Here is a 461,373-nt window from a genome sequence, read left to right on the forward strand (position 1 = left end):
GAAAAATTATAGGATTTTTAATGAGCGAAAAATACGAACCATCACAAGTAGAAGATAAATTTTATAAAATATGGGAAGATAGAGGATATTTCGAAATAGAAGGAAATAAGTCTATTCAAGAGTCTGATGAAAATGGAAAACAAAAAACATTTTCAATCATGATGCCCCCGCCAAATGTAACAGGAAGCCTGCATATAGGTCATGCTTTAACTTTCACATTACAAGATATTATTACTAGATATAAAAGAATGGACGGGTTTAAAACTCTTTGGCAACCAGGAACTGACCATGCCGGAATTGCAACTCAAAACGTTGTTGAAAAACAATTATTAGCTGAGGGTACAACTAAAGAAGAAATCGGTAGAGAAAAGTTTTTAGAACGTGCTTGGTTACAAAAAGAAACATCTGGTGGAAATATAGTTCACCAAATGAGAAAACTAGGTGTTACTCCTGCTTGGAAAAGAGAAAGATTTACTATGGATGAGGGATTAAAAGAAGCTGTAAAAGAAGCTTTTATTTCTTTATACAATGAAGGTCATATTACTCAAAATAACTACATGGTAAATTGGTGTACACATGATGGTGCATTATCAGACATCGAAGTTGAACACGAAGAAGTAAACGGTAAGTTTTATCACATGATTTATAAATTTGCAGATGGAAGTGGTGAACTTCAAGTGGCAACTACAAGACCTGAAACATACTTTGGGGATACTGCAATTATGGTTCACCCTGATGATAGCAGATATAAATCAATCGTTGGAAAAGAAGTATTATTACCACTAACTGATAGAACTATCAAAGTAATCACCGATTCACACGTTGATATGGAGTTTGGAACAGGTGTTGTAAAAGTAACTCCTGCACATGACCAAAACGATTATGAGGTTGGAAAAAGACACGATTTAGAGTTCATTAAAGTATTTGATGAAAAGGGTATTTTAAACGAATATTGTGGAGAGTTTGCAGGACTTGAAAGACTTGAAGCACGACCTGTTATCGTAAAAGCTTTAGAAAACTCAGGTTATATTGTAAAAATTGAAGACCACGTTCACCAAGTAGGGCATTGTTATAGATGTAAAAATATTGTTGAGCCATTTATTTCTCAACAATGGTTTTTAAGTTCTGAAATGGCTCAAGAGTCTATTCGAAAAACAAAAGAGACTACAAAAGAAAGAGCACAAACTGGTGAGCATAATGGAACACTTTTTCATCCTGCACATTGGATAAATTCATATACAGCTTGGATGGATGAGTTAAGACCTTGGTGTATTTCTAGACAACTTTGGTGGGGACATAGAATTCCTGTATTTACTTGTGATGATTGTGGACATCAATGGGCTGATAAAGCTGATGAGCCAGAGAAATGTCCAAAATGTGGTGGTAAACATCATACTCAAGATCCAGATGTTCTTGATACTTGGTTCTCTTCAGCACTTTGGGCAATGTCACCATTAGGTTGGGGAAATAATGGAAAATTAGAAGAACTTTATAATGACACAGATGAAGCTGATTTTTATCCAAATAGTCTATTAATTACAGGGTTTGATATTATGTTCTTCTGGGTAGCTAGAATGATGATGATGGGAGAGCACTTCAAAAAAGAATTACCATTTAAAGATATTTACATGCATGCACTTGTACGTGATGAGTTTGGTGCTAAAATGTCTAAATCAAAAGGAAATGTAATTGACCCTCTTGATATGGTAAATGAGCATAGTGCTGATATTATCAGATTTACATTAGCGTATTTATGTGTTCAAGGTAGAGACATAAAACTTGGAGCTAAAAATTTAGAGCAATTTAGAAACTTTACAAATAAACTTTATAATGCAAGTAATTTCTTACAGTTAAATGTGGAAACTTTCCCTGATTTAAAAGATATTACGATTAAAACGCCACTTGGTCTTTATATGCAAAGTAAATTAAGTGATGCAGTTGATGAGTTAAGAAATGCATTAGAAACTTATAAATTCAATGAATCAGCGTCTATTTTATACAAATTTGTATGGAATGAATTTTGTGACTGGGGAATTGAATATGCGAAAGCTAGCAAAGACTCTGTTGTAGAGCTTGGTGCAATTTTCAAAGAAACTTTAAAAATGGTATCTCCATTTATGCCATTTATTTCTGATTTCTTATATCATAAATTATCTGGAACAACTTTAGAAGAGGGTGAATCTTTAATGGTAAATCCTTTCCCTAAAAATATTGCAAAAAATCAAGAAATTGAAGATATGTTTGCAATCATTGAAGAAGCAATTACCGCAATTAGAAGAGCAAAAGTTATCATAGATATGGGTAACTCAAAAATTGCAAAAGCATATATAAAAATCAATAAAAATATTGATAATGAAATGGCAAAACCATTTATCGAAAAACTTGCAAAAGTAGAAAATTTAGAGTTTGTATCTGCAAAAGTAGAAAACTCAATCACAGATGTAAGTGATAATCTAGAAGTTTATATCCCAAGAGGTGAAATTGATATGGCGCCAATTATTTCTAAACTTTCTAAACAACAAGAAAAATTAGAAAAAGAGATAGCAAAACTTTCAGGAATGTTAAACAATGAAAGATTTGTAGCAAATGCACCTGCAAATGTTTTAGAAGAAAATAGAGCAGGTTTAGCCCTTGCTGAAGATAAACTAGCTAAGGTTGTTGCTGAATTGAAGTCTTTGAGTTAATAAAAGATTTTTAGTTAGATTTTTGGAAAGCCCTGTCAAGTTTTGATGGGGCTTTTTTAATGTTCAAAAATAAAAAATATTATATTTGACTTTTACATTTAATTACAATAAAATACATTGTATATATAAGGTGATAAAATGATTAAAAGTAAAAATATTCGATATAGTCTTGAAAAGAATGAGCTTTTAAAAATCGAACGAGATATTAGTTTTGAAGATGTTATATTAGCTATTGAAAATGGAAATTTACTTGATGATATAAAACATCCAAATGAAGATAAATATCCAAATCAAAATGTGTTTATTATTTTGGTTAAAATAAAAGATTATGTTTATTTGGTGCCTTATGTTGAAGATGAAACTTCAATATTTTTAAAAACAATTATACCTTCAATACAAATGAATAAAAAATATAATAAAGGACTTTCAAATGATTAAATTAGATGAATATGAACAAGATATTTTAGAAAGTGTAGAAAATGGAGAATGGGAAAGTAAAAAAGATATTGATGATAGATTGCAACAACTGCAATTCTATATAAAAAATCAAAAGAAAAAAGCCATTTCAATTAGAGTAAATGAAAATGATATTTATGAACTTAAGAAGAAAGCTTTGGAAAATTCAATTCCATATCAAAACTTAATTCAAATATTAATACATCAATTTGCAACAAATAAAATACATTTAAATATGTAACTAAATATAAATAAAAGGAAGAGAAATGAAAAATATTATAATAAGCATATTCTTTGCATTTGGATTATTAACAAATTTAGTAGCAAATGATTTAACGCAAGAAAATGTAAAAAGTTTTTTACTTGATTCAGATAGATTAGTTTTAAGTAAAAATGTTGATAAATTAGGTGAACTTTTAGATGAAAATGTTGATATCACAATAAATGTTGATTTTAACGGTAACAAACAAAAAACAAAACTTACAAAAGCTGAATATTTAGCAAAAACAAAAGAAGGCTTTGACTCTACTCAAAATTATTCTTATAAAATCTTAGATAGAAAGATTAAAATAAAAGACAATACTGCATATATTGTAGAACAAGCTCAAGAAAAATATACTTATAATAATGAAAATGTAACTGGTAGTTCAAAAGTAAATAATGAAATTAAATCAATCAATAATAAATTGAAATTTGTTAAAATAGAGGTTTTTCTAAATAATATACAAGTAGAAAAACTTTAGAATTCAATAAAATAATCTATCTTTTAAAGCTCTGTTAATCCAACAGAGCTTTTTTTAATTTAAGCTAAAATAATTAAGTGATTTATTTATAAATTTAGATAATATTATATTGCAATATTTTATTTTTTATTACATATAAGTAATCAAGAAATAAGGGCTTTGTAACTTAATATCCAAATAAAGGACCAGATTGAAAAAAATAATTTCATTATCATTAGTAGCAATTGCTGCCATGGTTTTAGCAACAGGTTGTACAAGTCATTCAGAGAATTCTGAACATGGAAAATCTCATGAAGCACATTGGGGGTATGAAGGTAAATATTCTCCATCTCATTGGGGAGAGATGAAAGAAGAATTTGCAATGTGTTCACAGGGTAAAGTTCAATCACCAATAAATATTATTCCTACAGAAGATATTGATTTAAAAGCATTAGATTTTAAATATAATACAAATTCTATGGATGTAGTTAATAATGGGCATACAGTTCAAGTAAATATACTTGCAGGAAGTACTGTAAATATTGCTGGTACAGATTATGAACTTAAACAATTTCATTTTCATACACCTAGTGAAAATAATATAAATGGTAAGGCATATCCTCTTGAGGCGCATTTTGTTCATGCTGCAAAAGATGGTAGTTTAGCTGTTGTTGCTGTAATGTATGAAGAAGGAAAAGAAAATCCTATTATAGAAAAAATATGGTCAAAATTTCCACTTAAAGCAAATGAAAAAGTTTCTATATCTTTAAGTGCAAATGATATTCAAGCTATGTTGCCATCAAATAAAGATTATTACAAGTTCATGGGATCTTTAACAACTCCACCATGTTCTGAAAATGTAAAATGGAATGTATTTAAAACGTCAATGCCAATTTCAAAAGAACAAGTAAAACAATTCTTTGATACATTTGAACATGCAAATAACAGACCTATTCAAAATATAAATGGAAGAAGTATTTTACAATAGAGAATATAAGGAATAAAGAGATTTAATCTCTTTATTCTTTAAGAAGTTTACTGATTATTTAGAACTTTTTTTAGCTACTTTCTCAGCTTTTTTTTCTTTCATTGATTTTGCTGGTGCTTTTTTTACAGCTTTTTGTACATCTTTACCTTTTGCCATTTTTACTCCTTTTTATGATTATATGAAGAATTATAGCCTAAAAAATCATATTTGATATAATGAATGTTACATATACTGTTTATAAAAAAATATTTATAAAAGCGAATCTATTTTTACTTTATACTCTAAATCTTTTCCTGCTAGTGGATGGTTAAAATCAACTTTAACTTCATATTCTGTAATTTCTTTTACTATGAATTGAATAGGTTGATCATCTGCATCTTGAGCTTGAATTTGCATACCAATTTTTAAATCTTTGATTCCTTCAAATTGTTTCATTGGAAGAGTTTGAATTCCTGCTGGATCATATTCTCCATAGGCTTCTGCCGCTGGAACTAAGATATCTGCTGCTTCTCCTGATTTCATATTTATTATTCTTTTTTCAAGCCCTGCTATTACTTGTCCTACACCAAACTGAAATTCAAAAGGTTTATTACTTCTACTTCCATCTACAACTATTCCATCAACTCTAACTTCAAACATAATTTTTACTGTTTGATTAATCTCTATAGGCATATTACCCCTTTTTTTAGTTTATGAACTATATAGTATTTAAAATTAAATATCAAATAATTGGTTTATTGAAGAATTAGATGAAGTTTTTTATTGTATACTAAATAATAATTAAATACATTAAGGAGAATGTACATGAAGTTAAAAACAGTTCAAATTTTCTTTTTGATTTTTACATCTATTTTCTTTCAAGCTTGTGCTTTTAATACAAGTGGTTTAAAAAGTCTTGCCCAATCAAATTCAGCATCTCAAATCGAAGAGTATAAAGTTGAGATATTAGAATCTTTAATCACTTATAAAAATAAATTAGATTTAAGAAATCCTAGTGCTTTTAACAAAGATATAAAAGATGATATTATCAATGAAATATCTATAAACCAAGATTATATTCATATAATACAAGATGTAGTCAAACTAGAAACTTATGAAGATTATTTTTATTATGCATTTTCAGATAAAAATATAAATAATAGAAATGATTTGTTAATACTTGGAATGTACAAACTTATTTTTAAAGCTTATGCAATGGAAAGAGAACATCAATTTGTTTCATTTTCATATAACAAAGAAGAGATGCAAAATTTGCATAAATACTTACAAGTTATAAGATGGAAAATAAAAACAGCAAAAAATGAAAAAGGTCAGTATTTATTTAATACTTGGCAAAATAATTGGCAAATAGAATTAGAAAAAAAATATGTAGATGACTATAATATTATCAATGATTTGGAGTATATTAAATCAGAAAAAGAGAGTGTTTACGATTACTCAAATTTTTCTTTTGAAATAGTTCTTTCAAAAATTATTGTAAATGTTGAGCATACTTTGAAAAAAATAAATATTGAACCTTTTGAAATGGGATTTAGTACTCTCAAAAGCTTTATTTTTGTAATTTAAGTATAAGAAAAGTACTTAAGATTCTATCTTAGGTACTTTTCTTAATTTGTGTGTTAATGTATATAAAACTGGTAAATAAATAAGATTTAAAACAGTTCCCCATGCTAGTCCAAATCCAAGGGCAATTGCAATTGGTTGAAATATAGCAGCCTCTCCACTTGGAAATAATATTAAAGACAACATCCCTACAATTGTTGTTACAGTAGTTATAATAATAGGTCTAAATCTTTTTATTGCACGAGAAAATATCTCTTCGATTGTTTTTGCTTTTTTCAAGTATGTCATCATAATAATTCCATCATTTATTACAACTCCTGCAAGTCCTAAAGCTCCAATCATTGATGGCATTGATAGATTTAATCCCATTACTTGATGTCCTATTAGAACCCCTAATATAGAAAAAGGAATAACACTCATTACAATAAATGTTTCTCTAAATGAATTAAATAAATAAAGCATTGAAAGCATTATTAGCACTAATGCTAGTACTGTTGCTAGTAACATATCTCTTTTTAATTCAGCATTTTTTTCTGCTTCACCTTTAAATACAAGTTTGATACCAGTTTTTTCTATTTCATCTAACATAGGTTTTATTTTATTAATTACTTCACTTGCAGTAATAATATCAGGGTTTACATTTGCAAAAACATAGAAATTTTTTATTCCTTCATCTTTTAAAAGTTGCTCAAATGCTTTTAAAGTACTTAACTCAACAACTTCATATAAGGTTACAAAAGAGCCACCTTCAACAGGTAGTTTTGTATTTTTGAAACTTTCATAATCATCTTTATCTCGTGACTGAATTTTTATATCTAGCATCTCTTTTTCATCAAATGAAACTGCTTTTTTCTTCAATAAATATAAGTTTGATAAGTAATTTCCAATAAAAGATTCTGTAAGTCCTAGTTGTTCTCCATAAGAATTAACTTTTATTTTGATTTCGTCAATACCAAATTTTAAAGAGTTTGATGCTGATTTAATACCTTCTATTTGTTTTAATTCTTTATCAATTTTTTCAATAGCAGCTATTGCTTTTTGATTATCGGATGTAACAACTCCAATTTTAATATCTGCTTTTACAGGTCCCACTTTTCTTTCAAGAACTTCTATCTCTTCTAAATTAAATTTATTTTTATAATCATTTTTACTTATGAACTCTTTTAATTTAGTAGATATTTCATCTGAAGTTATTTCTCTTGTTCTTCCTTCTTCATCATATTCAAGACTTAAAGCTGGTGTTACATATTTATCTAAGACATTCATAGCTTTTAGTTTTTGAAGTTCAACTGTCATATACATCGCATATGGGAAATTTTCAGTATTGTCTCCAACATCTTTTCTATATCCTGCGATTGAATTTATATTTCTAATATAAAATTCATCACTATGTTTCATTAAATCAGCTTCAATTGCACTTACTATTTTAAATGATTCTTCAAGGGTAGTATTTGCATTTGCTTTTAGTGTAACTTTTACATCACTTCCATCAAATTTTGGGAACATTTGAAACTTTGAATTACTTATAAATTTAAAAGTTAAAAAAGGAACAATTATTATAAATATTACGATAAAAGTCTTTTTCCAATTCATAAAAAAGTGAATAATTTTATTGTAAACTGCATTTGCTTTTTCCCAAGAAGTTACCTTTGAACCACTTTTTAAAACATGTGCAGCATGAATTGGAAGAAAAACAAATGATTCTATTAATGAAGCAACAACCAATGCACTAAGGGCAATAGGAATTAATTTCATAACTTCACCCATAGTTCCACTTATTAATAAAACAGGTAAAAAAGAAAAAAGCGTTGTTAAAGATGCAACAGTTACTGGTTTAATCATCTCTTTTGCACCAATAATTGCAGCTTCTTTTGGACTATGACCTTCTTCTATGTGTTGTTGTATATTTTCACTTACAACAATGGCATCATCAACAACGATTCCAATTGCAATTAAAACTCCAACAAGAGAAATCATATTTATTGTATATCCTGAGAGATAGAAATAAACAGCAGCAATAACAAATGATGTTGGAATTCCCATGGCAATAATAAAAGACATTCTACCATTAATTAATAAAGCAACTAAGATTGTAATTAGTATGATACCAAGCATAATATTTGATGATACAACACTTAACCTATCAATAATTCTTTCACTATTATCATCTGCAATTGAGATATTTATGTCAGGATTATTTTTTTGAATATCAGGTAATATCTTTTTTATATCTTTAACAATATTTATAGCATCACCCGTTTCAGATTGTACAATTTCAAGTGATAATGCATTTTCTCCATTGAAAGAATATAATGTTGATGAATCTTCATATTTCTTAGAAATAGTTGCTATATCTCTTACATAAACTGTTTTATTAGAAATTTTTATTAAAGTATTTCCAAAATCTTCAGCATTTTTAGCACCATTATATGTGGAAATATAATAGTGTTTTTTTGGATCTTCAATTTTACCAATTGGAAATATATATGATAAATTTCCAATTACAGCAAATACATCACTTTTATTTAAATTTAATGCATCAATTTTTCTTTCATCAAGTAAAACTTCAAAATACTTATCAGAATCACCAAAAACTGTAATTTCATTTATTCCATTTATTGTAAGAAGTTTACTTTTCAAATCATCTGCAAAGGGTTTTAATTGATCAATTGAGAGTTTTTTTGAGGTAATTGAAATATCAGCCAATGATCTTGTTCTATCTAAAGTATTAACAGATGGCTCATCCATATCAGAAGGCAAGTTTGATTTTATCAAAGTTATTGCATCTTTTATTTTATCAGCTTCTTGATATTTATTTTTACCTTTTTTTAGTTCTAAAACAATAGTAAATTTACCAGGACTAACAATTGTTGACATTGTATCAACAGAATCAATATTTTTTATATTATCTTCAATTTCTGTAACTGCCATCTTATCTAGAATATCAACACTAGCTCCACTGTAAGAACCTTTTATTGAAATCATATCCAAGTCAAAGCTTGGAAAGATTTCTTTTGGAGTTTTAGAATAAGACCAAATACCAATGGCAAATACTAAAAGAAATAAAGTATAGTTCATACGAGAATTTTCTACAAAGAATCTTAAAATTTTTTCAAACATTTATAACCTTTAAATTAAAGGAGTATTATAATTTATAATTATTAATAAAGTATTAATATTTCATTATTTTATATTATAAATTACTGATTTTACCTATTTTTCTTTATTTAAAATCTGTTATAATCAAAATAAAAAGGGTTTTCATGAAACTATTAAAAGGTTTATTCTTATTGATTTTATTTTTAAGTACGATTGTTCATGCTGATTCAAAAAATGAGCTTCTTTTTTATGTGGGAATTACTATGGTTAAACCTGTAAAAGAGTTAGCTACTAATTTTGAAAAAGCAAACAACTGTACTATAAAAATTTTACAAGGTGGAAGCCAAGATTTATATGATAGTGCAAAATCAAGTCAAGTAGGAGACCTATATCTTCCTGGATCTTCATCTTATAGGGATAAATTCATAAAAGATGGATTGTTGCTTGATGGTAAATTTGTAGGTTATAATAAATTGTCTTTAGTTGTCAAAAAGGGAAACCCAAAAAATGTTAATGCATCTTTAGAAGAATTAACAAATGAAGAATTAAATGTTGTTTTAGGAAGTGAACAAAGTGGAAGCGTTGGTCTTGCAAGTAAAAATGTTTTAACAAAATTTGGATTATATGAAAAAGCTGTGTCTAATGCTATTTTTTTAGTTCCTGATTCAAGAAATTTGATTAATGCTATAAAAAATGGAAATGCAGATTTGATTTTAAATTGGCATGCAACAACTTTTTGGGATAATAACAAAGAGTTTGTAGAAGCGATAGTTCTTGATGATGAATCTTCACAAAAATCAAAACTTGTATTTAATCTTTTAAGTAGTTCTAAAAATAAAGAGTTAAGTAAAAGATTTATGGACTATGCTTCATCTGTTGAGGGTAGAGAAGTATTCAAAAAATATGGTTTTCTAGATGATGAAGATATGAAAAATTTTGACAAGGTAGTTTTTTAGATGTTTAGAAATAATGCTATTTTCAAAGCTTTAATAGCTTTATTATTTGCTTTTACAATAGGATATATTGGAATACTTGTAATTCATAATGTTTTTTCTAAAATTCTTACAGATCTGGATAATAGTGTAAAAAATGAATATTCAAGATATAAAATAGGTGAATATATCCTAAAAGAAATAAGTCTTATTGAAGCAAATTTCTACAAAATGGGGATTACAACAAAATCAAGGGCTTTAAAAAATATTGAAGAAGAAATTCAAAATGAAATCCAAAATATTTTAAATGCTATTGAAGTTTTACAAAAAGGTGGAGTTTTAAAAAGTCAAATTAAATTAAACCTTGTAGAAGCAACCATCTCTAATGATGAAATTCATTTCCAAGTAGATGATAAAAAATATGTATTTGAAGCAATAGATTTAATTCCTAAATTAGATGAATTAAAAGAAAAAATGCTAAGTATGGAAGAAATCGTAGAAATTAAAAATTCTATTATAGAATCTTCAGATAAAGAGTTTATTCAAAATAATATTTTCAAAGTAGAACTTTTTTTCAAACAAATACCAAGCCTATTTATTAGAATGAAAGAAAATAGCAATAGATTACTATATGATAGTAAAAAAAATATTAGAGTATTAGAAAAAAATATAAAAAATGAAAAAGAGTATTATAAAGATTTAGAGAATATATTTACATATTTTATTATAATAGTTGTTCTTTTACTTGGATTCTTAGTAATTAAACAAATAGTTAGAAAAAATAAAGAGTTAGAAGATATAACTTTAAAAGCAAAAGAATCAGAAGAAGATGCTTTAAAAGCAAATGAAACTAAATCTCAATTTTTGGCAAATATGAGTCATGAAATAAGAACTCCATTAAATGCAATAATAGGTTTTTCAGATATCTTATCAAACTCAGATATGCAAGTAGAACATAGAGAAAAAGCAGAAATTATTTCAAAAAGTGCAAAGGCGTTACTAAATATTATTAATGATATTCTTGATATTTCAAAAGTTGAAAGTGGTAAATATGAAATTTCAAAATCTAATTTTGATTTAAAAGATTTGTTGGACCAAATAGTTCAATTATACGCTGTAAACACAAAACAAAAAAATATTAGATTTTTATATACTTTAGATGAAAGTATTCCAAATTTTGTTTTTAGTGATGAAACCAGATTAAAACAAGTTCTTTCAAATATCATAAGTAATGCTATTAAATTTACACCTGAAAGTGGAAAAGTTTCATTTGATGTAAAACTCTTAAATATAAATAAAAACATTGCAAGGGTAAGATTTTCAGTAAAAGATGAAGGAATTGGAATTTCAATTGAAAATCAAAAAAATATATTTGAACCCTTCTCTCAAGCTGATGGATCAATTTCTAGAAAATATGGTGGTACAGGTTTAGGCCTTGCTATTAGTTTAAATATAGTTAAAATGTTAGGTTCTGAAATTAGACTAATTAGTAGAGAAAATGAAGGAAGTGTTTTTTATTTTGATTTAGATTTAGTAGTTCAAGATATGAATACTATTAATGTTAATAAACTAAAGTATGATTTTGCTATTTGTTATATTATGGAAGATACAGAAAATATTAGAAATCATTTAATAAATACAGTTAAATATTTTGGACGAATTCATCAAGGTGATGAAGATATTGAGAGTTGTAAAAAAATGGATTTAATCTTTTGTTTTGGTGATTCACAACTTTATGAAAAACTTTCAAAAAGAAAAGATAAATTTAAATGTCCAGTGGTTTATGTGGGGAATATGGACAAAATAAATAATGATAATAAAATGAAGCACTTAATGGATTATTTTTTAGATGTACCTATTTATGGTTCTAAAATCTTTAATATTATTGCAGAATCAAAACTAATTGAAAAAGATGTTCAAAAAATTGAAAATAAAACTGAATCAAAAGAGAATTTCTCAGGAAGAATTTTAGTTGCTGAAGATAATCCAAACAATCAACTTTTGATAAAAATCATTTTACAAAAATTAGGTCTTGATGTAACGATAGTTGAAAATGGTCAATTAGCCGTTGAAAAATATCAAAGTGAAAACTTCGATCTAGTTTTTTTAGATATCAATATGCCTATTATGGATGGATTAACTGCATTAAAACATATAAGAGCATATGAAAAAGATATTCAAAAATATACTCCTATTATTGCACTAACTGCAAATTCAATTAATGGAGATAGAGAAAGATATATAGATGAAGGAATGGATAACTACTTGAGTAAACCATTTGATAGAAATCAGTTAATAGCTATTTTGCATTTATATATAAATAAGAATGAATATTAAGAAGTTCAAAGAGATTTCTCTTTGAACTTCTTATCTACTAGCTGCGTAAACGTGTAATTTCTTAATAGTTTCTATATCTTCATCTTCTTGTACATTTTCAGCGAACAGTTTGATATTTAATAGATTTGTTAGATCAACGATAGCTTCAATAAAACTTTGTTTTGAAGAATCATTTGTTACATTATTTGTATATTCCCTTGCAAGTCTTATATAATCTAGATTGAAATCTTTTATACTATTAAGAGGAATAAATTTACTTTCAAATCTTTTTATGATAACTTTTGCTCCATGTTCATGCATCTCATCTGCAAAGAATTTAAACTTCTCTACATCTTTTGCAACTGCATAGGCTGTAACTGAAAACACCAATTGTTTAGCTATTGCTTTATGTTCATCTATAGTTTTTTCTAACCATAATATAAATCCTGTATTAGAAATAGAATCAATAGATAAATTTATAGAGATATCATGACTTATTTTATTAATTAAGATATTGTTTATTACTTTAGTAATGATTTTTTTATCAAAATCAATTATTTTTCCATATCTTTCAGCAATAGAAACAAAAGTACCAATTGGAATATCTAAATTATCTTTATCTTTTATACTTGCAAAAGCTTCTTGCATAATAATATCATTAGAAGTAGTATTTAAAGTTGTAGCATTACCAATATATTTTAAATTGAATTTTGAATTATCAACTATATCAAAAATTAATTCTTTCCACTCTTCCATCGCTCTAGCTGATGTTGTATGCTCTTCAATAAATATTTCATTTGAACCTATTAAGGTAGCTTTTTCATAAGCTTCATTTGCTGACTGTAATATTTGAGGTATCGTTCCTATTGGATTAAATGGAGTAGCCCCTATATGTACTATATCTTTTTTGATATATTCATTTGCTAATTCTTCAAATCTCTTCTGCAATTTTAATGAATATTCTTTTGCATCTTTATCGGTAAAATCTTTTGCGATAATTGCAAATTCAGAACCAAAAAATCTATAAGCCATAATTTTTGAATCTTCATTTAATTTAGTTGTTGATAGAATGAGTGCGAATTTTTTTATGAAACTATTAATTTCTTTATTTGTATGATTTTTAGCAAAATTTGCTAATTCAAATATTTTTATAATAAATACATAACCTGTATTTTTTTGAATAAACATATCTTTCATATCTGTTTCAAAATTTTGTCTTAAATCAAGTTGTGTTAATTCATCACAAGATAGTTTTTTAGTAAGATTTTCTAAATTTGTATTTAATTTATCAATAATTGCTTCTATTTTTCTAGACATATCATTCATGGCAAGTGCAACAGTTTTTATTTCTGTAGTCCAAGGAAGTTCATCAATAGTTTCAAATTTTCCAACAGCGATACTATTTGCTAATTTTTCAATTCTCTTAAGTGGTTTTAAAAGATATTGTACAAAAACAAATAAAATCAACATTGAAATAACAAATGCAACAAGAGCATATACGATAGCATTTTTAGCTTGTTCATATAGTTTAGCGTAAGCATCTCCCGCATTTGCACTTACATAAATGATTGCTGTTGTTTGCCATCCATTACTTATTTCACTTGATTGCTCTTGTAGATTAATTGGAATCATATGTATAAACCATTGAGGAACATAATCAAACTTTTCATCTCTACTAACTTGAACTAAAGTTTTATCTACATTTAGATTTGCACTTGTGTTAATTGTTTTTCCATTTTCATTTGTAGCAGTAAAACTAAAAGTTACATTTTTAACATGATTATATGAATCATTTGCAATAAAATCATAAGTCTTTTTAGTCTCTTCCTTTGATAAATTTTCTTTAATATTTCCATCTTCTAAAGCAAGTAATTCTTTTTCTAAATCATTAGTTCCGATTACTTCAAGTTTTCCTATTCTCTCATCAATTAAAACATTAGACACTTTCCATTTTGAATTATCTAAATCTTTTGAAGCAGCAATTAAATCACTATCTTGAATATTAAAAAAAGAGTTTTCAAGCCTAATTTCTTTATAAAAACCTCTATTTGCAATAGCATTTATAATAGATCCAATTTCAGGATCGTATTTGTCTTTTAAAAGAGTCTTAAGACTCATACCTAAAGATGTTGCTGTATCTTGCGCTTTTGTTATAGATTCAATCTCTAAATACTCTTTAGTATTTTTTACACTGATAATAAAATTACCTGTAAAAATTAAAATAAATATTATTGAAATGATTATATATAGTTGTTTAGATAAAGACATTTTGTTTCCTTTGTTAAAATCTACCTATTAAATTTTTCCAAGATTTAAGATTATTATCTCCTACTCTTGTATCACCTTTGTTTTTTGCTTGCCATAATCCAGATGCATTAAAACTATAAACTGGTTTTAAATCATCTCTTTTTGAAGCCAATTCTAATCTTCTATTAATATTATCTAAAATTACAGGTTCAGCACCTGTTTTGTGATAATAAGTTAAAACCATATGAGCTTGCTCAAATCTACTGTTTGCTTTTTTGTAAATTACATATGTAATTCTTAACTTATCATCAGGAATTCCTAGTTTTATCAAAGAAAAATATTTAGCAATTGCATAATCTTCACAATCACCTGCCCCTGTACCCATAAATTCAAAAGGTGTAGCCCAGTAATCTTTTTGTTTCCAATGGGCAGCATCTGTTTTGTAAGTTATTTGGTTAAAAAAATCATTTACATTTTTAATTTTATTTAAAAGTGATTCATTTTTAGAAGATTCTATCATAGAATCCCAAGCTTCAACTCTAGTTTTAGCACTAGAACCGTATTTTCTTTCTATTGAATTGAGTTGAGAGTCGGTGATGTTGAAATTTTTTGAGGCAATAAGAAAAATAGAGGAAAAGGAGATAATTGTAAAAGATATTAATAATATTTTTTTCAATATATCTCCTCTTTTTTGTTAATATTATAGCTAATATTTATTTAAAATAAAAAAATTATCTTAAAAGAGCTTTGATTTCTTCTTCGGATATTTTTTCATTATCATATTTAATTGCTATTACATTTTCAGTATTATTTATATACCATTCATCAATAGCATCATTAGTTAAATTTCCACTATTTTCTAAATGGAATTCATTTAATGATAAATAAGCAAATTTTTTCTTAGCTGGATTTGCCATAGTTAATATTAATACCGCCCATAAAGCACAAATCAATGCAATAACTATAACCATAGTGCTTAAGTTTTCTTCATTATAGAACATACCACCAAGTACTCCACCTAAAAAAGTTCCTAAGTAACCAGCTGAGTTAAAGATTCCTAAAACTAAACCTCTTTGGTGAACTTTTGCAAATTTTGAAGCAAGTGATTGCATAATTGGTTCATGCATATTAAATCCAATAAAGAATATAACAACACCAATAACAAAAACAGTAGCACTTGGGCTAAATCCAATAATTAAATATGAAACAGCAAAAAATACAATTCCAATAACTAGGATTTCTCTAAATTTACCTTTTTTTTCTGCAATAATAGCAGCAGGTGCCATAGCGATAAATCCAAAAATCATTGCAGGAATATAAACTTTCCATAATTCACCTAATTCCCAACCGAAATGTTTTGTTAAAACAATAGGAATAAGCATAAATGCAAATGTCATTAAACCTTTTTGTAAAAAGTTTGTAATATTCATTTTAATTAAATTTACATTTCCTAAAACAGCACCCATCTCAACTTTTTTATTATAAGTATGAGTTATATGTGGTGGATTTGGAACCATTTTTAATAAAACAAAAATTGAACCAAGTGCAATAGCCATTGTAATATAAAATAAAGTATGAACACCAAATGATGCACCAATTGTTGGACCTGCTGCCATTGACGCTGCAAATGCAATACCTATGAACATTCCCATTGTAGCCATTGCTTTTGATCTTTGTTCTTCTTTAACAAGGTCACTAATAGTTGCAGTAACAACAGCTCCAATAGCTCCGGCTCCTTGTAAAAGTCTTCCAAATAATAAAGTATAAATATCAGTTGAAACAGCACAGATTAAAGAACCAATTGCAAAAAGAATTAATCCAATAACAATAGTACCTTTTCTCCCTAGCTTATCACTAATTACTCCAAACGGAACTTGAAAAATCATTTGGGTTAATGCATACCCACCAATTACAACACCAACTAAAGTGGGAGTTGCACCTTCTAAATTCATAGCATATACTGATATTACTGGTAAAACTAAAAATAGACCGAAAAATCTTAGAGCGATAATCAAACTAAGAGGTAAAACTGATTTAATCATATATAATCCTAAACATAATATAATTTGTCGTGATTATAGTTAATAATAGTTAATAGTCGGTTGAAAGGGATAATAGTGAAGATAGTATTAGCATCAGCAAATAAAGGAAAAATAACAGAATTTCAAAAATTAATGCCAAATGATGAAGTAATTGCATTTAGTGAAATTTTAGGAAAAATAGAAATAGTAGAAGATAAAGATAGTTTTAAAGGCAATGCCATTAAAAAAGCTCAAACAATATATGAAGAGCTTATAAAAATAGGTCAAAATGATGTGATTGTAATATCTGATGATTCCGGAATTACAGTACCAGCACTTAATAATGAACCAGGAATTTATTCAGCAAGATATGCAGGTGAAGGCTCATCTGATAAACAAAATAACGCGAAATTAATTGAAAACCTAAATAAACAAAATTTAGAAAAAACTGCAGCTTTTTATACAGCATGTATTGCAATAGTTTATAAAGGTGAAGTTTATACAGTTCATGGATGGATGCATGGAAATGTTATAAACAAAGAACTAGGTGAGGGTGGTTTTGGATATGATCCAATGTTTATAGCTAATGGTTTTGATAAAACTTTAGGAGAACTAGGATATGAAGCAAAAAAAGAGTTCTCACATAGAACAAAAGCTTTAAATCTTGCAAAAAAAGTATTGGATGTTATACTTTAATTAGTTTTTTGTAACTTGCTCATAAAGTGAAATATCATAATCTTTCGCTTTTACAAAAATATCAATAACAAAAATAGAGTCTTTTTTCTCTATTTTTGCATAAATATCAAAAAAATCGTCTTTTATTTCAAGATTAGATATATCTTCCAAATCTATAGTTTTTATATAAGATTTAAAAAAATCTAAATGATTCTTTCCTTGAATATACAAATATTGATTTGAAAGATTTGAACTTCGAAGAGCTTTTGTTTCCAAAATAGAAATTGCTAGAAATGAAAAGATTGTTATTAAAACTATACTTATTAATAGTGTATAAGATTTTTTCATTTTTTGAATTCCCATGATTGTTTTATCTTATCATCATAGTTTATATCTATTTTTATATTAGTGCTTGTACTACTTAATGAAAATTCTTTTACTTTTTCTAATAAAAGAGAATTTTTAAAATATAAATTCTCATTTGTATAACTTATCAAATCTAATTCATTTTTATGTTTTTCAAGAAATATTTTTGTAGATAAGATATTTATTTTTGCCATTTCTATGTTTTGATTATATTTATTGTCTATGATTAGTTCTTTTGTAAAAAAACTTGAATAAATAATTACAATGGTTGATATAATCAGTGTTAAGATGATTTCAAGAAGAGAAAAACTATTTTTCATATTTATAGATTTTTATATTATCATTTTCAAATTGATATTTAGAAACATTTATATTTTCAATATTTTCATTATTTTTTACAATTTGAATTGAAGTAGATGTTTTTGTGAAATCACTATAACTTTGAGTATTAAATTTATTTTCTAAATTATTTAACAACATAAAGTTTTTATGATTTTGTTCATCATAATAAGAGGAGTTTAGAAATCCACTTATTACAATTGCCAATAGAGTAATGCTAATTAATGTTTCAACTAATGTAAAACTATTTTTTACCAAGCTCAATCGCTTTATTATATGCACTTTCAACGGCTTTTATCATAGCATTTCTTACACCTGCTTCTTCAAGTTGAGCATAACCAGCAGCTGTTGTTCCACCTGGACTCATAACTGAATCTTTGATAATAGCTGGATGTGTATGTTTTAAAAGTGATGCAGTTCCAGAAAATAATCCTTGAACTAATTGTGTACTTATATGTCTTTCAAGTCCAGCTTTAACTGCACCATCTGCTAAGGCTTCAGCTATTAAAGCTAAATATGCAGGACCACTTCCAGCAATTGCAGTTGCAATATCTAGTTGATTTTCAGTATTTACCCAAATAGCTTGACCAATACTAGAAAAAATTTCCATAGCGATAATTTTTGCTTCATTATCTCCTGTAATTGTAGTAGTTGAGTTTTGAACTGAAGCTGCGATATTTGGCATAGTTCTTATATAGTGTTTTGCTTTTATTTGTTTTCTTAATGTTTCAAGTTTTGTTCCAGCTAAAATTGATAATAAAATATTTGCATTTCCTGTAAGTCTAGCTGATACGCTTTGTAAAGCATAAGGTTTTACACAAAAAAGAACATTTTTATTTGTGATATCTTCATGGTCTTCTAATACTTTTATTTTAATTTGTGGCATTTTTTCTTGAATATTTTTTAGTTTATCTATATCTCTGCCAATGATTTCTACTTCATGATTTTTAATAAGACCTCTGGCTAATGATTGAGCCATAATTCCATTACCAATTAATGTAAGTTTCATTATATTACCTTTTTGATTATTTTGAATTATTATAGCAGATAATTCCTAAGCTACTATTAGGAACTAATACCTATTTTGTAGTATTTATTTATGAAATAAAGAATCCAATGATAATTATCAGAGTTTGGCCAACATAACTAAAATAAACGGAACATGGTATTTAGGAGCGCCTACAATATCAAACATTTTGCATACAGCAGTAGCAAAATTTAAAATATCATCTTTTGTATATTCATGATCATAGGCGTTATTAAGTAACTCTAGTGTTTTTTGTGATACTTCTTCTAAATTATCACAATTTACATTATCCTCATCAAGCGTTTTTACAAATTTACATGCATGGGGAAATGTTTCTAACAACTCTTTTAACTCTTCTTCTTTAATATTTTCTAAAAGTTGTGAGTACTTATTGAAAAAATCGTTTATCTCTTGAAATTTACAAACCATGTGATTCCTTTGTGTTTATATTTTTGTTATACAAAAACTATACCGTCTATTTTGCTTTCTTTAATGTGGGGATAATAGAGTATGAAGATTATTTCTTAGAATATTTAATTTATATTTATTTTTTGTTCGCTTGTGAACTTATATAAAACAAACTACCAAAAAAATAAGCAAGTATTAGATAGAATATCACTTTTATGATAAAGGATATTGAAATGATGAAAAGCTTTAGGTTGAAAAATATATTATTAATAGCTTGTGCGGCTTTTGTATTCACAGCTTGTTCTTCTAAATCAGAAGAAGAATACAACAAACCAGCAGTTTATTGGTATAACAAAATGATGAAACAAATTGGATCAAATGATTTGGATGAAGCAGATGATACGTATACATCTTTAGAAAGTGAACATAGAAATTCACCTTTTATTCCAAGTGCAATGTTAATTTTAATTAATGCTCATATTGACGAAGAAGAGTATGCTCTTGCAAACTTTTATTTAGATGAATATATTAAAAGATTTAGTTTAAGTAAAGATATAGATTATGCAAGATACTTAAAAATAAAAGCAAACTTTCTAGGATTTAAATATCAATTTAGAGATCAACAACTAATTGATGATACTTTAGTACAAATCCAAGATTTTAAAGTTAAATACACAAATTCACCATATATGCCTTTAGTTGATACAATAAACGCAAGATTAGAAATGGCAAAAGCATCTATAAATCAAGAAATAGCTGATCTTTACAAAAGAAAAGATAAAGAATTAGCAGTTGCTTTCTATGAAGAAAAAGTAAAAGAATCTTGGATTGCACCAAGTGAAATCGAAGCTGTAAAAGTACCATTTTATAGATCAATTTTCGAGTAAATATAAATTAATATTTTTATAAATATGAACAATTTTTTAGGAGTTAATTAAAATGGAATTAGAAAATTATGATGAATTTCCACAAACTATACCTTTAATAATAGAAGACGATATATTTTTATATCCTTTTATGATTGCTCCACTTTTTTTAAGTAATGAGCAAAATATTAAAGCTGTTGAATACGCAATTGAGAACAACAAATTAGTTGTAGTTGCTGTTTCAAAACATGGAAAAGAAGGAAAACGAGAGCACAACTCTTTCTTTGATGTTGGAGTTGTTGGAAATATTATGAGAAAAGTATCTTTACCTGATGGTAAAATAAAAGTACTTTTTCAAGGATTAGTAAAAGGAAGAATTTCAGATTTTTCTGATGATAATTCTTTATTTGCACATGTGGATATTCTAAAAAATGAAGAATCAAATGAGCAAAGTATAAAATCTGTTATTGAAGTATTGATTGAAAATGTAAAAAAACTATCAAGATTAAATATCAAGTTTCCAGCAGATTTAGTTAAAACTATTGAAGAAAATGATGACCCAACAAGAATTGCTGATTTAATTTCATCTGTTTTAAAAGTGAAAAAAGAAGAGGCTTACAAACTTTTTTCTCAAACAAATGTAGAACAAAGACTACTTGATATTATTGAAGTAATTAAAAAAGAGATTGAATCTTTTAAAATACAAAAAGAAATCACTCAAAAAGTAAACTCAAAAATAGAAAAAACTCATAAAGATTACTTCTTAAAAGAGCAAATAAAAGCTATTCAAAAAGAACTTGGTAGTGATAATAAAAAAGATGAAGAGATTAAATCTTATAAAAAAAGATTAAAAGCTAAAAAAGAGTTTATGCCAAAAGAGGGTTATAAAGAGACTAAAAAACAAATTGAAAAATTAGGAAGAATGAATCCTGATTCTCCTGATGCTTCACTTTTACAAACTTATGTAGAGCAAGTTTTAGATATTCCTTTTGGTGAATATGCTAATGAAAAAATTTCTGTAAAAAATGTTGAAGATCAATTAAATAAAGACCATTATTCTCTTGAAAAAGCAAAAGAAAGAATTTCTGAATATTTTGCAGTTAAACAACTTTTAGAGCAAAGAAATATTGAAGATTTAAAATCAAAAGGTACAGTTCTATGTTTTGTAGGACCTCCAGGTGTTGGTAAAACTTCACTTGCAAACTCTATTTCAAAAGCATTACAAAGACCACTTATAAGAGTTGCTCTTGGTGGAATGGAAGATGTAAATGAGTTAAGAGGACATAGAAGAACTTATGTTGGAGCAATGCCTGGACGTTTAATAAAAGGTATTATTGATGCTAAAAAAATGAATCCAGTTATGGTTTTAGATGAGATTGATAAACTAGGAGCAAATCACAGAGGTGATCCAACTGCTGTTATGTTAGAAATCTTAGATCCTGAACAAAACCATGAATTTAGGGATTTATATTTAAATTTCCCAGTAGATTTATCTCAAGTTATTTTTGTATCAACTGCAAATGATGCTAGAAGAATTCCAGCACCATTAAGAGATAGAATGGAATTTATTGAAATTTCTTCATATACTCCAAATGAAAAATATCATATTGCAAAAGATTATTTAATACCTCAAGAGTTAGAAAAACATGGTCTTAAAAAAACTGAAGTTTCTTTAAATAAAACAACTATAGAATTAATCATTGCTAAGTATACAAGAGAAGCAGGGGTTAGAAATCTAAGACGAGTTTTCTCAAAACTATTTAGAAAATGTGTTAAACAAATTTTAAATGATGAAACTTTAACAAAAGTTATTATTAATACAAAAAATATAAAATCGTTCTTAGATAATCCAATATTTGAAATAGACCCAGCTGATAAAAAAGATTTTGTAGGAATCGCAAATGGTCTTGCTTGGACTTCAGTTGGTGGAGATGTTCTGAAAATAGAAGCTATTAAGTTAAAAGGAAAAGGCAGTTTAACTGTTACTGGAAACTTAGGTGAAGTTATGAAAGAATCATCACGAATTTCTTATTCTGTTGTAAAAGTACTTATTGATAAGGGTGCTTTATTAATTGAAAATGAGATTATTCCAAAATCAGCAAAAGAAGTTGAAGAAAAAATCATAGTAGACCCAAGTGAAATATATAAAAGATTTGATATTCACTTACATATTCCAGAAGGTGCAACTCCAAAAGATGGACCAAGTGCTGGTATTACTATGGCTTTAACAATTGCTTCAATTTTAAGTGAAAAAGCTATAAAAGCTGATGTTGCAATGACAGGTGAGCTTACACTTTCTGGTAAGGTTTTACCAATTGGTGGATTAAAAGAAAAACTAATTGCAGCTTATAAAGCTAAAATGAAAAAAGCATTAGTTCCTAGAAAGAACTTTGAGCGAGATTTAGATGATATTCCTCAAGAAGTAAAAGATGCTATGGAAATAAAAGCAGTTGATGTTATAGAAGATGTTTTAAAAGAAGCATTGGTTTTATGATATGAAAAAAAGTTCACGACAAGAGAGTATAATTGTAAATAATTTTTTTACATTAGCCTCTATCGTGATGATTGCTATTACTATTATTTTATATTCAAAATATATTTCTAATGATGATTATAAAAATGATAATTTAAAAGACAAAGTTATTACACTTTCTTGTGAAAAAGAAGTATTCTCAACTTCAAAAGTTTATAATCAAAAACTACTAAATGAATCACAAAAAGCTTTGGATAAAGGTTTTTACAGATTAAATGGACAATACAAAAAAGCTACATATTCAGATTCTATAATAGAAGATTTTATTTCTTTATTTGAAGTAGATAATTTTTATATAAAAGCAATTGAAAAAGAAGAAAAAACTAATATAAATAAATTTTTACAAATTGATTATGAAATAATAGAATATGATAGAAAAGATCCAAATAAAAAACAAAAAGATTGTAAATTTTGTTCTGGAAGCATTCTTACAACTTTTAAAGCAGAACAAAAAGAAATCTTCAAATTTTATATAGATTTTAATTTATATGATAAAAATGAAATAGATAAAAGAATAGATTGTACAATAAAGGCGTATAGAAACAATGTTAAAAAACTTTAGTAAAAAAGATCTTACAGTTACAAATATACTTATATTTATTACTGTTGTAATGTATATTATTCAAATAAATACATCTCAAGGTGGTTTATTATTTGGTTTAAATTTATATTTTTTAATTTATGATTTTTGGTGGCAGCCACTTTCATCTATGTTTGCACATGGAGGAATTGCTCACTTAGGTATGAATATGTTTGTACTTTGGCAGTTTGGGAATTTAATTGAAAGAGGAAGAGGGAAAAAAGAGATAGTTCTTCTTTATTTAATAAGTGGAATAGCAACTTCTCTTTTATCTTTTGCATATATATTTTATTTAGACAATAGTGTAAACTTAGTTGGTGCATCAGGTGCTATTTGTGCACTATTAGGATATGTGGCATATTATGATAAAGCTCAAAGAAGTGGCATTATAACTTGGGTTTTACTAATCTCAGTTGCACCGCTATTAATTGGACTTCCAATTGCTTGGTATGCTCACTTTATAGGGCTTGCTATTGGATTTATTTATGCTCTTATTAGAAGATAAAATTTAGTTATTTACAAAATAAGTAACAATACTCATAACAAATATAACAATCGCCATACCTACAAAAACATCTTTTAGGCTTACTGTTGGATTTAAAATCCCGCAGTATGGGCACTGTCTTTTTTTTGCTTCTATTTCATTTTTGCAATTTTTACAAGTAGCTATAATTTATCCTTTAGAAATTTTTTGAAATAGTATCATATTTTAGGCTTTTAAACAATCAAAGATGATATTATAATTTTAAATAAAAAGGATGAAAAATGGAAGAAATACATATACAGTGTCCATATTGTTTACAAGCTATATCAATTCCTTTAGATACAGGAATTTACGAGCCAGCAACTATTGTTGAAGATTGTGAAGTGTGTTGCAGACCTATTGAGGTTTCATATATAGTAGAAGATAGAGAAATAAAAACTTATTCATATAATAGTATAGAAGGGAATGAATTTTAAATATGGAAGTAAAATCGATTTTATTTGTCTGCCTTGGAAATATATGCAGATCTCCATTGGCTCAAGGAATTGCAGAACAATATATAAAAGAAAAAAATATTGAGCTAGTAGTACAAAGTGCAGGAACAGGTTCTTGGCATATTGGTGAGGCTCCATGTGAAAATTCAATAAAAGTGGCTTCGTTAAACGGCGTTGATATTTCAAAGCAAAAAGCTCAACAAGTTAAAAAGTCTGACTTTAAAAATTTTGATTTAATTATTGGACTTGATGATAGTAATATTTCAAATCTAAAAAATCTAGGATGTAAAAATCCACTAAAACTTGGTGATTTTGGATTTAATGGAGAGGATGTTCCTGATCCATATTTTTTCGATGGTTTTGAAGGTTTTGATAAAGTTTTTGAGATGATTGAACATTGTGTAAAAAATTTAATTGATGAGAAGTTTGGTAACTAATTTCCTAATTTATAATAAATAATTATAATTTAATATTAATTAAAAATTATAAAACTTATAATAGTATAAATCTACAAAAAAGGTTATAAGATGCTTAAAATAGGGACTATAGTAAGGATATTATTTATATTTATAATAAGTTTTACTTATGTAAATGCAAATGAAATAAATGATAAAGCTGCATTAAATGGTATAAAAGAAGCAAAAAGTGTTTTTTTAATTGATTTTACAAATGTAAAAAAAACCGCTTTTTATTTAAATATTATTGAAGGAACACACAAAGGTTTTGTTTCTCAAGGTGTAAAACCAGATATGGTTTTAGTTTTTATTGGTGAAACAGTAAAATATTTAAGTACAAAACCAGATGAAGCATTTGAAATGGAAAATGAAGAAGATTTAATATCAATTCAAAAATCTATAAAAACTCTTGCAAGTTTAGGTGTAAGAATGGAAGTTTGTGCCGTTGCTACAAAGGTTTTTAATGTAGATAATAGCACTATTCCAAAAGAGATGAATGTTATAGCTGATGGTTTTATATCATTAATTGGTTGGCAAACACAAGGTTATAAACTAGTTCCAATATTTTAAAAAATTGAAAAAATCAAAAGATTTAATTGATGATAAAATGCAATGATTAATTAATAAATAATTTCAAGTTTTTAGTATAATGTTAAATGTTAAATGTTAAATGTAAAAGGATCTTTATGTTTAAAAGTAATTTATTTGCTAAATATTTCAGCTATAAAATAGCTTTCCTATTAATTTTCATTATTTCCGTATTTATCTCATTATTATTTTGGTTTTTTTCTTTAAGATACTATGATAATTTAACAAAAGAATTATTTGAACATAGAGTTAATGAAAACATTGATAATATGCAGCAAAGAATTTCTAATTATAAGTATGCCTTAATAAGTGGAGTTGCCTTAGTTAATGCAAATGATAAAATAACAAGTCAAATTTGGCATGATTTTATTAGCTCTTTGGATTTAGAAAATAACTATCCAGGTTTCCAAGGAATTGGATATTCCCCTGTTCTTAAAACTGCAGATATTCCTTCTTTTGTTAAAGAAATACAAATACATAATCCAAATTATAACCTTTTATTATCTAAAGAAAGAGAAATATATGTACCTGTTCAATATATTGAACCTATGAATAATAGAAATATAAAAGCAATAGGTTATGATCTTTATTCAGAAGCAACACGAAGAGCTGTTTTAGATTCAGCAAGAGATAGCGGAATGCCTTCATTAAGTGATAAGGTAATATTACGTCAAGAAATCGATAGTGATGTTCAAGCTGGAATATTAATGTATCTTCCTGTATACAAAAAAAATAGTATAAATTCAATTGAAGATAGAAAAGATTCTATTGTAAGTTTTGTTAGTGGTGTTTTTAGAATGGGTGATTTGATGCAAAATATTGTATTAAAAGAAACTATTTTAGATTTTGAGATATTTGATAATAAAAAACAACTAGAAGAAAATTTATTATTTAAATCTTTTACGGAAACTAACTTGAATTCTAAATATACTTCTAAAAATGAAATCAAAATAAATGATAAAATTTGGTATGTAAATTTTTATTCTAATAAAGAGTTTGAAAATAGTTTTTCATATGCCAAACCTTTAATGTTAACACTTTTTGGTATTGGCTTATACTTTGTATTACTATTAATTATTTTATTAATAATTCAAAGTAAAAAACTACTTCAAATAAAAACTAATCAACTTGAAAAGCTTAATAATGATTTATCATTAAGTAAGAAAAAATATAAAACTTTAGTTAATCAATCTTTAGCTGGTATTTATACCTATCATGAGAATAATTTTTTATTTGTAAATAAACATTTTTGTGAAATATTTGGATATGGTGAAGAAGAAATTTTAACTATTCTTAAACCAATTGATATTATCAAAAGAAATGATTCTACTAATGTAGAAAAAAAGATTGATGATAAATTTTCAATAGATAATAAGTCTTCTCACCATATAATAAAAGGTGTTAAAAAAGATGGTACTTCTATTTGGCTAGAAATCTATGAGAATATTATTGATATTGAAGGTATTTCTTCTATTTCAGGAATAGTTTTAGATATTACTCAAAGAATTGAATTTCAAGAACAATTTGAAAATCTTTTTAACTTTGGTAATATTGGATTAGCTATTACAACACCACAAAAAGCTTGGTTACAAGTTAATAATGAGATATTAAATATCTTGGGTTATAGCAAAGAAGAGTTATTTGAAACTACTTGGGATAAAATAAGCTATGAAGAAGATATAGAGAAAGATATAGGTTTATTTAATGATGTACTTAGTGGCAAAATTAATAATTATCAAGTTGAAAAAAGATTTGTAAATAAAGATGGGGAAATAGTTGAAACAATTTTAACTCTAAGTGCATATAAACAAAACAATAAAATAAAATATTTACTAGCTTCAATTCTTGATATAACAGATAGTAAAATGAAAGAGAATCTTCTTGTTCAACAATCAAAACTAGCAGCAATGGGTGAAATGATAGCTATCATAGTTCATCAATGGAAACAGCCATTAAGTTTAATCAGTACTTCTTCAACAGGAATGAAACTACAACTAGAAATGGATATGTTAACAAAAGAGTTTTCTATGGAAGCTTTAAATTCAATCATAAATGCAACAAAACATTTATCAACTACTATTGATGATTTTAGAGATTTTTTCAAGCCAAAAAGATTTAAAACAACTTTTAATATGAAAGAATCAATTGGTAAATCTTTAAAACTAATCTCTTCTGGATTTAAAAATAAAGATATAAAAGTTATTCAAGATATTGATAATATTTCTATTACTACATACGAAAATGATTTAATCCAAATACTTATAAATATTTTAGGTAATGCTAAAGATGCCTTATTAAATGTAGATACACAAAGATTAATCTTTTTATGTGCAAATATGTCAGAAGATAATAAAAACTTAATAATATCAATTAAAGATAGTGCAGGGGGAATTCCTGAAGATATTATCGAAAAAATATTTGAGTCATATTTTACTACTAAAGAAGATAAAAATGGAACAGGAATTGGATTATATATAGTAAATGAAATTATAACTAAACATATGAAAGGTGAAATCCAAGTTGCCAATGTTGAATTTACCTATGAGAATAATAAATATTTTGGAGCTGAATTTAAATTAATCATTCCATTATAAAAGGTAATACTTAATTATAAAATAATTAAGTATTACCTTTTCATGCTTTTAAAAATCACTTCTCTTTTTTATGTGCTAAAACCCATAATTCAACTTTTTCAGTTTCCCTTGAATCTGTTCTTTGAGTTCTTCTTGAAGATGCTCTAACTTCTCGTCTTAGGTGTAAATCTTTTCTAAAACGATTGTTTTTTTGTAACTCTTCAATTATTGGATGAGTACTTTCTTTGTCCACTTCTTGGGCAAGATTTGAGAAAATTAAAACTAATTTCCCATCTTCTTTTAGATATTTTTTAGCTTTTTCAAAGAACCTTGGAAATAGGTCTTCTTCATAATACATAGCTTTATCTATACCTTCTTCTAAGTCATGCTTTGCAAGTAACCATGGTGGATTAAAAACAATTACATCTACTTTTCTATCAAAATTTCCAAATAAATCACAATGATTTAGGGTTATTTTCTTTTGAAAATTTAATTTTCTACTTTCTTGATAAACACCAATAATTGCATTTTTATTTGTATCTGTTGCATAAACATTCTCAAAACCATTTTGAATTAATTGATATGTTAAAATACCGCTTCCAACACCAATATCAATAGCATTATCTTTAGGTCCATCATATTTTTTTAACCATTTGTCAAATAATTTTAAGTGATCAAATCTTGTTGGAAAATATGTTCCATAATAAGGATGAATATTTATATTTAAAGTCTTAATTTCAAGACCTTTTTCATGCCATTGCCATGAACTGTTCATACCTTGAACTTCAGGGTAAGAGATATAAAATTCTGAAACTTCAGGATATAGTAGTTTTAACCAAGCAATATCTGGAGCTTTTTTAACAGCTAGTTTATTATCTATTACTTTTATAAATAATCTATGTGAAGCTTCTCTAAAGGCAGAACGATAAGCTCTTTGCCCTTGAAAACTTTTGTCTGGAAATCTAAGTAAAAGATTCTTTTTTAGCTCAGCTAAAACTTGTAATCCGTTACTATAGTACTCCTCAACTAGCACATTTTTTCCAGCAATCATTTGGTTAACAACTGATTCGGTATCCATTTTTCGGTAAAAACTTATAGCATCAATTTTTGAAGTTATAATATTAGGTCTATCTGGTTTGATAGATTGTAAATTTGTAGTCATATATCTATTCCCTTTATCTAGTGTGGCAGTTTATTGTATAAAGGCTTAGCTTATGGTTGAATTTCTATTATATTAGTGATTTAAGGGGAAGAATATGATTTTTTATAAAAAAATTGAAGAAAGTGAATCTAAAATACCAATATTTACTAATATTTTAAGCACTCAATTAATTGAGTGCTTTTAGTGTTGAAATAAGTTCTGTTGAAACAGTAATTAACTCTTCAGAGGCATTTTTTGTTTCTATTGCTTCATCTCTTGTATTTTGTGCACTTTGGGAAACATTTATCATTGAATTAGAAATTTCATTTAATCCTTTACTTGTCTGTAAAGCTGTACTTGCAAGTTGATTTGATATTGTTTTTTGCTCTAAAATAGATTTTGAAATATTTGAAGACATTAAGCTTATCTCTTCAATTGTACTATCAACACTATTTATAGATTTAAGAGAGTTTTTAACTAGTGTTTGAATAGACTCAATAGCACTAGTAATCTCTTTTGCAGCTTCATTTGATCTAGTTGCTAGATTTCGCACTTCTGCTGCAACTACTGCAAATCCACGTCCAGCTTCACCTGCCGTTGCTGCTTCAACGGCTGCATTTAGTGATAAAATATTTGTTTGAAATGCAATTTGCGTAATAAGATTTATCGTCTCTCCTATTTTAGAAGATTCTTGATTTAATTTTATAATATCACTTGATGTACTTTTTGATTGCTCTTTTGCACCTAAGGCAATTTTTTCTCCATTAGCAGCTGCATTGGCAATACTAGTGATTGATGAAAGCATGATTTCAATTTTTTCTGAAAGATCATTAACTGCTTGATCCATTTGTTCAATAGAAACACTAACTTCTTGTGAACCCTTCATACTATTTTCAGCATCTATTGACATAGAGTTTGATGCCCCTGATAGATGATTTAGTGATTTGTTTAATTTTTCTATATTCTTTTGAATAGAGAACATTGTATTTTTTCTTGCAGTAATTTCAGTAGCATATTTTACAACTTTGAAAGGTTTATTATCAATATCAATAATCGGATTATATGTTGCTTGAATATATACCTTTTTGCCATCTTTACCAATTCTTAGGAATTCACCACTTTGAAATTCTGCATTATTTAATTTTTCCCAAAAATCTTTATATTCATTTGAATTTTTATAAGATTCTTCACAAAATATACTATGGTGTTTTCCTTTGATTTCATCAAGAGAATAATCAATGGCCTTTAAAAAGTTTTCATTTGCATTTAAAATAATTCCATTCATATCAAACTCAATAATAGCTTGAGATTTACCAATAGCTTGAATTTGTCCTTTAAAATATAAATCTTCTAATTTTTTAGCAGTTACATCTTGTGCAAATTTTATTATTTTATAAACTTTTCCAGAATTATCTTTTATTGGAGTGTAAGATGCTTGAATAAAAATAGAGTGGCCATCTTTTTTTATTCTTTTAAATTCTGATGTTTGAGCAGTACCTTTTTTTAGTTCATGCCAAAAATCTGAATATTCTTTACTATTTACAAGTTTAGCATCACAAAATATTTTATGATGCTTTCCTAAAACTTCATTTTCTGTATAACCAAGGGTATTTAAAAAATTCTGATTTGCTTCAAGTATGATTCCCTCAGGTGAAAAAGAAATAACGGCAAAGTGTTCATCTATGGCATTTAATTGGGCTTTTTCTTCTTTATTATTTGAAAATGAAAATAATGACATTTCTATAACTTTTTCTTATATTATTTTATTTCATATTTTAGCATTTTTTATTTAAAAGCAAATAATCACTTTTTTTAAACAAGATAGATTTTATCCTCTTTTATGTTCTCTTTTGGTAAGCTTCTTGCATATACAAACAAATATTATTAAAAGAGAAAATTATGAAATTAGACCAAATAAAACTTGATGTTGATTACTTCGAGTTTGATGAAAAATTCTATCAAAAATTAAAACCTACACCACTTAAAAATCCTAAGTTAGTATCATTTAACAAAGAAGCATGTGATTTAATAGGATTAGATTATAAAGAATGTGAGACACAGGATTTTATTAACTTTATAAATGGAAGTAATGTATTAGAAGGAAGCGTTCCTTATAGTATGGTTTATGCTGGACATCAGTTTGGATATTTTGTTCCACAACTAGGTGATGGAAGAGCTATTAATTTGGGTGCTGTGAATAATTGGCATTTACAAACAAAAGGTTCAGGACTTACAAGATATTCAAGAAGTGGTGATGGAAGAGCGGTTTTACGTTCAAGTATAAGAGAATATCTTATGAGTGAAGCTATGCATGGTTTAGGGATTCCAACAACTAGAGCTTTGGCAATTATTGATTCAGATACTTTTGCTCATAGAGATTGGGAAGAAGAGTCTTGCTCAATTGTAATGAGAATGTCTCCTTCTTGGATTAGAGTTGGAACTTTTGAGTTTTTTGCAAGAACAAAAAATAAACAAGCAATATTTCAACTGGCAGATTATGTAATAAAACAATCATATCCACACTTGGAAAATGAAGAGGATAAATATGAAAAAATGTTTTATTCTTTAGTTGATAAAACAGCAGAATTATTAGCTTTATGGCAAACCTATGGTTTTCAACATGGAGTTATGAATACAGATAACTTCTCAATGGCTGGACTTACAATAGATTATGGCCCTTATGCATTTATGGATTATTTTGAAAAAAATGCAATATGTAATCACACAGATGGTGAAGGAAGATATTCTTATAACAATCAACCTTATGTGGCAAGATGGAATCTGATGGTTTTAGCAGATACCTTAAAAGGAATTTGTGATGAGAATAAACTAATGTCATATCTAAATACTTTCTTGCCTCAACATGAAAATGTATATTTAAAAATGATGAATAAAAGAATAGGTTTGGATGCCACTAAAAGTGGAAATTCAAATTTACATTTGATTCTTGAATTACTTGGAAGTTTAGAAGCTTCAAAAATGGATTACAATGTGTTTTTTTATAGATTAACTAATCTCAAATCTTTTGATGATTTATCTTCTATTTTAGATATTGCAGTTTTTCAAGAGCCACTTAGAAAATGGTTTGAATCTTATGAAAAAGTTTGTGAAGAGCAAGATACAAGCTTTGAAACAAGAAGTGAAATTATGAAAAAAGTAAATCCAAAATATATTTTAAAAAACTATATTATTCAAGAAGCTATTGAAAAAGCCCATGAAGGAGATTATAGTGGAGTTGTTGATTTATTAAAAATTGCACAAAATCCATTTGATGAGCATATTAAATTTGAAAGGTATGCCCAAGTTACACCTATGAAGTTTTCTAATATGAAACTTTCTTGTTCTTCATAAGATAAGCTATAAAGCTTATCTTATTTATATGGAATTGTAAATTCTATATCCACTTCTGAAAATGATTTATTTTCATGTAAATCTGCACATTTTTTTGCAAAAGCCAAGTATGATTTTTGCATAGAAAAATCTAAAATATCAATTCCACCACTTGCTACTATCTTTCCATTTTCAATTGTATAATCCATTCTAACAGGATTTGTTACTTCATTCATAGTTACATTTAAAATCAAAGTTTTTTCATCTTCATTTACATCTGAAATATTTCCTTCAATAACTTCGGCACTTGCAAGTGCAAATAAAGTTGAAGTCATGTTATTATTTCTTACAGTATCTTTTGATTCTATAGAATTTGTTTGAATAACAACATTTGAGCTTTTTAGGAAATCAGATAGATTTTCTGATGATTTTATATCTAGTTTAATACTGTTAAAAGTACCAGAAACAGGAACTTTTTTTATAGTTTTAAATCCAGTCCATTTTACACCTAAGTTTCCATTTAATTCATATGCACTTAAACTTGATGCTAAAGAAATTGATAAAAGAGAAGCTAATAAAATTTTTTTCATAATAAATCCTTTTTATTTATTCTATCACAAAATAATTAATAGTTTTATCACTAGAATTTCTTATAAAATCATACTTGACTGACGGTCAGTTTAAATCTTAATTAAGTAATAGTTATATATAATCTCAAATATTGACTGACGGTCGGTCAAGAGTAAAAATATTGATATAATTTTTAGTAAAGGAGTATGATGAGTCCTCGAAAAGTAAACAAAGATGAAAAAAGAAGAGAAATAGCTTTAAAGTGTTCAGATTTGATTCACGAAGTAGGAATGAAAAAACTTACGGTTGCTGAAGTAGCAAAAACAGCAGATATTGGAAAAGGAACAATATATGAGTATTTTGAAAATAAAGAAGACATAATTTTTGAAATAATAAATATTCATATAGAGAAACACAATAAAGAGTTATTAGAACAAATACAAAAAGTTAAAACAACAAAAGAGAAAATTGCATTATTTTTTAGAATGGTTTTGAGTGATGATGAAGAAAACCAAAAGCATTTTAACGGATATAAAGAGTTTTTATCTATTGTTTTATCTGAAGATAATGCAGCTATGAAAGAATTCAACTGTAATAAAAATGAATTTTTTGAAGGAGAACTTTTAAAAATATTCGCACATGGAGTTGAAGAGGGTGAATTAAAAGCTGAATCTTTAGGTTTAGTAAATGGAATTCTAACTTATCAAAAAGGTTTAGCATTAAGAAAAATGACTCAAAGTGTTTTTAATGCAAATGAAGATTTTGAGAAATTTATCAGTACGATTTTTAAGTTAATAGAGATTAAAAAATGATACATAAGAAATATGAAAAAATAGTCTTCGCTTTTTTTATGAGTTTAATTATGAGCTTTATAATGAGTTTTATAATTACGTATATAAATTTAGATTTTGTTGATGGATTTGTCTTAATTTGGTTAGAAGCTTTTATAAAAGCATTTGCTTGTGCTTTTCCAATTATATTTGTAATTGCACCAGTAGTTCATAAAATAGTTCATAAATTAATAGTAAAAATATAAAGGATATAAAATGTTAAAAAGTATTTCAATTCTTTTAATTGTACCTTTCGCTCTTTTTGGTGAAAACTTAACACAATTAATAGAGTTATCTAAAAATAATAAAATGATTGACTCATCTAAAATTACAATAGAAAGTACAAAAGATAGTTATGAAAGTGTAAAAAATTCTTACATGCCAAAATTTAGTGTAGGGGCAGGTTATAGTAATGATTCATATGAAGAATATTCTTACCCAGAAAATTCTGTAAGTGTAAATGGAAGTGTTGCTTATACTTTGTATGATGGTGGAAAAAAAGGTAATACATATGATTCTTATGAATCTTCTATTAAAAGTGGTAGTGAAAGCTTAGAAGATTTGAAAAATCAAATTGCAATACAAGTTACAAATTATTATTATAATTATTTATCATTTGTGGCTCAAAAAGAGGTTAAATTACAAGAGATAGAACAACTTGAAGCTCAATATAGTAGATTAAAAAAGTTTCTTGATGCAGGAACTGTAACAGATGATGAAGTTCAAAAAATAATATCAAATATTCAAATATCAAAAGTTGCACTACATGAAATAGAATTAAATATAGAAACAATAAACCATAATTTAGAGTATGTAGTTGGACAATCAGTTAATATTCAAAGCGGTTCAACAATTACTGAATATGATTCAAAAGAAAATAAATTAAGAGCTGATTTAAAAGCGATTGAGTATCAATTAGCAGCATTAAAATCAACTGCAAACGCTACAAAAAGTGGGAAACTACCAAAAGTAACATTGAATAATACATATACGCATAATGAATTAGAATACAATGATTCAAGTTATGCAACTGATGATTATAATAGAAATGTAGCTTCAATAAATTTATCTTGGGATATTTTTGATTTTGATACTACAAATAAAGCATATGAAGCTGCTTTTAAAAAATACTTAGCTTTAAAATCTGAATTTGAATATGAAAAAAATAAAGCTGATGTTGATTTAAAACTAGCAAATAGAGCTTATGAAATCGGAAAACTAAAAATTGAATCTGCACAAGCTGGATTAAATGCAGCAAACAGTGCATATAAAACAATAAAAGCAAAATATGAAGCTGGACTAATTGATAATGTTTCATACTTAGCTGCATTAACTGATAAATACAGTGCTCAAAGTGCACTAAAAGTTGCAATTAATGATTTAGAGTTAAAAAAAGCAAATATTATTTATTATAGTGGTGAAAAATTAGAGGAGTTTGTAAAATGAGAAATATAAAGAAATTATTAATAACAACAGCACTTGTATTTGGGGCTGTGACAAATACATATGCAGCAGATGCACCAGCAACAGCAAAACCTGCAGCTGATGCTAAACCTGCAACAAAAGCAGATGTTTATATTGTACCTGAAGCAACAAATATTGCAATAGACTTAAAATATCCAGCACAAATAAATTCTTTTAAACAAGCAAAAGTTTACTCAAGAATTCTTGGGGTCTTAGAAGAAAAATATTTTGAAGAAGGAAAAGTTGTAAATAAAGGTGATGTTTTATTTAAAATAGAAGATGCATTATATCAAGCAAAATTAGATGCTGCAAATGCTTCTGTTAAAATGAATGAAGCAACACTAAATAATGCAACAAGAAGTTGGGAAAGAATTCAAAAATTATATAACACTAATGCAGTAACAACAGAGCAAAGAGATAGTACCTTATCTGCTTATCAAAATGCATTAGCTTCTTTAGCTATGTCAAAAGCACAACTAAATCAAGCAAAAATTGATTTAGATTATACAAAGGTAAAAGCTCCTATATCTGGAATTACAGGGCTTAAAACTATTGATTTAGGTAACTTAGTAACTGCTACTCCTCCAATGGAACTTGTTACAATTTCACAAAATGATAAAGTTTATATAGATTTCTCTATGCCTTTAAGTGATTATGAGAATATTAAAAATGGTTTATGGAAAATGCCTGAAAATGGAAAAATACAAGTTGAAATCAATGTAAATGGACAAGTAAATAAACAAAGTGGTTTTGTAGATTTTATTGATGTAAATATAGATCAAAATACATCAACAGTAAAAATGAGAGCAATAGTTGAAAATAAAGATTACTCATTAATGCCAGGAAGTTTTGCAAGAGTAACACTAAATGGAATTGAACAAAAAAATGTTATTACTATTCCTCAAAAAGCTTTATTACAAAATCCTTTAGGAACAATTGTTTTTGTTGAGAAAGATGGAGTTGCTACTGTTAAACCTGTTATGGTTGGAAATGAAAGTGGTGATAAATTTATAGTAGCAGGTGGTCCTTTACAAAGTGGAGATAAAGTAATAGTAAATAATTTCTTTAGAATTAAACCAGGTAGTGCTGTAGCTATTGATAAAATAATTAATAAATAAGGAAAAATAAATGTTTTCAAAATTTTTTATTAATAGACCTATTTTTTCAACAGTAGTCTCTGTTATTATTATATTAGCAGGAATTATTTCTTTAAATATATTACCTATTAAAGAATATCCATCGGTTACGCCTCCACAAATTAATGTGGTAGCAACATATCCAGGTGCAGATGCAACAACATTATCATCAACTGTTGCCACAACTTTAGAAAATGCAATTAATGGTGTTGATAATATGACTTATATGACATCAACTGCATCCCCTAGTGGAATACTTTCTTTAAGTGTTATCTTTAATGTTGGAACTGATGTTGCACAAGCAAAAGTAGACGTAAACAATAGAGTTCAACTAGCACTTAGTAGTTTACCTGAAGAGGTACAAAGACAAGGAATTTCTGTAAAAGAGAAATCTCCTGATATGTTAAAAGTTATTGCTTTTACATCTAAAAATGCAGTTCATGATACTACATATATTTCAAATTATTTAACAGTAAATGTTATTGATGATATTAAAAGAATTAAAGGTATTGGTGATGCTACAGTTTTTGGTGCAAAAGATTATGCGATTAGAATTTGGGTTAATCCTGAAAAACTTGCATTTTATAATTTAACATCTGAAGATATTACAAGTGTTGTTAATAGTCAAAACAATCAATACTCAACAGGATCAGTTGGTGCTGAACCTTTAAATGTTATTCAACCTTTTACATATTCAATTAGTACAGAAGGAAGATTAAAAAATGTAGAAGCATTTGAAAATATTATAGTTCGTTCAAATAAAGATGGATCTACATTAAAATTAAAAGATGTTGCTGAGGTTAAATTAGGTTCTGATTCACTTAATACTATTGGTAAATTTAATAGTGAGCCAATGATTCCAGTAGGTATCTTCTTAGCTCCAGGAGCAAATGCCCTTGAAGTATCAGCAGCACTTGATGCAACTTTAAAAGAAGTATCAAAAAATTTTCCTGAAGATATAGAGTATAGAGTTCCATATGATGCAACACTATTTGTACAAGAATCAATCAAAGAAGTTGTAAAAACACTTTTTGAAGCAATTCTTTTTGTAATCATTTTAATTTATCTTTTCTTAGGTAATTTTAGAGCAACGATTATTCCAGTTCTTGCGATTCCTGTTTCTGTAATTGGTACATTTGCTGGACTTTATATTGCAGGATTTTCTATAAATTTACTTACACTTTTTGGTATGATTTTGGCTATTGGATTGGTAGTTGATGATGCAATTATTGTAATTGAAAATGTTGAAAGGGTTTTAAGAACTAAAAAAATCAGCGTTAAAGATGCAACAATAGAAGCTATGAAAGAGTTAACAACTCCACTTGTTGCTATTATTCTTGTACTTTCGGCTGTATTTATTCCAGCTGCACTAACAGGTGGATTTAGTGGGGTGATGTATAAACAGTTTGCCATTACTATTGTAATTGCTGTTTTAATCTCAGGATTAGTTGCGCTTACTTTGACACCTGCACTTTGTGCTATTTTCTTAAAAGAGCATGAAAGTGAGCCAATTTGGCCAATCAGAAAATTTAATGCTTTCTTTGACTGGTTAACAACAGTATTTATAGGTATTACTAAACAAACTATTAGATTATGGTTCTTTTCACTTGCTATATTTGCTTTTATAATTTATTCAACATATGCAATTATGAAAATAACACCAACAGGTTTAGTACCAACTGAAGATAAAGGTGTATTAATGGTATTAACATATATGATGCCATCAACTTCTTTGGGTGAATCTTTAAAAGTAACAGATGAAATTAGAAAAGATTTATTAGCAAATCCAAATGTAAAATCAGTTGGAGCAATTACAGGTTTAGATATTGCCACATTTGCTTATAAAACTGATGCTGCATTAATGTTTGCCTTATTAAAACCTTGGGATGAAAGACCACTTGCAGAACAAAATTCTAAAGTAATTGCAGGGAAACTTATGGGTCAATTTATGATGACAAATAAAGATGCCTTTGTAATTCCTGTTAATCCTCCTCCAATTATGGGTATGAGTACAACAGGCGGATTTGAGATGTGGATTCAAGATAGAACAGGTGGAGATATTCAAGCATTAAGTGCATACACTCAAGAAATCGTTGCAAAAGCTGCACAAGATAAAAGATTAATGGCTGTAAGAACAACATTAAATGCTAATGTTCCTAAATATATGCTAACAGTAAATAAAGAAAAAGCAAAATCAATGAGTGTTGATATAAGCTCTGTTTATGCAGTAATTCAAAATAGTTTTGGAAAAGGATATATAAATGATTTCAATCTTTATGGTAGAACTTTCCATGTAAATATTCAATCTGAATCAGAATTTAGATCTACAAAAGATAATTTCAAAAATATCTTTGTGAAATCTGATTTAGGAAATTTAATTCCAGTTAGTGAATTAGTAACAATTAAAAGAGATGTTGGAGCTAGTGTTATTCAAAGATTTAATATGTTTAACTCTGCTCAAGTTACAGGAACTCCAGGTGCTGGATTTGCTTCAAGTGATGCAACAACTGCAATTGAAGAAATTGCAAAATCTGTATTACCTGAAGGGTATACAATAGCTTGGTCAGGAACAACATATCAAGAGAAAAAATTATCATCAGAAGGTAATTATACAGCAGTTTATGCAGCTATCTTTGTATTTCTAATTCTTGCTGCTCTTTATGAGAGCTGGAGTATTCCATTAGCTGTTATTATTTCTATTCCTTTTGGAATCTTTGGTGCGGCGTTATCTGTTTATTTAAGAGGATTAGAAGCTGATATTTATTTCCAAGTTGGTTTAATTACCCTTGTTGGTTTAAGTGCTAAAAATGCAATTTTAATTGTTGAGTTTGCAATGGATAAATTAAGAGATGGAATGCCACTTCTTGAAGCTACTATTGAAGCTGCTAAATTAAGATTTAGACCTATTATTATGACTTCATTAGCATTTATTGCAGGTACATTACCACTTGCTTTAAGTTCAGGTGCAGGAAGTGCAAGTAGACATATCATTGGTACAACAGTTGTTGGTGGAATGGCAGCTGCTATGATTATTGGAGTTTTATTTATTCCATTGTTTTTCTATGGTGTTTTAAGAATAAAACAAAAATTCTCTTCAAAAAAAGAGATTTAGTAAAATAAATTTCTAACTAAAACATTTGAAAAAGATACTAGTTATTTAGTATCTTTTTCAACAATCTTTTTAAGCTTTTCATTACATCAGAAAAGAAATTTTTATGATATAGTATAAAATGAATTACGCAACAAATTACAAACTGATTTTTATAATACTTTTATCATTATTCTTTTTGGGATTTAACTCTATTTTTGGGAAATTAGCATTAGGTAATAATCATATCGATGCATTTTCTTTTACATTTTTTAGACTATTTTTTGGTGCAGTAACACTTGTTTTAATTTATGCATATCAAACAAAAAATATATCAGTGAATTTAAAATCAAATTGGCTTAGTTCTTTTATGCTTTTTTTATATGCAATAAGCTTTTCCTACTCTTTTTTAAATATGGAAGCTGGACTGGGAACTCTTCTTTTATTTGCAGTGGTTCAGATTGTAATGCTTGTATTTTCACTATTTCATAAAGAAAAAATAAATTTACAAAAAATATTAGGAATGAGTATTGCTTTATTTGGTTTGATTTATCTTTTATATCCAAAAGAATCATTTGAAGTATCTTTATATCATGCTTTTTTGATGATAATTGCTGGTGTGGCATGGGCTATTTATACAGTTCTTGGGAAAAAATCTACTAGTTCTTTATATAACACTATGGATAACTTTAGAAAGGCAGTTGTATTTGTAGGATTATTTTATATTTTATTTTCTCCCCAAAATACTTTTTTTGATGAAAAAGGTTTATTTCTAGCATTTATATCAGGAAGTTTAACCTCTGCTATTGGTTATGTTTTATGGTATGAAGCATTGCCTAAAATGCAGTTTATAACAGCTGGAATTATTCAGTTATTTATACCATTGATTGCTATTTTTATAAGTGTTATATTTCTAAATGAAGTTTTAACAACAACTCTTTTAATATCAACTGTAGTTATATTTATAGGAATAATACTTACTATTCTATCAAAAAAAGCAGTATAAGTCCTAATTATTTCATATTATCAATTCCTTTAAAATTATCATGCCATTTTAATTGAGATGGTGTTGCAGGAGAGCTTTTTTCTTGAGGAGATAATGTTATATTAAAACCTTTTCTATCTGAAAAGAAGATATATACTATTGCTAAGATTACAATAATTGATATCATTAGTAAATATGGAAATATTTTTGATTTTGGTTCTTCTTTGTTTCTCATTTATTAAACTTTTTGTTGTTAGTAATATAAACTTACCACAACTTATTTTCATATTTTGTATATTATAAATAATACACTTTAAAATATGAAAATAAGATAAATTTTTACGTAGAAACTATTTAGTGTTTTACTTTTATTTTATTATTATTAATAGTTTCCATAAGTTTAACAATATTAGCTATTTTTTCTTCTTCTTTTTTCATATTATCTTCACTATGTAATTTAAATATGTCCATTTTTTTATCTAAATAACTAGTATTAAAAGTTCCAGCTATAAAATCAGCATCTCTTACTATTTCTCTATGAAGAGGAATATTTGTAGGGAAACCTTCGATATAAAACTCATCTAAAGCTCTTTTCGCTTTTTTAACAGCACCTTCCCAAGTTAAAGACCAAACGATTAGTTTTCCAATCATTGAGTCATAGTTTGCAGGAACTTTATATCCTGAATAAATACTTGTATCTATTCTAACACCTGGACCACCTGGCGTTAAGTATTTGCTAACTGTTCCAGTTCCTGGCATAAAGTTTTTTTGTGGATTTTCAGCATTTATTCTAAACTCAATTGCATAACCTCTAAATTGTACTTCTTCTTGTAAGAATTGTAATTTATCACCTTCAGCTATTTCTATCATTCTTTGAATAATATCAACACCTGTGATAGTTTCAGTTACAGGATGCTCAACTTGAACTCTTGTATTCATTTCAATAAAGTAAATATTATTTTGCTCATCAACTAAAAACTCAACAGTTCCAACACTTTCATATCCTAATTTGAACATAGCTTTTGTTGCAATTCTATAAAGCTCTTTTCTTGTTTCATTATTAAGTCTTGGACTTGGAGCTATTTCAATAACTTTTTGATGTCTTCTTTGAATAGAACAATCTCTTTCTCCTAAGTGAAGAACATTTCCATACTTATCCGCAATAATTTGAATTTCTATATGTCTTGGATTTTCAACATATTTTTCAATGAAAACTTCATCTCTACCAAAATATTTCATAGATTCATTTGTTGCACTTTCATACATATCTTTGAAATCTTTTTCAAGTTTTACAATTCTCATTCCTCTTCCACCGCCACCAAATGCAGCTTTGATGATAACTGGAAACCCAATTTCTCTAGCTATTTTTTCACCTTCATGAATATCTTTAACAGGTTCATTAGTTCCTTCAAGAACTGGAACTCCAACTTTTTTCATAGCTACTTTTGAAGCCATTTTATCACCAAAAAGTTCAATATGCTCAGGTTTTGGACCAATAAATATGATTCCATTATCTTGACATGCTTGTGCAAAATCAGCATTTTCACTTAAAAATCCATAACCTGGGTGAATAGCATCACATCCAGCTTTTTTTGCAATTGAAATAATTACACTATAATCTAAATAGGCTTTAATTGGATCTCCCATAATTGGATAACATTCATCCGCTTTTCTAACCCAAATACCCTCAACATCAACTTCAGAGAAAATAGCAACACTATTTATCTCAAGTTCTTTACATGCTCTTATAATTCTAAGAGCGATTTCTCCACGGTTTGCAATAAGTACTTTAGAAATTTTTTTCATTTTATTTGCCTTTTAGATTTAATAAAAATATTTAGAATTGTAGAGTTTTTTATAAATTAAATCTTCTTTTTTATTGCTATATAAATAGTTTATTAGTGCTAAGTATATTGTTTATTATTGCTGTAATTTGTGTCGAAATTAATTGATAAAAGTTATAAATTATTAAGATAAGTAATATAGGAAATTTTTAAACAAGAATATACTTGCAGTTATAATAATCATCGTCTAATATTTTGATTGCAGATTTATGAAAAATATCTTTATATGGTACTGCATATCTAAAAACTGCATTTTTTTCTTTTATATTATTTGCATTGATGTACTTGATTGCATCATCATAAAATGCCACTATATCTTCTTCTTTAATTGATTTTGAATCAAAACTATTTTTACATTTTACTAAGATTGTTTTATCATCTTTATAGCAAATCATATCTATGTTTTCATTTTGTATTTTATTTGAAACTACTTTATATCCTAGGTCTTCGTATCTTTTTATTGTACGTAATTCTAATGTTAGGCCATTTTTTTCATTTTCTTCATTTTGCCTTTTTCGTTTTTTATTATCTCTTGTGGAAATGAATCTTTTTAATAATATTATAAAAATAATTATTGGGATTAGATGCCAGATATATGATAGTGAGCCAATTATAATTTCACTTGTGTTAGTCATTGTAGTTTCTCATTTTTTTCCTTATTAGCTTTTTTTCTATTGTATACTTATTTAGCCAATATAGTTTGAAAAATGATAAATTTTTAGATAATTTTAAAAACTATGGCTTAAAAAGCCATAGCTGCTCCACTTGCTCCCATTACTTCTCTTGCGTCTTCACTCATCATAGATGGATCCCAAGGTGGGTTAAAAACTAGTTTTACAAAAGCTTCATCTATTTCATCAACAGCTAATGCTACATATTTTACTTGCTCTAGTAAGCTTTCTGCTACTGGGCATGTTGGGCTTGTAAGAGTCATAGTTATAGTACAATATAAGTAATTGCTGTTTATATCAAACTCTATATTATAAATCAATCCTAGGTCATAAATATTTGTTGGTATTTCAGGATCGAATACATTTTTTAAATTTACTATTACTTTTTCTTCTATATCTTTTAAATCAAAAGTTGTTTCCATTTTCTATCCTTTATGCGTTTATTGCATATTCTTTTATTTTTTTCATCATTCCAATTACTCCACTTTGTCTATTTGGAGTAATAACTTCACTTAATTTTAGTTCATGAACTATATCCATATCAATTTGCTTTAATTCTTCAATAGTAGAATCAGAGAAGATTTGTAAAATCATATAAACTAAACCTTTAACGATTATTGCATCACTAGTTCCATGAAAATACATCTTTCCATCTTTTATTTCATGGGTTAGCCAAACTTGTGATGTGCAACCATGAACTATATTTTCTGCTACTTTATCTTTTTCATCAAATGCTTCTAATTTTTTACCTAAATCAATAATATATTCATATTTTTGTAATTCATCTTCAAAAAAATCTAAGTCTTCTTTTATATCATTTACTCTTTTTTCTATAATATTCAATTTTAATCCTTTAACATATCCAAAGCTTTTTTAAGTGCAACAATTAGTGCATCTACATCTTTAAAATTATTATAAAATGCCGTTGAAACTCTTATTGTTCCTTTTACACCTAATTTTTTCATTATAGGTTGAGCACAATGATGACCAACTCTTAGAGCTATTTTCATTTTATCAACTAAAATTCCAATATCATCATGAACTATACCTTTAAAGTTAAAACTTCTACTTCCTATAGAATCACTAATATCATTATAAAATATAATATCAGGAAGAGTAGAGAGTTGTTCATTTAAATATGTATAAACACTATTTTCAATTGCTTCAATATTTTCATATCCAATTTTATCAATATACTCTAAAGCTTTTCCAAACCCTATAACACCTGCTATATTTTGAGTTCCTGCTTCAAATTTATATGGAGAATCAAGTAGAGTTGAGCTATTAAAATCCACTTCATGAATAGTTGCTCCTCCTGTTTGATAAGGTTTTAACTCTTTTAAATGTTTTTCTTTTACATAAATAGCTCCAACACCTGTTGGTGCAAATGTTTTATGGCCTGAAATAGCAAAAAAATCACAATCAAAATATTGCATATCTACTTTCATATGAGCTAAACTTTGAGCACCATCTATTAAAACAACTGCACCATAAGAATGAGCTAATTTTGTAATAGCTTCAATATCATGGATTTTTCCAAAGGCATTTGAAATATGAGTTACACTTACAAATGAATGTGGATTTGCTTTTAATAACTGTTCAAAATGTTTCATATCAAAATCTAAATTATCATTACAATTTACAACTTCAAGACCATTTCCCAAAGATCTTCCTTGCATATGCCAAGGTACGATATTTGAATGGTGTTCAAGCGAAGAAATAATTACTGTTTTAAAATTTGCAGCAAATGAACTTGCAATAAAATTTATAGATTCCGTTACACCTTTTGTAAAGATAATTTCTTCTTTTGAAGATGCATTTATAAAATCTTTTAAAATAACTCTTGTATTTTCAAACTCTTGTGTTGCTTTATTTGCATGACCAAAATTACTTCTATGGGTATTTGAACAATACTTTTCATAATACTCAACTTGTGAATCAATCACAGATTTTGGTTTTTGAGTTGTTGCTCCATTATCCAAATAAATTATTTGAGAGTTTTGAAAATATGGAAAATCTTTTTTAAACATATTTACTTCTTTCATAAATTTCTATGAACTCTTTGATAATTTCATCTTTTATATTATTAGCAATTTTTTCTTCAAAAGCTTTTAGTAAAATATCATATGCCAACTCTTTTGGTATTCCTCTTGATTCTAGATATAAAAGTTGCTCTTTATCTAAAGTTCCAGTTGTTGCTCCATGACTTGCTTCTAGTTCATCTATATTAATCTCAAGATGTGGTTGAGCAAAAATCACAGCATCATCACTTAATAATATTGTATTTGTATTTTGAAAAGCTTTTGTAAATAAAGCTGTTTCATTTACAAGTGATTTGGCTTTAAACACTGCTTTTGAACTATCTTTTAAAGAGTGTTTATAGTTTATATCACTAATCGAACTTTGCGCATTATGAACTGTTTTTATAAGATTTGAACAAGTTGTATCATCTTTTAATTTTACTAAACCATTTAGATTATAAGTGATTTTTTCACTATTAATATTGTTTATAAAATTATTTAAGATAAATCCATTTCCATACTCAAAGTTTGTAAAATCAATATTTGAACTGTTTTTTTGCTCAATATTCGAGTTAAATATAAAAGAGTTAGATTCATTTATATCTTGAACTTTTACATACTCTAAGTTTGCATTTTCATCAAGTTCAAAATTTCTATTTACACTATATAAACTGTTCTTAGAGTTTGTTACAAAAACTTCAACTAGTTGAGCTTTTATACCTTTTGCAACTTTTATTTTTAGTGAATTTGTAAAAAATGTTTCATCTTCTTTTATTTTATGAATTAAAAAAATAGGCTCTGCAATATTTTTATTTATAGTGATAACTTTTTGAGTGTTATCAATACTTCTTGTAATATCAAATAAAATACTATCATAAGTGTTTTTATCTTCAATAGTTTCTAATCCCATAATATCAAATTCATAAGTTTGCTGCTCTTTAAAATCATAAGAGAATAGGGCATCAAGATTGATTTTTAAGAACTCTTCATCTTTTTTATTAGGAAGGATTAATCCTTTTATATCATTTATTTTCATCTTTAATTCCTATTGCTTCATAACCTTTTTCATCTAGTTCTAAAGCTAAAGTATAATCTCCTGTTTTTGCAATTTTCCCATCATTTAAAATATGTACAAAATCTGGTTTAATTAACTCAAGAAGTCTATCATAGTGAGTAATCATTAAAATTGATCTCTTACCATCTAGCATAGAATTTATTACATTTGCAACAGTTTTAATAGCATCAACATCAAGTCCTGAATCTATTTCATCTAATAAAATTAAATCAGGTTGTAGCATTAAAAGTTGAACTAATTCATTTCTTTTTTTCTCACCACCTGAAAATCCTGCATTTAAATCTCTTTGTAATAGTTTTCTATCAATATTAAATTTATTTGTTTCTTCTTTTACATTTTTCAAAAATTCCATAGCATCGATTTCTTCTAAACCGTTATATTTTCTTTTTTCATTTATTGCTGTTTTTAAAAAGTAGCTGTTATTTACTCCTGGAACTTCAATAGGAGATTGGAAACTCATAAAAATACCTTCATTGGCTCTTTGCGCTACATCTAAATCAAGAAGGTTTTTCTTTTTGTAAGTTATTGCTCCATTTGTAACAACACAGTCATAGTGTGCACTTAATGTTTTTACTAAAGTAGATTTTCCAGCTCCATTTGTTCCCATTAAAGCGTGAACTTCACCTTCTTTAATTTCTAAATTTAAACCTTTTAAAATCTGTGTTTCATTTATACTTACTTCTAAGTTTTCTATTTTTAATACTGTATTTTTTTCCATGATTTAACCCACACTTCCTTCTAATGATATGCTTAATAATTCTTTTGCTTCTGCTGCAAATTCCATTGGTAATTCTTTTAAAACTTCTTTACAAAAACCATTTACGATCATAGCTATTGCATTTTCTTCACTTATTCCTCTTTGGGAAATATAAAATAATTGCTCTTCAGAGATTTTTGAAGTTGTAGCTTCGTGTTCTATATTTGCAGAGCTATTTCTAATTTCATGATATGGATAAGTATGAGCATGACATTTATTTCCAATTAAAAGTGAATCACACTCAGAAATATTTCTAGCATTGCTAGCATTTTTCCCAACTCTTACAAGTCCTCTATATGCATTTACACCATGCATTGCTGAAATTCCTTTTGAAATAATAGTTGATTTAGTATTTTTACCTAAATGAACCATTTTTGTTCCTGTGTCTGCTTGCTGAGATTTAGAAGCGATGGCAACTGAGTAAAATTCTCCAACGCTATTGTCACCAGCAAGTATACAGGAAGGATATTTCCAAGTAATTGCAGATCCTGTTTCAACTTGTGTCCAAGATATTTTTGAATTATCACCTTTACATAAACCTCTTTTTGTAACGAAGTTTAAAATTCCACCTTTTCCTTTATCATCACCTGGAAACCAGTTTTGAATAGTTGAATATTTTATTTGTGCATCTTTTAATGTAACTAATTCAACAACTGCTGCATGAAGTTGTCTTTCATCTCTTGTGGGAGCTGAACATCCTTCATTATATGATACATAAGAGTTCTCATCACAGATGATTAAAGTTCTTTCAAATTGTCCTGTATCAAGGGCGTTTATTCTAAAGTAAGTTGATAATTCCATCGGACAACGTGTGTTTGGTGGAATATATACAAAACTTCCATCTGTAAATACTGCACTATTTAAACAGGCAAAATAGTTATCAACAACAGGTACAACTGATGCTAAATACTCTTTTACAAGCTCAGGATATTTATGAGCTGCTTCAGAAATTGAACAAAAGATGATTCCTAGTTTTTCAAGCTCATCTTGATATGTTGTTTTTACTGAAACTGAGTCAAATACAGCATCAACTGCAACTGTTTTAACACCTGCTAATTGTTTTTGTTCTTCAAGTGGAATTCCTAATTTTTCATAAGTTTTTAATATTTCTGGATCCACTTCATCTAAAGAATCTAAAGCTTTTCTTGGTGCTGAATAATAAGCAATATCTTGATAATCAATTTTTGGATAGTTTAAATGTGCCCATGATGGCTCTTCCATTTTTAGCCATTTAGCATAGGCTTTAAGCCTAAAATCTAAAAGCCATGATGGTTCATCTTTTTTGGCACTTATTGCTCTTATTACATCTTCATTTAATCCTTTTGCAAAAGTATCACTTTGTACTAAAGTCTCAAATCCGAGTTTATATTCTTTGTTTATTACGTCATGTATTTGTTTGTTTTCGCTCATGACTTCTCCAATATTTTATTTGAATTTTTTAAATAGGATATAAATAGTCCTATTTGAAATATAACACCATAATTATTAAGAAATACTTAAATAGGATAAAATCTATCCTATTTAAAAGATTTATTTAATTGTCACTATTTTATCTTATTTTTTTTGTTTTTAATCCTCTTCTTTAATGAACAAATAATTATTTAAGTGAAATAATCTAAAGTAATTTTATAGACTTTATGTTACAATAGCTTATCTAAACATATCGAAAAGTATAAATGAATATTAATAATCTAAAAAATTTTTTAAAAGAATCACTTTTATCAATAGTGATATTTTTCTTCCTACTTTTTTCATCATTTTATTACTTTAAAACTCAGATGGAAAATAATATTAATAATTTTTTGATAAATACAGAACTATTATATGCAACGCAATACCATACTATTTATGACAATTTTAATAAACTTTCTCAAAATAGTTTTTATGGAATAGTAAATAAACCTGAAATTTACAATCTTGTAAAATATGCTTATAAAAAAGATGATGCAACTAAAGCTGTATATAGAAAAAAATTATATGATAACTTGATTGCTGATTATAATAGATTATTAGGTTACAAGTTTTATCAAGTTCACTTTCATTTTCCTGATAATACTAGTTTTTTAAGAATGCATAAGATTGATACATTTGGAGATAATCTAAGTGATTATAGATTTAGTGTTTCTGAAGTTAATAAAAATCTAAAGCCAGTTCATGGATTTGAAATAGGAAAAATAGTAGATGGTTTTAGATTTGTTTATCCTTTATTTGATGAGAAATTGTTTCATATAGGGAGTGTTGAATTGTCTGTTAGTTCTGATTTTTTTGAAAAGAATTTTGAAATGAATTTTAATGTTGATAGTCATTTTTTAATTAAAAAATCTATAGCTGAATATAAAATTTTCCCCGAATATTTAAAAGAGTTTAAAATAAGGAGCCACTTGCAGATTATAAAAAACAACCCGTAATTTAAGCTGATTTAAATTTTAAAAAGTTGAATTGAACTTCAGATAAGTTATAATTTTTTACTACAAAAATTTAACAGAAGAGCGATTCAACTTATGGAAACTATTTTACCAAAAATATCTTCAAGTCTATCTAAAATATGGACTAAGGTTTTAAATCTTGAAAACTCACTTTTTCCTGCTTTAAAAGAGGAACTTAGATTAGATGAGTTATCAAATAAAGAGCAAAAACTTATCAAGATATTAGATTTTGCACAAATTGAGAAAAATGTTATAGTAGTATCTCTCACAAATACTCCAAAGGATAGGGAAGAGATTGCGAGAGCTTTTATAGCAAAAAGTGTTTATAATCTCCAAACAACACGAGACCTTATAGATAGACTTCGTATTGACAGAACACTACGAGTATTGTGTGGATGGAGATATACAAATGATATTCCAAGTGAATCGAAATTTAGTAGAGTATTCAAAGAATTAAGTGATTTAAATATAGCTCAGAAGACTCATGAACAGTTTGTCAAAGAGTATCTAAGTCAAAAGACATTTTTTTATAATGCAACAGATGCCACAAAAATACCACTCAGAGAAAAAGCTGTAAAAAAAGAGAAAGTAAAAAAGGTCAAGAGAAAAGCTGGTCGTCCTAAAAAAGGCGAAGCAAGAGAAGCAATAAAACCAAAGATATTAGAACAACAAAAAGAAATGCAAACAGTAGAAGAGATGCTATGTTTAGTCTCTACAGAGTGCGGAGTTGGTATAAAACAAAATTCCAAAGGCAATAAAGAAGTATGGATAGGCGGTAAACTGCATATTAGTGCAGTAGATGGAGATATACCAATAATAGCATTTTATTCAGGTGCTAATGTACATGACTCATCAGTATCACTCCCTTTGATACAAGAAACAAGCAAAAGAGTGAACTATCTTTATGACTTACAAGATGCAGGATATGATGCAGATATTATTAGAGAGTTTTCAACTGCATTAGGACATCGTCCAATCATAGACATCAATCCTAAAAACTCGAAAGAACTCAAAGTAAAAATAGAAGTTCAAAAAGATGAACAAAAGAAGTTTGAAATGTTAAGCCTTGTTCAAAGTTCTGATACACATCACTATAACCAAAGAAGTATGGTTGAGCGAGTAAATAAATACCTCAAAGAAGATTTCGGGTGTAATACAATTTACTATCAAGGAGCTACAAAAGTAGCTTCCGTCCTAGCATTTGGAATACTTTCAGTTTGTATTCATCAGAGTTTGAAACTGGTGACATGACTTTTTAGCTAAACACACTAAAATTAGCTCACTTTTACAACGCGACCATCAAGCACGCACCCAATAAAAGCTTTTAACTAAAATTGACCCATAAAGCAGTAAAATGATTAAAAGTTAAAAAGATCTGGTTGAGAAGTTCGGTAGTCTTACAAATTCACTAGTTTATGATGGTTGAATTTGCAAGTGGCTCTAAGTAATGAAAATAAAGATTATATATATAAAGAAGATAATAAAGAGTTCATTCATTATTCAAGCAAAAATTTTTATACAGAAGATGAAAAAGAGCTAATTTCATCAAAAATGCAAAATAGTCAAATGTTTTCGCTATATAAAAAAATTGATGGAAAATATTTAGCAATATCTTTTTTACCTATTAAAAATGTAGAAAATGAAATAAATTCAGCTTATATGGTTTTATATAAAAATTCAGATTATATAGAGCAAGTAATGTACAACTATTATAAAATGCTTTTTATTTTATTTTTATTCATATTGATTTATTTTTTTTATATTAACTACAAATATAGAAAAATTCAATCAGAAAAAAACAAAGATTATATAATATCTCAACAAACAAAAATGGCAGCATTAGGAGAAATGATTCAAAATATTTCCCATCAATGGCGCCAACCTTTAAGTATAATTTCTGTTTTAGCAAGTGGATTAAAACTAAAAAAAGAGTGTAATATTTTAGAAGATAAAGAGTTAATTGAAAATTTAAATGCAATACTTAAGAATACTAATTATTTATCTAATACCATAGAGGATTTTAGAAATTATTTTGAAGGTAATTTAGAAAAGAAAAAATTTAACTTAAAAGATATTGTTAATCAATGTATTTTGATGTTTAAAGAAGAAATAAGTAGTAAAAATGTGATTTTAATAGAAAATTTAAATGATATTGAACTATTTACATATGAAAGTGAACTTAAGCAAGTAATTATAAATTTATTAAAAAATGCGAAAGACTTTACAAATGAAGGTTTGATAATAGTTAGCATTTATGAAAAAAAAGAGCATATAATAATAGAAGTACAAGATAGCGCAGGTGGAATACCAAAAAGTATAATAAAAAAGATTTTTGATCCATACTTTACCACAAAACATAATTCAAATGGAGTGGGATTGGGACTTTTTAGCGCATATGAGATTATTGATAAGAAATTAAAAGGAAATATTTCTGTTGAGAATAAAGAGTTTACTTATTATTTTAATAGTTACAAGGGCGCGTGTTTTTCAATTATTTTAGATAGAAAAAATTTATAATAGGGTTTGTTTTATGAAGTATAGTATAAGTTTAAAGTTTTCATTTTTAGTAGGTATTTTAACATTTGTTGTAGCAATATTGGTAGGATTTTATTCTAATACTGTATCTAATAAACAATTAGAGATAAATTCAGGTGAATCTTTAATAAAATTATCAAAAAGAGTTAATGATATTCTTGATAGAGAAATGTTAGAAAGATATAGAGAAATGAAATTTGCATCTTCCTTGCCCGTAATGACTAGTGAAAATAGTACTATAGAAGAAAAAAGAGAGTTTATACAAAAAATAAAAGATAATTATAATCATCATGAATGGATTGGTTATGCTTTAGTAGATGGTACAGTTCAAGTTGGTACAAACGAATATCTAGAAGGAAAAAATGTAAAAGCTAGACCTTGGCATCCAAATGGCCTAGTGTCACCTTATATAGGAGATGTTCATGATGCACTACTTTTAGCAAAGCTTTTACCAAATAATAGTGGTGAAGCTATATACTTTTCTGATGTTGCTTTTCCTGTTATTAGTAAAGAAGGAAAAACATTAGGTGTCTTATGTACTCATTTAACTTGGCAATGGACAAGAGATGTAATTAGAAGTATCCAAAAAGAACATGGTGTAGAAATTTTTCTATTATCAAAAGATGGATTGATTTTAGTTGGGCCTGAAAACACAGAAAGAACTAATATTTCAGAAGTTTCATCAAATGTTGCACAATCATTTGAATCAGATAAAGCAAGTTATAAAATAATTGATTGGAATAATAATTTTGAATATCTTACTGCAAGTAGTGTAAGTAATGGGTTTGAAGAATATAAGGGTTTTTCATGGAAAGTAATAGTACGACAACCACTTGATGATGCATTTAGAATTGCTGAGCAAAACACAAGTACAATTTTATTAATTAGTATATTTTTAGGATTAATAGCAAGCATAATTGGTGTTTTTATTTCAAATATAATTTCTAAGCCACTTACAAAATTAAGTAAAATAGTTGATGATATTGCAAATAATAAAAAAGTAGAATTTCCACAAAAAGCTTCAAATGATGAAATAGGAAAACTACAAAATGCAATAAAAAATCTACATAAAAATTTACTTATTGAATCAAATAGTAAAAGAAATGCTGAACTTAAAGTTGAATTATCTTTAAAAATATTTGAGCAATCCTTAGAAGGAATAATTATTACAGATGAAAATAATAATATTATTTTAATAAATAAAGCATTTAGTAAAATAACAGGTTATGAATTAAATGAAGTATATGGAAAGAATCCATCAATACTAGCTTCGAATTTACAAAATAAAGAGTTTTATAAAAATATGTGGAATGAAATAAAAGTAAATGAGAAGTGGAGTGGATATTTAAAAAATATTAAAAAAGATGGAACGATTTATGAAGAATACTTGAAAATTAGTTCTTTGAAAAATGAAAATGGAGATATTATTAATTATCTTGCTACCTTTAGTAGTGAGTTTTAGAAGAAAAGTCTTCTAAAACTTTTATTATTTAATCTTTTTTTCTAAGCTCTTAGTATAGTATGAAATAGGATAAGTTAAGATTAAATATCCAATAGCAAGAGGAATATAACTCTCTAATGTTGAGTAAGTGATTGCATCAACTTCTTGAGCATTCATTGTAAATTCACTAATAGCAATTATTGATAATAATGAAGAGTCTTTTATAATTGAGGCAAACTGCCCCGTAAGTGCGGGAAGCATTCTTTTAAAAGCTTGAGGGAAGATGATATAACGATACATTTGATAGTTAGACATTCCTAAACTTAATGATGTTTCAAACTGCTCTTTTTCTATTGATTCAATAGCTGCTCTTATAATTTCACATACATAAGCTCCTGAAAAAATAGCCAAAATACAAGTTCCTACAATATATCTATTTTCAAAACCTAAATTATTTGCAAATACATAAAAGAAAATCAGTATTTGTACAAGTAATGGTGTACCTCTTATAATCTCTATATAAAATCTAGCAAAGAATCTTAATATTATTAATTTTGAATTTTGAGCATAAGCAAAAAATAATCCAATCAAGAAACTTAATATTAGTGCAAAAAAAGAAATTATTACAGTCATAAAAAAACCATTTATAAATTTTTGTTTGTACTCATATACATGGGCCCAGTTAAAATTGTAAGTCATACTTGAAAACATAATATAAATAGATGAACAGATTAAAATAGAGATTAATAAAAAATTAAAAAAATAAACCCTTTTTGATAAAGGATTTATTTTCTTGAAGTCTAATTCATGAATGAAGTATTTTTTTAAATTAAATATAATTTTATCCTAAAAGAAAAATGGAATATTTAATTCATCAAAAGTTGCTTTTGCATCTTTTAAATGAGTTTGTGCAAAAGTTGCAAATGTACCATCTGCTTTTGCTTTTGTAATAAATTCATTAACCTGATCTTTTAAAGGATCATTTTGTCTAAGTGCAACTCCCCAGTATTCAAAATCTTTTTGAAATGGTTTTAAAAGTGCTACTGTTGTATCTTTATGTTGAGCATAATTTTTATAAATTGTTAACTGATCATACAAAAATCCATCAGCTTTTCCTTGAACAACTTCTAAAACACAAGCATTTTCTTTATCAAATACTAAAATTTCAGCATTTTTTAGATTTTCTGTTGCATAAATATGTCCAGTTGAGCCTTTTTTAACAGCAATTTTTTTACCTGCAACATTTAAATCATCAATAGAATTTACATTTGATTCTTTATTTGCAAGTATAGCTAGTGCTGTTTGTGCATAGGGAATAGAAAAATCAATAGATTTTTTTCTTTCATCTGTAATTGTCATTGAAGAGATAATTAAATCAATTTTTCCAGTTTTAAGTGATGGAATTAATCCACTCCATGCTGTATTTTCAATAACAACTTCTTTTCCTAAATAATCACCGAGTTTTTTAGCAAAATCAACTGACACCCCTTGTGGATTCCCATCTTTATCGCTCATCTCAAATGGAGGATAAGCTAATTCCATGCCTACTTTTAATACTTGTTTCTCTTCTTTTTTCTCACTTTTTATTTCTGATTTATTGTCACATGCAACAAAGAATAGAGATAAGAAAGTAAGTGTAATAATTGAAATAATTTTTTTCATTTTAAACCTTCTATAAATATTTTTGTTATTATCTCATTCTAAACTTAACAAAACTTTATTTATAACTCTTTTTATTTATTTTTATTTGAATATAATGCTCCGTAAATTTTAAAAAAAATAATTTAATAGAAAATCTAAATTGATTTTTGTTACTTATTTATACTTAAGTAATTTAAAATAAATCAATTAAGACAATTCTTATCCTATTTAGATTAGAATACAAGAAAAATTTTAGTAAAGCTTATCAAAAGTAATTTTGGAATAGATTTTGCATATAAAATTAAAAAATATTAGGAAATATAATGGAAGTTTATTTAGATAATAATGCAACAACGATAGTTGACCCAAAAGTATATGAAGAGATGAAACCATTTTTTTGTGACATATACGGAAACCCAAATTCATTACACAAATTTGGAGCAGGAACTCACCCTAAGATGGTTGAAGCTTTAAATTTCTTATATGAGGGAATTAATGCAGCTGATGAAGATGATATTATCATCATGTCAAATGCAACAGAAAGTATTAATACAGTTATAAAAGGTATTTGGATTGATAAAATTTTAAACGGTAATAAAAATCATATTATTACTTCAGAAGTAGAGCATCCAGCAGTTACAGCAACATGTAAGTTCTTAGAATCACAAGGTGTTTCAGTTACTTATCTTCCTGTAAATGAAGATGGTGTATTAGAAGCTAGCTCAGTAAAAGATTATATAAGAGAAGATACAGCACTTGTATCAATTATGTGGGCAAATAATGAAACAGGAAAAATTTTCCCAATCAAAGAAATCGGAACTATCTGTAAAGAAGCTGGAATTGCTTTTCATACAGATGCAACACAAGCAATAGGAAAAGTTCCTGTTGATGTTCAAGATTTCAATGTAGATTATTTATCTTTTTCAGCTCATAAATTCCATGGACCAAAAGGTGTTGGTGGTTTATATGTTAGAAAAGGTTACGATTTAACTCCATTATTACATGGTGGTGAGCAAATGGGTGGACACAGAGCTGGAACTGTTGATGTTGCTTCAATGGTTGGAATGGGATGGGCTATGAAGCTTGCTACTTCAACTATGGCTTTAGCTTATGAAAAAAATCATGTTAGTAAATTAAGAGATAAACTAGAAGCAGCTATTTTAGAATTGCCAGAAACTGTAGTAATTGGTGGAACTGCAAATAGAACACCAAATACAACTTTAATCTCTTTTAGGGGAGTTGAGGGTGAGTCTATGTTATGGGATTTAAATCAAAATGGAATTGGGGCATCTACAGGAAGTGCATGTGCTAGTGAAGATTTGGAAGCTAATCCTGTTATGAATGCATTTGGAAGCGATAGTGAATTAGCTCATACGGGTGTTAGATTCTCTTTAAGTAGATTTAATACAGAAGAGCAAATTGATTATGCAATTACTGTTATAAAAAATGCGGTTACTAGATTAAGAGGGATTTCAAGCTCATATGCTTATGCACCTTCATGTCATAAATCTGGTTTATAATAAAAAATAAGAATAATTTAAAAGGAAAATTTCATGGCAAAAAATAGTTTAATTAGTGGATCTATTTGGGATGAATACTCAAATCAAGTAGTAAATAGAATGAATAACCCATCTCACCAAGGTGAAATCACAGAAGAAAGAGCAGCAGCACTTGGAGCAAAACTAATTGTTGCAGACTTTGGAGCTGAATCATGTGGTGATGCTGTAAGATTATATTGGGCAGTTGATGAAGCTAATGATAAAATCTTAGAGTCAAAATTCAAATCTTTTGGTTGTGGTACTGCTATCGCATCTTCTGATGTTATGGCTGAACTTTGTATTGGTAAAACAGTTGATGAAGCTGTAAAAATTACAAATATTGATGTTGAAAAAGCATTAAGAGATAATCCAGAAACTCCAGCCGTTCCACCTCAAAAAATGCACTGTTCAGTTATGGCTTATGATGTTATTAAAAAAGCAGCAGCTGAGTACAAAGGTGTTGATATGGAATCTTTTGAAACTGAAGTAATCGTTTGTGAATGTGCAAGGGTTTCATTAGGAACAATTAGAGAAGTTATTAGAATCAATGACTTAACTACTGTTGAGCAAATTACTGATTATACAAAAGCAGGTGCTTTTTGTAAATCATGTATCAAGCCAGGTGGACATGAAGAAAAAGAGTACTACCTTGTTGATATTTTAAAAGATGTAAGAGCTGAAATGTCAGAAGAAAAAATGAAAACAGCAGCTGATGCAAGTGCTAGCGGAACATTATCATTTGATAAAATGACTTTAGTTCAAAGAATTAAAGCAATTGATTCTGTATTAGATTCTGATATTAGACCAATGCTTGTAATGGATGGTGGAAATATGGAAATTATTGATATTAAAGAAAATTTACCACATTATGATTTATATATCAGATACTTAGGTTCATGTTCAGGATGTTCGTCAGGATCTACTGGAACTTTATATGCAATCGAATCTGTATTACAACAAAAAATTGATGAAAACTTAAGAGTTTTACCAATTTAATTTTTTAGAATTTTAGAGATTTTTTTAAAAGGGACTTGACAAAAGACAAGTCCCTTTTTTTGTTTTTGTAGCATTTAGATAGGTAAAATTCCAAGAGTTTTTGCTAAATGAGTAAAGTGAAAAATCCCCTTTTATTTTCTTCAATCCTTGACTGAAACGAGTTTCAGTTTCTTAAAAAATCACTGAAATACAAAACTTGTTTTGTACTAAATAAAACTAACAAAGAATAACAAATTGCAATATTTTTAACTTTCAATCAAAAAAAAATATATAATTTTCTTATAAACTTAAAAGGCTAAAAAATGCAAAAAAATAAATCTAATTTAGTGATTTATAGTGATGGAGAACTTGAATTAAAAATATCTGTAACTGATGAAACTATATGGCTTACTCAAGCTCAATTAAGTGATATTTTTGAAAAAGACCAAAGTGTTATTAGTAGGCATATCAATAATATTTTTAAAGATAATGAAGTAGATGAAAAAAGCAATATGCAAAAAATGCATATTGCAAATTCTGATAAACCAGTAAGTTTTTATAGTTTAGATATTGTTTTAGCTGTAGGATATAGAACAAACTCTTCAAAAGCTATTAAATTTCGTCAATGGGCAACATCTGTATTAAAAAATTATATTCAAAATGGCTATGTTATAAATAGTGATAAAATTACAAATGATAGATTTGTATCATTAGAAAATGAATTAATACTTTTAAAATCAAAAGTAGAAAATATTTCAAATTCACTTGAAAACAAAACTCTAAAACCAAAACAAGGAATATTTTACAACGGGCAAATTTTTGATGCTTATGTTTTTATCAATGATTTATTTAAAATAGCACTTGATGAAATAATTTTAATAGATAACTATATAGATGAAACAGTATTTACTCTTTTTTCAAAATACCCAAATATTAAAATCAAAATCTATACAAAAATTATTTCAAAACAATTAAAGTTGGATTTACAAAAATACAAAACTCAATATCAAAATATAGAACTACTAGAATTTAAAAACTCTCACGATAGATTTTTGATACTTGATAAAAAAGAGATTTATCACATTGGAGCTAGTCTTAAAGACTTGGGCAAAAAATGGTTTGCTTTTTCAAAGTTTGACATAGAAAATTTTGATATTTTAAAAAGACTAAATTAAATTATAAAAATTTATAAAATGAAAGAACTTACAAAAATTAATATCGCTATAAAGCACACTTTGTTACAATTCAACTCTTTCAAATCTTCATAAAATCGGAAATCAGTGGAAATACCAAAAATCAAAGAACTTTGTCATTCTCAATCACTTTATTATTATGATTATGTAAAAAGATATAGTGAACATAATGGAAAAACAATTGAAAAAGTTCACTCAATCTCTTTTCAAGAGGGAAGTTCTCCACTGTTGTTTGAGATAAAACTTGAAAAACCTATTTTTGATTTTGAAAAAACTTATTATAAAAATAATCTTACAAATGAGTATTATTTTAATAAAAGAGATATTTTGATAAAAGAGTATGATGAGAAAAATAGATTACTATATATTCAAATTTTAAGAGAAGATATAAATCTAAAAGAGTTAAATAGTGATGATTTTTTTGTAGTTACTGATTTACTTTTTTTAATAAACAATTTAATAGAGTGGTATGATAAAAATGCTTTGGAATTAAATTTTTCAACTAAAATTCCTTGTATTCAAAATCCAAATCTAGATATTTGTGTTGATACTATTTTAAATGCAAATCAAAAAGATGCTGTAAATGCTATCTTTCAAAACACATACTCATATATTTGGGGACCTCCTGGAACTGGAAAAACAAAAGCTGTTTTATCGTGCAGTGTATTAAACTATATATTTGAAGATAAAAAAGTATTAATAGTAGCTCCCACAAATGTAGCATTAGAACAAATACTTCTGGGTGTTTTAGACCATACTGAAAAACTGCAAATTCCAAATGAAAAGATTCTTAGATTTGGAATTCCCTCAAAAGATTTTTTTGATAAATATCCCCAAACTTGTGAAATAAGAGGTTTCGAAAAAGTTCTTGAAAGTCTTGAAAATCAGATTAAAATCATAAAAAGAGTAATGAAGTATAGAGAAGGGAAACTAATATTTGCAGATTTAGAGCAAATAAATAGTTTCTTTTCTATTTTAGAAGAGAATAAAGAAAAGATAAAAAAAGAAGAAGAAAAAATAGAATATTTTCAACCTTTGATAAATCTTCTAACTCAAACTTTGAAATCCTATCATTTTGCCAATAATTCAAAGATAATAAAAGAGGCCATAAAAAAAAGAGAAAATTCTTTTTGTGTGAATTATGATGAAAAACTAATTGAAGAGAATAGTTTAAAAGAAGTTATAAATATAGATTGTATAAGAGCGCAAATACAAATACATGAAAGAATAATTGATAATTTAAATAAAAAGAATATTCAAATTTTATTCCAATCAAAAGAGTTAATAAAAAGTGAAAAAATTTATAATGAAATATTTAAAGATTTAACAAATGAAAATATAGATGAAAAAAGAGTTTTACTAAATAATAAAATCTCACAATTAAATTTATGGTGCAAAACAAATCAAGAAAAGCTAAAAGAACTAACAAAAAATTTGAATGATAATCTAATCAATGAAGCCTTAGATGAACATCATAAAAACTTTGATGAAAAAAAGTTAAATATTGTACTAGATGAATTGATAAATGATAGAAACTCTATATTAGAAAAAAGTACAAAAGAAAGAATTAAATATTCACAAATCTTAGCTATGACAATTGATGCTTTTATTCAATATACATTAAAAGATAAAATAGAAGTTGATCATATTTTTTGTGATGAAGCAGGATATATGTCAAATATAAAAGCTTTGACTCTATTTAAAAATGATTGTCCTATTACTTTTTTAGGTGATCATATGCAACTTCCTCCTGTTAGTGAAGTAAAAAATGATGATTTAAATGCTCTTAAAAAAAGTTTTTTATATTCTCAATCATCTTTATTTTTTGAAAGTGTATTTTTAAAAAAAGATGAAGATGAATTATATGATGAGTTTTTAAATTTAAACTTACCAAAGTATGAAAGAAGTGTTCAAGTAAATCTTAAATACACCCATAGGTTTGGAATAAATCTAGCTAGGGTTTTAGATAAGTTTGTATATAAATTTGGTTTTGAATCCGCACTAAATATTGATACTCAAATGATATTTATAAACAGTAATTCAAATGTAGATGTAGCAATAGAGCGTTCAAGTAAAGAAGAAGCACTAATCATAAAAGAGTTAGTAAAAAAATTTGAAGGAAAATCTTTTGCTATTTTAACACCATATAAAAAACAAGTGAAAGTATTAAAAGAAGTTTTAGGAAGAAAATATTTTGAAAATATTATGACCATTCATAAATCTCAAGGAAGTGAATGGGATAATGTTATTTTTTCTGTTGTTGATGATTCAAATTTTGGAAAAAGAAAAATGTTTTTTACAAACTCTTTAAATCATAATTTCAAAAGTTTAAATCTAATAAATACAGTTGTAAGTAGAGCAAAAAAAAGATTAATTATTGTTGCAAATGAAGAGTTTTGGATAGAACAAAAGGAGTCACAATTAATAGGAAATTTAATAAATATATGTAAAAAGTTAGTTTATAAATATACATAATCATAATTTTGTTATATAATTTATTTAATGACTATTTAAATGATATAAAAAGAGGATTATCATGTTTACCGTGTATAATAATGGAAACGTTGGTTTTAGAAGTACAGCTGATAATTTATATGAACTTAAAAATATTGATGAATTATCTCCTGCAAGATTAAAACCAGATGAAGGTTTCATTCAACAATTTAATAATAAAAAAGATCAAGGTGAAAAGAAATCAAGTGAAAATGCTATTTCAGAATACAAAAAAATGGCAAATATTGATACCCTTGAGCCTGTATATGAAGTAAAAGATATAATGACAAGAAATTGCATTTATATAGATAATGAATCAACAATAAAAGATGCTTATGATTCTTTAAAAGAGTTAGATATTAATCAAATGCCAGTTGTTTCTTTTGGGAAGAAAATTACTGCGATGATAAATAAAGAACAAATCTTAAATCTTTTAATGAATGATATAGAAAATAGTAAAAATATTTTAAAGAAAAAGCTAAATGATGTATATTTAGATGAAGTTATAACAGCTAATCCAATTTCAGATATTAGAAGAGTTGCAAAAGTAATGATTGATTTAAAATTAGATGCGATTCCAATTGTTGATGAAAATGATATTTTGCATGGAATTGTTTCTAAAACAGATATTATTAAAGCTATCTCTCATATTCCACATTTTCAACTTTGGTCATAAACTATAAAGAAAAGATATCTTGCTTTTATACAATTATTATAAAATTTTTATATAACTTTCAGATATAATTCCAAAAAAAATAAAGAGTATAAATGGAATTTTTAGAAGATATAACTACTACGTGGATTATTATATTTATTATTACAGGATTTATAGCAGGTTATGTAGATTCAATAGCAGGTGGTGGAGGAATGATACAAGTACCTGTTTTGTTATATAGTGGAATTCCCCCTGTGTTTGTTCTTGCAACAAATAAAATGGCAAGTTTATTTGGAACTTTAATGGCAACAATCAAATATTTTCTAAGTAAAAAAATATCAATTAGAGTAGTTAGTATTGCAATAATTCCTTGTTTATTAGCTTCATATTTGGGAAGTTCACTTGTTATGTATATACCTAATTATATTATTCAATGGGCTATTTTAATTGCAATTCCTATTGCCTTAGTTTTTCTTCTTAAAAAAAGTTCAAAGATTAAAGAAGAAAATACAAAACTTACAAATAAAAATATAATTCTAGCAACTGCTCCAATTGGCTTTTATGATGGTATTTTAGGTCCTGGAACGGGAACTTATATGACAATTTCTATGAAAAAGTTTTTACATTTAGATTATATTATTTCAACTGCATCTACTAAGCCTTTAAATTTAGCTACAAATTTAGGTTCAGCTATTGCCTTTGTTTATGCTGGAAAAGTTTTATGGATGATTGCAATTCCTATGGCAATTGCAAATATGGCTGGATCATATGTTGGTACACATTTTGCTATTAAAGGTGGAGAATCTTTTATAAAAAAAGTTTTGATTTTTGTATTAGTATTTATGTTATTAGCAAATATTATAAAGATAATATTAAATTAGATTTCACTTTCGTTATCAAATATAATCTTATCTCTACCCTTACTTTTAGCTTCATATAAAAGTTCATCTGCTCTTTTTTTAGCATCTGAATATGAATCATATTTATTTCTATAACTAATTCCTGCAGAAAATTTTATATGAATAGTTTCTTCTTTGTATATAAAGTTAGTTGAAGTGATTGCTTTTTTAACTCTTTTTATATATCCTAAAACTTCTTCTTCTTTTTCATAATTTATTAGTGCAATAAACTCTTCACCGCCATATCTAGCAATTACATCTTCTGTTCTTGTTAAACTTTTTAATATTCCTGCAAAATTTTTAAGGACAGAATCTCCACAAGTATGGCCATATGTATCATTTATTTTTTTGAAATGGTCAATATCATAAAAAATAATTGCATAATTGTTATTAAATATAGAGTAGTTTTTTTCTATCTTTTCTATTTCATTATGGTAAGCCCGTCTATTAAATACATTTGTTAAGAAATCAGTTTCTTTTTCTTCTCTTGCTATTGATAATTCTTCTTGTAGTTTTCTAATTTGCTCATTTAATGAATTGAATTGTATTTTATGATCGTTAATTATTTTACAATTTGTTTTAATTGAATTTTCTATTTTATGAATAGTGGCAACTAATTTTGTTTGAACAACTTTTAGTTCTCTTTGAGATGCTTCTGACATATTTAATGTAATCAATTCATCTTTAATTTTTAAAATATCTTCTCCTGAATTTTCACTTTCACTTAAAGTTTTATCAAAATATCTACTCATTAATGATGTTAATTTTATAATATCATTAGTTTTATCTTTTAGTATTTTTCTATCTGAATCCACTCTTTTGTTAGCTAGTTCTTTTAGCATATTTATTGATTCATCTAAGATTATATTTTTTGGAGTTTCAAGAATTTTTAAAATAAATTCTTCAATTTTTTGGCTTAATTCTAAATCGGAAAATGGCTTTAAAATTTCTTCAAAAATATTGATTAGTTTTTTTAACTCTTCTTCATTAACTCTTTTTGCAAGAATAATTGCTAAATGGTTAAAAGTATTTATTTCTGATAATTCTATTTCATTTGGGGTTAATGCTTCTTTAATTTTATTAAATAATTCAAATTCAGCAATTTCAACATCAGATATTTGTGCTTGATTTTTAAATTCAATAAAATAGTTTTCGGGTGTTGTTGGAAGATTCTCTTCTTTTAACTGAAACAATGTATTTTTTGTTAGTTCTTTAATTTTCCCCAAGAATAAAACCTTATAATTATTGTGTATAATTCTAATATAAAGTATTATAACACTTATTTTTTAATAATAAAGATAAAAGTGTATAATAATTAAAGAAAAGGAAATGAAATGACTGCACAAGATAAAGAATTAGCCCAAATACACGATTCAATTGTAGATGATGTTAAAAGTTTAGTTGATAAATATATGTCAATAGTGAGCTTGGATGTTCCCGAAAATAATGAAGACACTGCAAAAAGTAAGATTTTATATATAATAAAAGATGCAATAGAAGAAATAGAAGAATTAGATAGTAAATAATTATTGATTGCCATCAATATTTTTTTTTCATAATTGCCTTATAATACATAAAATATATTACAAGGCAATTATTATGAATACAATATCATCTTTTTTAACATCAGATCACAGAGCTTGTGATGAGGAATTTGCAAATCTAGAAAATGCAGTAGCATTAGATGATTGGGATGACTCACAAGTAAAATTAAATAAATTTATTAGTGATTTATTACACCATTTTGATATGGAAGAGAAAGTTATGTTTCCAACTTTTGAAGAAGTAACTGGTATGACTCAAGGTCCTACAATGATTATGAGAATGGAACATGATCAAATGAGACAACTTTTAAATGCTTTACAAGAAGATTTAGAAAAAAAAGATAGAAATCATTTCTTTGGTGTTAGTGAAAGCTTAATGATGCTAATGCAACAACATAATATGAAAGAAGAACAAATGTTATATGCAATGGCTGATATGCGTTTAGGATCTTTTGTTGAAAAAGTTATTGAAGATATGAAAGCTTTATAAAAATGTTTAATCAAGGCTTGAGTTTAGATCAAGCACCACCTATTTCAGTGCCTTTTAGATTTTTTTTAAGTGCTCCACTTTTTGGAGTACTTATTAGCCTTGTTTTTTTCTTTTCACCCTTTGATGAAATATCAAATCAGTACTCTCATCTAGCAATTGGTGTAATTCATCTTTTTACCCTTGGAATATTATCAATGATAATATTTGGAGCAATGCAACAAATGATGCCAGTTCTTGCAGGTGCAATACTAAAAAAACCTCGATTATTTGCAAATATTGTGCATCCTTCTTTAGTATTGGGAACTTTATCTATGAGTTTTTCATTTATTTTTGAAATAAAAATCTTGCTTCATATTGGAGTACTTTTTCTAACAATATCTTTTTTGACTTTTTTTAGTCTATCAATAAAACTTCTATTTAAAGTAGAGTTTCTTACAAGTACTGTAAAAGCTATGAGATTGTTTTCCCTTGCTGGATTTATCACATTGATTTTAGGATTATATTTAGCGATAGCACATATAAGTTCAAATATAGGTGAGCAACATTATGTTTTTGTAAATATGCATATCCTTTTTGCTTTATTTGGTTTTGCACTTTTGATTATAATGGGTGTGTCTTTTCAAGTGATCCCTATGTTTTATGTGGCACTTGATTTTCCTAAGTTTGTACAGAACAAAATTCCTTTAATACTATTTTTTCTTTTATTGCTATCTTCTTTAATTTTTTATTTTAAAGTTGATTTTTTAGTATTAAAGATTTTATTTGTAAGTTTAATTATGACTTTTTCTTTTTATGCTTTGAAATCTTTAAATCATAGAAGACGACCTGTTTTTGATGTGACTTTATGGTATTGGAAATTTTCTTTAAGCGCCTTAGGTTTATCTATGATTATATGGTTATTCAATATTTTTGAATCTAATTATATCTTAGCAATTGTTTTTGCTTTTGGATTTTTGTATTCATTACTTCAAGGAATGGCTTATAAGATTATTCCATTTTTATCATGGTTTCATTTAAACTCAAAGGGTTATTTTAAACTTCCTACTATTAGGGAATTTATAGAAGAAAGATATATAAAACTGCATTTCTTTTTTCATATTCTTTCTTTAGTATTTTTTGTAGCGGCTTATTTTGTAAATAGTTTTATTTATATGGCTTCATTTTTATTTTTAGTATCAAATATAATCTTTTTTATAAACATATTAACTGCAATTAGAAAATACTCAAAAATTGCAAATACTGACCCTATGGATTTATCTTCTTTTAAATAATCTCACTTGTGTTATAATGATGCCTAATTTTTAGGTACATTATAATTTAGGGAATCAAATGGCAAATCAAAACAATCAAATTTTAAAAAATACAAATGCACAAATACTAGATGAGTTTAACGCTTCAATAATGTTCGATAAAGAACTTTATGCACAAGATATAAAAGGTTCAATTGCACACTCACAAATGCTTTGTGAGCAAGGTATTTTAACTCTTGAGGAACAAAAATCAATCGAATCAGGACTTTTACAAGTAAAAAATGAAATTGAAAGTGGGGAGTTTAAATTTTCATTAGCATATGAAGATATTCATATGGCTGTTGAAAATAGACTTACAGAGATTATTGGAGAGCCAGGTAAAAGACTTCACACAGCAAGAAGTAGAAATGACCAAGTTGCAACTGACTTTAGACTTTATGTTCAAGATAAATCAATTAGTATTAAATCTCAATTAAAAGAATTAGTTGAAACTTTTGTAAATATTGCAAGAAAATATACTACAACTTTAATCCCAGGTATGACTCACCTACAACATGCACAGCCTCTTAACTTTGGATATCATTTATTAGCTTATGCAAATATGTTTAAAAGAGATTTTGAAAGATTTGAAAGTTCATATGAAAGAAATAACTATTGTCCTCTAGGAAGTGCAGCACTTGCAGGAACTCCACATAATATAAATAGAGATTCAACTTCACAAAAATTAGGGTTTATATCTCCAACTATTCATGCTATGGATACGGTTTCAGATAGAGATTTTGCATTAGAAATTTTATTTAATATTTCAACTTGTATGATGCATATTAGCAGAATCTCAGAAGAGTTAATTCTTTGGTCATCTTATGAATTCCAATTTGTTAGAATGAGTGATGAATATGCAACTACAAGCTCAATTATGCCACAAAAGAAAAACCCAGATGTACCTGAATTACTTCGAGGAAAAACAGGAAGAGTTTATGGAAATCTAATTTCACTTTTAACAGTTATGAAAGGTTTACCACTTGCTTATAATAAAGATACTCAAGAGGATAAAGAGGGAGTTTTTGATTCAGTGAAAACTGTTGAAATTTCAATTTCAATATTAAATGAAGTAATTAAAACTATGATAGTAAATACAGATAAAATGGAAAATGCTTGTAAAATAGGTCACTTAAGTGCAACTGATTTAGCTGATTTTTTAGTTCAAAAACAAAATATGCCATTTAGAACTGCTTACTATATTACAAAAGATGTTGTTACTAAAGCTAATGAATTAAAAAAAGATATTAGTGAGCTTACAATTGATGAGATTAGATCTGCTTCTAGTGAATTAAAAGATGTAAGTGAAGAGATTGTTATGTATTTAGATTTAAGAAATTCAATGAATGCAAGAAACTCTTTTGGTGGAACATCATCTATGCAAACAGAAAGTCAAATTAAATATTTTGAAGAGTGGTTAAGTAAATAAAACATAAGTAAAATAAGATGAAATAATTCATCTTATTTTGTAGTTAATTTTAGTGAAGTAAATGTCTTTTTGTTAGTTCAAAAAGTGTAGAAATATCTGTTTTCCCAACAAATCCTTCAACTCCAATTTTATTCATTTTCCCTCTTACAGCATCTGTTGTCATTGAAGAGTTAATAATCACAGGAATATGTTCAAATTTCTTATTACTTTTTATGTAAGAAGCAACTTGATATCCATCAGTTCCAGGCATTTCAATATCTGTAAGTACCATACCAATATCATTTGGATTTAATTCTTCTAATCTTTTAATTAATAATGCGCCATTTGAATATATCTCAAATCTTGCACCTGTTTGTTTAAAAAATTTATTTAAAACTTCCCTAGCAACTCCTGAATCTTCAGCTGCTAAAATTACTTTATTAGATTCTATTTTTTCATCAACATACTTTCTAACTTCGTCTTCTCCATCATTTGTCCAGTGAATATCTCTTAGAAGTTGTTCTGCATTAAATACAGTACAAAGCTCATCTTTATTATTTACTTTTACGTAAGTTGTATATGTGATTTTTGAATTTGTTTCTTCTGTATGTCTTAATTCTTGAGTAGTTTTTTCAACAATATCAATCATATCTTTTACTAAAAAGCCTATTTTTTTATGATTGAATTCACAAAATATAATTAGTTTATAATCTTTTACTTCAAGTGCTGGAAGTCCAAGCCATGCATCAAGATTAATTAATGTTACAGGTTCACCTCTAATAGTTGCAATTCCAGCAATTACATTAGTATCTCTTGGTGTATCATTTATTGCTACTTCTTCAGTAATGATAAAAGCTTTAACTTTTGCTATATTAATTGCGTAAATATTTTTATGACCAGTGTAAAACACAGCTAATTGCTGAACATTTCTAAGATGCGCTTGCGTCATTTGTTCAACACTACCACTAATACCGCTCATGTTAATCCTTTATTTATATAAGTTAATTATTATATATGTTTTAAACTTTAAGAAACTTTAAGTTATTTTTTGAATTTATTGATTAATTTTTGGATTGTAACTGATGCCATCATTAAACCAAATGAACCCGTAACTCCCTCAAAACTCCCTTTTTCTAAGCACATTGGTAATTCAGAAGAAAAAATTACTTTAAACTTCTTTTTAAAGCCTTGATTTTTCAATTCTGTTCTTATTTTTTTGATAAATGGATCGTTATAAGTATCCCAAATAGATATATATTCAATCTTACTTGGATCAATTCTTTTTGCTCCACCACTTGTACTAATAATTTTTGTAAAGTGCTTTTTGATTAAATGAACTTTTGGTTTAACATCATCTATGGCATCTAAAATATAATCATATGAAGAAAAATCAAAATTATCAATCCAATCAGGTGTTATTTTAATATGGATTGCTGTAACTTCTGGATATTTTTCTTTTAAAGCTTCAACCTTAACTCTTCCAATATTACCATGACTTCCCATTTGTCTATTCATATTTGATTCTTCATAAGTATCAAAATCTACTATTGTTATATTTGTAATTCCAGTGTTATAAAGTGCATCCAAAGCAAAGCTTCCAACACCGCCAACTCCTAAAAGTATTAGCTTAACATCTTTGAATTTCTCAAAAACATTCTCACCAAATAACTTTTTTGATCTATCATATTTCATCTAAACTTCTCTTTTACTATTTTTGGGTATTATATCATAAATTAAATGATGGGAGATGTTGATGGATAAAGAACCAATGACACTAGCAGGATATAATAAAATTACAGGAGATTTAGAGTTTCTTAAAAAAACAGAAAGACCTGAAACTGTAATCGCACTAGATGAAGCTAGACAATTAGGAGATTTAAAAGAGAATGCAGAATATCACTCAGCAAAAGAAAAACTAGGATTAATTGATTCTCAAATTGCAGAATTAAATGCAGTTATTTCAAAAGCTGTAATAATTGATCCTTCAACACTTCCTCATAACAAAGTGAGTTTTGGCTCAACTGTATCTTTAGTTGATGTAAAAACAGATGAAGAGTTTACTTATACAATAGTTGGTGGTGTTGAATCAAATGCCGAAAAAGGAATGATTTCATTTAACTCACCATTAGCAAAACAGTTAATGGGGAAAGAAGAGGGTGACGAAATCAAAGCTACCCTTCCAGGTGGAATTAAAAATTATGAAGTTTTAGGAGTATATTATAAGGAGATATCTTTAATATGAATGTAGCAATTATAGGAGCTAGTGGTTACACTGGTTTAGAATTAATAAAGATTCTAATAAATCATCCAAAATTCAATATCTCTTATGTTGCAAATACAACAGGAGATATTAATATTCAAGATTTACATCCATGTTTAAAAAGTGTAATAAATATAGATGTACAATTAGCAAATGCAGATGAAGTTGCAAAAGTAGCTGATTTAGCATTTTTAGCACTTCCACATAAAACAGCAATGGCATTTGCAAAAGATTTAATAGCATTGGGTGTTAAAGTTGTAGATTTAAGTGCTGATTATAGACTTGAACTTGAAGCTTATGAAAAACACTATTGTGAACATGAAGATAAAGAAAATATCAAAAATGCAGTTTATGGTTTACCTGAGTATTTTAAAGAAGATATTAAAAATGCAAAATTAATTGCAAATCCAGGATGTTACCCAACTGCTTCATTATTAGCACTATTGCCATTTATTGATTATATTGATACGGATGCTCCAATATTTATTGATGCAAAATCAGGTGTTAGTGGAGCAGGTAAAAATCCAAGTGAAACAACACACTATTGTCAAATAAATGATAATGTGCATGCATACAATCCTTTTAAACATAGACATATGCCAGAGATTCATGAAAAAGTAAAAATCTTAAAAGGTAAAGATGTTTCAATTAACTTTGTACCTCATTTATTGCCTTTAACAAGAGGAATGCTTGTATCTGTATTTGCAACATTAAAAGAAGATATTGATGTAAATGAGATCTTGAATAATACTTATAAAGACAATGAATTTGTTAGAATTAGAAATAAACCTGTTGATGTAAAATCAGTTGCAGGAACAAATTTCTGTGATTTATTTACCGCAAAAAATGGTAAAGCACTTTTTGTAAGTTCTGCAATTGATAATTTACTAAGAGGTGCATCGTCACAAGCTGTAGTAAATGCAAATATCATGTGTGGATATGAAGAATATGAAGGAATACCAAAAATAGCCTATGTACCTTAGTATCAAACAAGGCTCTATTTTCGTAGCTGATTCTCACTACAATCAAAAAAATAGACAGTTTTTATTATTTTTAAAAAAACTTGAAAATAAAGAAATAAAAACTACTCAACTTTTTTTGATGGGAGATATGATAGATTTTATCTCAGGTGAGAGTAAATATTTTATAAAACGAAATAGTGAAATTCTTGAACTTCTAAATAAATTATCAAATGAAATCGAGATAATTTATTTAGAAGGAAACCATGATTACAATCTAAAAAATCTTTTTCCCAATATAAATGTAATAAAAAGAGAAAATCAACCAGTTCTTGGAAAATTAAATAATAAAACAGTAAGTATTTCCCATGGAGATAACTTTATAAATTGGAAATATGATTTATATTGTAAATTTATAAGAAATAGTATATTCTTGCGATTTATGAATTTTATAGATATAAATTTCTTTATCTCTAAAAAAATTGAAGATAGTTTAGTAAAAAAGAATATATGTCATAAGATGGGTAATTTTAAACAACTAATTGAAAAAAGACTTGAAAACTATAATACAGATATAGTAATAGAAGGACACTATCATCAAGGTGAAACTTTTCATATAAAAGGAAAAGAATATATAAATATTCCATCTTTATGTTGTCAAGAAAAATATATAGTAATTAAAAATTTAGACTTTGTAGGAGAATCTATATGAATATGACTTTATTTGGTTTTATTATAATAATCATTTTGTTAATAGTTATTATAATTTATTTATTATCAATTAATAAAAATATCCAGAATAATAAAAAGAAACAATCAAATACAAAAAATATGGCAGAGTTTGCATTGGATAAGATACAGCTTCCAAGAAATATAGAGCAAATGGATGCAGATTCTTTATTAAAGGCTACTAGAGTTATTTTTGATTCTTTTAAGTCTTTAGATTATGCAAGTAAAGCACCAAATGTATTAGATAAAATAGAATGGCATACTTGGCAAGTATCAATTCTTTTGAGTTTTTTAAAAGAAAAAAATAGATTAATTGGTGTAAATAGCAATGAAAAGTTATTTCATGAAAATATATTAGATTTAAATTATTCTCAAATGGATCAAGAAATTCAAAGAGTTATAAAAAAATATTCAGAAAATGTAAATATACAAAAAGATAGAGATAGTCTAAGTAAAGATGTTATTTGGTCTGTTAGAGATGTTTCAATTATCTTATATGAGATTATGTACAATAATTAAATCAAGGAGAACCCATCGCAAAGTTTGAAGTAGTAAGTGATTACGAACCAGCAGGTGATCAACCTGTTGCCATAAAGGCTCTTAGTGATTCTATAAATGCTGGAAATCAATACAATACTCTTTTAGGAGTTACAGGAAGTGGTAAAACATACACAATTGCAAAAGTAATTGAAGCCACACAGAAACCAACTCTTATAATGACTCACAATAAAACTTTGGCTGCTCAGTTATACTCTGAGTTTAAGCAGTTTTTTCCAAATAATCATGTTGAATATTTCATCTCTTATTATGACTATTATCAGCCCGAAGCTTATATTCCAAGATCTGATTTATTTATTGAAAAAGATAGCTCTATAAATGAAGAGTTAGAACGACTGCGACTAAGTGCCACAGCTTCACTTTTATCTTTTGATGATGTTATTGTAATTGCTTCAGTTTCTGCAAACTATGGTTTAGGAAATCCAGAAGAATATAAAGCAATGGTTCAAAGAATTGAAGTTGGATTTGAATATTCACAAAAACAGTTTTTAGTAAAACTTGTGGAAATGGGTTATAAAAGAAATGATAAGTTTTTTGATAGGGCAGATTTTAGAGTAAATGGAGATGTAATAGATATATTTCCTGCTTATTATGAAGATGAATTTATAAGAGTTGAGTTTTTTGGTGATGAGGTTGAGTCTATTTCAAAAAGAGAATACATAACAAACAATAAAACAAAAGACTTAGATGAGGTTATTATCTATTCTGTTAATCCTTTCGTTGTTTCAAATGACAAACTTGCAAATGCTGTTAAACAAATCGAAGAAGAGTTAGACGAAAGATTGGATTATTTTACAAAAGAGCAAAAATTAGTAGAGTATCAAAGACTAAAACAAAGAGTTGAATTTGATTTAGAGATGATAGAAGGAACTGGAATGTGTAAGGGAATAGAAAATTATGCCCGACATTTAACTGGTCAAAAGCCAGGTGAAACACCATATTCACTTTTAAACTATTTTGAACAAATGGGAAAAGATTTTTTACTAGTAGTTGATGAATCTCATGTGTCATTATCTCAATTTAGAGGAATGCACGCAGCTGATAGAAGTAGAAAAGAGGTACTTGTTGATTATGGATTTAGACTTCCAAGTGCTTTAGATAATCGTCCACTTAAATTTGATGAATTTATAAAAAAAGCTCCACACTTTGTATTTGTTAGTGCAACTCCAAATGAACTTGAAGTTAATATGAGTTCAGTTGTAGCAGAGCAAATTATACGACCAACTGGCTTACTTGATCCAATAATTGATGTGGTTGATAGTGAATACCAAGTTGAAAAACTTCATGATGAAATCAAAAAAGTTGTGGCAAAAAATGAAAGAGTATTAATAACGGTTTTAACTAAAAAAATGGCAGAAGAACTAGCAAGCTATTATGCAGATTTAGGAATAAAAGTAAAATATATGCATAGTGAAATTGATGCAATTCAAAGAAATCATATTATTAGAGAGTTAAGACTTGGAGTTTTTGATGTACTTATTGGAATCAATCTTTTAAGAGAAGGTTTAGATATTCCAGAAACTTCACTTGTGGCTATTTTAGATGCAGATAAAGAAGGATTTTTAAGAAGTAAAACTTCACTTATTCAAACAATTGGACGAGCTGCTAGAAATGAAAATGGAAGAGTTATTTTATACGCAAAAAAAATCACAGCTTCAATGCAGTTTGCATTAGATGAAACAAGTAGAAGAAGAAAAATCCAAGAAGATCATAATACACTACATGGAATTACTCCTACATCAACAAAAAGAAGATTAGATCAAAGTCTAAAACTTGAAGAATACGATGAACTTGCATGGAAAAAAGAAAAAATAGAAAAAATGCCAGCAAGTGAGAGAAAAAAAATCTTAATAGAATTAAATAGACAAATGAAAAAAGCAGCTCAAGATCTAAACTTTGAAGAAGCAATACGATTGCGAGATGAAATTTCTAAGGTAAAAGAAATATGAAAAAAGCAACAAAAGCAGATATAGAAATCATAAAACAAGCATTTGTAGAAAAGTACAGTGATGCCGTTACAGAGCTGAGTTATAGAAATGATTACGAGTTATTAATTGCAATTATTTTAAGCGCTCAATGCACGGATAAAAGAGTAAATATCATAACGCCTGCATTATTTGAAAAGTATCCAAGTGTAAGAGAATTAGCTCTTGCTAATCTTGAAGATGTAAAAGCTTTATTAAATACTTGCTCATTTTTCAATAATAAAGCAAAAAATATTATCAAAATGGCTCAAAGTGTACTTGAAAACTATGATGGTGAAATTCCTCACAATCAAAAAGAGCTTATGAAACTAGCAGGTGTTGGAAATAAAACTGCAAATGTTTTTATGATTGAGTTTGAAGGTGCAAATCTTATGGCAGTTGACACTCATGTTTTTAGAGTTTCACATAGGTTGGGTTTAAGTGATGGAAAAACAGTAGATATAACAGAGGCTGATTTGGTTAAAAAACTAAAAGGTCATGATTTACATATTTTTCATCAAGCTATGGTTTTATTTGGAAGATATATTTGTAAAGCAGTTAAACCTGAGTGTGATAATTGTCTATTTCCACAGGTTTGCAAAACTAAAAAGTCTTTTAAACCTGCATAAATATTTATACTAAAAAACACAAAGATAAAAAATTATCTTTGTGTACACTCTTCTTTTAAATCTTTGAAGTTTTTGAAAATATAACTATCTTCTATTTTATTTATTTCTACATCTGAAACTGTACATAAAAACTCTTTATCATCTTTACTTATGATGTAAGTGAATTTGTAAATAAACTTTGTTTTTGAACTTACAACTTTATTGTTTAATAATTCATAAGTTAACTCTTTAATTGGAATATCTTTTTCTTTTTCATATTTTTGCTTAAACAAACTTGGGAAAAACTCTTCTTGTTTATTTTCATACAAAGTATAAGCTATTGAAGTTATTATGATGATTACTATAAGAATTGTAAATTCTTTTTTTTCAAAACGATTATTTACTTTATAAAGTATAAGTGTTACAACAATAATAAAAATCGCGATACCAAAAATTATTTGCATTTTATTCCTTTTTATTTATTTTTATTATATCCTAGCTTAACAAAAAGCTTTTATTAAAAACCTTATGAAAAGGCCAAATTATGCAATTGATTGAAGAAAACTATGATATTGTGATTATCGGTGGAGGAGCTGTTGGAAGTGGTATTTTACTTGATGCAACTCTTCGTGGATATAAAGCTATTTTATTGGAAAAAAATGATTTTGCAAGTGGAGCTAGTTCTAAAAGTTCCAAGTTAATTCATGGAGGAGTAAGATATCTTGAAAAAGCTATAAAAGGTTTTGATAAAGCTCAATATGATTTAGTAAAAGAAGGTTTAATTGAACGGCATATTTTTTTAAAAAATGCTTCAGTTATATCTAAAAAAATCAAGATAAATATTCCTAGTTTTTCATATATAACTCTTTTTTATACCTGGATTGGACTTTTTATATATAAGTTGATTGCAGGTAAAAAAAATATAGGAGATAACTCTTTTGTAAATAAAGTATTGAGTTCTTTGTATTTCCCAAATTTAAAAAAAGAAAATTTAAAAGCTTGTTTATCTTTTTATGATGGAAGTTTTTTAGATAGTAAAATGCTAATTGCTTTACTTCAAACAGCTATTTCTAAAGGTGCAATAGCTAAGAATTATTGTGAAGTTTTCGAGTTTTTATATTATGAAAATAAAAAAATAAGTGGTTTAAAATATTTTGATAAAATAGAAAATAAAACTTGTGAAATAAATTGCTCATGTATAATAAATGCAACAGGTGCAAATGTAGATAATATAAGAGCTTTAGATGATAAAGATGCCCAAGAAATCCTAGCCCTTAGCAGTGGTATTCATATAGTAGTTTCAAAAGATTTTTTATTTTCTGATGAAGCATTATTAATCCCTAATACAAGCGATGGAAGAATTATTTTTATTTTGCCTTATTTAAATCACTGTTTGATAGGTACAACAGATAACAAGTGTGAATATGATGAGAATATAAAAGCAAAAGATGAAGAGATAGCATATTTGTTAGATGAAGTAAATAAGTATTTTACAAAACCTTTAAAAAAAGAAGATATTCTTTCCTCATGGAGTGGAATTCGACCACTTATTAAAAATGACAATAAAAATAAAACAGAGCAAATAGTGCGAGAACATTCTATAAATATTTCAAAAAATGGCTTAGTTTCAATAGTAGGTGGAAAATGGACAACATATAGAAAAATGGCTGAAGATATGATGGACTTTTTAGTTGATAAAAACTATTTAGAAAAAAGAAAATTATGCGAAACAAAAAAGTATAAATTACTTGGAAATGAAGAAAAACATAAAGACTTAGAAAAATTAATAAGTTTTTATGCAATATCAAAAAGGACAAAAGAGTCACTAATTACACTTTATGGAAATAATGCAACTGTAGTTTTAAATATAGCAAGTGAACTTAATAATTTTGAGTTGATTCATAAAGATTTCCCATATTTAAAAGCTGAAATTATATATTGTGTAGAGTATGAATTTGTTAAAAAACCTATAGATTTTTTATGTGGAAGAATTGGGCTTTGCTTTGTAAATAAAGAAGCTTCCTTAGATTCTGTTGACGCAGTATGCCTTGAAATAGGGAAACTTTATAATTGGGATGATGAAAGATTAAAAAAAGAAATAGCTGAATGCAAAGAATATATTTATAAGAATTTCTAATAGTAAATGAAATTTAATAAAAATTAACAAAAAATTAACAGGGCTTTGAGATAATTCGTAAATTTATTAATACAAGGTAAAATTTATGAAAAAAATTATCTCTTTATCACTTGTAACAACTGCTGTTATATTAAGTGCAAGTGAAGTTACAACTTTAGACACGATAAGTGTAGTTGAAACTGCGAATACAAAAATAGTAAAAGATGTTAGTAATGAACAAATAAAAAGTGCTGATTTAGCTGAGGCTTTAAGTAAAAATGTTCCTTCTGTATCAATTGTACGAAGAAGTGGAATTGCAAATGATATTATCTTAAGAGGGCAAAAAAAAGATAATATCAACATTCTTTTAGATGACGCAAAAATCTATGGAGCATGTCCAAATAGAATGGATCCTGCAACTTCTCATGTTTTATCAAACAATATTCAAAGTGTAAAAGTAATCGAGGGACCTTATGATGTTGAAAACTTTGGAACATTAAGTGGACTTGTAAAAGTAGAAACAAAAGAACCAACAGAAGAAGTACATGGAGAGGTAAATCTAGGTGCTGGAAGCTATGGATATAGAAAAGCTAGTGCAACTGTAAGTGGTGGAACAGATAGATTTAAATTGTTAGTTTCTACTTCAACGGAACAGGGTGATCAATATGAAGACGGAAATGGGAATGACTTTTTAGAGCAACAAATTGAAAAAAATGTTATGTTTCCAAATCAATATTCAAAAGATGGTTTAGAAGCCTTTGAGAAAAAAACACTTTTAACAAAAGGTCAATTTAACATAAATGACGATTCTGAAGTAAAACTATCTTACACAGCAAATAGAAGTGATAATGTTTTATATCCAAATACTCCAATGGATGCTGATTATGATGACTCAAATATTTATACAGTTGGATATACAGCTAGAAATTTAGCAGATTTTTCAAAAGAATTAAATTTAGATTATTACTATTCAAATGTTGATCATCCAATGAGTACATCACTTAGAAATAGTGGTTTAGTAAATTATACAACAGCTTTTTATAAAACTTCTATTTGGGGAACAAAAATCAAAAATAGCACAGAAGTTGCAGATTCTTTAGTGACAGTAGGACTTGATACAAGTGTTAGAAACTGGAGTGGTGAAAAATACTCTACAAATGTAGCGACTGGAATATCTGGAGCATCAACTGTAAGTTTAGCTTCAACTGACACAACTAATAAGGCTATATTTGCAAAAGTTGAAAAATCATTTGGAAAATTAGATTTAGAATTTGGCTCAAGATATGATTATACAGATGTTGATTCTGTTGCTATTTCAAACAAAGATAATAAATATACTGGACTAAATGCAAATATATTTGGTATATACAATGTTGATGAAAATATGAAATATTTTGCAGGTATTGGAAAGAGTTCAAGGGTTCCAGATGCTAGAGAGCTTTATGATACAACTTATGGTAATTCTTCTTTAGATCAAACAAAAAACTATGAAGCTGATATCGGATTTGATAAAACTATTGGATCTTTTAATATTAGACCAAAATTATTCTATTCAGTATTAAAAGATTATATTTATAATTCTAGTATTACGCCAACAACAAGTAAATTTGAAAATATTGATGCAAAAATTTATGGTTTAGATATTTCTGGATTTTATTTTATGACAGAAAATTTATCACTTGATTATGGAATGGCTTACCAAAGAGGTAAAAAAGATGGCGATTACACAGATAAAGATTTAGCAGAAATCCCACCATTAAAAGCAAACCTAGCATTAAACTATGAACAAGCAAAAGCAAAATATACAGCAGAAGTTGTAGCTGTTGATAGTTGGGATAGTTATGACAGCTCAGCAAAAGAGCAAGAGTTAGCTGGTTATGCCGTATTTAATTTAAAATATACAAATCAACTACATAAAAATATAGGTTTAACTCTTGGAGTTGATAATCTATTTGATAAAGTATATAATTCAACAAATACTTATCAAGATATTACATATGCAATAGTTAGTTCTGAACGAGTATTATTCAACGATCCAGGAAGATATGGATATGTAAATTTAAAATATAGCTTCTAAGCTATATTTGTATTTGTAACTGAAATATGATATCATTTTATTATGAGTAAACAAAATAAACTTATTTCAAAGTTTTTGGAAATTCCTCCAAAAAAAGATTTAACTTTCAAAGAGTTAAGTTCATTACTATTATCATTGAATTTTGAAAAAATTGAAGGAGCAGGTTCTGCTGTGAAATTTTATAATAAAGAAAAAGATTTATTAATAAATTTACATAAGCCACATCCCTCAGATATTCTAAAAGTTTATCTTGTTAAGCAAATACAAATTAAATTAAAGGAGTTTATCTGATGTCTAATAAGATTGAATACAATGGATATATTGGTACAGTTGAATATTCTCAAGAAGATAAATGTTTTTTTGGTAAATTAGAAATGATAAATGATCTAGTGACTTTTGAAGCTGAAAATGCTTCTGATCTAGAAAATAATTTTAAAAATTCAGTTGATGAGTATTTAAAAACTTGCGAAGAATTAGGACGAGAACCGCAGAAGGCATTTAAAGGTGTTTTCAATGTAAGAACAGGAAGTGAACTTCATCTTACAGCAGTTAGAAATGCTCATAAAATGGGTGTTTCTCTTAATTCATATATAAAAAATCTAATAGAAAGAGATACAAAAATATCTTTTAATTAGTTTAAAAATATATAGCCTTTTATAGGCTATATATTCATATTTTAATCAAACTCCATTCGAACTTGAGTTTGTCCAGTAGTTCCAAACTCATAGTCTATTTGCGTTGCAATAGCTTTGAAATCAACTCCTTGAATAACTTTTAGAGCTTTTAAAATCTCTTTTTTCCCACTTATTAACTCTTTTGATTTTATTCCATGTGATATTGATAAACTAGCTTCTACAAATGCTGATAATTTATCACATTGTTTTAGAGCAAGTCCATCTATTGCATTGTATCTATCTGAATTATATTTTGATACATCTTCAACTATTTGAATTTTATCTTCATAAATTTTATTTTCAAACTCTTCTTTTACACCATCATAAAGTCCAAGTATATAAGAAAATTCATCATGTAAACTATCTGGAATATTTGGAAGAATATCATCTTCGATTTTCTCAATTTCATATTCAGCTATGATATCTGATAACTCATCTACACAGTATTTTACAGGTGTGATAATATCTCGTGTTAAAGCTTCTGGTAAATCATGAAATAAAGCTGTAAAGAAATTATTTTGCAATCTTTTATCACAAGCATTTACTTCAATAGAAAAAAAGTATCCAAAAATCGCAACTGTTAACATATGTCCTAAAACTGAAGTTTCAGGAACTCTTGGTGTTTGTGCCCATCTTTTTTGGAATCTTAATCTTCCACTTAAATCTATGATTTTTGCAAGTTTTTTATTAAGTGCAATTTTTCTCACACCAATTAACTCATAATAATCTTCAATTTCTTCATCTACACTTTTTTTAACATCTTCAATATCATTTAAAAATTGACTTGTTTGATATACAATAGAAAACTCCCACTTTGTAGCTAAATATGAAGCTGCTTTTAGTATAAATCTCTCTTTTTTATACATTTCAGGATTTTCTAAATATTCTTGAAATTTTTGTAAAAAGTTTCCATTATCTATATCTTTTAGTGAAGGTGCAAGTTTAGAAATAACCCATGAGTTAATCTCTTTTGATTTTTTTTGTAAGGCTTTTCTAAAAACATCAGGTCTTATATCTGTTACAACAACTCGTCTTAAGAACTCAAATATTCCAGCTTCTATTAGGTGTGTGTAGTTTATGTCTTTTTCAAGTTTAGCAATAAAATATGCGATTATAAACTTGTGTGCTTGTTTATCAAGTTCTACTAGTTCAACCATTCTTGGATAATCATTCCATCTTTGAATTGAAGCAGATGTAAATATATAATCAATAATTCTTGGGTTTATCAATTTTTATCCTTTGGCTTTTTCTTTGAGTCATCAAAAAACATCATTTTTTTACCAAGTAACATTAAAGATACTATTACAAACATCATCAAATAAACTTGCCAATCACTCATAAATAAGCCTTTTAATTTTCTTTGATTATCTCATAATATTGATAAATAGGTACTTAGAATAATTTTGAAATAAATTTGATGCAAAAAGAAAAAACAGATGTATAATTTCGAAAATTTTTTCAAGGAATAAAATAAAATGTCAACTTTGACAATAAGCAATTACACTTTAAAACACTTTGATTTAAAAGCAAAAGCTATTATGGATGAGTATTTAAATTTAATAAATGTAGATGTTAGTGATTATACTTTTGCAGGAAATTATATTTGGCTTTCAACAGCTACTGGATTTTATACAATTGTAAATGAAACTTTTTGTTTGTTCATTTTAAACTCAGGTGAGCTAACTATGCTTTTACCTCCTATTGGTAAAAAAGAGAATACTTATGATGCTATGATTCAATGTTTTGAAATTATGAATTCTCATAATAGTAATAGAAATTATTCGAAAATTGAGTATGTGCATGAAAAGTTATTAGAAGGGTTTGTTGATTATTTAGAAGAGGGTACTTTAGTTTATGAAATGCTAAAAGATTTTATAATTGAAAAAAAACTTGTAGATTATATTTATAAAGTCGAAGATTTAATAGATTTAAAAGGTGACTCTTATAAGTCAAAAAGAAATGAAATAAATAGATTTAGAAATGTCTATCCAAATCATAAAATAGAAATACTAGATAAAGAAAAGCATGGAAGTGCAGTAATGGCACTATTTAATAAATGGGTAAGAGATAGAACTACCTATATGCCAAAAGAAGAAGTTGAAGTTTTTATGGATGGTATATATTTTGAAAGATTTGCAATAAAAAGACTTATGAATGATTATAATAATCTAGATATTATAGGTCTGGTTATTTATATAGATGATGAAGTAAAAGGTTTCACTGTGGGTGAAAAAATAAATCAACACACAGCAAGTGTAATTATAGAAAAAACAGATTTTGAAGTACTTGGATGTGCCCAATTTATTTTTAGAGAATTTACAAAAATATTAAAAGATAAATATGCAGTTGAGTATATAAATGTAGGTGATGATATGGGATTTGAAAATCTAAAAAAAGTAAAAATGTCATATAGACCAAAAAAATTAGTTCCTAAATATACAATTTATCAAAAATGATAAGAAAAGCAAATCTAAATGATTTAACTTCTCTTTATGGCATAGAAAGGAATGTTTTTTTTAATGACCCATTTTCTATGACTAAAGAGTCTATAAGATATCATATTTTAAGAAATAGATTGTATATTGTAGAAATAGACAATATTATTGCAGGGTATATATTGTGGTTAGAAAGAAAAAAATATTTTAGACTTTATTCTTTAGCAATATCTAATGATTTTCAAAATAGGGGACTTGCTAAAAAACTTCTTGAATATTCTTTTGAGAATTTATCAAAAGATAATAAAGATTTTTCTTTAGAAGTAAAAGTTTCAAATGAAAGTGCAATTAATTTATATAAAAAATATGGTTTTGAAATTAAAAAGATTTTAAAAGATTATTATGAGCAGTGTCATGGATATTTGATGTATAAGAAATGTAAAGCATAGGTTTAAAACCTATGCTCTACAACTTCCCATTTTTCCTAAAGCGTTGATTTTCTCAACTCGACCTGAGTGTCTTCCACCTTCAAATTCTGCTTTATCCCATGATTTAATAATAGCTTCAATCATTCCATAACCAGAAACTCGCTCACCTAAGCAAATAACATTTGCATCGTTGTGTTTTCTAGCCATTCTTGCGCTATATTCATTGTGACAAAGTGCTGCTCTAATTCCATCAAATTTATTTGCAGACATACTCATACCAAGTCCTGAACCACAAATTAATATACCCATTGTTCCTTCATTTTCTAGAACTTTATTACAAACTTTTGCAGCATAATCAGGATAATCAACTCTATCTTTACTAAAAGGTCCTAAATCAACTACTTCATGACCTCTTTGCTCAAACAGTTCTTTTACATAAGCTTTAATATCAATACCTGCATGATCTGCACCGATAAAATATTTCATTAATAAATTCCTTCTTGATGTTCAATTTTGAATTTTTCAAAATCTACTGTTTCTTCTAAAGTTTCAACAGTTTTTAAAACTCTATCCCATCTGATCTCTTTGTCTTCACTCCATGAGAAGTAAATAAACCAAGGTTTTCCAACTATAAATTTGTAAGGAACTGTTCCCCAAAATCTTGAGTCATTTGAATGGTCTCTATTGTCTCCCATCATAAATGTTTCATCTTCTGGAACAATAATTGGCATCATATTAAATAATTCACTTGGATTCAGGTTATTATCTACTACATTTTCATCATTGTGAATACCTGGATGATCTTTTCTATATGGATCTATAACCCATAACTTATCTCCAACTTCAAGTATATTTTCTTTTGGATAGTTTGCTTTTACAAACTCATTTCCTTCTTTTGGGTGAAGTAAAAGATGTTTGTCTTTGATAGCAACAATATCACCACCTGTCGCAACTGCTCTTTTTACATAGTGAATTGTTTCATTTTTTGGATATCTAAAAACAACAATATCACCTCTTTGTGGTCTTGGTCCTTCGATTAAATGTCCATTGTCATTAAAATCAGGTAAAACTTTTACTTCGATCCAAGGAATTCTTGGAGTTGGAATACCATAAGAGAATTTTTTTACAAAAAGCATATCACCTATTAAAAGAGTATTTTTCATACTTCCACTTGGAATTACAAATGCTTGTGCAATGAAAAATATAATAGTTAGAACAATTACTATTGTTCCTGTCCATGAAGATGACCATCTATATAATTTATTTAACATTTATTTAGCTTCTCTTTTATCTCTTAATTTTGCTGCTTTTAGAGTATTTTTTAATAACATTCCAATAGTCATTGGTCCAACTCCTCCAGGAACCGGAGTTATATGTGAACATTTAGATTTACAATCTTCAAAATCAGCATCACCAACTAATTTCCCTGTATCTAATCTATTAATACCAACATCAATAACAATTGCGCCTTCTTTTATCATATCAGCTTTTAATAAATAGGGAACTCCAACTGCAATAACAACAATATCAGCAGTTTTCGTATGTGATGCTAAGTCTTTTGTTCTACTATTACAAACAGTAACTGTAGCTTTTGCATTGATTAAAAGTGATGCCATTGGTTTACCAACGATATCGCTACTTCCGATAACAACTAGATTTTTACCACTTAACTCTATTCCATACTCTTCAAACATTCTCATAACACCAAAAGGAGTAGCAGGTAAAAAAGAATCAAGATTTGAAACCATTCTTCCTACATTGTAAGGATGGAAACCATCTACATCTTTTAGTGGATTAATTGCTTCTAATACAATTGTTGTATCAATATGTTTTGGAAGTGGTAATTGAACTAAGATACCATCAAGTTTAGGATTTTTGTTCATCATTTCAATTGTTTCTAATAACTCTTCTTGAGTAATGCTATCTGGCATTTCATGAACAACTGAATAAATACCAGCGTTTTTACATGATTTTGCTTTACTAGCTACATACGTAGCACTTGCTGCATCACTTCCAACTAATATAACAGCTAAACCTGGAGTTATGTGTTTTTCTTCTACTAATTGAGCAACTTCTACTTTAACTTCTTCTTTGATTTTTTCAGATAATGCTTTTCCATCTAGTAATATCATTGGATTATACCTTGTATTTTGTATTTTATTAAGGTGTCTATATTATCAAAAAATCAATTAATAAAAGTTAAATAATATCCTCATCCACCAAAAACTCTTAATTAAGTAAATAGATAAAATCAGCTATAATAAGCATAAAAAAGAGATATTATGGCAAATAGATTTAGAGAGAAATTAGCAGAGAAAAGATCTAAAAAAGGTTATAAGGAAATAGCTTCTAAAAATAGATTATTGCAACTATTAGGTGAGATACCAGATCATAGAAAAGGTCAAGGTAAACTTCATAAATTGGAACATATTTTGTTTTTGTCAGTTATTGCACAATTAATGGGAGCAGTTAATTATAAAGAGATATGGGTATGGATTACAAAGCATATTCAAGATGATAAAATTAAAAAACTTTTAGGTGTAGAGTTTATAAAAACACCAGGAAGAAGTGCTATTGCAGAGATTTTAGCTGAAGTTAATTATCTAGAGTTAGAAAAAGTTTTTAGAATATGGATAAATGAATTGGTTGATACTTCTAATTTACCACAATTAGCTGTTGATGGTAAAGTTATGAATGGTAGTAGTGTAAATGCAAAACAATCAACACAAGTACTAAATGCAGTATTAGCAAATAGTGGAATAATATTAGCTCATAAAAAAATTGTAGAAAAATCAAATGAAGTACCCGCATTAAGAGAACTTATTGATGAATTAGATGATAGCTTTATATATACCTTTGATGCTATGAATAGTAAAAAAAACACTTGATAAAATTGAAAAGACAAATGATAATAAGTATTATTCTAAATTAAAAGGAAATCAAAAAAAGCTTTTGCAAAAAGCTATTAAAATATCCGATACACAAATACCTACAGATATCTATATATCTTCGTTAAAACAAGAAAGTAAATATCTTGTTCAAAGAAAAGTGTCTACTTTTACAAATGATAGTTGCTTTTACCATAATGGAATGACACATATAAAAACTATAATTAAAATTGATAAAACAATATACTCAAATAATAAAAAAACAGGTGAGATAAAAGAAATAGTAACAACATCATTTGCAATTGCAAACTTTAAAAATAGTGCAGAATTTTTCCATAATCTTCAACTCAATCATTGGAAAGTGGAGACAATGCACTTTTATAAAGATAAATCACTTTATGAAGATTTACATACTGCAAATATAAATCCAATGACTATGACAATATTAAGAAGCTTTGTTATAAATATTCTACACCTAAATAAAGTTAAATCTATCAAAAATCAGTTATTAGAAAACAGATGGGATTTAGATACTACTTTAGGATTATTATTAAAAATTTGTTTTTAGTGGATTGGAGTAGTTAAATAACTAATCAATACAGACTTAAACAAAAATTTAGTATTTTTTTTATATAATCACGCCCTAAAATTAAAACACAAAGGATCGTTATGTTAGAGGGTATCATTAGAGATAGTATGACAAAACAAGCAACAAAAACTTTAAGAAGAAATGGATATTTAATTGCAAATATTTATGGAAAAGGTTTAGAAAACGTTGCAGCAGCATTTAAAAGAAACGAATTTATTAAATTCTTAAGAAACAAAGAAACTTTAGCATTTGATGTAAATCTTGATGGTACAGTTATTAAAGTTGTAGTTCAAGAATATCAAAAATGTCCATTAACTTCAGAGTTATTACATGTTGATTTAATGGTTGCACAACCAGGTGTACTTACATCTTACAAAATTCCTGTTAAAACTACAGGTATTGCAAAAGGTCTTAAAAATAAAGGTCTTTTAATGACTCATACAAAAAGAGTACCAGTTAAATGTACTTATGAAAACTTACCAAATAACATTACTTTAGATGTTACTAAGTTAGATACAGGTGATAACATCTTAATTAGAGATTTAACTTTACCTGCAGGTGTAACTTGTTTCTTAGATCCAAGAGTACCAGTTGTTGGTGTAATTAAAGCTAAATAATTAATATTTATGCATTTAATTGTAGGTCTTGGTAATATTGGTGAAAAATATCAATTAACAAGACATAATGTAGGATTTATGGTTATCGATGAGATGACCAAAAATCTTGCAACTTCAAATATAAATAACTCAAATTTTCAATCTACACTTTTAAAATCAGGCTATAATCTTTTTTCTAAACCAACTACTTTTATGAATAATTCAGGCCTTGCTGTTCATGCAATAAAAGAGTATTATAAAATCGATTTAGAAAATATTATTGTAATACATGATGATTTAGATTTACCATTTGGAACTGTAAAGTTTAAAATAGGTGGTGGTCATGGTGGACATAATGGTTTACGTTCTTTAGATGCTCATATTACAAAAGAGTATATAAGAATTAGAGTTGGTATTGGAAAACCGCAAGATAAAGCTGATGTAGCAAATTATGTATTAAGTAATTTTTCAAAAGAAGAATTAAATAAACTAGCAGATATAATAAATCATATTATTGAAGCGATTGAGGCACTTAAAACTGAAGATATCGATCTAGTAAAATCTAAATATACATTGAAATAACATGAGCATATTAACTAAATATATTTTAAAAAAGTACCTAATAAATTTTATTATTGTGCTTATATCATTGGAACTTTTTTTTGTAGGAATAGATTTTTTACAAAACTTTAAAAGTATACCACCTTCAGCTAACTTACAATTACTTTATATTTTATATAATGGTTTTTTTACATTAACATTAGCACTTCCTCTATCAATAGTTTTTGGATGGGTTATAACTTTGACTATATTTATCAGAAATAATGAATTTGTAGCTTTTAATGCACTTGGTGCTACACGAAAAGATATATTTAAACCTGTAGTAAATATTTCAATTTTTTTATTAACAATTCTTATTTTTCTTCAAGTGACACCTTTGGCATACTCTTATGATCAAAAAAGAAAAATAGTAAACAATCAATATTTTACTAGTTCAAAAAGTGATATTTTTTTAAAATATAATGAATATTATGTGTATTTTGAAAAACTATTACCTCTTGAGAAAAGAGCTGAAAACATTCATATATTTAAAATTGATGATATGGATGTAGTAGAAACTATAGTGGGAGAAAAGGCATATTTCCAAAATGATAAATGGTATGTTGTTGATGTTAAAATTATTAAAAAACCAAAAAATATTACTTTAGAAGATTCAAAACTAGATGTTAGATATGAAAAATTTTTACATACATTAGATGGATTTAAACCTAATATTTTAGATAATGTTTACGAAGGAAATACAGAGTTTTCGATAATAGATGCTATTTCTGCATTGGTTTTATTAGACGAGCAAGGGATTAATACTCAAACAATTAGAAGTGTGTTATACAATAAAATTGTTATACCATTTTTTATAATTCCTCTTTTGCTTTTGATTTACTCATATGCATCATTAAATAGTAGATTTTTCAATATGGGTAAATTTACATCATTCTCAATTTTTGGAACTTTAATTGTTTGGGGATTCTTTTTTATGTTATTCAAATTTACAAATGGTGGTGTGGTTATTCCTGAATTTTCTATCCTTATGCCAATGTTTATTTGGATACTATCTTCAATATATTTTTATAATAAAAAAATCAATTCATAAAATAAAGGGTTAAGATGAGATCTCATGTGAAAGCTTACGGAGTTGTTCCTTACTTAATAAAAGATAATGATATTAAGATATTGTTATGTCGTTCTGTTGCAAGTAAGAATAAATGGGGTTGTTTAAAAGGGACTCTAAATAAAAATGAAAGTGCATATGAGTGTGCAAAAAGAGAATTATTTGAAGAAAGTTCTTTACATGTAGAAGCTGTATTATATGAAAATTATTTTGAGCAAATTAATATTGATAAAGATATTGGTATTTGGTTAGTTAATGCTGATAATATAGAAGACCTAGAAAAATACTTTGTTGAAGATATTTTAAAAAGTAATTACTTATCTTGGGAGAATTCTAAGGTTAAATTTTTCTCTTTAAATAATTTACCTAGAATCAAAAACAAACAGGAAAACTTAATTAAAGAGATTAAGGATTTTTTGAAAAGTAAGAGTCAATTCCATTAGCAATTCCATTTGCTAATGATTGTTGATAGTTTTTATCGTATAATCTTTTACTTTCTACTGGATGTGAAACATATCCAAGTTCTACAAGAATAGAAGGCATCTGTGCTCCCACTAGAACCCAAAACGGTCCTTCTCTAACTCCTGAATCACTTACATCTTTATATTTAGATCTTGCTGATTGTAATAAGCCTGCTTGTACATCAATTGCAAGTTTATGAGAAGCTGTAATTCTTGGTCTATTTAATGATTCTAGGAATACATCTTTTGATGAATTACTCATTTCTCTAATATCAGATTTATTTTCAATTGCTGCAACTCTTTTTGCTCTTTCATTTCTTGCAGGACTTAAGAAAAATGTTTCTATTCCTGAAACTTCATTAGCTTTTTCTTTTGGAACTGAGTTACTATGAATTGATATAAATATATCAGCATTTTTATCATTTGCTAAAACAGTTCTATTCATAACTTTTATAAAAGTATCACTACTTCTTGTAAGATATACTTTATATCCTCTTTGTTTTAATATAGAGTATAAGTTTTTTGATACATTAAGATTTATAACTTTTTCATATCTTTTATTTGGTCCAACTGCTCCTACATCATCTGCCCCATGCCCTGGATCAATAACAATTGTTTTATTGATTACTCTTGGTTGTGGAGTAGGTGCTTTTGTAGCTACTGCAGTTGCTTTATTGGTATTTTTATTTGATGGGCTACTTGGATATGTAGTAATAGTTAATTCTTTATCATTTAGAACATAATCAACTTTTTGTTCATCATTATTGATAATTCTAATTTTTACTCCATTGCTTCCATTTTCACTAACAACAATTTTATCAACACCATCAATGCTCAATTTTATAGGATTTACATACTTGTATTTACCATTAAGATTAAATACATTTTCATAATTTGAAGCATTTTTATATCTTACAAATTGAACATCTCTTTTGTAATAGTTTTTATTAAATTTAACAATTATTTTATTGTCTTGAGTTTCCATAGATCGTATAGGATTTATAGTATCAACAAATTCTTGTGAATTTGCATTTGCAACTTTTGGTGTTTCTTCTGTTTGTACTACTTCTTTTGGAGAAGTTTGCTCTACATTTTTTTTTGCAACAGTAGGTTCATTTGATTTAATTGAGTTTTCATTTATAGAAATAATTACTTGTTTTTTATTTACTATATATGATGTATTAAGATTTTTTTTATCACTTAAAACAATTCTTAATACATCAGGTTTAAATTGACCAATAGCAATTCTATCAATACCATTTATTGCTAATTTTGTAGGAGCTGCATCTTTAAAATAGCCTTTTAAATCAAATACATCTTTATTTACTGTTTTTTGATTTAATTCAAAAAATTTAATATCTTTTTCACTAATATCTACATTAAAATCTACAACAACTGTATTTCCAGATGTATAAACTGATTTTATAGAATAGTATAAATCATTACTTGAAGTAGATGACTTTATAGCTTCATTTTGCTTTGGTGTCTCAACTTTAGCACTATAAATACCATCATTTTTGCTAGTTCTTTTTTGAAGAATTTCTAACTTCTTTCTATCAGGAGTTACATCTTTGTTTAATTGTTCTCCTAAGAGAATAAGTTTTTCAAGTTCTTCAATTTTTTTTTGATCATTTTTTTCTATAAGAGCATTTAAGTAATTCATTTTTGCAGTACGGTATTGTTGCTTTAAATCAGCATAAATACCATTTGCAAATAATAAATTTAGCGTTAGTATGGTTAGAACGAAAATCTTTTTAAAAATTTTTATTCTCCATGAGTTAATTTATACATTAATTCTTTCACAGAAATAATTTTATTTATTCTATAACCATTTGAACCTGTGAAAAATAATCCAGTATCAACGTCACCATTGTAAGCAGCACCTAGTCTATCTGCAATACAATAACCAACAATTTTTGCTTCATGACCTCTATTACAAGGTGCAACACAATTTGAAATACATTGTACTTTTGGTGCTGTGTTATTTTCAATTGAGAATTGTAAGTTTGTTCTTACACCTCTTGCTGGTAATCCAACTGGAGATTTCATTAAAGTTATATCTTCTTCTTTTGCATTTAATAATACATTTTTAAATTTCGCATCAGCATCACATTCAAATGTACCAATAAACCTTGTAGCCATTTGAACACCAGCGCATCCCATAGCAATAAATTTATCAATATCTTTTTTATCCCAAACTCCACCTGCTGCAATTATTGGTATATCACCCCAGATTTTAGCTTCTTCAATAACTGGACCTACGATATTTTCTAATTGGAATTCTTCTTGTCCACATTGATCATAAGTAAATCCTTGATGTCCACCACTTAAGGGACCTTCTACAATTACAGCGTCAGGAATTTTATTGTATCTTTTCCATTTTTTACAGATAAGTTTTAAAGCTCTTGCACTTGAAACAATTGGAATCAATGCAACATCTGGAAAATCTTTTGTAAACTCAGGCATATTAGTAGGAAGTCCAGCACCTGTAATAATCATATTAAAACCAGCTTCACAAGCATCTCTTACAACTCTACCATAATCATTGATTGCGTATAGAACATTACATCCTAAAGGTGCATCTCCACATATCTTTCTTGCATTACCTATTATTTCAACTAATGCATCTTTACTATAAAAGTTTGCTACATCTTTTGGCTTATCTTTTTTAGTAACAATGTGAACATTTTCGCTCATGTTTCTGTAGTAACCAGTTCCAACACTTGAAACTACACCCAATCCACCTTCTAAACTAACATTTCCAGCTAATTGATCCCAGCTTATTCCTACACCCATACCACCTTGAATAATTGGGTGTTTTATTTCATACTTTCCTATTTTCAAAATTAGCCCTTCTATTTTATTATTATTTTAGCGAAATTTTTTTTACCTTTTTGTAAAATGTATTCGCCTTTTTCTAAATTTAGTTTATCATCGCCTATTTTTTCTTGATTTATAGATACTGCATTTGCTTTTATATCACGTCTAGCTTGTGATGTAGAGTCAACTAACTTAGAATCAACTAATGCTTGACAAATCCAAACAGGAGCATCTAATTCAAAGCTATTCATATCTGTAGGAACATCTTTTTTTGCAAAAACTCTTTCAAATTCTTCTTTTGCAGTAATTCCAGCTCCATTTCCATGAAATCTTTCAACGATTTCCATTGCAAGTGATTCTTTCACTTTTTTAGGATGTAAAGTCTCACTTTTAACGCCTTCTTTTATCTCTTCAATCTCTTTTAATGACTTAGCAGATAGAAGTTCAAAATATCTCCACATCAATTCATCAGAGATTGATAAAATCTTTCCAAACATATCAAAAGCCTCATCTGTAACACCAATATAGTTACCTAAAGATTTTGACATTTTTTGAACACCATCTAATCCTTCAAGAATTGGCATCATAAGAACAGCTTGTTGTTTTTTACAATTATAAGCTTTTTGTAAAGTTCTTCCCATTAATAAATTGAATTTTTGGTCTGTTCCTCCAAGTTCTATATCTGTATTCATAGCAACTGAATCATAACCTTGTAATAAAGGATACAAAAATTCACTAACTGCTATTGGAGTATTTGATGCGAATCTTTTAGAAAAATCATCTCTTTCTATCATTCTAGCAACTGTTAAGTTTGATGCAAGTGCAATTAAACCACCTGTTCCTAGTTCTTTTAACCATTTACTATTAAACATAACTTCTGTTTTTGATTCATCTAAAATCTTAAATACTTGATCTTTATAAGAAACAGCATTTCTTTGAACATCTTCTTCACTTAATACTTTTCTTGTTTCACTTTTACCTGTTGGGTCACCAATAGTTGCTGTAAAATCTCCAATTAAAAATTGAACAATCCCACCAAATTTTTGAAAAGTTGCTAACTTCTGAATAAGTACAGTATGTCCTAAATGTAAATCAGGAGCTGTAGGATCAAAACCAGCTTTAACATAGAAATTTTCACCTGTTTCAAAATATCTTTTAATAAGTTTTTCAATGGCTTCAATATCTATAATTTCAAAGCTTCCTCTTTTAATCTCATCTATTGCTTCTCTAATCTTATTTTCCATTAATCTTTTACCCTTTGTACTTATTTATTATATGCATCTTTTTTTGAAAAAAACTCTATAATTTTTACTTTTTTTTCTATTATTTTTTTTACTTCATCTATATTTGATTTATTAATTTCAAACTCTATATCACAATATTGAATATAAGAATGTGCTTGTCGGCCAAACTCTATTCCTAGGATATAAAATTCATGTTCTGCAAGATAAGTTAGCACTTTTGCTAATTCACCCTTTGTGTTTGGAATACTTATTACCATTTTATATTGGTAAACACTACTTTTTGTCCATTTACAAAAAAGCATTTGCTGATTACTTTTAATTTTATCATATGCCTGATCACACATCTTGTGATGAATAACAGCTTCATTCCCATCTTTAAAGGCAACTATATCATCACCAAACTTAGGATGACAACAATGGTCAAATGATACAGAACTTATACTGAAATTTGAATATATTAAAACATTATCAAATTTAAATTCTTTAATCTTGCTAGTTAAAATTTTAAATCTAGTCATTAATCCATTGTCATTTATGATACTTTTTTCAATTACTTGTTTTGTATGTTTAAAAAAATCTAGTATTTGTGGTATCTTGAATAAAGAATCCACGCTATATATTTTTGTTACATCTTCATAATATCTTGAAAAAACAGTATTTATAATATTTTTACCTGAAATCTCATCTATTTCTTTTTGTCTATGTGTACATAAAAGTTTTATTTGTTTTTTTGCTCTTGAAGTTTTAACCATAGCCATCCAAGAACATCTAACTATTATTTCATCTGAAAGTTCTATTGATACAATATCTGTACTTTTAAGCTCAGTTAATAATGGCTTTCTTATTTTATTTATAAAACAACCCATAGCTTTTTTACCAATATTTGTATGAACAGCAAATGCGAAATCATAAGCAGTTGAACCTACAGGAAGTGTAAACACTTCACCTTTTGGTGAATAAACTATCATTTCTTCGGTATATAAATTATCTTTTGTTTCTTGATAAAATTCTTCTATATTTTCATTTGAAAATTCTAAAGATTTTAACCAGTTTAAATTTGTAGTATTTTTAGCACCTGTTTTATATTTCCAATGGGCAGCAATTCCAAATTCAGCTACTGTATTCATTTCAAAAGACCTAATTTGAATTTCATAGATTTTTGAATTATAAAAAACGGTAGTATGTATTGTTTGATAACCATTTTCCTTAGGAGTTGCAACATAATCTTTAAACCTTGAAATTAAAGGCTTAAATTCCAAATGCATAAATCCTAAAACTTTATAACAATCAATATCATCTTCAACTAAAATTCTAATTGCAAATAGATCCAGAACTTCATCTATTGTAATACCTTTTCTTTGCATTTTTAGATAAATTGAGTAGTGATGTTTAATTCTGCTGTAGATTTTTATTTTATTTAAATCGTAACCGTTTTTTTCTAATAGATTTTTAGTAGTAGAAATAAAAGTATTAAAAGTAAGTTGCATTGCATGCTCTTGTTCTTTTAAGTATTTATCAATTTTATTGTATTCGTTTGGATAGATATAGTAAAAAGCCAAATCTTCTAAAGTATTTTTTAATTTTGAAATACCAAGTCTATTTGCAATTGGTACATAAACAACTAATGTTTCTTCAGCAATTCTTTTTTGCTTATTTGCTGGTAAAACGCCAAGGGTAAGCATGTTGTGTAATCTATCACATAGTTTTACAACAAGTACTCTTACATCATCAATTGAAGCAATAAGCATTTTTCTAAAAGTAAGTGCAGATGAAATAGTTTTTGTATTACTTTGTTCATCAGAAGCTATAAACTCATGTTCTCTAATCTCAACAATTTTAGTAAGACCATCAACCATATGGGCAATATCACTTCCCCATTTTTCTCGAACATATTCTAAAGAAAAGTTTGTGTCTTCAACAACATCATGAAGTAGGGCGGTTGCTATTATTGCTTCATCTTTTGAAAAATGGGCTGTTATACAAGCTACTAAAATAGGGTGAACACAATAAGGTTCTCCACTTTTTCTATATTGACCTTCATGGGCTTCAATAATAAAATTTATTATTTCATATAATTTGGGTGATATGTCAGTTTGACTTTTGAGTTTATTGATAGCGTCATCAACATTATTTATATGTTGAATTTCTTTGATAAATGGATCCATAATGTTAAGACCTAAAGATAAGTTTTTAAACCTATCTTTACTTTCTATCTACAAAACCTTCGATTTTTAGTAAACCAGATGCAATTTCATCAATTGCAATATCAGTATATTTCATTTTTTGAGTATTTAATTCTAATAGAGGTTTCGCACCTTTACTTAATTCATCAGCTCTTTGTCCAACTGCAATTGCTAAAATATATCTGTCATTGTCAACTTGTTTTAAAGCTTTTGATATTCTTTCTTCTAATCTCATTATAATATTCCTTTTGGCTATTTATTTAATCTATTTAAAATTTATTTAACTATTGAACACTTACTATAATCACCCTTGATGATTGCTAGTAAATTTCCTTTTTCATTCATATTTGCAACAACTATTGGAAGTTTATTATCTTTTGCTAATGCAATTGCTGTATCGTCCATTACTTTAATATGATCTTCTAATGCTTTGTCATAAGATAATGTATCATATTTTACAGCATCTGTGTACTTCATTGGATCTTTATCGTAAACACCATCAACTTTAGTAGCTTTTATTAACATAGATGCACCAATTTCAGTAGCTCTTAGTGTTGCTCCTGTATCTGTTGTGAAATATGGATTTCCTGTTCCTGCTCCAAATATTACAACTCTACCTTTTTCTAAATGTCTAACAGCTTTTCTTACTATAAATGGCTCAGCGATTTGTTCCATTTTAATAGCAGTTTGTAATCTTGCACTTAAACCTTTATATTCTAAAGCTTCTTGCATAGCAATACCATTTATAACAGTACCTAACATACCCATATAATCAGCACTTGTTCTTTTAATAACACCATCGGCTGCTGCTGTTACTCCTCTGATTATATTTCCACCACCAATAACAATACCAACTTCAATACCGTTTTCAACTAAGCTTTTAATCTCTTCAGCAATATAATCTAATATTTGAGTATCAATACCATAACCTTCAGCACCAGCTAGTGCTTCACCAGAAAACTTTACAAGTACTCTTTTGTTCATATGCATATCCTTCTATAATTTTTGGATTTTACCTAAAAAATCATTAACAAATACTTAGCTTAACGCCCACTCATAAAATGGAATAACATTTATTTTTAATTTTGAATCGGAAATTTTTTCATTATTTGAAATGGAAATAATATTTACCTCATTAATATTTAATTCTTGTGCATTTTTTATTATTCTTTTCACTAAATTACCCGTTAAAAAAGTGTTAAAAAATGGAACAGGCACTATTGCAATATTTTTTGATGGAATATAAAAATCAATACTATCTAAATAATAAATATCATCAAATTTATTTATCAGTTCCAAAAAAACTAAGTTAGAAAATTCATTTTTAAACTTTTTTGTATGGGAAATAGCATTAAAAAATGAGTGATTGTATGAGTATATCTTTTTAGTTGCTTTTTCTTGATTATATTTTTGTAAAAAGTAAATAGACTTATTGTTTTCATATTGTTTACAAATTTCATAAAATTTGTCTTTTGAAATTTTAATTTTTAATTTTAAAGTATTAAAAAGTTGAAATAATGATTTCTTTTCATCAATGTTTTCAATTAAAATCTTAAAAATTTCATATTGAGTTTCATCTTTACATTGAAGATATATAATTTCTTGTAAACGTTGAATTTTTTTATATTCTTCAATATTTATTAATTCAGGTAAATTCCCAAATTTTAAAAAACTATTAAAACTTTGAGTAATATTTTGATGTTTACTATCATGTAGTAAATACTCTTCAAAATCTAATGCACCAATTATTAAATTTTTAAAACCTTTTATTTTTTCTGATTTAAGCATTGAAATAATTGTATTTTCACAAGAAGGAAGTTCAAATTGAAAATTATAATTTTCTACTACTAAAACGCTTATTTCATTCATTTTAATAAATTTAGCTAAATTTTGAGATATTTCATTAATATCATTTCTTAAATCTAATAAATCTATATATATGTAATCTTTTGCTTTAAATTCTGATAGAAAATCATAAATCAAGTAGCTTTTTCCAGTTTTAGAAGCACCACTTATTATGGTTTTTGAATCTTCTATTTTTATTTTTCGCTCTATGAAATTAATTTTTGAAAAATTAATTTCATAACAAGCCTCTAAGCTTTTCATTCTTTATTTGATATTAAAATTATTGCTTCTTTGATTGCATTTAGGTAACTTTTTGTGTTTACTTTCTCATTTTTATATGCAATATTAAAAGCTGTTCCATGGTCAACTGAAGTTCTTATTATTGGAAGATTTAAACTTACATTTATACTTTGATCAAAATATAAAGCTTTCAATGGAGCTAATCCTTGATCATGATACATGGCAACAAAATATTTATAGTTTTTTCTTGAAAGTGGTGAAAATGCAGTATCTGGAACCAAGGGTCCTTTAAAAACATTTTTTTCTAAGGCTTTATTTGCTTTTTTTATTGCTTTGAAAATTTGTACTTCTTCATCACCTAAAACACCATTATCACTAGCATGTGGATTTAATCCTAGAACACCTATATTGTCATTTTTAACGTTTTTATAAAAATCAATTAAAAAAGTAGTAAGCTCTTCTTCTTTAATTTTCTTTGCAACTTTTTTAAGGGGAATATGCTCCGTAAACAAGCCTACAAACATTTTTTTACATCCAAGCATCATTATTGCATTTTTACCAAAAAAATCCCTTAGAACTTCAGTATGGCCTTTATATTTAATATTTGCTTTATTCCAAGCTTCTTTATTTATAGGAAGAGTACAAATTGCATCTACTTCATTATTTTTTGCTAGATTTATAGCATCCATAAAAGAGTCATAAGAGTATTTCCCTGCTTTTTTTGAAACAGTTCCTGGTTTTATTTCAAACTCACCTCTAGTTTTAAAAATTTCAAAATCATTTGGAATTTCCATTTTTAATTCTTTTGATGCAAGTTTTAGCATTTTGTTATTTATACAATAAATTGGAGTACATAATTTTGATATTTTTTCATGGCATTTTAATGCAATTTCAATTCCAATTCCATTTAAATCACCAATACTTATTGCTATTTTTGGTTTTTTATCAATCATTTTTTATTAACTCTTTCATATCAAGTATTGCTTTTTCTAAACCTTTAAATACAGATCTAGCAATAATACTTTGTCCGATATTTAACTCTATAATTTCAGGAATTTTAGAGATTAATGTTACATTTTGATAGTTTAATCCATGCCCCGCAGCTATTTTTAGATTTAGTTTTTTTGCAAGTTTTGATGATGTTTCTATCTCTTTTATTGACTTTTCTAATTTGCTTTTTAGTTCAGCTTTACTTAACTCTAACTCTTTTATTGTGTGATGTGTTTGTGCTAAGTTTGTATAAAGCATTGCATAAACATTTGCAAAAGTTCCTGTATGAAGCTCTATCCATTCAACTTCAAGTTGGCTAGATAATTCAATTATTTCATCTTTTGGATCAATAAATAATGAAACCTCAATTTCATTTGCATGAAGTTTATCTATTGCTTTTTGAAGTTTTTCATAATTTCCTTTTACATCAAGACCACCTTCTGTTGTTACTTCATTTCTATTTTCAGGAACTAATGTCGCTCGAGCAGGTTTTAATTTACAAACAATATCAATAATTTCAGGATTAATAGAACACTCTAAATTTACAGGTAAAGCTGAGTGTTGAATAATAGCAATTGCATCATTATCATGAATATGTCGTCTATCTTCTCTTAAGTGAATTGTGATTTGATTAGCACCTGCAAGTTTACAAATGCCAAGAGCATCAAGGGGATTTGGGTCGTTTATTTTTCTAGCTTCTCTTAAAACTGCAATGTGGTCGATATTTACACCAAGTAACAAAATTCATCCTTTAATATTGGCTTTTATGAGTGAAATCATAGCCAATATTTAATAAAGGAACTCTTTTTGTTGGTGTTTAAATTTTAAGATAGATCTTTTAGTGTTGCAATATTTGCAGCAAGTTTATTATGAACTTCAAGGTATTCATCATCTGGATTTGAATCAGCTACAATTCCTGCACCTGCTTGGAAAATCACAGTATCTTCAGTTAGCATTGTAGTTCTAATAGTAATGGCTGAATCCATATTTCCATCAAAACCAAAATATGCGATACTTCCTGAATAGAAGTTTCTTTTTATTCCTTCGATTTGAGCTATTAATTCCATTGCTTTGATTTTTGGAGCTCCGGTCATTGTTCCTGCTGTGAAAGTAGCTGCAAATAAATCAAACATGTCATATTTATCATCAATCACAGCTTCAACGTCAGATACTATATGCATAACATGAGAATATCTTTCAACTCTCATTAAATCAGTAACTCTTACACTTCCTGGCTTCGCAACCCGTCCCACATCATTTCTTCCTAAATCAACAAGCATTAAATGTTCTGCTCTTTCTTTAGGATTGTTAATCATCTCATTTTCCATCTCAAGGTCTTTTTCAATTGTTCGACCTCTTTTTCTAGTTCCTGCAATTGGTCTTAAAAGTAAGTGCCCATCTACAAGTCTTATCATAACTTCAGGAGAACTCCCTGCAATTGAGAATTTTTCAAACTCTAATAAAAATAAATATGGACTAGGATTTTTACTTCTTAATGCTCTATAAAAACTTAAGTGATCAACTTTTGCTTTTTGAATAAATCTATTTGACATAAGTATTTGAAAAACATCACCAGCTTTTATTTTTTCCTTTGAAACAGCAACCATATTAAAAAATTCTTCTTTTGTGAAGTTAAATTTTCCATCATCTAAAATTGTTGCTTTTTTCAAAGGTGAATAAGTATACGTAGTAAATAAAATATCTTCTATCTTTGATAATTCTTCTTTTTTAGAATCAACAGAAGTTACCATTACTAATTTTGAAGTTTTATGTGAAAATCCTAAAATAATATTTGGTCTAATTAAATCTAAATCAGGAATATTTAATTGATCAAGTAAATCATTCATAGATTCTTTTAATTTTGGTTCAAACTCTTTTCCAATATCATAACCAACATTTCCAATAAAACCATCGATTAAGCCAATACCTAATTCTTCAGATTTATCTTTATAAACTTGTTTATCAAAGTTTTTATAATATCTTTTTAAAAATTTTAAAGGATTTGATTCTACGGTTTCAGTAATACCTTGTTCATTTTTATAAAAACAAGTATTGTTCTCATACCAAACTCGCTCTCGTGCACCAATTATGATATAAGAATAATTTCCATCACTTGAGTTAATAGTACTTTCGAATAAAAAAGTGATTTCATCCCTATACAATGATTTCACTTTTTCATATATTGAAACAGGAGTAAATTGATCTAAAAAAAGCTCTTTACTATAAAAATTCATAGTAATTCACTTCTAAAATTTAACTATAAAAGCGTTTGTAACACTTAGTTTTTCTTTTATAGCATCCATATCTTGATTTGCTGCTGCTCTTGAAGAATAAGGGCCTATTAAAACTTTATTGTATAAAGTTCCTTTTATTTCTGTTTGATATATTTTATATTTAAACTTCTCATTTCTAATTGTATTAATATAACTATCAGATGGTTTTTTAGAAAAAGCACCTATTTGTACAAAATAGCCTTTTGTCATATCAGAAGATGAAGTTTCAGCTACATATTTACTTGCTTTTTTTTCTTCTACTTTTCTTTCAACAACTTTTTCTTTTTGAACAGGTTCTTTTTTAGTTACTTTTTCAACAACTTTTTCTTTTTGAACAGCTTTCTTTTCTTCTATTTTTTTAATAGTCTCATCTAAAGCTTCATTTGTAATACCACTTGGTGCTTCATCTTGTTGAATAGTTTCATTACCTTCTAAAGTATTTGCAGTAGTTTGTTGAGCATTTTCAGTTGTTTTTGCAATTTCAGGAACCATTGGTGCTGAAGAATCTTTTTTTACTCTTTCATTAATGATTTTTTGGAAATTTTCTTCAATATTGCTATTTTCAGATAATTTTTTAATCTCATTAGAGTTTGCATTATTAGAAGTAAATTGATCTTCTTTTGTTGTATCACCTGATAAAAGACGAATAATAATAATTGTTAATAAAAATAAAACAACAAGAACAATACCTAAAATTAGGTATTTTTTCTTATTTTCTTCATTTGAATTGTTTGATGAACCTAACATAATATTGTTAAGTTCATGATCATTCATTTCCACGTCATTATCAACTTCATTAGCAGTATTGTTAATGCTTCTTGATAGAATTACAGGTTCATCTTGTATTGACATTTCCACTTCTTCAAGTTCATTTAATTTTCGTTCAAGTTCTTCACGCTCTTGTTGAAGCTGAACCTTTTTTATGAACTCTTCGCCTTTTATTTGCATAACTTATCCTTAATTATTTAGAAATACTAGTAAGTTGATTGAGTATAAACAACAAAATTTCCTGCTAATTCTTCTAGCTCTTTATTTATTTTTGCATGTAAAGCTGAATCTTCAATATTATCTAAAACATCACAAATTTTATTTGCAATAATTTCAAACTCTTTTTCTTTCATACCACGTGCAGTTAAAGCTGGAGATCCAATTCTAATACCTGAAGTAACGAATGGACTTCTAGTTTCTCCTGGAACTGTATTTTTATTTACTGTAATTCCTGCATTTCCTAAAGCTGCATCTGCATCTTTACCTGAAAATGGTTTATTTAAGAAAGATACTAATACAAGGTGATTATCTGTTCCATCTGAAACGATATCGTATCCTCTTTTCATTAGAACTTCTCCAAGTACTTTTGCATTTGCTTTTACTTGTTTTGCATAAACTTTCCATGAAGGATCTAAAATCTCTTTAAATGCAACTGCTTTTGCAGCGATTACATGAACAAGTGGTCCACCTTGTAATCCTGGGAAAATTGCAGAATTGATTTTTTTAGCGATTTCTTCATTATTTGTCATAATCATACCACCTCTTGGACCTCTTAAAGTCTTGTGAGTAGTAGTTGTAACAACATCTGCATAAGGGAATGGACTCATATGCTCACCAGCAGCAACAAGTCCTGCAATGTGTGCAATATCAGCGAATAAAATAGCACCAACAGCATCAGCTATTTCTCTAAATTTAGAGAAATCAATTTCTCTTGCGTATGCACTAGCTCCACAAACTATAATTTTAGGTTGACAAACTTTTGCAATTTCCATTACTTTTTCATAGTCAATTCTTCCATCTAATTCTACACCATAATAAAATGCAGAGTAGTTTTTACCAGAGAATGAAGGCTTGCTCCCATGAGTTAAGTGTCCACCATGAGATAAATCCATACCTAAAAGTTTGTCTCCTGCATTTAATAATGCAGCATAAACAGCACCATTTGCTTGGCTTCCAGAATGTGGTTGAACATTTGCGTAAGAACAACCAAAGATTTCGCAAGCTCTGTCAATTGCTAATTGCTCAACTTGGTCAGCAAATTCACATCCACCATAATATCTTTTATAAGGATAACCCTCAGCATATTTATTTGTAAATACTGAACCCATAGCTTGCATTACTGCAGGACTTGTAAAGTTTTCACTTGCAATCATTTCTAAGTGATTAGTTTGTCTTTTTAACTCATTTTCAATTATTGAAAAAACTTCATTATCTGCTTGCTCTAAATTTGCATTTGATAAAAAACTCATATCTATTCTCCTTGGACTTTTTAATTTAATTTTTAATTTTTATTATGTTTTATTTTTACTTAAAAAGTGAATAATTTCACTCTTTTACACTTCTTCATCAAGAAGATTAATTTCTTGTTTAATTGGTTTCATTGCTGGGAAAAGTAATACATCTCTAATTGAGTGCTCATTTGTAAGCATCATTACTAATCTATCAATACCAATACCTTGACCTGCTGTTGGAGCCATTCCATAAGATAGAGCATTTACAAAATCCTCATCCATTTCATGTGCTTCATCATCTCCACCACACTCTTTTGCTTCCATTTGACCTTCAAATCTTTGAAGTTGATCAAGGGGATCATTTAACTCAGAGAATGCATTTGCAATTTCTTTTCCTGCTATAAATAACTCAAATCTATCAGTTAAATGAGGTTTTTCATCATTTCTTCTAGCAAGTGGAGAAATTTCAACTGGATATTCAGTGATAAATGTTGGATTTATAAGTTTTGCTTCAACATATTCATCAAATAACTCACCTTGAAGTTGTCCAATGTTCATTTTAGCATTTACTTCTAATTTATTTTCTTTCATAAATGCAATAATTTTATCTTTATCTTCAACAATATCAGCAGGAACTCCACCGATTTCTACTAAAGATTGAATTAATGGAATTTCAGTGAAGTTACTAAAATCAATTTTTAGTTCACCATATGGTAAAACAGTTGGTAATTCTAAATGTTCAAATAAGTACTCAAAATACTCTTTTGTTAGAACAATTAAATCTTTATAAGTTTTATAAGCCCAATAAAATTCAATAGATGTAAATTCAGGATTATGAGTTGCATCCATTCCTTCATTTCTAAAACATCTATTTATTTCAAATACAGCTTCAAATCCACCAACAATACATCTTTTTAAATATAACTCAGGTGCAATTCTTAAAAATCTATCAATTCCTAAAGCGTTATGATGAGTAACAAAAGGTTTTGCATTTGCTCCACCTGCGATTGGATGCATCATTGGAGTTTCTACTTCTAAGAAACCTTTATCTTCAAAAAATCTTCTTGTTAATGAAATAACTTTTGATCTAATATGAAAAGTTTTTCGAACTTCAGAATTCATAATTAAATCTAAATATCTTTGTCTATATCTTAACTCTTTATCTTGAATACCATGGAATTTTTCAGGTAATGGAGAAATAGCTTTTGTTAAAATTTTTAAATTGTCAGCGTGTAATGAAAGTTCACCATGTCCTGTAACAAAAGGATAACCAGAAACTTCAATAATATCACCAACTTCAATATTTTTCTTAAAAATATCGTTATAAAAACCTTCTGGTAAATTATCACGTGCCACATAAATTTGAAGCATTCCGCTTTCATCTTCTATTTTAAGAAAAGATGCTTTTCCCATTAATCTAAAAAGTTTTATTCTTCCAGCAACTGTGTAAGTTCTGCTTGCATCTCTTTTTTCTTCTGTATGTGCAATATCACTATTTACATTTAAAAATTTTGCGATTGTACTATTTCTTGCGCTTTCATTTGAATATGGATTAATTCCAACTTCTCTTAGTTTTTCTGCTTTTTCTATTCTTTGTTGTATATATGTATTTTCGAACAATATTAAATTCCTTTATTTATTTTCTTCTGGTTTGTTTGCGATACTTTTAAATTTTTCTTTTACAGAATTTATTTGTCCAGCAGTTTCATTTGTTGTTTCTTGAATTTGTTCTTCAACTCTTTGTACAACTTCTTCTTCTACTGCATCTTTTACACCATCTAGTGTTGAATCAACTCCATCTTTTATATTATTTGTAGTATCTCCAATTACAGCGGCTGTAGTGCCTTTAGCATTATCAACAGCTTTGTCAATACTATTTGTTATTGTTGTTGTATCAAGTTTGATAATATATGAACCTACACTTATTAAATGAGGCATTACAACTGAATTAGCAAATTTTTCGTCTATAACTTTTTTGAAAGATTGTACTTGGTAAAGGGCATAAGCAATAACAGAAAATATTAAAAATATTTTTGCAGCACCAAATATAAATCCAAAAATTCTATCAACAATCCCTAATCCACTTGCTGCAAATATTTTACTAACTATCACACCTGCACTATAAACCACAAGCCAAACAGCAACTAATGCAGTTACAAAACCGATTAATTTTATTGTTGCTTCGTTTTCAAGAACTAAGATAGGAGCTATTAAATCACCAATCTCTTTTGAAATTCTAGATGCTACAAATATTGCACCGATGATTCCAATAATGCCAAATACTTCTTTTATTAATCCCCTAAAAAGACCTTTTAGTCCCAAAATTAGAGTAATACTAAGTATTATTAAATCAAAAATAGCAAAATCTTGCATAAAAATCCTTTTCTTATAATGCGTGCATTGTATCTAATATTTTCAAAATAAAACTTTAATTTAAAATCAATTTTTTATCAAATTAAAATTTAAACATTATATTAAGTTACTTTTTTATTTATGAAGGCTAAATAATTCACTTGAATTTAATATATATTACAATAAAATTTCCCCATGATAAAAAGATACCCAACAAAACAAATATTCGTCGGAAACGTACCAATTGGAGGAGATGCTCCAATCCCCGTACAATCAATGACATTTACAAAAACATCTAATGTAAAAGCTACGGTTGAGCAAATTACAGCTTTACATTTTGCAGGTGCTGATATAGTAAGAGTTGCTGTTCCAAATATGGAAGCAGCGTTAGCATTAAAAGAAATTAAATCACAAGTTGATTTACCACTTGTAGCAGATATTCATTTTCATTATAAATTAGCTTTAATTGCTGCCCAAGTTGTAGATTGTATTAGAATTAATCCAGGAAATATTGGAGATAAAAAAAGAGTTCAAGAAGTTGTTAAGGCTTGCCAAGAGCGAAATATACCTATTAGAATTGGAGTAAATTCAGGGTCGCTTGAAAAACAATTTGAAGATAAATATGGACAAACACCACAAGGAATGGTTGCAAGTGCAGATTATAATATAAAATATCTTGAGGACTTAGGTTTTACAAATATGAAAATATCACTAAAAGCTAGTGATGTTCAAAGAACTGTAGAAGCATATAGAACTTTAAGACCTATGAATAATTATCCATTTCACTTAGGAGTTACAGAAGCTGGAACTCAATTTCACTCAACTATAAAATCATCTATTGCATTAGGTTCACTTTTACTTGATGGAATAGGAGATACACTTAGAGTTTCAATGACAGGTGAGCTTGAAGAAGAGATAAAAGTTGGAAAAGCAATACTAAAAGATGTAGGAATTGCAAAAGAGGGCTTAAATATCGTTTCTTGTCCAACTTGTGGAAGAATTGAAGCTGATTTAGTAAGTGCAGTTGCTGAAATCGAAAAAAGAACATCACATATAAAAACACCACTTGATGTTTCAGTTATGGGATGTGTTGTAAATGCAATCGGAGAAGCAAAATCAGCAGATGTTGCAATCGCTTTTGGAAAAGGTTCTGGTCTTGTTATGAAAAGAGGCGAGATTATAGCTAAGCTTTCAGGAGATGCTTTGATAAATAGATTTATTGAAGAAGTAGAATTTGAAGCTAAAAAAATAAAATAAATTTTAAAATTAGAATAGAGAATAATTTGTATTTTCTATTCTAAAAACTCTTCCTTTTATCTCACTATTATGATAGATCTTCAGATTACTTAAGTATTTTATTTTTACTATTATATTTTATTAGCTACTAACTTGATTTCAGATAAAGTGTCATTCTTAAAAATTGGAGAATAAATGGATAGTGTTTACAGTATAAATATAGAAAGAGCAGTTTTAAGTTCGATACTTTTTAATCCTGAAGAATTAGAGGATGTATTAGGAGTATTAAAACCAAAAGACTTTTATCTTCCTGCTCATAAAAAAATATTTGAAGTAATGGTAAAACTTCATAATGATGATATGCCAATAGATGAAGAATTTATTAAAAAAAGATTAGATTCTAAAGACGTAGATGATTCTATTTTATTAGAAATACTTTCAGCAAACCCAATTACAAATACCCTAGCATATGTTAGAGAAATAAAAGATGGTTCTGTAAAAAGAGAACTAGCAACTCTTGCTACAACTATAAAAAAAGTAGCGATCGAAGAAGAGATGAGTGCAAATGAAGCCCTTGATACTATTCAAGGAGAGCTTTATAAAATCTCAACAGATTCAGCAACATCTGAACTAAAAGATATGCATGTAATCACCAATGACACTCTTTCATATATAGAAAGAATGAAAAAATTAGGAAATAAACACCTAATAGGTGAAACAACAGGATTTGAAGCCCTAGATAGAAGAACAACAGGATTTAATGAAGGGGATTTGATTATTATTGCAGCAAGACCGGCGATGGGTAAATGTCTTGGTCGTGGAACAAAAGTAGTGATGTTTGATGGAACTTTAAAAAATGTTGAAGATGTAAAAATAGGTGATAAACTAATGGGTGATGACTCAAAGCCTAGAAATGTGTTATCAACAACATCTGGGCGTGAGCAAATGTATTGGATTCGACAAAATAAAAGTATTGATTATCGTGTTAATGAATCTCATATTTTGTCTTTAAAAAGAAGTAGAACTGAAGGTCCACATAAAAATGGAGATATATTAAATATAAATGTAAAAGAATTTTTAGAAAAATCACCTAAATTTAAAAGCAATTATAAGGGATATAAAGTTTCTGTTGAGTTTGAAAATGAAAATTTATCAGTTTTAAAAAGAGAAGAAGAATTAAATTTCTTCATTGATAATAATTCTACTACAGTAAAAGATTATATTATTTTTGATGAAAATTTAGATGAGACAGGAAAAATCAAATTTCTAGCAGATTCTTTAGGTTATATAACGTATTTTGAGAATAAAAAATTATATATATCAAAATCTAAACAAGATGTTAATTTACTTGAAATAAAAATTGAAAAAGACATAGTAGATGAATATTTTGGTTTTGAAATAGATGGTAATAAACTTTTTTTACTAGAAGATATGACAGTAACTCATAATACCGCACTTGTTTTGAATATGGCTTTGAAAAATGTTGAAAATGGAAAAGGTGTAATATTCTTTTCTTTAGAGATGCCAGCGGAACAACTAATGCTAAGAATGCTTTCTGCAAAAACTTCTATTCCTTTACAAAATCTTAGAAAAGGTGATATGGATGATAACCAATGGTCAAATCTTAGCTCTGCTTTTGATGATTTAAATACAAAGAAACTATTTGTTGATGATGGTGGAAGTATAAATATTAATCAGCTTCGTGCTAGGGTGCGAAAACTTGCACAAAATGAAGCAAATAATATAAAACTTGTAATTATTGATTATCTTCAACTAATGCAAGGAACTGGAAACAAAGATAGACACCAAGAGGTTTCTGATATTTCAAGGGGTTTAAAAATGCTTGCCAGGGAGATGAAAATTCCTATTATTGCACTTTCTCAGTTGAATAGGGGACTTGAAAATAGACCTGATAAAAGACCTATGCTTTCAGATCTAAGGGAATCAGGAGCTATCGAGCAAGATGCGGATATTATAATGTTTGTTTATAGGGATGATGTTTATAAAGAAAGAGATGAAGCAAGAAAAGAAAAAGAAGCCAAAGACAAAGGTGAAGATTATAAATCAAAATTTATAAATAAACCAGAAGAAGAAGCAGAAGTAATCATAGGAAAACAAAGAAATGGACCTATTGGTACTGTAAAACTGAACTTCCAAAAAGCTCTTACTAGATTTGTGGATAAAGAACATGATAATAGCTCTAGTCCTATTGAAGTGATATTTGAAAACGTTGCTGATAGTGAAAGAGAAACAAATATAGATATTCCGGATATTTTGTAATTCTTAAATAGATTGCAGTTTTTGATATAATAAACAAAAATATAGGAGAAATAAATGAGACTTTCTGAAAAACAAATCAAAGTTTTAAAAGACAAACTTAATTCTATTTCTTCAAGTGCAAAACTATATTTATTTGGAAGTCGTGTTGATGATACAAAAAAAGGTGGAGATATTGATTTATTGGTTGTCTCAAAAGAAGTAACAAAAAAAGATCTTAGATTACTAAGAATAGATTTTTTTGATCATTTCGAAGAACAAAAACTTGATATTGTTTTAGATGATGGAGAATTTAAAAATCCTTTTACAAAGCATATTATTAAAGGAGCTATTTTATTATGATGAGTGCATTAAAATTGGAATTAAAAAAGAGGACTTTTGAAAATATTGAAGATGAACTCGTTGATATTTTTGATGAAGTTTTAGAATATTCAAAAAGATTAATAGAAATAATTAATAATACTTTGAATTATATAAATACTAAATGTGTTAGTGAATAAAAAGACAAATCATATATATTCTGAATATTTTTTGATTTAATATCTAAAGTTGTTATTTAGTGATTTTTAGTTAAAATCTTCAACTTTCATGAAAAATACTTAAGAATTGCTATAATATTATTTAACAAAATAATTTTGATTAACAACATTTGCTAAAGTGTTGAAATAAAAAGTGAGTTAATAGAATCTCCAACATGGTATGAAGAAGTTTTAGAAGAAAAAATAGCAAACGTAAAATATATTTCAAATCGTGAATATGAAAATTAAAATACTTATACTTTAGGACAAATAATGGATATTTATAAAAAATTAGAATTTCATCTACAAGAAGCACAACTACATATAGATAGGTTAGAAAGTGTTTTAATTACTTTAGAAAAATTATATCCATTGGATAGTAATAAAATTGAAAGTATCTCTGTAGAAAATAAAGATAAATTAGATGTGTTAGCATTTAGATTTTCAAAACTTCAAGATCTATTGGGAACAAAAATATTTAGAGAATATTTAACTGTTTTACAATATCCTATTGAAGATAAAAACTTTTTAGAACTTTTAAAAGAACTAGATAAAGAAAAAATTATTGATATAGATATATGGAGTGAGTTTAGAGGTATTAGAAATAGTATATCTCATGATTATCCTTCTGAGGAAGATGAAAAAATAGAAGCTATAAATTATTTGATTAAAAATGTGAAATATCTAATAAGTATTACAAAAAAAATAAAGGCCTCTTTTGAGACTATCAACAAATGAAATTAATCTTATCAAAAATAAAGTAAATATTATTTTTGGAGAAACAATTATATATCTTTTTGGTAGTAGAATAGACGATGGTAAAAAAGGTGGAGATATTGATCTATATATCATCTCTGAAGTTAATGAAGATTTATTTAAGAAAAAAATTAAATTGAAAACTATTTTAGAAGATTTATTATTTAAACCTGTTGACATAGTAATCGCTAAAGATGAAAATAGACTTATAGAGAAAGAAGCTATGAAGGGAATACGAATTTTATGAAAATGCTAGTAATTGGAAGAGCAGGCTTACTCAACAATATTATTAATAAAGCTAATGAATCAATTAAAATAAAGGACCAAAAATGAAAGGCATAATCCTAGCAGGAGGCTCAGGAACAAGACTATATCCCCTAACAAAAGGTGTCTCAAAACAACTAGTTCCAATATATGATAAACCAATGATCTATTACCCATTATCAGTTCTAATGTTAGCAGGTATAAAAGAAGTGCTTATTATATCTACTCCACATGATTTGCCAAGATTTGAAGAACTTTTAGGTGATGGTTCTGATTTAGGAATGGAATTTTCTTATGGGAACCTCTAAAAATACCTTTTAAAGCTCCCAACTTTTACTTTTTTTGATTTTTAAAAAATCTCAGCCCAATTCTAACTGAACTTTACTAAGAATTTTGTGGAAATCACCCTAATATTTTGGATATTTCATCCATTTCCCAACTCTTTTCATATCAATTTTACCTTTTGTAATCTAACCATCTGTTCGTATCTGACTAAGTTGTAGGTAAGGTTCGTAAGTCCTATTGTGGACTTTATCCTATCTATTCCAATTGAGAGAAGATTAAGTGCATTATGCATTTGAGTTGTAAGTGTTCCAAATATATGTTCAACTCTTACTCTTGTTTTAGAGTGTTTATAATTTTCTTTATGCTGGGCATTGGTTAAGGGTTTGTTTCTGTAGGCTCTTTTGATAACTTTTGATTTCACATTTTTACTTTCGAGATATTGCTCAGTCTCTTCAGATTTATAAGCACTATCAGCATAGAGGGTATTATCATCTCCATCTATCAAATCTTTAACCACTTGTGAATCATGGGTTGAAGCTGGCGTCACTTCATATTTAGTGATAATTTTAGTTTTCTGATCTGAGGCTACATGATCTTTATATCCATATTCTCTTTGACCTCCTTTTGTTGTCCATCTTGCATCACAATCTTTTTGAGCTTTTTTATTTGGATTGTCTTCAAAGCTTTGTGGCATTTTATCCTCTTTGATTTGTTTATTTTCATCTCTTGTATTTCTTTGTTTGGGTACATTTACAAATGAAGCATCAACGATTGTCCCCTCTTTGGCAACTATTCCATTTGAGATAAGTTTAGAGGTAAATAGTTCAAATAATTTTTTGGATAAACCTTTCTCTTTTAGTTGCTCTTTAAACAACCATATAGTCTTTTCATCTGGTACATCATCACCGATTTGCAATCCTAAAAAATCTAAAAATGATAATCTATCTTTGATCTGAAATTCTGTTTGTTCATCTGAAAGATTATAATATCGTTGAAGTATTAAAATTTTAAACATTAGCAATTTATCGTATGGCTTTCTTCCTGCATTTGACTTTCTATCCTCTTTTTCTAAAGCTGATTCAATTGTTTCTCTAAACATCTCCCAATCAATAATCTTGTTTAGTTTTTGTAGCGGTGGTTGATGTTTATTGATTTTTTCCAATTGAAATTCGTAGTCAAATAGTCCTGCCATTTTTTAACCTTTGTACCTATATTTATATAGATATTTTAGCTAAAAAGTCCTACAAAAAGCCTTACATAAAGGGTTTTGTCGCTTTATTGCAAAGTATACATCATCAGTGATTTTATGAATATTTTCAATTTTTATGAATATTGACTAATTTTTAGAGGTGCCCTTATGTTGTTCAGCCCTCTCCAGATGGATTAGCTCAAGCTTTTTTATTAGGTGAAGAATTTTTAAATGGTGATGATGCTTGTTTAGTTCTTGGTGATAATATTTTCTATGGTCATGGATTAACACAACTTCTTTCTCAAAGTATTAAAAATGCTAAAGATGAAAATAAAGCAACTGTATTTGGATATTACGTTTCAGATCCACAAAGATATGGAGTTGCTGAATTTAATGAAAATGGTGATGTAACTTCAATAGAAGAAAAACCAACAGACCCAAAATCAAACTACGCAGTAGTAGGATTATATTTCTACCCATCTGATGTAGTAAAAAAAGCAAAAGCAGTAGTACCTAGCCATAGAGGTGAATTAGAAATCACAACTTTAAATCAAGATTACTTAAATGAAAATAGATTAAAAGTAGAATTAATGGGAAGAGGATACGCATGGCTTGATACAGGAACTCATGAATCTTTACTAGAAGCAAGCTCTTTTATACAAACAATAGAAAATAGACAATCACTAAAAGTAGCATGCCTAGAAGAAATAGCATATGAAATGGGATATATCTCAAAAGAAAAACTTTTAGAATTAGCAGAGCCATTAAAGAAAAATCAATATGGTCAATATTTAATAGCACGTGCAAATCAACCAAGAGGTCTTGGAAGATGAATTTTATAAGAACAAATATTCCTGATGTGATAATAATTGAACCAACAGTTCATGGTGATCATAGAGGTTACTTTGTAGAAACATTTAGAGCTGATAAATTAGAAACATTTTTAGGATATAAACTAAACTTCGGACAAGATAATGAATCAAAATCTTCAAAGGGAGTTTTAAGAGGTCTTCATTATCAACTTGCTCCCCATGCACAAACAAAACTTGTAAGAGTTATCTCAGGTCGAGTTCTAGATGTAGCTGTTGATATAAGAAGAAATTCTCCAACATTCGGTCAACACGTAGCTGTAGAATTAACAGCTGATAATAAAAGACAACTTTTAGTTCCAAGAGGTTTCGCCCATGGATTTGTAGTGCTTGAAGATGATACAATCTTTGCATATAAAGTTGATAATTACTATTCTCCTGAATGTGATAGAGGAATAGCTTTTAATGATCCAGTTTTAAATATAGATTGGATGCTAAAAACTGAAGAATTAAAACTATCAGCAAAAGACACAACACAACCAAAACTAAATGAAACAAATGATTTGTTTGAGTTTGGAGTTGATTATTATGTCTAATGAAATTATAGTCCAAGATACTAATATCAAAATTCGACAGCATGAAAAAAAAGATTTTATATCTTTAACTGATATTGCACGATATAGGGATTTGAATCGAAGTGATTATATTTTACAAAATTGGATGAGAAGTAAAGATACTATTGAATTTCTAGGGCTTTGGGAAAAAATAAATAATCAAGATTTTAATTCCATCGAATTCGATGGAATTAAAAATCAAGCAGGAGTAAATAGTTTTATTTTAACTCCAAAACAATGGATAAGTACAACAAATGCAATAGGAATCATAAGTAAAACTGGTAGATATGGTGGAACTTATGCTCATAAAGATATTGCTTTCGAATTTGCTTCATGGATAAGTGCTGAATTTAAACTATTTTTGATAAAAGAATTTCAAAGACTTAAAGAAGACGAAATAGAAAATAAATCTCTAGAATGGGATCTAAGTAGAAGTCTTTCTAAAATAAATTATAAAATTCATACGGATGCTATAAAAGAACATATTCTTCCAAAAACATTTATACCAAAAAATGGAGTTATTTATGCAAATGAAGCTGATGTTCTAAATGTAGCTTTATTTGGACTTACTGCAAAACAATGGAGAGAAGAGAATAAAGAGAAAGAAGGAAATATAAGAGATTATGCAAGAGTAGAGCAACTTATAGTTTTATCCAATATGGAAAGTATAAATGCTGAACTTATAAAAAGAGGAATATCTCAACAAAATAGATTAGAGTCACTAAACAAAACTGCAATATCGCAAATGAATTCATTAATAAATAATTCAACAATAAAAAAGTTAGGGAAATAAATGCTTAATATTCTAGTAACAGGTTCAAACGGACAAGTAGGAAGTGAAATAAGAGAATTATCAAAAGATTACTCTTATACTTTCTTTTTCACAGATAGAACAAATATAGATATTACTTCTAAAGATGATATAAAATCTTTCTGTGAAAAAAACTCTATAAATGTAATAATAAACTGCGCAGCATATACAGCAGTAGATAGAGCAGAAACTGATATTGAAAATGCAGACCTAGTAAATAGAAAAGCAGTAAAAAAATTAGCAATAATATCAGAAGAATTAGATATAAAATTAATTCATATCTCAACTGATTATGTATTTGATGGAAAAAGCTTTAAACCATACTATGAAGAATATCAAACAAATCCTCAAGGAATATACGGTAAATCAAAACTTGATGGTGAAAATGAAATGATAAATATAAATCCAAAAAACTCTATTATTATAAGAACTTCTTGGGTTTACTCTTATTATGGAAATAACTTTGTAAAAACAATGTTACGTTTAGGAAAAGAAAAAGAGTCTTTAGGTGTAATCTTTGATCAAGTAGGAACTCCAACTTATGCAAAAGATTTAGCTAAAACTATTTTAGATATAATCCCAAAAATTCAAAATTCAAAATTAAGCATTTATAATTATAGCAACGAAGGTGCTATTAGCTGGTATGACTTTGCAAAAGAGATAATGAAAATGGCAAAATTGAATTGTAAAATAAATCCAATTGAAACATTTCAATATCCAACTCCAGCAAAGAGACCACATTTTTCACTTTTAAATAAAGCGAAAATAAAAAAAGAATTTAATATAGAAATACCATACTGGAAAGATGGTTTGGATGATTGTTTAAAAAGATTGGGTGAGAGAAAATGAATAAACAATCTATATAGATGAAAGATATTTATTCAAAAGATAGTGGATATAAAACTATGAATTACTTTGTTATAATAAATAATAAGTTCTAAGAGGAGAAATCAAATGAGTATAGATGAAATAAAAAAACTTGATATAAAAGATAGAATTATATTGATGAATGAAATTTGGGCTACTTTAGAATCGGAAGATTTAAAAATAGAATCTCCATCATGGCATGAAGATACTTTAAAAGAACGGATTGAGAATATCAATAACAATAATGCAAAATATATTTCATTAGAAGAATTAAAAGCTAAATGAATATAAATAATAAGGAGATCATAATGCATACTTTGAAAATAAATGTTGAAGACAATGTTTACACTCATTTAAAATTTTTTTTAGAAAGTTTAAATAATAAAGGAATTGAAGTTATTGAAGATAAAATATTAGAGAACAATACTTCTAAAAGAAATTGAATTTTTTGACTGAAAATTGACCCACTATTTTGAAAACTTTTGACCCACCTGTAAACTAAAAATATATACTCTTTTGTCATAAGAAATAATAATTATGATGAAAGGTAAAAGGAGATGATTAGTATGGAGGATTGGGTAACTATTCGTAATTTAAAAGTTAAAAATCCAAATTTAGGAACAAGAACTATTGCTACAATGTTAGGTATCAGTAGAAATACTGTAAAAAAAGCATTAGTAAGTGAGGAAATACCTTTATATAACAGAGGTGAGAAGAAAATAAATGAACATATAGTGCCATTTATTAATTTTATAAAAGAATCCTTTTTAAAGAAAAATCTAAAAGCCAGTCGTATTTTAAAAGATATGAAATCAAAAGGATATAGTGGAAGCCAATATGCTTTGTATGCTTATATTAGGGATATTTTAAAACCAATCAAACAAGATGTCACAAAGACATCTCCTAGTGCATTTATGCGATATGAAACTAAACCAGCAGAACAAATGCAATATGATTGGAGTCCATATACCGTTCAAATTGATGGTAATAGTGTAAAGATAAATGTTCATCAAACAATTTTGGGATTTAGTAGATATAAATTTTATGATGTAAGTTTGTATGTAACAGGAAGTGATGTATATACAGCCTTAGAAGAAAGCTTTTTATTCTTTGGAGGAGTAAGTGAGAGAATACAAGTTGATAATGCAACAGTATTTGTAACAAATGCCTCTAAAGATAATCTAGTTTGGAATCCTAGGTTTTTATCTTTGTGTGGATTTTATGGAATAAAACCAACAAGAAGTATTCCCTCCCATCCTTGGAGTAAAGGGAAAGTAGAATCAGTATTTAGTTATTTAGAAACACATTTTATAACAGGTAATAGTTTTAAAAGCTTTGAAGATTTAAGAAATAGATTAAAACAATTTCAAGATGTTCATAATTTAGAATTACATGGAACAACTAAGCAAATCACAAAAGTACTTTATGAAAAAGAGGAAATGAACTTTTTAAAACCACTTCCAATTAATCCAATAACAGGTGAATTAAAACGATATGTTGGCTTTAAAGAAGAGTTTAGAAAAGTTACAACAGAATGTTTAATTTCATATAAAGGAAATAAATATTCAGTACCCCATTACTTTGCAAGTAAAGAAGTATGGCTTCGATTACTTTATGGTACAACTTTACAAATATATTCAAGTAAAAATAAACTCATTGCCTCTCATAGTCTTAGTATGAAAAAAGGTGAAGTAATCATTGATAAAGAACATTATAGTGGATATAGAAATGATAATAAGTTTGATTCAATTGCAGTTTCAATATCTAGACTCATAAAAAGATTTGCACATTATACAAATATCAATAAATTTATTGAAAATGTAAAAGTCGCAAAAAGAATAAATCCAGCTTACCATCTTTATAAAATAGCAAATCTATTTGAATATTACGATGATTCAGATTGTATTATGGCAATGGAAGAGTGCTTTAGTCTTAATATTTATAGTATCACAATTATTAAGGGATATATCACTCAACAAACTAAACCCAAAAATGAACAATTAAATTTGTTTAATATTAAATTACCAACAGCAAATATAAAAAGAGATTTAGGAGATTATAAAATATGAGAACAAGAAATACTACAAACTTACGAAACTCAGGACCAGTTGCCTTAGAGAATGGCTCAATGAAAGCTAATATTGAGAGTTATTGTAAATTACTATCACTTACATCTGTAATTGATAACTATGAAACTCTTGCTATGGATGCAGTTAAAACAAAGATATCTTATCAAGAGTATCTTTATAAACTATTGCAACAACAAATAATAGATAGAGTAGATAGATCAATAAATGCAAGAATAAAGAAAGCAGGATTTAAATATCTTGCATCTTTAGATGAGTTTGATTTTAGCTTTCAGCCACAAGTAGATGAAAAACTAATCAAAGAACTAGCAACTTTAAGTTTTTTAGAAAGTGCAACAAATGTACTTTTAATAGGAGCTCCAGGGGTTGGAAAAACTCACCTTTCAATTGCGTTAGGATTGGAAGCCACCAAACAAAGAAGAAGAGTAAGATTTATAAGTGCAGAAGATTTAACAAATGAATTAATTGCTGCAAATAAATCAAATACAATTACAAATTATCTTGAAACCATGAGTAGAATAGAACTATTAATTATTGATGAAATAGGATATTTAGAACTATCTAAAGAGACATCATCACTATTTTTTAGACTAATTTCAAAAAGATATGAAAAAGCTTCAACTATAGTTACTTCAAATAAAGAGTTTCAAGAATGGGGACAAATATTTGGAGATGATGTAATAGCAACAGCAATACTAGATAGACTTCTGCATCATTCCCATCCATTTTTAATTAATGGTCCAAGTTGGAGAATGAAAGATTTAATGTCAAAATCAAAAAATAAACAAAATTTAAAAGACTAAAATAACGAAAAATAATGGTACAATTTTAATCTGCAAGTGGGTCATTTTTAATCAAAAAAGTGGGTCAAATTTCAATCAAAATTTTCAGAAATTTTTTATTTAATGCTATTTCTATAGACACAACAAATTTTAAATTTAGTAGAGAAGAGGCAAATGAAAGATAAAATATTTTTAGATACAGATATTATTATATATTGTTATTCAAATAGTGAAATAGAAAAGCAAACTATTGCTAGATCGTTGTTTGAAAGATATGATAGTTTATTTATATCTAAGCAAGTTATAAATGAAATGACTAATATTTTATTTAAAAAATTCAAACTAGAATCATATCAAGTTGAAAATACAATAATAGAAATATCTAAAATAGTAAATACTTATGATTTTAATCTTGATACACAAGTGAAAGCTATACAGTTGAAAAATAAGTATAATTTACAATATTATGATGCTTTAATAATTGCAACAGCATTAGAAAATAACTGTAAAATACTTTTCAGTGAAGATATGCAAAATAATCTAATAATAGAAAATAAATTAACTATAATAAACCCATTTAGAGAGAACATAAATGCAAACAACTAAAACAAAAAACATACTACTAACAGGAACAGCAGGATTTATAGGTTCAAACTTCGTGCCATATTTCCTAAATAAATATCCAGAATATAATCTAATAAACCTAGACCTTCTAACATACGCAGGAACTCTAGATAACCTAAAAGAGTGTGAAAATAATCCAAGATATAAATTTATAAAAGGTGATATCTGTAATAGAGAATTAGTAGAATTTATTTTTACTGAATATGATATAAATGGTGTAATACATTTTGCAGCAGAATCTCATGTAGATAACTCTATTAAAAACCCAGGTGTGTTTGTACAAACAAATGTAACAGGTACTTTTACGTTAATTGATGTTGCATATAAGTATTGGATGACTGGACCAAATCAATATCATTCAAAATTCAAAACTCAAAATTCAACATTACCAAGATTCCATCATATCTCAACAGATGAAGTATATGGAACACTTTCTTTAGATCCAACAGATCTTTTTACTGAAACTACACCTTACGCTCCAAACTCTCCATACTCAGCTTCTAAAGCATCAAGTGATATGATTATAAGAGCTTATAATGAAACATATGGAATGAATACAGTAATTACAAACTGTTCTAATAACTATGGACCAAAACAACATGATGAAAAACTAATTCCAACAATTATAAGAAATGCATTAAAAGGAAATCCAATTCCAATCTATGGTGATGGAAAGAATATAAGAGATTGGTTATATGTACTAGATCATTGTAAAGGTATAGATGTAGTTTACCATACAGGAAAAACAGGTGAGACTTATAATATTGGTGGAAGAAATGAAAGAACAAATTTACAAATAGTAAATACAATATGTGAAATACTTGATAAAAAATATCCAATCAAAAATAATTCAAAATTCAAAACTCAAAATTCAACATTGTCTTCATACAAAAGTTTAATAACTTTTGTTGAAGACAGAGCAGGACATGATAGACGATATGCTATTGATGCAACTAAGTTAGAAAATGAGCTTGGTTGGAAAGCTGATGAGAACTTTGATAGTGGGATTTTACTTACTATTGAGTGGTATTTAGAGAAGTATAATTAGTATCAAAAGTAGTTATTTATCTATTTTTAGTTAAAATCTTCAACTTTTATGAAAAATATCTACAATAATGATATAAAAGTTATCTAAGATTTTACGAATTTTAAAAGAATTTAACAAAAATTTCAAAAAAGAGTCATTTGAGAGTCATTTGATTGGTATAATTATAAGATAAAATATAAGGTGTGAAAATTGGAAGAAAAAGTATATGTTGAAGAAGAGATTGATTTAAGAGATTTATTTAAAACTATTTGGGATAGAAGAATATTTATCTTAGTTTTTACTTTAGTGGTTACTTTGTTAGCTATAGTTTATGTAAGTATCAAAACACCAATATACGAAGTAAAAGCTTTACTCGAAATAGGTAGTTATAAAACAGAAATTGTAAATGAGCAAGGGCAAACTACTATTGAAACTAAAAATTTAGATGATGCAAATGAATTATCTAAAAAGCTTTCAATGATTTTTATAGATTTGAAAGAAAATGAAAAAGATAAAGAATTCGAAATTACAAAAATCAATCTTTCAAAAGGCTTGAAAAATTTTATTGAAGTTTCTTCAGAATCAACTTCAAATGATCTTGGAATAAAAGGTTTGAATGAAATAGTTACATACACAAAAGCTATTCACTCAAAGCTATTAAAAGATGTTAAAGAAAAAAATGATTTAGAAATAAAAAATATAGATCTTTTGATTTCAAATATTCAAACTGATAAAATTGTAAATATTAATAAAAAAATAGAATTATATGATCAAAATATAATAAATCTAGAAGAACAAATGAAATCAGTAATAGAAACCTTGAAAAATATGAATACATTAGACTATTCAATAACTGCACTAAAATTGATGGAAAAAAGAGATATATCAAATGAAATAATTTCAAATAAATCAAAACTATATGATTTAATTGAACAAAAAGAAAATATTACAAATATTGATTTAAATAAATTATTGGAAAGAAAAAAGTTATTAGAAACTCTTTCTTTACCACATAATTTTAAGAATACAGAAATAGTTGGAAATATTTTAACAGATGATAATCCAATCAAACCTAAGAAAAAACTTATAGTTGTAGTTGCATTTGTAACAGGATTTATATTGGCTATTTTTATGGTGTTTTTTATACAGTTTGTTAATGGTATTAGAAAAGAAAAGTAAAAAATGAATATTTTAATCACTGGCGGTGCTGGATATATAGGTTCACACACACTTATAGAACTTCATAATGCTGGATATAATTTCATAGTATATGATAATCTTTGTAACTCTTCAGAAGAATCTCTGAAACGAGTTTCTAAAATCATCTCAAAAGATATAATCTTCGAACAAGGCGATATTCGAGATACAGCAACTTTAAAAAAAGTATTTAAAAAATACAGTATTGACTCAGTAATTCACTTTGCAGGATTAAAAGCAGTAGGTGAATCAGTAGAAAATCCATTATCATACTATGACAACAATGTAGTAGGAACACTAAGACTACTAGAAGTTATGAAAGATTTCGGTTGTAAAAAAATAGTATTTTCAAGTTCAGCAACCGTATATAATGAAGTAGATGCAAAAAACTACACACCACTAAATGAGTCAAATCCTACTGGAAACACTACAAATCCATACGGAACAAGTAAATATATGATTGAGAGAATTTTAAATGACCTTTATATCAGTGATAACAGTTTTAAAATAGCAATTTTAAGATACTTCAATCCAGTTGGAGCTCATGAAAGTGGCACAATAGGCGAAGACCCAAATGGAATACCAAACAACCTAATGCCATTTATATCTCAAACAGCTGTAGGAAAAAGAGAGTATTTGAGTGTATTTGGTGGAGACTATGATACAAGTGATGGTACAGGAGTTCGAGACTATATTCATGTGGTTGATTTAGCAGATGCACATGTAAAAGCCATAGACTATCTAGGAAGCGATAAAATCTCACTTCAAAATCAAAAACCACTAATAGTAAATATAGGAACAGGTACAGGATATAGTGTACTTGATATGGTAAAAGCTTTTGAAAAAGCAAGTAATAAAAAAATACCATACAAAATAGTGCCTAGACGAGCAGGAGACATAGCAAAGTGCTATGCTAATCCTTCTTTTGCAAAAGAGGTTTTAGACTGGGAAGCAATAAAAACTATCGAAGATATGTGTACAGATAGTTGGAAATGGCAAAGTAATAATCCAGATGGGTATATACTTAATTAAAATGGAGAATATATGAATAACAAAATATGTATAATAGGACTCGGGTACGTGGGCTTACCTTTAGCGCATGCATTTAGTGAAAAATATGAAGTTGTAGGATTTGATATAAATAAACCTAGAATTGATGAATTAAATTCAGGGTTTGATAGAACTTTAGAGTTAACAGAAAATCAAGTTAAAGAATCATTAAAAAATGGAATGAAATTTACTTTAAATGTTGAAGATATTAAAGATTGTAATATCTATATTGTTACCGTTCCAACTCCTATTGATGATAACAATGAACCAGATTTAACACCTATTGTAAAATCAACTGAAACAATTGCAAAAATATTAAAAAAAGATGATATTGTTATTTATGAATCTACAGTTTATCCAGGTGTTACAGAAGAAGTTTGTGTACCTATTTTAGAAGAATTTTCTGGATTAAAATTTAATGAAACATTTTTTTGTGGATATAGTCCTGAAAGAATTAATCCAGGTGATAAAGAACATACAGTTACTAAGATACTTAAAATTACTTCAGGTTCAACTCCTGAAATTGCAAAAAAAGTAGATAACTTATATAAATCTATTATAACAGCTGGTACACACTTAGCTCCTACTATAAAAGTAGCAGAAGCTGCAAAAGTTATAGAAAATACTCAAAGAGATGTAAACATAGCACTTATAAATGAACTTGCTATGATTTTTGACCTTATGAATATTAATACTCATGATGTTATTGAAGCAGCAGGAACTAAATGGAATTTTATTAAATTAACTCCTGGATTAGTTGGTGGACACTGTATAGGTGTTGATCCATATTATTTAACACATAAAGCTCAAAGTTTAGGATATATGCCTAATCTTATCTTAGGTGCTAGACAAATAAACAATGGTATGAGTAAATTAATAGCAGATAAAGCTATTAAAAAAATGGTTAAATTTGATAAAAAACTAAAAAATGCAAATATATTACTTTTAGGAGTAACATTTAAAGAAAATTGCCCAGATATGAGAAACTCTAAAGTAATGGATATTATTAAAGAATTAAATGAATACGAATGCAATGTTGAAGTATATGATTATTGGGTAGATAGAAGTGATAAAGAAACAAAACATCTTAACTTTATAGATGAACTACCATTAAATAGTAAAAAATATGATTCTATTATAGTTGCTGTTGGACATGATAAATTTAAAGAAATTACAACTGATGATTATAAAAATATGTCAAATGGTGAGCCAATTATTATCGATGTTAAAGGCATCGTAGAAAAACCAACTTGGAGATTATAAAAAATGCCAAATAAAAAAAATTTTGCACTTATAGGTGCTTCTGGATATATAGCACCAAGACACATGAAAGCTATAAAAGAAACTGGTAATGATTTAGTTGCTGCTCTTGATCCATATGATGGAATTGGAATTATGGATAGTAACTTTCCACAAGCTCATTTTTTTACTGAATTTGAAAGATTTGATAGATTTGTCGATAAATGGCATAGAGATGGTAATAAAAAAATAGAATATATTGGAATTACAACTCCAAATTATTTACATGATTCTCATATTAGATTTGCTTTAAAAAATGGTGCACATGCTATTTGTGAAAAACCATTGGTTTTAAATCCTCATAATATTGATCAATTAAAAGTTATTGAAGAAGAAACAGGTAAAAAAGTTTATAATATTTTACAATTAAGACTTCATGATTCAATCATCGCTTTAAAAGAAAAAATAGCAAAAGAATTAGAAGAAAATCCAGATAAAATATATGATATTGATCTAACGTATCTTACTTCAAGAGGTAAATGGTACTTTGTATCTTGGAAAGGGGATGAAGCTAAATCCGGAGGAATAGCATCAAATATAGGTGTTCACTTCTTTGATATGTTATCTTGGATATTTGGACCTATTGAAGAAAATATTGTTCATTTAAAAGAAGCAGATGCAAATGCTGGATTTATGAAACTAAAAAATGCAAATGTAAGATGGTTCTTGTCTGTAAATTATAATTATATTCCTGAAGATATAAAAGCAACTGGGAAAACTACATTTAGAAGTATTACTGTTGATGGTGAAGAATTTGAATTTTCGGAAGGATTTACAGATTTACATACAAGATCTTATGAACATATCTTAAATGGTGGAGGATTTGGTCTTGATGAAGCTAGAAACTCTATAAATATTGTTTCAGTTATACGAAAACTTACTCCTCTTGGACTTCAAGGTGAATATCATCCATTTTGTAAAAAGGTGCTAGTATAATGGAAAATTTTTTTGTACATGAATCTTCATTTATAGATGAAAATGTAAAAATAGGTGATAATACTAAAATATGGCATTTTTCACATATCTTAGGTGGTTCAAATATTGGAGATAACTGTTCTTTTGGACAGAATTGTGTAGTTGGTCCAAAAGTAAATATTGGAAACGGTGTAAAAGTTCAAAATAATATCTCTATATATGAAGGTGTAGAAATAGAAGATGATGTTTTTCTTGGACCTTCTATGGTATTTACAAATGTTACAAATCCAAGAGCATTTATAGTAAGACGTGAAGAGTTTAAAAAAACTATAATGAAAAAAGGTTGTTCAGTTGGTGCAAATGCCACTATAGTTTGTGGTGTAACTATTGGTGAATATGCACTTATAGGAAGTGGAACTGTAGTAAACAAAGATGTAAAGCCATATGCACTTATGGTAGGAGTTCCTGCACGTCAAATAGGATGGGTTTCAAAAGCTGGAAATACACTAAAATTTGATGAAAATAATATGGCTGTTGATAGCTTTGATAATACAAAGTATAAAATAGAAAATGATAATTTGATTTTAATAAAGAGTAAAAAATGAAGATAGATTTCGCAAACTTACAATACCAACATAATCTTTATAAAGATGAAATAGAAGAAGCAATTTTAAAAGTAGCAAGAAATTGTAACTTTATTATGGGAAATGAAGTACAAGAGTTGGAAAAATCACTAGAAGACTTTACTGGTGCAAAATATGCTGTAACTTGTAGTAATGGAACAGATGCACTACTTCTTGCTATGATGGCACTTGATATAAAACCAGGTGATGAAGTGATAACTACTCCATTTACTTTTATAGCAACTGCTGAAACAATAGCATTTTTAGGAGCAACTCCTGTATTTGTAGATATCGATGAAAAAACTTACAATATTGACCCAAATAAAATAGAAGACAAAATAACATCTAAAACAAAAGCTATTATTCCTGTATCACTTTATGGACAAGCAGCTGATATGGATAAAATTCAAGATATAGCAACTAAGCATAATCTAAAAATTATTATTGATGGAGCACAAAGTTTTGGTTGTACTTATAATGGTAAAACAGATTCAAATTTAGGTGATATATCAACAACTTCATTTTTCCCTGCAAAACCGCTTGGATGTTATGGAGATGGTGGAGCAGTATTTACAAATGATGAAAAAATAGCAAATAAAATGAAATCATTAAGACTTCATGGTCAATCAAAAAGATACCATCATAAATATATTGGAATGGGTGGAAGACTTGATACACTTCAAGCAGCTATTTTAAATATAAAACTAAAATATTATCCAAAAGATTTAGCATTAAGACAAGAAGTAGCTTTTAAATATACAAAAGCTTTAGAAACTAAAACAAATCTAATTCTTCCATATATAGATGAAAAAGCTACATCAGCTTGGGCACAATATTCAGTACGAGTAAAAAATAGAGATGAAGTACAAAATAGACTAAAAGAAGCTGGAATACCAACAGCAGTACATTATCCAATGCCTTTACATTTACAAGAATGTTTTTTATACTTAGGATATAAAAAAGGTGACTTTCCTATCTCTGAAATTGTTTCTGATGAGATTATGTCTTTGCCTATGAATCCTTATGTTACTGATGAAGAGATTGAGTATATTGTTGGAAATTTGTAGTTGATAAATAAATTAAAACCTAAATCAGAGTTTTCAAGGAATGTTTTGACTCTTATGACCGGAACTACTATAGCTCAGGCTATACCTATAGCAATAAGTCCTATTTTGACCAGAATATACACTCCTGAAGATTTTGGAGTGTTTGCACTTTATATAGCAATAGCTTCTATAGTATCAGTTATAGCAACAGGAAGATATGAGATGGCAATAATGCTTCCTAAAAAAGATAGTGATGCTATAAATATAGTAGCACTTTCAATGCTAATATCTTTTTTTATAAGTTTTATAACTCTAGTAATAGTTTTTATATTTAATAGTCAAATCACAAATTTACTAAATAATCATGATATATCAAATTGGCTTTATTTTATACCTGTTACTATATTACTTACAGGAATTTATCAAAGTTTTAACTACTGGTCAAATAGAAAAAAACAGTACAAAAGACTAGCAACTAGTAGAGTAGTGCAAAGTGGCTCGACAGCAAGTGCAAATCTAGGTATGGGATTTGGTGGACTTGGAAGTAGTGGACTTATAATTGGACAAGTTTTAGGACAAAGTATTTCTACAACTATCTTAGGAAAGTTAATATGGAATGAAGATAAAAATAAACTAAAAGAGATTAAAAACTTAAAAATATTTGCTATGGCAAGAAGATATATTAAATTTCCTAAATATGATATTCCATCAAATTTATTCAGTGTTTTGTCTTTACAAATTAGTAACATATTGTTTAATATACTATTTACTTCTACAATTGCAGGTTTTTATTTTTTTATAAATAAAATATTGAATGTACCTATTATATTGCTTTCTAGAACCTTAGGGGATGTTTTTAAACAAAAAGCAGCAGAAGATTATATAAAATTTAAAAGTTTTAAAAATATTTATTTGATTACATTAAAAAAATTAATCTTAATATCTTTTTTACCTGCGTTTATTTTATTTATATATGCAGTAGAAATAGTTACTTTTATATTCGGTTCAAATTGGAAAGTATCTGGTGAAATTGCACAAATTTTAATACCAATGTTTTTTTTGAAATTTAGTATTAGTCCATTGACTTATACCTTTTATATTGTAGAGAAGCAACATTTAAATTTAATTGGGCAAATGATATTACTATTATTTACATTATTAAGTTTTTATTTAGGATATATTAATAATTACTTTTTTTTAACAGTTTATTGTATTTCTATTTCTTATAGTATATTTTATTTCATTAATTTATTAGTAACATATAAATTAGTAGAAAAAAAATTACCAAAAGTTAACTAGCATGATAGTCTTAGCAAGATTCACTCTTTTTTTTATGATGATAAGTTCATTACTTATATATCTATTCACAAATATTAAACTTATAGGTGAAGGTTCGCCTGCTTTAGTTGTATTGGCTTTTTCAGTATTACTTGGTGGTCTCTTGATTGTACTAGAAGTACTTCTAAAGCAAAATGTTTATATCAAAAAATCATTTTTGTTTTTAATACTATTTTTTACATATGTTATTGTAAATATTACTTTAAATCGTCCAAATGATTTAAAAGCTTTATTACTCGCAACTAGTGGTGGAATAATTCTTTTTTATATTCTTGGTAGCTTAGTTTCAACTAATTTACTTTATATCAAAGAGAAAATATTAAACTCAAATCAATTTTTAAATATGTTTAACTTTTTTTACACTGCTTTTTCTTTTCTATTTTTAGTACTTTTTTTAGATACCTTTGCAACTCTTATGGAAAATGTAAGAACAGACTTGTTTTTGTTAGCTGATTTGGATGGAATGTATCAAAGACCAGGAACATTTTTGGTTATAAGTTTTTTTATATATTCATTTATGACTGCATTTTTTCTTTTTGTAAATAAGTATGCTAAAAAAAGTAAAATTTCAGTTTTGATGAGTTTTGTATTGTTTGGGCTTTATTGTTTACTGACTATTGGAGGAATGCTACTTTCTCAAATGATAGGTTCAAATAACACTTTAGTCAATCTAGGTGGATTGTTATTTGCTACTACTATATTTTATATTTTTATGAACTTTACAAAATCAGAAAATATGCTGTCTTATATAAAGCTAAATATCAAAAAAATCTTTTTGAGCAAGCTTGGTTCTAAGCTTTTTGGTTCTATATTTATCTCTCTTTTTGTAGTACTAGTCTTACTTGTAGGATTGATAAACTACCTTGATATAGATTTGGATCAGTTTAGAATATTTGGTTTTGGTTCTGGAGAAGTAAGTTCTATAAGTAGTAGACTTGAGTTATGGAATAATTTTACTATTCAATTTGATTATAATCCAATTTTTGGAAATATGGCAGTAGATGCTTTAACAACAGGTGAAGGAACTTATACTCACAGTTTCATAGCTACACTTCTCACACATTTAGGCATGGTTGGGTTTATACTCTTTTTTATATATCTTTTCATTGCTATCAAAGAAAAGTTAAAAAATAGTAATAATCTTTATGTAAATAATTTATTTGCATTATACAGTTTAATAGTTTTCGCAGGAATATTTGCTATAGCATCATTTGGAACTTTTATCACATGGATTCCATTTTGGTTTTTACTTGGATTAATTTTCCCACCAATAGTATTTAAAAATAGAAAGGAATTAAACTTTGAAAAAAGTAATATCAATAGTACTAAACAACTTTAAAAACGATAGTCGAGTTTTAAAAGAAAATATATCACTTCAAAAAGCTGGTTATGAAGTGCAAGTAGTGGCACTACATGAAGAACCATTAAAAGAGTTTGAAGAAGTTCAAAACATACTTGTACATAGAGTGAAACTCAAAAGTCGTGGATGGTCAAAGCATAAACTAGTACAACTTCTAAAATATTTTGAGTTTATATATAGGGTAGTTAAACAGTATAAAAATAGTGATATTATTCATTGTAACGACCTAAATTCACTTCCAATAGGTGTGATAATAAAAAAGTTTTTCAATCGTGATGTAAAAATAGTCTATGATGCACATGAATATGAAACAGAGTTAAATGGTCTCAAGGGTATTCAAAAAAAGCTTGTAAAGTGGCTAGAAAAAAAACTTATAAAATATTCAGATAAAGTTATTACAGTAAGTGATGCTATAGCAGATGAATATGTAAAACTTTATGACATAAAAAAACCTGCATTAGTTTTAAACACCCCACCATACAAAGAGATACAAAAGAAAAATATATTTAGAGAGACTTCGGGTATTGGTGAAAATCAAACTATATTTTTATATCAAGGTGGACTCTCAAAAGGTAGAGGTATAGAGATACTTCTTGAAGCATTTAAAAGTATAAATAACGAAAATATAGTTATAGTTTTCTTGGGATATGGCCCACTTGAAAGTATGATACAAGAAGTATCAAAAGAGTATAACAATATATATTTTCACAAAGCTGTATCTCCTGATATATTACTTGACTATACTAATAGTGCTGATTTTGGTATATCGACTATTGAAGATACTTGCTTAAGCTATCGTTATTGTTTACCAAATAAGATGTTTGAATATCTTATGGCTGAGTTACCTGTTATAGTATCTAATCTTTATGAGATGAAAAGACTTGTTGAATTAAATAATATAGGAACAGTAGCAAAAGAAAATACACCAGATGGATTAAAAAAAGCGATAGAAGAAGCTGTGAAGTTAGATAAAGAAGAACTAAAAATTAACATTCAACAACTCAAAACTATTTATAATTGGGAAGAGCAAGAGAAAGTTTTACTTGATGTTTATAGGAATTTATATGCAAACTAAAATAACCCATCTTACATCTGCACATGGCAGATACGACACAAGAATATTTCTTAAAATGTGTAGTTCTTTAGCAAAAAATGAAAACTATGAAGTTAGTTTAGTAGTAGCTGATGGTAAAGGCAATGAAGTTAAAAATGGTGTAAATATAGTAGATGTCGGAGCAAAAACTGGTGGTAGAATATCGCGTATGACAAGAACTGTAAAAAAAGTTTTTCAAAAAGCAAAAGAGTTAGATAGTGATATATATCATCTTCATGATCCAGAACTTATACCAATAGGATTGAAGCTTAAAAAGCTTGGTAAAAAAGTGATATTTGATGCACATGAGGATTTACCAAAACAGTTACTTGGAAAGCCATATCTAAATAAAGCTGCTAAGATAATACTCTCAAAAGGTTTTGAAGTTTATGAAAAGTATAGTTTAAAAAAGTTTGACTATATTATCACAGCAACCCCTTATATAAAAGATAAATTTTTAAAGATAAATAAAAATAGTATAGATATAAATAATTTCCCAATTTTGGGAGAACTTTCAAATGATACACAATGGAGTGAAAAAAAAGATGAAGTTTGTTATGTAGGTGGAATTGGAGAAGTTCGTGGTATAAAAGAGATGGTGAAAGCTATGGAGTTTATCCATAGCGCTAGACTAAATCTGGGTGGTTTTTTTGCAGAAAAAAATGTAGAAGAGGAAGTAAAAACTTATGATGGATGGCAAAAAGTAAATGAACTTGGCTTTTTAGATAGAGATGGAGTATCAAAAGTCTATTGCCAATCAAAAGCTGGACTTGTAACACTTAGACCTATTGTAAATTATCTTGATGCACTGCCTGTGAAGATGTTTGAGTATATGGCGGCTGGACTTCCTGTAATATCTTCAGATATTAAACTTTGGAAAGAGATAATTAATGATGCACAATGTGGAATATGTGTAAATCCACTTGATCCAAAAGAAATTGCAGATGCTATACAATATATTGTTACTCATCAAAAAGAAGCTGAAAAGATGGGACAAAATGGTAAAAAAGCAGTTTTAGAAAAGTATAATTGGACTGTTGAAGAGAAAAAATTATTTAAATTATATAGAGAATTAATAAAATGATAAAAATACTAACAATATTAGGGTCATGTCCTCATTTTATAAAATCAGGAAGTGTTTCAAGAGAAATTACAAAACATAAAGAAATAGAAGAAATCATAGTTCATACGGGTCAACACTATGATTCAAATATGAGTGATATATTTTTTGATGAAATGCAAATACCTAAACCAAACTATTTTTTAGGTATTGGTGGTAAATCTCATGGTGCTATGACTGGACAGATGATAGAGAAAATTGAAGAAGTAGCTTTAAAAGAAAATCCTGATTGGATTATGGTTTACGGAGATACAAATTCTACACTAGCTGGTGCAATAGTAGCAAGTAAACTTCATATAAAACTAGCTCATATAGAGGCAGGACTTAGAAGTTTCAATATGAAAATGCCAGAAGAAGTAAATAGAATACTTACAGATAGAGTAAGTAACATTTTATTTTGCCCAACTGATACAGCTATACAAAATCTTAAAAATGAAGGATATGAAAATCTTGATTGTAAGATAGTGAAAAGTGGTGATGTTATGCAAGATGGAGCAATTTTCTATAAAAATCTAGCAGTAAAACCAAATATTGAAATAAAACAAGATTTTATACTTTGTACTATTCATAGAGCTGAAAATACAGATGATGAAAATAGACTAAGAAGTATTTTTGAAGCATTAAATGAAATAGCTAAAGAAAAACAAGTAATTTTACCACTTCATCCAAGAACAAAAAAAATCTTAGAAAATTTAAAATTAAATATACAAAATCTTACGATTATAGATCCAGTTGGTTATCTTGAAATGGTATGGCTAATAAATAATTGCGATTTTGTTATGACAGATAGTGGAGGACTTCAAAAAGAGGCATATTTTTTTGAAAAACAATGTATTACATTAAGAGATGAAACAGAATGGGTAGAGCTTGTAGAATGTGGAGCAAATACATTAGTTGGTGCAGATATATATAAAATAGTTTCTAGTTATAAGTCGATAGTTGATAGTCTAAAAACTAAAAACCACAAACTATGGACTAAAGACTTATACGGTGGTGGTAAAGCTAGTAATAATATTATAAAAGAGTTAGTATCTTATGAGTAAAAAACAAGTTTGGATTATAAATCATTATGCTTTTCCTTATGGATATGGATTTCATACAAGAGCCCATACTATTGCAAAGATGTTGAAAAACTTAGGGTATGAAGTGACTATTTTTGCATCATCTTTTAATCATCTTAAAACAAAAGAAGTTCAAATTGAAAATATTTATAAAGAAGAGATCCATGATAATATAAAATACATGTGGATAAATACGAAAGAGTATCAAGGTAATGGCTTGGGTAGAATAAAAAATATATTTGAGTTTTCAAAGAATTTGAATAGTATTTATAAAGATTTTGATGATAAGCCTGATATTGTTTGGGTTTCTTCTCCGCATCCTTTTAGTATTTATAATGGTATAAGAATTAAAAATTATTTTAAAAGTAAATTTATATATGAAGAGAGAGATATATGGCCACTTACTTTGCAAATACTAAATGGTGTGAGTAAATATAATCCATTAGTTATGGTATTTAGATATTTACAACTTCAAGCATATAAATATAGTGATATGATAGTCACTCCTCTTGATAACTTAAAAGAATTTGTAAATAAAAGTGGATATAAAAATAAAAATATAGAATACCTTCCTCAGCCTTTTGTTCCATTCCCGTTTGAAACATTTGATATAGATTTACCAAAAGATAAGTTTATAGTAGGATATGTTGGAAGTATTGGTCATTCAAATAGTGTGATGAATCTTCTAAAAGCTGCTAATTTATTAAAAGAAAATACAGATATCTATTTTTTGATGGTTGGAGATGGGCCACAACTTGATGAACTAAAAAAGTTTGTAAAAGAAAAAAAAATACTAAATGCAAAGTTTTTTGGTAAGTTAGAAAAAAAACAAGCTATGTATGTTTTATCTCAATGTAATATTTTGTATAAAGGTCATCCTGATATTAAATTATATAATTATGGATTATCAGCAGTAAAATTAAACGAGTATATGTATTCTAATAAACCTATAGTACATGCTGTTAATTTAAAAAATGATTCAGTAGTTAAATCAAGCTGCGGTTTAAATATTTTGCCTGAAAATGAAGAAGAATTAAAAAATGCAATTTTAAAATTAAAAGAAGATGATATTCTATATGATAAATGTTCAAATAATGGCAGACAATATGTAGAAGAAAATTTCATGGAAGATAAAATAGAAGAAAAATTAAAGATGATAATGAATAGATTATGACTTAACAAGCGACTTTATGGAAGCTTGGAAGTGGATAATAGTATCACAAAAAAGAAATTAAATCTATCAAATCCATATACAGTAGAAGAGGGGATAAAGTTAATGTTGAATGGCGAATTATGAATTAAAGAGAAAGAATACTAAGTTTTAATTATTGTATGATAAAATACTGTATTATAAAATATAAAAGGATAACTCATGGTAGCAACGGTACGACTAGATGACAATCTTGAAAATACTCTAAATAGAGTTTCAAAAATACTTCATAAGAAAAAAAGTGACGTGATAAGAGATGCTATAACTTTCTATGCTCAAAATATAGAAGAAAATAAAAAATCAAGAATTTTAAGTGCAGTAGAAAAAACAAAAAATATAGATAAAAAAGAGTTCAAAGATTTTGAGGATATTTCTGATGATGGTATCTAGAAGTGAAATTTGGCTTGCAAATTTGAATCCTGTAAAAAAAAACAATGAAATGGGGAAAGTAAGACCAGTACTAGTGTATCAAAATGATGAACTAAATCATAGTGATTACCCAACTACTATTGTTATACCTCTAAGTACCCAGTTGGTAGATGATGCAGAGCCTATACGAATAAGAATAGATAAAAAAGAAAAACTAAAAGAAGACTCAGATTTAGTTCTAACACATATCCGAGCTATTGATAATAATAGATTTATAGAAAAACTAGCAACTCTAGATATTAAACAAATGCAAAAAGTAAAAGAACTTTTTGAAGAGATAGTTCAATGATTTATGTAATTTTTTGAAAGTCTATTAAAGATATTAAAACCATCATTCCATAAAAGACTTTATGGAAGTTTAGAAGTGGATAATACTATCACAAAAGAGAAGTTAAATTTAGTCAATCCTTATAGTGTAGAAGATGGGATAAAGTTAATGTTGGATGGTAAATTTTAAATGTTTAATGTACGATATGCTACAATATATCAAAATACAATAAGGAGCATAAGATGACAATGAAAGTAGGAATGAGAGAATTAGCTAGAAATTCTAATATTTTAGATGGGTATGATTATGTGGAAGTTGAAGATAAGAAGACTCATGAATATAAAGGTCTTTTTATATCTCCTAAGTATGCAGATGAGTTTAAGGCGTTTTTGGAAGAAAAAATTGCAAAAAATATGCAAGAAAAACTAGACAGAATAGAAGAGTTTGCAGGCAAAGGAAGAATTCATGAAAGATTTAATAATCTGACATCAAGAGAGATAAGAGAAAAAATAGCTCAGGAAAAATATGCACAATAGTAAAATATATTTAGATACTAATGTAGTGGCAGATATTATAGATGAAACTCGTATGAATCATACAATATCTTTAAAACTTTTGAAGTATCTAGCATTAAATAATTGTAATATATATATCAGTGAAGATATGCTAACTACATTGTATTATATTTTAAAAGATAAGAAAGAAATATTAATATTTTTTAAGAATTTAGTATTTATTGACTGGAATGTATCGGCTTTTGGCTTAGATGTCATCAAAAGTGCAACAAATTTATCACTTGAAAATAGTCTTGATTTAGAAGATGTTCTACAATGTTTATGTGCAAAACAAAATGGATGCGAAGTACTAATCACAAATGACAATAAGTTTTATGATTGTGGATTAGAGATATATAAAACTGTTGAATTTTTAGATAAATACGATATATAATGATATATATAATATTACTAATTCTTTCATTTTTACTTACATATTTCATAAAAAACTACATGATAAAAAAGTCACTAGTTGCCAGTGTAAATGAAAGAAGTTCTCACACAACTCCGACTCCTCATGGTGGAGGGATAGCACTGTCTTTGACTTGGTTTTTAGGTTTAGGTTATCTTTATTTTATGGGTGAGATAGAAGCTAGTCTTTTTTATGCTTTACTATTTGGTGCTGTTATTAGTATAGTTAGTTTTTTTGATGATATATATGAGTTAAGTCCAAAGCTAAGACTTATTGTTCAAAGTTTGATTGCTGTTGGTGGTATATTTGCTATTGGTGGATTAAATCAGATTGATTTAGGTTTTTTTGTTATCGAAAATCAGATTATTACAAATATTTTTGCATTTTTTATGATAGTTTGGTTTATAAATCTTTATAATTTTTTAGATGGAATAAATGGTTATGCAGGAAGCGAAGCTGTGTTTTTAGCTCTTGCTGGATTTGTTTTATTTGGTGGAGCACATTTTGCAGTTTTAGCTGTAGCAGTTCTTGGATTCTTGTTTTGGAATTGGAATAAAGCGAAGATATTTATGGGAGATGTTGGTAGTACACTTCTTGGATACAATATCGCTATCTTTACACTTTATTATGCAAATCAAGAATCAAGTAATCTATGGATTTGGATTATCCTTTTTGGAGTATTTTGGTTTGATGCAACCTTAACCCTACTTCGAAGAAAAAGAAATGGCGAACAATTAAGCCAAGCCCATAAAAAACACGCTTATCAAAGACTGACTCAAAGTGGATGGAGTCACTACAAAGTAACTAACTATTCTATAGGATTAAACTTTGTGTTATTTGCTATAGTTTATTTTGTATCAAATATTTTTGTGGCTTTTTTATTAGCATTGATAGTGCTATATATTTCTATGAAATTTGTTGATAGGAAAAAGGCTTTTGAATAATTATACATATGATATAATCAGTATCAAAAATTATTATTAATGCGGGTATATTATGAAACAAAGTGATACTAAAGAAATTTTGAAATGAGATTAGAAAAAATAGTGATCGGTAAAATAAAAGATGCTGTTTATGAAAGTTTTGGAAATGTGAATATATACCTTTTTGGAAGTAGAACTGATGATATGAAAAAAGGTGGAGATATTGATATTGCAATTGATGTAAATTTAACTGCAACTCAATTTCGTAAAAATAAAATAAAATTTCTGGTAAATCTTTTTAAAAAAGATTTTGATTTAAAAATAGATATAGTGAATTATAATACAAAAGATTCATTACTAAAAAAACAAATAGAAAAGAATGCAATTTTAATATGAAATACTCAAGACTAGAAATTCCAGAACTGATACTATGTGAGCCAAAAATCAATGAAGACAATAGAGGATTTGTATATGAATCATTTAAAAAAGAATCTTTTAATGATTTCTTAGGATTTGATATTGATTTTTGTCAAGACAATCTATCTTATAGTAAATATGGTGTTATACGAGGACTTCATACAAATACACTAAATCATGCTCAATCAAAGCTTATTAGTGTATTAAAAGGAAAAATCCTAGATGTTGCTGTTGATTTTAGAACAGGAAGTCCAACTTATGGAAAAAGTATAGCTATTGAGCTAAGCTGCGAAAATCATAAGCAGTTTTTTATTCCTAGAGGATTTTTACATGGTTTCTCTATTTTAAGTGAAGATGCAGTTGTTTTGATAAAAATAGATAGATATTTTGCAGAAGGTGAGAGTATTGGTGTGAAATATGATGATGAAAATTTAGATATTGATTGGAAAATTCCAAAAGACTTAGAAATACTCTCTGATGGCGATAAAAAATTATTAAATTTTAACAGTTTTTCATCACCATTTAACTATAATACTAAACTTTATTAAATAAGGATTATTTTGTTATTAACTCCATCTCCATTAAAAAGAATCTTATTTTTTTTATTAAGTGATACTTTGATATCGCTCTTTACATTGTATTTCGCATATAATCTAAGATTTAATTTTCAAATACCATTGAATTTTATAGATAACTTTGCATTTATTTTTATAGTTTTATTATTACTAAAAATATTTGTTTTTATAAATTTTAGATTATATAGAACTGCGTGGAGATTTTTTTCATTATATGAGATAAAAAAGATTTTAATAGCTCACATTATAGTTTATAGTTTATTTTTTATTATATTTTTGATATTCAAAGATTATATGCTTCCTCTTGCTAGAAGTATTATTATTATAGATTTTATGTTGTCTTTGGTATTTATCTCCCTTCTTAGACTTTCAAAAAGAATTATCTTAGAAAGTGGTAAAAATGCAAAATACAAAAATACTTTGATTATAGGTGCGAATTCTTCAATCAGTAGTTTACTTCATGATAAAAAAAATTTAGAATACACTCCTGTAGCTATTGTCGATGGTAGTGAACTACTTATTGGAACTTATATTTTAAATCTAAAAGTTTACTCTTTTGATGACTTAAAAAGAGTTATAAAATCTAAGAGTATTGAAGCGGTTATTATTTCAAAAGATTATTCTCAAAAAAGATTACTAGAGATATATGATGCTTTAAATGAGATGGAAATAAGTGATATAAAAATTGTAAATACTTTATCAAGTGGAAAAATTAAAGAGTTAAAAGACATTGGAGTTGAAGATTTACTTGCACGACACCCAAAAGACTTAGATAAAGAAAAAATACAAAATTTTATAAAAGATAAAGTAGTTCTAATAACAGGTGCAGGTGGAAGTATAGGAAGTGAAATCAGTAGACAATGTAATCTTTTTGGAGCAAAGCAGTTGATTTTACTAGATCATAGTGAATATAATCTTTATCAAATAACAGAAGAGTTAAAAGATGCAAATATAGTATCTGTGATGCAAACAGTTAGAAAAACAGAGTTTTTAGAAGCAACTTTTAAAAAATATAAACCAAATATCGTGATTCATGCAGCTGCATATAAACATGTACCTTTAGTAGAAGATAATATCTTAGAAGGTATTTCAAATAATATTATAGGTACTAAAAACTGTATAGATTTATCTATAGAATATGGTGTTGAAAAATTTGTTCTTATCTCTACAGACAAAGCAGTACGTCCTACAAATGTAATGGGAACTACAAAAAGAATTTGTGAACTATATGCACAAAATGTAAAAAGTGGAAAAACAGAAATCGTAGCTGTTCGATTTGGAAATGTTTTAGGAAGTAGTGGAAGTGTAATCCCTAAATTTAAAGCACAAATAGAATCAGGGCAAAATATCACTGTTACTCATCCTGATATCACTAGATACTTTATGTTAATACCAGAAGCCTGTGAGCTTGTATTACAAGCTGCAAGTATTGGAAAAGGTGGTGAAATATTTATCCTTGATATGGGTGAGCCTATTAAAATAGTTGATTTAGCAAAAAAGATGATTGAATTAAGTGGAAAAGATAATATCTCAATAGAATTTTGTGGTTTAAGACCAGGTGAAAAATTATATGAAGAGTTACTGATAAACGATAGTGATAAAAATACAGATTATGAGTCTATTACAGTTGCTAGTTCTACGTATTTTGATATAGATGAATTAAATACAAAAATAGATGAACTATTAGTTTGTGAAGATAAAATCTCAAAATTAAAAGAAATAGTTCCAGAATTTAAGCATCAACTTAATAATAAATAATCTTATTTTAAGAACCAATCCATTATAATAATTATTAATATTATTAAAAAGGATTATTTATGAAAAATGCATTTTCTCTTTTAGAATTGATTTTTGCTATTGTTATTTTGGGTATTGTGGCTTCTTTTGCTGTTCCTAAGTATTTGGATACAAAGGATAGTGCTTTGGTTTCTACTTTAAAACGTGATATTTCTACGAGTGTTTCTTCTATACAAAGTTATTATTTATTAAATCAAAAAATTGATAAAATAAGTGATGCTATAAATGTAAACGAAACTAATTGGACTCTAAGTGATACAAAAATTACTGATAAAAATGAATGTCTGTCTTTAGAGGTAAAAACATCAGATGAAGGAAATAAATCGTTAGAATTAGCTCTTGATGATACAAAGACAGCTAATATATGTGTTAAATTAATAGCGTCAGGGTTAGAAAATACTACTTATGAGTTGTATTGATACTATTTCTCTTTTTTAACCCTTCAAAAGAACTCTACATTTGATTTAAATCAATTTGTAGAGATTCTTTATAAAAAATCTACTATGACTTCAATTTATTAAAACTTTATTTTAGATGAGCTAGAAATTTTTATCAATAATTTTGATGAAGATTACGAAAGAGAGTTAATTAATTCAACAAAAATAAAAGCTTTAAAAGGTGAATTTAAAGGCCTTTATAGATTGAGACTAAGAACATATAGTGTTATATATGAAAAACGAAATGAAAGATTAGTTATTTTAGTTCTTAGAGTTTCACATAAGAAAGACATTTATAAATAAAGAATTATTAGGTAAAAGGATAAAAAAATGGAAAAAGAATTTTATTTAGAACTTTCAGTTAGCCCATCTGAAGAGTTAACAAAAAGAATAGAGAATATAAAAGAGGAACAAAATATCCAGATTTATAAAGATTGTAGCGAGCTTTTCGAAGATTTAGGTATCTGATTTAATTTCTTTTAACATTTTTATCAAATTCAGGGATAGTAAGTATATTACAATGCATTAAGTAAATCTTCTATAGGTTTAGCTTCAATTTTTCCTTTTTTGATCATATTCATTTCATTAACAGCTTGTGTAATGCTATTTTTTACTTCTTGGTTTACAGAATAATTCTCTTTGATTGTAATTCCTTCATCTTTAAAATGTTTTAATAACCAAATTACTTTTTCAGCTACATTTTCTTGTTCGATTTCTAGAGTATATGATTTCATAAAAATTCCTTCATAAATTTTACTTATTATATCAAAAAAAAATTAATTTGATTTTCTATTCCTCTTTCCTAACTCTCAAAAAAGAAGCAAACTTTGGCTTATCATTTTTAGTAAATCCATAGTATTTAAAAGTCACTATATCTCCAGTTTTTGGTGGATTTAGTCTTTCTTTATGAGAAAAACCGCCACCTAGATTAAAAACTACTCCATCTTCTAGTTTTATTTTTAGGCTTCTGAATTTTTTATCTTTATAGTTGTGTCCTATTACTTGTCCTTCCATATCTTCGAATTTTTTTACCTTTAGAATTTCATTGCTTCTTCCAGAAAAATAGTCTATATTTGGGTTTTTTATTATGATGCCTTCTGCTTTTTTATTTATTAATTCTTGCAGATATTTTTCTAGATGTTCTTGATTTTTACATTTTATTTGAGGAATGATTTTTATGAGCTTATTTGGGCTTTCTTTTAGATAATTTTCTATTATTGATACTCTTTCTTCGAAATTTCCCTTTGAATTTGGCACTTCGAAGATATTGTATGTAATTTCTTTCCATTTTTCTGAGGGGATTTTATCTAAAACTATGCTTTGAATATTTTCAAAGTCATCTCTTTGGGTCCATAATTCACCATCTAATTCAAAGCTTGGAAAATCTTTTGTGAACCATATTGGCGCATATATTTTATTTCCATTTTTTGTATATAAATCTTTCCCATCCCAATACGCTCGTATTCCATCTAGTTTTTCACTCATTATCCAGCCTTTTATTTCATGTTTTTGCTTATCATATATTTTTGGTTTTTGAAGTTCTATCGAATATAGATTTATGATAATTAACAATAGCAGTAAATAGCGCATAGTAAGCCTTTAATAATTTTATTTATTATATTTAATATATTCTTAAATATTTTAAAAACATCATAAAATCATAATAAATATTTAGATAGAATATTTAACTTTTCGCAAAGTATAGTATAAGGATTTAATTTGAGTGAAAATAAGATGTTAAATGAAAATGATAAAAAGATATTATTAGATTCAATTAGAAGTATTAAAGATTTCCCAAAAGCTGGAATTGTTTTCAAAGATATTACAACTTTATTAAATAACAAAGAGGCTTTCAAACTTTTAATGGATCATTTAGAAGATAGATATAAGTCATATAATCTTGATTATATAGCAGGTATTGATTCTCGTGGTTTTATATTTGGAGCTGCACTTGCAGATAGACTTGGTGTTGGTTTTGTGCCTGTTCGAAAAAAAGGAAAGTTACCATCTACAACTGTATGTGAAAAATATGAATTAGAGTATGGATTTGATGAAGTTGAACTTCATCTTGATGCTTTTAATAATCAAAAAAATGTAAATGTTTTATTAATAGATGATATTATAGTAAGTGGTGGAACTGCCTTTGCAGCGGCTACTTTGATTAAAAAACTAGATGTAAATTTAGTTGAAATGTGTTTTTTAATGAATATACATATTTTAAATGGTGCGAAAAAACTCTCTGAAGTTGCACCTGTATATTCTGTACTAGAAATTTAATATAAATCAATATAAAAGAGAAAAATAAATATGAGTAATTATATTCCAAAACCAAGTATATTTGATCCAGATGAAAAAGGTCAGTTTGGTATTTTTGGTGGACAGTATGTGCCTGAAACATTGATGCCAGTTTTAAAAGAATTAGAAATAGAATATAAAAAATATAGATTTGACAAAGAGTTCTGGGCTGAAGTTAATTATCTTTTAAAAGATTATGTAGGACGAGAAAATCCTCTTTATCTTGCAAAAAATATAAGTGAAGAAATAGGTGCAAAAGTTTATCTAAAAAGAGAAGATTTAAACCACACAGGAGCTCATAAAGTAAATAACGTTATAGCTCAAGGCTTACTTGCAAAAAAATTAGGAAAAACAAAAGTTATAGCAGAAACAGGAGCTGGTCAACATGGTGTTGCAACTGCTACAATAGCTGCACTTATGGGACTTGAATGTACTATATTTATGGGTGCAAAAGATGTTGAGAGACAAGAGTTAAATGTATTTAGAATGAAGCTTTTAGGAGCTAAAGTAATTGCTGTTCAAAGTGGAAGTAAAACACTAAAAGATGCTATGAATGATGCTATTAGATACTGGGTTACAAACGCAAGGGATACTTTTTATATAATAGGAACAGTTGCAGGTCCTCATCCATATCCTATGATGGTTCGAGATTTTCAAGCTGTAATTGGCTTTGAAGCTAGAAAACAAATACTTGAAAAAGAGGGAAGACTTCCTGATTATGTTGTTGCATGTATTGGTGGTGGATCAAATGCTATTGGTATGTTCTCACACTTTTTAGAAGATGCTAGTGTTACTTGTATAGGAATAGAAGCAGGGGGCTTAGGGCTTGACACTGATAAACATGGATGTTCACTTGAAAAAGGGAGTCCTGGAGTTTTACATGGTCAATGCTCTTATTTGCTTCAAGATGAAGATGGACAAGTTTTAGAAGCTCATTCTATTAGTGCAGGGCTTGATTATCCAGGAATTGGACCTGAACACTCTTTTCATAAAGATAATAAATCAGTACAATATGATTCGATAACTGATGCTGAAGCTATGGATGCTTTTGTATGGCTAAGTAGAAAAGAGGGTATTATTCCTGCTTTTGAAACAGCTCACGCAGTTGCATATTTAAAGAAAGCAAAAGATAAATTAAAAGGAAAAATTGTTATTATAAACTTATCTGGTCGTGGAGATAAAGATATGATACAAGCAAAGAGTTTGTTAAATTTTGACGAATAAGGAGAGTTATGAAAGAACTTTTTAGGAAAATTCAACCTTATTCTGGAAAGATATTTGCAGTATTTTTGATATTATTTTTTTCTTATTTAGCATATAATTTATATAATGCACCTGTTGATGGGTTTGAAGAAAAATTTGTTTATTTATTAAAAAAACATGGTTATATAATATTATTTGCATGGGGAATGCTAGAGGGTGAAGCAGGACTTATTATGGCTGGTTTATTATCTCATACAGGAGATATGAATCTATATATTGCAATATTTGTTGCTGGTCTTGGTGGTTTTATGGGAGATCAGGTATATTTTTATATTGGAAGATTCAATAAGTCTTATGTTCATAAAAAGTTCAAAGGACAAAGAAGAAAATTTGCCTTTGCTCATCTTTTATTACAAAAGTATGGTTGGCCAATAATTTTTATTCAAAGATATATGTATGGAATGAGAACTATAATACCTATTTCAATAGGACTTACAAGATATAGTGCAAAAATGTTTGCACTTATCAATCTTATTTCAGCTTGGTGTTGGGCTGCATTAACGATAGTTCCTGTTTGGTATTTTGGAGATGAAATTCTAAAGGTTTTAGAATGGGCTAAAGATCACTGGTATTTAGCTGTTCCAATTGCATTGATTTTTGGTGGAAGTATAATTTATTATTTCAATAAAGCTACAAAAAAAGTAGATAAAAAAGGTAGAAAAAATGAAGATTAATTTAGTAGAAAAAAGTGCAAAAAATAGTTCTGATATAGAAATAGTTCTTGTAAAAACTCTTGATGGTTTAAAAGACTCTGAGATTTTAGAAATACTTGATTTTAAAGCAAAAGATGAATCTTGTGTTTTATTAGCAGAATCAAAAAAAATTTATGTAGGTTTTGAAGAAAATGATTATGACTCAATAGCAATAGCAATTGCTACAGCTATCAAAAAATTTCAAACAACAAAATTTAAAAGTGCAAAAATAAAACTATGTGAAGTTTTAGAAAACAATCTAAAAGCACTTGTTGAAGGTGCTTTATTAGGTGAGTATAAATTTACTCATTATAAATCTGAAAAAGAAAATAAAAAAATAGAATTAAATTTAATAGTAAAAGAAAAAACACCTGAATTAGAAAAAGTTCTAAAAGAATCAAAAATCATCTCAAAAGCAGTAAATAAAACAAGAACAATGGTAAACACAGCCCCTGCTGATTTTTATCCATCTGTCATGGCAGAAGTTGCACAAGAATTAGCAAAAGATGCAAATATTTCTTGTGAAGTTTATGGTGAAAAATATTTAGAAAAAAATAAAATGATGGCAATGCACAGTGTTGGAAGAGCTTCAATTCATGAATCAAAACTTATTCATTTATCATATAAACCAAAAAATGCTACTAAAAAAATAGTTTTAGTTGGAAAAGGTTTAACATATGATTCAGGTGGATTGTCTTTAAAACCATCTGATTCTATGGTTGGAATGAAAATGGATAAATCAGGTGGTTGTGCTGTATTATCAACACTTTGGGCAATTGCAAAACTTGGACTTCCTTTTGAAGTACATGGAATTGTGGGTGCTGTTGAAAATATGATAGGTGGAAATGCTTATAAACCTGATGATATTTTAAAAGCAAAAAATGGTAAAACAATAGAAGTGCGAAATACAGATGCAGAAGGAAGACTGGTTCTTGCTGATTGTTTATGTTTTGCCCAAGATGAAATAAAAGATATTGATTATATCTTTGATTATGCAACGCTTACAGGTGCTTGTGTAGTTGGAGTTGGACAATATACAACAGGAATTATGGGAAATAATGAAATCCTAAAAAGAAATGCAGTATTAAGTGCTCTTAAATCAGGAGAATACGCAACAACTTTAGATTTTAATAGATATCTAAAAAAAGCAATTAAATCAGAAGTTGCAGATATTTGTAATGTTGCAAATACAAGATACGGTGGAGCAATAACAGCAGGAATGTTCTTAGATAACTTTATTTATGATGAAAACAAAGAAAAATGGATACATTTTGATATAGCAGGACCTGCATATGTAGAAAGTGTATGGGGATACAATCCTCATGGAGGAAGTGGAGCAGGTGTTAGAATGACAATTAAATTTTTACAAAACTTAATTGACTAATAAAATACATTTTTAATAAACATTTCATCTAAAAAGGTAGCAAATTTAGATTTGCTACCTTTTTTATTATATTAATCTATCTAAATTAATATTCTCAATTATTGCTATAAAAAATTTTTTTGATCAAAGCTCACATTCTAAATATTTACAGCTTTGAGATAATCTTGCCTTTAAATGTTTGGAATCTAGTTCTACACAAAACTGCATGCATTTTCACTGCATAAAATGAAGCTAGAGTAAATGCATTTTTTAATTCTATTGTTTTCATAACAATAATTTTATATATAAATAGTTAATATTAAAAGGCACAATTATATAGAATTGTACCTTTTATACTTTATATCAAGAAATCTTCTAGTTTAAATTTAAAACTATCTTTTGATGGTTTTTCTAAAAAGAAAGAGTTGTACCAAAATTTATGTCCAAAGAAATCTATCATATATGGTAATGAGAAAGTTATATCTTTATTATACATTACTGTTTTGAAATAAGTATCATTTTTAGAAGGAATTTCATTTAGAGTACTTACTGAAAGAAATGCATTAAATACATTAAATGTTCCTATTGGGAAGACTAAAATTTTACACATAAGACCTTCCATTAAATAATATTCTTTAAAAACATTTGTTCCTTCTTTAAAAAAAGCAGTATTTTTAAAATGTATAAATTGAGCATTTGAAACTAATATTAAAAAAATTTCAATAGGTATTTTATTTGATTTATGATTAATCATAAAATTTTTCAATGAATAAATTGCATAACGATTAATTTTATTAGTTTTAGGTATAAAATCGCTAATTTGATTTAATAAATATATCTTAGATGTTTCTTTTGTATCAATTTGTAAATCTTTGAAAATTATTTCAGACGTATTTGTATTAGATAGCAATCCTATTTGTTTTAAAAATATATTTAAAACTTTTTGATATTTAATATCTTCTTCAAAATAGTATTTTAAGTTATTTGTAAAGATATGTATTAATTTCTTAAAATCAGAATAGCTTATTTCAAATATATCAGCATTTAAGCAAGAATTAGTTCTTCTTGAAAGATACAACAATTTAAAAAATATTGTTAATAGTTCATAATAATTTATATTTCTAATTTGATATGTTTGAGAAATTTTTTTTAGCACTTTTGCAAGAGTTTTTTTTGACAATTCGTTTTTTTTCATAATATTTCCTTTTTTGCTATTATTTTTATAAACGCCATCTATTTATTTTTAGCAATAAGTTAATATTTGTAAAATAAAAATTATATAATGTTTTCTCCAATGATGGCGGAAGGCACATAAACCTGAAACTTATTATACATTTATTAAATTAAAAGAATCTGTAGTTAGAAAAGCTAAATTTTAAATAGAACTTATAAATTATTAAATTTAATGTGAATTCTAATTTCTCAATTTATGTCTTAATTTTGAAGATATGCAAGAATCAACACTTTATCTACTTTTTTATCTTTTTAAAGTATAATATTCACAAAATTAATCTAACAAATAAATAATATAAAAGGTATAAAATGGGATTAGGTGTAGGTATAGTAGGACTTCCAAACGTAGGTAAATCAACAACTTTTAATGCTTTAACAAAAGCACAAAATGCGGAAGCGCAAAATTATCCATTTTGTACAATTGAGCCAAATAAAGCAATTGTTCCAGTTCCTGATAAAAGATTAAATGCATTAGCAAAAATTGTTAATCCTGATAAAATTCAACATTCAACTATTGATTTTGTTGATATTGCAGGTTTAGTTCGAGGTGCATCAAAAGGTGAAGGTTTAGGAAATCAATTTTTATCTAATATTAGAGAAGTTGAAGTTATTTTACATATGGTAAGATGTTTTGAAGATGGAAATATTATTCACGTAGAGGGTGATGTAAATCCTTTAAGAGATATTGAAATCATTGAAACTGAGTTAATCTATGCTGATATTTCTCAATTAGAGAAAAAAATAGAAAGATTAAAAAAACAATCAAAATCATCTAAAGAAGCTGCAGCATCATTATTGATTGCTGAGGATTTATTTAAACACTTAGAAGAGTTACAACCTGTTAAAACTTATGAAAATAACGAAAATGAGGTATTTATAGCTTTAGATAAAGAGCTTAGATTTTTATCTAACAAAGACGTAATTTATGGAGCAAATGTTGATGAAGATTCATTAGCAGATGGTGGAAATAAATTTGTTGATATTTTAAAAGAACATGCAGCAAGTGTTGGTGCAGATGTTATTTTACTTTGTGCAAAAATTGAAGAAGAATTAGTTGGACTTGAAGAAGAAGAAGCTACTGAATTCTTAGCAGATTTAGGTGTTCATGAATCAGGACTAGAGCAAATTATTCATAAAGCATTTGATAAATTAGGACTTCAGTCATATTTTACAGCTGGAAAAATTGAGGTGCGAGCTTGGACTATTAGAAAAAATACAAAAGCACCACAAGCAGCAGCTGTAATTCATAATGACTTTGAAAAAGGTTTTATTAAAGCAGAAGTTATAGCATACAACGATTTTGTAAATCTTGGTGGTGAAGCTAAATGTAAAGAATCAGGTAAATTAAGACTTGAAGGTAAAGATTATGTTGTGCAAGATGGTGACATTATGCATTTTAGGTTTAATGTATAAATAATTTATATAAATATTGATATAATATCTGTTATAATAAAAAATAATAATAAAAGAAGGATAACGTTTGTCATCTATTAATATTTTACAAAAGATAGAATCTCTTCCTCCCTTACCAAAAACAATAATTGATATTGAGGAATTTAGAAAAAGAAAAGATAAGGAAGCAGCAGATTTATTAGATATAATTGAAAAAGATGCACTTATAATATCTACTTTATTAAAGATTTCTAATTCTGCAATGTTCGGATTTAGATCAAAAGTTGAAACACCAGGGCGAGCTATTAGCTTACTTGGTATTAATTTTACTATTTCTATTGCAATTGGTGGAACAGTTCAAAATTTATTGATGACAAGTTTAACTCCTTATGGAATAAACAGTGATGATTTTATGAGAGCTTCAAATATTTCATCAACTTTAGCTAGCATGTGGTTATCAAAAGTAGATGTTGATTTAAAAGAAGAGATAATTCTTCCAGCACTTTTACAAGAAATCGGTAAATTTATATTATCAGATTTACTTATTTCAGAAGAAAAATCAGAAGAATTTAAAAGTAAAATAGCATCTGGTGTTAGTATTGAAAACGCAGAAAGAGATTTATTAGGTTTTACAACTTCTGAAATCACAGCAAAAATATTTAAATATTGGAAATTAAGTGATAATTTAATTGATATGATTGAATATGTTGATGATCTTTCAAAAGTAAGTAGCGGATATAGACTTCAAACACAAGTGTTAGATGTAATAAAAACTGCATGTGCTATAAATTCACCATTAAGTGATAAAAGTGTAGAAAAAGCTATTTCTAAAGCATCTCAATATGGATTAGACACAAAAATTCTTAAAAAAGCTATAGAAACTCTACAAGATAGATTATTAGACGAATAGTCTATTCTATCTTACAAACCTTGAAGTAGGATGTCCCACAAGATTTCCATTTCTTGGTCATTGAAATTTATCAATTTTTTTCTTTCGAAAAGTTCTCTCATCTTATTTATATCAAATGCTTTTGCATAGGCACAAGCTGAATGAACAGGTAAAAATCCTCTAACTAGGGAAATATCCTCAATAATCTCATTTTCACATAGTAAACACTCAAAATCTGTATGAAATCTACCTTCGTATTCTAATAGGGAAATATATGACTCACAAATAGCTCTTAATGCATTTTGTTTGGTCATAACATGAATTAAATTTTCTAAATTATAAAAGTAGAAGGGATCGATTTGTTCTACATCTTTTAAATGAGGATAAAAAAGTCTAATATATCTTTGCCAGCAGTACATCTTTTCATTATCAAGTATCCAAGGAAAACCCAATTGGATTACATCTTTTAATCTTGGTATCGTAGATTTTGTATTTTCAAGTTCAAAATCAATTTTATAACCTATATTTATATTTGAGTGTCTTGCTCCATAAAACCTATATGTAGTCAAGACCTCATTTTCAGCTAAAATAGATACTATTAAATCATCATCCTTAACAGGTTTAATATCTATTATATAACCTTGCATAAAAGAATTTTATTCCTCTTCTTCTTTTCTCATATCATTGATTTCAGCAATTATCTCTTCACATTCTTCATCATCAATATCACCATGAACTAAATCAACAAGCATATCTTCAAACTCTTTTTTCATTTCTTGCATTTGTTTTAATTCTTCTTTTATTTCATCATTTTCTTTTTTTGCAGCTACTATTTCAAATAATTCGTCAATGTAATCTTCAATTTCAATAAGTACTTCATTTTTTATTAAATCTTCTAACTCTTTTTGTATACTCATTTTTACACCTTTTTTTTAATTTATAGATTATAACAAAAAACAACTACTCTTTTGCTTCAATATTATCATATAATATTTATGATAATATATTAAAAATAATTATATAAGGAAAATAAATGGCAGAGTTTAATAATGTTTCTATTGCAAAAGCAGCCAACATTCTTTTTGAAGGGAATATTACAAGTAGAACTATAGTGTTTGAAGATGGTTCTAGAAAAACATTAGGAATTATGTTACCAGGTGAATATGAATTAAATACAGTTCATAAAGAGATTATGGATATACAAAGAGGTACTTTAGAGATTATGTTACCTGCACAAGATTGGGTAAAATATGAAGGTCCTGCATCTTTTGAGATTCAAGCAAACTCTAAATTTAAATTAAGAGTACATTCTTTAGTTGATTATTGTTGTTCTTTTATTAAAAACCACTAATATTTCTTATGGTTTTATTAACAATGCGATTAAATCGCATTGTAATAATTGTTAAAATAAAAATTCTTTTTTTATCTCTTCAAATTTCAAAATTCTTTTACCAAAATGATCAGCCATGAATTTTTTTGCTTGATCTTCATCTTTAAATGGAATTAACTCTTCTCCCATAGGACCATAAACATTTGAACCTATAACATAAAATGCTTTTTTACCATCTGTAGATTCTAAAGTATAATAATCCGTAACATTAATCTCTGATATTTGATCATTATTGTGTTTATGCTCATATTTTGCAGGTTCAAAATAAAATTTCATCATATCTTTAACACCATCAAAATAGTGTACATGCCCATCATTTATTTTAATTTGAGCTACCCATTTTGGATATTTTGAGACATACATTCCACAAACTGGACATTTAGCTTCACTTGGAACTTCAATCATTTTTGATTTATCACTTGCAAGAGCAGGATTATATAAATATATTGCAACTGCTTGCATCATTTGAGGATTTAAGTTTTTACAAACATTATTATCTATTAGATATTGTTTTGCTTCACCTACAGAATTAAAGTCTTTTGTTTGTTTTGTATCACACATTGTTTCAAAAGCTTTTTTCCCTTTTATAGCCATAGGAACTCTTTTTTCATCAATAGCATTATTCTCTTTAATTAAAGCCTTTTTTGCCATATCTAAACTTTCATCAAAAGTATGAATTTCTCCACCAAACTCTTTTTGAAATTTTACGGCTTCTTCTTTTGTAGAAAAGGCATATTTACTAACAGGAGTCATAGTACCAGGTTTTGAAGAGCCAACTACATAAATAGCATTTTTAGCATCAATAAATTTTAATGAATTAGTATCAACGACTTGTATATTTTTGATTTTGTCTGCATGATCTTCTTCTATTTGTGCTTGGCAATGAAGAGAACAATACTGTTCTTTATGACCATTTTTAAACTCTGTTGCATGACTAGTTTTGTAAAATTTTGTTAAATGCATTCCACAAACATTACAAAACTCTTTTGAAGAGTCTGTTTTAACCAAAGTCGCATCCTTTGGATCTACAGCTTGAAACATTTCATCTGCACTTAAATTTGTCACAATTAAAGCAGATAAAAATATAAGTAAACCTATAACTTTTCTCATAATTTTCCCTTATAATTAATATTTATTTATTATATATAGAAAAGAGTTAATTATCTGTTAAATAATAATTATTTCAACTCTCTAAAAAATCTTTTTTCAATTTCTTCATTACTCAATTCTTCATTTTTTTCATTTAAAAATCCATAAAAGTAACTTTCATTTCCATAAGTCATTTCAATAACCAAAATATTTTTATCTGGATAATTATTTGTAAATTTTTCTACCGCATCCAAAGGAGATTCATCCCAATATTTTTCAATCTCATCATTGTTCCCAACATCACAAAATAAACAATCTTCGCACATTGAAAATAAATAATTTCCAGCCCCTTCATATATTTCAAAAGAATTATCTTCATTATCCATTTTTTCATTTGAAAATGGACAGTGTAAACTAAACTTTCTAATATTCTTAGGTTCAAATACAACTCTATTCATCTCTTTCCTTTTTTATCAAAAATTTATTTTTATTATACAATTAATTTCCTTTCTAGATAAAGGTTTGCTTTATTTGATTTTTTTAAGATATTCTTTATGACCTATTGAATATAAAATTCCAAAAATTACAAGCGCAGCTAATGGCAATAAATCGTACATTTTAATTCCTCGTTTATTAATATTATATTTTATCTTAAAATTATGATTTTTAAAAATATTATGAATTAAAATAATTATAGAGGTATTTAGAATTTGATTTTAGGTGAAAATAGGGTATAAAAAAGATTTTTTAGAAACCTTAAACAAGGGCTAGGAAGCCCAAGTTTTCGAAGCTAGAGCTTATTCAGCTACAGCTACTTCTACAGGTGTACCTTCCCAGATACCGTGTTTTGTACAGTACCCATGAGCTACTAGGTTTAATTTTTTTCCAGTTGGAATAATTGTAAATGTAGTAGTGTTATGAGCTTTGATGTTTCCTAATGTTCCTGGAACATATGAAGCTTTAGCTAATTGAACGTCACCGTTATATAATGTTACAGATTCAATATAATGATCGAAATCATCTGGATGAGTATATTCGTTACCCATTTTTACAGTTACTTCAAATGGCTCTCCTGCTTTTGCAGTTGCAGCACAGTGAATGAATGGACTGTGTCTATCAATTAAATCCTTTTTCGCTTCTCTTTCAACAGTATCAATATCAACGTATTTGTTAATTTTTGGCATAGTATCTCCTAATTAAATTATTTTAAAAAAACATTATACTATATTTTTTATAAAACAAATAGGATATCTTTTATCCTATTATGTAAATTTGCCCAATTTATTAATTTAACGTGTATATTTTGCTCATCTTTGATATAATATTATATGAATAAAGAAGAGTATTTTATAAAACAGTTTACAAGTAACAAGATTATAGGTGATGATGGAGCATTTATTGATGGCTTCGTTTACTCAATGGATGCATTTTTTGAAAATGTTCATTTTAAAAAAGAGTGGATGAGTTTATCTCAAATTGCTTATAAATCAATGATAGTAAATATTTCAGATGCTATTGTTATGAATGCAAAGCCTAAGTTTGCCCTTTTAAGTGTAGCTATTCCCAAGTCATATACAAATCAGGATTTAAAAGAATTATCAAAAGGTTTTAAGAAAGCTGCAAAAGAATTTGGAATTAAGATAATTGGTGGAGATACAATTTCAAATGCAAAACTAGATATTTCAGTAACTATTATTTCAACCACTTCAAATCCTATTTATAGAAAGGGTATGAAAAAAGGAGAACTTTTATGTTACACAGGAACTCTTGGTTTGTGTAAAAGAGATTTAGAAAGACTTTTTAAAAATAAAGAGATTTCTAAAAAATCAAAGTTTATAAAACCAATTTTAAATGCAGATTTTTTCTATGAAGTTGCACCATTTATTACCACTTCAATGGATATTTCTGATGGTTTATTTTTTGAACTTGAAAGATTATCAAAAGCAAATAAATTAGGCTTTGAATTTTTTCATGATATTGATGAAGAGATTGGAACATCAGGCGAAGAGTATGAAATACTTTTTTCTTTTGATGAAAAAAATTTAGATAAAATAAAAAAAATAGCATTGAAACATAAAGTAAAGTTGAATATATTTGCAAAAGCAGTGAAAGGCAAATATAAAACAGATTGTAAAAATCATCATTTTTAAAATAAAAACAAAAATAATTTAAGGACAAATATTGGAACAATTACAAAGATATTTAAATCACTCAAAAATAGATGTGGTTTTTAAACAAAACAAAGATGATTTCGTAGTTACTGAAATTCCACTTTATGAATTTTCAGGGGAGGGTGAACATCTTGTTTTAAAGATTAGAAAAAAAGATTTAGCTACTTGGGATGCTATTGAAATTTTAGCTAAATTTTTAAATTGTAGTTCAAGAGATTTTGGATATGCAGGATTAAAAGATAAAAATGCAATGACTGTTCAATCTATTTCTGTTCATAGAAAATATGAAGAGAAATTAAAAAGCTTTCAACATGAAAATCTAAAAATACTTGAAACAACTTACCATAATAATAAGATAAAAGTAGGGCACTTAAAAGGTAATAAATTTTTTATTAGACTTAAAAGAGTAGGTGCTATTGAAAAAAGAAAAATTGAAGAAGCTTTGGGATTAATTGTAACTAATGGTATTCCTAATTATTTTGGTTTCCAAAGATTTGGAATAGATGGTGATAATTACAAAAAAGGTAAAGATATCATTGATGGTAAATTAAAGGAAAAAAGAAGAAACTTAAAACAAATGTATATTAATGCATATCAAAGTTATCTTTTTAATTCATGGTTATCAAAAAGAATTGAAATCTCTAAATTAATTGAAGCTTTTGAACCTAAAGAAATTTACCAAAGACTAAATTTACCTCTTGATGTTGTTAAACAAATGAAAAAACAAAAACATCCTTTTAAATTAATAACAGGTGATTTACTTTCTCATTATCCTTTTGGAAAAATTTTTACTATTGAAGATTTAGATGAGGAATCACAAAAATTTAATGATAGAGATAGAGTTCCAACTGGTCTTTTAAGTGGAAAAAGAGTTAAAATTTCAGTTGATTTAGCCTATGAGATAGAAAAAGAGTTTGAAGCACATACAGGTGAAGATGGGGCAAGAAGATTCGCTTGGATTTTCCCTGAAGATATTTCAAGTAATTATAAAGAAGATAAAAACTGGATGGAATTACAATTTTATTTACCAAAAGGTTCATATGCAACAGAAGTAATTGCAGAAATAATTCATTAATAACTAAATAAAAAGCAAATATATTAAGTTAAAATGAGTTAAACTCTTTTTATAAAATAGAGCCTAAAGGATTTATATGAAATATGAAGAGTTGATTTCTCAGTTATGCGAAGTAATAAAAGAATCAGAAAATAATGCTCAACGAATTTATGATAGTGTTGAGCTTATAGATGATATTAATTCTAAGTTAGATATTCCCTTACACTTAAAAGAAAAAATACAAAATTCTCTTTCTGATATATATGGCTTATTGCAACATCAAGACCTGCATAGACAAAAAATAGAAAGAGTTGTAAATTTTGTTTGTGAAAAAAATAATATAGATAAAAGTCAATATAATCTAGCACCAAGTGCTAAAAATATTGATGCAAGTGATAGTGAAGAATCTCTTTCTGAAGAAGAGTTAGAGCTATTGATTAAACAAATGCAATCTTAAAAATAAAAGAAGAAATCTTCTTTTATTTTTTACAAGCTTCTCTTTTTACATTATTTAAATTCCCAAATATTCTTAGTGTATTCATTTCAACATCTTTTGATTTTTGATTTAAACTAGAATTTTCTTCCCTATTAGAATTAGCGTTTACTAATTCTTGAAGATTTTTATGGAATTCAAGATTTAAGTTATCAATTTGATTCATTAATTCCCTATCAATTCTTTTTCCTGAATTTATATGAGTTTCACACCATCTTTTCAAACTTGTATTTTTTTCAATTTCAAATGATTTGTATTCACCTAATTTTGAGTATACAAAGTCCTTAGTGTTTAGTAAATCAACTTTTAATTGTGCAGTGTCATAAACAAGTTCAACATCACAAACTTTATCTCTAGCATCTTCAATAAATGAGGCTTTTGAAGCGGCACTTACAAGTGAATTTGACATATTTGCAATGTTTGTAGCCATAATAGATATTTCATCAGCCACTTGAGCATTTTTTTGTGTAGCTTGATCAAGTGTATTTATAGCATCATTTATTTGTACTATTCCTCTTTCTTGTTCTTTTGAGGCTATTGCTACTTCATTTATTGTATCAAGTGTTTTTGAAATATTTTCATTTAACTCTGTATATCCATGAATCATATTATCTGAAATTTCTTTACCATCTTGAGCTTTTTTACTAGCTAATTCAACTATGTTTTTTATCTCTCTTGCAGCTTGAGCACTTCTATTTGCTAAGTTTCTAACTTCTTGTGCAACTACTGCAAATCCTCGTCCAGCTTCTCCTGCCGTTGCTGCTTCAACAGCTGCATTTAGAGATAAAATATTTGTTTGAAATGCAATTTGATCAATAACTTCAATGGCTACATTTATTGAACTAACTTGAGTATTTATATCATCCATTGATTCAGCAGTTTGATTTGCTAAATTTTGTCCATTTTTAGCTGATGTTGTAACATTTTGAGCTAATTGTGACATTCTATTTGTTGCTTGAGTATTTGCTTGTATTGTTGCTGTTATTTGCTCAAGTGCAGCTGCGGTTTCTTCTAGAGATGCTGCTTGTTGATTTGATGATGCTGATAGATTATTTGAAGCATTTGATAATGTATGTGTATTATTATTTAGTGCTTCTCCTGTATTCATAACCATTGCTAAAATTTCAGAAGTATTATTTCCAACAAGTTTAATTCCAGCAGTTAGAGAACCTAGATTGCCATATATTCCATCATCTTTAATTTTATAATCATATTTAGATTCAGCATAAAATCTTAATGTTTCATTGATTTTATCAAGGGTTTCTTTTGTACTTAAAATCATAGAATTAAGTTTGTTTTTCAAGTCTTCAACATGGGGATTTGATGCCTTTGAATTTACTTTATAAACAAAAAATCCATTTCCTGTTTTTTCTAATACATCACTAGCTTCTTCAATAACTTTTTCATCTTGTTTTAAGCCAGCTCTTACTTTATCCATATAAGCATTAAATAAATTAGCAACTTCTCCTATTTCATCTTTTGATTGAACATTTAAAGTAATATTTGTATCATTTGAGTGGAGTAAATTATCGAAACCATCTTTTAGTTTTCCAATAGGGTTAGTAGCTTTTTTTACAATAAATAATATAAGAGCAATTGTTATAATTGTTAAAATAATAGAAATAATTGATATTTCTGTCACAAGTGAATTTATTTGTGAATCTGATTCATCTAAAGAAAAAGTTAAATCCATAACTCCAATTACATCACCTTCACTTTGGTTGGCATGGCACATTAAACAATCATTTGTTGCAATCATAGGTTTGATCATTCTCAATGTATGTCCATTTTGATCTTTTGATTGAATTAGTAAAGGTTCTTTTGAATCAAAGGTTTTAATGATTTGTTCATCATTAGTAAATGGAGTATCACTTGGATATAATTCCATCAAAGGTTTACTTTTGGCAACAGTTAAATCTTTTACTCCTTTAATCTGTCTTGCATCATCTTCTGCCTTTGCAATTTGAATAGGATCTCCAGTATTCATTGCATTTCTAAGACTTTGAAACATAGCTGCGTTTAGCATTTCTAGATTTTCTTTTGTTTTTACAATAGAATTTTCTGTTACTTTATTTGTTGTTACAAATATAACAGTAATACTACTTAATGACATTAAAATAAACAAAGCAATAATGATTTTATTACTTATTTTTTTTGTTATTAATTCAAACATATACCAAGCCTTTTTGTTTAAGTGATTTTATTATATAATTAAAACTATTTATTAATAATTAATTAAATATTAAATTTTAAGATTTCATGAAATAAAGAGCAAAAGAATGATAGTCGGACTTATAGGTAAAGTAACAAAGAAAGAGCCAACACTTTTAAATATAAATGTTAATGGCATTATTTATGAAATTTTTGTTTCTCTTAATTGTAGTTCAAAAATTATTTCAGATGAAATCAAATTAGAAATCACTCATATTATAAGAGAAGATTCTCAGTCTTTATATGGATTTTTAGATTCAAATGAAAAAAAACTTTTTGATACTGTAATCAAAATAAATGGTGTAGGACCTAAGGTTGCCCTTGCAATTTGCTCTACTTTTACACCAAATTCATTTGCACAAATTGTAAATGAAAATGACGTGACAATGTTAAAAAGAGTTCCTGGTCTTGGTCCTAAAGGTGCTAGCAGAATATTAGTGGAGCTTTCAGGGTTTATTGTAGATACCCATGATGGTAGTGATAATGCTGCATTGTCTTCTTCTTTTGAAGCCGCACTTGCTTTAGAATCATTAGGATTTAAAAAAGATATTGTTGCAAAAATATTAAAAACTTGTGTTTCTGGGAATACAAGTGATTTAGTAAAAGAAGCACTAAAAAAATTACAAAAATAAAAAAATATAATTAGGAAAGAGGAATTTAATGAAAATAGCTATAGTTTTTGGTGGAGTGAGTTTTGAACATGAAATTTCAATCGTAAGTTCAATTGCTATGAAAGATGTATTAAACAATGAGTTGGTATATCTATTTTTAGATGCATCAAGGGATTTATATCATATTCCAAGCGATACAATAAATTCAAAGCTGTTTAGTACAGGAAATTATAAAAAGTTTGATAAAGTTTATTTTCAAAAGAATGGTTTTTATAAAAAAGGTGGACTTTTTTCAAAAGATAAAGATATTGATTTTGATGTTGTATTAAACCTTTCTCATGGTGGAGATGGTGAGGATGGTATATTATCTTCTGTATTAGATTTTTATGATATTCCTTTTATTGCTCCTAGAACTGAAGCTTGTGTTGTAAGTTCAAATAAATTTTTAACTAAAGGTTATGCTACAAGTGTAAAAGTTAATACTTTAGATTATAAATATTACACAAAGGGTGAAATTGTTTGTGTAGACTCTTTTCCTGTAATTTTAAAACCTGTAAAACTAGGAAGCTCTATTGGAGTTTCTATTGTTAAAACACAAGAAGAGTTAGAATATGCACTTGATGTTGCCTATGAATTTGATAATGCAGTTATTATTGAACCATTTATAAGTGGTGTAAAAGAGTATAATTTAGCTGGAACAAAAATAGATGGTAAGTTTAGATTTTCTATTATTGAAGAGCCACAAAAAGCTGAATTTTTAGATTTTGATAAAAAATATTTAGATTTCTCAAGAACATCAAAGGCTTTAGAAGTTGATTTAGGTGAAAAATTAAATAATGAAATCAAAGACTCTTTTAAAAGGATTTATAATACATTATTTGAAGGTTCAATTATAAGATGTGATTTTTTTGTTGTTGATGATAAAGTTTACTTAAATGAAATTAATTCAATTCCTGGATCTATGGCAAACTATTTATTTGAAGACTTCTCAAATTTATTTAACGATCTCGCTTCAAATTTACCAAGCAAAAAACATATTCCAATAAATTATGAATATGTAAATAAAATTCAAGCTAGTAAGGGAAAATAAACCTTGGCAACAAAAAATTTAATAGTTGATAATAAAAACTTTGATATTTCCTATGAAATTGTAAATCCTACATGTACAAAAGATATAATCTTTTTACATGGTTGGGGTTCAAATAAAGATATTATGAAAAATGTATTTGCACCTTATTTAAAAGATTTTAGACATATTTATATAGATTTACCAGGATTTGGAAAAACTGCAAATAAATATGAACTAACAACAAATGATTATGTGAAGATTACAGATGAATTTCTAAAACTATTAAACTCATCAAAAGATGTAATTGCTGGACACTCGTATGGTGGAAAAGTTGCAACTCTTTTAAATCCAAGAAATTTAGTGTTACTAAGTAGTGCCGGTATTTTAGAAGAAAAACCTTTTGATGTAAAACTAAAAATTGCTCTTTCTAAGTTTTTTAACAAATTAGGACTTAATAAAATAACAAAATCATTTAGAAGTAAAGATGTGAATACTATGAGTGAAAATATGTATGCAACTTTTAAAAATGTTGTAAACGAAGATTTTTCATCTCATTTTTCAAATTTTTCAAATAACGCTTTGATATTTTGGGGCAAAGAAGATACTGCAACTTCTTTAGAATCAGGTAAAAAAATTTCAACTTTAATAAAAAAATCAACATTTATATCATATGATGCAGATCACTACTTCTTTGTAAAAAATGTAAAAGATATCAGCGAGAGAATTGAAAATGGAATACATTAATATAATTACACATATAATCTTAATTATGAGTTTGGGTTGGTACTTAATTACTAACCTTCAATGGTATAACTATAAACTTGAAAGAGTTATTTTAAAGCATCATAAATGGCAATGGCATATAACTTATTTCCTCTCACCAATAGTACTTTTTTATATAATTCCAGAACCTTATTACGCAGCTTATTTCTTTATAATATATATGACAAGTTTTATTTTATGGAATAAAAAACTTGATCGTGCAGTTGTTTTAACATCAAGGGTAAAAAGATTTTTAGCAATTTTATTATTTACAACTTTTGCAATGACAGCACTTTGTTTATCAAGTCCTTCTTGTACTAATATGGTTATATTTACACCACTTATTTTAACTTATGGAATTTCTACATTATTAGAAAAAATATTTTTTATCTCATTTAAAAACAAGGGTAAACAAAGAATCAAAAGTATTGCAGGTTTAAGAACAATTGCAATTACTGCCTCATATGGTAAAACTTCAATTAAAAATTATTTGTATCATGTATTAAAAAACAAATACAAAACATACAAAACTCCAAGATCTGTAAATACAATCGCTGGAATTGTTCTTGATGTAAATAGAGATATTCCTTTGGATACACAAATTTATATTGCAGAAGCAGGAGCTAGAGTTAAAGGTGATATTGAAGAAATAGCAATGTTTTTAGAGCCTCAAATTTGTATTATAGGAAGTGTTGGTCCTCAGCATATTGAGTATTTTAAAACTTTAGATAATATTATACATACTAAAATGGAACTTCTAAAATCACCTAGAATGAAAATGGGATTTGTTCATGAATCTGTTCCTATAAAAGCATATTCGACAATTACAAAGTTTCCAAATAATTTACATATTACAAAAAGTAATTTAGATGGAATTTGGTTTGATGTTGAGGTTGCTGGCGTAATAGAACATTTCCATGCACCAATATTAGGAAGTTTCAACGCTATAAATTTAACAGCAGTTATTTTAGTATCTCATTATTTAGGAATGAATATACATGAAATTAAAGTTGCTTTTGAATCACTTCCTCAAGTAGAACACAGACTTCAAAAAATAGAAGCAGGTGGGAAGTTAATAATTGATGACTCTTTTAACGGAAACTTAGAAGGAATGTTAGAAGCTGTTAATATTTGCTCAAATCATAAAGGACGAAAAGTTATCATAACTCCTGGACTTGTGGAATCAACAGATGAAGCAAATATCCTTTTAGCAAAAGCTATAAATGAAAACTTTGACTTAGTAATTTTAACAGGAAGTTTAAATACTCATTTATTAAGTACAAATATAAATAAAGAGAAAGTTTATATCTTAAAAGATAAATCTTTAATGGAAGCTACCTTAGCTCAAAAAACAAGAATTGGTGATTTGATTTTATTTGCAAATGATGCACCAAATTTTATATAGATTTTAGGAAAAAAGATGGAACATTTATACGCACCATGGCGATACTCATATGTTAGTGAAGAAAAAATTGAAGGTTGTGTTTTTTGTCATATTTCTAAAAATTTAGATGATGAGAAAATGCAAGTTTTATTTTATGATGAGTATTGTTATGTGGTTATGAATAAATTTCCATATAGTCCTGGTCATATGATGGTAATACCACATTTTCATACTTCTAATATTGAAGATTTAGAAGATGATGTTTGGATGCAAATGAGCATACGAGTAAGACAAGGGGTAAAACTTTTAAAAGAAATTATGCCATGTGAAGGTGTAAATATTGGAATGAACCTTGGAAAAGCAGCAGGTGCAGGAATAGAGCAACATGTTCACTATCATATGCTACCACGTTGGCTTGGAGATACTAACTTTATAACTTCAATTGGAGGAGCTAGGGTATATCCTGCTTCATTTGATGAAATCTTAAATAAACTAAAAAGTAACGCTTCAAAATATTTTATATAAAATTTTACTTAAAATAGGATATTAATTGTATTCTTTAATAAAATATGGGTTATTATGCCCTTATGGAAAATATACAATTAGAAAATCAAAACATTTTTTTTACAGGTCGAGCTGATAAAATTGATAAAAGTGAACTAGAAAAATACTTAGTTCAAAAAGGCTCAATTTTAGTAAACTCTATAAATGAAGCTACAATAATTATACAAGGTAAATTTACACCTATTTATTTAGAAGAAACTATTTATGAGCTATCAAAAAAACAAATTACAATAATACAAATAGAAAAACTAGAAGAAGAATTTTCTTCAAATTTAGATATTGACTCTATTTTAATGGCAATAAAGATATCAAAAGATAATGATAGACTACTTAAACTATTAAATAACAACTTTTTTTCTGATGATATTTTTGTAAAGCTTTTAAAATTATATGATTTTAAAGGTGATGATATTTATGATAGTGATGATAATCGAGATGTTTGTACAAAAATAGTAGAAAGATTTTGTTCTTTAATTGAAACAAATCACAATATCCAATATGCACCTATTGGAGTTTATTATACAGCACTTGAAACTTCAAACCCAAATCTTTTAGATGTGATTTATAATATGCCAGATTATGTGATTTCTGCAAAAAATGCACAAGAAGATCAGCCCTTAAGTTTGAAAGAAGTAGTTGCCTTGAATCCTAATACTTCAAAAATAACTCAATTAGAAATTTTAAAAAATTCAAAAATGAATGAACTTAAATTTTTGGCATTAAATGAATCAATAAATCAAATGATTCAAAAAAAACTCTTTGAGAAAAATATAGATGAAATTTCATTATCTTTAATAAAAACAAATAATTATGATGAATCATTTATTGATGATTTTTTAAATAATTATACTTTAAAAAAAGAGTTATTAAAAAAAGCTATTTTAGATGATAAACTCTTTTATAAGTTTTTTGAAAATATAGATGATGTAAGTATTATATATCTAAGTTCAAATGATACTTTAAATGAAGAGATGATAAATAAACTCTTTGAGAAAAATATAGATAATGCAAATATAAATTTACTCAAAAATAAAAATTGTCCAAAGGATAAAATAGAAGAGTTCTTAAAACTTCAAGACAAAATTTATAATATAAGTATTGCACACAATACAACTTTGCCAACACAATTATATCTTTATCTTTTTTCACTTGATGATTATGATGTAAATTTATCCCTTGCACAAAATACAACAACACCAAAAGAAGTGTTAAAAAGTTTGGCAGCTTTAAATGATAAATTTATAAATGAAACACTTTGTGCAAATATAAGTACACCAATAAATATACTTTTACAATATCAATATGATGGTGGATTAAAAAATATTATTTCAAATAATGATAGCTTTAGAGAATTTACAAGAAAAATGGTAGGAATGTAATATGAAAGCAAGCATTTTAAAAAAATCATTAATATCAATGATTGATTCAAAGATTCCAGTATTTGTTTGGGGAAATCCGGGAGTTGGAAAATCTTCAATAATAAAACAAATTGCAAATGATAAAAATATGGAGTTTATAGATTTAAGACTATCTTTACTTGATCCCACAGATTTAAGAGGTATACCTTTTTTTGATTCAGCAAATAAAAGTGCAATTTGGGCGAAACCAGAGTTTTTACCAAATTCAAATAGCCAAGCTTTTGGGATACTTTTTTTAGATGAGATAAATTCAGCACCTCCAACAGTTCAAGCTGCAGCTTACCAGCTTATCTTAGATAGAAAGATAGGAGAATATACACTTCCTATGAATTATGCTATTGTGGCAGCTGGAAACTATGAAAGCGATAGGGGTGTAACATACAGAATGCCAACACCACTTGCAAATAGGTTTGTTCATCTTGACTTTGAACTTGATTTTGAAGAGTGGAAATCTTGGGCTTATGAATCAAAAATTGATACAAGAATTATCTCATTTTTATCATATAAACCCCAAAACCTTTTTACTTTTGATGCAAAAGCAAAAGAAAAATCATTTGCAACTCCAAGGTCTTGGTCCTTTGTAAATGATATATTAAATTCAAATTTACAAATAGAATTTTTAAAAGATGTAATTAGTGGAGCTGTAGGGAAAGATAGTTCAGATGAGTTTATGAATTTTTGTAAAGTCATAGATAAACTGCCAAATATACAAGAAATACTAGAAGCTATTAATACAGAAGTACCAACAAATAACTCAGTCTTATATGCATTGTGTACGGGAATAGTTTATGCTTTAAAAGAGAATTCAAGTATTGAGAAAGTAACAAATATATTAAATTATTCTTTAAATCTTCCAAATGAATTTTCAGTTATGTTAATTAGAGATTTACAAAAAGAGGGTGTTGAAATAGAAAGTTCAGTATCATGGAAATCATGGGTAAATGCAAATAAGTTTTTAATAGGCTAGGGCATTATAAATGAATCAAATTCAAGAGAGAATTTCAAAAGTTAAATCTACTTTGATTATAGAACAACCTTATTTTGGTTCAATTGCTTCATATTTAAAACCTGTATTAAATGAAGATATAAAAACTTTTCAATCAACTCCCTCAAGCTTTTTATATAATGATGAATATATCTCTTCTTTATCAAATGAAGAGTTAGCGTTTATTCTAACAAACTCTGCAATGCATCAAGCCTTTGGACATTCATCAAGAATAAACGGCAGAATGCCATGGCTTTGGACACTTGCTAGTGATTATGCAATTAACTCACTTTTAGTAAATAATGGTTTAGAAATGCCTGAGCATATAAACTATGATATGAGATTTGATGATATGAGTGCCGAAGCTATTTATTCAACATTAGAAAATGAAATAGATGATGATAAACATACTCCTGAACAAATCTCACAAATATCATTTGAACATCATAAAGATGAAGAAATAGATGATGAAGAAAATCTTCAAGATATGAGCGAACAACTTTTAAATAAAGCAAAACTACAAGGTGATTTGCCTTTAGGTATAGAGATTTTAGTACCAAAGCTATTTGAAGGCAAAATAACATGGGAAGATGAACTCTATGATGTAATTGAACAAGCTGTAAAATTTGACTATAGATTATTCCCTGTAAATAAAAGATATCTAAGTTTAGGAATTGCCTTACCAGCTTTAAGTGGCACAAAAGTAAAAATTGTAATTGCCATTGATAGTTCAGGTTCAATTGATGGAAGTTTATTATCAAAATTTTTAGCAGAAGTAGAATCAATAATGAATAGTTTTGAAAATTTTGAAATTGATTTATTAATAGCTGATGCAAAAGTTCAAGAACATCACATATTATATCCAGGAGATGAGCTGTCATATACTATAAAAGGTGGAGGTGGTACAAACTTTGAAAATACCTTTATTTATATAGATGAAAATATTGAAGACATAAATCTTTTATTATATTTTACTGATGGATTTGGAAAGTTTCCAGATAATGAAGCAACTTTTGAAACAGTTTGGATATTAACAAATGAAGAACTTAATATTCCTTTTGGAAGAATAATACTACTTAAATAATTTTAATAAGCCATTCATAATTACAATAAGTATGATAAATTAGAATTCTTAATTTAAACTTTACATAGTATCTAAAAGAGTATATTCTTCCTTTTAAAAAGGAAATAAAATTCAGTATTTTATTTCAGAAGCCCCATAATACTTGACATTTACCTCCTAATAAGTTATAATCCGCGTCCACTAAATGTGGTTAGAGTGCATTTATGCGCATCTAACGAGTTCTTTAAAGGAAAAAAATGGAAAAGATTAGATTAAAGCTTAAAGCTTATGATCATAGAGTTTTAGACAGAAGTGTTGCTTCAATTGTTGAAGCCGTAAAAAGAACTGGTGCTGATTTAAGAGGTCCAATCCCTCTTCCTACAAAAATCAGAAGATATACAGTTATTAAAGGTCCTCACGTAAATAAGGATTCTAGAGAGCAATTTGAAATCAGAGTTCATTCAAGAATTATTGATATTATAGCTGCAACTCCAGATACTGTAGATTCATTAATGAAACTTGACTTAGCTCCTGAAGTTGATGTTGAAGTTAGATCTATGGGTCAAGAATAAGAAGAAAGGGTAATATAGATGGAATTTATAGTTCAAAAAATCGGTATGAGTAGAACAGTTTCTGTTCCAAGTACTCCTGTTACACTTTTAAAAGTTCTTGATACTAAAGTGTGTGAAGTGACTGACGGTGTAGCAATTGTATCGTATAGCAATGGTAAAAAATTTAACAAAGCTATCGAAGGTATACAAAAAAAATATAACTTATCTAAAGAGTTTAACAGATTTGCAACAATGACTGTAGCAAATGCTGAAGCTGGTGATTTAGATGTTTCTGGATTAAGTGAAGCGCAAATCTTAAAAACAACTTTTAAAACAAAAGGTAGAGGGTTTACTGGAGCGGTTAAAAGATGGAATTTTGCAGGTGGTAGAGCATCTCACGGACACAGAATGGGTAGAAGAGTTGGTTCAATCGGTAACTGCGAATGGCCAGGTAGAGTTCAGCCAGGTAAGAAAATGCCAGGGCAATACGGAAATACAAATGTATCTGTGAAAAATGATGTTATTTCATTTGACGCTGAAACTGGAATTTTAGTTCTTAAAGGTTCAGTATCTGGTCCAAACGGAGCATTAGGAAAAGTAAAGGTTGCTAAATGAGCAAAGCAATAGTATTAAATGAAAAATTTGAAAATAATGGTGAAGTAGTTTTACCAGCTAGTTATGAAGAAATTAACAAACATAATTTATATTTATATGTTAAATCTTACTTAGCAGCATTAAGATCAAATACAGCAAGAGCAAAAACAAGAGCAGAAGTAAGCGGTGGTGGTAAAAAACCTAAAGCTCAAAAAGGTTCTGGTGGAGCTAGATGGGGTTCAAAAAGATCTCCTTTATTCGTTGGTGGGGGTCAAGCATTTGGACCTACTAAAAGAAACTATAACCAAAAAGTTAACAAAAAACAAAAAGCATTAGCATTAAAATATGCTATCAATGCTCAAGCAAACAACAGTACGTTATTTGTTGTTGATTCAATTAAAATTGAATCTGGTAAAACTAAAGAGGCAGTTGCAGTTTTAAGTAAATTAAACAAAAGAGATACATTAATTGTATGTGATATGATTGATGAAAAAACTTACTTAGCGTTTAGAAATATTAAAAACTGTTATATGGTTGAAAAGCAAGAAGTTAACGCTTATTTAATTGCTGCATACCACTCAGTACTTATTGAAAAATCAGTACTTGATGCATTAACAAAAGAGGCTTAAGATGGCAGATATTACAGATATTAAAGCAATATTATATACAGAAAAAACAATTGAGCTTCAAGAAAATGGTGTAATCGTTGTTCAAACTAGTCCTAGAATGACTAAAAACGGTTTAAAAGAAGTATTTAAAGAGTATTTTGGAGTAACACCTTCAAAAGTAAATTCTTTAAGACAAAATGGTAAAGTGAAAAGATTTAAAGGGAAAATCGGTAAAAGAGCTGATTTCAAAAAATTCTATGTAACATTACCAGAGGGCGCAGCAATTGCGAACCTTTCAGCTTAAGGGGATTATAAATGGCAATTAAAAAATTTAGACCAATAACTCCTGCAAGAAGATTTATGTCTGTTATGGATACTTCTGATATTACTTCAAAACCAACAGTTAAATCTTTACTTGTAAGAGTAAAAGCAAACGCTGGTAGAAATAATAACGGTAGAATTACATCTAGACATAAAGAAGCAGGTGCTAAGAAATTATATAGAATTATTGATTTCAAAAGAGATAAATTCGGTGTTGAAGGTACAATTTCAACTGTTGAATACGATCCATACAGAAACTGTAGAATTTGTTTAGTTACTTACCTAGATGGTGATAAAAGATATATTTTACAACCTTCAGGATTAAAAGTTGGAGATAAAGTACAAGCTGCTGAATCTGGACTTGATATTTTACCTGGTAATGCTATGAGATTAATGAGTATTCCAGTTGGAACAATGGTTCATAATATTGAAATGAAACCAGGAAAAGGTGGACAAATCGCTAGATCTGCTGGTGGATATGCTCAAATTATGGGTAGAGAAGACAAATATGTTATCATGAGATTACCATCTGGTGAAATGAGAAAAATTCTTGGTGTTTGTATAGCTACAATTGGTGTAGTTGGAAACGAAGATTTCTCTAACATGGTTGTTGGTAAAGCTGGTAGAAGTAGACACCTTGGTATTAGACCTCAAACTAGAGGTTCTGCAATGAACCCTATTGATCACCCACATGGTGGAGGTGAAGGTAAGACTAACTCTGGTAGACATCCGGTTACTCCATGGGGTATGCCAACTAAAGGTTATAAAACTAGAAAGAAAAAAGCTAGTGACAAACTAATCATTTCAAAAAGAAAGAAGTAAGGGTTTAAGATGGCAAGATCGATAAAAAAAGGTCCATTCGTAGACGCGCACCTAATAAAGAAAGTTATCAAAGCTAACGAAGCTAATGATAAAAAACCAATTAAAACTTGGTCAAGAAGATCTATGGTATTACCAGAAATGATCGGATTAACTTTCAATGTGCACAATGGAAGAAATTTCGTTCCAGTTAATGTTACTGAGAACCACGTTGGATATAAATTAGGTGAGTTTGCACCAACTAGAACGTTTAAGGGCCATAAAGGTTCTGTTCAAAGAAAGGCATAAGAATGGCTAAAGCAATATTAAAATTTATTAGACTTTCTCCTACAAAAGCAAGATTAATTGCTAGAGAAGTTCAAGGAATGAATGCAGAGTATGCAATTGCATCTTTACAATTTACTCCAAATAAAGCTGCAGGAATTATTTCTAAAGTTATAGCTTCTGCTGTAGCAAATGCAGGTTTAGATCCTGTTGATGCAGTTGTTGTATCAGCAAGAGTTGACAAAGGTCCAGTTCTTAAGAGATTTACTCCAAGAGCTAGAGGTTCTGCTTCTCCAAAGCATAAACCAACTGCACATATTATGATTGAAGTGGCAGCTGCTGCTAAAGGAGATAAGTAATGGGTCAAAAAGTTAATCCAATAGGTTTAAGATTAGGTATTAATAGAAATTGGGAATCAAGATGGTTTCCTAAATTTGAAACAATGCCAGCTAACATTGCAGAAGATGACAAAATTAGAAAGTATGTTAAAAAAGAACTATACTATGCTGGAATTGCTCAAACTATCGTTGAGAGAACTGCAAAAAAAGTAAGAGTTACAGTTGTTGCTGCTAGACCTGGTATTATTATTGGGAAAAAAGGTGCTGATGTTGAAAAACTAAAAAATGCACTTACTAAATTAGTTGGTAAAGAAATTGCTGTAAATATCAAAGAAGAGAGAAAACCTCAAACTTCTGCTCAGTTATCTGCTGAAAATGTTGCTCAACAATTAGAAAGAAGAGTTGCATTCAGAAGAGCTATGAAAAGAGTTATGCAAAACGCTTTAAAAGGTGGAGCAAAAGGTATTAAAGTATCTGTTTCTGGAAGACTTGGTGGAGCTGAAATGGCTAGAACTGAGTGGTATTTAGAAGGTAGAGTTCCTTTACATACTTTAAGAGCAAGAATTGATTATGGTTTTGCTGAAGCTCATACAACTTATGGTTGTGTAGGTATCAAAGTTTGGATTTTCAAAGGTGAAGTATTAGCTAAAGGTATCCCAACTGAAAAAGCTGAAGACACTTCTTCTAAACCTAAAAGAAGACCAACTAAGAAAAGAGGTAAATAATTATGTTAATGCCTAAAAGAACGAAGTTCAGAAAAATGATGAAAGGCCGAAATAGAGGTATGGCTCATAGAGGAAACTCTTTAGCATACGGAGATATCGGTATCAAAGCTGTAGAGCACGGAAGAATAGATTCTAGACAAATTGAAGCGTCAAGAATTGCAATGACAAGAAAAGTAAAAAGACAAGCGAAAGTTTGGATTATGGTATTCCCTGATAAACCACTTACTGCAAAACCATTAGAAACAAGAATGGGAAAAGGTAAAGGTTCTGTTGATAAATGGGTTATGAACATTAAGCCAGGAAGAATTTGTTTTGAGATGGCTGGAGTATCTGACGAATTAGCTAGAGAAGCTTTAACGTTAGCAATGCACAAGCTACCATTTAAAACTAAAATTGTAACAAGAGATAGCGAAAATGAACTATACTGATTTAAAAGACAAAAACTTGAATGAACTTCAAGTATTATTAAAAGAGAAAAAGGTGCTTCTTTTTGAATTAAAAGCTAAGCTAAAAACTATGCAGTTGACAAACACATCTGAATTAAGAGTTGCTAAAAAAGACATCGCTAAAATTCAAACAGCTATGACTGCTGCAAAAGCTAACTAAGGATCTAAGTATGACACATAAAAGAGAGATTCAAGGTGTAGTGGTAAAAAGATCAGGTGAAAAAACTGCTTCTGTATTAGTTACAAGATCAGTTATGCATCCTAAATATCACAAAACTGTGAAGAGATTTAAGAAATATTTAGTTCATGATGAAAAAAATGAGTTAAATGTTGGTGATAGTGTTATCGCTGTTGAGTGTAGACCATTGTCAAAAACTAAATCTTTTAGATTAAAGACAATTGTAGCTACAGGAGTTAAATAATGATTCAAAGTTTTACAAGATTAAATGTAGCTGACAACACAGGTGCAAAAGAGATTATGTGTATCAAAGTTTTAGGTGGTTCTAAAAGAAGATACGCAACTGTTGGTGATGTTATTGTTGCTTCAGTTAAAAAAGCTCTTCCGACTGGAAAGATCAAAAAAGGTCAAGTTGTTAAAGCTGTTGTTGTTAGAACTCATAAAGAAGTTCAAAGAGAAAATGGTTCATTAATTAGATTTGATGATAATGCAGCGGTTATTCTTGATGCAAAAAGAGAACCAGTTGGAACAAGAATCTTTGGACCAGTAGCTAGAGAAGTTAGATATTCAGGTTTCATGAAAATCGTTTCACTTGCACCGGAGGTACTATAATATGGCAATTAAATTAAAAATCAAAAAAGGTGATACTGTAAAAATTATCGCTGGAGATGACAAAGGTAAAACTGGAGAAGTTTTAAGAGTATTACCTTCAAAAAATAAAGTAATCGTAAAAGATTGTAAAGTTGCTAAAAAAACTGTTAAACCTGATCAGGAAAAAAATCCTGAAGGTGGATTCGTTAACAAAGAAATGCCAATTGACATTTCAAATGTAGCAAAAGTAGAGGGTAACTAGTATGGCATCAAGATTATTTGAAAAATATAAATCAGAAATCAAACCAGTATTAGAAACTGAGTTTCCAAAAAATAAAACTTTAACTGCTAAAGTAGAAAAAGTTGTTATTTCTGTTGGTGCTGGTGAAGCGATGAAAGACTCTAAATTAATTCAAAATATTGAAGATACAATCTCTTTAATTGCTGGTCAAAGAGCTGTTAAAGTTATTGCAAAAAAATCAGTAGCTGGATTTAAAGTTAGAGAAGGTATGCCTGTTGGTGTAAAAGTTACTTTAAGAGGTGAGCAAATGTATAACTTCTTAGATAAATTATGTAACGTTGCATTACCAAGAGTAAAAGACTTTAGAGGTCTTAACAAAAACGGTTTTGATGGTAGAGGAAACTTCAACTTTGGTTTAGATGAGCAGTTAATGTTCCCAGAAGTTGTATATGATAACATTATTAAAACACATGGTATGAACATTTCAATAACTACTAGTTCAACTAATGATGCTGAGTCTTTCAGATTATTAGAATTAGTAGGTATTCCATTTACTAAAGGGAGAGCGTAATGGCAAAGAAATCTATGATCGCTAAACAACAAAGAACACCTAAGTTTGCTGTAAGAGCATACACAAGATGTTCTGTTTGTGGAAGACCTCACTCTGTTTATAGAGATTTTGGTTTATGTAGAATTTGTTTAAGAAAAATGGCTAACGAAGGTTTATTACCTGGTGTTAGAAAAGCTAGTTGGTAGGAGATATAAGCTATGATGAATGATATAATCGCAGATGCTTTAACAAGAATTAGAAATGCTGCAATGAGAAAATTAGAAGTTGCAACATTATTACACTCAAATACTGTAGTAGGTGTTTTAAACGTTTTATTACAAAAAGAGTATATTACTGGATTCAAAGTTATCGATGGACAAAACAATAAGAAAACAATTCAAGTTGAATTGAAATATGATGATAATGAGAAATCAGTAATCAACGAAATTAAAAGAGTTTCTAAGCCAGGAAGAAGAGTTTATAAAAATGCTTCTGAAATTAAAAGCTTTAAAAATGGATACGGTACAATTATCGTTTCTACTAACAAGGGTGTAATTGCTAACGATGAAGCACATGCAGCTAATGTTGGTGGCGAATTACTTTGTACGGTATGGTAGGAGAGTTTAATGTCTAGAATTGGAAAAAAACCTATCGCAATCCCTTCAGGGATTGAAGTATCAGTTTCTGGTACTGTAATTAGTGTAAAAAAAGGTAACAAAGTATCTACTGTTGAAACACATGGTAGAGTAAATATTGAAGTTGCTGATGGAAACGTTGTTTTAACTAGAGTTGGTGAAGATAAAGAATCTTCAGCATTCTGGGGAACATACAGAGCTTTAACAAGCAATGCAATTGATGGATTAAATTCAGGTTTTACTAAATCTTTAGAAATCAATGGTGTTGGTTATAGAGCTGCTGTAAAAGGTGAAGTTTTAGAACTACAATTAGGTTATTCTCACCCTATTAACTATGAAATCCCTGCGGGATTAGAAGTTACTGTTGAAAAAAACATAATTAACGTTAAAGGTGCTGACAAACAACAAGTTGGTCAAGCTGCTGCAATTATTAGAGGCTTTAGAAAACCAGAACCTTACAAAGGTAAAGGTGTTAAATATACTGATGAGAAAATCATCAGAAAAGCCGGAAAAACTTCTAAGAAGTAAGGTATAACTATGAGTAGAATAAAAGACTTAGCTAAAAAAAATGCTTTAAGAATAAAAAGAAAAAAAAGAGTTAGAGGATCAATTTTTGGTACAGCTGAAAAGCCAAGAGTATCAATTTTTAAATCTAACAAATACGTTAGTGCACAAGCTATTAATGATGTTGAAGGTGTAACTTTAGCAGCTGTTAGCTCTCAAGCTATGGGTTTAAACATTAATAAAGAAAATGCAGTAAAAGTAGCAGCACAACTTGCTGAAAATTTAAAAGCTGCTGGAATTGAAACAGTAGTTTATGACAGAAATGGTTATCTTTATCATGGTGTAGTTGCAGCTTTTGCTGATGCATTAAGAGATAACGGTATCAAATTATAAGGGTTAATGATGGCAGCAGTTAATAGAGAAGATTTTCAAGAAGCAATCGTTAAAATCGGAAGAGTAACAAAAGTTGTAAAGGGTGGTAGAAGATTTAGATTTACAGCTTTAGTTGTTGTTGGTGATAAAAACGGTACAGTAGGTTTCGGAACAGGAAAAGCAAAAGAGGTTCCTGATGCAATTAAAAAAGCATTAGATGACGCTTTCAAAAGCTTAGTAACTGTTTCTATTAAAGGAACTACAATCGCACATGACATTGAACATAAATATAATGCAAGTAGAATATTATTAAAACCAGCATCTGAGGGTACTGGTCTTATCGCTGGTGGAGCTACAAGACCTGTTCTTGAGCTTGCTGGTATTACTGATATTATTGCAAAATCTTTAGGTTCTAACAATGCAAACAACCTTGTACAAGCTACTGTTGAAGCATTAGCTAGAATTAAAGGATAGAAATATGGAATTAAATAACTTACAACCAGCAGCTGGAAGTACTAAGAATACTAAAAGACTTGGTAGAGGTCAAGGAAGTGGTACTGGTAAAACAGCTGGAAAAGGTAACAAAGGTCAAAAAGCTAGATCTGGTTATAAAATGAAAAGAGGATTTGAAGGTGGTCAACAACCACTTTACAAAAGACTTCCTAAAGTTGGATTCTTTTCAAGAGTAGCTAAACCTTATTCAATTAATGTTGATAAAGTATCTCAAATCGCTACACTTGAAGAAATTACATTAGATTCAATTAAATCTGTGTATAAATTATCAAAATCAGTTGAAAAAGTTAAATTAATTGGTTCAACTGCAAAAGATTTAGTAGCTAAGATTAAAGACGAAAACGTTTCAACTACGAGAAAATAATTATGAGTAAAGATCTAATAAATAAGATTCTTATTACATTAGGCTTTATTTTTCTTTACAGATTACTGGCATACGTGCCAGTACCTGGAGTTAATATAGACGTAGTTAAAGAATTCTTCGACTCTAATGCTAACAATGCACTAGGTCTTGTTAATATGTTTAGTGGAAATGCAGTTGAAAGACTGTCAATTATTTCACTAGGAATTATGCCTTACATTACTGCTTCTATTATTATGGAACTACTAGCAGCAACTTTCCCCGCACTTGGTAAAATGAAAAAAGAACGAGATGGAATGCAAAAATATATGCAAATCATCAGATATACAACTATTGTTATTACATTAATTCAATCTATTGGTGTTTCAGTTGGACTTAATTCATTAACTGGTCAAAGTGGTCAAGGTGCTATTTCAATTGATATGAATACATTTATTGCAGTTTCTGCAATTTCAATGTTAACTGGTACTATGCTTTTAATGTGGATTGGTGAACAAATCACACAAAAAGGTATTGGAAATGGTATTTCATTAATTATTTTCGCTGGAATTGTTTCTGCAATCCCAAGTGCAATTGGTGGAACTATTGATTTAGTTAATAATGGACAAATGAATTTCTTAACTGTAATTGCAATATTAGTAATTATTATGGCAACAGTTGGAGCAATCATTTATGTTGAATTAGGTGAAAGAAGAGTTCCTGTTTCATATTCTAGAAAAGTAATGATGCAAAATCAAAACAAAAGAATTATGAATTATATTCCTATTAAGGTTAACTTAAGTGGAGTAATTCCAGCAATTTTTGCAAGTGCTATTTTGATGTTCCCTGCAACTGTGTTACAAGGTAGTCAAAACAAATATTTAGTAATGATTGCAGATTATTTGAATCCTAGTTCGTATACTTTTAATTTATTTATGTTTTTATTTGTAGTTTTCTTTGCATTCTTTTATGCATCAATTACATTTAATGCAAAAGATATTTCAGAGAATTTAAAAAAACAAGGTGGATTTATTCCAGGTGTTAGACCAGGAGCAAGTACAGCTGAGTTTTTAAATGAAGTAGCGAGTAGATTAACATTCTGGGGTGCTATTTATATGGGATTAATTTCAACTGTTCCTTGGCTTATTGTAAAAGCTATGGGAGTACCTTTCTATTTTGGAGGGGTTGCTGTACTAATCGTTGTACAAGTTGCTATTGATACTATGAGAAAAATAGAAGCACAACAGTATACAAACAAATATCAAACTCTTAGTGCGGTTGGATTATAAAAATGGCTATCCCATTAAGAAAACCAAATGAGATTGATAAACTTCGAATTGCAAATATTGCAGTTGCAAAAACATTAAACTATTTAAAGACAACAGTTAAAGCTGGTATGACTTTAAAACAGGTTGATGAAATGGGGGAAAAGTTTCTAAGAGATTTAGGAGCTAGACCTTCATTTAAAGGACTTTACGGATTCCCTGCTGCAATTTGTACTTCATTAAATGAAGTTATTATTCATGGGATTCCTACAGATGTTGTCTTGAAAGAAGGGGACATCTTAGGTATTGATATTGGCTCTGAAATTGATGGATGGTATGGTGATTCTGCAATTACTATGCCTATAGGAAAAATTTCAAAAGAAGATGAAGCTTTAATCGCTTGTGCTAAAGATTCTTTATATTATGCAATTGATGTAATTAAAGAAGGTATGAGATTTAAAGAATTGTCTAAACTTATTGAAGATTTTATTACATCAAGAGGATATCAACCACTAGTAAGATTTTGTGGACATGGTATCGGTAAAAAACCACATGAAGAACCAGAAATTCCAAATTATTTAGAAAATGGAAATGCAAAATCTGGTCCAAAAATAAAAAATGGAATGGTATTTTGTATAGAACCTATGATTTGTCAAAAAGATAGAACCCCTGTTATTTTAGAAAATGGTTGGGATGTTGTATCAAAAGATGGATTAAGAGGAAGTCATTATGAACACACTGTTGCTGTAATTAATGGAACAGCTGTTATTTTAAGTAATTTTGAAAACTAAGGGAGAAAAAAGTGGCAAAAGATGATGTAATAGTAATTGATGGTAAGGTAATTGAAGCTTTACCAAATGCTATGTTTAGAGTTGAATTAGATAATGGACATGTAGTTTTATGTCATATCTCAGGAAAAATGAGAATGCACTATATTAAAATATTACCTAATGATACTGTAAAGGTAGAGATCACGCCTTATTCGCTTGATAAAGGTAGAATCACTCATAGATACAAATAATTTTATTTATATCTATACAAATTTAAATAAGGAATTTATTCCTTATTTATACTTCAAAAACACACTACAAAACATACAAATTTCATAAAAACTAAATCTTTATAAAATATAAAAAACTATGAAGCCAAAATCAACAATATTTCGCACACTTTAAAAAAGTTATATTATCAATATTTAGCTCCATAGGTTTTTATATTAGACTATTCTTTTTTTTGTTATATCAATCTCTTTTTCAATAATATTTTTTTGTTCAATTAATAATTCTAAATGTTTCTTCATTATTTCTCTATCTTTATATGATTCAATAATAAACTCGTATAACTTGGGTCTATTCTTTTTCCAGTTGTGTAAAGTTGTTTTATTTACTTCTAAATCATATTCTAGTTTTCTTAAACTAGGGGCTGTCATTTTAATTCCTATTCTTTATTGTTTGCTATTTTATAAAATATTGGAACAAATGTCAAGTATTTATTTAAATTTGTATCAATTATTGGAACAAATAATTGTAAAAGAAACATTTATGTACAATTTCATATGACAAAAACAATTAAAAATCAAATATTAAAGAATTTATATAATCTAAAGTCTTTTGGTTATGAATATCATGAATCATTGGATTTTTTTTCAACAGAAGTTAGAAATTTTAAATTACCAAATAATTTAAATGAATTAAAAAATAGTGTTGAACACTGTTATTTATGTGAACTTTCAAAAAGTAGAAAGAATGTATTATTTGCCTATGGTAATTCTAATTCTGATATTATGTTTATAGGTGATGAACCAAGTAATAGTGAAGATGAAATGGGTATCTTTTATACGGGTAAATCTGGTGAATTATTAAGTAAAATGATTGAAAATGTTTTAAATGTAAAAAAAGAAGATGTTTATTTAACAACATTGGTTAAATGCAAAAGTTCAAATACTTTAAATAATTCTAATATTGACACTTGCAATGATTATTTGTTAAAGCAAATTGAATTGGTTAATCCCAAATTAATTGTTGCATTAGGTGAAAGAGCATATTCTTATTTATTAAAAAACAGTTTTGACTTTGCACAAGTTAGAGGAAAAGAATTAAACTTTAATGGTATATCATTAATCACTACTTTTTCTCCTAGTTTTTTATTAAGAAACCCATCTTCAAAAAAAGATGCATATTATGATATGTTAAAAATTAAAAATTATATGGAGAATATAAATTGAGACAAATAATTACCTTATTAATATTAGTTTTTGTATTTTTTGGTTGTGTTCAAAAACAAACTGTTCCTTTGAAACTTCCTCAAACTAAAGAAAAAGTTAATGAAATTAAAATTAAAAAAGAAAAACCTTCAACTGAAGTAATAACTCCTGTTATAGAAGGATTAAAACCTATTGATATAAAAGTAAGCGACGGAAGCCTTGATAATAGTGTACAAGCAATTGAAGAAGATAATATTCAAGATAATGTAATAATTTCTGAGATACAAGTTGATTTAGCAAAAGTAAAAATAAAAGTAGCATTTATTTATCCATCTTCATTAGTTGAAAAATATGCAAAAACATCTTTAAGTACAATTTCTGGATATTTATCTTATCAAAAAGCTGATTATGATTTAACTATTATTGATTCTACTAATGAAAGTTATGAAAACATTAATTCTGCATTTGAAAAAGCTAAACAAAATGGTGTTACAAAAGTTATTGGTTTATTTACGCCAAGTGCAATTTCATCTTTAGATAAAATAGTTACAGATGATGTAAAAGTTTATCTTCCATTAATTGAGAAAAAAGATTCATTAACAAGCAATGAAAATCTAATTTTTGGTTCAATTTCTTATGAGCAGCAAGTTAAAAAATTAATTTCATATTCAAGTACAAATAACGCTATGTTTTACCAAGATACATATATTGGTAATAAACTAAAAAGAGCTTATGATGCATCTGTTTATGACACAAGAGTTAGAAAAGAAATTAGTAAAACAGAAACAAACTTTAAATATATTGTAAATGATTATAAATTGAATAATTCAACACTATTTTTAAATACAGATTTAGTTAAAACATCACTAATTCTTTCTCAATTAAGAGCATATGATATTTCTCCAAGTGCTATATTATCAACACAGGTTACTTATGACCCTATGTTAATGTTATTAACACAAAATCAAGATAGGGAAAAATTAGTTGTAGCTAATTCTATTGATAGTGTTAATAGTGAATTAAGAGATGAAATTAACACTTTTGGTGGAAATATTGTTTACGAATGGGTTGATTATTCAACTTTAGTGGGAATCAATTATTTATACTATGGGAATAATTCAAATTTAGTACAAACTAAAATTATTGATAATGAAGCTGTGTACAATCCTAAATTGTATAGAAGCACAGATGTAGGCTTTTTAGAAATTAAGTAAGATTTAGATAAAATCGCGAATATTTATGTGAATGGAGATTAGAATTTGAGAACACATTATTGTACAGATGTAACTGAAGCAAAAATTGGTGAAACTGTAACTGTTGCTGGTTGGGTAAACAGTAGACGTGACCACGGTGGAATTATATTTATAGATTTAAGAGATAAAAGTGGATTGGTTCAATTAGTAGCAGATCCAAGTGATAGTAAAGATGCATTAGCAATTGCTGAAACTGTAAGAGATGAATATGTTTTAATAGCAACTGGACTTGTAAGAGCAAGAGGTGAGGGACTTGAAAATCCAAATTTAAAAACTGGTAAAATTGAAATCGTATTAAAAGATTTAGTAATTGAGAACAAATCTAAACCAATGCCTTTTGATATTAATGATGAAAAAGTTAATGATGAAATTAAACTAAGAAATAGATTTTTAGAGTTAAGATCTACAAAATCATTTAATATTTTTCAATTAAGATCTAAAGCTGCTATTCAAGTAAGAAATACTTTAGATGAATTAGGATTTTTAGATGTTGAAACTCCTATTTTAACTAAGTCAACTCCAGAGGGAGCTAGAGATTATTTAGTTCCTTCAAGAGTTCATCCAGGTGAATTTTATGCACTTCCTCAATCTCCACAGTTATTTAAACAACTTTTAATGGTTGCTGGATTTGATAAATACTTCCAAATTGCAAAATGTTTTAGAGATGAAGATTTAAGAGCTGATAGACAACCTGAATTTACTCAAATAGATGTTGAAATGTCTTTTTGTACACAAGATGATGTAATTGCAGTAGCTGAAAGATTAATCTATGATGTATTTACAAAATGTGGAAAAACTATTCCAAAAACATTTAGAAGAATGAAATATAGTGAAGCTATGGAAACATATGGTAGTGACAAACCTGATTTAAGAATTGATATGCCATTAGTTGATGTTATTGATATTTTTGCAAACTCAACTAATGAAATTTTTGCAGATATTGCAAAAGATAAAAAGAATAATAGAATCAAAGCTTTAAAATGTAAAAATGGAGATAATATCTTCTCTAAAAGACAAATGAAAGGTTTTGAAGATTACGTTAGAAAATTTGGAGCTAAAGGTTTAGGTTACTTCCAAATGAAAGAAGATGGATTAAAAGGTCCATTAACTAAATTCTTCTCTGAATCTGATTTAGAAGAAATTGTAAAAGCTACAGAACTTGAAGTTGGTGACGTTGTATTCTTTGGAGCTGGATCTAAAAAAGTTGTTTGGGATTATATGGGAAGATTTAGATTATTCCTTGCATCTGAAATGAATATTGTTCCTGCTGATGCTTTAGAATTCTTATGGGTTGTTGATTTCCCAATGTTCGAAGTTGAAGATGGAAGAACAAAAGCATTACACCATCCATTTACTATGCCTAAATCACTTGATAATATCGAAGATTTAGAAGAGATTGAATCAATTGCTTATGATATCGTTTTAAATGGTACTGAGTTAGGTGGTGGTTCAATTAGAATTCATAAAGAAGAAATTCAATCAAAAGTATTTAAACTTATGGGAATTTCAGATGAAGAAGCAAGAGAGAAATTTGGTTTCTTACTTGATGCACTTCAATATGGAGCTCCATCACATGGTGGATTTGCAATGGGACTTGATAGAATGATTATGTTATTAGCAGGTACTGATTCAATCAGAGATGTAATAGCATTCCCTAAAACGCAAAAAGCTCAATGTTTATTAACTCAAGCTCCATCAACTGTTGATGAAGAGCAATTAAAAGAGTTAAGTATTAGATTAAGAAAAACTGTTACTGATATCTAATTAATTAAAAAGGAGGAAGATTTGTTAAAAATATTTTTTATTTTATTTCTTCCTCTTTTACTTTTCTCAAAAATACAAATTCTTACTTACTTTCCCCTTGAAACACATATTGTAAAAAAAATTGCACAAAAAGAAATAGTTCCAAGAGAAATTACAAATAGGTATTTATCTGAATTTAGAAAAATACCATCATCTGAAATTTCTAGACTTTCAAACTCAAAAATATATTTCCATTTTGGATTAGATATTGAAAAAGAGTATGAAAGCATCTTAATAGAAAAAAATCCAAATTTAAAAATAATTGATATGTCAAAAGATGTAAATAAGATTAATAACAATCCTTATATTTGGATGGATCCTTTTGCTATGAGAGTTATTGCAAAAAATATTTATGAAGCTTTGATTGAACTAGACAATAATAAAAAAGATTTTTATAAAGAAAATTATGAAAGATTTTTAGATGAAATTGATGATACTTTTTTAAAAATAAAGCAAAAAATGAGTGGAAGTGAAATCACAACAATTTATGCATTTGATGATTATTGGGATTATTTTGCAAATAGATTCAGGCTTGATATAATCAAAAAAGAAAAAAAATATCTAAATATAACAGATGTTTCAGATACTCTTCAATTTACCCAAGATAGAAATATTAAAAAATTATTATTTTATAGAGGAATGGATTATAACATAGCTCTTTCTTTATCAAGTAATCTAAATGTTGAAATCATAGAAGACGATATATTTGGTGATAACTGGCAATTTAATCTTTTAAACCTATCACAAAACTTATTCAAATAAATATAAATATATAATTATTTTTTTACAATTGTATGTTTAATATACATCTTTAATCACATAAAATATCCAAGTGCATATATAATTAACTCATATAATTAGTATAAAGCGTGGAAAGTATAATGATAAATGATATTGTAAATTATAAAGGTATAAGTGTAAAAAAAGAGTTATATCCAATAATAAAACATATAGAAGATGTAGATAAATATAAAGAAGAGTTAGGAAGACTAAGTACTTCTTGGGATATGTTTGCATTACTTGGACAATTAGGTGATATTAATATAGATATTGGTAAAACAAAAGAAAATTTTTTAAATTTAACTTCGACATTATTGAACCACTTAAGTGAACAACAAATCAAAAAAGTTACCCAAGAGATGAAATTTAAAGCACAAGTTGCAATTGATATACTTATCCGAAATCTATTTGAAAGAACTGCTGATATTGGATTTTTAGCTACTGATGATGATATTAGAAATTTTATACAAAACTATGTTTCAAAATATAATGAAAATAGTGTTATTTTAAGAGATAATATTCAAAAAAGATTTAAAGAGTATGTATCTAAATATTCTGTTTATTTTGACATAGTTGTCTTAGATAATCATGGAAAATTACTAGTAAGATTAAATGATGATATAAAAACAGAAAAAACTGATTTAGCATTTGTGAACAAAGTATTGAATTCAGATGAAGATTATCTTGAAACATATGGCTTCCATGATTTTATTCCACAATATAAAAAATCTTTGGTTTATTCATACAAAGTTACAAAAACTAATAATCAAAATTCTGAAAATTTAGGAGTTTTATGTTTATGTTTTAAATTCACAGATGAAATGAATGGAATTCTAACTAATCTTATTGACACAAAAAATAAAGAATGTATTACTATTTTAGATGAAGATGGTTTTGTTATTGCAAGTAGTGATAAAGATCATATAAAATTAGGGGCAAAACTTCCTATAGTATTAAATGAAGAATTTAAATTAATTTCATTTGCTGGAAGAGATTATATTGCAAAAACATGCGAAACAAATGGTTATCAAGGTTTTAAAGGACTTAAATGGTACGGGCATATCATGATTCCCTTAGAGTATGCATTTTTAAGTGATGAGTTAAATTCAAAAGAAGTTGATGATAATATTATAAATGCAATGATGGAAAATGAACAACATTTTTCAAAAGAATTAAAAGAAGTATTTAATAATAGTCAAACTATTCAAGATAATCTAACTCGAGTTATTTGGAATGGTAATATTGCTCAAAGTAAATTAAATTCTGTAAATAGAGAATTTTCAAAATCACTATTAAATGAAATAGGAATTGTAGGAAATAAAGCAAACTCATCCCTTGAAAATTTAAACCAAACAATTATAACTTCAATATTAAAAGATAGTGAGTTTTTATCTTCACTTGCTATTGATATTATGGATAGAAACTTATATGAACGAGCAAATGATTGTAGATGGTGGGCATTAAATTCATATTTTAGAGAAGCTTTTGATGATTATTCAACATTACATGATAAAAAAGATGAGATAAGTGAAATCTTGAAATATATAAATGATTTATATACAGTTTATACAAATCTTATTTTTTTTGATAAAAATGGTAAAGTAATAGCAGTTTCAAATCGTAATGAAGAGTTTTTAGTTGGAAGAGTATTAACCCAAGATTGGGTTTCAAAAACTTTAAGCCTAAAAGATACTTCAAAGTACTGTGTATCGAAATTTGAAAAAACAGTCCTTTATGATAATCAATCTACATATATTTATTCAAGTGCTATTAGATCTTTAAAAAATGAAGCTATTGTTACAGGTGGAATAGCAGTTGTTTTTGATTCTAAACCTCAATTTAATGCTATGCTAGATGATACTTTACCAAGAGATACTCAAGGTGAAAAATTACCTGGAGTTTTTGCTCTATTTACAAATAAAGAGAAGCAAATAATTTCATCATCAAATGAAGATTTTGAAGTGGATTCATATTTAAATATTGATGATTCCTTTTTCGATTTAAAAAACTCTCATGGGCTTAGTAAAATAATAGAGTTTGATAATAAATATTATGCAATTGCAGCAAAATGTTCAAATGGATATAGAGAATATAAAAGTAGGGTAGATGATTATAAAAATGATGTTTTATGTTTTGTATTTATATATATTGGAAGCATAAATTGTCATACTTTTTTACAAAAAAATAAATCAAAATTTTTAAATACTTCTAAAACAAAATTCACTCCAACAAGCGTTGAGTTAGCAACTTTTTACCTAGGTAAAAAACTTTTAGCTGTAAATGCAAAAAATGTTATTGAATCTATAAGCATAGATGAATTAAAAGAATCAATTGATATGGATAAAAATAATCATTTTAAAGGAATGGTCTTATATAAAGATAAGTTAATTGCTGTATTAGATATTAGAGATTTTGTAAACGAAGAGATTATAAATGATAGTTTAACTAATATAATTTTAGTTGAATATGATAAAGATAATATTGAACACTGTATAGGAATTCTTGTTTCATCTTTAGAAGAAGTTTGTGTTGTGGAAGAAAAAACAATACAAAATATTCAAAGTCACTTCTTGGGAGCAGGGACATTAGTAGAAAGTTTAGTAAATGTGGATGAGACAAAAGACTCTAAAGTAGCTATGTTACTAGATATTAAAAAAATAGATAGAAACTTAACAAAAAGAATATAAACATTTATGGTAGGGGTTAAATGATATTTGGGCACAATACGAAAAAACTAATATATAATATTTTATAAAGAAGAAAAATGAGTACTATTAATAAACCAAATAAATTTTTACCTACTACCCTTGAAGAAATGCATGATAGAGGTTGGTATGAACTAGATGTTGTTCTAATAACAGGAGATGCTTATATCGATTCACCATTTATGGGAATAGCAGTAGTTGGAAGAATTCTTGAAGACATGGGTCTTCGTGTTGGAATCATAGGTCAACCTGATGTAAATAGTGATGTTGATGTAAAAAGAATGGGTGAGCCTAAACTTTTTTGGGGAGTAAGTGGTGGAAGTATTGATTCAATGGTTTCAAACTATACAGCTACAAAAAGATTTAGAAGTACAGATGACTATACTCCAGGTGGGAAAAATGATAAAAGACCAGATAGAGCAACACTTGTATATACAAATCTAATAAGAAGATATTTTAAAGGAACGGTTCCAATTGTTCTTGGAGGAATAGAAGCTAGTTTGAGAAGGCTTACACATTATGATTATTGGTCTGATAAGTTAAGAAAGCCAATTTTATTTGATACAAAAGCCGATTATATGGTTTATGGTATGGGTGAACAAGCTATTATTGATTTAGGAAATACATTAAAAGCAGGGGGAGATCCAAGAACTATTAGAGGACTTTGTTATATTTCAAAAGAAGCACCAACGCAAGAGAATTTTTTAGAAATTCCATCACATCAAGAATGCTTAGATGACAAAGAAAAATATATTGATTTATTTAAATCTTTTTATGACAATAATGACCCTATTTATTCAAAAGGTTTATATCAAGAAGTTGATGGAAGATATTTAGTACAAAATCCACCTAGCCGTCATATGGAAGAAGAAGAGATGGATAAAATTGCATCTTATCCATATCAAAGAGATGCTCATCCATATAATGCAAAAGATGGAAAAGTTAAGTGTCTTGAAACTATTAAATTTTCTATTATGACACATCATGGATGTTGGGGAGAGTGTAACTTCTGCGCTATTGCTGCACATCAAGGAAGAACAATTAGAACAAGAAGTGAAGAAAATATTTTAAAAGAAGTAAAGCATTTTACTACACTAAAAGATTTCAAAGGAATCATTTCTGATGTTGGTGGACCAACTGCAAATATGTACGGATATGAGTGTGTTAAAAAAGAAAAACTTGGAACTTGTATTGAAAACAAAAGATGTGTAGATGCACACAGACTTTGTAAAACTATGAAAGTAGATCACAGTAGAAACATACAATTACTAAAAGATATTAGAGCAATCCCTGGAATCAAAAAAGCATTTGTGGCTTCAGGTGTACGATATGATTTAATTACAGCTGATAAAAAACATGGATATGAGTATTTAAAAGAAATGGTAGATCATCATATTTCAGGTCAAATGAAAGTGGCTCCTGAACACACAAACGATGAAGTACTTCATCATATGGGAAAACCAGGGAAACAAACACTTATTGATTTTAAAGCTATGTATGATAGGTTAAATAAAGAATCAGGAAAGAAACAGTTTTTAACTTATTATTTAATTGCCGCACATCCAGGATGTGAAGAAAAACATATGCATGAGTTAAAACAGTTTACAACACATGAATTAAAAATGAATCCAGAACAAGCTCAAGTATTTACTCCAACTCCTGGAACTTACTCAGCTGTTATGTATTACACAGAATTAGATCCATTTACAAAGAAAAAAATATTTGTTGAAAAAGATCAAAGAAGAAAAGAGAAGCAAAAAGAAATAGTTGTTGCTAAAAAGAGTTTTGGTGGTAAGAAAGTTTCTTCAAGTTCAGGAATGCAAGGATAAATTATCTTTGACATAAAAAAGGGTAACTATTTATAAATAGTTACCCTTTTTTGTTATTATAAAAAAGATTTATGAAAGTGCGTTTAACATATCAGCTGTAACTTCAGAAACATCTTTTGTTCCATCAAGTTCAACAAATACACCCATTTTTGTATAAAAATCAATAAGTGGTGCAGTTTGATCATGATATGCATTTAATCTGCTTATTACAGTTTCAGCATTATCATCTTTTCTGATAATTAATTCTCCACCACAATAATCACACTCATCTTCTTTTTTAGAAGGATTAAATTCTACGTGAAATGATGCTCCACATTTAGAACATACTCTTCTTCCTGTAATTCTTCCAACGATTAATTCATCAGGAACATTTAAAGAAATTACTTTATCTAATGATATTCCCATATTTGACATTAATTCACTTAAAGCAACTGCTTGAGCTAATGTTCTTGGGAAACCATCAAGTATAAAACCTTCTTTACAGTCAGACTCAGCAAGTCTATCTTTGATAATACCAATGATAGTTGAATCAGGAACTAATTTTCCTTCATCCATAAATTTCTTTGCTTCCATTCCCATATCTGTTTTTTCAACAATAGCAGCTCTTAAAATGTCACCTGTAGAAATTTGTGGGATATTATATTTTTCAATTAAAAATTTAGCTTGTGTTCCTTTGCCTGCACCTGGTGCACCAAATAGCATTAAATTCATATTTCAGTTCCTTAGTTTTTTTGTATTATATATAAAAAGCTTTTAATACTACATAAGGTTTAAATAGTACATAAAGAATTTAAATAATTTTTGATACAATTGTTTAATGTAAAATTGAACTAAGGGCATAAATGAAGAAACTATTTTTAATTATTGGAGCACCAGGAAGCGGTAAAACTACCGATGCAGAGTTAATAGCTGCAAGACACAATAATATAACTCACTATTCAACTGGAGATATGTTTAGAGCAGAAGTTGCAAGTGGAAGCGAAAGAGGGTATGTAATTGATACTTATATAAGCGCTGGAAATATAGTACCAATTGATATTGCAATTGAAACTATTGTAACTGCAATTAAAAAAGCTCCAAGTGATGTTGTTGTTATTGATGGATATCCTAGAAGTGTTGAACAAATGACTGAATTAGATAAATATTTAGTAAATGAGCCTGAAGTTGAATTAATAAGTGTAATTGAAGTTGAAGTATCTCAAAACACTGCTTTTCAAAGAGTATTAGGACGTGCTGCGGATGCTGCTGTTGTACGAGCTGATGATAATGAAAAAGTATTTTTAAATAGAATGAAATTATATACTGAACCACTTGCTTTAATAAAAGCATTTTATAGTGAAAAGAATCTTTTAAAAGTAATTAGTGGAGAAGGTACAATAATACAAATTGTTTCTGAAATGGATTCATTTATACAATCAAAAGCTTGATTACCAATGGAGAAAAAAGTTAATTTCTACTCAGTGATTATTGGAACAGAACTTCTAAATGGGCGCAGAAATGATGCTCATTTTTCTTTTTTAAATAAGCAATTATTACAAAGAGGCTGGGAACAAAAAGCTTCTTTTGTAATAAATGATGACTCAAAACTTATGTTTGATATTTTTAATCTTATAAAATCAGATCCAAACTCTGTAATGTTTTGTTTTGGTGGAATTGGAGCTACACCTGATGATTATACGAGAGAGGTTGCAGGAAAAGTTTTCACAAATGGGAAAATGGAATTTCACGAAGAGGCAAAAAATAGAATCATAAATCAGTTTGGAGATGAAGCCTTCCCACACAGAATAAATATGGCATATCTTCCTATAAATGCAAAACTTCTTACAAATGTAGTAAATAATGTAGCTGGATTTTATTTAGAAGATAGATTTTTTTTCACTCCTGGATTTCCTTCTATGAGCCAAGCTATGGTTATAGAAGCACTTGATTTACTATATCCAAAATCAATAGTTACAAAATACAAAAGAGTTTTAACAGTAAATGCAAGTGAAAATGATTTAATAGATACCATGAAAAAAATGCCAGAACATTTAGATTTTGCATCTTTACCAAAAATTATTGGACAAGACAGAAAAGTTGTGATTTCACTTGCTGGATATGATAAAGATGAGGTTGATGGCTATTTTCAACTTTTTATAGATTTTTGTGAAAAGTTTGGGAAAGAGTATATTTTAAAAGATATAAATTTCTAACTATTACCTAATTAGTTTATTGAAATCTTTATTTTTTTAATATTATTTATTTTTTAAAGATAAATTTCATAAGAATATACAAATATTTTATGTTATAACTTATATAAAATATTACGAAAAATAAAAACAAGTCTTATTCAACAGGCTTATTATAATCACCAATTTTAAATCCATCATCTTTTGGATATTTCCCTAGATTATAGTCATTCCAAATTTTTACACAAAGTTTATTGCCATTTTTATATTGGGCTTCTGCAAAATTGTTAGCTCTTCCAAAGTTTGGGAAAACTCCAAGTCCTGATGCATACATATATGCTATATAACAATTTGCATCATACTCTTTTTGCTTGGAAGCTAGTTTGAAATAGTGTAAGGCTTTTTCATAATCTTTATCAACTATCTCTCCCATTAAAAAGAATCTTCCTATCATAAGTTGAGATTTAGCATGATTTTTATTTGAAGCATCTATAAAAGTATTGTAAGCTTTTTTAGGATTATAGTATTTTGTTTTATTAGATAAATATATTTTTCCTAATAAATAAGTTGATTCAACATTTCCTAAATCAGAGGCTTGTTGAAAGTATTCATAGGCTTGGTTTAGATTTTTCGCAATTCCATCACCTTTTAGATAAATCAATCCTAATTCATGTAGTGCTTTTGGATCATTTTTCTTTGCTAACTCTTTATATGCACTTATAGTTTTCATTGTGCCTTCTACACTTTTAATAGTATAAACTTCTTCAAAAGTCATAGCATTTAGAATATTTATAAATAGGAAGAACAATAGAGTTATTTTCATACTATCTCTTTTTTTATATTAGAATTTAGTGCTGTTGTTATTTCATAAGTGATTGTATCGTGTTCTTTTGCTAGTGTTTCTACATTATTGAAAATACAAACTTCTTTGTCATTTGTATTTAAAGATAAGCAATCCATAGATACTCGACCTAGAATTTTATATCCTGCTGGAGTTGTATATGAGTTTTTTTCATTTAATCTTAAAAATCCATCTCCATAACCTACATCATATGTAGAAATAATAATTTCTTCACTTGCTTGGTATGTTCCACCGTAACCTACACTTTGACCTTTTTTTAAAACTCTACTTGAAAGTTTATCTGCCCAAAGTGATAAAACTGGTTTTAATTTTGGAAATTTAAAAATATTTGCATTATCTAAATATCCATATGTCGCAATTCCAACTCTAGCAAAGTCTTCATCAAAATTTGCATGTCTAAATAGAGCTGCTGAATTGCAAGAATGGAAGACTGGAAGGGGTATAAAAAGTTGTTCACATATTCTTTTCACATGCTGTTTTATCCTAGTAAAAACTATGTTTTGCCAGAAAAAATCTGTTGATAGTTCATCTGCGCATTTATGGTGCGTAAAGACACCTGTTATATTTATATTTCTTTCTTTAAGCCCTAAAATAGCCACTTCTATTTCATCGGGTGATATTCCATTTCTATGCATTCCTGTATCTACTTTGATATGAACATTACAGTTTTCAGGTAAATTATCAATATCTTCAAGTGTATTTAAAGCTATGTGAAAAGCATGTGAATAAGTGTGAAAAGATTTCTCTGCAAGTATCAAAATATAATCAAATAACTTTTCAATTTTAAGTGCATCATTTAGTGTTCTAACTACTGCTTTTTTGATACCAAATTCACTAGCCATTGTTCCAATTTCTAAAATTCCATGTCCGTAGGCATTATCTTTTAATACTATAGCTACTTTATTTTTTGATTTAGTTTGTTCTGAAATAACACTTAAATTGTAAAATAGATTTTCTTTATTTAATAAAATTCTAGCCAATATTAATCCTTTGGATTTATAAAATAATTTGCAATAGTAAGTGCGTCTTTTTCATTTAAAACATTTTTTAACTCTTCAACAGATGCATTTCTTATTTTCTCAAATTCACCAAAATATAAAAGAAGTTTTTTAATTTTTGCTTCTCCTATGCCTTTTATTTGAAGTAGTGATATTTGTTTATCTTGGGCTCTTTTTTGTTTTTTATGGAAATTAATTACGAATCTATGGGCTTCATCTCTTTGTCTTTGAACAAATTGTAATCTTTTATCACTTGTTGATAACTTGAAGTTTTTAAATTCACCATTTTTAGTTTTATAGTGAATGATATCTTTAGCAGCTCCCTTTGCTCTATGGGCTTTTGCATCAACTTTTTCTTTGGCAACTGCAATTATGTCAAGATTTACTCCCACTGATTGCACGATATCATAGGCTAGTTTTAAAAGTGTTTCTCCACCATCTATTATCCATAAATCAGGAGCTGGATTTTTTTCAAAATTTTCAACCCTTCTTATTAACATTTCTCTCATTTGAGAGTATTCATCTTTTGATTCAAGGTTATAGTGTCTAAAAGCTTTTTTATCAAAGGCATTTATATCTTCATTCCATACAACCATGGCTCCCACTGTTGCTTGTCCCATCATATGTGAGTTATCATAACTTTCTATTAAGTAAGGAAGTGTTTCTAAGCCAAATAAATCTTTTAGCTCTTCATATATTGTTGTTTGATTTCTACTTGAATCAATTCGTAAAAGTTCATCACAGTTGTTTAAAGCAATTTGGACAATATCCTTTTTCTTATCTTTTTTAGGGTTTAACACTTTTATCTTTTTAGAAAATCTTGTTTGTAAAAAATCTTCTAGTTCTTCAACATCTTCAAGTTCAATTCCTGTTAATATCTCTTTTGGTAAAAGTGGAATTTCATTGTCATAGTAGTTTATAATAGCTCTTTTATATGCTTCATTATAATCAAAATCAAAATTCTCATCAAAGTTATTCACCTTTAAAAAATCATGTGAAGAAGAAGCAAGTTTTCCATCTCTTAAAAACATTCTAACAACAACTGCTTTTTTATTTGAAGCTGTTATTGCAAAAATATCTATATCTTCATTTGTTGCTAAATCTATACCTGATTTGATTTGAGATTTTTCTATTGTTTTTATTCTGTCTCTTAAAGTCATTGCCTCTTCAAATCTAAAATTATTTGCGTATTGAGACATTCTTTCATTTAATTTTGTGATTAATTTTGATTTATTATAGATATATTCTAAGGCAGTTTCTACAATTTTTGCATAATCTTCTTTTGAAATTTTATTTTCACAAGGAGCTAGGCATTTTTGTATTTGATGAAAAAGACAAGCTTTTTTACCACTTACACAAGATTTTTTTTGAACAAGGGGAACTATTTCATAAATACTATCTAGCATATCTTTTGCACCCGTTGAATATGGTCCAAAATACTTTACATTTTTTTCTTTTAGTATTCTTCTTGTGATTTCAAGTCTTGGAAAATCCTGATTATAATCTATTACAATATATGGATATGTTTTATCATCTCTTAGTAAAATATTGTATTTTGGTTTTAGCTGTTTGATTAAAGAGTTTTCTAAAATCAAAGCATCATGTTCATTTGGTACTACTATCCACTCACAACTTACAACCTCAGAAATCATTTTATAAATTCGTGGACCTAATTTATCAGCAGGTAGTAATTTTGGAGTAAATTTAAAATAGGATTTAACTCTATTTTTAAGTACTTTTGCTTTTCCTATATATAATAAATGTCCATCTTTATCAAAGTATTGATAAACACCAGCATCATTGGGAAGTTGTTTGAGTTTTTCAAGTAGATTCATTTTGAAATAATACCCGAAACTGTTTAAAATATTTTAAAATTTACAATGGATAAAATATAAACAATAAAATCCTTTGATTAATAATTAATAAGACTACAATGAACCCTATAGCAAAGGATTAAAAAATGAAAGTGATAGAACTCAATAGAGATGAATATTTAATTTCAGTTAAAAAAATAGCAGATTTTAAAAGTTTGTCATTTTCAAAAAGTGCACTTGAATGGTGGGATAATTATTACAGTTGGGAAAAATTTCCTCCTTTATGTTTAGTGAATGATAAGAAAAAACATGTTTGTTACTTGTTTTATACTATCTCTAAAGATAATGAATATCTAACAATTCATAATCTTTTAACCCCAAATAAACATAGAAGTTTTGGTTATGCCTATAAACTTTTAAAATATTTATTTTCTCATTTTTCAGGAAATAAAATAAGAAGATTTAAAATGAATTGCGTTAGTTCTTCTTTGGATTTTTATAATAAATTAGGATTAGAGTATTGGGGAATAAATAATTTATCTCAATATTACTGCGATTTTAAAATGCCTATTTCAGATATTAGTGAAATTCCTCAGATTGTAAAAGATTCAAATCTACGTGAAATAAGTGACGAGAAAATTATGCAAATCTTTGAAAAACTTAAAAACAATGGTACTCAATTAGAAGAGAAAATGATTAATAAATTTGAAGAGTCAAAAGAAAAACTAGAAGGCAAATATCATTTTGATTTATTTCTTAAAAGAGTTGATGAAATTAAATAATCTATTTTATCAATAAATCACACTCTTATTTCTACCTGTATTTTTTGCTTCGTACAAAGCTTTATCTGCTCTTATAATAATCGAATCTAAGTCATAGTCTTCTTGTGTTAGTTGACTTATTCCTAAGCTTATAGTTGTTTTTATTTCTTTATTATTATTTATATAATTTAAATTTTCAATTGCTATTCTTATTTTTTCAGCTAAAAGGAAAGCATTTTCTTCATTTGTATTGTTAAGTAATATTGCAAACTCTTCACCACCAATACGAGCTAATACATCTGATTTTCTAATATATTTATTCATGTTTTTAGTGATTAATTTTAATACTTCATCCCCCACATTATGTCCGTATGTGTCATTTATTTTTTTAAAAAAATCAATATCAATACAAATTACAGATAACTGATTGTTTTCTCTTTTTGCAATATGTAAAGATTTTGTTCCAATTTCAAAAAAATGTCTTCTATTTGGAATATTAGTAAGATAGTCTTTTGTAGAAATTTCAATTAGTTTTTTATTTGCATCAATTAACTCTTTTGTTCTTATTCTCACCTTTTTTTCAAGTGTTTTATTCAATTTTGTAATATTAATTTCTCTTGAATAAATAGAGTTTATAGTAAATACAATGATAATAATAAAAACCAAAGAAGTAAGGATAGTAATAGTAAACAAAAAATTAGTTTTTGATTCCAAAATTTCAATATTTTGAGTATAGCTATCTAAAGGGACGCTAACTCTTAGACCTCCTCTTACCTCACCAACTTTATAATTTTGATGAACATGGCATTCTAAACAAGAAGGTTCAATTTTTAATGAACCCAATAAATTATACTTATCTTTTTCCATACTTGTATAAAATGTTTTATCTTTATTTTTTGCCAAGTCATCTAATGCTTTTTTTTCAAAATCATCAGGAGCATTTACTGGATTAACTGGATCTAAGCTGGTTATTTTAAAGTAATAATTTTCTGTTCTATTTGACATTTCTGATAATTGTCTAGTCATCCAAGCAGGATTGATTTTAATAAGAAGTTCACTGTCTTTTGTATACGTATGATTATTTTCTAAATAAGGATTAGGTTCTATTCCTTCATGCGCTTTTACATAGACAGCACCATGATCAGAACTCCATTTTCTCATGGTCACGATATTGTTAAATAGGGTTGAAGATTGTTGAAATAGTATATTTTCTGAGATTACTTTATATTGATTTTTTGTATCATTTATATATTTTATAATAAATATTGAAAAGCTAAGCACTAACAATACAATTAAATATATAAGTAAATTTTTATTTTTCATAGTAGTCTTTTTATTATTTAATAACTTTCTAAAAAAATTATATCATAAAAAAGACTTATTTTATAAAGTAAAATGGATATTTTTATATGTAGGCAATATTATTTTATATTTTAATAATAAATTAAAAATAATAAATAATATGTACCTAAATATTTTTTATTTTAAAAGTTCTACAATATCCTTTTCAATAGATTCAGGGCTAGTTGCACTTCCATATCTATCTACAATTACTCCATCTTTATCTACTAAAAATTTAGTAAAATTCCATTTTATATTTTCTGTTCCTAAAATACCTTTTTGGTTTGATTTTAAAAATTTATATAAAGGTGCTTCATTTTCACCATTTACATCGATTTTAGAAAACATATCAAATTTTACTTCATAAGTTAAAGAACAAAACTCTTTGATTTTATCATTTGATTCAGGTTCTTGATTTGCAAATTGATTTGAAGGAAATCCTAAAACCATAAAATCTTGGTTTTTATATTTCTCATATAAATTTTCAAGACCTTCATATTGGCTTGTAAATCCACATTTACTAGCAACATTTACTATTAAAAGAACTTTTCCTTTGTACTTTGACATTGAAACTTCTTCACCATCTATGGTTTTTACATTAAAATCGTAGATACTCATATTATTTTCCTTTGCGATAATTGAAGTTAAAAATAGCATAATTAAAAGCAATATTTTTTTAGTCATATCATTCCTTTTTTATTAACTTTAAATATGTTTTATTTTATCTGATTTTATGTTTAATTTGTAATATTTATATGTTTGTTTATAAAAAATTAATAAGATCATTATTCCTAATTAAAAAATAATTAAAGAAATTGCACTAAATAACTAAAAAATAGCTAGAATATGATTAAGAATGGATATAGGGGAATTTAAAAATGATAAAAAATATGAATGTAAGTTCAAAACTAGGTTTAGGATTTGGTATTCTAATAATATTAGTTATTTTACTTGGAATAATTTCAATACAAAAGATGTCAAGTGTAAATGATCAATCAACTGTTATAAGCGAAAATTGGATGCCTAGTTTAAAAGTAATTGAAGAAATAAATACTGCTACATCAGATTTCCGTATAGCGCAATATGATCATATTTTGTCCCAAACTCCAGAAGGTATGCAAAAAGCTGAAAAAGATCTTGCAGATACATTGTCTACAATAAACGAGAGTAGAGAAGTTTATGAAAAACTTATTTCTTCTGATGAAGAGAAATCATTATATATAGAATTTTCTAAGCAGTTTGAACACTATCTAGAAATAAATAAAGAATTAATTGTTGTATCAAGAGAAAATAAAACAGAAGAAGCTAGAAAAATCATGGGAAAAACTAAAAAAGAATTTGGTGACTTTTCTGCTACTTTATTAAAATTGGTACAAATAAATGTAGATGGTGGCGCTAAAGCAAATACAATTGGGAATGAAATATATGCTAATGCGAAAATATTACTTATTTCTATTATGATGATTTGTGTTGTACTATCTTTATTAATAGCTTTATTTATTACTAAGTCAATAACAGGTTCTTTAAAAAGTGTACAAGATGGAATGAATAGTTTTTTTGCATATCTAAATAGAGAATCTTCAAGTGTTAAATTAATTGACCTTAATTGTAAAGATGAATTTGGAATGATGGCAAAAGTTGTAAATGACAATATTGCAAAAACTGAAAAAAGTATTGAAGATGACAGAAAAGTAATAGATGAAACAATCGCAGTTCTAGGAAAATTTGAAAAAGGTGATTTAGGTCAAAGATTAAATATGAATGTTTCAAATCCATCTTTAATGCAGTTAAAAGATGTATTAAATAATATGGCTTCAAATTTAGAAAATAATATTAATAATGTACTTAATGTATTAGAACAATATAGTAATTATAAATATTTAAATAAAATTGATCAAAAAGGTTTAACAGAACAACTTCTAAAACTAGCAAATGGTGTAAATACATTAGGTGATTCAATTACTGGAATGTTAATTGAAAATAAGACAAATGGTTTAACTCTGGAAGATAGTTCAAATATATTATTAACAAATGTTGATAAGTTAAACGTGAGTTCTAATGAAGCAGCATCTAGTTTAGAAGAAACAGCAGCTGCTATTGAAGAAATAACATCTAATATTAGAAATAATACACAAAATATAGCAAAAATGACAACTTTCTCAAATGGTGTTACAGCTTCAGCTTCTGAAGGTGAGAGATTAGCAAATCAAACAACTCAATCAATGGATGAAATTAATACACAAGTTAATTTAATCAATGAATCAATTACCGTAATAGATCAAATTGCCTTCCAAACAAATATTCTTTCTTTAAATGCGGCCGTTGAAGCAGCAACTGCTGGAGAAGCAGGACGAGGTTTTGCAGTTGTTGCAGCAGAGGTAAGAAATCTAGCAGCAAGAAGTGCAGAAGCAGCAAAAGAAATTAAAACAATTGTTGAAAATGCAACTAAAAAAGCAAATCAAGGGAAAGATATCGCTAATAATATGATTAGCGGATATAAAGACTTAAATGAAAATATTTCACAAACAATTAATCTAATACAAGATATTGAAATGTCAAGTAAAGAGCAATTAACAGGAATAGAACAAATAAACGATGCAGTAAATCAATTAGACCAACAAACACAAAAAAATGCAGCTGTAGCCTCTCAAACACATGATGTGGCTGTATTAACAGATGAAATTGCTAAATTGATTGTAAGTGATGCAAATGCAAAAGAGTTCGCAGGGAAAAATGAAGTAAAAGCAAAAAGTCTAAAAGCAACGCAACACCAAAAAGAGATAAAAAAAGATTTTGTACAGACTAAGATATCAAAGCCAGCATCTCAAACACCAGCACAAAAAAAAGAGATTGAATCTCAAACTTCAAAGGATGAGTGGGAAAGCTTTTAAGCTTTTTCATTAAGTCAAATCATATTATTTTATTAGTTTATATCCAATACCTCTTAGATTTACAATCATTCCATTTTTTAGCTTTTTCTTTAACTTATGAACAATTGTTCTCATACTAACAGCTTCCATCTCTTTACTATCCCATACATATTCGTGAATCATTTCATTTGTTACTGTGTTATTAATATTTTTTACAAGAAGACTTAAAAGTAGTTTCTCTTTACTTGTAAGTTCTATTTCAAAATTTGATTTATGTAAAGTTTGTTCAAGAAGATTAAAAGAAAAATCATATCCTAAATCCACAAGAAAATCACTATTATCATCTTTTTTTATATGACTTAAATGATATTGGATTCGCAAATATAATTCTTCAAAATCAAAGGGTTTTTTTATATAATCATTACATCCTAAAGCGTAAGATTTTTTTATATTTTCAATATCAATTTCAGCACTAATCATAATAATAGGAACATTTAAATAATCTTTTCTAATAAATTCTAAAACCTTATGTCCATCAAATCCTAAGACATTTAAATCCAAAATATATAAATCATAAGTACTATTTAATATAACATCAACAGCTTTATAACCATCAGTAAAACTATCCACAAAGAAACCTTTATTTTGTAAAGAGAGTTTTATGATTTTATTTAAAGCAAAATCATCTTCAAGTAAAAATATTTTCATATTACATCTTCTTTAATTAATAAATTTTTTGGGAAAAAATAAGAGAAAGAAGTTTGATTATTTATAGAAGTTACATTTATATCTATTTTATATTTATTGCAAATATCTTTCACAATACTCAAACCTAAACCAAAACCTACATTTTTCTCTTTTTGTTGATAATATGCATCAAAAATTGTTTTTGTATCAGCTATTTGTATTCCTTCATTTTTTATTTCAAGTTTATAAGAATCTTCTTCTATATCTAATATTATGTCTATATTTGAATTTTCAAATGAATATTTAATTGCATTTGAAATAGTATTATCTATTACTCTTTCTAATTCATAAGAATCCATAAATATATTAAATTCATTGTGAATATCTAATGATATATCAATATCTTTTACATTTGCCATCTCATCAAAAAAAGCCATTCTAGAAGATAGAAATCTCATTAAATTTATATTAGTAGGTTCAGATACTCTTTTTTCTTTTTTACTTAAATAGTATAAATCATTGTAAATTGAAGATAGTGATTTACTAGAAGCTTTTATTGTCTCAAACTGCTCTTTGGGACCTAAAAGAGATTCTAAACTATCAATATTTAAAGAAATAATACTAAGTGGAGTATTCATCTCATGAATGATTTTTTTTAGGAAAAAATCTTGTTGTTCCAAAAGTTTTGAAATAGTTTGTTTACTTTCAAATATTTTTAGTTGAGTTTTAATCCTAGCTTTTACTTCTTCTTTTTCAAAAGGTTTCGTAATATAATCAACTCCACCAATATTTAAAGCTTTTAGCTTACTTTCAATATCATTCAAAGCACTTATAAAAATAATTGGTATGTCTTTTAGCTTCTCTTCTTTTTTTAGTAAATTGCATACTTCAAAACCATTTAAATCAGGCATTTTTATATCAAGAAGTATTAGATGAGGTGGATTTATTTTAGAAGAATTAATTGCAAATATGGCATCTGTAGATGCTTTTACATTGTAATCCTCCTCTTTTAAAATCTCATTTAGGTATTTTAAATTTTCTTTTTTATCATCAATTATTAGTACTGTATATTTTTTATTCATTAAGTTACTTTTTTTACTTTACTTTTTGTTAAGATTATAGGATAAAGAAAGTAAAACTAAAATGAGGTTTTTAAGTGAATTTAAAAAGACTTTTTATGTTACTGTTTATTTTAAATACAGTTTCATTTATTTTTGTGGCGGTGATTGTAAATAAATATCAAAAAGCTACTATTAAACTAGAAGATGCCTATCAAATGCAGTATAAGTCACTTGTTCTTGCCCAAGAGTTAAGACAAAGTAGTGATGATTTGACAAGAATGGCACGTACTTATGTAATAACCGGAAATCCAAAGTTTGAAAAACAGTTTAAAACTGTATTTGATATTAGAAATGCAGATAAACCAAGACCTAAAAGATACAATGGTATTTTTTGGGATTTTTATACACTAGGCGATGAAGAACCTATTTTAGATGGAGAACAAGTATCACTAAAAGAGCTTATGGAAAGAGCAAACTTTACTGATTCTGAATTAAATTTACTTTTTAAATCTAAAAAAGAATCAGATGATTTAACAAATCTTGAGCATAAAGCGATGAACGCTATAAAAGGAATATTCCAAGATAAAGATGGAAACTATACAATAAAAGGTGAAGCTGATTTCAAATTTGCAAGAGAGCTTATGCATTCAGATGAATACCATGAAGCAAAAAAAAGAATTATGGAACCACTTGATAATTTTTATAAAGCCTTTGAAAGTAGAACAAAACAAAAAGTTGATGAATCAAGAGAAATAGTAAAAAAACAAGAGTTTTATGTAAATGTTGTGGTTCTATTTTCAGTGATTTTTTTCTTGATGTCATTTTTTATCATTTTATTCAGAATTGTTTATCCTATAGATTTTTTAAGACAAGTGATGTTAAAACTTTCATCAAATGATATGAGTGTAGAGTTAGAAAAAAACAATTATCAAGATGAATTAGGAGATATGATAGGAGCCGTTCAAATCTTCAAAGAAAATACTCAAAAACTAATTTTAAGTGAACAACAAATCAAAATTTCTATGGAAGAAGCAACAAGTGCAAATAAAGCCAAATCAATCTTTTTGGCTCGGATGAGTCATGAACTAAGGACTCCTTTAAATGCAATTTTAGGTTTTGCAAATCTACTTAAAAAATCACAAAACATAAATGAACAAGAGAAAAAAAACCTAGAAGTAATAAATAGAAGTGGAAATCATCTTTTAAACATCATAAATGAGATATTAGAACTTTCTAAAATCGAAGCTGGAAAGATAGAATTAGTTCCTAAAACATTCGAATTTCACGAATTGATAAAAGATATAGAGTCAATGTTTGCTTTTAGATGTGAATCAAAAGACTTGAAGTTTAATCTAAATGTAAATGTAAATATTCCAAATATCATAAAAGCAGATGAACAAAGATTAAAACAAATTCTTATAAATCTATTGGGTAATTCATTGAAATTTACAAAACAAGGTGATATCTCTTTAAATATTTATGAGCAAAGTGGAAAACTATTTTTTGAAGTAAAAGATACAGGAATTGGAATAGATAAATATAATATAAAAAAAATATTCAAACCCTTTGAGCAAATCAAAAAAGATGATTATAATCAAAATGGAACAGGATTGGGTTTATCAATAACCAAAGAGTTGATATCTTTGATGGGTGGAACTATATATGTAAAAAGTTTTATTGGAATTGGTAGTGAGTTTTATTTTAGTATAGATTATGAAAAGGGAAATGAAAAGGAAATAATAAAAGAACATAAATCAAAAGATTTAATAGGAATAGAGTATCAAAATCTAGAAAAAACTATATTAGTAGTGGATGATATTAAAGAAAATAGAGATTTAGTCTTACAAATATTAAGCCAATATGGTTTTAAGATTTTTGAAGCTTCAAGTGGATACGAAGCAATAGATATATTAAAAGAAGAAAAAATAGATTTGATTTTTATGGATATTTTAATGAATGGATTAGATGGAATGCAGACAATTAAAATAATAAGAGAAGAAAATTCTCAAAATATAATCCCCATAATCGCTCTATCTGCAAATGTTTTTGAAGAGGATAAGCAAAAAGTCTTAAAAATAGGTGCAACAGATTTTATACCAAAACCAGTAGAAGAAAAACAAATACTTTTAGCTTTACAAAAATATCTAAATGTAAAACCTACATATGATGAAAATAATCAAGATGAAAATTATAAACCAATGGAAATTAATTTATTTGAAAATATATCAAATGATTTTTTTGAGAAGTTAAATTCATTTGCAATACAAATGGATAATATTTTAATAGAACAACTGATGGAAGAATATGCCCTTGCAGAAAATGATAAAAACTATATTATTGATTTGATTGAAGATTTTGATTATCAACAAATTACTAAAATTTGTAAAATGAAGGAGAAAAAGTTATAATTTTATAAAAAAGAGTCATTTGAGAGTCATTCTTATACTATAATTATTTTTAGATTAAGAAAGGAGAATTCCTATGAGTATAGACAATGAAATAATTATGCCAAAAGAAATGATTATTGTTTCAGAAACAGATGAAAAAGGAAATATTATATTTGCTAATGATGATTTTTGTAAAATTGCAGGATATGATATAAGTGAATTACTAGGGAATCCTCATAATATAGTAAGACACCAAGATATGCCAAAACTTGCTTTTGAAGATTTATGGAAAACTATAAAAAATGGAAATGTTTGGAAAGGTATTGTTAAAAACAAGACAAAAAATGGAGGCTTTTATTGGGTTCGAGCTACTGTTTATCCTTCACAAGATCCTTCAGGGAAATCAAGATATATATCAGTTAGAATAAAACCAACAAAAAAAGAAATAAGTGATGCAATTAAATTGTATTCAACATTAAAATAAAGGTTTAAAATGTTTTTTAAAAAAAATAAAGATAGAGAAATACTTGATGTTCTTTCTAGTATAGAAAATTATTTGAAAAATGATCTTAACTCTTTACCTGAATTTAATTTTGAGTGCGATGGAATTCAAAAAGATATAAAAAATAAACTAGATAGTATTTGTAAAATTTTAAATCAAAGAAATGATGAAGAATTACAAATCTATGGTGAACTAATGTTAGTAGCTGAAAAAGTTCAAGCAGGAAATTTTAGTGATAAAATTCATCACACAAATACATCAAACAGTAAATTAAACTATATAGCAAAGACAATTAACTTACTTGTAGATAATTTAAAAAGTAGTATTAGTCAGATTTTGATCACACTAGATGAGTTTAGTAATTATAACTATATGAAAAAACTAGATGAAACTTCTGTAGAAAATGATTTTAAAGTGTTATTTACAGATATAAATAATCTTAGAAAAACAATTACTTCAATGCTAGTGGAAAATAAAGTAAACGGTATAGATTTAGATGAAAGCTCTGATATCTTACTTGTAAACGTAGATAAACTAAATGTAAGTTCAAATGCGGCAGCAGCTTCATTGGAAGAAACAGCAGCAGCTTTAGAAGAAATAACTTCAAATATTAGAGTAAATACTGAAAATATTGCTAAAATGGCAACTTTTTCAAACAATGTAACAAACTCAGCTTCACATGGTGAAGGATTAGCATCTGAAACTTCACTTGCTATGGATGAAATAAATACACAAGTTAATTTAATAAATGAAGCAATAAGTGTAATTGATCAAATAGCTTTCCAAACAAATATTCTTTCACTAAATGCAGCCGTTGAAGCAGCAACTGCAGGAGAAGCAGGACGAGGATTTGCAGTAGTTGCAGGAGAAGTTAGAAACCTAGCATCAAGATCAGCACAAGCAGCAAAAGAGATAAAAGCTATAGTTGAAACAGCTACTAAAAAAGCTAATGAAGGTAAACAAATAGCTAGTAATATGATTGATGGATACAAAGATTTAAATAAAAATATTCAACAAACTATTAAATTAATCCAAGAAATAAAAATCACAAGTAATGAACAACGAAGCGGAATAGAGCAAATCAATAAAGCTATAAATTCTTTAGATATGCAAACACAGCAAAATGCACAAGTTGCTTCTCAAAGTTATGAAGTTTCAGTGAAAATTGATAGAATAGCTAAACTTATAGTTTCTAATGCCGATGAAAAAGAGTTTGAAGGTAAATAATCTCAAAAGAAAATAAACTTTTCAAGGAGTCTATTTTCTTTAATTTTTATAGTTTTTCTAAAAAGTCAGTAATTATTTCCTGACTTCCGCGATAACTCAATAAATCAATAATTTAAAAATATGAATCCCTAAATAAAGGGCTTTATAGGTAATAAGAAAACACTATTTGTGTGTCTCAAGGGTATATTTGTTAAAATTTCTTTATGAATTTAAGAGTTAGAAAAAAGAAAAATGCTAGTGGTAGTATAAGTGTTCAAATATTAGATAGAACAAATAGAGGATACAAAGTAGTTGAAACTATTGGTTGTAGTTTTGAAGATCTAGAGATTGAAAAATTTTATGAAAAAGCTCTTGTAAAAATCAATGATTTATCTCAAAATCTTTTTGCAAATAAAATATCAGAATCAAATAAAAAGATACTACTTAAAGAACTACTTTCAAGTTTAAATACACAAGACTTTATTCCAATAGGTGATGAGCTTATATTTGGAAAATTGTTTAATAATATTGGATGTAATGATTTATTTAAAGATATAAATACAAAAAATATTAGGAATAAAGAGGATAAAAACTTTTTGTTTAAAAGTTTGGTGATTTCAAGATTATTATATCCAGGGAGTAAACTTGAACTTATAAACTATCTAAGTTACTTTAAAAATATTGATATAACAAGTGATAAAATATATAGATTTTTAGATACTTTGTACCAAGATGAAATAAAATCAAAAATAGAGACCTGTGTATTTGAATATACAAAAAATATAATGAAAGGTGAAATAGTATTAACCTTTTATGATGTAACAACATTATACTTTGAGAGTGAGAGTGAAGATGATCTTAGACGTATTGGATTTAGTAAAGAGGGTAAATTAGCACGTCCTCAGATACAACTAGGATTGTTTACAACACTGCAAGGATATCCATTAAGCTTTGAAGTTTATGAGGGTAATAAATATGAAGGCCATACACTAGTAGATATACTCAAAAAATTCCAAGAGAAATTTGTTCTTCCAAATAAACCTATAGTTGTAGCTGATCGTGGAATGTTAAATAATGCAAATATAGCTTATTTAGAAGAGAATAATTATAAATATATTTTAGCTGCTAAAACAAGAAGTATCGCAAGTGATTTAAAAGAAAAAATCACAAATCTAACATTTATTGATGATGGTACTATTCATACACTAAAATTTAATAAAGATATATCCTATAAAGAAAAAATAGATGAAGATACTAGCGTTTCAAAATCAATAAATGTAAATCAAAGATTAGTGCTTTCATATTCATTCAAAAGAGCAAAAAAAGATAAGTACAATAGAGATAAAGCATTGCAAAGATTAGAAGAGAAAATAAAGACTACAAAAAATATCACAAAAAAAGATTTAAAACTATCATACTATGCTAAATATCTTAATATTGATGATCATAAATGTGATATCACTTTTAATATCAATAATCAAAAAATAATTGAAGATCAAAAATTAGATGGTATCAAAGGATTTATAACAAATGATTTTAATCTTACAGCAAATGAAATAATTGAACACTATAATAATCAATATGATGTAGAACGAGCTTTTAGAATCTCAAAGACTGATCTAAAAATAAGACCTATTTATCATAGACTAGAAACAAGAATAAAAGCTCATATCTTAATTTCGTTTGTATCTTATGCAATCTATAAAGAGTTTGAAAGAAAATTAAAACTAAATGATGTTAAATTTGATTTCTCACAAAAATTTTTACGCAAAATTATTGAGCATATAATTGCTGTAAAAATAGATGATGAAATAATACCTATTAATCCATCTGAAATACAAAAACAGATTTTAGATATTATTTGAAATTTCAAGATATTGATTTGTGTGTCTTATCGCGGAAGTCAGGAGATAAAAGCTATAGTTGAAACAGCTACTAAAAAAGCTAATGAAGGTAAACAAATAGCTAGTAATATGATTGATGGATACAAAGATTTAAATAAAAATATTCAACAAACTATTAAATTAATCCAAGAAATAAAAATCACAAGTAATGAACAACGAAGCGGAATAGAGCAAATCAATAAAGCTATAAATTCTTTAGATATGCAAACACAGCAAAATGCACAAGTTGCTTCTCAAAGTTATGAAGTTTCAGTGAAAATTGATAGAATAGCTAAACTTATAGTTTCTAATGCCGATGAAAAAGAGTTTGAAGGTAAATAATCTCAAAAGAAAATAAACTTTTCAAGGAGTCTATTTTCTTTAATTTTTATAGTTTTTCTAAAAAGTCAGTAATTATTTCTTTATGGTCAAAAACCAATTTATCAAGTGGTAGTTCATCTATTTTGTAGATATAAACTTCCTTTGCATCATCTTGGGCGATAGGCTCTCCATAAGCTTTACAGACATAAACAACAGATGCTGTATGAAATCTTGAATCTCTTGCAGGATCTGAGTAAACACCAAGAAGAGACTCAATAGTTACATCTAAAGAAGTTTCTTCTTTCATCTCTCGTACAACTGCATTTTCAACAGTTTCTCCAATATCAACAAATCCACCAGGAATTGCAATACCCAAAGGTATATTTAATCGTTCAATTAAAACAATACCTTTGAAATTTTCTTTTTCATCATATAATTTAATAATACCATCAACTGCTAAATAAGGCGTTTTTATCATCATTATTCTTTTATTTCGAATTTTCTCTTCTTAACTTTGCTTTTTCATCCATTATTTCTAACTCTTTTTCAGCACTTGTTACAATTTCTGGATCAACAGTAAAGTTAATTCTTGAATCTCTATCTTCATAATTAACTTTATTTAATATAGTTTTAATAGCATTATATCTAGCTAAAAACTTGTCATCACTTCTAATGATTGTCCAAGGAGAGATTTTAGTATTTGTTTCTTTTAGCATTCTATATTTTTTTTGTGTAAACTCATCCCATCTTTCTTGCATTTGTAAATCAATTTCACTTAATTTCCATTGTTTAAGAGGATTTTCTTCTCTTTCATGAAATCTATTTGCTTGCTCTTCTTTCGAAACAGAAAAATATATTTTTAAAAAGTGAATTTTATGAGCTATTACATCTTCTTCAAAACTACTAACTGTACTCATAAAAGTTTCATATTCATCTTCTGTACAAAAACCAAAAACAGGTTCTACCATTGCTCTGTTATACCAAGATCTATCAAAAATTACTATTTCTCCACCTTTTGGAAAATGCTGAACATATCTTTGGAAATACCATTGCGTTTTTTCTGTATCTGAGGGTTTTCCTAAAGCAACAACTCTATAATGTTTTTCATTCATATATCTTGTTAATCTTCTAATTGCTCCACCTTTCCCTGAGGCATCTCTTCCTTCAATTAAAATAATCATTTTTTCATTTTTCTTTTCTAAATGCTCTTGTAGTTTAAGTAGTTCTACTTGTAAAGTTCTTAAGGCTTCTTCTTGTGAACGATATTGATATTTTTTATGTACTTCTTTTAAAAATTCTTCTGATGGTTGATTCTCAAATTTTTCTGAAAATTCTTCAAAATCTAAGATATCATCAATATCTTTTCCATATAACTTTTCTATTTGCATAAATATTAACCTTTTTATAAATTATATAAGTATACTAATTTTTTATTTCAAATAAGTTACAAATTTAAATTTAGTAATTAAAACTTGACATTTAAATTCATTAAGTAGATACTTATTAATATATACTAAAGGAGTAAAAAATGACAGCAATAGCAAAAATATTTAAAAATGGTCAAAGTCAAGCTGTTAGATTACCAAAAGAGTTTAGATTTGAAAATCAAAATGAACTTTTTGTTAAAAAAGTTGAAAATGGAATAATATTACTTTCTAAAAATGATAAATCAGTTTGGGATAATATGTTTAATAGACTAGATGAATTTTCAGATGATTTTATGAATGAGCGAGTTCAACCAACTCAAAATAGGGAGGATTTATTTTGAAAAAGTTAATACTTGATACAAATATTTGTATTTATATTATAAAAAATAAACCTCAAAGTTTAAGGGAAAAATTCAGAGAGTTTGATGTAGGCGATTTATGTATTTCATCTATTACGGTTTCCGAGCTTTATTTTGCAGCTTATAAAAGTTTGCATATTGAGAAAAATCTTTTAGCACTTGAACATTTTTTAAGACCTTTTGATATATTAGAATATGACTTAAATGCTTCTATTGAGTATGGAAAAATAAGAGCAACTTTAGAAAAATCTGGAAAAGTAATCGGTGGACTTAATATGATGATAGCCGCTCATGCTTTGTCAAATAAAATGACTTTAGTTACAAATAACATTAAAGAGTTTGAAAGAATTGAAAATTTGGTTTTGGATAATTGGGTTTAAATTAAGTCATATAATTTCTAATTTTTCCAATAACTCTGATATTTCCAAATTCATCTTAGAAAAAGCAAACCACTTTTTACCCAAATCCTTCAAACTAGCTCCAATATGATAAATCTCTTTTTTATCAATAATCAGAAATCTATCGTGAGAATTTTTGAAAGTTTTTAACGTGATGTTATTATACTGTTTTGAGTATTTTTCAAAATCAAGTTTTAGTTGTTTAGAAATAGTGTTTGTATAGATAGTAACTTTTATATTAGGTGTTTTTGAAAATAGAGTCAAAACTATATCATCTATATAATTATCTATTAAGATAATTTCATTTTTCGCACTTCTTAATAAATCAGAAATAAAACTATAAGAGTCATAAATTTGACCATCATAGAAAATACCTTGAGTTGTTTCTAAAGTATTGTTTTTTATAAGTGACTTGACATCATTCATTTGAGATTTTAAAATATTTACATCATTTTCTAAATTTACAAATCTTTCATTAGTAATTTTATCAGCATTTATTACATAGCCATTTTTTATGTAATTTTTTAACCCTGATTATGCAATAGAAAAAGTGCATAGTTGATTATTTTAACATTTGAATTATAATTTTATAGTCTTGTTTTTGTTAATTTTTATTTAAAATTATCAGGTATATTTGAACGGCATTTGAGATTGTTTTACATTTTCAAACAAACCATCCATCCAAGCTCTTCTTTTTTGTGGTAATGATATTTTTAGAGTCTTTTTATTGGAATGTTCTGTTATCCAAGATCCTAATGCGAAGCAATAGGAACGTAGAGTTGAAAGCATCATATTTGAATTAACAACTTGATGTTTAAATAGTGCCATAATATTGTATGCCATCATAATAAATCTAAAAGAAGCCTCTGTTGCATAAAAGTCTTTTAAACAGAAGTTATCTGCTCCGAAATCATACTTTAACTCTTTGATTCTATTTTCACAATCTGCTCTTGTATTATAAATATTATATATTTGATCTACTGGTAGCTCTATATTTGTTACAAAGGCACTATATCTATATATTGGTTCATCAAATAGAAGTTTACCTCCTGATTTTGGATATTGTGATGTAAGTTTACGAACTATTATATATCTTCTTTCAATTCCATTTTCTGGTTTGAATTTTAATGATGCTACTTCAAGTCCATTTGTAATTTTAATCCATTGGGTAATATTTCCAATTGTATACTTTATATTCTCATAGAATTTAACAGCAACAATATAATTTAAATTTCTATTTTCAAAGTATTCTAAAAATTTCTGAGAATAAAATCCACTATCTGCTCTTACTAGGCCTACTTTATGATCTTTTAAACAAATATCGAATGTTTCATCTAAAAAGTTTGAGTAGTTATTTAGGTCACTTGTATTGCCTGAACGCATCCATGCATTTGCAACCATTTTTGTTTGTGATATAAAAGCTATAAGTGGATGATGAGAGTTTCTACCCATCTTTTTAGGATTGTAACCTTTTTTTGCTCCCTCTTGCTCTCCATATCTTGTTATTACTGTACTATCTAAATCTATAGTTAATGCACCCACATTAATTTGATTAAAAAATTTTTGTTGTAACATTGGAAATACTTCATTATTTTTCCCCATATCAAATTTGTGAAAAAATCTACTATAAGTTGATTGACTAGGAAGCTTTTTTATATTAAATATATTTTGTAAGGTTGTATCATATCTAATCCAATCAGCATGAATATATCTACTCGCTCCTGTAAATATTGCTAACCAAAAACCTTGAATAATATCTATTGGATTATACCCAGCATTTGATCCAGGTTGTGGAAGATTTACTTCATATAAACTTTTAATTACATCAGTTTTATCTATAAAATCTTTAAGTAACTTCATACCACCAAATGGAGTTATTTTTTTATCTGAATACTCTATTTTTAGTTCACCCATTTGGTGTTCCTTTGAAATGTTTTATAAAGTTATATTCTATGGTACTTTTGGTTAGGTCTTTATTTTGCTATTGCATAATTCGGGTTTAAAATAGATGTTGCCCATTGACGAAATTTTGTAGCTGTAATTGAGTTTACTCTATATCCTATTGATATAATCATATCAAGATTATAGTGTTCAATATTTCTTTGAATCTCTCTATTTCCTTCTTTTTGAACTATTCGAAAAATTCGAATAGTTGAATTTTTATTTAGTTCTTTTTGTTTATAAATATTTTTAATATGATAATTAATAGTATGTATTTCAACACTAAAAAGCTCTGACAGTTGCTTTTGTGTAAGCCAAATTGTTTCTTCATTTACAGAAACTTTTAATTCTAATTCTCCATCATTGTAAAGTACAATATTTGAAATATTATCCATAAAATCACCTTTGAAAAGTTGTTTTATAACTTTATCAAAAAAATAGATTTTGCTTTAAAAATATTGCAAATTGTTATTTTTCTTACATTTAATCTAGATAAAAAAACTGAAAAGTTAAAAATATAATATGTCTAAAATCTATACACCAACCATTCCCAAACAACCCCAAAAGCAACACTAAAACAACACTACTATTTTATACTTCTCCTAGAAGTCAAAAGGACTTAAATCAAAAGGAGATTTTATGAAAAGATTATTTGCAAAAGCGATTGTAACTTCAGCACTATTAGGTGGGATGTTAGTTCATGCAGCTGATACTATTAAAGTTGGAGTTTTACACTCACTATCTGGAACTATGGCTATTTCTGAAACTACATTAAAAGATACTGTTTTAATGTTAATTGAAGAGCAAAATAAAAAAGGTGGGATTTTAGGTAAAAAACTAGAACCCGTAGTTGTAGATCCAGCTTCAAACTGGCCTTTATTTGCTGAAAAAATGAGAGGTCTTTTAACACAAGATAAAGTTGATGTTACATTTGGTTGTTGGACATCAGTTTCAAGAAAATCTGTTCTTCCAGTTGTAGAAGAGTTAAATGGTTTATTATTTTACCCTGTTCAATATGAAGGTGAAGAATCTTCTAAAAACGTATTCTATACAGGTGCTGCGCCAAACCAACAAGCAATTCCTGCAGTTGATTATTTAATGAATGAAATGGGTGTAAAAAGATTTGTTTTAGCTGGAACTGACTACGTATATCCAAGAACTACTAATAAGATTTTAGAGTCTTACTTAATATCAAAAGGTGTTAAAAAAGAAGATATTATGATTAACTATACGCCATTTGGTCATTCAGACTGGCAAAGTATTGTTTCAGATGTTAAAAAGTTTGGTTCAACTGGAGTTAAAACAGCAGTTGTTTCTACAATCAATGGAGATGCAAATGTTCCATTTTATAAAGAGCTAGGAAATCAAGGTATTAAATCTGAAGATATTCCAGTTGTTGCATTCTCTGTTGGTGAAGAAGAACTTTCAGGAATTGATACTAAACCACTTGTTGGACATTTAGCTGCATGGAATTATTTTGAAAGTATTGATGCTCCTGCTAATAAAGATTTCATAAAAACATGGAAAACATATATCAAAGATGAAAAAAGAGTTACAAATGACCCAATGGAAGCTACATATATCGGATTTAATTTATGGGTAAAAGCTGTTGAAAAAGCTGGAACTACAGAGGTTGATAAAGTAAATGAAGCAATTATTGGTTTAGAAGTTCCAAACTTAACAGGTGGAACTGCAAAAATGCTTAAAAATCACCATATTACAAAACCAGTTTTAATTGGAGAAATTCAAGAAGATGGTCAATTTGAAACTGTATGGAGAACTGAAAAAGAAGTTGCAGGTGATGCTTGGTCTGATTTCTTACCAGGATCTAAAGATTTAATCTCTGATTGGACAAAACCAATTAATTGTGGAACTTATAACACAGTTACTAAAAAATGTTCAGGAACAAACTAACACATAAAAAAATATGAGAGAACTTTCTCTCATATTTATCTTAAGGAAATATCAAATGAATATTATAAAAATAATACTCCTTAATCTATTAATTATCTCATTTTCATATGCTTCTACCTTTGAAGAGTTATCTTCTAAATTATCAGATAAAAGTTTTAAAGTAAAAGAAGAAGTATTAAATGAGTTGATTGTAAATTATAAAGAAGAAGATAAATTAGAAATTTTATTACAAAATATGTTGGCTGGGAATTTATATTTTAATCCAACTACAAATGAAATTTTGGTTTCACAAAATGAAAATTTTAAAAGTTTATTTACAAATGAAAATGTTCAAACTCAAGAAGACTTTTCAAAGATAAAAATAAATAATAAATTAAGAAGTGTTATAAAATCAGGACTTGCAAAAATAAATCTTTTTTCAAAAAATATTGAAAAGAGATTAAAAGCTGCAAAAAATATCCTTGCAAATCTAGAACAAGAAGATGCTGCAATTGTAAGTGAAGCACTAGCTAGTGAAAAAAACTCATCTGTAAAAGAAATCTTACTTGAGAGTGATACAAATTTAAAAGCAAAATTCTCAACAGGACCTGAGCAAATTGAAGCAATAAAAAAGCTAGGAGATTTTCTATCAGCGAAATCTTTAGAAACTTTAACAGCTCTATCTGAAACATCAAGTGATGAAGAGATAAAAAAAGTTGCACATACATCAGTAATACAAATTGAAGAGAGTAAATCTTTTTACTCTTTTGTAGAAACTGCCTTCTTTGGTTTATCACAAGGTTCAGTTTTATTATTAGCAGCAATTGGATTAGCTATTACTTTTGGAGTTATGAAAGTTATTAATATGGCTCATGGCGAGTTAATTATGATAGGAGCTTATACAACATATACAATCCAGCAATTAATGCCAAATTTAATTGAGTATTCAATAATCATTGCAATTCCAGCAGCATTTATAGTAAGTGGAATTGTTGGAATTCTAATAGAAAGATTGGTTATTAGACATTTATATGGAAGACCACTTGAAACTTTACTTGCAACTTTTGGGGTGAGTTTAGTTTTACAACAAATTGTAAGAACAGTTTATTCACCTTTAAATCAAGAAGTAAAAACACCATCTTGGATGAGTGGAGCTTTAGAGGTAAATCCAGCTTTATTTTTAACTTACAATAGATTATATATCATAATCTTTTCTTTGCTTGTATTTTTTGCCATTTTATATGTGATGAAAAAAACATCATTAGGATTAAAAGTTAGAGCCGTTTCTCAAAACAGACCAATAGCCAGAGCTATGGGAATAAAATCAAGTTTTATTGATGCGGCTACTTTTGGAATAGGTTCAGGAATTGCAGGAGTTGCAGGAGTTGCACTTTCACAGCTTACAAATGTTGGACCAAATTTAGGACAAGCTTATATAGTAGATTCCTTTATGGTTGTAGTATTTGGTGGAGTTGGAAATTTATGGGGAACTCTAATAGCCGCATTTAGTTTAGGTGAACTTAATAAGTTTATTGAACCTCTTGCAGGTGCTGTTTTAGCAAAAGTAATAATATTGGTATTTATCATTTTATTTATACAAAAAAGACCTAGAGGATTATTTCCTCAAAAAGGTCGAGATGCACAGGATTAAAATATGAAAAATAAATCTTTAGTATTAAAAATTTTAGAAAATGACAAAGGCGGTAAAATAGTTTTATCTGCTCTTGCAGTTATAGTATTTATAGTTTCATTTTGTAATTTAGTAGTTCCTGCTGACTCTATTTTTCATGTTTCAACATTTACTGTTACTATTTTAGGAAAGTATTTAGCTTTTGCTCTTTTAGCCTTAGCCTTAGATTTAGTTTGGGGATATTTAGGAGTTTTAAGTTTAGGGCATGGAGCATTTTTTGCCCTTGGTGGATATGGTTTGGCCATGTATTTAATGAGACAAATCGGAGATAGAGGAGTTTATGGAAATCCAGAACTTCCAGATTTTATGGTATTTATGAACTTAAAAGAGTTACCTTGGTTTTGGTATGGTTTCGATAATCCATTATTTGCCTTTTTTATGTTGATGGCAGTTCCTGCTATTTTGGCTTTTGTATTTGGATGGTTTGCATTTAAATCAAGGGTTACAGGAGTTTATTTATCTATTATAACTCAGGCTTTAACTTATGCTTTAATGTTAGCATTTTTTAGAAATGATATGGGTTTTGGTGGAAATAATGGTCTTACAGATTTTAAAGATATTTTAGGATTTGATTTGCAAGCTGATACTACAAGAGTAGGGCTTTTAATAGTTACTTTTTTATTTTTGACTTTAGGGTATTTGATTTGTAGATTTATTATAAATTCAAAACTAGGGCGAGTTGTAATTTCTATTAGAGATGCTGAAAGTAGGGTTAGATTTTTAGGTTATAAAGTTGAACAATACAAACTTTTTATTTTTGTTGTCTCTGCTATTTTAGCAGCAATTGCAGGAGCTTTGTATGTGCCTCAAGTAGGAATTATAAATCCAGGTGTATTTTCACCACTATTCTCAATTGAACTTGTAATTTGGGTTGCAATTGGAGGACGAGGGACTTTATATGGAGCGATTATTGGAGCAATGCTTGTAAGTTTTGCAAGTACATATTTCACATCTGCACTTCCTGAAGTTTGGTTATATGCTCTTGGTGGATTGTTTGTGGTTGTAACTTTATATCTACCTGCTGGTGTTGTAGGACTTATTAGTAAATTAACTGGGAAAATGAAAAAGGCTTAAAAATGGAAAGATTAAAAAGAGAAAATGAAACTGATATAGGTGATCTAAAAATAGGAAGTAGAATACTTCTTGTTGATGGTGTAAGCGTTAGTTTTGATGGATTTAAGGCTTTAAATAATCTTAGTTTTTCTATTAATTATGGTGAGTTAAGATGTATAATTGGAGCAAATGGAGCTGGAAAATCAACTATGATGGATGTGGTAACTGGAAAAACAAGACCAGATTCAGGATCTGTGATTTTTGGACATTCTGTTGATTTACTTACAATGGATGAACCAAGTATTGCCCAAATTGGTGTTGGAAGAAAATTCCAAAAACCAACAGTTTTTCAAAATCATACGGTTTTCGAAAATTTAGAGCTTGCAATGAAAGATGATAAAAGGTTTTTCAAAACACTTTTTTCAAAATTAAGATCTGAGCAAAAAGATAAAATCGAAGAAACCATGAAACTAATAGGTTTAAAAGAGCTTTACAATATGGAAGCAGGAATCTTATCCCATGGTCAAAAACAATGGTTAGAAATAGGAATGTTAATTATGCAAGAGCCAAAACTACTACTAGTAGATGAACCAGTTGCAGGAATGACACCACAAGAAGTAGAAAAAACAGCAGAAATTTTAACAAATTTAGCAAAAGAAAATGCAGTAGTAGTTGTGGAACACGATATGGAGTTTATAAGAAGTATCGCTAAAAAAGTAACAGTTTTACATGAGGGTTCAGTTTTGGCAGAAGGAAATATGGATGCAATACAGAACAACGAAAAAGTTCGAAAAGTATACTTAGGAGAGTGAAAATCCAAATAACACAACTATTACAGCGTTGAAGATTTTTGATTTACTTGTAGTAAACCTTCAAATCTTCGCCTTGTACTAGCTGCATTCTTTGAATTTTCAGATTTAAAAGGGATAATGATGATAAAAATAGAAAAAGTAAACCAATTTTACGGACAAAGCCATACTTTATGGGATTTGGATTTAGAGATAAAAAAAGGTAGATGCACTTGTCTTATGGGAAGAAATGGAGTTGGAAAAACAACTCTAAGTAAAGTAATCATGGGATTACTTCCAATCAAAGATGGTCAAATTATATATGATGGACAGGATATTTCAAAATTAGCTGACCACAAAAGAGCAAGTATAGCAATAGGTTATGTTCCACAAGGAAGAGAGATTTTCTCACAATTAACAGTTTTGGAAAACCTACAAATTGGTGTTTTAGCAAATAGAAATAAAATCACAAAAGTTCCAGATAAAATCTATGATTTATTTCCAGTTCTAAAAGATATGCAAAAAAGAAAAGGTGGCGATTTATCAGGAGGTCAACAACAACAACTAGCAATCGCAAGAGCTTTATGTATAGAGCCAAAGTTTTTAATCCTAGATGAACCAAGTGAAGGAATCCAACCAAATATCGTAGCTCAAATTGGAGAAGTAATAGACTATCTAACAAAAGAAGAGCAAATCACAGTGATGTTAGTAGAGCAAAAACTTCCATTTGCAAGAAAACATGGAGATGATTTTTATGTACTTGATAGGGGAAGTGTTGTTGCAAATGGCGAGATTGCACAACTTAGTGATGAGATTATTAAAAAGTATATGTCAGTGTAAATCTTTAGTCTTTTATGTTGTAATCAACATTATGAAAAAAGAAGAAATAGTAAATAAATTAAAGATATTGATTTAGTACCTGATAATAATAAAAAAGTTATTGACGAAAAATTTTGAATAAATGAGATAATCATTTTTTTAAATTGACAAAGCGTACGAAATAAAGTACAATAATAAAAAGTAATTAATAAAGGACAACATATGACAAGAGTTATGTCAGTTAGTCAAGTAAGAGCAGATATTTACAATGTGATGGATGAAACTGCACTAACACATGAACCAATACTTATTACTGGAAAAAGAAACAATGCGGTGATGCTTTCGCAAGAAGATTGGAATGCAATAGAAGAAACTTTATTTTTAAACTCAGTTCCCAATCTTGCAACTTCAATTAAAGAGTCAATGCAAGAAGATGATAGTGAATTTAGTGAAGATATTGAATGGTAGAGTATAAAATACTTTACAGTAAACTAGCTCAAAAAGATGCTAAAAAACTATCTGCTACAAACTTACAAAACAAAGCTAAAGAACTTATTGAAACTATAAAAAAAGATCCATTTCAAAATCCTCCACCATATGAAAAATTAGTCGGCAATCTAAGTGGTGCATATTCAAGAAGAATAAATATTCAACATAGATTAGTTTATGAAGTAAGAGAAGAAGATAAAGTACTTAGAATTTTGAGAATGTGGTCGCAATACAGAGAATAAACTATATTTTCAAAAGTTTCACTTTAGTGTTGTCTATATTTCACATTATTTAGAAAAATAAAATTAATACTCTAAACTATGCATATAAAATATACAAGTGAAGAAAAAGTAATCTACTCTTTTTTTGTTAAACTATTATATATTAAACACAAAAAAGATTTAGGAAAATTATGAGTATAAAGTTTAGTTTTAAAGATGATATATTTTCTTTGAATAGTTTGAAACTTCCATCAAGACACTATTATTTCAATGATAGTGAAAATTACATAAAGTTATTAAACATAGGTGAAGGAATCTTTCCAAAAGATAAAATCAGATTAAATGTTTCTTTAGATAATTCAAACCTAATACTAACTACAGAATCAGCTACAAAAATATATTCATCTAAAAAAGAGTTTGGAATAAATAAAATAAATATTAAACTTGAAAATAACTCAAATTTAGAGTTTATAAATGATGAATTGATTTTATATAAAGACTCAAAATATATTCAACTTTTCAAACTAAATTTTGATGAGAGTTCAAGTTTTTTTTACACAGATATTTTAAGTCGTGGAAGAAGTTATGAGAACTTTGATTTTACAAATATGCTTATAAAAAACTCTTTTTGTGAAAACACGCATTTAGAATATATCGAGAAATTCGATGTAAAAGGTGATGAATTAAAAGATTATATTACAAGAAAAAGTAGTGTTAACTTTATTTTTGCAAAAATTTATATAAAAACAAAAAATAATGAAGAGTTCATAACAAAGCTTCAAAAAAATGGTTTTACATCTTTTACTTTTAGTAAAAATAAAAAAATCATAATAGGTGTAATAAGCTCTGATAATATGTCAAATTTAAAAGAAAAGATTATGAGTATTTGGGCAAGATATAGAGAAAATATTTCTAAAAAAGAGTTTTGTTTAGGGAAACAATAAAAAGAAATCAATACAATTACAAAAAATAAAGAATAACAATACAGGAAAATAAATGCAAGAATTAGTAGGCTCAATAGCTGCTTTTTTAACTACTGTGGCTTTTGTACCACAAGCTTATAAAGTTTATAAAACGAATCAAACAAAAGACTTATCACTTTTTTTGTTTTTGATTTTTAGTTTAGGTGTTTTTATGTGGCTTATTTATGGAATTATGAAAGAAGATTCTCCAATTATGATAGCAAATTCAATTACATTATTTTTATCATTGTATATTTTATATAAGAAAATTTCTATTGATAATTCAGAAAAAAGTATATAATCTTTACAAAATAAGCTATAAAATATAATAAATATACAATTTTAGATGAAAGGTAATAAATGTTTTTAACAAATCGTGAGTCAGAAAAACTAATGCTTTACACAGCAGCACAGCTTGCAAATGAAAGAAAAGATAGGGGTTTAAAACTAAATTTTCCAGAAGCAACAGCAATTATCAGTTCTTATATAATAGAAGGTGCAAGGGATGGTAAAAGTGTTGCGCAACTAATGGTTGATGCTACAAAGATTTTAAAAGAAGATCATGTGATGGATGGAATTGCTTCTATGATGCATATGGTTCAAGTAGAAGCTACCTTTGATGATGGAACAAAGCTTGTAACTGTTCATAATCCAATACCTTATAAAAATAGTACTGAGTTGCCAGGAGCTTATATAATAGACGATGGTGATATAGAATTAAATGCTGGTAAAGAGATTTTAACTATTGAAGTTGAAAACAAAGGTGATAGACCTGTTCAAGTAGGTTCACACTATCATTTCTTTGAAGTAAATAGTGCTTTATCTTTTGATAGAGTAAGTGCTTATGGAAAAAGATTAGATGTAGCTGCTGGAACTTCTGTACGATTTGAACCTGGTTCTAAAAAAAGTATAAATCTTATAGACTTTAGTGGAAGAAGATATGTAAGTGGATTTAATGGTTTAGTTGAAGGCTTTTTAGATGATGAGAATATAAAAGCTAAAGCAATGGAAAATCTAAATAAGTTTTTAGGAGTATAAAATGAAAATATCAAAAGAAAAATATGCTTCAATGTTTGGTCCAACTGTTGGTGATAGATTTAGACTTGCAGATACTTCACTAATAGCTGAAATTGAAAAAGATTATACTACTTATGGTGAAGAAAGTAAGTTTGGTGGTGGAAAAACTATACGTGATGGTATGTCTCAAAGTCCAACTGCTGTTGATGTTGCTGATTTGATTATTACAAATGCAATTATTATAGATTATACAGGTATTTATAAAGCTGATATTGGAATCAAAGATGGAATTATCATAGCTATTGGAAAATCAGGTAATCCAAATCTATGTGATGGAATAACACATGGTTTAGAAATAGGGGCAAATACTGAAATACTATCTGCTGAAGGAAAAGTTATAACAGCAGGTGGAATAGACACTCATATACACTTTATAAGTCCTGGTCAAATAAATGAAGCTCTTTCAAGTGGAGTTACTACAATGATAGGTGGAGGAACAGGTCCAAACACTGGAACAAATGCAACAACTTGTACTCCAGGTGAATGGAATATCTCAAAAATGATTCAAAGTGTGGATGATTTACCACTTAATTTTGGATTTATGGGAAAAGGAAATAGTTCAAGTAAAGAAGCTTTGGAAACTCAAATAAAAGCAGGAGCAATGGGGCTTAAACTTCATGAAGATTGGGGAAGTACTCCAAATGCAATTGATACATGTTTAAGTGTTGCAGATGAGTTTGATGTACAAGTTGCTATTCATACAGATACTTTAAATGAATCAGGTTATGTGGAAACAACTGTTGGAGCATTTAAAAATAGAACTATTCATACTTTTCATAGTGAAGGAGCAGGTGGTGGTCATGCTCCTGATATTATGAGTGTAGCAGGTTTATCAAATGTACTTCCATCAAGTACAAATCCAACCTTACCTTATACAAAAAATACAATAGAAGAGCATCTTGATATGCTTATGGTATGTCATCACTTAAGTCCAAAAATTCCAGAAGATGTAAGTTTTGCTGAATCAAGAATCCGAGGCGCTACAATAGCTGCTGAAGATGTTTTACATGATATTGGAGCAATAAGTATTACAAGTTCTGATTCACAAGCTATGGGACGTGTGGGCGAGGTACTTATTAGAACATGGCAAGTTGCTGATTCAATGAAAAAACAAAGAGGCGCTTTAAGTGGTGATAGCCAAAGAAATGATAATAATAGAATAAAAAGATATATAGCAAAATATACTATAAATCCAGCAATAGCTTCAGGAATTGATGAGCATGTAGGAAGTGTAGAGGTTGGGAAAATGGCTGACTTAGTTTTATGGAATAGAGCTTTTTTTGGTGTAAAACCAGAAATCATAGTAAAAGGTGGATTTATAGCACTTGCTCTAATGGGCGATTCAAATGCATCAATTCCAACACCAGAACCAAGTATGTATCGACCTATGTTTGGAAGCCTAGGACGTGCTAGTGCTAAAACAAGTGCTATTTTTACTTCAAACTTTGCAAGTAAAGATTTAAAAGAAAAATTAGAAATAAATAAAAAAGTATTAGCCGTAAAAAATACTAGAAATATAGGTAAAAAAGATATGAAATTAAATGATTTCATAGGAGAAATAAAAGTAGATCCAGAAACTTATGAGGTAACTGTAAATGGAGAAGTAATAACTTCTGACTATGTAACAACAGTGCCTATGGCTAAAAAATATTTTATGTTTTAAGGAGAAGATTTGACATTTAGTACAATAAAAAAAGTAATAGAAATAAGAAAGAATATAGATTTTTATAGTGATGAGGTAGAGTTATCTTGGTTTGATATGCAAAAGCCAAATTTAACAGCTGTTTCAAAAGAGGGTGTAAATTTTGTAGTGAAAGCTAAGTTTACTCATCTTCATGAAAATGATTTTTTATTTTGTGAAGATGGACATGTTATTAAAGTAAGTAGAAGTAAAGATGAGGTTTTCATCTTAAGTTTTACTGATGCTCTAAGTTTTGCAAAAGTTGCTTATGAGATAGGGAATAGACATCAACCTGTAATGATAGAAGAGTTTAAAATAACAGTTTTAGATGATATTTCACTAGCTGATATTATTAAAGATTGTTATGCAAATGAAGCTATAAAAGTTGAAAAAACAAAAGCTTATTTCAAAGCAAATGGCAAAGCACATCACTCTCACTAATATGACAAATAAATCAAATCTAAAAAGCTTAAGTAGATTTCTTCAAATACTCGATGGAACTTTTCCATCAGGTATGTTTGTACACTCATTTGGCTTAGAACCACACATAATTAACCAAAATGTATATAATATAAATACATTAAAAGTATACTTGCAAAATATTATCATAGATCAGTATCAAAATATAGAGTTTACTTATATCAAAAAAATTTATGAAGCATTAGAAAATGACAAAATCACGCTATTAAAGCAGATGGATAATGAATATAGTAGTTATCAAATATACGAATATGCAAAAGCATCAAGTGATATTGGGTTTAATTATTATACACAGTTAAAAAATCATATTTCAAAATCAATAGTTCAGAAATATTTTGCATATGTTGAAAATAAAACTTGTATTGGAAATGAAATCTTTATTTTGGCTACTTATGCCTATGATTTAGATATTAGTATGGAAGATTTTATAGTTATGTGGACGAAAAAAAATCTAATAAATATAGCAGCAACATCATTGAAAATTTCAAGAATAAAACCATCTGAAATACAACAAATGCTTTTTGAATTTGATGAGATTTTATCTGAGTTAGATTTTAGAAATATCAAAAATAAAATCACAAATTTTAATCCACTTTTTGAAGAAAATATATTTCAACATAGTGTATTAGAACCAAAAATGTTTGCAACATAAAATATAAAATTATAAGCTTTATTCTTAAAGCTCTTTAGGTTTTGCTACTTTTAACAACTTTTTACAAGTTGTGCTAAAAAGTAGAAAGAAAAGAAATAGGTTCCCTTAAAAATGGAACATTTTAAAAGGAATAAAAATGGCATTAAAAATAGGAATTGCAGGACCAGTTGGAAGTGGAAAAACTTCATTGATTGAAAGTCTTACAAATTTACTAAAAGATAAATATTCATTAGCTATTGTTACAAATGATATTTACACAACAGAAGATGCAAACTATTTAAAAGAGCATCTTGATTTAGATAGTAATAGAATCACAGGAGTAGAGACAGGAGGCTGTCCTCACACTGCAATAAGAGATGATATCTCTATGAACCAAAAAGCCGTTGTAGAGCTTGAACAGAAGTTTAATCCTGATATTATATTTGTTGAAAGTGGTGGAGATAATCTTAGTGCTACTTTTTCTTATGAGTTGATTGATTATTACATGTATATTATTGATGTTGCACAAGGTGCTGATATCCCAAGAAAAAAAGGTGCAGGACTTTTATTCTCTGATTTGTTAGTTGTAAATAAAACAGATTTAGCTCCTTATGTTGATGTGGATTTAGATTTAATGAAAAGTGATGTATCAAACAATAGAAAAAATAAACCCTCTGTATTTATCTCAAAAAAAGATAAAGAGAGTTTAAAGCAAGTAGTAGCTTGGATAGAAGCTTTGATATAATATATTTATGTTAATACAAAATGAAAATATTGAAATACTAGATTTAAACTTCAAAAATTTAAGTGAAATTCCAAGTGAAGTATTCTCTTTAAAAAATCTAAAGAAATTACTTCTATATGGAAATAAACTTGAAGTCTTACCAAAAGAAATCAATAAGTTAAAAAATTTAGAGTGTTTAGATTTAAGAGATAATCTTTTATGCTCTTTGCCCCAAGAATTAGGTGAATTATCAAATCTAAAAAGCTTATATCTATCAAATAATAAAATACAAAGTTTACCTTTAAGTATGAAAAAACTAGAAAATTTAAATAAAATAGTGTTTATAAACAATGATTTAAAAGTCATTCCAAAAATTTTATTTGAGATAAATAGTTTAAAAAGATTGATTTTACGAAACAATAAAATAGAAGATTTAAGTGAAGATATACAATTCTTAGTAAATCTTAGAAATCTTGATTTAAAGAATAATTGTTTAAAAGACTTACCAAAAGAGTTAAGTGTTTTAAAAAATTTGCGAAGTTTATCCCTAAAAGGTAATTATATTTTTAAATTACCTTTTGAGATGAAAAATTTAAGGAAAATCGATTTCTAGATTCTTTGATAAATTCCAAAAAAATGAGGAACACTAGGAATTTGTTCATCATCATAAGCTAAAAAACTAATCTCTTTTAGCTTATCAGAGTTTACAAATTCATCCATTTCACACTTTGTTAAAGGAAGTGGAATACTGTTTTCTTTTTCACCTTCATTTCTACTTCTACAAGAAACTAAGATATATCCATCTTTGCAAATTAATGAACTCATAGCAATACGAGCTTTTATTCTGTAATCTCCTGGTAAAACTTGAATTGTATTACACTCATAAACCACATTAAACTTTTCAAACCATTCTTTTGGATAATCAAATAAATCAGCTACAACATAGTTTACTTTGGTATCTTTATATCTATTTTTACATAATTCAATAGCTGTAACAGATATATCAAAAGCAGTAACTTCAAAGCCAAATTTGCTTAAAGCTTCTGCATCATCTCCAACCCCACAACCTATAACACAAGCTTTTTTATTCTCTTTATTTATATGATTTTTTTCCAACCAAGATACTAAATAAGGACTTGGTTCTAAATCAGCCCAAAATACCTTTGTATAATCGCCATTTGCACTTTTATAAATATTTTCAAACCAACCTGTTGGATCATCATTTTTTTGATAAGTTTTTACCATTTTTACATATTCAACGAAATTGAAGTTTTCCATTTTTTAAAGCTCTATCTCCAAAGCAATAGGACAATGGTCGCTTCCCATAATATCACTTAAAATATAAGCATTTTTAATATTGTCTTTTAAATCTTCACTTACATAAAAGTAGTCAATTCTCTTGTGTATAATATTTAAAATCCCATAAAATGGTAATTTGTATATATAATTTTATATAATATACTCAATTTATATAATTTTTATACTACATTTATTAAAATTATATACTACATGCTAATTAATAGATATGAAACAATTATCTGTTAAATATATATTTTTTAAATATCTTAAAAGACCACATTGTTAAAAAGGATTTTCCAAATCTATTTTTTCTTCTTGAAGTTTGTTATACTCTTTTTCTAAACAAATATAATCTCTCTCATCTTTAACTAATTCTAAATCTATTAAAAAATCTATATCTGATATTTGATAGTCATCTTTTAACAATAGTGCATCTTGACATTTTTTAAAATGTTCTTCTACATTAAAATCTTCATCTTCAAAATAATCCATATCTAATGCTTCATCAAGTTGTTTTATAAAATAGTTTAAATCAACTCTTTTATCCAATGATATTTTTCTACTATAAAGAATTAACTCTTTAAACTTTTTAATTATCTCTTTTGAGGTAATAGTATTTAAAATATATTTTTCTATTTCATCTAATTTATGGGTATATTTTGATTTATTTAATTCATTTTCCCATAATTCAAGTTGTTCCTTTAACCAATTAAAATCATACTCATCCAACTGCTCTTTTGAAAGTTTCAAAAACTCTTCTAATAAGTTTTTACAATTTACTTTTGTTTCTTTAAGTTCAACAATCTCTTCTCTTAAATCTTCTAATAATTCATAACAAAATGTCTCTTCTAATTCAGGGATTTCAAACAAGCGAAAATCTTCCATTGATTCAAAATTAAATTTCAAATCAAAAGAGTATGAAAAAGTTTTTAATGTTTTTTTAAAATCTTTTTTTATTTCTTTTAAATTATCTACCCAATCATGCAAATCATTTAATATATCTTCATCATAGATACCAGACTTTTTTCTTTCTATCATATGTAAAGTATATGATTGTTCTGAGTCATCAATTGGGTGAAAGTAAGAAGTGTTATCTTTATCTAACGCATCTGAATCAAAGTTTTTATTCTTCATCCATTCATTAATTTCATTATCAATATCTTCATAATTATCTTTTATTTGATTAACTGTCTCTTCATAAAGTTTTTTGGCTTTTAGTAAAAAACTTAATCTTTTTTCAATTGATTCTTTTAATGAAATTGGTTTAATAGTAATTTTATCTCTTTTATTTGCATCATAAACACCACTATTATAAAAAGAAACATAATTTTTCAAATATGTATATACTTTACTATTAGATATATAATTATTGATAATTTCTCTTGCATTACTTTCAAATCTTTCATCTAAAAAATAGTTAAAGTCTTTACCCCCATATTCAAAAATCTCTTTTTTTAAATCTTCTTTCCATTGAGTTTTACCAATTCCAAATAATGAATCAACAGCATCACAAATAAAATTGTAATCTCTAATATTAACTTTCAAATCTTCATTAGAATAAATCATATTCAAACTATTGTCATACTCATCACTAAAATATAGACTAACTGGTTCTTCATTGAAATCAATAAACTCATTATCACAATATAAATATCTATATTGACTTGAAAAAGTTTTTAATGACCTAATTAATGGTTGTTTATCTCTAACTTTTGAGCATTTATATCTTCTTTTTTTATCCATAAACAATTGTATCAAATCAAATCTTATACCTATATACAATGACAAAAAATAAGCCTTCATTTTTGTTTTAATTCCTATACAAAAACCAAAAAAAAGAAGGAAAAACAACATGCAAAATGCACAAATTAACATCGTAGAATTAGTAAAAAACACAAGAAAGTTATTCTCTTATTCAGGTTCAAAAGAACAATTTATCAATCACTTCAAAGAAGAGTTTGAAAAAAATAGTAGTGAGAAAATTGAAGTTGAAACATATATTGAAGGATTCACAGGTTCATTAGCGTCATTGATAATCATCTTACAATATGTAAGTCCTAAAAAAGTTGTTTTAAATGACCTAAATAAAAGACTAATCAATTTATATAAATGGATTCAAAAAGATCCTGAAAAAGTTTGGGGTAATTATGAGAAATTAGAAAATAAATATCAATCATTAGTTGGTGATTTTCAAAAAACAAGAGTTTATCCAAAAGATAAAAGAAAAGATATTGAAAATTGTGAGAAGTTCTATAAACATATCAGAAAACATATGAATAAAGATAATTTCAATGATGTTAATGCCGCTTGTGTTTTATTTGTATTAAATCACCAATTTAATGGTTTATACAATGAAAATAAAAAAGGTGAGTTCAATGTTTCATTTAATTGGTCTACATTAGATGTAAATACTCAAAAAATCAAAGAGAATATCTTTAAATTAAGTGAATTATTCAACTCACAAATTGAGTTTGTATTTGAAACATTAGATATTGATAGTTTAATCTCAAAATACAATGACCACGATACATTTATTTATTTAGACCCACCATATATCAACACAGATATTCAATACAACAAAAAAAGATTTAAACAAGAGAACTGTTTTACAAAAACTTCAACACATATAAAAATGTTAAATTCTTGTGAAAAATACAAATATGTTATGTATTCAAACAATGACCATCAAGATTTCCAAGATTACTTTAAATCTTACACTAACTTTTCAAGAAAACATTCAATTTCAAATTCAAAATCTTCTAAATCAAAATTAGAGATTTTATCATTAAGAGTAAATACTCCTGTTAATAATGTTGATTATGTTCATGAAAATGAAGATTACTCAATTTCTATTGGAACAAGTTTTTCAGGAATGGATTGTCCTACTTACTCTTTAAGAAAATTAGGTGTTAATCATACAAATGAGTTTGTTATTGACTTTGATAAATGGTGTAGACAAACTTTAATTAAAAACTCTAATCCAAAACAAGTCTTTGGTGATATTACAAAAGTAAATACAAATGAATTAAATTCTTGTGATTTATATGTTTGGGGAAGTAATTGTCAAGATTTTAGTCTTTCAAACAACAATAGACAAGGTTTAAATGGTGAAAAATCAAAACTATTCTTTGAAGGATTTAGAATATTAAAAGACCTACAACCAAAATACTCAATTTGGGAAAATGTTGGTGGAGTTACAAGTTCTAATGGTGGTAAAGACTTTGAATGTATTTTAGAAAAATTTGAAAGTCTTGGAAACTATGATATTCAATATAAAAAAATTAATCCTGTTGAACTTGGTGGAAATACTACAAGAGTTAGAATGTTTGTTGTTTTAATTAGAAAAGATATTGGAATTAAATTTAATTTCCCTAAAAAAACAATTACTACAAAATCAATCAAAGATTGTTTAATTGAAGATAACTACAAATACCTTGATAAAAGTGAATATATCCCTTGGGATAGACCAATTGAAAAACAAAGAGGTTACTTAAAAAAAGACTTCAAATATTTAGGAACAAAAAGAGAATCAGACCAAAGAGTATTTAATATCAACTATTCTTGTCCTACTATATTAACAAGTGGATTAGTTTTAATAAATGACGGTATTGGAGTTAGATATCTATCACCACTAGAACTTAAAAAAATACAAGGGTTTGAAGAAGATATGGATATGTCTCACTTATCAAATTCTCAAATTAAAAAACAACTTGGAAATACAATGGAAGTTGAAACTATGAAAAAACTTCTTGGTGAAATAGTAAGAATTGACAAACTTCACATATTTAAACAAAAAAATCAAAAAGTTAAAGAAACATTAGTTTCTTGAACCTTTTATTAAGTCTTCAATATGAGGACTTATAGAGGGTTTAAGTGTCTTTTATGACAAAGGATTTGTTCATTATAAATGAACTTCAATATAAAACGACAAGGAGTCAAATATGTCAAAAATTAAAAATAAAATAGATAAAGAAATAAAAAAAGTTGAAGAATCAGTAATGAGTGATTTTAAGAACAAAACAAACCATATAGATACAAATAAGGTTCAATTTTCATTTACCACACAATTAGATAATAAAGTATTTGAATTTTTTAATTTAAATACTAAGTTTTTTTCAACTCTATAAAACTTTATAAACTACCAAGGTTTAGTATTAAGAGAGTTTAGTAATAGTGGTTATACAGATTTTATAGATTTTTGTAAAAATAGTGTTAAAAGTGAAAATCAACTTTGTGATAATCTTTACACAAATGAAAAAAACAAGGTTTATTTCAGAAATTATTATGACCATATCATTTTTTACTTCACAACAGAGTATGGAGATTGTGAAAATGATTACATTAACTATGGAACAATAAAAACTGGAAATTATCTATTACATTTTTCAAATGGTTATATATTTATTGAAAATACTCAATTAAATCAACAATATATCTATTATATGGATTAAAATGAGAGATATTGAAAAATTAACTAATAAAAACTACTGAAAAACTTTATTACATAAAAAAATCTTTCCAATCTTTATAATCTAAATATGAAGGAATAATTCAAAATTTCCTTCTATTTAATTATAAAGGAAAAATATAATATGGAAAATACTAATAATACTCCACAAACTAATACAAATGCTAATAATCAAATAAAAAGAACAACTGTCAAAGAAAAATACAATCAAGTAGTTGAAAACTTTATTTCAAAGTTAGAAAAAAATGACACTGAACCTTGGACAAAATCTTGGGTTATGAATGTAAGTCTTCCTAGGAACTTTGAGAGTGGAAATTCTTATTCAGGAATGAATATACTAACACTACTTGATAGAGGTTTTACTGACAGTAGATTTTTAACTATGAATCAAGTAAATAATTTAGGTGGTAAAGTTATCAAAGGTGAAAAATCAACTCCAATCTTTTTTATGAAACCTATGGAAAAAGAAGTTGAAGATGAAACAACAGGTGAAAAGAGAATTGAGAAATATTTTATAATGCAATCATACAATGTATTTAATATTACTCAAACTCAAGGTATTAAATATGAACCAGAGATAAAAAACAATATTCCAAATTCAAATATTCAACATTTTATAGATAGTTTTAATATAAATACTTACAGAGGAGAACCTGCATACTCTCCAAATGATGATTGTATCTTTATGCCACACTATCAGGACTTTGAATCTGAAAATGAATTTTACTCTACTTATATGCATGAATTAACCCATTATACTGGACATTCTACTAGATTAGATAGATTTGAAAAACATACTGTATTTGGTGATGAAAGATACGCATTTGAAGAATTAATTGCAGAACTTGGAAGTGCATTTTTAAGTTTAGAACATGGCATTAAACCTAATTCAAAAAAACAAGCTAGTTATTTAAACTCTTGGATAACAGCATTAAAAGAAAGACCAAATATTCTGTATTCTGCAGCATCACATGCAACTAAATCAACTAATTACCTAATGAATAATTATCATTTAAAGCAACAAATAAAAAATCAGCATAATAACAATCTTCAAAATCCTCAAACTATGCAAAATAATCAAGTGGTAAATAATACAATTCAAAATAAACCAAAGAAAAATTTCTCCCCAAAAGTTGGGTAGGAGATTTATTTTAAATCTAAAATAAATATTAGAAAATATTTAAAAAAATTAGCAGAAATAGAAGGTATTGAATAAAAATTCAATATCTTTCTATAGCCACCTATCATATTAATTTTAAATACTTGGTTTGGGTGGTTTTGGAGGAAATTTATTCCCTGGGGAATAATCAACTTTTAAATCTTCCATTTCTGCACTATCACCAATAAATGAATAATCACCACTAGAACCATCATCCGTTACCTTTTCAAAAGACAAAGATTCAAGATTTGAGATTCTTTCTTCAAAATCTTTAGCCATTTTTTTACCCTCTTTACTTCTATCAGTATTCTCATTTACAAATTTTGTAATATTTCCTATTTTAGTAGTAATATCTTCTGAAAAGGTTTCATATTTACTTTTAATAGTAGAAATAGTTTCATCCATAGTTTTTAATCTTTGCTTATCAACAGTTTCTTTATTTAACAATGAAGATAATAAAAATTCATATTTATTTTTTTTACCTTCAACTACTTTTTTAAGTGATATAAACTCACTTTTAGAAAGTGTTTCATCAACTTTAAACTCAAATACAATGTCTTCTCCAAAGGCTTCAAATGATTCTTCAATTTCTTGTTTAAAATTATCTTTATCTTTTTTAATATCATTTCTAACTTCACTTAAAAATTTATTTTTTTCTATATTAAACATTGAATCAATTTTTTCATTTAAAGATTTAATATCATTTTGAAGTTTTAAATTGTTTGATTTTAGTTTTTCTACTAATTGATTGTAATAATAAATACCTGCTAGTAAAGTAATTGATGATATAGCAGAAAATATTTGTAATTTATCCATTAATCATTTCTCCTTCTAATCTTTTCAAGTTTTTTAATAGCCTTTTCTGTATGACCTTTTTCAAGGTCTTTTTCTAAAAGAAGTATAAACTTATCAAGTTTGTCATTTAATCCTTTATATTTATCAATCTCATCAAATAGCTTATCTTTTAAATAAACTGTTGAAGATTTGGATTTTTTTATTTTTTCTTCTTGTTTTTTATGAAGAACTTTTTCTTTTATGTTCCATCCAGAAAGGTTATATAAAATATTTGTGTATTTGAATTTATATATATTTATATATTCTAAACTTACTATTTTTTTATGGTTCTCATCAAAACTATATTTAGGAAATATTTTTGGAAATAAAAAATGCACATGGGGATTACTTTCTTTATAATGAGCTACATAAGGAATTGACCTAACTATTCTTTCTATATCATTATCATCAAGATTAAGTTTTTCAAGTGTTGATATTTTTCTAATCCAAAGGTGAAGTTTTTCCAATGCTTTTTTTATAAAATCATTTTTACTTGTTCCAGCAGGAAATGATAGAACAATTGATAAAGGTTTAGGTCTATGTCCTTTTTTAAACTCTTGGGTTTGTTTCCAAATATTAGATTCACTTAATAGGTAGTTTGTTTTTTCCAATACATCATTATGGATAATATCTTGGTTCTTATGTTTATCTTCATTTAGCAAATATACTATATATTTATCTATATCTTTGATTGATTTTATCAAACAGGTATTTGTAGTCATATTTTTATGCTCCTAAATAATACCTATTATAAATATTTAATTCATTTTTATAAAAACCAGAAAATAAAATTAGCAAAAAAATCTAAACAAAAACTTTACTACCATTAAATCACTCTTTTAAGGTCAAGAAGGAAGTTTAAAGGTATTTAAACATTCCTCTTGCCAAAGGGGAGAACCAAGTTCCCCCTTGTGGTATCCCCCTTTATTTTATTTTTAATATTAAATTTCCTTTCAACTTAATTTCAAACTTTGATTCATTATATAGATTTTTTTAAATAAAAAAACTGTTTTTTATTTTTTAATTCATTGCATAATCAATCCTAAAAACAATTTCAAAGGATTAAATTAATGAATACAAGATTTTTAACTAATACAACTAAAAAACATCAAAACTTTATTGATAAGATAAAATCAAACAATAAAAAAGTAATAGCTCAATATTTAGCTTTATATACAGAGAATGCACATTTAAAGAAGTGTTTAATTACATTAACTCCATATGATGGAAAATTATCAACAGTATTAAAAATTAGAAGAGAGTTTTTTAAACTATTAAATAGATACAAAAGAAATAAAAACAATGGTGATTTAGGTATTAAATATTTTTCAAATATTGAATTTACAAAAACATCTCAACCACATTTGCATATTCAACTTTTTTATTCAAATTTAAATCCAATAAAAAAAGCCTATGAAGCAGTTTTATGTAAGAACTACAAAAATGACCAATCTAATTCATTATCACTTGCAAAAGACAATAGTAAAAACTTCAATTATGTAATTAAAGACTATATTAACTTTGATTTACAATTAGAACAATTCAAGCATCATTTTAGGAATGTTAATTTTACAACATCATCTCAAAAGAGTATTAGTAATTCAATAGTTAAATATATTTATAAAAACTATAAGTTTAAAACTAAAAACAGATACAAAGAAATATTATCTGCCATTCATAATAAAACTATAATAATTTCAAAAGATAGAAAAGATTCTGTTTATATTAAATCTCATATTCAAAGAAATACTACTAATTCAAAATCTATTAAACTTATTACAAAGGAGAAGGTTGGAGTTAATTATGTTTATTTATTTGAGGAGGTTGATGTTAGGGTTAAGGTTAAATCTAAATATAAAAATAGCAATAAATCTAAAAAGAAATTAGATTGTAGGTTTGGATACAGGATTAAGATAAAAAGGGTTAAGAGAACTAAAAAGAGCAAAGTGTGGGCATTTAAGATTAAAGGATTAAATAGGAGTTGAAATTTTGCTAAATACTATGTTAGTTTAACTATTTCATTTTTATATTTACTAATAATACATGGTTCTTTAAAACCTTTTTTTTTCAGAGATAGTTCTTCTTCATTTGTAATTTGATAAATACAAATTTCATCCCAATAAACATCCTCTTCAATTTCATAGTATGCAATTAAAGTATTTAATGAATCTTCTAAGTCTACATTTTTTAATGCTGTTAAATCTTTGAATAAGACAGTAAATTTATATTGCTTGTGATCTTCTAAAATGGTTATTTTTTTTAATTGTGATATATTCATATTTTTAAATAAACTCTTTACTTTTAATAAACTGATTCTATCTATTTCAGTATCAAAAAAAGATTAAGTTTTGATTTTTATAGTCTAAGAAACCTATATTGGACTATTTATAAAAATATTAACTAATATTAGTGTTATTTTGACAATTTGCTATTGGAAAGTATATCTGTTTTTGCAAATATCAAAAAAGAATCAACATACTTAAATAGTGTGAAGTAATTTTTAAGTTTTCAAATTGTTATGAAATAATTTAGAATTATATTTTTTATTTTGCTAAATTTTAGTATTATAAAAACTATTATTTAAAAGTTTGGGGAAAAATGTTAATTGACAATAAAAAGAATAATAAAGTAGGCGAAGTATTAAAAGAACATATTTCTAATAATAGTAAGTTATCTATCATTTCAGGGTATTTCACTCTTCAAGGATATAAACATTTACAAAAAGAACTTAATAAAATAGATGAAATAAGACTTCTAATTAGTTCTAATACTTTTAAAAACAATCTAAATCTTTTAACTTCTACAAAAGAAGAATTAAAATTAAAGAATAAACTTCAACAAGAAAAAATAGCCAAAGAGTGTTATGAGTGGTTAAAGAATAAATCTCAAATTAGAGAATCAAAAATCAATAATTCTATACCATTTACTTTATATCATACAAAAAATCAAGGAGAGAATGATTTTGTAATTCAAGGAACTTCAAATTTCTCTTCTGATGGATTAGGTTATACTCATTCAAATACTTTTTCAATGAATACTGGAATAAGTGATTATGAAACTACAAAAGAGTTTTTAAATACATTTAATGAGTTATGGAATAATCCTACATTAGTATCTGATATAAAAGAAAAAGTTCTAAATAATTTAGAAGAAATATTTAAAGATAAATCACCTAATCTTTTATATTTTATAACTTTATATAATATCTTTAAAGATTTTATTGGTGAGTTAGATGAAGAAGAGATAATTAAAACTAAAACTGGTTTCAAAGACACTATTGTTTGGAATAAACTTTATAACTTTCAAAAAGATGGTGTTCTTGGTTCTATTGATAAACTTGAAAAATATAATGGTTGTATTATTGCTGATTCTGTTGGACTTGGTAAAACTTTTGAAGCATTAGCAGTTATTAAATATTATGAATTAAGAAATGATAGAGTTTTAGTTTTATGTCCTAAAAAATTAAGAGAGAATTGGACTTTATATACTATCAATGATAGAAGGAATATATTATCAGAAGATAGATTTAATTATGATGTACTTAATCATACAGATTTAACAAGAGAAAAAGGTTACAGTGGAGAAATCAATTTATCTACTTTAAATTGGGAAAATTATGATTTAATTGTAATAGATGAATCTCATAATTTTAGAAACACTTCAACTAACAAAAAAAAGAATAAATCAAGATATGAAAAACTTTTAGAAGATGTTCTTAAAAAAGGTGTTAAAACAAAAGTTTTAATGTTAAGTGCTACGCCTGTAAATAATAGATTGAATGACTTAAAAAATCAACTTCAATTTATTACAGAAGGTAATGATAACTCATTTAGAGATTTTGGTATTAATTCAATTGAAATGACTTTGAGAAGAGCACAAAATAAATTTAATAAATGGTTGGATTTAAGTGATGAAAAAAGAAATACAAAATCATTATTAGATAGTTTGGATTTTGACTATTTTAAACTACTTGATTTAATTACAATCGCAAGAAGTAGAAAACATATTCAAAAGTATTACAATACAAAAGATATAGGTGAATTTCCTACAAGATTAAAACCTATAAATATTAAATCTGATATAGATACAGAAGATAAGTTTCCACCATTAAGTGAGATAAATAAAACTATTAGAAAAATGACTTTGTGTGCTTATTCTCCATTAAGATATGTATTACCTCACAAACAACAAGAGTATGAAGATAAGTATGACACTATCACTTCAAAAGGTAGATTTAGACAAGTAGATAGGGAAAATTCTATTATTCATTTAATGAGAGTAAATTTATTAAAAAGAATGGAAAGTTCTATTAATTCATTTACTTTAACAGTTCAAAAAGTATTAAATAAGAATTTAGAATTATTAGAACATATCAATACTCAAAGAGAAGATATTTTAGAAGAAATGAGTATTGTTGATATTGATATTGAAAGTGATGAATTTGCTGATAAACTTATTGGTAATAATGTAAAAGTTTTAATATCTGATATTGATATTATTAAATGGAAACAAGATATTAATAATGATATTGAGAAACTTGAAGAGTTATTAGAATACTCAATACAAGTTAATACTCAAAGAGATAAAAAACTTTTAACTCTAAAAGAGAATATTCAACATAAAATTCAAAATCCTTTAAATGAAAACAATAAGAAAGTAATCATATTTACTGCTTTTGCTGATACGGCACAATATCTATATGATAATATCTCACAATGGGGAAAAGGATTAGGAGTTGAAAGTTGCTTAATAACTGGTAGTGGAATTAATCAATCAACACTATTTCCAAAAGAGAGAGATTTAAATACTTTACTTACACACTTTTCACCTATATCAAAAGATAGAGGGAAAATTGATCCTTCTCAAACAAAAGAGATTGATATATTAATCGCTACTGATTGTATTAGTGAAGGACAAAACTTACAAGATTGTGATTATTTAGTAAATTATGATATTCATTGGAATCCAGTTAGAATTATTCAAAGATTTGGTAGGGTAGATAGATTAGGAAGTAAAAATAAATATATTCAGTTAGTTAATTTTTGGGCAAATATGGAACTTGATGAATATATTAATCTTGAAAGTAGAGTTAGTGGTAGAATGGTATTACTTGATGTATCTGCTACTGGTGAAGAGAATGTTATTGATACTTCTAATAAAGAGATGAATGATTTATCATATAGGTCAAAACAATTAAAAGAACTTCAAAATCAAGTTGTAGATTTAGAAGATGTTAATGGTGGTATATCAATTACAGATTTAACATTAAATGATTTTAGAATGGATTTATCTAATTATATGAAAGAACACTCTTCATTACTTGAAAGAACTCCAAGTGGTATATATTCAATTGTATTAAATGACAATAGTGAATTTATAGAGCAGTTTGGGAAAGGTGTAATTTTTTGTATAAAAATGTTAGGAGAGATTGACAACACTAACAATGATAAATTTTCATTAGAACCATACTATTTAGTATTCATTGATGAAAAAGGAGACATTAAGTTGGACTTTTCAAATGCTAAACTTATATTAGATTTTATGAAGAAAATGAGTTTAGGTAATGATGAACCAAATATTGAATTATTTGATAATTTTAGAAGTGAAACAAAAAATGGTAATGATATGGAACATTATATAGATTGTTTAAATACTGCTATTGAAAGTATTGTAGGTAAAAAAGAAGAAAAAGGTTTATCTACACTATTTAGTCGTGGTGGAACAAATATATCAACAAATAACACACCTAAACAAGAGTTTGAATTAATATCTTATATGATAGTTAAATAATTAAAAAGGAACACATTATGATGATTAACTCATTAATAAACAACAAATATTTTAACAATACTGAAATAAAAGAAATTTGTAATTATTCAAAATCTGAAATAATAGAAATATTTGAAAAAGAGTCAGATTATATAATTGCTATTGATGAAGGAGAAGTTGAATATGTTTATATCTATAATATAATTCATTCAGAAACTCTCTTGATAAAATGGTTTTATAAAAATATATTAGAAGTAGATATACATAATATTGATTTAAACAAATTTAAGTTTAATAAAGTAATTGTTCAATCACCTCAATCTAAATTAAATGGTGATAAAGATAGTAAAGATAATAAAATTGAGACTTCATATCTTTCGTACAATTTACCATTATGTAATTTAGAAATATTTTTAAATGAATCTAGTGATGAAACAAAACAATTATTTAATTTTGAAACATTATATATACATTCAGAAGGTATCAGTAAAAAGGAACCCGAAACAATAGATTTTAATGATGAAAAGTTTTTTGAGATTTATTCAAATTCAGAATTGTCAATAAAAAAATCATTTGGAGAAGATCTTTTTAATTTTATTCAATTTCATTATAAAAAACAAATAATATAAAGTGAAAATAATGGAAGATTTTTTTAATTCTTTATCAATCCCTGAAAGTTGTTTTGTAGGGAAAAAACTTGACAAAAAAGAGTTCAATGATAATTTTTCTTTGAATGTAAATGAGAGAAAAGTTTTATCTCAATATATAAATAGGATAGAATTATCTAATCTTTTAAATAGTAATACTATTAATATTAATCCATATATTGATGAGGTTAAGGATTATAGTGAAATTGCTATTATTCAAGTAAAAATATCTAATAAAGATAAACTAAAATCTATAAATGAGATTATTCAACAAATACCATATCCATTAATTGTTTTTTATACTTATGAAGAAGAGTTATGTTTATGTTTATCTCCCAAAAGAATTAATAAATCAGATAGTTCAAAATTAGTAGTTGAGGAAGTACATTTTTCTAAATGGTTAGATTTTAATAGTCTTAATGAAATTGATAAAAGATTTTTAGAAAATTTGAATATCAATAATCACCCATTTACGGATTCTTTATCTTTTTACGATAGTTATTTAGATAAACTTATTGCTTTTAATGCCTCTAAATATAGTGGAACATTAGAGGTTTCTACTAATACAAAACAATTATTAGAAGAGATTCAACTTTTAGAAACTCAAATTACAGAACAAAAAAATAAGATAAAAAAAGAACCAAATTTTAATGATAAAGTACCATTACAAATTGAATTAAAAAATATGAATGATAAATTGAAAGGATTGAAGGAAAAACTATGACAAAATTAGACGGAAAAAGTATGGATATAGTTAGTGATAATATAGAGAAATTAAAAGAGATATTTCCTGAAGTATTTAGTGAAGGAAAACTTCAATTTGAAAAACTTGAAGAAGAATTAGGTAAATTTTCAGACAAGGAAAATGAAAGATATAACTTCACATGGAATGGTAAAAGTGAATCAAAAAAAATTGCTTTAACACCTTCAACTGGAACTCTTCGTCCTTGTGAAGAAGAGAGTAAGAACTTTGATACTACTCAAAATTTATATATTGAAGGTGATAACCTTGAAGTATTAAAACTTCTTCAAAAGTCATATCATAAAAAAATAAAAATGATTTATATTGATCCACCATACAATACTGGTAAAGATTTTGTATATAAAGATAACTTTAAAGATAATATTCAAAACTATTTGGAACAAACTGGACAAGTTGATAGTGAAGGAAATAAATTGTCAACTAATAGTGAAACAAGTGGTAGATATCATAGTGATTGGTTGAATATGATATATCCAAGATTAAAATTAGCGAGAAATCTACTTAAAGACGATGGAGTAATATTTATTTCTATTGATGATAATGAAGTAACAAATTTAAGAAAAGTTTGTGATGAAATTTTTGGTGAAGATAATTTTATCTCGTTACTTTCAGTTGAGAACAATCCAAAAGGAAGAAAAAATTCAAAGTTTATTTCTGTAAGTAATGAATTTTGTTTAGTTTATTCGAAAAATAAAGAATATAGTTGCTTTATTGAAAATATTCCCAAAAATATCAAAGATATGAAAGAAGATGAGGACGGAAACTTTGTTCATAATAGTGGGAAAAGGGTTTTAGTTGGAAAAAATGATTTTAATAAAGTAGTTCAAAACTTTAATTCAGAAAAACATTACACTGTTTATTATAGTAAGACTTCAAGTGAAATAATATTTAAAAAAGAACAAAATATTGATATTGTTGATGATGGTTTAATAAAAAATGGATATATTAGGTATATATCTTTTAATGAAAATATGAATTTTGTTGAAAACACTTATACTCAATCTAAAATTAAATTATTGTTTGAAGACAATGCTTTAGAATTTAAAGATGATAAAATTTTTGAAAAAAATTTCAATAGTACAATTAGAATGAAAAGTTTAATTGTGAATAGAACATATGACGCATTGGTAAACAAAAAGAAAATTATTGACTACAAAATAGATGTAAAGACAACATCTGCTGGAACATATTTAAAAGATTTATTTCAGACAAAAGAATCATTGTTTACGGCACCTAAAAGTATCGGATTAATAGAACTATTCTTGACATTATTTGAAGAAAATGATTGTATAGTTCTTGACTTTTTTTCAGGTTCTGCGACTACTGCCCATTCAGTTATGAAACTAAATTCAGAAGATAATGGAAATAGAAAATTCATTTGTGTTCAATTACCCGAAGAGACGGATGAAAAAAGTGAAGCATATAAAAATGGATATAAAAACATTTGTGAAATTGGAAAAGAGAGAATCAGAAGAGCAGGTGAAAAAATTCTTGAAGAAAATAGTGATAAAGATTTATCAGAATTAGATATTGGATTTAAAGTATTAAAACTTGATTCTTCAAATATTAAAAAATGGGATAGTGATTTTGATAATGTTGAAAAAACACTTGAAGATATGGTAGATAATATTAAATCAGATAGAACAGAAGAAGATTTAGTATATGAAATACTTTTAAAATATGGACTTGATTTAACTCTTCCAATAGAAACTTTAAAAATAAATGATAAAACTATTTATAGTATTGGTTATGGTTCATTAGTTTGTTGTTTAGATAAAAATATTGATACAGATACAGTTGAAAAAATATCTGAATTAAAAACTAAATTTGAAGAAGATTATGGATTAGAAACAATTAGAGTTGTATTTAAAGATAGTAGTTTTAAAGATAGTATTGTTAAAACTAACTCTTTACAAATTCTAAAACAAAATGGTATTGAAGAAGTAGTGAGTATTTAATTATGAAAATACAATTTGAAAGTCAATTACAATACCAAAATGATGCCATTAACTCAATGGTTGATATATTTGAAGGACAAGAGATTTGTCAAAGTAACTTTACAGTATCAAGTTTAAATGATAACCTTTTTACTATGACAAATGATTTAGGTATAGGAAATAGATTAGAGTTATTAGAAGACGATATTCTATTAAATATTCAGAATATACAGTTAAGAAATGGATTACCTCAAACAAAATCAGTTAAAGATTTAAAAACAATGGATTTTTCAGTAGAAATGGAAACTGGTACTGGTAAAACTTATGTATATTTAAAAACTATGTTTGAAATGAATAGAAAATATGGATTTACAAAGTTTATTATTGTAGTTCCTTCAATTGCTATCAAAGAAGGTACTAATAAAACATTAGAGATTACAGAAGAACATTTTAAATCAATATTTGACAATGTAAAATATGATTACTTTGTATATGATAGTTCTAACTTAGAACAAGTAAGAGATTTTGCTACAAGTAGTGATATTAGAATTATGATTATAAACATTGACGCATTTAGAAAGAGTTTTACAGATATTACAAAAGAAAATACTGCTAATTTAATTCATAGAACTAATGATAGATTAAATGGAATGAAACCTATTGATTTTATCTCTTCTACTAATCCTATTGTTATTATAGATGAACCTCAAAGTGTAGATAGTACTCCAAAATCAAAAGAAGCGATTAAAACACTTAACCCTCTATGTAAATTAAGATATAGTGCTACTCATATTGATAAACATAATTTATTGTATAAATTAGATAGTATTGACGCATACGAACAAAAATTAGTTAAACAAATTGAAGTTGCTAATGTTAGAACTACTGATAATCAAAATCAAGCATATATCAAAGTAATGAAATTTAATAAAAAACCTATTAGTGTTGTATTAGAACTTGATGTAAATGATAAGGGTAAAATCAAAAGAACTACTAAAACTATTAAAGATGGTTCAATTCTTTATGATATTACTAAAAGAGATGTATATGAAGACTACAATGTAAATGATATTTATGTTGAAGAAGGGAATGAATATGTACAGTTCTCTAATGGAACAATATTAAGATTAAGTGAATCAATTGGTGATGTTGATGAAGATACTATTAAAAGATTACAAATAAGAAAAACTATTGAGGAACATTTAGATAAAGAAATGAAACTAAATCCAAGAGGGATAAAAGTTTTATCTTTATTCTTTATTGATAAAGTTTCAAATTATAGAGAATATGACGAAGAGGGTAATCCTATTAAAGGTAAATTCTCTATATGGTTTGAAGAGGAATATCAAAGAGTTATTAAATATCCTAAATATAAAAACCTATTTGAAGAACACCAAGATATAAATGTTGATGTTGAAAAAATTCATGACGGATATTTTTCACAAGATAAAAAAGGGAATTTTAAAGATAGTAGTGAAAATCCAAAGGGTGAATTAAAAGGTAATAAGGATGACGAAGACACTTTTAATAGAATTATGAAGAACAAAGAAAAACTTCTATCATTTGAAGATAATTTGAGATTTATATTCTCTCATAGTGCTTTAAAAGAGGGATGGGATAATCCCAATGTATTCCAAATTTGTACTTTAAAAGAGGGTACAAAATCTGAAATTAGAAGAAGACAAGAGATTGGTAGAGGTTTAAGAATTTGTGTTAATCAAGATGGGGAAAGAGTTTATGGATTTGATGTAAATACTCTTACAGTTATGGCAAATGAAACTTATGAACAATTCGCAGAAGGATTACAAAAAGAGATTGAAAAAGAAGAAGGTATTAAATTTGGAGTTATCCAAGAACATATATTTTCTAATATCACTTACAAAAATGAAAAAGGTGAGATTGTTTATTTAGGTGCTGATTCAAGTGAGAAATTAACTGAATATTTAAAAGAGAAAGAATATATAGATTCAAGAGGAAAAGTACAAGATTCTTTAAGAATGGACTTAAATAATAATACTTTTGAAGTACCCGAAGAATATATTGAATTGAAACCTCAAATTGTTAATGTAATTAAATCAATCGCTGGAAAACTTAATGTTAAAAACGCAGATGATAAAAAAGTTGTTAGAGTTAATAAACAAGTTTTATTAGGTGAAGATTTTAAAAACTTATGGAATAAAATTAAATTCAAAACTACTTACAGAGTTGATTTTAATGAAGAAGATTTAATTAAAGAATGTGTAAAACATATTCAAAATGAAGTATCAGTAACTAAGATTAAATACTTATATTCAAAAGCAAAAAATAAAATCACAAAAGTAGGTGTTGAAGTTGATGACGATACACTTATTAAAGACAAATATGTAGATAGTGAAATTATTGATTATAAACTACCTGATATTATCACTTATATTCAAAATGAAACTAACTTAACAAGAAAAGTAATTGTAGATATTTTAGTTAAGAGTGAAAAGTTAAATGACTTTAAAAACAATCCTCAAAAGTTTATAGAAAAGGTGGTTGAGATTATCAAAAAAACTATGAATATGTTTATAGTTGATGGTATTAAATATCAAAGATTAGGTGATGAATATTATTACGCACAAGAATCATTTGAAAATGAAGAATTAATTGGATATTTAAATAAAAATATGTATGAGAATTTAAAACATTCTGATATACAAAATGAATATAAAACACCATTTGAATATACTGTATATGATTCAGATATAGAATTAAAATTCGCCCAAGATTTTGATAGAAACCCTGATGTTAAATTATTTACTAAATTACCTAATTGGTTTAAAATCAATACACCATTAGGAACTTATAATCCTGATTGGGCTGTTTTAATAGAAAAAGATAATAGTGAGAAATTATATTTTGTAGTTGAGAGTAAAGGTGCTGATTTAGGACTTGATTTAAGAAATAGTGAGAGTGCGAAAATTGAATGTGGAAAAAGACATTTTAAAGCACTTGATACGGATGTAGAATTAAAACAAGCAAGTAGTTTAGGGAATTTAATGGAGAAGATTTAGTTCTTCTCCCTCTTATCATTTAAAATTAGTGAGATTATTAGATTTTTTCTAGCAGTTTATTTTTTAACTCATTTTCATTTAACGTCTCTAATACAAGTTTTACCATTTCATCATCTTCTTGACCTGATATAGCAAGAATGGATTTAATTAACTTTTGTTTTAAATCACTAATATTATCTTCTATTTTTATGCCATTATCAGTTATTTTTACTTCATTATTCTGTTTAAAACCTTTAAACAATTCATTTTGCCAAATTGATAAATCTTTTTTGTAGTCTTGATATGATAAGTTTAGGTATAACTCTGTTGTATCAACTTTATTATGGTCTAATAATTTCTTAATTTTATAAATATCAAAATCTGCTATTGCTAGATTTGTAGCAATACTACGACGAATAGTGTGGAAATTAACGCAAGAGTCCTTTCCATCTAATGTTCTTTTATTTACATTTTGATTAAATAATTCATCCATAATTTTGTATATGATTTTTGGTATGGCTGCTAATGGTGTATATATATCTTTTTGTCTTTTATAATATCTAACTAAATATTCGTCATCTTCATAATATTTTAATTTTTTTTCAAACCATTTGGCTGCATCATCTGATAGTGGGATTTTATACTTGTGATTATTTCTCTTATGATTTACTAATTCTATTGTTTTGGATTTTAAATCAATATCCTTTTTTCTTATTGTTAGAACAGTGCTACTTCTACCTGCTGTAATAACTGCTAAATAAACTGCTGTATAAATATTGTAATTAGGTGGGATTTTTATCTTTACTTCTTGATTATATCTCCAAATCTTTTTATATTGAACCTTATTATACTTTTTACACTCTTTTAATAATAACTCAATTTCTTCAGGGCTTAATATACGTGTTCTTTGTCTTTGTTGCCTTGGAATTCTAACCTTTTCAAACACATTGTCTATTGTTATATATTCATCTCTTCTAAATGAATTTATCATATTTTTTAAAGTTTGAATAATATTGTATTTTGTTGTATAACTTAATTCTTGATTTAATTCATTTTCAAAATAAGTAGTAATATCTTTTCTTTTTAACTCTTCATATTTTTTTATACCAATGGTTGAATTTCTGACATTTTTATCAAATATTAGATTCATTTTTTTTACTGAATATAACTTTTTTTGTATGATTTTATCATTACTAAATTGTTCTTCTGAAATACCAGCATAGGTTTCTTTTAATTGTCTATACTTTTTTGTATATCTTTTTTTATGCCAAACATCAAATAACTCATTAATTTTAAAATCATTCATTACAATACCTTCTTCAAGGTTTTCATTGTAATTACTTAAATTTTGAAAGTCTAATGAATTAAAAGTATTATCTTTCAATACAGTTTTTATTTTGCTGTCTTTTAAAATATTATCTTTGATTGATATAGCATTTTGTAGATTTTTATTATTATGCTCATTGCACTTTAATATTTTTTTTCTTTTTGAATGTTTTGCTGATGGTTCTCTATATGTAAAGTAATAAGTAATTCCATTTTTGTTTTCAACATAAGAAAAACCTTTTACTTCTGTTTTTATAAGTTTCATAAGTATAACTCCTAATAAGAAATTATACTTTTTTATTGATAAAAATATACTACAAGTATTTTTAAAATATACTACATTTTAATTTTTTTACTTTTTTACTGTAATTTAATTTTATTCATTTAATCTTATAAATTACACCTCTAAAATAAGAGAAATAGGGCAATGATCACTTCCAAATACTTCACTCATAATATAAGCATCTCTAACATTTTCTTTCAAATCCTCACTCACAAAAAAATAGTCAATCCTCCATCCAACATTATTCTCTCTTGCATTTGCTCTATATGACCACCACGAATAGTGTTCTGGTTCATCACCAATAACATGTCTTAGAGTATCTATGTAACCATGTGAAATGAATTTATCCATCCATTCTCTCTCCATTGGTAAAAATCCTGATGTTTTTTCATTTGCTTTTGGTCTTGCTAAATCGATTTCTTTGTGAGCTGTATTTACATCTCCACAAACGATGATTGATTTACCTTGTTTTTTCAAGTTTTCACAATGCTCTAAAAATCTATCATAAAATTCCATTTTATACGCAAGTCTTTCTTCTTTTGATTGACCATTTGGAAAATATACATTAAAAAATGCAATATCTTTATCTCCTAAAGTAAAATGAACTTCGTTTATTCTTCCCTCATCTAATACATCAACACTTGGGCAGTTACACTCAAATGTAGTTTCAATATCTGTAAAAAGAGCAGTTCCACTTCTTCCTTTGATTGCAGACGCACTTGCTGTCATAGTTTTGAACTCTTTTTCAAAAATAGTTGTTGGAATTTGCTCTTTCATTGATTTTGTTTCTTGAATTCCAAGAAGATGAATATCAGCTTCATCAACCCATTTTAGAGCCTCTTTTTTATCAACTGCTCTAATTCCATTTACGTTCCATGATATAAATTTATAAATTGCCATTATTTAGTAGTTTCCTTTTCTTCTATTTTTTTCTCTTCTTTGATTAACATTTTTGGAGCAACAGGTGCTGTTGGTTTATTAATTCCTATATTTCCAAGTGAGTTTAGATTTGTATTTGATAAAGAGTTTTTATTATTTAAAAGCACTTCGCTTTTTCCTCCATGCATATCTATTTGACCTGCTTTTTGAGTATTATAATTGTCTTGTGCAAATGAAATTGTTGTTAAAAAAATAAAACAAAGTATTAAAGTTTTCATTGTTCTTGCTCCTTCTTTTTTCTTTTTATATTTATAATTATTCCATATATTGTAATTATAATCCAAAATATCTCTATAATAAAAGAACCTAGATTAAAATGTACAAAAAGTGAAATTAAAAGTAAAATTGCACCAATTAAATTTAATAATTGGTATTGTAGTGAATTAATTGAATATTTATTTGTTTGAAGAAATAAGTAAGCTATTACTATAAAAATCATTCCCAAAAATCCAATCCATTGATAAATATCCATTTATTCCCTTTTTTAATTTGAGAGTATAACAATTTTTTTGATAATAAAGGCTTTATTGGGTATTTTAAACTTTATTATAAAAGAAGAGAGTTACTTATGACAGAGTTATTTTTAGGGATTTTGACATTTCTTACATCAACAATTGCAGCTATTGTAGGAGTTGGTGGAGGAATGATGTTAATTGCGATTTTACCATCATTTTTACCAATAAATGCCCTTATTCCTGTTCATGGGTTGACTCAAATGACAAGTAATCTAAGTAGGGCAGTTTTTGGATATAAAGATGTTCAATATGAAGTAATTCCAAAGTTTTTATTAGGATCATTTTTGGGAATTGGTATTTTTGCATCAATACTAAGTTTTATATCCCTTGAGTATGTTCCCTTATTTATTGGAATTTATATTTTACTTTCTTTATGGTCTGAAAAATTTAATGAAAGAATTAAGAGATATGAAAGCTACTTTTTAGCAGGATTTTTTCAAACAGGTCTTTCTATAATTGTGGGAGCTACGGGCCCTCTTACTATGACTTTATTACTAAAAGATTATAAAAATAAAGATGAAGTAGTTGCCACGAGTGCTGCACTTATGAGTTTAAGTCATATTTTAAAAGTATTTGTATTTATGTATTTTGGATTTGTATTTTTTGATTACATTGGCATAATTATTGCAATGGTAATTGGAGCAATAGCAGGATCTTGGGTTGGAACTAAATTAAGAAATATTATAGATGGAAAGAAATTTACTATAATCTTAAAAGTTTTATTAACAGCTCTTGCAATTAAAGTGATAGTTGGAGTATTTATTTGATAATAAGATTTGCTACAAAAAATGATATTTTTGCTTTATCTGAACTTTTAAGTGAACTTTTTTCCCAAGAGTTAGAGTTTACTGTAAATAAGAAACTTCAAGAAAAAGGCTTACTAACAATTTTAGAAAATGAAAATATAGGAAATATTTTAATAGTTAGCATTAATGAAAAAATAGTAGCAATGGTTAACATACTTTATACAATATCCACAGCTCTAGGAACTAAAGTTGCTATTCTTGAAGATATGATAGTAAGTAAAAACTTTCAAAATCAAAACATTGGTTCTGAACTTTTAAAATATGCAATAGAAGTTGCTAAAAATAAAGGCTGTAAAAGAATCACTCTTTTAACAGATAATGACAATTGCCACGCACACAAATTTTATAAAAAAAGTGGCTTCCAAAAATCAAATATGATTCCTTTTCGAATATTTATATAAAGTTCTTTTTCTATCTTAAATTGCATTATTAATTTTCATTAATTAATATTTCTATCCATTTATTTTGTATATTAATGTTTTTAATATTGATCATAATTTATACAGAAAATTTACTTACAAAAATAAATTAAGGTATAAAATTACATTTTAATTTCATAATTATCTAACAATTATTACATATTTAGTAAAAAATATTAAAGCTATATTAGGGCTATAAACTAATAATACAATTTTATCTTTATATCAGAAAAGGAATAAAATTTAATGAAAAATTCTTATAAATTTATGTTAGGGAATAGAATATACAATTTTAAAAATTTAGCTGATCTTATGGCAAAAGCAACACCTAAACGTTCAGGAGATTTACTTGCAGGTGTCTCTGCTCATTCATCACAAGAAAGAGTTGTTGCCCAAATGCGTTTAGCAGAAGTTCCTCTTAAAACATTTTTAAATGAGATGTTGATTCCCTATGAAGATGATGAAATTACAAGATTGATTATTGATGACCATGATACCGAAGCTTTTAAATTAATTTCACATTTAACAGTAGGAGATTTTCGTGACTGGTTATTAAGTGATACTACAACTGTAGAATTAATTCAAAAAGCAAGAACTGGAATAACTCCAGAAATGGCAGCAGCAGTTAGTAAAATAATGAGAAATCAAGATTTAATAATGGTTGCTAAAAAATGTCCAGTTGTTACGTCTTTTAGAAATACTATTGGTTTACCAAATCAACTTTCAACAAGACTTCAGCCAAATCATCCAACAGATGATGTCATGGGAATTGCTGCAAGTATTTTAGATGGCTTATTATATGGAAATGGTGATGCTGTTATTGGTATAAATCCAGCAACCGATAATGTAGAGCAAACAATAAAACTTTTAAAACTTATGGATGATGTTATTCAAAAATATGAAATTCCAACTCAATCATGTGTTTTAACGCATGTTACAAATACTATAGAAGCTATTGAAAAAGGAGCTCCAGTTGATTTAGTATTTCAATCAATTGGCGGAACACAAGCTACAAATTCTAGTTTTGGTGTGGATTTAAAAATCTTAAAAGAAGCTCATGAAGCTGGCCTTTCATTAAATCGTGGAACAGTTGGAAATAATGTTATGTATTTTGAAACAGGACAAGGAAGTTCACTTTCAGCTAATGCTAATTTTGGATTAGATCAACAAACTTGTGAAGCAAGAGCTTATGCAGTTGCAAAAAAATTCGATCCACTTTTAGTAAATACAGTTGTTGGATTCATAGGCCCTGAATATCTTTTTGATGGAAAAGAAATTACAAGAGCAGGGTTGGAAGATCATTTTTGTGGAAAATTATTAGGACTGCCAATGGGGTGTGATATTTGTTATACAAATCACGCTGATGCCGATCAAAATGATATGGATAACTTATTAACATTATTAGGTGTTGCAGGATGTAACTTTATCATGGGAATTCCTGGAAGTGACGATATTATGCTTAATTATCAAACTACGTCTTTTCATGACGCTTTATATGCAAGACGAGTTTTAAATCTAAAACCAGCTCCTGAGTTTGCAGTATGGCTTGAAAAAATGGAAATATTTAAAAACATGGATAAATGTATTTTAAATGAAAAAATGCCACAAACTTTTTTTAAATCTTTATCAAACGTAATAGGAAGTAAATAATGAATAATTTAGAAAAAACAGATTCAAAATCACTTATTACAGAAAATCCTTGGAATTTATTAAGAGATTATACAGATGCAAGAATTGGATTAGGAAGAACAGGTGTTAGTATTCCAACTTCACACTCTTTAGCTTTTCAATTAGCCCATGCCCAAGCTCAAGATACTGTTCATTTACCTCTTGATATAGAACACGTATATGACCAAATTAATAACAATAATCTAAATCCAGAAAATTTTCTTCCTATTTTATTGCATTCTCAAGCTACAAGTAGAACGATATATTTACAAAGACCAGATTTAGGTCGTAGATTAAATAGTGATTCAATAGAAAAATTAGAAAAAATAAATTTAGACAAAAATGAACCATTTGATTTATCAATTGTAATAGTTGACGGCTTATCTTCACTTGCAATAAAAGAAAATGCTGTTAATTATATTGAAAAGTTATTAAGTGCTTTAACAAATGATTCACAAAAATGGGAAATTGCACCTTTAGTAATTGTTCAACAAGGAAGAGTTGCTATTGGTGATGAAGTTTCAGAATTATTAAAAGCAAAAATTTCTTTAGTTTTAATAGGTGAAAGACCAGGTTTAAGCTCTCCTGATAGCTTAGGTTTATATTTAACATGGAATCCAAAAGTTGGATTAACAGACGCTAGTAGAAATTGTATTTCAAATGTTAGGAGTGAAGGATTATCTTATGAGGAGGCTGTAAAAAAAACAATGTATTTATTAAAAGAATCAAGAAGATTAGAATTATCAGGTGTAAATTTAAAAGATAGAACAACAAGTGATGTAATAGAAAATAATATTAATGAAGAAAATTTTTTAATTAAATAAAGGAAAAAAATGAAAAATGCTCATATAGATGAAAATTATCTAGCTAAAAGACAACTAAAAAGAGGAACTGCTGGTTGGGTATTATTAGCAGGTTTAGGTATTTCATATGTAATTTCAGGAGATTTTGCAGGATGGAATTTTGGTATTGCCCATGCCGGTTGGGGTGGATTTGCAATTGCTGCTGGTTTGATGGCAATTATGTATTTTTGTTTGGTTTTATCATTAGCAGAAATGTCAGCTTCAATTCCTGCAGCTGGTGGTGGATATAGTTTTGCAAGACAAGTAATGGGACCAGCTGGTGGATATTTAACAGGACTTGCAATATTGATAGAATATGCCTTAGCGCCAGCTGCAATTGTTATATTTATAGGTTCTGCAGTTGAAGCTCTTACAGGATTTAATGGGCCATTAGTTTATGCATTATTTTATATTGTTTTCATATCTATTCATTTAATAGGTGCAGGGGAAGCTTTAAAAACAATGATGGTAATTAGTGCTTTAGCCATATTTGCAATTATCGCAACAGCAGTTGCTTTAATAGGAAATTTTGATTCAACAAAACTATTTGATATTGCAGTATCAACAGAAGCAGCGGGGGCTAGTGAATTTTTACCTTTTGGTTGGTATGGTGTTTGGGCAGCACTTCCATTTGGTATGTGGTTATTTTTAGCGGTTGAAGGTGTTCCTTTAGCTGCTGAAGAAGCTAAGAATCCAGAGAAAGACGTACCAAAAGGTATTATTGCAGCTATGATTTTTTTACTTTTTACAGCTGTATTAGTAGTATTTTTATTAGCAGGTGTTGCAGGAGCTGATGCTATTGGTAAAAGTGCTGTTCCTTTAGTTGATGCATTAAATATAAATGGAAATACAACATTAGCAACAACGGTAAATGTTTTAGGATTAGCTGGATTAGTTGCTTCATTTTTCTCAATTATATATGGATATAGTAGATTAGTATTTGCACTTTCAAGAGCAGGATATTTGCCACAATTCTTATCATTAACAAGTAAGAAGAAAACTCCAACATGGGCTTTAATAGTTCCAGGTGTTTTAGGTTTTCTTGCATCATTAACAGGTGAGGGTGATTTAATGTTAGCTATGGCTGTTGTCGGAGCTACAATATCTTATGCATTAATGTCATTAAGTCATATTTTATTAAGAGTTAAAAATCCAGATATGCCAAGACCATACAAAACACCAGGAGGAGTTGTAACTTCAGGTATCGCATTTGTATTATCTTTAGTCGCTTTGACAGGAGTTTATGCTTTTGATCCCAGAGCATTTAACTATACAATTATTTTATATATAATTGGAGCTTTATACTTCTTTATGTATAGTAAAAATCATTTAGTTGCAAAAACAGCAGATGAAGAGTTTGCAATGTTAGAAAAAGCAGAATCAGATTTAGCCCATGAATTAGGTTAATAAAAATCTTAATTAAACAAAGAACTTTAAAAAGAGTATTATAAACAGTGCAGACACTAGCGTTTGCACTGTTATTATACTTGACATTAATCCAATATCTCCACATAATTGACGTGCAAGAATAAAAGAGCTAGGTGCTGTTGGCAAAACTGCGAATAAAACCAAAATTGATAACATCATATCATCTAAACCAAAATATTTTCCAAGAATAAATATGAAAAAAGGAAGAAGTAAATGTTTTGCAATGCTTGAAATAATAAGTTCGCTTTTTGAAGATTTAATCTCTTTTATTACAAGTCCAAATCCAACTGATAAAAGTCCCATTGGAAGAGCTGCTTTACTTAATACTTCAAGTGTATTATTTAGTATTATAGGTAATTGAATTCCAAGAAAATTTATACTTCCACCTACAACACAAGCAATTATTAAAGGATTTGTAATAATAGATTTAAGTAAATAAATGAAATTTAATTTATCATTGCCCACATAAAGTGCAAAAATTGTAATACATAAAATATTTATAAATGGTATTGCAAATGTTAATAAGATTGCTGATAAAACTAATCCATCATTCCCAAAAATTGCTCCTGCAAGTGCTAAAAAGACATAAGTATTAAATCTTATTCCACCTTGAACCACAGAAGTAAATGCAGCAGGATTTGAGGGTTTTATTTTATTTACAATCATAAGAACAATCATTGTAAAAAATATTGCTAAAAGTGCAGATAAAATAAAACCAAAACTATTTTGTGCTTCAAGTGAAGCATTTGATAATTTGAAAATCAAAAGAGCAGGCATTAAAACATAATAAGTTAATTTATCAGCTTGTGGCCAAAATTCATGTGATGGAAATTTTATTCTTTTGAAAAAATACCCTATTAATATAAGTGCAAAAACAGGAATTAAAGCAGAGAAAATTAATGACATAATTTTCTAGCTATTTACAGATATTTTTAAAACAGCTTTTATAACTTTCTTATTTTCATCTAATCTAATACAAGGCATATGAGCATCTTGTGGAAAAAATATTGCAAGTTCATTTTTTCTTATTTTTAAAATTGAAGAATCTTTAGATTGTGAATATTTAGCATAATCTAAATCTTCTTTATAAGCAGTTGTAACTTGAAGATTTGATAAGTTTTCAACTTCCATAATTTCTTCACCCTCAAAAATATATTGAATATCAATATATTTTCTATGTGATTCAAAAAAACAATCTTCTTTATTTTTACTAATATAAGCTTGTTCTAAAACAAAACAGTGTTCATCCAATACTATTTTATTACACTCATCAAGTTCTATATTTAAAAGACTTTTATATTCATCAGAATTTTTGTCTTGAAGTTTATCAATGTATAATAAGGCCTTTTCAAAACTAGGATTATTAATTTGTGCTTTAACTGTTTCTATAGTTCCAAAAATTGCCATTTTATATTTCCTGATAATTTATTTTTTTAGCATTTCTTTAAGAATAATTTTACCACCCTCAACACCTGGTTGATCATAAGTATTAATTCTTAAAAATTTTCCAACGATTGAAGTTAAAAGTTCATAATAGAATAGAAGTTTTCCAATTTCATATTCACTAATATTTTCAATCTCAATTATATCAATTGGAATATCTTTTTTACACTCTTTTACAGAAGCAATTGTAGCATCTGCTTGTTGGTTAATAAGCTCTTTGAAGTTAAGATTATTTATATAATCAAGATCTTCCAATCCAGCAAGAGTTATAGGTGCAATTTTAGTATCATCTTTAAAATCTTTTATTTTTATAAAAGTTAATGTTTTATCAGATTTTCCTTCAACTATTAATTGTAAGAATGAATGTTGATCAACAGGTCCTAAAAGACCAATTGGTGTTAAACCTTGATTTGTATTGTTTATATCAATTTTACCAAGGCTTTCTCCCCAAAGTTGAACATACCATTTATTAAAACCTTCAAGTAATTGAGAATATGAAAAAATTGCATTAATATTATAAACATCTTTAAATTCATAATATGTTCTAGCTTTTTTGATTAAATGGTCATATAACTCATGTTGTTCAAAAAATGAAGTTGAAATTTTCTTCGCACTTCTTAATAATTCATCTATATTAAATCCAGCAAGATATAAAGGAACTAATCCAACATTTGAAAGTACTGAAAATCTTCCACCAACATCTTTTGGTATTTCAAAAGAGTTAATATCATTTGTAGTAGCAAAAGTATTTAATTTACTATCATGCTCAGTAATTACAAGTAAATTAGATTTATCAATTTTTATAATTGACATCAAATATTTAAATATAGAAATAGTTTCTATTGTTGTTCCAGATTTTGAAATAACAATAAATAAAGTATCTTCTAAATTAAGTTGACTTATAGTTCCATTTAAATTAACAGGATCCGTACTTTCAAAAAAGAAAAGTTCTTTTTTAAGTGTCTTACTATGCTGTTTGTTATATTTCATAAAATTATAAATAGCATAAGTCCCTAAAGTACTTCCACCAATACCAATAATTGCAATTTGTTTTTGAGTAAAATTAAGATTATCAAGTCTAATTTTTAAATCAGTAATATCTACATGAGGAAGAGAATAGTATCCAATACTTTCTCTTTCTTTTTTTATTTCACTAAAGATCTCTTCATTACTTAATGATATTTGTGGATAATATAGATTATTTTTCACTACTTAGCTCCAGTTGGTTTCTTAGCTGCTTTTTCTATTTCTTTTTTTGTTTCTTTTTCATAAAAATAGTTCGTTGCTTGAACAAATCCATCAATACTTCCACAGTCAAATCTTTGTCCATTAAATTTAAATGCTAAAACCATACCTTTTTTTGCTTGTGTTAAAAGTGCATCAGTAATTTGAACTTCTCCACCTTTACCAGGTTTTGTTTCTCTAATAATATCAAAAATGTCTGGAGTTAAAATATATCTTCCAATAATTGCTAAGTTTGAAGGTGCAACTTCAGGTTCAGGTTTTTCAACCATGTCTTTTACCATAAAAATTCCAGGTTCAATTTCATTTCCAGCAATAACACCATATTTATTTGTATCTTCTTTTGGAACTTCTTCAATTGCAACAATTGAACAATGATATTTTTTGTATAACTCTACCATTTGTGCTAATACACCTTTTTCAGGAGCATCACAAAGGTCATCTGCAAGAACAACTGCAAAAGGTTGATCACCAATTAGTGTTTCACCACATAAAATTGCATGACCTAATCCTTTCATTTCAATTTGTCTAGTATATGAGAAAGTACATTTAGTAATTACAGCTCTAATTTCATTTAAATAATGTTCTTTGCTAGTACCTTTAATTTGATTTTCAAGTTCATAAGAAATATCAAAATGATCTTCAATAGCTCTTTTACCACGACCAGTTACTATTGCCATTGTATCCATACCAGCTGCAATTGCTTCTTCAACTCCATATTGAATTAGGGGTTTTGTTAAAACAGGTAACATCTCTTTTGGTGTAGCTTTTGTAGCAGGTAAAAATCTTGTACCGTATCCCGCTGCTGGGAATAAACATTTTTTAATTGGGCTATTTTTATTCATTTATCTTCCTTTAATTTCTTCAAATAATTTTATTAATACATCTTCGTATATTTTAGCATTTTCTTTCGTATCTGCTTCAAATCTTGTAACTAATTTTGGTGTAGTGTTACTAGCTCTTACTAATCCCCATCCATTTTCAAATATAACTCTAATACCATCAACTGTAATTATATCCTTAATTTTTGGAAAATCAAGAGGTGGATTTACTAAAGCTTTTTTTAAATCATCAATAATTTTAAATTTTGTCTCTTCTGTAACAGTAATATTAATTTCAGGTGTTGAGTAAACTTGTGGTAAAGCTTCAAACTCTTTATCAAAATCAAATCCTTTATCAATTAACTCTAAAGCTCTAAAAGTAGCATATAAAGCATCGTCAAATCCAAAATATCTATCATTAAAGAATAAGTGTCCAGAAACTTCAGCAGCAAAATCAGCTTTAGTCTCTTTAATTTTTACTTTTAAATTAGAGTGACCAGTTTTATACATAATAGCTTTACCATATGAATTAATTGTGTCATACATAACTTGTGAACATTTAACTTCACCAATAACCGTAGGATTATCAATAAATCTAGAGAAGAATATTGCTAAAATATCTCCTTTAAAATTATATTTTGGGGAAAGTAGGGCAATTCTATCGGCATCTCCATCATAAGCAAAACCAAAATCATAAGCACCAGTTGCTAACTCTTTTTTAATATCTTCAAGAGTGTGCTCATCACTTGGGTCTGGATGATGATTTGGAAAATTTCCATCTGGTTGCTCAAATAAAATTTTATATTGGATATTTAATCTATCAAGTATCTCTCTTAATACAACACCTGCAACTCCATTTCCACAATCAAATACAAATTTTTTATTTTCTAATTTCAAATGTGAAAAATGATTTACAAGATAATCAATATATCTATTTTTACAATCAATAGGAATAGTTACATTATTATCTTCTATAATAGAATCATCATCAAGTATAGTTCTTCCTAGTGCATAAATATCTTCACCAAAAAAAGGATCTTTATTTAATGTAATTTTAAATCCATTATATTCAGGTGGGTTATGAGATCCCGTAATCATTACAGATCCATCACTTTCTAATCCATCAAAATCAGTAAAATTTGCAAAATAGTTTGCTGGTGTTGGTACAAGTCCCATATCTAGAACTTCTAATCCAGCTTCATTAATTCCCGAACTTAACCAATTTTTTAAAATAGGTGAATGAAGTCTTGCATCATAACCTACTGCTATAAACTGTGCATTAGGAACTTTTTTTAATAATGCCTTTGCAAAATGAAAACCAATCTTTTTAACAATGTTCTCATTTAGTTCTTTTTCAAAAATTCCTCTAATATCATATTCTCGAAATATAGATGCACTCATTATATATGTTTCTCCTCTAATCAATAATATATAGTATTAATGATTTTATTTTGTATTTAGATTTTTATAAAAATATATTTTATCGAATTATTATTAAATAAAGTTGTATAAAAAATGTGAATTTAAAAATTTAAAAAATTATCATTGTGATATTAAATCTTGAATACCCAACACAACCCAATAAAAAGCAAGTAAAACCCCAAAAAAACACAAAGAAGAAATGGAATCCAAAAATTTAAGCCAAATTTCAGCTAAAAGGTCTTGACAAACCCAGAGGAATCTATTATAATTCCCGTCCAATTTGACTGGAACGCATCAAACGAAAGTGTGATGGTAACGAGATAGTTTGAATGTGGATGATCTTTAAAATAAATTATAACGTTTATAAAGTAATCTTTGTAAACCGAATATGTAATTCTTGTTGTTTAAATCTGTCAATTTATTCAGATTAAAAATAAGAATAATGTTAAATATATAAAACAAGAAAAGTATGGTAAAACATATTAAACTTGTCTATTAACTTATGAGTGATAATTTTGTAATTAGTAAAATAATACAGAAAAAGTCAAGTTCAAAAGCTTCAATTTATGGAGAGTTTGATCCTGGCTCAGAGTGAACGCTGGCGGCGTGCTTAACACATGCAAGTCGAACGAGAACGGATTATAGCTTGCTATAATTGTCAGCTAAGTGGCGCACGGGTGAGTAATATATAGGTAACGTGCCCCAAAGAAGAGGATAACAGATGGAAACGCCTGCTAAGACTCTATATGCCTTTATGACAAAAGTCAGCAAGGGAAATATTTATAGCTTTGGGATCGGCCTGTACAGTATCAGTTAGTTGGTGAGGTAATGGCTCACCAAGACAATGACGCTTAACTGGTTTGAGAGGATGATCAGTCACACTGGAACTGAGACACGGTCCAGACTCCTACGGGAGGCAGCAGTGGGGAATATTGCACAATGGACGAAAGTCTGATGCAGCAACGCCGCGTGGAGGATGACACATTTCGGTGCGTAAACTCCTTTTATATGGGAAGATAATGACGGTACCATATGAATAAGCACCGGCTAACTCCGTGCCAGCAGCCGCGGTAATACGGAGGGTGCAAGCGTTACTCGGAATCACTGGGCGTAAAGAGCGTGTAGGCGGATAGGTAAGTCAGAAGTGAAATCCAATAGCTCAACTATTGAACTGCTTTTGAAACTGCTTATCTAGAATATGGGAGAGGTAGATGGAATTTCTGGTGTAGGGGTAAAATCCGTAGAGATCAGAAGGAATACCGATTGCGAAGGCGATCTACTGGAACATTATTGACGCTGAGACGCGAAAGCGTGGGGAGCAAACAGGATTAGATACCCTGGTAGTCCACGCCCTAAACGATGTACACTAGTTGTTGTGAGGCTCGACCTTGCAGTAATGCAGTTAACACATTAAGTGTACCGCCTGGGGAGTACGGTCGCAAGATTAAAACTCAAAGGAATAGACGGGGACCCGCACAAGCGGTGGAGCATGTGGTTTAATTCGACGATACACGAAGAACCTTACCTGGACTTGACATAGTAAGAACTTTCTAGAGATAGATTGGTGTCTGCTTGCAGAAACTTATATACAGGTGCTGCACGGCTGTCGTCAGCTCGTGTCGTGAGATGTTGGGTTAAGTCCCGCAACGAGCGCAACCCTCGTCATTAGTTGCTAACAGTTCGGCTGAGAACTCTAATGAGACTGCCTACGCAAGTAGGAGGAAGGTGAGGATGACGTCAAGTCATCATGGCCCTTACGTCCAGGGCTACACACGTGCTACAATGGGGTATACAAAGAGCAGCAATACGGTGACGTGGAGCAAATCTCAAAAATATCTCCCAGTTCGGATTGTAGTCTGCAACTCGACTACATGAAGTTGGAATCGCTAGTAATCGTAGATCAGCTATGCTACGGTGAATACGTTCCCGGGTCTTGTACTCACCGCCCGTCACACCATGGGAGTTGAACTCATTCGAAGCGGGGATGCTAAAATAGCTACCTTCCACAGTGGATTCAACGACTGGGGTGAAGTCGTAACAAGGTAACCGTAGGAGAACCTGCGGTTGGATCACCTCCTTTCAGAGAAATAAGAGTAGATTCGTTTCTACTCTTAAAATATCATAAAGAAAATGGCAAAGATTTTATATATTCGGTTTATAAAGATTATTTAAATAGGTAGTAGGGGCCTATAGCTCAGCTGGCTAGAGCGCTCGACTGATAATCGTGAGGTCCCAGGTTCAAGTCCTGGTAGGCCCACCATGATAATCTTATAATGTTGAATGTTAAATTTTAAATGTTGAATTAATTTTTTTAATTCAAAATTCAGAATTTAGAATTCAAAATTATTAGTCCCAGGGGAATTAGCTCAGCTGGGAGAGCGCCTGCTTTGCACGCAGGAGGTCAGCGGTTCGATCCCGCTATTCTCCACCACCTATTTTAGAGTTCAGTAATCAGAGTTCAGTGCTCAGAAGATAGAATTTAAAGTTCAGTTATAATAATTTAGCTTGAGAGTAAAATTAAATATAAGTTCAAATTAGTTTGAATTTATATTTGATTTTCGAATCAAAACTTTTAGAGAAATCTAAAATGATATTTAAAAATATAATGTTAAAGTCTTTAATTTTTTCGTTTAATTTACGTTCGAAAGAACATAATTTAAAAACAAAAATTTAATTATCTAAAAATTGTTACCTTGAAAAAACTTGTTTTTTTAAGATAATTTGAAATAGATAGAACACAACTAATTTTATTAAGATGTAAGAGTTGATGATTAGATTCATTAATTTAAATATGTTTAATAAGATAGTAGCCAAAGAATAATTATCAAAAATGCGACAGAATTTAATTCTGTTTATTAATAAGCTATTAAGGGCTAATGGTGGATGCCTAGATTGTAAGAGGCGATGAAGGACGTATTAGGCTGCGATAAGCCCCGGGGAGCTGCCAAAGAGCTTTGATCCGAGGATTTCCGAATGGGGCAACCCAGTATAATGAGAATTATATTACCCTACGGGGAGCTAACCTGGTGAAGTGAAACATCTCAGTAGCCAGAGGAAGAGAAATCAAACGAGATTCCGTCAGTAGCGGCGAGCGAACGCGGATTAGGACAAACCCAATGCTTGCATTGGGGGTTGTAGGACCATGATATGAGACTAAAGAAGATAGATGAAATACTTGGAAAAGTGTAGCATAGAAGGTGAAACTCCTGTAATTTAAATTTTCAATAGCTCTAATGGTATCCTGAGTAGGTCGGAACACGTGATATTTTGACTGAAACTGGGGGGACCACCCTCCAATCCTAAATACTACTTACAAATCGATAGTGAACAAGTACCGTGAGGGAAAGGTGAAAAGTACTCCAGCGAGGAGAGTGAAATAGAACCTGAAACCATTAGCTTACAATCATTCAGAGCCCTATGATTTATCAGGGTGATGGACTGCCTTTTGCATAATGAGCCTGCGAGTTGTGGTGTCTGGCAAGGTTAAGTCAAGTACGAAGCCGTAGCGAAAGCGAGTCTTAATAGGGCGAAATAGGGTCCCCATTAAGAACTTTATGTTCTTAATGGGTTCCCTTAGTCAGATGCTGCAGACCCGAAACGAAGTGATCTATCCATGAGCAGGTTGAAGCTGGTGTAAGAGCCAGTGGAGGACCGAACCCGCAGGCGTTGAAAAGTCTTGGGATGACTTGTGGATAGGGGTGAAAGGCCAATCAAACTTCGTGATAGCTGGTTCTCTCCGAAATATATTTAGGTATAGCCTTGTGTTGTAGCATATAGGGGTAGAGCACTGAATGGGCTAGGGCTGCTTACCGCGGTACCAAACCCTATCAAACTATGAATACTATATGTGGAATCACAGGAGTCAGGCGGTGGGTGATAAAATCCATCGTCGAGAGGGGAACAACCCAGACTAACAGCTAAGGTCCCAAAGTCACATCTAAGTGGAAAACGATGTGGAGTTACTGTGACAACCAGGAGGTTGGCTTAGAAGCAGCCATCCTTTAAAGAAAGCGTAACAGCTCACTGGTCTAGTGATTCTGCGCGGAAAATATAACGGGGCTAAGATGTGCACCGAAGCTTTAGATTCGAATTTATTCGAGTGGTAGGAGAGCGTTCTATTCAGCGTTGAAGATGTACCGGTAAGGAGCGTTGGAGCGGATAGAAGTGAGCATGCAGGCATGAGTAGCGATAATTGAGGTGAGAATCCTCAACGCCGAAAACCCAAGGTTTCCTACGCGATGCTCGTCATCGTAGGGTTAGTCGGGTCCTAAGTCGAGTCCGAAAGGGGTAGACGATGGCAAATTGATTAATATTTCAATACCAACATATAAGCGCGATGTGGGGACGCATAGAGTTAGTCGAGCTCACTGATGGAATAGTGGGTCGAAGGACGTAGGCTGTTACTTAGGCAAATCCGGGTAACGTTAGGCCGAGATCTTACAGGCTCTTGACACTCTTCGGAGGAGATGGAGAATCGATGATACTGTCGTGCCAAGAAAAGCCACTAAGTATATTGTATGTTGCCCGTACCGTAAACCGACACAGGTGGGTGGGATGAGTATTCTAAGGCGCGTGGAAGAACCCTGGTTAAGGAACTCTGCAAACTAGCACCGTATCTTCGGTATAAGGTGTGCCTACTTTGGTATAGGAACTTGCTTCCAAAAGCTAGAGAGGTTGCAACAAAGAGTCCCTCCCGACTGTTTACCAAAAACACAGCACTTTGCTAACACGTAAGTGGATGTATAAGGTGTGACGCCTGCCCGGTGCTCGAAGGTTAACTGATGATGTCAGCGCAAGCGAAGCATTTGATTGAAGCCCGAGTAAACGGCGGCCGTAACTATAACGGTCCTAAGGTAGCGAAATTCCTTGTCGGTTAAATACCGACCTGCATGAATGGCGTAACGAGATGGGAGCTGTCTCAACCAGGGATCCAGTGAAATTGTAGTGGAGGTGAAAATTCCTCCTACCCGCGGAAAGACGGAAAGACCCCGTGCACCTTTACTACAGCTTGACACTGTAGCTTGGATATTCATGTGCAGGATAGGTGGGAGGCTATGATATATGGACGCAAGTACATATGGAGCCATCCTTGAGATACCACCCTTGAATATTTGAGTTACTAACTGCGACGAGTCAACCTCGTTCAGGACAATGTCTGGTGGGTAGTTTGACTGGGGCGGTCGCCTCCTAAAAAGTAACGGAGGCTTACAAAGGTTAGTTCATGGCGGATGGAAATCGCCAGTTGAGTATAATGGCATAAACTAGCTTGACTGTGAGACATACAAGTCGAACAGAGACGAAAGTCGGTCATAGTGATCCGGTGGTTCTGTGTGGAAGGGCCATCGCTCAAAGGATAAAAGGTACGCCGGGGATAACAGGCTGATCTCCCCCAAGAGCTCACATCGACGGGGAGGTTTGGCACCTCGATGTCGGCTCATCGCATCCTGGGGCTGAAGTAGGTCCCAAGGGTATGGCTGTTCGCCATTTAAAGCGGTACGCGAGCTGGGTTCAGAACGTCGTGAGACAGTTCGGTCCCTATCTTCCGTGGGCGTAGGAAAGTTGAAGAGATTTGTCCCTAGTACGAGAGGACCGGGATGAACGTACCACTGGTGTACCAATTGTTCTGCCAAGAGCATCGTTGGGTAGCTACGTACGGATGTGATAAGAGCTGAAAGCATCTAAGCTCGAAGCCAACTCTAAGATTAACTTTCCCTGAAGTTCCCAGTAAGACTAACTGGTTGATAGGCTAGATGTGTAAGCGTTGTAAGACGTTTAGCTGACTAGTACTAATAGAACGTTTGGCTTATTTTATATTCTTTGGTTTACTATCTTATTAAATATATGAGAAACGTTATTAAAAGTGAACTGCTTCACTTTTATAGTTTCGGAACCGTAGCTTTTATGCTTATGCATAAGCGCAGGATATATTTAATAAACAAATTGTGTTTTTTTTAGAAAGAACAAAAGACTTTAACATTATTTTTTCTTAACTCTAGCATAGAGTTGAGTGTTAAGTATAATTTACTTAATTTGGGTTTTAATTCAAAATTCAAAATTAAGCATTCAAAATTAAATTTAACACTCAACTTTGCTGGTGGCTATAGAGAAGTGGAAATACCCAGTCCCATTCCGAACCTGGAAGTCAAGCACTTCATCGCCGATAATACTGCCGGGTCCCCTGGTGGAAACGTAGGCCGCTGCCAGCTCTTGAGTTTATTTACTTAAGCTTTTACTTATTCATACTTTAAAAAGTATTTTTAGGTAGAAGCTTTTTTTTTAGTTTGTTTTTTTTGGTTTTATCTTTTTTATTTCTTTTTCTGAGCACTGAATTCTGAGCACTGAATTCTGGTTTTTTACTTAGCGCTTAATACTTAGCACAGGTCTTTAATACACTAATAGACCAATATACACCAATAAACTAACTACATTACTCTACTCTAAATTCTGACTTCTAAGCATAATTTCTAATTACTGTATATAAAATAATCTATTAAGTAACCTTATTATGTCTAATTTATTATATAATTTTAACAATTATAAAGTACAATTAAATTAAAAAGGAAAAAAAAATGGAACCTTTATACAAAGTTAGCAAACACAATTCATATGGTGTATCTATTATTCCAGACGAAAAAGACAAGACTAAATCATACATTATGAGATGGTTATGTAATTGGCGTACAAGTTAATACTGGTACTATTTACAAGAAGTAGTTTACACATTAATTTTAATAGTTAGGCTTTTAAGTCTAACTATTCTTCTTTCTTCTAAACAAACTTTTTTAACTATACTAATTTAGATACTCATTACTGATTTTATAACTCCTTATGCTCTTTTTTGCTACAATTCCCATCCTTTTACATTCCTATTTTTACACGCTTGCATAGCTCCAATGGTAGAGCAATTCCATGGTAAGGAAGAGGTTATCGGTTCAACTCCGATTGTGAGCACCACTTGTATTATTTTTATCCACTTTTTATTAGAATTTATATGTAATTTTTGTATAATTTAAACTTATTTTAAAATTAAGGAAAAGTTTATGAACTTTTTTAAATTAAAAGAACATGATACAACTGTTTCAAAAGAGTTTTATGCTGGATTTACTACTTTTTTAACAATGATGTATATTGTTCCTGTAAACGGATTTATACTTGCAGATGCAGGTCTTCCTATTGATGCTGTAATTACTGCAACTGCTCTTATTACAATTTTAGCAACTTTGTTTTCTGCTTTATGGTCAAATACACCAATTGCAATGAGTGTTGGTATGGGTTTAAATGCATATTTTTCTTATGGATTGGTTTTAGGAATGAAAATTCCTTGGGAGACTGCTTTAGGGATAGTATTTTTATCAGGTATATTATTTGTAATATTGTCTTTAACAAATTTTAGAGTTTGGATAATGACATCTATTCCAATGAGTTTAAGACGAGCTATAAGTGCTGGAATTGGTTCTTTTATTGCTTTTATTGGTTTAAAACAAATGGGAATGATTGTTTCTAATGATGCAACATTGGTTGGACTTGGAGATTTCTCAAATTCAAATGTTTTATTAGGTGTATTAGGTCTGATTTTAGCTTTTAGTTTTTATGCATATAGATTAAAAGGTGCTTTTATTTTATCAATTGCAATTACATCTTGTACTGCATGGTTTTTTGGTTTAGGAGAATTACCATCTTCTATAATATCAATGCCGGCTTCAATTTCTCCTATTTTTCTTCAATTAGATATTTTAAGTGCAATATCTTTATCTTTATTACCAGTTATTATCACATTTTTAATTACGGATATGTTTGATACTTTAGGAACTCTAACAGGAGTTGGAACAAGAGCAAACTTATTTCAAGCAAATAATAAAGATGATAAATCTCTACAAAAAACTTTAGAAGCTGATGCTATTGCAACGGTTGGTGGAAGTTTATTAGGAGTTTCAACTACAACTGCTTTTATTGAAAGCGCCGCAGGTGTTGAAGAAGGTGGAAGAACTGGTTTAACAGCAGTGTTCACAGCATCTCTTTTTGTTATGACATTATTTATGTTGCCACTTTTTAAATCTATTCCTTCAAATGCAATTTATCCAGTTTTAGTGGTTGTTGGAGTATTGATGTTTACAGAGCTTGGTAAAATTAATTTTGAAGATTCAGATTTAGCTACAAGTGCGGGAGCATTTTTAATTGTAATTTTAATGCCTTTAACTTTTTCTATTACAAATGGTATTGCTGCTGGATTTTTAGTTTATACAATTATAAAAATTGCAAAAAAAGAATTTGCAGATTTAAATATTGGTATTTTAGTTATTACATTTATTAGTGCTTTAGCGTTTATCGTACACTAATTTTATATTAGAAAAAGGAATTATTTTGGAAAAACTATATTATAGTTATGAATTATTTGTAAAAGATACTCAAGTTTTAGTTGATAAATGTAGAGATTTTGAACCTGAGATTTTACTTGCAGTTGCACGTGGTGGATTAACACTTTCACATTTAATGGCTCAAGCAATGGATATGAGAAATTTATATACTTTAAATTCAATACATTATGAAGGTGAATTAAAACTTGATACATTTAATATATTTAATATTCCTGATGTTTCACATGCGAAAAAAGTTTTAATAGTAGATGATATTGTAGATTCTGGTGAAACTATGAGAGAAATTTTAAAAGTTTTAAGTGAAAAATTTCCAAATGTTGAATTTAAATTAGCAACTTTATTTTATAAAAAAACTGCTGTATTAAGACCTGATTATAGTGTTAGAGAAGCAAATGAGTGGATTGATTTTTTTTGGGAAATTGATGTTAAATAAGTAATTATATATTTTTTATGTATAATGAATAAAATTAAAAATGGATGTGAATATGACTTTTATAGATTTTAAGAAATTACTTTTGGATGCAGAACTTAGTATTCCAAAATTTACAGAACTTATTAAAGTTAGTGAGAAGAATATTCAAGCATATAAAAAGAAAAAACATGTTCCAAATGCAATTGCTGTAATTGCAACATGTTTTGCTAAAATGAATAAAGAATCTATTGATTTTAGAGAATTAATAAACGATTTAGAATTAGAGAAAAAAGAAAAAAAAGGTGCAGGTTTTTCTAAGAAAAAAGTATCAAAAGAGAAAGAGAAATCAAAAAAATAAAGTTTAATTTGATATACTTCCCAAATTTTAAAAATTAAGGAAGTATATGATACTCAATAATAAAATCAAAATCTTTTTTGCTATTGCTTCATTTATGATGGCATTAGGCATAGCTCTTGGAGCTTTTGGAGCTCATGCATTAAAATCTATTCTTGATGAATATTTTTTAAAAATCTACAATACAGGTATTCAATACCATTTTTATAATACATTAGGACTTTTTGCTGCAACTTTTATTTATGCATTAAAACCTGATTCTAAAAAAATCTTTATTTCTTTATGGCTTATTATAATTGGTATGATAATTTTCTCTTTTTCATTATATTTCTTAGCTATTTTAAACATGCCAATTTTAGGAGCAATAACACCAATTGGTGGAACATTACTTATTATTGCATGGCTTACTTTAACTTATGGTATTTTAAAGGACTAATTTAATGACAGTTATGGAAAAAATTGTTCATGTTAGAGATTCAAAATGGTTTTCTAATTTAACAACTATAATTATTATTGCATATGCTTCTATTTTGGGGTTTAAAACTTTAGATGAAGTTGATACTCATTATGATTTATTTTTAAAGCTTGCTGATTATTTTGTAACCATTTATTTTGTTTTTGAATTAGCTATTAAAATGATTGCAGAAAAGAAATTCTTAAATTTTTTTAAATCAGGTTGGAATTTATTTGACTTTGTAATTGTTTTTATTACTCTTCTTCCTTTAGAGTCATCAAACTATGCTGCAATTGCTAGACTTATGAGGGTATTTAGAATTTTAAGATTATTTACAGCTAGACCTGAATTAAAAGCTATTATTGATATGTTAATCAAAGCAATTCCTGCAATTATTGATATTGTTATTTTGATGTTTATAATCTTTTATATATATGCCATTATTGGTAATTTCTTTTTTGTAAATTTAGAATCAGGATTATGGAAAGATTTCTTAGTTTCTATGTTAACACTTTTTAGAGTTTTAACATTTGAAGATTGGACAGATGTTATGTATGAAGCTATGGAAGTTTATCCATGGGCTTGGACATATTTTGTTTCATTTATTATAATTGCAGCATTTGTATTTTTTAATCTTTTTGTTGCTGTTATTATTGGTGAAATGCAAAAACTTCAAGAAGCTGAAATGAAAGAAGAGATTCATGAAGATAGTTTAAAATTAGATATTTTATTAAAAGAAATGAAAGCTCTTAGAGAAGAAGTAAATAACTTAAGAAAAGAAAAACAATGAAAAAATTTACAATATTAGGAACTGGTTGGTTAGGTTTTGAATTGGCAAAATCATTTAAAGATTTATATAAAATAAAAGTATCTTCAAGAAATGAAGAAAAGTTAAAAATTTATGAAGATGAAGGTTTATCTTCATATGTTTTAAATGAAAATCATTTGGAATCTTTAGATGAATTACTTGATACAGATTATTTATTTATTAATTTCCCTCCTTCAAAATTTGATGATTACTTATCTTTCTTGAATAAGATTTATGAGCATAAAAAAATAAAAGATATAGAAAAAATTATATTTATTAGTTCTACTTCTGTTTACCCAAATATTGAAGGTTTTTTCAATGAAGAATTTGAGATTGAAAATTCAAGTTCAAAAATAGTATATGAAGCTGAGAAATTAGTTTTAAATAAAAGTGATATTATTTTTAGAGTTTCTGCACTTGTTGGAGCAAATAGAGTTTCAGGAAGAAGGTTATCTAATAAAGTTGTGGAATATCCAAAAAGTGTAATAAATTTTGTTCATAGAAATGATGTAATAGATGCGACAAAGTTTGTCATTGAAAATAATCTTAATGGTACATTTAATCTTTGTTGTAAAGAACATCCAAGTAAAGAAGATTTATATAGTTTCAATGCTAAAAAATATGATTTTGCCTTGCCTCTATTTTCACAAAATAAAGATTTTTTAAATAGAATAATTGATGGTTCTAAAATAGAAAAGTCAGGATTTGTCTATAAGCATGAGAATGCCTTTGATTTAATATAGTTATAAAAGTAAGATTAGCTTTTGAAGTTAAAGCTAATCTATTTTTTTAATAAGTATTAAAAGCTCTATCTCCAGCATCACCAAGACCTGGTCTAATATAATTGTTTTCATCAAGTCTTTCATCTATTTGAGCTATATACATATCTACATCTGGAAATGCTTTTTGTACTTTTTCAACTCCATATGGTGAACCTAAAACATTTAAACAAATTATTCTTTTTGGATTTCTAGATTTTAAATGTTCAATCCCATCTATTAATGAACCACCCGTTGCTACCATTGGATCTAATAATAAAACAGTTTTTCCTTCTAAATTAGGAATATTTTCATAAAAAATTTTACTTTGTGATGTTTCTTCATCTCTTTTCATTGCTAAAAATCCACTTCTTGCATATGGTAAAGTTTTTAATATACCTGTTAGCATTGGCTCACCAGCTCTTAAAATTGGAACAAGAACTAATTTTTGAACTTCTATCATTTCAACATCTAATGGACCCTGCCATGTATTAATATTTTGACTTACTGTTTCAAAATCACTTAAAGCTTCTGAAGCTATGATTCTTGATATCTCTTCTATTGTTAATCTAAACTCATTTGAAGTTGTTCTAACATCTCTTAATCTATTTACTAAGTGTTTTACCACTACGTTTGTACTTTCTTTATACATAGGAATCCTTTGAAAATTTATATTACTGAAAAATTGCTTATAAATTATATATAAATTTAAATTTTATTAACACATAATTTGATATTATAATTTTACAAAAAAAATAGAGGTATATATGAAACCCACAGATTACAACTTTAGAATGAAAGATTCAATTCTTGGCTTACAATTTTTATTTGTAGCTTTTGGTGCACTTGTCTTAGTGCCAATTTTAACTGGACTTGATCCAAATGTCGCTTTATTTACAGCTGGAATTGGAACTTTACTTTTTCAATTTGTAAATAGAAAATGCGTTCCTCCAATATTTTTAGCATCTTCATTTGCTTTTATTGCTCCGATTTCTTATGGTGTTGCTACTTGGGGAATTCCTGCGACTATGTCAGGACTTGTTGCTGCTGGGTTTTTGTATGTTGTTTTGAGTTTTTTAATTAGATTAAAAGGTGATAATTTTTTACATAAATTACTTCCAAGTGTTGTTGTAGGTCCCGTTATTATGTCTATTGGACTTATTTTATCTCCAGTTGCTGTTAATATGGCAATGGGTAAATCAGGTGATGGATCAATTGTAATTGTACCTTTTGAACAAGCAATAGTTATTTCAATGATTGCATTACTAATAACTATTTTTGTATCTTTACTTGGAAAAGGAATGTTTAAATTAGTACCTATTTTATTAGGAATTATCGGAGGATATTTAGTTTCTTTATACTTTGGTATTGTTGATTTTTCAAACATAGCAAAAGCATCTTGGTTTGCAATGCCTAATTTTACAGCTCCTGAATTTAATTGGCAAGCTATAATTTTTATTTTACCAATTGCAATTGCCCCTGCAATTGAGCATATTGGAGATATGTTAGCTATTTCAAATGTTACAAAACAAGATTATTTAAAAAAGCCAGGATTAAAAAATACACTTTTAGGTGATGGTCTTGCAACCTCTGTGGCTTCACTTTTTGGTGGACCTCCTAATACTACTTATTCTGAAGTTACAGGTGCTGTTACAGTTACAAAGGCTTATAATCCAGCTATTATGACTTGGGCTGCTATTTGTGCAATTCTTTTAGCTTTTGTTGGAAAATTAGGAGCAATACTAGCTACTATTCCAACTCCTGTAATGGGAGGAATTATGTTGTTACTTTTTGGTATTATTGCAACTTTAGGAATTAGTACTCTTTCAAAAGCAAATATTGATTTCTCTTGTCCTAGAAATATGGCAATTGTTTCTATGATTTTAGTATTTTCAATAGGTGGTATGACATTTAATTTTGGTGGAGTTCCATTTGCTGGAATTGGTCTTGGAGCAATTATTGGAGTATTTTTAAATCTCGTTTTACCAAAAGCTTCATGAAATAATGTTAATATTTAAATCTTAAATAAATCATTAAAATTTACAAAAAGGATAATAATGGCAACAAAAGAACACCAATTTGATATTTCTGCGAAATTAGATATGCAAGAGATGAAAAATGCGGTTATACAAGCACAGAAAGAGATAGATACAAGATATGATTTTAAAGGTATTTCAAAAGAGATAGATTTAAATGTAGGTGCTAAAACTTTGACATTAGTTACTTCAAGTGATAATAAAATAGATGCAATGAGAGATATTTTAATTTCAAAAATGAATAAAAGAGGAATTTCTATAAATTCCCTTGAAGAGTTAAAAAAAGAGGATTCAAGTGGTGGAAATAGAAAATATTCATATAAAATAGTTGATACTATTGAAAAAGATGAAGCAAAAATTATTCAAACTGAAATTAAAAGTTTAAAACTAAAAGTATCTGCTGTTAATCAAGGTGATGAAATTAGAGTTACAGGAAAAAATATTGATGATTTACAAACTGTAATGAAACATCTTAAAACTCTTGAATTAAAAGCTCCTTTAGTATTTGATAATTTTAGATAATAATATTATTTATACATAATTTATGAATAATTAATATATAATTCATTCTTTTTATAAAGGATGAATTATAGAACTTCTAATCATAAAATCAATTGCAGTAGTAACACTTGTTTTAGCTTTAAGCTTTATTGCTGAAAAAGTAAGCCCTAAAGTTTCAGGTATATTATCAGGTCTTCCTGTTGGAAGTTCAATTACTCTTATTTTCTTTGCAATAGAAAATGGAGTTGATTATGTAACAAAAGTTGCTTTATATAATATTCACGGTCTTTTTGCTGCATTGGCTTTTTCTATTGGTTATTATATTAGTACTTTTTATAAGGGAAAATTTGAGATATTTTTATCTTTATTAATCTCATTTATTTCATACTTGATTATTGCATTTATTTTAGCTTATGTTCCTCCTCATGTATTTTTTACTCCATTTATTGTTATTACATTGATGTTAATTGCTTCAATATATTTTGCAAAAAAAGAAAATTTTACAATTGACAAATCTGTTAAAACTTCTTTATCAGATATACTTTTTAGATCTATTTTAACTATATCAATATTTTTGATAGTTTCAAGTTTACCTAAATATGTCTCTAGTAATATTGCCGGAATTTTTTCTTCATTTCCTACAATACTTTTGCCATTACTTCTGATAATCCATTTTAGACATAGTAAACTACAAGCAAGAACAATTATTAAAAATACTCCTTTTGGATTGAGTTCTGTTGTTATTTACTCTTTGGTTGTATATTTTACATATGAAAAAATTGGAATTCTATATGGAACATTAACAGCATTAATTTGCTCTGTTTTATATGTTTTCATACAAGGAAAGATTTTGAAATTTTTTAAACTTATATAAGATGTAATTTTCAGATATACACAGTAAGTAAACAAACTTTTACTATAATTAATATAAATTATTATAGTTTATAGGATTTATATGAGAGTTTTATTATTAGAAGACGATGTTGCTTTAAATGATTTATTAAATGAGCATTTAATAGATAAAGGTTATGATGTAACTTTATGTACAGATGGACAAGAAGCTTTAGAAGCATTGATCGATCAAAAGTATGATATTGCACTATTAGATATAAATACACCAATTATGAGTGGTATTGAAGTCTTAAAAACTATTCGAACTGAATATAAGAATAATACACCAGCTATTATTTTAACAGCTTACCAAGACACAAAACATTTAAAAGAGTCTTTTGAAAATGGTGTTGATGATTATATTAAAAAACCTTTTGATTTAGAAGAACTTGATCAAAGAATATTAAAACTTTGTAGGCAATTCTTAATTGAGCAAAATGATAAAATAAGAATTGATGATAATATATTTTTTGAATCACAGTCTTGTCAAGTATATGTAAATGATAAAATCGTAAATTTAGCACAAAAAGAAAGAGATATTTTAAAGTATTTTTGTACACATAAAAATAGGGTAGTTTCAAGTGATGAGCTTCTTCAAAATATTTGGGCTTATGATGAAATGCCAACGGATGCCACAATTAGAGTTTATATAAAAAACTTAAGAGAGATAATTGGAAAAGATAAAATAACAACAATTAGAGGAATAGGGTACCGATTTGAATAGGGATGAGAGAAAAGCATTAATTAGTTTTTTATCGATTTATATAATTTCAGCAATATTTTTAATAGGCGTAATTTTATATATCTATTATAAAAATGAAACAAAAATGTTAGAAGAAACATGTAGTATGGAATTGAATAATGCTTCAATGCATATTAAAACTGAAATCATGAATAAATATATGAAGAAACAAGAATTTAATGCAAATAAATTATTAAATGAAAATATAAAATATGGACTTTTTGACAAAGATAAAAAAGTCATCTTTTCATATTTAGATAAAAACTTTGCAATTGATTTTTCTAAAACTTCTAATAAGAATGAATTTTATAACTATTTTATTACTACATTAGATGAAGAGGATATTCCTATTAAATATATTGTAATAGAAACTTGTCAAGAAGTTCAAGATAAAAATAAATTAAAAATATTTATATTAATTATTCTTGTTTTAAGTTCTATTTTTATTGGTTGTATTGGGTTTTTATTATCAAAGATTTTACTAAAACCAGTTCGTCAAAGAATTCACTCAATGGATAAATTTATAAAGGATTCTGCCCATGAATTAAATACTCCTATTTCAGTATTAATGACATCCGTATCAATGTTAAAAAATGGAAAAAATCCACAGAAAATGATGAAATATATATTAAGTAGTTCTAAGCAAATATCACAGATTTATAATGATATTCATTTTTCTGCTTTTAATGAAATAAATGAAGATGTATTTGAAGAATTCAATTTAAAAGAATTAGTAAGTGAAAGTGTTGATTATTTTAATGATATATCTATTACTAAAAATATAGTAATAAATTCAGATTTAGAAAATTGTTTTATAAAAATGGATAGAACTAAAACACAAAAATTGGTAAATAACCTTATTTCAAATGCCATAAAATATAGCTATAAAGATTCCCAAATTGATGTTTGTTTAATCAATAATATATTAAGCGTAAAAGATTATGGGATTGGAATAAGTAATGAAGAACAAAAAGAAATTTTCAAAAGATATAAAAGAGGAAATAATAATGAAGGTGGTTTTGGAATAGGTTTAGATATTGTAAAAGGAATATGTGAAGAATATTTATTGCCTTTAACTGTAGAGTCCAAAATCAAAAATGGAGCACTTTTTAGTATCGATTTTACAAGTATCTTAAATAAAAAGTATATGCAAAAGGAAAATGAATAATTCTTTTGTTAAAATACGAAAAAATATAATAAAGATTATTTATGATAAATATAATTAAAAATTTTAAAACAAGCGAACTTACGAATACTAGATTTATTCATCCTGTAAAAGTAAGTTTTAATCTTAATGGAAAAGACAAAGCTTGGGAGGCAGTTAGTAGCCATGATAGTGTTGCAATACTTTTATATCATGAAGAAAGAAATGCTTTCTTACTTGTAAAACAATTTCGAGCGCCTGTTTATTTAAATGATAATAGTAAAACCTATACCTATGAATTATGCGCAGGATTAGTTGATAAAGATAAATCATTAATAGAAATTGCAAAAGAAGAAATAGATGAAGAGTGTGGATATAATGTATCTGTAGAAAGTATTCAAAAAGTAACATCATTTTTTACAAATGTTGGAATCAGTGGTGGTTGTCAACATCTATTTTTTGCAAAAATAAATGAATCTATGAAAATACATGAAGGTGGAGGGGTGAATGATGAACAAATTGAACTTTATTTTTTACCTATTGAAAAATCAGATGAATTAATTTTTGATGAATCAAAGGCTAAGACTCCTGGCTTGATGTTTAGCTTTTACTGGTTTTTGAAAAATCAAAAAAAATTAGGACTATAGTATGAAACTTTTTTTTATAATATTTTTATTAATAAGCACTTACTCTTTTGTTAATGCAGCAGAAGAAGAACTTTTGGCTCCTTTACCAAATGCAAATGCAGAATCAATGAATTCTTTAGATATTAATAATTCTTTTATTACAAAATTTGAATATGGGAAAATGTTATATAATAATCCAAGAGGAATAGGTTGTAATTCTTGCCATGGAAATGATGCTAAGGGCAAAAAAATCATAGATTTTAAACAAGAGCATGATAAAAAAATATATAATTGTGTTTTAAGTGTTCCAAATATCAAAGATATAGATTATGATACTTTTTCAACAAAAGTTAATTCTAAAAAGAATCCAAATGTAAAATTTGAGAAAGAACAAGTTTGTGAGAAACTAATATATTACGCAAATGTTATGCCAACATACTTTTTAGTTGAAGAAGAAATAGAAGCTATTTATTATTATATAAAAAATATTAAATAGCTTTATTCAAAATAGCCTTATCTAGAAAAGGCAATTCCTAATCCTATTTTATGAATTTCTTGGTTATAATCAATTAAACTATTTCCATATCCTGAAAATACTTGTAGTAAACCAAAAGTATTTTTTGATGAAATTACGTTAGGTAAAGGGAAAGTCCAATCTAATTGAACTGCCCCTCTATTTGCATCGTGAAAATCTAAATTATTTCTTATCATTAATTCAAATGTATGTTTTTTATCAACATATACAAATGTTAATTCTCCATTTCCATAATAATCTTCAATGTCAGCATTATCATCATCTTTTGTGTCTTCTGGAATTCTATACCAAACTTTTGGAACAAAAAATAGATTTGAGAATTGAAAATATGTTTCTAAATAAGCTCTATTCCATGACCTAGATTCTTCATCATTTCTTCCATTTGAAGAATGCATTATAGATAACTTATAGGCTTTAAAGACTTCATTATCTTTAAATGGAAATTGAATAAAAACTTCAGGTTCATAATTTGATTCTCTAAATGGAGCTGAATCTTCTGCTGTTTGCCAAAATGATTTTTGAGTATATGCAGCACTTATTGTTTCATTAAAACCTAATAAATCGTAAGTCATTGGTTTCTCTATACTGATTTGAAATGCAGTTTCAAATTGGTTTCTATCTTCAATTTTATTTATATTATATGTTGCTGGTAATAAATAGTTTTTTTTGTAAGGATATAAACCAAAGTCTTTTGTAATTATTTGTTCTAAATTATCATCAGTTTCTTTATCTTCAACTTTATTAATTTGTGTTTCATAAAATTCTTCTTTTACAATTGAGAAGTTTTCAACTTTTTTTTCTTCACTTTTAGATAAATTATTTATATATTTATCTTCTTTTGTTGAATTTAAATTAGCAGCTTTTTTATAAAGAACCATTGCTTCTTTATAATTACCTTCTTTTTCTAAATCTTGAGCTTTTTGGTATATAGAATTTATGTCTTCACTAAAACATAAACTATAAATAAACAGGGGTAATAATTTTTTCATTTTCAACCATTTAATTTTTTTTCGCATTTTACATTAATATAGATTAAGAGATGTCTTTTATACAAGCTAAAAGAGTATAAATGATATAATCGACGAAAATTTAGAAAAAAAGGTTAATAATGATACTTGTTGCACCTTCAATATTATCAGCAGATTTTGGAAATTTAACTAATGAAATAAAAGCTATTTGTGACGCTGGTTGTGATCTAATACACGTAGATGTAATGGATGGACATTTTGTTCCTAATATGACTATTGGTCCAGTTGTTGTAACTCCAGTTGCAAAAGCTGCAACTAAACCACTTGATATTCATTTAATGGTTGAAGATAACAATTTCTTTATTGATTTATTTGCATCTTTAAAACCGATGTATATTTCTTTTCATATAGAAAGTGAAAGACATCCCCATAGAGTAATTCAGAAATTAAGAGCATTAGGAATAAAACCAGCTATTGTTTTAAATCCTCATACTCCTCCTGAAGCAATTGAGTATTTAATTGAAGATTTGGATATGGTTTTATTGATGTCTGTAAATCCAGGTTTCGGTGGTCAAAAATTTATTTCAAGTGTAGTTGAAAAAGCTAAAAAACTAAAAGAGCTTATTAACAAAAGAAATCCAAATTGTTTAATTCAAGTTGATGGTGGAGTAAATGATAAAAATATTCATATTTTAAAAGATGCTGGAGTTGATGTTGTTGTTGCTGGATCTTATGTATTTGGAAATGATAATTACTCGACTGCAATAAAAAGTTTACAGGTATAAATATGAAAGTTAAGATTTGTGGCATTACTAATTTACAAGATGCTCTTGATGCTATAAATTCAGGAGCAAATGCATTAGGTTTTGTTTTTTATAAAAAATCACCTAGATATATCGAAGCTAAAAAAGCAAAAGAGATAATAGATAAACTTCCTCCCTTTATTCAAACTGTTGGACTTTTTGTAAATGAAGATGAAACTTTTATAAATGAGATTTGTCTTGAATCAAAAATGCAATTAGCACAAATAATTGATGATAATGAGATTATAAATTATGATTTGTTAAAAGTGAAATATTTAAAAGTATTAAGAGCAAAAGAGCAAAAAGATTTAAGGAATTTAAATAAAGAGTACTATTTAGTTGATGCCTTTGTAGATAGTTTCGGAGGAGTTGGTAAAAGAATTGCTTTAGAATGGTTTGAGGATATTGATTGCTCTAGACTTATTTTGGCAGGTGGATTAACATCAGCTAATCTAAAAGAGATTGATGGTTTTGGTTTTTATGGAGTTGATGTAAGTAGTGGTGTAGAATCAGATATTAAAGGCAAAAAAGATAGAGCTAAAATGATAGCTTTTTTAAAAGAAGCAAATGAAATCAAATAGAAGAATAATTCCTAAACCTTCTTTTAAATTGCAAAACATTATACAAAGATTAAAAATTGAACCAATATTATATACAGAATTTTTAGACTTATTAGAAAAAGCTACTGATTCTATGTATGAAAATTCAGAATTAGAATTTGAATTATTATTATCAAATGGTTTACCGTTGGAATTTGATGGTGATTTTGTTTTTCTTAAGACAAAAAATACTTTAATAGAAGATCAAACTTTTTGTATTGTAGATATAGAAACAAATGGTGGAAGTGTAAAAAAAGGTTTTCAAATCATTGAATTAGGTGCTGTTAAATATAAGAATGGACAAATAGTTGATAAATTTCAATCTTTGGTTTATGCAAAAGAAATTCCTCCTTATGTACAAGAAGTAACAAAAATAACTCCTAAAATGCTTGAAGATGCTCCTCGACTTGAAAATGTTCTAAAAGATTTTAAACTTTTTCTAGAGGATGATGTATTTATTGCACATGATATAAAATTTGACTATACATTTATTTCAGAATCATTAGAAAAATATAATTTAGGTAAACTATTAAATAGAAAAATTTGTTCAATTGATTTAGCGCGAAGAACTATAGAATCAGAACGATATGGCTTAAGTTTTCTAAAAGAGCTTTTAAATATAGAAATTGAAAATCATCATAGAGCTTATTATGATGCTTTAACTACAGCTATTATTTTTGAAAAAAGTTTGCAAAATTTAGATTCAAATAAAATAAAAACTGTAGAAGAACTAATTACTTTTTCAAAAAGTGATAATGTAATAAATTCAACTTTAAAAAAGGCTTAATATGTTTAGTCAAGAAAATTATATAAAATTCCTTACTTTTGCAGCCAATGCTCATGGCACTCAAAAAACTCCACATGATTTCCCTTATTTAACTCATATCTCTTGTGTAGCTATGGAAGTAATACATGCTTGCGAGAAATCATCATTAGATGAGAAGAAAGCTGATTTTGCTATTACTTGTGCTTTATTGCATGATGTAATTGAAGATACGAATATAACTTATGATGAGTTATATACAAAATTTGGTCCTGATATTGCAGATGGTGTTGAAGCATTAACAAAAAATAAAATTTTGCCATCAAAACAAGAACAAATGAGAGATAGTATTGAAAGACTCTTAACACAAAGTTATGAAGTTCAAATGGTAAAATTAGCAGATAGAATCACAAATCTTGGAACTCCTCCAACTTCTTGGGATAATGAAAAGATAAAAGCTTATGCAAAAGAAGCTAGTTTTATTTTATCATGTTTAAGAAATTCAAATATTTATTTAGCAAAAAGATTAGAAGATAAAATAGAAGAGTATAAAAAGTATATAAAAGAGTAGGGAATTTGCACACTTACTAGATTTAAAATAAAAGCCCTCAGGCTTTTATTTTATTTGATTAAGCTTTAGATACTTCTTCTGCGTATTTAAGACCTAAATCAAATGCTTTATTATTAATAGCATGTACTTTTTCAGGTACTTTAGAAAGCATAGTTGCTCTTAATACATCATTTGATACAGTTTCACCTGTAAAGTAGTTAGCCATAGCCAATGCTAATACTGATTGAGTAATAACATTTCCTACTTCTTCTTTTGCAATAGTAATAATTGGAATCTCATAGATTTTCCATTTTTTTCTATCTTCATCTGTAGGGCTAACTAAATTTGGCTCAACTACGATTACTCCGCCTTCTTTTACACCACTTTTAAATTGGTTATAAGAAATTTGTGCAACTGATAACATAAAATCAATTTCACCATCATTTGCATAAGGGTATAAAATTTCTTCATCTTGTAAAGTAATATCAACAACAGTTGGTCCACCTCTAACTTGAGATGTATAAGTTGCAGTTTTTAAACCAAAACCACCATCTTTAATTTTTGCAGCTGCGAAAATCGCACCTGCAAGAAGTACACCTTGTCCACCAACACCTGTAAATCTCATTAAAGTTCTATTTGCTGCCATGTGGATCTCCTTATAATTGAACCATAGTTTTATTTTTGTGAGCTTCTTTTACTTTTTCGTATGAGTCACAATATTCTGCTGCTTCAGTATCATGTTTTAAGATACCAGTAGGGAAAATACCTTTTTGTTCTTCTGGTTCTAATTTGTCAAACTTTGCTTTAGCCATAGAAATAGAATCAATCCACTCTAAGTTTGCCATAGCAGTTGCCATTTTATTTTTTCTTCCTAAATTAACGTGACAGTTAGAGAATACTTCAATAAATGAGAAACCTTTATGTTCAAAACCTTTAACTAAAACTCTTTCAAGTTTTTTAGGATCAAGCATTGTTTCTCTTGCAATAAATGAAGCACCTGCTGCTTCAACTAATTTACAAGCATCAAAAGTAGGGTCAATATTTCCTCTACTCATTGTTACAGTCCACATACCTTGAGGAGTAGTAGGAGATGTTTGTGAATTTGTTAATCCATAAATGAAGTTATTGATAATAATATAGTTTAAGTCAATATTTCTTCTTGAAGCATGAATTGTATGATTTCCACCAATTGCAAGTCCATCACCATCTCCACCAACAACGATTACTTTTTTATCAGGATTTGCTAATTTAATTCCTGTTGCATATGGTAAAGTTCTACCATGAGTTGTGTGAACTGTATTACAATTGATATATGAAGAGAATCTTCCTGAACATCCAATTCCTGAAACAACACAAACATCATCCATATTCCAACCAATTTTTTCAATGGCTCTAATTACAGATTTTAAAATAACTCCATCACCACATCCCCAACACCATAGTGTTGGCATTTTGTCTGTTCTTAAATATTCATCATAATTAAATGCCATGATTACATTCCTTTCACTTTTTCAATAATTTCTAGAGGAGATAAAGGTCTACCATTTACTTTGAATAATGTATCAAAATCTGATCTTCCACTTACTCTTTGTACTTCATCTGCGAATTGACCCATATTTAATTCAGTAATTAATACTTTATCAAATCTTGTCATTAATTCTTTGATTCTTTTTGCTGGACTTGGCCAAATTGTTAATGGTCTGAACATACCAACTTTGATACCTTCTTTTCTCATTCTATTGATAGCTTCAGTAACACCTAGAGAAACAGAACCATAAGCAATAATCATAATGTCGGCATCTTCTAACATATACTCCTCATTTAATTCTAATTCATCTAAGTGAGCATCAACTTTATTAAATAATCTTTTCATTAAAGCATCACATAATTCAGCATCTTCAGTTGGATGTCCTGTTGGTCCATGGTGAAGACCAGTGAAGTGGTATCTATAACCTTCAAACATTGGATTTAAGATAGCTGGTTCATCAGCACCTACACCATAAGGCTTGTAATCTTTTTTGTCACCTGTAAATTTTCTTCTTGAAATTTTACCAGCTTGAACTTCTTCTAAGTCTGGAATTACAGCTTTTCCACTCATGTGACCAATTGTTTCATCTAATAAAATGAATACTGGTTGCATAAATCTATCAGCTAAATTAAATGCTCTTACAGTTTCTGTATAACATTCTCTTAGGTTACCAGGAACTAAAGTAATCGATTTAACATCCCCATGAGTTGGGTTTCTAGCTTGTAATAAGTCACCTTGAGCAACCCTTGTTGGAAGACCAGTTGATGGACCACCTCTCATTACATTTACTACTACTAAAGGTATTTCAGAAATATATCCAACACCTAGGTTTTCTGCTTTCAAAGATATACCAGGACCTGATGATGCTGTCATTGATCTTTTTCCAGACATAGCTGCACCAATTGCTGTACAAATTCCAGCAATTTCATCTTCCATTTGAATACATGCTTGACCTCTAGCTGGTAAAGCAGATGAAAGTATGTGCATTATTTCACTTGAAGGAGTAATTGGATATCCACCAAAAAACTCAACATCAGCGTCAAGCGCAGCTTTTGCTGCTAATTCATTTCCTGTTGAAATTAGTTCTCTTGCCATTAATTCTCCTTACGCCTCTAGTTCTCTATAATTATTTTTTATAACCGCTTCTTTTCTTTCTTTTGCTTCTTCTGTAAGTTTTGCAAATTTAAACTCTTTTTTATCAGCAACATAAATCGCGAAATCAGGACATGCTAATTCGCAATCTGTACAACCAATACATGCTTCAGGATGTACAACTTTAATCATTGAACCTAACGTAGAATGAACTTCTTGTCTCATAGCTAGAACACCAGCTGGACAAACAGACACACACTTATCACATGCTTTACATCTAGCTTCGTTAACCCAAACTGGAGTATTTGCAGGAGCTTCCATATTAGACATAATTTCTCCTTAAATTATTTAAATATCAATATTTGAATAAAATCAATATATTATGATTGAATAATAACCTATACTAGCACTAAAGATTGTTTAATTGGGGGATTTTAATTGTTGAATTTTACTCTTGTTACATTTTGCAACAAGTAAAATTAACTTGTATTATTTAGGTAATTAAACTATAATTTTACTTAATTTATTTAACTAGTTTATAATAAACAGTATATATTAATATATAAATTAAAACTTAAATTTATTTAACTTAGATATAATTCATTCAAATAAAAAAAGGAATATAATTGGTTTTATATCAGCCTATAAATGGCTATTGTTATAATAGTGATACCCATTTCTTGTATAATTTCATTTATGAAAATTTGAAAAAATATAAAAATATTAAAGGTGAACTTTTAGATATTGGAAGTGGAAGTGGGATTTTAGGATTGTTGCTTGCTAGGGAGTATACTAACTTAAATCTTAATCAATGTGAAATACAAGAAGTGTTTCAATTCTTCTCAACTAAGAATGCACAAACAAATAAATTAGAGTCAACTTTATATAAAGGCTCTTTTGAGAAAGTAGAATTTAATAAGAAATTTGATATTTGTGTATCTAATCCACCTTTTTATCATAGTGATGTAATAAAAAGTGAAAATGAAAATCTGAGAATAGCTAGATATAATGACTCTTTACCTTTAGAACAGTTTATCAAAAAAGTTAGTAGTGTTTTAACAAGTGAAGGGAAATTCTTTTTTTGTTATGATGTAAAGCAAATAAATGAAATATTAATACTATTAAATAAATATAAATTTAATTTGGAAGCTTTACAATTTGTTCATCCAAAATTATCAAAAGATGCAACATTAATTTTAGTTTATGCAAAAAAGAATTCAAAATCATTAACAAAAATATTTAATCCATTAATCGTTTTTGAAAATAACAATGATTTTACCCAAGAAGTTCAAAATATATATGAAAAATCTTCAACATATAGTATAAAGGTTAATATTGAATAATTTAATAAAAAAAGAGGGTTTTAATTTTGCTTTTGATCCAAATGGTTGTAATAGATGTGCAGGAAATTGTTGTATTGGAGAAAGTGGATATATTTGGATTAATGCACAAGAGATAAAAAATCTTGCATTACATTTAAATTTATCCATTGATGAAGTAAAATTTAGATATTTAAATAAAATCGGCTATAAATATAGCATAAAAGAGGTACAATTAGCTTCAAATAATTTTGCATGCTATTTTTTTAATTTAGAAAAAAAACAATGTTCTATTTATCATGCAAGACCAATGCAGTGTCGAACTTTCCCTTTTTGGGATTATTTTAAAGAAAATGAAGAAGAGGTTTATAAAGAGTGTCCAGCTATAAGAAATCTTTAATTTTATGTTTTGTTTTACTTGTTCTTAATGGATGTAGTACAAAAACATTAGATAGTAAAAGTGGAGATGTTTCAAAAACAACATTTACAGAAGTAAAAATAAAACCTTATAATCTTGAAAATCAATATATTATTTTGGCTTTAGAATCTGAAAATCAAAAACTATACAATGATGCAAGCAGCTTATATTTTAAATTATTTGAAAATACTAATAATTATGAATATTTAGTAAAATATTTAAGTATTGCAACTACAGTAAAAGATTTTGAATCGGTAAAAAAATATTCAAAAAAATATGCGATTGATAATATAAAAGAAGAAGAAGTTATTTTAAGATTATATATTTATGCATTATTCAAATTAAATGAAAAAGATGAAGCATTAAAAAAAGGTGAGAACTTAATATCAAAATATAAAAATGATATAAATTATCAACTTTTAGGAAGTATTTATTTAGAAGATAAACAATACCAAAAAGCTTACAATTTATTTGATATGGCATATCAATTAACAAATAATAGCAATACACTATTAACAATAACTAGTATTCAATATAATAATTTATTTGATAAAGAAAATGCTATTAAAAGACTTGAAAACCATATTCAAATGAGTGGCTATGATTTTAATTTATCAATACAGTTATTATCGTTTTATGAAAAATTAAATCAAAAAGAGAAACTTATATCACTTTTGAAAAATATGTTCTTTTATTATAAAAATAGTGAAAATCAGTTCTTGTTAAATAAAACTAAAATTTTATTTATACAATATGTAGCAAGAGATGATATAAGTATTGCTATTGATTTTTTAGAAGAAAATCATGAAGAAGATGAAAATTTATTAAACTTATATAAAATTTCAAATCAGCCAGAAAAGGCTTATGAATTATTAGATAGATTATATAGAAATACAAACAATTTAGATTATTTAGCACAACAAGCAATTTTTCAGTTTGAAATGACTAATGATAAAGAAAGTATTTTAAATGATGTTATTGCTAAATTTGAAAAAGTTTTAGAAAATATAAGTAATCATGTATATGAAAATTATCTTGCATATATATTAATTGATTTTGATATAGATGTAAAAAAAGGTTTAGTTTTAGTAAAAAAAGCACTAGAAGTTGAGCCAAATAATATAGCTTATATTGATACTTTGGCATGGGGTGAATATAAGATAAGAAATTGTAAAGAAGCTTATATTCAAATGAAAAGAGTGGTTGATGAAATTGGTACAGATGATTATGATATTAAACTACATTGGGATCAAATACAGGAGTGTAAAGAGTGATTTTAGATGAAATAATTGAAAGAACAAAATTAGATTTAGAAATTAGAAAAAAAGAGATAACTTTAGATTTATTAGGAAGAAGTTTATCTTCAAACCCTTACGCTCCAAGAGATGTAAAACCTTATTTAGTTTCTACAAAAGAAGAGCCTGTTAGAATTATTGCAGAAGTTAAAAAAGCAAGTCCTAGCAAAGGAATTATAAAAGAAGATTTCGATCCTTTAGTTATTGCTCAAGAGTATAGTAAAAATGGAGCTAATGCAATTTCTGTATTAACTGAACCCCATTATTTTAAAGGCAATTTAGAGTATTTAACGGCAATTAGAAGATATGTACCAACTCCACTTTTAAGAAAAGATTTTATTGTAGATAAATATCAAATAGTTGAAGCTTTAGTTTATGGAGCTGATTTTATCTTACTTATTGCAAAAGCTTTAGGAACTAAAGAGTTAAAAGAATTATATGATTATGCTATTCACTTAGGTTTAGAAGTTTTAGTTGAGATTCATGATAAAGAAGATTTAACAAAAGCTGTTAAGTCAGGTGCAACAATAATTGGTATTAATCATAGAAACCTAGATACATTTGAGATGGATATGGAACTTTGTGATAAGTTAATCCCTTTAATTCCAAATGGAAAAATTATTGTTGCAGAATCAGGTGTTTCAAATGTTGATACTATTAAAAGATTAAGTGCCATTGGTGCTGATGCTTTTTTAATAGGTGAACATTTTATGAGAGTTCCTAGTATTGAAGATGAACTAAAAAGATTTAAAAATGCCTGTAATTAATATAAAAATGACCCATGAAGATGGTGGTGCTACAAAAGAGCAAAAAGAGCAATTATCAAAAGGTATAACAGAGCTTTTTGCTAAAACTTTTAATGGAAGAGGTGCCTCTAGTGCTGTTGTAATTATTGAAGAAGTAAATACAGATAATTATTCTATTGGTGGGAAAACAATTTCCCAAATAAGAAGTGAAACTAAAAATTAAAAGATTTATTTAAAGACGAGATATTCCCTAGTCTTTAAATAAAGTTGATCCAACTCTTATCATATTTGAACCACATGTAATTGCTAATTCATAATCTGAACTCATTCCCATAGAACAATATTTTGCTCCAAATGGTACTAATTCATCATATATTTTTTTAGTAGTTTTAAATGAATCTTTTATAACTTTTTCATCTTCAACATGTGCTCCAATACTCATAACACCTTTTAATCTAATATTAGGACAAGTTTCAAGTATTTGTTTATAAATTTCAACAGCATTTTCTGGCATTACACCTGATTTAGTATTTTCATAAGCTGAGTTTATTTGAAGTAGGGCATTTAGTTTTTTGTTTTTTGCTTCTAGTTTTTTATTTAGTTCTTGGGCTAAATCTAAACTATCAAGGGATTGAACTAATGTTGGATTTAAATCAATAAGATTATTGATTTTATTTTTTTGTAAAGTTCCTACAAAATGCCATTCAATTGGTAGATTTTCTAGTGCTTCCATCTTTTCTTTTAAGTCTTGCACTTTATTTTCACCAAAAGCTCTTTGACCTGCATTATAAAGTGTTTCTACATCATCTTTACTTGAATATTTAGATATACCAATAATTTTTACTATATGGTGCTCAGAGATTCTAAGTCTTGCACCTTCTACTTTTGTAATAATTTCATCTAAATTTTTAGTTGCTGTTTGTTTATTCATATTTATTACCTTAATTATTTAAAAAGATTCTATTAATATCATTGTATATTCCAAGAATCATTAGACTTCCTAGTATTACCCAACCTGCAATTGTTAGAAATAAAAACACTTGATCACTTGGTTTTCTTTTTGTAATCATTTCATAAAGATTAAACATAATATGCCCACCATCAAGCGCAGGAATTGGAAGAAGATTTAAAACTCCAAGATTAACTGATATTAAAGCTGTTATTGCAAATAAAGCGATGATAGATGATTCACTTGCATCTGAAATAACTTTACCAATAGTAATAACTCCACCAACTTCAGAGCTTGGAATTACACCTTGAATTAGTTTTTGAACACCTTGAAAAATCATAGTTGAAGCAAAAATAGTTTTTTCATAGGCATAAACTAGTGATTCACTAAAAGATAATTCTAGATTTATTATTTTCCCTGATGGTGAAATTCCAATCATTCTTTTTTTGATTTTTTCTTTAAACATATTTTCACTATCTGAAACTTCTGGATTTATAGTTTTTGCTATAATTTCTCCATCTCTTTTAATAAAGAATTTTAAAGCACCTTGGGTACTTACAATTGTTTTACCTATTTCATCCCATGATTTTATATCAGTATCATTGATTCTTAATATTTCATCATTTGCTTGAATTCCAGCTAGAAATGCAGGTGAGTTTTCTTGTACAGTTCCTACTTGTGCAGACCATGTAGTTGCACCCATCACAGCTATTGAAAAGTATAAAATTGCTGCTAAAATAAAGTTCGCTGCTGGACCTGCAAAAAGAATAATAATTCTTTGCCAAGGTTTTTTAGTATTATATGAGTCATCACCTGATTCAACTAAAGCAGGATTAGAATCATCTTGTCCTTTCATTTTTACATATCCACCAAGGGGAATTAATGCAATTTGCCAAGTAGTTCCCATCCAATATTTAGAATAAAGTTGTTTACCAAAACCTATTGAAAATACATGAACTTTTACACCAAAATAACGAGCTGCTAAAAAGTGTCCTAATTCATGGAAGAAAACTAAAAATGATAAAACAAGTAAAAAAGTAATAGTACCCAAAAGAAGCCTTTAATTTTTGAAATAATCTCTTGTATATTCATATCCTGAATATATAGTTAAAATTACAGCTAACCATAAAAGTTCAGTTGCAAAGGGCCAATTCATAATTAAAAAACCAATAGCAATCATCTGCACTACGGTTTTTATTTTTCCTGCCATTGTAGAAGCTACATTTTTACCTTCACTAACAGCTACAACTCTTAGTCCAGTTATAAAAAATTCTCTTGAAAGTATTAAAAAAACAGCCCAAGCTGATGCTCTATTTATTACCATTAGTCCTAAAAAACCTGCAAGAACTAACATCTTATCAGCAAGGGGATCTAAAATACCACCAAGTTTTGTCATTTTATTCCAAGATCTTGCAATAAAACCATCGAAGAAGTCTGTTATAGAAGCAATAACAAAGATAAGTCCAGCAAAATAGTCTAGCCATGAAGGATGCCATGAAGAAAAGATAGAGTTATCTCTATCTATAAAAAACCATAGCATTAGCGGCGCTAATGCTATTCTAAAAAGTGCTAATAAATTAGGAAGATTTAGTGCTTTTGACATTATCTAAATGTTGTCCCACCATCAACTATTAAAGTATGACCTGTAATCCAAGACGCATCACTTGTACATAAAAAATAACATGATTGTGCTAAATCTTCAGGTTGACCAATTCTATTTAATGGAGAATATTCAGCAGTTTTTGCTTTAACTTCTTCATAGTTTGTAAATGCTTTAAGAGCATCAGTATCAATAGGACCACCTGAAACTGCATTTACTCTAATTCCAAATTCACCAAGTTCATTTGCTGCATATCTAACCATTGCCTCAACAGCTGCTTTATTTGTTCCATGTCCAGCATAGTTTTCAATATATACTAAATTTCCAGTTGATGATAATGAAACAATAGCTCCACCACCAATTTTTTGCATTCTTTTTGCAGCTTGTTGTGCTCCACAAACAAATGCATTTACAGTTGCAGTATAAATATTATTTAATCCTCTTGGTTTTAGTTTCATAAATTTACCATATCCACCAACAACTGCACGTCCGTAAATCATTGCATTTGAAATAAAGAAGTCAACTCTATCAAAATCTTTATCGATTTCTTCAAATAATTCTTTATATTTTTCTGGTTCTAAAATATTAAAAGGGTATGCTTTACATTTTACATTATATTTTTCTTCAACATCTTTACAGATATCTTCTGCAAACTGTTGATTTGAATTATATGTGAAAGCAACATTAATTCCATTACTTGCAAATTTATAAACACATTCTTTTCCGATACCTTTTGTACCACCAGAAATAACTAAAGTTTTACCCGACATTACATTGCTCATTATTTTATTACCTCATATTTTATTAAAGTTTCTTCTAGTTTTTTCATGCTCTCTTTACTTGGAGCTGTTAATGGAAGTCTGTATTCCAATGTATCTAATAAACCTGCTATATACATAGCAGCTTTAATGGGAATTGGATTACTTTCACAGAAAAGAACAGAGTTTAGTGCATATAAATCTTCATTGATTTTTCTAGCACTTTCTAAATTTCCTGCGAATACATCATGAACTAATTTAGATTTTAAATTAGGAAGAATATTTGATGTTACAGAAATTATTCCTTTTGCACCATTTACTAACATTGGAAAATCAATTGCATCATCACCTGAAACAACAATGAAATCTTTTCTTTGAGAAAGTAGAGCAATTGATCGCTCTAAACTTCCTGTAGCTTCTTTTACTGCATAAATATTTTTCACATCATCAAAAAGTTTAATAGTTGTTGCTGTTTCTAAATCAACAGATGTTCTTCCTGGAACATTATAAAGCATAAATGGAATCTCTACTGCATTTGCAATGGCTTTAAAGTGTTGATATAAACCCTCTTGAGTTGGTTTATTGTAATATGGTGTAATAGATAAAATTGCATCAGCACCAACATCTTGAGCATGTTTAGCTAATTCACAAGCTTCTAATGTTGAATTAGATCCAGCACCTGCAATTACTTTTACTCCTGTGCCTTTACAAGCTGCAACGGCAACTTCAATACACTGCTTATGTTCATTAAATGATAAAGTAGCACTTTCTCCTGTTGTCCCTACAGGAACAACTGCATCTATTCCTTGTGCAATTTGTCTTTTTATTAATGATTCATATTTTTCTAAATCAACTTGTCCATTTTTAAATGGTGTTATAAGTGCAGTCATAGCACCCGTTATAATTTCCATATTCATCCTTTTTTAACTACTAAATCTTCTAATTCTTGTCTTTCATCAACATTTACAGTATGTTTTGAAAATACTTCTAAAAAATCCCAAAAACTTTGTTTTGCCTCATCAGAAATATCCACTTTTCTCAAAACTTCTTCCATACAACCTAACCATTCTCGTCTAGCTTTTTCAGTTATTGAAAATTGTTCATGGGTTTTTAACATATCAAAATGCCCAACAGCATTTGTATAGTGTTTTTCTCCACCACAAGCTTCAATAAAAAACTTTACATTATGAGCTTTTATCTTATCAAGTTCTTTTTCATCCTGTGGAAAAAAATTACCAATATCACTATCAGCTACTAAATCATAAAAATCACTAAATAGTTTTTTTAATTTTTCTTCACCCATCTCTTCTAAAAAAATAGGTTTAGGATAATCAAAACTAGGTTTATCTCCAAAATTCGTTTTGCTAACGCTGTAATGCATTATTTTTCTTCTTTTTTCAAAATAACTGTTGTTGAATTACTTTTAATTAAATATTTATTTGCAACTTTAATCAAATCATCTTTAGTAAGTTTTGCTACATTTTCTTCATAATTTAGAAGAGGTTTAATATTGTCTCTTACTAAGTATGAACCATATAATGAAGCAACCTCTGTTGAGCTTTCAAGTGAAAAAATAAAATCTGCTTTTGTATTTATTTTAAGCTTATCAATATCTTTTTGAGATACTTCACCTTTTTTGATTTGCGCAATTGTATCTAAAATTTCATTTTCAATTTCTTTAGCATCAACACCTTCATTTGCAACAGCCATAAACATAAAGATTCCAGGGTCTTTAAGCTCCATATTATAGGCATAGATAGTATTTACTAATCTTTTCTCATCAATTAACTTTTTTTGTAATATTGAGCTTTTACCTGAACTTAAAAGTTCACTAAGTGCAGAAAGTGCAACTTGATCTTCGTGTTCAAAGTTTGGAATATGGTAAGTTATTGCTAACATTTCAACTTGTGAATCTTTATTTATTATAACTCTTTTTTCACCATCTTGTTTTGGTTCAACAGTGTGAATAAGAGCTGGAACCTCTTTTTTGTTTTTTATCTCTTTAAAATGTTTTTCAACAGATGCAAAAACTTTATTTTCGTCAATATCTCCTGCAACTACAACAATTGCATTTTTTGGTTGATAATAAGTACTATGGAAATCTTTTATATCTTCAATTGTCCAATTTTTAATATCACTCATAAATCCAATTGGTGTCCAATGGTATGGATGGTAGATATAAGCATTGTTAAATAGCCTGAATTGTAAATATCCCATAGGATTATTATCTGTTCTCCATCTTCTTTCTTCTGCTACTACATCACGTTCTGGTTGAAATTCTTCATCTTTTAGTGTTAAGTTTTCCATTAAGTCTGCAAATAATTCTAAAGATTTATCCATATTTTTAGAAGCAGATTTTATATAATAATGTGTATAGTCAAATGATGTTGAGGCATTATTCATACCACCAAATCCTTTTACTATCTCATCAAACTCTCCAGCTTCTAAATTTTTTGTAGATTTGAAATTTAAATGCTCAAGCATATGGGCAATTCCACTTTTCCCCATTATTTCATTTCTACTTCCTACTTTATAAAAAACATCAGTTGAAATAACTCCTGAATTGTTTTTCATAGGAATTGCTACGATTTCTAAACCATTTTCTAAAGTTTTTGTATGATATTTTGGTAAGTTACTACTCATTAATTCTCCCGAAATTATTATTAATAATGAAAATTGAATAGCGAATGTTTTGAAATATTTATTAATTTTTGTACTATTCATTTTTGTTCCTTTTTATTTTAAATTAGCCCCAATAGCTTCACTTATATTTGAATACCCATCTTTTGCCATTAATTCTAAAATCTCTTCGTTGATTTTTCTAACCATTGAAGGACCTTCAAAAATTAGTGCTGAATATGATTGTACAAGTGTAGCGCCATTTTTTATTCTTTCGTAAGCTTCTGCTCCTGTTGATATTCCACCAACTGAGATTAAAACTGTCTTCCCAAACAATTCTTTACCTAATTCTTTAAATAAATCTCCAGATTTTTGTGTTAAACAAGCACCTGAAAGTCCACCAAAACTTTGGCAATTAGGAACTAGTGAATAATCTATTGTCGTATTAGTAGCAATAATTCCAGCAGCACCGGCATTTATTGCACTGTAGCATAAATTAATAGCCATTTGTACTTCCATATCTGGAGCAATTTTCAATAAAATTGGTTTTTCTGTTAATTCTCTTGCCATTGTAAAAAGTTCTGTAATAAACTTTTCATTTTGTAAATCTCTTAAATTTGGAGTATTTGGACTAGAAATATTTATTACTAAATAATCACTTGTCTCTTCAAATTTTTTGATCAAGCTTTTGTAATCACTTAATGCAAACTCTTCTGGAGTTGTTTTATTTTTCCCAATATTCGCACCAATTGGAATATCAAAAGGATAAACTTTTTTTAAGTTCTTTAAAACTTTGTGTGCACCTTTGTTATTGAATCCCATTGCATTTTGAACTGATTTAAATTCAGGGTATCTAAACATTCTAGGTTTTGCATTTCCATCTTGTGGTTTTGGAGTCATTGTTCCAATTTCTGTAAAACCAAATCCTAAAGATTGCATAGCTTTTATCATTGTTGCATTTTTATCAAAACCTGCTGCTAGTCCAACTGGATTTGCAAAAGTAACTCCAAAAACTTTTTGAGTTAGTTTAGGATCTGTAATATAATTTTTCTTTTGCATATATGCTTTTGCAATTTTGCATTTTCCTAATACTCTAAGACCATATTCTGCGATATTATGTGCAGTTTCTGGGTCAAACTTAAATAAGATTTTTTTTAGTGAGTCATAGCTAAACAATATTTATCCCTTTATTTAAAATTATAATATTTTATCTAAAAATCATTAAATATTGGTTTTAATGGTTTTTACAGTTAAAATATAATTATATATTTGCTGAATTATACAATCTTTGATACTCATTACATGAAGATAAAAGTTCATTTTCTGTACCAATTGACAAGATCTCACCATTTTTAAATACTGCTATTTTATTTGCATTTTTTATAGTACTTAATCTGTGAGCTATTATAAATGTAATTCTATCTATACTTACTTCTTTTATTACTTCACTTATTATTGATTCGCTTTTATTATCAAGTGCAGAAGTAGCCTCATCAAGAATCAATATTTTTGGGTTTTTATACAAAGCCCTTGCAATTGCAATTCTTTGTCTCTGACCTCCACTAAGATTTGTTCCAAACTCATCTAATACTGTATTAATACCTTTTTTCATTTGCATAACAAAATCATAGGCATGGGCTTGTTTTAAAACTTCAATAACTCTAATTTCATCTATTTCATATCCATAGGCTACGTTTGATGCAATTGTATCATTAAAAATATAAACCCTTTGGGTTACTATTGATATATTTTCTCTTAATGATTTTATATCAAATTCTTTGATTGAATTACTATTTAATAAGATTTTTCCATTTGTAGTGTCATAAAATCTAATAATTAAATTTATTAAAGAAGATTTTCCTCCACCACTATCTCCCACAAGAGCTATTGTTTCACCTTTTGATGCTTCTAAATTTATATTGTTTAATGCTGTAAAGTCATCATATTTTAAGCTAACATCTTTAAAAGTAATTTTATTTATATCTTTTGGGCATGATAATTCACCTGATAATATACTTGCTTTTTGTGAGAAAATATCATTTATTCTTTCATTTGCAGCAAGGGCATCTTGCATTTTATTATATAAAGAAGATAATTTTTTAATAGGAGTATAAAGCATAAATAAAGCTGCTACAAATGAAGTAAATGTTCCTGTTGTTAGCTCACCATCAATTACTTTTGAACCACCTACAATAATAACAGCAGCAAAGGCAAAAGAACCTATTATTTCCATTACAGGAGATACTAATTCATTTGTTTTTACAGCTTTCATATTGTATTTAAAGAAAATCATATTATGAATTGAAAATTTATTCGCTTCTATTTTTTCCGTTGAATTTGCTTTTATTATCTCAATATTATTAAAAGATTCACTTAAACTTGATGTAATATCTGAGTTACTCTCTTGTGATCTAAAAGATAGTTTCTTCATTTTTTTTGCTAATAAAGATAAAGGATAAATAGCAAGGGGAAGTACTACTAATCCATAGAATGCAAGTTCAGGTGAATGATAAATTACAAGACCTATTAATCCTACGATTGTTAGGGATTCTCTAATAAATTCAGCAACAGTATTTGAAACAGCTTGTTGTATTCTATTTATATCATTTGTAATTCTACTTACTAGTTCTCCCCCATGTTTTTTTTGAAAAAAGTTCATATCTAAAGTTAAAACATGAGAAAAAAGTTTATCTCTTACTATTCTTGTAATATCTTGTCCAATAAAAGAGATATAGTAAGCTTGAATATATCTTCCAAAACCTTTTGCTGAATATAATGCAACAATAATAAAAGGCATCATGTATAACATATTCTCATCTTTGTTTATGAAAATATCATCTAACAAAGGTTGAATTACATAAGCTGTCCCTGAAGTTGATGCTGATACTAAGATAATTCCAATAAATGAGAAAAAAAATTGAAGTTTGTAGTTTTTATAATAGGGTGCATATTGTTTAAAAAAATCTTTCATCTAAATCCTAATTAAATATTTATAAAACTTGGATTATAGCCAATAGTTACTAAATATAGCTAAATTTACAATGTATAAAAAGTATAAATTACTTTTTATACATTGTGATGAATTTATTAAAACCAAATGCTTTAATAGTCAGAAAAAATAGAATAAACCCACTTAATGTGCTAGCAAAAGCAAGTCCAGCAGCTCCATAAGGTTTTATTAAAATTAAAGAGAAAACTATATTCCAAGCTAAACTTTTCATAGATATTTTTGCTGATAAGTATTGTTGTTCATTTGCATATAACCACAAAGAAAATATTTTTGCCAAACCAAAAGGTAAAAGTCCCATAAGATACATTGTTAAGATTAATGCAGTATTTTGTGTATCAACACTATTAAATGCACCTCTTTCAAATAAAAGTTTTACAATAAACTCATTAAATACAATTCCAATTAACATGGATGTTGATAATACAGCAAATAAAATCAAAGATGATTTTTTCATTAAATGTAAAGCTCTATTTTCATCTTTGTTTTTTATAGCTTTTGCTATCATTGGGAATAATGCAATTGAAGTTGCTATTGCAAATATGGCAAGAGGAAGCTGAAAAACTCTATTTGCATAATATAAATATGAAATTGAACCACTTATTAAAAATGATGCTAACCATGTATCTATAAATGCAGATAAGTGAAGTGTTGAAGAACCTAAAGTTGCAGAAAAGAAGTTCTTATAAAATTTGTTTTCTTCTTTTTTCTTATGTTTCTTAAAGTGAAATATTTTACACAAATTAGCTTTTTTAATAGAGTATAAATGAACTAGTACCTGTAGCATTCCTCCAACAATTACCCCATATGATAAATAAAATGTAATCTCATATTCATCTTTACCTTTTGCAATTAAAAGTGCAGCTATCATTCCTAAATTCAAAAGAGCAGTTGAGTAAGCACTTGTTGCAAAATGGTGTTTATATTGTAATAAAGCAGCCATAAATGTTACTGTAAAGATTATTGGCAAATAATAAAAATTTATAGCAAATAATGGAGCCGCTAAATCAATAGTTTCTTGTGTAAATCCTATTGCAAAAGCTTTTGCAACAAAATGTGAAAACATACTTACTATTAAAGATAATATAATTAAAAAACCAAATAGCTGTAAAAAAATCATTGATGAAAATCTAATTTTATGTTTTGATTTTGCATATGAAGGAATAAAAGCTTGTGTGAAAGCTCCATCTGCAAATACACTTCTAAATAAATTAGGCAATTTAAATGCAATAAAAAATATATCTGAATATATATTAGCACCTAAAATTGATGCTGTTAATAAATCTCGAACAAAACCTAAAACCCTTGAAACTAAAATTCCTGAACTATTTGTAAAAATTGACTTGATTAACATTAAAATCCTACTTTAAAATCTGATTGTTTATGAATTATAATTTGCATATTTCCCCTATATGAAGCTAGTTGAGCATTTAAAATTGTGATTTTATCACCATCTTTTGGCAATAACTTTTTATCTTTTGAATAAATTTTAATATATTTATTATCATTTACATAAAGCTTTGAGTTTTTCATTACTCCTTTTAGATTTGTAATAATCTCATTTTCATATTTAAAATCAAGAATATCTATACTATTTGCATCTAAATATAAATCTTTATAATTAGCTATTTCTTTTATTTCATCTAAAACTACAAAATCTTTTATCTCTTTTAATCCATAGTAATCATATATTTGATTAATTTGAAGATTGTATGAGTGTCCAAGTTTTAGATTTTGAGCATTTTGGTAGATATAAATTGCTCTATCGTTTTGCCTTTTTATTATTGCTTTTTCATTATCTTTATAAATTACAATTACATTATTTATTGTAAGAGGTTCTATTAGTTTCTCTTTTTTATATAAATCTGAAATAGAGTTTATTTCATTTGTATTATTCTCTACTTGGATTTTTTTTAGTATATTTGTATCTTCTTTTTTTATTGAAAATTTTGCATAAATAGGAAGATGATCTGAAAAGCCAATTCCTTTGTGGATTTTATCATACTTTTTACCACTCATTTCCCATCTAATTACATCATTGTTTTTATATAGATAATCTGCTTTAAAAACTTTAAATGATTTAGGAATATAAGAAACCCTTTTTGTATCAAATAAAGCAGGGGATAAGATAATACTATCAGGTGTATTATTTTGTCTTCTAAATTTTGTTGAAAATCTTTCATTTGTAGGAAGATCAAGCCATAAATTAAAGTGAACTCTTTTATCATAATTTAAAATATCATCATAAGTTATAAACTTATTTTCATAAGTTGTATTTAAAATTTGATTTATTCCTGTAATTGAAGAACTGTTATTTAATTTTTGATTGTTTCTAAATGTTTGATATTCATTGTAGTTAGAATTAAAATCACCTAATAAAATATAGTCATAATCTTTTGGCAGTTGAATTAATCTATCTTGTAGAGTTTTTGCATATTTTATTCTATAACTTTCAGGTGCTGCTTTTGAAGGCCAGTGATTATTAAAAACTTTGAATTCTATATTTTCATTAGAAAAAGTTGTTTCTAGTATGGGTCTGTAGAGTCTTTTAGTAAATTTTACATCAATATTTTTATTGTTTTTAATCTCTATTTTAGATAGAAATCCTACCCCAACAGCAGAATCTGGGTACTTAATAAATGAATAATATGTATATTTTGGAAGTTTACTTGAAAGTAGTTTCATTAAATCTCTATTTTCGATTTCTTGAAGAGCTATAATATCTGCATCTATGTCATTTATAACTTTTAATAAATTGTTTAATTTAATATTGAAATTTCTTTGATTCCATTGATTTTTTGTATTGGGTATAAATTCACTATATTCACTATTGTCTTTTTTTAAATCAAAAAAGTTTTCAACATTGTAGCTAGCTATTGTTATATTATTTGCATTTAATGAGATTGAAAATATTAATAAAATTAGATATTTGAACAAAATAGAATATCTCCGATAAATTTTTTTGTTATATTATCGAAGATATTATGTTTAAGAGGTTAAACTATTTTTTTGCGTTTAATCTTGATTGGTATTCTAATGGATGTTTACAAACAGGACAAACTTTAAGAGCTTTTTTACCTCTGTGAACATGTCCACAAACTTCACAAATCCACTCTTCTTCTTCATCACTAACATGTTCTTTTCCAGAATCTAATCGGTGTTTTAAACTTTTATACATATTTTCATGTTCGATTTCGATTTTTCCAATCATATCTAACATTCTTGCAATATCACCATGACCTTCTTCTTTTGCAACTTTTGCAAATTCTGGATACATAGTAACATTTTCATAAGATTCACCATCAATTGCATATTGAAGATTTTCACTTGTATTGCCAAACTCTTTGTCATAATTTAAAACATTATAAGCTTTTAATTCAAGCTTAGCATGCATTTTTTCATTATTAGCAGCTCTTTGGAAATGCTCAGCAATATCTCTAAAACCTTCTTTTTGAGCAATTTTTGCAAAATATTCATATTTATTTCTAGCCATTGACTCGCCTGCAAAAGCTTTCATTAAAACTACAGATGTTAAATCTTTTGTTATCATTTCCATAGCTTGACCACAGCAGTGTAGTTCTCCACCACCTACATTTTGTACTTCTACCACGTTTCCACATTTGTTACATTTATAAGACTGATATTGTTTCATATTTTTTCTCCTTTATGAATTATTATTCACATTCTAACATAATATTATTTAATGAAATTTAACCAGCAGTAATATCTTTTGGTTTTTTCTTGAAATACTCTTTTTCAACTGCACATAAAGGACAAGCTTTAGGTGGTTTTTTACCTCTATGAACATGTCCACAAACTTCACATACCCATTCTTCTTCTTCATCTGATTCTAAGAACCCTTCATCAATTAAAGCTTGTTTTAATTCTAAATACTCTTTTTCATGCTCAACTTCAACTTTTCCAATAGCTTTAAACATTCTTGCTATTTCTTTTAAACCTTCCTCTTTTGCTATTGCTTCAAAGTTTGGGTACATCTCTTCATGTTCATATTTTTCACCATCAGCTGCGTATTGGATATTGTTTTTTGTTGAGTTTAATTCTATATTGTGTACCAATTTATTGTATGCTTTAAACTCAGCAATTGCATGGTATTTTTCATTTTCAGCAGCTTCATTAAAAAATCTTGCGATTTTATGAAAACCTTCATCAAAAGCAATTTGTGCAAAAAATTCATATTTATTTCTAGCTTGTGATTCACCTGCAAAGGCTTTCATTAAATTTACAGCAGTTAAATTTTCTGTTATCATTTCCATTTCATTTCCACAGCAAGATAATTTTGCGTTTGTTCCTGTTACTTGTACTTCTACTTCACATCCACATGTGTTACATTTATAAGTTTCATATTGTTTCATTTTTCATTTTCCTTAAGCATTATTTTTATTATTGGATAATTTTTATCCTTTGAAGTATTGTAATATATTAAAACTTAAAAGAAAATTATTCTCCATTAATAAAATTTATGCTATAATAATTCTACGGAACATATATTTAATATATATAGTTTATGTAGAAATAAATATTAAGGGAACCTCTAAAAATACCTTTTAAAGCTCCCAACTTTTACTTTTTTTGATTTTTAAAAAATCTCAGCCCAATTCTAACTGAACTTTACTAAGAATTTTGTGGAAATCACCCTAATATTTTGGATATTTCATCCATTTCCCAACTCTTTTCATATCAATTTTACCTTTTGTAATCTAACCATCTGTTCGTATCTGACTAAGTTGTAGGTAAGGTTCGTAAGTCCTATTGTGGACTTTATCCTATCTATTCCAATTGAGAGAAGATTAAGTGCATTATGCATTTGAGTTGTAAGTGTTCCAAATATATGTTCAACTCTTACTCTTGTTTTAGAGTGTTTATAATTTTCTTTATGCTGGGCATTGGTTAAGGGTTTGTTTCTGTAGGCTCTTTTGATAACTTTTGATTTCACATTTTTACTTTCGAGATATTGCTCAGTCTCTTCAGATTTATAAGCACTATCAGCATAGAGGGTATTATCATCTCCATCTATCAAATCTTTAACCACTTGTGAATCATGGGTTGAAGCTGGCGTCACTTCATATTTAGTGATAATTTTAGTTTTCTGATCTGAGGCTACATGATCTTTATATCCATATTCTCTTTGACCTCCTTTTGTTGTCCATCTTGCATCACAATCTTTTTGAGCTTTTTTATTTGGATTGTCTTCAAAGCTTTGTGGCATTTTATCCTCTTTGATTTGTTTATTTTCATCTCTTGTATTTCTTTGTTTGGGTACATTTACAAATGAAGCATCAACGATTGTCCCCTCTTTGGCAACTATTCCATTTGAGATAAGTTTAGAGGTAAATAGTTCAAATAATTTTTTGGATAAACCTTTCTCTTTTAGTTGCTCTTTAAACAACCATATAGTCTTTTCATCTGGTACATCATCACCGATTTGCAATCCTAAAAAATCTAAAAATGATAATCTATCTTTGATCTGAAATTCTGTTTGTTCATCTGAAAGATTATAATATCGTTGAAGTATTAAAATTTTAAACATTAGCAATTTATCGTATGGCTTTCTTCCTGCATTTGACTTTCTATCCTCTTTTTCTAAAGCTGATTCAATTGTTTCTCTAAACATCTCCCAATCAATAATCTTGTTTAGTTTTTGTAGCGGTGGTTGATGTTTATTGATTTTTTCCAATTGAAATTCGTAGTCAAATAGTCCTGCCATTTTTTAACCTTTGTACCTATATTTATATAGATATTTTAGCTAAAAAGTCCTACAAAAAGCCTTACATAAAGGGTTTTGTCGCTTTATTGCAAAGTATACATCATCAGTGATTTTATGAATATTTTCAATTTTTATGAATATTGACTAATTTTTAGAGGTGCCCTTAAAATAGTATTATTCCACGAAAGAAGAGGACATTATGAATAATTATACAAATTTATTAAAAGAATATGATTTAAAAGTTACTCCTCAAAGAGTAGCAATAGTTGAAGAACTTTTTAAAAATGGGCATATGAATATTGATGATTTATATAAAAAATTATTATCAAAATTCCCATCTGTATCATTAGCAACAATTTATAAGAACATAAATGCAATGGTAGAAAAAGTTTTTCTTTCAGAGGTAAAAATACCAAACTCAAAATCAGTTTATGAGTTAGTTAAAACAGAGCATGCACACTTAGTTTGTTCATGTTGTGGAGCTATTGAAGATATAATGCTTGATCCATCAAGTATTATAAATGAAGTTTCAACTTTAAGCTCTTTTAAAATTGACTCAACAAATATCGTTTTAAGTGGTATTTGTCCTAAATGTACAAAATAGTCTTTATAGACTATTTTGTATTACTAATCCTAAAACTACAAGCAAAGCAATCCCTGCTGATTTATTATAAAGTTTGTTAGCTGTTATAAATACCAACATCAAAGAGACAATAAAAGCTGCACTTATATCAAATAAATAGCTATTGAAATCTACATTTAGTGGATTTATAATTGAAGATAATCCTAAAACCATAGTAAAGTTTGCTACATTTGAGCCTATTATGTTTCCTATTGCTAAATCAGCATTATTATTTATCGCTGATTTTACTGAGATTATAAGTTCTGGTAAAGAAGTACCAAATGCAACTAAAAATAATCCTATTATCCATTCACTTATTCCAAAACCTCTTGCTATATTTCCTGCACTATCAATAGCAAAATTTGCTCCAACAATTACAAAAATAAAACCAATCAAAAGTAGGACAAGTGTTTTAATCCAATTGAATTTATCTTTTGATAAATCTTCATCAGATTGTTCAATACTATTTGAGTTTATCAAAAATAGTAAATAAGCTCCCATCATACAAATAAATAAAATACCATCAAACATTGATATTCTTCCATCTATTCCCATTAGTATAAATATTAAAATAGGAAAAATAGACCAAGCTGAATCTTTTGCGAATAAATCTCTTTTGGGTTCAATGTTTTTTGCAAGTAAAAATACAAGTCCTAACACAAGTGAGATATTAAATATCGTACTTCCAATAACATTTGCAACTGCAATATCTGCACTTCCTTTTGCCGATGCTGACATTGAAACAGCCATTTCAGGAAGACTTGTTCCAACTGCAACTAATGTAGCTCCTATTACAAAGCTTGATATATTAAAATGAAGAGCGATTCTTTCACTTTCTTTTATCACAAAATCAGCTCCATATATTAAAGCTGCCATTGCAATAATAAATATTAAAAAATCCATAATTACGAATTTCTAACAATCAAACTATCAGGTAAATTGAACTCTTTTATCAGTTCTTCTTCTTTAGCTCTGTGCTCACCGTTATCAACTTCATGGTCGTATCCTAAAAGATGTAATATTCCATGAATAAACAGAAGTGAAAACTCTTCATTGAAAGTATGATCGTACTCTTTTGCTTTTTCATCCACAAAATCAGTAGATATTACAATAGAACCTAAAGGCATATTAGGAAAATCAAAATCCATAGGAAAACTTAAAACATCAGTTGCTTTATCTATGTTTCTATGCTCTTTATTTAAAGCTTGAATTTCATCATTTTTTACTACCATTAGCTCAATGTCTTTTTTACTTAGAGAGTTTGCTATTTTTTCTAATATAGCAATATCAATTTGTAAATCTGTATTATTTTCTAATTCAATCATAATTATCCTTTTAAAAGTCCGATTGTATCAAAGATTCTATTAAAATAGTTCTATCATTTTAGATACACATAAATTCTAAAATAATTCAATCATTTTTGAAACTTCATCAACGGCAAATGTTTTGATATCAAGTTTTAGATTTGTTTTTTGAGCAATAACAGCTTTTTTCATACCTTGCGCTTGTGCTTCTTTTAGTCTTAAATCTATTGAATAAACATCTTTGATTTCACCTGTTAATGAAACCTCTCCTATAAAAGCTGATTCTTTTGAAATAGGTCTATCTCTATATGATGATATAATTGCAGCAATTACAGCTAAATCTGCTGAACTCTCTTTGATTTTTATCCCACCACTTATATTTATAAAAACATCGTAGTTATTTAGTGGTAAATCAATTTTCTTTTCAAGAAGTGCAAGAAGCATAGTAAGTCTATTTGCATCAAAACCTGTGGCACTTCTTTTTGGATTTGGATAAGTACTTTCAGTTACAAGAGCTTGAACTTCTAAAATAATAGCTCTGCTCCCTTCCATTACAACCGTAAGTGCAGAGCCTGCTTGAGCTTTACTTTTATCAAAAAACTTTGAAGCTATATCTTTTGCACTTATTAATCCCTCTGCTGTCATTTCAAAAATACCAATTTCTGAAGTTGAACCAAATCTATTTTTAAAGCCTCTTAGCATTCTTAGTTCCCTACTTGCTTCTCCTTCAAAATATAAAACAGTATCAACCATATGCTCTAAAACTCTTGGACCTGCTATACTTCCATCTTTTGTGATGTGTCCAATTATAAACATGGCTAAATCTGTCTCTTTTGCCTTTCTCATAAGCTCAAAAGTAATCTCTCGAACTTGACTCACACTTCCAGGGGCACTTGATAGATTTGATGAATAAATAGTTTGAATTGAGTCAATAATGCAAACTTCATAATTCTCTCTAAGAAGTTCATCTTGTATCTCTTCAAGTTTTATTTCACTTAATAAATATAAACTATCGTGATTTGCATCTAATCTATTAGCACGCAGTTTAATCTGTCCAGCACTCTCTTCTCCTGAAACATAAAGTACTTTTTTCCCAGATTTTGCAATACTTCCAGCAACTTTTAAAAGCAAGGTAGATTTCCCAACTCCTGGACTTCCTCCAATTAGGGTTAAACTTCCAGGAACTATTCCTCCACCTAAAACTAAGTCAAATTCATCATTAAAAGATGAAAATCTAGTTACGTTGTCTTGTTGTATTTGGGTAATTGGAACAGCTTTTGAAGTTGTATTTACTATTTTTGAACTATGCTTTAAAACCTCTTGCTGTTCTTGATTTAGTTCTATAAATGAATCCCATGAGCCACAATTTGGACATTTTCCAAGCCATTTTGTAGCTTGTTCTCCACAGTGTTGACACTCAAAAAGTGATGTTTTTTTCTTTGCCATAATAAAACCTTTTAAATATATGAAGAAATTATAATCAAATTTTTTATATGCTTTCTAAAATATGACATTTTGTAATGTAAAAAACTATACAATCTTTTATGAAAAAAATAAAATTATTTACAGATTCAAGTGTAAATCCCCAAGAAAAAATAGGTTTCGCTGCTTTTCTACTTTTAGATAATGAAAATATTTTTTTAGATGAGATGAAAAAAAATATAAAAACAAAAAGATTTGAGGATACAAGTTCAACTAAACTTGAACTTCAAACATTACTTTGGGCTTTAGATGAAATAGAAAATGACTCAAATACACTTATAGAAATTTATACTGATTGTCAAAATATAATAGGCTTAGAAAATAGAAGAAAAAAATTAGAATTAAATGATTATATATCATCAAAAGGAAAATTGATAAATAATCATGATTTATATAAATTTTTTTTTAAAGCACTTGATAATTTAAATCTAGTTTTTATTAAAGTTAAAGGGCATAAAAAAAGTAGCTTAAAAGATGAGATTGATGATATCTTTAATCTTGTGGATAAAGCTTCAAGAAATGCTCTAAGAGAAGAGTTAGCAAATCTAAAATAGATAAGCTAAACTTACTCCTCCCCAATTTTCATACTCGCTTTTATTATTTATTGATACAAATTTAGAGGTTTTATAAGTAAAAGATAAAACAAGGTTGTCAAAATATGTATCATAAGATATTACTTGAACAATAGTATCTTTTAACTTATTTAATCCATAAGATTTATCATAATTAGTAATATAGAAGTAGTCTGTATATGAGTATCCTAATCCATAAGATACAGACCATCCAAAGCTTTTATTTGATTTTGAATCAAGATTTAAAAGTTTGTTTTCATTAGCTCCAATAACTTTTCCAATTGTATTGAAGTTATTTGGATAATTATTTCCATATCTAATTGTTGAACCTGCCATTAATGCTCTATTATAATTTCCCACATCAACTCTAAAGTTGTTTATAATATCCATTTTTCCATAAGAGAATTCGTGTTTAAAAGCTTTGTATCCATAAGAATAAGAGAAGTTATATAAGAAATCATTCTCTAATTGATTGTTCCAACCTTTTGATTCATTGTTTCCTGTTATGTTGTGATATACCTTTTGAAAATTTTCTGCAGCTGAACTAGGTCCTATCATTCCTAAAGTCACCATATATTGATGAAAAAAATCCTCTTCCCATTTATATAAAATAAAATCTACAGTCACTACTCCAGCATAAGGTAGGTCATTTATAATTTTATTAGTATTCTTTATGTCATCAGGAGTAAATGTAAGATGAGATAAAGTCATTCCTAATGTTTGATATTTTGTATCATTGTTAAATGTAGGAATTTTTGATACTAAGTTAAAAAAACTATTATCATACTTATCTAAGTTATTTGTATCTTTGTTACTAAGATAAGTAAAAGCAGCACCATTTGTATAATGTTTGTCTTCACCATTTACAACATCATTTTCAATAAACCCTGAGATTACCTCTGCATTTAGACTTAAAGATAAAAGACATAATGGCATAATTTTTAAAAATAATTTCATTATCAATCCTTTTATTGTATTATTCTAAAATTATATAATAATAAATTGGGAAAAAAATAAAATGATAATATATATTCACGGATTTGCAAGTTCAGGATTTGGTTCAAAAGCAGAAAAATTTAAAGAGTATTTTGAGGACGAAATAATAACAATTTCTCTTCCAACTATTCCAAATTTAGCAATAAATACACTAGAGCAATTAATTGAAGCTTTTGTTAGTATAGATGAAGAGGTTAATTTAATAGGTTCTTCATTAGGTGGTTTTTATGCCTTGTATCTAGCAAATAAATATGATTTAAAAGCAGTTTTAATAAACCCAGCTGTAAATCCATGGGGAACACTTGATAGATATGAAGGTGTTGATTTTGTTACAAATTATTATGATGGTTCAAGATTTGAGTTTAATGCAAATCATATAAAATCATTAAAAAACTATGAAGTAGATTTTATTAAAACACCTGAAAATTTTATTACACTTTTACAAGAAGATGATGAGGTTTTAGATTTTAGTGAAGCCGCTCAAAAGTTAGAAGATACAGAATTAATAATAGAAGAGGGTGGAAGTCACTCATTTGAGGATATTGAGAGATATTTTAGAAAAATTAGTACATTTTTTAGATAAGTAAAATATACTAAAATATATACAGCTAAAAGAAAACTATTGATTTTCTTTTAGTGAGTTTATTTGGTAGTGTAAAAATAACTGTGTAAATTCAGAAATATCAATTTATTAGATAGAATAAAATATCTATTTAATGAATTGTTTAATTCAAGGATTTACAAATGAATATATTAAATAAAGAAGAATTAAGAAGACAAATTAGAGAAGGGAAAGAGATATCATTAGATGGTATTTTAGATGAATTTAAATCCCTTCTTAGAGAATCATTACAAACTGCAAGTGAAGAAGAACTAACCTCCCATCTTGGTTATGATAAACATCAAGAGTCTGATAATCCAAATTATCGTAATGGACATAATAAGAAATCATTAAAAACAAAATATGGTCAAGTAGATGTTTCAATACCAAGAGATAGAGATGGAACATTTGAACCTAAATTAGTTCCTAAACGAGAAAGACTTTTAAAAGGTAGTGAAGATTTAATACTTTCACTTTATGCAAAAGGAATGAGTGTAAGAGATATTCAATCACACTTAGATGATTTATACGGCTATGAGCTATCAGAACAAACAATTTCAAATATTACTAGTGCTATTTTAGATAAGGCAAAAGAGTGGCAAAATAGACCTCTAGAATCAATTTACCCAATTATCTTTATGGATGCCACAGTATTAAAAATAAGAGTTGATAGAGCAGTAAAAAATATAGCTGCATATATAATGCTAGGAATTACACTTGATGGTAAAAAAGATATTATAGGGATTTGGATAGGTGAAAATGAAACTTCTAAATATTGGCTAACACTTTTAAATGAATTAAAAAATAGAGGTGTAGAAGATGTGCTTATCTTTGCAATAGATGGATTAAATGGATTTAACCAAGCAATTCAAGCTGTTTATCCAAAAGCTGAAATACAAAGATGTATAGTTCATCAGATTCGTTCTTCTTTACGTTATGTTTCTTGGAAAGATAGGAAAGCAGTGGCACGTGAATTAAAAACAATTTATACAGCACCAACAGAAGAAGATGCACAACTTGCACTTACAGAGTTTAATGATATTTGGGGACAAAAATATCCTCATATTGCTCAATCTTGGTTAAATAACTGGAATGAACTTACAACTTTTTTTAAATATCCACAAGCAATAAAAACATTAATCTATACGACAAATCCAATTGAGTCATTAAATTCAACTATAAAAAGAAAAATAGCTTAGAGCGAACACAAAGTGTGAGAAAATCAAAAGGATCTTTCCCAACAATAGATTCAGCTTTTAAAATGTTATATCTTTCAACACAGGAGGTCCAAATAAAATGGGAGAAAAGTAGTATGAGAAATTGGAGTGAGATTTATCCTCCTGACTTCCGCGATAAGACACACAAATCAATATCTTGAAATTTCAAATAATATCTAAAATCTGTTTTTGTATTTCAGATGGATTAATAGGTATTATTTCATCATCTATTTTTACAGCAATTATATGCTCAATAATTTTGCGTAAAAATTTTTGTGAGAAATCAAATTTAACATCATTTAGTTTTAATTTTCTTTCAAACTCTTTATAGATTGCATAAGATACAAACGAAATTAAGATATGAGCTTTTATTCTTGTTTCTAGTCTATGATAAATAGGTCTTATTTTTAGATCAGTCTTTGAGATTCTAAAAGCTCGTTCTACATCATATTGATTATTATAGTGTTCAATTATTTCATTTGCTGTAAGATTAAAATCATTTGTTATAAATCCTTTGATACCATCTAATTTTTGATCTTCAATTATTTTTTGATTATTGATATTAAAAGTGATATCACATTTATGATCATCAATATTAAGATATTTAGCATAGTATGATAGTTTTAAATCTTTTTTTGTGATATTTTTTGTAGTCTTTATTTTCTCTTCTAATCTTTGCAATGCTTTATCTCTATTGTACTTATCTTTTTTTGCTCTTTTGAATGAATATGAAAGCACTAATCTTTGATTTACATTTATTGATTTTGAAACGCTAGTATCTTCATCTATTTTTTCTTTATAGGATATATCTTTATTAAATTTTAGTGTATGAATAGTACCATCATCAATAAATGTTAGATTTGTGATTTTTTCTTTTAAATCACTTGCGATACTTCTTGTTTTAGCAGCTAAAATATATTTATAATTATTCTCTTCTAAATAAGCTATATTTGCATTATTTAACATTCCACGATCAGCTACAACTATAGGTTTATTTGGAAGAACAAATTTCTCTTGGAATTTTTTGAGTATATCTACTAGTGTATGGCCTTCATATTTATTACCCTCATAAACTTCAAAGCTTAATGGATATCCTTGCAGTGTTGTAAACAATCCTAGTTGTATCTGAGGACGTGCTAATTTACCCTCTTTACTAAATCCAATACGTCTAAGATCATCTTCACTCTCACTCTCAAAGTATAATGTTGTTACATCATAAAAGGTTAATACTATTTCACCTTTCATTATATTTTTTGTATATTCAAATACACAGGTCTCTATTTTTGATTTTATTTCATCTTGGTACAAAGTATCTAAAAATCTATATATTTTATCACTTGTTATATCAATATTTTTAAAGTAACTTAGATAGTTTATAAGTTCAAGTTTACTCCCTGGATATAATAATCTTGAAATCACCAAACTTTTAAACAAAAAGTTTTTATCCTCTTTATTCCTAATATTTTTTGTATTTATATCTTTAAATAAATCATTACATCCAATATTATTAAACAATTTTCCAAATATAAGCTCATCACCTATTGGAATAAAGTCTTGTGTATTTAAACTTGAAAGTAGTTCTTTAAGTAGTATCTTTTTATTTGATTCTGATATTTTATTTGCAAAAAGATTTTGAGATAAATCATTGATTTTTACAAGAGCTTTTTCATAAAATTTTTCAATCTCTAGATCTTCAAAACTACAACCAATAGTTTCAACTACTTTGTATCCTCTATTTGTTCTATCTAATATTTGAACACTTATACTACCACTAGCATTTTTCTTTTTTCTAACTCTTAAATTCATAAAGAAATTTTAACAAATATACCCTTGAGACACACAAATAGTGTTTTCTTATTACCTATAAAGCCCTTTATTTAGGGATTCATATTTTTAAATTATTGATTTATTGAGTTATCGCGGAAGTCAGGAATAGCTTAGAGCGAACACAAAGTGTGAGAAAATCAAAAGGATCTTTCCCAACAATAGATTCAGCTTTTAAAATGTTATATCTTTCAACACAGGAGGTCCAAATAAAATGGGAGAAAAGTAGTATGAGAAATTGGAGTGAGATTTATCCTCAACTTTGCATATTTTTCAGTGAAATTATGGAAAAATATACAAAGTGATTAAAAGGGCAACTGGTGGTTTACACAGTTTATTTTACAGGCTCTTTTATTTTTTCATCAATCAAAGCTAATGTTCTTTCTTGTGTTTTATATGATATTTCAGGAAGTTCTCCTCCAAATAGTTCTTTAGCTTCTTCAAAACCTTTAACTATCCCCTCTCGTCCTTTTTCTAAAATTTCTAGATTATCACCTGCAAAACTAAATACAAAATTAGCAACCCTATTAGAAGTTTGAGTTACTCCAAAATATCCCTCATCACTTACTAGTTCTTTTGCTTCATCTTGAGAAAGTTCAATTATAGGTTTACCTGTATATCCTGTATTCTCAAGATTCATTCCACTTTGAGATTCTTTTCCACTTAAAAAATCTAATACATCTTGTTCTTGTGAACTTAAACCAGCTTGAGTTAGAGTATTATCTTTTGTAGTGCTTTGTGCATCCATGGCATAAAGTATATATTGTGAATTCATTGAAATAGATACTTTTACTGCTGATTCATTTACTATTTCTTCTAATGATTTTTCAGCTGCATTTTGGGTATTTTGATTTTCTATATTACTATTTTGATTAAAAGTATTTAATGCAATGTTCAAGGTATTTGTACTGCTTTGAATGTTCATTTTAAATCCTTTATCTTTTACTAGTATTATATAGTTTTTGAGTTTAAATTAAAAACAAAAAGAGAAATTAACTATTTAATTTCAATTTTCATTCTAAAATATCTTGGAAAATTCTCTTTTAAAGAATCATTAATTTTAAGTGGAAAAACTTGAGTAATTGAAGATCTAAAAAGTTCAAAATTATCTTTACTTCCATCCATAAAAGTTAGCTGTTCATATCTTCCATCTTTTAAAATTGTAACTCTTATATTTACAAAAGCATTATCTTTGATCAATGTTTTATCTACGTTACTTTCAATGTTTGCATATATTTTATCTTCAATACTTTTATAAAATATTTCAATGTCTGTTATTTCACTTAAGTTTGGAGTTTCTGTTTCTTTTACTTCTTTTGTTATTTCTTTTTTTACTTCAATTTTATCATCAGGTATAGCTTCAATTATATCTTTAGTCTCTTCTTCTATTTGAACTGGTTTTTCTCTTTGTGTTTGAATAATATCTTCGTTTATTTTTTCATCAGCAACTTTTTCATTGTTTATAGAATCTTTATCAACTTGTGAATCTGTTGAAACATTTCTCTCAACCACTGCTGGTTCATTTTGTATTTCTACTTCTTCATCTGATGCAAAAAAGAAACTATAAACTGCATATATTATTATTCCAATAACAAAAAGTATAATTGTATCTTCAATAAAAGATTTATTTTTCCCTCTCAAATTAACCCCTTTATCTATTTTTCAGCTGTATATATTTCATCAAGTAAACTATCAACAAAATCATCTGGACTAAATTCAATTAAATCATCCTGCTTTTCACCAATTCCCACATAGAATATTGGAAGTTCTAGTTGATTTGAAATAGAAAATAGTGCTCCACCTTTTGCTGTTCCATCAAGTTTTGTTACTATTATACCATTGATTCCAACCATTTCATTAAAAGCACGCGCTTGAGCAATTGCAGTGTTTCCTTGTGTTCCATCTAAAATCATTAGTTTTTGATGAGGGGCACCAATCATTGCTTTTTCACAAACTTTAACAATTTTTTTAAGTTCATTGTTTAGATTTGTTTGTGTTTGTAGTCTTCCTGCTGTGTCTATTATAACATTATCAATATCTCTAGCAATTGCAGCACTTATTGTATCATATGCCACTGCACTTGCATCATGACCTTGTTTTGTTTTAATAATAGGTACCTCTAATTTTGAAGCCCAAGTAGAAAGTTGTTCAATTGCTGCTGCTCTAAATGTATCTCCTGCTCCTAAAATAACTGTTTTTTGATTTTTCTTAGAAATATTTGCAAGTTTTGCAATAGTGGTAGTTTTTCCAGCTCCATTTACTCCAATAATTAATCTAACAAATGGCTTAGGTAAATTTGATAAATCAACTTTTGGTGCATGTTCAAATAACATTACAAGTCTATGTCTTAGTTGTTTTCTAGTAATTTCAGAAGGAAGTCCATTCATAGCTTTTTCTATTATTTCATATTCCATATCCGCTTCAATTAGAAGTTCTTGAATATCATCAAATGATATTTTTTCTTGTTTTTGAGGAACAACAGTTTTTATGCTTGCAAAAGTTTTTTCTAATGCTCTTGAAAAAAAGTTTTTTTTCTCTTGAGGAGTTTCTTCTTTTACCACTTCTATAATTGCAGAAGACATTTCTTTAATTGGCGTAATATCTGCTTCATGCTTTTTTATTGAATCAGATATATTTTCTTCTTCTAAAAATTCTTCATTTTTAACACTATCTTCTTTTTTCTTTTTAAAAAAACTAAACATAAATTACCTTTATTTTTGTAATACTTTTTTAATATCCATTTCCATCATTTCATTTGGAACTAATCCAACATATTTTTGGAAAATAGTACCTTCTTTATTTAATAGATACATAGTTGGAATAGATTTTACTCCACCAATTTCTTTTGCAAATTCAAAACCATCTGGACTATTTGTAACTGTATAGTTTATATTAAACTCTTTTATAAAAGCTAAAATGTCTTCATTTGTTTTCATCTCTTCTAAAAGTATAGAAACCACTACTAAGTCATTTCTGTAATCTTCTTGTAATTTAATAAGATTTGGGATTTCAACTTTACAAGGAGGACACCATGTTGCAAAAAAAGTTAAAAGTACCATTTTATCTGGATGCTCTTTTACAATAATTTTATCATTTTCTAATTTTATATTTATTATTGAATTATCAGTTGCTTTCAATTGAAATTCTGTTCTTTTTTCAACTATCTCTACTTTTTCTACTTTTGATTCATTAGTATCTTCTTTATTTTCTTTAGAATCACACCCTGCAAAGAATAAAATAGATAAAATTGATAAAAATGCTATGGTTTTAAACTGCATTTTAATTCCTTTGGGTAAAATTATTTGTTGGGTAGGAATTTTACCCAAGTGAGGCTTAAATATGAAAAACTATCACAAAAGTGATTTTAGAAAATCGTGCATAAAAAGATTAGAATTTACAAGCCTCTTTTTGAAGTATTATAAAAATAAAATTATTGTTAGAGAATTAAAAAAATTTATACAGCGAAGTGGATCAAAAAATATTTTATTATATATACCTTTGGGTATTGAAGTTGATGTTAAACCATTAATCGTAAGTTTAAGAAAATCGAGAAATAAGAGTGTATATGTTCCATATATGCAAGGGGATAGTTTTAAAATAGTAAAGTACAGACTTCCTTTGCATAAAAAAAAGTTTGGAATTAAAGAACCAAACAATTCTTTTGTTAACCCTGCGAAAGTTGACCTTGCAATAATTCCTGTGGTAGGAGTTGATGCATTAAATAAAAGAATAGGTTATGGAAAAGGCATGTACGATAGATTTTTCGATAGATTAAATTATAAACCAACAATGATTTTCACCCAATTAATACTTTGTAAAAGTGAACATGTATTATCTGATTGTTACGATATTCAAGCTGATTATATAATTACAAATTAAGGTTTTTGAATATGGAATACATAATTGTTAGTATCGTTGTAGGAGTTATAAGTTCTACAATGAGTATATTTGTTGTAAGAAAATTAGATAAAGCTAAATTTCAAGTTTTTATTGAACAAGCAAAAGCTAAAGCAAAAGTTATTGAGCATGAAGCAGAGGTTTCACTAAAAGATGCTCAATTAAAAGCTAAATTTGAGTGTGATAAAGAGTTTAAACACGCACGTCGTGAATATGACATAATGCTTTCTAAGATTGAAAAAAAAGAGAGAGAATTAAACGAACACTTAGAATCAGAATTAAGAATTATTAGACTTGAAAAAGAGGAAATAATTGAAAAAAATAAAAAGATAACAACTTTAAAAGAGGGAATTGAACAACAAAAAAGAACTTATGAAGAGAAAACTTATGAAGCTATAAAAATACTTGAAAATGCTTCTGGTTTAACTTTGATTGAGGCAAAAGATTTAATGCTTAAAAAAGTAAAAGAAGATTCACGTGCTGAAATAGCATCTATATTTAGAAAAAAATATAAAATTGCAGAACAAAACACTAAAAATGAAATTAATAACATGTTCTCAATGGCAGTTACTAGATATGCAGGTGAGTTTGCAGCTGAAAGACTTATTAATAATGTGCCTATTAGTGATGAAGAAACAAAAGGTAAAATTATTGGTAAAGAAGGTAGAAATATTAAAGCTCTTGAGATGTTATTAGGAGTTGATATTATTATAGATGATACTCCAAATATGATTACTATCTCATCTTTTAATTTATATAGAAGAGCAATTGCTACAAGAACAATCCAAGAACTTTTAGAAGATGGAAGAATTCAACCAGCAAGAATTGAAGAAATTTATAAAAAAGTAAAATCTGAATTTGACAAAAATATCCAAAAAGAGGGTGAAGATGTTGTTCTTGAGCTTGGAATTAAAGCTATGCATCCAGAACTTATTAAGCTTGTTGGAAGATTAAGATATAGAGCATCTTATGGTCAAAATGCCTTAGCTCATACCCTTGAAGTTGCGCACTTAGCTGGATTAATTGCAGCGCAAATGGGTGGAGATGCAATACTAGCAAGACGAGCAGGTCTTTTACATGATATTGGAAAAGCCTTAACTCATGAAATGCCAGGTTCACATGTACACTTAGGTGCAGATATTTGTAGAAGATATGATGAGTGTGATACTGTAATAAATGGAATTTATGCTCACCATGGACATGAAGAACCTATAAATGTAGAATCAGCTTCTGTATGTGCAGCTGATGCATTAAGTGCGGCACGTCCAGGTGCTAGAAGAGAAGTACTTGAAAGTTTCTTAAAAAGAGTAGAAGAAGTTGAGAATATTTCTACTAGTAAATTAGGTGTTTTAAATGCTTATGCTATAAATGCGGGTAGAGAAGTTAGAGTTATTGTAAAAGCTGAACTTGTAAATGATGATGAAGCTATATTATTAGCAACTGAAATTGCAAAAGAAATTGAGCAAAAAGTACAATATCCAGGTGAAATAAAAGTAAATGTTATTAGAGAATTAAGAGCAGAAAGTTATGCTAGATAATCAAACAATTTTAGATAAAGGACTAGTTTATGGCAAGTGATAGACCAACTACAAAAATAATTGCAGGTAAGTATAAAGGAAAAATTTTAGAATTACCTTCTTTGGATGTAACAAGAAGTTCAAAAGCTAGATTAAAAGAGTCCTTATTTAATGTTTTACAGTTTGATATAATTGATAAAATTTTTATTGAATCATTTGCAGGAAGTGGTTCTATTGGATTAGAAGCTATTAGTCGAGGTGCAAAAAGAGCATATTTTATAGAAAAAGATAGAAACTCTTATCAAATTTTGTTAAAAAATTGTAAAGCTGTAGAAATGGAAAAATGTCAAACTGTGCAAGCAAATACTTTTGTTCAGACTCCATTAATTTTAGATTTTTTAAAATCTTCGAAAGATGAAATTGTTTTATATGTTGATCCTCCTTTTGATTATAGAGATGGAATGGATGATATATATGTACAATCATTTGATATGATAAGAAATATTGAATTAGATAATATTTTTATAGTAATAATTGAGCACGTAAGCTCACTTGAAATGCCAGAAGTTTTAGGAAGATTTACACTTAATAAAACTAAAACATTTGGTAAAAGTGCTCTTTCTTATTATTTTTATACACAAGAGTAAAATATATGTTTAAAGTAGCTTTATATCTCTTGATTACAGTTATTTTAACTATTTTTCTAATGCCTTTTTTTTATACGGTTTCTCCTTATCAGTTGGATCCCAGTAAAATATTAGAAGCTCCATCTTTAAGCCATCTATTTGGAACTGATAGACTAGGTAGAGATATGTTAGCTAGAGTATTGCAAGGCGGTCAAACTTCATTGATTATTGGTTTTCTTGCAGCTTCTATTTCTTCTATTCTTGGATTAGTTATAGGAATTACAGCTGGATATTTTAAGGGAAATGTTGATAGAACCATTACTATTGTAATTGATCTTTTTTTAACTTTTCCTACTTTCTTTTTATTGTTAGCATTGGTTTCTTATATACAAGCTTCTTCTTTGATTTTAATTATTGTTATTTCAATTACAGGTTGGATGGGAATGTCAAGATTAATTAGATCTGAGAGTTTTGCAATTGGAAATAAACCTTTCATAAAAATATTAAGATTATCTAATGTTTCTACATTTAAAATTATATTTAAATATTTTGCACCAATACTTGCTCCAATTTTTTTGATATCATTTACTTTTGGAGTAGGTGGTTCAATATTAGCAGAATCAGGACTTTCTTTTTTAGGACTTGGTATAAATGCTCCCCAAATGTCTTGGGGAAGTTTACTAAGTGATGGTAAGGCTGTTATTGATATTGCTTGGTGGGTTAGTTTTTTCCCTGGTTTAATGATATTTTTAATCACATTTTGTTTAATACAAATATCTGATTATCTTCAAGGTCTTGCAAACTCAAAAGAGATGATAAAAAATTAGATTTTATTTAATAATTTATCCATTAAAGAAGTAGAAAGAATTCTTTTTAAAAATCCTAAAATATAAGTAGCTTTTGTTACATAATATCTAGGCTTTGGTTTTTGTGTTTGCATGATTTTTAGCACTACATTTGCTACACTAGTAGCTGGAAGATTAAAAGGGGCATTGTTATCATTTGATTCAAGTCTAACTTTCAACTCTTTTTTATAAACTTCTTCGAAAAAACTTCCTTCTATTTGAATATTTTTATTGAATTTTATTAAAGCATTTTCTCTAAATTTTGATGTAACAGGCCCTGTATTTATAGTGCTAATAAAAATATTACTTCCTAATACTTCTTGTCTTAATGTATCAGTTATTCCTTCAATTGCATATTTACTTGCATTATATGCACCTCTATATTTTAAAGAGATGATTCCAAGAACAGAGCTGTGTTGGATGATTTTTCCAAAGCCTTGAGTTCTAAATATTTTCATCGCTTGTAAGGTAACTTCATGAAGTCCAAAGAAGTTTGTATCAAATTGTTCTTTAAGTGTATCAACACTTAAATCTTCTACAGCACCAGGTTGTCCATAGCCTGCGTTATTAAAAACTGCATCTAGTTTTATATCATTTTTTATAATAGTTTCAAAAGCATTTGAAATATCTTCTTTATTTTTAACATCTATTTGAAAAGTTTCAAAGCCTAAATCTTTTAACATTTGTACATCTTCTTCTTTTCTAGCACTTGCATAAACTTTATAATTATTTTCTTTTAGAGTAAGGGCTGTTTGTAATCCAATTCCTGAAGAACAACCCGTTATTAATATATTTTGCATAATTTTAATCCATTTTACTTTTTTGAAATGCTATTATAACTAAAAATATTTGTATAGAGATTTTAGGAAAGATATGACAAAAAGAGATAAAGAGATAAAAGAGCTTTTAGATAATGAAGTAAATCAACGAAATAATAATTTAGAATTAACATATGATAAGCCAGATCCACTTTTAGTAGCTAGTAGATATGATGATGAATTTATAATTCTTTTATGTGCTTTATTTGCCTATGGAAATGCAAGATTGATAGTAAAACTTTTAGATACATTTGAATTTTCATTACTTGAAAAAAGTGATGAAATGATAGATAAGGAATTAGACTCTTTTTATTATAGATTTCAAAACTCCCAAGATATAAAAACAATTTTTAAAACTTTTAAACGATTAAAACAAATAGATAGTTTAAATAGTATATTTGTAAATGCATATAAAAAAGAAAATAGCGTTTTAGAAGGAATAGATGCTTTAATTCAAACTATTCACAATATTGCAAACTATAAGTCACAAGGCTTTACTTTTTTAATTTCTAGCCCTTTTAAAAGAGATAAGCAAGGAATAATAAAAGAGTTGGGAAATGCTCCATATAAAAGATGGAATATGTACTTGCGTTGGATGGTAAGAGATGATAATTTAGATTTAGGACTTTGGCGTGGTGTTGATAAAAAAGATTTGATTTTACCTTTAGATACTCACACTTTTAAAGTTTCTCAAAAACTAGGACTTTTAGATAGACAAAGTTATGATTTAAAATCAGCACTTTTAATAACACAAAAACTTAAAGAGTTTGATAGTTTAGATCCTATTAAGTACGATTTTTCATTATATAGGATTGGACAGGAGAAGATTAAAATCTAATCATATAAATAGTATTTTAGGAAATATTTTATAAGCTAGCGTAATCATCGTTAGAAAGATATAATTTAATCACAAATAAATAAAGAAAGATTCTTTATTTACTTGCTTGATTTTCACTAGATAGTTTTCTTAATACAATAGAAGAACCAGTACAAGTGCAAGTATTATCTACCATTTCAGATGTTTCACCAATCTTAGAAACAATTTGCCATTTAGTATCTGTAGCTTCTTTTAATGTTGTGAATCCAGTACTTCTTTTATTGATACTTTTACATTTAGTAGAACAAAGTGTATCTACTCCTGTTTGTTTCCACGTATCAAAGAATGTCATTGTTGTTTGATCTTTTTTATCAAATAAAAGTCTAGTTTTTTGTTCTCTAGCTCTTTGTCTTTTTTCAATTTCTTCTCTTTCTTTTTTCCCATCTTCAAAACTTTCTTGACTTGGAGGTGTCGCTTGAAATTTTGGATTTGGTACTGAAGTGGGTGTTGAATCTACTGTTGTTTCTAAACTTGATTCAAATTCCATATCATTTTGTTTGTCTAAGTACTCTTTTTTTACTTTTTCATCTACACTAATAGAGAAATAACTATTAGTATTTTGACTTGCAATATGAGCAATAAAATAAGGTGCCTTATCTACTTCACAAATATAAGCTTTATTATTAGCATAAGCATTTACATAACTTCTATTAATAAAATGATCTATATAAACTAACTTACCCTTTTTATCTGAACAAAGTTTTCCGAATTTTAATAATAAGTCATTTCGATTTTGTTCTTGTGTAAATTTGTTTCTATATAGTTTTTGTCTAGAATCATATTCAAAAACTTTTGCATCATTTAGTACATTGTTGATATTTTCAACTTTTGGCTTTTCAACTTTTTTTACATTTTTAGGTGATTTATTTGCACATGCTGTAAATAATACAGCTGCTGCTGCGATAAACAATACTATTTTTAAAAATTTATTTATTTTCATTTTAGGTTAAATTTCCATCCCATTTTCTAAAGTTATTTTATTTCTTCCATTTTCTTTTGCTTGGTATAAAAGCATATCCGCTTTTTGTAGCGTATTTTCATATGAGTCATAACTACCTCTTAACGCAACACCTGCACTAAAAGTAACTTTTATTTTTTGACCTTTATATAAAAAGCTATTTTCCTGACTTTCTCATATGGACACACACTTTTTAACTATTTTTAATTGCATTATAAACTTGTTGTTGAATTTCATCAAATTTCAAGTAGACTAATTTTCCATTTGTTCTAAGTGCAAACATATGTTTAATTATATCTCTTAAAAGTTTTTGTGAGAATTTAAATTTAATATTATTTTCTTTAAGTTTTGAATCAAACTCTTTATAAATTGAGTATGATACAAATGAAATAAGAATATGAGCCTTTATTCTGGTTTCTAGCCTATGGTATATGGGTCTGATTTTAAGATCAGTTTTTGATATTCTAAATGCTTGTTCTACTGCATATTGATTATTATAGTGTTCTATAATTTCACTTGGTGTTAGTGTAAAATCATTTGTAATAAAACCTTTTATACCATCTAATTTTGAATCATTATCAACTTTTTGATTATTGATATTAAAAGTGATATCACATTTATGATCATCGATGTTAAGATATTTAGCATAGTATGATAGTTTTAAATCTTTTTTTGTGATAGATTTTGAGAATTCAATTTTTTTCTTTAATCTTTCAAGTGCTTTATCTCTATTATGTTTATCTTTCTTAGCTCTTGCCGTTGAATATGAAAGAACTAACCTTTGATTGATATTTATGGATTGTTTATTGTCATTCTCATCAGTATATGGTATATCTTTATTAAATTTAAGTGTATGAGTTACTCCATCATTTAAAAATATCAAGTTTGATATTTGCTCTTTTAAATCATTTGATATATTTTTTATTTTGGCTGCAAGGATATATTTATATCCATTATTTTCAAGATATACTAGATTATTATTGTTTAGCATTCCTCTATCAGCTACAACTACAGGTTTATTTTTTAATTGAAATTTATTTTGAAACTTTTTAAGTACATCAACTAAAGTATGTCCCTCATATTTATTACCCTCATAAACCTCAAAGCTTAATGGATATCCTTGTAGTGTTGTAAACAATCCCAGTTGTATCTGAGGACGTGCTAATTTACCCTCTTTACTAAATCCAATACGTCTAAGATCGTCTTCACTCTCAGATTCAAAGTACAGGGTTGTAACATCATAAAATGTAAATGCAATAGTTTGGTTCATTTTTGCATAAGTATGATCAAATACACATTTTTCAATTTGTAGTTTTAAATTCTCTTCATAAAGTGTATCTAAAAATCTATAGATAGCATTTTTATCTACACTCTCTTTTTTAAAATATTCAAGATAATCAATCAAATATAATTTACTACCAGGATACAGTAATCTTGATACAACAAGATTTTTAAACATCTGAAGTCTTTTACAATCCAAATCTACACTAGAACATCCCAATCGTTCAAATAATTTTCCATAGATTAATTCATCACCTATTGGTATTAAATCATTATTTCCAAGTTCTATGAATATTAACTCTTCATTTTTATTTTCATCAAATAAAGTAGGATACATTTGTTGACGCAGTTCTTCTAAACGTTTATTTGCAACATCTAAATAAATTTGTAAATCTAAATCATTTTTTACACAAGCAATAGTTTCTATAACCTTATATTTCCTATGAACTCTATCGATAATCTGAATACTGATTGTTCCACTACTATTTTTCTTCTGTCTAATATGTAAACTCATACTAAAATTGTAGCAGGTTTTAGACTATAGGACACACACTTTTATGAATTTTATAGTCTATAAAGCCCTTTAATAAGGGATATCACTTTTAGAAAAATTGATTTTTGATAAAAATGAGAAAGTCAGGTGGATTTGGTACTGAAGTGGGTGTTGAATCTACTGTTGTTTCTAAACTTGATTCAAATTCCATATCATTTTGTTTGTCTAAGTACTCTTTTTTTACTTTTTCATCTACACTAATAGAGAAATAACTATTAGTATTTTGACTTGCAATATGAGCAATAAAATAAGGTGCCTTATCTACTTCACAAATATAAGCTTTATTATTAGCATAAGCATTTACATAACTTCTATTAATAAAATGATCTATATAAACTAACTTACCCTTTTTATCTGAACAAAGTTTTCCGAATTTTAATAATAAGTCATTTCGATTTTGTTCTTGTGTAAATTTGTTTCTATATAGTTTTTGTCTAGAATCATATTCAAAAACTTTTGCATCATTTAGTACATTGTTGATATTTTCAACTTTTGGCTTTTCAACTTTTTTTACATTTTTAGGTGATTTATTTGCACATGCTGTAAATAATACAGCTGCTGCTGCGATAAACAATACTATTTTTAAAAATTTATTTATTTTCATTTTAGGTTAAATTTCCATCCCATTTTCTAAAGTTATTTTATTTCTTCCATTTTCTTTTGCTTGGTATAAAAGCATATCCGCTTTTTGTAGCGTATTTTCATATGAGTCATAACTACCTCTTAACGCAACACCTGCACTAAAAGTAACTTTTATTTTTTGACCTTTATATAAAAAGCTATTTTCAGTAACTATTGTTTTAATGCGTTTTAAGAACTGTAAAAGCTCCCTATTTAGATTAAAATGAATAATTGCAACAAATTCTTCTCCACCGTATCTTCCAACGATATCATGGTCTCTAATACTTTTATTTAATATCTTCCCAAAAGTTGATAAAACAACATCTCCACACTCATGTCCATAAGTATCATTTATTTTTTTAAAATGATCTAAATCAAAAAAAACAACAGCATATTGAGTATTTATTCTTACATAAGAACTTTCTATTCTTACTACTTCATCTGTAAAAGATTTTCTTGTTAAAAGACCGGTTAATGGATCTTTCATGTTTTCTATTTTTGTTTTATTTAATTCTTCTTCTAATGTTGTTATTTTTTCTTCTAATTCTTGAACTTTTGTCTTACCAGTTTCTAGTTTGCTAGTAACCGTATTCATCTCTTTTTCAATAGAAATAGCAGCAGTAACTAATTCATTTTGAAGTTTAGTCAGTTCTTCTAATCCATTGTCTCTTATATTTATTGATTCTATTCTTTCTTTTATGTTTAGAACAACTTTAGAACCAGAACCATTGCTTGAAATAGCATCATTTAAATATTCTTCCATAAGTAATACAAGTTTAGAAATATCAGAAGTTCTTTCTATTACAACTTTTTTATCTCTTTCAAATCTTTTATTTATAAATTCTTCAATTTTATCCTGAATTTCTTTTTTAAATAAAAGATTTACATCTTTTTCTATTTGTGTAAAGAGTTCATCAATTTCATCATTTGTTTTAGAACAAATTGAAGGAAGAACAGATTTTTTTATTAAAGAAGCCAATGTTTGAACATTTTGTGGATTTACTCTTTTTAGTAAAAGAGGTATTAACTTCAAAGGAGTATCAATGGCATTTGTATTTACAAACTCTTTTTCTTTTGTTGTTAATTGTTCTATAATGTCTTTAATATTTTCAATCATAATTAATTCCCTACACTATTAATTTTTATGCTAAAAGCTTTTTAACCATTTCATTTATTCTTTTTCCATCTGCAACACCTGCAAATTTTTTGCTTGCTGCTCCCATTACTTTTCCTATGTCTTTCATAGTTGTTGCCGCCGTTTGTGCTATGATTTCTTTCATTCCTGCTTCTAGTTCTTCATCACTTGCTTGTGCTGGAAGATATAACATAAAAACATCTATTTGTTCTTGCTCTTTTGCTACTAAATCATCTCTTGAAGCAGCAGAATATTGAGCTATTGCTTCTTCTCTTTGTTTGATACCTTTTTGGATTAACTTAATAACATCTTCATCATTAAGCTCTTTTCTCTCATCAACTTCAATTTGTTTAATCATTGTATTAATAGCTCTAATTGAGTCTCTTTTAACAACTTCTTTTTCTCTCATTGCAGTTTTTAAATCTTCTTTTAATTGCTCTTTTAAGCTCATATAAAATCCTTGTATTTATAATTAATTGGGTGATTATATCTATTTAAGAATTAAAGCTTTCTATTAACTCTTCTAACTCTAAAAATCTTTCAACTTTTGCTTCATAAATTTCTTTTGTTTCATCTAATTCTTTTGACATAGCAACAATTCCTTTTTGCTCATAGCACTTGGGATCCATTAAACAAGCATTTATTTCTTCTAGTTTTAGCTCTAGTTTTTCTAATTCTTCAGGTAACATATCATATTCTCTTTGGTCTTTATATGATAGTTTAGTTTGTTTTTTTACTGTTTGTACTACTTTTTGAGAGCTTGTTTCTTTTTCAATCTCTTTTTCAAATGATTCTAAATCTTTTATCTCTTTTTCTATTTCTAGGTATTCAGTATATGGTTGATGACTTTCCATAATTTGGGCATTTCCTTGGAATACAAAAAGTTTTTTAGCAATTTTATCTACAAAATATCTATCGTGAGATACAAATATTAATGCACCTTGAAAGTTTTGTAAATACTCTTCTAAAATATTAATTGTAGGAATATCCAAGTCATTTGTAGGTTCATCAAGAATCAAACAATCAACTTTTCTAGTAAAAAGTAGGGCAAGGGCAACTCTATTTTTTTCACCACCACTTAATGTTCCAACTTTTTTATCAAGATATTCTCTAGGAAATAAGAAATTCTTTAGATATCCAAAAACATGCATGTTTCTTCCATCATCTAAAATAACCCTGTCTCCACCATTTGGACAAAAAGTTTCTAAAAGATTTCTTTCATCATCTAAACTATCTCTTTGTTGGTCAAAATAGCCAATATCAAAATCACCTTTTTTAAATGCTCCACTATCAACTGTCATCTTTTCCATGAATATTTTTAGAAGTGTTGATTTTCCACTTCCATTAGGACCCACTATTGCAATAGTGTCTTTTTGTAAAATTCTAGTTGTAAAATTTTCAATAAGCTTTTTATCCCCAAGAGTTTTACAAATATCATCTAACTCATAAAGCATTTTCTTTTTATTTTTTTGATTATCATCAGTATTAAATGATTTTTGTTCCCTTTGTAACTCTAAACTCATTTTTCTAATTTGCGCAGGATTACTTCTAGCTTGTTTTTTTAAGTCAAAATACTCTGATTTTCTTCTTTCATTTCTTTTTCTTCTAGCAGTTACTCCTCGTTGCATCCAATGGGCTTCTCGTTTTACAAGTCTTAGAAGATTTTCATGGTCTTTTTGCATATTTTCTAGAAGCTGAGCTTTTTGTTCTAGATAAGAAGAGTATCCACCATTAAACTTTCTTAATACACCACCTTCAACTTCAACAACTGATGTTGCAATATTATCTATAAAGTATCTATCATGTGAGATGAAAAGCAGGGTGAAATTGTTTTTTAAAAGTAGTTGCTCTAAAAACTCAACCATATAAACATCAAGATGATTTGTAGGCTCATCTAAAAGTAAAACATCAGGTTTTTTAAGCAAAAGTCCAGCAAGACTAACACGACGCTGTTCCCCTCCACTTAGAAGATTTACATCTTTAAATTCATACTGTTTTAATTGAAATTCAACTAAAACACGCTCAATCATATTGTCTAAATCCCAAGCATTATGAAATTCTAAATAAGAAGCTAATTCACTTTGTTTTCGTATTAGTTCTTCATCTTCATAATTTGTTAACAATTTGTTCGTTATTGATTCATACTCATTTTTAGCAGATTTTAACTCAGCTAATTGCTCTTCAATTGCATCTCTTACAAGAAGATTTGCTTTAAATTTTGGTTGTTGATCTAGCATCTCAATTTTAAGAGATTTATCAATAGCCATTTCCCCGCTATCAGGTTCTGTGTCTTTCATAATTATTTTAAAAAGTGTAGATTTTCCTTGACCATTTTGTCCAATAACAGCAATTCTTTGCCCATGGTTTAAAGTAAAATTTGCATCTTTTAAAATAATCTTTGTATCGTATTGTTTTGAAATGTTTTGTAAGTCGATAAGAGCCATGGCTTCTCCTGATCCCATAAATAGGGGCTTGTAGTTTAAAATGTATAGATATGTTTTAACTAAAAGAAAGATAAATCATATCGTATAGTTGTATTATATGACATAATATATCTTATTTTAGAGAAACTATGTCCCATAATAGTATATCTATACATAAAATATATTGGTCTTATTCTTAATAAAGTGGCAATAGTATCGTTTTTTAGGTGATAATTGACTTAATGTTTAATATCTAATTAGAAGTCAATACAATGTGATATTATTTAAAATATAGAGCAAATGAAACAATAGAGTTTTTAAAGCAACTAAAAAATGTATCAATTATAGAAATAGAAAATGATGAATTAAAAAGTTTTGAACATTTAAGTATGAAAAAATCTTTTAATTTATTAAATAATAGAATAAAATCAATAATTTAAATAATATAGACAAAATATGTCTAAACTATCTTATACTATACAAATTGAAAAATAACAGTAATAAAGGCAATAAATGTCAACAACAAATCAAACAGCTAGAGTTCTTGAATTAATTAAAAGATTTAATAATGGTCAAAAAATATCTATAGAAGCATTATCAAATGAAGATTTATGGTTTGGAAAATCTGAAAAAACTATTAGAAGAGATTTAGATGTTATTAAAGAGTATTTTCCTGATAGTTATGAACTTGTAAAAGGTGAAAAAGGTTGTTATAAAGCAATTACTAAAAATGCTTTTGATAATTTTATAAATGCTGAATTTATGTCTTTGATGGTTCAAATGTTTAATCTTGCAAATAAAAGTGATTTGTTCGATAATTTTGATTTAAGTGAAGATGATAAAAAAATCTTAGAATCAAAAATAAAAGACGCTAAGAAATATTATGAATTTAAAAATAAACCTTTTGAAAATTTTAAAAGTGATAATGTTTTATTAAAAGAGTTAGAAAGTAAAATTAAACATCAGAAATATATAAACATTCAATATGAAATAAATGAAAAAATCAATAAATTTGAAGTAAAACCATATAAAATAGTTTTTATTAATGAAAATTTCTACTTGGCTTGTGAAATAGAACATGAGATATTAGAATTTGCAATGTATAGATTATCAAAAATTAAAAGTATTGAAGATACTTCTAAAACATTTCATAAAAATATAGAAATAGAAGATTTTATTAAAGATATGCAAACACCTTTTTCAATTTATAGAAGAGATTACAAAAAACATCTAATAACTGTAGTTTTAGAAGTTGATAAATCAAAAGCTTTTTATTTTGAATCAAAGAAATATTTAAAATCACAAGAAATATTAGAAAAAAAAGATAATGGAAACTTACTAATTAAATATAAAATTACTCAAGAAATGGAAATAGAAGAATTAATTAAAAAATGGATACCATTTATTAAAATAATAAAACCACTATCTTTAAAAGAAAAAATAGTGAATGATTTAAGAAACTATTTATTAAATAATATATAAGGTATAGGTCATTTAATGAAATCATTAAATTTTGAAATATTAAGAGCCAACTGGTCAAATTTAGCTACTTATTGTACATATGCGGAAAACTATTTATATTCTGATCCTCAAAGCTCAGTTTTAAAATTAAGATGTTTTATAGAGGAATTAGTAAATTATTTATATAAAGAATTAGATTTAAATCTTGATACAAATTGGGATTTGTTTAAAGCTTTAAAGAATGAATTATTTGAAAATACCATAGATTCAAATATAGTAAAGAAAATGCATGCAATTAGAATAAAAGCAAATAAAGCCATACATAAAAATCATATTTCATTAGATGATGCAAAATGGCTTTTAGAAGAGGCTTTTAACATATCTAATTGGTTTTATTGTACATATGCTAATGAAATTTTTCAGATAAATACTTTTGTTTTACCAAAACCAATTGAAGATAACATTAACCATTTAGAAGAAACTATAAGAGAATTAGAAAGAATTATTGATACTAAAAACACGAACAAGATAATAGAACAATTTGGAAATTCTGAAAAAATAAATTTATTTAAAAATAAAAATATTGAAATTTCTCAAAATTTAGGTCTTAATTCTCTTGAAGTTGATAAGCGAATTACAATAAATGAAATTTTTTCTTCTTATAAATTAAATGATGGACAAATGAATTTAGTTAATAATTTAGAAGATTTTTTAGATAAAAAAGATTTTAATATTTTTCTATTAAAAGGGTATGCGGGAACAGGAAAAACATTCATTGCTAAGGGATTAACAGAATACTTAACTACTATAAGAAGAAAATTTATTCTGGCTGCTCCTACTGGAAAAGCTGCAAAAGTTATAAAAGAAAAAACTAAAAATGAAGCATTTACTATTCATAAAACTATTTACTCTTATAATGATTTAAAAGAATATAAAGTTGAAAATGATGGCACTGAAACATTTAAATTTTATTTTGATTTGAATGATAATACACACGATGCAAATACTGTTTATATTATTGATGAAGCATCTATGATTGGAAATGTAAATCAAGAAGGTGAATTTTTTAGATTTGGTTCGGGTAAATTATTGTCAGATTTAATGAAATATATTCACATTGACCAGAATGACCACAACAAAAAAATTATATTTATTGGCGATAATGCACAATTACCACCTATTGGAATGAATTTCTCTCCTGCACTTAGTTCAGAGTATTTTGAAAAAGAATTCAACTTAAAATGTAAATCATTTGAATTAACAGAAGTTATGAGACAAAGTTCTAAAAGTGGGATTGTGGAAAACTCTCTTATAATAAGGGAATCAATAAGAAAAAATACTTTTAATCAATTAGATATTAACTTAGTTTTTGAAGATCTTATGCATGTGGAACATAATGATGTACTCTCTCAATATATAAAATCATGTGATGAAAAAATAAATGCTAAATCAATCATTATTGCACATTCAAATGCTGTTGTTGATGAATATAATTCACAAGTAAGAAAGCATTTCTTCCCAAATCAAAATTTTATAACTGTTGGTGATAAAGTGATGGCAGTAGCAAATAATGGTAATTATCCAATTTTTATTTATAATGGTGACTTTGGACTTATAAAAGAAGTCGATACAGATATTATAAAAAGAGAAGTATTTATTAAAGAAAGAATAAATGAAAAACTTTTAACTATGCGATTGCCATTATGGTTTAGAAAAGTTAAAATTGGATTTAAAAATATTGAAAATAATAAATCTTGTTTCTTTGAGTGTTTAATATTTGAAAATCTTTTATATAGAGATTTCGTTTATCAAGATGAAATAAATAAATATGAATTAAAAGAACAAGATATTGCAAGACTTGAAACGGTTGCGTTATATGTTGATTTTGTAAATCGTGCAAGAGAAAAAGGTTTGAAGCCAAATACAGCAGAATTTAAACAAACTATTAAAACAGATATATTTTTCAATGCTTTAAAAATCAAATTTGGCTATGCACTTACTTGTCATAAAGCACAAGGGAGTGAATGGGATAATGTTTTTGTAAATTGTAAAACACATCAAAATGTTTTGACAAAAGATTATTTTAGATGGTTTTATACTGCTATAACAAGAGCTTCTAAAAAGCTTTATTTAATGGATGAACCTCATGTAACTATTATGAATGGATTTGAAAATCTTCAACCTCTAAGCAAAAATATTATTAAATTTATAGAAGAAAAAGTAGCAGAAGTTTGTGAAATATTAGGTATTAATATTGATAATATTCAACATCCTCAATATCATGAAATTTATACATTTAGTCAGAATGAAAAAACTCAAAGAATTCAAATTTATTATAATGGGCAAAATAAAATTACAAGAATTAGTTCTATTGATAATGATGTGTTAATTAATTTAATTGATAAGCTTAAAGAGTCACTTCTTGATTTAGTGATTTATGGTGATAATCATCACAATATAAATTCAAATTTTACTTTTACGGAAACTTTTCTAGAAGAATTTTATAAAGCTCTTAAAGAAAAGATGGAAAGAAAAGAAATTTTAATAATTAATATTAAACATATAAGTTATTGTGAAAGATATACATTTAAAAAAGAAGAAAAAATAGCAGTAATTGATTTTTGGTACAATGGAAAAAAACAATTCAAAAAAGCTCCTCAAGCTCAAAAAGATTGTAGTATAGAATTAGTTAATGAAATTTATGAGGCTTTAAAATGAATGAAGAATATACAACTAAAGAAATTTTTGAATTAAGAAAAAATAAACGATTAAGTGATGCGTATAAAATTGCTTTACAATTATTTAATAAAGATCCAAATGATGAATGGACTCAAAAAGCCTATGCTTGGGTTTTAATCGATATTATAAAAGTTGAATCTACAAAAAATCCAGATTTAGCAAAAAATTTTTTTAATAAATTAAATGCCATAAACTTTGTAACTATAGATGATATCTTATTTAAGCAAATTGATTTACTAAAACCAAAACTAGATTCTAGTTATGCACAAATACAGCAAGCTGAACAACTAAGTAAAAATGGAAAATACCAAGAATCATTAAATATATTTCAAAAGATTAAGCAATCAGGAAATCTAAGTATTAATAATCATGAATCATATGGTTGGATTTTATATAGGTATGTTAAAGCATTTGGAAATACGCTAACTATTGATGCTTTTAAAAAGATATTGTTTGAATATTTAAATTTAAAAAACGAAAGACCTTCTTTACTTCATTCTATGATATTACAAATAGCAGTTCATTATGCAGCTACTCATAAAGATTTTGATATTTTCAGATTTTTTCAAATATGGAATCCTAAATTTTTACAAATTGATGATTTAAAAAAACAATATCATGAAGGGAAAGAGTTTCCTTCTTTAATAACTAGACTTATTAAAGTAATTATTAATAATCAAACTACCTTTGATATTAACTATTTAATTCATGAAATAGGTAATGAAAACCTTATTATAGAAAGTATTAGAGAAACATTTTTTTGGAAGATATTTCAAGCACATAAAGATAATCAAATAAATTCTTTATGGAGTTCTCTAACCTATTATGTAAAATCTTACTCTAATTTAGGACCATCTCATTGGCACTCTGAAATATTAAAACTTGCAGAAAGATATATGGTTGAAGATAATCAGTGGAGATTTTATGATTTTATCAAAAATTGGAACATTCAGAATTTTACAGATAATGATTGGAAAGAAGAAATCAATGGAGAATATACAAATAAACCACTTGCACTAAAATCTTTAAAAAAACTATTTGAAATTATCAAATCCTCAAATAAAGTTTATGAAGATATTGGCTGGATAATAAATTTGTACCAATATGCTCTAAAAAAACTGGATAATGATATTTGGTTACTTAGAGAATATGCCATATTAATTAATAAAGCAAATAAGATTGATGAAGCAATTAATATCTACAAAAATATTATTTTAGAATTAAGTGATCAATCATATGCCTGGCATGAATTTGCAAATATTATTAAAAGTAAAAATATAGATATGTCCATTTCAATGCTCTGTAAAGCTATCACAATTCAATCTAATGAAGATTTTTTAGGAGAAATTAGACTTGATTTAGCAGAATTATTATTAGAGAATAATCTATTCAATGAAGCACTTATTGAATTAACTAAGTATAAAAAGCATAGGGAAGAGAAAGGTTGGAAAACTCCAGAAAGATTTCAAATACTATTTTCTAAAGTATCAAATATTGAACATTTATCATCAGATAATAAAAGCTTTTATCAATCTTCTAAAGTAATAGCTGAAGGGTATATATTATCAAATATTCCTACTAATACTGTAATTTTAATTGATACTTTTAAAAATAAAGAAGGTAAGGAAATATTAGTATTTACAAATTTTAAAGATATTGAATTTGTTACAAATAGAAAAAAAAATCCATTACTTAATAATGCAAGAAAGAATGATGTTTTTGAAGTTAAATTACGTTATAACAAAGTAAATCAAAGATACTTAGTTCTAAAAATTGATAAATCAATAGTTAATATTGATTCATTAATTGATAATGCATTAGAAGAAATAGCTATTGTTGACCATATAAATAGTCAAAAACAATTATTTCACTATGTTGTTAATTCTAAGCAAGAGGGAATAGTATATTTTGAACAAACAGATTTAAGACCTAATATTGGAGATTTCATAAAAATCAAATATTATATGTCTAATGATAAAAGAAATGGTAAATCTAAAATAAATATTTTAAAAATTAAACTTACAAATGAGACAAAAAGTTCTTTGATAAAAAGTATAGTAGGTAAATTAGAATTAAAATATAAAAATGGGAATTTGACTTATGACTATGATCAAATTATTGATATAGGGAATAATATTGATATAAAGAAACCAGATTTTGCTTTTATTGATGATTATTATGTTCCAGAATATCTACTTGAAAAAAATAATATAACATCAAATATTAATGTAAAAGTTCAAATTCTTTTTAATGGAGAAAAGTGGAAAATATTTAAATTAGAAGTATTATAAAAATTTAAATATAAACTAGAGCGAACGATTCTATCTAAAAACATAGTTTTCGATAAAGAAATTTATAGCTTAAAAATGAGATAAAAGTTTGTTAATTTAAATAAATTTTTTTTGACAAAATATGACCATATAAATAAATATGATTCTATTGCCAAGGGAGAATAGAATCGTATAATCTACGAAATCCATAATTCAAAATTTAAAATAAATCAAGGAAACAAATGAAAAGAAAAATCATAGCAACAACTTTAACTGCGTTGTCGTTGCTAATTTTTTCAGGTTGTTCTTCAAAAGAAGTAACAATTCAAAATAAACAACCAGAAAAATATGAAGTTTTAGGAAAAGCAACAGGAACAGGAAGTGGTTCATTAGCTGCTTTCGGAACAGCATATTATTTTATTCCACTTGGATTAAATGATAGAACTGAAAGAGCTTATGCAGATGCAATAAGAAGTGTTCCAGGTGCGACTGGATTAATCAATGTAACATATAGTGAAGATTGGTTTTGGTGGGTAATTGGAACAAATAGAACAGTAACTGTTACAGGTGATGCAATTAGGGAGATAAAATAATGAAAGTAAGTAATTTATTCAAATTTATATTTTTAACTGTATTTGCAGTTTATTTTACAGGATGCTCAGGGAAACCTGTACCTTTTAATAGTGTTGATCCAAAACTTTATGCTGATAAAAAAGCTGAGGGTAGGACAATATCTTCTGAAGCAAGTGGTTTTCAACTATTGTTATTCTTCCCAATTAGTGTTAATGATAGACATGAACAAGCATATAATGCTTTAAAAGGTCAAGCTAATGGTGATTATATTACAGATATCAAAATTACTGAATCTTGGACTTACGCATTTGTAGGAACTATTTATACTACAAAAATGACGGCTACGGCTTATCCTAAGAAATAAAGAAATTTATAAGGAAAGAAGTTGAAAATACTTCTTTTCTTTAAAAGCTATCACAAGAAGTATTAGTGGATAAATATGGATTAAATAGAACTTATATAAGCTTAGTTGAAAGAAACAAACGAAATAGAAGTTATCTTAGTTAAATTATGTGATGGTTTAAGTTTTAGAATGGTCTCTTTTTTTAACAATTTAAATGCCTATTTTTTCACTTCGTTTGACAGTTTCCAATCTACAAAATAAATTATTGAGAATTTTGAATGGTCTCTATAATGGAAGAAAAAAGTTTAGATTCTTCTTCCTTTTTTTGTTTTTATTCTACTTTCTTTATTTCATTCACCTTGAATAGTTTCTTTTATCCAATATAAATCTTTATTTATTTCACCATAATGTTCTTTAATAATTTGTTTTATATTTGTAAAATCTATGCCTTCATATGATATTGCATTCATTATCTCATAAGCTTTTTGTGGTTCAAGTCTTCCTAAATAATGTTTCGTAACTTTATTGCTTCCTTCATGCTCATGTCCCATAATTCTCAATTTATTTTCATGGGTATCATATTTACTTCGGTTCTCTTCAAATAAAAAGTTTGAAAAGTTTTTTCTAAAACTTCTAAATTGAACATAGTTGTCTAGTAATCTTGAATTTCTATTTTCTCTTGTGTCACAAATTTCAGGGAATAATTTTTGTAAATTTCTTGAAAAAAATGTTCTTGCTGCAGAACCTCCTGTTCTACTAAAATCAAAGAGAGTTTCACAATCTCTATTATGTCTTATTTGAATGTAGTTTAATAGTCCTAAATCAATCATAAGATCTGTAATAGGTATATTTCTGTGAGCATTTTTATTTTTTAAGTGTTGGTATGGCTTATCTTGATTTAGAAAAATATAAAAATATTTTTTTCCATTTATCTCTTGAACTTTAATATCGTCCATAGCTATAAGTAATGCTTCTTCTTGTCTTGTTCCACAAAGTAGAGCAAAAATAAACAGATAAAAGTTTCTAGGTGAATTTATCAGTGTTTTCTTTAAATCTTTTGGTTTATATACAAAAGATATAAATTGATTTATTTCTGATAGTGTAAATGCTCTTAATGTTGGATCTTCTTCACCTAATTCTTCTTTTATATTATTACTTGTATATTCACAGTTCATTATGCTTATTAAATCTCTATCAAGTCCAATATTTTTATGATAAGTACATAAATAATTCCAAAATTGTTTTATATGATTTTCTATAAGAGCTAAAGTATTTGTAGCATATCTTGCTGAGTTTTGTTGTTTTCTTAGTTTTACAAGTTCAAAAATATTAAGATTCTCAAAGACTTTACTTTTTGTTGTTGCTGGTAAATTTATAAGAATTTTTTCTAAATCAGCAAAGTTAGATTCTGTAAGTTCTTGAAGAGTTAGTGTTTTATAATTTCTTCCGTCACCTTGAAGAAAACTTTTAAATAATTTTAAAGATCTCCTATATGCTTTCTCTTTCTTTTGAGTAACTTTTTTAAATGACAAAAATTTATCTATTAAGCTATCAATACATAAAGAAGTATTTAAAATATCTTCTTCTTTTAATGAATTTATGATCATATCAAAAATTTCATGGTTTGATTGATTTATTTTAGTTGATATTGGAAGAGTTCTTTTACTTTTTATAAACTCAATATAATTTGCTTTTGGTTCATTTCTTTTAATGATTTCAATTACTTCATAATAGGCATTGGTAATCTTTTCTTGAATACTTTTATTTAGATCTATTATAAGAGAAGAGAATTGTTCAATGTTGTTTGCTATATAGATTTTTATGTCATTTTCAAGAATAGTTTTTTCTGTTTCAATAAGCATGGTATAAAATGAAATCATTTGACTAGGTTTAATAGTTAATAATTGTTCTTTTGTAATATTACTTCTTTTTAATATCTCATGTCCAATTTCAAAAATTTCTTCTTGTTTTGGATTTTGAAGATTATTAAAATTTAAAATCCTTTTATAAGTAATTGCAAGTGTTTGAAATTTGTTGTTAAAAGGATTTGTTTCAATTAATCTATTTTGCTTTTTTATATCAACATTTTCAAAATTTTCTTTTTTATAAATATCAAATATTTCATAGAGGTATTCTATAAGATTTTCAACTGAAAGTTTAGACCTCGTGTGTGACAATAATAGATTTAGTCTTTCATTAATAAAGTTTGAAAGTTGTGTGAGTTGTAATTTGTTATTTTCTATCAAAAAATAGTATGTACCACTTAGTCTTCTTAGGGACATTCTAAAGTTAAAATATTGATTATTATCCTTTAGATATTTAGGGTGAATTAGCTTTCTAAAATAGAAAGTACCTTTTGTATAATAGTAATATTTACTCATTTTTATTCCTTTTTAGTGGAATAAGAATTTGTTTGAAAATGTATCGTACTTATGATACAAAATTTGATTAAATTAGAAAATAGACCTGTTTATATAAAAACATTTGAAGCTGTAAGCCCTATATATAGGGGCTTAGAAGAGCAAATTAATAGACATGTTTTGTAAGTCTATTAGTGCCATAAATAGTGTAGTTCCTATGATTGTATATTAGTATTTAGTCTAACATACAATCACTTAAATATTGAGCCCAAATAAATCCATAGTACAATTTCTGCTCTTTACTTGTAAAAAAATATCAATTTTTTCAGAATAAAAATACTAAATTAGGCTATAAAATTATACTTCACATTTTTTGACTCCAATTTTAATGAGATATTGGTACTTTTTGCGAGATTTACAGTTTTTCAGGCGATAGTATCCTGTTGTTATTTTATTGAAAAATAGGATTTCTAAGTTTTTAGCTGTCATTGTAAGCTCTCTTCATAAGCTCTGTATCTGATGTTTTGTAACAATTCTTTAAACTGTTCATTAACTTTTAGAGTTATCTCTCTGGCATGTGAAACTACTTTACCTGCGATATTATAAAGCTTGTATCTGATTGTTTTTACTGTATGTTTTTGCATATTAGAGTCTAAAATCTGTTTGAATAGTAAAAACAGATTATATGCTAAAGTACCAATGGCAAAGTAAAAGGCATTTGCTTGTGTGTTGGATGTTGGAAGATAACTCATATTAAAGCCATTCTTTAACTCTTTAATCTTGTTCTCACTTGTTTCACCACGTTGACGATGAAGTTTAATAATCTCTTCAGAGCTTAAATCATTATCATTTGTAGCAATACAGTAATAAATCTCATCTTGATATTGCATCATCACTTCATCCGATATATACTCCTCCATTGTCGGAAGAATCGGTGTTATATCTTTTTTAATTACTATCATCCGAAAAGCATTATCTGTATCTTGCATTGTATGTGTAAACTCTGAAACTTTCTCTCTTTTGGAAAAAAATTGCCATGTATCATCTTTAATATCTTTGATTGAATCAAATACATTCTTGTTCTTTTTAGCTGTTACAGTAAAAAGAATATTTTCTTTATCGCAGTGGTTAAAAATAGCAGCTTGATACGAAGCACTATCAGCACGAAACCTATCAAACTTTACTCCGATTGGAAGTTGTCCTTGGCACTGCTTGATAAACTCTAAGTTTTTGCTTGCAGGTGCCTCATTACCCTCTTTGAAATCAACATCAATTACATATCCGCCATTAATATGTCCAACCATAGGCATATAACCAGGTGCATTTTTATAAGACCACTTTGCAGTATTTTTATGTGCTTCAATAAATGTAGCATCTATGTCTAAGATAAGCTCTTCACTTTTGATACTTTTTAGAAATCTTTTTAAGAACTGTTTGTTGATCTTTCTTATTCCATCTTCCCCGATAGTCTTATGCTTATGAAGATATTTTGTGAACGCTGATGCTGTTGGAATATTATCCATTTTTAGAAGTGTTGAGAGTGCTGTATCTAATCGTATCTCTTTAATATCATCAAGAACTCTACCCCCACTGTGAAGCATTAGAATCAATGGATAAATAAATTCAAACGGAGTATATCCGTTTGGATGTTTAGCTAAAGGAAGGTTTGTATTGCAAAGACTCTCAAGGTTTATACCTTTGAGATACTCCCCAAATATTGCTACACCTGTTCTAGGAGTTAATTTTTCGTTTGTGGATTGTAGTTTGAAATTTAAGATAGTCTGTGCCATAATCTAATCCTGAGTTAGAAAAAGTTACACCCAGTAGGTGAAAGTTTTAGGTGTAACTTTTTCGCTTTAAAGTACCTAATTATAGAGCAAGTCGGCTTGTTGTCTAATTTAGTATGGAATTATTAGGGTTGAGCTTATTGTTTTGTCGTGTCGAAACTTCCATTTATTTGGACATTATCAGATGATTGCATAATTACTTTACCTTGGGCTATATCTGCCTCGCTTCCATAAAATGTTCCAGAGTTCTGACCTCCTATAGTAGTTCCTGTTGGAGAAATATCAAAGGTAGAATTTGATTTATTTATATCTCCATCAAAAGTTAAAGTTCTTGATGTTCCATCTCCCACATCTTTTAAGTTAATTGCTCCATTTGATATTTGATTGCTTGCTGAACCAAAATCTACGTCCATTGATATTGATGTATTAGTTGGAATTTGAACTTTTTCACTATTTATATTTAATAAATATTGTTTTCCTGAATCATAAGCATAATTATTAAAGTTTCCTTTATATGTTGCAATTGAATTATTGTTATCAAAATATGATTCAGGTGTTATATCATCTATTGTAATAAATTCTTCATCTTCAAAGCTTTCTTTATTTGCTTCGAATTCACCTTTAATTTGAATACTATTAGCTGATTTTAAATCAACTTCTCCTTTCATGGCTTGGGCTTCATCTCCATATAAATAAGCTGATCCATCTCCTGTTGTGCCGTTAGTTCCATTTATTTCTAATTCACCTTTTTTAGCATTTTTAATATTTCCATTAAATTCAAAAGTAGTATCATAATAAGCTAAAGGAGTATTTGTTACTTTGATTTTACCATTTGAAATTTGATCTTTTGAAGCACCAAAATCTATATCCATTGAGATTGTTGTACTTTGCGGTATTTTTATAGGTATATATGCTTTTTTTAGGTATTGATTTTCAGAGTCATATTCAGCATTATTAAAATTACCTGTATATTTTGCCACTGAATTATTATTTTCAATATAAGTTTCAGGGGTTATTTGAAAAAGACTTACAGTTTTTGTTAATAGTTCTTCAAGAGCTACTTGCTCAGCGGCAATTCTTGCGGCTTCTGCATCAGCTGCTGCTTGTGCTGCTGTTGCTTGTTCAGCAGCAATTCTTGCGGCTTCTGCATCAGCTGCTGCTTGAATAGCAGCTTCATCTGCAGCTATTTGAGCTGCAGCAGCTTGAGCTGCCGCTAAATCAGCTGCCGCTTTTTCTTCTGCTGTTTGAGCAGCAGCTTGAGCAGCTGCAGCATCATTTAATGCTTGTTGTGCAGCTGCTTGCTCTGCTGCAATTCTTGTTGCTTCAGCATCGGCAGCCGCTTGTGCTGCTGCTGCTTCTTCAGCTGCAGTTTTTGCATCCGCTGCATCCGCTGCTGCTTGAGCTATAATTGCATTCGCTGCTGCTTGAGCTGCAATTTTTTCTTGAGCTGCTAATTGTGCTGCAGCATCAGCAGCTGCATCGGCAGTAGCTTGAGCAGCTTGAGCTGCATCAGCAGCAGCTTGTTCGGCCGCAGTGTCAGCCGCTGCTTGGGCTGCTTGCTCCGCTGCAATTCTTGCGGCTTCTGCGTCAGCCGCTGCTTGGGTCGCTTGCTCCGCTGCAATTCTTGCTGCTTCCGCATCTGCCGCTGCTTGGGTCGCTTGCTCCGCTGCAATTCTTGCTGCTTCCGCATCTGCCGCTGCTTGGGCTGCTTGCTCCGCTGCAATTCTTGCTTGTTCCGCGTCAGCCGCAGCCTGAGTTACAATTTTTGCTGCTGCGTCAGCTGCTGCTTGATCTGATGATTCTGTTTCAGTTGCTGCAATTTTTGCTGTTTGATTATCATTGTTATTTGATTCATTTGTTGTGGTAGTTTGTGCTACTTCACTTTGATTAGTATTTATAGTTGTATCCTCTGTTGTCTCAGAAGAATTTGAAATAGTATCTGTAGCTAGATTATTTTGAATAGTTATGGTGTTATTAATTATTTTCAAATCATTTGGTTTGATTTTTTTTACATCAATTTTTGTATTAGTAGAATCAAGAGATACAAATTCTCCTGAATTTACAAAAGAGCTTTCTTTTGATGTTAGATTAGTAACTAAAATTTTACCTTCTGTACAAAAAATTTGTTCATTATCTTTTGAGAGATTCATAACAATTTGAGTTCCTCTAATTCCTATTGAAGCACTTTTTGTTTCTAAGTTAAATTTTTCTGGAGCTAATTTACCAATTTTTCCTGTAATGGTTCTGAATGTTCCTTTGAACATATCAAATTTTGCTTCGAATTTTTGATTTTTCTCATCATAAAGATAGTCATTTACTTGAAAAGAAGAATTTTCACCAATAGAAATAATAGTTTCATCCTTAAAAAGTAATTGAACTTTTGTATTATCCTTAGTAATAATTACATCTTGTTTTTCAATAATTGAATTTCCATCTAGTTTTATAGTTGTATCATTACGAACGATTGATGCGTCACCTTTTAATGCTACAACCTTTGCAACATTAGCAAAAAGTGAAGAAGTAAATAGTAATAAAGTTATTAATATAAATTTTTTAATTGAAGTAGCCATAAATAGTTCCTTTATAAGATTATTTTACCAAGAAAAAGCTTTTAAGTATTTTAAACTAATTATTTTTTCATCATAAACATAAGCATCTTGATTTGAATTATTTTTATAATAAGATGTACTAATATTTAAAATACTTGTTTTATCAAAATCATGCATTAATGAAAGATCAATTAAATGACTTTCATCTTTTCTTTTTGAATTAAAAAAAAGATTTGAATATTTGTATTTACTATAATCTAATTGATAATTTAGATTTATTTTATTATTTTCAGTGATCTTATAAAAAAGATTTATTCCATTTCCTATTGTATATTTATCTATATCAGTTCTTAAATCATTTATGCTCATGTTTTTGTATATATTTGTATAGTAATTCATATTTTCAAATAAATTTATTTTTGTAAAAAACTGAATTTTTTCAAAATTTTTGTCTTCATCTATATTTTTATCATATATGATTTTTTGATACTTTACATAAGTATTTATATCTTTTGTAGAAAATTTTGGAGAAATAGAATACGCAGAAAAATCTTCTTTATTTCCTCTATTTATCTTATCAGCTGATAATTCTAATGAATACATATGTTTACTGTTTGCATCAAAATAATCTAAAGAAGGTTGATATGAAAAAACAGTTATATTTTGATCTTTTTCATTTAAAAAACTTTTATTATAAGCAAGAATAGTATTTTGAATTCTTACAGGTTGTTTTTTAAATAGTTAAAAAAACTTAAATTTAACATTTCTGAGTGGGCACTATCGGCTATTGGTTTTTCACCTTGGACTAAAATATCATTAAGCCCAGGTAATCTGTATTCAGATGAGTTTAAACCATTGTTCACATTTGAACTTCTACTAAGACCAAGCATAACTTTTGCAACAACTTTTTTCTTTTCATCTTTTTTATTTAAAATATTTAGATATTTTTTTATTTCTTCTTTTGTTTCTATTGTTATTTCTGATTCTAGAAGTTTTTCAAACTCTTTTTTTGATTCTTCATTTTGTTTTAATTTATATAATATTCTTGCATAATCATATCTTGCTTGGTTAAAATCTGGTTTTTGTATTAAAACTCTTTCAAAAGCTGCAGTTGCCTCATCATATTTTTCTAAGTTAAAGGCACTTTTCCCAAGAAAATAGTTTATATTTATATTGTAATTATTTTCTAGAAATAGTTCATAGAACATATCATATGCTTTTTGATATTGTTTTGTGTTGTACATGGTTGCTGCAGTAATATATTTGTTTGAATCTTCTATTGAATGTGAATATTCTTCTAAATAGTTTTCTTCTTCTTTTGGTTTATTTTCTTTTACTTTTACAATATCATATGTTGGTTCAAGGTCATATCTTTTTATATAACTATTTTTATATGTTGTTTGTGTTGATAAAATATTTTGTAGTTCTTTTGCTTTTTCTATATTTTCTATATTTCTAATTATTACACTAAAATTAGGTTTTTCATGGGTTCTTATAAGTAAATCTTCATTTGGAAATATTTTTTCTAACTCAAAATAATATTTCTTTGCAACATCAGTATATTTTGTTGAAGAGATATATAAAGTGTATGTTTGTGCATTTAAACAAACTGTTAATAAAAGTAGAATAGTAAATTTAATAATCGTAATAACCTTGTAAATAATGAATTATTGACCATTATAACTAAAAGAAGTTAAAATAATTATTTTTTACCATTTATAAATATTATAATATTTCTTAAGAATATCATTTAATTACATTTATACAGATAATACTTTTATTTAAATTAATATTATTATATAATAATGTAAACGAGGAGAGTAAGTGAAATATAATTTTTTAATAATACTATTTTTAACAAATCTGTATGCAAATGATATTATAAACACAACTAAAAATTTAGAGCTAGTTAATTTAGACCCTGCTAAAGACTTCTATTATAAAAAAGATTATATTAATGCATATACTCACTTTAATAATCTATTTCTTAATAATCTTGAAAATTCTGAAATAAACTATTATTTAGCAAAAAGTGCCATTAAATTAGAAAAATATGGTTTGGCAAATGCTGCTTTTGATAGAATTTTAATAAATGATCCTACTAATCATATTATTAGATTTGAACAAGCAAAACTTTTTTATATTGTAAAAAATAAAGAGATGGCAATTTATAATATGAAAAAATTATTAGAAGAAAATATTTCAGATAATCTAAGAAAAGAGATTAATGCATATTTAAATATTATTAAAAACAATGAAAAATCATATACATTAGAAGCGGTTTTTTTACTTTCTTTAAATAGAACTGATAATGCAAACAATGCTCCAAATAGTAAATATATCTTGCCTGACTTTACTTATTTAGGAGAGCAGGGCGATTCAAAAGTTATGGATACTTATCATACTCAATTAGTAAATCTTACTCTTACTAATCGCTTTGAAAATTATGATTTTTTTAGAATAAAAAATAGTATTACATATTTTAATAGAACATTTATGAATGAAAAAACTGAAAATTTTGAGTTATATTCTTATAAACCAAGTTTTCAAATAGTTAATAAAAATTCTTTATTTTTTATGGGACCTTCCTTTGATAGATATCAACCAGGGAATACTAATTCACAAGATTACTTTGATGCTGTAGGATTAGAAATGGGATATTTCTTTGATAGGTATGCTTTTGATTCAAGTGCATATAGATTTTTTTATAGGGATGATTCTTTTGATGAGAAAAACTATACAAAATATCAAGCTAGATTTAGAACATTTGATATTTTAGGCTTTGATTATTCACTTAAATTTTATAAAGATCTTGCTTTTACATCTGAGAGAGCCGATATTGATAAAATATCTTTAGAAAATATTTTATCTTATGATATAAATATTCAAAATGATTTATCAGTAGAACCTAGCTTTAAATATAAATTAACTAATTATGATGATGAAAGTTTTGCTTTTAATAGTAGAAGAAAAGACTCACTAAAAGAATATAAAATTGAATTAAAAAAAGATTTAAAATCATTTGGATTTTTAAATCTTTATATTTCTTATGAAGATAATGACTCAAATCATGCTTTATATGATACAAATACAAGAAATATTGGTCTAACTTACATAAAGGGATTTAAATGGTAAAAAGAATAATAATATTAAATAAAAGTCTATTTCTATTAATGTTTTTATCAACTACAGTTTTTGCACAAATAGGTCAAGTAGTAGCTTTAAAAGGTGATGTAAAACTTGAAAGAGAATCTAAAATACAAGAATTACTATTAAAAGATAAAGTCTTAGAAAATGATCAAATTACAACTTTAAATGATTCTCGAACTCAACTTTTGTTAAATGATGAAACAGTGATTACAGTAGGAGAAAATTCAATATTTAAAATGGATGAATATTTACTAAATGAAGAAAAGGACTCTACTTTAAAGATGAATTTTTTAAATGGAACGTTTAAAGTTATCACTGGAAAAATAGGAAAACTAAATCCTGATAGTTTTAAAATTCAAACAAAAACTGCATCTATAGGAATAAGAGGAACAGAGATTTTACTTCAATTAGAAGCCCAAAAAGAAAGAATTATGTGTACTCAAGGAACAATTATTGTTACCATAAATGAAACAAATAATACAACTATTTTAAATGTTGGTGAATCTCTAGTTATAAATTTAACTACAAATAAAGTTAGTATAGAAAAAAATGATACACAAAATATTAATGAAGTAACATCATCTCTTTATACTAACAAAGTTGATAGAAAATATGATCAATTGTTAGAAAAAAAGAATTTAGAAGATGATACATCATCAGTTGTTGACCCAATTGTCCAAAAAACAATAAGTGATTCTGTAAATAATGCTTTTAGTACATCGCATATTGTAAATTATTCAGCAACGACATTAAGTGGAAAAATTGATGAAAAAACAAATGGTTTAAGCTCTTTTGATACTTCAAATGCATCTTTTGATTTATCTATAGATTTTGGAAAAGCAAGGGATAATAGTCCTGTTACTGGAGAAATTGAAATAACCACAGGAAATAACAATAAAAGCTATAATAAATTTATAACTGGAAATATTGATAACTCAAATAAAATTAATTTATTCTATAAGATAAGTGGAACAACAGATCCTAAAAATGTAACTGGAAATTTAGAATTTGTGGATAAAGATTTAAATATTAAAGGTAGTGATTTAAGTTTAGAAACATTTAGTCAGAAAGAAGCAATAACAATAGATGAAGTTGAATTTAAAGCTAAGTAAAAATCTTAATTTTTACTATTATGCTCATAAATATAATCAAAGTCTAGAATAGGATTTAAAATAAATTCATTGCATCTATTTATATAAATTTCATAGATTTCTTTTGATAATGGTGATTTTGAATTTTTAAGTTCTTCAAAAATAATCATTGCCTCTTTAAAGTTTGAATTTTTATATAAAATTATAGCTTGATTATATTTTTCTAATTCTTTAAATAATTCTTTTGTTTTATTATTTTCTAAAGATATAACTTCCCAAATTTTAATAGGTATATCTTTACCTTTTACTTTTATAAAGTCTAAATACCTAAAGATATATTTTTCTTTTAATTGCTCTTTTGTATTTTCAGATATTATTAAATTACATCCATAAAATTTACATAATGATTCTATTCTAGAACCTAAATTTACATTATCTCCAATAATTGTATAATCACTTCTTCCTATACTTCCTATTTCTCCAACTGTTACAATACCTGTTGTTATTCCAATTCCTATATCTATTTTGGGTTGATTTAAATTTTTTAAAATAATGTTTAATTTTTTTAATTCTTCTAACTGTTCTAAAGCACTAATTACTGCTTTATCAGCATGATTGTCTATATCAAAAGGAGCATTCCAATAAGCCATTATTGAGTCACCTATATATTTATCTATTGTTCCATTATTTTTAATAATTATTTCACTCATTGGAGTCATATATTGGTTTAAATATTTAACTAAAAGATCTGGTTTATCTATTTTTTCTGAAATATTTGTAAACCCTCTAATATCACTAAAGAAAATGCTTACTTCTTTATTTTGAGCTTGTAGTTTATTGTTATCTAAATCTTTAATTAACTCTTCCATTACATTTTTTGAAACTTTTGAAGCAAATTTATTTTTTATCTCTTCTTTTCTTTTTATTTCATAAAAATATCCAATAAGTAAACTAATTATTCCATTAGTAACAATAGTAAATAAAGGGAATAAAATATTTAATACAATACCTACATTAAATAATAAATAATATATAGAATAACATACAGCAAATATTAATCCTAGTATAAAAAAAGGTGTCAACCAAATAGGCATCTTTTTTATCATGAAAAAAGTAAAAATAGACAAAATAAAAATTATAATTATATTTAAACCTTCAATCCAAGATGCCTTATATAAAAAGTCTTGAGCTATAATATTATCAATGGCATTTGCATGAATTTCAACCCCTGGAAATACAGATTCAAAAGGTGTTGCTCTTAAGTCCATAAGTGCTGCTGCTGAAGTTCCTATAAGTACGATTTTATTTGTAATATCTTCTTTGTCAAAACTATCATTATAAATATCAAATGCAGATATATATTTAAATGTTTTTTCTTTTCCTCTAAAATTAATTAATAATCTACCATGTCTATCTGTTGGAATTATAAAATCACCTACTTGAAGATTTGCAATTCCATTTTCGTCATAGTTTATATATATTTTACTCACACCTAATCCTATTCTTAAGGCTTCAAGACTTAAGGACGGATATATTTCATCCTCATATGAGATTATCAGCGGAATGCTTCTAATAATTCCTGTATCATCAGGTATGTTATTAAAAAAGCCAGAAGAATAAGAATTATCTTGCAGTATTGGAATATTTAAAATAGTTCCTTGTGCTGTTATTAGATAATTTTTTCCCATTTTTTTATTCTTTTCAATAAATATTGTTTGAATTGAAGGAGCATTTTTATTTATAAATTTTTTGTCTGTAAATTCAAATTGATATCCAAGAATAGTGGGAGTATTTGCAATAGCTTGTGCAAATTCTAAGTCAAAATTTGGAATATTTTCTTTTTGAATCTCAAGTTTCTTAAGTATTTTATGAGGAGAGGTTCTGTCTTCTTCTGCAAAAACGATATCTAATCCAATTACTGCTACTTCTGCTTTTGTTAAGTTATATAAAATTTTTGACAAAATATCTCTAGGCCAAGGCCATTGACCTAAGTTTTGAAGAGATTTTTCATCTATGTCTACAATTACAACACTATCATTTTTGGGTTTAATCTCACCTCTTAAATTAAACATGAAATCTCTGAGTCTTGAATCTATAGAAGATGGAAGTTTTGGAACGTATATATATACTGAACTAATAAAAGAGCTAATTAATAGTGCAATTATAATAAATTTATAATTCTTTCTTAACATGATTTTATTATTCTAAATCTAACTGATAAGATTTTAATTCATTTTTTGAATATTCATGTAATATTTTGTGATTAAAGAAAAAATCTATTAATTCTTTGTCAAGTTCACCCTTATTTGCCATTGATGATAAAATATCTTTTACTTTTGATAATTTCATTGCATCTTTATAAGGTCTAGCAGATGCAGTTAAAGCTTCAAATATATCAGCTAAAATCATTATTCTATCTTCTAAGCTAATTTCTTCAGCTTTAAGACCTCTGGGATATCCTAAACCGTTTAGTTTTTCATGGTGATTACAAGCTATATTTAATACATCTTTATATTTTTTAGGGAAAGGCAATCCTGAAATCATATCAAGTGAAAGTTTAGCATGATTTCTGATTATTTCAATTTCTTCTTTAGTTAAAGTACCTTTTTTAATTGATAGATTATAAAACTCATCTTCACTTATGAAAGATATAATTTCTCCATCATTTTTAATATAGACTTTTCTTGAAATATTTTCCAGTTTTTGGATATCTTCATCACTCATAAACTCTCCACCAAAGTTTATTCTTTTTATAAATTCAATATCATTATTTATCTCATTTGTAAAATTTTCATACTCAGTTCTTGGAGTTTGATTTTTTAGATATTCTATTTCTTTATTTAGTTTTATAACTTCAAATCTTTGTTCTATTAAATGAATTCTATCAAATATTTTTTCAAGTTTTGTTGCCTTGTCTATTATATGTTCAGGCATTGAAATTTTTCCAATGTCATGCATCCATGCAGCAAGTGATAATTGTTTATAGTCATTTTCACTATATTTAATTTTCTTATAAATTGTATTGTCATCGCTAATAGCTTTAGCAACTAATAAAGCAATTTCTTCAACTTTTCCTATATGGTCACTTGTGTATGGTGATTTTGTATCAATTGCTTTTGCAATAGTTGTTACAAATGCATCTATAAAATCTTCTAAACTAGTAATTAATTGCATATTTGTTAAAGCCATTGCTGCTTGTGATGCAAGGGAGATAATTACTTTTTCGTCCAATTTATTAAAGTTTATGATTTCACCATTTTTTATTTTATTGATAAGTTGTAAAACTCCTATAACTTCATTATCATGATTAATTAATGGTATTACTAACATTGATTTTGAATGATAAGAGGTACTTTTATCAAAATCCTTTGTTCCATCAAATTGGTATTTAGTTGTTTTATAAACATCAGGAATATTAATAATTCTTTTTTCATTGGCACAAACAACAGCAACCATTTCATTGTTTGTTTTGCCATTTTCTTCAAAAATTGGTAAATCAGGCCAATTGAGATTGTTTTTTGTCCCACCCATTTTTATATTTAAAGTATTATTATGCACAACTTTAAAGCTTAAATATTTTTCATCTTTTGATTTTATATATAATGTTCCAGCATCTGCATTTGTTAAATTTCTAGTTAGTGTTAATATATCTTCAAGAAGTATATTTTTATCATGTTGTGAACTAAAAGCAAGATTAATCTTCATTATTTCTTCAAATTTATGTTCACTTAAAACAGTACTTTCAATACTTCCCGTTTCAATATGAATTACATCACCTTCTTTTAATATTTTACCATTGTAAGTAAGTAATTTATGCTTTTTTATATCTTTTAATAATTCTTTATTGTAGCTAGGTTTTAAATGATAATAAAAAACTGATAAATTTTTTCTTGTTAATTTTTCAAGTTCATTAGCTATTAATTCAGGAGTTAAATGTTTTGTTAGTTTTGCTAATTCTTGTAATTTATCTGGATAAGAACACTCTATTATTAATGATCTAATTTCTTCATCATTATTTATTTCTTCCCATATGTGAGGGTTTATATGTGTGTCTCCACTTATTACAAAACCTTGGTGATTTTTTTTAATTACAAAACCACAAGCTCCTGATATATGATTTGCTTTGATGGCTTTTATTGAATAATTATGGATTTTTATAATTTCATCAAGTTTTATAGGTTTTAAAATTAGTGAAAAGGCATCTTTTCTTAGTAATTTTATTTTTGTAAAATCGGGCCAAATAACATCATTAAACGAGTGTTTTTTTAGTACTTCAATTGTTTCTTCTAATGCATAAATAGTAAGAGGGGTCTCTCGATTCTCAAAAAAAGTTTCTATAATAAATGGTAAATCAGTAATATGATCAGCATGAGAATGTGTTAAAAAAACATGATTTATATCTTTTGCTTCATCACCTAATGCATTTAGAACATTTCCTGCATCAATGACAATATCTTTATATATTTGAAAAGAAGTGGTATTTAGGTCTTTTGCTTTGCTTCCACTAGCGCCTAAAATTTTTATATAATTCATAAAAAACCTTTAGTTATAATAAATAAATTATAACTAAAATAGCTTATATAGTGATTATTTATAAGATCTAATGATTCATATCATTTATTTTAAAATCATCATATGGATCCATATGAATATTTATAATCCAATCTCTTTTTTTATCTAACTTTTTAATTTTATTTTCTATTGAATCACTTGCTCTATGGGCTTCCATCAAAGTTATAATACAATCAAAAACTAAATGAACTTCAACAAAAGTTTGATTGGCAGCTTCTCTTGTTTTTAGTAAATGATAGGCATTTACTTTATTGTTTTCTTTTATTATTTCTTCAATTTTAGAAACAAGTTCTGAATCAACTGCTCTATCTAATAGAACTAAAACACCATCATGAATCAGTTCATAAGCTGAGTAAATAATATATAATGCAATTCCACCACCAACAAATACATCGATAATTTCATATCCTGTAAATGTTACAAGTAATAAAGATGATAAAACAGCTACATTACTAAAAACGTCTGTTTTATAGTGTAGGGCATCTGCTTTAATTACCATTGAATTAGTTCTTTTGGCAACACCATTTAAGTATACAACAAGAGAAACAGTTATTATCAAAGACATAATCATCACATAAATAGAAATATCTAAGTATTGTGAAACTGAACCATCTATAGCTTTAGTAATAGCTTGATAAAGTAAGAATAAACCAGAAATAGTAATAATAGTACCTTCAATTACTGAAGCAAGAGCTTCAATTTTTCCTCGACCATAATTAAAAGTTTTGTCAGCTGGTTTTTCAGAATTTGAAATAGCAAAATAGTTAAAAATAGATACAAACATATCTAAAACAGAATCAACAGCAGATGCAAGTACTGCAACGGAACCGCTAGCGATTCCGATTACAAGTTTCATTAGAGTAAGTACCGCTGCAACACTTGAAGATACAACGGTAGCTTTTTTTTGTGGAGTCATTATTTGTTTTCTACAAACTCTTTAATTCTTTTGATTCCCTCTTGAATAGTTGCTAAATCTGTAGCAAATGAGAATCTTACATAACCTTCAGTTCCAAATGCAAGTCCAGGAACTAATGCTACACCTTTTTGTTCTAATAAATCAGCACAAAATTTCATAGAATCATTTGTTACGTCTTTGATATTAACAAAAGCGTAAAATGCACCATCAGGATCGATAGTTGAAAGTCCTTTAATTTCATTAAAAGATTTAACAACTATGTTTTTTCTTTCTTCAAACGCGGCTCTCATCATTTCAATATCTGCATCAGCATCACCCTCAAGAGCAGGAATAGCTGCATATTGAGTCATAGTGTTGATATTTGAAGTAACTTGACCTTGAAGCTTAGTTAATGCTTTTACAAGTTTAACATCAGGACTTGCAAGATATCCAAATCTCCATCCAGTCATTGCAACTGCTTTACTTAAACCGTTGATTGTTACAGTTCTTTTGAACATATCTTCAGATACTTCAGCAGCAGCTGTAAATTTTTTACCATTATAAATAATTTTTTCATACATTTCATCTGATAAAACTATAATATCAGTACCTTCTAAAACTTTTCCAAGAGCTGTTAATTCTTCTTTAGTATAAACAGATCCTGTAGGATTTGAAGGAGTATTTAAAAGTAAAATTTTTGTTTTTGGCGTAATTACAGCTTTTAATTGCTCTGGTGTAATCTTGAATTCCGTAGAATCGTCTGTATCAATAAATACTGGCACACCATCTGAGAACTTAACTTGTTCAGGATATGTTACCCAATATGGTGCTGGAATAATAACTTCATCACCTTCTTCAACTAAAACTTGAAATAGGTTAAATAATGAGTGTTTTGCTCCATTACTTATAAGAATATTATCTAATTTATAATCTAAATTATGATCTTTTTTTAATTTATTAATAATTGCTTGCTTGGTAGCGATGATACCTTCTACTGCTGTATATTTAGTTTGACCATCATTAATAGCTTTAATAGCTGCTTGCTTAATGATTTCAGGAGTGTCAAAATCTGGCTCTCCAGCACTAAAACTTAGTATATCTTTACCCTGAGCTTTTAGCTCTCTTGCTAAGGCAGTAATTGCCATAGTAACCGATGGAGACAAGTTCTCCATTCTGTTCGCAATTTTCATTATCATCTTCCTCAATAAAATTATTACTATATTTTTTGATATAATAGTCTCGGATTTTAACAAAAAATTACTTAAGGAATAGTTTGAGCTTTCAAATAGAAATTAATAAAACAATTGTAACAGTAAAATTAGAAAATAAAAAAAATATAAAACATTGTTATTTGCGTATTTTAAAAGCTGATTTAATACAAATTCGAGCAAATAAATATTTTACAATTTTTGATGCAAAAGATTTGATAAATAGAAAAAAAGAGTGGATTGAATCATCTATACAAAAAATGTCAAAAAAATCACTAAATGATGATGAGTTTTTGCTTTTGGGTGAGAAAAAAAAATATGAAAATTATAAAATAAAAAATATTGATACTTTTTATAGAGGTGAAATAGAAAAGATATTGCCTCAAAAAGTAGATGAATTCTCAAAAAAAATGAATTTATTTCCTACTTCAATTTCTTATAGAAAAAACAAAAGAACATGGGGCTCTTGTAATCATAAAAATGGATTAAATTTCAATATTTTATTGATGAAATTTCCAATAGAAGTTATGGAATATGTGATTGTTCACGAACTATCTCATATTAAACATAAGAATCATTCAAAGGATTTTTGGAATTTAGTAGCAGTTTATTGTCCTAATTATAAAGAAGTAGAAAAATTGTTTAAGAATTTTTTATAATATCTCTTATTTTTTCAAATTTTTTAAATAGCTTTTCATCCTTTGCTTTATTTTCAAATATCCCATAAGAACGCTCTTTATATAAGGGTTCATCTGTTTTTTTAGTCTCTTTTTTTTCAATAATATTAGTTACAAAAAAGCCTATATCTTCAACATTTGCAATCTTGAATTTTTTTAATAATGATTTTATATCTGCTTTGTTATACTCGAATTCCATTTTATAAACAGGATGGGTTAATACAAAATATAAGGTTTGGTTTTTAATATACCCAAATTTTACCCCTTTTTTTAATTTCAAAGGAAGAACATCTATGAACTTCATAATTAAAAAAGATGTATTAATCTTACTGAATTCAGGATTATTTTTAAGATGACTAAGTATTTCATTAATTTTTTTCATACGCTAATTATAGCAGGTTTTATATTATCATTCAGTGGTTGTGGTTATAAAGATAATCCAATTTATCTTTCACCTGATTCTTCAGCAGTTCAAAGCAATCAAGAAGTTTCAAAATAATGATTTATGATTATATAATTATAGGAACAGGTGTTGCTGGGTTAAATGCAGCAAGATTAATACCAAAAAATAAAAGAGTTTTAATTCTATGTAAAATGTCAACATGGAATTGCAACACTTTTTGGGCACAAGGTGGAATAGCAACAGCAGTTGATGAATCTGATATTCCAGCACATATAAAAGATACATTAACAGCAGGTGTTGATTATAATGATAAAGAAGCAGTTGAACTTTTAAGTAAAAAATCAATTACTGCTATTAAAAATTTAATAGATGCTGGAATGAAATTTGATAAAAATGAAGAAGGAAAACTATCTTTTACAAAAGAAGCAGCACATAGTAGAAATAGAATTTTACATGCAGATGGTGATGCAACAGGTAGAATAATGCATTTATTCTTACTTGAGCAATGTGAACATGCAATTGTAACTGAATCTGTAGTTTGTGATTTACTTATAAAAGATGATATTTGTTATGGTGTTCAATATTTTATCAGCGAAAGTGAGCAAAAAGTAGCCTTTGCTCATACTACAATAATAGCAAGCGGTGGAGTAGGTTCTATTTATAGATACCATACAAATTCAACTGCAAATGCAGGAGAAGTTCAAGGAATAATTGCTGAAAAAAATCTTCCTTTAAAAGATATGGAAATGATGCAATTTCATCCAACAGTTGTAAAAGGAACTACCTTTGCAAGGAAACCTCTTTTAAGTGAAGCTTTACGAGGTGAGGGTGCTCATATTGTAGATGAAAATAATTACAGATTTTTATTTGATTATCATGAAGATGGAGAACTAGCTCCAAGAGATGTGGTTAGTCGTTCAATATTTGATTACAATAAAAAAACTGGCTTAGGAATATACTTATCATTTGAAACTTTTGAAAAAAAAGCTTTTAAAAAACGATTTCCAAATATTTATGCAAATCTAAAAGACTTGGGTTATGATTTACCATTTGAGAGAGTTCCTATTAGTCCTGCATTTCATTACTCAATGGGTGGAATTGAAACTTCTTTAGATGCAAAAGTAAAAGGTATGAAAAATCTTTATGCAATAGGTGAAGTTGCATGTACAGGTGTTCATGGTGCAAATAGATTAGCATCTAATTCTTTACTTGAAGGTTTGGTATTTTCTCAAATTGCTGTTGAAGATTCATTAGAAAATGATTTTAAAATAAATATAGAAAAATATGATAAAAAAATTATTAATTATATAAGAAATAAAGAGATAGATAAAAATATAAAAGACAATCTAAGAGAAATCATGTGGACTCATGCCTCTATTGTAAGAGACCCTGAAAATTTGAGAAAATCTTTAGAAACTATAGAAAACTATTTAAAAATGGGTGTTGGAAGATTACTTTATTTAAGGCTACTTACGGCAAAATCTATTTTAAGTTCTGCGTTAGGGAGAAAAAAATCTCTTGGCGCACATTATATTAAGGAGAATTAATGTTAAAAGTTATTATGACTTTACTGCTGGGTTCATTGTCTTTATTTGCTAGTTCTGCAAGTACGACAGAAATACCTGACTTAACTATGACATGGGTTGGTTTTGCAACTTTACTTATATTTGTTGTTGGGTATTATTTTGTAGCTGCTGAGGAAAAATATGCTATTGATAAAGCAAAACCTGCTTTATTTATTGGTACGTTTATGTTTATGTTAGTGGCACTTTACTATTCATTAAATGGTTTAGATATGGATTTAGTTCATACTCAAGCACAACATTTGATTTTAGAGATTGCTGAAATCTTCTTCTTCTTATTTGTTGCAATGACTTATATTGAGTCATTATTACATATGGGAGTATTTGATACTTTAAAATATAATCTTATTTCAAAAGGTTATACGTATAGAAAGTTATTTTGGGTTACTGGTATCTTAGCATTCTTTATTTCACCAATTGCTGATAACTTAACAACTGCACTTATTTTATCAACTGTTTTAATTACTATTGAAAAAACAAGAAAAGATTTCTTAGTACCAGGTGCTATTAATATCGTTGTTGCTGCAAATGCAGGTGGTGCTTGGTCTCCATTTGGTGATATTACTACACTTATGGCATGGACAGCAGGAAAAGGTGTATTTACTGACTTTTTATTCTTATTCCCATCGGCAATTTTAGGATATTTAATAACTGCGTTTTTACTATCTAAATTTGTTCCAAATGTTGTTCCTGATTTTGATGCTACAAAAGAAGTTAAACCTAAAATGCATGAAGGTGCAAAAGTTGTAATGGCTCTTGGAGTATTTACTATTTTCTGTGCGGTTATGTCTCATCAAGTTTTACATTTACCTGCAATGTGGGGTATGATGTTTGGTTTATCATTAGTAAAAGTTTATGCTTACGGTTTAAAGAAAAAGTATGGACATGATCATTTCAACATTTTCCATTCAATGGCTAAAATTGAAAACAATACATTAATGTTCTTCTTTGGTATTTTAGCAGCAGTTGGTGCTTTATACTTTGTTGGATGGTTAGCATTAGCTGCTATTGTATATGATCCAAATGTTTTAGGTCCAACATGGTCAAATATTGGAGTTGGTTTTTTATCAGCGATTGTTGATAATGTTCCTGTAATGTCTGCAATTCTTAAAGCAAATCCTACAATGGGACTTGATCAATGGATGTTAGTTACTTTAACAGCTGGAGTTGGTGGTTCATTAATTTCATTTGGAAGTGCTGCTGGTGTTGGAGTTATGGGTAAATTACATGGTATTTATACTTTTGGTTCACATATGAAATATGCTTGGACGATATTACTTGGTTATATTGTTTCTTGTAGTGTATGGTATTTACAATATGAAGTTTTAGGTATTTCACACTAGTAAAACTTATATTTATAATTAAAAAGGTTATTAGGTTTTACCTAGTAACCTTTTTTTATGTCTATTTTTTTATTTAACCAGTTTTTTACAAGTTCTTAGATAAAATACCAGATTAAAATTTGTAATATTCAAATACAAAAGCTTGAAATATGAAGGAAAACAATATATGAAACATGTACCAATCGTAGTATTAGATTTCGGTAGTCAATATACTCAAATCATTGCTAGAAAACTTAGAGAGTCAGGGGTTTATTCTGAAATAGTACCTTATAGTGAAAGTATCGAAGATATTATGGCTAGAACTCCAAAAGGAATTATTCTTTCAGGAGGACCTGCTTCTGTATATGCTGAAGATTCATACCACCCAGATGCAACAATATTTGAACTTGGACTTCCAATTTTAGGTATTTGTTATGGTATGCAATTAATTTCTCAACATTTTGGTGGATCTGTAATTCCAGCTGATCACCATGAATATGGAAAAGCAAAATTAAAATTTGAAGTTGAAAATCCAATTTTTAAAGACACAACAGACGGTCAAACAGTTTGGATGTCACATGGTGATAGAGTAGAAAAAATTCCTTCAGGATTTGAAAAAATCGCAACAAGTGAAAACTCACCATTTGCAGCTATTGCAAATACAGATAGAAATGTTTATGCATTTCAATTTCACCCTGAAGTTTATCATTCAGCAGAAGGTGCAAAACTACTTAAAAACTTTGCAAAACATATTTGTGGTTGTGAATCAACTTGGAATATGGGTTCTTTCGCAAAAGAACAAATCAAAAAGATACAAGACCAAGTAGGAAATAAAAAAGTACTATGTGGAGTTTCAGGTGGAGTTGATAGCTCTGTTGTAGCTACACTTTTAGCAGAAGCTATTGGTAAACAAGTTATTCCTGTATTTGTTGATAATGGATTATTAAGAGCAAATGAAAGAGAACAAGTTCAAGCTATGTTCGCATCACGAGGTGTAAAATTAATCACTGTTGATGCAAGTGAAGAGTTCTTATCTAAACTAGCAGGTGTAACAGATCCTGAAACAAAAAGAAAAATTATCGGAGCTACATTTATTGAAGTATTTGATAAAGAAGCAAAAAAACATGATGGTATTGAATTTTTAGCACAAGGTACTTTATATACTGATGTTATCGAATCAGTTTCAGTAAAAGGGCCTTCAAAAACAATCAAATCTCACCATAATGTTGGTGGATTACCAGATTGGATGAAATTTGAATTAATCGAACCTCTAAGAGAGATTTTCAAAGATGAAGTAAGACTTTTAGGACTTGAATTAGGACTTCCAAAAGATATGATAGGAAGACATCCCTTCCCTGGACCTGGACTTGCTATTAGAATCATGGGAGATGTAAATAAACCTGATTTAGAAATCCTAAGAGAAGCTGATACTATCATGTTAGATGTTTTAAGATCAACAGGTTATTATGACAAAACATGGCAAGCATTTACAGTTTTATTAAACGTAAAATCAGTTGGAGTTATGGGTGATAACAGAACTTATGACAACACAGTTTGTGTAAGAATAGTAGAAGCAACAGATGGAATGACAGCAACTTTTGCACATATTCCACATGATATACTAGAAACAATTTCTAGAAGAATTATTAACGAAGTTGATGGAATAAACAGAGTAGTTTATGATATAAGCTCAAAACCACCAGCAACTATTGAGTGGGAATAAAATAAAGCAGTATCTTTTAACTTGATACTGCGTCAAATAAGAAAATCAACTCAATCACATACTTATTGTATGCTCAATCGTTGATTTTCTTCTTTTCCTTGTCTGAAGCTAAAATCTACAGCTTTATTCGAGATTTTAATGATTTTTATAATGAGTTGGAGAAAAATGTGAATGGTATAGGTATTTTAATTGGTATATTTCTTGCAATTATCTTTATTGTTCTCCCTATTGTTAAAATTTTGTCAGCACCTTATATAAATTTTATGGAAAAGTTAGTTTGGTTTTTAATATCAATATTAGGTTTTCCTATAGCATTTATGATGGACTATTCATACTCACAAGCTATAAAAAATGCAGCCAATGAAAAGGAAATTAGTGATTTAATTTCAATTCATCACCAAACATCTTTTTCTCAAGTAACTTTTATATTTTGGGCTTTAGCAGTTTTTTTAATTTTTAAAATTTTTTATGCAAGAAAAAAAGCTATTTGGAAGAGTGAAAATGAAGATAAAAAGTAATGTGAGAAAAAAAGTGAGAGGCACCTTTTTTGATATTTAAAAAATTATACTCTTAGTAATCCCCAAAACCTGATTTAGTGTATCTTCATCTACTTTTTCGACAAACTTTACTTTTCTTGCATTAAAGTCTATTGATTTGATTTGTTCGGTCATTATAAAACCTTTGAGATTTTTGGCTTCTAGTTTTACATGAAAAGGGAAATCTCTATCTGTATTTGTAATTGGACAAGCTATTGCTAAACCTAGGGCTTTATTAAAAACTTCATTACTTATAATAAGTGCTGGTCTTCGTCCTTTTTGTTCATGTCCTGATGATGGGTCAAAAGTAAGTATTACTAAATCACCTTTTTGAGGAATGTATTTTTTTACCATTCTTCTTTACCTAAGGTTGTATCAAACTCTTCACTAGCTTTGTAGTTAGTTGGTATTTTTGAAATCAGTTCATTTAAATCATAATTTAAAATATCTTTTTTAATTGGTTCTAGAATTACTTTCCCATCTATGATAGTTATATTTAAATCATCTCCCACCTGAAGATGTAAACTTTCCATAATATCTTTTGGCATTCTAAGACCTTGTGAATTGCCCCATTTTGAAATTTTAGCAGTCATTTTAACTCCTTGATGTATATCCTAAGTATATCTTTTGTGAGTAAAAATGTCAATCATTGATTTAAAATAAAGCTACTATTAACTAGAATAAAAAAATACTAACAAAAGTGATAATTATGGCAATAACAAGACAGATAATATTTTTAGCAAAAAGAGATTGTATAGAGGAATTAAAAGCTTTACTTAAATCGACTATTAAAGATTCTAAAGAAGAAGAGGGATGTTTGATATATGAAGTTTTTCAAACAAAGAATAATCCTGTTGAATTTATTGTAATTGACTCATGGGAAAATGAAGAAGCTTTAAATAAACATTATGAAAGTGAACATTACTTATATTTTATAAATAATTTCAAACAATACAACGCTCATATTGAGCCCTTTGAATTGGAACTTTTATAAATATTTAGTCTTATAGATTTAAAGTAGTTTTGGATAGAATCAGTCATTATCAAAATATATAACTTATTCACCAAGGAAAATAATCAATGAAAATTCATAGAATAAACCCATGTAAAAGATGGTCAGATGTTACAGTTTTTAATGGAATTGCAACTTTCACAGAAGTGGCAGATACAGATACAAGCGCTGATATAAAAGGTCAAGTAGAACAAATATTTAATCAAGCAGAAGCTAGTTTGTCTTTAGTTGATAGTGATAAATCAAGAATCTTAGCCGTTACTATTTATGTAACAGATTTTGCAAATATGGATGTGTTAAATGATGTTTGGGATTCATGGTTTCCACAAGATTGTGCACCAAGTAGAGCTTGTATAAAAGCTGAATTAATAGATCCAACTTTATTGGTTGAAATGACATTTACAGCAGCTGCAGGCGAAAAATATCAATCATAATATCAAATAAACTATCTAATCATTATTTGAAAAAGTAGACTTCAAAAGTCTATTTTTTCTCATCTTTTATAACTTGATAAGCTTGATTTATTTCTTGTGTTTTAGAAGTTGCTTTTTCCATATAAGATTCATCTTTATTTTGTGAACTTATGATATCAGGATGGTATTTTCGAATAAGTTGTCTATATGCTTTTTTAATTGTGTCCATATCATCACTTTCTTTTACACCTAAAATCTCATAGGCTTCTTTTGAACTCATGGTTTGTTGTTTGTTTTTCATCATATTTTCAAATTTATTTACAATATCATCATATACACTAGATGGAATATTTAACTCTTGCATAATATCATGTAGAACTTTCTTTTCATCTTGGCTAATACCGCCATCTATAAAGGCTAATTGAATTAAAAAACCTAAAAACTGTCTACGTTTAAGCATACTTCGACTTAGTAATTTGTTTAAGTCTTGCGCGATTTGTTTTGTATCATTATCTTTTTGTTTCTCTTCATTGAAAATTTCTTTTAAAATAGCTCTTGCTTTTTCTTTTTCATTAAAAAGTTTAGAAATATCATCAAACATAATACCAATAAGTTGAGCTTCTAATTCTTGAACTCTTCCATCTGCTTTTGCAACTTTTGCTACAAGCGCTACAAAAAGTCCTAGTTCACTTTTTGCAAATAACTCTTTTGAAGCTGTCAATTTATTCAATTTCCTTCTAGCATAAAATCTATAAAGTTTAAATGCTACATATAAAGAAATAAGAATTGAAAGTGTTATAAAAAAGTTTGCGATAAATGCGTAATAAAATATCACTAAAAGTATTGCTATATATATCCATTTTTTTAATTTCATTATTTTTTCCATTTTTTAGGTCAATTATTAAGACCATTTATTTTTGTATTGAAAATTATATCTTCTTAAGCTTATATTATAGAAAGTGGAAATAATGAACTTTATGATAAAATTGAATGATTAATGGGTATGAATAATAAAAATAAAAAGATTATGGACACAAATAATAATGAAAATCTCTTATCATCGTAGACGTAAAATTAAAACAAGAAGAATAGCAATAAGAGATTTGATTTTAAGAGGTATTGAAGATCCAAAAGATTTAGCAAAGGAATTAAAAGTAACACTTCCTACAATAAAAAGGGATTTAGAAGCCCTTAAAACGATGAGTGATGAAGATTTGACTTTTGAGACTAGACAAACATCCCAAGAAATACTTGATAAAAAAGATATGATATTAAAAATGTTAGATGATGAAAATTATTACAATGAAAATGGCGATTTAAATATATCAAAAATAACAAGTGAACTAAATACTAGTAGATCAACTGTAATGTCGGTTTTAAATGGGGAATGAAATGTAAAAAAGATTAAAAATCCACAAATAAGAAATTTTATAAATAGTCTTAACTAGCACAAGTTATTTTATGCTTACCCTAAATCCAAAGGCATAAAGTCTTTTTGCAGTTCGATGCTTGTGAAAAGTTCATTTTCTTTTTCTAAAACTTCTTTGATTTTTTCTTCTATGGCATCAAGAATAGAAGATTTATCTGCATTATTCACAGAAATATTAGCTTCAATAATAATAGCTTTTTCTTTGATAACAGATAAATCTTCATGTTCTAAATTTGATCGAACTTTTTTTGCGATTACATTTGTAATACACTCTTTATCAAAACCACACATTTCTATATCTGCGCCGATTTTTTTTGCTTTATCTTGTAAAACTTCTAAATAACTGTTCATAAAAATCCTTTATTGTTCTAGATATTATAAAACAAAAGCGTTAATGAATGATTTAGTCTTTAGATGAAGAGTTTTATGATAGAATGAAAATACTTATAAAAATAAAAAACGAAACCTAAAATAAAAAAAGATAAATATACTTAAATATTCTGTCCTTAGAATTTATATTGGCATTAATTTTAATTTAAAAGCTAAACAAAATAACTAAGGAAATCCTTTTATGAACCCAACAACAAACGATTCAAAAAAACTATTAGCACTAAATAAACCAAAAGGCTATTTAGTTACAAGATCTGATGACCTTGGACGAAAAACAGTTTACAATCTTTTACCTGATTGGGCTTTTGAAGACGCTTGGATGCCTATTGGTCGTTTGGACTTAGAATCTAAGGGGCTTTTGTTATTTACTACAAATGGAAAAATCAATGATGCTTTAACTAAACCTGGAAACTGCACAAAAATATATGAAGTTTGGGTTAGAGGTTATGTAACAGACGAACATATTATTGAAGCTGAAAAAGGTGTACAAAGTATTCATGGTTTATTAAAAGCAAAAGTTGATAAAATAGGTCAAGGTGGAGCAAAAACAAAACTTAGAGTTGAATTGGAAGAGGGAAAGAACAGACACATTCGTCGCCTTTTTGGTGCTTTAAAAGATCCTAAGTTTGGAACACCTTTAAAAGTTTTAGAATTGACTCGTGTTAGTATTGGTGATTTTACACTTAATATTGAAATGGGTAAATGGCGTTATCTTACTTTGGAAGAAGAGAAAATGTTAATTAAAAAATTTGATTAATATATTCTAAATATAATACAACTATTTTATCTTTTTACTTTTAGCTAATTCTATTATTTTTTCAAAATTTATATGTAAGTAATTGATAGCTACAATATCAAGTATGATTAAAATATTAAATAAATTCAACTTATCAACTTATATAGGATTAAGTCTTTTCTTCTTTGCTGTATTATCATTTATTAGTATACTTTTTCTAAAGAATAATTTAATTATTTCAAATAAGTTAGAACAAGAAATTATCTTTAATACAATACAAAGAGACACTTCAAATATACTTACAACAGTTTTATATAAATATGAAAAACAAAAAGAAATATTAAAACAAAAACATGAAATTGTATTAGATTATATTAATAAACAAAATGATCCATTAAATATTGATTTACAAGAAATTTATAATAAAATTAATGATAAAGATAATAAATATAATATTTATATTTCAGATGATAATCTAGTAATAAAAAATACTACATTTAAAAATGATATGGGATTTAATTTATCATTTGCAAAAGGTACTTTTGAAAAACATAAAAAGAACAAAATAATTGGTACTTCAGCTCCTACTATTGAACCTAGTACAAATAAGTTTTTTAGCTTTTCAGATACTTATCTTAATGCTCCTAATGATAAAAAGATATTACAGTTAAGTTATACTTATGAAGGTTTTGATGATGTTTTAAGTCAATTACACAAAAAAGTAGATAAATATAAAAATATAAAAGATTTAACGGCCTATTTATATTTAGAAGATGAACAATTTACTGCTGACTTTTACTTTAAAAAGTATAAGGGACTAAAACCATCTTTACAAGAGCTAGAACATAGAATTGTTCAAGGAGATAAATTATCTAAATTAAATTTAGATAATCCTATTGAAAATATTATAAAAAAGGACAATAATATATTTTATGAAGTATATTTTATTGAAAAAAGTCCCATCTTTTCAAATGCAAAAATAATTTATTCAATACTATTTGATCAAACTAAATATGAAAAAACATTAAAAATTTATGAAATTCTTTTATATGTAATTGTTTTGATTTTTTTCATATCTTTAGTTGTAGCTTTTTTTATGAGAAGAATAGAAAATAAACATATATATGATAATTTGACTAAAACTTACAATAGAAATGGTTTTGAATCGATTTATAGTGTTGAAATAAAAAGATGTAATAGATATAATAAGCCTTTATCTATGATTATGCTTGATATTGATTTTTTCAAAAAAATTAATGACACCCATGGGCATTTAGTTGGAGATGATGTTCTTGTTTTAATGTGTAATTTAATAAAAAATAGCATAAGAGAAAGTGATTATCTTATACGTTGGGGTGGAGAAGAGTTTCTTATTCTAACACCAGAAATTGATTTGGATGCTGCTGTTAAACTTGCAGAAAAGTTAAGAATATTAATAGAAAAAAATGAGTTTATTGCAGTAGGATCTATTACAATAAGTCTTTCTGTAGTACAAAAAAACGATGATGAATTATTGGAAAATCTTTTAAAGAGACTTGATAATTTACTTTATGATTCAAAAAGATCTGGAAGAAATAAAACAAGTTTTTAAAATCTTTTAAAGCAAAAAATTAAAAAATAATAGGAGTTTAAAATTAAAATTATAAATGTGATTTCTAATCAAGATAGATTAAATCTAATTCGAAGTTTTTGTGAAGATGATTTTGAAAATGAAGTGGAAAATGTTCTTAAAGATATTTTTGAAAAAGGTTCTTATGAATTAAAATCATTGATAAAACTTTTTAATTTAATGGATAATAGTATTGAAAGTGATTTACAAGTTCCTTACACTATTGGCAATAGAACAATTGAAATTATCAATACTTCAGAGCAATTAGAAAAATCAATGAACGAAATTTCTCTAACTCCTTTTATAGGTTTTGATAGTGAACAAAAGCCAACATTTAAAAAAGGCGAAACATCTCATGGTATTTGTCTTGTTCAGTTAGCAACAGCTAGTAAATGTTATCTTATTCAAATAAAACAAATAAAAAATCTAATACCTCTTATAAAACTTTTGGAAGATGATAAAGTAATAAAAATAGGAACAGGATTAAAAGGTGACAATGAAGCTCTTTTTAAACAGTTTAATCTAAGACTAAAATCAACAATAGATCTTGAAAATGTATTTAAAAAATTATCATCGGTAAATCAAATTGGAGCTAAAAAAGCTGCTTTAATTATTTTAAATGAAAAATTACAAAAATCAAAAAATATATCAAGATCAAATTGGGAAAATACAGATTTATCTGATGGGCAAATAAAATATGCTTCAGAGGATGCAACAGTTGTATATGACGTAATGAATAGAATCTTAGAAGAATATCCTTTTGCTATGAATATCATGCCATCATTTTTCCAAGCACAATACACAGGCGAATAAAAAATATACTTTTTTAATAAGTATAATAAGCTACATGAAAAAACTACCAATACATGATGTCTTAGAAGATATTAAAACCACACTAAATACAAACTCAACACTTATACTTGAAGCTCCTCCTGGAGCTGGAAAAAGTACTGTAGTTCCTATATCTTTGCTAAGCCAGCCTTGGCTTGAAGATAAAATTATCATCATGCTAGAACCACGAAGAGTAGCTGCTCGAATGGTGGCTGTTCAAATGGCTAAACTTCTTGGTGAAGAAGTAGGGCAAAGTGTAGGTTATCAGGTTAAAATGGATAGCTGTTATTCAAAAAATACAAAACTACTTGTTGTAACAGAAGCAATACTTGTGCGAAAACTGCAAAATGACCAAGCTTTGGAAGATGTTACTATGGTGATTTTTGATGAGTTTCATGAAAGAAGTATTCATACTGATTTATCCCTTGCTCTTTGTGTTCAAGTACAAGAACTTTTAAGAGCAGATTTAAAACTTTTGATTATGTCTGCAACTCTTGACTCACGTGAACTAAAGAATCTTTTAGGAGATGTGCCAGTTGTAACTTCACAAGGAAAAATTTATGATGTTGAAAATATATATCTTGAAGCAAATATAAAACAACCAGATAGTAAAAGTATAAATACACTTCTTTTAAATACTACACTAAAAGCTATCAAAGAAGATGATGGAGATATTTTGGTTTTTTTAGCAGGCTCACGTGAGATACAAAGACTTCAAGTTTTACTAGAGGAGAGTTTAAAAGGTAAGGATATAGAAGTTCTTCCTTTATTCTCAACACTAAGTAAAGAAAAACAAGACAAAGCAATAAGTAAATCAAACAAAAGAAAAATAATCCTCTCGACAAATATCGCGCAAACATCTTTGACAATAGAGGGTGTAAAAGTCGTGATTGATTCAGGTTTAGAAAAAATATCACGATATAACTACTCAAATGGTATGGACCATTTAGAACTATCATTTATCTCAAATGATTCGGCAATCCAAAGAGCAGGGCGAGCAGGAAGACTGAGTAATGGAAAGTGCTATAAACTTTGGCATAAAAGTAAAATATTAGAAAAGTCAAGTAAAGCAGAGATTCTAAGAACTGATTTAAGTTCATTTTTTTTAGATTTATCTTTATGGGGTTATGAAGATATAAAAGAGTTTAAGTTTTTGGATTATCCTATTGAAGCTGTACAAAATAGCACGAAGCTAATACTTAAAGAACTTCAAATGCTAAATGAAGAAAATCAAATAACAAACTTTGGTAAAAAAGCCTTAAGTTTAGGTGTTCATCCAAGATTTGCTTTTATGATATTAAAAGCTAATGACTTAGGCTTTGCCTATGAAGCTTCTCTTTTAAGTGCAATGTTGAGTGAAAAAGACATATTTAAAAATATGAGTTTTAACTGTGATATATATTCAAGGTTTTTACATCTGTATGAAAAAGATTTCAATAGTGCATATATAAGTTCACACAACGCAAAAAATGTTTTAAAACAAGCAGAGTTTTTTTATAACAAATTAAAAAGCATTGAAACCATAAATAAAAATACAAGAAAAATAGATGAAGAAAATCTAAGCATATTACTTCTTTTAGCATATCCAGATAGACTTGCAAAACAAAGAGGAAAAAATGACAATAAGTATAAACTAAGCAACGGCAAAGGCGCAATTCTAAATATAGAAGATTCACTATTTAATGAAGATTTTTTAGTAATAGCAAATCTAAATGCACAAACAAAAGACTCATATATAAACCAAGCCCTAAAGATATCTTTGCAAACAATAGAAAAAGAGTTTGAATCATATATTCAAAAAAAAGAATCAATCACTTACAATAAAGAGAATAAAAAATTTGATATAAAAGAACACTACTATTTCTATGAATTAGAACTATACTCAAGAGCAATATCAAATGAAGCAAATCATGACTTCTCAAAACTTCTTTTAGACTTGATAAAAAAAGAGGGCTTAGAACTTCTAACTTGGAGTTCAAAAGTAATAGAGTTACAAAATAGGGTGAACTTCATAAATGAAAATATGAATAAGGAATTTCCACTATTCACAAACGAAGCTTTACTAGAAACATTAGAACTTTGGTTAGAGCCATATCTACAAAATATCACAACAGTAAAAGAACTAGAAGCCTTAGATATGTATTCTATCTTGCTTGTGATAATCCCATGGGAAAAACAACAATATTTAGATACACAAGCTCCAAATAGTATAAAAGTTCCAAGTGGCTCAAATATAAAAATAGATTACTCAAACCCAAAAAATCCAATCTTAGCCGTAAAAATACAAGAAATGTTTGGACTAAATGAAACACCAAAAATACTAAATAATAGTATTGCTCTACAAATACATCTTCTAAGCCCAGGACTAAGACCAATACAAATAACAAATGACTTAAAAAGCTTCTGGGAAAACTCATATGATGAGGTAAGAAAAGAGCTGTTTTCAAAGTACAAAAAACACTATTGGCCTTTGAATCCTTTTGAGGCTGTGGCTACTAGTAGGACTAAGAAGAATATGATGAGGGGTGATTTGTAAACAAATTCATTATTAAGAGTAGATTTTAATATTTTAATAATGTATTTATATATTATTTTGGATATAATGTTCCTTGAATAAATGGTTATATCAAAAAAGGAAACATCATTAATGATAGAAAAAGAACTGCTAAAATTGGGATACTTTCCAAAAGAACTTCCACCACCATTTGAAAGTAAATTATTTTCTGATAAAATAGACACTATTAAAGCACAATGGAATTCTATATCAAGTTCTTTTCAAAAAGCAGAACGTTTAAAATATTCAGATTCTAAATGGGTTGTTTTTTCAATTCCTAAAGTGCAATTATCAAGACGGATTATAAATATTCCAAATCCACTTCATCAATCTAAACTAACTTCAACTATTGCTGATAGGTGGACTGAAATTGATGAAATATTTAAACAATCAACTATTTCTTCAAGTTTACCGATTATTGACCCTAAAAATAATAGAGCATTAATTTCCAAACACAACTTTAATGAATTTAAAAGAAGACGTTCAAATGAATCGTTTGCTAATCTATATGAAGTAAAAACTGATGTTTCAAGATTTTACAGAACAATTTATACACATTCTATTCCTTGGTTAATTCATACTAAACCAATAGCAAAAGCAAATCGAACTGACATGACAATGCTTGGAAACGCTTTAGATAAAGATTTAAGAAATCTCAACTCTGGTCAAACAGTAGGTATTCCAATTGGTCCAGATACTTCATTAGTAATAGCAGAAATAATGACTTGTTTAATGGACCAGCAAGTTCAATCAAAGTTGAAAAATGTACAATCCTATAGATTTATAGATGATTACTATCTTTATTGTGATAGTTATGCTGATGCTGAAAAAGCATTCAAATTTATCCAATCACTACTTACAGAATATCAACTTGATATTAATGAAGAAAAAACAAAAATATCTAAAGCACCTTTTTCTTTCGACAGTAAATGGTCAATTGAGTTGGGTTCATTTACCTTTAGAAAAAAAGCAAACTCTCAATTGACAGATATTGAAAGGTTTGTAAGTCTCTCTCTTATTTATTCAAATGAGAATCCAAAAGATTCCGTATTGCTTTTCTCAATTCAAGTCCTCAAATATTTACAATTATTTGAAGAAAACTGGGACACTTACGAATCACTTATACTAAAAATTGGAATAACTGAACCAAGAACTTTACCAGTAGTAACTGAAATTTTGGCATCCAATATTAGTCGAATTTCAAAAAGAAAAATTAAAAAAATTATCGAAAGACTAATTGATATTCATTTGCCTAAAGGTCATAATTATGAAGTGGCTTGGGCACTTTGGATATGTGTTGAGTTTAATATCAAAATAAAAAATAAAATGGCAGAACGGATTTTTGCTTCTAATGATTATGTATCAATGCTAGTCGCAATGGATTTAAAAAGTAGAGGACTTATTAACTTAACAGTCAGTACAGAGGGTCTTTTAACCGAATTGACGGAAGAATCTTTGATGAACGAAAATTGGTTGTTTACCTATGAATCAATTAAGAAAGGATGGTTGATACCAACCGATAATCCTATTGACAAAAACAAGTATTTTAAAATTCTCTTAGGAAATGGAATATATTTTTATAGAGAAGATGCCAAAGTAAAAACATTTACTATAAAGAAAGCAACGGAAAAAATAAACGAAATTACCAATAAACCTGAATCCGAAGAAGCAACAATAATTGTTTCTAGAGGCGGTAACGTAGGCAATTCGTATTAAAAAACTGTGGCAATAAGGAAAAAGAAAAAGAAAATTCCGGGGACAGGATACTTAATTATCAAAAGAACAAAAGACCAAGTAAAATAAAACATTACAAATTGAAACAATTTTAGAAAAAGAAAAAAGGGGTCAGGTCATGAATCGCCACTTTATTAAAAATTCCGGGGACAGTATACCAATTATGAAATATGTATAGTTTAATAAATTGTCTCTGGAACTTCCCAACATCAATGAGACTTTATAAACAATGATAAACGAAACTTTGGATATAGTATTGATATAAAATATAAAGGTAAAATCGTGATTCAAAAAAATGAAATAATTTTAAAACTAAAAGAACTAAAACCTCTTTATAGTAAAGAGGGTTTCATTATAAAAGGATTATTTGGTTCATACTCAAGAGATGAAGCAACACCAAATAGTGATGTGGATATATTAGTTGAATCTACCCCTGATTTTGCTGCAAAATATGGTTTTAAAGCTGTTAGTAGAATAAATGAAATAAAACAAGAAATTAGTACTATCTTTGGAATACCTGTTGATTTAGCTGATAGTTCAGGTATGGGAAAAACTGCAAAAAAATTTATTATTGATAGAGCTATTTATGTCTAAAGAATCTATTTCTAAAATATATTTGATTATTGAGAAAATAGAATATATAGAAGAAATTGTAAAAAATAATGGAACTATTTCTGCTGCTTTAGAAGACCTAGTTACTTCAAGACCTGCAACACTTATGCATCTAACAGCTATAGCTGAACAATTTAATAAATTAAAACAATCTCATGCTGATGATATATTAGATAAATTTGATAAAGATGATTTAAAAGATCTTTATGATGTGAGAACATATATTGCACATGATTATGAAGGTGTAAACTTATCTATTATCGAATGGATAATTAGATTTGGTCTTCCTAAGTTTAAAACACAATGTTTAAAAGTTATAGACAAAAGTAATTAAAAGAAAAAAGGAATATAGAAATCTTTAAAAATCTATGAAAAATCCACCTCCTTATGATAAATTAGTTGGTAATTTAATTCTATTGAGTTTTTTAATAAAAAATTAATTTAACATTTTTTTTCTAAGGGGATGGGTAGCTCTAAACTACTGTCCTTTTTTTATTTTTATTAGTGACAATAAGGACAAGTATAATCTGTATTTTCAGGTTTTTCAGGATGTGTTTTATTATCTATTTTATCTTTATCAAAAGCATGATAATTTTTGCACTCTTTAAGAAAAGCACTTTTAGGACTTGAAGCATAGAAGAATTTAAATCTTTTATATTTACCAATCCAATTTTTAATTTCGTGATTTATATCAGTATCAGAACGACCATAATTTTGAACTACAAATAGTCCAGTTTTACTTTCAAATCCTAAAGCAAAATTTCCAGCTGATATTTTTGTGATTTCATCATCTACGCTTTTATTTGTTAAAGCATAAGAACTTTTCATTCCAATAGATCTTTTCATATATTTCCCTTACAATCATTTTTTAAATGATATTTAAATTAAGCGTAAGATACCATCCTTTCACTAAATATATAGCAAAAATTCAATATAATTCCACAACTAAAGCCTATCTTTAATACATTCAGGAAAATATCCAATGCCAAGTACTAATCTAAACAATCTAATAGAACTCACTGCTTCAGAGCGAAATCATCAGCACTTCAAAATATTTAAGCCATATGGTTTTTTAAGTCAGTTTGTACCAGAACCAAGAAAGAAGAAAAAGTTATTGGGTGAGTTATTTGATTTTCCTGATAAGACTATGGCTATAGGAAGACTTGATCATGATTCAGAAGGATTATTGTTACTTACAACTGATGGTATGAAAAGCTTTCAAGTAAGAGATAAAGGGATAGAAAAAGAATACTATGTACAAGTTGATGGAAAAATTACAGAAGATGCAATATATAAGCTGCAAAATGGTGTTGAGATTAGTGTAAATGGCTTTATTTATCTAACTCTTCCTTCTAAAGCATTTGTCCTTGAAAAAGAGCCTGACCTTCCAGCACGTGGTTTTAAAATTCGTGATGCAAGACATGGTCCTACTAGCTGGATTTCTATCACAATTTGTGAAGGGAAAAACCGCCAGATTAGAAAAATGACCGCTGCTGTTGGTTTTCCTACATTAAGACTTGTAAGAGTTCGTATTGGCGATATTCATCTTGATAGAATGAATGTAGGGGAGGTTGTAATTTTACCTGATTTTAATGACGCACTTAATTGCTAGAAATTCTGATATTCTAGGGAAGATTAATTTTATTAAATACTAATTTTTATGCAAACTGTCATCCAAATTTTCATCTCTCAAGTTAAAATCTAAAAATTCTGATAGAATGAAACCCATAAGCCCATATTAAAAATAATCTATAAAGATAAATTCTTTGATTTAGCAATCAATATATAGCATTATTATATGGGAAAACAAATCAAATATAAAATAAGAGGATAACAAATGGCTAAAATAAATTACAATTATGAAAAACGAGCAAGAGAGCAAGAAAAAGAGAAGAAAAAACAAGAAAAATTAAAGAAAAAAGAAGCTCAAAATAAAAATAAAACAGAAGAAGAAAATTCTGATTCTAGTGAGGAAAAACCTAAGGAATAGTTATATAAAAGGACATTATATAACTAGCACTTAGATTAAATCCTAGAAATTACTTTTTCATCCATACTTTAAAAGTTTGTAAAGAGTCTATATAATCTGCAATATCTTCAATCTCATTTTCTTTTAAAGGTAATGTTGGCATTGCATTTGCGTCGTATCCAAATCTTTTAAAGTTTTCATATGGATCTTTCATATATGCTTTTATATCTTCTTTTTTTCTTGTGTAAGAAACTATATTAAAATCTTTTCCAAAAGCCATTCCTCCATTTGTTGTATGACAAATCGCACAGTTTGCAAGATGAAGCTTTTTCCCATTTTCTATGTCTGCAAAAAGATTTATTCCTAATAAACTTATTATTGTAATGATAATTGTTTTCATTTTATTCCTTTTTTTGCAATTGTAACAAGTCTGAATTATTATTCTCTTGATTTATATCAAATTAAATTAATTTTATTATTAGTTTAGATTATAATTATCATATTAAAACTCTTATTAATATCTATTTTATAGTAATAGTATAAGAAGAATCAATAAATATATAAATGTCTAATTTTATAATATTTGCTTATGTAAATATAAAATATCCTAAAATAATCAAATTTAAAGAGTTATTTATATTAAAGAATATAAGTCAAATTCCATTAGAATACGCGGAATATTTAAAGGATTTAAATGAAAAAAGAATTTGACAAGTTTAAACAATGGCTTGCTCTTAACTATAGTGATGGTTTATTAGATTTAAATTCACCTGCTACAAATGATGAAATAGAAGAACTAAGAAGTGCTTTAGGTGTTGATTTACCAGATGATTTTATAAGTGTATTAAAAATCCATAATGGTCAAAAAGGTGAGGCTGCTTGGCTTTTTGATTCTCAGGAGTTTTTATCAACGCAGCGTATTATCGAAGAGTTTAATATTTGGAAAAACTTATTAGAAACAAAACTTCAAGGCAAAGTATCAGTTGCTGATGATGGAGTAAAAAATGAATGGTGGAATATAAACTGGATACCATTTACAAGTGATGGTTGTGGAGATCATTATTGTCTTGATTTAAGTCCAACATCAAGTGGAACAAAAGGTCAAATCATTACTTTATGGTATGAGTTAGATGAGAGAGAAATAGTATCTCAGAGTTTTTCTTTATGGTTTAAAGAATATGTTGAACTGTTAAATTCAGGTGAACTAATTTATTCAAAAGAGTATAACTCTATAGTTTACAAAGATGAATTATAAAAGGAAAAATTTATGAATGATAATTTAATTTATGCGTTAATAGCATTGGCAGTTTATATAGCTTATAAAAAATATACTCAATCAAAAGTATTAAAGCTAGTTCCAGATTTACTTTCTAAAGGTGGAAAGATTATAGATGTAAGAAGTGTAGAAGAGTTTAAATCAGCTCACAAAACTGGAAGTATCAATATCCCATTGGGTTCACTTAATAATAGACTAAATGAGTTAGATAATACAAAACCTATAATTTTATGTTGTGCCTCTGGAAGCAGAAGTGCAATAGCAAAGCGTACTTTACTTGCAAAAGGATTTAAAAATGTTCACAATGCAGGAACATGGAGATCTCTTTCGAAATATTAAAAAAAGGAAGTTGATAACTTCTACTTTTTTTAATTAAACTTATAAATTAGTTTACAAATCTCACTTTTGTTTTGTAATAACCAGCAAATCTTTTCTTTTCTAATATTTCTTTAATCTCAGCTGGATTTTTTAGTTTTTCATCACTTATAATTTTAACAGCGTGTTCTTTTTTTCTGTTTGGTTTTCTTTTCATTTTAGGCCTTTAGTTCATTTAAGATAATATCTTAGTTTTTGTTTTACTTTTGAAAAGAGAATATAACATATAAATGAAGAAAATAGTCACAAAATATAGATTTATTTAAGAAAAAGTAAACAAGTCATACACAAAATATAAGTACAATAAAAAAAAAGAAAAAGGAATAATATGAATAAATATATATTAACTATTGCCCTTGGAGTATTAGCTTTTATAACAACTAGTTTTAGTAAAGATACCGTTGTGCCAACAAAAAATATTGATTATTCAAACACTAAAAAAGCTCACTTTGCAGGTGGTTGTTTTTGGGGAGTTGAACATTTGTTTGAAAAGCAAAAAGGTGTTAAAGATGTAGTTAGTGGATTTATGGGTGGTCATGTACAAAATCCTTCTTATAGAGCTGTTATAAAAGGAGATACAGGTCATGTGGAAACTGTAGAAGTAGTGTATGATTCCTCTGAAATTTCATATGAAAGTTTAGCAAAACTATTTTTTGAAATACATGATTCAACTCAAAAAAATGGTCAAGGTCCAGATATTGAAAGTCAATATCTTTCTGTAGTATTTTATGAAAATGAAGAAGAAAAAAGAACAAGTGAGAAACTTATAGAAATTTTAAAAGCAAAAGGTTATGCAGTTGCAACAACTTTAAAACCAAGTAGTCCTTTTTATGCAGCTGAAAAATTTCATCAAGATTATTATGAAAGAACAGGCAAAACTCCCTATTGTCATGTTTATAAAAAAATATTTGATTAGTGTAAAAACTAATCAAATAAAACTTATTTCAAAATTCTCAAATTTCTAAATCTTAAGTGACATTCATCACATACAAATTTTTTACTATTGCCTATAATTCTTCTATCTTAACAAATTTAAAGGAATATTATGAAAAAAATTATATTAGGTTTTGCCTTATTTATAGGAACAATGTTTGCAGCGCCTGCTATGGCTCCTCAATTTTCTGCAACAACAATTACAGGTGAAAAAGTTAGTCTAGATGGATATTTAGCTACAAAAAAACCAACATTAGTTTATTTTACAGCTTCTTGGTGTCCAACTTGTGCTAAAAACTGGCCATCAATCAATAGCGTTTATAAAACATATAAAGATAGAGTAAATTTTATCTCTATTAGTATTGACCCAACAGACACTGATGCTGTATTAACAAAATTAGCAAAAGATCATGGTTTAGTTTATCCATCAGTTGCTGGTAATCCAAAAATCATGGTTGATTTTGGTGTAACAGGTCAAGCTACAACTATCATGGTTAATTCAAAAGGTGAGATTACATTTAAAGAAAGAGGGCATCTTACATTAGAAGATTACACTAAGTTATTGGATGATGCATTAAGTAATGAATAGTTTTATATACTTTTCGTTTCTTCAAGGGGTTTTTGCGTTTTTCGCCCCTTGTGCCGTTGCACTTCTTCCTGCTTATATCGTCTCTTTTATCTCTAGAAATAATGTATCAAATCAAAGTAAAATTCATCTTTTATTAAGAGCTTTGAAATTAGCATTTTTTTCTATATTAGGTATTTTAGTTATATACGCAATTGCAAGTGGTTTTATTGTCTTAGCAGCTGAACTAATCAAAAGTTATATGAAATATGTGGCTGTTTCTCTAGGAGCTATTCTTATAGTAGTTGCAATATTAATGCTTCTTGGAAAAGATTTTAGTGTAAATATTCATATGAATCAAAAGAAACATGAAAATGAAATTAAAGAAGCTTTCTTCTTTGGAATTGCTTATGCAATTGGTGCTTTAGGATGTTTATTCCCACTATTTTTGGTTGTGGCGACTCAAGCTTTTAGTGAACCAAATACAGCTTTAGGTGTGAGTTATATTGTGGCTTATTTTGTAGGAATTAGTTTATTAATGCTAATTACAATTATGAGTTCAATTTTTGCAAAGGATTTTATAAGTAGAAAAATAAATTCTATTTTACCTCATATGCAAAAAATAAGCGCAGTTTTTCTTATTGTTGCAGGGACTTATATTATTTATTATCAGTCGTCATTATTTTAAAATAAGGAAAATTTTATGAATGATTCAAAACAAACAACAATACAATTGGCTTATTTCATACTAAGACTAACCATGGGTGTAAATATGTTTACCCATGGAGTTGCAAGACTTCTAGATCTTGAAAAGTTCAATATGTGGATGATAGGGCAGTTTTCTAATACTATTTTGCCAGAGTTTTTGGTGAGCCTTTCATCTTATATGATTCCCTTTGCTGAGTTGATTATCGGTGTTTTATTAATCTTAGGATTATTTACAAGTAGAGCTTTACTTTTAGGTGCATTATTAATTACTGTTTTAGTATTTGGTTCAGGATTACAAGAAAACTGGAATGTAATGTCTTCTCAAATGATATATGCTATTTTCTTTTTTATTCTTTCGTATTTAATAGAACTAAATAGATTTTCACTTGATAATTTAAGAAAATAGAACTTTTATAAAAGTTCTATTTTTTTTCTAGAGAGTTTTACAATACTGTTCTTTTCAAAACTTTTTAATATACGACTTACAACTTCCCTTGAAGTTCCAATAATATCTCCAATTTCTTCATGGGAAATAAGTATCTCTTTTTTATCTTGAGATTGTAACCAATGAAGTAATCTTGTATCTAAGCTTAAAAATCTTATCTCTTCAATCAAAGATGCCATAGATTCTAAGCGGTTTACATATTGTTCAAAAACATATCGTTGAAACTCTTTATCTTCAATAAAAAGTTTAGCAATCAATTCAACTGGTAAATCAAAACCTTCCAAATCTGTTTCAGCAATAGCAGTTCCAACTGCAGGTGCTGAGTTGTATGAACTTGTAAAGTTTACATTACACTGTTCTCCTTGAGAGAAGTAATAAAGTAATACACTTTGACCATTTTCATGTTGTCTTGCTACTCGAACTCGTCCTTTTGTTAAAAAAAGAATATCTGAACAAATGTCTCCTTGAGAATATAGTTTAGTTCCTACAGGAACTTTTATAAATGTAGATGCCTCAAGAAGTTGCGCTTTACTAGAAGGTAGTAAAGTATTAAAGAAATCAAATGATTCCATTTATTATCCTTTTTTTGCGCAACTATAGTGTTTTAGTGTTTAGTGAATATAAACCATTATTCAAATTAGAAATATTATTTTATTAAAGGTTGAACATTATCATAGATGATATTAAAAACATTTTCTTTCTTTTTATCAATCCACCCAGATGTTTCATCATTATAAATTATAATATTCGCAGTATCTTTATTTTCAAAGGGTCTAATAGCTCTACCTATAATTTGCTGCATTCTTGCAGTATCTTCAAAGGGTGGATATGCTGGACTTGCACAAAATACATTTCTTATTGATGGTATGTCTGTACCTTCCCCTAATAATTTTGATGTTCCTATTAGAATATAATCTGTTATTTCATTTTCAGTTAAGCTATTAAATATCTCATTTCTATCTTTTGCTTTTGTATTTGCATCAATATATAAAACATTGTAGGTGCTTGATAACTCCTCTTGTATACTTTGAGCTAATTCTAGAGTATTTACTAATATTACAGATCGATTGTCTTTGTATAATTGTTTTTCTAATATAAGAGAGTTTTTAATATCATTAATGATAATTTCTTTTCTTTTTTTTGATTTATCAATATTCTTTTTTAACATTCCTAGTTTTATATTGAAATTCAAAGATTCAAGATATGGCTGATTTATATCAATTTTATAGTTTGTATTTTTAAATTGAATACTTGGACGAACTAAAAATTTATCATTATATAAATCTGATATCTCTACTCTTGCTAATTCATTTCCTATAAGATCAAAAAGTCTTTGTTCGTTTTGAGTATTATTTCTGTATGGCGTTGCGGTTAATCCATGTTTATACATAGCAGGTATTCTAGAAACTACATTATAATATACTTCCGCACTGCATTTATGCATCTCATCACAAATAACCATAGAATACTTATCATCTATTATGGTTTGTAAAGTTGCATCATTATTTAATGATTGCCAAGTAGTAATAAGAATTGCAGCCCCAAATTCTTTTTTTGATCCACTAAGTTCCCCTATATGTTTTGGATCAATATCTAATATAGCTTGAAATCTTTTTTTTGTTTGTTTTACCAAATCTGCTTTAGGAACAATAAAAAGTGTTCTAATATTTCGTTTTGCGATTAAATATGCAGCAATGTTTGTTTTTCCAGCACCCGTTGGAGCATAAAGATATCCAGTTAGAGTAGTTCGTGTGAATTTATCTACACAATTTGTTTGAAATTCTCTAGGATGAAAATTTTTTATTTTTATCTCTTCTTGATTATCTATAATTTGACAGTTATCTCTTTGGGGAACATTTACATTCCAGTGAATATCATTGCAAATATTTTTAAATTTACTTAATAATTCGAGTACTTTTCCATAAGGAAATAGCTTTTGTATCTTACCATCAATTAGGGTTACTTGACTTCCTATTATAAGTTGCATACTCTTCTCCATACATATTTTAAAGATTATATGGAAAAAAATGATTTTTCTTTAAAAGAATGTCATTATGCAATATTTTTAGGGTAAATATAGTATTTTAAGACTTAGTAAACATAAATCATTTAAAAATAAAAGAGAAATATATGATAGTAGAAATACCAGGAAGAGAAACTTTAGAAATAAAAGATATTGTTTTTGACTACAATGGAACAATTGCAATTGATGGAAAACTAATAGGTGATGTTTCAAAAAATATTAATGAATTATCATCAAGTTTTAACTTCTATGTAATAACAGCAGATACCTATGGAACAGTAAAAAAAGAGTTAGAAAATACAAACTGTAAAGTTATCACAATACCTGCTTTATCTCAAGATATGGCTAAGCTAAACTTCGTAAAAGAGCTTGGTTTAAATACATGTTTAAGTGTAGGAAATGGAAGAAATGACAAATTGATGTTAAAAGAGACTATTTTAGGAATAGCAATTTTACAAGATGAGGGTCTTTGTACTGAAACTCTTTTAAACTCTGATATTTTAGTAAAATCAATATTTGATGTTTTTGCATTTTTAAAAGATTCAAATAGATTAATTGCAACATTGAGAAACTAGAATATTGATATCAAAATTAAAATTAATAGATAAAGGTATTTTATTTATGCTTCTAAGTGCTTTTATTGGAGCACTAAATGGAGCAGTTGCAAAAATACTATCTGTGAGCATGGATCCTATAGAAATAGTGTTTTACAGAAACTTATTGGGTGTTATGATAATACTTTATAGTTTAAAAAAAATACCTGTATTTATTGATACTTCAAAACTGCATTTATTATTTCTAAGAGGTGTTTTTGGCTCACTAGCTATGTTACTATTTTTTTATACAATTGCTAAAATACCCCTTGGAGAAGCTGTAATTTTAAATAAAACATCACCATTCTTTGTGACAATTCTTGCATATTATTTAATGAAAGAAACTATAAATATTAAAACATTTATTGCACTTGTTATTGGATTTATTGGAGTAGTTTTAATCATAGAACCTTTTGGTATAGAAATATCAATGGCTCATATTTTAGGAGTTTTAGGTGGATTCTTTGCAGCTGCAGCGTATGCTACTATAAAGAAAATAAAAGATATTTATGATGCAAGAATTATTATGCTTTCCTTTATGGGAGTTGGTGTAGTTATTCCTTTATTAATCTTTTTATTTACACCTTATGCACATTTTCAAATATATACAGATCCTATACTTTGGATACTTATAGTTTTTATGGCGATTCTATCAACAGTCTCACAATGGTTTTTAACTCGAGCATATAGTTTAAGTGCAGCTAGTATTATTGGAGTTATAAGTTATACAAGTATTCCTTTTGCAATTGGTTTTGGAGTAGTATTGGGGGATTCTATTCCTGATATGTATAGCTTTTTAGGAATCGCACTTATTGTAATTGGTGGAATTTTAGTTAGTAAGAAATAGTTTATATTATGTATATTGTTTTATCTCAAATTAGATAAAATTAAATAAAAAAAGAGAAAAATGTTTAAAACAAATGATTATTGGGAAGAAGAGTTTGTCCAATACGATGACAAAATATTAGATTCTATTTATTTTGATGATTGCACCTTTATAAAATGTGATTTTTCAAAGGCTGTTTTTTCTTCTTGTAAATTTAGAGAATGTATATTTATAGATTGTGATTTATCTCTTAGCGTATTGAAAAATTGTGTTTTTAATGATATCTCTTTTGAAAACTGTAAACTTATTGGTATTTCATGGAGTAATTGTGAAGAACCTTTTGATGTGAAATTTGATTTATGTAATATCTCTCAAAACTCTTTTCATCTTATGGATTTGCGACAAATGAAGTTTATTAATTCACTTATAAAAGATACTGGTTTTGAAGAATGCAATCTTGAACGTGCAGTTTTTGATAATTGTGATTTAGAGTTAAGTTCTTTTATAAAAAACAATCTAAAAAAAGCAAATTTTGTAAGTTCTAAAAACTATCTAATAGACCCAAAACAAAATGATATAGATAAAGCAGAGTTTTCACTTCCTGAAGCTTTGAGTTTTTTAAGCTTGCTTCCTATTAAAATAAGATAGCAGCTTTGAAATTATACTTTTATTTTTTATAAATTAATTGATAATTTTTTAAGTAGTTAATAGTTTCCATTAAAACTAAAGCTATAAGTCCCATAATCCAGTAAAAAAACCATTGAGATATCATTCCTATAAATCCATCTTCTGATATATAATCTACCACTTGAAAGATAAGAAAAAATAAAACTGTTGATTTAAAAGATAGATTATTTTGAGGAAATTCTCTTATTTCATAATCTTTTAGTTTAAATTTAAAGAATAAAAAAACAGCTGTAAGTACTATAAGTCCTATAATAGATATGTATTCTTCTTTTATTATTTCTATTGTTCTTTCTTGCCCAAATACATAAAGATAAGTTGCTATGATTGAAATAAATGACAGTATAAATAAGTTTTGTGTTTTCATTAAATAAATTCCTTGTTTTGCGAATTTTATCAAAATTGTTATTAATAATTAGTTTGAAGAATAAACTAACAATTAACTAGATATTATAATAGCAATATATAATTCAAAATAATCCAAGGAATAATATGAGCGAAAATAGAACTATAAAACTTGCTGTATTAATAGATGCTGATAATGCTCAAGCTTCACTTATTTCTGAACTCCTAGCCGAAGTTGCTAAGTTTGGTACTGCTAGTATTAAAAGAGCTTATGGTGATTGGACTAATAGTCACTTAAAACAATGGAAAGAACACTTAAATAAACACGCAATTCAACCAATGCAACAGTTTTCTTATACAACAGGTAAAAATGCAACAGATGCTTCTTTGATAATAGATGCGATGGATATTTTACATGAAAATAGCCTAGATGGTTTTTGTTTGATTTCTTCTGATAGTGACTTTACAAGACTTGCTACAAGAATCAGAGAATCAGGGCTTATAGTATATGGTTTTGGTGAAAAGAAAACTCCTGAGGCTTTTATTGCAGCTTGTGACAAGTTTGTATTTACAGAAATTTTGAAAGAGAAGAAAGAAGTTCCAGTACATAAAGATGAATCAAATAATGTTGAACTAAGACCTCTAATAATTTCAGCAATTAATGCTGTTTCAAAAGATGATGGTTGGGCGCAATTATCAAATGTAGGCGGATATATAAATAAAAATCATCCTTCTTTTGATTCTAGAAATTATGGTTATGATAAATTAGGAAAATTAATTAGAAATTTAAATTATATTATAGTTGATGAACGTGAATTTAACGATGATTCAAATAATGTGCATATTTATATAAAAATAAGAGAAAAGTATGAGAGATATTAAAATAATAAAGGAAGTCAAATATGCAATTAAAAATAGCAGAAATAAAAGATATTGAAAACATATTAAAACTACATGCAAAATATCAGTTAGCAACAATAGCAGAAGTTGATAAAAAAGATGGATTTGTAACAACTGGATTTTCAAAAGAAGAATTAGCAGATATTATAACACTAGAGCAGGGGATCTTCATAGCTGTTGAAGATGATGTTGTACTAGGATATGTTATGTCAGCATCATGGCAATATTGGTCAAAGTGGCCTATGTTTGCATTTATGATAAAAGATTTACCAAAGCTAACTTATCTAGGACAAACTTTAAGTGTAGATAATTCATATCAATACGGTCCTGTTTGTATTGATAAAAGTGTTAGAGGAAGTGGATTACTTGAAAAACTTTTTGATTTTGCACTTGAATCTATGTCAAAAAGATATCCAATCCTTGTAACTTTTGTAAATAAAATAAATGAAAGATCATTTGCAGCACATAAAAGAAAACTAGGTCTAGATGTAATTCAAGAGTTTGAATTTAACAATAATAAGTATTATGAAATGGTTTATGATACTTCTAAAAGAGTGTTAGAAAAGTAAGTAATAAGTAAAATAAAGAAGAAAAATCTTCTTTATTTTATATAAGGTTTTTTAGTAGATAATCTACTGTCAACTAAACCTCGACCTATAGTAAAGTGATAAAGGGTTTGAAACTCGTTTGTTTTTAAGCCAATAACTCCATGAAGAATATCATCTAAGAAACATCCAATTCCAGTTGCTGATAGATTTAAAGATGTTGTTTCAAGGTATAACTGTTGTCCAATTGCTCCACAATCCCAATATAAATGTTTATATTTTGCAGCTGATATATTTTCCACTTGATTTTTAAACTCTGCTAACATTCCAAGTGTAAACGCACCATCGCTTGCTATATCTTGATTACAAGAAATTGCTTTTGCTAGAAATTTAAAATCTCCATCTTCTAACTTATACAGTTCACCTGCATCAGTATCTACTTTTTCCCAAAGAAAACTCTCTTTTAATAAAGCTTGTAATTGTGTTTTATGCTCACTGTTTCTAACAAGTATATAAAGTCCTGAAGGTATTTCTTCAACACTATGCACAAAAATAACTAAGTGAATAGCTGAATTGTTCGACTTAACAGAACCTATAATTGTTTCAAACTCTTTTTTTGTAAAAGTACAATCATCTTTGTTCATCATTTGTGCAGATCGTCTTTTTAGAACTACATCTTTTGCTAAACTTGAAGGCTGTCTATTTGGATTTTTTTCATATATATCATTTATATATTTTTTTGTTTGTAAATCATCACTTAATGTGGCATCTTCTATTTTTTCTAAAATATCCCATTTGTGCCAAGCGTAGCTTAGTTGATTTGCTTTTCCCTCATATTTTTCTTGTAATGTTTCTCTAATAGCATTGATATCTAAAGAATCAACTGCTTCTGTGCTGTTTTCAAGAGAAACTAAAATAAGCATATCAGGAAGTTCCCTTTCTTCTGGAACATACCTGTGAGCTTGATCGAAACCTATTAGTTTTTGTAGTTCACTATCTTTTGTATTTAGAACTTCAATTTTCCATCCTAATATTGAAGCAGAAATTTCTAAAGCTTTTAGTGCATGTCCACAATCAAGTTGAGTATATCTCCATGACCTTTCACCATATTTCCAAGCTTCTCTCCAAACTATTGAAGATAAACATAGTAAAAAACTATTTTTTGGAAGTGATAATTGTTCATTTGCTTTTGATAATAATTCAAGTTCATGCTCTTGTGGGCTATAGTGATAAAGTCCATCATCAATTCCTACAATTTCATTTGAAATCATATAAGCTTCACTTGGTTGTAAATTTCCACTTGATGCATTGCATCTTAATGCCCAAGATTGTTCTCCATACTCTTTAATAGCAGCCAGTCCAAGAGAAAATTGAAAAAATTGTGATATTGCTTCTTTGCATAAAGGAGCGTTAAGTGTATTTTCTTTTTGGTCAAATATTTGGCTGTATTCTAAAGTATTATTATCAAATGATAAAGGTAATTGAATTTTTTTAGTACCTGCGTATGTTCTATAAGGATTTGGTTGTGTTTCCCAATCCATATAACCTAAAGATCTTGCGTATCTTTGCTGAGAATGTTTTGTTTCGTTGTGATAGGTATAAACCATTTGTAAATTTTTATTCATTCATTATGTTAACATAAATTATTACATTTATTAACTTCAATGATAAATTCAAGTAAATGTAAGAGCGAATATTTATATATTTATAATAGAAACAAATAATATAATAAATTTTAAACATGCTCTAAAATAGCATATGATATTATTCCCACACTATATTTATAATGTTTATTTTTTGAAAATAATTATTATAAATATTTATTTAAACTACTAGGAATATGATGAGATTTTTATTACTTTTTATTCCTTTTATTATAAATGCTGCAAACCTAAGTTTTGAATTGTTTAAAAAAGAGAGCAATGAAAAAGGAAACACATTATTAATAATTGGAGGGATTCATGGAGATGAGCCAGGTGGCTATTTTGCACCAGCTTTTTTAGAGAAATATTATGAAATTAAATCAGGGAATGTTTGGATAATACCTGATTTAAATGCAGATAGTATTATGGCTAATAATAGAGGTCTCTATGATGATATGAATAGAAAATTTTCTTCTATTGAAAAAAATGATCCTGATTATGACACTGTAACAAAAGTAAAAGAGATAATACTTGATAAAAAAGTTGATTTAATATTAAATTTACATGATGGATATGGTTTTTATAGAAATAAATATGAAAATGCAATTTTTAATCCAAATGCTTGGGGACAAGCAACTATTATTGATCAAGAAAAAATAACTGGTCTTGATAAATTTGGAAACTTAGATGAAATTGCAAATCAAGTAAATGATAGTCTAAATAATGATAATTTATTTAAAGATTATCACTCTTTTGGTGTTAAGAATACTGAAACTAAATTTAAAGATGAGCAAATGCAATTATCCTTAACTTTTTTTGCAGTAACTCATAATAAACCAGCATTTGCTATAGAAACTAGTAAAAACATTACTGATTTAACACATAAAGTTATATATCAGTTAAAATCTATAGAAGAGTTTATGAATATTATGCATATTAAATTTGAAAGAAAATTTGATATAAATAATTATGATGATGTTCAAAAAAAGATTTCTGATTTTGGAAAAGTTAGAGTAAATGATAATATAGTTTTTGATTTGAGTGATATTAAAAATTATACTAAATATGTTCCTTTAAAAGAATCAGATAATGTTTTCAAATTTGAACATAGTTTAGGGGCATATAGATTTATTGATGGAAGATATGAAATTTATATTGGAAATATTAAAGCAACAGAGTTTTACCCTCAAATATTTGAAATAGCAAAAGCAGAAAAAAATATAAAAATTGAAGTTGATGGAAAAATAATAGAAACACCGTTTGCTACTCAAATAGATATTAAAAAAGATTTTAAAATCGTAAAAAGTGATTATAGAGTTAATATCATTGGATTTAGTAAAGCAGGACTTGATAGTGAAGATGATATTTTAATTGAAGAAAAAGATATTCAAGATAATTATTCAGTTGATAATGGAAAAACTAAATATAGAGCAGAATTTTATAAAGATGGTAAGTTCTATGGAATGATAATTTTAAATTTTTTAAAGGATAAAAATGAAAAATAAAGATGTAAAAAAAGAGTTTGCAGTAGTTATAAGAAATGCGAAAATCACTGCATTTATATTTTTTCTACTTTTAACGCCAAACATAGTTATGCAAGTAAAAGATTTACCAGAAATTTTAGGCTTAGCAAAGGAAACATGGTTTAATGCTGCAATTGCAGGATTTGTTATTTACTTAGGATATATGTTTTTTCTTTGGAAATGTCCTAGTTGTGGAGAATATCCAGGTCGTGGATGGTTTAGAAAAAACTGTGAGAAATGTGGAGTTGAATTAAGCTAGAAAATAAAAGAAGAATTAAATTCTTCTTTTACTCTATTTCATTTTTGGAGTACACTTTTTACTTATGATACATAAAGGACAAAAATCTGCTAATCCTGCAATCAATGGAATAACACCTAAATAAAACCAAGCATTACCTGTAAAGTATCCTATTGCTATTAAAACTAAACCTAGTACAATTCTAAATGGTCTACAAAAATTTCTAAATTTATCAAATTTGTTCATTATTAATTCCTTTTTCTAAAACCGAATTATTATATAACTAAACTTAATAGTTTATAAATAAGAATAACTTATATATTAAACATTTTTCTATAATTCTCTTCTAATGGAGCTTTATCTTTATAGTCGATTATCTCACCAATTTGGATTTCTATTTCTAAATCTTTTGTTCTATTGTTTATAGCATCTTTTAAAATTTCATTAGCATTTGTTCTTATAAATACAGGTAATAATGGAAGTCTATTTTTAAGTGCAATTAATCTTGCTCCATCTTTAAAACTACTAAGAGGAGTATTTTCTTTATTTCTTGTTCCTTCTGGAAAAATAAATATTGAATGACCATTACTTACAACTTCTTTTGTGTCTTTAAAAAATGATGACATATTAGAAGCTTCTCTATCAAGTAATATAGAGTCAGAATTTCTAGTAAATGTACCAAAAAAGAGTGAATTATATAACTCTTTTTTTGATACCCAAAATCCATGTATTAATGAATCTTTTAATGCAATTTCGATTATAAGAGGATCAATAATACTTCTATGATTTGAAATAAGTAAATACTTACCATCATTTGGGATATTTTCTTTATTTAAAACTTTTATACTTATATTTAGTTTTGATAGTAAAGTTTGAGAATATTCTAATCTCAAAGCTTTTTTTTCTTTAGCAGTTTTTACTTTTTTTAGTTTGAAGCCATATTTATTAGTTAAATATGTTGCATATATAGCCATGCTTATTTGTTTTAAATTCAAAATTGTCCTATTTAATTTTTTTCGTGATTATATCTAATTATTATGAAGCATATATAATTTATATACAATTTTTTTAATATTAATCTAAAAAATCAATTTTTTCTTTATTTCTATTTCTTCTAGACTTATATTAGATTGATAAACTAAAACTTCAACACCTTTTTTTGTAACTTCTTCGAAGGCATCGCAATATTTTTTATCTATTTCACAAGCTAATCTAAAAGGTAAATCATCAGTTCTTTGAACAACATATAACATAACAGCTCTATGTCCATCTTTTACCATATCATAAAGCTCATTTAAGTGTTTTGTTCCTCTACTTGTAACTGAATCAGGAAAAGCTAAATTATCATTTATCTTAAGGCTTACACTTTTTACTTCAACATAACATTTTTGATTTTCATTTTCAAGTAAAATATCAATTCTACTATTTTGTCCATACTTTTGTTCAGGTTTTAGTGAAGTATATCCTTGAAGCTCTTTTATTGTGCTATTTTCAATAGCTTCAATTGCTATTTTATTTGCAACACCTGTATTTGTACAGATTAAATTCTCACTCATTTTTGTAAGCTCTAAAGTGTATTTTAATTTTCTTTTTGGATTATCATGAAAACTAACCCAAACATCACAATTATCTTCAATACAAGAAGTCATAGCTCCGCTATTTGGTACGTGAGCTGTTATTTCTTGACCATCTTCAAGTATAATATCTGCTAAAAATCTTTTATATCTTTTTACTAATTTACCCTTAATAAGTTTTTCAAATTGCAATAAATAGTCCTTTTATATTTTTAAAATCTTATTGATATACTATCTTAACAAAAGTTTCATATTACTAAGGATTTACTAATTATTTTAATTGGAATAGTTTTTGCATCTTATTTTTTAAATAGGAGCAAAAAATGCCAAAAATAAAAGAATTTGATAAAAAGAAACATCTGTTAAATTATGAGAAGATGGATACCTTACATTTAGAATTTTTAGACATTTATAATAGTGTAAATATTAATTCAAATGAAAGTATAAAATTAAAATCTACTGAATTATTTATTCATACAAAAAGACATTTTTTAGAAGAAGAAAAACTTATGGATAGATATAATTATCCTCGAAGCATGGAACATAAAAATGAACATAACAAGGTATTAGCAGAGTTGCAGTTTTTTATAGATAAGTCCCATAGTTTATTTGGTATGAATATTCTAAAGTCATACTATTTAGAAAAACTACCTTATTGGTTTGATTATCATTTACTTAGTATGGATAGCGATTTATCAGCTTATTTAAAAAATATAAGTTTTAAAAATGAAGTTAATATTATGAGAGAAGTTAATTAGTATTTTATATATAAAATTTTATGTTAAAATCAATTCTATATATTTTAGAAAGGTTTTAATATGTTATTTCCAAATGATTTTATAGAAGAAAAAATAAAAGTAAATGGTATAGAAATAAACTGTAAATATGGTGGAAACAAAGAGTCTAAAATCCCACTATTACTTATTCATGGTTATCCTCAAACTCATATTATGTGGCATAAAATCGTTACAGAACTTTCAAAAAAATACTTTTTAATTTGTCCTGATTTAAGAGGTTATGGAGATAGTTCTAAACCAAAAGGTGATGAGAATCATATATCTTACTCTAAAAAAACTATGGCAAAAGATATGATAGAACTTATGGATTATTTTGGATTTGATAAGTTTTATGTTGCAGGGCATGACAGAGGTGCACGAGTAACTCATCGTATGTGTTTAGACTATGCTTCAAGAGTTTTAAAAGCTTGTGTTATGGATATAACTCCCACCTATCATATGTTTAAAAATACAGATCAATCTTTTGCAACTGGATATTATCATTGGTTTTTTTTAATTCAAGGTGATAATTTACCTGAGACTTTAATAGGCTCAAATGCAAGATATTTTTTAGAAGAAAAACTAAAAAGATGGAGTTCAAAAGATGCTATTTTTAAAGAAGTTTTTCAAGAAAATGCCGTAAATGAATATGTAAGATGTTTTGATAAACAAAGTATTCATGGAACTTGTGAAGATTATAGAGCAGGGGCGAGTATCGATATGAGTGATGATGAAAAAGATAGAAATAAAAAAATTGCTATGCCTCTTTTAGTTTTATGGGGGAATAAAGGTTTTGTAAATAGAACCTATGATGTTTTAAATGTGTGGAATGAATACGCAAGTGATGTTAGGGGAAAATCCCTTGATTGTGGACACTTCTTAGCTGAAGAAAAGCCTGATGATGTTTGTAAAGAATTAATTGAGTTTTTTTCTTAAATTATTTTATTCCCAAAAAAATTTGGGAATAAAAATCTAACTTGATATTAAGCTTCTTGTAGTTTTTTAATCAATGGAAGTTTATTTAGTAAATCTTCACAATAATCCCATTGAGTAAGTGTTTCTTTCCATTCTTTGGGAATCGCATCAACTCCAAAATATGCTCCTAAAACCATACCAATAGCGATAGATCTTGAAGCATTATCTCCTCCTACCATTGCATTTGCTTGTAGGGCTTTTTTTAGTCCATCTTCTTTATTTGCATATTTTAGTATGAAATAAATCGCTCCTGGAAGTGTTCCTTCTGTTGGACTAGCTTTTCCTACTTTTATAGGTTCACTTCTTCCAATATCCCAAAGTCTTGCCATACTTGTTAGTGCTAAATCATCGCTAAACTTTTCTTTTGAAAGCTGTGAATCTGGATTTGCTTCTTCTTCATATTTTGCAATTGCTTGTTTTGTTTTATCTTCAAAGAATCCACCCATTAAAATAGCTACTTCTTCAATGGCATCTCTTGGGATTACTCCTCTTAAAACTCTATGGGTAACTCTTGCAAAAAACTCACCACCACCAAGAGCTGAGAAGTCTTTGTGAGTAAACATAGCTTTTCTTGCAACATCAACTAACTCATCTTCATTTTCATAGTATCCATGAGCTGCTACGTGTCTTATAGCCATTGCATTTGATATTCCACCAATGTTTTCTACTTTTGTTCCATGTTTTACTTGAGAGTATGTTTCTCTTGTCATGGTACAAATCCAAGAACCCCAACCATTTTCAAGTCTATTCATCCAATGTGGAATCAAATCTTGAACGCTAAAAGTTCTAGGTGGATTAGAAGTTGCTGCCAAATGCTCAAGAATTACGATATTGTAATCCCCATAATCAGTAGTTCCTCCAGCACTTTTTCCTGGATGATAATTTCTTTCACCCCAACCAATACCATGGGTTTGCCCACCCATCATTTCACCTGGACTCATAAACTTTTCTATTGGTTTTTGTCCATAAGCTTCATAGATTTTTTTAGCATCATACTCATAGTGTGTACCTAAACATAAGGCATCACCTACAAGTGCTCCAAAAAAAGCACCTTTTATATTTTTCTCTTTTAAATTTTCATTTGATAGTGTATTCATAATTTATAACCTAGTATTTATTTAATACTAGATTATAACCAAGGAATATTTATTTAGCATAAAAATATTTGCTAAATAATATATTGAATTTTTTACTTTCTTCATCATCTTGAAGATTTAGCTTTTCAATCATTTTTGGATTAACAGTGTAATATCCAAAAATAACCTCAATTTTGTCATTTGTTTGTAGTTTAAAGTCATAGTTTATAACTCTTTTTTCATTTGCTTTTATCATATTGTTTTTAACTTCAGAATCTGCAAGCCAAGGCATTGTAGCTTTGCCATCTTTTCCTATAATTCTTGCAAATGATTGTGTTTCAAGAGCTATTGTTTTGTCATCTCTTAGGATATTTACTTTTAGTTGAGCTAGTCTTAATGGTTGTAAAAATAGATTATGACTTGCTTCATTTTTTATTGATACTTCAAAATTATTTGAATTTTCTTTTAAATCAATATTTATATATTTTGCCAATAACTCTTGATTTTTACTTCCATTTGCAAATCCATGATATCTATGCTCTTTGGTAATTTTAATAGAAGTTGCAGTTCCTGCAATTTTTGGCATATGACATGAAATACAATTTGTTTCTTCACTAGATGAACCTTTTTCTTCTACTCTACATAAATCAAAATTATTGTCATTTTGCATATGAGAATGGCATCCCATACACATTTTCCCAGTATAAAAATTATCGTTTGAATAATCTATTTTATGAAAAGGAGAACCTGATTTTTCCTTCATCATTCCAAATAGTGAAACTTCATCTTTAAACTCTTTATCTTTTTGATCTCTATGCTCTTCATTAGCAGAATAAAAAACTTTATCTTTTAAAGAAGAAACATTTTTATTTAGTTTTCCATGACTTTCTACATCTTTAATACTGTGGCAATATGCACATGATATAGCTTCTTGTGTTTGAATATTATTTTGTTCAGGAAGAGCTTTTTTATTTTCATCAAGATTTTTTAGAAGTTCTAAATCAGTTGGAGTATGACATTGGGCACAAGTATAACTCTCTTTTTGTTTATCTGGATGTAAATCCCACATTCCCTTATGAACTTTATTTTCAAAAATAGAAGCTTTTCTATGTGATGAATCATAAAATTCACTATAAATAGTAGGATGACATGCCTTACAAGTATTACTGTCTACAAGTTCACTTGCTTGAATAGATAAAATAATAAATATTATTGACAATATAATCTTCATTTATTTCCTTTTGTTTTTTTGAGTTTATATAAAACAAAAAGATAATAAAATGATATGTATCAATTATAATTAAATATTATAATTATGGATTTTTAACTTTTATATTTGATTTAGTAAGCTATATTTACTAGATGATTAATTGAGTTTAATAGAGTGTTTTATAAAAGAGGGATTTTTATTGTGAATTTCATTTTGGAACAATTTAGTTTGAAACTTAGAAAAAGTTCCAAAACCTACAGTTATAGTTAAGTATATTTAAACCTATGTAAATAAATATTAATTTAAATTTAAAAATTATACTTTTCGCACAGCACCGCACAAAAAACAATTGATTTATCATCATTTTTATGATAATATTTAATAAAAACTTAAATAGCTATTATTTCGCACAGTACCGCACAAAAAGGAAGATTATGAAAATTGATGATTTATCAAGGAATCAAAGAAATATTATTGCAATACTTGAAAAAGTAAAAGAGGGAACAACTAGTGAACTTACTAAAGAACTTGGGCTTCCTAGAAGAACTTTTTTAGATAATATTAACTTCTTAATTAAACATGGACTGGTAAAAAAATCAGGTTCAGGAAAAGGTACTTTTTACTCTAGAGTAATTATTAATGAATATATAGCAAAACAGATTACAGTATTTAAAGAGGGTATTAGATTTGGAATACTTCAATTTGGTGCAAATGGTTTTGAATTTACATATGATAAAAACTATAAAGGCCAGAAGCCTGATGACCTTTTAGAAAACGCTCAAAGCCCTGATCTATTTCCAGAGTTTGAAAATCTCATTCCTGAATATGCTAGAAGAGATAAGTTAGTAAGTGAATATGATGCAGAGTATCTTTCTGAGTTGTTAGTATATTTAAAAAATACCCATGGTGCATATGATTTTGTAAATAGCTATGAAGAGAATAAGTATGTAAGTGATTATTCAAATAGACCTTCTTGGTATAGTGTTAAAAATAAAATTCTAGGAAGCAATGATTATCCAAATATTTTGCATGGATTTAATCTTAATATAGAAAAAGAAATATTAACAGCTAAAACAAAAGGTGAACACTCTGCCTTAAGTGGTAATCAAAATAAAGTAGATATTAATATTGATTTTGAAAATAGAAATATTTCAGAGGTTAAAAAAGATGAAGTTGCTTTATATCTATTAAAACCATATAGTGAAGATTTATCCAATTATTTTGAGCAGTTAAAAAAAAGAGATAAAGGGTATTATCCTCATATTGCAATTAATGAACATCTATTTATGAGTTTTGCAAAAAATGAACTGGGTTTTAATGTTCCCTATACTGCATTAGTAGAAGGAGAAAAAGAGTTTCACTATATTACAAAAAGATATGATAGATATGAAAACTATAAATATCATCAAAAAGACTTTGCTCAATATCTTGGTATTGAAAGTACTCAAAAATATAAAATGACTAGTGAAATATTATTTACTAAACTAAATGAAACTATATATAGTGAAGATGAAAAGTTTGATGCATTAAGATTCTATTTTTACTCTAGTATTATTAATCATAGTGATCTTCATGCCAAAAATATTGGAGCATTAAATATAGGGAGAGAAAAGAATATACTTGCTCCTCTTTATGATGTAATATCAGTTGGTGTTTATTATAGAAATAGTGATGCTCTTGGCTTATCTATCAATAGTAGATACTTGCATAAAAAGGTTAAGTTCAGAGTTGAAGATTTTTACGGACTTGCAGATATTCTAGGAATCAATAAAGATAAATTTAAAATAGCTGCAAAAGAAATTCTAATTAATTTTATTGAAAAGTTTCCTGCATATATAGAAAAGTCTAAAGATCTCTTAAAATACTCTTCCCTTGAAATTAACAATACTAGAAATGGATATACTAATTTCATAATTAAACTAGCAAATTTCTATAATGAAAAAATTGTTGAATTTATGAAATTAGATATGTTAAGAGATTTGGATATAGAGAAATACAAAGAAAAATTGCAAGAAGACAAACTATTAAAATATAGTAAACTAGAGTTAAGACAGCTTCATGAAAATTATAAAATACAGAAGGATTAAGTTCTCATTTTTATTTAGATAGTACTCAATCTAACGGGACTGTTCAGAATTTTTGTCGGTAACTGATAAGTATTACAATTATATGACAGTGCATCTTTTGTTACTTATTTATGGAAAGTTTAAAAACTACAGGTTGTTGAACTTGTTATTTTAACTTAGATACTTTTAAATTCTAAGTATGAATTTACGTAACCTCTTCAAATAGTTTGTTTATTTCCTTTTGGATATAGATTAAATGAACAATCATCTACAGATAAATAATCTTTAGATGATTCTATTGAGTTTATTAAATAATTTCTTTTAAATGATACGTTTTTGATACTATTAAACAATATAATCTTTTTGGAGTAAAACTTTAAAAAAGATTATATTAATGAATTTTACTCTTAATATTTAAAAAAATAATGGGAAAATTCATGAATAACATAAACAAACTACAACTTAGAAAAATCTTATCCAATCATTTTATAAAATTTTCATTAATTCCTATTTTGATAGTAGAAATTACTTTATTAGTATTATATTTTTCTATCAATAAATATATTTCAATTCAAAATACAGATTTTTTACTAAATCAAGCACAAACTAACACCAAAGAATTATTAAAAAAAGAATCAAATATTGTTAATGACAAACTTTCTGAAATATCTCAATTAGCTACTATACTACAAAGAGAACATGAATTAATTCTTTCTAATCCTGATAGAATTTCACTTCCAAATGAAGACCCACAATTTGATTTTGCAGATAATAATGTATTTTATAAAACTAATAAAGTAGGTTCTAGTTTATATTATTCATCAAAAACGCAAATTACTCCAGTAGAAAGAAATAAAGCAATTTTTACAGAAGCCATGGATGTTTCTTTAAAAAATATTGTAGATGTAAATCCTTTAGCCGTTGCTGCTTATTTTAATTCTTGGGACAATATGAATAGGTTGTATCCTTTTATCGATGATGTTTCTACTCAATATGGTGAGCATATTCAAATGGAAGATTATAACTTTTATTATTTAGCAGATAAAAATCATAATCCCCAAAAAAAAGCTGTTTGGACAGGAGCTTATTTAGATCCTGCTGGTTTAGGTTGGATGTTATCTTGTATTGTTCCAATTTACAATAAAAACTTTTTAGAAGGTGTAACTGGTATTGATATAACTATTGATAGTTTTGTAAAAAATATATTAAATCAAGAATTCCTTTATGATGCAAAGCTTTTTATTGTTGATAAAGATGGAATGATAATAGCAATGCCTGAAGAAATAGAGACACTATTAGGATTAAAAGAGTTAAAAGAACATCTTTATACAGATGCTATTTTAAAAACTATTGAAAAACCAGAAGATTATAATGTTACGAAAAGTAATTATATATATTCTGAGAAATTCAAAAATTTAATAAAAGATGATACTTCTGCTGAAACATTAAATATTGATAATAAAGATTATTTAGCTTTATCTCAAAATGTTGAAGAAACAAATTGGAAATTAATGATTGTAATTGATAAGAATAATATTCTAAAATCAATACAAGATTTAGAAAATTTATCAAATAAAATAGGATATTTAGCTATTGGGTTTTTATTATTATTTTATATAATATTTTTCTATTCACTTTTAAGAAAAATCAACTTTTTCTCTGAAAAAATAACTGAACCTTTAGTTGATTTGTCAAATCAAACAACACTTATCATCAAAAAAGATATAGAATTTAAAGAAGTTAATACGAATATTGAAGAAATATCTCAATTAAATAAAAACTTTATGCATATGTTAAATGTATTAAATGAAAGAAATAAAAAATTAAATGATGCAAAAATTTACGCAGAAAATGCAAATAAATCGAAGAATGAATTTCTTGCGAATATGAGCCATGAACTGAAAACTCCATTAAATTCTATAAATATAATAAGTAGTATTATGATTAAAAATAAATCTAATAATTTTAATGAAAAAGAAGTTAAGGATTTAGGAATAATAAATAAATGTGGAGAAAACCTAACATATTTAGTAAATGATATGTTAGCTTTATCAAAAATAGATACTAAAGATATTGTTTTATCAAATAAAACTATAAATATAAAAGAAATGATAAATAAAATTTATAAAAAGTTTGAAGAACAAGCCAAAGAAAAAAATTTATTGTCAAAGTTAATATTAGATGAAAAGTTAGATTTAATGTATAGCGATGAAACAAAAATTAATCAAATCATAAAAAGTTTATTAAATAACGCATTGAAATTTTCACACAAAGGAACTATATCTTTAACAATTAAAGATAATGATGATGAAATTAAAATATTAGTTGAAGATCAAGGTATAGGAATTGATGAAAACAAATTAGAATATATTTTTGATAGATTTACTCAAATAGACAGTAGTATATCAAGAAAATATGGTGGTGTAGGATTAGGTTTAAGTATGTGTAAGGAATTTGTTTTATTATTAAATGGAAAGATCAGTGTTAAAAGTAAAATAGATGAAGGGTCTTCATTTGAAATTATTTTACCTAAAAATAAAGAGTTAATAAATGCAAATGATATGGACGATATTCACAAAGATGTACAATCAGAAATAAATGATGAAACAATTAATTCAAGATTCAAAACTAATAATGATGTATCTATTAAAGAAGAAAAAAATAAAGTCTTAGTTTTAAATAATGATCATTTATTGTTCTTTAGTATTATTATTGATTTAAAGAAAAAATATGAAGTGAAACAAGTTTCAAATCTACAAGATTTATTGAAATTTAAAAGTGAAAGTTTATATGAAAAAATTATAGTTGATATTTCAAAAATGGAAGAAAAAGACAAAGAATTGTTATTTTCAGATTCAAATGATAATTTTTTCATAATATATGAAAATGAAAAAGATAAAGAATTTTTAAAAGAAAATTCTAAATTCTTTCAAAAACCAATTACAAAAGATTTAGTACAAAATATTATTTCTTTTAAATAATATTATTTTTTAAATAATATTATTTTTGATACCCCAAATAATTCCATAACATTTAAATAGAAAGTCAAAAAAGGCTATAATAAGGGATATATAAAAGAAAAGTTGCACTTAATTCTTTCACCCACTAGGTGCAACTTTTTCCATAGGATTGTATTATGACACAAACTATTTTAGAGTTCGATTTAGCAACAACTAAAGAAAAATTAACACCAAGAGCTGGAACAATTATTCTTGGTGAATATATGAAGGGTTTGGGATTAGAAAAACTTTGTAATACAAATTTGCCATTACCTCTAAATCATAAAGGTTATAATCCATTTGATTTTATCTATCCCCTTGTATTAATGCTTCACAGTGGTGGTAGAGTAATAGATGATATTCGTGAAATAAGAATTGATTCTGCTTTAAAACAAAGTTTGAATATCAAACATATTCCAACTGCAAGTGGTGTTATAAAATGGCTCAAACGAACAGGATTGGCTGGAGTTTATGGTTTAGAATCAATCAATAAAATTTTAATGGAAAGATATCTAAATAGAATCGATGAAGATTTAATTTTAGATATAGATGCAACAGTAATTGAAGCACATAAAGCTACTTCTAAATATACTTATAAAATGATACCTGGATATATTCCAATGTTAGGGCATATCAATGGTGGATATGTCATAAAGAGTGAATTTAGAGATGGTAATATTGCTCCTGCTGATACAAATTTAGAATTTGTAAAAAAGTGTATCAGTCAACTTCCAAAAAATAAAAAACTATCTTGGTTAAGAGCTGATAGTGCAACATATCAAGCTGAAGTTTTTAACTATTGTGAAGAGAATAATATTAACTTTGCAATAGGTGGGCAATTGGATAGGTCAGTTATGAAACAAATCAATAAATTAACTAAATGGGAAACACTCTCAAAATTTGAAGATGTAAGTGAATTTGTTCACACTATGACAAAAACAAATAAGGCTTTTAGAGTTATTGTAATCAAACGAAATATTACACCAATGCTTCCAAATCTTGAAGATGTGCTAACAGATGAAGAGAAAGCTCAGTACCATAAAGAGAAATTTTATGTAATTGCTACAAACAATAATGAATTATCACTAAAAAAGATTATTAAACTTTATCGTCAAAGAGGTGAAACAAGTGAAAATAAGATAAAAGAGCTAAAAAATGGGTTTAATATGGATTACCTTCCATCGGGAGATTTTATATCTAATGCACTTTATTTCCAAATTGGTACACTAGCTTATAACCTTTTTATCCTATTTAAAACTATTCTTGATGCAAATCTTCAAAAACACACCCTAAAAACAATAAGATATAAGCTCTATAACATTGCAGGTAAAGTGATAATTCATGCAAGAAAAACAATTTTAAAAGTAAATGATGAGTTTATAGGAATACTTCAAAGGATAAGACAAAAAGCTTATGAACTATCACTTGAATAGCTAAAACTCATACATTATTTTTTTAATTGTTGATAAAGAATAAAGTATTCCCTGAAAAACCCTAAAAAATGCAAATATGACAAAAATTCATAATAGTTCATCCAAAAAAAATTAAATATCCAAATAATTCTTTAAAAAGATGTACTGTTTCGAGAATATTATGAAAAACAACATTTGATTATGAGTTGATTTTTATTGATTCTATGTTTATGTCAGGATTTGGGGATACTTTTGTAGTACTTTTTTATATAATCTGATATAATTAGATAAAAAGGAATAAAATGCTAAAAAAAGTTTCTAAAATCATTGCTATTTCTGTTGTAGCTTCTTTTGTTATAACTGGTTGTTCAATAAAACCAGAAGCAATGTTAAAAGAAGATGTAAAAGAGATGATAAAAAAAGACCTAACTACTTTAAGTGATGTAGTTCAACCTGTTACTAAACCAATATCTTTAGATGAAGCTATTGATAGAGGATTAAATCATAATCTTCAAAAAAGAGTAAAAATTCTTGAAACAGCACTTTCTAATCAACAATTGGATTTAGTATATTATGATATGTTACCAAGTTTAACAGCAAGTGCTGGATATTCAGAAAGAAATAATTATGCAGGTAGTGCAAGTACTACATTTGATGAAAATGGTAATCCAAGACCATTAGATGCTAATCCTTCTTATTCAGTTTCTCAAGATAAAGAAAGAACAACATCTGATTTAACATTTTCTTGGAATATTTTAGATTTTGGTTTATCTTATGTGAGAGCTCAACAACAAGCTGATAAATTTTTAATAGCTCAAGAAAAACAAAAAAAAGTAGAGCATAATTTAACTCAAGAAATTAGAAGAGCTTATTATCAAGCTGTTTCATCTCAAGATTTATTAAAAAGAATACAACCTATGATGGTTGAAGTTAAAAAAGCATTATCAGATTCAAAAGAAATACAAAATCAAAGAGTTGCAAAATCTCCCATGGAAGCTTTATCATATCAACGAGAACTACTTGATATTTTAAGATCATTACATACATTAGAAAGTAGTTTGATTTCTGCTAAAGTTGAATTGGCTGAATTAATGGGATTAAAACCTGGAATTGTATTTGATTTAGCTGATAAAGTTGAAAAAAACTATGATATTCCACAAATAGATATGAGTTTAGAAGAAATGGAGTTAATTGCATTAGAAAATAGACCAGAACTTGCAGAAAGTAGATATCAAGAAAGAATATCTGAAAAAGAGATAACAGCTGCAAAATTAAAATTATTGCCAGGTATTAATTTAAGTACATCATTATCTTATGAAAATAGTGATTATTTATTAAATAATGATTGGTATTCTTATGGAGCTAATGTTTCTTGGAATTTATTAAATGTATTTAAAGCTAATGAAATGAACAAACTAGCTAAAACACAAGTTGAAGTAGCAAAAGAACAAAATTTAGCTTTATCAATGGCTGTATTATCTCAAGTACATTTATCAATTATAAAATTTAATCAAGCTAAAAAAGAATACTTATTAGCAAAAGATTATTTAAATGTTGCAGATGATATTTATAAATTAGTAGAAGTTGAAAATGATTTAAATATTAACAGCAGACTAGTTTTAATAAAAGAAAAACTAAATCATATTTTAGCAACTCTTAGATATTCATCATCATATGCAAATGTACAAAATAGTTATGGAAGAATTTATGCTTCTATTGGAGTTGATAAAAAAATTGAAACACCTTCTAATAACGTAAATAATATTTTAGCGATAGAAAACCCAAAAGTAGAAGAACCAAAACAAGAAGTTCCAGTTGTTGTTATTGAAGAACCAAAACAAGAAGTACTAACAAAAGAACAAGTAAACCAAGAAACTCCAATTGTTGAAGAAGCTAAAAATGATTCGATGATTAAAGAAGATGATTTTTACAATAAAAAATTTAGTAGTTCAATAATTACTATTTTTGAGGGTGAAAAATTATTAGTAAATAATGAAGAATATATGGTAAAAGCAAATGATGATATATCAACAATTGCAAAAGAAAAAGGTGTTTCTATTTCTTCAATTGTAATTGAAAATTTTTGGTTAGTTGAAAAAAATAGAGTTAGCTCAAAATAATAAGGTAGTTTAATGAAAAAAATTTTAAGTTTAGCCTTGTTGGCCTCTTGTTTGTACTCTGATAATAATTTAACTTCAAGAGCTGTAATTGTTTCACTTGATAGAACAGTTTTATCAAGTGAAATAGCTGGAGAAATTATATATCTTTCAAAATTTGAAGGAGATGCTTTTGCTAAAGATGAATCTTTACTCAAAATTGATTGTTCAGTATATAAAGCTCAAAAGAGAAAAATAGATGTTGAGAAAGAGATAGCAAGACTAGAACTTGAAAAAAATAAGAAATTAGATACTTATGGTTCGGTTGGAACATTTGAAATACAAATTTCTCAAGAGAATCTTAATAAACAAAAAGCAGAAAGTGATATAGCAGCTATTAATATTTCTAGATGTGATATAAAAGCACCCTTTGATGGGAGAATTGCAAGTAAGAAAGTGTCTAAATATCAAAACATAAAACCACAAGATGAACTTTTGGAAATTGTAGGAATTGATAATCTTGAAGCAAGAGTAGTTGTTCCTTCTTCTTGGCTTGTTTGGTTAAAAAAAGGAAAAGAGTTTGATTTATCTATTGATGAGACAAAAACAACAGTAAAGGCGAAAATTATACAAATTGACTCAGTTGTTGATCCAACGAGTCAATCTATTACAATTAGAGCAAAATTATTAAAACCATTTGAAAATATAATTCCAGGTATGAGTGCAACAGCAAACTTCTACCAAGAAAATAACTGATAATAAGGGAAAGTTATGAAAATAAAAAAAATAAAAAAACCAATAATTAGTGCTTTAGAACAAAGAATACTTTTTGATGGGGCTGCTGTTGCAACAGTTGTTGATGTACTTGATAATAGTAGTTTTCCATCAAATGAAACAACTGCAACATCAAATGATGTTACTAGTAATAATGCTGAAAATACTGTACATGAAGCACAAGCAGTTCAAGGATTTGAGAGAGATAGAAGAGAAGTTGCATTTGTAGATGCAACAGTAAGTGATTATCAAACTTTGGTTGATGGTGTGGGTGAAGGTGTAGAAGTATATCTTGTAAGTTCACTAGATGATATAAACTCTATATTAAAAAATGAAATAAATATAGATGCAATACATATTTTATCTCATGGTACAACGGGTGAAATAACTGTAGGAAATGATGTATTAAATGGAAATACTTTAGATGATAATGCCTTATTATTAGAAACTATGAAAAACTCTCTTTCTGAAAATGGAGATATTTTATTATATGGATGTAATGTAGCAAGTGATGGAAGTGGACAAGAATTTATAAATACTTTGGCTGAAATCACACAAGCTGATGTTGCAGCTTCTGATGATGTTACAGGTTCTGTTACTCTTGGTGGTGATTGGGATTTAGAAGTTAGTACCGGAACTATTGATACAGAATTTATATCTGTAAATGCTTATAAATCTGAACTAGGTACTCCATCAATTACAAATTTAAATAATCGTACTTATATAGAACAAAGTTCTCCTTCAATAATTGATAGTAGTGTAACTATTTCTAATGGGATAAGTTATGATGGTAAATACATAGAATACTCGATTACAGGTTCAAAATCTACTGAAACTTTAGCTTTAACAAATGCAGCCAATGTTAATGCTTCTGGAGCAATTTCTTTTGTTGGATCTTCTGTTTACTTAGGTAATGGCTCTAGTACAGAAAATATTGGAAGTATTGATTCTACATACAATGGATTAAATGGTCAAAAATTAAGAATTAATTTTGTAAGTGCATTTACTAATCCAAGTTTTGAAACAGGGGCTATTACTGGTTGGACAGCTATGAATCAAATGATAAATTTAGGGGTTACCTCAATCGCAGGTTTTACGTCTAATGATACAAGTACATATACTGACAATCAAAATTCTGGTGGAAATGATAATGACGTACCATCGAGAGCTTCTTATAATACTCAAATTTCAACTGTTACTACAAGTAATGGTTCTTATTCACTGGAATTAAGTAGTTCAATGACTACCTTAAATGGTTATGATGTAGTTCATGGTCCTGCTGTTTATAGTAATAATTTTGAAGCTTCAGCAGGAGATGTTATTTATTTTGATTGGAGAGCATATGCAGGAGGAGATGATTTTGATGCTTTTGGTTATATTGTTAATGTAACTACTGGTGCACAAATCGAAGTATTAGATGCTACGGGAGGTTCTAACACCGAATGGACTACAAAAGCAACAACAATCTCAACAGCTGGAACATATAAATTTGTTTTTGTAAATGGAACTTATGATGCTTCTGGAGGAAAAGCTGCAGGGGGTAAACTTTATATAGATAATGTAAGAGTTTTTGGTAACAAAGTTACAGATGCTGTTGTAAGTAATATTTCAAATCAAATTGCATATTCAAATTCTTCAGATGCTCCTGATGCCACAAGAACTTATAATATTACAGCTGTTAATTCAAGTAATTTATCTTCAACTGCTTCTAGCACAATATATATTACAGCAGTTAATGATGCTCCAATAGGATCAAATAAAACAATAACAACAAATGAAGATATATCAAAATTATTGGTTTCTTCTGATTTTGGTTTTAGTGATGTTGATGGAGATTCTTTATCAGGTATTAAGATAACATCTTTAGCAACAAAAGGAACATTAGAATATTTTAATGGTTCAATTTGGCAAAATGTAACTTCAAATCAGTTAATTACAAAAGCTAATATAGATTCTGGTTATTTAAGATTTAATCCTACTTTAAATGAAAATGGTACAAATTATGCTTCTTTTGGTTTTAAAGTAAATGATGGAACAGTTGATTCTACAAATACATATACAATAACATATAATGTAACTTCTGTAAATGATGCCCCAACAATAGAATCAACAATATTGACAGACTATAATTCAACAACTGCAGTTGCTACAATTATATCTCCTTCATTAGTTTTAGATGATGTAGATAACGCAACTTTATCAAGTGCCACAATATCTATTTCAAATGGATTTATAGCAGGAGATATATTAAGTTTTACAAATAATAATGCAACAACATACGGAAATATTGTAGCAAATTATAATAGTTCAACAGGCGTATTAACATTGACTTCAAGTGGTAATACAGCTACAAAAGCACAATTTCAATTAGCTTTACGAAATGTAACTTATCATTCTAGCTCATCAAATCTTTCGGATGGTTCAAGAACAATTTCATGGATAGTAAATGATGGAGCAGCGAATAGTTTAACGGACACATCAACAATAAATATTTTTTCAGATTTTGATAATGATGGTGTAAAAGATAGTAATGATATTGATGATGATAATGATGGAATTTTAGATATAAATGAATCAACTGAAAATTTCCAATGGGCAGGAGGTTATAGTATTTCAGGTAATACTGCAACTGGAAATATTGATGGAATAGGATTTACTTATACTTTAACTAACTTAGATCAAACTGCTTTAAATATCGCTACAACTTCTTCAATGTTTAGTCATAGTACATTTCCTAGTGAGTACAATGTTCCAAATAGTAATCCTACAATTAGAAATGATTTAGCATCTATTAATACTTTAGATTTTAGTAGTACTATATTAAATCCTGTATTATCATTTTCATCAATTGGTAATCCTAGTACACCTGTACAAATTCAATTTTATAATGATATTGAAATTCTTTTTTCAACAGCAACAGGTGGTGGAAGTATAAGTTATGATCCAATTACAAGAATTCTAACAGGAGCTGAAGGATTTGCAGTTATAAAAATAGCTGGAGAATTTAATCAAATTAAATTTGATTATTTATCTAATGAAACATATGTTAATTTTGCATTTGGAGCTGATGTTAGACAAGATGTTGATACAGATGGTGATGGTCTAGTAGATAGACTTGATACTGATTCAGATAATGATGGAGTATTAGATAATGTAGAAGCTCAAGTAGCAGGTGGTTTTGGAGTTTCTAATCCAAAAACTTTATCTGGATATATCGCACCACTTGGTACAGATGTTGATATGGATGGTTTAGATGATGCATATGATGCTGATACTTCAAGTGCTTCTAAAACTTTAGCAAGCGTATCTAATGGATTAACTCCAATTGATTCAAATTCAAATGTAACAGCTGATTATTTAGTAGATGAAGCACCTGTTTTAACTGTTGGTAACTTAGCTTCTCATGATGGTACAACAACATCAAGTGAAATTATTGCACCTGCTTTAACTTTATTTGATGTTGAAAATCATAATATAAGTCAAGCAAAAATACAAATCAATAATTTTGTTTCAGGTGATACATTAAGTTTTACAAATGATAGTTCAACAATGGGCTCAATTACTAGCTCATATAATAGTTCAACTGGAATTTTAACTCTATCAGGCACAGCTACTGTTTCACAATATGAAGCAGCACTAAAAAGTGTAAAATTTAGTAAAGTAAATTCAGATACAACTGATAGAAGTTTTAGTTTTACAGTAGGATCTGCAATTCCATATAGTGGAAATGGGCATTATTATGAAGTTGCATATTTTACATCAGGTAAAACATGGGATCAGGCAAAAGCTTTTGCACAAACTCAGACATTATATGGAATGCAAGGTTATTTAGCAACAATAACAAGTGCTGATGAAAATGCATTTATTTTATCAAAACTTCCATCTGATGCTTGGATTGGAGGAAGTGATGCAGCGGTTGAAGGAACTTGGAAATGGGTAACAGGTCCAGAAGCTGGTCAAACAATGTCATATACAAACTGGAATAGTGGTGAGCCAAATAATTCAGGAAATGAAGATGCGGCAGAGTTTTATGCTACAGGTTCAAATCCTGGGAAATGGAATGATTTACCTTCAAGTTCAACAACTTTACAATATGCAATTATTGAATATGGTGGAATGCCTACAGATACAACAGTTCCAGTGATTTCAGCAACTGCAACGATGATTGTAAATGATGCACCGACAATTTCAGTTTCAAGTAATCCTTATGCAGTAGATTTAGATGGAACTAATGATTATTTAACAACAAATAGCAGTATATTAAATGATATTTCTAAATATACTGTTTCATTTTGGATAAATCCAGATAGTTTAACTTCAAATATTCCTATTAGAAGTTTAGTTGGACAAAATGATGCCTTTGAAATATTTATTAAAAATGGAAATACATTAACGTTTTGGAATTCTATAAGTGGTGGAGTTGATTATGGTTTAAGTGGAATTTTAAGTACAGGAAATTGGACTCATTTGGCAATTACAGGTGATTCAGTAAAAGGTGAAGTTAAAATATACGCTAATGGAGTTTTAAAAACTACTTTGACCCATGCAACTTCAGCAAATTATGGTAATTCAACTTATAACGTAACTGTTGGTGGATATGTACAAGATTCAACAAATGGCGGTTTTTTTGATGGGAAATTAGATGAAATTTCAATCTGGAATGAAGTAAAAACGGCACAAGAAATATCTACTTTACAAACTGCAAGATTAACTGGAGAAGAGACAGGTTTATTAGCTTATTGGTCAATGGATGAAGGTACTGGAAATAGTGTTGAAAATAAAGTAAGTGGAAGTGATGTAAATACAAATTTAACCCTAACAAATGGAACAACATGGGTAAATTCAACTTTAAACGTAATTACAACATACACAGAACATGATGCGCCTATTATTATTTCACCTTCAGTAACAATTGGGGATACAGATAGTAGTACTATTGAAAGTGCAACAATTTCTATTAGTTCAAATTTTGTTTTAGGGGATACTTTAAGTTTTATAAATGATGATTCTAGTAAATATGGAAATATAACTGCATCATATGACTCTTCAACAGGAGTTTTAACATTAAGCTCATCTGGCTCAACTGCAACAATGCAACAATGGAAAGATGCATTAGAAAATGCTAAATTCTCAATTTCTAGTTCGACTGATGTTGTAAATAGTGCAACAAAAACTATTTCTTGGAAAGTTAATGATGGTTCATTAGATAGTTTAATTGATACTTCAAGTATAAATGTACAAGGTTTTGGAAAAATGCCTTACATTTATGGTACAGATAAAGCAACTGTAAATGAAGATAGCAGTGTATCTTTATCTGGTTTTACTGTTGGAGATGATGATACAACTATTTTAACAGTTAGTGTCGTATCTCAACATGGAGATTTATCATTAGGAACAACTACTGGAATTACGGGATATTCAAGTGCAACTAAAACATTAGAAATCACAGGAACATCTGCTGATTTACAAAATGCTCTAAATAGTATGGTTTATACTCCTGATGCAAACTATAATGGACTTGATGAATTAGTTATAAAAGCTAGTGATGATAGTGGAAAATCTTGGAGTGATTATTATGTTAGTAGAACCGGATTATTTTATAACCCGACTAATCAACACTATTATGAATTTGTTTCAACTCCATTAACTTGGGATGCAGCAAAAACAGCAGCAGAAAGTAGAACTTATCTAGGATTAGGTGGATATTTAGCAACGGTAACAAGTTCTGCTGAAAATGCTTTAATTGCATCTAAACTTGGTGGTAATGGATGGATGGGTGCTAGTGATGCAACTCAAACTTGGACAAGAGCAGATGGAACAACATTTACTACAAGTGAAGGTAATTGGACTTGGATATCAGGTCCTGAAGCTGGAACTAAGTTTTGGCAAGATGAAACAAGAGAACTTGGTAGAACAGAGAGTGTTCAAGGGTATACAGTAAATGGAATGTATGCAAATTTTGCTTCGGGAGAACCAAATAATTATGGTGGAGATGAAGATGTAGCACATTTTTATTCAAATAATGGAACATGGAATGATTATCCAAATAGTATGAATTTAGGATATGTTGTTGAATATGGAGGATTATCTACGGATATATCTTCAAAACCAGCAGCTGCAAAATTAGAAATAACAGTTGTATCTGTAAATGATTTACCTGTAAATAATAATGTACCAAGTTCTGTAACTACAAATGAAGATACATCAATAGTATTTTCAAGTGCAAATAGTAATGCAATTACAATTACAGATATTGATGCAACAACTGTAACAACAACTTTATCTATAGGAAGCGGAAAAGGTACATTAAATGTAATAGAAGGAAATGCAACTACAATTACAAATAATGGTACAACAACAGTTCAAATTACAGGAACAGTTGAACAGGTAAATTCAGCTTTAGATGGATTAGTTTATAATCCAACTTCAAATGCAAATGGAAATGCTTATACTACTTTAACAATCTCTACAAATGATGGATTTGCAACAGATTTGGATTTTGTTACTATAAATGTAACTGCTGTTGATGATTTACCAGTTGCAAACTCTATGGCTGCAACGGTAGGAGTAGGTTCTGCACAATTATTTAGTTATTTCCAGTCAAACTTTTTTGATGTTGACAATGATGCACCAGTAGCTATAAAATTAACTTCAGCTCCTGATAAAGGTCAATTTGAACATTGGAATGGGACTTCTTGGGAAATAGTGAGCAATATAACACCAAGTACACCTTTAATTGTTGCTATGAGTGAAATGAATGATTATAGATTTAATGCTTTAAGTGAATCTAATACTTCAACAACTGTTCAATGGCAAGTAAAAACAGCTGGCAATACAAGTGATACAGGTTGGTCAAATACAGCAACTGGAACTATATCTATTTTAAGTTATTCTGATAATACAACACCTAGTGTTTCTATTACTTATCCAACTGGAACAACAACTGGAACACCAACTACTCAAATAGTTGAAGCGCCAGATTCATCTAATCCTACATCTTCTGTTGAAACAACAACAAGCAATAATGTTATTTCAATAAATGAAGATACTCAAACTGCAACTATAACTTTAACGTATAGTGATGGTGTAACTCCCGCACAATTTATGCAAGGAATAATGACATCAAGTAATACAAGATTAATTGATTTTAGTGATTCAAGTACATTTGAAATGACACAAAGTGTTGTTAATAATGTTGGAACTATTACTTTAATTTTAAAACCAAAAGCAGATATGTATGGTGATACATTGATTACTTTAGGTGCATTTGATGGACAAAAAACATCACAAGAAACATTTACTTTACGTGTTAATTCTGTAAATGAACAAGCCATTGTGGATAACTTTACAAGAACAATAGATGAAGATACATCATTTAGTTTTGCAACTATTAATCCTGCTGATATTTACCATGATGCAAATGATGTAAACAATAATACAAATGTTACAGCAGTTGATTATAATTCACAAATGGCGATAATTCAAGATGCTATGATGAATCCATCTGATACATCTAAACAACTTGCAAAAGCAACAGCTATTACAACTTTAGTAGATGCAAACTATTTCCCTCAGTCATTTATAATAGATACTTTACCAACAAATGGTGATTTATATTTAGATGGTACAAAAATTGTAGCAAATAATTATGTTGTGGCAATTGCCGATTTAGAAAAATTAGTTTATCAACCTGATTCAAACTATTTTGGAACAGATAATTTCACTTGGCATGCTTTAGATAAAGAAAGATTAGCTTCTGTTATTAAAACAGCTACATTTACAGTAAATCCAATAAATGATGCACCCGTTATCACATCTCCTTCAACAATACAAATCGTTGATACAACAGGTGCTTCAATAAATGGAACAATTACAAATACTTTAGTTGCTAATGATGTTGATAATACAAGTTTAACTTATAAAATCGATTCAGGAGCAGGTGCTTTTGTTGAAACAATGGTTGGAACTTATGGAACATTAGTAATAAATTCAACAACTGGTGATTATGAATTTATACCAAATCAATCAGCTATTACAGCTTTGGATTCAGATACTACAGAAACTTTTACTTTAAATGTAAGTGATGGTGTTTTATTTGATACCACAACATTAACAATAAATATAACAGCAGCACCTGAAGCAACTTCTATATATAGAGAACAAGCAGATGCAACACTTATTTTAACTGATACAAGTATAAATACACAGGAGTCTTATGGTGGAGGTTCTATTGAATTTGATTTAAATGATCCTCAATTAACAGAAACTTTAGATATTCAAAAAGTATTAAGTGCTGATATTACAGCGGATGCTGTAAGTATCGTTGGAAATTCTGTTTATCTAGGAAATGGAACAACAGCAAGTGTTATTGGTCAAATTGATAGTGTTTATAATGGTGAAAATGGACAAAAATTAAAAATTAATTTCTCCGTTGATTTTGCAAATGGGAATTTTAATTCATTAAATAATTCAGTTGGTCTTTTAAGTTCTACTGTAAATGAAGTTATAACTATTGATGGATGGAATATTGTAAATGGTAGAGTAAATTTAGGAGTTGATACAATTGCAGGACTTGCAACTCCAGAAGACACTACAAATCCAGGAAGAGTAATATCAGCAGCAGATAAAGATGGGGATATTTTACGAAGAGGAACATTCTATACTTATGTAAATGATGATGATGGCTCTTTGGGAGATGATAACTCTATAAAATTAAATTCAAGTTTAACATCAACAAATGGATATGCAATAGTTAGAGGACCATATATCTATTCTGATTCGGCTGTTTCTTTAAAAGTAGGAGATAGCGTTCAATTTGATTGGAAAGCAGAAGGTGGTGCTGATGCTTATGATGTATTTGGATATATTGTTGATGTAAATAATCCGTCTAATTATCAAATAATATTAAATCAAACAGGAGCAAATGCAAGGGCTACAACAGCTTGGGCAACTGTATCTACTACTATAGCTACTGATGGTGAATATAAATTTGTTTTTGTTTCAGGTTCTTGGGATGCAACAGGTGGAAAAGCTTTAGGCGCTCAACTTTATATAGATGATGTAAAAGTTACTCAATCTAATCCATCATCTGGATTGGGTTCTGATGTTTTAGAAAAAATAGCACAAAAAGTTACTTATCAAAATAGTTCAGATTTAAGTGCTTCAAATGGAATTATAAATAAAACAGTTACAGTTACAGCTTCTTCTGGAGATATTACACCTATTGTTCATAGTTCAACAAAAGCATTAAATATTCGAGAAGTAAATGATTCTGTAACTTTAATATCATCGGTTTCAAATATCTATTATACAGATACAGATGGAGTTGATAATTTCTCTAATACAACAGGAAAATTAAGTGCAACAGATGCAGATAGTGCAACAGTATTTACTTATGGAATAGATAGTTCTACTTCAAATGGTGATGGAACAGTTACTAAAGTAGGAAGTTATGGAACTTTAACTCTTGATAGTTCAACAGGAGAATATACATTTACTCCAGATTCTGATGTTATAAATGCTTTATCTTCAAATGTGAATGAAACATTTACATTTAGTGTAAATGATGGAAGTGGTTCTACTGATTCAAAAGTTTTAACTATAAATATTGAATCAGTTAATGATGCACCACTTTTAGGTGGAGTAACTTCAACTCCAACATTTACAGAAAATGGAACAGCTGTTTTAGTTGATCCTACAATTACTATAACAGATTTAGAAGGTACAAGTTACGATAGTGGATATGTTGCATTTAAAACTTCACAAAATGGACAAGTAGAAGATACTTTATCAATATTAAATATTGGTGGAATTAGTGTAAGTGGAAACAATGTAAATTATGGTGGAGTTACAATTGGAACTATTGATTCTATTTATGATGGACAAAATGGAAAAGAATTAAGAATAAATCTAAATTCAAATGCTTATTCATCACAAGTTCAAGCTTTAGCAAGAGCTATTGCCTTTTCAAATCCAACAGATGATTTAAGTTCAAGTGCTAGAACTATCGAAATAAAAATAAATGATGGTGGAAATGGTGGTGATACAACTGCTAGATATAGTATAAAAGAAGCTACTGTAAATATTCAAACAATAAATGATTTAGCACAAATCAATTTAGGAAATGAGAGTTTAGTTGTAGAAAAATCTATTTTTGCAAATCCAAATGGTGATTTAGACTTAGGTTCAATGATAAGTTTTGCTGATTTAGATGGAGATACTCTAACAGTAGTAATTGAAACAACTAATTATGGTTTAATAAATGTAAATGATTCAGTATCAAATGGTTTAAATTCTTCTCAAATAAGTGGGAATAATTCAAGAGTTGTTACATTAAAAGGAACAATTGAACAAATCAATAATACTTTAGCTGCAAGTAATGGTGCTTCATATACTGCTAGTGGAGGTAATGATTATATTACTCCTGGAGCTGATTATTTAAAAGTAACTGCAACAGATGAGTTAGGTGGAGTTTCAACTTCTCAAAAACTAGTTATGGTATTACCTGCTATTCCAAATGCTTACAGCGATAATATAATTGCAAAAGAAGATAATAATGCTATTGTAGATATATCAAGTTTAACTTCAGATATAAATGATAATGCTGGAACATATATCTTTGGAACAGGAAGTGCTGATATAACAGATGTAAATGGAAATATTACAAGTTCTGGAAATATTACAGCTTTTGAACCAGATAAAATTGTTTTCTCTTCTTATGATATAGATGGAGATAATAATCCATTTACTCAAAGTCCAATAGGGTATCAGTTAGCTAATGGTAAATTAATATTAGATAATGATCAAATTTTAGGTACAGATTTTGCTAAGTTTACATTTATTCCAAATGAAAATTGGTCTGGAGTTGAAACTTTTGTATATCAATATACATCAGGTGATGATAAAGTAAGTAATATTGCTCAAGTTTCTATTTATGTAATTGCTGTAAATGACGCTCCTATTGTAACTGTAAGTAATAGTGAAACAATTAATGAAGATTCATCAATTGTATTTAAAAATACAAATGCAATAACTTTAGCTGATGTTGATATTGTAAATCCTAATCAAATGCTAGATTTAACTTTAAGTGTAGAAAATGGAAAATTAGAACTTGCTCAAAATAGTGGATTAACTATACTTGAAGGAAGTGATAATTCATCAAAAATTAAAGTTCAAGGAAGTTTATCAGATTTACAAGATGCTATAGATGGACTAAAATATACATCAAATCAAGATTATAATGGTACAGATGCCTTAATCGTGAAATTAAATGATAATGGTAACATAGGTGAGGGTGGTATTTTAGAAAGTGAACAAACTATAAATATTACAATAAATGCTGTGAATGATGCTCCTGTATTTACAAGTCAAGTTGATGATGTAGTAGAGGGTGTAATAATTAATGGTGTATTACCAGCAAGTGATGTTGATAGTAGTTCTTTAGCATTTAGTATTGAAGGAAATCTTCCTACAGGATTTGTATTAAATAGGGATGGTTCATATACTTTTGATTCTTCAAGTTATAACCACCTTGGTGCTGGTGAAACTCAAACTATAATTGTTCCAGTTTCTGTAACAGATATTGAAGGTTTAAAAACTACTGCAAATTTCTCTATTACAATCACAGGATCAAATGATGCACCAATTATCCAAGTAGTAAATGTAACAGCAAGTATTATAGAAGGTTCAAAACTAACTGATAATGGAAGTATTACATTCACAGACTTAGATTTAACAGATAGAGCAAAAGCAGTAGAAGTTACAAAATCAGTAACAGCATTAGCTCAAAATGGAACCAATGCTTTAGTATTAAGCCAAACTCAACAACAAGATATTGAAGCAGCCTTTACAATTAATAATACGTCAACTAATACAAATAATGGTGAAGTAACTTGGGATTACACAATTTCAGAAAATAAATTAGACTTCTTGGGTCAAGGTGAAACTGTAACAGCAACATTTACAATAACAGTAACAGATGATGAAGGAGCTACTGATACACAAGATGTAACAGTAACAATCACAGGATCAAATGATGCACCAATTATCCAAGTAGTAGATGTAACAGCAAGTATTATAGAAGGTTCAAAACTAACTGATAATGGAAGTATTACATTCACAGACCTAGATTTAACAGACAGAGCACTAGCAACAGAAGTTACAAAATCAGTAACAGCTTTAGCTCAAAATGGAACTAATGCTTTAGTATTAACTCAAACACAACAACAAGATATTGAAGCAGCCTTTACAATTAATAATACGTCAACTAATACAAATAATGGTGAAGTAACTTGGGATTACACAATTTCAGAAAATAAATTAGACTTCTTGGGTCAAGGTGAAACTGTAACAGCAACATTTACAATAACAGTAACAGATGATGAAGGAGCTACTGATACACAAGATGTAACAGTAACAATCACAGGATCAAATGATGCACCAATTATCCAAGTAGTAGATGTAACAGCAAGTATTATAGAAGGTTCAAAACTAACTGATAATGGAAGTATTACATTCACAGACCTAGATTTAACAGACAGAGCACTAGCAACAGAAGTTACAAAATCAGTAACAGCTTTAGCTCAAAATGGAACTAATGCTTTAGTATTAACTCAAACACAACAACAAGATATAGAAGATGCCTTTACAATTAATAATACGTCAACTAATATAAATGATGGTAAAGTAACTTGGGATTATACAATTGCAGAAAGTAAACTTGATTTCTTAGGTCAAGGTGAAACTGTAACTGCAACCTTTACAATTACTGTAACAGATGATGAAGGAGCTACTGATACACAAGATGTAACAGTAACAATCACAGGATCAAATGATGCACCAACAGTTTCTTTTGAAAATGTAGATGATAGAACTTCATTTGGTGAAGATTTTACAAAAGATATTGCTTCTTTATTTAGTGATAAAGACTTAACAAATGTATTTACATATGAAGCTATAAATCTTCCAAGAGGTTTAGTAATAGATTCAAGTACAGGAGTTATTTCAGGTGCTGCAGTTGAATCTGGAATTTTTGAAATTACGTTAATAGGAAAAGATTCAGGAAATCCGAGTTTAAGTATTTCTAGAACATTTAGTTTATTGGTTATTGCACCTGCTCAACCTGAAAGTATAGTAGTTGTAAATACTCCTAATATAGGAGATTCTAATACTAATAACAATGATATTATATTAAATAATTTCAATGATAATGGACAAAATAATTTGGGTGTATTAAATTATAGTTCTTTTGAGGGAGTTTCGTCAGATACAGGAGTAGGATTTTTAAGTAATGTAACTAATACAAATGATGGTTTAGCACAAAATAATGGATTATCAAATAATCAAACTGAACAAGCTGCATCAAATAATGTAAATGGAACAAACTCAACAAATACAAATAATGATAACAAAGGTTTAATTCAAGCAGATGTTGATTTAAATGTTTTAACAAATGGACAAATTGTATTTAATCAAGGAAATCAAGATGCTTTTTCAATTGTTGGAATTACAATTGAAGATATAAAAATTGAAAACACTAATTTAAATATAAAAGTAGTAAATTTAAATCTTTCTCAAAATTTTATTGTTACTCAAATTGATGGTTCGGCATTACCTCAAGGATTGTCTTTTGATCCAAGAACAGGTAGTATTTCAGGAATAATCCCAGAAGATTTAGATAAATTAGAGATAAGTATAAAGGCTATAAATTCAGATGGAACTACAAGAATTTTAAATCTAAAACTTGATTTAAAAGAGTTGAAAAAATCTCAAGGAAATCAAGCTGATGCGGATGAAAAATATATTGGTTTAAAAGAGCAAATAGCCTTAGAAAATCAAAGACTTGATGGTTATGGATCTTATCTTACAAAATTGTTTGCCTAAAAGTAAAGGGAAAAGTTAATATTGGAATCAAATATCTCAAAACTTCTACAGTTAGAATATAACTGTAGAAATTGTGAAAGTATAAAAGAATTATATTTTCAAATAGTAAATGAAACAAGAAATATTGTTCCTTATTCTCAAGGAGTTTTATTAACAACTGATTTAAAAGGTAGGTATAAAGTTGCATCAATATCTGATATTTCAGTTGTTGATTCTACTTCTCCTTATGTTCAGTGGATTGAAAATATTGTTGAGGATTTAAATTTAAATGAAAAAGCAAAAGATATTTTTATAGTAGATACAAAAAGTGATTTAAAAGAGATAAATTTTAAATCACTTTACGATTTTTCTCCAGAAAATATTTTATTTATACCCTTAAAAACTACTAAGGAAAATAGTGAAGTAAATTATATTTTATTACTTTCTCGTGAAGATAAATGGATGGATAATGATATTTTAATTCTAAAACATCTCTCTTCTTCATTATCATATTTTTTATTTGCGATGCGAAGTTATGGATTTTTCCAAATATTAAAAAAATTCTCTTTTAAAAATAAGTACTTTAAAATATCTATTGTTTTACTTATTGCTTCTATGTTTTTACCAGTTAGATTATCTGTTCTTGCACCACTTGAAGTTGATGCAAAAAATCCTTATGTTGTAACTTCCCCTTTAAATGGTGTTATTGAAGAAGTGAAAGTTTTTCCAAATGATAAAATAAAAAAAGAACAATTAATAGTTCAATTCGATGATGTGGATTTTAATAATAACTATTTAGTTGCTAAAAGAACTTTGGATGTAACAAAAGCAGAACTTTTTAGTACAAAACAAAGCAGTTTTTTAGATCCAAAACAAAAAAGTCAAATTTCTCAGTTAGAAAATCAAGTTAAATTAAGAGAAGCCGAATTAGTTTTTGCAGAAGATCAATTAAATAAAACTAAAATTTATGCAAATGAAGATGGAATTGCAATAATAAATAATCCAAATGATTGGAAAGGAAAACCTGTATCAACAGGTGAAAGAATTTTCTTAATTGCAAATCAAAATAATATTGAATTAAAAATTATGCTTCCTGTTAGTGATGCAATATTTTTAGAAGAAAATGCAATTGTGAAAGCTTTTTTTGATAATGATCCAACAAACTCTTGGAATGGAAAAATCAAATATATTTCCTATAAACCTGAGCTTACAGAACAAAATATTTTATCTTATAAAATAATAGCAGATTTTAATGATATCAAAGAGAATGGTTATGTTCCATCTATTGGTTTAAGAGGTACTGCAAAGATTTATTCAAAAGAAGTTACCTTGTTTTTTTATTTATTTAGAAAACCAATTACATCTCTTAGACAATGGATAGGTTGGTAATGTTTCAAGAAGAACAAAAGATTATATTACCAAAAATTAGAGATGATTTAAAACTTATAAAAACTTCAATTGCAGAAGATGGTTCTAAAAGATGGCTTTTATTTGATCCAATTCAAAATAAATATTTTGATATAGGAATTGATGCTTTTGAATTGATTTCTAATTGGCAAAGTGATATTGAAATGGATGAGTTCATAAAAAATCTTGAAAATAAAAATTATGAAATAGATAAAGAAACTTTACAAACTTTTATGGATTTTTTAATCAATAATAATTTGATAATTTGTGAAGATTCAAAATATACAAGTAGAATGATAAATATACATAAGCAATCAAAACAAAATATTTTTAAGTGGATGATTCACAACTATTTATTTATAAGAGTTCCTCTATTGAAACCTGATAGATGGCTTGAAAAAAATAAAAATAGAGTTGATTTTTTATACTCTAATCTTTGGCAAAATATAGTTTTCTTTTTAGGTTTTTTAGGTGTAGTTTTTGTATTAAGAGATTGGGAAAACTTTATTTCTACTTTTATGTATTTATTTTCAAAAGAAGGATTCTTTTATTATTTTTTATCTTTGGTTTTTGTGAAAAGTTTTCATGAATTAGGTCATGCTTTTACTGCAAAAAGATTAGGTTGTAAAGTTCCCACAATGGGAGTTGCTTTTTTAGTTTTATTTCCTGTTTTATATACTGACACTACAAATGCATGGAAATTAGAATCTAAGTATCAAAGATTAAAAATTGTAGTTGCAGGAATAAAAGTAGAGTTATATCTTGCTTTAATTGCTACATTCTTATGGTCTTTTTCTCCAGATGGTATTTTAAAAAGTATTTTATTTATTATTGCTACTACTAGTTGGATTAGTTCATTACTTATAAATATTAGTCCATTCTTACGATTTGATGGATATTATGCTTTATCAGATATAACAAATAGTAAAAATCTACAACCACGGTCATTTGCAATGGCAAAATGGTTTATAAGAAAAAATATTTTGGGTTTAGAAGAATTAAAACCAGAAATTCTAAGCAAGAGAAAAGAGACTTTTTTTATTGTTTATGCAATCTTAACTTGGCTTTATAGATTTTTTTTATTTTTAGGAATAGCAGTATTAGTTTATTATTTTACTTTTAAAGTTTTAGGAATAATTCTTTTTTTAGTTGAAATACTTTGGTTTATTTTATTACCTGTTTATAAAGAATTAAAAATATGGTGGACTAAAAGAAAAAATGTTACTTTTAATAAAAAAAATATTACTTCTTTGAGTTTTTTATTTTTATTTTTATTAGTTATATTTATACCTTGGAATAGTACTATTAAAATGCCTGCAATAATAGAATCTAAAAATTATTTTGAATTTTATTCAGCAGAAGATGGTTATATTGAAGAAATATTTTTTTCAAGTGGAGATAATATCAAAAAAGGTCAATTATTACTAAAAATAAAGTCACCATTAATTGAGCATAAAATCTCTCAAGTTCAAAAAGAAATTGAGTTAATAAAAATAGAAATAAGTAGGCAAGCAGGATTTAGAGAAAATTTAAATAAAAGATTTATTTTAGAAGAAAGCTTGTTAAAAAAAGAAAATGAAGTAGAAGGGCTTGAAAAAGTTAGAAATAAATTTGAAGTAAAAGCAGATTTTGATGGTAAAATTTATTTCTATAATACTTTCAAAAAAAATCAATGGATAAATAAAAAAGAACCAATATTTGTTTTATATGATAATGAAAATTACAGAATAGTGAGTTTTTGTAATGAAAACGATTTTAAGTTACTTAGAGAAAATAGTGCTAGTAAATTTATTTTTAGCTCAGGAGATGTAAATGATATTCATACAAAAATATCTAATATCTCAAAAATTTCTGTTCCTTATTTGGAATTTCCTGAGTTGTCATCTGATTTTGGTGGAGAAATTGCAACAAGACAAGACAGAGACAAAGGAATTAAAACAGAGCAAGCTTATTACAAAATTTCTATTAATTTGGATAAAATTGAATTAAATTTAACAAATAGAAAAAATGGTGTTTTAGTAACGAATGGTAAAGCATTAAGTCTTTTTTCTAAAGGATTTAAAAAAGTAGTTTCTATTTTTATAAGAGAGAGTGAATTCTAAATTCTTTCAAAAACCAATTACAAAAGATTTAGTAAAAAATATTATTAATTAATAAATAATATTATTTTTTGATACTTTTGTAGTACCTTTTTCTAGTAGAATTAGAGAAAAATTAAAAGGCTTATAATGAAAAAAGGTAAATTTTATTTTTGTTTAAAAGATTTTTTGGAAGATAATAAAAATAATACTCAAAAAGCTTTTGTTTTAGTTGCAGAATATACTAATTTTGATTTAGAAGATTTAAAAAATTATAATGGAGAAATCTTTGGAGGAATCGTTCCTTTTGTAGTTTTTAATGAAAATTTTTACAATAAAGGAATTATTGTATGCTTTTTGGAAGAAAATTCTGATTTTTTATTTGTTGAAGATTTAAATCATTTAGATAGGAATCCTATCTTCTTTGATAGTAGAAAATCGTTTATGGTATTACTTGATGGATTAAGTCCTAATATAACTAATTTTTTAGAAAATCTATTTGAAGCAGTTTGTGAAAATGCACAAATCATAGGTGGTGGTGCAGGAAAAATGACTTTTGAAAATGATCCTGTAATTTTCACAAAAGATAAGATATATAATAATGCTGCAGTAGTAATTGCAACACCTAAGAAATTAAATAGTAAAATAGCTAGTGGTTGGGAATATTTAGAAGGACCATTTTTAACAACAAGTTCTGAAAAAAATATATTAAAAACATTAAATTTCAACAATGCCTTTGATGTTTATAAAAATGTAATAGAAAAACACACTGGAATGACTTTTAGTGATGATAATTTTTTTGATATCGCAAAATCATATCCTTTTGGTATTGTTAAGTTTAATAATGAAACAATTGTAAGAGATCCTATTTATATTGATGAAAATAATCATATAGTTTTAGTTGGTGATATTTTTCAAAATTCAACTATAAATATTTTGAAAGGTAACCCTGCCTCTTTAGTTGAATCTACAGGTCTTGCTGTTAAAGAACTCTTGAAAGAATCAGATTCTTGTAAAAATCAAGATGTTATGATATTTGATTGTATTTCTAGATCTATTTTTCTAGGGGACAATTTTCCAAGTGAGTTAGAAGAAATGAAAAGTTTTATGACAGCAGATTCAACTTTATTTGGTGCACTTACATTGGGTGAAATATGTAGCGACACAGATAAGTATATTAGCTTTTATAATAAATCATGTATTGTAGGTGTACTTTGCTAGTAGATTGTTGAGACGCATGAACTTGGCCACCCAAACGCATAAACACTTGGCCAGTTGAGGAGTTAAAAAGTATTCTTATAAAATTGTATCATATGTGGCCAAATGTTTTTATAATTTTGCTAAATATTCTCTCATTGAAGGACCTTTTAAATCTAATTTATGTGCTGTATGAATAAGTCTATCCATCATTGCATCTGCTATTGTTTCATTCCCTAAATATGCATGCCAATCTTTTATTGGAAGTTGTGCTGTTATAATTATTGAACCACTGAAAGTTCTATCTTCTATTATTTCAAATAAATCATTTATTTCATCTGGTTTTAGTGGTGTTACTCCAAAGTCATCTAATAGTAAAAGTTTAAATTTTGAAATCTTTGCTAATGTTTTTGTATATGTCCCATCCATTCTTGAAACTCTTATTTCTTCAAGTAAATTTGAAACTCTATAATACTTTGTTGGGTATCCCAAATCTATAGCTCTCTTCCCTAAACATTGCATTGTAAAACTTTTTCCAACACCACTTGCCCCAGTAATAAGGACATTTTGGTTATTATTTATAAAGTTTCCACTTGCTAATGACATAAGTACTGATTTATCTAAATTACGTTTTGGAAGATACTTTATTTGATCCAAGGATGCTGTTTTATCTTTTAATGTTGCAGCTTGTAGCAATCTTTTTATTCTTTTATCATCCCTTTGATTTATCTCTGATTCAAACAGATGAAATAGTCTTTCTTCAAAGCTCAATGAACTATAATTTGCATCATTACTTTGATGTAATAATGACTCTTTAAATCCTGAAAGATTAAGTGCTGTTGCTTGTTGTAAAATTGTATCAATTGATATCATGATTTTTTCCTTATATTCTTTTTTTTCTTTTATTTTTATAATTTGAATTTGATAAATTAAATATCACTTTTTGCATAATATGCTCCACCTCTAATATTATCATGACTATTTAAGCAAGGATTATTTACACTTGTTTGTTGAGTATAATAATAGAGATAACTTTTTGTTTTTAGCATTGATTCTATGGAACTCACTTTTAAAATATTTGATTCAAAGGCTACTTTTGAAACCATTTCTATTTCTTCTTTTCCATAAATTTTTGAGAAACTCAATATTGCAATACATGATTTAAACGATCTTACTTCATGACTTTTTGAATCCATTATTTTTTGCACTAATGAAGTTGTAAAAACTCCTAAACTATTTGCCCAATGTAAAATTCTTCTACTATTCCATTTTTCATATTGATATTGATGTTCAGCAGGCATATGTTCTTTCATAGTTGAATCAGTATATGCTTGAAATAGCCTTTTATGATGAGCTATTACATTTCCATCAAGTGAAATTACTACAGATGTTGATGAGTATGTTACCTCTACTTTTTTACCTAAATAAATATATGGTACAGAATAACCATTTCCTAAAAGTTCAACATGGTAATCTATTCCTACCGTTGCTTTTTTGAACTCTTTGTAAATATATCGATTTGCTCTTAATGGGTGTAAATAAGGTTTATCTAACAGTTCAAATAGTTCAGTTCGACTTTTATTAAATCTTCTTACTTTTCTTTCATTATAAAGATCAATCAATTTATTGATTTGTTCATTTAATTCATCTACATTAAAAAAAGTATGATGTCTTAATTTCATTAATATCCATCGTTGAATGGCTTTAACCCCAAGTTCTACTTTACTTTTATCTTGTGGTTTATATGGCCGTGCTGGTTGTATGGCTATTCCATAATGTCTTCCCATATCAGCATAAGCATCATTTAGTTTTACTATTCCTTTTTTATTACTTATAACTGCTGCTTTTAAATTATCAGGAACCAATATATTTGGAACACCACCATAGAAATAAAATGCATTTACATGTGAATTAATAAAATCTTTTGTACTTTGGCTCATTGAGGCGTGAACATAGGTATATCCACTAGCTCCTAATACTGTTACAAATATTTGTGCTTTATTTATTTCACCTGTTCTTTGATTTACAATAGGCATTGTAAGACCACTATAATCTATAAAAAGTTTATCACCACCATAATGTATTTGTCTCATTGATGGGTTTACAGTTTTTACAAATTTATTGTAATAGCGATTAAATTGGCTATAGCTGTAAATGTTGGGATTACTAATAACTATTTCTTCATAAAGTAGTTTTCTAGTCATTCCTTTTTTACAAAGCTCTTGGTGTATATTATTCCAATCTATTTCAACTACAGTTGTTGATATTTTTGAAACTAAAGGTTTTTTAGAATGAAATAGTTGTTCTACTTCTTCATCCTCTAATTTTAAGGTGTGATCTAAAGAGAGATTCATTTCATTAAATGAATTAGCATAGTTTGCAATACTATTTCTGGAAACTCCAGTAATAGTTTGAATTTGCCGATTTGATAGTAAATTAAGATATTTTAATCTTAAGACTTCTTTGATTTTACTCATACGTATTCTCCTCATTATTTACACCTTTTTTAGGTGCATTATATTGAAGAATACTCTAAAACTTAACTCAAACTTATAGACGCATCATAAAGATTTAGTGGCTCTCTTTGCGATGCGCACACTGGCCAAATCATTATGCGTCAGGTGGCCAAGTGTGAATGCGCGCGCTGGCCAAATTCTTTGCGTCCCAACAGTAGATCAAATATCAATTGCATATCGTTGTCATTGTGCAATAGGTAATAGTATTAATCTAAAAGAAATGATACATGAAGTTTTAAAAACTTTTATAAGTGAATCATATGCAGTTTACGGACATTTTTCTTTACTTACTGAAGATATGACATATGAAGATTTTGATAGTTTTGGAAAAATTAGTAATTTTGATTATAAAAAATATGATGATTATAAAGATCAATTATCAATTATTAATGATGAAGATTTGATTATTTTAAAAATCAATTTAGATAATGGTATTTTATTTTTAGTTTCAAAGAATGCTGGGACTGACTGTTCTTTTTTTCTTTCTATGTTTGAAAGTTTAATTCCAAAATTAAATTTAAGTATAAATGCTTGCATAAATTTTAATAAATTAGAAAAAGCTAATAATTTATTAAAAGAACAAAAGAAAGAGCTTATAAAAGCAAATAAAACAAAAGATGATTTTCTCGCAAATATGAGTCATGAATTAAAAACTCCATTAAATTCAATTAGTATAATTTCAAAAATCATGTCTAATAATAAAGAGAATAATTTGGATGATACATCTGTAAAAAATATGAAAGTAATTAATAAGTGTGCGCAAGATTTAACAGAATTAATAAATGATATATTAGATATTTCTAAAATTGAAGCAGGTGAATTAAATATTTATAAAAAAGATATTTCTTTAAAAAATTTAATCGAAGAGTTATATGATTTATTTATTCCTATAGCACAAGAAAAAAATATTCAATTTATAAATAATTTTGAAATTAAAAATTGTGATATTTTTACAGATGAACAAAGAACAAAACAGATTTTAAAAAACTTTTTAAGTAATGCAATAAAATTTACTAATAAAGGTAAAGTAGAAATCTTATCAAAAGAGTACGATGAATTTTTTGAGATAAGTATAATAGATTCAGGTATAGGAATCGCAAAAGAAAATTTAGAGTATGTTTTTGATAGATTTAAGCAAGTTGATGATTCTATGGGTAAAAAATATCAAGGAACAGGTCTTGGATTAGCTATTTCAAAACAGTTAGCACAAATGTTAAATGGATATATTTATGCTGCAAGTGAAATTGGAATAGGATCTACATTTAAATATATTATTTATAAAAGAAATCAAGAAAAAGCAGATTTAAATCATGGTGATAAAGAAATAGATGTGAAAGAATCAAAAGCTTTATTTAATGACAATTTTTTAAAAAAACAAATATTTCTTTACCATTCAAATAGTATAGAACAATTTAATTTAGTTATAAACCTAAAAAAACATTCTTTTAATGTTATACCTATTTTAAATGAGCAAAAACTAGAAGAAAAAATAAGTGAAATTGTAAATGACAATCATTTAATTATCTTAGATTCTAAATTAGAAAATTTGCAAAATATAATTAATGATAAAATGAATAAAGATTTAAATTTTATGATTTTAGAAGAAGGAGAAGTTATGGAAAATTTAATAGAGAAATTAAAAAGTATTCAACTTTTTAATGGGGAGTTTAATAATGGAAAAGTTTAATGTATTAATTGTTGATGATATTGATGAAAATATATATTCATTGAAATTATTAATTGAAGAAAATTTTGATTTAAATATTTTTACTGCAACAAGTGCAAATGATGCAATGGCAATTTTACTAAATAAATCAATTGATTTAATTTTAATGGATGTTCAAATGCCAGATGTTGATGGTTTTGAGTTTACTTCATATTTAAAAGAGTTAGAAATTATCAAAGATATTCCTGTGATATTTATTACAGGAATATATGATACTGAGCAATATAAGTCAAAAGCATATGAAATAGGAGGTATTGAATATATCACAAAGCCTATTGACAATAATTTATTAACTTCTAAATTAAAAGTTTATATAGATTTATATGAAAGTATAAATAAGTCAAAAAAAGACTTAGATAAAACAGAAAATTTATTAATTCATAATAGTAAGATGGCTAGTTTAGGAGAAATGATAGGAATTATATCTCATCAATTAAAGCAGCCTTTAAATGTAATATCTTTACATTCTGAATGTTTAAAATTCTCTTATGAAGATGGTGAACTTAATGATGAAGTTATGAAAGATTTTAATGATAATACAAAATCTCAAGTTAACTATATGACCGAAACAATTAATGGATTTTTAGATTTTTATAATCCTAATAAAACTGCAGAAGTTTTTAATATTAATGATTCAATACAAAAAGCATTAAAAATTTTAGAAAGCAAAATTTCTTTAAATAATGTAAAACTAGATTTACAAATAGATGAGACATTAAAAACAACTGGTATCAAAATGGAACTTGTACAGGTTCTAATCAACATAATTAGTAATTCTCTTGATGTTTTTATAGAAAGAGACATTAATAATAGAATAATCTTTTTAAAATTATTTGAAGAAGATTCAAAAACAGTTTTAACTTTAGAGGACAGTGCAGGTGGTGTAAAAGATGATATCTTAGAAAAACTTCTAGATCCATATTTTACTACGAAAACTACAGGTACAGGAATTGGTTTATATATGGTTAAGTTAATCATAAAAAATAATTTTAAAGGGGACTTAAAAATTATGAATAGTGAAAATGGTCTGAAATTTATGATCGCATTAAATAATTCTTGAGTGATTCAAGCATATGACAATAAAAACATATTTTAAAATAAGGAGCAATAATGTTTAAAAAAATTCTATTTCTAATTACTTTTACTTCAGTTCTATTTTCTCAAGAAATAACACTAGGTGTGGTTCCACAACAAAGTCCATTGGAACTATCAAAAAAATGGTTACCAATAACTAATTATATATCAGAAAAAACAGGTATAAAGGTTGTTTTTAAAACAGAAAAATCTATACAAATATTTGAAGAAAAATTTGTTGAAGGTCAATATGATATTGCTTTTATGAATCCTTATCATTTTAATATTGCAAATAAACAACAAAACTATAGTGCTTTTGCTAGATCAAAAGATGATATAGTTGGAATAATTTTAGGTAAAAAAGATAAAGAGTTTAATGTAAATAATTTAAAAGGTACAACATTTCTTTTTCCTTCACCAAATGCTTTTGCAGCAACTCTTCTAACGAAATATGAGTTAAAAGAGAAATATAATTTTGATATAGACAAAGAATCAAAAGTAATTTATGTAAATTCTCATGATTCAGTTTACAAAGGAATTGCTAGAGGAATTGGTGATTTTGGTGGTGGAATAATAAGAACATTTGATAATTTTAAAGATACGGAAGATAAAGATAAAATAGAAATAGTTTATAAGACTAAGCCTTATCCCTCTCATCCATTTGCAAGTCATCCAAGAGTTAGTGAAGAAATAGTTGAAAAAATATCAAAAGCAATTATAGAAATGCCAGTTGAGTTAAAAGATTTATTAAGTATAAAAGAATTTATACCAACAACTACAAGTGAATATGATGTAATTAAAAATATAGGTATTAAATAATCTAAGTATGTCATTTAAATATAGATTTATACTATCATTTGTAACACTAGAAATATTTTTTATACTATTAATTGTTATATTTAATTTTAATACAATTAGCAGTTCGACTAAACAATTAATCACTGAAAAAATTGATTCTACTATGTCATTTATGAAAAGTCTAATAGTTGTGCCATTGAGTATTTATGATTTAGGAACATTGGATAATATAACTGAAAATGTTGCTGAATTGAAAAATATTAACTCAATTATTATTTTAGATAAAGAAAATAGAATCATTTCTTCTAAATTTAGATTCAAATATCAAAGTATTGATGAAATCTTGAAAATTAAATCTAATCAAGATTTATCTTTGGCTGATAAGGTATATGAATTAAGATATGAAACTTTTAGTGAAGAAGGTATTTATATAGGTTCTATTTATATAATTTTTGATCACTCAGAAAATAGAGTTTTTTTAAATGATACTAAAAATAACAATATTATTTTTATAGTACTTGAAATATTATTTTCTACAATATTAGCTTTTCTTGTTGGGAGTAAATTAAATAATAAACTAATAAATCTATCTGAAGTAGCAAGAAATATTGGTAAAAATAAGAAAATAAAAATTCCTTACTTAAATTTAAAAGATGAAATAGGTATTCTGTCTAATTCATTAAATCAAATGCAAATTGATTTAGAAAATAGAAACAAAGATTTAAAGAATTTAACAAAAGATTTAACTAATCAAAAATTTGAATTAATAGAGACTCAAAAACATAAAGATTCTTTTTTTGCTAATATGAGCCACGAATTAAAAACTCCTTTAAATTCCATAAATATTTTATCATCAATTATGATGAATAATAAAAAAGAAAATTTAGATGCTGTTCAAATTAAAAATCTAACAATAATAAATGATTGTGGTAAAAAACTTGTTGCTTTGATAAATGACATAATGGATATTTCTAAAATTGAAGCAGGAGAACTTATTGTTAGCTCAAAGCCTTTTGATTTTAATAAATCAATGAATAAAATTTACGAAATGTTTTTAGTACAAATTCAAAAAAAAGGTTTAGAATTTGTTTTTCAAAAAGATCCTTCTTTTGAATTTATAAAAAATGATGAAAAACTAATTGGACAAATATTAATAAATATTTTAAGTAATGCAATTAAATTTACACAAAAAGGTAAAATAGAATTTATTATAAACAATAAAAATGAATTTATTGAATTTATAATAAAAGATGATGGAATTGGAATTCCTAGTGATAAGTTACAATACATTTTTGAAAGATTTAAACAAGTTGATGGAAGTTTAAATAGAAAATATGAAGGAACAGGTCTTGGATTATCAATTTCAAAAGAATTGACAAGTATGTTATGTGGGAATATTACTGTTGAAAGTGAATTAAATAAGGGTAGTAAATTTACTATTCTAATCAAAAAAAATATAGAAACACAAAATAGAAAAGCAGAAGATAGAATAAACAATCAGAAAAAAATTTCTCCTAAGAAAGCACATATATCTATAAAAAAAGATAATAAAAGTATTCTTTTTATGAACAAGGACCCTTTATATTATTTGGATATAGTTCTAAAATTAAAAAAGAAATCTTTTATTGTAAAACAGGTAAATTCATTGGATAATTTATTATTAGAACTTGAAAACAAAAAAGAATTTTATAAGAAAATTGTTTTGGATTTAGATTTTATTGAACAATCAGATTTAAATGAGTTCTTAAAAAATAACAACATTGATATATTATTTGCTACAAGTGAGCTTGATAAAATTGATGAAAATTTAAAAAATAGTAATACAATAATTTTAGACAAATCACAAAAAGAAAAGTTTGTAGAAAGTCTTAGTTTATAAAACTGTCCTTTTAATTGTATATATCTATCCTATAACCTTTTTTTGAGGAATTTTGAATAAAAGTCTCGTAAGTTTTTTCTCTAATATGCTTAACTGTATTTCTTAATGTAAATAATGAAAACTTCTTACCTTTCCAAACTTCCTTTGAGATATCTTCATAGTTTATTACATTATTTGCATTTTCCGTAAGTAAAATTATTAATTTTTTTTCTATGTTTGTAAGGTCAATAATTTTTTTACCTTCAAATAATATTTTTTTATTTATATCAAAATAAAATCTATTTTCAAATTGAATTTTTTTATTTTTGTGTAAAAAACTAAGACAAATTTCTATATTAGTAATTAAAATATTTTCGCTAATATTCTCTTCTAGAATAGCATAAGTATTAATCTCTTTATAGATTGATAAATCGTTTAGAGTTTTGTTTTGTAATATAATTATTGGTATATTAAAATCATAGTTTTCAAATTGTTCTAGAATTTCTTTGAATTTTATTAATGAGTAATTACTATTATCAAATATGATTAAATCAAAGGTATTAATACCTTTATTTAGTAAATAAAACTTATCGTAATTTAAAAAATGAAAAGCATAATTTTTATTTGACTGCTCTTTGAATTTCTCAATATAGTATAAATTTTCACTTAAAAATAAAATAGAATTATTCATGTTAAAATCCCTCAAAAAAATTATTTATATTAAGAATTTTACAATATAATGATATTGTAATGGTATCATTTTAATTATTTTTTATAATTTATTTAAATAAATTATAAATTAAACATACCTTTTTTACTTTTACCTTTATTTTCTTCTAACTCAGTAATAATATATTCTAAAGCTTCAATTTTATTATTGAATTTTGTTTCATTTTTTTTGAACATATCTATTAGATTATCTTTATGTTCAATAGTGTCTTTGAATTCGCTTATTTTTTCTATTAATAAATCTTTTTCAGTTTTTATTTTTTGTAAACTTTTTCTAAATAGTTCAATCTCATCATTCTTCTTTTTCATTAAATCTACCTTTCCTGTAGATTGATTTAAACTACTTATTTCATATGCTTCTAGTTGCTTTAGTAAACTTGATTTTGATGTATTTGCATCTATAAGTTGTCTATCTAAATTTTGTATATGATTTTTTAGTATTTCAAGTTCACTTTCTAATTTTTTATTCTCAATTAAACTACTATGAGATTCTTTTTTAAGATGAGCTATATTCTGAAACATCTTTTTATTTAATTCTTTTTTTTCATTTTCTTGATCAGTAACTGTATAAGCAATAAAAACATACTCTTGTATATTTTTATCTGAATCATTATATATTTTTATGATTTTTGCTTTTAGATAAATAGAACCATTTTCATCTTTTTCTATTTTAATAGTATCTTCCCAAATATTATTATTCAATAGGCTCTCTTTTAAATTATCAAAAGAATTAGAAGTAGATAATTTTGATTTTAAGAAGTCAAAATTTTGACCAATTATATTAGATGTTTCACAATCTATACTATTAGAAAAAATGTCATTTATATAAGTAATATTTAAATCCATATCCATTTTAATAATGAATGCCATTTGTTCAATAGTTTTAAGATAGAGTTCTAATTCTGTGTTTTTTCTAAGTAATGTATTTTTTAAAAATAATTTCTCAGATGCATTATTTACTACCTTTGTAATACCATCAAAATCTATGGGTTTAATTATAAAATCAGAAATTTGTAATTCAATTGCTTTTAACAATACATCAGCTTCATGTCTTGCTGTAATAAAAACTACAGGTACTAAAGAATCTATTTCTCTAATTTTTTCTAACATTTCCATTCCATCTAATTTAGGCATATTAATATCACTTATTATTAGATCATATTTTTCATTTTTAAGATGTTTTTCTTTAAATGCAATATACCCTTCTAATCCATTTTCTCTTGCATCAACTGTATTAAAAAATCGTTTTAATATTTTTGTGAAGATTTCCCTTGCACTTACTTCATCTTCAACATATAGTATGTTTAAAGTTTTTATAAAATCTTTCAAGTTATTCATTTATTTTCCTATTTTGTGATTTTTATCATATATCCTAAACCATAAACATTTTCTATGTTTATTTCAGGTATTTTGTTTCTAAGTCTAGAAATGATATTTTTTAGATTTGCAACGTAATCATTTTCTCCAGAATCCTCATCCCATAAATAACATGCTATCTCTGATATAGAGTAAACTTTATTATTATAATTTAATAATAGTTCTAATAACAATAATTCTTTTTTTGTTAATTTTATGGGAAGATTATTTTTTGATAGTGTTTTTGTTTTTTGATTCCAAAAAAATTCAGTATCTATTTCTATTATATATTTTTTTTCTATTTCAATATATTTTTTATAACTTTTTTTAACACTTTTATCAACAATAGAAAGAAAATTTTTTAAATCAATAGGTTTTAAAATATAATTACTAATATCAAATTGAATAGCATCAATAATAGTGTTTGCTTCTTGTCTTGCAGTTAAGAAAATAAAAGGAATATCATTATGCAATTCTCTTAGTTTTTTTAAAAAAGTTAATCCATCCATTTTTGGCATATTTATATCACTAATTATTAGATCAATTTTATTGATCTTAAAAAGTTCTAATGCTTCTTCACCATTTGAAGCTATAAGAACTGATTTAAAACTTTTTTCAAGAATATATTTTATCTTAGGTGTAAATAGTACGTCATCCTCAACATACAAAATATTAAATTGTTTTTTATAAGATTCTAATGTTATCATTTGTGATTATATTATTAAATAGTATTATAAAAGTATCATTATTATTTAATTTACTTATTCTAAATTTAATTGTATAGAAATTGTAAATTCAGCTAGATAATTAGCAAATAAATACAAAACACCTTAAAAAGCAACTTTCTAACAATAGTAAGGTAATTAAAAGTAGTTAAATCTGTATTTATTTGGAACATTTTTGGAACATTTTTAAATTCCTAATAATACTCTTAATATCATTTTCAGAATTTAGTACGAGTATTTAAAATAATATAAATAAAAATCTCCTTAGAAGTTTTAATTGATTTTCAAGAACTCTTTAAAATAGTGTTTAATCGCTGTTCTTAGTTCAATTTGTTTAATTTTTTGTTTTTTCACACTTCTTATTCTTGAAATAAAAATATATCTTTCTATAATATTTAATTTTTGTATTTTCTGATAAATATTTAAAATATACTCACTATTTTGCTTTAAATCATTTGATGTTTGCTCAATATAAATAGTGTGCAATTTTTCAACTTTATCCAAATATTCTTCTAATTTTAATTCTAAAATATATTCAATATCTTCAATTAAAAAATCACTTATTATTGTCTTTGAATATTTCTCCAAAATAATTGTAAGTTCTCTTATTTCACTATTTGTACCATCTGAATTTAATAAAAGATTATACAAATTTGGCTTAGTTGTTTTCCAGTTATGTAAGGTTGTTCTTGTAATTTCATATTTTTCAGTGATTTCTTTTTTACTAAACATCCAATTATTTCCTATAAAAGTTTAAATGTATTGTAAATGTTTAACAATTAGACAAAAAGAATGTAAAATTATTATTTTATGTTCCATAATTAAGCAATATAATAATAAAATGCCAACTTAAAAATAATATTAAATAATGAAACATTTTAATGAAAATATATTAATTGAGTGTTCCATAATTAAACATAAGGAAAAATATTTGCTCTTCAATTCCTACGAATTCATCTTTGCCTTTTTACCAATAACCTTTTTTATCTACTTTTATCTAAATCATAAAAGATTAACCGTAGCCTCAAAAGGTTTTTTAGTATTTTCTTCACTATTTTTCTATTCTTGGTGGAATATTGCTTATCTTCCTTTAATACTAATAAGTATGCTTTTTAACTATGTAATTGGTAATAGTTTAAATAAAGAAATTGAAGAAAATAAAAAAAGCTTTTCTAAAAAATCTATTTTAATTTTTGGAATTGTTTGTAATATTGCATTACTTGGATATTTTAAATACGCAGATTTTTTTATAGAAAATTTTAATTTTGCAATAGGTACAAATGTAAATCTTTTACATTTAATTTTACCATTAGCAATATCTTTTTTTACTTTTCAACAAGTAGCATATTTAGTTGATAGTTATAGACAAGAAACAAAAGAATATGATTTTTTAAACTATGCATTATTCGTAACTTTTTTCCCTCAATTAATAGCAGGTCCAATTGTTCATCATAAAGAAATGATGCCACAATTTGCAAACAATAGAAATATGGTAAAAAATTATAGAAATATAGCTTTGGGACTTTTTATATTCTCTATTGGATTGTTTAAAAAAGTAGTAATTGCAGATACCTTTGCTGTTTGGGCAACCGCTGGATTTGATACAGCAATAACTTTAAATCTATTTGAAGCTTGGGCAACATCTTTGTCTTATACCTTTCAACTTTATTTTGATTTCTCAGGTTATACAGATATGGCAATAGGTATTGCACTTTTATTTAATATAAAACTACCTATTAACTTCAATAGCCCATATAAGGCACTATCTATTCAAGACTTTTGGAGAAGATGGCATATTACTCTAAGTCGTTTCTTGCGAGATTATATTTATATTCCATTAGGTGGAAATAAAAAATCAAGTTTTAGAACATACTCTAATCTTTTAGCTACTTTTGTAATAGGTGGATTTTGGCATGGAGCAGGATGGACATTTTTGTTCTGGGGATTCCTTCATGGAATTGCATTGATTATTCATAGACTTTGGTCAAACCTTGGATTTAAAATGTGGACTTGGTTAGCTTGGTTTATAACCTTTAACTTTGTAAATATTGCTTGGGTATTTTTTAGAGCTAAAGAATGGGATGATGCGGTTAAGGTTTTAGGGGGAATGTTTAGCTTAGATAATATTATATTACCAGAGAAATTAGAATCTAAACTTTCTTTTTTAACTAATTACAATATTGAGTTTGGCTACTGGGCAGAAAATATAAAAGGTAATGATTTTACAGCAATTGCAGTAATATTAGGATTCATTTTAATTTTAGCTTTCAGAAACTCAATGGAAAAAGGGAAAGATTTTAAACTTAATTACAAAACAGCATTACTATCTGCAATTTGTTTCATTGGTGCTATTTTGTCATTAAATAAAGCATCAGAATTTTTATATTTTAATTTTTAAGGATAATTTATGAATAGTAAAAAATGGATTAAAATATTTATTGCATATTCTTTTTTGTGTATTATTTTCATTGCGGGAATAAATTTCATGATAGATCCTTTAAAGCTGTTTCACCAGCCATATTTTTTTAAGGACAAATTAAATTCAAATATGAGATTACAAGCAGCAGGTATAATCAATAATTATGAATTTGATTCTATTATTTTAGGTACAAGTATGCTAGAAAATTCATCTTCAATAGAAAGTTCTAATATCTTAGGTGGAAATTTTATAAATATTTCACTATCTGGTAGTGATTTTTATGAAAGAAGTTTTGTATTAAATTATGCATTGGAAAAGAATCAGATTAAAAAAGTAATTTATTCATTAGATTACAGTGGTTTGATTGAATCGAGAATGGGTACTTCAGATTTTATGGTGGATAATTTTAATTATTTATATGATGATAATTATTTAAATGATTTTAAACAATACTTAAAATTAGATTCTTTTAAAGACATCTTAAAAACTTATTTAAGTAAAAAGGCTAATTTTGATAGTCCAAATGAATGGTTTTCTAATAAATCACATTCGTCTAGGTTTGGAGGAATTGATAATTGGTTTAAAGCTGAGAATAATAATCAAATTAAAGATGCATTTAAAGAAATTTCTGAGAGTATAAATGCTATAAAGAACAATGAAACTATTGTTTATAGTGATATTGATGATAAGATAAGTATTTCAAAAAAGTATATAGATAATTATTTATTAACATCTGTTATAAATAATCCAAATACAGAATTTAACTTAATTATTCCTCCGTATTCTAGAATTAAAAATGCAATTGATGCTCAATATAAAAAATCTGATTTTATAAGATTAAAAGAAAGTATAAAATATTTAGTTGAAAAAAGTAAAGATTATCCAAACCTAAAAATATATGGATGGGGAGATAGAGATTTCCCTGATAATATAGCATATTATAAAGATTTAGGACATTATAGTCCAGAAATTAATTCTAAAATGATTTATTGGATTAAAGAGAATGATGGATTAATCACACTCCATAATGTAGATAATTATCTTAATATATTTGAAAAAAAGTCTCTTGATTATAATTTATTTGAAATTGGAGAAAAAATAGAAAACTACTTAAAGAAGTAAGATAAATCCTTACTTATTTCTAATTTTCAAGTTTAAATAAGTTACCTCTCTCAAGTATCAACAGTATTGACTTGTTGAATATGAGTAAATCTTAACTCTTCTGTAGCTGATTATTTTATAATACGAGTGTATCAAGATTAATTAATGAGAAAGCTAAAAGCCAATTCTAAGTATGGATGAGATTGTATTTGAAACTTTCATAGTAGAATCTTCCGTCTTATTTTAAGCAATAAATCCACGCCCACAAAGCCTTTTCCACGCACGGCACCCTCCCGGTCTCTATGAAAATAAGCTTGCGTTTTTTCATAGAGACCGGGAGACGTGTCTTGCGGAAATTTTTTTATAGAAAGCCCATCCTATAGGGTATGTGAGGTTACTATAAAAAATACGATATCAAAAAAGATGCTTAAAATCTTCGATAATATCAGGCTTTTAAAGCTTTACGCACGTAAAGCTTTAAATACGACTTTTTTATGCCTTTTTAAAGAAATTTCAAAATTCTTTTCTAAAACTCGTTTTTTTTCAATTACTCTCCTATAACAAAGTATAGAGATAAGAAATCTCTTAACTTTCAAAGGTATGAATATGAATATTAACAAATATAAAAAACTATTAAAAGCTTTACAGAATTGAAGCTTTTCCAACAATTAAAAAAGAAACATACCTTAAATACAATCAATTATTAAATTCTAATCAGATTATACGGTGCTGTTATTAACGCAGTCTTTTTACTATTAATGCTTACTTTCTAGTAAGTTTTATGTAGTCATTATTTTTTTTCGTAATTTCTTTTTCTAAAAAGTAAATTACATTGCTTAACATTTCTACTGCTTTAATTGTCTTACAAAAACATTTCACTTCTTTAATAATTATCTTATTAAAAAGACACTACTTCCTCTCTAGGATATCAAGAATATTTTATTTAAATAATTTAATTATTCAATAAAAAAGAATTAGTAAAAAGATTTTTCTTAAATTTTTTTATATGATTCTGAAAATCCAATAAAGGAGGTAAAAAAAATTAGTAAAAATTAAACAAAATTAAATAAGGGGGAACTAAAATGAGTTTCAACAACACAAAAGTTAAAAGACTAGCAAAGAATCTTGCTTTGTCTGAAGAACAAACAGTTTCATTGCTTTTAAAACAAGCAAAGTATTTAAAAGTAAGTGGAAATCTACTTTTAAAGAGTTATGTAATTTTAAATGAATTAAAAACAGAATCTAATGAAAAACAAGCCCAAGAGCTTAAAGAAAAGAGTAGATATAAAACAAAAAATCTAATCATCTCCAAATATATGGATGTGATTATTAAGTTATATCAAGAAGGAACAGGTGCTATAAATATTTCAAAATATTTAAAGTTAAATCACAAAGTAACTATTTCAAAAAGTGCAATAGATAACTTTTTAAAAACTAATGAGGTAAAAAGAAATGGCTAATTTAAAAGGAGCTAGCTTTGAAAAGCAAATAAAAGATATTCATCATAGGCTTTCAGCATTTGGTGAAAAAAGACATGGAAGAACAGATAAACAAACACATTCAAAAGCTTTATCAATAAAAAGAGCTGAAATGAGTAAAAGTTTTGCAGATTACTGTTCTAATAAAGGCTTAGAAGGTAAACTAAATGAACATATGACTAATGAGACTGTAAAAGAGTTTTTAGATTATAGAACGCAAGATTTAGCAAAAAACTCATGTGAAAACTATGTTAGAGCATTCTCTTCTATGTTAGAAGGCTTAGAAAAATCTAATGTTGATATGTTAGTTACAAAAGATGTATTTGAAGAAAAGATGATGGAGATTAGAGAAATGCCTGATATTAATCCTATGGAAGGAAGAGCAATAAATGAAGCTGATAAATTAATAGATGCTTTGTATGAAAAAAGCTATGAAACAGCAGTTGTTGCTCAAACACAGTTAGAACTAGGGTTTAGAGTCTCTGAAGCCTTTGAAGTAGTTGAGAATATTGATAAGTATTATAATGATGGAAAATTAATAGGAGTAATAGGAAAAGGAAATCATGAATATGATGCTAAAGATATTACTTCTTCATTACTTGAAAGAATTAAATTAGCTGATAATCTTCCAACACAAAGAACTTATGCTAATCATTTAAAAGCTTATGATGTAAGCTCTCATGACTTTAGATATACATTTGTAAAAAATGAAGTTGAAAAAAGACTTGAACTAGGTCAAGAGTATAAACAGATTTTAAGTGATATCTCAAAAGAGATAAACCATTCAAGAGAAGAGATGACTAATTACTATTTGAAAAGAGTTTAATGATAGTAATTAGCTTAAAAATCTTTGCATTTAATCATTAAAAAAGATTTTTTGCAAAGATTAGAATAATATAAAAAAACAGAAAGGAAAATTAATAGGAAAGGAGGAATTTCCCATGAATCTAAATATTGAAGCAGTAAATCAAATCCCACAAATTCTAGAAATAGTAAAAATTCTAAGTGAGAAAATAGAAAATAAAGTTGAAAAAAGATGGCTAAATGTTGCAGAAACTGCATATTATCTTGGCTATTCAAAAGACCATATACATAAACTAAAAACTGACCACCTTGTAGAAGGCAAACATTATCATAAAAAAGCAGGAAGAGTGTTATTTGATAAGCTTGAACTAGATAAATGGGTGATTTCTTCTAAAAATATGCTAAATCCAAAAGAAATAGCTAATTTGGTTCTAAAGGATTTAATATGAATTCTACTAAAATTAACTCTATTGTTAGTAGTTGTTATTTTAAGGTGTTATCACAGGAGATAACATGGTTAAGATGACAGAACCTAAACTTTACACAAGAGGAACAAAACTCTGGGTACGATTTAGTTTAAATGGTGAAGTGATTAAAAGGTCACTTAATATAGAAGATTCAAAAGCTAATAGAAAATTAGCAACAACACAAATAATTCCACAAATGCTCTTAAAAATGCATAGTGGAGAGTTCTTTGAAAACAAAATTGTTCCAACAGTAAAAGAGATGATTGATATTAGTTTGAAGATGAATAGAGCTAGTAGGAAAGCTAATACTCATTCTTCATATAATTATGTTTTAAATAAACATGTAATTCCAGTATTAGGAAATAGAAAAATTGATAGTATAAAAGCATCTGAACTTACTTTATGGCAAAATGACTTATTAAAAACTCTTTCTAATAAAGCAGTAATAAATGTTAGAATAGTATTCAATGGTATATTTCAAGATGCATTAAGAGATGAGATTATTCAAAAAAATCCATTCTCAATAATTAAAGCTCCACAAAATATAGCTAAAAATGAAAATATACCTTTTTCAAAAGATGAAATATTTAAAATATTAGATGCAAGTCCAGATAAGATTAAATTGTTCTACGGAATAGGTTTTTTTACAGGAATGAGAACAGGCGAGATAACAGCTTTAAAGTGGTCTGACATTGATTTAGAAAATAAAGTAATACAAGTTAGAAGAACTAGAAATAAAGGGGTAGAAACAACCCCAAAAACAAAATCTAGTATTAGAGATGTTGATATACTCGATGTTCTTATTCCATATATTGAAAATCATTTAAAATATAAAATAGATGAGTCTGAATATGTATTTAATTCTAATTTGAATAAACCTTATCACTCAGCAATTAAGATTTCTACAACTTATTGGAAAAAGGTTTTAAAAGAACTTGAAATTCCATATAGAAATTTATATCAGATGAGACATACCTTTGCAAGTATGATGATTGCAAGTGGAGAAGATATACTTTGGGTTTCATCAATGCTTGGTCACAAGAATGCAAATATTACTTTACAAGTATATGCAAAATATATAAAAAATGAGAAGAAATCAAGAGGAACTTTTTTACTAAACTAGAACATTCTTGGTTCAGTTTTGGAACAATTTTAAAAATAGGTGTTTTAGAAGCCCTTATATTAAGGCTTTTAAGACAAAGGAAGCATAATTGTAAATTCAGCACCCTTATATTTTTGATTTTCATATTCATATTCACTATTTTTAACTTTGATCTCACCATTCATTCCATTTATTATTTGTTTACACATATAAAGACCTATACCTGTTCCTTCATAATCTTCTTTAGTAGTAAAATAAGGTTCAAATATCTTTTCTATAATATCAAGAGATATTCCTCCTGCATTATCTTTTATTTTAATTATATAATTTGAATCTTCTTTATATGAATCAATAAAAATGAATTTTTTTTGATTTTTATCTAATTGAATAAATTCGTCTTTAGCATTTTTAAAAATATTTATTAAAACCTGTAAAAGTTCATTTCTATATCCATATATTTCAGTATTATCTATATTTTTAATAAATTGAATATTATTGTTTGTAAATTGAGGTAATATTAGCTTAATAGTATCTTCAAATATATCTAAAAATTTAAAGTTAATTTTTGTTTTGTCAGATTTAAAAAAGTTCCTAAAATCATCAATTGTATGAGATAAATATTGTGCTGAATTATTAATATTATTCATTCCTTCAACTATTTCTTCATCATTTAAGCAATTCAACTCTTTTTGAATTTTTATTCCTGTGGATACTGTTGAAATAACTGATAAAGGTTGTTTCCATTGGTGAGCAATATTTGCTATCATTTCTCCCATTATTGCCATTTTTGATTGTTGAACTAAAAGCCTTTCTTTTTTAATAGTATTATTTATTTCTTTTTTTATCTCTTTTTTGTAATTATTAAACTTTTTTTCTATTATTTTAGAAATAAGAAGAGAAATTACAAGTAAGATTAAAGTTAGTAAAATACTTAAAAGTATAATATTATTAATTATAATTTCGTGCTCTTTTTTTAATTTTGCTTCTTTTTTATTAATTTTATTGTTTAACTCATCTAAATAAAAACCAGTACCAATCATCCAATCCCATTTATCAAGATATCTAACATATGAAATTTTTTCTACATTTTTTAAGTTGCTACCAGGTTTTGATGATGCTAAGTATTGCACATAGCCTTGTTTGTTTTTTTCAGCATATTCAAACATATCTTTAAGAAAATATTTTCCATTTGCATCTTTTAGATTGAATCCACTTGTACCTATTTTATTTTCATAAAAATGAGATAAATAATCTCCTTGTTTATTGAAAATAAATATATAACTATTATCATCTAATCTTACTCCTTGGATTTTCTTAAGTAAATTATTTTGAATCTTTTTTTCAAAATCAACATAATATTCACCTGTTCCAATTGCAAAGTTTAGGGGTTCAAAATATTTATAAAAACTAATCTTCTTATATGTTGTTTTATCATCTTTTGATTTATACCAATAATACTCATCATAGGTTTCACTTTTGTTTTTGATGGTTTCAGTAACCTTTTTCATATATTGATAACCATTTATATCTTTATATTCTAAAAGACTTTGTCCTTCTATTTCTTTATTTAATGGTTGTAAAATTTTTACACCATTTATATCATCAATAAATATATATCCATTTCCTTCGTTATATAACATTCCTTCAAGGGCATATTTAATTGTTTTTAATGCATGATCGTTTCTGTTAATATTTTTATTGCTTAAGAATGTTGATTCCACATTATAAATATTACTTGCAATTTTATGTGCTTCATATACTCTTTCTTTTAAAAAAGCTTTTAAGTCTTCATCTGATTTCTTAATTTCATAGTTAATAGAATCAACAACTCTATCAATTTCATTTTTTATATGTAATTTTTCTTTATTTATAAATTCACTTTTAAATGTTTCTATTTCTTTATTTAAAGTTTCATCTTTTTGTTTTATTATTCTCAACTTTCGCACATAGAAAATCATAAATTCACTATATTCAAAAGCTTCATTAAACCCCATAAATAGACACTTTTAGCTATAATTGTTCACCACAAACATTAATATATAAGGGCTTTTTATGGGTATTGACAATTTTATCGAAACTGCTATGAAGAGTGTGTTAAAGAATCCTATAGTTTTAGTTTTAAGAGATATAAATTTTAGCAGTATTTTAAAACAAAGTAATTTTATCAAGCGTGATGTAGGTGTGCCGCCGTATATGGTGATCTTACAATTTTTATATATGTTCCTTATTAATAAAAAGATCTCATCCTTTATGAAATATAGTAATGACAGTTTTAAGAAAGATGTTTATTATAGATTACTAAAAAATAGTAAATACAACTGGAGAAAATTATTGTTGCTCACATCCGTGAACTTAATCAATAAACTTTCATCATTGCAAAAGCCAACTGATACAAAAGTATTTATCATTGATGACACAGTTGAAATTAAGCGTGGAAAATATATAGAAGGCAGTTGTAAGAATTTATGGAGCAATAAAGATAAAAGAGTAGTTAAGGGTTTAAATATTGTATCACTAAACTATAGTGATACTCATACCGATATGATGCTAGATTTTTCCATGAACTATAATAAAAATCAAATTATAGATTCTATTGATAATAAATATCACCATAGAAGCAATGCCTATAAACGAAGAATTGAAGGGAGAAACGGTAAAAATATCCAAGCAATAAATATGCTAAAACGAGCTTTAAGTTCAGGAATATATGCAGACTATCTACTTGTCGATAGCTGGTATGCAAAACCAAATTTTATCAAAGAGGTTAGAGATAATGGTTTGGATACGATTGCAAGGGTTGCAAAAAGCAATAGAATCTGGCAGTTTAGTGGGAAATATAAAACACTTGAAGCTCTATATAATCATGAAAAACAAAATAAAACTTCAAAACTTGGTAACTATAACTCCATCAAATACTCCTATGTTTCAACTATCACTACACATAAAACACTTGGAAGAGTAAAGATTGTATTTATAAGAACCAAAGAAAATCTAATACCAATATTTTCAACCAATATACATTTATCAGATTTAGAGATTATAAATACATACAAAAAACGGTGGAATATTGAGCAAGGATATAAAGACCTAAGGGAATACTTTCAATTCGGTAAAGAGGAAAACCGCATTTATGAAGCCCTAATAGCTAGAATCACTCTATCATTCCTTGCATACAATTTAACAAGCTATATCAATCGTATCAATAATGAACCACAAACTTTAGGAAACTTATTCAAAGACTTAGAGTGTCAGCTTGAAACCCTTGCTATTTCAATGGAACTATTCCTAAAAATATTAGAAAACTTGCTCCAAACTACAGAAATTGTCAAGAGAAATAAAGATTTAGAGCTTATTATCAATGTTTTACGCATTCATACCAAAAAGCAACTTGGTTTTATGTGCGAAAGTTGAGTTATTATTGTATAAGTAATTAGAAATGGAAATATTAGAGTAGGTATAACTGCACCAAATCTAATAATTGTTAGTATTGTTTTTTCTCTATCGAATGTTTTCATATTTTCTCCGCACTAAATTGAGCGATTATATTATAAAAGTGTATCAGAAAAGTATCATAATTTCAAATAAATAATTTAATAATAAAAGAAGTTCCATTTTTTTTGTTTTTAACGCTAATCTCTCCATTTAAATATTTCTCAACAATCATCTTACAAATGTATAAACCCAAACCAGTACCATTTTTTTTCTCTTTTGTTGAAAAATATGGATTAAATATCTTATCAATAATATTCAAGTTTATTCCACCTGCGTTGTCTTCTATTTCAATAATTTGAAAAGAAGATTCTTTTTGTGAAAAATTTATTGTGATTTGTGGATTTGAAATATTGTTTAAAACCAAAGCATCTTTTGCATTATTTAAGATATTTAAAATAACTTGTGTAAGGTCATTTTTATGTAAGTAGATTTTGTTTAGGGATTCTTTAGAGTTGATATTTACTTTTATTCCAAGAATATCAAAACTATTTTTGATTAAAGAGTAGCTATTATTTACAACTTCTTCTATTTTTACTAAATCTTTTTTTGAATCTTTTATTAAAAAATCTCTAAAATGATCAATTGTATTTGACATATATTGCACGTAGTTATTTATCTGAGTTAATTTTTCATCATAGGTATTTAAATCAATTCTTTTTAGATTATATTTTAGTTTTAATGTTGTTATAATAGAACCAACTGCAGATAATGGCTGTCTCCATTGGTGCGCTATTATTGAAACCATTTCACCCATAGCTGCAAGCTTTGATTGCTCTAAAACTATTTTTTCATTTTTTTTGATTTCTGTTAAATCTAATATTGAAACCATTTTATAAGAAACATTATTTATATTTATATCTTTAATTTTTATAATTGCAGGTATTACATCTGCATTTTTATTTAAAAGTGATATTTCTTGAAATATTTTGCTGTTATACTCTATGAATTTTTCTTTTGATGTTGGTATTAATATTCCAATTGCAAGATTGCCTATAAGCTCTTTTTCATCTTCATAACATAAAATATCTATTAATGATCTATTTACATGTTTAATAAAACCATCTTCTATAATCAAAATACCTTCAATTGTATTATCGGTTATTTCATGAATATCTGTAAAAAACTTATTATTATCACTCATATTAAACTATTTCCAATTAAATTTATGTTTTATACATTATAATAGATTATATTAATTTTTATGTTTAAATAAGGCTGTTAAATGCTAGATTATGCACTTTTAGAAAAATATTCAAAAGATATTTCCATACTTTTTGTTGAAGATGATTTAAGTATAAGAACTGAAATAAAAGAGTTACTTGAAGAAATTTTTTCTATTGTTTATGTGGCAGTTGATGGAAAAGATGGACTTGAGAAGTATTTAGATTTTTATAAAAAAAATAGTGTCTATTTTGATTTAGTTTTAAGTGATATACAAATGCCAAATATGGATGGTATTGAATTAATAAAGGCTATTTATAAAGAAAACTCTAATCAAAAAGTTCTAGTTTTATCAGCTCATAATGAAAGTGCATATTTAATGCAGTTGATTAATCTTGGTATTAGACAATTTATTTTAAAACCCTTGGATTATAATAACTTTTTAGATGTAATTTTTAAAATAAACAAAGATATCTATTTTGAAAAAAATGAAGAAAAGATAAGTGCTTTAATAAAACTATCTGATACTCTGTTTTGGAATAAAAAAACTCAAGAATTAATAGATAATAATCAAGCTGTTAAACTAACAAAAAAAGAGTTGATTTTAATCTCTTTACTTCTAAAATACCCAGAAAAAACAAATAATAATGAAGAAATAATATCATTGATGTGGGCTGATGATTTTGATAAAAATCCAGATATTACAAATCTTAAAAATATAATCTCACGACTTAGAAAAAAAGTACCTTCTTTAAATATTGAAAATATCTATAGTTTTGGATACAAAATACATACTACCTTGGATTAATACTGCTTAAATGATACTTTTGTAGTACTTTTCCTTGATATAGTTTATTTAACTTAAGAAAAAGGAGTATGTTATGAAAACTTTAGTTTTATCATCGCTTTTTATTTTACTTTTTACAGGATGTATTCAAGACTCAAGACAATTGACTAAAGAAGAGTGTGAAAGAGGCGGATACAAATATGCAACAGAAAAAAAACTGAATTATAGAACAGGTAAATATGAATTAAAATTTATTTGTTTAAATAAAATAAAATAGTTTATGAATTTAATACCAAAGTACTTTGTTTCTTTATATATTAATAACTATTAAGTATTAAGGTTTTTCTATTATGGAATTTATAGACCTGTATGTTTATATTCTAAGTTACACCTATCTCTTGATGTTTTATAACCTCTTACTTTTGGAGCAATTCTTACAAATAGAAAGCTTGTTCCAAAAAGAGTTGAATTGGTGAACATACTCCAAAAGGTACAGATTGTTGAACTTGTTATTTTAACTTAGATACTTTTAAATTCTAAGTATGAATTTAGATTACCATTCCACTAAATTGATTTAAGCTTTCATAAATAAAACTTCAAGTAGAATCGATAATCAACCTCTCGGGGCGCTTTATCTTTTTTAAAGATAGAAGCTGAGATAGCAGTTTTGCTTGTCCCGTTGAACTTGAACTGGGTAATTCCAGCGTAAGGAAGAGACTGTACTTATTTTATAGACTATAAAGTCTAATATATTTTTTTATTGCGAAAAGCTTTTAAAATGATATATCTACATATTTTAACTACACTTCTCTCTTTTCGTATTTTATTTATGAAAGAGATTAAAATGACAAACAAACAACAAGAAACAATAACAACATCAAATGAGTTACTAACAAGAGAACCTTTCCCCGCATCAACTAAGGTGTATATAGAGGGGAAAATACACACAGATATTAAAGTTCCCGTAAGAGAAATACTTTTGGCAAATGAAACTAAACTAAGAGTATATGATACATCTGGTCCTTATACAGATACAAGTATTGACATTGATGTAGGTAAAGGTATTCCAACTATCAGAAAAGAATGGATTGCTAAAAGAAATGACGTTGAGCAATATGATGGTCGAATTATGGAACCTAGTGATAATGGATACAAAACAGAGGAACAACTTGACTTTGTAACAGCAGGAACAAAAGGATTAGTAAGAACTCCTTTAAGAGCAAAAAAAGATGAAAATGGCAAAACAAAAAATGTTACGCAACTGTGGTATGCAAGACAAGGAATCATAACAGCTGAAATGGAATTTATTGCACTTCGTGAAAATCAAGATTTAGCTATGAGTAAAGAATATTTACAAGATGAAGAGCGAGAAAATAGATTAAGAGGTGAAAGTTTTGGTGCAAATCTACCAAAAGTAATAACAGCAGAATTTGTAAGAGAAGAAGTTGCAAGAGGAAGAGCTGTAATTCCATGTAATATAAATCATCCAGAAGTTGAACCTATGATTATAGGACGTAATTTTTTAGTAAAAGTAAATGCTAATATTGGTAACTCAGCAACTTCATCTTCAATTGCTGAAGAAGTAGAAAAAATGGTATGGTCAACAAGATGGGGAGCAGATACTGTTATGGATTTATCTACGGGTAAGAATATTCATACTACAAGAGATTGGATTTTAAGAAACTCTCCTGTTCCTATTGGAACAGTTCCTATTTATCAAGCCTTAGAAAAAGTAAAAGGCGTAGCTGAAGACTTAACATGGGAAGTATTTAGAGATACGTTAATAGAACAAGCTGAACAAGGTGTAGATTATTTCACTATTCATGCAGGACTTCTTTTACATCATGTACCAATGACTGCAAAAAGAGTTACAGGTATTGTAAGTCGTGGTGGAGCTATTATGGCTAAATGGATGATTCATCATCATAAAGAAAACTTTTTAAATACACATTTTGAAGATATTTGTGAAATTATGAAAACATATGATGTAACATTTTCATTAGGAGATGGTTTACGTCCAGGATCAGGTGCGGATGCTAATGATGAAGCTCAATTTGCAGAGCTAAAAGAATTAGGAAGATTAACAAAAATTGCATGGAAGCATGATGTTCAAACTCTTATCGAAGGTCCTGGTCATGTACCGATGCATCTTATAAAAGAAAATATGGAAAAGCAACTAGAATGGTGTGATGAAGCACCTTTTTACACACTAGGACCCCTAACTACTGATATAGCTCCTGGTTATGATCATTTTACATCAGGTATTGGTGCAGCTATGATTGCTTGGTATGGTTGTGCAATGTTATGTTATGTAACACCAAAAGAACATCTTGGATTACCAAATAGAGATGATGTTAAAGAAGGTTTAATTACATATAAAATTGCAGCACACGCAGCAGATATTGCAAAAGGTCATCCAGGAGCACGAGCAAGAGATGATGCAATGAGTTTAGCACGATTTGAATTTAGATGGGTTGATCAATTTAATATTGGTCTAGATCCATATAGAGCAAGAGAGTTCCATGATGTAGAACTACCTGCTGAATCTGCAAAAGTAGCACATTTTTGTTCTATGTGTGGACCTAAATTTTGTTCTATGAAAATTTCGGCGGAAGTAAGAACATATGCAGATGCATTAGGAACAGATGTTGAGACAGCAAGAAAAAAAGGCATGGATGAAATGTCTTTAAAATTTGAAGAAATGGGATCCGAAATTTATGTTGAAGCAAAAGAATAATCAAGTAAAAAATAAGAAAATGAATATAGCAATAGTTGGTACTGGTTTAGTAGGTAGAGTTTTGGCTCTTAACCTACTAAAAGATGGACATACTTTAACACTATTTGATAAAGATAGTAAAGATGGACTTACATCAGCTGGTTATACAGCAGCAGGTATGTTAGCACCCTTTGCTGAACTTGAAACAGCTGAATCAATAATATTTGATTTAGGTGTTCGCTCTGTATCTTTATGGCCCGATTTATTAAAAGAAGTTGGAGTTTATGATGGATTTCAATTAGCAGGAACAATTATAACTGCCCATCCTCAAGATTCAAAAGAACTTGAACATTTTATTACAACATTAAAGAACAAAGTAAAAGAAGCCAAAGAAATAGAATCTATAAATAAAGAGCAATTAGAAGAACTCGAACCTGAATTAACTCAATATAATAAATCATTTTATATTAAAAATGAAGGGCAAGTAGATTCACAACGTTTTATAACTGCTTGTTCTGATTATTTACAAAATCATCCAAATGTAACATGGAAAGATTTTACAAAAGTAGACAAGATAGAAGAGGGTAATATTTATATAAATAAAGAAATTCAAGAGTTTGACTGGGTTTTTGATTCACGTGGGTTAGGAGCAAAAGAGCATTTTTCTGATTTACGAGGTGTAAGAGGTGAAGTATTATGGTTAGAATCAGATGAAATTAATATTACAAGACCAACAAGATTACTTCATCCAAGATATAAAATATATATTGTTCCAAGACAAAACTCTAAACGTTATATCCTTGGTGCTACAGAAATAGAAAGTGAAGATACAAGTGATATTTCAGTTCGTTCTAGTATGGAACTTTTATCTGCTGTGTTTACTGTTCATCCTAGTTTTGGTGAAGCTCGTGTAGTTAATAGTAAAACAAACTGTCGACCTGCCTTTAAAGATAACTTGCCTCGAATTGAAAATACAAATAAATTAACTAGAATAAACGGTCTTTATAGACATGGCTATTTATTAGCACCTGCCATTGTAGAAAAAGCATTAAAGGAAGGAATATATAAATGAATGATGTAAATAAGAAAGAGACAAATGAATCATGGGAAATAGCAGGAAAAACACTATCAAGTAGATTGTTAATTGGCTCTGCTCTTTATCCAAGTCCTTCTTGTATGGAAGATGCCATTACTATATCAAAATCTCAAATTGTAACAGTGTCTTTGAGACGTGCAACAGCAGGAGAAAACAATGACAATAAACAATCATGGAATATTATAAAAGATTTAGGTCTTAATATATTACCAAATACAGCAGGTTCTCACAGTGCAAAAGAAGCAATTACAACTGCAAGAATTGCAAGAGAAGCATTTGGTACAAATTGGATAAAACTAGAAGTAATTGGAGATCAATATAATCTTCAACCAGATCCTTTTGAAACAGTAAAAGCAGCTGAAGTTTTAATCAAAGAAGGCTTTGAAGTATTTCCATACACTACAGATGATTTAGTAGTATCTAAACGATTAGTAGATGTTGGATGTAAAATTTTAATGCCTTGGGGTTCGATGATTGGTTCAGGAAAAGGATTAATGAATCCAGATAATTTAAAAGCAATACGAAATTATTTTCCAAAACTACAACTTATAATAGATGCAGGAATAGGAAAACCTTCTCATGCAAGCCAAGCAATGGAATTAGGTTATGATGGAATACTTTTAAATTCAGCAATAGCTTTATCTCAAGATCCTATAAAAATGGCAAATGCTTTTAGATTAGCAGTTGAAGCAGGAAGATTGGCTTATGAAGCAGGAATTATGCAAGAACGTGAATTTGCTAATCCATCTACTCCTATTGTTGGAACTCCTTTTTGGCATCAATTTGATTAATAAATTTTTTTTAAGCACTCTCAAATAAATTTGGAAAAGACTTACACCTAAAACGAGAGGTAAGAGCATTATATAGTAGTTCAATAATTTAGTTTGAAACTTAAAGAAAGTTGCAAAAGGTACAGGTTGTGGAACTTGTAGATAAATATTTTTATAATTCATTTTTAGAACATTTATCCATCATTTTTTGTGCACTATCTAAGGTTGACAGATTAGGTTTAGGTGTGTCTTTATCTATCTCTTTATGGGTGGATTCCTGCAATCTAAGTAGTTTTATTCTTTAAATTGAAATATTAAATTTTTCAAGTAATAAAATCATTATGTAGTATGAAATTGCTGTTAATGCAATTGAAAAGATTAATGCAAAATAAAAATTAACATACTTTAAAAAAATTGGTAAAGTTATAAATAATACTAAAGATGGAATAACTAACCAAAAAATAGAATATGAAAGTTTTGAGATAGTTTCTACATTTTTTGTATCAATATATATCCAAATAAAAGCCATAACTGAAACCAATGGAATAGAAGCTAAGATTGCTCCAAGAAGTGAACTTCTTTTTGAAAGTTCAGAGATAGCTACTATTAAAACAGCTGAAATTAACACTTTAATTACATAATACATTTTTTATTCCTAAAATTACATTTTCATTTTTATACTCATATTCTAAAGTATAACCGTTGAGATTTACAATATTTTTAATAATAAACAGACCAAAACCATAACCTGTTGAACTTTTATGTCTTTTGTTTTTATCAATTTTCCAATTTTTCAACTCAGATGATAAGTCAACAGGCAAAGGTTCACCTTTATTAATAAATAAAAATTTATCATCTTTTAATTCAATACTTATTTTTTTGTCATTTGCATATTTTAAAGCATTATCAAATAAGTTTTTAAAGCAGATTATCCAAAGCTCTTTATCTCCATATATTTTGGTTTCTGCATCAATATTTATATTAATCTTATTTTTATTCTCAACTCCTATTTTTTCAATAGCTAAATTAAGTAGTTCCAAAAAATTATGTTCTTTTTGTTCTATAGTATTTTTATTAACTATCAAACTCTCTAAAATAGAAAATTCATCTAGTTCATTATTGAGTCTTTGCATGAGTTTCAACATCTTTTCATTGACTTCAACTGATGGTTGCATCTTAAGGTAAAACATCCCTTTTGCTATTGGCATTTTAAGTTCATGCATAAAGATTTTATTAAACATCTCTCTTGTTTCTAAAATATACTCAAGTTGGGAAATAGAGTTATTATAAGAAGTTGCTATTTGATTTATCTCATCATAATTTGATTTATAATCAAGAATAGACATATCTCCCTTTTGAAGGTTTTTTAACTTATCATGGATTGTTTGTAAAGGTTTCAAAGATTTTTGAAGCATTAAATATAGAAGAAACTGTAATATCAATAGAATTGAAAAAATAGTATGAATAAATATATAATCACTTTTTTCTTGTAAATCCTCCAAGTAAAGCTCTCCAATTTGGTTATAAGTATGAATTATAGTTTTATTCTCAATTTTTAAGATTGAAAAACCCTTTGATTTATCACCTCTTTCAAATAATACTTTTTTATTTTTATCAAGATTTTGCTTGTAAACTTTCATATTAAAACTTTGTACATCACTATCTTGAAAAGCGTATGATTGCATAATTAGAGGTTGTAATGAACTTACTATGCTAAAATATCTAGCTATTTGATGTTCTTGATTTTGGTGCTTTTGTTGAAAATAAAAAAATACCCATAAAGATATAATGACTAAAAAAGATACTATAAAAAGAGTATTTATCTGTTTAAATAATGATTTCTTAATGTTACTCAACAATTCTATATCCTCTTCCTCTTAATGCAATAATATGATTAGCTTCTGAAAAAGGTTTTATCTTTTGTCTTATTTTACTAATAATCATCTCTAAACTTTTTCCATCACTAGAAGTAATTGAAGGGGAACTATAAAATAACTGCTCTTTTGAAACAATTCCGCCATAGTTTTTTATAAGCTCTTTAGCAACTTCAAACTCCGCTTCTGTTAATAAAAGATGATTCCCAAGATATTTCATATCTCTACTATTTTCATCTACTTCAAACGATTTTCTTGATTTTTCTTCATCATTAAAATTTTTAGTTCTTCTAATCAAGCTTACTATTCTGGCATAAAGTTCATCAGGGTCATAAGGTTTGGGAAGATAATCATCTGCTCCTATTTGTAGACCTGTAACTTTATCCATTGTTGAGTTTCTAGCACTTGATATTATTATTGGAATTTTACTTTTCTTTCTAAACTCTTTACAAATCTCTAAACCATCAATTCCAGGAAGCCCTAAATCTAAAAGAACTAAATCATAATCATTTAGATTTAATACAAGTGCTTTAAAGGGATCTTCACAAGTATCTGTTTTAATACTTCTTGTAAATAAAAAGTCTGTAATAAGCTGGGCAAATTCTAAATCATCCTCTATTAAAAGTATTTTCATTTACTCTCCAAATTATAATTATATCTATTATCGAAGTTTACAATATAAAACCAAACAAAGGTAAACAAACTATTTAAGATAGCTTTTAAGTAATGATGAAAGATTTTCTATCTCTTGTTCTCTTTGTTCTTCGCTTACATGATTTCCTAAGTGCTCTTTTATATGTCCATCTAAAACTTCACTCATTAGTGACTGAATTGCACCTCGACTAGCACTTATTTGCTGTAAAATTTTAAAACAATCAGTTTCATTTTCTAAAGCTTTTTCAATACTATTTAATTGACCTCTGATTTTTTTTACTCTTAAAATTAATTTCCCTTTATTTGCTATTGTGTGAGCCATAAAATTCCTTTCAAAATATCATAAGTTATACTGGGGTATAGTATCACAAATATTTTAAATTAGGTATAAAATGCAAACAAAAACTATATTAGAAAACTTGTCCCACTCTCACAGTTTTGATGATTCAAATCAAAGAGCAAAAAGAAATACTCTTTATGCAACTGTTTTAACATTTGTTATGATGATTGCTGAGATTACAGCAGGTATTATTTACAATTCTATGGCTTTACTTGCAGATGGTTGGCATATGAGTTCACATGCATTAGCTTTAGGGTTATCTTTTTTTGCTTATGCAATGGCTACAAAATATAAAAATGATATACGATTTAGTTTTGGAACTTTTAAAATAGAGATATTAGGAGCTTATACAAGTGCCATACTTCTTATAGTTGTTGCTTTTTTTATGGCTTTTCACTCAATTGAAAGATTTTTGAATCCAGTTGATATATCTTATAAAGAGGCAATTTTTGTAGCAGTTTTAGGTTTAATTATTAATTTGGTTTGTGCATGGCTGTTAAAAGATGACCATTCTCACCATCATCATGGACATGATGAACATCATCACCATGAGCATAGTCATTCTCATCATGATGATATGAATCTAAAAGCTGCCTATATACATGTACTTGCAGATGCATTAACTTCAATATTAGCTATTATTGCACTAATAGCTGGACTGATTTGGGGTGCAGCATGGCTTGACCCTATTATGGGAATAGTTGGATCAATATTAGTATTCGTATGGGCAATAGGACTTATAAAACAATCTGGAAAAGTTTTACTTGATGCAAATATGGATGACCCTGTTGTAAGTGAAATTATTGAAGTTATAGATAACTCAAAGGTAAATGCAAAAATTACAGACCTTCATGTATGGCATGTGGGAAAAGGAAAATATTCTTGTATTCTTTGTTTAGATGTTGATGAAGATATATCTAGTGATTATTTAAAAAAAGAGCTACAAATTCATGAAGAATTAGTTCATATAACAATAGAACTAAATAAAAATATCTAAGTATAAACACTATCTACTTGTTTGCTAATAGTTGACAATAAAGATTTAGAGGTTTTCTCTAAATCTTTATTTGTTTTAAATAGTATTATTTACCAGTATAATTACTTCCTGTTAACTTACCTGCATTATCTACAAAAATATAAAGAGTTTGTTTTGCAGCATCTTCAATTTTGTCATTATTGAAAATTACACGCCATTCTTGACCTTGATTATATTTTTCAATTTTATTAATATCTTTATTTAACCAGCTATTATCAATTTTTCCACTTTTTGCTAATCTATTAATTTCTTCTTTAGCTACTGTTTTAATAATTGTTGTACTAGCTTCAACTGGTGCATGACTATGTCCAGTTCCTGCATATAATGGATTAAATCCTATCATTAATGTTACAGCTAATAAGCCTTTTTTTATCATTGTTCTCATTGTTTTTCCTTTTATAATTTATCATATTGATAATTCTTTTTGTTTGTATACACAGTTGGAAGTGTATACACCTTATGCATATTTTACTTCAATGTGTCGTGTTTAACTGGTTTACTTTTATTTTCATCATGTTCATGTCCGTGATCAGAACATCCCGTAACTACTGCAAATAAAAAGGCAAGTAAAAATAGATTTCTTTTTTTCATTAATATCCTTCTTAATTAATTGTTTCACGTTTAGGAAGAGTTGGTTCTTCTGTGGTTTGTACTTGTGTATCTTTCTTTACATCCATAAGTTTATAATCACCTTTTACATTAAGAGTAATTGTAATTAAATCTGCACTGTAGTTTTTCCAATACCATCCATGAGTTCCTTCAAAAGTAGTTGTTAGAGAACCACTTGCTTCTTCAGCCATTGCTTTCTTAAATGTTTCAAAAGAACCTGTTGTATCACCTTTTGGTTCACCGTGAAAATCGTAAAATAAGACACCTTTATCAGTTTTCCAAGAATAAGAAAATGTTTCACCTTTTGCAACTTCTAATTTATACTCTTTTTCTCCTCTTGCAGGAAGTGTGATTGTGATTGTATCTTTCCAATTAGATTTCTCTGTAGAATCAAGTTCTGTTACATTTTTTGTAGTTTCAGATTTGTACCCAAGTTCTTCTGCGTTAGTTGTATGCTCATAACCATGCATTTGCATTATAAATAGATAAGCTCCTGCTATGATTAAAAAACCGTTTGCAGCTTTAGAAAATGAAGAGAAAGCCTCTTTCTTTCTGAAGAATGCTATTACAAATAGCATTACAGCTAATGCACTAATTTGTCCAATTTCAATACCTATATTAAATGAAATAATATTCATTAATAAATCATCAGGATTCAAAGGAAGTTGTTGTAATCTAGTAGATAATCCAAGACCATGAATCAAACCTAAAGAAAAAATCATTACTAACATATTTGGTGCTTTTACATTAAAATACTTTTTAAATCCATCAAGATTATGAAAAGCTATATAACAAACACTTAATGCAATAACCGCATCAACTAAAAAATAGTTAACTTGAATAGCATTAAAAGTTGCAATGATTAGGGTAATACTGTGTCCTACTGTAAATGCAGTTATATACTTTACGATGTCTTTAAATTTAGTTAGAAAAAAGATAATCCCAAATACAAATGCTAAGTGATCATAACCAGATAACATATGAGTAGCACCTATCCATATATAACGTAGATTGCCACCTTCTATGATAATTTGTTTTTCAGCTTCTGACATTCCATGCCCGAAAGCCTGACTTGCGAATAATGTAAGCAAGATAACCAAAAGCCATCTTGATTGTTTTATAATTGATAACATAATACCTCAAAAAATTTATTTATAATGACCATAAGTCATTGTGATTGTTTGTAAAAAACAACTTGAATATTATCATTGATTAAAAAATAATAGATGATAATAAATATGTTCTTGAATCTATTTCATTAGAAATTCAAGGTTTAAAGAATAAAAATTAAGAGTTTAAAGGTGGTGCACGAGGATTTGAACTGGAATAAAGAGAATATCCCTGTTTAGTATTTATAAAGATTGGTACTTGAGTCTTTACAAGTGGAATAGATTGATTTAAATTAAAAGTTAAAACTGCAATATCTAAAGATGAGTCTTTTTGTTTTTTTCTATTTTGTAGAGTATATTCGGTGTCAAGCGCTATTATATTTGAATGGTTTAATTGAGGAGCTGAATCATTAATTGAAATATATTCATGAGAATGGGTTTCTATCTGATGTTTATGTACTTTTCCATCATGATTATGATTTTCAGAAAAATGTATATGAGTTGTTGACCACTGTATTGTAAGAAATGCAGTAATTAGAAATAATAATTGTACATAATTTAATTTAGTTTTATTCATCTAATATTTATACTCTAACCTAGCTTATTTTTTAATGATATTTACAGAGCGAATGTTATCTGAAAATGTTTTCTATTTAACTTAAAAGACTATTTAACTACATCAAACAGGAAATGAAAAAGTAAAAAAACTACATAAAAATTTTACTAAAATTTTGAATACGCATGAGTTATTTATGCCAGTTTTTTAACTTATTGATTCTAATTATTCCATAATATATTTTACTTTATCTTTATAACTAATGTGACAAGAGATACAGCTATTACTTAACACTTGTGAAGCTTCTAAGGCTTTTAGCCACTCTTTATCATTTACAGCTTGTTCAATAGCTTCCACGTCTTCATCCATTTTTTTATCATAATATACTAGCATTGATTTAAAACCTTCTTGATCTTCTTTATCCATAATTATCCAAGGTTTAGCCTTTGGAGCAGGATGAGTTCTGATTAAATCAATACCTCTATCTACAAGAAACTTATTCATACCAATAATTCCCATATCAATATTGTTTTTAGCCATTCCCATACCTTGCATTAATTGAGCATAAGTAATATCCTCTTTTTTCATACTTTTCACCAAATCATCTGCTGTTTTTTCTTGTGCAAATAGTGAGATTGACAAAATTGTACTAACTACTAAAATAGTTAGTTTTCCTGCTCTTTCCATTTTTTATCCTTGTATAATTAATTTATAATGAAAGTATAAAGAATAAAGGTAATTATTTACCCAAGTGAAGGTAAACAAAGGTAAATGACAAAAAATTGAGAATTTATCTATTTATTTTTTAAGTATCTGTTTTTCATCCGACACTAAACTATAAATAGGTTTCCTAAATTAAGAAAAGTACAACAATTGTTCGAGTATATGGAAAGTCCATTCTTTTAAAGTAGATAATTTAGGGTGTTTTATTAAATTTAATTAAGTTTATCATAATGTCCTCATCAGTAGGTTACAGATAAGAGATAGTGTTTTTACATCAAATACGCACTGTTTACTTATATCCTTGTCAAAACCTCTTACTTTTGGAACACAAAACACACATATTAGTTTTTCATGTTCCACAAACTATTCAAAAAGTAAAAACTACAAAGTTCCTTAAACCTTATGGAGTTATTGAACAAGAAAAGAGAAACTTTTTTACTAGACGAGAAGATTTTTATTTTCAAGTATGAGCCTGATAACTCATAAATACTATAATCTTGATATTCAGTTATTTTATTAAAATTCCAAAGTCTTTTGGTACATTAACAGAAGAGTCTTCAAAAACTTTAGCAAAATACAAATAACCAAATTCTTGTTTTAAGTGAGAAGTATCAATATAATTATCATCATTTACAGTAATACTATTTTCTGTCATAAAATCATAATATGGATAGATTTTTACTAATTCATCTTTCCATTTATAAAATATATCCATTTTATTTACTTCTTTCAAAATATTAAGTTGTGATACATGAATAGCTGTTGTAAATACTTTTAGATTTATATTATTATCTTTACATAATTGAACCATTTTTCTATAATACTCAAATTGAGTATTTCCCCATTCTAAATACTTATTATATTTTCTATGATAACCTTCTAATGAGCTCTTTTTTCTATCTTCCCATGTATTATCTAGTAATACTATACTTTGATGATAGGCAGTGATTGCACCATCTTTATAGAAAGGCTCTGTGTATTTGTTTTCATAGGCATATTTTAAATATTTCATAAGTGGTAAGCTAAGATAGTGTTTGATTTGTTTTAAAAATGTAAAACCATCTTCAAATATTGTTTCATCAAAATCACTTTTATTATCTTCTAGTTTTTCACTAAATGGATATAAATTTAAAGCAATAACAACATTTTTTATATCAAAGTGATCTATTGAATATTTTAAAAAATGATACTGTTCTTCAAGAGTAGAGAAGGTAAGTCCTAGGTTATAAACTTTATCATGGGTATATTTTTCTAAATCTTTGGGATCTAAATAGTGAGCTCTACTTCCACCTAATATTATACTATTTGGTTTCACTTCATTTAATTCTACAAATTTTTGAATTCTATATGCAAGGGCCACATCTTTATAAAGTCCTAGATTTACTTTGTTATTGATTCCAACAGGGTCAATTATATATCTAAAAACAATTCCTAATCCAAAAAGAAAAAGAGTAAGAAGAACTGATAAAATAAAGTATTTTTTATATTGTTTTTTCATCTTTTATCCTTAGAATTGGAAATACAAGAACTCTTTTGCACTTGAAAAAGTGAACAAAGAAGCTACTAAAAGTATTATTGTATAAAACATATATTTTGTATTTGGTTTAAAATTTTCAGCAATTTCCATACTATTTTTTGCACCAACTGCAAGTCCTAAAGCTAAAACTATATAAAAACTTTGCATATATGGATCTATGTAGTATAAATCTGAAAATCTAAAATTTGAAATATCAAATAGTGTTGTACTTACATACCAAGCATCTGAAAAATTATTTGATACAAATAAAATTCTTGTAAGAATCAATCCCATAAACATCAAAGACCAAGCTACATAAAGATTCATTTTTAAGTGGGCTCTTTTCATCATATGTGCCATTACAACAAAAATTCCATTTAATAATCCCCAAACTATAAAGTTCCAACCAGCTCCATGCCAAAATCCTGATACAAAAAATGTAATCATAATATTCATATACATAACAATTGCTAGTTTTTGATTCCCACCTAAACTTTTATAAATATAATCACCTAAAAATCTAGAAAGAGTGATATGCCATCTTTTCCAATAATCAGCGAAATTTCGTGCTTTATAAGGACTATTAAAGTTTTTTGGAATATCAATATTAAACATTCTACCAACACCCACAGCCATGTCTGCATATCCTGAAAGGTCAAAATAGTATGATAGTACATAAGAAACAGATGCGTACCAAGCTTCTACAGGTGATAAATTTTGTGCAAAATCAAAGGCAAATTGAGCATAATCTGTAAGAGGATCACCAAGAAGTGTTTTTTTTGCAAGTCCAATTGAAAAAATAAATAACCCTAAAGAAATATTTTGCCAGTTTATAAAAGATTTCCATCTTGTTTGAAACTGTGGAATAATCTCTTTATGGTGCATAATTGGACCCATTAGAAGTTGAGGAAAGAACGTTAAAAATAGTGCATAATTTAAAAAGTTATACTCTTTTGTTTCACCTCTATATGAATCTACTAAAAAAGCAATTTGCTGAAAGGTAAAATAACTAATAGCTAAAGGAAGAGCTAAATGTAGAAGATTTACATCTTTATTAAAAGCCCAGTTGAAATTTGATATGAAAAAGTCTGTATATTTAAAATACCCAAGAAGCGTTATATTTCCCAAAATACCAAATGTAAGCATGGATTTTGTTTTGTTTTTACCTAAAGATTGACCAACAAAGAAGTTAAAAAGCATACTAGCTAAAAGTAAAGGAAGATAAACTATATTCCACCATGAATAAAATACTAAAGAGGCTGCTACTAAAAATATTTTTGAAGATGTTACCAGTTTTTTTTTATTTAAATAAAAGTATATTAAAAAGCTTATTGGTAAAAATAAGAAAACAAATTCATATGAGTTAAATAGCAATACTGTCCTTATTCATAAAGGGTGAAATTTTTTCGGAATGGTAGTATAAAATTGTGTAATTATTGCTTAGTAGTTTAAAATTCTTGTAAAGAAGAAAATTTGTAAATAACATCTAAAAACTCAAATTCTAGGTAATTTGCTTGAAGTAATAATCTATTTGCTTTTGTATATTTTAATCTTTCATCTTCACTAAGTTTATTTTTTAAAAAAAGATCAGTAATCTTTTCATCTATTCCATATATTGGATCACCAATTATTTTATGTCCTATTGAATTTAAATGTACTCTTATTTGATGTTGTCTTCCTGTTAATGGAATAGCTTCTACTAAAGTTTGATTTTTTTCTTTATTATAAGAAATTGGATTTATCAATGTTTTAGATTCTTTACCATTTAAATCAGTTTTCATTTTAAGTTTGATTAATCCAGTATCATTTGTAATTGGAGTATCTATTTCTAGATTTTTTTCTATGTTTCCTTCAACTATTGCATGATATTTTTTAATATATTGTTTTTCTTCAAACATATTTTTTAAAATCATATCACTAAAAGCATTTTTCGAAACAAGAACTAAACCTGATGTTTCAGCATCAATTCTATGAACTAAAGAGCCTTTTTGACCAAAGTAGAACTTGATTTCATCTAAAAGTGTATAAATATCTAATTGATGAGATGAAGGATGAACCATTAAACCACTTGGTTTATCAAAAATTGCAAAATGAAAAGAATCAAATATAGGTTTTAAGCCTTTTGTAATTGGCTCAAAAATTACTATATAAATAAAGTTCGATTTGATGATTTGATTTTTTTGAAGTCTTTTATTATTCTCATCAGTGATTTTGCCTTTTTCTAAAAGATTTAATGTAAGTTTTGAATCAATACTTATATCTTCAAGTAAAAAATCTTCAATTTTTTTACCTTTGATAGTTTTAAATTCTTTTTTTATATATGACAAAATAAATCCTTGATTTATTGTAATTCGTTATTACAATATAGTTTTAGAGTGCAATTATTATATAAGTATGATTAATTTAAATAATTTTTAAAGGAAAGAACTAAAGATAGATGCCCAACATCAAATACAAATCCCTATGAAATTTGTGCAATTATTATTGATACGGTAAAAAAAGCTTTATAAAAGGCATACTAATTGCATAGTAATTTATAAAAAGGAATTTTATGGCTAATTTTGCTTTTTATAATTTCATATTCTATGAAAAAACAGGTTGTAGTGGAAATGCTAAACAAAAAGAGTTATTAAAAAATCATAATATATCTTTTACAGTAAAAAGTTTACTTGATGAAAAATGGACCTTTGAAAGTTTGAATGAATTTTTCAAAGGTTTGGAAGTAAAAGATATGTTTAATCCCTTTGCTCCACAAATAAAAGATGAAAAAATTAATATTTTGAATATTAAAAAAGATGAAGCTATAAATTTAATGATAAAAGAGCCAATCTTAATAAAAAGACCACTATTAGATATAAATGGTATAAAACTTTGTGGATTTAATCTAGAGCAAATAAATAAACTTCTAAATGTAAATATAGATACAAACAAAAAATTAAATACCTGTTCAAGTAGTGACACATGCACAAATGTTTAGTAGAAATCTGTCAAGAGTTCGAAACCATTGAAAACTTTTTAACAAAACCCAATGAAAAAAACAATGAGCTAGTAAATAGCCTTTTTTCAGATTTTATGGAATGTTTTCCTTTAATAAAAGAAGAAAAACTAACTTACCCAAAAGAGTTTATTCATGATGTTTCTCTTTTTAATGAAGGTAATTTCATGCTAGTTAAAAAATTTCAAGATGTACAAATGAGATATTTGATGTTAAGTGATTTTTATGATTATGCTCGATTAACAAAAAAATATAAAAAAGCATAGGCTTGTAGTATGGTAACTCCTTATATTGGAACAATAGAATTATATAAACAATTGGAAATATTACTAAAAAGTGATGTACCGGTTTTTATTCATGGAAGTCCTGGTATTGGAAAATCTTATATTGTAAATGATATAGCTAAAAAAAACAACTTAGAGTTAAGAGATGTAAGACTTTCTCAAGTTGATGCAGTTGATTTAAGAGGAATACCGACCATTTTCAATAATGAAACAGTATGGATGAGTCCTGTTTTTTTACCAAAAGATAAAAACTCATCAGGAATACTTTTTTTAGATGAATTAAATTCTGCATCACTTTCTGTCCAAGCAGCTATTTATCAACTTGTTCTTGATAGAAGAATAGGGGAGTATGAACTTCCAAAAAATTGGAAAATAGTATGTGCTGGAAATAAAATAAATGATAAGGGAATTGTATTTAAACTTCCAAGTCCTTTGGTTAATAGAATGGTGCATTTACTTTTAGAAGCAAAATATGATGACTTTAAAAATTGGGCAATATTAAACGATATCCATTCTTATGTTTTAGGTTTTTTAGGATTTAGACCAGATTTATTAAGTAGTGAAGTGCCAAATTCAAGTGAAACAAATCCAGCATTTTGTACACCAAGAGCTTGGAGTATGTTATCAAGAGTTTTAAAAAACCAAAAAGATGTAAATATGATATCTCCTGACTTCATCATTCGAGGCACCCAATATGAATATCAATAATATTTTGAATTTTTAGTTGTATTTCATTAAGTTGCAACACTTCAAATTTTTTCTTATGTGTAAGTGGGTTTATATATTCTAATCCATAGATTGTTTTTATCTCTTCGAGGGCTATTTGCACTGACAAATTCTTATCATGAAGTTTAATAATTCTTTCAAGTTCTTTATAAACTGTATATGCAATAAATGATATTGAGATATGAGCTTCTATTCTATGTCTTAGATAATGATGAATTGGTCTTATTTTTAAATCTGTTTTAGAAATTCTAAAGGCTCTTTCTATATGCCACAGATTTGAGTAGTTTTCAATCACTTCAGATGGACTGAGTGTTGTATTTGTGATATAACCTTTAAGACCATCCCAAAGTGCATCTTCATTAAATTTATCATAATCAATTACTACTTCAATTTCATTTTTAAGATGTAAATATTTATTATATCCTCTACTATTGATTTGATCTTTTGTAAGTCTTCCTGATTTGATTTTCTTTTCTAATCTTTTTAAACCTTTTTCTCTATTATATTTATCTTTTTTTGCTCTTTTATCTGTATATGACAACACAAGTGTATCATCACCTTTTGCAACGGTTGCAATAGCATTATTTACATCAAGATTTAAAGATAATATTTTACTTTTTGTAATATGATTTTCATTTTTGATTCTTGCACCTAAGATATATTTATAGTTATGAGTTTTTAGTTGTTCTATATTATTTTTAGATAACAATCCTGAATCAGCTATTACAATTGGTTTTTCTAAATTAAATTTCTTTTCAAACTTTTGAAGTATTGGTATAAAAGTATTTCCTTCATAGCTATTCCCCTCATAAATATCATAGCCTATTGGATAACCTTTTTCTCCCACTAAAAGTCCAAGCATTATTTGTGGAGATTGAAATTTACCATCTTTACTAAATCCAATTCTTCTTAAATCATCCTCATCTTCACTCTCAAAGTAAAGTGTTGTAACATCATAAAATAAAACAGTAATTTCACCTAATATTTTTTTTGTATGTTCAAAGGCTACTTGTTCAATCTCCTCTTTATATACAACATTAAACTTATCCATAAAGCGATATATCTTCATAATATCAATATCTATATTTCTATATCGTTTAAGATACTCAATAACTTTTAATTTACTTCCTGGATTAATAAGTCTTGTTACAACTAAATGTTTTAAAAGTTCATCATCAATAATTTTACTAAATCCAATATAATCAAACAATCTTGCGATAATAAGTTCTGGGCCAATAAGTAATTAATCAAAATTAATGTCTTGTTTTATAAGCTAGTTTTAGCTATAATACTATATGAGATATATAAGTAATTTAAATAATAAAACAGTAAAAGAATTAGAAAAAATAGTAAAAAATGGTAGTTCATTGCAATTAAGACAAAGAGCTAAATCTATACTTTTAAGTAATGAAGGTATAACAGTAAAAGAGATATGCAAAATATTCAATAAGTCAACAAGAACAGTTTATAGATGGTTTGATAGATTCAAAGAAGAACAAATAGAAAATTTATCTGATGAAATTGGTCGTGGTAGAAAACCAGCACTAAATGAAAATGATATTGATAAAGTAAAAAAACTTATTGAAACAAATAGTATCAAAGAGACTTGTATAGCTCTTAATAAAGAGTCAAAAAGAGTTAAAAAAGTATCACCTCAAATCTTAAAAAGATATTTAAAAAAATATACAATATAGTTTTAAAAGAGCTAGAAACACTATATTTAAAGAGAAGAAGTGGATGAATTATTCTTCCAAAAAAGCTCAAATACTTAATGTTTTAAGCTGGTCTGCTAAAGATTGGATTGATACATATTATTTTGATGAGAGTGGTTTTTCACTTGATTCAAATATCCCTTATTATTGGTCACCAATAGGTAAGCCAGTAGAAATTCCATCAAATAGATTTGCAAAAAGAATAAATGTTTTAGGGTTTTTAAATACAAAGAATAATCATCTCTTTTCGAAAACTACAATAACAAAAGTAGATACACAAGTTGTTATAGATTTCTTTAATGATTTTGTAAATCAGATTACAAAAACTACTGTTGTCATACTTGATAATGCATCTATTCACACAAGTAAGCTTTTTAAAGCAGAGATAGAAAAGTGGGAGAAGCTTGGACTACAATTATTATTTTTACCACCATATTCACCTGAACTAAATAAAATAGAAATATTGTGGAAACATATGAAATATCACTATCATAAACTAGAAGCTTATTTATCATTTGATAATTTACATAAACATGTTAAAAATTTATTAGCTGGCTTTGGAACTAATTATGACATTAATTTTAAGTAGGTACTTACAAACAATACTATTTGTTGATAGATTTTTTACAAAGGTATCTATTATATTTTCACTATTATCATTTGGAAATAAATTTAATATAGGTTGTTTGGTGAGTTGTGGAATAAGTTTTAATCCCTCTTCATATAAAAGTTCTATTTCTATTTCATCTTTAGATGAACCAATAGTTTGCACTACTTTATTATTTCTTCCAATTTTTTCTATTATTTGAACACTTATACTACCACTTGCATTTCTTTTTTTACGAATAAACATACAATATTATATCGTGGGTCACCCAACTTAAAAATTAAAATACCTTAACCATGGGGTTTATTAGATATTGTTTTATGCTCTTTTTCAAAAGTGATGAAGTCAGGAAGAGCTTGGAGTATGTTATCAAGAGTTTTAAAAAACCAAAAAGATGTAAATATGATATCTCCTATTATTTATGGAACTGTTGGTTATGGGGCTGCTATTGAATTTATTTCATTTATTAAAATTTATAAAACCTTGCCAAATATTGATGATATTTTGAAAGGCTCTTGTGATGTGGTTCCAAAAGAACCAAGTGCTTTATATGCTTTATGTTCTGCATTATTAGAAAAATATCAAAACTGTAATCAAGCTGTAAATATTTTTGCTTATAGTAAAAAGCTTCCTATAGAGTTTGCAGTTATGTTAATAAAAGATTTAATTGTAAAAGATGAAGAGATCTCAACATTAAGTGAATTTGATGAATGGATTGAAAAGTATGAAGACTATCTCATATAAAGAAATATTTGAGAAAATAAGAATAAATTTTTTATTTAATCATCCTTTCTTGTCAGTATTAGCTTTAAGCATTGAAACAAATTATGAAGAAAATAAAAATTCTGCATTTTTAACAGATGGCTTTAAAATTACAATTGATACAAAAAAATTAAAAAAATACTCAAAATATGAGATAAATTATTTATATGCACACACTTTACTTCATATAGTGCTAAAACATTCATATAGACAAAAAACAAGAGATAGTTATATTTGGAATAAATCTTGTGATTTAGTGGTAAATAATATACTTTACAGTTTTGAAAATATAGGAACAAAACCAGATGATGAACTTTTAGATTTAACTTTAAAGGATAAATGTGTTGAAGAGGTTTACGAAATTTCATATAAAAAGAAAAAAGAAGAGTTAAGTAAAACAACTCCCAATGAAAAAGGAAGTGTTGATTCTTATGAATATGATAAAACAAAATTAGATTTAGATGAGGTTTTAATAAAAAATGAAAAAGCAAATCAAGAAAAATTGGATGGAATTATCGTGCAAGCATTAAGTATAGCTCAAAAATCAAAAAGTTTTTATGAGGGAATGAGTATAGAAATAGATAGTTTAATTAAAGCAGAAATAAATTTAAGTGATGAGTTAAAAGAGTATTTAATAAGCTCTTTTTTTGAAAAACAACTCTCTTATGAAAGACCAAATAAAAGATTTATAAGTAATGGTATTTATATGCCAGGAACAAAAAAATTAAATGATAGTTTAAATATTTTTATAGCTTTAGATAGCTCTTCTAGTGTAACTTTGGATGAGTATAAAAAGTTTTTAGCAATAATTGGTGAAATAGCAGATAGTTTTTATGAATATACAATAGAAATTTTGCCATTTGATTTAAGTGTAAGAAGAGAATATATTATTAAATTTGATAGTTTTAATCCTCTTAGTAGTGATGAATTGTTAATCCCAAAATCAAATGGTGGAACAAATTTTGATGAGTGTGTAAGATATTTAAGAAAATCGAGTGAGCTAAGAAATGATAGTTTATTGATTGTATTAAGTGATGGAGAATTTGAATTAAATGAAACACTTTTATGTAATACTCTTTTTATAATTAGTGATAAAAAAATATAAGAAAGTTTGAAAAAGATGGAAGAGTTATTCAATTTAACCTATAAACAAGAAGTAGAGGAATTAAAAGAAGAGGATGACTTTGAAGCAATTGGTGATGAAAAGTATCTAAATCACCCAGATATGGAAGCTAGACTTTACTGGGCTTTTTGTAGGCCAAATGGCTCTTGTGAAATTCAAATTCAAGATATTGATCCCTTGGTGTCAATTATGGCATTTAATCATTCAAAATTAAATGCTTTAAAAAGATTTTCTTTATTACATAAAGATGTAATAGAAAAAGAAAATCTAAGAGTTAAAATAAAAAATAGAACAAGAATGTTATTTAGAGCTTTGATAGATGATGATTTTTCAGAGTTAAATAAAGTTTTAGATATTGTTCCCGTATTTTTAGATGTGGCGGTTGACCAACTTAAAAATGGAAGAAAATGGAATGATATTTTTGCTGATGAAATAGAAGCAAGTAAGTTTATAAAAAAAGCAGAGATTTTTATGGATGAATCATTTAAAAATGCACTTTATTTTAAATTAAAAAATTATAGTGAATTTTCTTTAGAAAAACTAAAAGAACATTTAGAAGAAATGATAGAAAAAAAAGAGATGATTGATAATATAATATTAGATTATTATAAAAATGAGGGAATTAAATACTTAGAAAAAAACAATCTTCATATACTTCAAAAAATGCTTATTAAAAAATTAACTGAAAAACTAAAGTAAAACTCAATATAATTCTTTTATGAAAAAAGATTTAATTACAAAAAATGGTTTCGAAAAAGTTGTTGAAGAGTTTAAAAGATTACTAAAAGAAAAGACTTATTGGGTAAAAGAGAAAGAAATAGCAGCACAACTTGGTGATAGAAGTGAAAATGCTGAGTATATAGCTGCAAAAGAGCAAATACGAAATACAGATAAAAGACTTCGTTTTCTTGATAAAATTATAAATACAAGTGAAGTAATCGATATCTCACAAATCCCACACAATAGGGTGAATTTTGGCTCAGAGATACAAGTTATGAATTTAGATAACGATGAGGTAAAAACTTTTATAATATTAGGAACACACGAAACAAATCCAAATGAAAATAAAATATCAAATAAATCTCCCCTTGGAAGAGCTTTTTTAGGTAAAAAAATAGATGAAGAGTTTGAATTTAAAATAAATGATAATTTTTATGAATATCAAATAATTTCAATAAAAGAGTATAACTTTGAATGAAGAAATGAATATAAATATAGAAAAATTAAAGCAGATTATTTTAGATAATCTTGAAAATAAAAATGAAGAGTTTAAAAGAGTTTTCCATGGACGAGGAAATTCTTACAGTGATTTTAACTATTTAGTAATTGATAGTATAAATGATATTTTATTAGCTACTTTTTTTGCACAAATTGAAGAGAATATTGAAAAAGATTTGATAAAACTCCTTGATGAAATTTATGCAACAAAAGGTTTTAAAAGCTTAATCATTCAAAGAAGATATTTAAAAGAAAATATGAATGAAGCTTTTAGGGGAAAACTACCTCAAAGTGCAATTGCCATCGAAAATGCCTTAAAATATAATATTAACTTTTTTAATCAAAATATTGGAATATTTCCTGATATGAAAAAAGGAAGAGAGTTTATCCAAGATATATGTAAAGATAAAAATGTACTAAATCTTTTTTCATATACTTGTGCTTTTAGTGTTGCTGCTATTAAAGCAGGGGCTTTTAAAGTTGTAAATGTAGATATGTCAAAATCTGCTTTAACTATAGGCAGAGAAAACCATCGTATAAATAATCTTGATACAAAAAAAGTAAAATTTATGCCCTATGATATTTTAAAATCATGGTCAAGAATCAAAAAAGAAGGTCCATATGATATTATCATTATAGATCCACCATCTTTTCAAAAGGGAAGTTTTGCTGCAACAAAAGATTATGAAAAAATCATAAAAAGATTAGATGAACTAGCGGCCAATAAATGTATAGTTTTATCATGTCTAAATGCTCCTGAACTTGACAGTGATTTTATAAAAAATATTTTTAGTGAGTTTGCAAGTGATTTTGAGTTTGAAAAGAGATTAGAAAATCTTGATACTTTTCCAGCAATTGAAAGTGAAAAAGCCCTTAAAAATCTAATTTTTAAAAGAGATAAATAGTTCTAAATCAATATTTTATTACTTTATCTTAGATATAATCCCAAGCTTAAAAAAATTAATTAGTAGGATTCTTTAATGGAAAGTAAAAATGGGATTATCGAAAGATATGTAAATGGTAATTTGGTAATACAAATATTAGTAGGTATAGTACTAGGTATTATCGTAGCAATGATTTCAAAAGATTTAGCTATGTCTTTTTCTATATTAGGAACCCTTTTTATAAAAGCATTAAAAGCAATCGCTCCTATTTTAGTTTTTATATTAGTTGCAGCTGCAATTGTAAAAAAAGAAGTTGGCGTTAAATCTAATATGAGACCAATTATAACTTTATATTTTGTTGGTACATTTTTAGCAGCATTAGTAGCAGTAATTGCAAGTTTTCTTTTTCCAACAAAACTTGTTTTATTAGATATTCCAACAGAACAATTAACTCATCCTGGAAATATTCTTGATGTTTTAAAAACAATATTATTTAATATTGTAGATAATCCAATAAATGCTATTTTAACAGGTAACTTCATCGGTATTTTAGCATGGGCTATTGCCTTAGGTTTTGCCATGCATTATAGTTCAAGTGAAACAAAAAAACTATTTGAAGATGCATCAATTGGAATTACAAAAATTGTTAAATTTATTATAAAACTAGCTCCTTTTGGTATTTTTGGACTTGTTGCTGAAACATTTGCTCAAACAGGTTTTGCATCATTGATAGCTTATTCTCAACTTCTTTTAGTTTTAGTGGGTTCTATGTTATTTGTAGCATTTATTATAAATCCACTTATTGTTTATATTAAAATCAAATCAAATCCATATCCTTTAGTTTTCACATGTATAAAAGAGAGTGGTATAACTGCATTTTTCACAAGAAGTAGCGCTGCTAATATTCCTATAAATTTAAGTTTATGCAAAAAACTTAATTTAAATGAAGATACATATTCTATTTCTATTCCTTTGGGAGCTACTATTAATATGGCAGGAGCTGCTGTTACAATTACAGTGTTAACTCTTGCAACTGTTCACACTCTTGGTATTCAAATTGATATTGGAACTGCACTTTTATTAAGTGTTATTGCTTCTATCTCTGCTTGTGGAGCATCTGGAGTTGCAGGTGGTTCTTTACTTTTAATTCCTCTAGCTTGTTCTTTATTTGGAATTTCAAATGATGTTGCTCTCCAAGTTGTTGCTATTGGATTTGTAATTAGTGTTGTTCAAGATTCTATGGAAACAGCACTTAACTCTTCAACTGATGTTATTTTTACAGCTGCTTGTCATAAAAAAGATTCAGAAGTTTAAGAATCAACTTATAAGAATAGATAAAATGTATAGTATTAATCTAATACTTTTATCTATTTATTAGGAAAAATTGTTAAAATCGCGCACACAATATAATCAAGGGATTACTTAATGGTAGAAAAAAATAGATGGCTTATGGCTTTAAGTGCTGTTGGCGTTCATATTTGTATAGGCTCTGTATATGCATGGAGTGTATATGTAAAACCAATTCAAGAACAAATGGCTTGGAATTTAACAGACGTTACAATTGCATTTAGTATTGCAATTTTCTTTTTAGGACTAAGTGCAGCTTTAATGGGAAAATTTGTAGAAAAAAATGGTCCTAGAGTTTCAGCAATTATTGCAGCGGTATTATTTGGTTTAGGAACTATGGGTTCAGGCCTTGCAATAATGATAGAATCAAAAGTTTTATTATACTTCTTTTATGGAGTGCTAGGTGGATGTGGTCTTGGAATTGGATATATTTCTCCTGTATCTACACTTGTAAAATGGTTTCCTGATAAAAGAGGAATGGCTACAGGACTTGCAATCATGGGATTTGGTTTTGCTTCTGCTATTTGGGGACCAACTATTAAAATCTTAATAGGAAGTGTTGGAATTTCTGGAACGTTCTTCATCTTAGGTGCAGTTTATTTTGTAGTAATGTTTGCATCTGCACTTTATTTAGAAAAACCACACGATGAGTATTTACCAAAGAAATTTGAGCAAAAAATCAAAGAGGGTAAAAAAGTTATCAAAGAAGATTTAGCACAATTAGGTCTAAATGAAGCTGTTAAAACTCCAAGATTTTATGGTCTTTGGATTATGTTATTTATAAATGTAACATGTGGTATTGCAATTATTGGAGTTGCTTCTCCATTACTTCAAGAAGTTCTTGGAATCTCAGCAATCGCAGCAGCAGCAGCCGTTGGTTTGATGGGAATCTTTAATGGAGCAGGAAGACTTATGTGGGCTTCTTTAAGTGATTATTTAACAAGACCTATTGTTTATGTAATCTTTTTTGCAACACAAATAGTAGCTTTTTACATGTTACCATCAATAAAAGAAATAGTTGTATTTCAAGTAGTTTTATACTTTATTATGACTTGTTATGGAGGAGGATTTGCTTCAATTCCTGCATATATAGGAGATATATTTGGAACAAAAGAACTAGGTGCAATTCATGGTTATATCTTAACAGCATGGGCAGCAGCAGGACTTGTAGGACCACTAATTATCTCAATGGTAAAAGATGCAACAGGTTCATACTCTCAAACACTTTATGTATTTGCAGGATTCTTTGTAATTGCGTTTGTTGTTTCAATAGCAATGATTATAAATATAAAATCAGTTCAAAAGAAAAAAGTAAAACACTAATAGATTTAAGAGTAGGAAAAAATTTCTACTCTTTAATTTATTTCTTTTAAGCTTCTTCTTTTATCTATTTTCATAAAAACCATCCAAATAAACCAAAAAAGAATAGTAATTCCAAGTGCTGCGTAAATAGCAGGCATTGGATTGTCCAAGTTACTAATAGATCCTGCATATGTTATGACACATACATATGGAATAGTTCCTAAAAACCATGCAAATAAAAATCGTTTTAAAGACATATCACAAGCGCCTGCAAGGCAAGATGAAATTTCTGGAAGCATAGGAACAGCTCTTGATAAAACAAGGACTAAAACACCATGTTTATTGAACAAATCTGTCATTTCTTGTTTTTGTTCTTCATTTGATGATAATTTATCTAATACTTTCATACCATATTTTCTTGATAGAAAATATCCAGTTAAAGAAGCACTTAATAGCCCAATAGTTGTATAAAATAAAGCTAATTCAAAGCCTATAAAATATCCAGCAAGTATGATAATAGTCATAGTAGGAACGGCAATAAATAAATCAATAAATAAAAACAGTACAATCAACGCACCTAATATATATGAAGGTTGCGATTTCAAATTTGTAAAAATCTCTTTGATATCCTCAACTGTAAGAATTCCTGTAAATTTTATAAGTAGTAAAGTAATAGTAAATATACTTACTAAAATTAAAATAGTTTTTATCAAAAGTTTCATTATATAATCTCTTGTTTTTAAAGATTATAAACACAAAAAGTTAATGAAGTGTATACCTTTATTTATTTGCTAGTTTGATTATTGTAGCATTGCTTGTTTAATTGTAATAATTGATAAATCCAAAAAAAGAAAAACATAATAATGCAAAGTAATGAAATCACAAAAGAAAACATAAATAAACTTGTAGTAACTTTTTATACAAAAGTCTTAAAAGATGAAAAAATATCTCCTTTTTTTAT

The 461,373-nt window shown here is 27.3% G+C and carries 458 protein-coding genes, 3 tRNA genes, 3 rRNA genes, 6 pseudogenes and 1 riboswitch (1 of these 471 running past the window's edge); of the genes and pseudogenes, 298 read left to right on the plus strand and 172 right to left on the minus strand.

All coding sequences use genetic code 11. The annotated features are described in order from the left end of the window. The first annotated feature begins 20 nt into the window (after nucleotides 1-20). The 5 genes from AACT_RS04195 (at nucleotide 21) to AACT_RS04215 (ending at nucleotide 4,850) form a co-directional block, all read left to right on the plus strand. Nucleotides 21-2,684 carry a valine--tRNA ligase gene (locus AACT_RS04195; RefSeq protein WP_172125242.1) on the plus strand — a complete coding sequence of 888 codons (2,664 nt, stop codon included), beginning with the start codon at nucleotides 21-23 and terminating at the stop codon, nucleotides 2,682-2,684. 138 nt (nucleotides 2,685-2,822) lie between these two features. After that, nucleotides 2,823-3,122: a toxin gene (locus tag AACT_RS04200; protein ID WP_172125244.1), complete on the plus strand. Its 300-nt coding sequence runs from the start codon at nucleotides 2,823-2,825 to the stop codon at nucleotides 3,120-3,122. After that, nucleotides 3,115-3,381 (plus strand): hypothetical protein, encoded by a 267-nt coding sequence (locus AACT_RS04205; protein WP_172125246.1) that lies wholly within the window; start codon nucleotides 3,115-3,117, stop codon nucleotides 3,379-3,381. The genes AACT_RS04200 and AACT_RS04205 overlap by 8 nt, the downstream gene beginning before the upstream one ends. Before the next feature lie 25 nt (nucleotides 3,382-3,406). Continuing rightward, entirely contained in the window at nucleotides 3,407-3,883 is a 477-nt protein-coding gene (locus tag AACT_RS04210; protein ID WP_172125248.1) for a hypothetical protein, read from the plus strand. Between the two features lie 190 nt (nucleotides 3,884-4,073). After that, nucleotides 4,074-4,850: a carbonic anhydrase gene (locus AACT_RS04215; protein WP_228720537.1), complete on the plus strand. Its 777-nt coding sequence runs from the start codon at nucleotides 4,074-4,076 to the stop codon at nucleotides 4,848-4,850. 249 nt (nucleotides 4,851-5,099) lie between these two features. On the opposite strand, the gene AACT_RS04220 is transcribed toward AACT_RS04215, so the two are convergent. Beyond that, nucleotides 5,100-5,522 carry an FKBP-type peptidyl-prolyl cis-trans isomerase gene (locus tag AACT_RS04220; protein ID WP_172125250.1) on the minus strand — a complete coding sequence of 141 codons (423 nt, stop codon included), beginning with the start codon at nucleotides 5,520-5,522 and terminating at the stop codon, nucleotides 5,100-5,102. Nucleotides 5,523-5,654: 132 nt separating this feature from the next. Between AACT_RS04220 and AACT_RS04225 the strand changes: the two genes are divergently transcribed. Further along, nucleotides 5,655-6,416, plus strand: a complete 762-nt coding sequence (locus AACT_RS04225) for a hypothetical protein (protein WP_172125252.1) — start codon at nucleotides 5,655-5,657, stop codon at nucleotides 6,414-6,416. A 15-nt stretch (nucleotides 6,417-6,431) separates the two neighbouring features. Here AACT_RS04225 and AACT_RS04230 read toward each other — a convergent pair whose 3' ends face one another. Next, a complete protein-coding gene (locus tag AACT_RS04230) occupies nucleotides 6,432-9,533 on the minus strand; it encodes an efflux RND transporter permease subunit (RefSeq protein WP_172125254.1) in 3,102 nt (1,033 codons plus the stop codon). A 143-nt stretch (nucleotides 9,534-9,676) separates the two neighbouring features. Between AACT_RS04230 and modA the strand changes: the two genes are divergently transcribed. Together modA and AACT_RS04240 are read left to right on the plus strand one after the other, a co-directional pair. Further along, nucleotides 9,677-10,468, plus strand: coding sequence for a molybdate ABC transporter substrate-binding protein (modA, locus tag AACT_RS04235; RefSeq protein ID WP_172125256.1), 792 nt, complete (start codon nucleotides 9,677-9,679; stop codon nucleotides 10,466-10,468). Beyond that, on the plus strand, nucleotides 10,469-12,781 hold the full coding sequence (locus tag AACT_RS04240; RefSeq protein ID WP_172125258.1) for a response regulator: 2,313 nt from the start codon (nucleotides 10,469-10,471) through the stop codon (nucleotides 12,779-12,781). A gap of 30 nt (nucleotides 12,782-12,811) precedes the next feature. Here AACT_RS04240 and AACT_RS04245 read toward each other — a convergent pair whose 3' ends face one another. The 3 genes from AACT_RS04245 to AACT_RS04255 are packed head-to-tail and all read right to left on the minus strand — an operon-like array spanning nucleotide 12,812 to nucleotide 17,049. Next, nucleotides 12,812-15,028 carry a bifunctional diguanylate cyclase/phosphodiesterase gene (locus AACT_RS04245; RefSeq protein ID WP_172125260.1) on the minus strand — a complete coding sequence of 739 codons (2,217 nt, stop codon included), beginning with the start codon at nucleotides 15,026-15,028 and terminating at the stop codon, nucleotides 12,812-12,814. A 13-nt stretch (nucleotides 15,029-15,041) separates the two neighbouring features. Continuing rightward, on the minus strand, nucleotides 15,042-15,683 hold the full coding sequence (locus tag AACT_RS04250) for a transglutaminase-like cysteine peptidase (RefSeq protein WP_172125262.1): 642 nt from the start codon (nucleotides 15,681-15,683) through the stop codon (nucleotides 15,042-15,044). Between the two features lie 55 nt (nucleotides 15,684-15,738). Next, a complete protein-coding gene (locus AACT_RS04255) occupies nucleotides 15,739-17,049 on the minus strand; it encodes an MFS transporter (protein WP_172125264.1) in 1,311 nt (436 codons plus the stop codon). 75 nt (nucleotides 17,050-17,124) lie between these two features. Between AACT_RS04255 and AACT_RS04260 the strand changes: the two genes are divergently transcribed. After that, nucleotides 17,125-17,724: a non-canonical purine NTP pyrophosphatase gene (locus AACT_RS04260; protein ID WP_172125266.1), complete on the plus strand. Its 600-nt coding sequence runs from the start codon at nucleotides 17,125-17,127 to the stop codon at nucleotides 17,722-17,724. On the opposite strand, the gene AACT_RS04265 is transcribed toward AACT_RS04260, so the two are convergent. From AACT_RS04265 to AACT_RS04285, 5 genes are all read right to left on the minus strand, one after another. Continuing rightward, nucleotides 17,725-18,051, minus strand: coding sequence for a hypothetical protein (locus tag AACT_RS04265; protein WP_172125268.1), 327 nt, complete (start codon nucleotides 18,049-18,051; stop codon nucleotides 17,725-17,727). Beyond that, the gene (locus AACT_RS04270) at nucleotides 18,048-18,389 is read right to left on the minus strand and encodes a hypothetical protein (protein ID WP_172125270.1); all 342 of its coding nucleotides are present in this window, start codon (nucleotides 18,387-18,389) and stop codon (nucleotides 18,048-18,050) included. Before AACT_RS04270 ends, AACT_RS04265 begins: the two co-directional genes overlap by 4 nt. Continuing rightward, nucleotides 18,379-18,666 carry a type IV pilus modification PilV family protein gene (locus AACT_RS04275; RefSeq protein WP_172125272.1) on the minus strand — a complete coding sequence of 96 codons (288 nt, stop codon included), beginning with the start codon at nucleotides 18,664-18,666 and terminating at the stop codon, nucleotides 18,379-18,381. The genes AACT_RS04270 and AACT_RS04275 overlap by 11 nt, the downstream gene beginning before the upstream one ends. Beyond that, nucleotides 18,653-19,417, minus strand: coding sequence for a pyrroline-5-carboxylate reductase (locus tag AACT_RS04280; protein ID WP_172125274.1), 765 nt, complete (start codon nucleotides 19,415-19,417; stop codon nucleotides 18,653-18,655). Before AACT_RS04280 ends, AACT_RS04275 begins: the two co-directional genes overlap by 14 nt. Nucleotides 19,418-19,534: 117 nt before the next feature. Further along, nucleotides 19,535-19,864 (minus strand): hypothetical protein, encoded by a 330-nt coding sequence (locus AACT_RS04285; RefSeq protein WP_172125276.1) that lies wholly within the window; start codon nucleotides 19,862-19,864, stop codon nucleotides 19,535-19,537. A gap of 212 nt (nucleotides 19,865-20,076) precedes the next feature. Between AACT_RS04285 and AACT_RS04290 the strand changes: the two genes are divergently transcribed. The 8 genes from AACT_RS04290 to AACT_RS04325 all read left to right on the plus strand — a co-directional run bounded on the left by AACT_RS04290 (nucleotide 20,077) and on the right by AACT_RS04325 (nucleotide 28,437). Then, nucleotides 20,077-20,730 carry an outer membrane protein assembly factor BamD gene (locus AACT_RS04290; RefSeq protein WP_172125278.1) on the plus strand — a complete coding sequence of 218 codons (654 nt, stop codon included), beginning with the start codon at nucleotides 20,077-20,079 and terminating at the stop codon, nucleotides 20,728-20,730. Nucleotides 20,731-20,782: 52 nt separating this feature from the next. Continuing rightward, the gene (gene lon / locus AACT_RS04295; protein ID WP_172125280.1) at nucleotides 20,783-23,203 is read left to right on the plus strand and encodes an endopeptidase La; all 2,421 of its coding nucleotides are present in this window, start codon (nucleotides 20,783-20,785) and stop codon (nucleotides 23,201-23,203) included. A gap of 1 nt (nucleotide 23,204) precedes the next feature. Beyond that, nucleotides 23,205-23,804 (plus strand): hypothetical protein, encoded by a 600-nt coding sequence (locus AACT_RS04300; protein ID WP_172125282.1) that lies wholly within the window; start codon nucleotides 23,205-23,207, stop codon nucleotides 23,802-23,804. After that, the gene (locus tag AACT_RS04305) at nucleotides 23,788-24,327 is read left to right on the plus strand and encodes a rhomboid family intramembrane serine protease (protein ID WP_172125284.1); all 540 of its coding nucleotides are present in this window, start codon (nucleotides 23,788-23,790) and stop codon (nucleotides 24,325-24,327) included. The genes AACT_RS04300 and AACT_RS04305 overlap by 17 nt, the downstream gene beginning before the upstream one ends. A gap of 260 nt (nucleotides 24,328-24,587) precedes the next feature. Then, nucleotides 24,588-24,782 carry a zinc ribbon domain-containing protein gene (locus AACT_RS04310; RefSeq protein ID WP_172125286.1) on the plus strand — a complete coding sequence of 65 codons (195 nt, stop codon included), beginning with the start codon at nucleotides 24,588-24,590 and terminating at the stop codon, nucleotides 24,780-24,782. Between the two features lie 2 nt (nucleotides 24,783-24,784). Continuing rightward, nucleotides 24,785-25,237, plus strand: coding sequence for a low molecular weight protein-tyrosine-phosphatase (locus AACT_RS04315; RefSeq protein WP_172125288.1), 453 nt, complete (start codon nucleotides 24,785-24,787; stop codon nucleotides 25,235-25,237). Between the two features lie 90 nt (nucleotides 25,238-25,327). Further along, nucleotides 25,328-25,825, plus strand: a complete 498-nt coding sequence (locus tag AACT_RS04320) for a DsrE family protein (protein ID WP_172125290.1) — start codon at nucleotides 25,328-25,330, stop codon at nucleotides 25,823-25,825. A gap of 116 nt (nucleotides 25,826-25,941) precedes the next feature. Further along, complete coding sequence (locus AACT_RS04325) at nucleotides 25,942-28,437, plus strand: CHASE domain-containing protein (RefSeq protein WP_172125292.1); 2,496 nt, start codon at nucleotides 25,942-25,944, stop codon at nucleotides 28,435-28,437. A 55-nt stretch (nucleotides 28,438-28,492) separates the two neighbouring features. Here AACT_RS04325 and AACT_RS04330 read toward each other — a convergent pair whose 3' ends face one another. Both AACT_RS04330 and AACT_RS04335 read right to left on the minus strand, forming a co-directional pair. Beyond that, on the minus strand, nucleotides 28,493-29,578 hold the full coding sequence (locus AACT_RS04330; protein WP_172125294.1) for a methyltransferase: 1,086 nt from the start codon (nucleotides 29,576-29,578) through the stop codon (nucleotides 28,493-28,495). A 166-nt stretch (nucleotides 29,579-29,744) separates the two neighbouring features. Further along, nucleotides 29,745-31,295 carry a methyl-accepting chemotaxis protein gene (locus AACT_RS04335; RefSeq protein WP_172125296.1) on the minus strand — a complete coding sequence of 517 codons (1,551 nt, stop codon included), beginning with the start codon at nucleotides 31,293-31,295 and terminating at the stop codon, nucleotides 29,745-29,747. Nucleotides 31,296-31,456: 161 nt separating this feature from the next. On the opposite strand from AACT_RS04335, the gene AACT_RS04340 reads away from it, so the two are divergent. Then, nucleotides 31,457-32,908, plus strand: coding sequence for a protein adenylyltransferase SelO (locus AACT_RS04340; RefSeq protein ID WP_172125298.1), 1,452 nt, complete (start codon nucleotides 31,457-31,459; stop codon nucleotides 32,906-32,908). Nucleotides 32,909-32,928: 20 nt separating this feature from the next. On the opposite strand, the gene AACT_RS04345 is transcribed toward AACT_RS04340, so the two are convergent. Beyond that, the gene (locus AACT_RS04345) at nucleotides 32,929-33,477 is read right to left on the minus strand and encodes a YceI family protein (protein ID WP_172125300.1); all 549 of its coding nucleotides are present in this window, start codon (nucleotides 33,475-33,477) and stop codon (nucleotides 32,929-32,931) included. Nucleotides 33,478-33,666: 189 nt separating this feature from the next. Here AACT_RS04345 and AACT_RS04350 point away from each other — a divergent pair, with 189 nt between their 5' ends. From AACT_RS04350 to AACT_RS04375, 6 genes are all read left to right on the plus strand, one after another. Beyond that, on the plus strand, nucleotides 33,667-34,269 hold the full coding sequence (locus AACT_RS04350) for a TetR/AcrR family transcriptional regulator (protein WP_172125302.1): 603 nt from the start codon (nucleotides 33,667-33,669) through the stop codon (nucleotides 34,267-34,269). Continuing rightward, nucleotides 34,266-34,493, plus strand: a complete 228-nt coding sequence (locus tag AACT_RS04355) for a DUF2798 domain-containing protein (RefSeq protein WP_172125304.1) — start codon at nucleotides 34,266-34,268, stop codon at nucleotides 34,491-34,493. Before AACT_RS04350 ends, AACT_RS04355 begins: the two co-directional genes overlap by 4 nt. 10 nt (nucleotides 34,494-34,503) lie before the next feature. Further along, nucleotides 34,504-35,733 (plus strand): TolC family protein, encoded by a 1,230-nt coding sequence (locus AACT_RS04360; RefSeq protein ID WP_172125306.1) that lies wholly within the window; start codon nucleotides 34,504-34,506, stop codon nucleotides 35,731-35,733. Next, nucleotides 35,730-36,869, plus strand: a complete 1,140-nt coding sequence (locus AACT_RS04365; RefSeq protein WP_172125308.1) for an efflux RND transporter periplasmic adaptor subunit — start codon at nucleotides 35,730-35,732, stop codon at nucleotides 36,867-36,869. The genes AACT_RS04360 and AACT_RS04365 overlap by 4 nt, the downstream gene beginning before the upstream one ends. Before the next feature lie 10 nt (nucleotides 36,870-36,879). Beyond that, nucleotides 36,880-39,999, plus strand: a complete 3,120-nt coding sequence (locus tag AACT_RS04370; RefSeq protein WP_172125310.1) for an efflux RND transporter permease subunit — start codon at nucleotides 36,880-36,882, stop codon at nucleotides 39,997-39,999. Between the two features lie 118 nt (nucleotides 40,000-40,117). Then, nucleotides 40,118-40,981 (plus strand): DMT family transporter, encoded by an 864-nt coding sequence (locus AACT_RS04375; RefSeq protein WP_172125312.1) that lies wholly within the window; start codon nucleotides 40,118-40,120, stop codon nucleotides 40,979-40,981. A gap of 7 nt (nucleotides 40,982-40,988) precedes the next feature. Here AACT_RS04375 and AACT_RS04380 read toward each other — a convergent pair whose 3' ends face one another. The 9 genes from AACT_RS04380 to sufB all read right to left on the minus strand — a co-directional run bounded on the left by AACT_RS04380 (nucleotide 40,989) and on the right by sufB (nucleotide 48,738). After that, on the minus strand, nucleotides 40,989-41,195 hold the full coding sequence (locus AACT_RS04380; RefSeq protein ID WP_172125314.1) for a hypothetical protein: 207 nt from the start codon (nucleotides 41,193-41,195) through the stop codon (nucleotides 40,989-40,991). 119 nt (nucleotides 41,196-41,314) lie between these two features. Beyond that, on the minus strand, nucleotides 41,315-42,766 hold the full coding sequence (locus AACT_RS04385) for an acetyl-CoA carboxylase biotin carboxylase subunit (RefSeq protein WP_172125316.1): 1,452 nt from the start codon (nucleotides 42,764-42,766) through the stop codon (nucleotides 41,315-41,317). A 187-nt stretch (nucleotides 42,767-42,953) separates the two neighbouring features. Continuing rightward, a complete protein-coding gene (locus AACT_RS04390) occupies nucleotides 42,954-43,439 on the minus strand; it encodes a hypothetical protein (protein WP_172125318.1) in 486 nt (161 codons plus the stop codon). Between the two features lie 107 nt (nucleotides 43,440-43,546). Beyond that, nucleotides 43,547-43,897 (minus strand): metal-sulfur cluster assembly factor, encoded by a 351-nt coding sequence (locus tag AACT_RS04395; protein WP_172125320.1) that lies wholly within the window; start codon nucleotides 43,895-43,897, stop codon nucleotides 43,547-43,549. A gap of 10 nt (nucleotides 43,898-43,907) precedes the next feature. Further along, entirely contained in the window at nucleotides 43,908-44,318 is a 411-nt protein-coding gene (locus AACT_RS04400) for a SufE family protein (RefSeq protein WP_172125322.1), read from the minus strand. A 2-nt stretch (nucleotides 44,319-44,320) separates the two neighbouring features. Next, nucleotides 44,321-45,520 (minus strand): aminotransferase class V-fold PLP-dependent enzyme, encoded by a 1,200-nt coding sequence (locus AACT_RS04405; protein WP_228720538.1) that lies wholly within the window; start codon nucleotides 45,518-45,520, stop codon nucleotides 44,321-44,323. Next, a complete protein-coding gene (locus AACT_RS04410) occupies nucleotides 45,498-46,532 on the minus strand; it encodes a SufB/SufD family protein (protein WP_172125324.1) in 1,035 nt (344 codons plus the stop codon). The genes AACT_RS04405 and AACT_RS04410 overlap by 23 nt, the downstream gene beginning before the upstream one ends. Continuing rightward, on the minus strand, nucleotides 46,519-47,289 hold the full coding sequence (sufC, locus tag AACT_RS04415; RefSeq protein WP_172125326.1) for a Fe-S cluster assembly ATPase SufC: 771 nt from the start codon (nucleotides 47,287-47,289) through the stop codon (nucleotides 46,519-46,521). The genes AACT_RS04410 and sufC overlap by 14 nt, the downstream gene beginning before the upstream one ends. Nucleotides 47,290-47,292: 3 nt before the next feature. Beyond that, nucleotides 47,293-48,738 (minus strand): Fe-S cluster assembly protein SufB, encoded by a 1,446-nt coding sequence (gene sufB, locus AACT_RS04420; protein WP_172125328.1) that lies wholly within the window; start codon nucleotides 48,736-48,738, stop codon nucleotides 47,293-47,295. Nucleotides 48,739-49,004: 266 nt separating this feature from the next. Between sufB and AACT_RS04425 the strand changes: the two genes are divergently transcribed. From AACT_RS04425 to AACT_RS04440, 4 genes are all read left to right on the plus strand, one after another. Continuing rightward, nucleotides 49,005-49,736: a cache domain-containing protein gene (locus AACT_RS04425; protein WP_172125330.1), complete on the plus strand. Its 732-nt coding sequence runs from the start codon at nucleotides 49,005-49,007 to the stop codon at nucleotides 49,734-49,736. A 93-nt stretch (nucleotides 49,737-49,829) separates the two neighbouring features. Beyond that, entirely contained in the window at nucleotides 49,830-51,005 is a 1,176-nt protein-coding gene (locus AACT_RS04430; RefSeq protein WP_079580386.1) for a transposase, read from the plus strand. A gap of 183 nt (nucleotides 51,006-51,188) precedes the next feature. Then, nucleotides 51,189-52,271, plus strand: a complete 1,083-nt coding sequence (locus AACT_RS04435) for a sensor histidine kinase (protein WP_228720563.1) — start codon at nucleotides 51,189-51,191, stop codon at nucleotides 52,269-52,271. Nucleotides 52,272-52,284: 13 nt separating this feature from the next. After that, nucleotides 52,285-53,751 carry a PAS domain S-box protein gene (locus tag AACT_RS04440; RefSeq protein WP_172125334.1) on the plus strand — a complete coding sequence of 489 codons (1,467 nt, stop codon included), beginning with the start codon at nucleotides 52,285-52,287 and terminating at the stop codon, nucleotides 53,749-53,751. 24 nt (nucleotides 53,752-53,775) lie between these two features. On the opposite strand, the gene AACT_RS04445 is transcribed toward AACT_RS04440, so the two are convergent. Together AACT_RS04445 and AACT_RS04450 are read right to left on the minus strand one after the other, a co-directional pair. Beyond that, nucleotides 53,776-54,441 (minus strand): amino acid ABC transporter permease, encoded by a 666-nt coding sequence (locus AACT_RS04445; protein WP_172125336.1) that lies wholly within the window; start codon nucleotides 54,439-54,441, stop codon nucleotides 53,776-53,778. 135 nt (nucleotides 54,442-54,576) lie between these two features. After that, complete coding sequence (locus AACT_RS04450) at nucleotides 54,577-55,392, minus strand: transporter substrate-binding domain-containing protein (RefSeq protein ID WP_172125338.1); 816 nt, start codon at nucleotides 55,390-55,392, stop codon at nucleotides 54,577-54,579. 302 nt (nucleotides 55,393-55,694) lie between these two features. Between AACT_RS04450 and AACT_RS04455 the strand changes: the two genes are divergently transcribed. From AACT_RS04455 to AACT_RS04480, 6 genes are all read left to right on the plus strand, one after another. Beyond that, complete coding sequence (locus tag AACT_RS04455; protein ID WP_172125340.1) at nucleotides 55,695-56,891, plus strand: NifS family cysteine desulfurase; 1,197 nt, start codon at nucleotides 55,695-55,697, stop codon at nucleotides 56,889-56,891. A gap of 33 nt (nucleotides 56,892-56,924) precedes the next feature. Continuing rightward, nucleotides 56,925-57,905, plus strand: a complete 981-nt coding sequence (locus AACT_RS04460; protein ID WP_172125342.1) for an iron-sulfur cluster assembly scaffold protein — start codon at nucleotides 56,925-56,927, stop codon at nucleotides 57,903-57,905. 302 nt (nucleotides 57,906-58,207) lie between these two features. After that, nucleotides 58,208-59,059 carry a RhuM family protein gene (rhuM, locus tag AACT_RS04465; protein WP_172125344.1) on the plus strand — a complete coding sequence of 284 codons (852 nt, stop codon included), beginning with the start codon at nucleotides 58,208-58,210 and terminating at the stop codon, nucleotides 59,057-59,059. 105 nt (nucleotides 59,060-59,164) lie between these two features. Further along, nucleotides 59,165-61,552 (plus strand): AAA domain-containing protein, encoded by a 2,388-nt coding sequence (locus AACT_RS04470; protein WP_172125346.1) that lies wholly within the window; start codon nucleotides 59,165-59,167, stop codon nucleotides 61,550-61,552. A 61-nt stretch (nucleotides 61,553-61,613) separates the two neighbouring features. Continuing rightward, nucleotides 61,614-62,246 carry a CBS domain-containing protein gene (locus AACT_RS04475; protein ID WP_172125348.1) on the plus strand — a complete coding sequence of 211 codons (633 nt, stop codon included), beginning with the start codon at nucleotides 61,614-61,616 and terminating at the stop codon, nucleotides 62,244-62,246. Nucleotides 62,247-62,338: 92 nt separating this feature from the next. Continuing rightward, nucleotides 62,339-63,106 carry a sulfite exporter TauE/SafE family protein gene (locus AACT_RS04480; protein WP_172125350.1) on the plus strand — a complete coding sequence of 256 codons (768 nt, stop codon included), beginning with the start codon at nucleotides 62,339-62,341 and terminating at the stop codon, nucleotides 63,104-63,106. Here AACT_RS04480 and AACT_RS04485 read toward each other — a convergent pair. Beyond that, the gene (locus AACT_RS04485; RefSeq protein WP_172125352.1) at nucleotides 63,103-64,350 is read right to left on the minus strand and encodes a GGDEF domain-containing protein; all 1,248 of its coding nucleotides are present in this window, start codon (nucleotides 64,348-64,350) and stop codon (nucleotides 63,103-63,105) included. The two genes, AACT_RS04480 and AACT_RS04485, sit on opposite strands and share 4 nt — an antisense overlap. 108 nt (nucleotides 64,351-64,458) lie before the next feature. Between AACT_RS04485 and AACT_RS04490 the strand changes: the two genes are divergently transcribed. The 4 genes from AACT_RS04490 (at nucleotide 64,459) to argH (ending at nucleotide 67,876) form a co-directional block, all read left to right on the plus strand. Continuing rightward, the gene (locus AACT_RS04490; RefSeq protein WP_172125354.1) at nucleotides 64,459-64,650 is read left to right on the plus strand and encodes a hypothetical protein; all 192 of its coding nucleotides are present in this window, start codon (nucleotides 64,459-64,461) and stop codon (nucleotides 64,648-64,650) included. Between the two features lie 73 nt (nucleotides 64,651-64,723). Beyond that, a complete protein-coding gene (locus AACT_RS04495) occupies nucleotides 64,724-65,158 on the plus strand; it encodes a hemerythrin domain-containing protein (protein ID WP_172125356.1) in 435 nt (144 codons plus the stop codon). Nucleotides 65,159-65,160: 2 nt separating this feature from the next. Next, nucleotides 65,161-66,429 carry a hypothetical protein gene (locus AACT_RS04500; RefSeq protein ID WP_172125358.1) on the plus strand — a complete coding sequence of 423 codons (1,269 nt, stop codon included), beginning with the start codon at nucleotides 65,161-65,163 and terminating at the stop codon, nucleotides 66,427-66,429. A gap of 58 nt (nucleotides 66,430-66,487) precedes the next feature. Then, nucleotides 66,488-67,876 carry an argininosuccinate lyase gene (gene argH / locus AACT_RS04505; RefSeq protein WP_172125359.1) on the plus strand — a complete coding sequence of 463 codons (1,389 nt, stop codon included), beginning with the start codon at nucleotides 66,488-66,490 and terminating at the stop codon, nucleotides 67,874-67,876. A gap of 49 nt (nucleotides 67,877-67,925) precedes the next feature. Here argH and AACT_RS04510 read toward each other — a convergent pair whose 3' ends face one another. Further along, nucleotides 67,926-68,834, minus strand: a complete 909-nt coding sequence (locus AACT_RS04510; RefSeq protein ID WP_172125361.1) for a chemotaxis protein CheV — start codon at nucleotides 68,832-68,834, stop codon at nucleotides 67,926-67,928. A gap of 62 nt (nucleotides 68,835-68,896) precedes the next feature. Continuing rightward, nucleotides 68,897-69,547, minus strand: coding sequence for a tRNA threonylcarbamoyladenosine dehydratase (locus AACT_RS04515; RefSeq protein WP_172125363.1), 651 nt, complete (start codon nucleotides 69,545-69,547; stop codon nucleotides 68,897-68,899). A 61-nt stretch (nucleotides 69,548-69,608) separates the two neighbouring features. Between AACT_RS04515 and greA the strand changes: the two genes are divergently transcribed. The 6 genes from greA to nth are packed head-to-tail and all read left to right on the plus strand — an operon-like array spanning nucleotide 69,609 to nucleotide 74,954. After that, nucleotides 69,609-70,097, plus strand: coding sequence for a transcription elongation factor GreA (gene greA / locus AACT_RS04520; protein WP_172125365.1), 489 nt, complete (start codon nucleotides 69,609-69,611; stop codon nucleotides 70,095-70,097). Further along, the gene (argC, locus tag AACT_RS04525) at nucleotides 70,094-71,098 is read left to right on the plus strand and encodes an N-acetyl-gamma-glutamyl-phosphate reductase (protein ID WP_172125367.1); all 1,005 of its coding nucleotides are present in this window, start codon (nucleotides 70,094-70,096) and stop codon (nucleotides 71,096-71,098) included. Before greA ends, argC begins: the two co-directional genes overlap by 4 nt. Next, a complete protein-coding gene (locus AACT_RS04530; protein WP_172125369.1) occupies nucleotides 71,088-71,786 on the plus strand; it encodes a UDP-2,3-diacylglucosamine diphosphatase in 699 nt (232 codons plus the stop codon). The genes argC and AACT_RS04530 overlap by 11 nt, the downstream gene beginning before the upstream one ends. Beyond that, a complete protein-coding gene (locus AACT_RS04535) occupies nucleotides 71,783-72,322 on the plus strand; it encodes a hypothetical protein (protein WP_172125371.1) in 540 nt (179 codons plus the stop codon). The genes AACT_RS04530 and AACT_RS04535 overlap by 4 nt, the downstream gene beginning before the upstream one ends. A gap of 14 nt (nucleotides 72,323-72,336) precedes the next feature. Next, a complete protein-coding gene (gene uvrB, locus AACT_RS04540) occupies nucleotides 72,337-74,310 on the plus strand; it encodes an excinuclease ABC subunit UvrB (protein WP_172128539.1) in 1,974 nt (657 codons plus the stop codon). Then, nucleotides 74,307-74,954, plus strand: coding sequence for an endonuclease III (gene nth / locus AACT_RS04545; protein WP_172125373.1), 648 nt, complete (start codon nucleotides 74,307-74,309; stop codon nucleotides 74,952-74,954). Before uvrB ends, nth begins: the two co-directional genes overlap by 4 nt. Before the next feature lie 32 nt (nucleotides 74,955-74,986). Here nth and AACT_RS04550 read toward each other — a convergent pair whose 3' ends face one another. Continuing rightward, complete coding sequence (locus tag AACT_RS04550; RefSeq protein ID WP_172125375.1) at nucleotides 74,987-75,397, minus strand: hypothetical protein; 411 nt, start codon at nucleotides 75,395-75,397, stop codon at nucleotides 74,987-74,989. A gap of 80 nt (nucleotides 75,398-75,477) precedes the next feature. Here AACT_RS04550 and AACT_RS04555 point away from each other — a divergent pair, with 80 nt between their 5' ends. The 4 genes from AACT_RS04555 to AACT_RS04570 all read left to right on the plus strand — a co-directional run bounded on the left by AACT_RS04555 (nucleotide 75,478) and on the right by AACT_RS04570 (nucleotide 79,761). After that, on the plus strand, nucleotides 75,478-77,070 hold the full coding sequence (locus AACT_RS04555; RefSeq protein WP_172125377.1) for a glycerol-3-phosphate dehydrogenase/oxidase: 1,593 nt from the start codon (nucleotides 75,478-75,480) through the stop codon (nucleotides 77,068-77,070). A gap of 85 nt (nucleotides 77,071-77,155) precedes the next feature. Continuing rightward, nucleotides 77,156-79,126 (plus strand): TonB-dependent receptor plug domain-containing protein, encoded by a 1,971-nt coding sequence (locus AACT_RS04560; protein WP_172125379.1) that lies wholly within the window; start codon nucleotides 77,156-77,158, stop codon nucleotides 79,124-79,126. A 42-nt stretch (nucleotides 79,127-79,168) separates the two neighbouring features. Then, entirely contained in the window at nucleotides 79,169-79,417 is a 249-nt protein-coding gene (locus tag AACT_RS04565; RefSeq protein WP_172125381.1) for a type II toxin-antitoxin system HicA family toxin, read from the plus strand. Continuing rightward, nucleotides 79,417-79,761: a type II toxin-antitoxin system HicB family antitoxin gene (locus tag AACT_RS04570; RefSeq protein WP_172125383.1), complete on the plus strand. Its 345-nt coding sequence runs from the start codon at nucleotides 79,417-79,419 to the stop codon at nucleotides 79,759-79,761. The genes AACT_RS04565 and AACT_RS04570 overlap by 1 nt, the downstream gene beginning before the upstream one ends. Before the next feature lie 41 nt (nucleotides 79,762-79,802). Here AACT_RS04570 and AACT_RS04575 read toward each other — a convergent pair whose 3' ends face one another. Then, nucleotides 79,803-81,029, minus strand: coding sequence for an HD domain-containing protein (locus AACT_RS04575; RefSeq protein ID WP_172125385.1), 1,227 nt, complete (start codon nucleotides 81,027-81,029; stop codon nucleotides 79,803-79,805). 246 nt (nucleotides 81,030-81,275) lie between these two features. On the opposite strand from AACT_RS04575, the gene AACT_RS04580 reads away from it, so the two are divergent. Together AACT_RS04580 and AACT_RS04585 are read left to right on the plus strand one after the other, a co-directional pair. Continuing rightward, complete coding sequence (locus AACT_RS04580; RefSeq protein WP_172125387.1) at nucleotides 81,276-82,256, plus strand: DUF2156 domain-containing protein; 981 nt, start codon at nucleotides 81,276-81,278, stop codon at nucleotides 82,254-82,256. After that, nucleotides 82,253-82,684, plus strand: a complete 432-nt coding sequence (locus AACT_RS04585; protein ID WP_172125389.1) for a GNAT family N-acetyltransferase — start codon at nucleotides 82,253-82,255, stop codon at nucleotides 82,682-82,684. Before AACT_RS04580 ends, AACT_RS04585 begins: the two co-directional genes overlap by 4 nt. 9 nt (nucleotides 82,685-82,693) lie before the next feature. On the opposite strand, the gene rpiB is transcribed toward AACT_RS04585, so the two are convergent. From rpiB to folD, 3 genes are read right to left on the minus strand one after another with little or no spacing between them, the layout of a single operon-like run. Further along, a complete protein-coding gene (gene rpiB, locus AACT_RS04590; protein ID WP_172125391.1) occupies nucleotides 82,694-83,149 on the minus strand; it encodes a ribose 5-phosphate isomerase B in 456 nt (151 codons plus the stop codon). Beyond that, nucleotides 83,149-83,934: a signal peptidase I gene (lepB, locus tag AACT_RS04595; RefSeq protein ID WP_172125393.1), complete on the minus strand. Its 786-nt coding sequence runs from the start codon at nucleotides 83,932-83,934 to the stop codon at nucleotides 83,149-83,151. Before lepB ends, rpiB begins: the two co-directional genes overlap by 1 nt. Next, nucleotides 83,935-84,795 carry a bifunctional methylenetetrahydrofolate dehydrogenase/methenyltetrahydrofolate cyclohydrolase FolD gene (folD, locus tag AACT_RS04600; protein ID WP_172125395.1) on the minus strand — a complete coding sequence of 287 codons (861 nt, stop codon included), beginning with the start codon at nucleotides 84,793-84,795 and terminating at the stop codon, nucleotides 83,935-83,937. A 150-nt stretch (nucleotides 84,796-84,945) separates the two neighbouring features. On the opposite strand from folD, the gene AACT_RS04605 reads away from it, so the two are divergent. The 6 genes from AACT_RS04605 (at nucleotide 84,946) to AACT_RS04630 (ending at nucleotide 88,848) form a co-directional block, all read left to right on the plus strand. After that, nucleotides 84,946-85,551 (plus strand): ISAs1 family transposase, encoded by a 606-nt coding sequence (locus tag AACT_RS04605; protein WP_172124435.1) that lies wholly within the window; start codon nucleotides 84,946-84,948, stop codon nucleotides 85,549-85,551. A gap of 64 nt (nucleotides 85,552-85,615) precedes the next feature. Then, nucleotides 85,616-86,119: a hypothetical protein gene (locus AACT_RS04610; protein ID WP_172124437.1), complete on the plus strand. Its 504-nt coding sequence runs from the start codon at nucleotides 85,616-85,618 to the stop codon at nucleotides 86,117-86,119. Between the two features lie 101 nt (nucleotides 86,120-86,220). Next, the gene (locus tag AACT_RS04615; RefSeq protein WP_172125397.1) at nucleotides 86,221-86,757 is read left to right on the plus strand and encodes a 50S ribosomal protein L25/general stress protein Ctc; all 537 of its coding nucleotides are present in this window, start codon (nucleotides 86,221-86,223) and stop codon (nucleotides 86,755-86,757) included. A 9-nt stretch (nucleotides 86,758-86,766) separates the two neighbouring features. Then, nucleotides 86,767-87,318, plus strand: a complete 552-nt coding sequence (pth, locus tag AACT_RS04620; protein ID WP_172125399.1) for an aminoacyl-tRNA hydrolase — start codon at nucleotides 86,767-86,769, stop codon at nucleotides 87,316-87,318. A gap of 67 nt (nucleotides 87,319-87,385) precedes the next feature. Then, nucleotides 87,386-88,387 carry an LptF/LptG family permease gene (locus AACT_RS04625; RefSeq protein ID WP_237682646.1) on the plus strand — a complete coding sequence of 334 codons (1,002 nt, stop codon included), beginning with the start codon at nucleotides 87,386-87,388 and terminating at the stop codon, nucleotides 88,385-88,387. Nucleotides 88,388-88,401: 14 nt separating this feature from the next. Continuing rightward, a complete protein-coding gene (locus AACT_RS04630) occupies nucleotides 88,402-88,848 on the plus strand; it encodes an NUDIX domain-containing protein (protein ID WP_172125403.1) in 447 nt (148 codons plus the stop codon). On the opposite strand, the gene AACT_RS04635 is transcribed toward AACT_RS04630, so the two are convergent. The 14 genes from AACT_RS04635 to AACT_RS04700 all read right to left on the minus strand — a co-directional run bounded on the left by AACT_RS04635 (nucleotide 88,811) and on the right by AACT_RS04700 (nucleotide 105,053). Further along, nucleotides 88,811-90,529: an N-acetylmuramoyl-L-alanine amidase family protein gene (locus AACT_RS04635; protein WP_172125405.1), complete on the minus strand. Its 1,719-nt coding sequence runs from the start codon at nucleotides 90,527-90,529 to the stop codon at nucleotides 88,811-88,813. The two genes, AACT_RS04630 and AACT_RS04635, sit on opposite strands and share 38 nt — an antisense overlap. A gap of 101 nt (nucleotides 90,530-90,630) precedes the next feature. Next, entirely contained in the window at nucleotides 90,631-91,710 is a 1,080-nt protein-coding gene (locus AACT_RS04640) for a nitronate monooxygenase (RefSeq protein WP_172125407.1), read from the minus strand. 11 nt (nucleotides 91,711-91,721) lie between these two features. After that, nucleotides 91,722-92,930, minus strand: coding sequence for a tyrosine--tRNA ligase (gene tyrS / locus AACT_RS04645; protein WP_172125409.1), 1,209 nt, complete (start codon nucleotides 92,928-92,930; stop codon nucleotides 91,722-91,724). 20 nt (nucleotides 92,931-92,950) lie between these two features. Further along, nucleotides 92,951-95,095 carry a RelA/SpoT family protein gene (locus AACT_RS04650; protein WP_172125411.1) on the minus strand — a complete coding sequence of 715 codons (2,145 nt, stop codon included), beginning with the start codon at nucleotides 95,093-95,095 and terminating at the stop codon, nucleotides 92,951-92,953. 37 nt (nucleotides 95,096-95,132) lie between these two features. Further along, entirely contained in the window at nucleotides 95,133-95,348 is a 216-nt protein-coding gene (locus tag AACT_RS04655) for a DNA-directed RNA polymerase subunit omega (RefSeq protein WP_430385339.1), read from the minus strand. 41 nt (nucleotides 95,349-95,389) lie between these two features. After that, nucleotides 95,390-96,097, minus strand: a complete 708-nt coding sequence (gene pyrH, locus AACT_RS04660) for a UMP kinase (protein WP_172125413.1) — start codon at nucleotides 96,095-96,097, stop codon at nucleotides 95,390-95,392. A 54-nt stretch (nucleotides 96,098-96,151) separates the two neighbouring features. Beyond that, entirely contained in the window at nucleotides 96,152-97,219 is a 1,068-nt protein-coding gene (locus AACT_RS04665) for an ATP-binding protein (protein ID WP_172125415.1), read from the minus strand. Continuing rightward, nucleotides 97,216-98,151, minus strand: a complete 936-nt coding sequence (pdxA, locus tag AACT_RS04670) for a 4-hydroxythreonine-4-phosphate dehydrogenase (RefSeq protein WP_172125417.1) — start codon at nucleotides 98,149-98,151, stop codon at nucleotides 97,216-97,218. The genes AACT_RS04665 and pdxA overlap by 4 nt, the downstream gene beginning before the upstream one ends. Beyond that, complete coding sequence (locus AACT_RS04675; protein ID WP_172125419.1) at nucleotides 98,144-98,929, minus strand: pyridoxine 5'-phosphate synthase; 786 nt, start codon at nucleotides 98,927-98,929, stop codon at nucleotides 98,144-98,146. The genes pdxA and AACT_RS04675 overlap by 8 nt, the downstream gene beginning before the upstream one ends. 83 nt (nucleotides 98,930-99,012) lie before the next feature. Then, a complete protein-coding gene (locus AACT_RS04680; protein ID WP_172125421.1) occupies nucleotides 99,013-100,422 on the minus strand; it encodes an anthranilate synthase component I family protein in 1,410 nt (469 codons plus the stop codon). Between the two features lie 12 nt (nucleotides 100,423-100,434). Continuing rightward, the gene (locus tag AACT_RS04685) at nucleotides 100,435-101,409 is read right to left on the minus strand and encodes an SPOR domain-containing protein (protein ID WP_172125423.1); all 975 of its coding nucleotides are present in this window, start codon (nucleotides 101,407-101,409) and stop codon (nucleotides 100,435-100,437) included. Nucleotides 101,410-101,435: 26 nt separating this feature from the next. Continuing rightward, nucleotides 101,436-102,698 carry a serine hydroxymethyltransferase gene (locus AACT_RS04690; RefSeq protein WP_172125425.1) on the minus strand — a complete coding sequence of 421 codons (1,263 nt, stop codon included), beginning with the start codon at nucleotides 102,696-102,698 and terminating at the stop codon, nucleotides 101,436-101,438. Nucleotides 102,699-102,782: 84 nt separating this feature from the next. Beyond that, a complete protein-coding gene (gene lysS / locus AACT_RS04695; protein WP_172125427.1) occupies nucleotides 102,783-104,300 on the minus strand; it encodes a lysine--tRNA ligase in 1,518 nt (505 codons plus the stop codon). 12 nt (nucleotides 104,301-104,312) lie between these two features. After that, nucleotides 104,313-105,053, minus strand: a complete 741-nt coding sequence (locus AACT_RS04700; RefSeq protein ID WP_172125429.1) for a CvpA family protein — start codon at nucleotides 105,051-105,053, stop codon at nucleotides 104,313-104,315. Between the two features lie 174 nt (nucleotides 105,054-105,227). Here AACT_RS04700 and ispG point away from each other — a divergent pair, with 174 nt between their 5' ends. The 7 genes and pseudogenes from ispG to AACT_RS04735 all read left to right on the plus strand — a co-directional run. Then, a complete protein-coding gene (gene ispG / locus AACT_RS04705; RefSeq protein ID WP_172125431.1) occupies nucleotides 105,228-106,289 on the plus strand; it encodes a flavodoxin-dependent (E)-4-hydroxy-3-methylbut-2-enyl-diphosphate synthase in 1,062 nt (353 codons plus the stop codon). 174 nt (nucleotides 106,290-106,463) lie between these two features. Beyond that, nucleotides 106,464-108,548 carry a replicative DNA helicase gene (dnaB, locus tag AACT_RS04710; protein ID WP_172125433.1) on the plus strand — a complete coding sequence of 695 codons (2,085 nt, stop codon included), beginning with the start codon at nucleotides 106,464-106,466 and terminating at the stop codon, nucleotides 108,546-108,548. Between the two features lie 54 nt (nucleotides 108,549-108,602). After that, the gene (locus tag AACT_RS04715) at nucleotides 108,603-108,887 is read left to right on the plus strand and encodes a nucleotidyltransferase domain-containing protein (RefSeq protein ID WP_172125435.1); all 285 of its coding nucleotides are present in this window, start codon (nucleotides 108,603-108,605) and stop codon (nucleotides 108,885-108,887) included. Then, nucleotides 108,884-109,045: a hypothetical protein gene (locus tag AACT_RS04720; protein ID WP_172123747.1), complete on the plus strand. Its 162-nt coding sequence runs from the start codon at nucleotides 108,884-108,886 to the stop codon at nucleotides 109,043-109,045. The genes AACT_RS04715 and AACT_RS04720 overlap by 4 nt, the downstream gene beginning before the upstream one ends. A gap of 291 nt (nucleotides 109,046-109,336) precedes the next feature. Next, nucleotides 109,337-109,801: a hypothetical protein gene (locus tag AACT_RS04725; protein WP_172125437.1), complete on the plus strand. Its 465-nt coding sequence runs from the start codon at nucleotides 109,337-109,339 to the stop codon at nucleotides 109,799-109,801. Next, nucleotides 109,782-110,066, plus strand: coding sequence for a nucleotidyltransferase domain-containing protein (locus tag AACT_RS04730; protein ID WP_172125439.1), 285 nt, complete (start codon nucleotides 109,782-109,784; stop codon nucleotides 110,064-110,066). The genes AACT_RS04725 and AACT_RS04730 overlap by 20 nt, the downstream gene beginning before the upstream one ends. Nucleotides 110,067-110,148: 82 nt before the next feature. Further along, nucleotides 110,149-110,379, plus strand: a pseudogene (locus tag AACT_RS04735) (sugar phosphate nucleotidyltransferase); the annotation flags it as partial. A 149-nt stretch (nucleotides 110,380-110,528) separates the two neighbouring features. On the opposite strand, the gene AACT_RS04740 reads toward AACT_RS04735, so the two are convergent. After that, a complete protein-coding gene (locus AACT_RS04740; protein ID WP_172125441.1) occupies nucleotides 110,529-111,560 on the minus strand; it encodes an IS5 family transposase in 1,032 nt (343 codons plus the stop codon). Between the two features lie 164 nt (nucleotides 111,561-111,724). Between AACT_RS04740 and AACT_RS04745 the strand changes: the two are divergent. The 33 genes and pseudogenes from AACT_RS04745 to AACT_RS04900 form a co-directional block, all read left to right on the plus strand. Beyond that, a pseudogene (locus tag AACT_RS04745) lies at nucleotides 111,725-112,390 on the plus strand (sugar nucleotidyltransferase); the annotation flags it as partial. Continuing rightward, the gene (gene rfbC / locus AACT_RS04750) at nucleotides 112,387-112,962 is read left to right on the plus strand and encodes a dTDP-4-dehydrorhamnose 3,5-epimerase (protein ID WP_172125443.1); all 576 of its coding nucleotides are present in this window, start codon (nucleotides 112,387-112,389) and stop codon (nucleotides 112,960-112,962) included. The pseudogene AACT_RS04745 and the gene rfbC (AACT_RS04750), both read left to right, overlap by 4 nt. Then, nucleotides 112,955-113,773 carry a KilA-N domain-containing protein gene (locus tag AACT_RS04755; protein WP_152240881.1) on the plus strand — a complete coding sequence of 273 codons (819 nt, stop codon included), beginning with the start codon at nucleotides 112,955-112,957 and terminating at the stop codon, nucleotides 113,771-113,773. The genes rfbC (AACT_RS04750) and AACT_RS04755 overlap by 8 nt, the downstream gene beginning before the upstream one ends. Then, complete coding sequence (rfbD, locus tag AACT_RS04760) at nucleotides 113,774-114,640, plus strand: dTDP-4-dehydrorhamnose reductase (RefSeq protein WP_172125445.1); 867 nt, start codon at nucleotides 113,774-113,776, stop codon at nucleotides 114,638-114,640. Nucleotides 114,641-114,745: 105 nt separating this feature from the next. Next, the gene (locus AACT_RS04765) at nucleotides 114,746-114,943 is read left to right on the plus strand and encodes an addiction module protein (RefSeq protein ID WP_172125447.1); all 198 of its coding nucleotides are present in this window, start codon (nucleotides 114,746-114,748) and stop codon (nucleotides 114,941-114,943) included. 23 nt (nucleotides 114,944-114,966) lie between these two features. Beyond that, on the plus strand, nucleotides 114,967-115,101 hold the full coding sequence (locus AACT_RS15600; RefSeq protein ID WP_272953564.1) for a hypothetical protein: 135 nt from the start codon (nucleotides 114,967-114,969) through the stop codon (nucleotides 115,099-115,101). A gap of 114 nt (nucleotides 115,102-115,215) precedes the next feature. Further along, nucleotides 115,216-116,727 carry an IS21 family transposase gene (gene istA / locus AACT_RS04770; RefSeq protein WP_172125449.1) on the plus strand — a complete coding sequence of 504 codons (1,512 nt, stop codon included), beginning with the start codon at nucleotides 115,216-115,218 and terminating at the stop codon, nucleotides 116,725-116,727. Next, nucleotides 116,724-117,548, plus strand: a complete 825-nt coding sequence (istB, locus tag AACT_RS04775; RefSeq protein ID WP_216658220.1) for an IS21-like element helper ATPase IstB — start codon at nucleotides 116,724-116,726, stop codon at nucleotides 117,546-117,548. Before istA (AACT_RS04770) ends, istB (AACT_RS04775) begins: the two co-directional genes overlap by 4 nt. A gap of 153 nt (nucleotides 117,549-117,701) precedes the next feature. Further along, on the plus strand, nucleotides 117,702-118,133 hold the full coding sequence (locus AACT_RS04780; RefSeq protein ID WP_172125451.1) for a PIN domain-containing protein: 432 nt from the start codon (nucleotides 117,702-117,704) through the stop codon (nucleotides 118,131-118,133). Further along, entirely contained in the window at nucleotides 118,120-119,199 is a 1,080-nt protein-coding gene (gene rfbB / locus AACT_RS04785; protein ID WP_172125453.1) for a dTDP-glucose 4,6-dehydratase, read from the plus strand. The genes AACT_RS04780 and rfbB overlap by 14 nt, the downstream gene beginning before the upstream one ends. A 189-nt stretch (nucleotides 119,200-119,388) precedes the next feature. Continuing rightward, a complete protein-coding gene (locus tag AACT_RS04790) occupies nucleotides 119,389-120,357 on the plus strand; it encodes a Wzz/FepE/Etk N-terminal domain-containing protein (protein ID WP_172125454.1) in 969 nt (322 codons plus the stop codon). A 3-nt stretch (nucleotides 120,358-120,360) separates the two neighbouring features. Continuing rightward, nucleotides 120,361-121,407, plus strand: a complete 1,047-nt coding sequence (gene galE, locus AACT_RS04795) for a UDP-glucose 4-epimerase GalE (protein WP_172125456.1) — start codon at nucleotides 120,361-120,363, stop codon at nucleotides 121,405-121,407. 12 nt (nucleotides 121,408-121,419) lie between these two features. Next, nucleotides 121,420-122,688: a nucleotide sugar dehydrogenase gene (locus AACT_RS04800; protein ID WP_172125458.1), complete on the plus strand. Its 1,269-nt coding sequence runs from the start codon at nucleotides 121,420-121,422 to the stop codon at nucleotides 122,686-122,688. A gap of 3 nt (nucleotides 122,689-122,691) precedes the next feature. Then, nucleotides 122,692-123,660, plus strand: a complete 969-nt coding sequence (locus AACT_RS04805) for a Gfo/Idh/MocA family oxidoreductase (protein WP_172125460.1) — start codon at nucleotides 122,692-122,694, stop codon at nucleotides 123,658-123,660. Then, nucleotides 123,660-124,244 carry an acyltransferase gene (locus AACT_RS04810; RefSeq protein WP_172125462.1) on the plus strand — a complete coding sequence of 195 codons (585 nt, stop codon included), beginning with the start codon at nucleotides 123,660-123,662 and terminating at the stop codon, nucleotides 124,242-124,244. Before AACT_RS04805 ends, AACT_RS04810 begins: the two co-directional genes overlap by 1 nt. Further along, a complete protein-coding gene (locus AACT_RS04815; protein WP_172125464.1) occupies nucleotides 124,241-125,329 on the plus strand; it encodes a DegT/DnrJ/EryC1/StrS family aminotransferase in 1,089 nt (362 codons plus the stop codon). The genes AACT_RS04810 and AACT_RS04815 overlap by 4 nt, the downstream gene beginning before the upstream one ends. Nucleotides 125,330-125,374: 45 nt before the next feature. Next, a complete protein-coding gene (locus tag AACT_RS04820) occupies nucleotides 125,375-126,607 on the plus strand; it encodes a lipopolysaccharide biosynthesis protein (protein ID WP_228720540.1) in 1,233 nt (410 codons plus the stop codon). 1 nt (nucleotide 126,608) lies between these two features. After that, nucleotides 126,609-127,985: a hypothetical protein gene (locus AACT_RS04825; protein ID WP_172125466.1), complete on the plus strand. Its 1,377-nt coding sequence runs from the start codon at nucleotides 126,609-126,611 to the stop codon at nucleotides 127,983-127,985. Then, a complete protein-coding gene (locus AACT_RS04830) occupies nucleotides 127,948-129,081 on the plus strand; it encodes a glycosyltransferase family 4 protein (protein ID WP_172125468.1) in 1,134 nt (377 codons plus the stop codon). Before AACT_RS04825 ends, AACT_RS04830 begins: the two co-directional genes overlap by 38 nt. Beyond that, complete coding sequence (locus AACT_RS04835; protein WP_172125470.1) at nucleotides 129,071-130,183, plus strand: glycosyltransferase family 4 protein; 1,113 nt, start codon at nucleotides 129,071-129,073, stop codon at nucleotides 130,181-130,183. The genes AACT_RS04830 and AACT_RS04835 overlap by 11 nt, the downstream gene beginning before the upstream one ends. Continuing rightward, on the plus strand, nucleotides 130,180-131,262 hold the full coding sequence (gene wecB / locus AACT_RS04840) for a non-hydrolyzing UDP-N-acetylglucosamine 2-epimerase (RefSeq protein ID WP_172125472.1): 1,083 nt from the start codon (nucleotides 130,180-130,182) through the stop codon (nucleotides 131,260-131,262). The genes AACT_RS04835 and wecB overlap by 4 nt, the downstream gene beginning before the upstream one ends. After that, entirely contained in the window at nucleotides 131,255-132,454 is a 1,200-nt protein-coding gene (locus AACT_RS04845) for a glycosyltransferase family 4 protein (RefSeq protein WP_172125474.1), read from the plus strand. Before wecB ends, AACT_RS04845 begins: the two co-directional genes overlap by 8 nt. Before the next feature lie 198 nt (nucleotides 132,455-132,652). After that, entirely contained in the window at nucleotides 132,653-132,880 is a 228-nt protein-coding gene (locus AACT_RS04850; RefSeq protein ID WP_172125476.1) for a ribbon-helix-helix domain-containing protein, read from the plus strand. Then, a complete protein-coding gene (locus AACT_RS04855) occupies nucleotides 132,867-133,208 on the plus strand; it encodes a type II toxin-antitoxin system PemK/MazF family toxin (protein ID WP_172125478.1) in 342 nt (113 codons plus the stop codon). Before AACT_RS04850 ends, AACT_RS04855 begins: the two co-directional genes overlap by 14 nt. 221 nt (nucleotides 133,209-133,429) lie before the next feature. Continuing rightward, complete coding sequence (locus tag AACT_RS04860; RefSeq protein WP_172125480.1) at nucleotides 133,430-133,723, plus strand: hypothetical protein; 294 nt, start codon at nucleotides 133,430-133,432, stop codon at nucleotides 133,721-133,723. After that, nucleotides 133,713-134,135 (plus strand): type II toxin-antitoxin system VapC family toxin, encoded by a 423-nt coding sequence (locus tag AACT_RS04865; protein WP_172125482.1) that lies wholly within the window; start codon nucleotides 133,713-133,715, stop codon nucleotides 134,133-134,135. The genes AACT_RS04860 and AACT_RS04865 overlap by 11 nt, the downstream gene beginning before the upstream one ends. Further along, nucleotides 134,135-135,097 (plus strand): MraY family glycosyltransferase, encoded by a 963-nt coding sequence (locus AACT_RS04870; RefSeq protein ID WP_172125484.1) that lies wholly within the window; start codon nucleotides 134,135-134,137, stop codon nucleotides 135,095-135,097. The genes AACT_RS04865 and AACT_RS04870 overlap by 1 nt, the downstream gene beginning before the upstream one ends. Before the next feature lie 84 nt (nucleotides 135,098-135,181). Beyond that, nucleotides 135,182-135,472: a nucleotidyltransferase family protein gene (locus AACT_RS04875; RefSeq protein ID WP_172125486.1), complete on the plus strand. Its 291-nt coding sequence runs from the start codon at nucleotides 135,182-135,184 to the stop codon at nucleotides 135,470-135,472. Beyond that, entirely contained in the window at nucleotides 135,469-136,041 is a 573-nt protein-coding gene (rfbC, locus tag AACT_RS04880; protein ID WP_172125488.1) for a dTDP-4-dehydrorhamnose 3,5-epimerase, read from the plus strand. Before AACT_RS04875 ends, rfbC (AACT_RS04880) begins: the two co-directional genes overlap by 4 nt. Before the next feature lie 6 nt (nucleotides 136,042-136,047). Beyond that, on the plus strand, nucleotides 136,048-137,826 hold the full coding sequence (locus AACT_RS04885; RefSeq protein ID WP_272953570.1) for a polysaccharide biosynthesis protein: 1,779 nt from the start codon (nucleotides 136,048-136,050) through the stop codon (nucleotides 137,824-137,826). 59 nt (nucleotides 137,827-137,885) lie between these two features. Further along, the gene (locus AACT_RS04890; protein WP_172125490.1) at nucleotides 137,886-138,284 is read left to right on the plus strand and encodes a type II secretion system protein; all 399 of its coding nucleotides are present in this window, start codon (nucleotides 137,886-137,888) and stop codon (nucleotides 138,282-138,284) included. 183 nt (nucleotides 138,285-138,467) lie between these two features. Next, the gene (locus AACT_RS15710; protein WP_430385341.1) at nucleotides 138,468-138,605 is read left to right on the plus strand and encodes a type II toxin-antitoxin system RelE family toxin; all 138 of its coding nucleotides are present in this window, start codon (nucleotides 138,468-138,470) and stop codon (nucleotides 138,603-138,605) included. A gap of 27 nt (nucleotides 138,606-138,632) precedes the next feature. Further along, on the plus strand, nucleotides 138,633-138,770 hold the full coding sequence (locus tag AACT_RS04900) for a hypothetical protein (protein WP_172125494.1): 138 nt from the start codon (nucleotides 138,633-138,635) through the stop codon (nucleotides 138,768-138,770). A 47-nt stretch (nucleotides 138,771-138,817) separates the two neighbouring features. On the opposite strand, the gene AACT_RS04905 is transcribed toward AACT_RS04900, so the two are convergent. Next, nucleotides 138,818-139,036, minus strand: coding sequence for a hypothetical protein (locus tag AACT_RS04905; RefSeq protein WP_172125496.1), 219 nt, complete (start codon nucleotides 139,034-139,036; stop codon nucleotides 138,818-138,820). Nucleotides 139,037-139,091: 55 nt separating this feature from the next. Further along, nucleotides 139,092-139,892, minus strand: a complete 801-nt coding sequence (locus AACT_RS04910; protein WP_172125498.1) for a DNA ligase — start codon at nucleotides 139,890-139,892, stop codon at nucleotides 139,092-139,094. Nucleotides 139,893-140,036: 144 nt separating this feature from the next. Between AACT_RS04910 and AACT_RS04915 the strand changes: the two genes are divergently transcribed. From AACT_RS04915 to AACT_RS04930, 4 genes are read left to right on the plus strand one after another with little or no spacing between them, the layout of a single operon-like run. Then, the gene (locus AACT_RS04915; RefSeq protein ID WP_172128549.1) at nucleotides 140,037-140,579 is read left to right on the plus strand and encodes an adenine phosphoribosyltransferase; all 543 of its coding nucleotides are present in this window, start codon (nucleotides 140,037-140,039) and stop codon (nucleotides 140,577-140,579) included. A gap of 30 nt (nucleotides 140,580-140,609) precedes the next feature. Further along, nucleotides 140,610-141,821, plus strand: a complete 1,212-nt coding sequence (gene trpB / locus AACT_RS04920) for a tryptophan synthase subunit beta (protein ID WP_172125500.1) — start codon at nucleotides 140,610-140,612, stop codon at nucleotides 141,819-141,821. 8 nt (nucleotides 141,822-141,829) lie between these two features. Then, entirely contained in the window at nucleotides 141,830-142,534 is a 705-nt protein-coding gene (locus AACT_RS04925) for a DedA family protein (protein ID WP_172125502.1), read from the plus strand. Continuing rightward, a complete protein-coding gene (locus AACT_RS04930) occupies nucleotides 142,524-143,936 on the plus strand; it encodes a leucyl aminopeptidase (protein ID WP_172125504.1) in 1,413 nt (470 codons plus the stop codon). The genes AACT_RS04925 and AACT_RS04930 overlap by 11 nt, the downstream gene beginning before the upstream one ends. Before the next feature lie 337 nt (nucleotides 143,937-144,273). Here the strand turns inward: AACT_RS04930 and AACT_RS04935 are convergent, their stop codons facing one another. Then, the gene (locus AACT_RS04935) at nucleotides 144,274-145,110 is read right to left on the minus strand and encodes a hypothetical protein (protein ID WP_172125506.1); all 837 of its coding nucleotides are present in this window, start codon (nucleotides 145,108-145,110) and stop codon (nucleotides 144,274-144,276) included. A 347-nt stretch (nucleotides 145,111-145,457) separates the two neighbouring features. Between AACT_RS04935 and ychF the strand changes: the two genes are divergently transcribed. Together ychF and AACT_RS04945 are read left to right on the plus strand one after the other, a co-directional pair. Beyond that, nucleotides 145,458-146,561, plus strand: a complete 1,104-nt coding sequence (gene ychF, locus AACT_RS04940) for a redox-regulated ATPase YchF (RefSeq protein ID WP_172125508.1) — start codon at nucleotides 145,458-145,460, stop codon at nucleotides 146,559-146,561. 67 nt (nucleotides 146,562-146,628) lie between these two features. After that, nucleotides 146,629-147,450 carry an HDOD domain-containing protein gene (locus AACT_RS04945; protein ID WP_172125510.1) on the plus strand — a complete coding sequence of 274 codons (822 nt, stop codon included), beginning with the start codon at nucleotides 146,629-146,631 and terminating at the stop codon, nucleotides 147,448-147,450. A gap of 11 nt (nucleotides 147,451-147,461) precedes the next feature. Here AACT_RS04945 and recO read toward each other — a convergent pair whose 3' ends face one another. Together recO and AACT_RS04955 are read right to left on the minus strand one after the other, a co-directional pair. Beyond that, nucleotides 147,462-148,076 carry a recombination protein RecO gene (gene recO / locus AACT_RS04950; protein ID WP_172125512.1) on the minus strand — a complete coding sequence of 205 codons (615 nt, stop codon included), beginning with the start codon at nucleotides 148,074-148,076 and terminating at the stop codon, nucleotides 147,462-147,464. A 9-nt stretch (nucleotides 148,077-148,085) separates the two neighbouring features. After that, nucleotides 148,086-148,346 (minus strand): hypothetical protein, encoded by a 261-nt coding sequence (locus tag AACT_RS04955; RefSeq protein WP_172125514.1) that lies wholly within the window; start codon nucleotides 148,344-148,346, stop codon nucleotides 148,086-148,088. 116 nt (nucleotides 148,347-148,462) lie between these two features. Between AACT_RS04955 and ppnP the strand changes: the two genes are divergently transcribed. Next, the gene (gene ppnP, locus AACT_RS04960) at nucleotides 148,463-148,780 is read left to right on the plus strand and encodes a pyrimidine/purine nucleoside phosphorylase (protein ID WP_172125515.1); all 318 of its coding nucleotides are present in this window, start codon (nucleotides 148,463-148,465) and stop codon (nucleotides 148,778-148,780) included. 51 nt (nucleotides 148,781-148,831) lie between these two features. Here the strand turns inward: ppnP and AACT_RS04965 are convergent, their stop codons facing one another. From AACT_RS04965 to AACT_RS04975, 3 genes are all read right to left on the minus strand, one after another. After that, on the minus strand, nucleotides 148,832-149,929 hold the full coding sequence (locus AACT_RS04965; RefSeq protein ID WP_172125517.1) for a nitrous oxide reductase accessory protein NosL: 1,098 nt from the start codon (nucleotides 149,927-149,929) through the stop codon (nucleotides 148,832-148,834). Between the two features lie 68 nt (nucleotides 149,930-149,997). Continuing rightward, on the minus strand, nucleotides 149,998-150,366 hold the full coding sequence (locus AACT_RS04970; RefSeq protein ID WP_172125519.1) for a hypothetical protein: 369 nt from the start codon (nucleotides 150,364-150,366) through the stop codon (nucleotides 149,998-150,000). Nucleotides 150,367-150,705: 339 nt separating this feature from the next. Beyond that, nucleotides 150,706-151,092, minus strand: coding sequence for a class II SORL domain-containing protein (locus tag AACT_RS04975; protein ID WP_172125521.1), 387 nt, complete (start codon nucleotides 151,090-151,092; stop codon nucleotides 150,706-150,708). Nucleotides 151,093-151,236: 144 nt separating this feature from the next. Between AACT_RS04975 and AACT_RS04980 the strand changes: the two genes are divergently transcribed. The 3 genes from AACT_RS04980 (at nucleotide 151,237) to AACT_RS04990 (ending at nucleotide 153,590) form a co-directional block, all read left to right on the plus strand. Beyond that, complete coding sequence (locus tag AACT_RS04980; RefSeq protein WP_172125523.1) at nucleotides 151,237-152,058, plus strand: thiamine-phosphate kinase; 822 nt, start codon at nucleotides 151,237-151,239, stop codon at nucleotides 152,056-152,058. A gap of 31 nt (nucleotides 152,059-152,089) precedes the next feature. Beyond that, the gene (gene truD / locus AACT_RS04985) at nucleotides 152,090-153,154 is read left to right on the plus strand and encodes a tRNA pseudouridine(13) synthase TruD (RefSeq protein ID WP_172125525.1); all 1,065 of its coding nucleotides are present in this window, start codon (nucleotides 152,090-152,092) and stop codon (nucleotides 153,152-153,154) included. A gap of 76 nt (nucleotides 153,155-153,230) precedes the next feature. Further along, nucleotides 153,231-153,590 carry a hypothetical protein gene (locus AACT_RS04990; RefSeq protein ID WP_172125527.1) on the plus strand — a complete coding sequence of 120 codons (360 nt, stop codon included), beginning with the start codon at nucleotides 153,231-153,233 and terminating at the stop codon, nucleotides 153,588-153,590. 22 nt (nucleotides 153,591-153,612) lie between these two features. Here the strand turns inward: AACT_RS04990 and AACT_RS04995 are convergent, their stop codons facing one another. Beyond that, nucleotides 153,613-155,799, minus strand: a complete 2,187-nt coding sequence (locus AACT_RS04995) for a methyl-accepting chemotaxis protein (protein WP_172125529.1) — start codon at nucleotides 155,797-155,799, stop codon at nucleotides 153,613-153,615. A gap of 106 nt (nucleotides 155,800-155,905) precedes the next feature. Here AACT_RS04995 and ruvA point away from each other — a divergent pair, with 106 nt between their 5' ends. The 31 genes from ruvA (at nucleotide 155,906) to infA (ending at nucleotide 174,569) form a co-directional block, all read left to right on the plus strand. After that, nucleotides 155,906-156,469, plus strand: a complete 564-nt coding sequence (gene ruvA, locus AACT_RS05000; RefSeq protein WP_172125531.1) for a Holliday junction branch migration protein RuvA — start codon at nucleotides 155,906-155,908, stop codon at nucleotides 156,467-156,469. 28 nt (nucleotides 156,470-156,497) lie between these two features. Beyond that, a complete protein-coding gene (locus AACT_RS05005; protein ID WP_172125533.1) occupies nucleotides 156,498-157,538 on the plus strand; it encodes a D-alanine--D-alanine ligase in 1,041 nt (346 codons plus the stop codon). Between the two features lie 3 nt (nucleotides 157,539-157,541). Continuing rightward, nucleotides 157,542-158,261 (plus strand): alpha/beta fold hydrolase, encoded by a 720-nt coding sequence (locus AACT_RS05010; protein WP_172125535.1) that lies wholly within the window; start codon nucleotides 157,542-157,544, stop codon nucleotides 158,259-158,261. After that, the gene (locus AACT_RS05015) at nucleotides 158,248-159,684 is read left to right on the plus strand and encodes a Mur ligase family protein (protein ID WP_172125537.1); all 1,437 of its coding nucleotides are present in this window, start codon (nucleotides 158,248-158,250) and stop codon (nucleotides 159,682-159,684) included. The genes AACT_RS05010 and AACT_RS05015 overlap by 14 nt, the downstream gene beginning before the upstream one ends. A gap of 15 nt (nucleotides 159,685-159,699) precedes the next feature. Beyond that, on the plus strand, nucleotides 159,700-160,188 hold the full coding sequence (locus AACT_RS05020) for an HIT family protein (protein WP_172125539.1): 489 nt from the start codon (nucleotides 159,700-159,702) through the stop codon (nucleotides 160,186-160,188). Between the two features lie 62 nt (nucleotides 160,189-160,250). Further along, nucleotides 160,251-161,606, plus strand: a complete 1,356-nt coding sequence (locus AACT_RS05025; protein WP_172125541.1) for a hypothetical protein — start codon at nucleotides 160,251-160,253, stop codon at nucleotides 161,604-161,606. Nucleotide 161,607: 1 nt separating this feature from the next. Next, nucleotides 161,608-162,612 carry an AAA family ATPase gene (locus AACT_RS05030; RefSeq protein WP_172125543.1) on the plus strand — a complete coding sequence of 335 codons (1,005 nt, stop codon included), beginning with the start codon at nucleotides 161,608-161,610 and terminating at the stop codon, nucleotides 162,610-162,612. A 10-nt stretch (nucleotides 162,613-162,622) separates the two neighbouring features. Then, the gene (locus AACT_RS05035) at nucleotides 162,623-163,714 is read left to right on the plus strand and encodes a vWA domain-containing protein (RefSeq protein WP_172125545.1); all 1,092 of its coding nucleotides are present in this window, start codon (nucleotides 162,623-162,625) and stop codon (nucleotides 163,712-163,714) included. Between the two features lie 236 nt (nucleotides 163,715-163,950). Beyond that, nucleotides 163,951-164,265, plus strand: coding sequence for a 30S ribosomal protein S10 (rpsJ, locus tag AACT_RS05040; protein WP_014473685.1), 315 nt, complete (start codon nucleotides 163,951-163,953; stop codon nucleotides 164,263-164,265). Between the two features lie 18 nt (nucleotides 164,266-164,283). Beyond that, nucleotides 164,284-164,859 carry a 50S ribosomal protein L3 gene (gene rplC / locus AACT_RS05045; protein WP_172125547.1) on the plus strand — a complete coding sequence of 192 codons (576 nt, stop codon included), beginning with the start codon at nucleotides 164,284-164,286 and terminating at the stop codon, nucleotides 164,857-164,859. Continuing rightward, nucleotides 164,856-165,467 carry a 50S ribosomal protein L4 gene (rplD, locus tag AACT_RS05050; RefSeq protein WP_172125549.1) on the plus strand — a complete coding sequence of 204 codons (612 nt, stop codon included), beginning with the start codon at nucleotides 164,856-164,858 and terminating at the stop codon, nucleotides 165,465-165,467. Before rplC ends, rplD begins: the two co-directional genes overlap by 4 nt. A 1-nt stretch (nucleotide 165,468) precedes the next feature. Beyond that, nucleotides 165,469-165,750 carry a 50S ribosomal protein L23 gene (locus tag AACT_RS05055; protein ID WP_172125551.1) on the plus strand — a complete coding sequence of 94 codons (282 nt, stop codon included), beginning with the start codon at nucleotides 165,469-165,471 and terminating at the stop codon, nucleotides 165,748-165,750. A gap of 11 nt (nucleotides 165,751-165,761) precedes the next feature. Then, a complete protein-coding gene (rplB, locus tag AACT_RS05060; RefSeq protein ID WP_172125553.1) occupies nucleotides 165,762-166,589 on the plus strand; it encodes a 50S ribosomal protein L2 in 828 nt (275 codons plus the stop codon). Between the two features lie 9 nt (nucleotides 166,590-166,598). Then, nucleotides 166,599-166,874 (plus strand): 30S ribosomal protein S19, encoded by a 276-nt coding sequence (gene rpsS, locus AACT_RS05065; RefSeq protein ID WP_172125555.1) that lies wholly within the window; start codon nucleotides 166,599-166,601, stop codon nucleotides 166,872-166,874. A 2-nt stretch (nucleotides 166,875-166,876) separates the two neighbouring features. Beyond that, nucleotides 166,877-167,209, plus strand: coding sequence for a 50S ribosomal protein L22 (gene rplV, locus AACT_RS05070; protein ID WP_172125557.1), 333 nt, complete (start codon nucleotides 166,877-166,879; stop codon nucleotides 167,207-167,209). Next, nucleotides 167,209-167,913 (plus strand): 30S ribosomal protein S3, encoded by a 705-nt coding sequence (gene rpsC / locus AACT_RS05075; protein ID WP_172125559.1) that lies wholly within the window; start codon nucleotides 167,209-167,211, stop codon nucleotides 167,911-167,913. Before rplV ends, rpsC begins: the two co-directional genes overlap by 1 nt. Before the next feature lie 2 nt (nucleotides 167,914-167,915). Further along, nucleotides 167,916-168,341, plus strand: coding sequence for a 50S ribosomal protein L16 (gene rplP / locus AACT_RS05080; RefSeq protein WP_128358937.1), 426 nt, complete (start codon nucleotides 167,916-167,918; stop codon nucleotides 168,339-168,341). Further along, the gene (gene rpmC, locus AACT_RS05085; protein WP_172125561.1) at nucleotides 168,328-168,519 is read left to right on the plus strand and encodes a 50S ribosomal protein L29; all 192 of its coding nucleotides are present in this window, start codon (nucleotides 168,328-168,330) and stop codon (nucleotides 168,517-168,519) included. Before rplP ends, rpmC begins: the two co-directional genes overlap by 14 nt. Before the next feature lie 10 nt (nucleotides 168,520-168,529). Further along, nucleotides 168,530-168,781 carry a 30S ribosomal protein S17 gene (gene rpsQ / locus AACT_RS05090; RefSeq protein ID WP_172125563.1) on the plus strand — a complete coding sequence of 84 codons (252 nt, stop codon included), beginning with the start codon at nucleotides 168,530-168,532 and terminating at the stop codon, nucleotides 168,779-168,781. After that, complete coding sequence (gene rplN, locus AACT_RS05095) at nucleotides 168,781-169,149, plus strand: 50S ribosomal protein L14 (protein ID WP_004510830.1); 369 nt, start codon at nucleotides 168,781-168,783, stop codon at nucleotides 169,147-169,149. Before rpsQ ends, rplN begins: the two co-directional genes overlap by 1 nt. Before the next feature lies 1 nt (nucleotide 169,150). Continuing rightward, entirely contained in the window at nucleotides 169,151-169,390 is a 240-nt protein-coding gene (rplX, locus tag AACT_RS05100) for a 50S ribosomal protein L24 (RefSeq protein ID WP_172125565.1), read from the plus strand. 1 nt (nucleotide 169,391) lies between these two features. Next, a complete protein-coding gene (rplE, locus tag AACT_RS05105; protein ID WP_172125567.1) occupies nucleotides 169,392-169,940 on the plus strand; it encodes a 50S ribosomal protein L5 in 549 nt (182 codons plus the stop codon). Then, nucleotides 169,940-170,125: a type Z 30S ribosomal protein S14 gene (locus AACT_RS05110; RefSeq protein ID WP_172125570.1), complete on the plus strand. Its 186-nt coding sequence runs from the start codon at nucleotides 169,940-169,942 to the stop codon at nucleotides 170,123-170,125. Before rplE ends, AACT_RS05110 begins: the two co-directional genes overlap by 1 nt. Before the next feature lie 12 nt (nucleotides 170,126-170,137). Next, the gene (gene rpsH, locus AACT_RS05115; RefSeq protein ID WP_172125572.1) at nucleotides 170,138-170,536 is read left to right on the plus strand and encodes a 30S ribosomal protein S8; all 399 of its coding nucleotides are present in this window, start codon (nucleotides 170,138-170,140) and stop codon (nucleotides 170,534-170,536) included. A 9-nt stretch (nucleotides 170,537-170,545) separates the two neighbouring features. Then, a complete protein-coding gene (rplF, locus tag AACT_RS05120; RefSeq protein WP_172125574.1) occupies nucleotides 170,546-171,082 on the plus strand; it encodes a 50S ribosomal protein L6 in 537 nt (178 codons plus the stop codon). 9 nt (nucleotides 171,083-171,091) lie between these two features. Then, nucleotides 171,092-171,451 (plus strand): 50S ribosomal protein L18, encoded by a 360-nt coding sequence (gene rplR, locus AACT_RS05125; RefSeq protein ID WP_172125576.1) that lies wholly within the window; start codon nucleotides 171,092-171,094, stop codon nucleotides 171,449-171,451. Nucleotides 171,452-171,460: 9 nt separating this feature from the next. Beyond that, nucleotides 171,461-171,904: a 30S ribosomal protein S5 gene (gene rpsE, locus AACT_RS05130; RefSeq protein ID WP_172125578.1), complete on the plus strand. Its 444-nt coding sequence runs from the start codon at nucleotides 171,461-171,463 to the stop codon at nucleotides 171,902-171,904. 4 nt (nucleotides 171,905-171,908) lie between these two features. Continuing rightward, nucleotides 171,909-172,307 carry a 50S ribosomal protein L15 gene (gene rplO / locus AACT_RS05135; protein ID WP_172125580.1) on the plus strand — a complete coding sequence of 133 codons (399 nt, stop codon included), beginning with the start codon at nucleotides 171,909-171,911 and terminating at the stop codon, nucleotides 172,305-172,307. Between the two features lie 2 nt (nucleotides 172,308-172,309). After that, nucleotides 172,310-173,572, plus strand: a complete 1,263-nt coding sequence (secY, locus tag AACT_RS05140) for a preprotein translocase subunit SecY (RefSeq protein WP_172125582.1) — start codon at nucleotides 172,310-172,312, stop codon at nucleotides 173,570-173,572. A gap of 2 nt (nucleotides 173,573-173,574) precedes the next feature. Then, the gene (map, locus tag AACT_RS05145) at nucleotides 173,575-174,339 is read left to right on the plus strand and encodes a type I methionyl aminopeptidase (protein ID WP_172125584.1); all 765 of its coding nucleotides are present in this window, start codon (nucleotides 173,575-173,577) and stop codon (nucleotides 174,337-174,339) included. Between the two features lie 11 nt (nucleotides 174,340-174,350). Then, on the plus strand, nucleotides 174,351-174,569 hold the full coding sequence (infA, locus tag AACT_RS05150; protein WP_014473706.1) for a translation initiation factor IF-1: 219 nt from the start codon (nucleotides 174,351-174,353) through the stop codon (nucleotides 174,567-174,569). 195 nt (nucleotides 174,570-174,764) lie between these two features. Here the strand turns inward: infA and AACT_RS05155 are convergent, their stop codons facing one another. Further along, the gene (locus AACT_RS05155; protein ID WP_172125586.1) at nucleotides 174,765-174,977 is read right to left on the minus strand and encodes a hypothetical protein; all 213 of its coding nucleotides are present in this window, start codon (nucleotides 174,975-174,977) and stop codon (nucleotides 174,765-174,767) included. 126 nt (nucleotides 174,978-175,103) lie between these two features. On the opposite strand from AACT_RS05155, the gene AACT_RS05160 reads away from it, so the two are divergent. The 6 genes from AACT_RS05160 (at nucleotide 175,104) to AACT_RS05185 (ending at nucleotide 184,121) form a co-directional block, all read left to right on the plus strand. Further along, nucleotides 175,104-175,772, plus strand: a complete 669-nt coding sequence (locus tag AACT_RS05160; protein ID WP_172125588.1) for a uracil-DNA glycosylase — start codon at nucleotides 175,104-175,106, stop codon at nucleotides 175,770-175,772. Next, a complete protein-coding gene (locus tag AACT_RS05165) occupies nucleotides 175,769-176,965 on the plus strand; it encodes a hypothetical protein (RefSeq protein ID WP_172125590.1) in 1,197 nt (398 codons plus the stop codon). The genes AACT_RS05160 and AACT_RS05165 overlap by 4 nt, the downstream gene beginning before the upstream one ends. 45 nt (nucleotides 176,966-177,010) lie before the next feature. Then, nucleotides 177,011-178,768 carry an aspartate--tRNA ligase gene (gene aspS / locus AACT_RS05170; RefSeq protein ID WP_172125592.1) on the plus strand — a complete coding sequence of 586 codons (1,758 nt, stop codon included), beginning with the start codon at nucleotides 177,011-177,013 and terminating at the stop codon, nucleotides 178,766-178,768. Nucleotides 178,769-178,789: 21 nt separating this feature from the next. Further along, nucleotides 178,790-179,569, plus strand: coding sequence for a metal ABC transporter solute-binding protein, Zn/Mn family (locus AACT_RS05175; RefSeq protein WP_172125594.1), 780 nt, complete (start codon nucleotides 178,790-178,792; stop codon nucleotides 179,567-179,569). 119 nt (nucleotides 179,570-179,688) lie between these two features. Next, entirely contained in the window at nucleotides 179,689-182,274 is a 2,586-nt protein-coding gene (locus tag AACT_RS05180; RefSeq protein ID WP_172125596.1) for a chemotaxis protein CheW, read from the plus strand. A gap of 86 nt (nucleotides 182,275-182,360) precedes the next feature. Next, nucleotides 182,361-184,121 carry a YgiQ family radical SAM protein gene (locus AACT_RS05185; RefSeq protein ID WP_430385342.1) on the plus strand — a complete coding sequence of 587 codons (1,761 nt, stop codon included), beginning with the start codon at nucleotides 182,361-182,363 and terminating at the stop codon, nucleotides 184,119-184,121. 69 nt (nucleotides 184,122-184,190) lie between these two features. Here AACT_RS05185 and AACT_RS05190 read toward each other — a convergent pair whose 3' ends face one another. After that, complete coding sequence (locus AACT_RS05190; RefSeq protein ID WP_172125600.1) at nucleotides 184,191-184,832, minus strand: adenylate kinase; 642 nt, start codon at nucleotides 184,830-184,832, stop codon at nucleotides 184,191-184,193. 131 nt (nucleotides 184,833-184,963) lie between these two features. Here AACT_RS05190 and AACT_RS05195 point away from each other — a divergent pair, with 131 nt between their 5' ends. After that, nucleotides 184,964-185,548, plus strand: coding sequence for an adenylate kinase (locus AACT_RS05195; RefSeq protein WP_172125602.1), 585 nt, complete (start codon nucleotides 184,964-184,966; stop codon nucleotides 185,546-185,548). Between the two features lie 6 nt (nucleotides 185,549-185,554). Continuing rightward, on the plus strand, nucleotides 185,555-186,313 hold the full coding sequence (locus AACT_RS05200; RefSeq protein ID WP_172125604.1) for a competence/damage-inducible protein A: 759 nt from the start codon (nucleotides 185,555-185,557) through the stop codon (nucleotides 186,311-186,313). Nucleotides 186,314-186,446: 133 nt separating this feature from the next. Here AACT_RS05200 and AACT_RS05205 read toward each other — a convergent pair whose 3' ends face one another. From AACT_RS05205 to uvrC, 3 genes are read right to left on the minus strand one after another with little or no spacing between them, the layout of a single operon-like run. Continuing rightward, nucleotides 186,447-187,112 (minus strand): tetratricopeptide repeat protein, encoded by a 666-nt coding sequence (locus AACT_RS05205; RefSeq protein WP_172125606.1) that lies wholly within the window; start codon nucleotides 187,110-187,112, stop codon nucleotides 186,447-186,449. Continuing rightward, entirely contained in the window at nucleotides 187,109-188,131 is a 1,023-nt protein-coding gene (locus tag AACT_RS05210; protein WP_172125608.1) for an alanine racemase, read from the minus strand. Before AACT_RS05210 ends, AACT_RS05205 begins: the two co-directional genes overlap by 4 nt. A gap of 2 nt (nucleotides 188,132-188,133) precedes the next feature. Next, nucleotides 188,134-189,984, minus strand: a complete 1,851-nt coding sequence (uvrC, locus tag AACT_RS05215) for an excinuclease ABC subunit UvrC (RefSeq protein WP_172125610.1) — start codon at nucleotides 189,982-189,984, stop codon at nucleotides 188,134-188,136. A 125-nt stretch (nucleotides 189,985-190,109) separates the two neighbouring features. On the opposite strand from uvrC, the gene AACT_RS05220 reads away from it, so the two are divergent. Further along, a complete protein-coding gene (locus AACT_RS05220) occupies nucleotides 190,110-190,745 on the plus strand; it encodes a hypothetical protein (protein ID WP_172125612.1) in 636 nt (211 codons plus the stop codon). Nucleotides 190,746-190,754: 9 nt separating this feature from the next. Here AACT_RS05220 and AACT_RS05225 read toward each other — a convergent pair whose 3' ends face one another. After that, on the minus strand, nucleotides 190,755-192,047 hold the full coding sequence (locus AACT_RS05225) for a diguanylate cyclase (RefSeq protein WP_172125614.1): 1,293 nt from the start codon (nucleotides 192,045-192,047) through the stop codon (nucleotides 190,755-190,757). Nucleotides 192,048-192,203: 156 nt separating this feature from the next. After that, nucleotides 192,204-192,683 (minus strand): glutathione peroxidase, encoded by a 480-nt coding sequence (locus AACT_RS05230; protein ID WP_172128551.1) that lies wholly within the window; start codon nucleotides 192,681-192,683, stop codon nucleotides 192,204-192,206. Nucleotides 192,684-192,943: 260 nt separating this feature from the next. On the opposite strand from AACT_RS05230, the gene AACT_RS05235 reads away from it, so the two are divergent. After that, nucleotides 192,944-194,956: a HAMP domain-containing methyl-accepting chemotaxis protein gene (locus AACT_RS05235; protein ID WP_172125616.1), complete on the plus strand. Its 2,013-nt coding sequence runs from the start codon at nucleotides 192,944-192,946 to the stop codon at nucleotides 194,954-194,956. Between the two features lie 24 nt (nucleotides 194,957-194,980). Here the strand turns inward: AACT_RS05235 and AACT_RS05240 are convergent, their stop codons facing one another. Beyond that, a complete protein-coding gene (locus tag AACT_RS05240; protein WP_172125618.1) occupies nucleotides 194,981-195,643 on the minus strand; it encodes a response regulator transcription factor in 663 nt (220 codons plus the stop codon). Next, nucleotides 195,640-196,704, minus strand: coding sequence for a hybrid sensor histidine kinase/response regulator (locus AACT_RS05245; RefSeq protein ID WP_172125620.1), 1,065 nt, complete (start codon nucleotides 196,702-196,704; stop codon nucleotides 195,640-195,642). Before AACT_RS05245 ends, AACT_RS05240 begins: the two co-directional genes overlap by 4 nt. Before the next feature lie 74 nt (nucleotides 196,705-196,778). Between AACT_RS05245 and AACT_RS05250 the strand changes: the two genes are divergently transcribed. The 5 genes and pseudogenes from AACT_RS05250 to AACT_RS05270 form a co-directional block, all read left to right on the plus strand. Continuing rightward, nucleotides 196,779-199,091 (plus strand): response regulator, encoded by a 2,313-nt coding sequence (locus AACT_RS05250; protein ID WP_172125622.1) that lies wholly within the window; start codon nucleotides 196,779-196,781, stop codon nucleotides 199,089-199,091. Between the two features lie 73 nt (nucleotides 199,092-199,164). Beyond that, complete coding sequence (locus AACT_RS05255) at nucleotides 199,165-199,554, plus strand: PAS domain-containing protein (RefSeq protein ID WP_430385340.1); 390 nt, start codon at nucleotides 199,165-199,167, stop codon at nucleotides 199,552-199,554. A gap of 444 nt (nucleotides 199,555-199,998) precedes the next feature. Continuing rightward, nucleotides 199,999-200,799: pseudogene (locus AACT_RS15715) on the plus strand (methyl-accepting chemotaxis protein); the annotation flags it as partial. A 203-nt stretch (nucleotides 200,800-201,002) separates the two neighbouring features. Further along, the gene (locus AACT_RS05265) at nucleotides 201,003-202,643 is read left to right on the plus strand and encodes an IS1634 family transposase (protein ID WP_172125626.1); all 1,641 of its coding nucleotides are present in this window, start codon (nucleotides 201,003-201,005) and stop codon (nucleotides 202,641-202,643) included. A 39-nt stretch (nucleotides 202,644-202,682) separates the two neighbouring features. Further along, nucleotides 202,683-203,000: pseudogene (locus AACT_RS05270) on the plus strand (methyl-accepting chemotaxis protein); the annotation flags it as partial. Nucleotides 203,001-203,049: 49 nt separating this feature from the next. Here the strand turns inward: AACT_RS05270 and AACT_RS05275 are convergent. Together AACT_RS05275 and ppk2 are read right to left on the minus strand one after the other, a co-directional pair. Next, nucleotides 203,050-203,460 (minus strand): NUDIX domain-containing protein, encoded by a 411-nt coding sequence (locus AACT_RS05275; protein WP_172125628.1) that lies wholly within the window; start codon nucleotides 203,458-203,460, stop codon nucleotides 203,050-203,052. Between the two features lie 10 nt (nucleotides 203,461-203,470). Further along, nucleotides 203,471-204,370 (minus strand): polyphosphate kinase 2, encoded by a 900-nt coding sequence (ppk2, locus tag AACT_RS05280; RefSeq protein ID WP_172125630.1) that lies wholly within the window; start codon nucleotides 204,368-204,370, stop codon nucleotides 203,471-203,473. A gap of 140 nt (nucleotides 204,371-204,510) precedes the next feature. Here ppk2 and AACT_RS05285 point away from each other — a divergent pair, with 140 nt between their 5' ends. Beyond that, the gene (locus tag AACT_RS05285; RefSeq protein ID WP_172125632.1) at nucleotides 204,511-204,750 is read left to right on the plus strand and encodes an antitoxin; all 240 of its coding nucleotides are present in this window, start codon (nucleotides 204,511-204,513) and stop codon (nucleotides 204,748-204,750) included. Then, on the plus strand, nucleotides 204,747-205,148 hold the full coding sequence (vapC, locus tag AACT_RS05290; protein ID WP_172125634.1) for a type II toxin-antitoxin system tRNA(fMet)-specific endonuclease VapC: 402 nt from the start codon (nucleotides 204,747-204,749) through the stop codon (nucleotides 205,146-205,148). Before AACT_RS05285 ends, vapC begins: the two co-directional genes overlap by 4 nt. Before the next feature lie 6 nt (nucleotides 205,149-205,154). Here vapC and AACT_RS05295 read toward each other — a convergent pair whose 3' ends face one another. The 3 genes from AACT_RS05295 to AACT_RS05305 all read right to left on the minus strand — a co-directional run bounded on the left by AACT_RS05295 (nucleotide 205,155) and on the right by AACT_RS05305 (nucleotide 207,502). Further along, the gene (locus tag AACT_RS05295; protein WP_216658222.1) at nucleotides 205,155-205,592 is read right to left on the minus strand and encodes a hypothetical protein; all 438 of its coding nucleotides are present in this window, start codon (nucleotides 205,590-205,592) and stop codon (nucleotides 205,155-205,157) included. A gap of 198 nt (nucleotides 205,593-205,790) precedes the next feature. After that, the gene (locus AACT_RS05300; RefSeq protein WP_172125636.1) at nucleotides 205,791-207,080 is read right to left on the minus strand and encodes an IS1380 family transposase; all 1,290 of its coding nucleotides are present in this window, start codon (nucleotides 207,078-207,080) and stop codon (nucleotides 205,791-205,793) included. 59 nt (nucleotides 207,081-207,139) lie between these two features. Next, on the minus strand, nucleotides 207,140-207,502 hold the full coding sequence (locus AACT_RS05305) for a virulence RhuM family protein (RefSeq protein WP_172125638.1): 363 nt from the start codon (nucleotides 207,500-207,502) through the stop codon (nucleotides 207,140-207,142). A 244-nt stretch (nucleotides 207,503-207,746) separates the two neighbouring features. On the opposite strand from AACT_RS05305, the gene urtA reads away from it, so the two are divergent. The 15 genes from urtA to AACT_RS05380 all read left to right on the plus strand — a co-directional run bounded on the left by urtA (nucleotide 207,747) and on the right by AACT_RS05380 (nucleotide 220,228). Continuing rightward, entirely contained in the window at nucleotides 207,747-209,021 is a 1,275-nt protein-coding gene (gene urtA, locus AACT_RS05310) for an urea ABC transporter substrate-binding protein (protein ID WP_172125640.1), read from the plus strand. A gap of 55 nt (nucleotides 209,022-209,076) precedes the next feature. Continuing rightward, nucleotides 209,077-210,651 (plus strand): urea ABC transporter permease subunit UrtB, encoded by a 1,575-nt coding sequence (gene urtB / locus AACT_RS05315; RefSeq protein ID WP_172125642.1) that lies wholly within the window; start codon nucleotides 209,077-209,079, stop codon nucleotides 210,649-210,651. A 3-nt stretch (nucleotides 210,652-210,654) separates the two neighbouring features. Then, the gene (gene urtC, locus AACT_RS05320; RefSeq protein ID WP_172125644.1) at nucleotides 210,655-211,764 is read left to right on the plus strand and encodes an urea ABC transporter permease subunit UrtC; all 1,110 of its coding nucleotides are present in this window, start codon (nucleotides 210,655-210,657) and stop codon (nucleotides 211,762-211,764) included. Nucleotides 211,765-211,766: 2 nt separating this feature from the next. Then, a complete protein-coding gene (gene urtD / locus AACT_RS05325; protein WP_172125646.1) occupies nucleotides 211,767-212,555 on the plus strand; it encodes an urea ABC transporter ATP-binding protein UrtD in 789 nt (262 codons plus the stop codon). 120 nt (nucleotides 212,556-212,675) lie between these two features. Beyond that, on the plus strand, nucleotides 212,676-213,371 hold the full coding sequence (urtE, locus tag AACT_RS05330; protein ID WP_172125648.1) for an urea ABC transporter ATP-binding subunit UrtE: 696 nt from the start codon (nucleotides 212,676-212,678) through the stop codon (nucleotides 213,369-213,371). 201 nt (nucleotides 213,372-213,572) lie between these two features. Beyond that, nucleotides 213,573-213,818, plus strand: coding sequence for a type II toxin-antitoxin system Phd/YefM family antitoxin (locus AACT_RS05335; RefSeq protein WP_172125650.1), 246 nt, complete (start codon nucleotides 213,573-213,575; stop codon nucleotides 213,816-213,818). Continuing rightward, nucleotides 213,812-214,081 (plus strand): Txe/YoeB family addiction module toxin, encoded by a 270-nt coding sequence (locus AACT_RS05340; protein WP_172125652.1) that lies wholly within the window; start codon nucleotides 213,812-213,814, stop codon nucleotides 214,079-214,081. The genes AACT_RS05335 and AACT_RS05340 overlap by 7 nt, the downstream gene beginning before the upstream one ends. A 170-nt stretch (nucleotides 214,082-214,251) precedes the next feature. Further along, nucleotides 214,252-215,004: an urease accessory protein UreD gene (locus tag AACT_RS05345; protein ID WP_172125654.1), complete on the plus strand. Its 753-nt coding sequence runs from the start codon at nucleotides 214,252-214,254 to the stop codon at nucleotides 215,002-215,004. Nucleotides 215,005-215,056: 52 nt separating this feature from the next. After that, nucleotides 215,057-215,323: a SemiSWEET family sugar transporter gene (locus tag AACT_RS05350; RefSeq protein ID WP_172125656.1), complete on the plus strand. Its 267-nt coding sequence runs from the start codon at nucleotides 215,057-215,059 to the stop codon at nucleotides 215,321-215,323. A gap of 59 nt (nucleotides 215,324-215,382) precedes the next feature. Further along, the gene (gene ureB, locus AACT_RS05355) at nucleotides 215,383-216,060 is read left to right on the plus strand and encodes an urease subunit beta (RefSeq protein ID WP_172125658.1); all 678 of its coding nucleotides are present in this window, start codon (nucleotides 215,383-215,385) and stop codon (nucleotides 216,058-216,060) included. A gap of 1 nt (nucleotide 216,061) precedes the next feature. After that, a complete protein-coding gene (gene ureC, locus AACT_RS05360; protein ID WP_172125660.1) occupies nucleotides 216,062-217,762 on the plus strand; it encodes an urease subunit alpha in 1,701 nt (566 codons plus the stop codon). A gap of 9 nt (nucleotides 217,763-217,771) precedes the next feature. Beyond that, the gene (locus AACT_RS05365; protein ID WP_172125662.1) at nucleotides 217,772-218,221 is read left to right on the plus strand and encodes an urease accessory protein UreE; all 450 of its coding nucleotides are present in this window, start codon (nucleotides 217,772-217,774) and stop codon (nucleotides 218,219-218,221) included. Then, nucleotides 218,196-218,912, plus strand: a complete 717-nt coding sequence (locus tag AACT_RS05370; protein WP_228720541.1) for an urease accessory UreF family protein — start codon at nucleotides 218,196-218,198, stop codon at nucleotides 218,910-218,912. The genes AACT_RS05365 and AACT_RS05370 overlap by 26 nt, the downstream gene beginning before the upstream one ends. 136 nt (nucleotides 218,913-219,048) lie before the next feature. Continuing rightward, nucleotides 219,049-219,636, plus strand: coding sequence for an urease accessory protein UreG (gene ureG, locus AACT_RS05375; RefSeq protein ID WP_172125664.1), 588 nt, complete (start codon nucleotides 219,049-219,051; stop codon nucleotides 219,634-219,636). Nucleotides 219,637-219,643: 7 nt separating this feature from the next. Next, nucleotides 219,644-220,228: a leucine-rich repeat domain-containing protein gene (locus tag AACT_RS05380; protein ID WP_172125666.1), complete on the plus strand. Its 585-nt coding sequence runs from the start codon at nucleotides 219,644-219,646 to the stop codon at nucleotides 220,226-220,228. Here AACT_RS05380 and AACT_RS05385 read toward each other — a convergent pair. The 3 genes and pseudogenes from AACT_RS05385 to AACT_RS05390 all read right to left on the minus strand — a co-directional run bounded on the left by AACT_RS05385 (nucleotide 220,225) and on the right by AACT_RS05390 (nucleotide 222,702). Continuing rightward, nucleotides 220,225-220,893 (minus strand): class I SAM-dependent methyltransferase, encoded by a 669-nt coding sequence (locus AACT_RS05385; RefSeq protein ID WP_172125668.1) that lies wholly within the window; start codon nucleotides 220,891-220,893, stop codon nucleotides 220,225-220,227. The two genes, AACT_RS05380 and AACT_RS05385, sit on opposite strands and share 4 nt — an antisense overlap. A 3-nt stretch (nucleotides 220,894-220,896) precedes the next feature. Further along, nucleotides 220,897-221,028 (minus strand): annotated as a pseudogene (locus tag AACT_RS15515) (exodeoxyribonuclease III); the annotation flags it as partial. Nucleotides 221,029-221,196: 168 nt separating this feature from the next. Further along, complete coding sequence (locus tag AACT_RS05390; protein ID WP_172125670.1) at nucleotides 221,197-222,702, minus strand: V-type ATP synthase subunit I domain-containing protein; 1,506 nt, start codon at nucleotides 222,700-222,702, stop codon at nucleotides 221,197-221,199. 64 nt (nucleotides 222,703-222,766) lie between these two features. Here AACT_RS05390 and dcm point away from each other — a divergent pair, with 64 nt between their 5' ends. From dcm to AACT_RS05405, 3 genes are all read left to right on the plus strand, one after another. Next, the gene (dcm, locus tag AACT_RS05395) at nucleotides 222,767-224,743 is read left to right on the plus strand and encodes a DNA (cytosine-5-)-methyltransferase (RefSeq protein WP_172125672.1); all 1,977 of its coding nucleotides are present in this window, start codon (nucleotides 222,767-222,769) and stop codon (nucleotides 224,741-224,743) included. Between the two features lie 112 nt (nucleotides 224,744-224,855). Next, nucleotides 224,856-225,041, plus strand: a complete 186-nt coding sequence (locus AACT_RS05400) for a hypothetical protein (RefSeq protein WP_172125674.1) — start codon at nucleotides 224,856-224,858, stop codon at nucleotides 225,039-225,041. A 465-nt stretch (nucleotides 225,042-225,506) separates the two neighbouring features. Then, nucleotides 225,507-226,523 (plus strand): ArdC family protein, encoded by a 1,017-nt coding sequence (locus AACT_RS05405; protein WP_172125676.1) that lies wholly within the window; start codon nucleotides 225,507-225,509, stop codon nucleotides 226,521-226,523. Between the two features lie 114 nt (nucleotides 226,524-226,637). On the opposite strand, the gene AACT_RS05410 is transcribed toward AACT_RS05405, so the two are convergent. Together AACT_RS05410 and AACT_RS05415 are read right to left on the minus strand one after the other, a co-directional pair. After that, a complete protein-coding gene (locus AACT_RS05410; protein WP_172125678.1) occupies nucleotides 226,638-227,357 on the minus strand; it encodes a hypothetical protein in 720 nt (239 codons plus the stop codon). Then, nucleotides 227,357-228,097, minus strand: a complete 741-nt coding sequence (locus tag AACT_RS05415; protein ID WP_172125680.1) for a hypothetical protein — start codon at nucleotides 228,095-228,097, stop codon at nucleotides 227,357-227,359. The genes AACT_RS05410 and AACT_RS05415 overlap by 1 nt, the downstream gene beginning before the upstream one ends. Nucleotides 228,098-228,445: 348 nt before the next feature. Between AACT_RS05415 and AACT_RS05420 the strand changes: the two genes are divergently transcribed. Then, nucleotides 228,446-229,360 carry a rolling circle replication-associated protein gene (locus AACT_RS05420; protein ID WP_172125682.1) on the plus strand — a complete coding sequence of 305 codons (915 nt, stop codon included), beginning with the start codon at nucleotides 228,446-228,448 and terminating at the stop codon, nucleotides 229,358-229,360. Nucleotides 229,361-229,374: 14 nt separating this feature from the next. Here AACT_RS05420 and AACT_RS05425 read toward each other — a convergent pair whose 3' ends face one another. Beyond that, the gene (locus tag AACT_RS05425; RefSeq protein ID WP_172125684.1) at nucleotides 229,375-229,653 is read right to left on the minus strand and encodes a hypothetical protein; all 279 of its coding nucleotides are present in this window, start codon (nucleotides 229,651-229,653) and stop codon (nucleotides 229,375-229,377) included. Nucleotides 229,654-229,973: 320 nt separating this feature from the next. Here AACT_RS05425 and AACT_RS05430 point away from each other — a divergent pair, with 320 nt between their 5' ends. From AACT_RS05430 to AACT_RS05450, 5 genes are read left to right on the plus strand one after another with little or no spacing between them, the layout of a single operon-like run. Next, nucleotides 229,974-233,165, plus strand: a complete 3,192-nt coding sequence (locus tag AACT_RS05430) for a helicase-related protein (RefSeq protein WP_172125686.1) — start codon at nucleotides 229,974-229,976, stop codon at nucleotides 233,163-233,165. Nucleotides 233,166-233,182: 17 nt separating this feature from the next. Then, nucleotides 233,183-233,773 carry a hypothetical protein gene (locus AACT_RS05435; protein ID WP_172125688.1) on the plus strand — a complete coding sequence of 197 codons (591 nt, stop codon included), beginning with the start codon at nucleotides 233,183-233,185 and terminating at the stop codon, nucleotides 233,771-233,773. 10 nt (nucleotides 233,774-233,783) lie between these two features. Continuing rightward, nucleotides 233,784-234,515, plus strand: a complete 732-nt coding sequence (locus AACT_RS05440; RefSeq protein WP_172125690.1) for a DUF4391 domain-containing protein — start codon at nucleotides 233,784-233,786, stop codon at nucleotides 234,513-234,515. Further along, entirely contained in the window at nucleotides 234,512-236,512 is a 2,001-nt protein-coding gene (locus AACT_RS05445; protein WP_172125692.1) for a site-specific DNA-methyltransferase, read from the plus strand. The genes AACT_RS05440 and AACT_RS05445 overlap by 4 nt, the downstream gene beginning before the upstream one ends. A gap of 2 nt (nucleotides 236,513-236,514) precedes the next feature. Beyond that, nucleotides 236,515-239,529, plus strand: a complete 3,015-nt coding sequence (locus tag AACT_RS05450; RefSeq protein WP_172125694.1) for a type III restriction-modification system endonuclease — start codon at nucleotides 236,515-236,517, stop codon at nucleotides 239,527-239,529. A gap of 37 nt (nucleotides 239,530-239,566) precedes the next feature. Here AACT_RS05450 and AACT_RS05455 read toward each other — a convergent pair whose 3' ends face one another. From AACT_RS05455 to AACT_RS05470, 4 genes are all read right to left on the minus strand, one after another. Next, entirely contained in the window at nucleotides 239,567-241,099 is a 1,533-nt protein-coding gene (locus tag AACT_RS05455) for a tyrosine-type recombinase/integrase (RefSeq protein WP_172125696.1), read from the minus strand. A 132-nt stretch (nucleotides 241,100-241,231) separates the two neighbouring features. Further along, entirely contained in the window at nucleotides 241,232-242,017 is a 786-nt protein-coding gene (locus tag AACT_RS05460) for an exodeoxyribonuclease III (RefSeq protein ID WP_172125698.1), read from the minus strand. Further along, nucleotides 242,017-242,274, minus strand: coding sequence for a hypothetical protein (locus AACT_RS05465; protein ID WP_172125700.1), 258 nt, complete (start codon nucleotides 242,272-242,274; stop codon nucleotides 242,017-242,019). Before AACT_RS05465 ends, AACT_RS05460 begins: the two co-directional genes overlap by 1 nt. Further along, on the minus strand, nucleotides 242,271-242,528 hold the full coding sequence (locus AACT_RS05470; protein ID WP_172125702.1) for a CBU_0592 family membrane protein: 258 nt from the start codon (nucleotides 242,526-242,528) through the stop codon (nucleotides 242,271-242,273). The genes AACT_RS05465 and AACT_RS05470 overlap by 4 nt, the downstream gene beginning before the upstream one ends. A gap of 96 nt (nucleotides 242,529-242,624) precedes the next feature. Between AACT_RS05470 and AACT_RS05475 the strand changes: the two genes are divergently transcribed. The 5 genes from AACT_RS05475 (at nucleotide 242,625) to eat (ending at nucleotide 247,713) form a co-directional block, all read left to right on the plus strand. Further along, a complete protein-coding gene (locus AACT_RS05475) occupies nucleotides 242,625-243,338 on the plus strand; it encodes a sulfite exporter TauE/SafE family protein (RefSeq protein ID WP_172125704.1) in 714 nt (237 codons plus the stop codon). Then, complete coding sequence (locus AACT_RS05480; RefSeq protein ID WP_216658223.1) at nucleotides 243,335-243,778, plus strand: GNAT family N-acetyltransferase; 444 nt, start codon at nucleotides 243,335-243,337, stop codon at nucleotides 243,776-243,778. Before AACT_RS05475 ends, AACT_RS05480 begins: the two co-directional genes overlap by 4 nt. Nucleotides 243,779-244,042: 264 nt before the next feature. Then, entirely contained in the window at nucleotides 244,043-245,446 is a 1,404-nt protein-coding gene (locus AACT_RS05485) for an ethanolamine ammonia-lyase subunit EutB (protein WP_172125706.1), read from the plus strand. Next, complete coding sequence (gene eutC, locus AACT_RS05490) at nucleotides 245,446-246,288, plus strand: ethanolamine ammonia-lyase subunit EutC (protein ID WP_172125708.1); 843 nt, start codon at nucleotides 245,446-245,448, stop codon at nucleotides 246,286-246,288. Before AACT_RS05485 ends, eutC begins: the two co-directional genes overlap by 1 nt. Nucleotides 246,289-246,297: 9 nt before the next feature. Further along, nucleotides 246,298-247,713, plus strand: coding sequence for an ethanolamine permease (gene eat / locus AACT_RS05495; RefSeq protein ID WP_172125710.1), 1,416 nt, complete (start codon nucleotides 246,298-246,300; stop codon nucleotides 247,711-247,713). A 12-nt stretch (nucleotides 247,714-247,725) separates the two neighbouring features. Here the strand turns inward: eat and AACT_RS05500 are convergent, their stop codons facing one another. The 5 genes from AACT_RS05500 to AACT_RS05520 are packed head-to-tail and all read right to left on the minus strand — an operon-like array spanning nucleotide 247,726 to nucleotide 252,641. Next, nucleotides 247,726-248,640 carry an AEC family transporter gene (locus tag AACT_RS05500; RefSeq protein ID WP_172125712.1) on the minus strand — a complete coding sequence of 305 codons (915 nt, stop codon included), beginning with the start codon at nucleotides 248,638-248,640 and terminating at the stop codon, nucleotides 247,726-247,728. Nucleotides 248,641-248,646: 6 nt separating this feature from the next. Then, nucleotides 248,647-249,141, minus strand: a complete 495-nt coding sequence (locus AACT_RS05505; RefSeq protein ID WP_172125714.1) for a NanQ anomerase/TabA/YiaL family protein — start codon at nucleotides 249,139-249,141, stop codon at nucleotides 248,647-248,649. Nucleotides 249,142-249,159: 18 nt separating this feature from the next. Then, nucleotides 249,160-250,386: a glucose-6-phosphate isomerase gene (locus AACT_RS05510; RefSeq protein ID WP_172125716.1), complete on the minus strand. Its 1,227-nt coding sequence runs from the start codon at nucleotides 250,384-250,386 to the stop codon at nucleotides 249,160-249,162. After that, nucleotides 250,386-251,264 carry a UTP--glucose-1-phosphate uridylyltransferase GalU gene (gene galU, locus AACT_RS05515; protein ID WP_172125718.1) on the minus strand — a complete coding sequence of 293 codons (879 nt, stop codon included), beginning with the start codon at nucleotides 251,262-251,264 and terminating at the stop codon, nucleotides 250,386-250,388. The genes AACT_RS05510 and galU overlap by 1 nt, the downstream gene beginning before the upstream one ends. Beyond that, nucleotides 251,265-252,641 carry a phosphomannomutase/phosphoglucomutase gene (locus AACT_RS05520; RefSeq protein WP_172125720.1) on the minus strand — a complete coding sequence of 459 codons (1,377 nt, stop codon included), beginning with the start codon at nucleotides 252,639-252,641 and terminating at the stop codon, nucleotides 251,265-251,267. It abuts the gene before it with no gap. Nucleotides 252,642-253,225: 584 nt separating this feature from the next. Between AACT_RS05520 and AACT_RS05525 the strand changes: the two genes are divergently transcribed. The 12 genes from AACT_RS05525 (at nucleotide 253,226) to AACT_RS05580 (ending at nucleotide 263,809) form a co-directional block, all read left to right on the plus strand. After that, a 16S ribosomal RNA gene (locus AACT_RS05525) occupies nucleotides 253,226-254,742 on the plus strand. Nucleotides 254,743-254,845: 103 nt separating this feature from the next. After that, nucleotides 254,846-254,922: transfer RNA gene (locus tag AACT_RS05530), tRNA-Ile, on the plus strand. A gap of 95 nt (nucleotides 254,923-255,017) precedes the next feature. Then, nucleotides 255,018-255,093 (plus strand) — tRNA-Ala (locus AACT_RS05535). Between the two features lie 425 nt (nucleotides 255,094-255,518). Further along, nucleotides 255,519-258,473, plus strand: a 23S ribosomal RNA gene (locus AACT_RS05540). 279 nt (nucleotides 258,474-258,752) lie between these two features. Next, nucleotides 258,753-258,868 (plus strand): 5S ribosomal RNA (gene rrf / locus AACT_RS05545). The 16S, 23S and 5S rRNA genes sit together here with 2 tRNA genes alongside, the layout of an rRNA operon. A 672-nt stretch (nucleotides 258,869-259,540) precedes the next feature. Further along, nucleotides 259,541-259,616, plus strand: a tRNA-Thr gene (locus tag AACT_RS05550). An 86-nt stretch (nucleotides 259,617-259,702) separates the two neighbouring features. Then, nucleotides 259,703-260,998, plus strand: a complete 1,296-nt coding sequence (locus tag AACT_RS05555) for an NCS2 family permease (protein ID WP_172125722.1) — start codon at nucleotides 259,703-259,705, stop codon at nucleotides 260,996-260,998. Between the two features lie 25 nt (nucleotides 260,999-261,023). Continuing rightward, nucleotides 261,024-261,470 (plus strand): phosphoribosyltransferase, encoded by a 447-nt coding sequence (locus AACT_RS05560; protein WP_172125724.1) that lies wholly within the window; start codon nucleotides 261,024-261,026, stop codon nucleotides 261,468-261,470. A 52-nt stretch (nucleotides 261,471-261,522) separates the two neighbouring features. After that, a complete protein-coding gene (locus tag AACT_RS05565) occupies nucleotides 261,523-261,807 on the plus strand; it encodes a hypothetical protein (protein WP_172125726.1) in 285 nt (94 codons plus the stop codon). A gap of 46 nt (nucleotides 261,808-261,853) precedes the next feature. Further along, entirely contained in the window at nucleotides 261,854-262,240 is a 387-nt protein-coding gene (locus tag AACT_RS05570; protein WP_172125728.1) for a DUF423 domain-containing protein, read from the plus strand. A gap of 4 nt (nucleotides 262,241-262,244) precedes the next feature. Continuing rightward, nucleotides 262,245-263,048, plus strand: a complete 804-nt coding sequence (locus AACT_RS05575; protein ID WP_172125730.1) for an ion transporter — start codon at nucleotides 262,245-262,247, stop codon at nucleotides 263,046-263,048. Then, on the plus strand, nucleotides 263,045-263,809 hold the full coding sequence (locus tag AACT_RS05580) for a Rossmann-fold NAD(P)-binding domain-containing protein (RefSeq protein WP_172125732.1): 765 nt from the start codon (nucleotides 263,045-263,047) through the stop codon (nucleotides 263,807-263,809). Before AACT_RS05575 ends, AACT_RS05580 begins: the two co-directional genes overlap by 4 nt. Before the next feature lie 46 nt (nucleotides 263,810-263,855). On the opposite strand, the gene upp is transcribed toward AACT_RS05580, so the two are convergent. Then, entirely contained in the window at nucleotides 263,856-264,476 is a 621-nt protein-coding gene (gene upp, locus AACT_RS05585; RefSeq protein ID WP_172125734.1) for a uracil phosphoribosyltransferase, read from the minus strand. A 115-nt stretch (nucleotides 264,477-264,591) separates the two neighbouring features. Here upp and AACT_RS05590 point away from each other — a divergent pair, with 115 nt between their 5' ends. The 7 genes from AACT_RS05590 (at nucleotide 264,592) to AACT_RS05620 (ending at nucleotide 270,260) form a co-directional block, all read left to right on the plus strand. Next, nucleotides 264,592-265,824: a uracil-xanthine permease family protein gene (locus tag AACT_RS05590; protein WP_172125736.1), complete on the plus strand. Its 1,233-nt coding sequence runs from the start codon at nucleotides 264,592-264,594 to the stop codon at nucleotides 265,822-265,824. A 57-nt stretch (nucleotides 265,825-265,881) separates the two neighbouring features. Continuing rightward, nucleotides 265,882-266,382, plus strand: coding sequence for a YajQ family cyclic di-GMP-binding protein (locus AACT_RS05595; RefSeq protein WP_172125738.1), 501 nt, complete (start codon nucleotides 265,882-265,884; stop codon nucleotides 266,380-266,382). A gap of 277 nt (nucleotides 266,383-266,659) precedes the next feature. Further along, nucleotides 266,660-267,235 (plus strand): hypothetical protein, encoded by a 576-nt coding sequence (locus AACT_RS05600; protein ID WP_228720542.1) that lies wholly within the window; start codon nucleotides 266,660-266,662, stop codon nucleotides 267,233-267,235. Nucleotides 267,236-267,316: 81 nt separating this feature from the next. After that, entirely contained in the window at nucleotides 267,317-267,976 is a 660-nt protein-coding gene (locus tag AACT_RS05605) for a response regulator transcription factor (protein WP_172125740.1), read from the plus strand. A gap of 103 nt (nucleotides 267,977-268,079) precedes the next feature. Then, a complete protein-coding gene (locus AACT_RS05610) occupies nucleotides 268,080-269,162 on the plus strand; it encodes a sensor histidine kinase (protein WP_228720543.1) in 1,083 nt (360 codons plus the stop codon). Between the two features lie 41 nt (nucleotides 269,163-269,203). Next, a complete protein-coding gene (locus AACT_RS05615) occupies nucleotides 269,204-269,785 on the plus strand; it encodes an NUDIX domain-containing protein (protein WP_172125744.1) in 582 nt (193 codons plus the stop codon). A 1-nt stretch (nucleotide 269,786) separates the two neighbouring features. Further along, entirely contained in the window at nucleotides 269,787-270,260 is a 474-nt protein-coding gene (locus AACT_RS05620) for a c-type cytochrome (RefSeq protein WP_172125746.1), read from the plus strand. Nucleotides 270,261-270,277: 17 nt separating this feature from the next. On the opposite strand, the gene AACT_RS05625 is transcribed toward AACT_RS05620, so the two are convergent. Beyond that, on the minus strand, nucleotides 270,278-271,288 hold the full coding sequence (locus tag AACT_RS05625; protein ID WP_172125748.1) for a phospholipase A: 1,011 nt from the start codon (nucleotides 271,286-271,288) through the stop codon (nucleotides 270,278-270,280). A 122-nt stretch (nucleotides 271,289-271,410) separates the two neighbouring features. On the opposite strand from AACT_RS05625, the gene rpe reads away from it, so the two are divergent. Genes rpe through AACT_RS05645 form a run of 4 tightly spaced genes read left to right on the plus strand, consistent with a single transcriptional unit; the run spans nucleotide 271,411 to nucleotide 274,003 of the window. After that, on the plus strand, nucleotides 271,411-272,052 hold the full coding sequence (rpe, locus tag AACT_RS05630) for a ribulose-phosphate 3-epimerase (RefSeq protein WP_172128561.1): 642 nt from the start codon (nucleotides 271,411-271,413) through the stop codon (nucleotides 272,050-272,052). 2 nt (nucleotides 272,053-272,054) lie between these two features. Continuing rightward, the gene (locus AACT_RS05635) at nucleotides 272,055-272,651 is read left to right on the plus strand and encodes a phosphoribosylanthranilate isomerase (protein ID WP_172125750.1); all 597 of its coding nucleotides are present in this window, start codon (nucleotides 272,055-272,057) and stop codon (nucleotides 272,649-272,651) included. Next, nucleotides 272,638-273,456: a 3'-5' exonuclease gene (locus tag AACT_RS05640; protein WP_172125777.1), complete on the plus strand. Its 819-nt coding sequence runs from the start codon at nucleotides 272,638-272,640 to the stop codon at nucleotides 273,454-273,456. The genes AACT_RS05635 and AACT_RS05640 overlap by 14 nt, the downstream gene beginning before the upstream one ends. 1 nt (nucleotide 273,457) lies before the next feature. Then, a complete protein-coding gene (locus AACT_RS05645) occupies nucleotides 273,458-274,003 on the plus strand; it encodes an HD domain-containing protein (RefSeq protein ID WP_172125779.1) in 546 nt (181 codons plus the stop codon). 58 nt (nucleotides 274,004-274,061) lie between these two features. Here AACT_RS05645 and AACT_RS05650 read toward each other — a convergent pair whose 3' ends face one another. The 4 genes from AACT_RS05650 to AACT_RS05665 are packed head-to-tail and all read right to left on the minus strand — an operon-like array spanning nucleotide 274,062 to nucleotide 276,932. Beyond that, entirely contained in the window at nucleotides 274,062-274,628 is a 567-nt protein-coding gene (locus AACT_RS05650; RefSeq protein WP_172125781.1) for a 2-oxoglutarate:acceptor oxidoreductase subunit OorC, read from the minus strand. Nucleotides 274,629-274,638: 10 nt separating this feature from the next. Further along, on the minus strand, nucleotides 274,639-275,472 hold the full coding sequence (locus tag AACT_RS05655) for a 2-oxoglutarate ferredoxin oxidoreductase subunit beta (RefSeq protein ID WP_172125783.1): 834 nt from the start codon (nucleotides 275,470-275,472) through the stop codon (nucleotides 274,639-274,641). 2 nt (nucleotides 275,473-275,474) lie between these two features. Continuing rightward, entirely contained in the window at nucleotides 275,475-276,605 is a 1,131-nt protein-coding gene (locus tag AACT_RS05660; RefSeq protein ID WP_172125785.1) for a 2-oxoglutarate synthase subunit alpha, read from the minus strand. Between the two features lie 9 nt (nucleotides 276,606-276,614). Next, a complete protein-coding gene (locus AACT_RS05665; RefSeq protein ID WP_172125787.1) occupies nucleotides 276,615-276,932 on the minus strand; it encodes a 4Fe-4S dicluster domain-containing protein in 318 nt (105 codons plus the stop codon). Between the two features lie 296 nt (nucleotides 276,933-277,228). Between AACT_RS05665 and AACT_RS05670 the strand changes: the two genes are divergently transcribed. The 5 genes from AACT_RS05670 to AACT_RS05690 are packed head-to-tail and all read left to right on the plus strand — an operon-like array spanning nucleotide 277,229 to nucleotide 280,603. Continuing rightward, nucleotides 277,229-277,945 (plus strand): tRNA1(Val) (adenine(37)-N6)-methyltransferase, encoded by a 717-nt coding sequence (locus AACT_RS05670; protein ID WP_172125789.1) that lies wholly within the window; start codon nucleotides 277,229-277,231, stop codon nucleotides 277,943-277,945. Next, nucleotides 277,938-278,321: a YkgJ family cysteine cluster protein gene (locus AACT_RS05675; RefSeq protein ID WP_172125791.1), complete on the plus strand. Its 384-nt coding sequence runs from the start codon at nucleotides 277,938-277,940 to the stop codon at nucleotides 278,319-278,321. Before AACT_RS05670 ends, AACT_RS05675 begins: the two co-directional genes overlap by 8 nt. Further along, nucleotides 278,297-279,613 carry a tetratricopeptide repeat protein gene (locus AACT_RS05680; RefSeq protein WP_172125793.1) on the plus strand — a complete coding sequence of 439 codons (1,317 nt, stop codon included), beginning with the start codon at nucleotides 278,297-278,299 and terminating at the stop codon, nucleotides 279,611-279,613. Before AACT_RS05675 ends, AACT_RS05680 begins: the two co-directional genes overlap by 25 nt. Further along, nucleotides 279,610-280,401, plus strand: a complete 792-nt coding sequence (gene trpC, locus AACT_RS05685; RefSeq protein ID WP_172125795.1) for an indole-3-glycerol phosphate synthase TrpC — start codon at nucleotides 279,610-279,612, stop codon at nucleotides 280,399-280,401. Before AACT_RS05680 ends, trpC begins: the two co-directional genes overlap by 4 nt. Then, nucleotides 280,388-280,603, plus strand: coding sequence for a tautomerase family protein (locus AACT_RS05690; protein WP_172125797.1), 216 nt, complete (start codon nucleotides 280,388-280,390; stop codon nucleotides 280,601-280,603). The genes trpC and AACT_RS05690 overlap by 14 nt, the downstream gene beginning before the upstream one ends. Before the next feature lie 27 nt (nucleotides 280,604-280,630). Here AACT_RS05690 and AACT_RS05695 read toward each other — a convergent pair whose 3' ends face one another. From AACT_RS05695 to AACT_RS05760, 14 genes are all read right to left on the minus strand, one after another. Further along, a complete protein-coding gene (locus AACT_RS05695) occupies nucleotides 280,631-281,311 on the minus strand; it encodes a YggS family pyridoxal phosphate-dependent enzyme (protein WP_172125799.1) in 681 nt (226 codons plus the stop codon). A 10-nt stretch (nucleotides 281,312-281,321) separates the two neighbouring features. Then, nucleotides 281,322-282,380: an RIP metalloprotease RseP gene (rseP, locus tag AACT_RS05700; RefSeq protein ID WP_172125801.1), complete on the minus strand. Its 1,059-nt coding sequence runs from the start codon at nucleotides 282,378-282,380 to the stop codon at nucleotides 281,322-281,324. Nucleotides 282,381-282,389: 9 nt separating this feature from the next. After that, on the minus strand, nucleotides 282,390-282,932 hold the full coding sequence (gene pgsA, locus AACT_RS05705) for a CDP-diacylglycerol--glycerol-3-phosphate 3-phosphatidyltransferase (protein ID WP_172125803.1): 543 nt from the start codon (nucleotides 282,930-282,932) through the stop codon (nucleotides 282,390-282,392). Further along, nucleotides 282,932-283,711 (minus strand): enoyl-ACP reductase, encoded by a 780-nt coding sequence (locus tag AACT_RS05710; RefSeq protein ID WP_172125805.1) that lies wholly within the window; start codon nucleotides 283,709-283,711, stop codon nucleotides 282,932-282,934. The genes pgsA and AACT_RS05710 overlap by 1 nt, the downstream gene beginning before the upstream one ends. After that, a complete protein-coding gene (dapA, locus tag AACT_RS05715) occupies nucleotides 283,711-284,598 on the minus strand; it encodes a 4-hydroxy-tetrahydrodipicolinate synthase (protein ID WP_172125807.1) in 888 nt (295 codons plus the stop codon). The genes AACT_RS05710 and dapA overlap by 1 nt, the downstream gene beginning before the upstream one ends. A 2-nt stretch (nucleotides 284,599-284,600) precedes the next feature. Beyond that, on the minus strand, nucleotides 284,601-285,068 hold the full coding sequence (locus AACT_RS05720; RefSeq protein ID WP_172125809.1) for a globin domain-containing protein: 468 nt from the start codon (nucleotides 285,066-285,068) through the stop codon (nucleotides 284,601-284,603). Further along, nucleotides 285,068-286,411 (minus strand): M16 family metallopeptidase, encoded by a 1,344-nt coding sequence (locus AACT_RS05725; protein ID WP_172125811.1) that lies wholly within the window; start codon nucleotides 286,409-286,411, stop codon nucleotides 285,068-285,070. The genes AACT_RS05720 and AACT_RS05725 overlap by 1 nt, the downstream gene beginning before the upstream one ends. 12 nt (nucleotides 286,412-286,423) lie before the next feature. Then, complete coding sequence (locus tag AACT_RS05730) at nucleotides 286,424-287,482, minus strand: quinone-dependent dihydroorotate dehydrogenase (RefSeq protein WP_172125813.1); 1,059 nt, start codon at nucleotides 287,480-287,482, stop codon at nucleotides 286,424-286,426. Between the two features lie 85 nt (nucleotides 287,483-287,567). After that, nucleotides 287,568-289,277, minus strand: a complete 1,710-nt coding sequence (locus tag AACT_RS05735) for an ABC transporter ATP-binding protein (protein ID WP_172125815.1) — start codon at nucleotides 289,275-289,277, stop codon at nucleotides 287,568-287,570. A gap of 88 nt (nucleotides 289,278-289,365) precedes the next feature. Then, a complete protein-coding gene (gene murJ / locus AACT_RS05740) occupies nucleotides 289,366-290,667 on the minus strand; it encodes a murein biosynthesis integral membrane protein MurJ (protein ID WP_172125817.1) in 1,302 nt (433 codons plus the stop codon). Beyond that, nucleotides 290,667-292,250, minus strand: coding sequence for an endonuclease/exonuclease/phosphatase family protein (locus tag AACT_RS05745; RefSeq protein WP_172125819.1), 1,584 nt, complete (start codon nucleotides 292,248-292,250; stop codon nucleotides 290,667-290,669). Before AACT_RS05745 ends, murJ begins: the two co-directional genes overlap by 1 nt. A 64-nt stretch (nucleotides 292,251-292,314) precedes the next feature. Beyond that, nucleotides 292,315-292,965, minus strand: coding sequence for a ferritin family protein (locus tag AACT_RS05750; protein ID WP_172125821.1), 651 nt, complete (start codon nucleotides 292,963-292,965; stop codon nucleotides 292,315-292,317). A gap of 58 nt (nucleotides 292,966-293,023) precedes the next feature. Further along, nucleotides 293,024-293,686: a ferritin family protein gene (locus tag AACT_RS05755; protein ID WP_172125823.1), complete on the minus strand. Its 663-nt coding sequence runs from the start codon at nucleotides 293,684-293,686 to the stop codon at nucleotides 293,024-293,026. Between the two features lie 320 nt (nucleotides 293,687-294,006). Then, the gene (locus tag AACT_RS05760) at nucleotides 294,007-295,038 is read right to left on the minus strand and encodes an IS5 family transposase (RefSeq protein WP_172125441.1); all 1,032 of its coding nucleotides are present in this window, start codon (nucleotides 295,036-295,038) and stop codon (nucleotides 294,007-294,009) included. 199 nt (nucleotides 295,039-295,237) lie between these two features. Here AACT_RS05760 and AACT_RS05765 point away from each other — a divergent pair, with 199 nt between their 5' ends. Continuing rightward, a complete protein-coding gene (locus AACT_RS05765; RefSeq protein WP_172125825.1) occupies nucleotides 295,238-295,642 on the plus strand; it encodes a Fur family transcriptional regulator in 405 nt (134 codons plus the stop codon). A 3-nt stretch (nucleotides 295,643-295,645) separates the two neighbouring features. Here AACT_RS05765 and AACT_RS05770 read toward each other — a convergent pair whose 3' ends face one another. The 3 genes from AACT_RS05770 to radA all read right to left on the minus strand — a co-directional run bounded on the left by AACT_RS05770 (nucleotide 295,646) and on the right by radA (nucleotide 298,410). Continuing rightward, complete coding sequence (locus AACT_RS05770; RefSeq protein WP_172125827.1) at nucleotides 295,646-296,563, minus strand: calcium/sodium antiporter; 918 nt, start codon at nucleotides 296,561-296,563, stop codon at nucleotides 295,646-295,648. Between the two features lie 2 nt (nucleotides 296,564-296,565). Further along, nucleotides 296,566-296,985: an rRNA maturation RNase YbeY gene (gene ybeY, locus AACT_RS05775; protein ID WP_172125829.1), complete on the minus strand. Its 420-nt coding sequence runs from the start codon at nucleotides 296,983-296,985 to the stop codon at nucleotides 296,566-296,568. Between the two features lie 75 nt (nucleotides 296,986-297,060). Further along, nucleotides 297,061-298,410: a DNA repair protein RadA gene (gene radA / locus AACT_RS05780; RefSeq protein ID WP_172125831.1), complete on the minus strand. Its 1,350-nt coding sequence runs from the start codon at nucleotides 298,408-298,410 to the stop codon at nucleotides 297,061-297,063. A 98-nt stretch (nucleotides 298,411-298,508) separates the two neighbouring features. On the opposite strand from radA, the gene AACT_RS05785 reads away from it, so the two are divergent. Continuing rightward, nucleotides 298,509-299,000, plus strand: a complete 492-nt coding sequence (locus AACT_RS05785; protein WP_172125833.1) for a ribonuclease HI — start codon at nucleotides 298,509-298,511, stop codon at nucleotides 298,998-299,000. On the opposite strand, the gene AACT_RS05790 is transcribed toward AACT_RS05785, so the two are convergent. Next, entirely contained in the window at nucleotides 298,992-299,975 is a 984-nt protein-coding gene (locus AACT_RS05790; protein ID WP_172125835.1) for a lipid A deacylase LpxR family protein, read from the minus strand. The genes AACT_RS05785 and AACT_RS05790 overlap by 9 nt on opposite strands. Nucleotides 299,976-300,036: 61 nt before the next feature. On the opposite strand from AACT_RS05790, the gene AACT_RS05795 reads away from it, so the two are divergent. Together AACT_RS05795 and AACT_RS05800 are read left to right on the plus strand one after the other, a co-directional pair. Further along, on the plus strand, nucleotides 300,037-300,597 hold the full coding sequence (locus AACT_RS05795; RefSeq protein ID WP_172125837.1) for a YqiA/YcfP family alpha/beta fold hydrolase: 561 nt from the start codon (nucleotides 300,037-300,039) through the stop codon (nucleotides 300,595-300,597). 161 nt (nucleotides 300,598-300,758) lie between these two features. After that, nucleotides 300,759-301,814 (plus strand): IS256 family transposase, encoded by a 1,056-nt coding sequence (locus AACT_RS05800; protein ID WP_172125839.1) that lies wholly within the window; start codon nucleotides 300,759-300,761, stop codon nucleotides 301,812-301,814. Nucleotides 301,815-301,997: 183 nt separating this feature from the next. Here AACT_RS05800 and AACT_RS05805 read toward each other — a convergent pair whose 3' ends face one another. From AACT_RS05805 to AACT_RS05825, 5 genes are all read right to left on the minus strand, one after another. Next, nucleotides 301,998-303,638: an IS1634 family transposase gene (locus AACT_RS05805; protein WP_172125626.1), complete on the minus strand. Its 1,641-nt coding sequence runs from the start codon at nucleotides 303,636-303,638 to the stop codon at nucleotides 301,998-302,000. A gap of 352 nt (nucleotides 303,639-303,990) precedes the next feature. Beyond that, complete coding sequence (locus AACT_RS05810; RefSeq protein WP_172125841.1) at nucleotides 303,991-304,581, minus strand: hydrogenase-4 component G; 591 nt, start codon at nucleotides 304,579-304,581, stop codon at nucleotides 303,991-303,993. A gap of 71 nt (nucleotides 304,582-304,652) precedes the next feature. Continuing rightward, nucleotides 304,653-305,297, minus strand: coding sequence for a hypothetical protein (locus tag AACT_RS05815; RefSeq protein WP_172125843.1), 645 nt, complete (start codon nucleotides 305,295-305,297; stop codon nucleotides 304,653-304,655). Between the two features lie 14 nt (nucleotides 305,298-305,311). Continuing rightward, nucleotides 305,312-306,238, minus strand: coding sequence for a signal recognition particle-docking protein FtsY (gene ftsY, locus AACT_RS05820; protein WP_228720566.1), 927 nt, complete (start codon nucleotides 306,236-306,238; stop codon nucleotides 305,312-305,314). A gap of 129 nt (nucleotides 306,239-306,367) precedes the next feature. After that, the gene (locus AACT_RS05825) at nucleotides 306,368-306,934 is read right to left on the minus strand and encodes a TlpA family protein disulfide reductase (protein WP_172125847.1); all 567 of its coding nucleotides are present in this window, start codon (nucleotides 306,932-306,934) and stop codon (nucleotides 306,368-306,370) included. Between the two features lie 61 nt (nucleotides 306,935-306,995). On the opposite strand from AACT_RS05825, the gene AACT_RS05830 reads away from it, so the two are divergent. Genes AACT_RS05830 through AACT_RS05845 form a run of 4 tightly spaced genes read left to right on the plus strand, consistent with a single transcriptional unit; the run spans nucleotide 306,996 to nucleotide 310,523 of the window. Continuing rightward, a complete protein-coding gene (locus AACT_RS05830) occupies nucleotides 306,996-307,535 on the plus strand; it encodes a 5-formyltetrahydrofolate cyclo-ligase (protein ID WP_172125849.1) in 540 nt (179 codons plus the stop codon). 11 nt (nucleotides 307,536-307,546) lie between these two features. Then, on the plus strand, nucleotides 307,547-309,091 hold the full coding sequence (rny, locus tag AACT_RS05835) for a ribonuclease Y (RefSeq protein WP_172125851.1): 1,545 nt from the start codon (nucleotides 307,547-307,549) through the stop codon (nucleotides 309,089-309,091). A 29-nt stretch (nucleotides 309,092-309,120) separates the two neighbouring features. Next, nucleotides 309,121-309,717: a 16S rRNA (guanine(966)-N(2))-methyltransferase RsmD gene (gene rsmD, locus AACT_RS05840; protein WP_172125853.1), complete on the plus strand. Its 597-nt coding sequence runs from the start codon at nucleotides 309,121-309,123 to the stop codon at nucleotides 309,715-309,717. A gap of 5 nt (nucleotides 309,718-309,722) precedes the next feature. Beyond that, on the plus strand, nucleotides 309,723-310,523 hold the full coding sequence (locus tag AACT_RS05845; protein ID WP_172125855.1) for an ABC transporter permease: 801 nt from the start codon (nucleotides 309,723-309,725) through the stop codon (nucleotides 310,521-310,523). Here the strand turns inward: AACT_RS05845 and AACT_RS05850 are convergent. Beyond that, nucleotides 310,520-311,341 carry an SDR family NAD(P)-dependent oxidoreductase gene (locus AACT_RS05850; protein WP_172125857.1) on the minus strand — a complete coding sequence of 274 codons (822 nt, stop codon included), beginning with the start codon at nucleotides 311,339-311,341 and terminating at the stop codon, nucleotides 310,520-310,522. The two genes, AACT_RS05845 and AACT_RS05850, sit on opposite strands and share 4 nt — an antisense overlap. 73 nt (nucleotides 311,342-311,414) lie before the next feature. On the opposite strand from AACT_RS05850, the gene AACT_RS05855 reads away from it, so the two are divergent. After that, the gene (locus AACT_RS05855) at nucleotides 311,415-312,197 is read left to right on the plus strand and encodes a TIGR02757 family protein (RefSeq protein WP_172125859.1); all 783 of its coding nucleotides are present in this window, start codon (nucleotides 311,415-311,417) and stop codon (nucleotides 312,195-312,197) included. A gap of 94 nt (nucleotides 312,198-312,291) precedes the next feature. Here the strand turns inward: AACT_RS05855 and AACT_RS05860 are convergent, their stop codons facing one another. From AACT_RS05860 to abc-f, 7 genes and pseudogenes are all read right to left on the minus strand, one after another. After that, nucleotides 312,292-313,176: a hypothetical protein gene (locus AACT_RS05860; RefSeq protein WP_172125861.1), complete on the minus strand. Its 885-nt coding sequence runs from the start codon at nucleotides 313,174-313,176 to the stop codon at nucleotides 312,292-312,294. Between the two features lie 6 nt (nucleotides 313,177-313,182). After that, nucleotides 313,183-313,347, minus strand: a pseudogene (locus AACT_RS05865) (diguanylate cyclase domain-containing protein); the annotation flags it as partial. A 40-nt stretch (nucleotides 313,348-313,387) separates the two neighbouring features. Next, a complete protein-coding gene (locus AACT_RS05870; RefSeq protein WP_172124149.1) occupies nucleotides 313,388-314,989 on the minus strand; it encodes an IS1634 family transposase in 1,602 nt (533 codons plus the stop codon). Between the two features lie 88 nt (nucleotides 314,990-315,077). Beyond that, on the minus strand, nucleotides 315,078-315,632 hold the full coding sequence (locus tag AACT_RS05875; RefSeq protein WP_172125863.1) for a hypothetical protein: 555 nt from the start codon (nucleotides 315,630-315,632) through the stop codon (nucleotides 315,078-315,080). 6 nt (nucleotides 315,633-315,638) lie between these two features. Beyond that, nucleotides 315,639-316,766 (minus strand): GGDEF domain-containing protein, encoded by a 1,128-nt coding sequence (locus AACT_RS05880; RefSeq protein WP_172125865.1) that lies wholly within the window; start codon nucleotides 316,764-316,766, stop codon nucleotides 315,639-315,641. A 25-nt stretch (nucleotides 316,767-316,791) separates the two neighbouring features. Continuing rightward, nucleotides 316,792-317,235 (minus strand): GatB/YqeY domain-containing protein, encoded by a 444-nt coding sequence (locus tag AACT_RS05885; protein WP_172125867.1) that lies wholly within the window; start codon nucleotides 317,233-317,235, stop codon nucleotides 316,792-316,794. 43 nt (nucleotides 317,236-317,278) lie between these two features. After that, the gene (gene abc-f / locus AACT_RS05890; RefSeq protein ID WP_172128563.1) at nucleotides 317,279-319,228 is read right to left on the minus strand and encodes a ribosomal protection-like ABC-F family protein; all 1,950 of its coding nucleotides are present in this window, start codon (nucleotides 319,226-319,228) and stop codon (nucleotides 317,279-317,281) included. A 492-nt stretch (nucleotides 319,229-319,720) separates the two neighbouring features. Between abc-f and AACT_RS05895 the strand changes: the two genes are divergently transcribed. The 5 genes from AACT_RS05895 (at nucleotide 319,721) to AACT_RS05915 (ending at nucleotide 326,614) form a co-directional block, all read left to right on the plus strand. Beyond that, the gene (locus tag AACT_RS05895; protein ID WP_172125868.1) at nucleotides 319,721-320,689 is read left to right on the plus strand and encodes a helix-turn-helix transcriptional regulator; all 969 of its coding nucleotides are present in this window, start codon (nucleotides 319,721-319,723) and stop codon (nucleotides 320,687-320,689) included. Between the two features lie 15 nt (nucleotides 320,690-320,704). Continuing rightward, complete coding sequence (locus tag AACT_RS05900; RefSeq protein WP_172125870.1) at nucleotides 320,705-323,386, plus strand: ATP-dependent DNA helicase; 2,682 nt, start codon at nucleotides 320,705-320,707, stop codon at nucleotides 323,384-323,386. Further along, on the plus strand, nucleotides 323,383-325,698 hold the full coding sequence (locus tag AACT_RS05905) for a tetratricopeptide repeat protein (RefSeq protein ID WP_172125872.1): 2,316 nt from the start codon (nucleotides 323,383-323,385) through the stop codon (nucleotides 325,696-325,698). The genes AACT_RS05900 and AACT_RS05905 overlap by 4 nt, the downstream gene beginning before the upstream one ends. 221 nt (nucleotides 325,699-325,919) lie before the next feature. After that, the gene (locus tag AACT_RS05910) at nucleotides 325,920-326,270 is read left to right on the plus strand and encodes a hypothetical protein (RefSeq protein ID WP_172125874.1); all 351 of its coding nucleotides are present in this window, start codon (nucleotides 325,920-325,922) and stop codon (nucleotides 326,268-326,270) included. Further along, entirely contained in the window at nucleotides 326,270-326,614 is a 345-nt protein-coding gene (locus AACT_RS05915; protein WP_172125876.1) for a hypothetical protein, read from the plus strand. Before AACT_RS05910 ends, AACT_RS05915 begins: the two co-directional genes overlap by 1 nt. 329 nt (nucleotides 326,615-326,943) lie before the next feature. Here AACT_RS05915 and AACT_RS05920 read toward each other — a convergent pair whose 3' ends face one another. The 5 genes from AACT_RS05920 to AACT_RS15680 all read right to left on the minus strand — a co-directional run bounded on the left by AACT_RS05920 (nucleotide 326,944) and on the right by AACT_RS15680 (nucleotide 334,953). Continuing rightward, a complete protein-coding gene (locus AACT_RS05920) occupies nucleotides 326,944-328,974 on the minus strand; it encodes a site-specific integrase (protein WP_172125878.1) in 2,031 nt (676 codons plus the stop codon). A 464-nt stretch (nucleotides 328,975-329,438) separates the two neighbouring features. After that, nucleotides 329,439-330,743: an IS1380 family transposase gene (locus tag AACT_RS05925; protein WP_172125880.1), complete on the minus strand. Its 1,305-nt coding sequence runs from the start codon at nucleotides 330,741-330,743 to the stop codon at nucleotides 329,439-329,441. 134 nt (nucleotides 330,744-330,877) lie between these two features. Then, nucleotides 330,878-333,310: a FecR family protein gene (locus tag AACT_RS05930; RefSeq protein ID WP_172125882.1), complete on the minus strand. Its 2,433-nt coding sequence runs from the start codon at nucleotides 333,308-333,310 to the stop codon at nucleotides 330,878-330,880. 24 nt (nucleotides 333,311-333,334) lie between these two features. Continuing rightward, entirely contained in the window at nucleotides 333,335-333,892 is a 558-nt protein-coding gene (locus tag AACT_RS05935; RefSeq protein ID WP_172125884.1) for a hypothetical protein, read from the minus strand. A 116-nt stretch (nucleotides 333,893-334,008) separates the two neighbouring features. After that, nucleotides 334,009-334,953, minus strand: a complete 945-nt coding sequence (locus AACT_RS15680) for a tetratricopeptide repeat protein (protein ID WP_346726261.1) — start codon at nucleotides 334,951-334,953, stop codon at nucleotides 334,009-334,011. Between the two features lie 160 nt (nucleotides 334,954-335,113). Between AACT_RS15680 and AACT_RS05945 the strand changes: the two genes are divergently transcribed. Next, nucleotides 335,114-336,424 carry a hypothetical protein gene (locus AACT_RS05945; RefSeq protein ID WP_172125888.1) on the plus strand — a complete coding sequence of 437 codons (1,311 nt, stop codon included), beginning with the start codon at nucleotides 335,114-335,116 and terminating at the stop codon, nucleotides 336,422-336,424. After that, nucleotides 336,418-337,551 carry a FecR family protein gene (locus AACT_RS05950; RefSeq protein ID WP_172125890.1) on the plus strand — a complete coding sequence of 378 codons (1,134 nt, stop codon included), beginning with the start codon at nucleotides 336,418-336,420 and terminating at the stop codon, nucleotides 337,549-337,551. Before AACT_RS05945 ends, AACT_RS05950 begins: the two co-directional genes overlap by 7 nt. A 5-nt stretch (nucleotides 337,552-337,556) precedes the next feature. Here AACT_RS05950 and AACT_RS05955 read toward each other — a convergent pair whose 3' ends face one another. From AACT_RS05955 to AACT_RS05970, 4 genes are all read right to left on the minus strand, one after another. Continuing rightward, nucleotides 337,557-339,722, minus strand: coding sequence for a CHASE2 domain-containing protein (locus AACT_RS05955; RefSeq protein WP_172125892.1), 2,166 nt, complete (start codon nucleotides 339,720-339,722; stop codon nucleotides 337,557-337,559). 7 nt (nucleotides 339,723-339,729) lie between these two features. Continuing rightward, nucleotides 339,730-342,063 carry an HD domain-containing phosphohydrolase gene (locus tag AACT_RS05960; protein WP_172125894.1) on the minus strand — a complete coding sequence of 778 codons (2,334 nt, stop codon included), beginning with the start codon at nucleotides 342,061-342,063 and terminating at the stop codon, nucleotides 339,730-339,732. A 67-nt stretch (nucleotides 342,064-342,130) separates the two neighbouring features. After that, entirely contained in the window at nucleotides 342,131-343,018 is an 888-nt protein-coding gene (locus AACT_RS05965; protein WP_172125896.1) for a cation diffusion facilitator family transporter, read from the minus strand. Further along, entirely contained in the window at nucleotides 343,018-344,187 is a 1,170-nt protein-coding gene (locus tag AACT_RS05970; protein ID WP_172125898.1) for a pyridoxal phosphate-dependent aminotransferase, read from the minus strand. Before AACT_RS05970 ends, AACT_RS05965 begins: the two co-directional genes overlap by 1 nt. Nucleotides 344,188-344,270: 83 nt before the next feature. On the opposite strand from AACT_RS05970, the gene AACT_RS05975 reads away from it, so the two are divergent. Then, nucleotides 344,271-344,864 carry a M48 family metallopeptidase gene (locus AACT_RS05975; RefSeq protein ID WP_172125900.1) on the plus strand — a complete coding sequence of 198 codons (594 nt, stop codon included), beginning with the start codon at nucleotides 344,271-344,273 and terminating at the stop codon, nucleotides 344,862-344,864. On the opposite strand, the gene AACT_RS05980 is transcribed toward AACT_RS05975, so the two are convergent. Then, complete coding sequence (locus AACT_RS05980; RefSeq protein WP_172125902.1) at nucleotides 344,848-345,264, minus strand: DciA family protein; 417 nt, start codon at nucleotides 345,262-345,264, stop codon at nucleotides 344,848-344,850. The two genes, AACT_RS05975 and AACT_RS05980, sit on opposite strands and share 17 nt — an antisense overlap. 116 nt (nucleotides 345,265-345,380) lie before the next feature. Between AACT_RS05980 and AACT_RS05985 the strand changes: the two genes are divergently transcribed. The 4 genes from AACT_RS05985 to AACT_RS06000 all read left to right on the plus strand — a co-directional run bounded on the left by AACT_RS05985 (nucleotide 345,381) and on the right by AACT_RS06000 (nucleotide 350,431). After that, nucleotides 345,381-346,832, plus strand: coding sequence for an L-aspartate oxidase (locus AACT_RS05985; protein ID WP_172125904.1), 1,452 nt, complete (start codon nucleotides 345,381-345,383; stop codon nucleotides 346,830-346,832). Beyond that, the gene (nhaD, locus tag AACT_RS05990) at nucleotides 346,832-348,211 is read left to right on the plus strand and encodes a sodium:proton antiporter NhaD (RefSeq protein WP_172125906.1); all 1,380 of its coding nucleotides are present in this window, start codon (nucleotides 346,832-346,834) and stop codon (nucleotides 348,209-348,211) included. Before AACT_RS05985 ends, nhaD begins: the two co-directional genes overlap by 1 nt. Nucleotides 348,212-348,377: 166 nt before the next feature. Then, nucleotides 348,378-349,913 carry a glutamine-hydrolyzing GMP synthase gene (guaA, locus tag AACT_RS05995; RefSeq protein WP_172125908.1) on the plus strand — a complete coding sequence of 512 codons (1,536 nt, stop codon included), beginning with the start codon at nucleotides 348,378-348,380 and terminating at the stop codon, nucleotides 349,911-349,913. Between the two features lie 167 nt (nucleotides 349,914-350,080). Further along, the gene (locus AACT_RS06000) at nucleotides 350,081-350,431 is read left to right on the plus strand and encodes a hypothetical protein (RefSeq protein ID WP_172125910.1); all 351 of its coding nucleotides are present in this window, start codon (nucleotides 350,081-350,083) and stop codon (nucleotides 350,429-350,431) included. A gap of 36 nt (nucleotides 350,432-350,467) precedes the next feature. On the opposite strand, the gene AACT_RS06005 is transcribed toward AACT_RS06000, so the two are convergent. Next, complete coding sequence (locus AACT_RS06005; protein WP_172125912.1) at nucleotides 350,468-350,803, minus strand: type II toxin-antitoxin system PemK/MazF family toxin; 336 nt, start codon at nucleotides 350,801-350,803, stop codon at nucleotides 350,468-350,470. After that, entirely contained in the window at nucleotides 350,797-351,042 is a 246-nt protein-coding gene (locus AACT_RS06010; protein WP_172125914.1) for an AbrB/MazE/SpoVT family DNA-binding domain-containing protein, read from the minus strand. Before AACT_RS06010 ends, AACT_RS06005 begins: the two co-directional genes overlap by 7 nt. 116 nt (nucleotides 351,043-351,158) lie before the next feature. Here AACT_RS06010 and AACT_RS06015 point away from each other — a divergent pair, with 116 nt between their 5' ends. Together AACT_RS06015 and AACT_RS06020 are read left to right on the plus strand one after the other, a co-directional pair. Beyond that, on the plus strand, nucleotides 351,159-351,443 hold the full coding sequence (locus AACT_RS06015) for a putative quinol monooxygenase (protein WP_172125916.1): 285 nt from the start codon (nucleotides 351,159-351,161) through the stop codon (nucleotides 351,441-351,443). 86 nt (nucleotides 351,444-351,529) lie between these two features. Continuing rightward, the gene (locus AACT_RS06020) at nucleotides 351,530-351,895 is read left to right on the plus strand and encodes a RidA family protein (protein ID WP_172125918.1); all 366 of its coding nucleotides are present in this window, start codon (nucleotides 351,530-351,532) and stop codon (nucleotides 351,893-351,895) included. 49 nt (nucleotides 351,896-351,944) lie between these two features. Here the strand turns inward: AACT_RS06020 and AACT_RS06025 are convergent, their stop codons facing one another. After that, nucleotides 351,945-352,748 (minus strand): DnaJ domain-containing protein, encoded by an 804-nt coding sequence (locus tag AACT_RS06025; RefSeq protein WP_172125920.1) that lies wholly within the window; start codon nucleotides 352,746-352,748, stop codon nucleotides 351,945-351,947. Nucleotides 352,749-352,917: 169 nt separating this feature from the next. On the opposite strand from AACT_RS06025, the gene AACT_RS06030 reads away from it, so the two are divergent. Further along, the gene (locus tag AACT_RS06030; RefSeq protein WP_172125922.1) at nucleotides 352,918-353,265 is read left to right on the plus strand and encodes a hypothetical protein; all 348 of its coding nucleotides are present in this window, start codon (nucleotides 352,918-352,920) and stop codon (nucleotides 353,263-353,265) included. A 74-nt stretch (nucleotides 353,266-353,339) separates the two neighbouring features. On the opposite strand, the gene AACT_RS06035 is transcribed toward AACT_RS06030, so the two are convergent. After that, nucleotides 353,340-353,654 (minus strand): hypothetical protein, encoded by a 315-nt coding sequence (locus AACT_RS06035; RefSeq protein ID WP_172125924.1) that lies wholly within the window; start codon nucleotides 353,652-353,654, stop codon nucleotides 353,340-353,342. A 220-nt stretch (nucleotides 353,655-353,874) separates the two neighbouring features. On the opposite strand from AACT_RS06035, the gene AACT_RS06040 reads away from it, so the two are divergent. From AACT_RS06040 to AACT_RS06070, 7 genes are all read left to right on the plus strand, one after another. Beyond that, complete coding sequence (locus AACT_RS06040) at nucleotides 353,875-354,450, plus strand: pseudouridine synthase (protein WP_172125926.1); 576 nt, start codon at nucleotides 353,875-353,877, stop codon at nucleotides 354,448-354,450. 103 nt (nucleotides 354,451-354,553) lie between these two features. Then, entirely contained in the window at nucleotides 354,554-356,020 is a 1,467-nt protein-coding gene (locus AACT_RS06045; RefSeq protein ID WP_172125928.1) for a GGDEF domain-containing protein, read from the plus strand. A gap of 57 nt (nucleotides 356,021-356,077) precedes the next feature. Further along, complete coding sequence (locus tag AACT_RS06050) at nucleotides 356,078-356,851, plus strand: 3'-5' exonuclease (RefSeq protein WP_172125930.1); 774 nt, start codon at nucleotides 356,078-356,080, stop codon at nucleotides 356,849-356,851. Nucleotides 356,852-356,885: 34 nt separating this feature from the next. Beyond that, a complete protein-coding gene (gene hrpB, locus AACT_RS06055; protein WP_172125932.1) occupies nucleotides 356,886-359,405 on the plus strand; it encodes an ATP-dependent helicase HrpB in 2,520 nt (839 codons plus the stop codon). Between the two features lie 111 nt (nucleotides 359,406-359,516). Beyond that, on the plus strand, nucleotides 359,517-361,139 hold the full coding sequence (locus tag AACT_RS06060) for an RNA-directed DNA polymerase (protein WP_172125934.1): 1,623 nt from the start codon (nucleotides 359,517-359,519) through the stop codon (nucleotides 361,137-361,139). A 300-nt stretch (nucleotides 361,140-361,439) separates the two neighbouring features. Continuing rightward, nucleotides 361,440-361,751 carry a nucleotidyltransferase family protein gene (locus tag AACT_RS06065; RefSeq protein WP_228720544.1) on the plus strand — a complete coding sequence of 104 codons (312 nt, stop codon included), beginning with the start codon at nucleotides 361,440-361,442 and terminating at the stop codon, nucleotides 361,749-361,751. Further along, a complete protein-coding gene (locus AACT_RS06070; protein WP_172125936.1) occupies nucleotides 361,744-362,103 on the plus strand; it encodes a HepT-like ribonuclease domain-containing protein in 360 nt (119 codons plus the stop codon). Before AACT_RS06065 ends, AACT_RS06070 begins: the two co-directional genes overlap by 8 nt. A 167-nt stretch (nucleotides 362,104-362,270) precedes the next feature. On the opposite strand, the gene AACT_RS06075 is transcribed toward AACT_RS06070, so the two are convergent. Further along, entirely contained in the window at nucleotides 362,271-362,615 is a 345-nt protein-coding gene (locus tag AACT_RS06075) for a hypothetical protein (protein ID WP_172125938.1), read from the minus strand. Nucleotides 362,616-362,751: 136 nt separating this feature from the next. On the opposite strand from AACT_RS06075, the gene AACT_RS06080 reads away from it, so the two are divergent. Then, on the plus strand, nucleotides 362,752-363,381 hold the full coding sequence (locus AACT_RS06080) for a pseudouridine synthase (RefSeq protein WP_172125940.1): 630 nt from the start codon (nucleotides 362,752-362,754) through the stop codon (nucleotides 363,379-363,381). Between the two features lie 225 nt (nucleotides 363,382-363,606). Continuing rightward, nucleotides 363,607-363,759 (plus strand): hypothetical protein, encoded by a 153-nt coding sequence (locus AACT_RS06085; protein WP_172123749.1) that lies wholly within the window; start codon nucleotides 363,607-363,609, stop codon nucleotides 363,757-363,759. Between the two features lie 49 nt (nucleotides 363,760-363,808). On the opposite strand, the gene AACT_RS06090 is transcribed toward AACT_RS06085, so the two are convergent. Next, complete coding sequence (locus AACT_RS06090) at nucleotides 363,809-364,138, minus strand: c-type cytochrome (protein ID WP_172125942.1); 330 nt, start codon at nucleotides 364,136-364,138, stop codon at nucleotides 363,809-363,811. 294 nt (nucleotides 364,139-364,432) lie between these two features. Between AACT_RS06090 and AACT_RS06095 the strand changes: the two genes are divergently transcribed. Both AACT_RS06095 and AACT_RS06100 read left to right on the plus strand, forming a co-directional pair. Further along, complete coding sequence (locus AACT_RS06095; protein ID WP_172125944.1) at nucleotides 364,433-364,993, plus strand: SMI1/KNR4 family protein; 561 nt, start codon at nucleotides 364,433-364,435, stop codon at nucleotides 364,991-364,993. Between the two features lie 12 nt (nucleotides 364,994-365,005). Continuing rightward, the gene (locus AACT_RS06100; protein WP_172125946.1) at nucleotides 365,006-365,353 is read left to right on the plus strand and encodes a rhodanese-like domain-containing protein; all 348 of its coding nucleotides are present in this window, start codon (nucleotides 365,006-365,008) and stop codon (nucleotides 365,351-365,353) included. A gap of 46 nt (nucleotides 365,354-365,399) precedes the next feature. On the opposite strand, the gene AACT_RS06105 is transcribed toward AACT_RS06100, so the two are convergent. Beyond that, nucleotides 365,400-365,546 carry a hypothetical protein gene (locus AACT_RS06105; RefSeq protein ID WP_172125948.1) on the minus strand — a complete coding sequence of 49 codons (147 nt, stop codon included), beginning with the start codon at nucleotides 365,544-365,546 and terminating at the stop codon, nucleotides 365,400-365,402. A 171-nt stretch (nucleotides 365,547-365,717) separates the two neighbouring features. On the opposite strand from AACT_RS06105, the gene msrA reads away from it, so the two are divergent. From msrA to AACT_RS06125, 4 genes are all read left to right on the plus strand, one after another. Beyond that, entirely contained in the window at nucleotides 365,718-366,305 is a 588-nt protein-coding gene (gene msrA, locus AACT_RS06110) for a peptide-methionine (S)-S-oxide reductase MsrA (protein WP_172125950.1), read from the plus strand. Between the two features lie 129 nt (nucleotides 366,306-366,434). After that, entirely contained in the window at nucleotides 366,435-366,911 is a 477-nt protein-coding gene (locus AACT_RS06115) for a TlpA family protein disulfide reductase (protein ID WP_172125952.1), read from the plus strand. Next, a complete protein-coding gene (locus tag AACT_RS06120; protein ID WP_172125954.1) occupies nucleotides 366,904-367,575 on the plus strand; it encodes a cytochrome c biogenesis CcdA family protein in 672 nt (223 codons plus the stop codon). Before AACT_RS06115 ends, AACT_RS06120 begins: the two co-directional genes overlap by 8 nt. A gap of 15 nt (nucleotides 367,576-367,590) precedes the next feature. After that, a complete protein-coding gene (locus AACT_RS06125) occupies nucleotides 367,591-368,001 on the plus strand; it encodes a DoxX family protein (RefSeq protein WP_172125956.1) in 411 nt (136 codons plus the stop codon). Between the two features lie 5 nt (nucleotides 368,002-368,006). Here the strand turns inward: AACT_RS06125 and AACT_RS06130 are convergent, their stop codons facing one another. Then, complete coding sequence (locus tag AACT_RS06130) at nucleotides 368,007-368,612, minus strand: Crp/Fnr family transcriptional regulator (protein WP_172125958.1); 606 nt, start codon at nucleotides 368,610-368,612, stop codon at nucleotides 368,007-368,009. Between the two features lie 74 nt (nucleotides 368,613-368,686). Next, nucleotides 368,687-370,027, minus strand: a complete 1,341-nt coding sequence (locus AACT_RS06135) for a DEAD/DEAH box helicase (protein WP_172125960.1) — start codon at nucleotides 370,025-370,027, stop codon at nucleotides 368,687-368,689. Nucleotides 370,028-370,170: 143 nt separating this feature from the next. Between AACT_RS06135 and AACT_RS06140 the strand changes: the two genes are divergently transcribed. The 3 genes from AACT_RS06140 to AACT_RS06150 are packed head-to-tail and all read left to right on the plus strand — an operon-like array spanning nucleotide 370,171 to nucleotide 372,130. After that, nucleotides 370,171-370,638 (plus strand): HAD family hydrolase, encoded by a 468-nt coding sequence (locus AACT_RS06140; RefSeq protein ID WP_172125961.1) that lies wholly within the window; start codon nucleotides 370,171-370,173, stop codon nucleotides 370,636-370,638. Nucleotides 370,639-370,642: 4 nt separating this feature from the next. Continuing rightward, nucleotides 370,643-371,503, plus strand: a complete 861-nt coding sequence (locus AACT_RS06145; RefSeq protein WP_228720545.1) for a DMT family transporter — start codon at nucleotides 370,643-370,645, stop codon at nucleotides 371,501-371,503. A gap of 60 nt (nucleotides 371,504-371,563) precedes the next feature. Then, complete coding sequence (locus tag AACT_RS06150; RefSeq protein ID WP_172125963.1) at nucleotides 371,564-372,130, plus strand: pentapeptide repeat-containing protein; 567 nt, start codon at nucleotides 371,564-371,566, stop codon at nucleotides 372,128-372,130. 19 nt (nucleotides 372,131-372,149) lie between these two features. Here the strand turns inward: AACT_RS06150 and AACT_RS06155 are convergent, their stop codons facing one another. Next, complete coding sequence (locus AACT_RS06155) at nucleotides 372,150-372,533, minus strand: hypothetical protein (RefSeq protein ID WP_172125965.1); 384 nt, start codon at nucleotides 372,531-372,533, stop codon at nucleotides 372,150-372,152. 125 nt (nucleotides 372,534-372,658) lie between these two features. On the opposite strand from AACT_RS06155, the gene AACT_RS06160 reads away from it, so the two are divergent. Then, nucleotides 372,659-373,393, plus strand: coding sequence for an NYN domain-containing protein (locus AACT_RS06160; protein ID WP_172125967.1), 735 nt, complete (start codon nucleotides 372,659-372,661; stop codon nucleotides 373,391-373,393). Nucleotides 373,394-373,413: 20 nt separating this feature from the next. Next, nucleotides 373,414-373,980: a GNAT family N-acetyltransferase gene (locus AACT_RS06165; protein ID WP_172125969.1), complete on the plus strand. Its 567-nt coding sequence runs from the start codon at nucleotides 373,414-373,416 to the stop codon at nucleotides 373,978-373,980. A 32-nt stretch (nucleotides 373,981-374,012) separates the two neighbouring features. Here AACT_RS06165 and AACT_RS06170 read toward each other — a convergent pair whose 3' ends face one another. Then, the gene (locus AACT_RS06170) at nucleotides 374,013-375,581 is read right to left on the minus strand and encodes a SagB family peptide dehydrogenase (protein WP_172125971.1); all 1,569 of its coding nucleotides are present in this window, start codon (nucleotides 375,579-375,581) and stop codon (nucleotides 374,013-374,015) included. A gap of 218 nt (nucleotides 375,582-375,799) precedes the next feature. Here AACT_RS06170 and AACT_RS06175 point away from each other — a divergent pair, with 218 nt between their 5' ends. After that, nucleotides 375,800-377,104 (plus strand): M99 family carboxypeptidase catalytic domain-containing protein, encoded by a 1,305-nt coding sequence (locus AACT_RS06175; RefSeq protein ID WP_172125973.1) that lies wholly within the window; start codon nucleotides 375,800-375,802, stop codon nucleotides 377,102-377,104. Beyond that, nucleotides 377,094-377,381, plus strand: coding sequence for a hypothetical protein (locus AACT_RS06180; protein WP_172125974.1), 288 nt, complete (start codon nucleotides 377,094-377,096; stop codon nucleotides 377,379-377,381). The genes AACT_RS06175 and AACT_RS06180 overlap by 11 nt, the downstream gene beginning before the upstream one ends. A 33-nt stretch (nucleotides 377,382-377,414) precedes the next feature. Here AACT_RS06180 and AACT_RS06185 read toward each other — a convergent pair whose 3' ends face one another. The 3 genes from AACT_RS06185 to sfsA form a co-directional block, all read right to left on the minus strand. Then, nucleotides 377,415-377,606: a YgaP family membrane protein gene (locus tag AACT_RS06185; protein ID WP_172125975.1), complete on the minus strand. Its 192-nt coding sequence runs from the start codon at nucleotides 377,604-377,606 to the stop codon at nucleotides 377,415-377,417. Between the two features lie 68 nt (nucleotides 377,607-377,674). Then, on the minus strand, nucleotides 377,675-378,355 hold the full coding sequence (locus AACT_RS06190) for a lysophospholipid acyltransferase family protein (protein WP_172125976.1): 681 nt from the start codon (nucleotides 378,353-378,355) through the stop codon (nucleotides 377,675-377,677). An 84-nt stretch (nucleotides 378,356-378,439) separates the two neighbouring features. Continuing rightward, nucleotides 378,440-379,126, minus strand: coding sequence for a DNA/RNA nuclease SfsA (sfsA, locus tag AACT_RS06195; protein ID WP_172125977.1), 687 nt, complete (start codon nucleotides 379,124-379,126; stop codon nucleotides 378,440-378,442). Between the two features lie 131 nt (nucleotides 379,127-379,257). Here sfsA and AACT_RS06200 point away from each other — a divergent pair, with 131 nt between their 5' ends. Further along, the gene (locus AACT_RS06200; protein WP_172125978.1) at nucleotides 379,258-379,692 is read left to right on the plus strand and encodes a hemerythrin domain-containing protein; all 435 of its coding nucleotides are present in this window, start codon (nucleotides 379,258-379,260) and stop codon (nucleotides 379,690-379,692) included. Between the two features lie 60 nt (nucleotides 379,693-379,752). After that, entirely contained in the window at nucleotides 379,753-380,646 is an 894-nt protein-coding gene (locus tag AACT_RS06205) for an alpha/beta fold hydrolase (protein WP_172125979.1), read from the plus strand. Between the two features lie 47 nt (nucleotides 380,647-380,693). Here the strand turns inward: AACT_RS06205 and AACT_RS06210 are convergent, their stop codons facing one another. Together AACT_RS06210 and AACT_RS06215 are read right to left on the minus strand one after the other, a co-directional pair. Continuing rightward, on the minus strand, nucleotides 380,694-381,782 hold the full coding sequence (locus tag AACT_RS06210) for an ADP-ribosylglycohydrolase family protein (protein WP_172125980.1): 1,089 nt from the start codon (nucleotides 381,780-381,782) through the stop codon (nucleotides 380,694-380,696). A 49-nt stretch (nucleotides 381,783-381,831) separates the two neighbouring features. Then, nucleotides 381,832-382,992 carry a multiheme c-type cytochrome gene (locus tag AACT_RS06215; protein ID WP_172125981.1) on the minus strand — a complete coding sequence of 387 codons (1,161 nt, stop codon included), beginning with the start codon at nucleotides 382,990-382,992 and terminating at the stop codon, nucleotides 381,832-381,834. 413 nt (nucleotides 382,993-383,405) lie between these two features. Here AACT_RS06215 and AACT_RS06220 point away from each other — a divergent pair, with 413 nt between their 5' ends. Beyond that, nucleotides 383,406-385,058, plus strand: coding sequence for a HipA domain-containing protein (locus AACT_RS06220; RefSeq protein ID WP_172125982.1), 1,653 nt, complete (start codon nucleotides 383,406-383,408; stop codon nucleotides 385,056-385,058). Nucleotides 385,059-385,255: 197 nt separating this feature from the next. Here the strand turns inward: AACT_RS06220 and AACT_RS15605 are convergent, their stop codons facing one another. Beyond that, nucleotides 385,256-385,390 (minus strand): hypothetical protein, encoded by a 135-nt coding sequence (locus AACT_RS15605; RefSeq protein WP_272953565.1) that lies wholly within the window; start codon nucleotides 385,388-385,390, stop codon nucleotides 385,256-385,258. Nucleotides 385,391-385,474: 84 nt separating this feature from the next. On the opposite strand from AACT_RS15605, the gene AACT_RS06225 reads away from it, so the two are divergent. From AACT_RS06225 to AACT_RS06260, 8 genes are all read left to right on the plus strand, one after another. Beyond that, nucleotides 385,475-388,018 (plus strand): sensor histidine kinase, encoded by a 2,544-nt coding sequence (locus AACT_RS06225; RefSeq protein WP_172125983.1) that lies wholly within the window; start codon nucleotides 385,475-385,477, stop codon nucleotides 388,016-388,018. Between the two features lie 155 nt (nucleotides 388,019-388,173). Further along, nucleotides 388,174-389,469: an IS1380 family transposase gene (locus AACT_RS06230; RefSeq protein ID WP_172125984.1), complete on the plus strand. Its 1,296-nt coding sequence runs from the start codon at nucleotides 388,174-388,176 to the stop codon at nucleotides 389,467-389,469. Between the two features lie 281 nt (nucleotides 389,470-389,750). Then, nucleotides 389,751-391,568: a TolC family protein gene (locus AACT_RS06235; protein WP_172125985.1), complete on the plus strand. Its 1,818-nt coding sequence runs from the start codon at nucleotides 389,751-389,753 to the stop codon at nucleotides 391,566-391,568. A gap of 12 nt (nucleotides 391,569-391,580) precedes the next feature. Next, nucleotides 391,581-392,300 (plus strand): efflux RND transporter periplasmic adaptor subunit, encoded by a 720-nt coding sequence (locus AACT_RS06240; RefSeq protein ID WP_172125986.1) that lies wholly within the window; start codon nucleotides 391,581-391,583, stop codon nucleotides 392,298-392,300. A 15-nt stretch (nucleotides 392,301-392,315) separates the two neighbouring features. Beyond that, complete coding sequence (locus AACT_RS06245) at nucleotides 392,316-406,199, plus strand: DUF4347 domain-containing protein (RefSeq protein ID WP_172125987.1); 13,884 nt, start codon at nucleotides 392,316-392,318, stop codon at nucleotides 406,197-406,199. A gap of 21 nt (nucleotides 406,200-406,220) precedes the next feature. Then, complete coding sequence (locus tag AACT_RS06250) at nucleotides 406,221-407,567, plus strand: efflux RND transporter periplasmic adaptor subunit (protein ID WP_172125988.1); 1,347 nt, start codon at nucleotides 406,221-406,223, stop codon at nucleotides 407,565-407,567. Next, entirely contained in the window at nucleotides 407,567-409,687 is a 2,121-nt protein-coding gene (locus AACT_RS06255; protein ID WP_172125989.1) for a site-2 protease family protein, read from the plus strand. Before AACT_RS06250 ends, AACT_RS06255 begins: the two co-directional genes overlap by 1 nt. Before the next feature lie 126 nt (nucleotides 409,688-409,813). Continuing rightward, a complete protein-coding gene (locus tag AACT_RS06260; RefSeq protein WP_172125990.1) occupies nucleotides 409,814-410,884 on the plus strand; it encodes an FIST signal transduction protein in 1,071 nt (356 codons plus the stop codon). A 108-nt stretch (nucleotides 410,885-410,992) separates the two neighbouring features. Here the strand turns inward: AACT_RS06260 and istB (AACT_RS06265) are convergent, their stop codons facing one another. Both istB (AACT_RS06265) and istA (AACT_RS06270) read right to left on the minus strand, forming a co-directional pair. Then, complete coding sequence (gene istB, locus AACT_RS06265) at nucleotides 410,993-411,733, minus strand: IS21-like element helper ATPase IstB (protein ID WP_172125991.1); 741 nt, start codon at nucleotides 411,731-411,733, stop codon at nucleotides 410,993-410,995. A 56-nt stretch (nucleotides 411,734-411,789) separates the two neighbouring features. Continuing rightward, a complete protein-coding gene (gene istA, locus AACT_RS06270; protein ID WP_216658224.1) occupies nucleotides 411,790-413,337 on the minus strand; it encodes an IS21 family transposase in 1,548 nt (515 codons plus the stop codon). Between the two features lie 154 nt (nucleotides 413,338-413,491). On the opposite strand from istA (AACT_RS06270), the gene AACT_RS06275 reads away from it, so the two are divergent. From AACT_RS06275 to AACT_RS06290, 4 genes are read left to right on the plus strand one after another with little or no spacing between them, the layout of a single operon-like run. After that, a complete protein-coding gene (locus AACT_RS06275) occupies nucleotides 413,492-415,063 on the plus strand; it encodes a sensor histidine kinase (protein WP_172125992.1) in 1,572 nt (523 codons plus the stop codon). Continuing rightward, nucleotides 415,050-416,162, plus strand: a complete 1,113-nt coding sequence (locus tag AACT_RS06280; protein ID WP_172125993.1) for a hybrid sensor histidine kinase/response regulator — start codon at nucleotides 415,050-415,052, stop codon at nucleotides 416,160-416,162. Before AACT_RS06275 ends, AACT_RS06280 begins: the two co-directional genes overlap by 14 nt. Before the next feature lie 50 nt (nucleotides 416,163-416,212). Further along, a complete protein-coding gene (locus AACT_RS06285) occupies nucleotides 416,213-416,995 on the plus strand; it encodes a phosphate/phosphite/phosphonate ABC transporter substrate-binding protein (protein WP_172125994.1) in 783 nt (260 codons plus the stop codon). A 7-nt stretch (nucleotides 416,996-417,002) separates the two neighbouring features. Next, nucleotides 417,003-418,853 (plus strand): HAMP domain-containing sensor histidine kinase, encoded by a 1,851-nt coding sequence (locus AACT_RS06290; RefSeq protein WP_172125995.1) that lies wholly within the window; start codon nucleotides 417,003-417,005, stop codon nucleotides 418,851-418,853. A 10-nt stretch (nucleotides 418,854-418,863) separates the two neighbouring features. On the opposite strand, the gene AACT_RS06295 is transcribed toward AACT_RS06290, so the two are convergent. The 4 genes from AACT_RS06295 to AACT_RS06310 form a co-directional block, all read right to left on the minus strand. Further along, nucleotides 418,864-419,523, minus strand: coding sequence for a winged helix-turn-helix domain-containing protein (locus tag AACT_RS06295; RefSeq protein ID WP_172125996.1), 660 nt, complete (start codon nucleotides 419,521-419,523; stop codon nucleotides 418,864-418,866). Nucleotides 419,524-419,624: 101 nt separating this feature from the next. Next, entirely contained in the window at nucleotides 419,625-420,899 is a 1,275-nt protein-coding gene (locus AACT_RS06300; protein ID WP_172125997.1) for a response regulator, read from the minus strand. 8 nt (nucleotides 420,900-420,907) lie between these two features. Continuing rightward, complete coding sequence (locus AACT_RS06305; protein WP_172125998.1) at nucleotides 420,908-421,624, minus strand: response regulator transcription factor; 717 nt, start codon at nucleotides 421,622-421,624, stop codon at nucleotides 420,908-420,910. 291 nt (nucleotides 421,625-421,915) lie between these two features. After that, a complete protein-coding gene (locus tag AACT_RS06310) occupies nucleotides 421,916-422,374 on the minus strand; it encodes a hypothetical protein (protein WP_172125999.1) in 459 nt (152 codons plus the stop codon). A gap of 199 nt (nucleotides 422,375-422,573) precedes the next feature. Here AACT_RS06310 and AACT_RS06315 point away from each other — a divergent pair, with 199 nt between their 5' ends. From AACT_RS06315 to AACT_RS06340, 6 genes are all read left to right on the plus strand, one after another. After that, nucleotides 422,574-424,040, plus strand: coding sequence for an MBOAT family O-acyltransferase (locus AACT_RS06315; protein ID WP_272953566.1), 1,467 nt, complete (start codon nucleotides 422,574-422,576; stop codon nucleotides 424,038-424,040). Nucleotides 424,041-424,049: 9 nt separating this feature from the next. After that, nucleotides 424,050-425,183, plus strand: coding sequence for a hypothetical protein (locus AACT_RS06320; RefSeq protein WP_172126001.1), 1,134 nt, complete (start codon nucleotides 424,050-424,052; stop codon nucleotides 425,181-425,183). A 1,061-nt stretch (nucleotides 425,184-426,244) separates the two neighbouring features. Then, nucleotides 426,245-426,622, plus strand: coding sequence for a hypothetical protein (locus AACT_RS06325; protein ID WP_172126002.1), 378 nt, complete (start codon nucleotides 426,245-426,247; stop codon nucleotides 426,620-426,622). Then, the gene (locus AACT_RS06330) at nucleotides 426,615-427,466 is read left to right on the plus strand and encodes a site-specific integrase (RefSeq protein ID WP_172126003.1); all 852 of its coding nucleotides are present in this window, start codon (nucleotides 426,615-426,617) and stop codon (nucleotides 427,464-427,466) included. Before AACT_RS06325 ends, AACT_RS06330 begins: the two co-directional genes overlap by 8 nt. A 115-nt stretch (nucleotides 427,467-427,581) precedes the next feature. Next, nucleotides 427,582-427,893 carry a MerR family transcriptional regulator gene (locus AACT_RS06335; protein WP_172126004.1) on the plus strand — a complete coding sequence of 104 codons (312 nt, stop codon included), beginning with the start codon at nucleotides 427,582-427,584 and terminating at the stop codon, nucleotides 427,891-427,893. Nucleotides 427,894-427,957: 64 nt separating this feature from the next. After that, on the plus strand, nucleotides 427,958-429,034 hold the full coding sequence (locus AACT_RS06340) for a tyrosine-type recombinase/integrase (RefSeq protein ID WP_228720546.1): 1,077 nt from the start codon (nucleotides 427,958-427,960) through the stop codon (nucleotides 429,032-429,034). 68 nt (nucleotides 429,035-429,102) lie between these two features. On the opposite strand, the gene AACT_RS06345 is transcribed toward AACT_RS06340, so the two are convergent. After that, nucleotides 429,103-431,007, minus strand: a complete 1,905-nt coding sequence (locus AACT_RS06345) for a sensor histidine kinase (RefSeq protein WP_172126005.1) — start codon at nucleotides 431,005-431,007, stop codon at nucleotides 429,103-429,105. Nucleotides 431,008-431,065: 58 nt separating this feature from the next. Here AACT_RS06345 and AACT_RS06350 point away from each other — a divergent pair, with 58 nt between their 5' ends. Then, nucleotides 431,066-432,424, plus strand: a complete 1,359-nt coding sequence (locus AACT_RS06350) for an IS4 family transposase (protein ID WP_172124157.1) — start codon at nucleotides 431,066-431,068, stop codon at nucleotides 432,422-432,424. Nucleotides 432,425-432,590: 166 nt separating this feature from the next. On the opposite strand, the gene AACT_RS06355 is transcribed toward AACT_RS06350, so the two are convergent. Then, nucleotides 432,591-433,646, minus strand: coding sequence for a sensor histidine kinase (locus AACT_RS06355; RefSeq protein ID WP_172126006.1), 1,056 nt, complete (start codon nucleotides 433,644-433,646; stop codon nucleotides 432,591-432,593). A gap of 81 nt (nucleotides 433,647-433,727) precedes the next feature. On the opposite strand from AACT_RS06355, the gene AACT_RS06360 reads away from it, so the two are divergent. The 5 genes from AACT_RS06360 (at nucleotide 433,728) to AACT_RS06380 (ending at nucleotide 439,056) form a co-directional block, all read left to right on the plus strand. Next, entirely contained in the window at nucleotides 433,728-434,474 is a 747-nt protein-coding gene (locus AACT_RS06360; RefSeq protein WP_172126007.1) for a response regulator transcription factor, read from the plus strand. Nucleotides 434,475-434,547: 73 nt separating this feature from the next. Continuing rightward, entirely contained in the window at nucleotides 434,548-434,730 is a 183-nt protein-coding gene (locus tag AACT_RS06365) for a hypothetical protein (protein WP_172126008.1), read from the plus strand. Between the two features lie 335 nt (nucleotides 434,731-435,065). Next, nucleotides 435,066-435,182, plus strand: a riboswitch (TPP riboswitch). A 115-nt stretch (nucleotides 435,183-435,297) separates the two neighbouring features. Continuing rightward, complete coding sequence (thiC, locus tag AACT_RS06370) at nucleotides 435,298-437,190, plus strand: phosphomethylpyrimidine synthase ThiC (RefSeq protein WP_172126009.1); 1,893 nt, start codon at nucleotides 435,298-435,300, stop codon at nucleotides 437,188-437,190. A 19-nt stretch (nucleotides 437,191-437,209) separates the two neighbouring features. Further along, nucleotides 437,210-438,241, plus strand: a complete 1,032-nt coding sequence (locus AACT_RS06375) for an FAD-dependent oxidoreductase (protein ID WP_172126010.1) — start codon at nucleotides 437,210-437,212, stop codon at nucleotides 438,239-438,241. Then, a complete protein-coding gene (locus AACT_RS06380; RefSeq protein ID WP_172126011.1) occupies nucleotides 438,238-439,056 on the plus strand; it encodes a thiazole synthase in 819 nt (272 codons plus the stop codon). Before AACT_RS06375 ends, AACT_RS06380 begins: the two co-directional genes overlap by 4 nt. 280 nt (nucleotides 439,057-439,336) lie before the next feature. On the opposite strand, the gene AACT_RS06385 is transcribed toward AACT_RS06380, so the two are convergent. From AACT_RS06385 to AACT_RS06400, 4 genes are all read right to left on the minus strand, one after another. Further along, nucleotides 439,337-439,681, minus strand: coding sequence for a DUF3147 family protein (locus AACT_RS06385; protein ID WP_172126012.1), 345 nt, complete (start codon nucleotides 439,679-439,681; stop codon nucleotides 439,337-439,339). After that, on the minus strand, nucleotides 439,665-440,891 hold the full coding sequence (locus AACT_RS06390) for an ATP-binding protein (RefSeq protein ID WP_216658225.1): 1,227 nt from the start codon (nucleotides 440,889-440,891) through the stop codon (nucleotides 439,665-439,667). Before AACT_RS06390 ends, AACT_RS06385 begins: the two co-directional genes overlap by 17 nt. Beyond that, a complete protein-coding gene (locus tag AACT_RS06395; protein WP_172126014.1) occupies nucleotides 440,884-441,543 on the minus strand; it encodes a response regulator transcription factor in 660 nt (219 codons plus the stop codon). Before AACT_RS06395 ends, AACT_RS06390 begins: the two co-directional genes overlap by 8 nt. A gap of 69 nt (nucleotides 441,544-441,612) precedes the next feature. Continuing rightward, nucleotides 441,613-441,885 carry a metal/formaldehyde-sensitive transcriptional repressor gene (locus AACT_RS06400; protein ID WP_172126015.1) on the minus strand — a complete coding sequence of 91 codons (273 nt, stop codon included), beginning with the start codon at nucleotides 441,883-441,885 and terminating at the stop codon, nucleotides 441,613-441,615. A 70-nt stretch (nucleotides 441,886-441,955) separates the two neighbouring features. Here AACT_RS06400 and dmeF point away from each other — a divergent pair, with 70 nt between their 5' ends. Next, nucleotides 441,956-442,900 (plus strand): CDF family Co(II)/Ni(II) efflux transporter DmeF, encoded by a 945-nt coding sequence (gene dmeF, locus AACT_RS06405; RefSeq protein WP_172126016.1) that lies wholly within the window; start codon nucleotides 441,956-441,958, stop codon nucleotides 442,898-442,900. A gap of 85 nt (nucleotides 442,901-442,985) precedes the next feature. Here dmeF and AACT_RS06410 read toward each other — a convergent pair whose 3' ends face one another. The 8 genes from AACT_RS06410 to AACT_RS06440 all read right to left on the minus strand — a co-directional run bounded on the left by AACT_RS06410 (nucleotide 442,986) and on the right by AACT_RS06440 (nucleotide 449,779). Continuing rightward, the gene (locus tag AACT_RS06410; protein ID WP_172126017.1) at nucleotides 442,986-443,324 is read right to left on the minus strand and encodes a DUF6488 family protein; all 339 of its coding nucleotides are present in this window, start codon (nucleotides 443,322-443,324) and stop codon (nucleotides 442,986-442,988) included. Nucleotides 443,325-443,407: 83 nt separating this feature from the next. Next, nucleotides 443,408-443,530, minus strand: a complete 123-nt coding sequence (locus tag AACT_RS15610) for a hypothetical protein (RefSeq protein ID WP_272953567.1) — start codon at nucleotides 443,528-443,530, stop codon at nucleotides 443,408-443,410. Between the two features lie 11 nt (nucleotides 443,531-443,541). After that, complete coding sequence (locus AACT_RS06415) at nucleotides 443,542-444,681, minus strand: HupE/UreJ family protein (protein ID WP_172126018.1); 1,140 nt, start codon at nucleotides 444,679-444,681, stop codon at nucleotides 443,542-443,544. A 154-nt stretch (nucleotides 444,682-444,835) separates the two neighbouring features. Continuing rightward, nucleotides 444,836-445,234, minus strand: coding sequence for a hypothetical protein (locus tag AACT_RS06420; protein ID WP_172126019.1), 399 nt, complete (start codon nucleotides 445,232-445,234; stop codon nucleotides 444,836-444,838). A gap of 204 nt (nucleotides 445,235-445,438) precedes the next feature. Continuing rightward, nucleotides 445,439-445,900, minus strand: coding sequence for a hypothetical protein (locus AACT_RS06425; protein ID WP_172126020.1), 462 nt, complete (start codon nucleotides 445,898-445,900; stop codon nucleotides 445,439-445,441). Nucleotides 445,901-446,444: 544 nt separating this feature from the next. After that, complete coding sequence (locus AACT_RS06430) at nucleotides 446,445-447,434, minus strand: hypothetical protein (protein ID WP_228720547.1); 990 nt, start codon at nucleotides 447,432-447,434, stop codon at nucleotides 446,445-446,447. 9 nt (nucleotides 447,435-447,443) lie between these two features. Continuing rightward, a complete protein-coding gene (locus AACT_RS06435) occupies nucleotides 447,444-448,826 on the minus strand; it encodes an MBOAT family O-acyltransferase (protein WP_172126021.1) in 1,383 nt (460 codons plus the stop codon). A 74-nt stretch (nucleotides 448,827-448,900) separates the two neighbouring features. Next, entirely contained in the window at nucleotides 448,901-449,779 is an 879-nt protein-coding gene (locus AACT_RS06440) for an RluA family pseudouridine synthase (RefSeq protein ID WP_172126022.1), read from the minus strand. A gap of 224 nt (nucleotides 449,780-450,003) precedes the next feature. Between AACT_RS06440 and AACT_RS06445 the strand changes: the two genes are divergently transcribed. From AACT_RS06445 to AACT_RS06455, 3 genes are read left to right on the plus strand one after another with little or no spacing between them, the layout of a single operon-like run. After that, nucleotides 450,004-450,429: an ArsC/Spx/MgsR family protein gene (locus tag AACT_RS06445; RefSeq protein ID WP_172126023.1), complete on the plus strand. Its 426-nt coding sequence runs from the start codon at nucleotides 450,004-450,006 to the stop codon at nucleotides 450,427-450,429. Continuing rightward, a complete protein-coding gene (locus AACT_RS06450) occupies nucleotides 450,414-450,713 on the plus strand; it encodes a hypothetical protein (protein WP_172126024.1) in 300 nt (99 codons plus the stop codon). The genes AACT_RS06445 and AACT_RS06450 overlap by 16 nt, the downstream gene beginning before the upstream one ends. Nucleotides 450,714-450,722: 9 nt before the next feature. Continuing rightward, complete coding sequence (locus tag AACT_RS06455) at nucleotides 450,723-451,439, plus strand: ATP-binding protein (RefSeq protein WP_228720548.1); 717 nt, start codon at nucleotides 450,723-450,725, stop codon at nucleotides 451,437-451,439. On the opposite strand, the gene AACT_RS06460 is transcribed toward AACT_RS06455, so the two are convergent. Then, nucleotides 451,408-452,667, minus strand: coding sequence for an IS1634 family transposase (locus tag AACT_RS06460; protein WP_172126025.1), 1,260 nt, complete (start codon nucleotides 452,665-452,667; stop codon nucleotides 451,408-451,410). The two genes, AACT_RS06455 and AACT_RS06460, sit on opposite strands and share 32 nt — an antisense overlap. An 85-nt stretch (nucleotides 452,668-452,752) precedes the next feature. Here AACT_RS06460 and AACT_RS06465 point away from each other — a divergent pair, with 85 nt between their 5' ends. Continuing rightward, the gene (locus AACT_RS06465) at nucleotides 452,753-453,151 is read left to right on the plus strand and encodes a helix-turn-helix domain-containing protein (protein ID WP_172126026.1); all 399 of its coding nucleotides are present in this window, start codon (nucleotides 452,753-452,755) and stop codon (nucleotides 453,149-453,151) included. Nucleotides 453,152-453,194: 43 nt separating this feature from the next. After that, entirely contained in the window at nucleotides 453,195-453,758 is a 564-nt protein-coding gene (locus AACT_RS06470; RefSeq protein ID WP_172124293.1) for an IS630 family transposase, read from the plus strand. Here the strand turns inward: AACT_RS06470 and AACT_RS06475 are convergent. Continuing rightward, nucleotides 453,717-454,022 carry a hypothetical protein gene (locus tag AACT_RS06475; RefSeq protein WP_172126027.1) on the minus strand — a complete coding sequence of 102 codons (306 nt, stop codon included), beginning with the start codon at nucleotides 454,020-454,022 and terminating at the stop codon, nucleotides 453,717-453,719. The two genes, AACT_RS06470 and AACT_RS06475, sit on opposite strands and share 42 nt — an antisense overlap. Nucleotides 454,023-454,115: 93 nt before the next feature. Here AACT_RS06475 and AACT_RS06480 point away from each other — a divergent pair, with 93 nt between their 5' ends. The 7 genes from AACT_RS06480 to AACT_RS06510 all read left to right on the plus strand — a co-directional run bounded on the left by AACT_RS06480 (nucleotide 454,116) and on the right by AACT_RS06510 (nucleotide 460,433). Next, the gene (locus AACT_RS06480) at nucleotides 454,116-454,520 is read left to right on the plus strand and encodes a hypothetical protein (RefSeq protein ID WP_216658226.1); all 405 of its coding nucleotides are present in this window, start codon (nucleotides 454,116-454,118) and stop codon (nucleotides 454,518-454,520) included. Next, nucleotides 454,501-455,643 (plus strand): vWA domain-containing protein, encoded by a 1,143-nt coding sequence (locus tag AACT_RS06485; RefSeq protein ID WP_172126028.1) that lies wholly within the window; start codon nucleotides 454,501-454,503, stop codon nucleotides 455,641-455,643. The genes AACT_RS06480 and AACT_RS06485 overlap by 20 nt, the downstream gene beginning before the upstream one ends. Before the next feature lie 15 nt (nucleotides 455,644-455,658). Further along, complete coding sequence (locus AACT_RS06490) at nucleotides 455,659-456,360, plus strand: hypothetical protein (RefSeq protein WP_172126029.1); 702 nt, start codon at nucleotides 455,659-455,661, stop codon at nucleotides 456,358-456,360. Nucleotides 456,361-456,379: 19 nt separating this feature from the next. Continuing rightward, nucleotides 456,380-456,859, plus strand: coding sequence for a GreA/GreB family elongation factor (locus tag AACT_RS06495; protein WP_172126030.1), 480 nt, complete (start codon nucleotides 456,380-456,382; stop codon nucleotides 456,857-456,859). 10 nt (nucleotides 456,860-456,869) lie between these two features. Then, entirely contained in the window at nucleotides 456,870-457,784 is a 915-nt protein-coding gene (locus tag AACT_RS06500; RefSeq protein ID WP_172128573.1) for a class I SAM-dependent methyltransferase, read from the plus strand. 75 nt (nucleotides 457,785-457,859) lie between these two features. Further along, on the plus strand, nucleotides 457,860-459,077 hold the full coding sequence (gene sstT, locus AACT_RS06505; protein ID WP_172126031.1) for a serine/threonine transporter SstT: 1,218 nt from the start codon (nucleotides 457,860-457,862) through the stop codon (nucleotides 459,075-459,077). A 111-nt stretch (nucleotides 459,078-459,188) separates the two neighbouring features. Then, complete coding sequence (locus tag AACT_RS06510) at nucleotides 459,189-460,433, plus strand: L-lactate MFS transporter (protein WP_172126032.1); 1,245 nt, start codon at nucleotides 459,189-459,191, stop codon at nucleotides 460,431-460,433. 32 nt (nucleotides 460,434-460,465) lie between these two features. On the opposite strand, the gene AACT_RS06515 is transcribed toward AACT_RS06510, so the two are convergent. Next, nucleotides 460,466-461,134, minus strand: coding sequence for a TVP38/TMEM64 family protein (locus AACT_RS06515; protein ID WP_172126033.1), 669 nt, complete (start codon nucleotides 461,132-461,134; stop codon nucleotides 460,466-460,468). A gap of 141 nt (nucleotides 461,135-461,275) precedes the next feature. Here AACT_RS06515 and AACT_RS06520 point away from each other — a divergent pair, with 141 nt between their 5' ends. Continuing rightward, nucleotides 461,276-461,373: the beginning of a group III truncated hemoglobin gene (locus AACT_RS06520; protein WP_172126034.1), read on the plus strand. It continues 280 nt past the right edge of the window; 98 of the gene's 378 nt are visible here — the first part of the coding sequence; its start codon is at nucleotides 461,276-461,278; its stop codon lies off the right edge, out of view.

The organism is Arcobacter acticola (assembly GCF_013177675.1).
Taxonomy (GTDB): domain Bacteria; phylum Campylobacterota; class Campylobacteria; order Campylobacterales; family Arcobacteraceae; genus Aliarcobacter; species Aliarcobacter acticola.

Excerpts from the sequence above, each read along its gene's own strand:
- AACT_RS04195 (WP_172125242.1), top strand. The coding sequence starts at position 21 with ATGAGCGAAAAATACGAACCATCACAAGTAGAAGATAAATTTTATAAA.
- AACT_RS04200 (WP_172125244.1), top strand. The coding sequence starts at position 2,823 with ATGATTAAAAGTAAAAATATTCGATATAGTCTTGAAAAGAATGAGCTT.
- AACT_RS04205 (WP_172125246.1), top strand. The coding sequence starts at position 3,115 with ATGATTAAATTAGATGAATATGAACAAGATATTTTAGAAAGTGTAGAA.
- AACT_RS04210 (WP_172125248.1), top strand. The coding sequence starts at position 3,407 with ATGAAAAATATTATAATAAGCATATTCTTTGCATTTGGATTATTAACA.
- AACT_RS04220 (WP_172125250.1), bottom strand. The coding sequence starts at position 5,522 with ATGCCTATAGAGATTAATCAAACAGTAAAAATTATGTTTGAAGTTAGA.
- AACT_RS04225 (WP_172125252.1), top strand. The coding sequence starts at position 5,655 with ATGAAGTTAAAAACAGTTCAAATTTTCTTTTTGATTTTTACATCTATT.
- AACT_RS04230 (WP_172125254.1), bottom strand. The coding sequence starts at position 9,533 with ATGTTTGAAAAAATTTTAAGATTCTTTGTAGAAAATTCTCGTATGAAC.
- modA (WP_172125256.1), top strand. The coding sequence starts at position 9,677 with ATGAAACTATTAAAAGGTTTATTCTTATTGATTTTATTTTTAAGTACG.
- AACT_RS04240 (WP_172125258.1), top strand. The coding sequence starts at position 10,469 with ATGTTTAGAAATAATGCTATTTTCAAAGCTTTAATAGCTTTATTATTT.
- AACT_RS04245 (WP_172125260.1), bottom strand. The coding sequence starts at position 15,028 with ATGTCTTTATCTAAACAACTATATATAATCATTTCAATAATATTTATT.
- AACT_RS04255 (WP_172125264.1), bottom strand. The coding sequence starts at position 17,049 with ATGATTAAATCAGTTTTACCTCTTAGTTTGATTATCGCTCTAAGATTT.
- AACT_RS04265 (WP_172125268.1), bottom strand. The coding sequence starts at position 18,051 with ATGAAAAAATCTTATACACTATTAATAAGTATAGTTTTAATAACAATC.
- AACT_RS04270 (WP_172125270.1), bottom strand. The coding sequence starts at position 18,389 with ATGAAAAATAGTTTTTCTCTTCTTGAAATCATCTTAACACTGATTATA.
- AACT_RS04280 (WP_172125274.1), bottom strand. The coding sequence starts at position 19,417 with ATGAAACTTACATTAATTGGTAATGGAATTATGGCTCAATCATTAGCC.
- AACT_RS04285 (WP_172125276.1), bottom strand. The coding sequence starts at position 19,864 with ATGGTTTGTAAATTTCAAGAGATAAACGATTTTTTCAATAAGTACTCA.
- AACT_RS04290 (WP_172125278.1), top strand. The coding sequence starts at position 20,077 with ATGATGAAAAGCTTTAGGTTGAAAAATATATTATTAATAGCTTGTGCG.
- lon (WP_172125280.1), top strand. The coding sequence starts at position 20,783 with ATGGAATTAGAAAATTATGATGAATTTCCACAAACTATACCTTTAATA.
- AACT_RS04300 (WP_172125282.1), top strand. The coding sequence starts at position 23,205 with ATGAAAAAAAGTTCACGACAAGAGAGTATAATTGTAAATAATTTTTTT.
- AACT_RS04305 (WP_172125284.1), top strand. The coding sequence starts at position 23,788 with ATGTTAAAAAACTTTAGTAAAAAAGATCTTACAGTTACAAATATACTT.
- AACT_RS04310 (WP_172125286.1), top strand. The coding sequence starts at position 24,588 with ATGGAAGAAATACATATACAGTGTCCATATTGTTTACAAGCTATATCA.
- AACT_RS04315 (WP_172125288.1), top strand. The coding sequence starts at position 24,785 with ATGGAAGTAAAATCGATTTTATTTGTCTGCCTTGGAAATATATGCAGA.
- AACT_RS04320 (WP_172125290.1), top strand. The coding sequence starts at position 25,328 with ATGCTTAAAATAGGGACTATAGTAAGGATATTATTTATATTTATAATA.
- AACT_RS04325 (WP_172125292.1), top strand. The coding sequence starts at position 25,942 with ATGTTTAAAAGTAATTTATTTGCTAAATATTTCAGCTATAAAATAGCT.
- AACT_RS04330 (WP_172125294.1), bottom strand. The coding sequence starts at position 29,578 with ATGACTACAAATTTACAATCTATCAAACCAGATAGACCTAATATTATA.
- AACT_RS04335 (WP_172125296.1), bottom strand. The coding sequence starts at position 31,295 with ATGTCATTATTTTCATTTTCAAATAATAAAGAAGAAAAAGCCCAATTA.
- AACT_RS04340 (WP_172125298.1), top strand. The coding sequence starts at position 31,457 with ATGAAATTAGACCAAATAAAACTTGATGTTGATTACTTCGAGTTTGAT.
- AACT_RS04345 (WP_172125300.1), bottom strand. The coding sequence starts at position 33,477 with ATGAAAAAAATTTTATTAGCTTCTCTTTTATCAATTTCTTTAGCATCA.
- AACT_RS04350 (WP_172125302.1), top strand. The coding sequence starts at position 33,667 with ATGAGTCCTCGAAAAGTAAACAAAGATGAAAAAAGAAGAGAAATAGCT.
- AACT_RS04355 (WP_172125304.1), top strand. The coding sequence starts at position 34,266 with ATGATACATAAGAAATATGAAAAAATAGTCTTCGCTTTTTTTATGAGT.
- AACT_RS04360 (WP_172125306.1), top strand. The coding sequence starts at position 34,504 with ATGTTAAAAAGTATTTCAATTCTTTTAATTGTACCTTTCGCTCTTTTT.
- AACT_RS04365 (WP_172125308.1), top strand. The coding sequence starts at position 35,730 with ATGAGAAATATAAAGAAATTATTAATAACAACAGCACTTGTATTTGGG.
- AACT_RS04370 (WP_172125310.1), top strand. The coding sequence starts at position 36,880 with ATGTTTTCAAAATTTTTTATTAATAGACCTATTTTTTCAACAGTAGTC.
- AACT_RS04375 (WP_172125312.1), top strand. The coding sequence starts at position 40,118 with ATGAATTACGCAACAAATTACAAACTGATTTTTATAATACTTTTATCA.
- AACT_RS04380 (WP_172125314.1), bottom strand. The coding sequence starts at position 41,195 with ATGAGAAACAAAGAAGAACCAAAATCAAAAATATTTCCATATTTACTA.
- AACT_RS04385 (WP_172125316.1), bottom strand. The coding sequence starts at position 42,766 with ATGAAAAAAATTTCTAAAGTACTTATTGCAAACCGTGGAGAAATCGCT.
- AACT_RS04390 (WP_172125318.1), bottom strand. The coding sequence starts at position 43,439 with ATGACTAACACAAGTGAAATTATAATTGGCTCACTATCATATATCTGG.
- AACT_RS04395 (WP_172125320.1), bottom strand. The coding sequence starts at position 43,897 with ATGGAAACAACTTTTGATTTAAAAGATATAGAAGAAAAAGTAATAGTA.
- AACT_RS04405 (WP_228720538.1), bottom strand. The coding sequence starts at position 45,520 with ATGAAAGAAGTAAATATGTTTAAAAAAGATTTTCCATATTTTCAAAAC.
- AACT_RS04410 (WP_172125324.1), bottom strand. The coding sequence starts at position 46,532 with ATGAAAATAAATGATATAAAAGGATTAATCCTTCCTAATAAAAAAGAT.
- sufC (WP_172125326.1), bottom strand. The coding sequence starts at position 47,289 with ATGGAAAAAAATACAGTATTAAAAATAGAAAACTTAGAAGTAAGTATA.
- sufB (WP_172125328.1), bottom strand. The coding sequence starts at position 48,738 with ATGAGCGAAAACAAACAAATACATGACGTAATAAACAAAGAATATAAA.
- AACT_RS04425 (WP_172125330.1), top strand. The coding sequence starts at position 49,005 with ATGAATATTAATAATCTAAAAAATTTTTTAAAAGAATCACTTTTATCA.
- AACT_RS04430 (WP_079580386.1), top strand. The coding sequence starts at position 49,830 with ATGGAAACTATTTTACCAAAAATATCTTCAAGTCTATCTAAAATATGG.
- AACT_RS04440 (WP_172125334.1), top strand. The coding sequence starts at position 52,285 with ATGAAGTATAGTATAAGTTTAAAGTTTTCATTTTTAGTAGGTATTTTA.
- AACT_RS04445 (WP_172125336.1), bottom strand. The coding sequence starts at position 54,441 with ATGTTTTCAAGTATGACTTACAATTTTAACTGGGCCCATGTATATGAG.
- AACT_RS04450 (WP_172125338.1), bottom strand. The coding sequence starts at position 55,392 with ATGAAAAAAATTATTTCAATTATTACACTTACTTTCTTATCTCTATTC.
- AACT_RS04455 (WP_172125340.1), top strand. The coding sequence starts at position 55,695 with ATGGAAGTTTATTTAGATAATAATGCAACAACGATAGTTGACCCAAAA.
- AACT_RS04460 (WP_172125342.1), top strand. The coding sequence starts at position 56,925 with ATGGCAAAAAATAGTTTAATTAGTGGATCTATTTGGGATGAATACTCA.
- rhuM (WP_172125344.1), top strand. The coding sequence starts at position 58,208 with ATGCAAAAAAATAAATCTAATTTAGTGATTTATAGTGATGGAGAACTT.
- AACT_RS04475 (WP_172125348.1), top strand. The coding sequence starts at position 61,614 with ATGTTTACCGTGTATAATAATGGAAACGTTGGTTTTAGAAGTACAGCT.
- AACT_RS04480 (WP_172125350.1), top strand. The coding sequence starts at position 62,339 with ATGGAATTTTTAGAAGATATAACTACTACGTGGATTATTATATTTATT.
- AACT_RS04490 (WP_172125354.1), top strand. The coding sequence starts at position 64,459 with ATGACTGCACAAGATAAAGAATTAGCCCAAATACACGATTCAATTGTA.
- AACT_RS04495 (WP_172125356.1), top strand. The coding sequence starts at position 64,724 with ATGAATACAATATCATCTTTTTTAACATCAGATCACAGAGCTTGTGAT.
- AACT_RS04500 (WP_172125358.1), top strand. The coding sequence starts at position 65,161 with ATGTTTAATCAAGGCTTGAGTTTAGATCAAGCACCACCTATTTCAGTG.
- argH (WP_172125359.1), top strand. The coding sequence starts at position 66,488 with ATGGCAAATCAAAACAATCAAATTTTAAAAAATACAAATGCACAAATA.
- AACT_RS04510 (WP_172125361.1), bottom strand. The coding sequence starts at position 68,834 with ATGAGCGGTATTAGTGGTAGTGTTGAACAAATGACGCAAGCGCATCTT.
- AACT_RS04515 (WP_172125363.1), bottom strand. The coding sequence starts at position 69,547 with ATGAAATATGATAGATCAAAAAAGTTATTTGGTGAGAATGTTTTTGAG.
- greA (WP_172125365.1), top strand. The coding sequence starts at position 69,609 with ATGGATAAAGAACCAATGACACTAGCAGGATATAATAAAATTACAGGA.
- argC (WP_172125367.1), top strand. The coding sequence starts at position 70,094 with ATGAATGTAGCAATTATAGGAGCTAGTGGTTACACTGGTTTAGAATTA.
- AACT_RS04530 (WP_172125369.1), top strand. The coding sequence starts at position 71,088 with ATGTACCTTAGTATCAAACAAGGCTCTATTTTCGTAGCTGATTCTCAC.
- AACT_RS04535 (WP_172125371.1), top strand. The coding sequence starts at position 71,783 with ATGAATATGACTTTATTTGGTTTTATTATAATAATCATTTTGTTAATA.
- nth (WP_172125373.1), top strand. The coding sequence starts at position 74,307 with ATGAAAAAAGCAACAAAAGCAGATATAGAAATCATAAAACAAGCATTT.
- AACT_RS04550 (WP_172125375.1), bottom strand. The coding sequence starts at position 75,397 with ATGCAAATAATTTTTGGTATCGCGATTTTTATTATTGTTGTAACACTT.
- AACT_RS04555 (WP_172125377.1), top strand. The coding sequence starts at position 75,478 with ATGCAATTGATTGAAGAAAACTATGATATTGTGATTATCGGTGGAGGA.
- AACT_RS04560 (WP_172125379.1), top strand. The coding sequence starts at position 77,156 with ATGAAAAAAATTATCTCTTTATCACTTGTAACAACTGCTGTTATATTA.
- AACT_RS04565 (WP_172125381.1), top strand. The coding sequence starts at position 79,169 with ATGAGTAAACAAAATAAACTTATTTCAAAGTTTTTGGAAATTCCTCCA.
- AACT_RS04570 (WP_172125383.1), top strand. The coding sequence starts at position 79,417 with ATGTCTAATAAGATTGAATACAATGGATATATTGGTACAGTTGAATAT.
- AACT_RS04580 (WP_172125387.1), top strand. The coding sequence starts at position 81,276 with ATGTCAACTTTGACAATAAGCAATTACACTTTAAAACACTTTGATTTA.
- AACT_RS04585 (WP_172125389.1), top strand. The coding sequence starts at position 82,253 with ATGATAAGAAAAGCAAATCTAAATGATTTAACTTCTCTTTATGGCATA.
- rpiB (WP_172125391.1), bottom strand. The coding sequence starts at position 83,149 with ATGAAATATTTTATCGGTGCAGATCATGCAGGTATTGATATTAAAGCT.
- lepB (WP_172125393.1), bottom strand. The coding sequence starts at position 83,934 with ATGTTAAATAAATTATATAGATGGTCATCTTCATGGACAGGAACAATA.
- folD (WP_172125395.1), bottom strand. The coding sequence starts at position 84,795 with ATGATATTACTAGATGGAAAAGCATTATCTGAAAAAATCAAAGAAGAA.
- AACT_RS04605 (WP_172124435.1), top strand. The coding sequence starts at position 84,946 with ATGGCAAATAGATTTAGAGAGAAATTAGCAGAGAAAAGATCTAAAAAA.
- AACT_RS04615 (WP_172125397.1), top strand. The coding sequence starts at position 86,221 with ATGTTAGAGGGTATCATTAGAGATAGTATGACAAAACAAGCAACAAAA.
- pth (WP_172125399.1), top strand. The coding sequence starts at position 86,767 with ATGCATTTAATTGTAGGTCTTGGTAATATTGGTGAAAAATATCAATTA.
- AACT_RS04630 (WP_172125403.1), top strand. The coding sequence starts at position 88,402 with ATGAGATCTCATGTGAAAGCTTACGGAGTTGTTCCTTACTTAATAAAA.
- AACT_RS04635 (WP_172125405.1), bottom strand. The coding sequence starts at position 90,529 with ATGAATTACTTAAATGCTCTTATAGAAAAAAATGATCAAAAAAAAATT.
- tyrS (WP_172125409.1), bottom strand. The coding sequence starts at position 92,930 with ATGGAAAATAAGATTAGAGAAGCAATAGATGAGATTAAAAGAGGAAGC.
- AACT_RS04650 (WP_172125411.1), bottom strand. The coding sequence starts at position 95,095 with ATGGATCCATTTATCAAAGAAATTCAACATATAAATAATGTTGATGAC.
- AACT_RS04655 (WP_430385339.1), bottom strand. The coding sequence starts at position 95,348 with ATGAGATTAGAAGAAAGAATATCAAAAGCTTTAAAACAAGTTGACAAT.
- pyrH (WP_172125413.1), bottom strand. The coding sequence starts at position 96,097 with ATGAACAAAAGAGTACTTGTAAAGTTTTCTGGTGAAGCACTAGCTGGT.
- AACT_RS04665 (WP_172125415.1), bottom strand. The coding sequence starts at position 97,219 with ATGAAAAGCTTAGAGGCTTGTTATGAAATTAATTTTTCAAAAATTAAT.
- pdxA (WP_172125417.1), bottom strand. The coding sequence starts at position 98,151 with ATGATTGATAAAAAACCAAAAATAGCAATAAGTATTGGTGATTTAAAT.
- AACT_RS04680 (WP_172125421.1), bottom strand. The coding sequence starts at position 100,422 with ATGAATTTTTATAGTAAAGAGCTTTTTTTAGATCAATTTACTCCTGTT.
- AACT_RS04685 (WP_172125423.1), bottom strand. The coding sequence starts at position 101,409 with ATGCAAATAAAAGGCGAAGAGTTCATAAAAAAGGTTCAGCTTCAACAA.
- AACT_RS04690 (WP_172125425.1), bottom strand. The coding sequence starts at position 102,698 with ATGAGTTTTTTATCAAATGCAAATTTAGAGCAAGCAGATAATGAAGTT.
- AACT_RS04700 (WP_172125429.1), bottom strand. The coding sequence starts at position 105,053 with ATGCAAGATTTTGCTATTTTTGATTTAATAATACTTAGTATTACTCTA.
- ispG (WP_172125431.1), top strand. The coding sequence starts at position 105,228 with ATGATAAAAAGATACCCAACAAAACAAATATTCGTCGGAAACGTACCA.
- dnaB (WP_172125433.1), top strand. The coding sequence starts at position 106,464 with ATGGATAGTGTTTACAGTATAAATATAGAAAGAGCAGTTTTAAGTTCG.
- AACT_RS04715 (WP_172125435.1), top strand. The coding sequence starts at position 108,603 with ATGAGACTTTCTGAAAAACAAATCAAAGTTTTAAAAGACAAACTTAAT.
- AACT_RS04720 (WP_172123747.1), top strand. The coding sequence starts at position 108,884 with ATGATGAGTGCATTAAAATTGGAATTAAAAAAGAGGACTTTTGAAAAT.
- AACT_RS04725 (WP_172125437.1), top strand. The coding sequence starts at position 109,337 with ATGGATATTTATAAAAAATTAGAATTTCATCTACAAGAAGCACAACTA.
- AACT_RS04740 (WP_172125441.1), bottom strand. The coding sequence starts at position 111,560 with ATGGCAGGACTATTTGACTACGAATTTCAATTGGAAAAAATCAATAAA.
- rfbC (WP_172125443.1), top strand. The coding sequence starts at position 112,387 with ATGAATTTTATAAGAACAAATATTCCTGATGTGATAATAATTGAACCA.
- AACT_RS04755 (WP_152240881.1), top strand. The coding sequence starts at position 112,955 with ATGTCTAATGAAATTATAGTCCAAGATACTAATATCAAAATTCGACAG.
- rfbD (WP_172125445.1), top strand. The coding sequence starts at position 113,774 with ATGCTTAATATTCTAGTAACAGGTTCAAACGGACAAGTAGGAAGTGAA.
- AACT_RS04765 (WP_172125447.1), top strand. The coding sequence starts at position 114,746 with ATGAGTATAGATGAAATAAAAAAACTTGATATAAAAGATAGAATTATA.
- AACT_RS15600 (WP_272953564.1), top strand. The coding sequence starts at position 114,967 with ATGCATACTTTGAAAATAAATGTTGAAGACAATGTTTACACTCATTTA.
- istA (WP_172125449.1), top strand. The coding sequence starts at position 115,216 with ATGATTAGTATGGAGGATTGGGTAACTATTCGTAATTTAAAAGTTAAA.
- istB (WP_216658220.1), top strand. The coding sequence starts at position 116,724 with ATGAGAACAAGAAATACTACAAACTTACGAAACTCAGGACCAGTTGCC.
- AACT_RS04780 (WP_172125451.1), top strand. The coding sequence starts at position 117,702 with ATGAAAGATAAAATATTTTTAGATACAGATATTATTATATATTGTTAT.
- rfbB (WP_172125453.1), top strand. The coding sequence starts at position 118,120 with ATGCAAACAACTAAAACAAAAAACATACTACTAACAGGAACAGCAGGA.
- galE (WP_172125456.1), top strand. The coding sequence starts at position 120,361 with ATGAATATTTTAATCACTGGCGGTGCTGGATATATAGGTTCACACACA.
- AACT_RS04800 (WP_172125458.1), top strand. The coding sequence starts at position 121,420 with ATGAATAACAAAATATGTATAATAGGACTCGGGTACGTGGGCTTACCT.
- AACT_RS04805 (WP_172125460.1), top strand. The coding sequence starts at position 122,692 with ATGCCAAATAAAAAAAATTTTGCACTTATAGGTGCTTCTGGATATATA.
- AACT_RS04810 (WP_172125462.1), top strand. The coding sequence starts at position 123,660 with ATGGAAAATTTTTTTGTACATGAATCTTCATTTATAGATGAAAATGTA.
- AACT_RS04815 (WP_172125464.1), top strand. The coding sequence starts at position 124,241 with ATGAAGATAGATTTCGCAAACTTACAATACCAACATAATCTTTATAAA.
- AACT_RS04825 (WP_172125466.1), top strand. The coding sequence starts at position 126,609 with ATGATAGTCTTAGCAAGATTCACTCTTTTTTTTATGATGATAAGTTCA.
- AACT_RS04835 (WP_172125470.1), top strand. The coding sequence starts at position 129,071 with ATGCAAACTAAAATAACCCATCTTACATCTGCACATGGCAGATACGAC.
- wecB (WP_172125472.1), top strand. The coding sequence starts at position 130,180 with ATGATAAAAATACTAACAATATTAGGGTCATGTCCTCATTTTATAAAA.
- AACT_RS04845 (WP_172125474.1), top strand. The coding sequence starts at position 131,255 with ATGAGTAAAAAACAAGTTTGGATTATAAATCATTATGCTTTTCCTTAT.
- AACT_RS04850 (WP_172125476.1), top strand. The coding sequence starts at position 132,653 with ATGGTAGCAACGGTACGACTAGATGACAATCTTGAAAATACTCTAAAT.
- AACT_RS04855 (WP_172125478.1), top strand. The coding sequence starts at position 132,867 with ATGATGGTATCTAGAAGTGAAATTTGGCTTGCAAATTTGAATCCTGTA.
- AACT_RS04860 (WP_172125480.1), top strand. The coding sequence starts at position 133,430 with ATGACAATGAAAGTAGGAATGAGAGAATTAGCTAGAAATTCTAATATT.
- AACT_RS04865 (WP_172125482.1), top strand. The coding sequence starts at position 133,713 with ATGCACAATAGTAAAATATATTTAGATACTAATGTAGTGGCAGATATT.
- AACT_RS04870 (WP_172125484.1), top strand. The coding sequence starts at position 134,135 with ATGATATATATAATATTACTAATTCTTTCATTTTTACTTACATATTTC.
- AACT_RS04875 (WP_172125486.1), top strand. The coding sequence starts at position 135,182 with ATGAGATTAGAAAAAATAGTGATCGGTAAAATAAAAGATGCTGTTTAT.
- rfbC (WP_172125488.1), top strand. The coding sequence starts at position 135,469 with ATGAAATACTCAAGACTAGAAATTCCAGAACTGATACTATGTGAGCCA.
- AACT_RS04890 (WP_172125490.1), top strand. The coding sequence starts at position 137,886 with ATGAAAAATGCATTTTCTCTTTTAGAATTGATTTTTGCTATTGTTATT.
- AACT_RS04900 (WP_172125494.1), top strand. The coding sequence starts at position 138,633 with ATGGAAAAAGAATTTTATTTAGAACTTTCAGTTAGCCCATCTGAAGAG.
- AACT_RS04905 (WP_172125496.1), bottom strand. The coding sequence starts at position 139,036 with ATGAAATCATATACTCTAGAAATCGAACAAGAAAATGTAGCTGAAAAA.
- AACT_RS04910 (WP_172125498.1), bottom strand. The coding sequence starts at position 139,892 with ATGCGCTATTTACTGCTATTGTTAATTATCATAAATCTATATTCGATA.
- AACT_RS04915 (WP_172128549.1), top strand. The coding sequence starts at position 140,037 with ATGTTAAATGAAAATGATAAAAAGATATTATTAGATTCAATTAGAAGT.
- trpB (WP_172125500.1), top strand. The coding sequence starts at position 140,610 with ATGAGTAATTATATTCCAAAACCAAGTATATTTGATCCAGATGAAAAA.
- AACT_RS04925 (WP_172125502.1), top strand. The coding sequence starts at position 141,830 with ATGAAAGAACTTTTTAGGAAAATTCAACCTTATTCTGGAAAGATATTT.
- AACT_RS04930 (WP_172125504.1), top strand. The coding sequence starts at position 142,524 with ATGAAGATTAATTTAGTAGAAAAAAGTGCAAAAAATAGTTCTGATATA.
- AACT_RS04935 (WP_172125506.1), bottom strand. The coding sequence starts at position 145,110 with ATGAAAAAAAACGAATTGTCAAAAAAAACTCTTGCAAAAGTGCTAAAA.
- ychF (WP_172125508.1), top strand. The coding sequence starts at position 145,458 with ATGGGATTAGGTGTAGGTATAGTAGGACTTCCAAACGTAGGTAAATCA.
- recO (WP_172125512.1), bottom strand. The coding sequence starts at position 148,076 with ATGCAAGGTTATATAATAGATATTAAACCTGTTAAGGATGATGATTTA.
- AACT_RS04955 (WP_172125514.1), bottom strand. The coding sequence starts at position 148,346 with ATGAGTATACAAAAAGAGTTAGAAGATTTAATAAAAAATGAAGTACTT.
- ppnP (WP_172125515.1), top strand. The coding sequence starts at position 148,463 with ATGGCAGAGTTTAATAATGTTTCTATTGCAAAAGCAGCCAACATTCTT.
- AACT_RS04965 (WP_172125517.1), bottom strand. The coding sequence starts at position 149,929 with ATGAGAAAAGTTATAGGTTTACTTATATTTTTATCTGCTTTAATTGTG.
- AACT_RS04970 (WP_172125519.1), bottom strand. The coding sequence starts at position 150,366 with ATGAATAGAGTTGTATTTGAACCTAAGAATATTAGAAAGTTTAGTTTA.
- AACT_RS04975 (WP_172125521.1), bottom strand. The coding sequence starts at position 151,092 with ATGCCAAAAATTAACAAATACGTTGATATTGATACTGTTGAAAGAGAA.
- AACT_RS04980 (WP_172125523.1), top strand. The coding sequence starts at position 151,237 with ATGAATAAAGAAGAGTATTTTATAAAACAGTTTACAAGTAACAAGATT.
- AACT_RS04990 (WP_172125527.1), top strand. The coding sequence starts at position 153,231 with ATGAAATATGAAGAGTTGATTTCTCAGTTATGCGAAGTAATAAAAGAA.
- AACT_RS04995 (WP_172125529.1), bottom strand. The coding sequence starts at position 155,799 with ATGTTTGAATTAATAACAAAAAAAATAAGTAATAAAATCATTATTGCT.
- ruvA (WP_172125531.1), top strand. The coding sequence starts at position 155,906 with ATGATAGTCGGACTTATAGGTAAAGTAACAAAGAAAGAGCCAACACTT.
- AACT_RS05005 (WP_172125533.1), top strand. The coding sequence starts at position 156,498 with ATGAAAATAGCTATAGTTTTTGGTGGAGTGAGTTTTGAACATGAAATT.
- AACT_RS05015 (WP_172125537.1), top strand. The coding sequence starts at position 158,248 with ATGGAATACATTAATATAATTACACATATAATCTTAATTATGAGTTTG.
- AACT_RS05020 (WP_172125539.1), top strand. The coding sequence starts at position 159,700 with ATGGAACATTTATACGCACCATGGCGATACTCATATGTTAGTGAAGAA.
- AACT_RS05025 (WP_172125541.1), top strand. The coding sequence starts at position 160,251 with ATGGAAAATATACAATTAGAAAATCAAAACATTTTTTTTACAGGTCGA.
- AACT_RS05030 (WP_172125543.1), top strand. The coding sequence starts at position 161,608 with ATGAAAGCAAGCATTTTAAAAAAATCATTAATATCAATGATTGATTCA.
- AACT_RS05035 (WP_172125545.1), top strand. The coding sequence starts at position 162,623 with ATGAATCAAATTCAAGAGAGAATTTCAAAAGTTAAATCTACTTTGATT.
- rpsJ (WP_014473685.1), top strand. The coding sequence starts at position 163,951 with ATGGAAAAGATTAGATTAAAGCTTAAAGCTTATGATCATAGAGTTTTA.
- rplC (WP_172125547.1), top strand. The coding sequence starts at position 164,284 with ATGGAATTTATAGTTCAAAAAATCGGTATGAGTAGAACAGTTTCTGTT.
- rplD (WP_172125549.1), top strand. The coding sequence starts at position 164,856 with ATGAGCAAAGCAATAGTATTAAATGAAAAATTTGAAAATAATGGTGAA.
- AACT_RS05055 (WP_172125551.1), top strand. The coding sequence starts at position 165,469 with ATGGCAGATATTACAGATATTAAAGCAATATTATATACAGAAAAAACA.
- rplB (WP_172125553.1), top strand. The coding sequence starts at position 165,762 with ATGGCAATTAAAAAATTTAGACCAATAACTCCTGCAAGAAGATTTATG.
- rpsS (WP_172125555.1), top strand. The coding sequence starts at position 166,599 with ATGGCAAGATCGATAAAAAAAGGTCCATTCGTAGACGCGCACCTAATA.
- rplV (WP_172125557.1), top strand. The coding sequence starts at position 166,877 with ATGGCTAAAGCAATATTAAAATTTATTAGACTTTCTCCTACAAAAGCA.
- rpsC (WP_172125559.1), top strand. The coding sequence starts at position 167,209 with ATGGGTCAAAAAGTTAATCCAATAGGTTTAAGATTAGGTATTAATAGA.
- rplP (WP_128358937.1), top strand. The coding sequence starts at position 167,916 with ATGTTAATGCCTAAAAGAACGAAGTTCAGAAAAATGATGAAAGGCCGA.
- rpmC (WP_172125561.1), top strand. The coding sequence starts at position 168,328 with ATGAACTATACTGATTTAAAAGACAAAAACTTGAATGAACTTCAAGTA.
- rpsQ (WP_172125563.1), top strand. The coding sequence starts at position 168,530 with ATGACACATAAAAGAGAGATTCAAGGTGTAGTGGTAAAAAGATCAGGT.
- rplN (WP_004510830.1), top strand. The coding sequence starts at position 168,781 with ATGATTCAAAGTTTTACAAGATTAAATGTAGCTGACAACACAGGTGCA.
- rplX (WP_172125565.1), top strand. The coding sequence starts at position 169,151 with ATGGCAATTAAATTAAAAATCAAAAAAGGTGATACTGTAAAAATTATC.
- rplE (WP_172125567.1), top strand. The coding sequence starts at position 169,392 with ATGGCATCAAGATTATTTGAAAAATATAAATCAGAAATCAAACCAGTA.
- AACT_RS05110 (WP_172125570.1), top strand. The coding sequence starts at position 169,940 with ATGGCAAAGAAATCTATGATCGCTAAACAACAAAGAACACCTAAGTTT.
- rpsH (WP_172125572.1), top strand. The coding sequence starts at position 170,138 with ATGATGAATGATATAATCGCAGATGCTTTAACAAGAATTAGAAATGCT.
- rplF (WP_172125574.1), top strand. The coding sequence starts at position 170,546 with ATGTCTAGAATTGGAAAAAAACCTATCGCAATCCCTTCAGGGATTGAA.
- rplR (WP_172125576.1), top strand. The coding sequence starts at position 171,092 with ATGAGTAGAATAAAAGACTTAGCTAAAAAAAATGCTTTAAGAATAAAA.
- rpsE (WP_172125578.1), top strand. The coding sequence starts at position 171,461 with ATGGCAGCAGTTAATAGAGAAGATTTTCAAGAAGCAATCGTTAAAATC.
- rplO (WP_172125580.1), top strand. The coding sequence starts at position 171,909 with ATGGAATTAAATAACTTACAACCAGCAGCTGGAAGTACTAAGAATACT.
- secY (WP_172125582.1), top strand. The coding sequence starts at position 172,310 with ATGAGTAAAGATCTAATAAATAAGATTCTTATTACATTAGGCTTTATT.
- map (WP_172125584.1), top strand. The coding sequence starts at position 173,575 with ATGGCTATCCCATTAAGAAAACCAAATGAGATTGATAAACTTCGAATT.
- AACT_RS05155 (WP_172125586.1), bottom strand. The coding sequence starts at position 174,977 with ATGACAGCCCCTAGTTTAAGAAAACTAGAATATGATTTAGAAGTAAAT.
- AACT_RS05160 (WP_172125588.1), top strand. The coding sequence starts at position 175,104 with ATGACAAAAACAATTAAAAATCAAATATTAAAGAATTTATATAATCTA.
- AACT_RS05180 (WP_172125596.1), top strand. The coding sequence starts at position 179,689 with ATGATAAATGATATTGTAAATTATAAAGGTATAAGTGTAAAAAAAGAG.
- AACT_RS05190 (WP_172125600.1), bottom strand. The coding sequence starts at position 184,832 with ATGAATTTAATGCTATTTGGTGCACCAGGTGCAGGCAAAGGAACACAA.
- AACT_RS05195 (WP_172125602.1), top strand. The coding sequence starts at position 184,964 with ATGAAGAAACTATTTTTAATTATTGGAGCACCAGGAAGCGGTAAAACT.
- AACT_RS05200 (WP_172125604.1), top strand. The coding sequence starts at position 185,555 with ATGGAGAAAAAAGTTAATTTCTACTCAGTGATTATTGGAACAGAACTT.
- AACT_RS05205 (WP_172125606.1), bottom strand. The coding sequence starts at position 187,112 with ATGAAAATAACTCTATTGTTCTTCCTATTTATAAATATTCTAAATGCT.
- uvrC (WP_172125610.1), bottom strand. The coding sequence starts at position 189,984 with ATGAATCTACTTGAAAAACTCAAACAACTTCCCAATGATGCTGGTGTT.
- AACT_RS05220 (WP_172125612.1), top strand. The coding sequence starts at position 190,110 with ATGAAAGTGATAGAACTCAATAGAGATGAATATTTAATTTCAGTTAAA.
- AACT_RS05225 (WP_172125614.1), bottom strand. The coding sequence starts at position 192,047 with ATGAAAAATAAAAATTTACTTATATATTTAATTGTATTGTTAGTGCTT.
- AACT_RS05230 (WP_172128551.1), bottom strand. The coding sequence starts at position 192,683 with ATGAGTATCTACGATTTTAATGTAAAAACCATAGATGGTGAAGAAGTT.
- AACT_RS05235 (WP_172125616.1), top strand. The coding sequence starts at position 192,944 with ATGATAAAAAATATGAATGTAAGTTCAAAACTAGGTTTAGGATTTGGT.
- AACT_RS05240 (WP_172125618.1), bottom strand. The coding sequence starts at position 195,643 with ATGAAAATATTTTTACTTGAAGATGATTTTGCTTTAAATAAAATCATA.
- AACT_RS05245 (WP_172125620.1), bottom strand. The coding sequence starts at position 196,704 with ATGAATAAAAAATATACAGTACTAATAATTGATGATAAAAAAGAAAAT.
- AACT_RS05255 (WP_430385340.1), top strand. The coding sequence starts at position 199,165 with ATGAGTATAGACAATGAAATAATTATGCCAAAAGAAATGATTATTGTT.
- AACT_RS05265 (WP_172125626.1), top strand. The coding sequence starts at position 201,003 with ATGAATTTAAGAGTTAGAAAAAAGAAAAATGCTAGTGGTAGTATAAGT.
- AACT_RS05275 (WP_172125628.1), bottom strand. The coding sequence starts at position 203,460 with ATGATAAAAACGCCTTATTTAGCAGTTGATGGTATTATTAAATTATAT.
- ppk2 (WP_172125630.1), bottom strand. The coding sequence starts at position 204,370 with ATGCAAATAGAAAAGTTATATGGAAAAGATATTGATGATATCTTAGAT.
- AACT_RS05285 (WP_172125632.1), top strand. The coding sequence starts at position 204,511 with ATGACAGCAATAGCAAAAATATTTAAAAATGGTCAAAGTCAAGCTGTT.
- AACT_RS05295 (WP_216658222.1), bottom strand. The coding sequence starts at position 205,592 with ATGAATGATGTCAAGTCACTTATAAAAAACAATACTTTAGAAACAACT.
- AACT_RS05300 (WP_172125636.1), bottom strand. The coding sequence starts at position 207,080 with ATGGGTGAACTAAAAATAGAGTATTCAGATAAAAAAATAACTCCATTT.
- AACT_RS05305 (WP_172125638.1), bottom strand. The coding sequence starts at position 207,502 with ATGGATAATATTTCAAATATTGTACTTTACAATGATGGAGAATTAGAA.
- urtA (WP_172125640.1), top strand. The coding sequence starts at position 207,747 with ATGAAAAGATTATTTGCAAAAGCGATTGTAACTTCAGCACTATTAGGT.
- urtB (WP_172125642.1), top strand. The coding sequence starts at position 209,077 with ATGAATATTATAAAAATAATACTCCTTAATCTATTAATTATCTCATTT.
- urtC (WP_172125644.1), top strand. The coding sequence starts at position 210,655 with ATGAAAAATAAATCTTTAGTATTAAAAATTTTAGAAAATGACAAAGGC.
- urtD (WP_172125646.1), top strand. The coding sequence starts at position 211,767 with ATGGAAAGATTAAAAAGAGAAAATGAAACTGATATAGGTGATCTAAAA.
- urtE (WP_172125648.1), top strand. The coding sequence starts at position 212,676 with ATGATAAAAATAGAAAAAGTAAACCAATTTTACGGACAAAGCCATACT.
- AACT_RS05335 (WP_172125650.1), top strand. The coding sequence starts at position 213,573 with ATGACAAGAGTTATGTCAGTTAGTCAAGTAAGAGCAGATATTTACAAT.
- AACT_RS05340 (WP_172125652.1), top strand. The coding sequence starts at position 213,812 with ATGGTAGAGTATAAAATACTTTACAGTAAACTAGCTCAAAAAGATGCT.
- AACT_RS05345 (WP_172125654.1), top strand. The coding sequence starts at position 214,252 with ATGAGTATAAAGTTTAGTTTTAAAGATGATATATTTTCTTTGAATAGT.
- AACT_RS05350 (WP_172125656.1), top strand. The coding sequence starts at position 215,057 with ATGCAAGAATTAGTAGGCTCAATAGCTGCTTTTTTAACTACTGTGGCT.
- ureB (WP_172125658.1), top strand. The coding sequence starts at position 215,383 with ATGTTTTTAACAAATCGTGAGTCAGAAAAACTAATGCTTTACACAGCA.
- ureC (WP_172125660.1), top strand. The coding sequence starts at position 216,062 with ATGAAAATATCAAAAGAAAAATATGCTTCAATGTTTGGTCCAACTGTT.
- AACT_RS05370 (WP_228720541.1), top strand. The coding sequence starts at position 218,196 with ATGGCAAAGCACATCACTCTCACTAATATGACAAATAAATCAAATCTA.
- ureG (WP_172125664.1), top strand. The coding sequence starts at position 219,049 with ATGGCATTAAAAATAGGAATTGCAGGACCAGTTGGAAGTGGAAAAACT.
- AACT_RS05380 (WP_172125666.1), top strand. The coding sequence starts at position 219,644 with ATGTTAATACAAAATGAAAATATTGAAATACTAGATTTAAACTTCAAA.
- AACT_RS05385 (WP_172125668.1), bottom strand. The coding sequence starts at position 220,893 with ATGGAAAACTTCAATTTCGTTGAATATGTAAAAATGGTAAAAACTTAT.
- dcm (WP_172125672.1), top strand. The coding sequence starts at position 222,767 with ATGCAAAATGCACAAATTAACATCGTAGAATTAGTAAAAAACACAAGA.
- AACT_RS05400 (WP_172125674.1), top strand. The coding sequence starts at position 224,856 with ATGTCAAAAATTAAAAATAAAATAGATAAAGAAATAAAAAAAGTTGAA.
- AACT_RS05405 (WP_172125676.1), top strand. The coding sequence starts at position 225,507 with ATGGAAAATACTAATAATACTCCACAAACTAATACAAATGCTAATAAT.
- AACT_RS05410 (WP_172125678.1), bottom strand. The coding sequence starts at position 227,357 with ATGGATAAATTACAAATATTTTCTGCTATATCATCAATTACTTTACTA.
- AACT_RS05415 (WP_172125680.1), bottom strand. The coding sequence starts at position 228,097 with ATGACTACAAATACCTGTTTGATAAAATCAATCAAAGATATAGATAAA.
- AACT_RS05420 (WP_172125682.1), top strand. The coding sequence starts at position 228,446 with ATGAATACAAGATTTTTAACTAATACAACTAAAAAACATCAAAACTTT.
- AACT_RS05425 (WP_172125684.1), bottom strand. The coding sequence starts at position 229,653 with ATGAATATATCACAATTAAAAAAAATAACCATTTTAGAAGATCACAAG.
- AACT_RS05430 (WP_172125686.1), top strand. The coding sequence starts at position 229,974 with ATGTTAATTGACAATAAAAAGAATAATAAAGTAGGCGAAGTATTAAAA.
- AACT_RS05435 (WP_172125688.1), top strand. The coding sequence starts at position 233,183 with ATGATGATTAACTCATTAATAAACAACAAATATTTTAACAATACTGAA.
- AACT_RS05440 (WP_172125690.1), top strand. The coding sequence starts at position 233,784 with ATGGAAGATTTTTTTAATTCTTTATCAATCCCTGAAAGTTGTTTTGTA.
- AACT_RS05445 (WP_172125692.1), top strand. The coding sequence starts at position 234,512 with ATGACAAAATTAGACGGAAAAAGTATGGATATAGTTAGTGATAATATA.
- AACT_RS05450 (WP_172125694.1), top strand. The coding sequence starts at position 236,515 with ATGAAAATACAATTTGAAAGTCAATTACAATACCAAAATGATGCCATT.
- AACT_RS05455 (WP_172125696.1), bottom strand. The coding sequence starts at position 241,099 with ATGAAACTTATAAAAACAGAAGTAAAAGGTTTTTCTTATGTTGAAAAC.
- AACT_RS05460 (WP_172125698.1), bottom strand. The coding sequence starts at position 242,017 with ATGGCAATTTATAAATTTATATCATGGAACGTAAATGGAATTAGAGCA.
- AACT_RS05465 (WP_172125700.1), bottom strand. The coding sequence starts at position 242,274 with ATGAAAACTTTAATACTTTGTTTTATTTTTTTAACAACAATTTCATTT.
- AACT_RS05470 (WP_172125702.1), bottom strand. The coding sequence starts at position 242,528 with ATGGATATTTATCAATGGATTGGATTTTTGGGAATGATTTTTATAGTA.
- AACT_RS05475 (WP_172125704.1), top strand. The coding sequence starts at position 242,625 with ATGACAGAGTTATTTTTAGGGATTTTGACATTTCTTACATCAACAATT.
- AACT_RS05485 (WP_172125706.1), top strand. The coding sequence starts at position 244,043 with ATGAAAAATTCTTATAAATTTATGTTAGGGAATAGAATATACAATTTT.
- eutC (WP_172125708.1), top strand. The coding sequence starts at position 245,446 with ATGAATAATTTAGAAAAAACAGATTCAAAATCACTTATTACAGAAAAT.
- eat (WP_172125710.1), top strand. The coding sequence starts at position 246,298 with ATGAAAAATGCTCATATAGATGAAAATTATCTAGCTAAAAGACAACTA.
- AACT_RS05500 (WP_172125712.1), bottom strand. The coding sequence starts at position 248,640 with ATGTCATTAATTTTCTCTGCTTTAATTCCTGTTTTTGCACTTATATTA.
- AACT_RS05505 (WP_172125714.1), bottom strand. The coding sequence starts at position 249,141 with ATGGCAATTTTTGGAACTATAGAAACAGTTAAAGCACAAATTAATAAT.
- galU (WP_172125718.1), bottom strand. The coding sequence starts at position 251,264 with ATGAATAAAAATAGCCCAATTAAAAAATGTTTATTCCCAGCAGCGGGA.
- AACT_RS05520 (WP_172125720.1), bottom strand. The coding sequence starts at position 252,641 with ATGAGTGCATCTATATTTCGAGAATATGATATTAGAGGAATTTTTGAA.
- AACT_RS05555 (WP_172125722.1), top strand. The coding sequence starts at position 259,703 with ATGAACTTTTTTAAATTAAAAGAACATGATACAACTGTTTCAAAAGAG.
- AACT_RS05565 (WP_172125726.1), top strand. The coding sequence starts at position 261,523 with ATGACTTTTATAGATTTTAAGAAATTACTTTTGGATGCAGAACTTAGT.
- AACT_RS05570 (WP_172125728.1), top strand. The coding sequence starts at position 261,854 with ATGATACTCAATAATAAAATCAAAATCTTTTTTGCTATTGCTTCATTT.
- AACT_RS05575 (WP_172125730.1), top strand. The coding sequence starts at position 262,245 with ATGACAGTTATGGAAAAAATTGTTCATGTTAGAGATTCAAAATGGTTT.
- AACT_RS05580 (WP_172125732.1), top strand. The coding sequence starts at position 263,045 with ATGAAAAAATTTACAATATTAGGAACTGGTTGGTTAGGTTTTGAATTG.
- upp (WP_172125734.1), bottom strand. The coding sequence starts at position 264,476 with ATGTATAAAGAAAGTACAAACGTAGTGGTAAAACACTTAGTAAATAGA.
- AACT_RS05590 (WP_172125736.1), top strand. The coding sequence starts at position 264,592 with ATGAAACCCACAGATTACAACTTTAGAATGAAAGATTCAATTCTTGGC.
- AACT_RS05595 (WP_172125738.1), top strand. The coding sequence starts at position 265,882 with ATGGCAACAAAAGAACACCAATTTGATATTTCTGCGAAATTAGATATG.
- AACT_RS05605 (WP_172125740.1), top strand. The coding sequence starts at position 267,317 with ATGAGAGTTTTATTATTAGAAGACGATGTTGCTTTAAATGATTTATTA.
- AACT_RS05610 (WP_228720543.1), top strand. The coding sequence starts at position 268,080 with ATGTTAGAAGAAACATGTAGTATGGAATTGAATAATGCTTCAATGCAT.
- AACT_RS05615 (WP_172125744.1), top strand. The coding sequence starts at position 269,204 with ATGATAAATATAATTAAAAATTTTAAAACAAGCGAACTTACGAATACT.
- AACT_RS05620 (WP_172125746.1), top strand. The coding sequence starts at position 269,787 with ATGAAACTTTTTTTTATAATATTTTTATTAATAAGCACTTACTCTTTT.
- AACT_RS05625 (WP_172125748.1), bottom strand. The coding sequence starts at position 271,288 with ATGAAAAAATTATTACCCCTGTTTATTTATAGTTTATGTTTTAGTGAA.
- AACT_RS05635 (WP_172125750.1), top strand. The coding sequence starts at position 272,055 with ATGAAAGTTAAGATTTGTGGCATTACTAATTTACAAGATGCTCTTGAT.
- AACT_RS05640 (WP_172125777.1), top strand. The coding sequence starts at position 272,638 with ATGAAATCAAATAGAAGAATAATTCCTAAACCTTCTTTTAAATTGCAA.
- AACT_RS05645 (WP_172125779.1), top strand. The coding sequence starts at position 273,458 with ATGTTTAGTCAAGAAAATTATATAAAATTCCTTACTTTTGCAGCCAAT.
- AACT_RS05650 (WP_172125781.1), bottom strand. The coding sequence starts at position 274,628 with ATGGCAGCAAATAGAACTTTAATGAGATTTACAGGTGTTGGTGGACAA.
- AACT_RS05655 (WP_172125783.1), bottom strand. The coding sequence starts at position 275,472 with ATGGCATTTAATTATGATGAATATTTAAGAACAGACAAAATGCCAACA.
- AACT_RS05660 (WP_172125785.1), bottom strand. The coding sequence starts at position 276,605 with ATGGCAAGAGAACTAATTTCAACAGGAAATGAATTAGCAGCAAAAGCT.
- AACT_RS05665 (WP_172125787.1), bottom strand. The coding sequence starts at position 276,932 with ATGTCTAATATGGAAGCTCCTGCAAATACTCCAGTTTGGGTTAACGAA.
- AACT_RS05690 (WP_172125797.1), top strand. The coding sequence starts at position 280,388 with ATGCCTGTAATTAATATAAAAATGACCCATGAAGATGGTGGTGCTACA.
- AACT_RS05695 (WP_172125799.1), bottom strand. The coding sequence starts at position 281,311 with ATGAATAAACAAACAGCAACTAAAAATTTAGATGAAATTATTACAAAA.
- pgsA (WP_172125803.1), bottom strand. The coding sequence starts at position 282,932 with ATGTCAAAAGCACTAAATCTTCCTAATTTATTAGCACTTTTTAGAATA.
- AACT_RS05710 (WP_172125805.1), bottom strand. The coding sequence starts at position 283,711 with ATGAGCAATGTAATGTCGGGTAAAACTTTAGTTATTTCTGGTGGTACA.
- dapA (WP_172125807.1), bottom strand. The coding sequence starts at position 284,598 with ATGGAAATTATAACGGGTGCTATGACTGCACTTATAACACCATTTAAA.
- AACT_RS05720 (WP_172125809.1), bottom strand. The coding sequence starts at position 285,068 with ATGCATTACAGCGTTAGCAAAACGAATTTTGGAGATAAACCTAGTTTT.
- AACT_RS05725 (WP_172125811.1), bottom strand. The coding sequence starts at position 286,411 with ATGAATAGTACAAAAATTAATAAATATTTCAAAACATTCGCTATTCAA.
- AACT_RS05735 (WP_172125815.1), bottom strand. The coding sequence starts at position 289,277 with ATGAAAGATTTTTTTAAACAATATGCACCCTATTATAAAAACTACAAA.
- murJ (WP_172125817.1), bottom strand. The coding sequence starts at position 290,667 with ATGTTAATCAAGTCAATTTTTACAAATAGTTCAGGAATTTTAGTTTCA.
- AACT_RS05750 (WP_172125821.1), bottom strand. The coding sequence starts at position 292,965 with ATGAAACAATATCAGTCTTATAAATGTAACAAATGTGGAAACGTGGTA.
- AACT_RS05755 (WP_172125823.1), bottom strand. The coding sequence starts at position 293,686 with ATGAAACAATATGAAACTTATAAATGTAACACATGTGGATGTGAAGTA.
- AACT_RS05760 (WP_172125441.1), bottom strand. The coding sequence starts at position 295,038 with ATGGCAGGACTATTTGACTACGAATTTCAATTGGAAAAAATCAATAAA.
- AACT_RS05765 (WP_172125825.1), top strand. The coding sequence starts at position 295,238 with ATGAATAATTATACAAATTTATTAAAAGAATATGATTTAAAAGTTACT.
- AACT_RS05770 (WP_172125827.1), bottom strand. The coding sequence starts at position 296,563 with ATGGATTTTTTAATATTTATTATTGCAATGGCAGCTTTAATATATGGA.
- ybeY (WP_172125829.1), bottom strand. The coding sequence starts at position 296,985 with ATGATTGAATTAGAAAATAATACAGATTTACAAATTGATATTGCTATA.
- radA (WP_172125831.1), bottom strand. The coding sequence starts at position 298,410 with ATGGCAAAGAAAAAAACATCACTTTTTGAGTGTCAACACTGTGGAGAA.
- AACT_RS05785 (WP_172125833.1), top strand. The coding sequence starts at position 298,509 with ATGAAAAAAATAAAATTATTTACAGATTCAAGTGTAAATCCCCAAGAA.
- AACT_RS05790 (WP_172125835.1), bottom strand. The coding sequence starts at position 299,975 with ATGAAATTATTTTTAAAAATTATGCCATTATGTCTTTTATCTTTAAGT.
- AACT_RS05795 (WP_172125837.1), top strand. The coding sequence starts at position 300,037 with ATGATAATATATATTCACGGATTTGCAAGTTCAGGATTTGGTTCAAAA.
- AACT_RS05800 (WP_172125839.1), top strand. The coding sequence starts at position 300,759 with ATGAATATATTAAATAAAGAAGAATTAAGAAGACAAATTAGAGAAGGG.
- AACT_RS05805 (WP_172125626.1), bottom strand. The coding sequence starts at position 303,638 with ATGAATTTAAGAGTTAGAAAAAAGAAAAATGCTAGTGGTAGTATAAGT.
- AACT_RS05810 (WP_172125841.1), bottom strand. The coding sequence starts at position 304,581 with ATGAACATTCAAAGCAGTACAAATACCTTGAACATTGCATTAAATACT.
- ftsY (WP_228720566.1), bottom strand. The coding sequence starts at position 306,238 with ATGTCTTCTGCAATTATAGAAGTGGTAAAAGAAGAAACTCCTCAAGAG.
- AACT_RS05825 (WP_172125847.1), bottom strand. The coding sequence starts at position 306,934 with ATGCAGTTTAAAACCATAGCATTTTTATCAATTTTATCTATTTTATTC.
- AACT_RS05830 (WP_172125849.1), top strand. The coding sequence starts at position 306,996 with ATGAAAAACTATCACAAAAGTGATTTTAGAAAATCGTGCATAAAAAGA.
- rny (WP_172125851.1), top strand. The coding sequence starts at position 307,547 with ATGGAATACATAATTGTTAGTATCGTTGTAGGAGTTATAAGTTCTACA.
- rsmD (WP_172125853.1), top strand. The coding sequence starts at position 309,121 with ATGGCAAGTGATAGACCAACTACAAAAATAATTGCAGGTAAGTATAAA.
- AACT_RS05845 (WP_172125855.1), top strand. The coding sequence starts at position 309,723 with ATGTTTAAAGTAGCTTTATATCTCTTGATTACAGTTATTTTAACTATT.
- AACT_RS05850 (WP_172125857.1), bottom strand. The coding sequence starts at position 311,341 with ATGCAAAATATATTAATAACGGGTTGTTCTTCAGGAATTGGATTACAA.
- AACT_RS05855 (WP_172125859.1), top strand. The coding sequence starts at position 311,415 with ATGACAAAAAGAGATAAAGAGATAAAAGAGCTTTTAGATAATGAAGTA.
- AACT_RS05860 (WP_172125861.1), bottom strand. The coding sequence starts at position 313,176 with ATGAAAATAAATAAATTTTTAAAAATAGTATTGTTTATCGCAGCAGCA.
- AACT_RS05870 (WP_172124149.1), bottom strand. The coding sequence starts at position 314,989 with ATGAGTTTACATATTAGACAGAAGAAAAATAGTAGTGGAACAATCAGT.
- AACT_RS05875 (WP_172125863.1), bottom strand. The coding sequence starts at position 315,632 with ATGAAAATAAATAAATTTTTAAAAATAGTATTGTTTATCGCAGCAGCA.
- AACT_RS05880 (WP_172125865.1), bottom strand. The coding sequence starts at position 316,766 with ATGATTGAAAATATTAAAGACATTATAGAACAATTAACAACAAAAGAA.
- AACT_RS05885 (WP_172125867.1), bottom strand. The coding sequence starts at position 317,235 with ATGAGCTTAAAAGAGCAATTAAAAGAAGATTTAAAAACTGCAATGAGA.
- abc-f (WP_172128563.1), bottom strand. The coding sequence starts at position 319,228 with ATGGCTCTTATCGACTTACAAAACATTTCAAAACAATACGATACAAAG.
- AACT_RS05895 (WP_172125868.1), top strand. The coding sequence starts at position 319,721 with ATGTCAACAACAAATCAAACAGCTAGAGTTCTTGAATTAATTAAAAGA.
- AACT_RS05900 (WP_172125870.1), top strand. The coding sequence starts at position 320,705 with ATGAAATCATTAAATTTTGAAATATTAAGAGCCAACTGGTCAAATTTA.
- AACT_RS05905 (WP_172125872.1), top strand. The coding sequence starts at position 323,383 with ATGAATGAAGAATATACAACTAAAGAAATTTTTGAATTAAGAAAAAAT.
- AACT_RS05910 (WP_172125874.1), top strand. The coding sequence starts at position 325,920 with ATGAAAAGAAAAATCATAGCAACAACTTTAACTGCGTTGTCGTTGCTA.
- AACT_RS05915 (WP_172125876.1), top strand. The coding sequence starts at position 326,270 with ATGAAAGTAAGTAATTTATTCAAATTTATATTTTTAACTGTATTTGCA.
- AACT_RS05920 (WP_172125878.1), bottom strand. The coding sequence starts at position 328,974 with ATGAGTAAATATTACTATTATACAAAAGGTACTTTCTATTTTAGAAAG.
- AACT_RS05925 (WP_172125880.1), bottom strand. The coding sequence starts at position 330,743 with ATGGCACAGACTATCTTAAATTTCAAACTACAATCCACAAACGAAAAA.
- AACT_RS05930 (WP_172125882.1), bottom strand. The coding sequence starts at position 333,310 with ATGGCTACTTCAATTAAAAAATTTATATTAATAACTTTATTACTATTT.
- AACT_RS05935 (WP_172125884.1), bottom strand. The coding sequence starts at position 333,892 with ATGTATTCATTAGAATTATCAGCTGATAAGATAAATAGAGGAAATAAA.
- AACT_RS05950 (WP_172125890.1), top strand. The coding sequence starts at position 336,418 with ATGGTAAAAAGAATAATAATATTAAATAAAAGTCTATTTCTATTAATG.
- AACT_RS05955 (WP_172125892.1), bottom strand. The coding sequence starts at position 339,722 with ATGTTAAGAAAGAATTATAAATTTATTATAATTGCACTATTAATTAGC.
- AACT_RS05960 (WP_172125894.1), bottom strand. The coding sequence starts at position 342,063 with ATGAATTATATAAAAATTTTAGGCGCTAGTGGAAGCAAAGCAAAAGAC.
- AACT_RS05965 (WP_172125896.1), bottom strand. The coding sequence starts at position 343,018 with ATGACTCCACAAAAAAAAGCTACCGTTGTATCTTCAAGTGTTGCAGCG.
- AACT_RS05970 (WP_172125898.1), bottom strand. The coding sequence starts at position 344,187 with ATGAAAATTGCGAACAGAATGGAGAACTTGTCTCCATCGGTTACTATG.
- AACT_RS05980 (WP_172125902.1), bottom strand. The coding sequence starts at position 345,264 with ATGAAAAAAATTAATGAAATACTTAGTCATCTTAAAAATAATCCTGAA.
- AACT_RS05985 (WP_172125904.1), top strand. The coding sequence starts at position 345,381 with ATGATTTATGATTATATAATTATAGGAACAGGTGTTGCTGGGTTAAAT.
- nhaD (WP_172125906.1), top strand. The coding sequence starts at position 346,832 with ATGTTAAAAGTTATTATGACTTTACTGCTGGGTTCATTGTCTTTATTT.
- guaA (WP_172125908.1), top strand. The coding sequence starts at position 348,378 with ATGAAACATGTACCAATCGTAGTATTAGATTTCGGTAGTCAATATACT.
- AACT_RS06005 (WP_172125912.1), bottom strand. The coding sequence starts at position 350,803 with ATGGTAAAAAAATACATTCCTCAAAAAGGTGATTTAGTAATACTTACT.
- AACT_RS06010 (WP_172125914.1), bottom strand. The coding sequence starts at position 351,042 with ATGACTGCTAAAATTTCAAAATGGGGCAATTCACAAGGTCTTAGAATG.
- AACT_RS06015 (WP_172125916.1), top strand. The coding sequence starts at position 351,159 with ATGGCAATAACAAGACAGATAATATTTTTAGCAAAAAGAGATTGTATA.
- AACT_RS06020 (WP_172125918.1), top strand. The coding sequence starts at position 351,530 with ATGAAAATTCATAGAATAAACCCATGTAAAAGATGGTCAGATGTTACA.
- AACT_RS06025 (WP_172125920.1), bottom strand. The coding sequence starts at position 352,748 with ATGAAATTAAAAAAATGGATATATATAGCAATACTTTTAGTGATATTT.
- AACT_RS06030 (WP_172125922.1), top strand. The coding sequence starts at position 352,918 with ATGAAAATCTCTTATCATCGTAGACGTAAAATTAAAACAAGAAGAATA.
- AACT_RS06035 (WP_172125924.1), bottom strand. The coding sequence starts at position 353,654 with ATGAACAGTTATTTAGAAGTTTTACAAGATAAAGCAAAAAAAATCGGC.
- AACT_RS06040 (WP_172125926.1), top strand. The coding sequence starts at position 353,875 with ATGAACCCAACAACAAACGATTCAAAAAAACTATTAGCACTAAATAAA.
- AACT_RS06045 (WP_172125928.1), top strand. The coding sequence starts at position 354,554 with ATGATTAAAATATTAAATAAATTCAACTTATCAACTTATATAGGATTA.
- hrpB (WP_172125932.1), top strand. The coding sequence starts at position 356,886 with ATGAAAAAACTACCAATACATGATGTCTTAGAAGATATTAAAACCACA.
- AACT_RS06060 (WP_172125934.1), top strand. The coding sequence starts at position 359,517 with ATGATAGAAAAAGAACTGCTAAAATTGGGATACTTTCCAAAAGAACTT.
- AACT_RS06070 (WP_172125936.1), top strand. The coding sequence starts at position 361,744 with ATGTCTAAAGAATCTATTTCTAAAATATATTTGATTATTGAGAAAATA.
- AACT_RS06075 (WP_172125938.1), bottom strand. The coding sequence starts at position 362,615 with ATGAAAAGATCTATTGGAATGAAAAGTTCTTATGCTTTAACAAATAAA.
- AACT_RS06080 (WP_172125940.1), top strand. The coding sequence starts at position 362,752 with ATGCCAAGTACTAATCTAAACAATCTAATAGAACTCACTGCTTCAGAG.
- AACT_RS06085 (WP_172123749.1), top strand. The coding sequence starts at position 363,607 with ATGGCTAAAATAAATTACAATTATGAAAAACGAGCAAGAGAGCAAGAA.
- AACT_RS06090 (WP_172125942.1), bottom strand. The coding sequence starts at position 364,138 with ATGAAAACAATTATCATTACAATAATAAGTTTATTAGGAATAAATCTT.
- AACT_RS06095 (WP_172125944.1), top strand. The coding sequence starts at position 364,433 with ATGAAAAAAGAATTTGACAAGTTTAAACAATGGCTTGCTCTTAACTAT.
- AACT_RS06100 (WP_172125946.1), top strand. The coding sequence starts at position 365,006 with ATGAATGATAATTTAATTTATGCGTTAATAGCATTGGCAGTTTATATA.
- AACT_RS06105 (WP_172125948.1), bottom strand. The coding sequence starts at position 365,546 with ATGAAAAGAAAACCAAACAGAAAAAAAGAACACGCTGTTAAAATTATA.
- msrA (WP_172125950.1), top strand. The coding sequence starts at position 365,718 with ATGAATAAATATATATTAACTATTGCCCTTGGAGTATTAGCTTTTATA.
- AACT_RS06115 (WP_172125952.1), top strand. The coding sequence starts at position 366,435 with ATGAAAAAAATTATATTAGGTTTTGCCTTATTTATAGGAACAATGTTT.
- AACT_RS06120 (WP_172125954.1), top strand. The coding sequence starts at position 366,904 with ATGAATAGTTTTATATACTTTTCGTTTCTTCAAGGGGTTTTTGCGTTT.
- AACT_RS06125 (WP_172125956.1), top strand. The coding sequence starts at position 367,591 with ATGAATGATTCAAAACAAACAACAATACAATTGGCTTATTTCATACTA.
- AACT_RS06130 (WP_172125958.1), bottom strand. The coding sequence starts at position 368,612 with ATGGAATCATTTGATTTCTTTAATACTTTACTACCTTCTAGTAAAGCG.
- AACT_RS06135 (WP_172125960.1), bottom strand. The coding sequence starts at position 370,027 with ATGCAACTTATAATAGGAAGTCAAGTAACCCTAATTGATGGTAAGATA.
- AACT_RS06140 (WP_172125961.1), top strand. The coding sequence starts at position 370,171 with ATGATAGTAGAAATACCAGGAAGAGAAACTTTAGAAATAAAAGATATT.
- AACT_RS06150 (WP_172125963.1), top strand. The coding sequence starts at position 371,564 with ATGTTTAAAACAAATGATTATTGGGAAGAAGAGTTTGTCCAATACGAT.
- AACT_RS06155 (WP_172125965.1), bottom strand. The coding sequence starts at position 372,533 with ATGAAAACACAAAACTTATTTATACTGTCATTTATTTCAATCATAGCA.
- AACT_RS06160 (WP_172125967.1), top strand. The coding sequence starts at position 372,659 with ATGAGCGAAAATAGAACTATAAAACTTGCTGTATTAATAGATGCTGAT.
- AACT_RS06165 (WP_172125969.1), top strand. The coding sequence starts at position 373,414 with ATGCAATTAAAAATAGCAGAAATAAAAGATATTGAAAACATATTAAAA.
- AACT_RS06170 (WP_172125971.1), bottom strand. The coding sequence starts at position 375,581 with ATGAATAAAAATTTACAAATGGTTTATACCTATCACAACGAAACAAAA.
- AACT_RS06175 (WP_172125973.1), top strand. The coding sequence starts at position 375,800 with ATGAGATTTTTATTACTTTTTATTCCTTTTATTATAAATGCTGCAAAC.
- AACT_RS06180 (WP_172125974.1), top strand. The coding sequence starts at position 377,094 with ATGAAAAATAAAGATGTAAAAAAAGAGTTTGCAGTAGTTATAAGAAAT.
- AACT_RS06185 (WP_172125975.1), bottom strand. The coding sequence starts at position 377,606 with ATGAACAAATTTGATAAATTTAGAAATTTTTGTAGACCATTTAGAATT.
- AACT_RS06200 (WP_172125978.1), top strand. The coding sequence starts at position 379,258 with ATGCCAAAAATAAAAGAATTTGATAAAAAGAAACATCTGTTAAATTAT.
- AACT_RS06205 (WP_172125979.1), top strand. The coding sequence starts at position 379,753 with ATGTTATTTCCAAATGATTTTATAGAAGAAAAAATAAAAGTAAATGGT.
- AACT_RS06210 (WP_172125980.1), bottom strand. The coding sequence starts at position 381,782 with ATGAATACACTATCAAATGAAAATTTAAAAGAGAAAAATATAAAAGGT.
- AACT_RS06215 (WP_172125981.1), bottom strand. The coding sequence starts at position 382,992 with ATGAAGATTATATTGTCAATAATATTTATTATTTTATCTATTCAAGCA.
- AACT_RS06220 (WP_172125982.1), top strand. The coding sequence starts at position 383,406 with ATGAAAATTGATGATTTATCAAGGAATCAAAGAAATATTATTGCAATA.
- AACT_RS06225 (WP_172125983.1), top strand. The coding sequence starts at position 385,475 with ATGAATAACATAAACAAACTACAACTTAGAAAAATCTTATCCAATCAT.
- AACT_RS06230 (WP_172125984.1), top strand. The coding sequence starts at position 388,174 with ATGACACAAACTATTTTAGAGTTCGATTTAGCAACAACTAAAGAAAAA.
- AACT_RS06235 (WP_172125985.1), top strand. The coding sequence starts at position 389,751 with ATGCTAAAAAAAGTTTCTAAAATCATTGCTATTTCTGTTGTAGCTTCT.
- AACT_RS06240 (WP_172125986.1), top strand. The coding sequence starts at position 391,581 with ATGAAAAAAATTTTAAGTTTAGCCTTGTTGGCCTCTTGTTTGTACTCT.
- AACT_RS06245 (WP_172125987.1), top strand. The coding sequence starts at position 392,316 with ATGAAAATAAAAAAAATAAAAAAACCAATAATTAGTGCTTTAGAACAA.
- AACT_RS06255 (WP_172125989.1), top strand. The coding sequence starts at position 407,567 with ATGTTTCAAGAAGAACAAAAGATTATATTACCAAAAATTAGAGATGAT.
- AACT_RS06260 (WP_172125990.1), top strand. The coding sequence starts at position 409,814 with ATGAAAAAAGGTAAATTTTATTTTTGTTTAAAAGATTTTTTGGAAGAT.
- istB (WP_172125991.1), bottom strand. The coding sequence starts at position 411,733 with ATGATATCAATTGATACAATTTTACAACAAGCAACAGCACTTAATCTT.
- istA (WP_216658224.1), bottom strand. The coding sequence starts at position 413,337 with ATGAGTAAAATCAAAGAAGTCTTAAGATTAAAATATCTTAATTTACTA.
- AACT_RS06280 (WP_172125993.1), top strand. The coding sequence starts at position 415,050 with ATGGAAAAGTTTAATGTATTAATTGTTGATGATATTGATGAAAATATA.
- AACT_RS06285 (WP_172125994.1), top strand. The coding sequence starts at position 416,213 with ATGTTTAAAAAAATTCTATTTCTAATTACTTTTACTTCAGTTCTATTT.
- AACT_RS06290 (WP_172125995.1), top strand. The coding sequence starts at position 417,003 with ATGTCATTTAAATATAGATTTATACTATCATTTGTAACACTAGAAATA.
- AACT_RS06295 (WP_172125996.1), bottom strand. The coding sequence starts at position 419,523 with ATGAATAATTCTATTTTATTTTTAAGTGAAAATTTATACTATATTGAG.
- AACT_RS06300 (WP_172125997.1), bottom strand. The coding sequence starts at position 420,899 with ATGAATAACTTGAAAGATTTTATAAAAACTTTAAACATACTATATGTT.
- AACT_RS06305 (WP_172125998.1), bottom strand. The coding sequence starts at position 421,624 with ATGATAACATTAGAATCTTATAAAAAACAATTTAATATTTTGTATGTT.
- AACT_RS06310 (WP_172125999.1), bottom strand. The coding sequence starts at position 422,374 with ATGTTTAGTAAAAAAGAAATCACTGAAAAATATGAAATTACAAGAACA.
- AACT_RS06320 (WP_172126001.1), top strand. The coding sequence starts at position 424,050 with ATGAATAGTAAAAAATGGATTAAAATATTTATTGCATATTCTTTTTTG.
- AACT_RS06325 (WP_172126002.1), top strand. The coding sequence starts at position 426,245 with ATGAGTTTCAACAACACAAAAGTTAAAAGACTAGCAAAGAATCTTGCT.
- AACT_RS06330 (WP_172126003.1), top strand. The coding sequence starts at position 426,615 with ATGGCTAATTTAAAAGGAGCTAGCTTTGAAAAGCAAATAAAAGATATT.
- AACT_RS06335 (WP_172126004.1), top strand. The coding sequence starts at position 427,582 with ATGAATCTAAATATTGAAGCAGTAAATCAAATCCCACAAATTCTAGAA.
- AACT_RS06340 (WP_228720546.1), top strand. The coding sequence starts at position 427,958 with ATGGTTAAGATGACAGAACCTAAACTTTACACAAGAGGAACAAAACTC.
- AACT_RS06345 (WP_172126005.1), bottom strand. The coding sequence starts at position 431,007 with ATGGGGTTTAATGAAGCTTTTGAATATAGTGAATTTATGATTTTCTAT.
- AACT_RS06350 (WP_172124157.1), top strand. The coding sequence starts at position 431,066 with ATGGGTATTGACAATTTTATCGAAACTGCTATGAAGAGTGTGTTAAAG.
- AACT_RS06355 (WP_172126006.1), bottom strand. The coding sequence starts at position 433,646 with ATGAGTGATAATAATAAGTTTTTTACAGATATTCATGAAATAACCGAT.
- AACT_RS06360 (WP_172126007.1), top strand. The coding sequence starts at position 433,728 with ATGCTAGATTATGCACTTTTAGAAAAATATTCAAAAGATATTTCCATA.
- AACT_RS06365 (WP_172126008.1), top strand. The coding sequence starts at position 434,548 with ATGAAAACTTTAGTTTTATCATCGCTTTTTATTTTACTTTTTACAGGA.
- thiC (WP_172126009.1), top strand. The coding sequence starts at position 435,298 with ATGACAAACAAACAACAAGAAACAATAACAACATCAAATGAGTTACTA.
- AACT_RS06375 (WP_172126010.1), top strand. The coding sequence starts at position 437,210 with ATGAATATAGCAATAGTTGGTACTGGTTTAGTAGGTAGAGTTTTGGCT.
- AACT_RS06380 (WP_172126011.1), top strand. The coding sequence starts at position 438,238 with ATGAATGATGTAAATAAGAAAGAGACAAATGAATCATGGGAAATAGCA.
- AACT_RS06385 (WP_172126012.1), bottom strand. The coding sequence starts at position 439,681 with ATGTATTATGTAATTAAAGTGTTAATTTCAGCTGTTTTAATAGTAGCT.
- AACT_RS06395 (WP_172126014.1), bottom strand. The coding sequence starts at position 441,543 with ATGAAAATACTTTTAATAGAGGATGATTTAGAATTTGCCCAGCTTATT.
- AACT_RS06400 (WP_172126015.1), bottom strand. The coding sequence starts at position 441,885 with ATGGCTCACACAATAGCAAATAAAGGGAAATTAATTTTAAGAGTAAAA.
- dmeF (WP_172126016.1), top strand. The coding sequence starts at position 441,956 with ATGCAAACAAAAACTATATTAGAAAACTTGTCCCACTCTCACAGTTTT.
- AACT_RS06410 (WP_172126017.1), bottom strand. The coding sequence starts at position 443,324 with ATGAGAACAATGATAAAAAAAGGCTTATTAGCTGTAACATTAATGATA.
- AACT_RS15610 (WP_272953567.1), bottom strand. The coding sequence starts at position 443,530 with ATGAAAAAAAGAAATCTATTTTTACTTGCCTTTTTATTTGCAGTAGTT.
- AACT_RS06415 (WP_172126018.1), bottom strand. The coding sequence starts at position 444,681 with ATGTTATCAATTATAAAACAATCAAGATGGCTTTTGGTTATCTTGCTT.
- AACT_RS06420 (WP_172126019.1), bottom strand. The coding sequence starts at position 445,234 with ATGAATAAAACTAAATTAAATTATGTACAATTATTATTTCTAATTACT.
- AACT_RS06425 (WP_172126020.1), bottom strand. The coding sequence starts at position 445,900 with ATGGAAAGAGCAGGAAAACTAACTATTTTAGTAGTTAGTACAATTTTG.
- AACT_RS06430 (WP_228720547.1), bottom strand. The coding sequence starts at position 447,434 with ATGAAAAAACAATATAAAAAATACTTTATTTTATCAGTTCTTCTTACT.
- AACT_RS06445 (WP_172126023.1), top strand. The coding sequence starts at position 450,004 with ATGGCTAATTTTGCTTTTTATAATTTCATATTCTATGAAAAAACAGGT.
- AACT_RS06450 (WP_172126024.1), top strand. The coding sequence starts at position 450,414 with ATGCACAAATGTTTAGTAGAAATCTGTCAAGAGTTCGAAACCATTGAA.
- AACT_RS06455 (WP_228720548.1), top strand. The coding sequence starts at position 450,723 with ATGGTAACTCCTTATATTGGAACAATAGAATTATATAAACAATTGGAA.
- AACT_RS06465 (WP_172126026.1), top strand. The coding sequence starts at position 452,753 with ATGAGATATATAAGTAATTTAAATAATAAAACAGTAAAAGAATTAGAA.
- AACT_RS06470 (WP_172124293.1), top strand. The coding sequence starts at position 453,195 with ATGAATTATTCTTCCAAAAAAGCTCAAATACTTAATGTTTTAAGCTGG.
- AACT_RS06475 (WP_172126027.1), bottom strand. The coding sequence starts at position 454,022 with ATGTTTATTCGTAAAAAAAGAAATGCAAGTGGTAGTATAAGTGTTCAA.
- AACT_RS06480 (WP_216658226.1), top strand. The coding sequence starts at position 454,116 with ATGAAGTCAGGAAGAGCTTGGAGTATGTTATCAAGAGTTTTAAAAAAC.
- AACT_RS06485 (WP_172126028.1), top strand. The coding sequence starts at position 454,501 with ATGAAGACTATCTCATATAAAGAAATATTTGAGAAAATAAGAATAAAT.
- AACT_RS06490 (WP_172126029.1), top strand. The coding sequence starts at position 455,659 with ATGGAAGAGTTATTCAATTTAACCTATAAACAAGAAGTAGAGGAATTA.
- AACT_RS06495 (WP_172126030.1), top strand. The coding sequence starts at position 456,380 with ATGAAAAAAGATTTAATTACAAAAAATGGTTTCGAAAAAGTTGTTGAA.
- sstT (WP_172126031.1), top strand. The coding sequence starts at position 457,860 with ATGGAAAGTAAAAATGGGATTATCGAAAGATATGTAAATGGTAATTTG.
- AACT_RS06510 (WP_172126032.1), top strand. The coding sequence starts at position 459,189 with ATGGTAGAAAAAAATAGATGGCTTATGGCTTTAAGTGCTGTTGGCGTT.
- AACT_RS06515 (WP_172126033.1), bottom strand. The coding sequence starts at position 461,134 with ATGAAACTTTTGATAAAAACTATTTTAATTTTAGTAAGTATATTTACT.